The sequence below is a fragment of the Novosphingobium ovatum genome, assembly GCF_009909235.1.
Lineage (GTDB): Bacteria > Pseudomonadota > Alphaproteobacteria > Sphingomonadales > Sphingomonadaceae > Novosphingobium > Novosphingobium ovatum.
The window spans coordinates 402362-738611 of sequence record NZ_JAAAPO010000002.1; the positions used below are offsets into that span (position 1 = coordinate 402362).

General features: G+C 64.9%; 299 protein-coding genes, 11 tRNA genes and 2 pseudogenes (1 of these 312 only partly in view). 174 read left to right on the forward strand and 138 right to left on the reverse strand.

Features of this window, described 5'->3' with window-relative positions:
- The 3 genes in view from GTZ99_RS06020 to GTZ99_RS06030 are tightly spaced (at most 56 nt apart) and all read left to right on the forward strand, a layout consistent with a single transcriptional unit that may run on beyond the window.
- Positions 1-613: the 3' portion of a type III pantothenate kinase gene (locus GTZ99_RS06020; RefSeq protein ID WP_161717363.1), read on the forward strand. The gene continues 167 nt to the left of window position 1, outside the view; the window shows 613 of its 780 coding nt (coding positions 168-780); the start codon falls outside the window, past its left edge; it ends in the stop codon at positions 611-613.
- A gap of 56 nt (positions 614-669) precedes the next feature.
- Complete coding sequence (locus tag GTZ99_RS06025) at positions 670-2361, forward strand: ribonuclease J (RefSeq protein ID WP_227711134.1); 1692 nt, start codon at positions 670-672, stop codon at positions 2359-2361.
- A gap of 52 nt (positions 2362-2413) precedes the next feature.
- Positions 2414-2701, forward strand: a complete 288-nt coding sequence (locus GTZ99_RS06030) for a DUF1467 family protein (RefSeq protein ID WP_161717364.1) — start codon at positions 2414-2416, stop codon at positions 2699-2701.
- Between the two features lie 20 nt (positions 2702-2721).
- Here the strand turns inward: GTZ99_RS06030 and GTZ99_RS06035 are convergent, their stop codons facing one another.
- The gene (locus tag GTZ99_RS06035; RefSeq protein ID WP_161717365.1) at positions 2722-5199 is read right to left on the reverse strand and encodes a hypothetical protein; all 2478 of its coding nucleotides are present in this window, start codon (positions 5197-5199) and stop codon (positions 2722-2724) included.
- A gap of 80 nt (positions 5200-5279) precedes the next feature.
- Between GTZ99_RS06035 and GTZ99_RS06040 the strand changes: the two genes are divergently transcribed.
- From GTZ99_RS06040 to GTZ99_RS06055, 4 genes are all read left to right on the forward strand, one after another.
- Positions 5280-5582, forward strand: coding sequence for an Hpt domain-containing protein (locus tag GTZ99_RS06040; RefSeq protein ID WP_161717686.1), 303 nt, complete (start codon positions 5280-5282; stop codon positions 5580-5582).
- Positions 5583-5715: 133 nt separating this feature from the next.
- On the forward strand, positions 5716-6942 hold the full coding sequence (locus GTZ99_RS06045) for a hypothetical protein (protein ID WP_161717366.1): 1227 nt from the start codon (positions 5716-5718) through the stop codon (positions 6940-6942).
- 23 nt (positions 6943-6965) lie between these two features.
- Complete coding sequence (locus GTZ99_RS06050; RefSeq protein ID WP_161717367.1) at positions 6966-7952, forward strand: hypothetical protein; 987 nt, start codon at positions 6966-6968, stop codon at positions 7950-7952.
- Entirely contained in the window at positions 7939-9321 is a 1383-nt protein-coding gene (locus GTZ99_RS06055) for a sensor histidine kinase (RefSeq protein WP_161717368.1), read from the forward strand. Before GTZ99_RS06050 ends, GTZ99_RS06055 begins: the two co-directional genes overlap by 14 nt.
- Positions 9322-9570: 249 nt before the next feature.
- On the opposite strand, the gene GTZ99_RS06060 is transcribed toward GTZ99_RS06055, so the two are convergent.
- Positions 9571-10854 (reverse strand): citrate synthase, encoded by a 1284-nt coding sequence (locus GTZ99_RS06060; protein WP_161717369.1) that lies wholly within the window; start codon positions 10852-10854, stop codon positions 9571-9573.
- Between the two features lie 27 nt (positions 10855-10881).
- Complete coding sequence (gene gltX / locus GTZ99_RS06065) at positions 10882-12330, reverse strand: glutamate--tRNA ligase (protein ID WP_406818582.1); 1449 nt, start codon at positions 12328-12330, stop codon at positions 10882-10884.
- 120 nt (positions 12331-12450) lie between these two features.
- Between gltX and GTZ99_RS06070 the strand changes: the two genes are divergently transcribed.
- The gene (locus tag GTZ99_RS06070) at positions 12451-14616 is read left to right on the forward strand and encodes a ComEC/Rec2 family competence protein (RefSeq protein ID WP_320076645.1); all 2166 of its coding nucleotides are present in this window, start codon (positions 12451-12453) and stop codon (positions 14614-14616) included.
- A gap of 74 nt (positions 14617-14690) precedes the next feature.
- Here the strand turns inward: GTZ99_RS06070 and lexA are convergent, their stop codons facing one another.
- From lexA to moaC, 3 genes are all read right to left on the reverse strand, one after another.
- Positions 14691-15395 (reverse strand): transcriptional repressor LexA, encoded by a 705-nt coding sequence (gene lexA / locus GTZ99_RS06075; protein ID WP_161717371.1) that lies wholly within the window; start codon positions 15393-15395, stop codon positions 14691-14693.
- Positions 15396-15521: 126 nt separating this feature from the next.
- Positions 15522-16724, reverse strand: a complete 1203-nt coding sequence (locus tag GTZ99_RS06080; protein ID WP_161717372.1) for a molybdopterin molybdotransferase MoeA — start codon at positions 16722-16724, stop codon at positions 15522-15524.
- Positions 16724-17203, reverse strand: coding sequence for a cyclic pyranopterin monophosphate synthase MoaC (moaC, locus tag GTZ99_RS06085; RefSeq protein WP_161717373.1), 480 nt, complete (start codon positions 17201-17203; stop codon positions 16724-16726). The genes GTZ99_RS06080 and moaC overlap by 1 nt, the downstream gene beginning before the upstream one ends.
- 86 nt (positions 17204-17289) lie before the next feature.
- Here moaC and GTZ99_RS06090 point away from each other — a divergent pair, with 86 nt between their 5' ends.
- The gene (locus GTZ99_RS06090; protein WP_227711135.1) at positions 17290-17541 is read left to right on the forward strand and encodes a hypothetical protein; all 252 of its coding nucleotides are present in this window, start codon (positions 17290-17292) and stop codon (positions 17539-17541) included.
- Between the two features lie 72 nt (positions 17542-17613).
- On the opposite strand, the gene trpC is transcribed toward GTZ99_RS06090, so the two are convergent.
- From trpC to GTZ99_RS06115, 5 genes are read right to left on the reverse strand one after another with little or no spacing between them, the layout of a single operon-like run.
- Positions 17614-18402: an indole-3-glycerol phosphate synthase TrpC gene (gene trpC, locus GTZ99_RS06095; RefSeq protein ID WP_161717374.1), complete on the reverse strand. Its 789-nt coding sequence runs from the start codon at positions 18400-18402 to the stop codon at positions 17614-17616.
- 8 nt (positions 18403-18410) lie between these two features.
- Entirely contained in the window at positions 18411-19421 is a 1011-nt protein-coding gene (gene trpD, locus GTZ99_RS06100; protein ID WP_161717375.1) for an anthranilate phosphoribosyltransferase, read from the reverse strand.
- A 3-nt stretch (positions 19422-19424) separates the two neighbouring features.
- Entirely contained in the window at positions 19425-20063 is a 639-nt protein-coding gene (locus GTZ99_RS06105) for an anthranilate synthase component II (protein WP_161717376.1), read from the reverse strand.
- Positions 20064-20068: 5 nt separating this feature from the next.
- Positions 20069-21598 (reverse strand): anthranilate synthase component I family protein, encoded by a 1530-nt coding sequence (locus GTZ99_RS06110; protein WP_161717377.1) that lies wholly within the window; start codon positions 21596-21598, stop codon positions 20069-20071.
- A gap of 54 nt (positions 21599-21652) precedes the next feature.
- On the reverse strand, positions 21653-23596 hold the full coding sequence (locus GTZ99_RS06115) for a peptidylprolyl isomerase (RefSeq protein ID WP_161717378.1): 1944 nt from the start codon (positions 23594-23596) through the stop codon (positions 21653-21655).
- A 273-nt stretch (positions 23597-23869) separates the two neighbouring features.
- On the opposite strand from GTZ99_RS06115, the gene tpiA reads away from it, so the two are divergent.
- From tpiA to GTZ99_RS06130, 3 genes are all read left to right on the forward strand, one after another.
- Complete coding sequence (tpiA, locus tag GTZ99_RS06120) at positions 23870-24628, forward strand: triose-phosphate isomerase (RefSeq protein ID WP_161717379.1); 759 nt, start codon at positions 23870-23872, stop codon at positions 24626-24628.
- 171 nt (positions 24629-24799) lie between these two features.
- Positions 24800-25156, forward strand: coding sequence for a preprotein translocase subunit SecG (secG, locus tag GTZ99_RS06125; protein ID WP_161717380.1), 357 nt, complete (start codon positions 24800-24802; stop codon positions 25154-25156).
- A gap of 168 nt (positions 25157-25324) precedes the next feature.
- Positions 25325-26956, forward strand: coding sequence for a CTP synthase (locus GTZ99_RS06130; RefSeq protein ID WP_161717381.1), 1632 nt, complete (start codon positions 25325-25327; stop codon positions 26954-26956).
- 513 nt (positions 26957-27469) lie between these two features.
- Here GTZ99_RS06130 and GTZ99_RS06135 read toward each other — a convergent pair.
- Complete coding sequence (locus tag GTZ99_RS06135) at positions 27470-27940, reverse strand: Hsp20 family protein (RefSeq protein WP_161717382.1); 471 nt, start codon at positions 27938-27940, stop codon at positions 27470-27472.
- A gap of 195 nt (positions 27941-28135) precedes the next feature.
- Here GTZ99_RS06135 and grxC point away from each other — a divergent pair, with 195 nt between their 5' ends.
- From grxC to GTZ99_RS06150, 3 genes are read left to right on the forward strand one after another with little or no spacing between them, the layout of a single operon-like run.
- Entirely contained in the window at positions 28136-28399 is a 264-nt protein-coding gene (gene grxC / locus GTZ99_RS06140) for a glutaredoxin 3 (protein ID WP_161717383.1), read from the forward strand.
- A gap of 3 nt (positions 28400-28402) precedes the next feature.
- Positions 28403-29233 carry a carbon-nitrogen hydrolase family protein gene (locus GTZ99_RS06145; protein WP_161717384.1) on the forward strand — a complete coding sequence of 277 codons (831 nt, stop codon included), beginning with the start codon at positions 28403-28405 and terminating at the stop codon, positions 29231-29233.
- On the forward strand, positions 29230-29727 hold the full coding sequence (locus GTZ99_RS06150; RefSeq protein ID WP_161717385.1) for a DUF1178 family protein: 498 nt from the start codon (positions 29230-29232) through the stop codon (positions 29725-29727). Before GTZ99_RS06145 ends, GTZ99_RS06150 begins: the two co-directional genes overlap by 4 nt.
- Positions 29728-29746: 19 nt before the next feature.
- Here the strand turns inward: GTZ99_RS06150 and GTZ99_RS06155 are convergent, their stop codons facing one another.
- Positions 29747-30328 (reverse strand): TetR/AcrR family transcriptional regulator, encoded by a 582-nt coding sequence (locus tag GTZ99_RS06155; RefSeq protein ID WP_161717386.1) that lies wholly within the window; start codon positions 30326-30328, stop codon positions 29747-29749.
- Between the two features lie 167 nt (positions 30329-30495).
- On the opposite strand from GTZ99_RS06155, the gene GTZ99_RS06160 reads away from it, so the two are divergent.
- The 6 genes from GTZ99_RS06160 (at position 30496) to GTZ99_RS06185 (ending at position 36800) form a co-directional block, all read left to right on the forward strand.
- Positions 30496-32736: a TonB-dependent receptor gene (locus tag GTZ99_RS06160; RefSeq protein ID WP_161717387.1), complete on the forward strand. Its 2241-nt coding sequence runs from the start codon at positions 30496-30498 to the stop codon at positions 32734-32736.
- A gap of 161 nt (positions 32737-32897) precedes the next feature.
- Positions 32898-32974: transfer RNA gene (locus tag GTZ99_RS06165), tRNA-Arg, on the forward strand.
- Positions 32975-33025: 51 nt separating this feature from the next.
- A complete protein-coding gene (locus GTZ99_RS06170) occupies positions 33026-33658 on the forward strand; it encodes a TetR/AcrR family transcriptional regulator (RefSeq protein WP_161717388.1) in 633 nt (210 codons plus the stop codon).
- A 93-nt stretch (positions 33659-33751) separates the two neighbouring features.
- On the forward strand, positions 33752-34945 hold the full coding sequence (locus tag GTZ99_RS06175) for a cytochrome P450 (RefSeq protein ID WP_161717389.1): 1194 nt from the start codon (positions 33752-33754) through the stop codon (positions 34943-34945).
- Between the two features lie 248 nt (positions 34946-35193).
- On the forward strand, positions 35194-35742 hold the full coding sequence (locus GTZ99_RS06180) for a TonB-dependent receptor (RefSeq protein ID WP_161717390.1): 549 nt from the start codon (positions 35194-35196) through the stop codon (positions 35740-35742).
- 11 nt (positions 35743-35753) lie between these two features.
- Positions 35754-36800: an SMP-30/gluconolactonase/LRE family protein gene (locus GTZ99_RS06185; protein WP_161717391.1), complete on the forward strand. Its 1047-nt coding sequence runs from the start codon at positions 35754-35756 to the stop codon at positions 36798-36800.
- 23 nt (positions 36801-36823) lie between these two features.
- On the opposite strand, the gene GTZ99_RS06190 is transcribed toward GTZ99_RS06185, so the two are convergent.
- On the reverse strand, positions 36824-37825 hold the full coding sequence (locus GTZ99_RS06190; RefSeq protein ID WP_161717392.1) for an aromatic ring-hydroxylating dioxygenase subunit alpha: 1002 nt from the start codon (positions 37823-37825) through the stop codon (positions 36824-36826).
- Positions 37826-38073: 248 nt separating this feature from the next.
- Positions 38074-38679, reverse strand: coding sequence for a TetR/AcrR family transcriptional regulator (locus GTZ99_RS06195; RefSeq protein WP_161717393.1), 606 nt, complete (start codon positions 38677-38679; stop codon positions 38074-38076).
- A gap of 226 nt (positions 38680-38905) precedes the next feature.
- Between GTZ99_RS06195 and GTZ99_RS06200 the strand changes: the two genes are divergently transcribed.
- The 5 genes from GTZ99_RS06200 to GTZ99_RS06220 all read left to right on the forward strand — a co-directional run bounded on the left by GTZ99_RS06200 (position 38906) and on the right by GTZ99_RS06220 (position 43445).
- A complete protein-coding gene (locus GTZ99_RS06200; protein WP_161717394.1) occupies positions 38906-39826 on the forward strand; it encodes a sugar phosphate isomerase/epimerase family protein in 921 nt (306 codons plus the stop codon).
- Positions 39819-40220: a C-glycoside deglycosidase beta subunit domain-containing protein gene (locus GTZ99_RS06205; protein ID WP_161717395.1), complete on the forward strand. Its 402-nt coding sequence runs from the start codon at positions 39819-39821 to the stop codon at positions 40218-40220. The genes GTZ99_RS06200 and GTZ99_RS06205 overlap by 8 nt, the downstream gene beginning before the upstream one ends.
- 161 nt (positions 40221-40381) lie before the next feature.
- Positions 40382-41443 carry a UDP-glucose--hexose-1-phosphate uridylyltransferase gene (locus tag GTZ99_RS06210; protein ID WP_161717396.1) on the forward strand — a complete coding sequence of 354 codons (1062 nt, stop codon included), beginning with the start codon at positions 40382-40384 and terminating at the stop codon, positions 41441-41443.
- On the forward strand, positions 41440-42585 hold the full coding sequence (gene galK / locus GTZ99_RS06215) for a galactokinase (protein WP_161717397.1): 1146 nt from the start codon (positions 41440-41442) through the stop codon (positions 42583-42585). Before GTZ99_RS06210 ends, galK begins: the two co-directional genes overlap by 4 nt.
- Positions 42582-43445 carry an aldose 1-epimerase gene (locus tag GTZ99_RS06220; RefSeq protein ID WP_161717398.1) on the forward strand — a complete coding sequence of 288 codons (864 nt, stop codon included), beginning with the start codon at positions 42582-42584 and terminating at the stop codon, positions 43443-43445. The genes galK and GTZ99_RS06220 overlap by 4 nt, the downstream gene beginning before the upstream one ends.
- Before the next feature lie 51 nt (positions 43446-43496).
- Here the strand turns inward: GTZ99_RS06220 and GTZ99_RS06225 are convergent, their stop codons facing one another.
- Complete coding sequence (locus GTZ99_RS06225; protein WP_161717399.1) at positions 43497-45185, reverse strand: GMC oxidoreductase; 1689 nt, start codon at positions 45183-45185, stop codon at positions 43497-43499.
- 27 nt (positions 45186-45212) lie between these two features.
- Positions 45213-45761 carry a gluconate 2-dehydrogenase subunit 3 family protein gene (locus GTZ99_RS06230; RefSeq protein WP_161717400.1) on the reverse strand — a complete coding sequence of 183 codons (549 nt, stop codon included), beginning with the start codon at positions 45759-45761 and terminating at the stop codon, positions 45213-45215.
- Positions 45762-45888: 127 nt separating this feature from the next.
- On the opposite strand from GTZ99_RS06230, the gene GTZ99_RS06235 reads away from it, so the two are divergent.
- The 5 genes from GTZ99_RS06235 (at position 45889) to GTZ99_RS06255 (ending at position 51601) form a co-directional block, all read left to right on the forward strand.
- The gene (locus tag GTZ99_RS06235; RefSeq protein WP_227711136.1) at positions 45889-47097 is read left to right on the forward strand and encodes a nucleoside permease; all 1209 of its coding nucleotides are present in this window, start codon (positions 45889-45891) and stop codon (positions 47095-47097) included.
- Positions 47097-48062 (forward strand): sugar phosphate isomerase/epimerase family protein, encoded by a 966-nt coding sequence (locus GTZ99_RS06240; protein ID WP_227711137.1) that lies wholly within the window; start codon positions 47097-47099, stop codon positions 48060-48062. The genes GTZ99_RS06235 and GTZ99_RS06240 overlap by 1 nt, the downstream gene beginning before the upstream one ends.
- A 188-nt stretch (positions 48063-48250) precedes the next feature.
- Positions 48251-49888, forward strand: a complete 1638-nt coding sequence (locus GTZ99_RS06245; RefSeq protein WP_161717402.1) for a flavin-containing monooxygenase — start codon at positions 48251-48253, stop codon at positions 49886-49888.
- A gap of 3 nt (positions 49889-49891) precedes the next feature.
- Positions 49892-50674, forward strand: a complete 783-nt coding sequence (locus GTZ99_RS06250) for an SDR family oxidoreductase (RefSeq protein WP_161717403.1) — start codon at positions 49892-49894, stop codon at positions 50672-50674.
- A 24-nt stretch (positions 50675-50698) separates the two neighbouring features.
- Positions 50699-51601, forward strand: a complete 903-nt coding sequence (locus GTZ99_RS06255; RefSeq protein ID WP_161717404.1) for an alpha/beta hydrolase — start codon at positions 50699-50701, stop codon at positions 51599-51601.
- Positions 51602-51611: 10 nt separating this feature from the next.
- Here GTZ99_RS06255 and GTZ99_RS06260 read toward each other — a convergent pair whose 3' ends face one another.
- From GTZ99_RS06260 to GTZ99_RS06290, 7 genes are all read right to left on the reverse strand, one after another.
- Positions 51612-52541 carry a hypothetical protein gene (locus GTZ99_RS06260; protein WP_201742390.1) on the reverse strand — a complete coding sequence of 310 codons (930 nt, stop codon included), beginning with the start codon at positions 52539-52541 and terminating at the stop codon, positions 51612-51614.
- Positions 52538-53005, reverse strand: coding sequence for an EF-hand domain-containing protein (locus GTZ99_RS06265; protein WP_161717405.1), 468 nt, complete (start codon positions 53003-53005; stop codon positions 52538-52540). Before GTZ99_RS06265 ends, GTZ99_RS06260 begins: the two co-directional genes overlap by 4 nt.
- Before the next feature lie 86 nt (positions 53006-53091).
- Positions 53092-56172, reverse strand: coding sequence for an ATP-binding protein (locus GTZ99_RS06270; protein ID WP_161717406.1), 3081 nt, complete (start codon positions 56170-56172; stop codon positions 53092-53094).
- On the reverse strand, positions 56169-56549 hold the full coding sequence (locus tag GTZ99_RS06275) for a hypothetical protein (RefSeq protein WP_161717407.1): 381 nt from the start codon (positions 56547-56549) through the stop codon (positions 56169-56171). Before GTZ99_RS06275 ends, GTZ99_RS06270 begins: the two co-directional genes overlap by 4 nt.
- A 216-nt stretch (positions 56550-56765) precedes the next feature.
- Positions 56766-57464 (reverse strand): response regulator transcription factor, encoded by a 699-nt coding sequence (locus tag GTZ99_RS06280; protein WP_161717408.1) that lies wholly within the window; start codon positions 57462-57464, stop codon positions 56766-56768.
- A gap of 239 nt (positions 57465-57703) precedes the next feature.
- Positions 57704-59875: a putative bifunctional diguanylate cyclase/phosphodiesterase gene (locus tag GTZ99_RS06285; RefSeq protein WP_161717409.1), complete on the reverse strand. Its 2172-nt coding sequence runs from the start codon at positions 59873-59875 to the stop codon at positions 57704-57706.
- 142 nt (positions 59876-60017) lie between these two features.
- The gene (locus tag GTZ99_RS06290) at positions 60018-60707 is read right to left on the reverse strand and encodes a GntR family transcriptional regulator (protein WP_161717410.1); all 690 of its coding nucleotides are present in this window, start codon (positions 60705-60707) and stop codon (positions 60018-60020) included.
- 131 nt (positions 60708-60838) lie between these two features.
- On the opposite strand from GTZ99_RS06290, the gene GTZ99_RS06295 reads away from it, so the two are divergent.
- The 11 genes from GTZ99_RS06295 (at position 60839) to GTZ99_RS06345 (ending at position 75767) form a co-directional block, all read left to right on the forward strand.
- Entirely contained in the window at positions 60839-62662 is a 1824-nt protein-coding gene (locus tag GTZ99_RS06295; RefSeq protein ID WP_227711138.1) for a CocE/NonD family hydrolase, read from the forward strand.
- 82 nt (positions 62663-62744) lie between these two features.
- Positions 62745-65414 carry a TonB-dependent receptor plug domain-containing protein gene (locus tag GTZ99_RS06300; RefSeq protein WP_161717411.1) on the forward strand — a complete coding sequence of 890 codons (2670 nt, stop codon included), beginning with the start codon at positions 62745-62747 and terminating at the stop codon, positions 65412-65414.
- 23 nt (positions 65415-65437) lie between these two features.
- A complete protein-coding gene (locus GTZ99_RS06305; protein ID WP_161717412.1) occupies positions 65438-66553 on the forward strand; it encodes a CapA family protein in 1116 nt (371 codons plus the stop codon).
- A complete protein-coding gene (locus GTZ99_RS06310; protein WP_161717413.1) occupies positions 66550-66999 on the forward strand; it encodes a TRAP transporter small permease in 450 nt (149 codons plus the stop codon). The genes GTZ99_RS06305 and GTZ99_RS06310 overlap by 4 nt, the downstream gene beginning before the upstream one ends.
- Entirely contained in the window at positions 66999-68306 is a 1308-nt protein-coding gene (locus GTZ99_RS06315; protein ID WP_161717414.1) for a TRAP transporter large permease, read from the forward strand. Before GTZ99_RS06310 ends, GTZ99_RS06315 begins: the two co-directional genes overlap by 1 nt.
- Positions 68303-69193 (forward strand): hypothetical protein, encoded by an 891-nt coding sequence (locus tag GTZ99_RS06320; protein WP_161717415.1) that lies wholly within the window; start codon positions 68303-68305, stop codon positions 69191-69193. The genes GTZ99_RS06315 and GTZ99_RS06320 overlap by 4 nt, the downstream gene beginning before the upstream one ends.
- Positions 69190-71274 (forward strand): CaiB/BaiF CoA-transferase family protein, encoded by a 2085-nt coding sequence (locus tag GTZ99_RS06325; RefSeq protein WP_161717416.1) that lies wholly within the window; start codon positions 69190-69192, stop codon positions 71272-71274. The genes GTZ99_RS06320 and GTZ99_RS06325 overlap by 4 nt, the downstream gene beginning before the upstream one ends.
- A complete protein-coding gene (locus GTZ99_RS06330; protein WP_161717417.1) occupies positions 71271-72578 on the forward strand; it encodes a 2-hydroxyacyl-CoA dehydratase subunit D in 1308 nt (435 codons plus the stop codon). The genes GTZ99_RS06325 and GTZ99_RS06330 overlap by 4 nt, the downstream gene beginning before the upstream one ends.
- Positions 72575-73624 carry a TRAP transporter substrate-binding protein DctP gene (dctP, locus tag GTZ99_RS06335; protein WP_161717418.1) on the forward strand — a complete coding sequence of 350 codons (1050 nt, stop codon included), beginning with the start codon at positions 72575-72577 and terminating at the stop codon, positions 73622-73624. Before GTZ99_RS06330 ends, dctP begins: the two co-directional genes overlap by 4 nt.
- Positions 73621-74607, forward strand: coding sequence for an alpha/beta hydrolase (locus GTZ99_RS06340; protein WP_227711139.1), 987 nt, complete (start codon positions 73621-73623; stop codon positions 74605-74607). Before dctP ends, GTZ99_RS06340 begins: the two co-directional genes overlap by 4 nt.
- Entirely contained in the window at positions 74604-75767 is a 1164-nt protein-coding gene (locus GTZ99_RS06345) for a CaiB/BaiF CoA transferase family protein (protein WP_161717419.1), read from the forward strand. Before GTZ99_RS06340 ends, GTZ99_RS06345 begins: the two co-directional genes overlap by 4 nt.
- A gap of 129 nt (positions 75768-75896) precedes the next feature.
- Here GTZ99_RS06345 and GTZ99_RS06350 read toward each other — a convergent pair whose 3' ends face one another.
- The 6 genes from GTZ99_RS06350 to GTZ99_RS06375 form a co-directional block, all read right to left on the reverse strand.
- Positions 75897-76820 carry an alpha/beta hydrolase gene (locus GTZ99_RS06350; protein WP_227711140.1) on the reverse strand — a complete coding sequence of 308 codons (924 nt, stop codon included), beginning with the start codon at positions 76818-76820 and terminating at the stop codon, positions 75897-75899.
- 132 nt (positions 76821-76952) lie between these two features.
- Positions 76953-78848, reverse strand: coding sequence for a bifunctional sugar phosphate isomerase/epimerase/4-hydroxyphenylpyruvate dioxygenase family protein (locus tag GTZ99_RS06355; RefSeq protein ID WP_320076646.1), 1896 nt, complete (start codon positions 78846-78848; stop codon positions 76953-76955).
- 9 nt (positions 78849-78857) lie between these two features.
- Positions 78858-79784 carry a shikimate dehydrogenase gene (locus tag GTZ99_RS06360; RefSeq protein ID WP_227711141.1) on the reverse strand — a complete coding sequence of 309 codons (927 nt, stop codon included), beginning with the start codon at positions 79782-79784 and terminating at the stop codon, positions 78858-78860.
- A gap of 86 nt (positions 79785-79870) precedes the next feature.
- Positions 79871-82699, reverse strand: coding sequence for a TonB-dependent receptor domain-containing protein (locus GTZ99_RS06365; protein ID WP_161717422.1), 2829 nt, complete (start codon positions 82697-82699; stop codon positions 79871-79873).
- A 204-nt stretch (positions 82700-82903) separates the two neighbouring features.
- Positions 82904-84181 carry an MFS transporter gene (locus tag GTZ99_RS06370; RefSeq protein WP_201742391.1) on the reverse strand — a complete coding sequence of 426 codons (1278 nt, stop codon included), beginning with the start codon at positions 84179-84181 and terminating at the stop codon, positions 82904-82906.
- Positions 84178-84627, reverse strand: coding sequence for a type II 3-dehydroquinate dehydratase (locus GTZ99_RS06375; RefSeq protein WP_161717423.1), 450 nt, complete (start codon positions 84625-84627; stop codon positions 84178-84180). Before GTZ99_RS06375 ends, GTZ99_RS06370 begins: the two co-directional genes overlap by 4 nt.
- Positions 84628-84726: 99 nt before the next feature.
- Here GTZ99_RS06375 and GTZ99_RS06380 point away from each other — a divergent pair, with 99 nt between their 5' ends.
- Together GTZ99_RS06380 and GTZ99_RS06385 are read left to right on the forward strand one after the other, a co-directional pair.
- The gene (locus GTZ99_RS06380; protein WP_161717424.1) at positions 84727-86739 is read left to right on the forward strand and encodes a pyrroloquinoline quinone-dependent dehydrogenase; all 2013 of its coding nucleotides are present in this window, start codon (positions 84727-84729) and stop codon (positions 86737-86739) included.
- The gene (locus GTZ99_RS06385; RefSeq protein ID WP_161717425.1) at positions 86736-87671 is read left to right on the forward strand and encodes a ThuA domain-containing protein; all 936 of its coding nucleotides are present in this window, start codon (positions 86736-86738) and stop codon (positions 87669-87671) included. The genes GTZ99_RS06380 and GTZ99_RS06385 overlap by 4 nt, the downstream gene beginning before the upstream one ends.
- Before the next feature lie 47 nt (positions 87672-87718).
- On the opposite strand, the gene GTZ99_RS06390 is transcribed toward GTZ99_RS06385, so the two are convergent.
- The 3 genes from GTZ99_RS06390 to GTZ99_RS06400 form a co-directional block, all read right to left on the reverse strand.
- Complete coding sequence (locus tag GTZ99_RS06390) at positions 87719-88036, reverse strand: cytochrome c (RefSeq protein WP_161717426.1); 318 nt, start codon at positions 88034-88036, stop codon at positions 87719-87721.
- Positions 88033-89070 (reverse strand): alpha/beta hydrolase, encoded by a 1038-nt coding sequence (locus GTZ99_RS06395; protein WP_320076647.1) that lies wholly within the window; start codon positions 89068-89070, stop codon positions 88033-88035. The genes GTZ99_RS06390 and GTZ99_RS06395 overlap by 4 nt, the downstream gene beginning before the upstream one ends.
- Positions 89071-89171: 101 nt before the next feature.
- Positions 89172-89819 carry a TetR/AcrR family transcriptional regulator gene (locus tag GTZ99_RS06400; protein WP_320076648.1) on the reverse strand — a complete coding sequence of 216 codons (648 nt, stop codon included), beginning with the start codon at positions 89817-89819 and terminating at the stop codon, positions 89172-89174.
- Positions 89820-90050: 231 nt separating this feature from the next.
- On the opposite strand from GTZ99_RS06400, the gene GTZ99_RS06405 reads away from it, so the two are divergent.
- The 7 genes from GTZ99_RS06405 (at position 90051) to GTZ99_RS06435 (ending at position 98573) form a co-directional block, all read left to right on the forward strand.
- Positions 90051-91190 carry a hypothetical protein gene (locus GTZ99_RS06405; RefSeq protein ID WP_161717427.1) on the forward strand — a complete coding sequence of 380 codons (1140 nt, stop codon included), beginning with the start codon at positions 90051-90053 and terminating at the stop codon, positions 91188-91190.
- A complete protein-coding gene (locus GTZ99_RS06410; RefSeq protein WP_227711142.1) occupies positions 91190-92209 on the forward strand; it encodes a KpsF/GutQ family sugar-phosphate isomerase in 1020 nt (339 codons plus the stop codon). Before GTZ99_RS06405 ends, GTZ99_RS06410 begins: the two co-directional genes overlap by 1 nt.
- Position 92210: 1 nt before the next feature.
- The gene (locus GTZ99_RS06415) at positions 92211-93605 is read left to right on the forward strand and encodes an RraA family protein (RefSeq protein WP_161717428.1); all 1395 of its coding nucleotides are present in this window, start codon (positions 92211-92213) and stop codon (positions 93603-93605) included.
- 107 nt (positions 93606-93712) lie between these two features.
- Positions 93713-94636 carry an SDR family NAD(P)-dependent oxidoreductase gene (locus GTZ99_RS06420; RefSeq protein ID WP_227711143.1) on the forward strand — a complete coding sequence of 308 codons (924 nt, stop codon included), beginning with the start codon at positions 93713-93715 and terminating at the stop codon, positions 94634-94636.
- Positions 94637-94863: 227 nt separating this feature from the next.
- Complete coding sequence (locus tag GTZ99_RS06425) at positions 94864-95865, forward strand: formylglycine-generating enzyme family protein (RefSeq protein WP_161717429.1); 1002 nt, start codon at positions 94864-94866, stop codon at positions 95863-95865.
- Positions 95862-98102, forward strand: coding sequence for a xanthine dehydrogenase family protein molybdopterin-binding subunit (locus tag GTZ99_RS06430; protein WP_161717430.1), 2241 nt, complete (start codon positions 95862-95864; stop codon positions 98100-98102). Before GTZ99_RS06425 ends, GTZ99_RS06430 begins: the two co-directional genes overlap by 4 nt.
- Positions 98103-98105: 3 nt before the next feature.
- Complete coding sequence (locus tag GTZ99_RS06435) at positions 98106-98573, forward strand: (2Fe-2S)-binding protein (RefSeq protein ID WP_161717431.1); 468 nt, start codon at positions 98106-98108, stop codon at positions 98571-98573.
- Positions 98574-98580: 7 nt separating this feature from the next.
- Here the strand turns inward: GTZ99_RS06435 and GTZ99_RS06440 are convergent, their stop codons facing one another.
- A complete protein-coding gene (locus GTZ99_RS06440) occupies positions 98581-99141 on the reverse strand; it encodes a TetR family transcriptional regulator (protein WP_161717432.1) in 561 nt (186 codons plus the stop codon).
- A gap of 293 nt (positions 99142-99434) precedes the next feature.
- On the opposite strand from GTZ99_RS06440, the gene GTZ99_RS06445 reads away from it, so the two are divergent.
- Positions 99435-99863: a nuclear transport factor 2 family protein gene (locus tag GTZ99_RS06445; protein ID WP_161717433.1), complete on the forward strand. Its 429-nt coding sequence runs from the start codon at positions 99435-99437 to the stop codon at positions 99861-99863.
- A 55-nt stretch (positions 99864-99918) separates the two neighbouring features.
- On the opposite strand, the gene GTZ99_RS06450 is transcribed toward GTZ99_RS06445, so the two are convergent.
- The gene (locus GTZ99_RS06450) at positions 99919-100317 is read right to left on the reverse strand and encodes a nuclear transport factor 2 family protein (protein ID WP_161717434.1); all 399 of its coding nucleotides are present in this window, start codon (positions 100315-100317) and stop codon (positions 99919-99921) included.
- Positions 100318-100531: 214 nt separating this feature from the next.
- Here GTZ99_RS06450 and GTZ99_RS06455 point away from each other — a divergent pair, with 214 nt between their 5' ends.
- Positions 100532-102040: a phosphomannomutase gene (locus tag GTZ99_RS06455; RefSeq protein ID WP_161717435.1), complete on the forward strand. Its 1509-nt coding sequence runs from the start codon at positions 100532-100534 to the stop codon at positions 102038-102040.
- Positions 102041-102317: 277 nt separating this feature from the next.
- Here the strand turns inward: GTZ99_RS06455 and GTZ99_RS06460 are convergent, their stop codons facing one another.
- From GTZ99_RS06460 to cyoA, 7 genes are read right to left on the reverse strand one after another with little or no spacing between them, the layout of a single operon-like run.
- Positions 102318-102863, reverse strand: a complete 546-nt coding sequence (locus GTZ99_RS06460; RefSeq protein ID WP_161717436.1) for a response regulator transcription factor — start codon at positions 102861-102863, stop codon at positions 102318-102320.
- A complete protein-coding gene (locus GTZ99_RS06465) occupies positions 102860-104158 on the reverse strand; it encodes an ATP-binding protein (RefSeq protein WP_227711144.1) in 1299 nt (432 codons plus the stop codon). Before GTZ99_RS06465 ends, GTZ99_RS06460 begins: the two co-directional genes overlap by 4 nt.
- Positions 104155-104910 (reverse strand): SURF1 family protein, encoded by a 756-nt coding sequence (locus GTZ99_RS06470; protein ID WP_161717437.1) that lies wholly within the window; start codon positions 104908-104910, stop codon positions 104155-104157. The genes GTZ99_RS06465 and GTZ99_RS06470 overlap by 4 nt, the downstream gene beginning before the upstream one ends.
- The gene (gene cyoD, locus GTZ99_RS06475; protein ID WP_161717438.1) at positions 104910-105296 is read right to left on the reverse strand and encodes a cytochrome o ubiquinol oxidase subunit IV; all 387 of its coding nucleotides are present in this window, start codon (positions 105294-105296) and stop codon (positions 104910-104912) included. The genes GTZ99_RS06470 and cyoD overlap by 1 nt, the downstream gene beginning before the upstream one ends.
- Positions 105296-105910 carry a cytochrome o ubiquinol oxidase subunit III gene (gene cyoC, locus GTZ99_RS06480; protein WP_161717439.1) on the reverse strand — a complete coding sequence of 205 codons (615 nt, stop codon included), beginning with the start codon at positions 105908-105910 and terminating at the stop codon, positions 105296-105298. The genes cyoD and cyoC overlap by 1 nt, the downstream gene beginning before the upstream one ends.
- Positions 105907-107922, reverse strand: coding sequence for a cytochrome o ubiquinol oxidase subunit I (cyoB, locus tag GTZ99_RS06485; protein WP_161717440.1), 2016 nt, complete (start codon positions 107920-107922; stop codon positions 105907-105909). Before cyoB ends, cyoC begins: the two co-directional genes overlap by 4 nt.
- Positions 107923-107936: 14 nt before the next feature.
- The gene (cyoA, locus tag GTZ99_RS06490; RefSeq protein ID WP_161717441.1) at positions 107937-109088 is read right to left on the reverse strand and encodes a ubiquinol oxidase subunit II; all 1152 of its coding nucleotides are present in this window, start codon (positions 109086-109088) and stop codon (positions 107937-107939) included.
- A gap of 229 nt (positions 109089-109317) precedes the next feature.
- On the opposite strand from cyoA, the gene GTZ99_RS06495 reads away from it, so the two are divergent.
- The 4 genes from GTZ99_RS06495 (at position 109318) to GTZ99_RS06510 (ending at position 113579) form a co-directional block, all read left to right on the forward strand.
- Positions 109318-110661, forward strand: coding sequence for an MFS transporter (locus GTZ99_RS06495; RefSeq protein ID WP_161717442.1), 1344 nt, complete (start codon positions 109318-109320; stop codon positions 110659-110661).
- Between the two features lie 271 nt (positions 110662-110932).
- Positions 110933-112546, forward strand: coding sequence for a sensor histidine kinase (locus GTZ99_RS06500; protein ID WP_161717443.1), 1614 nt, complete (start codon positions 110933-110935; stop codon positions 112544-112546).
- Position 112547: 1 nt separating this feature from the next.
- A complete protein-coding gene (locus GTZ99_RS06505; protein WP_161717444.1) occupies positions 112548-113249 on the forward strand; it encodes a response regulator transcription factor in 702 nt (233 codons plus the stop codon).
- A gap of 144 nt (positions 113250-113393) precedes the next feature.
- A complete protein-coding gene (locus tag GTZ99_RS06510; RefSeq protein WP_161717445.1) occupies positions 113394-113579 on the forward strand; it encodes a Flp family type IVb pilin in 186 nt (61 codons plus the stop codon).
- 441 nt (positions 113580-114020) lie between these two features.
- Here GTZ99_RS06510 and GTZ99_RS06515 read toward each other — a convergent pair whose 3' ends face one another.
- Entirely contained in the window at positions 114021-114305 is a 285-nt protein-coding gene (locus tag GTZ99_RS06515) for a hypothetical protein (RefSeq protein WP_161717446.1), read from the reverse strand.
- Here GTZ99_RS06515 and GTZ99_RS06520 point away from each other — a divergent pair.
- Both GTZ99_RS06520 and GTZ99_RS06525 read left to right on the forward strand, forming a co-directional pair.
- Positions 114304-115473 (forward strand): hypothetical protein, encoded by a 1170-nt coding sequence (locus GTZ99_RS06520; RefSeq protein ID WP_161717447.1) that lies wholly within the window; start codon positions 114304-114306, stop codon positions 115471-115473. The genes GTZ99_RS06515 and GTZ99_RS06520 overlap by 2 nt on opposite strands.
- Positions 115470-116876 carry a cytochrome P450 gene (locus GTZ99_RS06525; RefSeq protein ID WP_161717448.1) on the forward strand — a complete coding sequence of 469 codons (1407 nt, stop codon included), beginning with the start codon at positions 115470-115472 and terminating at the stop codon, positions 116874-116876. The genes GTZ99_RS06520 and GTZ99_RS06525 overlap by 4 nt, the downstream gene beginning before the upstream one ends.
- 3 nt (positions 116877-116879) lie before the next feature.
- Here the strand turns inward: GTZ99_RS06525 and GTZ99_RS06530 are convergent, their stop codons facing one another.
- Complete coding sequence (locus GTZ99_RS06530) at positions 116880-117257, reverse strand: PilZ domain-containing protein (RefSeq protein WP_161717449.1); 378 nt, start codon at positions 117255-117257, stop codon at positions 116880-116882.
- A 223-nt stretch (positions 117258-117480) separates the two neighbouring features.
- Here GTZ99_RS06530 and GTZ99_RS06535 point away from each other — a divergent pair, with 223 nt between their 5' ends.
- The 5 genes from GTZ99_RS06535 (at position 117481) to GTZ99_RS06555 (ending at position 121774) form a co-directional block, all read left to right on the forward strand.
- Positions 117481-117792, forward strand: a complete 312-nt coding sequence (locus tag GTZ99_RS06535; protein ID WP_161717450.1) for an FtsB family cell division protein — start codon at positions 117481-117483, stop codon at positions 117790-117792.
- Positions 117793-117989: 197 nt separating this feature from the next.
- A complete protein-coding gene (gene pdhA, locus GTZ99_RS06540) occupies positions 117990-119054 on the forward strand; it encodes a pyruvate dehydrogenase (acetyl-transferring) E1 component subunit alpha (RefSeq protein WP_320076650.1) in 1065 nt (354 codons plus the stop codon).
- 1 nt (position 119055) lies between these two features.
- Positions 119056-120399: a pyruvate dehydrogenase complex E1 component subunit beta gene (locus GTZ99_RS06545; RefSeq protein WP_161717452.1), complete on the forward strand. Its 1344-nt coding sequence runs from the start codon at positions 119056-119058 to the stop codon at positions 120397-120399.
- 129 nt (positions 120400-120528) lie between these two features.
- Positions 120529-121176, forward strand: coding sequence for a hypothetical protein (locus GTZ99_RS06550; RefSeq protein WP_161717453.1), 648 nt, complete (start codon positions 120529-120531; stop codon positions 121174-121176).
- Positions 121177-121213: 37 nt separating this feature from the next.
- Positions 121214-121774 carry an EF-hand domain-containing protein gene (locus GTZ99_RS06555; RefSeq protein WP_227711145.1) on the forward strand — a complete coding sequence of 187 codons (561 nt, stop codon included), beginning with the start codon at positions 121214-121216 and terminating at the stop codon, positions 121772-121774.
- Here GTZ99_RS06555 and trmFO read toward each other — a convergent pair.
- From trmFO to gyrA, 4 genes are read right to left on the reverse strand one after another with little or no spacing between them, the layout of a single operon-like run.
- The gene (gene trmFO, locus GTZ99_RS06560; RefSeq protein ID WP_161717454.1) at positions 121771-123177 is read right to left on the reverse strand and encodes a methylenetetrahydrofolate--tRNA-(uracil(54)-C(5))-methyltransferase (FADH(2)-oxidizing) TrmFO; all 1407 of its coding nucleotides are present in this window, start codon (positions 123175-123177) and stop codon (positions 121771-121773) included. The genes GTZ99_RS06555 and trmFO overlap by 4 nt on opposite strands.
- A 46-nt stretch (positions 123178-123223) precedes the next feature.
- Positions 123224-124162, reverse strand: coding sequence for a class I SAM-dependent methyltransferase (locus GTZ99_RS06565; RefSeq protein WP_161717455.1), 939 nt, complete (start codon positions 124160-124162; stop codon positions 123224-123226).
- Between the two features lie 46 nt (positions 124163-124208).
- A complete protein-coding gene (locus GTZ99_RS06570) occupies positions 124209-124574 on the reverse strand; it encodes a DUF952 domain-containing protein (RefSeq protein ID WP_161717456.1) in 366 nt (121 codons plus the stop codon).
- Entirely contained in the window at positions 124571-127276 is a 2706-nt protein-coding gene (gyrA, locus tag GTZ99_RS06575) for a DNA gyrase subunit A (protein WP_161717700.1), read from the reverse strand. Before gyrA ends, GTZ99_RS06570 begins: the two co-directional genes overlap by 4 nt.
- A gap of 402 nt (positions 127277-127678) precedes the next feature.
- Here gyrA and GTZ99_RS06580 point away from each other — a divergent pair, with 402 nt between their 5' ends.
- Positions 127679-128950 carry a hypothetical protein gene (locus tag GTZ99_RS06580; RefSeq protein WP_161717457.1) on the forward strand — a complete coding sequence of 424 codons (1272 nt, stop codon included), beginning with the start codon at positions 127679-127681 and terminating at the stop codon, positions 128948-128950.
- Between the two features lie 108 nt (positions 128951-129058).
- Here the strand turns inward: GTZ99_RS06580 and GTZ99_RS06585 are convergent, their stop codons facing one another.
- Positions 129059-129730: a carbonic anhydrase gene (locus GTZ99_RS06585; RefSeq protein ID WP_161717458.1), complete on the reverse strand. Its 672-nt coding sequence runs from the start codon at positions 129728-129730 to the stop codon at positions 129059-129061.
- A gap of 140 nt (positions 129731-129870) precedes the next feature.
- On the opposite strand from GTZ99_RS06585, the gene lipA reads away from it, so the two are divergent.
- Together lipA and GTZ99_RS06595 are read left to right on the forward strand one after the other, a co-directional pair.
- On the forward strand, positions 129871-130836 hold the full coding sequence (lipA, locus tag GTZ99_RS06590; protein ID WP_161717459.1) for a lipoyl synthase: 966 nt from the start codon (positions 129871-129873) through the stop codon (positions 130834-130836).
- A gap of 2 nt (positions 130837-130838) precedes the next feature.
- Positions 130839-131276: a type II toxin-antitoxin system RatA family toxin gene (locus GTZ99_RS06595; protein ID WP_161717460.1), complete on the forward strand. Its 438-nt coding sequence runs from the start codon at positions 130839-130841 to the stop codon at positions 131274-131276.
- 86 nt (positions 131277-131362) lie between these two features.
- On the opposite strand, the gene GTZ99_RS06600 is transcribed toward GTZ99_RS06595, so the two are convergent.
- A complete protein-coding gene (locus tag GTZ99_RS06600) occupies positions 131363-131878 on the reverse strand; it encodes a CinA family protein (RefSeq protein WP_161717461.1) in 516 nt (171 codons plus the stop codon).
- A 32-nt stretch (positions 131879-131910) separates the two neighbouring features.
- The gene (locus GTZ99_RS06605) at positions 131911-133101 is read right to left on the reverse strand and encodes a bifunctional 2-C-methyl-D-erythritol 4-phosphate cytidylyltransferase/2-C-methyl-D-erythritol 2,4-cyclodiphosphate synthase (RefSeq protein WP_161717462.1); all 1191 of its coding nucleotides are present in this window, start codon (positions 133099-133101) and stop codon (positions 131911-131913) included.
- Positions 133102-133178: 77 nt separating this feature from the next.
- On the opposite strand from GTZ99_RS06605, the gene dusB reads away from it, so the two are divergent.
- The 7 genes from dusB (at position 133179) to hflX (ending at position 142665) form a co-directional block, all read left to right on the forward strand.
- Positions 133179-134195, forward strand: coding sequence for a tRNA dihydrouridine synthase DusB (gene dusB, locus GTZ99_RS06610; protein WP_161717463.1), 1017 nt, complete (start codon positions 133179-133181; stop codon positions 134193-134195).
- On the forward strand, positions 134192-135397 hold the full coding sequence (locus GTZ99_RS06615; protein WP_161717464.1) for a two-component system sensor histidine kinase NtrB: 1206 nt from the start codon (positions 134192-134194) through the stop codon (positions 135395-135397). Before dusB ends, GTZ99_RS06615 begins: the two co-directional genes overlap by 4 nt.
- Complete coding sequence (gene ntrC, locus GTZ99_RS06620) at positions 135394-136812, forward strand: nitrogen regulation protein NR(I) (protein WP_161717465.1); 1419 nt, start codon at positions 135394-135396, stop codon at positions 136810-136812. The genes GTZ99_RS06615 and ntrC overlap by 4 nt, the downstream gene beginning before the upstream one ends.
- Positions 136813-136909: 97 nt before the next feature.
- Entirely contained in the window at positions 136910-139180 is a 2271-nt protein-coding gene (locus GTZ99_RS06625; RefSeq protein WP_161717466.1) for a sensor histidine kinase, read from the forward strand.
- Between the two features lies 1 nt (position 139181).
- Positions 139182-140567, forward strand: coding sequence for a nitrogen assimilation response regulator NtrX (gene ntrX / locus GTZ99_RS06630; protein ID WP_161717467.1), 1386 nt, complete (start codon positions 139182-139184; stop codon positions 140565-140567).
- Positions 140568-140716: 149 nt separating this feature from the next.
- On the forward strand, positions 140717-141325 hold the full coding sequence (hfq, locus tag GTZ99_RS06635) for an RNA chaperone Hfq (protein ID WP_201742392.1): 609 nt from the start codon (positions 140717-140719) through the stop codon (positions 141323-141325).
- A gap of 2 nt (positions 141326-141327) precedes the next feature.
- Positions 141328-142665, forward strand: a complete 1338-nt coding sequence (hflX, locus tag GTZ99_RS06640) for a GTPase HflX (RefSeq protein WP_201742424.1) — start codon at positions 141328-141330, stop codon at positions 142663-142665.
- A 44-nt stretch (positions 142666-142709) separates the two neighbouring features.
- Here hflX and mazG read toward each other — a convergent pair whose 3' ends face one another.
- The 9 genes from mazG to GTZ99_RS06690 form a co-directional block, all read right to left on the reverse strand.
- On the reverse strand, positions 142710-143522 hold the full coding sequence (mazG, locus tag GTZ99_RS06645) for a nucleoside triphosphate pyrophosphohydrolase (RefSeq protein WP_161717468.1): 813 nt from the start codon (positions 143520-143522) through the stop codon (positions 142710-142712).
- 125 nt (positions 143523-143647) lie between these two features.
- The gene (locus tag GTZ99_RS06650) at positions 143648-144427 is read right to left on the reverse strand and encodes an MBL fold metallo-hydrolase (RefSeq protein WP_161717469.1); all 780 of its coding nucleotides are present in this window, start codon (positions 144425-144427) and stop codon (positions 143648-143650) included.
- The gene (locus GTZ99_RS06655) at positions 144424-145245 is read right to left on the reverse strand and encodes a TatD family hydrolase (RefSeq protein WP_161717703.1); all 822 of its coding nucleotides are present in this window, start codon (positions 145243-145245) and stop codon (positions 144424-144426) included. The genes GTZ99_RS06650 and GTZ99_RS06655 overlap by 4 nt, the downstream gene beginning before the upstream one ends.
- Positions 145245-146810, reverse strand: coding sequence for a methionine--tRNA ligase (metG, locus tag GTZ99_RS06660; protein WP_161717470.1), 1566 nt, complete (start codon positions 146808-146810; stop codon positions 145245-145247). The genes GTZ99_RS06655 and metG overlap by 1 nt, the downstream gene beginning before the upstream one ends.
- A 57-nt stretch (positions 146811-146867) precedes the next feature.
- Positions 146868-147836 carry an AAA family ATPase gene (locus tag GTZ99_RS06665; RefSeq protein WP_161717471.1) on the reverse strand — a complete coding sequence of 323 codons (969 nt, stop codon included), beginning with the start codon at positions 147834-147836 and terminating at the stop codon, positions 146868-146870.
- The gene (gene tmk, locus GTZ99_RS06670) at positions 147833-148474 is read right to left on the reverse strand and encodes a dTMP kinase (protein WP_161717472.1); all 642 of its coding nucleotides are present in this window, start codon (positions 148472-148474) and stop codon (positions 147833-147835) included. Before tmk ends, GTZ99_RS06665 begins: the two co-directional genes overlap by 4 nt.
- Positions 148474-149727, reverse strand: coding sequence for a D-alanyl-D-alanine carboxypeptidase family protein (locus GTZ99_RS06675; RefSeq protein ID WP_227711146.1), 1254 nt, complete (start codon positions 149725-149727; stop codon positions 148474-148476). Before GTZ99_RS06675 ends, tmk begins: the two co-directional genes overlap by 1 nt.
- Before the next feature lie 86 nt (positions 149728-149813).
- Positions 149814-151043 (reverse strand): SPOR domain-containing protein, encoded by a 1230-nt coding sequence (locus GTZ99_RS16960; protein WP_264960539.1) that lies wholly within the window; start codon positions 151041-151043, stop codon positions 149814-149816.
- Positions 151027-152040, reverse strand: a complete 1014-nt coding sequence (locus GTZ99_RS06690) for a lytic murein transglycosylase (RefSeq protein ID WP_161717706.1) — start codon at positions 152038-152040, stop codon at positions 151027-151029. The genes GTZ99_RS16960 and GTZ99_RS06690 overlap by 17 nt, the downstream gene beginning before the upstream one ends.
- A 284-nt stretch (positions 152041-152324) precedes the next feature.
- Between GTZ99_RS06690 and GTZ99_RS06695 the strand changes: the two genes are divergently transcribed.
- From GTZ99_RS06695 to GTZ99_RS06715, 5 genes are all read left to right on the forward strand, one after another.
- Positions 152325-152414, forward strand: a tRNA-Ser gene (locus GTZ99_RS06695).
- 152 nt (positions 152415-152566) lie between these two features.
- Complete coding sequence (locus GTZ99_RS06700) at positions 152567-153763, forward strand: tyrosine-type recombinase/integrase (RefSeq protein WP_161717473.1); 1197 nt, start codon at positions 152567-152569, stop codon at positions 153761-153763.
- Between the two features lie 116 nt (positions 153764-153879).
- The gene (locus GTZ99_RS06705; RefSeq protein WP_161717707.1) at positions 153880-154068 is read left to right on the forward strand and encodes a helix-turn-helix domain-containing protein; all 189 of its coding nucleotides are present in this window, start codon (positions 153880-153882) and stop codon (positions 154066-154068) included.
- Positions 154065-155093: a hypothetical protein gene (locus tag GTZ99_RS06710; protein WP_161717474.1), complete on the forward strand. Its 1029-nt coding sequence runs from the start codon at positions 154065-154067 to the stop codon at positions 155091-155093. Before GTZ99_RS06705 ends, GTZ99_RS06710 begins: the two co-directional genes overlap by 4 nt.
- A 54-nt stretch (positions 155094-155147) precedes the next feature.
- Positions 155148-156560, forward strand: a complete 1413-nt coding sequence (locus GTZ99_RS06715) for a hypothetical protein (RefSeq protein ID WP_161717475.1) — start codon at positions 155148-155150, stop codon at positions 156558-156560.
- A gap of 503 nt (positions 156561-157063) precedes the next feature.
- Here GTZ99_RS06715 and GTZ99_RS06720 read toward each other — a convergent pair.
- Genes GTZ99_RS06720 through GTZ99_RS06745 form a run of 6 tightly spaced genes read right to left on the reverse strand, consistent with a single transcriptional unit; the run spans position 157064 to position 165935 of the window.
- Complete coding sequence (locus tag GTZ99_RS06720; RefSeq protein WP_161717476.1) at positions 157064-160159, reverse strand: type I restriction endonuclease subunit R; 3096 nt, start codon at positions 160157-160159, stop codon at positions 157064-157066.
- A gap of 14 nt (positions 160160-160173) precedes the next feature.
- Positions 160174-161268, reverse strand: coding sequence for a DUF4268 domain-containing protein (locus GTZ99_RS06725; RefSeq protein ID WP_161717477.1), 1095 nt, complete (start codon positions 161266-161268; stop codon positions 160174-160176).
- Positions 161268-162194 carry a GIY-YIG nuclease family protein gene (locus tag GTZ99_RS06730; protein ID WP_161717478.1) on the reverse strand — a complete coding sequence of 309 codons (927 nt, stop codon included), beginning with the start codon at positions 162192-162194 and terminating at the stop codon, positions 161268-161270. The genes GTZ99_RS06725 and GTZ99_RS06730 overlap by 1 nt, the downstream gene beginning before the upstream one ends.
- Positions 162191-162739, reverse strand: a complete 549-nt coding sequence (locus tag GTZ99_RS06735) for a hypothetical protein (RefSeq protein WP_161717479.1) — start codon at positions 162737-162739, stop codon at positions 162191-162193. Before GTZ99_RS06735 ends, GTZ99_RS06730 begins: the two co-directional genes overlap by 4 nt.
- The gene (locus tag GTZ99_RS06740; protein WP_161717480.1) at positions 162736-164118 is read right to left on the reverse strand and encodes a restriction endonuclease subunit S; all 1383 of its coding nucleotides are present in this window, start codon (positions 164116-164118) and stop codon (positions 162736-162738) included. The genes GTZ99_RS06735 and GTZ99_RS06740 overlap by 4 nt, the downstream gene beginning before the upstream one ends.
- On the reverse strand, positions 164115-165935 hold the full coding sequence (locus GTZ99_RS06745; protein WP_161717481.1) for a type I restriction-modification system subunit M: 1821 nt from the start codon (positions 165933-165935) through the stop codon (positions 164115-164117). Before GTZ99_RS06745 ends, GTZ99_RS06740 begins: the two co-directional genes overlap by 4 nt.
- A 167-nt stretch (positions 165936-166102) precedes the next feature.
- On the opposite strand from GTZ99_RS06745, the gene GTZ99_RS06750 reads away from it, so the two are divergent.
- The 4 genes from GTZ99_RS06750 to GTZ99_RS06765 all read left to right on the forward strand — a co-directional run bounded on the left by GTZ99_RS06750 (position 166103) and on the right by GTZ99_RS06765 (position 170238).
- Positions 166103-166309: a hypothetical protein gene (locus tag GTZ99_RS06750; protein ID WP_161717482.1), complete on the forward strand. Its 207-nt coding sequence runs from the start codon at positions 166103-166105 to the stop codon at positions 166307-166309.
- A gap of 245 nt (positions 166310-166554) precedes the next feature.
- The gene (locus GTZ99_RS06755) at positions 166555-169134 is read left to right on the forward strand and encodes a HupA family protein (protein WP_161717483.1); all 2580 of its coding nucleotides are present in this window, start codon (positions 166555-166557) and stop codon (positions 169132-169134) included.
- Positions 169135-169272: 138 nt separating this feature from the next.
- On the forward strand, positions 169273-169812 hold the full coding sequence (locus tag GTZ99_RS06760; RefSeq protein WP_161717484.1) for an rRNA large subunit pseudouridine synthase E: 540 nt from the start codon (positions 169273-169275) through the stop codon (positions 169810-169812).
- 96 nt (positions 169813-169908) lie between these two features.
- On the forward strand, positions 169909-170238 hold the full coding sequence (locus GTZ99_RS06765; protein ID WP_161717485.1) for a PilZ domain-containing protein: 330 nt from the start codon (positions 169909-169911) through the stop codon (positions 170236-170238).
- A gap of 7 nt (positions 170239-170245) precedes the next feature.
- Here the strand turns inward: GTZ99_RS06765 and GTZ99_RS06770 are convergent, their stop codons facing one another.
- The 4 genes from GTZ99_RS06770 to GTZ99_RS06785 form a co-directional block, all read right to left on the reverse strand.
- A complete protein-coding gene (locus tag GTZ99_RS06770) occupies positions 170246-170659 on the reverse strand; it encodes a hypothetical protein (RefSeq protein ID WP_161717486.1) in 414 nt (137 codons plus the stop codon).
- 227 nt (positions 170660-170886) lie between these two features.
- Positions 170887-172302 (reverse strand): dihydrolipoyl dehydrogenase, encoded by a 1416-nt coding sequence (lpdA, locus tag GTZ99_RS06775; RefSeq protein ID WP_161717487.1) that lies wholly within the window; start codon positions 172300-172302, stop codon positions 170887-170889.
- Positions 172303-172307: 5 nt separating this feature from the next.
- Positions 172308-172697: an acyl-CoA thioesterase gene (locus GTZ99_RS06780; protein ID WP_161717488.1), complete on the reverse strand. Its 390-nt coding sequence runs from the start codon at positions 172695-172697 to the stop codon at positions 172308-172310.
- A complete protein-coding gene (locus tag GTZ99_RS06785; protein ID WP_161717489.1) occupies positions 172697-173968 on the reverse strand; it encodes a pyruvate dehydrogenase complex dihydrolipoamide acetyltransferase in 1272 nt (423 codons plus the stop codon). Before GTZ99_RS06785 ends, GTZ99_RS06780 begins: the two co-directional genes overlap by 1 nt.
- 153 nt (positions 173969-174121) lie before the next feature.
- On the opposite strand from GTZ99_RS06785, the gene GTZ99_RS06790 reads away from it, so the two are divergent.
- The gene (locus GTZ99_RS06790) at positions 174122-174577 is read left to right on the forward strand and encodes a universal stress protein (RefSeq protein ID WP_161717490.1); all 456 of its coding nucleotides are present in this window, start codon (positions 174122-174124) and stop codon (positions 174575-174577) included.
- Between the two features lie 38 nt (positions 174578-174615).
- Here the strand turns inward: GTZ99_RS06790 and GTZ99_RS06795 are convergent, their stop codons facing one another.
- From GTZ99_RS06795 to dnaK, 12 genes are all read right to left on the reverse strand, one after another.
- A complete protein-coding gene (locus GTZ99_RS06795) occupies positions 174616-176955 on the reverse strand; it encodes a ribonuclease R family protein (RefSeq protein ID WP_201742393.1) in 2340 nt (779 codons plus the stop codon).
- Positions 176956-177000: 45 nt separating this feature from the next.
- The gene (locus tag GTZ99_RS06800) at positions 177001-177444 is read right to left on the reverse strand and encodes a lysozyme inhibitor LprI family protein (protein ID WP_161717492.1); all 444 of its coding nucleotides are present in this window, start codon (positions 177442-177444) and stop codon (positions 177001-177003) included.
- The gene (gene proS / locus GTZ99_RS06805) at positions 177444-179009 is read right to left on the reverse strand and encodes a proline--tRNA ligase (protein ID WP_161717493.1); all 1566 of its coding nucleotides are present in this window, start codon (positions 179007-179009) and stop codon (positions 177444-177446) included. The genes GTZ99_RS06800 and proS overlap by 1 nt, the downstream gene beginning before the upstream one ends.
- 121 nt (positions 179010-179130) lie before the next feature.
- Complete coding sequence (gene phaR, locus GTZ99_RS06810; protein WP_161717494.1) at positions 179131-179709, reverse strand: polyhydroxyalkanoate synthesis repressor PhaR; 579 nt, start codon at positions 179707-179709, stop codon at positions 179131-179133.
- A gap of 94 nt (positions 179710-179803) precedes the next feature.
- Positions 179804-180883: an alanine racemase gene (locus GTZ99_RS06815; RefSeq protein ID WP_161717495.1), complete on the reverse strand. Its 1080-nt coding sequence runs from the start codon at positions 180881-180883 to the stop codon at positions 179804-179806.
- A complete protein-coding gene (locus GTZ99_RS06820; RefSeq protein ID WP_161717496.1) occupies positions 180873-182498 on the reverse strand; it encodes an MFS transporter in 1626 nt (541 codons plus the stop codon). The genes GTZ99_RS06815 and GTZ99_RS06820 overlap by 11 nt, the downstream gene beginning before the upstream one ends.
- 71 nt (positions 182499-182569) lie before the next feature.
- Positions 182570-183004, reverse strand: coding sequence for an iron-sulfur cluster assembly scaffold protein (locus GTZ99_RS06825; protein WP_161717497.1), 435 nt, complete (start codon positions 183002-183004; stop codon positions 182570-182572).
- Positions 183004-183585 carry a CvpA family protein gene (locus GTZ99_RS06830; RefSeq protein ID WP_161717498.1) on the reverse strand — a complete coding sequence of 194 codons (582 nt, stop codon included), beginning with the start codon at positions 183583-183585 and terminating at the stop codon, positions 183004-183006. Before GTZ99_RS06830 ends, GTZ99_RS06825 begins: the two co-directional genes overlap by 1 nt.
- Before the next feature lie 10 nt (positions 183586-183595).
- Positions 183596-185005 carry a DNA repair protein RadA gene (gene radA, locus GTZ99_RS06835; RefSeq protein ID WP_161717499.1) on the reverse strand — a complete coding sequence of 470 codons (1410 nt, stop codon included), beginning with the start codon at positions 185003-185005 and terminating at the stop codon, positions 183596-183598.
- A 41-nt stretch (positions 185006-185046) separates the two neighbouring features.
- On the reverse strand, positions 185047-185910 hold the full coding sequence (locus tag GTZ99_RS06840) for a DUF2071 domain-containing protein (protein ID WP_161717500.1): 864 nt from the start codon (positions 185908-185910) through the stop codon (positions 185047-185049).
- Between the two features lie 35 nt (positions 185911-185945).
- Positions 185946-187100: a molecular chaperone DnaJ gene (gene dnaJ, locus GTZ99_RS06845; protein ID WP_161717501.1), complete on the reverse strand. Its 1155-nt coding sequence runs from the start codon at positions 187098-187100 to the stop codon at positions 185946-185948.
- 69 nt (positions 187101-187169) lie between these two features.
- Positions 187170-189083: a molecular chaperone DnaK gene (dnaK, locus tag GTZ99_RS06850; RefSeq protein WP_161717502.1), complete on the reverse strand. Its 1914-nt coding sequence runs from the start codon at positions 189081-189083 to the stop codon at positions 187170-187172.
- 275 nt (positions 189084-189358) lie between these two features.
- Between dnaK and GTZ99_RS06855 the strand changes: the two genes are divergently transcribed.
- Together GTZ99_RS06855 and GTZ99_RS06860 are read left to right on the forward strand one after the other, a co-directional pair.
- Positions 189359-189919 (forward strand): copper chaperone PCu(A)C, encoded by a 561-nt coding sequence (locus GTZ99_RS06855; RefSeq protein WP_161717503.1) that lies wholly within the window; start codon positions 189359-189361, stop codon positions 189917-189919.
- Positions 189920-189922: 3 nt separating this feature from the next.
- A complete protein-coding gene (locus GTZ99_RS06860) occupies positions 189923-190411 on the forward strand; it encodes a vgr related protein (RefSeq protein WP_161717504.1) in 489 nt (162 codons plus the stop codon).
- A 76-nt stretch (positions 190412-190487) separates the two neighbouring features.
- Here the strand turns inward: GTZ99_RS06860 and grpE are convergent, their stop codons facing one another.
- Genes grpE through GTZ99_RS06875 form a run of 3 tightly spaced genes read right to left on the reverse strand, consistent with a single transcriptional unit; the run spans position 190488 to position 192622 of the window.
- Complete coding sequence (grpE, locus tag GTZ99_RS06865; protein WP_161717505.1) at positions 190488-191036, reverse strand: nucleotide exchange factor GrpE; 549 nt, start codon at positions 191034-191036, stop codon at positions 190488-190490.
- A gap of 16 nt (positions 191037-191052) precedes the next feature.
- A complete protein-coding gene (hrcA, locus tag GTZ99_RS06870; protein ID WP_161717506.1) occupies positions 191053-192132 on the reverse strand; it encodes a heat-inducible transcriptional repressor HrcA in 1080 nt (359 codons plus the stop codon).
- Between the two features lie 31 nt (positions 192133-192163).
- Positions 192164-192622, reverse strand: a complete 459-nt coding sequence (locus GTZ99_RS06875) for a hypothetical protein (protein ID WP_161717507.1) — start codon at positions 192620-192622, stop codon at positions 192164-192166.
- An 84-nt stretch (positions 192623-192706) separates the two neighbouring features.
- Between GTZ99_RS06875 and rph the strand changes: the two genes are divergently transcribed.
- Positions 192707-193423: a ribonuclease PH gene (rph, locus tag GTZ99_RS06880; protein WP_161717508.1), complete on the forward strand. Its 717-nt coding sequence runs from the start codon at positions 192707-192709 to the stop codon at positions 193421-193423.
- A gap of 78 nt (positions 193424-193501) precedes the next feature.
- Positions 193502-194131 carry an RdgB/HAM1 family non-canonical purine NTP pyrophosphatase gene (gene rdgB / locus GTZ99_RS06885; RefSeq protein ID WP_161717509.1) on the forward strand — a complete coding sequence of 210 codons (630 nt, stop codon included), beginning with the start codon at positions 193502-193504 and terminating at the stop codon, positions 194129-194131.
- On the opposite strand, the gene GTZ99_RS06890 is transcribed toward rdgB, so the two are convergent.
- Positions 194128-194892, reverse strand: a complete 765-nt coding sequence (locus GTZ99_RS06890) for a CAP domain-containing protein (protein ID WP_227711148.1) — start codon at positions 194890-194892, stop codon at positions 194128-194130. The two genes, rdgB and GTZ99_RS06890, sit on opposite strands and share 4 nt — an antisense overlap.
- 47 nt (positions 194893-194939) lie before the next feature.
- Here GTZ99_RS06890 and hemW point away from each other — a divergent pair, with 47 nt between their 5' ends.
- Both hemW and GTZ99_RS06900 read left to right on the forward strand, forming a co-directional pair.
- Positions 194940-196103 (forward strand): radical SAM family heme chaperone HemW, encoded by a 1164-nt coding sequence (gene hemW, locus GTZ99_RS06895; RefSeq protein ID WP_161717510.1) that lies wholly within the window; start codon positions 194940-194942, stop codon positions 196101-196103.
- Entirely contained in the window at positions 196100-197017 is a 918-nt protein-coding gene (locus tag GTZ99_RS06900; RefSeq protein WP_201742394.1) for a tyrosine recombinase XerC, read from the forward strand. Before hemW ends, GTZ99_RS06900 begins: the two co-directional genes overlap by 4 nt.
- Positions 197018-197029: 12 nt before the next feature.
- Here the strand turns inward: GTZ99_RS06900 and gshB are convergent, their stop codons facing one another.
- Genes gshB through rsmI form a run of 3 tightly spaced genes read right to left on the reverse strand, consistent with a single transcriptional unit; the run spans position 197030 to position 199260 of the window.
- Complete coding sequence (gene gshB / locus GTZ99_RS06905; protein ID WP_161717511.1) at positions 197030-198034, reverse strand: glutathione synthase; 1005 nt, start codon at positions 198032-198034, stop codon at positions 197030-197032.
- A 27-nt stretch (positions 198035-198061) separates the two neighbouring features.
- Complete coding sequence (locus tag GTZ99_RS06910; protein WP_161717512.1) at positions 198062-198436, reverse strand: YraN family protein; 375 nt, start codon at positions 198434-198436, stop codon at positions 198062-198064.
- A complete protein-coding gene (rsmI, locus tag GTZ99_RS06915) occupies positions 198433-199260 on the reverse strand; it encodes a 16S rRNA (cytidine(1402)-2'-O)-methyltransferase (RefSeq protein ID WP_161717513.1) in 828 nt (275 codons plus the stop codon). The genes GTZ99_RS06910 and rsmI overlap by 4 nt, the downstream gene beginning before the upstream one ends.
- 69 nt (positions 199261-199329) lie before the next feature.
- Here rsmI and GTZ99_RS06920 point away from each other — a divergent pair, with 69 nt between their 5' ends.
- The 4 genes from GTZ99_RS06920 to GTZ99_RS06935 all read left to right on the forward strand — a co-directional run bounded on the left by GTZ99_RS06920 (position 199330) and on the right by GTZ99_RS06935 (position 204277).
- Entirely contained in the window at positions 199330-200481 is a 1152-nt protein-coding gene (locus tag GTZ99_RS06920) for a penicillin-binding protein activator (RefSeq protein WP_201742395.1), read from the forward strand.
- 90 nt (positions 200482-200571) lie between these two features.
- Positions 200572-202569 carry a DNA topoisomerase IV subunit B gene (parE, locus tag GTZ99_RS06925; RefSeq protein WP_161717514.1) on the forward strand — a complete coding sequence of 666 codons (1998 nt, stop codon included), beginning with the start codon at positions 200572-200574 and terminating at the stop codon, positions 202567-202569.
- 108 nt (positions 202570-202677) lie between these two features.
- The gene (locus GTZ99_RS06930) at positions 202678-203481 is read left to right on the forward strand and encodes a hypothetical protein (protein ID WP_161717515.1); all 804 of its coding nucleotides are present in this window, start codon (positions 202678-202680) and stop codon (positions 203479-203481) included.
- A gap of 94 nt (positions 203482-203575) precedes the next feature.
- Positions 203576-204277, forward strand: coding sequence for an NlpC/P60 family protein (locus GTZ99_RS06935; protein ID WP_161717516.1), 702 nt, complete (start codon positions 203576-203578; stop codon positions 204275-204277).
- Positions 204278-204390: 113 nt separating this feature from the next.
- Here the strand turns inward: GTZ99_RS06935 and GTZ99_RS06940 are convergent, their stop codons facing one another.
- From GTZ99_RS06940 to GTZ99_RS06950, 3 genes are all read right to left on the reverse strand, one after another.
- Positions 204391-205131, reverse strand: coding sequence for a glutathione S-transferase family protein (locus tag GTZ99_RS06940; protein ID WP_161717517.1), 741 nt, complete (start codon positions 205129-205131; stop codon positions 204391-204393).
- A gap of 106 nt (positions 205132-205237) precedes the next feature.
- Entirely contained in the window at positions 205238-206464 is a 1227-nt protein-coding gene (locus tag GTZ99_RS06945; RefSeq protein ID WP_161717518.1) for an exo-beta-N-acetylmuramidase NamZ family protein, read from the reverse strand.
- Positions 206461-206994, reverse strand: a complete 534-nt coding sequence (locus GTZ99_RS06950; RefSeq protein ID WP_161717519.1) for a DOMON-like domain-containing protein — start codon at positions 206992-206994, stop codon at positions 206461-206463. The genes GTZ99_RS06945 and GTZ99_RS06950 overlap by 4 nt, the downstream gene beginning before the upstream one ends.
- Before the next feature lie 114 nt (positions 206995-207108).
- Between GTZ99_RS06950 and tyrS the strand changes: the two genes are divergently transcribed.
- The 5 genes from tyrS (at position 207109) to GTZ99_RS06975 (ending at position 211873) form a co-directional block, all read left to right on the forward strand.
- Positions 207109-208338 (forward strand): tyrosine--tRNA ligase, encoded by a 1230-nt coding sequence (gene tyrS / locus GTZ99_RS06955; protein ID WP_161717520.1) that lies wholly within the window; start codon positions 207109-207111, stop codon positions 208336-208338.
- A 124-nt stretch (positions 208339-208462) separates the two neighbouring features.
- Positions 208463-208801, forward strand: coding sequence for a PilZ domain-containing protein (locus GTZ99_RS06960; RefSeq protein WP_161717521.1), 339 nt, complete (start codon positions 208463-208465; stop codon positions 208799-208801).
- 120 nt (positions 208802-208921) lie between these two features.
- Complete coding sequence (locus tag GTZ99_RS06965) at positions 208922-210223, forward strand: MFS transporter (RefSeq protein ID WP_161717522.1); 1302 nt, start codon at positions 208922-208924, stop codon at positions 210221-210223.
- Positions 210224-210249: 26 nt separating this feature from the next.
- The gene (gene cysK, locus GTZ99_RS06970) at positions 210250-211167 is read left to right on the forward strand and encodes a cysteine synthase A (protein WP_161717523.1); all 918 of its coding nucleotides are present in this window, start codon (positions 210250-210252) and stop codon (positions 211165-211167) included.
- 4 nt (positions 211168-211171) lie between these two features.
- Positions 211172-211873 (forward strand): dienelactone hydrolase family protein, encoded by a 702-nt coding sequence (locus tag GTZ99_RS06975; RefSeq protein ID WP_227711149.1) that lies wholly within the window; start codon positions 211172-211174, stop codon positions 211871-211873.
- 75 nt (positions 211874-211948) lie between these two features.
- Here the strand turns inward: GTZ99_RS06975 and hisI are convergent, their stop codons facing one another.
- A complete protein-coding gene (hisI, locus tag GTZ99_RS06980) occupies positions 211949-212323 on the reverse strand; it encodes a phosphoribosyl-AMP cyclohydrolase (protein ID WP_161717525.1) in 375 nt (124 codons plus the stop codon).
- A 405-nt stretch (positions 212324-212728) separates the two neighbouring features.
- Entirely contained in the window at positions 212729-213571 is an 843-nt protein-coding gene (locus GTZ99_RS06985; protein WP_161717526.1) for a ComF family protein, read from the reverse strand.
- A gap of 72 nt (positions 213572-213643) precedes the next feature.
- On the opposite strand from GTZ99_RS06985, the gene GTZ99_RS06990 reads away from it, so the two are divergent.
- Positions 213644-214432 carry a methyltransferase domain-containing protein gene (locus tag GTZ99_RS06990; RefSeq protein ID WP_161717527.1) on the forward strand — a complete coding sequence of 263 codons (789 nt, stop codon included), beginning with the start codon at positions 213644-213646 and terminating at the stop codon, positions 214430-214432.
- An 18-nt stretch (positions 214433-214450) separates the two neighbouring features.
- On the opposite strand, the gene ppdK is transcribed toward GTZ99_RS06990, so the two are convergent.
- From ppdK to GTZ99_RS07005, 3 genes are read right to left on the reverse strand one after another with little or no spacing between them, the layout of a single operon-like run.
- A complete protein-coding gene (ppdK, locus tag GTZ99_RS06995) occupies positions 214451-217114 on the reverse strand; it encodes a pyruvate, phosphate dikinase (RefSeq protein WP_161717528.1) in 2664 nt (887 codons plus the stop codon).
- Between the two features lie 51 nt (positions 217115-217165).
- Positions 217166-219169 (reverse strand): glycine--tRNA ligase subunit beta, encoded by a 2004-nt coding sequence (glyS, locus tag GTZ99_RS07000; protein WP_161717529.1) that lies wholly within the window; start codon positions 219167-219169, stop codon positions 217166-217168.
- Complete coding sequence (locus tag GTZ99_RS07005) at positions 219166-220068, reverse strand: glycine--tRNA ligase subunit alpha (RefSeq protein ID WP_161717530.1); 903 nt, start codon at positions 220066-220068, stop codon at positions 219166-219168. Before GTZ99_RS07005 ends, glyS begins: the two co-directional genes overlap by 4 nt.
- A 140-nt stretch (positions 220069-220208) precedes the next feature.
- Here GTZ99_RS07005 and GTZ99_RS07010 point away from each other — a divergent pair, with 140 nt between their 5' ends.
- From GTZ99_RS07010 to GTZ99_RS07045, 8 genes and pseudogenes are all read left to right on the forward strand, one after another.
- On the forward strand, positions 220209-221141 hold the full coding sequence (locus tag GTZ99_RS07010; protein WP_161717531.1) for a TraB/GumN family protein: 933 nt from the start codon (positions 220209-220211) through the stop codon (positions 221139-221141).
- A complete protein-coding gene (locus GTZ99_RS07015; RefSeq protein WP_320076649.1) occupies positions 221138-222031 on the forward strand; it encodes a TraB/GumN family protein in 894 nt (297 codons plus the stop codon). The genes GTZ99_RS07010 and GTZ99_RS07015 overlap by 4 nt, the downstream gene beginning before the upstream one ends.
- A gap of 131 nt (positions 222032-222162) precedes the next feature.
- A pseudogene (gene rplY / locus GTZ99_RS07020) lies at positions 222163-222450 on the forward strand (50S ribosomal protein L25); the annotation flags it as partial.
- A gap of 124 nt (positions 222451-222574) precedes the next feature.
- On the forward strand, positions 222575-223144 hold the full coding sequence (pth, locus tag GTZ99_RS07025) for an aminoacyl-tRNA hydrolase (protein ID WP_161717533.1): 570 nt from the start codon (positions 222575-222577) through the stop codon (positions 223142-223144).
- A gap of 166 nt (positions 223145-223310) precedes the next feature.
- The gene (locus tag GTZ99_RS07030) at positions 223311-224420 is read left to right on the forward strand and encodes a PEP-CTERM sorting domain-containing protein (protein WP_201742428.1); all 1110 of its coding nucleotides are present in this window, start codon (positions 223311-223313) and stop codon (positions 224418-224420) included.
- 185 nt (positions 224421-224605) lie between these two features.
- On the forward strand, positions 224606-225706 hold the full coding sequence (gene ychF / locus GTZ99_RS07035) for a redox-regulated ATPase YchF (protein ID WP_161717535.1): 1101 nt from the start codon (positions 224606-224608) through the stop codon (positions 225704-225706).
- Positions 225707-225815: 109 nt separating this feature from the next.
- Complete coding sequence (locus GTZ99_RS07040; RefSeq protein WP_161717536.1) at positions 225816-227054, forward strand: alkaline phosphatase family protein; 1239 nt, start codon at positions 225816-225818, stop codon at positions 227052-227054.
- A 37-nt stretch (positions 227055-227091) separates the two neighbouring features.
- Entirely contained in the window at positions 227092-227742 is a 651-nt protein-coding gene (locus GTZ99_RS07045; protein WP_161717537.1) for a DUF2490 domain-containing protein, read from the forward strand.
- A gap of 2 nt (positions 227743-227744) precedes the next feature.
- Here GTZ99_RS07045 and mutL read toward each other — a convergent pair whose 3' ends face one another.
- A complete protein-coding gene (gene mutL / locus GTZ99_RS07050; RefSeq protein WP_227711150.1) occupies positions 227745-229631 on the reverse strand; it encodes a DNA mismatch repair endonuclease MutL in 1887 nt (628 codons plus the stop codon).
- A gap of 299 nt (positions 229632-229930) precedes the next feature.
- Here mutL and GTZ99_RS07055 point away from each other — a divergent pair, with 299 nt between their 5' ends.
- The 12 genes from GTZ99_RS07055 (at position 229931) to GTZ99_RS07110 (ending at position 240243) form a co-directional block, all read left to right on the forward strand.
- Positions 229931-230977, forward strand: coding sequence for a rod shape-determining protein (locus GTZ99_RS07055; protein ID WP_161717538.1), 1047 nt, complete (start codon positions 229931-229933; stop codon positions 230975-230977).
- A 135-nt stretch (positions 230978-231112) separates the two neighbouring features.
- Positions 231113-232015 (forward strand): rod shape-determining protein MreC, encoded by a 903-nt coding sequence (gene mreC, locus GTZ99_RS07060; RefSeq protein ID WP_161717539.1) that lies wholly within the window; start codon positions 231113-231115, stop codon positions 232013-232015.
- A 10-nt stretch (positions 232016-232025) separates the two neighbouring features.
- Positions 232026-232580, forward strand: a complete 555-nt coding sequence (mreD, locus tag GTZ99_RS07065) for a rod shape-determining protein MreD (RefSeq protein WP_161717540.1) — start codon at positions 232026-232028, stop codon at positions 232578-232580.
- Positions 232580-234658 carry a penicillin-binding protein 2 gene (gene mrdA, locus GTZ99_RS07070; RefSeq protein ID WP_161717541.1) on the forward strand — a complete coding sequence of 693 codons (2079 nt, stop codon included), beginning with the start codon at positions 232580-232582 and terminating at the stop codon, positions 234656-234658. The genes mreD and mrdA overlap by 1 nt, the downstream gene beginning before the upstream one ends.
- Positions 234655-235773, forward strand: a complete 1119-nt coding sequence (rodA, locus tag GTZ99_RS07075; RefSeq protein ID WP_161717542.1) for a rod shape-determining protein RodA — start codon at positions 234655-234657, stop codon at positions 235771-235773. Before mrdA ends, rodA begins: the two co-directional genes overlap by 4 nt.
- A gap of 167 nt (positions 235774-235940) precedes the next feature.
- Positions 235941-236016: transfer RNA gene (locus GTZ99_RS07080), tRNA-Lys, on the forward strand.
- Between the two features lie 46 nt (positions 236017-236062).
- Positions 236063-236138: transfer RNA gene (locus tag GTZ99_RS07085), tRNA-Lys, on the forward strand.
- 69 nt (positions 236139-236207) lie between these two features.
- Positions 236208-237263 carry an acyltransferase family protein gene (locus tag GTZ99_RS07090; RefSeq protein ID WP_161717543.1) on the forward strand — a complete coding sequence of 352 codons (1056 nt, stop codon included), beginning with the start codon at positions 236208-236210 and terminating at the stop codon, positions 237261-237263.
- Between the two features lie 44 nt (positions 237264-237307).
- Positions 237308-238594, forward strand: coding sequence for a 3,4-dihydroxy-2-butanone-4-phosphate synthase (gene ribB / locus GTZ99_RS07095; RefSeq protein ID WP_161717544.1), 1287 nt, complete (start codon positions 237308-237310; stop codon positions 238592-238594).
- Between the two features lie 44 nt (positions 238595-238638).
- Entirely contained in the window at positions 238639-239058 is a 420-nt protein-coding gene (ribH, locus tag GTZ99_RS07100) for a 6,7-dimethyl-8-ribityllumazine synthase (RefSeq protein ID WP_161717545.1), read from the forward strand.
- A gap of 385 nt (positions 239059-239443) precedes the next feature.
- Complete coding sequence (locus GTZ99_RS07105; protein ID WP_161717546.1) at positions 239444-239620, forward strand: hypothetical protein; 177 nt, start codon at positions 239444-239446, stop codon at positions 239618-239620.
- Between the two features lie 200 nt (positions 239621-239820).
- Positions 239821-240243, forward strand: coding sequence for a helix-turn-helix domain-containing protein (locus GTZ99_RS07110; protein WP_161717547.1), 423 nt, complete (start codon positions 239821-239823; stop codon positions 240241-240243).
- A 213-nt stretch (positions 240244-240456) separates the two neighbouring features.
- Here the strand turns inward: GTZ99_RS07110 and eno are convergent, their stop codons facing one another.
- The gene (gene eno, locus GTZ99_RS07115; protein WP_161717548.1) at positions 240457-241743 is read right to left on the reverse strand and encodes a phosphopyruvate hydratase; all 1287 of its coding nucleotides are present in this window, start codon (positions 241741-241743) and stop codon (positions 240457-240459) included.
- Between the two features lie 171 nt (positions 241744-241914).
- On the opposite strand from eno, the gene GTZ99_RS07120 reads away from it, so the two are divergent.
- The 4 genes from GTZ99_RS07120 to GTZ99_RS07135 all read left to right on the forward strand — a co-directional run bounded on the left by GTZ99_RS07120 (position 241915) and on the right by GTZ99_RS07135 (position 243836).
- A complete protein-coding gene (locus GTZ99_RS07120) occupies positions 241915-242469 on the forward strand; it encodes a hypothetical protein (protein WP_161717549.1) in 555 nt (184 codons plus the stop codon).
- A gap of 138 nt (positions 242470-242607) precedes the next feature.
- Entirely contained in the window at positions 242608-243090 is a 483-nt protein-coding gene (locus GTZ99_RS07125; protein ID WP_161717550.1) for a phage holin family protein, read from the forward strand.
- Positions 243091-243094: 4 nt separating this feature from the next.
- Positions 243095-243469 (forward strand): hypothetical protein, encoded by a 375-nt coding sequence (locus GTZ99_RS07130; RefSeq protein ID WP_161717551.1) that lies wholly within the window; start codon positions 243095-243097, stop codon positions 243467-243469.
- A gap of 142 nt (positions 243470-243611) precedes the next feature.
- On the forward strand, positions 243612-243836 hold the full coding sequence (locus GTZ99_RS07135; RefSeq protein WP_161717552.1) for a DUF4170 domain-containing protein: 225 nt from the start codon (positions 243612-243614) through the stop codon (positions 243834-243836).
- A 185-nt stretch (positions 243837-244021) separates the two neighbouring features.
- Here GTZ99_RS07135 and greA read toward each other — a convergent pair whose 3' ends face one another.
- The 3 genes from greA to carA form a co-directional block, all read right to left on the reverse strand.
- Positions 244022-244498, reverse strand: coding sequence for a transcription elongation factor GreA (gene greA, locus GTZ99_RS07140; RefSeq protein ID WP_161717553.1), 477 nt, complete (start codon positions 244496-244498; stop codon positions 244022-244024).
- Positions 244499-244604: 106 nt separating this feature from the next.
- Entirely contained in the window at positions 244605-247928 is a 3324-nt protein-coding gene (carB, locus tag GTZ99_RS07145) for a carbamoyl-phosphate synthase large subunit (protein WP_161717554.1), read from the reverse strand.
- Entirely contained in the window at positions 247928-249094 is a 1167-nt protein-coding gene (gene carA / locus GTZ99_RS07150; protein ID WP_161717555.1) for a glutamine-hydrolyzing carbamoyl-phosphate synthase small subunit, read from the reverse strand. Before carA ends, carB begins: the two co-directional genes overlap by 1 nt.
- A 181-nt stretch (positions 249095-249275) precedes the next feature.
- Between carA and GTZ99_RS07155 the strand changes: the two genes are divergently transcribed.
- The 8 genes from GTZ99_RS07155 to rpsD all read left to right on the forward strand — a co-directional run bounded on the left by GTZ99_RS07155 (position 249276) and on the right by rpsD (position 257944).
- Positions 249276-249728 carry a GatB/YqeY domain-containing protein gene (locus tag GTZ99_RS07155; protein ID WP_161717556.1) on the forward strand — a complete coding sequence of 151 codons (453 nt, stop codon included), beginning with the start codon at positions 249276-249278 and terminating at the stop codon, positions 249726-249728.
- The gene (gene dnaG / locus GTZ99_RS07160) at positions 249728-251650 is read left to right on the forward strand and encodes a DNA primase (RefSeq protein ID WP_161717557.1); all 1923 of its coding nucleotides are present in this window, start codon (positions 249728-249730) and stop codon (positions 251648-251650) included. The genes GTZ99_RS07155 and dnaG overlap by 1 nt, the downstream gene beginning before the upstream one ends.
- An 11-nt stretch (positions 251651-251661) precedes the next feature.
- Positions 251662-253692: an RNA polymerase sigma factor RpoD gene (gene rpoD / locus GTZ99_RS07165; protein WP_161717558.1), complete on the forward strand. Its 2031-nt coding sequence runs from the start codon at positions 251662-251664 to the stop codon at positions 253690-253692.
- A 280-nt stretch (positions 253693-253972) separates the two neighbouring features.
- Entirely contained in the window at positions 253973-254410 is a 438-nt protein-coding gene (rpiB, locus tag GTZ99_RS07170; protein WP_161717559.1) for a ribose 5-phosphate isomerase B, read from the forward strand.
- 23 nt (positions 254411-254433) lie between these two features.
- Positions 254434-255750, forward strand: a complete 1317-nt coding sequence (glyA, locus tag GTZ99_RS07175; protein WP_161717560.1) for a serine hydroxymethyltransferase — start codon at positions 254434-254436, stop codon at positions 255748-255750.
- 53 nt (positions 255751-255803) lie between these two features.
- Positions 255804-256319, forward strand: a complete 516-nt coding sequence (nrdR, locus tag GTZ99_RS07180; protein WP_161717561.1) for a transcriptional regulator NrdR — start codon at positions 255804-255806, stop codon at positions 256317-256319.
- Positions 256320-256330: 11 nt separating this feature from the next.
- On the forward strand, positions 256331-257137 hold the full coding sequence (locus GTZ99_RS07185; RefSeq protein ID WP_161717562.1) for an RNA methyltransferase: 807 nt from the start codon (positions 256331-256333) through the stop codon (positions 257135-257137).
- Positions 257138-257332: 195 nt separating this feature from the next.
- Positions 257333-257944, forward strand: a complete 612-nt coding sequence (gene rpsD, locus GTZ99_RS07190) for a 30S ribosomal protein S4 (protein ID WP_161717563.1) — start codon at positions 257333-257335, stop codon at positions 257942-257944.
- Between the two features lie 272 nt (positions 257945-258216).
- Here rpsD and tgt read toward each other — a convergent pair whose 3' ends face one another.
- Positions 258217-259359: a tRNA guanosine(34) transglycosylase Tgt gene (gene tgt / locus GTZ99_RS07195; protein ID WP_161717564.1), complete on the reverse strand. Its 1143-nt coding sequence runs from the start codon at positions 259357-259359 to the stop codon at positions 258217-258219.
- A gap of 77 nt (positions 259360-259436) precedes the next feature.
- Between tgt and GTZ99_RS07200 the strand changes: the two genes are divergently transcribed.
- From GTZ99_RS07200 to GTZ99_RS07230, 7 genes are all read left to right on the forward strand, one after another.
- A complete protein-coding gene (locus GTZ99_RS07200; protein WP_161717565.1) occupies positions 259437-260192 on the forward strand; it encodes a TSUP family transporter in 756 nt (251 codons plus the stop codon).
- 110 nt (positions 260193-260302) lie between these two features.
- On the forward strand, positions 260303-261340 hold the full coding sequence (locus GTZ99_RS07205) for an alpha/beta hydrolase (RefSeq protein WP_161717566.1): 1038 nt from the start codon (positions 260303-260305) through the stop codon (positions 261338-261340).
- Positions 261337-262272 carry an MBL fold metallo-hydrolase gene (locus GTZ99_RS07210; RefSeq protein WP_161717567.1) on the forward strand — a complete coding sequence of 312 codons (936 nt, stop codon included), beginning with the start codon at positions 261337-261339 and terminating at the stop codon, positions 262270-262272. The genes GTZ99_RS07205 and GTZ99_RS07210 overlap by 4 nt, the downstream gene beginning before the upstream one ends.
- A gap of 8 nt (positions 262273-262280) precedes the next feature.
- Positions 262281-263168: a DUF1838 family protein gene (locus GTZ99_RS07215; protein WP_161717568.1), complete on the forward strand. Its 888-nt coding sequence runs from the start codon at positions 262281-262283 to the stop codon at positions 263166-263168.
- A gap of 96 nt (positions 263169-263264) precedes the next feature.
- Positions 263265-264365: an FUSC family protein gene (locus GTZ99_RS17015; RefSeq protein ID WP_161717569.1), complete on the forward strand. Its 1101-nt coding sequence runs from the start codon at positions 263265-263267 to the stop codon at positions 264363-264365.
- 23 nt (positions 264366-264388) lie between these two features.
- Complete coding sequence (locus tag GTZ99_RS07225) at positions 264389-264610, forward strand: hypothetical protein (protein ID WP_161717570.1); 222 nt, start codon at positions 264389-264391, stop codon at positions 264608-264610.
- Between the two features lie 234 nt (positions 264611-264844).
- Entirely contained in the window at positions 264845-266278 is a 1434-nt protein-coding gene (locus GTZ99_RS07230; RefSeq protein WP_161717571.1) for a patatin-like phospholipase family protein, read from the forward strand.
- On the opposite strand, the gene queA is transcribed toward GTZ99_RS07230, so the two are convergent.
- The 6 genes from queA to GTZ99_RS07260 form a co-directional block, all read right to left on the reverse strand.
- A complete protein-coding gene (queA, locus tag GTZ99_RS07235; protein WP_161717572.1) occupies positions 266261-267310 on the reverse strand; it encodes a tRNA preQ1(34) S-adenosylmethionine ribosyltransferase-isomerase QueA in 1050 nt (349 codons plus the stop codon). The genes GTZ99_RS07230 and queA overlap by 18 nt on opposite strands.
- A gap of 27 nt (positions 267311-267337) precedes the next feature.
- The gene (locus GTZ99_RS07240; RefSeq protein ID WP_161717713.1) at positions 267338-268057 is read right to left on the reverse strand and encodes a peptidylprolyl isomerase; all 720 of its coding nucleotides are present in this window, start codon (positions 268055-268057) and stop codon (positions 267338-267340) included.
- A gap of 229 nt (positions 268058-268286) precedes the next feature.
- Positions 268287-268793 carry a pantetheine-phosphate adenylyltransferase gene (gene coaD / locus GTZ99_RS07245; RefSeq protein WP_161717573.1) on the reverse strand — a complete coding sequence of 169 codons (507 nt, stop codon included), beginning with the start codon at positions 268791-268793 and terminating at the stop codon, positions 268287-268289.
- A complete protein-coding gene (locus GTZ99_RS07250) occupies positions 268793-269695 on the reverse strand; it encodes a polyprenyl synthetase family protein (RefSeq protein ID WP_161717574.1) in 903 nt (300 codons plus the stop codon). The genes coaD and GTZ99_RS07250 overlap by 1 nt, the downstream gene beginning before the upstream one ends.
- A gap of 10 nt (positions 269696-269705) precedes the next feature.
- Positions 269706-269975: an exodeoxyribonuclease VII small subunit gene (locus GTZ99_RS07255; RefSeq protein WP_161717575.1), complete on the reverse strand. Its 270-nt coding sequence runs from the start codon at positions 269973-269975 to the stop codon at positions 269706-269708.
- 186 nt (positions 269976-270161) lie between these two features.
- Entirely contained in the window at positions 270162-270647 is a 486-nt protein-coding gene (locus tag GTZ99_RS07260) for a YbjN domain-containing protein (protein ID WP_161717576.1), read from the reverse strand.
- A gap of 217 nt (positions 270648-270864) precedes the next feature.
- Between GTZ99_RS07260 and purL the strand changes: the two genes are divergently transcribed.
- Positions 270865-273036 carry a phosphoribosylformylglycinamidine synthase subunit PurL gene (gene purL / locus GTZ99_RS07265; RefSeq protein WP_161717577.1) on the forward strand — a complete coding sequence of 724 codons (2172 nt, stop codon included), beginning with the start codon at positions 270865-270867 and terminating at the stop codon, positions 273034-273036.
- Positions 273037-273324: 288 nt separating this feature from the next.
- Here purL and serB read toward each other — a convergent pair whose 3' ends face one another.
- Positions 273325-274200, reverse strand: coding sequence for a phosphoserine phosphatase SerB (gene serB, locus GTZ99_RS07270; RefSeq protein WP_161717578.1), 876 nt, complete (start codon positions 274198-274200; stop codon positions 273325-273327).
- On the opposite strand from serB, the gene miaA reads away from it, so the two are divergent.
- The 6 genes from miaA (at position 274193) to leuA (ending at position 281912) form a co-directional block, all read left to right on the forward strand.
- Positions 274193-275164: a tRNA (adenosine(37)-N6)-dimethylallyltransferase MiaA gene (miaA, locus tag GTZ99_RS07275; protein WP_161717579.1), complete on the forward strand. Its 972-nt coding sequence runs from the start codon at positions 274193-274195 to the stop codon at positions 275162-275164. The genes serB and miaA overlap by 8 nt on opposite strands.
- Before the next feature lie 139 nt (positions 275165-275303).
- Entirely contained in the window at positions 275304-277046 is a 1743-nt protein-coding gene (ilvB, locus tag GTZ99_RS07280; protein WP_161717580.1) for a biosynthetic-type acetolactate synthase large subunit, read from the forward strand.
- A gap of 29 nt (positions 277047-277075) precedes the next feature.
- Entirely contained in the window at positions 277076-277591 is a 516-nt protein-coding gene (gene ilvN, locus GTZ99_RS07285) for an acetolactate synthase small subunit (protein WP_161717714.1), read from the forward strand.
- 204 nt (positions 277592-277795) lie between these two features.
- Positions 277796-278815, forward strand: a complete 1020-nt coding sequence (ilvC, locus tag GTZ99_RS07290) for a ketol-acid reductoisomerase (protein ID WP_161717581.1) — start codon at positions 277796-277798, stop codon at positions 278813-278815.
- 72 nt (positions 278816-278887) lie between these two features.
- Positions 278888-280018, forward strand: a complete 1131-nt coding sequence (locus GTZ99_RS07295; RefSeq protein ID WP_161717582.1) for a glycosyltransferase — start codon at positions 278888-278890, stop codon at positions 280016-280018.
- A 217-nt stretch (positions 280019-280235) separates the two neighbouring features.
- Positions 280236-281912 (forward strand): 2-isopropylmalate synthase, encoded by a 1677-nt coding sequence (gene leuA, locus GTZ99_RS07300; protein ID WP_161717583.1) that lies wholly within the window; start codon positions 280236-280238, stop codon positions 281910-281912.
- Positions 281913-282054: 142 nt separating this feature from the next.
- On the opposite strand, the gene GTZ99_RS07305 is transcribed toward leuA, so the two are convergent.
- Together GTZ99_RS07305 and GTZ99_RS07310 are read right to left on the reverse strand one after the other, a co-directional pair.
- A complete protein-coding gene (locus tag GTZ99_RS07305; protein WP_227711151.1) occupies positions 282055-282804 on the reverse strand; it encodes an AHH domain-containing protein in 750 nt (249 codons plus the stop codon).
- Positions 282786-283652: a hypothetical protein gene (locus GTZ99_RS07310; RefSeq protein ID WP_161717584.1), complete on the reverse strand. Its 867-nt coding sequence runs from the start codon at positions 283650-283652 to the stop codon at positions 282786-282788. The genes GTZ99_RS07305 and GTZ99_RS07310 overlap by 19 nt, the downstream gene beginning before the upstream one ends.
- Positions 283653-283876: 224 nt before the next feature.
- Between GTZ99_RS07310 and recJ the strand changes: the two genes are divergently transcribed.
- From recJ to phoB, 8 genes are all read left to right on the forward strand, one after another.
- Positions 283877-285661 (forward strand): single-stranded-DNA-specific exonuclease RecJ, encoded by a 1785-nt coding sequence (recJ, locus tag GTZ99_RS07315; protein ID WP_161717585.1) that lies wholly within the window; start codon positions 283877-283879, stop codon positions 285659-285661.
- A gap of 141 nt (positions 285662-285802) precedes the next feature.
- Positions 285803-285878: transfer RNA gene (locus GTZ99_RS07320), tRNA-Glu, on the forward strand.
- 107 nt (positions 285879-285985) lie between these two features.
- Positions 285986-286061: transfer RNA gene (locus tag GTZ99_RS07325), tRNA-Glu, on the forward strand.
- Positions 286062-286189: 128 nt separating this feature from the next.
- A tRNA-Glu gene (locus GTZ99_RS07330) sits at positions 286190-286265 on the forward strand.
- Between the two features lie 253 nt (positions 286266-286518).
- On the forward strand, positions 286519-287748 hold the full coding sequence (locus tag GTZ99_RS07335) for a glycosyltransferase (RefSeq protein WP_161717586.1): 1230 nt from the start codon (positions 286519-286521) through the stop codon (positions 287746-287748).
- A 167-nt stretch (positions 287749-287915) separates the two neighbouring features.
- Complete coding sequence (locus GTZ99_RS07340; protein WP_161717587.1) at positions 287916-289154, forward strand: sensor histidine kinase; 1239 nt, start codon at positions 287916-287918, stop codon at positions 289152-289154.
- A gap of 180 nt (positions 289155-289334) precedes the next feature.
- Positions 289335-290018: a phosphate signaling complex protein PhoU gene (gene phoU, locus GTZ99_RS07345; protein ID WP_161717588.1), complete on the forward strand. Its 684-nt coding sequence runs from the start codon at positions 289335-289337 to the stop codon at positions 290016-290018.
- A 28-nt stretch (positions 290019-290046) separates the two neighbouring features.
- Positions 290047-290736, forward strand: a complete 690-nt coding sequence (phoB, locus tag GTZ99_RS07350; protein ID WP_161717589.1) for a phosphate regulon transcriptional regulator PhoB — start codon at positions 290047-290049, stop codon at positions 290734-290736.
- An 81-nt stretch (positions 290737-290817) separates the two neighbouring features.
- Here phoB and GTZ99_RS07355 read toward each other — a convergent pair whose 3' ends face one another.
- Positions 290818-292377 carry an amino acid permease gene (locus GTZ99_RS07355; protein ID WP_161717590.1) on the reverse strand — a complete coding sequence of 520 codons (1560 nt, stop codon included), beginning with the start codon at positions 292375-292377 and terminating at the stop codon, positions 290818-290820.
- A gap of 191 nt (positions 292378-292568) precedes the next feature.
- On the opposite strand from GTZ99_RS07355, the gene panB reads away from it, so the two are divergent.
- The gene (panB, locus tag GTZ99_RS07360) at positions 292569-293438 is read left to right on the forward strand and encodes a 3-methyl-2-oxobutanoate hydroxymethyltransferase (protein WP_161717591.1); all 870 of its coding nucleotides are present in this window, start codon (positions 292569-292571) and stop codon (positions 293436-293438) included.
- Positions 293439-293482: 44 nt separating this feature from the next.
- A complete protein-coding gene (locus GTZ99_RS07365; protein WP_161717592.1) occupies positions 293483-294517 on the forward strand; it encodes a DUF475 domain-containing protein in 1035 nt (344 codons plus the stop codon).
- Positions 294518-294837: 320 nt separating this feature from the next.
- Here the strand turns inward: GTZ99_RS07365 and prsR are convergent, their stop codons facing one another.
- The 4 genes from prsR to GTZ99_RS07385 all read right to left on the reverse strand — a co-directional run bounded on the left by prsR (position 294838) and on the right by GTZ99_RS07385 (position 301343).
- Entirely contained in the window at positions 294838-296202 is a 1365-nt protein-coding gene (gene prsR, locus GTZ99_RS07370) for a PEP-CTERM-box response regulator transcription factor (protein WP_161717593.1), read from the reverse strand.
- Positions 296202-298316 (reverse strand): XrtA/PEP-CTERM system histidine kinase PrsK, encoded by a 2115-nt coding sequence (gene prsK, locus GTZ99_RS07375; protein ID WP_161717594.1) that lies wholly within the window; start codon positions 298314-298316, stop codon positions 296202-296204. The genes prsR and prsK overlap by 1 nt, the downstream gene beginning before the upstream one ends.
- 10 nt (positions 298317-298326) lie before the next feature.
- Entirely contained in the window at positions 298327-299712 is a 1386-nt protein-coding gene (locus tag GTZ99_RS07380) for a TIGR03013 family XrtA/PEP-CTERM system glycosyltransferase (protein WP_161717595.1), read from the reverse strand.
- Between the two features lie 200 nt (positions 299713-299912).
- Positions 299913-301343: a helix-turn-helix domain-containing protein gene (locus tag GTZ99_RS07385; protein ID WP_161717596.1), complete on the reverse strand. Its 1431-nt coding sequence runs from the start codon at positions 301341-301343 to the stop codon at positions 299913-299915.
- 165 nt (positions 301344-301508) lie between these two features.
- Between GTZ99_RS07385 and aceA the strand changes: the two genes are divergently transcribed.
- The 3 genes from aceA (at position 301509) to GTZ99_RS07400 (ending at position 304191) form a co-directional block, all read left to right on the forward strand.
- Positions 301509-302804 (forward strand): isocitrate lyase, encoded by a 1296-nt coding sequence (gene aceA / locus GTZ99_RS07390; protein WP_161717597.1) that lies wholly within the window; start codon positions 301509-301511, stop codon positions 302802-302804.
- Between the two features lie 13 nt (positions 302805-302817).
- Positions 302818-303003: a hypothetical protein gene (locus GTZ99_RS07395; protein ID WP_161717598.1), complete on the forward strand. Its 186-nt coding sequence runs from the start codon at positions 302818-302820 to the stop codon at positions 303001-303003.
- Between the two features lie 231 nt (positions 303004-303234).
- On the forward strand, positions 303235-304191 hold the full coding sequence (locus GTZ99_RS07400; protein WP_161717599.1) for a magnesium transporter CorA family protein: 957 nt from the start codon (positions 303235-303237) through the stop codon (positions 304189-304191).
- Between the two features lie 63 nt (positions 304192-304254).
- On the opposite strand, the gene GTZ99_RS07405 is transcribed toward GTZ99_RS07400, so the two are convergent.
- The 3 genes from GTZ99_RS07405 to efp all read right to left on the reverse strand — a co-directional run bounded on the left by GTZ99_RS07405 (position 304255) and on the right by efp (position 305836).
- Positions 304255-304338: transfer RNA gene (locus tag GTZ99_RS07405), tRNA-Leu, on the reverse strand.
- Between the two features lie 110 nt (positions 304339-304448).
- The gene (locus GTZ99_RS07410; protein ID WP_161717600.1) at positions 304449-305270 is read right to left on the reverse strand and encodes an inositol monophosphatase family protein; all 822 of its coding nucleotides are present in this window, start codon (positions 305268-305270) and stop codon (positions 304449-304451) included.
- A 2-nt stretch (positions 305271-305272) separates the two neighbouring features.
- On the reverse strand, positions 305273-305836 hold the full coding sequence (gene efp / locus GTZ99_RS07415) for an elongation factor P (RefSeq protein WP_161717601.1): 564 nt from the start codon (positions 305834-305836) through the stop codon (positions 305273-305275).
- 54 nt (positions 305837-305890) lie between these two features.
- On the opposite strand from efp, the gene GTZ99_RS07420 reads away from it, so the two are divergent.
- Entirely contained in the window at positions 305891-306340 is a 450-nt protein-coding gene (locus tag GTZ99_RS07420; RefSeq protein ID WP_161717602.1) for a hypothetical protein, read from the forward strand.
- A 54-nt stretch (positions 306341-306394) separates the two neighbouring features.
- Here GTZ99_RS07420 and GTZ99_RS07425 read toward each other — a convergent pair whose 3' ends face one another.
- The 6 genes from GTZ99_RS07425 to tkt all read right to left on the reverse strand — a co-directional run bounded on the left by GTZ99_RS07425 (position 306395) and on the right by tkt (position 314629).
- Positions 306395-308329, reverse strand: coding sequence for an OPT family oligopeptide transporter (locus GTZ99_RS07425; RefSeq protein ID WP_227711152.1), 1935 nt, complete (start codon positions 308327-308329; stop codon positions 306395-306397).
- 98 nt (positions 308330-308427) lie between these two features.
- Positions 308428-309114: a thiamine phosphate synthase gene (thiE, locus tag GTZ99_RS07430; protein ID WP_161717604.1), complete on the reverse strand. Its 687-nt coding sequence runs from the start codon at positions 309112-309114 to the stop codon at positions 308428-308430.
- Positions 309115-309216: 102 nt separating this feature from the next.
- On the reverse strand, positions 309217-310128 hold the full coding sequence (locus tag GTZ99_RS07435) for a class I fructose-bisphosphate aldolase (protein WP_161717605.1): 912 nt from the start codon (positions 310126-310128) through the stop codon (positions 309217-309219).
- A gap of 201 nt (positions 310129-310329) precedes the next feature.
- The gene (locus GTZ99_RS07440; RefSeq protein ID WP_161717606.1) at positions 310330-311526 is read right to left on the reverse strand and encodes a phosphoglycerate kinase; all 1197 of its coding nucleotides are present in this window, start codon (positions 311524-311526) and stop codon (positions 310330-310332) included.
- 76 nt (positions 311527-311602) lie between these two features.
- Entirely contained in the window at positions 311603-312610 is a 1008-nt protein-coding gene (gene gap, locus GTZ99_RS07445) for a type I glyceraldehyde-3-phosphate dehydrogenase (protein WP_161717607.1), read from the reverse strand.
- A 15-nt stretch (positions 312611-312625) separates the two neighbouring features.
- The gene (tkt, locus tag GTZ99_RS07450) at positions 312626-314629 is read right to left on the reverse strand and encodes a transketolase (protein WP_161717608.1); all 2004 of its coding nucleotides are present in this window, start codon (positions 314627-314629) and stop codon (positions 312626-312628) included.
- A 312-nt stretch (positions 314630-314941) separates the two neighbouring features.
- On the opposite strand from tkt, the gene GTZ99_RS07455 reads away from it, so the two are divergent.
- The 4 genes from GTZ99_RS07455 (at position 314942) to GTZ99_RS07470 (ending at position 316813) form a co-directional block, all read left to right on the forward strand.
- Entirely contained in the window at positions 314942-315205 is a 264-nt protein-coding gene (locus GTZ99_RS07455; protein WP_161717609.1) for a hypothetical protein, read from the forward strand.
- Positions 315202-315669, forward strand: a complete 468-nt coding sequence (gene zapA, locus GTZ99_RS07460; RefSeq protein WP_161717610.1) for a cell division protein ZapA — start codon at positions 315202-315204, stop codon at positions 315667-315669. Before GTZ99_RS07455 ends, zapA begins: the two co-directional genes overlap by 4 nt.
- A gap of 304 nt (positions 315670-315973) precedes the next feature.
- Positions 315974-316549: a 5-formyltetrahydrofolate cyclo-ligase gene (locus tag GTZ99_RS07465; RefSeq protein WP_161717611.1), complete on the forward strand. Its 576-nt coding sequence runs from the start codon at positions 315974-315976 to the stop codon at positions 316547-316549.
- 27 nt (positions 316550-316576) lie between these two features.
- Positions 316577-316813, forward strand: a complete 237-nt coding sequence (locus tag GTZ99_RS07470) for a DUF2842 domain-containing protein (RefSeq protein ID WP_161717612.1) — start codon at positions 316577-316579, stop codon at positions 316811-316813.
- 192 nt (positions 316814-317005) lie between these two features.
- On the opposite strand, the gene GTZ99_RS07475 is transcribed toward GTZ99_RS07470, so the two are convergent.
- Together GTZ99_RS07475 and GTZ99_RS07480 are read right to left on the reverse strand one after the other, a co-directional pair.
- Positions 317006-317082, reverse strand: a tRNA-Asp gene (locus GTZ99_RS07475).
- A gap of 47 nt (positions 317083-317129) precedes the next feature.
- Positions 317130-317206 (reverse strand) — tRNA-Asp (locus GTZ99_RS07480).
- Positions 317207-317492: 286 nt separating this feature from the next.
- Between GTZ99_RS07480 and GTZ99_RS07485 the strand changes: the two genes are divergently transcribed.
- Entirely contained in the window at positions 317493-318044 is a 552-nt protein-coding gene (locus GTZ99_RS07485) for a hypothetical protein (protein WP_161717613.1), read from the forward strand.
- On the opposite strand, the gene thyA is transcribed toward GTZ99_RS07485, so the two are convergent.
- A complete protein-coding gene (gene thyA / locus GTZ99_RS07490; protein ID WP_161717614.1) occupies positions 318041-319006 on the reverse strand; it encodes a thymidylate synthase in 966 nt (321 codons plus the stop codon). The two genes, GTZ99_RS07485 and thyA, sit on opposite strands and share 4 nt — an antisense overlap.
- Positions 319007-319160: 154 nt before the next feature.
- On the opposite strand from thyA, the gene GTZ99_RS07495 reads away from it, so the two are divergent.
- The 8 genes from GTZ99_RS07495 to GTZ99_RS07530 all read left to right on the forward strand — a co-directional run bounded on the left by GTZ99_RS07495 (position 319161) and on the right by GTZ99_RS07530 (position 326998).
- Positions 319161-319523: a hypothetical protein gene (locus GTZ99_RS07495; RefSeq protein WP_227711153.1), complete on the forward strand. Its 363-nt coding sequence runs from the start codon at positions 319161-319163 to the stop codon at positions 319521-319523.
- Between the two features lie 13 nt (positions 319524-319536).
- Positions 319537-321075 (forward strand): methyl-accepting chemotaxis protein, encoded by a 1539-nt coding sequence (locus GTZ99_RS07500; RefSeq protein ID WP_161717616.1) that lies wholly within the window; start codon positions 319537-319539, stop codon positions 321073-321075.
- A gap of 206 nt (positions 321076-321281) precedes the next feature.
- Positions 321282-321358: transfer RNA gene (locus tag GTZ99_RS07505), tRNA-Pro, on the forward strand.
- A gap of 205 nt (positions 321359-321563) precedes the next feature.
- The gene (locus tag GTZ99_RS07510) at positions 321564-323291 is read left to right on the forward strand and encodes a putative bifunctional diguanylate cyclase/phosphodiesterase (protein WP_161717617.1); all 1728 of its coding nucleotides are present in this window, start codon (positions 321564-321566) and stop codon (positions 323289-323291) included.
- 83 nt (positions 323292-323374) lie between these two features.
- Positions 323375-324199 carry a diaminopimelate epimerase gene (gene dapF / locus GTZ99_RS07515; protein WP_161717618.1) on the forward strand — a complete coding sequence of 275 codons (825 nt, stop codon included), beginning with the start codon at positions 323375-323377 and terminating at the stop codon, positions 324197-324199.
- Entirely contained in the window at positions 324196-325398 is a 1203-nt protein-coding gene (locus GTZ99_RS07520) for a MiaB/RimO family radical SAM methylthiotransferase (RefSeq protein ID WP_161717619.1), read from the forward strand. The genes dapF and GTZ99_RS07520 overlap by 4 nt, the downstream gene beginning before the upstream one ends.
- The gene (ftsY, locus tag GTZ99_RS07525) at positions 325395-326330 is read left to right on the forward strand and encodes a signal recognition particle-docking protein FtsY (RefSeq protein WP_161717620.1); all 936 of its coding nucleotides are present in this window, start codon (positions 325395-325397) and stop codon (positions 326328-326330) included. Before GTZ99_RS07520 ends, ftsY begins: the two co-directional genes overlap by 4 nt.
- A complete protein-coding gene (locus tag GTZ99_RS07530) occupies positions 326330-326998 on the forward strand; it encodes an inner membrane-spanning protein YciB (RefSeq protein ID WP_161717621.1) in 669 nt (222 codons plus the stop codon). The genes ftsY and GTZ99_RS07530 overlap by 1 nt, the downstream gene beginning before the upstream one ends.
- Before the next feature lie 89 nt (positions 326999-327087).
- Here the strand turns inward: GTZ99_RS07530 and GTZ99_RS07535 are convergent, their stop codons facing one another.
- From GTZ99_RS07535 to ccmC, 9 genes are all read right to left on the reverse strand, one after another.
- Positions 327088-327708 carry a superoxide dismutase gene (locus tag GTZ99_RS07535; protein ID WP_161717622.1) on the reverse strand — a complete coding sequence of 207 codons (621 nt, stop codon included), beginning with the start codon at positions 327706-327708 and terminating at the stop codon, positions 327088-327090.
- A gap of 138 nt (positions 327709-327846) precedes the next feature.
- The gene (locus GTZ99_RS07540) at positions 327847-329802 is read right to left on the reverse strand and encodes a potassium transporter Kup (RefSeq protein WP_161717623.1); all 1956 of its coding nucleotides are present in this window, start codon (positions 329800-329802) and stop codon (positions 327847-327849) included.
- 124 nt (positions 329803-329926) lie between these two features.
- Complete coding sequence (locus GTZ99_RS07545) at positions 329927-330619, reverse strand: tetratricopeptide repeat protein (RefSeq protein WP_161717624.1); 693 nt, start codon at positions 330617-330619, stop codon at positions 329927-329929.
- The gene (locus GTZ99_RS07550) at positions 330616-330978 is read right to left on the reverse strand and encodes a cytochrome c-type biogenesis protein (protein ID WP_161717716.1); all 363 of its coding nucleotides are present in this window, start codon (positions 330976-330978) and stop codon (positions 330616-330618) included. Before GTZ99_RS07550 ends, GTZ99_RS07545 begins: the two co-directional genes overlap by 4 nt.
- A 74-nt stretch (positions 330979-331052) precedes the next feature.
- A complete protein-coding gene (locus tag GTZ99_RS07555) occupies positions 331053-331607 on the reverse strand; it encodes a DsbE family thiol:disulfide interchange protein (protein WP_161717625.1) in 555 nt (184 codons plus the stop codon).
- Positions 331607-333577: a heme lyase CcmF/NrfE family subunit gene (locus GTZ99_RS07560; RefSeq protein ID WP_161717626.1), complete on the reverse strand. Its 1971-nt coding sequence runs from the start codon at positions 333575-333577 to the stop codon at positions 331607-331609. Before GTZ99_RS07560 ends, GTZ99_RS07555 begins: the two co-directional genes overlap by 1 nt.
- Positions 333578-333589: 12 nt before the next feature.
- Positions 333590-334039, reverse strand: coding sequence for a cytochrome c maturation protein CcmE (gene ccmE, locus GTZ99_RS07565; protein ID WP_161717627.1), 450 nt, complete (start codon positions 334037-334039; stop codon positions 333590-333592).
- On the reverse strand, positions 334039-334188 hold the full coding sequence (locus GTZ99_RS16730) for a hypothetical protein (RefSeq protein WP_201742399.1): 150 nt from the start codon (positions 334186-334188) through the stop codon (positions 334039-334041). The genes ccmE and GTZ99_RS16730 overlap by 1 nt, the downstream gene beginning before the upstream one ends.
- Positions 334188-334973: a heme ABC transporter permease CcmC gene (gene ccmC / locus GTZ99_RS07570; RefSeq protein WP_161717717.1), complete on the reverse strand. Its 786-nt coding sequence runs from the start codon at positions 334971-334973 to the stop codon at positions 334188-334190. The genes GTZ99_RS16730 and ccmC overlap by 1 nt, the downstream gene beginning before the upstream one ends.
- 583 nt (positions 334974-335556) lie before the next feature.
- Between ccmC and GTZ99_RS07575 the strand changes: the two are divergent.
- A pseudogene (locus tag GTZ99_RS07575) lies at positions 335557-336250 on the forward strand (methyl-accepting chemotaxis protein); the annotation flags it as partial.

Genomic DNA, 336250 nt, shown 5'->3' on the forward strand with positions numbered 1-336250 from the left:
TATCGGGCAGATCATCGTCAGCACTGTTGTGCCGCGCGCGCTGCATAATCTGGAAGTGCTGGCGACCAAATATTTCAACGTCACGCCGTTGGTGGCGGGGCAGGGGGCTGCGTCCTATGCGATCGATATCGATGTGGACGAGCCCAAGTCGCTGGGCGCCGACCGGGCCGTCAACGCGATTGCCGCGCATGCCAAATATCCGGGCGATTTGATCATCGTCGATTTTGGCACGGCCACAACGATTGATGCGGTGGATTTTCATGGCGCCTACAAGGGCGGGATCATCGCGCCAGGGCTGAACCTGTCGCTGGACGCGTTGGTAGGCAACACGGCCAAACTGCCGCGTATCGCCATCGCCAGGCCGGGCAGCCTCAGCGTCATTGGCACCAATACCGAGGATCAGATGCTGATCGGGATCTATTGGGGCTATGTCGCGATGATGGAAGGGCTGATCGGCCGGATGCGTGCCCAGATCGGCCGCCCGGCCAAGGTGGTGGCGACCGGCGGTCTGGCGGTGCTGTTCAACAATCAGGCAGGCCTGTTTGATGTGGTGGACAATGATTTGACGCTGGACGGGCTGGCGCTGTTGGCGCAACGGGCCGCAACGCGCTGATATGAGCGGCCGCCGCGATGCGGCCACAGGGCGGTCCCCGCCTGGCAGAATTTGAGATGGAGGATGACATAGCAGACCGCGATCTGACCCCGGGCAAGGAATTGCTGTTTTGTGCGCTCGGCGGTTCGGGCGAGATTGGCATGAACGTCAATCTCTATGGCTGTGAGGGCAAATGGCTGATGGTCGATTTGGGCCTGACCTTTGCCGGCACGGAATATCCGGGCTGTGAACTGGTGTTTGCCGACTGTGCCTTTATCGAGGAACGGCGCGAGGATCTGGTCGGCATTGTGCTGACGCATGCGCATGAAGACCACATCGGCGCCGTGCCCTATTTCGCGGCCGAACTGGATGTGCCGATCTATGCCACGCCCTTTACGGCGCGGTTGGTCGCGAACAAATTGGCCGAGGCGGGGCTGACACGTGATGTCGATCTGATTGTGGTTGACCATTTCGATCAGATTGATCTGGGGCCCTTTGGGGTACGCTATGTGCCATTGGCGCATTCCATCGCCGAGGGCCATGCGCTGGTGATCGAGACGCCCTATGGCCGCGTGTTCCATACCGGCGACTGGAAGCTGGACGATGAGCCGCTGATCGGCACACCTGCTACGCCCGAACAATTGACGCGGATCGGCGACGAGGGCGTGTTGGCGCTGGTATGCGACAGCACCAACGTGTTCAACCCCGCGCCTTCGGGCAGTGAGGGTGTGGTGGGGCGCGCCATGCTGGAAGAGGTGCGCCGCCATGCCGGCAAGCGCGTGGTCGTTACCACTTTTGCCAGCAATGTCGCGCGGTTGCAGACACTGGGCGATGTCGCCAAGGCGACCAACCGCCGCCTGTGCGTTTCGGGCCGGTCGCTGGATCGCATTATCGAGGCGGCGCAGTCCAGCGGCTACCTCAAGGCCTTGCCGGATTTGATCGATGTTGACACGGCGATGAACCTGCCGCGCGGCGAGGTGTTGATCGTCGCCACCGGCGGGCAGGGCGAGGCGCGCGCCACACTGGCCCGCGTGGCCGATGGAAACCACCCGATCAAGCTGGACAAGGGCGATGTGGTGCTGTTTTCCAGCCGTCAGATCCCCGGCAACGAACTGGCCATTGGCAAGGTGATGAACCAACTGGCCGAGCAGGGCGTGACCGTTGTCACGGACCGTCAGGCCGAGATCCACGTCTCGGGCCACCCCGGCCGGCCGGAATTGCAGGCGATGTACGGCTGGTTGCGGCCGCAGATCCTGATGCCGGTGCATGGCGAATTGCGCCACATGGCCGAACAGGTACGGTTGGGCAAGGAGAGCGGCATCCCGCAGCAGATCCTGCAAAAGAACGGCGATGTCATCCGTCTGGCGCCCGGGCGTCCGGGCAAGTTTGACGAGATCCGTACCGGCAGGCTGGTGCTGGATGGCGACATTATTGCCCCCGCCGATGGTGAGGCAATGGCGATGCGCCGCCGTCTGGCCTTTCAGGGCGTGGTGATGGTGGCGATTTCCGGCCATGTGCGCCATGCCGATTGGCAGGTGCAGGTGGCGGGGATGGGGCTGCCGCTGGTCGAGGATTACGATGCCTTTGTCGGTGAGGCGGAGGCTGATGTCTTGGCCGCGTTGACCAAGCTGAAGGGGGCCGATCGCCGTGACGCTGACGCCCTGACCGAGGCGGCCCGATTGGCCGCGCGCCGCTGTGCCGGCCGTTGGTGCGGGAAAAAGCCGCAGGTCAAGGTGATGCTGATGGCCGAAGGCTTGCAATCGGCCTGATCCAGACGGGGCCAGCCTGAACGCAGGCGGCCCCCACATACGGGAGAGTGATGTGAAACCGGTATCGGCGCTGGCGATCTATTTTCTGTTCTGGGTGATTACCGCCTTTGCGGTGATGCCATTCGGGTTGAAAACACCCGATGAAACGGGTGAGTCATTGGTACCCGGACAGGTGCATTCCGCGCCGAGCAATTTCCGCCCGCTAAAGGTGGCGATCCGCACAACCATCGTCAGCGCGATCTTGTTCGGCCTGTTTTATGCCAATATTACGTATGGTTGGGTGACGATCGAGGATATTGCGCCGTTCCGCGTCCCAGCCTCTTTGCGTGAGGCGCCCTGATCACAGGGCGCCTCACCGCATCAGCTGCGCAGCCGCTCGATCGCCTGTGCTAGCGCGACATACAGCTTGCCCACGTCCGATGAGAGTACGGTGATCGACAGTGCATTACCGTCGCGTGTTGCCAGCAATTGCCGCAGCATTGCCTCGAAATCGTGGATGTAGCGGTTGACGCCCTCGCTGAATGCCTCATCACTTTCGTACAGCGCCAGCACCGCGCGCGCTTCACCCGAATCCAGCAAACGAACGGAACGCCGGGCGAAAATGCCCCGGTCGCCCTTGAGGTAAGCGGCCCATGCGGTGTCGGCAACGTCCTTGCTCAGTGCTCGGGTGATGTCGATCGCGCTGGTGTGCATGGCCTCGGTCAGTTCGGTCAGGCGGCGGCCCAGATCGCTGTCGATCTCGTCCTCGGCGCGGGCGCGGGCGTCGGCCACACGGCGCTCCAGATGCTCCACCTGATTGTCGGCCGACGCGATATTGCGGCACAATTGCACCACGGCGTCATGGCTGATTTCAGCGGCCTGATGCGCGACGCGCTGAATGTCGTTGTGCAGGCGATGCAGCTGGCTCTCGATCTCGCGGGCGATGATGTCGCCGCTGTCGGCACCAACCTGCGTGCTCAGGGCGTGCAGGCGCGCGGCGCCCTCGGTCTCGATCTGCTGCACCGCATGGCTCAGCGCCCCGGTCAACGTGTCCAGCGCGGTCTGCAGTTCCCCCTTGGCGCGGGCCGACAAGCTGTCGGCGTCCAGCGCCAGCGCGTGCAGCGTGCTGCCCATCGCGGTCAACAGGCGGCCCTGATTGTGCATCCGGTCGTCGATGTCACCATGTAATTGATCGATCTGGCGGATTGACTGCGTCAGGTTGGTTTGCGCTTCGCCCAGATGGCCGGCCAAAGCTTCGCCCTTGCCGCGCGTCACCTCGATCTCGGCCGACAGGATGGCGACCTTCTCGCGGAAGCCCTCCAGCCGGGTTTCGCCCGCTTCCAGTGCCTTGGGCAATTGTTCGCGGCTGGTGTCGGCGCTGGACCGGATCAATTCCAGCAGGCGCACGCTGGCCTCGGTCAGCTTTTCGATATGTCGGTCGGTTTCGGACAGGCGGCGTTCCAGTGCGTCCAGACGGCCGTCCAGCGCGGTCGACAATGACTGGTCGGCGTTGACGATGCCTTCCAGCCGTGCCTCCATCTGGATCAGACGGCTGGTGCTGGCCTCGACCAGCGTGGTTAGTTGGCGCGCCTGTTCGATCCGGCTGTTTTGGCGGCTGCTCAGGTCGCTGTCGATGCTTTCCACCTCGGCCGTCAGACGCGACGTGGTTTGGCGCAGATCGGCCATGGCGCTGGCCTCGCCTTCGCGCAGGGCGCGGGCAATGGTGGCGGTTTCATCGCGCAGCGCGTTCAGCCGGGCCCGCAACGAGGTCAGGCTTTGCGCCTCCTCGCTGTCCAGCTTGTCGCGCGTGGCTGCGATTTCGGCGGTCAAGGCGGCGGCGCGGCGGCGGATCGCCTCGCGCGCATCGGTATCGTGCTTTTCCAGATCCATCGCAAAGCCACGGCTGCGCGCCTCCAGCGCTTCCATCGCGCCCTCGATCTGTTCGTCGATCTGGGTGGCGCGGGTGGTCAGCGCGCTCAGTGTCGTGTCCAGACGGTCGCGCAGCATCGTTACCTGCCGGTCGCAGGCCTGGCCAAAGTCATTCAGCCGGTTCAGCCCCTTGATCATGTCTTGCAGATGGCTCAGCGCCACTTGCCCCGCACCGGAAATCTGCGTGGTCACGTCACTGGCCGAGCGCGCCACATCGGGCAGCGTCTCGCGCAACAGTTGCAGTTGTTCGGTGGCGGTGGCCGAATGGGTGCTGACGCGGGCTGCCTTTTCCTCGGCGCTGGTGATCATGCCGACCAACGCCTGGCTGTGGTTGCCCAGATTGTCGCCAGCCTTGGTGGCCAAAACCTCCAGATCGGCGGCCTGTGCGGACAGCGCGGCGCGGGCACGGCCGATCAGGCCGTTCATCGCCACCAACCGGCTCTCCAGCTCGGCGCTTTCCTGCCGCAGCAGATGGCTCATGTCGACATAGCGCCGCGCTTCGGCCGGGGCCGAGCGCAACACCAGCATCCAGCCCAGCGCGATCACCACCAGCGGGCCTGACCATTGCGCCAGAGCTGCGATGATGGCGGCGGGCGTGGCGGCCATTGCGCCGCTCATCGCCGCCCAGACACAGGCCCCGGTCCAGCTCAGCGCCAGTACGCCCGCGATCCACGGCGCAACGCGGTCGATCGTCCGGCCGCGCGCTTCGGCCGGAAATACCTCGACAATGTCGGCGTACAGGTCAAACGCTGCGTTATCCGTTGCGCCATGCGCGGTCTCATGCACCAGCGCATCGCTGCCCGGATCGGGCCGATCCAGGCCGATCACCGCCTCGGTTGGGGGGGTGTGTGGATCTGGCGGCGGCGCGCCATGCGCCAGAACGGCGGGTGTCAAAAGGATGCTGTCGGCTGCGGGCTGTGTAGTCGGCATGGCTTATGAATATCACGGAAAGTGCTTTGCGAAAGCCCGCATTAACGGGTCGGCAATGGATGGCACCGTATTATGACGTCATGGCGTATGAAGCTGGTGCTCTCGACGCGACGATCGCTGCCGCTGCTGGTGACGATACGGCGCTGTATATGGAACTGCGCGAGGCCTTTCGCGAGAGCCTGGAGCGGCAGATCGATCTGCTGCGCCGTGCGCGCTGCGATGGGAATTGGCATGTGGCGGCGATGCGGCTCAAGGGGCTGGGCGCCAGTTTTCAGGCTTGGCCGCTGATCGCGCTGGCCGATGAGGCGGTGGATGCGGCCCCCGGCGACCCCGTGGTCATCCGCAAGCTGGCCGCCTTTGCCCAGGAATTCGCCGCAGGTTAAGCGTCCGGCGGGGACTGGTGGCTGGTTAAAATCCCTTTCATTCTTGCCGGATCGGCGCTTGGCAGTCCGGCCATGCTTCTCTAGAACCTGCCGGGATTTTCCGGAGAAGTCTTTGCGCGTCGCCCTTTTGACGATGACCGAGCCGTTGGCTGACGGCCCCCAGACGGCCCCGCTGTTGCCGCTGCGGGCCTTTTTGCGTGTGGGCGGGATCGCGCTGGCGCGCCACCAGTTGACACTGGCGCTGGCGCTGGGGTGTGAGCGGGTGATCTGCATCGGCCACCGGGCCGAGGGCGACTGGCTGGACCTGCAACACGTTGCCGAAGCGGCGGGCTTGCGTTTTCATCTGGTGGCCAACCTCCATGCCGTTTTGGCGCTGATCACCGCACAGGACGAGGTGGTGGCTTTGGCCGATGGCCTGCTGGCCCCGATCGAGCCGGCGCTGGGCTTGTTGAGCGGTGAGCCGGTGGTGCTGGTCCAGCCGGTCGAAGCAGGCGTTGCGCGTGGGTTTGAGCGGCTGGATCTGAACCACGCCTCGGCCGGGGCGATGCTGGTGCCGGGCCGTTTGTTGGCCCGCATGGAGCAGATGCCCAGCGATTGCGATGTTTTTGCCACGTTGCAGCGTGTCGCTTTGCAGGGCGGGGTGCGCCGCGCCGACATGCCCGAGGGGGTGATCCGCGATGCCTATTGGTCATTGATCCGCACCGAGGGTGAGGCACAGGCGCTGGAAAATGCGTGGCTGTCGCATCAGATGGGCGGCATGCAGGATGTCCCTCCCGCCGTGTGGGTGGCCGGACAGGTGGTTGGTGCGTTGGGGCCGGCGCTGTTGCATGCCGGGACCGGCGGATCGGTGGTGGCCACGGGCGCGGGATTGCTGGGTCTGGTGGCGCTGGCGATGGGTTGGTTTGGCATGGTGACGGTGCCCTTGGTGCTGGCGGGGCTGATGTGGGTGGCGTTTCAGGTGGCCGCGCTGTTCGGCCGGGTGGAGCGCACCGCGCTGCGCCTGCCGCGTCCGCGTATGGCGCCCATGCGCAGCTATGCCGCGATCACCGATGCTTTGTTGTTGGCGCTGTTGACATGGGGACAGGCCCCGGTCGGACAGGTGGGGGGGGCGGTCGATGCGGCGGGCTTTATCCACCGTCTGTTTGCGGCCGCGATGCTGTTGGGGCTCGCGCGGTTAACGCCTGTGTTGATCAGCGGCGGATGGGCGCGGTGGGGGGCGGACCGGCTGGTGCTGGCCTTGGTACTGGCGCTGGCGGCGCTGGCCGGGCTGTTGCAGCCGGTGTTGTTGCTGTTGGCGCTGGCGATGATGGCGACCTTGATCTTTATGGTTGGTCGCGCGTCAAGGCTAACCACGGCTTAACCCGTGCCCTGTATACCAGACGTATGACGATGGCGGTTGCCGACCCTTCTTCGGGCGATTCTGTGGAATCGGGCCTGGCGCTTGCGCTGGCGCGCGGCGATGCCGTGATTGGCTCGGCTGCGCCGGTTTTGCGCCATTTGCTGGTGCATGATGGCCGGGCGATGTTTGGCGATGATGTGCTGGCGCGGTTGCGGGCGATGATGGCCGATCTGGCGCACCAGGTGGTCGACGCGATGGTGATGGCCGCGCCCGGCGGAACGATGGTTGATCGCGCGCAGGATGATGACGGACTGATCGCGGTGCTGCCCGATGTGCCGGGGCTGTTGGGGCATCTGCACGGGCTGGCGCTGGAATGGCATGTCACGCAAAAGCTGCAGGAACGGCTGGGGCTGGACCCGGTGCTGGCGCCCTTGGTGCAGGCGCTGATCGCCTCGGGCGAGGCGGAGGCGGCAGGGCGGGCGATGCGCTTGCTGGCCGCGCAGGCGCGGTTTGCGCAGGGGCAGCGGCGGATGCAGTTGTCGATCACCGAGTTGCCGGCCGAATTGTTGCATGGTGTGCTGGTGGCGATGCATGTCTGGGCTGATGGTGACGTGGATCGGGGCATGGCACAGGCCGCCACCGGGGCCGAGCGGGCGTTGCGCGCCTGTTATGACGAAGGTTCGACCCGCATTGGCCTGACCGCAGCGTTAGTGTCGGGCATGGGGGCAGGGGCGCTGGCAGCGCTTAATCCTCTGCATGCGGGGGTGGCGATTTTTGCCTCGGCACTGGCACAGGCCAGCGGGCAGGGGCGTGATACGGCTTTGCTTTCCATGCAGGAGGGCCAGACGGCGCGGTTGGGCCTTGGCTTGCGGGCCGCCGGGCTGAACATCGGCGCGATCGAGGCGGCGATCAGCGCGTTGCACCCTCAGGCCTGGATCCCGCCCGAACTGGCCCGCTTGCCTGCCGAACGGGCCGCGCAAATCATCGCGGACAGCTCCTTGATGCGCAGGAGCAGCCGTGACGCAGGTTGAACGCATCGCCATCACCGCCCGCAGCGACGCGGCCGATCATCTGGTCAGCGCGGACGAACCGCTGGCTTCGTTGCAATTGCGCTGTGGCGGGGTGATCCCCGGCGCGATCGCCGTGCCTGAACTGCGCGAGGTCGTGGCCAAGGCGCGCGGGTTTGGCCTGAAGATGGCGCGCCCTATTCTGGCGCAGGACGGCACCGACACGATCCGCGCGTGGATCGAGGTGACGCCGCAGGCCGATGCGCAGGGTGGCTGTCTGATCGCTTTGCGCAATTGGCAGGCAACGCCATTGCCGCCCGAACCGGCCGATCTGGCCAGTAGGCGGCGGATGGAAATCGATCGTGCTCTGGCCGAGCTGACGGCGCGGTTGGACGCGGCGCAGGGGGTTTTGACGGTGGACGCTGATGCGCCCGATCTGGCCGAATGCGCCGCCGCGATGCGCGCCGGGATTGGGCGGCACTGGACGCAATTCGTCACGCTCAAGGACCTGAGCCACCGCGCGCCATTGCACTGGCGGTTGCTGGACGGGGTGGAATTGACCGTGCCGGGGTCGGTGCGGGTGTGGCGCGCGACTTTGGTGCCGCAATCGGGAGGTGATGGCGGCATTGCCGGGTTCGAACTGTGCCTGAACAGCGATAGCCCCATGGCGGTCGAGCTTGTGCCTGTGGTTCAGGTGGTGGCCCAGCCGGTGGCGGCGCCGCCGGTGATAGGGCGTGAATTGGCGCCCGTTCTGCGCCAACCCATCGCGCGCATCATCGCCAATGCCGAAACGATCCGCACCCGTTTGGCGGGTCCTTTGGCGGCGGAATATGCCGCCTATGCCGGCGATATCGCCACGGCGGGCCAGCATCTGATGGGGTTGGTAGAGGATCTGGCCGATATCGAGGTGATCGAGGGCGCGGGCTTTGCCCCGGCGGCCGATCGGATTGATCTGGCCGATGTGGCGCGCCGGGCGGCGGGCATCCTGTCGGTGCGGGCGCGGGAAAAGGGCATCACCATCGCCGCGCCGGGCGAGGAAACGCATTTGCCCGCTGTGGGGGAATTCCGCCGCGTGCTGCAGATCCTGTTGAACCTGATCGGAAATGCGATCCGCTATAGCCCGGAAAACTCGGTGATTTCGCTGATCCTGACGCGCACGCCCCATTTGGCGCGGATCGCGGTGGCAGATCAGGGGCCGGGCATTCCGCCGGGCGACGCGCTGCGGGTGTTTGACAAGTTCGAGCGTCTGGGCCGCAGCGGCGATGGCGGCAGCGGGCTGGGCCTGTATATCTCGCGCAGGTTGGCCCGCGCGATGGGCGGCGAATTGTCGGTCGATGCCGCCAGCAAGATTGGCGCGCGTTTCGTGCTGGATCTGCCTGCCGATCAGGGGTGAGCGGGCCGCCACCCAAGGCAGGCCAAACCCGCGGCGGCTGCATTGTGCTGGCAATCGTGCTTGTCCTGTTGGGCGGTATGTTTGTGCTCAATGCGGTGATCACGCCCTAAACCGCGCGGCATCAGGGTACATCCCGCCGCCTTGCCACAGCGATCACGCAAAGCAAAAGGCGCGGAAGGTTTCCCCTCCGCGCCCTTTGTTTGCCGTTTGGCGCCGCGCTTAACGCGCCGACAGCGGCACGCCTTGACCTTAACGCGCCGACAGCGGCACGTAGTCGCGCTCCGTCGGGCCGGTGTACAGCTGACGGGGACGACCGATCTTCTGGCCGGGATCGCCGATCATTTCGTTCCACTGTGCCACCCAGCCCACGGTGCGGGCCAGCGCGAACAGCACGGTGAACATCTCGGTCGGGAAGCCGATCGCCGACAGAATGATGCCCGAATAGAAGTCGACGTTGGGGAACAGCTTCTTTTCGATGAAATACGGGTCCGAACGGGCCAGTTCTTCCAGACGCAGCGCGGTCTCGAACAGCGGATCGTTGACCTTCAGCGCGTCGAACACTTCGCGCACGGTCTGCTGCATCACGGTCGCGCGCGGGTCATAGTTCTTGTACACGCGGTGACCAAAGCCCATCAGACGGAACGGATCGTTCTTGTCCTTGGCGCGCTCGATGAAGTGCGGGATCTTGTCCGGGGTGCCGATTTCACGGAGCATGTTGAGGCACGCTTCGTTCGCGCCGCCGTGTGCCGGGCCCCACAGGCAGGCGATGCCGGCCGCGATGCAGGCAAACGGGTTGGCACCCGAGGAACCCGCCAGACGCACGGTCGAGGTCGAGGCGTTCTGCTCGTGGTCGGCGTGCAGGATGAAGATGCGGTCCATCGCCTTTTCGACGGCGGGGATCACTTCATATTCTTCGGCCGGAACGCCAAAGGTCATCTTCAGGAAGTTGCCGGCATAGGACAGCTTGTTGTCGGGATAGACAAAGGGCTGACCAACCGAATACTTGTACGCCATGGCCGCGATCGTCGGCATCTTGGCGATCAGACGGTGGCTGGCGATGCGGCGCTGCACGGGGTCCGAAATGTCGGTGCTGTCGTGATAGAACGCCGAGAGCGCGCCCACCACGCCGCACATCACCGCCATCGGGTGCGCGTCACGGCGGAAGCCGCTGAAAAAGCTGCTGAGCTGCTCATGCACCATGGTGTGGCGCGTGATGGTGTGCTCGAACTTGCCCAGTTCGGCCTGGCTGGGCAGTTCGCCATTCAGCAGCAGGTAGCACACTTCGAGGAAGCTGGACTGTTCAGCCAGTTGCCCGATCGGATAGCCGCGATGCAGCAGAACGCCTTCGTCACCGTCGATATAGGTCAGCGCGCTTTCGCAGCTGCCCGTCGAGGTGAAGCCCGGATCATACGTGAAAGCGCCGGTCTGCGCGTAGAGCTTGCGGATGTCGATCACATCCGGCCCGACGCTGCCCTTCAGGACGGGAAGGTCGATTTCCTTGCCGCCGACACTCAGTTTAGCCTGATCACCCACCGCTTTACCTCCTCACCTAATTTCTGTTCAGCCGGCCTTGGCCTGCGCGGCGATCCGCGCCAAGGCTTCGTCCCGGCCAAGAAGTACCAAAACGTCGAAAATGCCGGGAGACGTGGTCTGCCCGGTCAGGGCCGCGCGCAGCGGCTGGGCCAGCTTGCCCAGGCCCAGGCCCAGCTCACTTGCCATTAGCTTCAAAGTGGCTTCCAGACCGTCGATTGTCCAGTCTGTTTCCGCCCCTAGACTTTGGTGGATACGACCCAGCAAAGCGCAAGCTTCATCCGTCAGCAGCGCGGCGGCCTTCTCCTCGATCGCCAGCGGACGCTGGGCAAACAGGAAAGCGGCGCCGGCCGCCAGATCGTTCAGATCCTTTGCCCGTACCTTGAGCACGGGCATGGCGCGGGTCAGCAGATCCATGTCCACCGCATCAGCCGTTATCCGCGGCGCGACCAGTGCCGCCAGACGCACATCTTCGCACTCGCGCAGATAATGCCCGTTCAGATTGGCCAGTTTGGCAAAGTCGAACCGTGCCGCGCCCTTGGACACGTCGGTGACGTCAAACCATTCGATCGCCTGCGCGACCGAGATGATCTCATCATCGCCATGGCCCCAGCTCAGCCGCATCAGATAGTTCAACACCGCCTCGGGCAGCAGGCCCATCTCGTCACGATAGGCATCCACGCCCAGCGCGCCGTGGCGCTTGGACAGCTTGGCTCCGTCCGCGCCGTGGATCAGCGGGATATGGGCATAGAACGGATCGTTCCAGCCGCCCTCGATCGCGTGCATCGCGCGGATAATCACCAACTGACGGAAAGCGTTGTTCAGATGGTCATCGCCACGGATCACGTGGGTCACGCCCATGTCGTGATCGTCCACCACCACAGCCAGCATATAGGTCGGCGTGCCATCGCTGCGCAGGATGACAAAATCGTCCAGTTCGACATTGGCGACCGTGACGCTGCCCTGCACCAGATCGTTGATGACCGTCTCGCCCTCACGCGGGGCCTTGATGCGCACGACATAGGGCGCGTCGGCGGGCCATTGGTCGGGCGTGGCGTCGCGCCATTCGGAAACGATGCGGAACGGGCGCTTTTCGGCCTGCGCCGCCTCGCGGCGGGCGGCCAGTTCTTCCTGCGTCAGATAGCAGCGATAGGCCTGCCCGGCGTCCAGCAGCGCGGCGGCGACCTGCGCGTGGCGATCGGACCGGGCAAACTGGAACACAGCCGGTTCATCACCGCCCAGACCCAGCCAGTTCAGACCGTCAAAGATCGCCTCGATCGCCGGCTCGGTCGAGCGGGCGCGGTCGGTATCCTCGATCCGCAGCAGATATTTGCCGCCCATGTGGCGGGCAAACAGCCAGTTGAACAGCGCGGTGCGCGCGCCACCAATGTGCAGATAGCCGGTGGGCGAGGGAGCAAAACGGGTGACGACCGGGCGGCCATCGACCAGCTTGCCATTTTCCACGCCAACACTTGCCATTCGCGACTCCATATTGTTCCATGTGCAACGAGCAGGCGCCCCCTTTGGGCGCCAGGGGGGAGCGGGCCGTTGTCCGTGAGGTTTGCCACAACCGCACAGTCGGGAATCGACCCTATCCCTGTGTCCGATACCGCTGCATCGCAGCAAGCCCATTGGCGCAGCCGCGCGTCCTTTGCAAGGGCTGGCAATGCAATAGAGCAATTTCTTGCCACGGCCGAATATGACGGGTTGGCATGGCTGGTGGCGGGCTTTGCCTTGGGAATTGCGGCGTGGTTCGTGCTGCCGGGGCGGTCGCAATGGATGGCGCTGATTGCGGGCGGCGTGGGGCTGGCATTGGGCGCATGTGCCGCGATGCAGCGAGATGGGCGCTGGCCATGGTGCCGTGCGGCACTGATCGGTATGCCGCTGGCACTGGCGGCAGGCTGCGCGCTGGTGTGGGCAAAATCGGCCTGGGTGGGCGCAGCTGCGATTCCCTATCCCTCCGTGGTGACGGTGAACGCGCGGATTTTGGCGCGTGACGCGATGCCAGCTGCGGGCAAAGTGCGGCTGCTGCTGGCGCTGCGTCCAGATGCCTTGGCCGGGCCGATCCGGGCACGGGTGTCGGTGCCGGACCGTTTTGACTTGTCCGCCGCGCAAGAAGGGGCGATCGTCCGGATCAAGGCGCGGCTGATGCCGCCATCTGCGCCGTTGTGGCCGGGGGCGTATGACGCAGCCCGCAGGGCGTGGTTTGATGGCGTGGCGGCAACAGGCGCGGCGTTGGGGCCATTGGTGCTGGTGCGGGAGGCGGCTGATGGCGGATCGATCGACCATGCGCGCCACGCCTTGGCAGAGCGGGTGCATGCGCGCTTGCCGGGGGCGGCGGGGGGTATTGCGGTGGCGCTGGCCAGTGGCGAGCGTGGGGCGCTGAGCGCGTCGGACGAGGCCGCGATGCGCGATGCAGGCCTGACACATTTGTTGTCGGTCAGTGGTTTGCACGTCAGTGCGGTGGTTGGCGGCGCCTATTGGATTGTACTGCGGTTGTTGGCGCTGTGGCCGTGGCTGGCGCTGCGGGTGCGGTTGCCGCTGATCGCGGGAGGCGCAGGGGCCTTGGCGGGCATCGCCTACACGCTGTTGACAGGGGCACAGGTACCCACGTTGCGGTCCTGCGTTGGGGCGCTGCTGGTGCTGGCCGCGGTGGCCTTCGGACGGCAACCGATGTCGCTGCGGCTGTTGGCGCTGGCGGGGTTTGTCGTCCTGTTGCTATGGCCCGAATCTGTCGTTGGCCCCTCGTTTCAGATGAGCTTTGGCGCGGTATTGGCGATTGTCGCCCTGCATCAGGCGCGCCCTGCCCGCGCCTTTTTGGCGGCGCGTGACGAAGGCTGGCTGTGGCGACACGGGCGGCAATGGGTGATGCTGTTGCTGACCGGGCTGGTGATTGAACTAGCGCTGATGCCAATCACCTTTTTCCATTTCCATCGCGGCGGGGTGTATGGCGCTTTGGCCAATCTGGTGGCGATCCCGTTGACGACCGTGGTGGTGATGCCGCTGCTTGCGGGCGCGCTCGCGCTGGATGCGGTGGTGGGAGGGCTATCCACGCCACTATGGCAGGCGACGGCGGCATCGCTGGACGGGCTGTTGGGGCTGGCGCGCGCGGTGGCCGCCCGTCCGGATGCGGTGACAGTGATCCCGACGATGGGGGAAGGCGTTTTTGGCCTGTTTCTGGCGGGCATGATATGGCTGGCGCTGTGGCGCGGCACGATGCGCGCTTGGGGGATCGTGCCCGCATTGGCCGGCGCCGTGGCACTGGCCATGGCCCGCCCAGCAGATGTCCTGATCTCGCCCGATGCGCACCACATTGGCATGCTGGTGGACGATGGTGCGCAATTGGTGGTGCTGGGGCAGGGGCGCAGCACGTTTTACACCGCCGCGATGCTGGAAGCCGAAGGGCAGAGCCTACCGTTCCGACCATTGCCCAGTTGGCAAGGCGCAAGATGCAACACCGATTTCTGTCGCGTGGTGCTTCGGCGCCCGGAGCGGGACTGGACGTTTTTGCTGGGGCGCAATGATCACAGTGCGGCGACCGAGGCGATGGTCGTGGCCTGCGCTGGGGTAGATGTGGTGATCGCCCGGACGCCCTTGCCGGCCGAATGCCACCCGCGTCACTTGAAAGTGGACAAGGACGTGTTGCATTATGCTGGCGGCATGGCGCTGTATCTGGCCGAAGGGCGCGTGCTGCGCGTGGCGGACAGTCAAGGCCAGCACCCCTGGTGGCGCGCACCCAGCGTCAGACCGCAAACGCCACAGTAAATGCGCAGGGATTTGCCGCGTTGAGCAGGGAAGGGGGGCAGTCATCCTCCCGCTTGGTCACGCCCGATACCCGCTCAGTGATACCGGCGCAGCAGCCCCGCCAGACGGCCCTGCACCTGCACCTCTCCGGGGCGGTAATATTGCGGATCATAGGCTGCGTTGGCCGGGTCCAGACGGATCATCCCGCCCTCACGACGCAGATATTTCAGCGTTGCTTCTTCGCCTCGAACCAGTGCCACGACGATCTCGCCATCGCGCGCCACCTCTGTCCGGCGGATCAGTGCCAGATCGCCATCCAGAATGCCTGCCTCAACCATGGAATCGCCTGAAACTTCCAGCGCGTAATGCTCACCCGATCCCAGCAGCGCGGCGGGTACAGGCAGCATCGACTGTCCTTCCAACGCCTCAATCGGGACACCGGCGGCGATGCGGCCATGCAGCGGGATCTCGACGATGTCATTGGCGGCCGCTGGTACCACCTTGCGTGTGGTGTCCACCACCGGCTTGGTCACAGGCTTGGCCGCTGTTTCCACCGTTGCAGCTGGACGTGCACCGCCCGTCACATCCTCGGGCTGACGCAGGATTTCCAGCGCGCGGGCGCGGTTGGGCAGGCGGCGGATAAAGCCACGCTCCTCCAGCGCCGAAATCAGCCGGTGCACGCCCGACTTTGACTTCAGGTCCAACGCTTCCTTCATCTCTTCGAAACTGGGGGAAACGCCGGTGTCTTCCAACCGGGCCTGGATAAAGCGGATCAGCTCGTGCTGCTTGCGGGTCAGCATGACGGCCTGCCTTTCTGCGCCGGCCACGATTGCCATGGCCGAAGGGTCAATGTTCCAATTCGCCCACATCAGCGTGAACGGATGTGGAACAATTAAGCAACAGATTGGCTTGCGTCAAGCATCCTTTCACACCAGCGTGGTGATATTGGTCAAAACCACGTTAACCTGCTGCCCCGCAGCAACCGCAGGTCCATCGGCCGGGCAATCGATCAGGCAATTGCTGGCGGCCATCGCGGCCAGAGCGCTGGAATCGCGCATGGGGTTGGGCCAAACCTGTGTTCCGTCCCAAAATCCCCGGCGGAATTCACGGCGCTGCCCGCCGGGCGCCAGATCCTGCGCCACCGGCAAACGCACTGTCACAGGCAAAGGCGCCGCAGCGCCCAGCATCGCGCGCAGCACCGGCAGGGCAAACAGATGGGCAGTCACCATGCTGGACACCGGATTGCCGGGCAGCCCGATCACCATCGTGTCGCCTTTGCGCGCCACCAGCAACGGTTTGCCGGGGCGGATTGCCACCTTCCAGAAATCGATCGTCGCGCCCCATGCCTCCAGCGCGGGGCGGATCAGGTCATGGTCCCCGACCGAAGCCCCCCCGCTGGTCAGGATCAGGTCCGCCCCCGCGCAGGCTTCCAGCGCGCCGACCAGCGCGTCCAGCCGGTCGGGCACCGGGCCGTGGCGCGCGATATGGCAAGCCGCTGCGGGCAGTAACGCAGCCAGCATCGCTCCGTTGCTGGCGGGGATCTGATGCGCGGCGCAAGGGGTGCCTATGGCGGAGAGTTCGTCGCCGCTGTCGATGATGGCCACGCGGGCGCGGCGGCGCACCGGTACATGGGCGTGCCCGGCGGCGATCGCCAGCGCCACTTGCGCCGGGCCGATCCCTGTCCCCGCGTTCAGCACTGCTGTTCCGGTTGAAAAGTCAAATCCGGCGCGGCGGATATGGCGATCTTGTGGCGTGGGGGGCGTGCCGGTCAGGCGCAACATGTCGCCCTCGCGCGTGCAATCCTCCTGCAACAGCACGACGCCTGCGCCATCGGGCAGCAGCGCTCCGGTCGATATCCGCACCGCCTGGCCGGCCGCGACCCGCCCGGCAAAGGGGTGTCCGGCGGCGCTTTCGCCCACCACCTGCCACGGTCCCGCCAGATCGTCGGCCGCCAAGGCATAGCCATCCATCGCCGAAAGATCTGCCGCTGGTTGTCGACGCAACGCAGTCAGGGGCGCGGCCAGATAGCGCCCCAGCGCGTCCTCTACCCCCGCATGTTCGTGCGGCAGGGCAGGGGCCAGCGCGATCAGGCGAGCCTGCGCCTCCTCCATCGGCAAGGGTGCGGCCATCACACCGCCCCTTCGGCGCGCCAATGGCCGGATTTGCCGCCGCGCTTCTCGATCAGGCGGATGGCGCTGATCACCATGCCCTTGTCGATCGCCTTGGCCATGTCGTAAATCGTCAGCAGCGCGATGGAAACGGCGGTCATGGCCTCCATTTCCACGCCGGTCTTGCCCGTCAGGCTGGCGGTCGCGGTGGCGGTGATGCCCGTGTCATCCAGCGTGAAATCCACCCCCACGCTATGCAGCGGCAAAGGGTGGCACAGCGGGATCAGCTCAGCCGTGCGTTTGGCGGCCATGATGCCGGCGATGCGCGCCGCGGCCAGCACGTCGCCTTTTGGCACAGCGCCATCGCGGATCGCGGCAAGGGCGTCATGTGACATGCGGATATGGCCGCTGGCGATGGCCACCCGCATGGTGTCCGCCTTGGCGCCGACATCGACCATGCGGGCATGGCCATTCGCGTCCAGATGGGTCAATTCACTCATTGCATCCTCTTGATCGCGCCCGCATGCCGACGCAACAGCATTTTTGCCGCGCGGCATGATCGACGGGCGAATCAAAGGGATGGTTTGTGGCTCAGATCTTTGCGCGGGATCTGGTCTATGACGGTTGGAACAAGTTCTATCGGTCGGAGGTGGGCTTTGCCGATGGCGGCGGGGGCGAGCCGCACCTGCTGTGCAATGGTTCGGCGGTGGGGGCGTTGCCCTATCACCCGGTGCGGTGGGTGGCAGAGGACGGGGGCGCCGAGGGGGAGCAGGTTTCATCACCGTCCACGAGATGCCGCTGGACGATTTGCGCGCGATGGTGCTGGACGGGCGGCTGATCGATGCCAAAACGCTGGTCCGCGCACAGGCATTGCTGATCCGCCACCCGGAAATGTGGGGTTAGCCCGCGCTCAGCCCTCCAGCAGTGCCCGCGTTGCGGCGGTGACATCGGCCTGACGCATCAGGCTTTCTCCCACCAGAAACGTGCGCGCGCCACAGGGTGACAGACGCAACAGGTCCGCATGGGTGTTGATCCCGCTTTCGGCCACCAGCAAAGTACCGGAAGGGGCAAGCGACGACAGGCGCTCGGTCGTGCCGATGTCGGTCTTGAAGGTCTTGAGATCGCGGTTATTCACCCCAATCAGGCGCGAGCGCAGATTGGCGGCACGCGCCATCTCGTCCTCGTCATGCACCTCGACCAGAACGTCCATGCCGCGTTCGATCGCAGCCTGCTCGATCTCGGCCATCTGGGCATCGGACAGGGCGGCAACGATGATCAGGATCGCATCCGCGCCAATGCTGCGGGCCTCGGCCACCTGCCATGGGTCAACCATGAAATCCTTGCGCAACACCGGCAGGTCGCAGGCGGCGCGCGCGGCGATCAAATAGTCCTCATGCCCCTGAAAATAGGGCGCATCGGTCAGTACCGACAGGCAGGCCGCGCCCCCCGCCTGATAGGCGCGGGCATGGGCGGGCGGATCAAAATCGGGGCGGATCAAACCCTTGGATGGGCTGGCCTTCTTGATCTCGGCGATCAGCGCATAGCCATTGGCGGCCTTGGCGCGCAGAGCGGCCTCAAACCCGCGCGGGGCGGTGTGCGTGGCGGCGCGCGCGTCCAGTTCGGCAATGCTTGCCAAAGGCTTGCGCTGGGCGACTTCCTCGCGCTTGGTGTTGCAGATTTCGGTCAGTTTATCAGTCATATGCTCACTCACGAACAGGCCTTGATCCAGCAGTCCAGCAGACCCTTGGCCAGCCCCTTGTCGATAGCCTCGGCGGCTTCTTCCACGCCCTCGCGCCAGTCGGCGGCGGCGCCGGCCACCATCAGCGCGCCGGCGGCATTGAACAGCACCGCGTCGCGATAGGCGCGGTCCTGCTCCGTCTCGGTCAGGCCCATCAGCAAACGGCGCAGCGCGGCGGCATTATAGGCCGCATCGCCCCCCCGGATCGCCGCCATGGGCCACGTGTCTAGCCCCGCGTCGGCCGCGCACACGCGTTTCATCGCCAGCGTGTCGCCCGCGATATCGGCCCATTCATTGCCGCCCGCCAGGCTCAATTCATCCAGCCCTTCATCGCCCGACACGACAAAAGACCGCCCCGTGCCCAGCCGCATCAGCGCCTGCGCATAAATCGGCACATAGGCCGGGCGAGCGATGCCCACCAATTGCCGCGTGACGCCCGCCGGATTGGCCAGCGGCCCCATCAGATTGAAAATCGTGCGCCGCCCCAATGCCTTGCGGATGGGGGCGATGTGTTTCAGGCAGGGGTGGTGCGATTGGGCGAACAGGAACGCGATGCCGATATCGGCCAAAGTTTGCGCCGCATATTCGCCCGCCTTGGCCAAATTCAGACCCAAAGCTTCCAGCGTGTCGGCAGCGCCCGCCTTGCTGCTGGCGGCGCGGTTGCCGTGTTTGGCCACCGGCACATCGCAGGCGGCCACCACAATCGCCACGGCGGTCGAGACGTTCAGGCTGTGCTGGCCATCGCCGCCCGTGCCGCATACGTCGATCGCGTTATCGGGCGCGGCCACCGGGATCACCCGCGCGCGCATGGCGCGGGCCGCCCCGGCGATTTCGCTGGCGGTTTCGCCCCGGTCGGACAAAGCCACCAGAAAAGCGCCAATCGCCGCGTCACCAACCTGCTGGTCCAGAATGGCGGCAAAGATCGCCTCGGCCTCGGCCTCATCAAAGGTCTGGGCGGTGACGGGGGGCAGCGCCTCCATGGATCAGGCCGCGGGCAATGCCGCGGCGGGCAGCGGCGTGGCGTGCGCCGGCAGCACCGGGTCCATCCCGCACAGCCGCAGGAAATTGGCGATCATCGCGTGGCCATATTCGGTGGCGATGCTTTCGGGGTGGAACTGCACCCCGTGGATCGGCAAATCCCGGTGGCGAAAGCCCATGGTATGGCCATCGTCGCTGCGCGCGTTGACCACCAGACAATCGGGCACATCCGTGACGATCAGCGAGTGATAGCGCGTTGCCGTGAACGGCGAGGGCAGGCCCGCAAACAGGCCGCTGTTGTCATGGGTGACCGGACTGGTCTTGCCATGCATCAGGCCACCGCGCACAACCTTGCCGCCGAAATATTGGCCGATGGACTGATGGCCCAGACACACGCCCAGCAGCGGCTTGCCCGCCTGGGCGCAGGCCCCAACCAGTTCGACGCTGATCCCCGCCTCGGTCGGGGTGCAGGGGCCGGGCGAGATCAGATAGCCCGCAGCATTGCTGGCAATCGCCTCGGCAGGGGTTAGGGCATCATTGCGCACCACTTCAACTTCTGCCCCCAACTCCATGATATAATGGACAAGATTGAAGGTGAAGCTGTCGTAGTTGTCGATCACCAGAATGCGATTGTTGTCGCTCATATGCTTTACTGCCCGAAATTGGCGGATTGCGCCACACGCACCGCTTCACGCGCGGCGGCGAACAAAGCGCCCGATTTATGCTCACATTCGCGCTGCTCGCTGGCGGGATCGCTGTCGGCAACGATGCCCGCGCCTGCCTGCACATGCATCACGCCATCCTTGACCAGCGCGGTGCGCAGGACGATGCAGCTGTCCAGATTGCCGTCCGGCCCGAAATAGCCCACGCCGCCAGCATAGGCGCCGCGCGTTTCGCCCTCCAGCTCGGCGATGATTTCGCAGGCACGGACCTTGGGCGCGCCTGACACCGTGCCTGCCGGAAAGCCAGCGAACATTGCGTCAATCGCGTCATGGCGCACCGCGTCCAACTGGCCCACTACGTTCGACACGATGTGCATCACATGGCTGTACCGCTCGATCGTATAGCTTTCGGTGACCTTGACCGAACCCTTGGACGCGACGCGGCCGACATCATTGCGGCCCAGATCCAGCAGCATCAGATGCTCAGCCCGTTCCTTGGGATCGGCCAACAGGCTGATCTCGTTGGCCTTGTCCTCATCGGGCGTGTTGCCACGCGGGCGGGTGCCGGCGATGGGACGGATCGTCACCTCACCATCGCGCACGCGCACCAGAATTTCCGGGCTGGACCCTGTCAGGGCAAAGCCGGGCAGGTCCAGATAGAACAGGAAAGGCGAGGGGTTCACCCGGCGCAGCGCGCGATAAAGCGCATAGGGCGGCAGCGTGAAAGGCGCGGTAAAACGCTGGGCCAGCACGATTTGGAAGATGTCGCCCGCCTCGATATAGTCCTTGGCGCGGGCAACCATCTCGGCATAGCGGCCGGCAGGCAGGACCGGCGTGGGCGTTGGCACCGGCAGATCGGCGGGCGCAGCGGCTGCCACAGGCGCAGGCTGGGCCAGACGGCGCAGCGCCTCGTCAATGCGGTCGCGCGCCGCCTCCAGCGTGGCCTCGGGCGCCTTATCCGAAGGCCAGACGGGGGCAACCGCAAACAGCTCGTCGCCCAGGCGGTCAAAGATCAGGATCAGCGTCGGGCGGACAAACAGCATGTCCGGCACCTGCAATTCGCTTTGTGCCGGGCGGGGCAGTTTTTCCACCAAGCCAAAGGTTTCATAGCCGAAATAGCCGACCAGACAGGCCAGCGCCCGCGGCAATTCGGCCGGTACGTCGATATGGCAAGACGCCACCAGCGCCCGCAATTGCGTCAGCGCGCCGCCCGCCAGCGGCGTAAAGGCATCGCGGTCATGTGCCCAGTCGCGGTTGATTTCGGCCGCATCGCCGGTGGCACGGAACACCAGATCGGGGGCCAGCCCCAACAGGCTGTAACGCCCACGCACCTCGCCGCCCTCGACCGATTCCAGCAGGAAATCGCCGCGCCCATTCTCGATCAGCTTCAGCCCGGCGCCCACCGGCGTTTCGGTATCCGCGATCAGGCGCCGCCAGACCAGCGCCGGCTTTCCAGCGGCCAAAGCGGCCATGGCAGCATCATGATTTTCGGCGTGATATCGGTCGATTACGGTCATGTCTTTACGCATTTTTCTAAGTTGAGAATGGGCGCCGTCACCAGCGCCCACAGATTATTGGGCCGCACCCGACAGGCGCGCGGCGACACCGGCCAAAGCCTTGTCCTTGCGCTGAACGCCCACTTCGGCGCGAATCGCGCGGTGCAGGGCCTGCGCATATTCACCGCCCACGCGGGCGCCCAGATCAGTGCCAACCTGCCCGACCAGCGGATCGGTTGCGGCCATCGCACCAGCAGTCACCTTGTCCAGACGGACGACCAGCCAGCCCCGGTTTTCAGGCAATGGCATCAGTTTGGTCGTGCCCTGCGCCATGCCAAAGAACAGTTGCAGCGCGGGGGGGATCTGGCCGTTCTGGGCCGAAAGCTGCTCGCGGCTCATGTTGACGGCCTGCAACGGGGGCAGCGGCACGCCCGCACCCGCCACCGAGGTGGCCAGCGGCGTGCCCTTCTTGGCCTGTGCCAGAATGGCCATCGCGGCGGCGCGAGCGGCCTTGGCGCCCTTGTCCAGCGCGATTTCGATGGCGATCTGCTGCTTCACCGCAGCCAGAGGTGCCGGGGTGGCGGGCACGATCTTGGCCGCATCCAGAATGGCAAACTGTTGGCCGGGAACGATTTCTATGATCTGCGCCGCGCCTTCGCTCTCGGTCGAGAAGCCCGACTGGACGATGCGCAACACGTCCTGCGGCACCGACTGGCCATTGCCGCCAAACAGCTTGCCATCGGCCAGAACCGGGGGCAGTTCAGTGATCGTCAAGCCCAGATCCTTGGCGCTGTCCGACAGGGCGCCGCCCTTGCCGAATTGCTCGTCGATATGGGCAGTCAGGCTGGCCAGAGCGGTGCGGCGTTTTTCGGCGGTCAGTGCTGCGACGATCTCGCCACGCACGCTTTCCAGCTTACGTTCCGCTTTCATTTCAATGGCATCAACGCGCACCACGGCATAGCCGAGCGAGGCCTTGGCCGGGCCTGCGACAGCGCCCTTGGCAGCGGCAAAGGCCACTTCAGCCACCGCCGTCGAGCTTTGCGTGGCCAGTTGCGCCTTGGTCACCGCGCCCAGATTGGCGACGGTCAGGCCATGCGCCTTGGCGGCGGCCTCCAGCGTCTGACCCTTGGCAACATCGCCCGCAATGGCCTTCGCAATGCTTTCATTGATAGCAATAACCTGCGCGATACGACGCAGTTCGGCGCCTGCATATTTCGCCTTTTCGGCGTTATAGCGGGCGGCGATTTCCGCATCGGTCGGGGCGGGCACCTGCTTGACCGCGCTGGCGTCAAACCGGGCGAAACGGATCACGCGATGTTCGGGCAACTGATAATTCGCCTTGTGCGTGTTGTACCACGCGGTGATCTCGGGCTCGGTGGCCGGGGTCTTGGGCGCAAAGGCGTTGGCCGGCAGCAGGGCAATCGCGCCGCTGCGCTGTTCCTTCAGCAATGTAGCATAACGCAGCGCCATGCCGGGGGCCATATAACCGCCAATTTCGGCCTGCTTGAAGATCAGGCGGCTGATCACGTCCTGCCCCAGATTTTCGCGCAAGCTCTTGTCGGTGTAGCCGCTGCGGGCCAACATCTGACGATAGGTATCTTCCGAGAACTTGCCGTCAATCCCCTGAAAAGCGGGAATTTTGGTCAGTTCGCTGTCGATCAGGCGCTTGCCCGCCACAATGCCATGCGCCTTGCCGAACTGCACCATCGCGCTGCGATCGACCAGATCGTTCAGCACCAGATTCAACCCGTCCTGCGCCAGAAACGCCTTCATGTCGGCGCGCGGGTCCTGCTTGCGGGCGGCCTCGACCATCTGCTGGGCCTGCTGGGTCAGCGCGGTGGCGCTGATCTTTTCCTTGCCCACGCTGGCGACCGCCTCGCTGCCGTCCCCGGTGCCCGAGAAACCCAGGCTGTTCGAGACATCACCGGCCGCAAAAGCCAGCGCCAACACGCCGATGAACCCCAAAGAGATGGCGATGCCGACCGTGGACTTGAAGAAATTCCGAAAGAACTGAAGCATTCTGGCAACCTGTAACAAGGCGTGGGACGCGCGCGCGCGCTGGTCATGACGCATGCGGCTTTAGGCGTCCCGTGGAAATCCCGCAATGGGGTGCTTTGCAACGGTGGGCGGTGGGTGCATGGTGGCCGCTGTGCGAAAATGCTCTGGATTGATCGGCTTTGTCCTTTTGACAAAGCCGTACCTGCTGGCTTAGCAGGCGCAGCAAGTGAGAGAAGAGCCAAGCGAATCTGTCGGCATGTCCGCGCGGATTGGCTTGAGAGTGAGGAAAACTTCATGGCCCTGCGCCCCTACATCGTTGGCAACTGGAAGATGAACGGCCTGCGCGCGACGCTGGCCGAAGCGCGCCAGATTGACCGTGCCGCCGCCCGCTATCCTGCTGTGGAGGTGGGCATTGCCCCGCCTTTCACGCTGGTGCACGCGATGGCCGAGGCCACGCAGGAACTGCGTGTGGGTGGTCAGGATTGCCACGCCAAGGTCAGTGGCGCGTTCACCGGCGATGTGTCGGCCGCGATGCTGAAGGATGCCGGCGCGATGTTTGTCATCGTTGGCCATTCCGAACGCCGCGCCATGTATGCCGAAAGTGATTCGGATGTGCAGGCCAAGGCTGATGCCGCGCTGATCGAGGGATTGTCGGTCATCCTGTGCGTGGGCGAAACCGAGGCGCAGCGTGACGCGGGTGAAGCTGAGGCGGTGGTTTCCGCCCAGCTTGTGGGCTCGTTGCCGCGCGGCGAGGGGGCTGCGGCGCGTCTGGCGGTGGCCTATGAGCCGGTCTGGGCGATCGGCACGGGGCGTGTGCCTTCGGTCGATGATGTGGGCGCGATGCACCGCGCGATCCGGGCGCAATTGCTGGCTATCTATGGCGAGGAAGGCGCGGGCGTGCGCATCCTGTATGGCGGCTCGGTCAATGCGGGCAATGCGGCCGAATTGCTGCGCGCCGACGAAGTGGGTGGCGCGCTGGTCGGCGGGGCCAGTCTGACGGCGGAAAGCTTTGCCGCGATTATCCACGCTTCTGCGATGCAGATCGAGGGGTGATCGGTTTTTTCTGGATAGTTTCCGGTCCTGCGTCCATAAACGGTCAAGTTGTCTGAGCATTCGCAGCATCTTGTAATTTCGCGGCGAGGCGCTTAGACAGCCGGCCTTGCAAATTGTTAACACGGGGCCGTGAAACCGGGTCGCCTCGTCGCCACGAGAGATATAACGACAATGTTCATCTTCCTGACAGTTCTCCAAGCCCTTGTGGGTGCGCTGCTGGTCGGCGTCATTCTGGTGCAAAAGTCGGAAGGCGGCGGTCTGGGCGTCGGGGGAAGCCCCTCGGGCTTCATGTCGGCACGCGGCGCGGCGAATTTCCTGACGCGCGCCACGGCTGGTCTGGCCACCGTGTTTGTCCTGCTCTCGATCGTGCTGGCGGCGCTGGCGGTCAACATGTCGGGCGGTTCGTCGGTCGATACCTCGCTGCAGCGCACGGCGGTGCCTGTGCCGGCGGCTTCGGCTCCGGCTGCTGTTGCGCCTTCGGCGGCGCCCGCTCCGGTTGATCCGCTGGCAGGCGCTGCCAAGCGGTAACAGATTTCAGCGGCCATGTACCGCCCTCGCCGCATGGCGGCGGGGGTGGTTCTTTTTGTGCTGTCGCCGTGCGTTTACGGGGCATGCGCGAAAGGTCTGTGGATTGCTTTCGTGATAGCGCCATTGGCGCTTGGTTTGAACACCGATAACAGGTAAGGCGCAACTCCCATGGCGCGGTACATTTTCATCACCGGCGGCGTGGTCTCCTCGCTGGGCAAGGGTTTGATGGCGGCTTCTTTGGCTGCCCTGTTGCAGGCGCGTGGTTTCCGCGTCCGCATTCGCAAGTTCGACCCCTATCTCAACGTCGACCCCGGCACCATGAGCCCCTATCAGCACGGCGAGGTGTTCGTCACCGACGACGGCGCCGAGACGGACCTTGATCTTGGGCATTACGAGCGCTTTACCGGCGTATCGGCGCGCAAGAGCGACAACATCACCTCTGGCCGCATCTATCAGACGATCATCGCCAAGGAACGGCGGGGCGACTATCTGGGCGCCACGGTGCAGGTGATCCCGCATGTGACCGACGCGATCAAGGCGTTCGCACAGCAGGAAACCGAGGATCTGGATTTCGTCCTGTGCGAAATCGGCGGCACGGTGGGCGACATCGAAGGTTTGCCCTTTATCGAGGCGATCCGTCAGCTGCGCAACGAGCTGGGCCGTGAGGCGACCTGTTTTGCCCATGTCACGCTGGTGCCCTATATCGCGGCGGCTGGTGAGCTGAAGACCAAGCCGACTCAGCATTCGGTGCGCGAACTGACGTCCTATGGCATCCAGCCCGACGTGTTGCTCTGCCGTTGCGAGCAGGAATTGCCCGAAAACGAGCGCAACAAGATCGCGTTGTTCTGCAACGTGCGCAAGGAGGCGGTGATCCCGGCTCTGGACGCGCCGAATATCTATGCCGTGCCGTTGCAGTACCACACCGAGGGGCTGGACGATGCGGTGTTGCATCACTTTGGCATGGCCGCCCCGCGCCCCGAATTGAAGCGTTGGGAGGAGCTGACCCGCACCTATGCCAACCCCGAGGGCGAGGTGACGATCGGCGTCGTGGGCAAGTATGTCGTCCTGCAGGACGCGTACAAGAGCCTGAATGAGGCGCTGGTCCACGGTGGCATGGCCAATAAGGTCAAGGTTCATGTGAAGTGGATCGACGCCGAAATCTTTGAAAAGGACGAGAGCGAGATCATCTCGACGCTGGAGCCGCTGCACGGCATTCTGGTGCCGGGCGGATTTGGCGAACGCGGGACCGAGGGCAAGATCGCCGCCGTCCGTTTCGCGCGTGAGCGCAAGGTGCCGTTCTTTGGCATTTGCCTTGGCATGCAGATGGCCTGCATCGAGGGCGCGCGCAACACGGCCGGCATCCCCAACGCCAGCTCGACCGAGTTTGGTGAGACGAGCGAGCCGGTGGTGGGCATCATCACTGAATGGATGAGCGAGGAAGGCTTGCAGACCCGCAGCGCCGACACCGATCTGGGCGGCACGATGCGTCTGGGCGCGTATGAGGCGCAATTGGCGGGCAACAGCCATGTCGCCGCGATCTATGGCACCGAGACCATCAGCGAGCGCCACCGTCACCGCTATGAGGTGAACGCCCATTACCGCGAGGCGCTGGAGCAGGGTGGTTTGGTGTTCTCGGGCATGTCGCCCGACGGCCTGTTGCCCGAGATTGTCGAGCGGCCCGACCATCCCTGGTTTGTGGGCGTGCAGTTCCACCCCGAACTCAAGAGCCGCCCGTTCGAGCCGCACCCGCTGTTCGCCGGTTTCATCGGCGCGGCGCTGCGTCAGGCCCGGTTGGTCTGATCACATCGGTATCGTGATCGCGATTCGCCGATGATGCGGCGGCGCGGTCTGGTCATCAGGGCGGAGCGGGCTTGGGCCTGCTCCGCCTTTGCCATTTGTGGCCCGGGCGGGGCGGAAAGTGGGCAGGGGTATTAAAATTTGTCAATGTGTCTGATTTCGCCAAGGCCTTGCGGGCATCTGCTTGATGCGCTTGGTGAAATTGGGCGGGGTCCGGTGCGGCATTTTATCGCATGTTAAATCATGCGCAGTTTCAATCGGTTGCGCTTTGGGCCCAAATCTTGGCGATACATTTTTTTACTTGAGCGCATGCCAGCGCGCGGGCAATTAGCCCACCAACAGCTTGGCCCGCCGGAGTGTCACATGCGACCCGGACCTTCATTGGCAGGCACAGGCGGCGTTTCGGGGGCAGGAGGCCGGTGCGAGGACAGTATCCGCGCTTTGCAAGATCGAAATGCCGATTGGGGGCGGGTCTTGCCGGACCCGCCCTCCTTTTCCATCGATGTCAGGTGTTGATCAGGCGGCGCGCGTGCTGTCGCTCTCAACCACGCTCAGCGTCTTTGGCGCACTGCCAATGGCGATCTTCTTGGGCTTCATCGCCTCGGGCACTTCACGCACCAGATCGATCACCAGCAGCCCGTCTTCCAGATTGGCAGCCTCGACGCGGACGAAATCGGCCAGTTCAAACCGGCGCTCGAACCCGCGCTGGGCGATGCCGACATGCAGGAATTCGCCGGCCGGCGCGCCTTCGTCGCCCTTGCGGCCCTGAATGACCAGCAGGTTCTGCTGCGCGGTGATGTCGATATCGGCGGGCTTGAACCCGGCCACGGCCAGCGTGATGCGATAGGCATCCTCGGCCCGGCGTTCGATGTTGAAGGGAGGGTAATTGTCGCCGCCCTGACCGCGCGTGGCGTTTTCCAGCAGATCGAACAGCCGGTCAAAACCCACCGTGTTGCGGCGATAGGGGGTGAAGTCAAAACGGTTCATGGCCAAAATCCTCAATCTCAGAGCAATTTTCGGTTGGCGGGTGCGGCCCCGTCCGGGCACCGCAACCGCCGGTGAAGTGCGTCATGCCCGTCTGGCGGCCCATGACACGCAACAGGAGATATGTTAGCGCAAAGGCATTTCAAGAGGGCGCCGCGCATTCATCCGGCGGCCTTAGGTACAGATACAGGAGTTTCCATGAGCACCCCCAAGGTCGAGATCTACACCCAATGGGGTTGCCCCTATTGCGTCCGTGCCAAGGCGCTGCTGGACGCCAAGGGCGTGGCCTATGACGAGATCGACGTGACGATGGACACGGCCAAGCGCGCCGAAATGCAGGCGCGCAAGCCGGGCGCCCGCACTGTGCCGCAGGTGTTTGTCAATGACGTGGCGCTGGGCGGGTGCGATGACATCCACGCGCTGGATGCCAAGGGTGAGTTGGACCCCATTCTGGGCCTGTAAGCGATGACGCGAATCGCCCTTTTGCAGATGACGTCGGGGATCGATCCGGTGGCCAACGCGGCCGCGATTGCCGATGCGGCGGCGCGGGCGGCACAGGGCGGGGCGGCGATGCTGTTCACGCCCGAAATGTGCGGCTTGATCGACCGTGACCGCAAACGCGCCGCGCCGCATATCGTGGCGCAGGACGCCAATCCGGTGTTGACCGCCGCGCGGGACGCGGCGCGCCAAATCGGCATCTGGGTTGTGTTGGGCAGTCTGGCGGTGGCGGGCGGGGCGGCCGATGGGCGCGCGGCCAACCGCACGTTTGTCATCGACGATACCGGCGACATTCGCGCCCATTACGACAAGATCCACATGTTCGACGTGGATCTGGCCACCGGGGAAAGCTGGCGCGAAAGCAACGCCTATGCGCCCGGCGATGCGGTGGTGACGGTCGCCACACCGGCCGGGCGGCTGGGTCTGGCGATCTGTTATGATCTGCGTTTTCCCGCCTTGTTTGAGGCTTTGGGCCGGGAAAAATGCGATCTGATCGCCATTCCGGCAGCCTTTACCGTGCCGACGGGGGCGGCGCATTGGCATCTGTTGCAACGCGCCCGCGCGGTGGAGGCATCGGCCTATGTCGTGGCCGCAGCCCAAGTTGGCACGCATCAGGACGGGCGCGCCACCTATGGCCACAGTCTGGTGGTGGACCCTTGGGGGGATGTGGTGCTGGATATGGGGGGCGATGCGCCGGCGCTGGCCTTTGCCGAGATCGACCCCGACCGCACAGCACAGATCCGAGCGCAACTGCCCAGCCTTGCGAACCGCCGTGAAATCCCTAGATCGGCGTCATGATTGTTTACGACCTGGAATGTCTGGAACATACGCATCGTTTCGAGGGCTGGTTCGGCTCGTCGGAGGATTTTGCGCGCCAGCAGGAGCGCGGGCTGGTGGCCTGTCCACATTGCGGCAGCACGCAGGTGATCAAGGCACCGATGGCCCCGCGCCTGACGCGCAAGGGCAACCAGATCGACGCGCCCGCGCCGCAGGCCAAGGTGCCTGCAGCCGAACCCGCGCCAGCGCCGGTGGCCGCCCCGCCGCCGCCCTTGCCGCCGCAGCTGCGTGCTGCGCTGGAAGTGGTGGTCAAGGCACAGGCCGAGGCGCTGAAAAGCTCGCGCTGGGTGGGGGAGAAATTTGTCGATGACGCCCGCGCCATGCATTATGGCGACAAGGCGCCCGAGGCCATCCATGGGCAGGCCACGCCCGATCAGGCGCAGGCGCTGGCCGACGAGGGGATTGATGTCGCCCCGATCCTGTTTCCGCTGGCCCCGCCCGATCAGGTAAACTGACCGCGTCGGGGCGGCTGGATCAGATGACGATTCTGGCAAACATTTTGCGGAAATGGGCGATCTGGCGTTCGGCGGGCCATTCGCTGGGCGATTGGGCGACCAGTGTCGCGATGCCGTTAACCACCGTCTGGGTCTCCAGCGCGACCTCAATTGGTGAGAGGGTCGGGTTGATACGGCCGCGCCGTTGATCGGCCTCGACCAATTGTATGAACAGGTTGGTCGCATCGCTGCTGGCGGCGATGCGTTCCTCGTTCATGGTTTCCTGATCGGGCCCCACCCCCCAGAACGCGAACCAGGTGTACCAGTCGCGCCAGCGCGGTTCGTCCACCGGCAGCAGGCGTTCAAATCCGTCGCTGGCGCTCAGCGCATTGTCGATCGCGCGCTGCAACCCTTTTTCCGCGCGGCCACGAACCTGGCGGTGGGTGAAAATCAGCATGTCCAGCTTGCTATTGAAATAATGGGATATAACCGAAGGGCTGCATCCCACGCGCTGGGCGATGTCACGGATGGTCAGGGCCTCGACCCCGGATTCGAAAACGATGTCTGCCACCACATCTGAAATGGACTGACGGCGTTCGTCGTGATCGACCTTCTTGGGCATTGGATTTCCGGCTTTCTTTGGCCTGTCGCGGGAGGTTTAGGCCTGCCCTGACAGTGTAGACGCGGGCGGTGGCTGACACAAGTTCGACGCGCGCCTAGCAAAATGCGCAGTATTTTTATGGTAAGATGTTCGACAAAAATAGCGCAGAACAACTGATGGGAGGGAATATGACAGCCACAGTCCTTAGCCGGGCGATGATCGCTCTTGTGTGCAGCACGTCGATGGCGGGCTTTGCCGCGCCGGCGCTGGCGCAAAGCGCGCCGCAGGCCACCGAGACCACCGACAGCAACGCCATCGTCGTGTCGGCTCGTCGCCGCGATGAAACCTTGCAGGAAACGCCGGTTGCGATCACCGCGATCAACGCCGCCATGCTCGAAGGCAAGGCTTCGGTGACGATTGGCGATTTGCAGGGCGATGCGCCCAACCTGCTGATCACGCAACAGAACTCGGGTGCGCAGGCCGCAAACATCGCGATCCGCGGTCTCAGTTTTGCCAATATTGAAAAGTCCTCGACGCCGACCGTGGGTGTGGTGGTTGATGGTGTGATGATGGGCACCAGCACCGGCCAGTTGCAGGACTTCTTTGACATCGACCAGATCGAAGTCATGCGCGGTCCTCAGGGCACGCTGTTTGGCGCCAACACCATCGGCGGCGTGATCAACATCCAGCGCTCCAAGCCCACCATGCGCACCGGCGCCAAGCTGGAGGCCAGCTATGGCCGCTGGAACAGCTGGAACACCAAGGCGGTGGTCAATGTCGGCAATGGCAGCACGCTGGGTCTGAAGCTGTGGTATTTCCACAATCAGTCGGATGGCTTCTACTACAACGCCAACACCAAGCGCAGCGCTGGCGGGTCGAAGAACGATGCCTATGGCGCCTCGCTGCTGTTCAAGCCCACCAGCGGGCAGTTTGATGCCCAGCTGACGGTCGAGAACGTCCATCAGAAGTTTGATCCCACGGTCAGCAACCTGACCAGCGCGGCCGAAGGCTTCAGCGCGTTCATGCCTGCGGTCGAAGTGGGTCGCAACACCACCAACGACCTGTACACGGTGTTCACCAGCCCGGCGCAGAGCTCGTATAACGCCCCGGCGGTCACGTTCCAGATGAACCTGGATACCGACATCGTAAAGCTGACGGCGATCACCGGGTGGCGTCATTCCAGCGAATTCCAGACGCAGGACTTCGACGGCTCGAGCACCAACATCTACTTCTCGCAGCGCGCCCAGACCTATACCCAGTGGAGCCAGGAATTGCGCGCCGCCGGCAAGATCGTCGAGGGGCTGGACTACGTGGTCGGCAGCTTCCTGTTCGACTCCGAGTTCACGCTGACGGCTGACACCTTTGTGTTTGGTGGCAACACCGGCACCAATGTGATCAACGGCAAGACCCGCTCGATCGCGTTCTTTGGTGACTTCAACTGGTCGGTGGCGGACACCGTGCGTGTTTCGTTCGGTGGCCGTTGGTCGGAAGACCGCCGCCAGCTGTCGAATGACTATCCCACCACGCTGGGCCGGATTGGCGATGGCTCGAAGACCTTCCGCAAGTTCACGCCCAAGATCGGCATCGACTGGCGTCCCAACCGCGACACGATGGTCTATGCCAGCTGGTCGCGCGGCTATCGCTCGGGCGGGTTCAGCCCGCGCGCGATGACGGCGGCCACCGCCAGCACGCCGTATTATCCTGAAACGGTCGACAGCTTTGAAATCGGCACCAAGCTGGATCTGTTTGATCGCAAGCTGACCTTCAACGTCGCTGGTTTCTATTCCAAGTACAAGGACATGCAGCAGGACGTGACCCTGCCGGGCGGTCCGCAGGGCAGCCAGACGATCACCGGCAACATCGGTTCGGCCGACATCAAGGGGCTTGAAATCGAGTCCACCTGGCGTCCGGTGCGCGGGCTGAAGTTCTCGGCGACGGTGGCGCTGCTGGACACCCAGTTCAAGGGGTTCATTGCCAACAACGCCTATGGTGCGGGTCTGGTGCCGTTCGATTATTCGAACAACCGGATGATCTATGCCCCCTCGTTCAGCGGTTCGCTGTCGGGTGAGTACACCGCCCAGACCAGCTTTGGCAGCGTGGTGACGGCCATCGGCCTGCGCCACATCAGCCCCTATGACGAGCAGATCTCGGCCGCCAGCATCACGCCGGTCATGGCGGGTACTGTCGTGCAAAAGGTCAACGTCAACGGCAATGATCCGCGCGTGCGCACCGTCACGCAGGACCTGCTGGACGCCAGCGTGACTGCCAACTTCAAGCTGCATGGCGCGGATGCCTATGTCCGTGTCTATGGCCGCAATCTGGCCGACATCCGCACCACCACGCACGCCTTTACCGTGGCGGGCCTGTGGTCGTTCGGTGCCGCGCTTGAGCCGCGCAGCTATGGCGCGACCTTGGGCGTCAAGTTCTGATCTGATTTAGTCTATCCTCCCTTGAGGGGTGCGGTCGAGCAAACCGCACCCCTTCTTTTTGCCCATCATCCGCGCAAAGTTGCCCTTGAGGTCTGCGGCCACGTCAAGTAGGGGCGGAAGGGCAAGGTATGGTCAAGCGGCCGTTCCAAGTGTCTCGTGATGCACCCGTAGCTCAGCCGGATAGAGCACCAGATTCCTAATCTGGGGGCCCCGCGTTCGAATCGCGGCGGGTGCACCATTTTTCGCGGCGCATGCAGGCCCGCGATGCGATCAGCCACAGGACAGCAGCGTGGAACCCAGCAGGCGGCAGGAAATCGGGGCGGCGCGGCGACAACGGACTCGTGACGCCATTCTGGGCGCGGCATTTGATCTGATGGGCGAACACGGCGGCCTGTTCGTCCGGGTGGAGGACATTTCCGCCCGCGCCGGAGTGTCGCGGCCCACGTTCTACAACCATTTCACCGGCATGGACGCCCTGCGCGAGGCTTTGACGCGCGAGTTGACGCAGCGCTTTCTGGAGGGCGTGACGCAGGCCATCGCCGGCCTGCCCGACCCGCGCGAGCAGGCCAGTGCCGCCTTGCGTCTGTATCTGGAAAAGGCGCGGGCGGACCGGCGTTGGGGCTGGTCGATTGTCAACCTGTCGGCGGGCGGCGTGCCGTTTGGCGCGGCCACCTATGCCCAGGCAGAGGTGACGGTGCGTGCCGGGATGCAGGCGGGCGTGTTCACCGTCGAGGACAGCGCGGCAGGGCGCGATCTGGTACTGGGCACGTCGCTGGCGGCGGTTGTGGCGATGTTGTCCGGCGAGGAGCGCGCGGCCTATCCCCAGATCATTGCCGCCGCGATCCTGATGGGTCTGGGGGTTGCTGGTGACGCGGCGCGGGCCATCGCCGCCCGTCCCTTGCCGCAGGTGGGTGTGGTGTAGCCGCCCGGCTTGACGGGCTTTGAATTTTACACCATGTCTAATATGGAATCGGCCACGCGCGGTGCTGCGCCATGACGGCCGGACAGGAGAGGCATGGCTGATACCGCAACCTGCGCGCCGCGTTCGGCGCTGGATCTGTATGCGCCTGACGCATTGTCCAACCCTTGGCCGCATTACCGCGCACTGCGCGATCAGGGCGCGGCCGTCTGGCTGGAGCGGGTGGGGGCCTTTTTCATCGGTCGGTACGAGGACGTGCATCGCGCGCTGAACGATTGGCAGACGTTTTCCTCTGCGCGGGGGATCGGGCTGAACCCGGTGATCAATGCCGCCTGGTCCGAGGCGCTGATCTGCACCGACCCGCCGCTGCATGCCGAGCGCCGGCGGTTGATCACCCAGGCGTTGGGCCCGGCGGCGATCAAGCCGGTGGCCGAAACGATCGACCGCCGCGCCGAGCAATTGGCCGATGCCTTGATCGCGCGGGGGCGGTTTGATGGCGTGGCTGACATGGCCTGCGATCTGCCGATCCATGTGGTGATGGAGCTGATTGGCTGGCCGCTGGACGTGCGGCCTTCGTTGCTGGCCATCGCCGAAAACGCTTGGAACGGGGCTGGGCCAGCGGGGCCGCTGACCACATCGGGGCTGGAAACCATGGCCGCGATGATGGATCTGATCGCCGAGATTTACGACAACAACCGGCTGGTCCCCGGCGGCTATGCCGAGCAATTGGCACAGGCGGCCCGGCGCGGCGATATCCCGCGCGAGGCCGCGATTGGTCTGTTGGCGGGTTATGTCGTGGCGGCATTTGAAACCACGATTGCCGCGATGGCGTCGGGGGCGTGGCTGTTTGCGTGCAACCCTGCCGAGTGGGACAAGCTTTGCGCCAATCCCGCGTTGGCGGCGCAGGCCGCCAACGAGATCGTCCGCATGGAGACGCCGCTGCAAAAATTCGCGCGCTATGTCACCGCTGATGCCACGATGTCGGATGGTACGATGATCCCGGCCGACAGTTGGGCGATCGTCTCCTATGGCAGCGCCAACCGGGACGAGCGCCAGTTTGCCGATCCTGACGCCTTTGTCATTGATCGGCGTGAGCGGCAAAATCTGGGCTTTGGCCATGGGCCGCACAATTGCGCGGGGCAGGGGCTGGCGCGGATGGAGTTGTCGGCGGTGTTCGGCGCGCTGGCGCGGCGCGGATGCCGTTTTGAACTGGATGGCGAGCCTGAGCGGATCGTCAACAACATCGCCTATGGCTTTGCCCGGTTGCCCTTGCGGGTGGTGCGGGGCTGACATTCGGGTGGTTTGCGGAAAGGGGCGGGGTGCGGTTGGTCGCGCTCCGCCTTTTGTGTACGCGAGTTTGATATCGGTATCATAATTGGCGCCAATATCATGCGTGGCATTTATGCTTCGTGGGTAGTGAAATATCACAAATATTTGAAAAGGCGAGATTAGTTTGCATTGACTGTACGTCGATTCGGATGATGCCGATCCCATCAATCGCCAGCCCGTGATGGCTGGTCTGTTGATGGAGGGGTTGGATGAACAGGATTTCCGCCCGCGCTTTGGCGTGGATGCCGTTGATGATTCCGGTGATGGTGGCGCTGGCGCAGGCGCCTGTGGCCGTGGCGCAAACGGCGGCGCCCGCCGGTGATGCGGCTCAGCCCGCCGTGCCGGAAATCGTCGTCACCGCACAGTTCCGCCAAGAGCGCCTGCAAAGCACGCCCATTGCCATCACCGCCATGTCGGGCGCGATGTTGCAGGCGCGCAGCCAGTCCTCGCTGGCCGACATCGCCAGTCAGGCCCCTTCGGTTACGCTCAAATCGCAAAGCGCCGTCTATGGCCCGGCGCTGGGCGCGAATATTCGCGGCATCGGCCAGTATGAACGCATCCCCGGCTATGCGCTGGCCAATGCGCGCATCAGCTGGAAAAACCCCAACCACGATCTGGAAATCGCGGCCGAAGTGACCAACCTGTTCGACCGCTATTACTACTCGACCGTGTTCGACAACACCGCCAGCGCGGGCTATGCCACGGCGCAGCCCGGTCGCCCGCGCGAGGTGGCGCTGACTGTGCGCAAGTCGTTCTGAAAGGCGTGGTGATGCGCTTGGCCATCCCTGTGTTCCGGCGTGCCGTTCTGGGGATGGCGGGGGGCATCGCCGCGACATGGGCCGCGCCAGCGATGGCACGGCCCGCCGACTGCGCCGTGGCCCAAGGCATGGGTTTTGTCTGCGGCACCGGCGCGGTCGAGGATCTGGCCGTTCTGCCCGGCGGCCGCTGGCTGATCGGTGGCAATCTGAACATCGGCAGCCCGGCGCGGCTGCGGCTGATTGATGGGCGGACGCGGGCCTTGCGGGATATGCCGGTGACGGTCGCTGGCGGTGGGAACAGCGGCTGTGCCCCGCCGGATGTGACGCGCTGGTCGATGTCGGGACTGGCGGTGGCGGCGATGGGGGTGGGGCGGTTCCGCCTGTTTGTCACCAACCATGGCGATCGCCATGCGGTCGAGGTGCTGGATGGCCGGATGGATCGCGCGGGCGTCACCTTGGCTTGGCGTGATTGCGTGGCCATGCCGGCGGGTGCGCTGGCCAATGCGGTGGCGGCGGTGTCGCCAGATGCCTTTTACGTCACCAGTTTTCACGATCCCGATGACGTGCAGGCATGGGCAGGGATGGCGCGTGGCGAGCCCACGGGGTCGGTCTGGCTCTGGCAGGCGGGCAAAGGGCTGCGCCAGGTGAAGGCGGGGCCGATATCGGGCGCGAATGGGGTGGAACTGTCCGCTGATCGGCGCTGGCTCTATGTCAGCGGCTGGGGGGAGCGCGCGATCTGGGCGCTGGACCTGCGGCACGGGATGCGGCGGCGGATCGCGGTGGATTTCCTGCCCGATAACATCCATCTGATCGGCAATGACCTGCTGGTCGCGGGGCAAGTGGCCGACCCTGCCGCGATTGGGGCCTGTGGCGCGCAATGCCCGCAGCCTTGGCGCGTGGTGCGGCTGAACCCGCGTACCGGGCGGCAACGCGTACTGGCGCGCGGGCAGGGGAGCGGTTTGGTCAATTACGCCTGTGGCGCGGTGGCGCAGGGGCGGCGGGTCTGGATCACGCTGCGCGGCGACGACCGCGTGGGGCATATCCCGCGCCGACGCTGACCCACGCCGGCGCGCAGACGTGCTTATGCCTCGCCCATTTCGGCGCGGCGCATCTGCATCAGGCGCCGCCGGGCGCGGATGGCGGCGGCATCCACATTCAGGATCACCGGCTTCAAAGCCCAGAAATCCTTGTCACCCACCTCCCGCTGGATCGCGGCCAGCATCGGCAGATCCTCCTGTTCAAACACCTGCCGGGTCATGGCCGCGGCTTCGTCGCCGGGCTGACGGGTGTAGAAATAATGCGTTGTGCCAGCGGTTTCCGGCGTCAGGATGTGCGGATTGACAAAGGCGGGCATGGGCGCCTGATCGCGCGGCGCGCCTGCCAGGGTAAAGCCCACCTCCAGCAACATGCTGGCCGGCGCGTGCCATCGCATGTCCAGCCATTCGTCCATCCGCGCGTCATCGGGGACGGCGCAGAGCCAGACCGGGCGCGGCGTGTTGCGGAACGTCCATTTCGACCAGATCGCCCCAGAGGCGTCTTCTTCGGCGGCATGTTCCCCAGCCAGAAACTTGCCACCCATCTGGAAACTGTCGGCATGGACATATTCGGTGTGGGACAGGTCCAGCAGATTGTCGGTGATCAACTCGTAATTGGCGGGAAACAGCATGTGGCCGTGGACCATCGGCTGATCGACCTCGATCGCGGAAAAATCCGGGATCAGCGCGGGATCAGCCGCCGCCGGATCGCCCGCCCAGAACCAGACCGCGCGGTGGCGCGCCACCACCGGCGGGGCGGCCACGTGGGCGTGCGGCGGGATCAGATCGGCAAAGGGATTGTGCGTGCAGGCACCCGCCGTGTTGAATTCCAGCCCATGATAGGGGCAGGCGATGGTATCCCCCTGTCGCCGCCCCTGTGACAGCGGCGCGAAACGGTGCGGGCACAGATTGCCCAGCATGGCGTAATCGCCATCCTGTTTGCGCAACACTATCCATGGTTTGTCCAGCAGTCGCCGCTCCAGCAGCGCCTCGCCGACGATTTCCTCTTCCCACGCGGCCATGTACCACGCATTGCGAATATAGCTCATCCAACGGTCCCTTATCCGGCCGTCATTAGGGGGCAGAGCGTGGGAGTGGGCCTGACGCGCCGCATCCCCCACGCCCATTCCGTCCTGACGGAACATCACGATGGGGCCTGCAGCATGACGCCGCCGGTCTGCCGGTCGGCGCCTTCCCAAGCCGGCTTTCGGACCCGGCTACCAGGCGTGTCCGCCGTTTCGCAGCGGACGGATATGGGGTAAGCGATGCTAGGCCGCGTGTCAATCGGTAGCCGTAATCACGGGGCCAGAGCGGCAATCACGGCCCGGTCCAGCACCGCGCGGTCGACCTGATCGGTGGGGACATCGGTGGGGTCATAGGGGCGCATCGACAATTTCGCCCGCAGCGTGGCATAGCCATAGATCAGCGACCACAGCGCCATCGCCCGCACAGACACCTCCAACGAGGAGATATGCGGCAAGGCCTGGGCGATGACCGCGATCTGCGCGGCATAGGCCTGTGTTTGCAACGCGCTAAGCGCTGGGTCGATCACGGGCGTGGTCAGCTCGCTTTCAAACATCAGCTCCATCAGGCGCGGCTGCGCTTCGGCAAAACGCAGGAAGTTCATGCCCAGAACCATCAGCTTTTCCGCCGGGGGCAGGGCGCTGGCGGTGACTGCCTGGCTTTGCGTCAGCAAGGTGGCATAGGCTTCTTCGGCAACGGCCAGCAACAGCGCTCGGCGGTCGGCAAAGTGGTGATAGGGGGCCGCCGTGGTGACGCCAGCCTGCGCCGCCAGCGCCCGCAGCGAGAGCGACAGGTGGCCATGGGCGGCGATATGGTCGCGCGCGGCATCGATCAGCACGCGGCGCAAATCGGCCTTGTGATAGGGTTTGGAGCGGCGCATCGCCAGCAGCGCTATGACCTGCCGCGCGGGATCGCAACTGATTTTTGCGCAGGCCTGCCCTCCGGCACCGTCGATGCGCGATGCATCAATGCCCTTGCCAAGCACTGCTTAGCTGATATCTAAGCGATGCTAGAATCGCTGTTACAGTTTGGCCGCATTTGCTCAAGGGAGGTCCACACAGGATGCCATCGCAATTCCACTTCACCCTCATCCCGGGAGGCACTTCGTGAGCGGCTTCCAGTATGGCGTCTCGCTTTACAGCTACACCGATGATTTCGGCACCGTCATGGATCTGGAAGAGGCGCTGGAACATGCCGCCGACACCGGCGCTACGGGGATCGAAATTCTGGGTGAAACCCATGTCGCCGCCTATCCCGAGCCGTCGAGTGCATGGGTTGACCATTGGCATGCGACGATCGATCGACTGGGCATGCGCCCGACCAATATGGCCAGTTGGGTCGACACCCGCGTCACGCTGACCCACACCATGACCGAGGAAGAAGGCGCGGCGCAGATCATGCAGGACCTGCGTCTGGCGCATCGTCTGGGCTTTGCGTTCATCCGGCCCAAATTCGGCGTTGTGGACGAGGAACTGACCCCGCACCCGATTTGGCGCGGCGCGGTGGCACGGGCGCTGGATCTGGCGGCCCAACTGGACATCGTGATCCTGCCCGAAATCCACGCGCCCACCCCGATCCGCCATCCCGTGACCGAGGGCTATGTCGATTTCATCCAAAAGACCGGGACCAAGCATTTCGGCCTGATGATCGACACCGGCATCTTTCAGGACCGCCCGTTGACCCATTGGGGCGGCGGCATCACCGACGAGATCCGCAAGGGCGCGCTGTCGTTCCTGAACGGCATCGCCGTGCCGGTCGAACATCTGATCGACGTTATCCAGTACGTCCCCTTCATTCAGGCCAAGTTCCATCATATCGACGAGACCCTGCACGACCACCACATCCCGTGGGATCGCCTTGTGCCGATGCTCAAGAAATTGAACTACAACGGCTTCCTGTCCAGCGAGTATGAGGGTGAGCGCGCCCCCTGGGTGGCGATCGAACAGGTCCGTCGCCAGCACTGCCTGATCCGCAAGCTGGAAGCCGAATATGATGCCGCCCACGCGCAGGAGAACGCTCATGGCTGAACGCACCACGATCCAAAGCAGCGGCTTTGCCAATGTCTCGCACGAGGGCACCATCACCGGCTTTCGCGTGCGGCTGCGTCAGCCCAATTATCGCGGCCTGCGCCTCTCGTTGATCGAGGGGATCGACGTCACGGTGGGCGACACCACCTATCCGGCCGAGAGCAATTGCCTGATGCTGGACGGTGCCGCCTATACCCACGCGCAGATGGCAGAGGAGATCGCCACCCGCTGGCCGGTGGGCGTTTGCGCCGATGTGCATGTGCCCGCCCCCGGCGGATTGCAGCCGGGTGTGCATGATGTGGCGGTGACGCTGCGCCTGCGCCATCCCTATTTCCCGCCACAGTTCCAGCCGGTCTTCGTTCGCGATCAGCGCCACATCACGATCATTCGCTGACACGATACCGGCCCGCCGTCCTTGCAGGTGGCGGGCCGGTATAAGCAGATTGCGGCGGCGCATAACGAATACGTATCGGCCTGAGGCTGTATTTCACATCAAAGCGCGCTATTTGCCAACCGATTGCAGCGCCACAAAGGGCGCCATTCGGGAGACAGACATTGCCCGCCACGGACCAGCCCGGTTTTGACCGCGAGGATCATCCGCATCGCCGCCGCAACCTGTTGACGGGACGCTGGGTGCTGGTTTCGCCCCACCGCGCCAAACGGCCGTGGCAGGGCGAGCAGGCCAAGGCGGCTCCGGCCTCGGGCGCGGCCTATGAGGCGGGGTGTTACCTGTGCCCCACCAACACACGCACCAATGGCGAGGCTAACCCGGATTATCCGGCGACCTTTGTGTTCGACAATGATTTTCCTGCGCTGTTGACCGATACGCCCGATCCGGCGTCCGGTTCGTCTGACGGCGACCCGGTGTTTGCTATCGCGCCGGCGCGCGGCACGGCGCGGGTGATCTGTTATTCGCCCGACCATTCACGCACGCTGCCACAGATGTCGGTGGCGGCGGTGCGGGCGCTGGTGGACACATGGGCGGCGCAGTCGGCCGAGCTGGGCGAACGCTTTGCCAATGTCCAGATCTTTGAAAACAAGGGCGAGATGATGGGCTGTTCCAGCCCGCATCCGCATGGCCAGATCTGGGCCAGCGACTTTGTGCCAATGGAAGTAGCCGACGAAGAGCGCGAGCAGGCCGCGTGGCTGTCCGCGCGTGGCCGCCCCCTGCTCGACGAAGTGGCCGAGCGCGAGATCGCCGCGGCCGAACGGGTGGTGGCGATGAATGACCACTGGCTGGCGGTGGTGCCGTTCTGGGCGGCCTGGCCGTTTGAGGTGTTGCTGATCGCCCGCACGGCTGCCGCCCGGTTGCAGGATCTGGACGATGCCGCGCGCGACGCGCTGGCGGTCATTCTGGGGCAGGTGACGCGCGCCTATGACGCGCTGTTTTCGACCAGCTTTCCCTATTCGATGGGGTGGCATCAGGCACCAGGCGGATCCGATGCGCTGGCGGCTTGGCGCTTGCACGCCCATTTCTATCCGCCGCTGTTGCGATCGGCCAGCGTGCGCAAATTCATGGTGGGGTTTGAAATGTTTGCCGAAACACAACGCGATTTGACGCCTGAAACCGCCGCCGCGCGCCTGCGCGCCGCCTTGGCTGAAACGGAGAACGCATGATGCTGGCTGATCGTCTGAACGCGGGCTTTGCCGCTGCCTATGCCGCCGCCCCTGCCATCACGGTGCGCGCGCCCGGTCGCGTCAATCTGATTGGTGAGCATACCGATTACAACGATGGCTTTGCCATGCCGATCGCCATCGGTCAGGAAACGCAGGTGGCGTTTACGCCGCAGGTGGGCGCGCCATTGCAGGTGGCGGCGCTGGATTTTGCCGATAGCGATGCGTTTGATCCTGCCGCACCCGACCGTGCGACTGCCGGCGATTGGCGCAATTATGTGCGCGGCGTGGTGGATGAACTGGTGCGGGCGGGCGTATCCGTCCCCGGCGGACAGATGGCCATCGCGGGCAGCATCGCGCGCGGGACGGGGCTCTCGTCCTCGGCCTCGCTGGAGGTCGCGGTTGCGCGCAGCCTGCTGCAGGCGGCGGGGCTGGATTGGCGGGCCATCGACATCGCTTTGCTGGGCCAACGGGCCGAATGTGATTTTGTCGGTGTGCGCTGTGGCAATCTGGACCAGATCGCTTCGGCCTGCACACAGGCGGGCCATGCGCTGTTGATCGATTGCCGCAGTCTGGATCTGCGCCAGATCGCCATGCCGGACGATGCGCGGGTGATGATTGTGCAATCGGGCGTGGTACGCGGGTTGCTGGATGGTGAATACAATACCCGCCGCCGCGAATGCGAAGCGGCCGCCGCGATCATGGGCGTGGCTGCGCTGCGCGATGCCGATGCGGCGATGTTGGCGGCGGCGCGGGGGCGGATGGATGATGTCACCCATGCGCGCGCGCGCCATGTCATCAGCGACAACCGTCTGACGCTGGAGGCGGCCGAGGCATTGGCTGCGGGCGATCTGGTGACGGCGGGCGTGTTGATGCGCGAAAGCCACCGGACGCAGGCACAGGATTTTGGCATCACCGTGCCTGCGACCGACCGTTTGGCGGACATCCTGAACGCGGCCATTGGACCGCAGGGCGGCGCGCGCCAGACCGGCGGCGGCTTTGGTGGCGCTGTGGTGGGGCTGATGCGGGCCGATCAAGTGGACACGGTGCGCGAAGCCGTGCTGGCCTCCTATCGCACGCCTGCGGGTGAGGCCCCGATGATCTCGATCGAGGCTCCGTGCCATGGCGCGCAGGTGCTGGCATGATCTTGTTGCGCCATGGGGATTGGAGCTGTGATCTGGCCCCGGAATTGGGGGGCGCGGTTGCCACGTTGCGCCATGCGGGCGTGGACGTGCTGCGCCCCTTGCCTGCCGGGGCCGCCGATGTGCTGGAGGCGGGCAGTTTCCCGCTTGTGCCGTTCTGTAACCGTATCGGGCAGGGGCGCTTGCCGTGGGCGGGGCAGGAATATCGCTTGTCCACGGATGTCGCCGCGCCGTTGCACGCGCTGCACGGGCATGGCTGGCGGCGAGCGTGGCAGGTGGTGCGCGCCGACCCGGTCAGCGCCACGCTGGCGCTGACGCATCAGGGCGATGCGGGCTGGCCCTGGGACTATCGCGTGGCGCAGGTCTTTGACCTGACCGACGAGGGGCTGAGCCTGACGATCAGTGTCACCAGTCTGGCGGACGAGCCAATGCCGATGGGGATTGGCATCCACCCCTATTTCTTGCGCACCCCCGGTAGCCGCGTCGAGGCCGCCTCTGGCACACGTTGGGAAAATGACGTGACGGGGCTGGCAACACACGCGGTGTCTGATGACCGTTTTGCCATGGGCCGGGCGGTGGCGGTGGACGCGCTGGAGGGGCTGGACCATTTCTTTGCCGCGCCCGATGGGGCGCTGCCCGACAGTCTGGATCTGGCGGTCGAACAACCCTTTGGCCGGGTGCGGATATGGGCCGATCAGGCGCGCGGATTCCACCTGTTTGCGCCGGCCGGCCTGCCGTATTTCTGTGTGGAGCCGGTCAGCCATGCCCCCGATGCCTTTGGCCGGGGCGAGGTGGGGGCTGCCGATATTCTGGCGCCGGGCGAAACGCGCGACTGGGCGTTTGCCATCGGGCTGGAGGACTGAAACAGGCGCGTCCGGCGGCGAGAGGGGCCCGCCGGACGCAGCCTACCGGGGTCAGATCGTCCCGGCTTTCAGGAATTCAGCCGCGTGGAACGCCGCGCGGGCCGACATCGCCATATAGGTCAGCGATGGGTTCTGGCACCCGCTGGACGTCATCGCCGCGCCATCGGTGATGAACAGGTTGGGCACGTCATGCGCCTGATTGTACTTGTTCAGCACGCTGGTCTTGGGGTCATGGCCCATGCGGGCGGTGCCCATTTCATGGATACCCAGACCCGGCGGGTGCAGCTTGCTGCTTTCATGCACGATGGTGGCGCCTGCCGCCTTCAGCATGGCGCGCGCGTCTTCCAGAATGCGCTCGCCGATCACCTTGTCATTGGCGCCGTGGGTGCAGTCGATGTTCAACTGCGGGATGCCCCATTCGTCCACCTTGGTGGCGTGCAGCGTCACGCGGTTGCTGGGATCGGGCAGCATTTCGCCAAACCCGCCCAGATAGATCGACCACGGGCCGGGCTTGTGGTTGCGTTCCTTGAACTCGGCGCCCACGCCCGGACCGGACGCCGCGTTCGCACCCCAGCCGCCGCGCATCACCGCGCCCTGATAGCCATAGCCGCGCAGGAAACCAGCGCCCTCGTCGCCTTCGAGGTTGCGATAGCGCGGGATGTACAGGCCGTTGGGGCGGCGACCCCGGTGATAGGTATCGGGCCCGGGCAGAACGCCCGCCACGCCCGGACCATAGACGTGATCCATCAGATTGCGCCCGACCTGATCGGAACTGTTGGCCAGACCGTTGGGATGCTGGGCGCTGCGTGAATTGAGCAGCACCTGCGCCGAGCCGATGGTCGAGGCGCACAGGAAGATCACCTTGGCTTCGTACACCTTGGCCTTTTTGGTGATGCGGTCGATAACGCGCACGCCGGTCGCCTTGCCGGTTTTGGGATCGGTGATGATCGAATGGGCGATGGCATCGGTAACGATCGTCAGATTGCCGGTCTTTTGCGCGGCAGGCAGCGACGAGGACAGGCTGGAGTGATACGCGCCATAGGAGCAGCCGCGTTCACACAGCGAGCGGTATTGGCACGGGCCACGGCCCAGATCGATGTGATGTTCCTGCGGCTGGGTGAGGTGGGCGCAGCGGCCCTGAATGACCTTGCGACCGGGAAAGGCCTTTTCGACCGCCGCCTTGAACAGCTTTTCGCCGTCCGTCATCGGCATCACCGGCAGGAACTTGCCATCGGGCAGTTGCGGCAGGCCTTCGTTCTGGCCGGACACGCCGATGAAGGTTTCCACCTTGTCATACCAGGGCGAGAGGTCGGCATAGCGGATCGGCCAGTCAACGCCGTGCCCATCGCGCGCGTTGGACGACAGGTCCATTTCGGACAGGCGATAGGTCTGGCGTCCCCACATGATCGAGCGCCCGCCCAGATGGTAGCCGCGAATCCAGCTGAAGGGCTTGCCCTCGGGGGTTTGATAGGGGTGCTGGCTGTCCTTGACCCAATATTGCTGGGTCGCGGTGCTGACGGCATAGCACTGGCGCTGGATCGGATAGTCGCGGGCCAGTTCCTCCTCGGGGATGCCGCCGCCATTGGGCAGTTCCCACGGGCGCAGGCTGTCGGTGTACGAGGTGACGTGTTCCAGCTTGCGGCCACGTTCCAGCACCAGCGTCTTCAAACCGCGCTCGCACAGTTCCTTGGCGGCCATGCCGCCGCTCATGCCAGAGCCGATGACAATTGCATCAAACATCAATGATCTCCCGGAATTCTTATGTTTTTATCGGCCGCTGGCGTCGGCCCAGACGCGGGTCTTCGGCGTGACCGGGATCGAGGCTTCCCATGCGCCCGGTGCATGCTCGTAGCGCAGCTCCTGCGTCGCGCCGATCTCGCTGAAATAATAGAGCTTTGTCAGCAGGTCCTTGAGCCGGCGATAGTCGGGATTGCTGGCCCAGTTGGCGGTGTCATACGCACCCAGAACCTCCAGCCGCGCCTTGGGCGAGAGCAGGGCAAAGGGCTTGCCCGCGCCCGACTTGGCCGCCGCGTCGATGGCGCCCAAGGCGCCCAGTAGCGCGGTGCGGGTGGCAGGCGCGGCCCATTTGCGCATCAGTCCGTCAAACACGCGCGGCACGCCCGCCTTGGCCGCGCCGGGGGTATCGGTGGTGGGGATCAGCGTGTCGGCCACCGCTGTCACCAGCGCCGTCTGGGCAGGGGACAGAAAAGGCGCGGCCTTGGCCGCCGCGGCCAGCGCGTCAATCGGCAGGCTGCCAGCGCCAATCAGCGCGGCCAACCCCATCAGCGATTGACGGCGGTTGATATCAAACGTCATCCGTGTCCCCTCCAAATTGTTCTCTTGCCGATGCCCATTGTTTCTGGCAGCGTTGTCAAAAATATGGGAGGAGGATCGGCCCTTGTCAATCACAGTATCAACAACACAGTCAGTCGCACCCAAGGGGTTGAAACTTCGCTTGTTCGTCATGATGGCGCTGCAACTGGCGATCTGGGGCGCTTGGGCGCCAAAGCTGTTTCCGTACATGGGTATGCTGGGCTTTTCCGCCGATCAGCAGGCTTTGGTCGGTAGCTGCTGGGGCATTGCCTCGGTCGTGGGGATCTTTTTCTCGAATCAGTTTGCCGACCGTTATTTTGCCGCCGAAAAATTCCTGGCCGTCAGCCACCTGATCGGCGGCGCGTGTCTGCTGGGCGCGGCCTATTCCACCGATTTCGGGCCGTTTTTCCTGTTCTATATGGCCTATAGCCTGGTTTATGTGCCCACCCTTTCGGTGACCAACACCGTCGCCTTTGCCAGCCTGGCCGAAGGTCGTGATTTTGGCACCGTGCGCGCGGGCGGCACTGTCGGTTGGGTGATGGCCAGCTGGCCTTTCGTGTTCATTCTGGGCGCCCATTCGGGGGTCGAGGATGTGCGCGCGATCTTCCTTGTTTCGGCGGGGATTTCCTTTGCGTTGGCGCTGTTCTCGCTGACGCTGCCCCACACCCCCCCGCGCAAGGGCGGCGAGGGCGTCGATTCGCTGGCATGGCGCCGCGCGCTGGGTCTGTTGAAAAAGCCTTTCGTGGCAGTTCTGTTCCTGGTCACCTTCATCGATTCGGTCGTCCACAACGGCTATTTCGTCATGGCTGATGCGTTCCTGACCGAACGGGTGGGGATTGCGGGCAATCTGTCGATGGTGGTGCTCTCGCTGGGCCAGATCGCCGAAGTAGTGACGATGCTGGTGCTGGGCACGGTACTGGCCAAACTGGGCTGGCGGGCGACGATGATCGTCGGCATTCTGGGCCATGCGGCGCGGTTTACTGCGTTTTCGTTCCTGGCCGACCATCCGGGCCTGATCATCGGTGTGCAGTTGCTGCATGGCGTTTGCTACGCCTTCTTCTTTGCGACCGTCTATATCTTCGTCGACGAAGCCTTCCCCAAGGACGTCCGCTCCAGCGCGCAGGGCCTGTTCAACCTGCTGATTTTGGGCGTGGGCAATATGGTGGCCAGCTACGTCTTCCCCAATCTGGTGGCGAAACTGACCGCCGCTGATGGCAAGGTCGATTACCAGACCCTGTTCATGGTGCCGACCGGCCTTGCCGCGTTGGGCGCGATCATTTTGGCGCTGGCTTTCCATCCGCCGCAGGCCGGCCCCCAGACCACTTCGGAGAACGCATGATGACCCTGATCAACCGCCGCGGCCTGTTGGCCGGCATGGGCGCCGCGGGCGTCGTGGCAGCCACGCCGGCTTGGGCCGGGCCCGCACGCAAAACGCCGTTTTTCAAGCGGATCGGTAAATCGATCGGCCTGCAACTCTATACGATGGGTGACGCCCCACAAAAGGATCTGCCCGGCACGCTGGCGCGTCTGGCCAAGATTGGGTACCGCGAGATCGAATTGCCCGGTTTCTATGGCCGCAGCGCCAAGGATCTGCGCGCCGTCGCGGACAAGGCTGGCGTGCGTTTCACCTGCACCCATCTGGGGCTGCCCGGCCCGTTCGCGCAGCCGGGGCTGAACCTGATGAGCCCGGTCAATGAACTGGCCGATGCGTTGCACACGCTGGGCATCCGTCAGGCGGTGTTGCCGATGCCGCTGCTGCCGGCCGATTTCAAGCCCACGCCGGGCGGCGATTTCCGCACCATCCTGACACAGGCGTTGCAGGCCGCTGGCCCCGACAACTGGAAGCGTCAGGCCGCCCTGTTGAACGAGCGCGCCGCTGCGCTCAAGCCGCTGGGCATCGATTTGGGCTATCACAACCACAATATGGAGTTCGCTCCCATCGGCAACACCACCGGCTGGGATGTGCTGTTGGCTGAGCTGGACCCCAAGCTGGTGTTTATCGAGCTGGATCTGGGCTGGGTGACGGCGGCCGGGCGTGACGCCGCGACCGAGCTGGGCAAGCTCAAGGGCCGTGTTCGCATGGTTCACATGAAGGACGTCAAGCCTTCGACCCAGACCAACTTTAGCCTGATGCAGGACCCGACCGAGGTGGGTTCGGGCAAGTTGGACTGGAAGCGTATCCTGCCAGCCACGGTCGCTGCTGGCGTGCGCAACTATTACGTCGAGCAGGAACCGCCCTTCGAGATGGACCGCTTTGACGCGGTGAAGAAATCGCATGACTTCCTCTCCCGCTTCGTGGCCTGATTTGCTGGCCTGAAGCATACTGGGGCGGCGGCGCGATGGCGCTGCCGCCCTTTTTGGTTGGCGCGCATATTTGCGCCTGCGTCCCATCGCCCTTGCGCCAGAGTGCAAGACGCGGCCCCGCCCACGCCCTAGCCTGCCCCCACACACAGCGGCCTCGGGCCGCGACATATCAGGCTGGGGAGAGGCCAATGGTACAAGGCAACACCGGGGACACCCCGGCGCATGTTGACGTATTGATCGTCGGCGCGGGCTTTTCGGGGCTGTATCAACTGCACCTGCTGCGTCAGCGCGGCTGGAAGGTGGCGGTGATCGATGCGGCGGGCGGCGTTGGCGGGACGTGGTACTGGAACCGCTATCCGGGCGCGCGCTGCGACATTCCCTCGATCGAATATTCCTATTCGTTTGACGCCGATTTGCAGGCGGAATGGCGTTGGACCGAACGCTATGCCACGCAGCCGGAAATTCTGTCCTACCTCAACCATGTGGCCGACCGGTTCGACCTGCGGCGCGACATCCGCCTGAACACGCGCATGGACAGCGCGACATGGGACGAGGCGGCCGGCCTGTGGCGCGTGGCGCTCAACCCCGGCGGGGCGATGAGCGCGCGCTATGTCATTCTGGCCACCGGCGCGCTGTCCGCGCCCAAACTGCCCGATTGGCCGGGGATCGAGGGGTTCTCGGGCGAGATCGTCCACACCGGCGCGTGGCGGGATGATATCGATCTGCGGGGTAAAAGGGTCGGGATCGTCGGCACGGGTTCCTCTGGCGTGCAGGCGATCCCGCGCATTGCCGAGGTGGCCGCGCATCTGACCGTCTATCTGCGCACCCCCAGCTTTGCCGTGCCGGCCAGCAACCGGCCGCTGGACGCGGGGGAGCAGGAGGCCTTGGCGCCGCAGATGGCGGCCCTGCGCGAGGGCGCGCGCCAATCGCCGCTGGGCTGGTTTGATGGGCCACGCCCCGGCATGGCGCTCTCCGCCTCCGAGACCGAACGCGCCCAGCGTTACGAGGAGCAGTGGAACGCGGGCACGACCGGCCTGTTGCTGGCCTATGAAGACCTGTTGATCGACGAGGACGCCAACACCACCGCCGCCCAATTCGCGCGCGGCAAGATCGCCCAACTGGTTCATGATCCCGACACCGCCCGGCGTCTGACGCCCACCGGCTATCCCATCGGTTCGCGGCGGCTGTGTTCGGAAATCGGCTATTACGAGGCGTTCAACCGCGACAATGTCAGCCTGGTGGACCTGCGCGAGACGCCGATTGAGCGCGTTGAGGGCAACCGTCTGATCACCTCGGCCGGGGCGCAGGAACTGGACGTGCTGGTGCTGGCCACGGGGTTCAACGCGATGACCGGGGCGATTGCCGCGATCGACATCACCGGCCGCGATGGTGCCAAACTGGCCCGCGAATGGGAGGATGGCCCGCGTTGCTATCTGGGGCTGGCCGTGGCCGGGTTCCCCAACATGTTCACCGTCACCGGGCCGGGCAGCCCTTCGGTGCTGTCCAACGTGGTCGTCTCGATCGAGCAGCATGTCGAATGGATCGCGGATTGTCTGGACCACCTGCGCGCGACCGGCACCGCCACCATCGCCGCCGATCCCGCGACCGAGGCCGCGTGGATGCAGCATTGTGACGAAGTGGCGCATATGACGCTCTTTCCCCGCTCGATCAGTTGGTATCAGGGCCGCACGCGCGACGGGCGGCTGGTGTTCATGCCCTATGTCGGCGGGGTGGGGGCCTATCGGGCCAAATGTGATGCGGTGGCGGCGGCCGGCTATGACGGCTTTGTCCTGACCACGAACACCCCCGAACAAGAGGAAGCCTGAGATATGAAGGATCTGGACAACAGGGTTGCGGTCATCACCGGCGGGGCCGGTGGGCTGGGCGGGGCAACGGCGCGTGAACTGGCCGGACGCGGCGCGCGGGTCATCATCACCGATCTGGCCGAGGCTGCCGGGACCGCGCTGGCCGCGGAAATCGGCGGACAGTTCATCCGGCACGATGTGACCGATCAGGCGCAATGGGCCGCCGTGCGGGCCGCCGCCGACGCGCTGGGCGGGGCCGACATTTTGGTCAATGCCGCTGGAATCGAAGGCGATTTTGACCAAGGCGGGCTGGACACCAGTCTGGAGGAATGGCGCCGGGTGATTGGCATCAATCTGGATGGCACCTTTCTGGGCTGCAAGACGCTGATGCCGGGGATGCTGGAGAAGGGGAAGGGGGCGATCGTCAACATCGCCTCGATCATCACCTGCATGGGCACGCCCTCGGGGCTGGCCTATGGCGCCAGCAAGTCGGGCGTGGAACAGCTGAGCCGTTCGCTGGCGCTGATCGGGGCGCGTGACGGCAAGCGCGTGCGGGTCAATTCCGTACACCCGGGAACCATCCGTAGCCGCATGCTAATGGCTATCATTGATAGCTTTTCGCAGGCCGCAAACGTGTCACAAGAAGAGGCCGAAGCGGTGGTCGCCTCGGCCGTGCCGATGCGCGAAATCGGTGAGCCCGAGGACATCGCTGGCATGATCGGCTATCTGGTGTCAGACACCGCCAAATATGTCACGGGCGCTGCGATGCGCGTCGATGGCGGGTGGAGCGTGACCAGTGCTGGCTAAGCGCGCGGGCTAATGGGAGAGAGCATGTCTGAGACTGTCGAGATCGAGCCGATCGATCAACTGGTGGCGATGCTGCGTTCGGGCGGGCTGGATTTTTCCGGCTCGCTGGAACAGGCCCGCGCCGATTTCGAGGCGATGCTGGCGACCTTTCCGGTGGCGCCGGAATGGGCCTTTGCCGAAGGGCAGGTGGGCGGGGTGCCTGCGGTGCTGATCGACTATCCGGGGGCCGATGCCGCGCGGGTGTTGCTGTATATGCACGGCGGGGCGTTCATTTCCGGCAGCGCACAGGGCTATCGCTCGCTGGCGGCGGGACTGGCCCAGGCGGTGGGCGCGCGCGGCGTGTCGGTGAACTATCGCCTGGCGCCCGAACACCCGTTTCCCGCCGCTGTCGAGGATGTGGTGGCCGCCTATCGCGCGCTGTTGGCCGATGGGGTGGCGGCGGACCATATCGTGCTGGCCGGGGATTCGGCCGGGGGTGGCTTGGTGGTCTCGGTGCTGGTGGCGCTGCGCGATGCGGAGGTGGCATTGCCGGCGGCGGCTTTTGCCATTTCGCCATGGGCCGATCTGCGCTGCACGGCGGACAGCTATGCGTCCAAGGCGGCCGAGGACCCCTCGTTGACGCGTGAGGCGCTGGTCCATTCGGCGGGGCTCTATCTGGGGGGGGGCGATGCGGGGCATCCGCTGGCCTCGCCGGTGCTGGCCGATCTGCGTGGGCTGCCGCCGCTGTTGATCCATGTCGGATCGGCAGAGGTATTGATGGATGACGCCGTCGCGCTGGCCCGTGCTGCTGGACAAGCCGGGGTGGATGTGCGGCTGGAGATCTGGCCGCGCATGGTCCACGTCTGGCATGTGTTTGGCTTCATGCTGGAACAAGGCCGCCGCGCGGTGGCCGATGCGGGCGCGTTCCTGCGTAGCCGGATGGGGTGAGGACGCGGGCCTAACCCACGCCGAAGGTCCAGCCTTCGGTCCGGGCGATCTGTGGGGTCATGCCTTTGGGCGCCCACAGATCCGCCCGCTGCGCCGCCCCGCGCAGCCATGCGGCGGTCAACAGCGCATCGGCGGCATGATCCGGGATCGGGCCGTTCAGGCCGGCCGGGCGGCTGTGGATGGCGGCCAGCGCCGCGTCCAACCCCGCGCCATCGCGGATTTTCGAAGCACCGGCGCGCCGCCCGGCGGCCAGCGCGGCGATGGTGGTGTAGATTTCCACCACGACCCGGCCAGACGCGGGCAACGGATCGATCGGCCAGACCGGAATATCGCGCGGCAGGCGGTGCAACAGGCGCATCCCCGACAGCGATCCCTTGCCCACCTGCGCCGCGCCGATCAGGTTGAAATTGCTGGTGGGGGCAGCGCCCGCGCGGGCCTGTGCGTGTTCGGTCACGCGGAAACGGCCGCGTCCGCCGGTGGCGGGCAGGCCATTGCCACCATCGGCGCACAGGCGGAACAGATCGCCTTCGCGCCCGCCGTGGCGGCGGAAATGACGCGACAGTTCGGGATGGTCGACAAAGCTGCCAACGCCCAGATGCGCCTCGTCCGCACAGATCGCTTCGACCAGCGCCCATAGCCTGCGCGCATCGGGCGGCGTGTTGGCCCAGCCCGGAAAGAACGCCCCCGCATCGGCAAAGGGCAGCGAAATCCCCAGATCAAAGCCGATGAGTGTGTCATCGGGTGTGTCCCGCACCAGCCAGTCCAGCACCTCTGCCCGGGACCAGCGGTGGCCGGGACGCACCAGCATGGGCGCGGCATCGCCGATGTTGCAGATGGCCACGGCGATACCGCGATGACGTTCCCCCGCCGCCCCTGACCAATCGACAGCGGCGAAATGGGTAAAGCGGGAAGGGGCGATGATGCCGTTTGGTGTCGTCAAGGGCGCCCGCCGGCCCCGGCTTTGGCTGCGGTGCGGATGCGGGCAGACGCGGCCTCCACCTCGGCGCGGGTGACGATGCCGTCGTGGTTGGCATCGGCCAGATCAAACCCCCGCGTTGGCCCGTTGATGAATTCGGCGCGCGAAATCTTGCCGTCATGGTTGGCGTCAAATTCGCGCAACAGCAACTGGAATGCCGGCTCGAACCGGCCCCGGAACAGCGCGGGGATCTCGTCCAGCGTGCTATGGCCGTCCTGATTGCGATCCAGCCGCTCAAACTGTTGCCCGCGCCTGGCGATCAGTTCGACCCGTGTGACCTGCCCATCACCATTGGTGTCAGCCTCCATCAGACGGTCCAGCACTTGTTGCGCGTCGCCGTTTCGCAGGGCCGGTTGGGCGTGGGCAATCGGCATCGCGCAGGACACGCCCAAGGCCAGCGTCAGGGCAGGAAGGAAGCGGTGGAGCATGGGTGATCCTATGCGTCAAAAAGGGTGGTAGACAGTCAGCATGCCGCGCCATCACCGCCTCGACAAGAGGGGATGCGCCCTATGCCCTATCCGGCAGGCGAGGTGATCTCGACCATGGTGCGCCGACATGCCTCGCGCATGACCTCGACCGATTGGGTGATGGCGCGGATGTCGTTGGCGGGCGCGTGGTCGCGCAGGCTCGCTTCCAGTTCACGGATGGCGGCATAGACCAGCCGCGCGCCCACATTGGCGGCCGCTCCCTTGATCGAATGGGCCAGATGAGCCGCCCCCTGCCAGTCGCGGGCCTGCACCAGTCCGGCGATCTGATCGGGGCCGTGGCGCAGATCCTGCGCAAAGATGCGCAACAATTCCTCGATCAGGCCGGGGCCAACCAGCCGCTCCATCTCGCGCAGGTTGGTGAAATCCAGCACAGTGCTCTCCATTGCCCCCCTGTCGGCAGGTGGCGTATCGTTGGTCGGGGCCTGTCCCCGCCGTTGCGCGACCGCCGGGCGGGGCACGGGATAGGCGCTGGCCTTGCTCCATGGCGATATCGGTGCATTGCCGCCCGACAGCGCGGCAATGCACGAGATCAAGGCATTGGTGTCGATCGGTTTGGTCAGCACCGCGCTGAACCCCAGGTCTGATGCGGATTGATAATGGGTGATGTCAGCGGTCAGGGCGATGATCGGCACCCGCGCACATGGCCCATCGCTCTGACGGATCGCCCGTGTGGCGGACGGGCCGTCCAATATCGGCATCTGTACGTCCATGCAGATCAGGTCATAGGGCGCAGCAGCGGCCGCAACGGCGGCCTGTCCATCAGTCACGGTGGTCACGTGATGCCCTTCGCGTGTCAACAGCGTGCACAGCAAACTGCGGTTGACGGCGTTATCTTCGGCCAAAAGGATGTGCAGTGGGCGGCAGTTCGGAGGCGGCGCGGGCGTGGGCGCGGGTGTGGCGGCCGTGGTGGCCGGTTCAGGCCGAGCGGTGGGCAGCGCCACCTCAAACCAGAAGGTCGCGCCCTGTCCGGGCAGGGACTCCACGCCGATCCGCCCTTCCATCCGTTCGACCAGGCGGCGACAAATGGCCAGACCCAGCCCCGTCCCGCCATATTCGCGCGTGGTGGATCGGTCGGCCTGGGTAAAGGCGTCGAAAATTGCCCCTTGCTTGTCGGCCGGGATGCCGATGCCGGTGTCGCGCACCTCGACGCGAAAACGGGTGGCGGATTCATCCCGGGTCAGACGGCGCAGGCGGATGATCACATGCCCTTGCGCGGTAAATTTGATCGCGTTGGCGATCAGGTTCGACAGCAATTGCTGCATCCGCAATGGATCGCCCACGACCGGCATCGGTTCCATCCGCGCGGGCTGGCGGATCAGTGTCAGCCCCTTGCTCAGCGCCGCCTGCCGATAGAGTTGCGTGGTGCGGGCCACCACCTCGGTCATGTCAAAAGGGATCGCCTCAAACGCCAGATCGGCCCGCCCGTCCAGCCGCGAAAAGTCCAGCACATCATCCAAGACCCGCCGCAGCAGGCGCGCCGAATGGTCCAGACAGTCCAGATGGCGTGCCCGCTCATCCGCGTCATCGGTGTGGCGCAACAGGTCAATCATGCCCAGCACGCCGGTCATGGGGGTGCGGATTTCGTGGCTCATCGCCGCCAGAAAGCCACTTTTGGCATGGGCGCTGGCACGGGCCTCGTCGCGCGCGGCACGCAACGCGGCCTGCATGTGCATCTCCTCGGTGATGTCCAGCATGACGCTGAACACCTCGATCACCTCGCCGTCCTCATCCACCAAAGGCTGTCCCGCACCCGCGACATGGCGTTCCTGTCCGTTGTGCGTCACCAGCCGTGCCCGGTATGTCCATGGCTGACCATCGGCAATGGCGGCATGTTTCAACGCGGCCACCCGGTCTCGATCGTCAGGGTGGATCTGTGCCAATATCAGCTCAAAGCTGGGCGATTCCGGCGGCGGCATGGCATAAATCCGGCACAGTCCAGAGGACCAATACATTTGCCCCGTCGCCAGATTTTGCCACCAATGGCCGATTTTGGCCAAGCTTTCGGCGCGTTCGAACATGGCGTTGCGCCGCTCGGTCTGGGCGGCGATCACCTGTTGCAAGTCGGCCGGCACGATATGACGATCAACATCGCGCCCGATCCCCGCCATGCCGCGTGTCGGGCCATCGCCCACCAGCTTGAACCGCCATTCCATCCAGCCAAAGCGGCCATCCTGCCGCCGCAACCGGCACACCACCTTGTCCGGGCGGGGGGCGATGGCGGCGTGATCCAGCCTGACCGTTGCATCGTCACAATAGATGGCGTTGGCGATCAGCGCGGCCTCATCCGGGTGGGCCAGATCGGCCATCCGCTGCCCCACCAGTTCGGCCGGACGCCAGCCCAGCAACACCTGCGTTGCCGGGCTGGCATAGGTAATGCGGCCAAACCGGTCGGTGCGCAGGAACATGTCCTCGCTCATCTCACCCAGCAGACGCTGCGCCACATCCTCTGGCAAAGGGGGGCGACTGCGGGCGATGGCGTGCCAGGCGGGCACGATCCACACCCACGGCGCCATGACGCACAGCGCCACCGCCTTGGCCATATACCACAGCATGGCCATGTCGGCGGCGCGGATCATGGCGGCCCGCGCATCGCTTTGCGACACCGGCCATGCCATCAGCCAAGGCTGCGTCAGCAGTACCCCGGCAGCGATTGCCGGCATCACCGGTGCCAGCGCACAGACCGAGGCCATCATGCCCGCCAGCACGCGCAATCCGGGATGGAACCCCTCCTGTCCGCGAAAACGTCGCATCAGCCACAGCGCCATCACCGCCGTTCCGCCATCGACCGCCATGGCCACCCATCCGGCCGGATCATCGGCGTGGCGCAGCGCCAAGGCCAGCACCGCGCCACCCATCCACCCGACCAGCAGCGCCAGACGGTCCCGCCGCGCGGCCATTACCAGCCCGGCCAGCAGCAGCGGCATGAACGACACCAGCGCCCGCCATGGCACGTCATCGGCCTGTGTCGCCCAGCCGCCGATGGCCAGCGCATAGTCCAGCGCCAGAGCCATCGCCCCCGACACGCCAAAGGCCACGGCCAACAGCGTCAGCCGTCCCCCTCGGCGCGGTGGGGTTTCGATGCTGGGGGCGGCGGAGGGCAGGGTCATGCCGCCATCGGCACCCGACGCAGGCGGGGGCGGGGCGTATCGCGCGTGGGTCGCGGGCGGCGCGGGGCGGGCGCATTGTCATCCACCGTGCGCACGGCCGCCGTCAGCGCCAGCGAAGGCATCGCCCCGCCTACAATCAGCACTGGCCCGCGCACTGGCTGATCAGGCTGTGCCATGGCCAGCGCGGGGACCTGTCCTGCGCCCTGCCATCCCGTGGTGAACAGCGCGTCCTGCAATGCCTCTGCCCGCAGGTCAGCATCCTGTTGCGCCTGCAGCAGACGCCACAGTCGCATGAAGTGCCGCGTCCAGAACGCCAGTTGCACCAGCAGGCCGGTCAGGCCGATCAGGCAGAGCGTGGTTGTTGCTGTATGCCACATATCATCCATCCAGTCTTGCCACAGGGGCGAAAGCCCGCGTCAGGCCTGTTGCCGCCGCCAACGTGGCGCCATCGTCCGGTCTTGGTGTGTTCAAGTCTGCGGATCGGTGGCGAGTTGGCCAGCGCAACTGCATCTGAAACGGGGTTTCCGGCCGTCATGCGAATGTGCGCCGCGATCCGTCCGGCGCAAATCATCCATTGGGGTCAGGCGCGCCCGTCAGTGCGAGCGCGCCGGAGGCGCCGCCTGTGCATGGACATCGGCGCGTAATCCGCCGTTCCATGGCCCTTGGACTATCGGTTCGGGCTGCCCCCCTGACGCCTGCATCACCAGTACAGCCTGCGTCCGATTCAGCACGCCCAATTTGCGCAAAATCGCCTTTACATGCTGTTTTACAGTGATTTCCGAAATGCCCAGGCGATAGGCGATCTGTTTGTTCAGGCTGCCGTCGCACATCGCCAGCAACACCCGCCGTTCGGCCGCCGACAACAGCCGCAACCGTCCGACGGCCGATTGGTCATCGACACTTGGGCCGGTGTCGGTAAAGAAATGGCCGCCTTCGCCGGTGACTTTGGCCACCGCTTCGGCCAATACGGTCACCGGCTCCGTCTTGGACACAATCCCGGATGCCCCGGCCGAGCGCACCGCCGATGCCAGCCCCTCGACCTCGTTGCCGGTGATCACCAGAATGGGCGTTTCAGGGTGGGCGTCCTGTAAGGCATAGATCACCGCAAGTCCCGCCGCATCGGGCAGCCGCAGGTCCAGCAACAGGATGTCATAATCGGGCGCATGGGCCAATGCCTCGGCCAGCGAGGCGGCCTCACTCACCTTTGCGTGGGGATCGACCGCCAGAACCGCGATACGCGCGGCCGTGCGGCACATGGGGTGGTCATCCACCACCAGCGCTTGCATAGGCATGGCTCGTCACCTGTGCTGACCCGCCGGCTGCGGGCTATTACGCAGTCCCGACAATACGGGTTACTTTTTTAGATTATGGTGAATGTCCCGGTTACAGAAATGCAACCGTCGCCGGATCTGATCTATTAAGCCATGCAATCGTTACGGGATTTGCCATTATTGTCGGATAAAGGCTCCATTGCAGATCGAAACGCGGCGGATTTGATCATATTGGGCCGATATGCCTGTGGGCGGGATGCCTATCCGGTAACCGGCGGGATCGATGGAAACACGTCCCGCATGTGCGGCAGGGCGTCCGCGGGCATCGGCATCCCAAACAGATAGCCCTGAAAACGGCGGCATCCTGCGGTCAGCAATTGGGCCATCTGGGTTTCGGTTTCCACCCCTTCGGCGATCACCTCCAGCCCCAGTGACTGGCCCAGCTGGATCACCGCATGGACCAGCCGCCGTGTCTCGGGATCGTCCGACTGGATATTGCGCACGAACAGGCGGTCGATCTTGATCTTGTCGATGGCAAAACGCTGTAGTGACGACAGACTGGAATAGCCGGTGCCGAAATCGTCCAGCGCAATCGTGAAGCCTTCCTGCTTCAGCACGGCAATATTGTCTCGCGTCACCGGATCATCGCCCAGCAGGACAGTCTCGGTGATCTCGATTTCGTAGTTGGCGGGGTCGGCCGCGTGCAGGGCCACCTGTCGCGTGATGCTGGCCATGAAATCGGTCTGTCGCAATTGCAGCGCCGATATGTTGATCGCCACCGGGCAGTGCCGCCATTGCGCCGTGTCGGCAAAGACGCGGCCAAGGATATATTCGCCCAATTCACCGATCAGGCCGCATTCCTCGGCCAGAGGGACAAAGATGACGGGCGGGATGTTGCCATGTGCCGGGTGGGTCCAGCGCACCAGCGCCTCCAGCCCGACGACATGGCGGCCCTCGTCCACCTGTGCCTGATACACCATGTGCAAGTCGCCCTGCGCCATGGCCCGCCGCAGATCGCCTTCCAATGCGCGGCGGCGGCGCAAGGCGGCGTCCATTTCGGCCTCGAAAAAGGCGGCGCGGCCGCGGCCGTTTTCCTTGGCGCCATACAGCGCCAGATCGGCCTGACGGATGGCTTCGGTGGCCGAGGTCTGGCTGTCGCTGACCAGAGTGATGCCGATCGAGCAGCCAATTTCCACCTGCCCATAGGTCAGGTCAAACGGTGCGCGCAGCGCCTCGACGATGCGTTCGGCCAGATGCGATGCGCCGTCGGCACTGGCATGGGGTTGCAGCACCACGAATTCATCACCGCCCAGCCGCGCCAATGTGTCGCCTTCACGGATCAGCGCGGTGATGCGGCGGCCAACGGCAATGATCAGCTCGTCGCCGGCGGGGTGGCCCAGCGTGTCGTTCACGTCCTTGAACCGGTCCAGATCCAGACAATGCACCGCCACGGCCATCGGCGTGCGCCGGGCCATCGCCAGCAATTGCGACAGGCGCGAAAACATCAGCGCCCGGTTGGGCAATTGCGTCAGCGGATCATGATGCGCCAGATGCCGTGCCCGCGCCTCGCTGGCCATCAGGGATCGCGCCACATTGCCCGCCTGCCGCATCAGGCTATAGGCCACCATGGCGAACACCCCCAGCATCGCCAGCAAAGGCACTTTCAGATTGGCCAGCAGGTCTTGGGCCGGGCGCATTTGCGACCAGTTGATATTGGCCACCGGGCGTCCGCCCAGATCATACAGCGCCACCATCGACCGATCAGGTGTGGTCGTCGCGCCGGTCGCGATCGTCATGTCCGAGACAATCTGGAACAGGCCGAAACGGCTGGCCATCCTATTGTCGGTGGCGACCGCCGATACTACCAAGGGGGCTTGCGCTGTGGGCGCGGCGCGTATCACGGTCAGCAAATAGACCCGCCCACCATGCGCCACCAGATTGCGCGCCTGGTTCAGGGGCGATTGGGGCTGGCCATAGGCCTGCATACGGCCGATCGCTTGCCGCGCGGCGAAGGCAAAGGGGGCGTAGCTGTCCAGCCTGCCGCGCTGTCCCTGCCATGCGGCATATTGCGGCCGACCGTTGGCATCCAGCACAAACAAATGGCTGTCGGGATAGGACCGGGCCATGTCGGCCGCGATCCGCCGGTCGACCCAGACCGGATCAATGCGCGGGGTCAGATGTGACGCGGCATCGTCAGATGTCAGACGCAAGGTCAGCATGGTGGCCACCTCGTCCTGACGGTTGATAAAGCCGCGCAGTGCCATCTGTTGCTGCATACGCAGCGCTGCCGTGTCAAACCGGGTGGACAACAACAGGACAGTCAGCGTCAACCCCGCCAGTGCCAGCACCGCCAGCCACAGGATGGGATAGACCATCCCGGCGTGAGGGTTGCTGTCCTGCGCATCGGTGCCGCGCTGTTGCGCTGTTGCCATGGTTTGCCTTCCTGTCTGGCCGCATCAGGTGCGGTCGGAAAATCCGGCCATACCCATATGGTTTTGCCAAAAAGGCGAGGCGCAGGCCCGTATTCACGGCTAGGCAGCGTTAAGATTTGCCGCCTGAACCATAGGGGAGCGCTTAGCGGTAGAACTCGCTTTCGATGGCCGAGAGGGTGTGAAAGCCGGCCTCGACATGGCGGCGCATGGCCGCTTCGGCGCCGTCAGCATCGCCCGCCATGATCAGATCAACCATCGCGCGGTGGTCGGCATTGGCGGTGCGCAGCCGCTGTTCGTCATAAAAGCTTTCGAACAACAGGCGGTGGATCGGCACGTTCAGCCGTTGCAGCAATTCGGCGATCTGGAGATTGCCTGAACCCTCGACGATCAGGCGGTGCCATTCGCCGTTCAGCCGCCCGAACTTGTCGGGCAGGCGCTGTTCGACGCACAGGTCCAGCTCGGCCTGCAGGTCTATCAGCCGCTGCCGGTCCTGCGCGCTGGCATAGCGCGCGAAATCCCCGGCCGATATCCCCTCCAGCGCCATGCGGGCGCGATAGATCTGGCGCACCTCCTCGATCGTCGCGCTGCGCACCGATGCGCCGCGAAACTCCTCGATCGCTACCAGCCCTTCGCCCTCCAGCCGCTTCAACGCCTCGCGCACCTTGGTGCGGCTGGCGCCGGTCTGGCGGATGATATCCACCTCGACCAGCCGCTGACCGGGCACAAAGCGCCCGGTACGGATGCGCTGGCGGATCCAGTTGGCCACTTCGGTGCCGTTGGGGGCGGTGCCGGGCAGGGGCAGGGCGGGCGGATCGATGGGGGTGGGGGACATGACGGGGCGGCTCCGGGGCAAGCGAATCAATGGAATAATATTGTCGACAATATCGTGGAGCATTTTCCGATTGCAAGCGCTTCCAGCTTGATCGAACAGATCGTCAACAATCAAACGGGAGGGGTTTGGAGATGGGGCCGATTCGGCACAGGGCGCGGGGCTGGCTGGCGTTGATGGGCGCGGCATTGCCTGCCGTGGCGGGCGCGTTGTATGCGGGTCTGCCCGTGGCGGCGCAGCCGGTAACCGTTCAGGCGCAGACCGCCCCTGCGGCAGACTATCCCGATTTCGTCCGCTCTTCGCTGTATGTGCCGGTGTCCGATGGCACGCGGCTGGCGGTGAACATCTATCGCCCGGCGCGCGGGACGGCGGCTGAAACGGCGCGCTTGCCGGTGATCTTTGCCTTTACCCCCTATCGCGCCCGCGTTCGCGATGCCGAGGGCAAGGTGACCGAGGTCGCTCTGGGCGACCGTCTGGCGCTGCGCAGCCTGATCCGCGCGGGCTATGTCGTGGCGGTGGCCGATATCCGGGGCAAGGGCGCCTCTTTTGGCACACGCATCGGTTTCCAAAGCCGGCGCGAGGCGATGGACGGTCATGACCTGATCGAATGGCTGGCGCGGCAGGATTTCGCCACGGGCAAGGTCGGGATGATCGGCTGTTCCTATCTGGGGGGAACGACCTTCCAGACCGCCACCACCGCGCCGCCGTCGCTCAAGGCGGTGTTTGTCGGCGCGTCCGATCTCGACAAATACAGCTTTGTCCGGCGCGGCGGGATTTCGGCCCAGTTCAACACCCGCCCCGATGAACCGTTGAGCGATGATCTGGCCAGCGTGCCGGTCGATGTTGACGCCGATGGCGCGCTGCTGCGGCAGGCTGTCGCTCAGCACGAGAAGAACACGCCGATGGCTGGGCTGTGGTATGGCATGCCCTATCGCGACAGCATCTCGGCCTATACCGGCAATGCCTTCTGGGAAGAGGTGGGGGTTTACAACCACCTGAACGCCATCCGCAAATCGGGCATGGCCACCTATTTCTGGAGCAACTGGCAGGACGAGCCCACCGCGCAATCGATCCTGTCGGCCGCCAATCTGGCCGGGTCAAAGTTTTTGGCGGGGCCGGGCGGACATTGCAATCCGCCCCCCGGTTTTGACTTTACCGGCGAGGTGCGGCGCTATTTCGACCATTACCTGAAGGGTGCCGACAACGGCATCAACCGCGAACCGCGCGCGACCTATTGGCGCGAACGCCTGCCGGGCGGGACGGTCAGCGCGCCGGGTGGTTTCACCGGCGGCTATGTCCGCAGCAACGTGCTGCCAGGTGCGGGCGCGCGGGCCACGCCGTGGTATCTGGGCGGCGGGCACAGCGGGACGGCGCGTTCTGTCAACGACGGGATGCTGTTGGCCGCGCCGGCCAAGGGCGCTGGGCGCGACACGTTCACGGTGCGCTATGATCTGCCCGCGTCCGACTACTTCGCCTTTTGGATCAAGCCGATGGACGACAAGGGGCTGAGCTATACCACCGCCCCGCTGACCCGGCCGATGACACTGGCGGGCTATCCGGTGGCGCGCCTGCGCGTCAGCGTGGACAAGCCGGACGCCAATGTCTTTGCCTATCTGGACGAAGTCGCTCCCGACGGCACGGCAGAGGTTGTCTCCTTCGGTCGACTGGCGCTTTCCCACCGCAAGCTGGCCGCCGCGCCCTATGCGACAATGGGCCTGCCGTTCCATTCGGGTCGCAAGGGCGACACGCTGGCGATGAAGCCGGGCGTGCCCGCCGACATCGCCTTTGACCTGACGCCGGTCAGCCGGGTGGTCCCTGTGGGCTATCGCCTGCGTTTGACGATCACCGGCGCCGACCCGCGCCAGCGCAATCTGAAAGAGATCGAGATCAAACCGGCCCCCGTCATCACCCTGTCGCGGGGCGCTGCCTCGCGCGTGGATCTGCCGGTCGTCCGCTAACCGTTTCAAGACCAAGCCAACAGAATACCAAACCAACTGACGGGCAAGCACAACGCGCCCAACCTTTCGAGGGGATGGATACATGAGGAACATCAATCACTTTATCACCGGGCGGGCGGCACGTGCTGCGCTGTTGATCGGGGTGTGCGCCCCGGCGCTGGCCGCGATGCCCGCCGCGGCCCAGACCAAGCCTGCCGCGCCGACCGAAGGCGAGATCATCGTCACCGGCAGCCGCGTGCGCGGCGAGGCGCCGATCGGCTCGGCCGTGACAGCACTGAGCACCGCCGATCTGGCCGCCACCGGCCGCGTCACCGTTGACCGCGCCATCCGCGAATTGCCGCAGGTGCTGGATCTGGGCGTGTCGGAAAACTCGCGCGGGCAGTCGGGCGGTTCGGGCAATATCGTCTATTCGAACTCGATCAACCTGCGCGGTATCGGCCCCAACGCGACGCTGATCATCATTGATGGCCACCGCGTGACCAACAACAGCCGCTCGACCGATCCCTCGGTCCTGCCGACGCTGGGCGTGGAACGGATCGAGGTCGTGGCGGACGGCGCTTCGGCCATTTACGGGTCGGATGCGGTGGCAGGTGTGGTCAACCTGATCCCGCGCCGCCATCTGAACGGTCTGGAAATGGCCAGCCGTTACGGCATTGCCGACGATGGCGCGTATCATGAAAGCATGATCGGCGCGGCCTATGGCCACAAGTTTGACCGGGGCCAGTTCATGGTCGCGTTCGAACATGTCGAAAAAAGCAATCTGAACGGCGATGACCGTGGCTTTTTCCGCTCGAACCAGACCGGCATGGGCGGTTCGGATTATTCGGTGACGCGCTGCAGCCCCGGCACGATCACGGCCGGTGGCACGACCTATGCCATCCCGGCGGCGGGCCTGACCAGCGCCAGCCAGTTGACCGCAGGTACCAGCAACAAGTGCGACGATCTGCAAGGGCAGGACCTGATCCCGCGCCAGAAGTATGACTCGATGAATGCCACGTTCAACTATCAGTTGACCGATTGGCTGGAGTTCTTTGCGGACGGTTTCTACTCGTACCGTTCGTTCGAACGTAACCCCGCCTATGCCAGCGCCACGTTGACCGTGCCGCAGACCAATGCGTGGTTTGTGCGGCCCACCGGCTTTACCGGCACCAGCTATACGATCGGCTATAATTTCGTGGGTGACGCTGCCCGCAACAAGAGCTGGGGCCATGCCGAAAGCTGGCAGATCACCCCCGGCATCAAGGTCAAGCTGCCGATGAGCTGGCAGTTCGAGGCGCTGATCGGCAAGGGGCGCACCTATGACATCTCGATGAGCTCTGGCGGCATCAACAACACCGCGCTGAACGCGGCGCTGGCCAGCAGCAGCACCGCGACGGCGTTTGATCCCTATGGCTTGCACCGCACCTCGGCCAGCGTGCTGGCGGGGATTTTCAACCAGATCTCGTATAACCCCACCATCGGCCACTTCACCGGCTATGAGGCGCGTCTGAATGGTCCGCTGATCCAGCTGCCGGGCGGCATGGCCAAGCTGGCCGTGGGCTATGAAGGGGTGGAGTTCAATGTGTCGCTGGGCCGGGCCACCGGCAGCCCCGGCGCGGCCTTTAGCTGGACCAACCCCAGCCGCCGTACCGACAGCGCTTATGCTGAACTGGTGATCCCGTTCTTTGGCGCGGACAATGCCATCCCCTTCTTCCAGAAACTGGAGCTGAACGCGGCGATCCGTTACGACAAGTATTCGGATGTGGGCAGCACCACCAACCCCAAGTTTGGCATCAATTGGAAGCCGGTGCAGAACCTGATGCTGCGCGGGTCTTACGGTACCTCGTTCCGCGCGCCGACGCTGACGCAGATCTATGGCAACACGCGCCAGCTGTTCGTCCAGAACTACCAGAACCCGGCCGGTGGCTCGCCGATCGTGGGTGTGGCGCTGTCGGGCGGCAACCTCAACCTCAAGCCGGAAACGGCCAGCACATGGTCGATTGGCGCGGATTTCACCCCCGCCCCGCGGACCAAGCTGTCGCTGACCTATTTCGACGTCGACTACAAGAACCAGGTGGTGGGGCTGCTCTCCGACCTCTCGGTGCTGACGCGGGCGTCGCAGTATGACGGTACTGGCCTGATCATTCAGGGCGCCGCCGCCGGCACCACGGTGCAAAGCTATATCAACGCCGGTCTGGCGGTGTCGGGCGCGCTGCCCGGCGGCAGCGCCAGCAATGTCACCGTGTTTGTCGATGGCCGCAGCCAGAACCTGGGCCGCTCGATCACGCGCGGTATCGACATGACCGCCAGCTATGGCTTTGTCACGGACAAGGCGGGGGCGTTCACCCTGTCGGCCTCGGGCACCTATCTGCTGACCTATCGTACCAAGCAGACCCCGACCGCCCCGTGGATCAGCCAGATCAACACGATCTTCAGCCCGATGAAGTTCCGCGCCCGCGCCAGCATCAACTGGGAACTGGGTCAGGTGGGGGCCAATGTGCGTTTGACGCATGTGGGCGGCTATACCAATACCTCGATTGCCACGCCGCAGTCGGTGCGTTCGTACACGCCGATCGACCTGACGCTGAACTATCGCATCGGTGAAGACCGCGCCAAGGCGTTGCTGATCTCGCTGGAATTCCGCAATCTGTTCGACGTGTCGCCGCCCTATGTGAACCTGGCGCCCAGCTCGAACGGCAGCGGCGGCTATGACGCGACCGCATCGGATCCGATCGGCCGTCAGGTGGCGATCAGCCTGCGCAAGTCGTTCTGATCAGCGCAAACAGGAGCAAGGTGATGGCAGGCGTGGTGTCGATTGTGGTGTCGGGCGATCTGGTTCTGGATGAACCTGACGGCGCGCACTGGTTGTCGGGCATCGCGCCTGCCATTCGCGCAGGCGATCTGGCGGTGGGGCATCTGGAGGTGCCCCATACCGCCAGCCTGCATGAATTGCATGGCGATGTGCCAGCCCCCGGCGCGCCGGTCGAAAACCTCCAGGCGCTGGCAGAGGCGGGGTTTGGCCTTGTCTCGCTGGCGGGCAACCACATGGCCGATTGCGGGCCGCAGGGCATCGCCGACACGATGGCGGGGCTGGACGGCGTGGGCATTGGCCATTGCGGCGCGGGGGCCAATCTGGCGCAGGCTCGCGCGGCGGTGTGGCGTGATGTCGGCGGGCGGCGCGTGGCGCTGCTGTCGTACAATTGCGTTGGGCCGGAAAATGGCTGGGCAGGGGTGGACAGCCCCGGCGTGGCCTGGCTGCGGGTGGAGACAGAAGATGGCGCGCCCATCGCGCCATCGGCCAACATGGTGCGGATGGACAATGACGTGCCCGGCGTGCTGGCCGCCGATATCGCGGCGGCGCGTGCGCAAGGGGCCGATCTGGTGCTGGTCGCGCTGCACAAGGGGATCGTCCATACGCCGGCCAGACTGGCGCCCTATGAACGCGCCATCGCCCATGCGGCGGTGGAGGCGGGAGCCGATGTGGTGATCGGCCACCACGCGCATATCCTGCGCGGGATCGAGTTTTACCGTGGTCGCCCCATCCTGCACGGCATGGGCAATGGCTGCGTTGTGACCAGAGCGCTCAGCCCCGCGCAGGACCATCCGGCCCGCGCTGCCTGGGCCGAGCGGCGCAAGAAGCTGTTCGGTTTCGAGCCTGACCCGGCCTATACGCTGGCCCCGTTTCACCCAGAGGCGGTGAACGCGATGCTGGCGCGGTTGGACTGGGCGGCCGATGGCGGGATCGCCTTGTCGATCATCCCTGTCCATGTCGAGGCGCCGGGCCGCCCCGTGCTGGCAACGGGAGAAGCGGGCGCGCGCGTGCGCCGCTATGTCGAAGATATCACTGTGGCGGCAGGTTTGCCGCCGATCACCGTGGCCGATGATGGCGCGGTTCGGGAGAAAGCCGCGTGAAGCGATTGTGGGATCTGATGGTGTGGACCGGGGGGATCGCGTTGATTGCCGCCTGTCTGCTCAACGTTGCGGCGGTGATTGGCCGCCATACCGGCCTGCCCCTGCGCGGCGCGATCGAGCTGGTGCAGGTGGCTGTGCTGGTGTCGGGCTCGCTGGCGCTGGTGGCCGCGACCGCACGGCGGGCGCATGCACAGGTGCATTTCATGCTGGACCGCATGCCCGCCCATATCCGCCCGCTGGCCGACCGGGCCTGTATCGCGCTGACCATGGTGTTCTTTGCCGCGCTGCTGGGCGGGGCGGCGTGGCTGTCGGCTGACCTGTGGCATGCGCAGGAGGTCAGCGAGCTGGTGGGCGTGCCTTGGGCCGCGCTGCGCCTGTTTGCCAATGGCGCGATGGTGGTGGTGCTGGCGATCCTTGCCCGCCAATTGGTGGAGCGGAAAGGCTGATGTACGCGACCCCTGAAACGGGCCTGATTGGCCTTTTGATCCTGTTCGCGCTGTTGCTGTCGGGCGTGCCGATTGGCGTGGCGCTGGGCCTTGTGGGCGTGGGCGGTCTGGTGGTGACGCTGGGCATGGAACCGGCGCTGATCAAGACCGGCGTGGTGCTGACAGAAACGCTCACCCGCTATGAGTTGGGGACGCTGCCGCTGTTCATGCTGATGGCGCATCTGTTCTTTTCCGCCAACGCCAGCCGCGACCTGTTTGACGCCGCGGCCAAGCTGCTGGGCCATCGGCGGGGCGGTTTGGCCTATGCCTCGATCGCGGGCTGCGCGGGGTTTGGCGCGATCAACGGATCATCGCTGGCCACCACGGCCACGGTCGGTCTGGTGGCGCTGCCCGAAATGCGCAGCCGTGGCTATTCGCCCTCGCTGGCGACGGGCACGCTGGCGGCGGGGGGCACGCTGGGCCAGATGGTGCCGCCTTCGGGCGCGCTGATCGTCTTTGGCATCATCGCCGAACAGTCGATCGGCAAACTGTTTACCGCTACGTTGATCCCGGCGGCCACGCAGATCGCGTTCTATATCGGCGTGATCTGGCTGTTGACGCGTTGGCGGCCCGATATCGCGCCTGCGACTGAACGGGCCCCTTGGGGCGAGCGGATCAAGGCGCTGGGCCGGATTGCCGACATGATCGCCTTGCTGTTTCTGGTGCTGGGCGGGATCGTGCTGGGCTGGTTCAGCCCATCCGAGGCCTCATCCATCGGCACGGCGGGCGCGTTGGCGATCACGGCGTGGCGCGGGCGGCTGACGCGCGATGTGCTCTACACCGCCTTTTCCGAGACGCTGCGTACATCGGGCCTGATCTTTTGCGTGATCATCGGGGCGATGGTGTTCAGCGTGTTCATCTCGGTCTCGGGCCTGACCGAGGCGGTGGGCAATGGGGTGACCGGGTTGGGGCTGGGCACGGTGCCGACGCTGTTGCTGGTGGCGCTGCTGCTGTTGCTGCTGGGCTCGGTGCTGGATGGGCTGGCGCTGATGCTGCTGACCACGCCTATCCTGCTGCCGGTGGTGCAAAGCGTGGGGATGAGCCCGATCTGGTTCGGCATCTTCCTGACCCGCGCGATGGAGATCGGCTTTGTCCATCCGCCGCTGGGGATGAACCTCTACGTCATTCAGGGCGTGGCCAAGGACATTCCGCTGTCCCGCATTTTCCGTGGGGTGCTGCCGTTTCTGGGTTCGGATCTGGTGCACCTGCTTTTGCTGATCCTGTTCCCGGCGATGGCCATGTGGCTGCCGGGTGTTTTGGGGCAATGACCATGTTTGCATATCTGGGGCCGGACATGCCTCATGACCTGTTCGCCGCGTCGGGCCGCTGTGGCGGGGCGGTGGGCTGGATCATCGACCGGGCCACGCCTGACGCCGACCGCTGGCTGGAAAGCAAGTTTCCCCTGTGGACGCGCAGCGTGTTGCAGGACTGGGCCGATGGCGCGCTGGATCATCTGGAGGCGGTGGTCTTTACCCGCGCCGACGACAGTGCGCAGCGCCTGTATTATTATGTCTGCGAATTGCGGGCCAATGGCACGATCCAGGGGCCAGAGCCACTGATGCTGGACATTGCCAAGGCGGGTCGGGCCAGCAGTCTGGCGCGCACGGTGGCGTCCTTGCGGGCGTTGCAGGGGCGGCTGGGCGTGGATGATGCCGCGCTGGAGGCCGGGATTGCCGCCACCAACGCGGTGCGCGCGGCACAGGCGGCGGCGATGGACGAAGCCGCGCCGCTGTGCCTGATCGCTGGCACGCCTGCGCCTGATGACCGGCTGCGCGCCATGGTGCGGGCGGCGGGCTGGGCGGCGGCAGGGCAGAGCTTGACCGAACTATGGGCCGATCTGGGCCAGCCGGTCGAGCAAGGCAGCAGTGATCCGGTGCTGGCGGTGGCCCGCAATCTGGTAGCCTCGGCACAGGGGCCGCGCGCCTTTGTTGATCGCGGGGCGGGGCTGGTGGCACAGGCGCAGGCGTTGAAGGCGCGCGCCGTGGTGCTGTGGCTGCCCGAGGAGGAGGAGGCGCTGGGCTGGCATCTGCCCGTGCAAATCGCCGCGCTGACGCTGGCGGGGCTGCCGCATCTGGTTTTGACGCGCCGGGATGGCGCCGGGCGTGACGGCGTGGACGCTGAAATCGCCGCATTTTTGCAAGGAGTTGCCGCATGAAGCCGCTGAAGGGCCATCGCGTTGCCGTGTTGGGCGGCATGGGCCAGCGGGCGCTGGCGCGCTATTTCGCCTCGATGGGGGCGGAACTGGGCGGCCCGGTCGAGGGCGCGTCTTTCGTCATCGATGACATCGGGCTGGACGGTTTGGGTGATCTGGTGGTGCCCGAAACGGCCATCCACGTCTCGGTCACGCCATTTGGTTCGGGCGGCCCCCGTGGCGGCTGGAAGGGCGGCGAACTGGTGGCTTCGGCCATGGGTGGGGCGCTGCGGGTAACGGGCGAACCGGGGCAGGTGCCGGTCAAGGAAGCGGGCGACGCCTGTACGTTCCACGCCGATATGGTGGCGGCCTGTGGGGCAATGGCGGCGCATTACGCGCGCGGCACCCATGGGCGGGGGCAACATGTCGACGTTTCCATTCAACAGGTGGCCTTCAGCCGCAATTTCAACGGCATCCTGTGCTGGCAATTTGACCAGCGCAAATTGTCACGGGTGGGCGGCGCGCTGGCCTATGGCAAGGCGACGGTGCGCGCGATCTGGCAATTGGCCGATGGCTGGTGCTTCCACTCGCTGATGACGGGGCGGTTGGGCGCGCCGGCCAATCAGGCCTTGTCCGACTGGATGGACGAGGTGGGGATGGACAACCCGCTGCGCGGCACCGACTGGCTGGCCTATAACCGCAGCACCTTGCCTGCGGAAACGCGCGCCATCTGGGAGGCGGCGATTGCGGCCTTCTTCCTGTCACGCACCAAGGCCGAGATCGCCAGCGAAGGTCTGCGCCGGGGCATCAATGCCTGTGTCGCGAACGAACCGGGCGATGTGCTGGCCGATCCGCATCTGGCGGCGCGCGGCTTCTTTGACGGGGATGATGGCTTGCCCACACGCTTTGCCAGCATCCGCGAGGGCGTGGTGGCACAGGCCCCCGCCGTCCACACCGGCGCGCGGCCGGGGCCGCTGTCGGGCATTCGCGTGCTGGACTTTGCCTGGGCGCTGGTGGGGTCAATCACCACCAAGACGCTGGGCGATCTGGGGGCAGAGGTGGTCAAGGTCGAAACCCGCACCCGCCCCGATCTGGCGCGTCTGGACGTGCAGGTGTCGGTTTCGCAACAGGGCAATTGGGATGACAAGCCGTGGTTTGCCCACCTGAATTCCTCCAAGCGCAGCCTGTCGCTGAACATGAAAAAGGCAGAGGCGCGCGAGATCCTGAACCCCTTGATTGAATGGGCCGATGTCGTGGTCGAGAACTTCTCGCCCGGCACCATGGCCAAGCTGGGGCTGGATTACGACACGCTGGCCCAAGTCAACCCGAACATCATCATGGTGTCGGGCAGCGTCTTTGGCCAGAGCGGCCCGATGGCGCAGGAATGGGGCGTCGATGGCACGGGCGGAGCATTGTCGGGGCGCACGTTCCTGACGGGCTATCCCCATGGCAATCCGGTCATTCCGGGCGCTGTGCCTTATGGCGATGTGATCGTGCCCTTTGTCATGGCGGCGGGCGTGTCCGCGGGCTTGCAACATCGGCGCGAAACGGGCCGGGGGTGCCATATCGACGCCAGCATGTACGAGATCTGTGTCCAGCAGATGCGCGACTTTCTGTCGGCGGCCAAGGCGGGTGAGCGCCCGACCCGCATGGGCAATGATGATCCGCGCATGGCGATGCAGGGCGTGTTCCCCTGCGCTGGCGACGATCGCTATGTTGCGATCAGCGCGGCGGATGCGGGTGAACTGGCGGCGCTGCACGCGATCACCGGGCCGGATGTGGCGGCATGGTGCGCGACGCGCGCTGATCACGCCGTCATGGCCCAATTGCAGGCGGCGGGCATCGCCTGTGGCGTGGTGCAGGACTGTCAGGACATGATCGACGCCGACCCGCAATTGGCGGGACGCGGCGCGCTGGTCACGCTGGACCACCCCATTCTTGGGCCGTTTGGCCATATCGCCACGCCTATTCGCTTGTCGCGCGATGGCTTTGTGCCGTTCCGCGCCCCCGGCATGGGTGAACACGCCCATGCCATCGCCCACGAACTGTGCGGCCTGTCCGATGAACGGATCGCCGCCATGGAAGCAGCAGGAGTGTTCCAATGAGCGCCGCCGAGAAAACCGCAGCCGCGCCTTCGGGGCAGCGCAGCCGCAAGCTGTTGGCCTGCACCGCCGAGGCCAATGCCTATCAGAAGGCGTTTGGCATCGAACTGCGCCGCCGCGTGGTCGAGGAGGGCGAGCCCTTTGCCATCGTGCAGGCCGACACCCCGCACGAGATCTTTCACGTCATGGACATTCCGATCATCACCAATCAGTGGTGGTCGGCCTATATCTCGGCCAAACAGCTGTCGAACCGCTATTTCGACGTGATGGTCGAAAAGGGCTATCCCAAGAACAGTTGCAAATATTGTTCACTGGGGCTGGCCTGCACGCTGGCCAATGATCCGTCGACGGCACCCTGGGGCGGCTTGCCAACGCCCACCGTGCTGGTGGCGCGCATGACGTGCGACTGTATCCAGCATGTGTTTGGCCAATGGGCACAGGCGATGGGCACCGAATTCTTTGCGATGGAGGCCCCCGCATGGGAGCACAAGGATCCGCAATGGTTCGCCAAATCGCGCGGCGATTGGGAAAACGTCTATGACGCCGACCGCATCGCGATGATGGTGGCCGAAATGCGCGACCTGATCACCTTGCTGGAAAATCGCACCGGCCGCAAATTTGACGAGGCGAAACTCCACCACCTGATGGAGCGCATCAACGAACAGGAGGGCTATATCTGGGAGGCGGCGCAGGCCATTGGCAATGCGCGGCCCTGCCCGGTGTCGATCGCCGAACAGATGCCCAACACGATGATCCCCCAATGGCATCGCGGATCGGACTGGGCGGTGGCCCATGCCAAAAAATTCCGCGATCAGGTGATGGAGCGCATCGCCAGCGGGGCTGGCGCGGCCGCCAATGAAAAGATCCGCCTGATGTGGATCGGCGCGGGCGTCTGGCACGACCCCGGCTTTTATCAGGCGCTGGAGGAAAAGCTGGGCGCGGTGTTCGTCTGGTCGATGTATATGCCCTTTGCCGGGCCGGCCTATTTGCGGGACGTGCAGGGCCGCCCGATGGACGCGCTGGCCAGCCGCGTGTGTTCCATGAACGAGGTGTTGCACCTGCCGCCATGGATGAACGGCTGGATGGTGTCCGAGGCCGAGCGTTGCGGCATCGACGCCTGTGTCGTGCTGTTGCCGCCCGACAACCGCCTGTCGCAATCGGGCACCAAGATCACCGCCGCCGCGCTGGAGGCCGCCGGGGTGCCGGTGTTGATGATCGATGCCGACATGGTCGACGCCAAGAATTGGGACCATGCCAAGATGGTCGGCATGGTCGACAGCTTTCTGCATCAGCGGGGGGTGGCATGACGCGTTGGAGCCGTGCCTTGCTGGTGGCTGCGGGCGCGCTGGTGCTGGGGGCCTGCGCCCGCGCGCCCGCGCCCAACGTGACGGTGTTGACCTATGCCACGCCTTATTCGCCCAGCCATCCCTTTTCCAAGGCGGATCAGGCGTGGATGAAATTTGTCGAGGCGCGTTCGGGCGGGCGGCTCAAGGTGCGGCCCAGTTGGTCTGGCGCGGTGCTCTCGTCCGACATGTCGATGGAGGAATTGCGCCATGGCGTGGCTGATATCGGCCTGATCACGCCGATCTATGTCAAGGGCGGGACGCATCTGATCCGCATCCAGTCGGGGTTCTATTCGGGCGCCGACAGCATGCCGGCGCAATTGGCGCTGTATCAGTGCATCGCGGCGGCCAACCCGCAAATGGCGCATGAGTTGCAGGGGTTGAAGGTGCTGGCGGTGCAGGGGGGCAGCCTGCCCGGCATCGTCACCACGCATAAACAGATCCGCACGCTGGACGACATTCGAGGCCTGCGCCTGCGCGCGCCCACAGAACTGTTGACCGTGCTGGCATCCTTGGGCGCGGACCCGGTGAACATGCCCATGGGCGAGGTCTATTCCGCCATGGCCAAGGGCGTGATCGACGGCGTGGTGGCGCCTGCCGACACGTTCAAGGCGCTGCATTTTGCCGAGGTGGCGCGCTATTTCAACACGATCAAGATCCCGCGCGGGGCCTATCCGGCGCGCGCGATGGGCATGGCGCGCTGGAACAGCCTGTCCAGCGCCGACCGCGCTGTGCTGGAGGAAGGGCAAAAAGTGTGGGAGGCCGCGCTGGAACGCGAAATCACCGCCGCCGCCCAGCGCGGCATGAAGGAGGCGCTGCGCAGCAAAGTGGTGGTCAGCCCCGCCTCGGCACAGGATCAGGCGCGGTTTGACGCGATGTACCTCCACGATGCCGAGGTGAACGCGCGCTCGCTGGCCGCGTTCGGGATTGATGGGATGAAGGCGTTCCATTCCGCCCGCGCGGCGGTCAAGGGGCGCGACCAGATCGCTTGTCAGGGAGAGAGCCAATGACACGTTCAATGCTGCGCAACATGCGCTGGGCCGCGATGGGCCTGATCCCGCTGGCGCCTGTGGCGACCGGGGCATGGGCGCAACCGCCCGCCACAAAGGCCCCGCCGCCGGTGATGGCGCCCGGCGTGATCGGCGCGCCCGCCGGCAGCGGCGCCTATCCCGCCGTGGCCGAGGCGCGCGCGGACGCACGCGGGTATACCATCTATCGTCCGGCCAATTGGCCAGCGGGCAAATTGCCGCTGGTGCTGTGGGGCAATGGTGGATGCCGCGACAATGGCCTCTCGGCCAGCTATTTCCTGCGCGAGGTCGCCAGCCATGGCTATGTCGTGATCGCCAATGGTGCCGCGCGTGAGGAACGCCCCGCGCTGGCCCAATTGCCGGCGGCGAACGGCCCGACCCCACTGCCGCCCGGTGGCCCGGTGGCGCCGCCCCGCGGCACGCCCGATGAAACCAGCGTGGACCAATTGCTGGCCGCGATTGATTGGGTGAAGGGGACCGATCTGGCCTCCCATGTAGACCCTGCCAATGTCGCAGTGATGGGGCATAGCTGTGGCGGGTTGCAGGCGATTGCCGCCGGCGCCGATCCCCGGATCAAGACCGTGGTCGCACTGAACAGCGGCGTCTATATCCGGGCCGACACCGGCCTGTCGGGCGTCCATCTGGTCAAGGATGACCTGAAAAAGCTGCACACCCCCATCGCCTATGTACTGGGCGGGCCGCAGGACATTGCCTATCCCAACGGGACGGATGACGTCTCGCGCATTGCCCATGTGCCGGTGTTTCTGGCCAGCATGCCGGTAGGCCATGGCGGCACCTTTGCGCTGGCCAATGGCGGCGCGTGGGGGCAGGTGGCGACCGCGTGGCTGGATTGGCAGCTAAAGGGCAACGCCTCCGCCGCCCGCCAGTTCGTCGGGCGCGACTGCGGCTTGTGCAAGGATCAACGCTGGACCGTGTCCGCCAAGAATTTCCCGGAGAAACCATGACCAAGCCTTTGGCCGGCATCCGTATCGCCGATTTCAGCCATGTGATGGCGGGGCCTTATGCCTCGTATCTGCTGGGGCTGATGGGTGCCGAAGTGATCAAGATCGAGCCCAAGGCGGGCGACAATTTCCGCAATTATGGCGCTGACCGGCGCTATGACGGGATGTCGCCCGCGTTTATCGCGGCCAACGCGGGCAAGAAATCCATCGCGCTGGACCTGAAAGCGGACGAGGATCTGGCCATTGCCCGCGCCATTATCGCGCGCAGCGATGTGGTGCTGGAAAACTTTCGCCCCGGCGTGATGGACCGGCTGGGGCTGGGGTACGAGGCGGCCAAGGCCTTGCGGGCGGACATCGTCTTCTGCTCGGTGTCAGGCTATGGCCAGACCAGCGCCCAGCGCGATTGGCCCGCGATCGACAATATCGTGCAGGCCACCAGCGGCATGATGATGCTGTCGGGCAGCGAGGGCGATGATCCAGTTCGGGTTGGCTTTCCCATTGTCGACACACTGACCGGACAGACGGCGGCGCTGGCGATCCTGTCGGCGCTGATGGGGCGCGAGCGCAACGGCGTTGGGGCCTATATCGATGTGTCGATGCTGGATGCCAGTCTGGCCTTCATGACCAGCGCGCTGACGCCGTTTCTGGTGACCGGCGCGCCGATGAAACGGATGGGCAATACCGGCTATTCCGGCCTGCCGACGGCCTCGATGTTCGTCTGCCGCGACGGGCGCGAGGTGTCGCTGGGCGTGGTGCAGCCCGCGCAATTTGCCGCCCTTGCCCGCCATATGGGGCGTGAGGATTGGCTCAGTGACGAACGCTTTGCCACGCCAGAGGGGCGGCGGGCCAATTTTGACGCGATGCAGGCGGAATTGTCGGCGCAGTTTGCCCGCGCCGATGCGGCCCAGTGGGAGGCTAGCATGAGCGCGGCCGGGATCCCTTGCGGCATGGTCCGCCGCGTGGACGAGGCCGCCGATCTGGCCGGCAGCGCGGCGCTGATGCCGATCACCATTGATGGCATTCCGGTGGATGGGGCGGTGCGGGTGCCGGGCGCCGGCTTTGCCATGCATCCCGGACAGCCGGGGACCGATCAGGCCCCGCCGCGCCTGAACGCCGATCGCGTGGAGATCGAGGCCTGGCTGCGCGCGGAAGGCGCGATCTAGGCCTGCGCGCGGAAAGCGCGATATGACGAGATCGGGACGGGGCGCGTCTGGCTGGTGCTCCCCTTAACCGAACAGGGCGGCGATGGGATGTCCCACCGCCGCCCTGTCTGTTTGTGGCCAAGGGCAGGGTTACAGCCCGCGCCCTTGCACATGCCAGCCCGGCGCTGCGCACAGCTTGCACTTTACGCCGGTAAAGGTGGCACGGGCGGCCGATTTGCGCTTCAACTGCCAGTCCAGCCAATCGACCACCACCGGCGTGAACAGCCCGCCATGCGGGTCGCGCCAATGGGCGGAATGGCCGGTGCCTTCGTGCCACGCCCACATCGCGGGCGCATGGGTAAAGGCTGCAAAATCGGCCATCGCGTTCTTGTGGGCCACGTCCGAGGGATCGCCGCTGATCCATGCCACCGGCACATGGATGCGGCGCAGGCTGGCCTTGTTGGCGTCGCCCGTGCCCGGCAACGGCTTGCTGCCTTCGGCAAAGGTACCACTGTTCAGCACCAGCGCGGTCTTCACCCGCTTGTCAGCGGCAGCCGAAACCGCCTGCACCCCGCCGCAGGATTGGCCCATCACCGCCACCTTGCTCGGGTCCAGTTTGCCGAAATAGGGACTGCCCTTGCGGCTGTTTTCAGCGATGGCCCAATCGATCGCGTCATTCAATTGCGCGGCAAAGCTTTCGGGCGGACGGTCCATCGGCACCGGCGCGCCGGGCGGAGTCAACGACACCTTCCACTCCACCGTGCGTTCGCGGGCGGGGCCGGTGGCCAATACCAGATAGCCGTGGCTGGCGACCTCGGTCAGGAAATAGCGGAAGCGGTTGCCGATATTGGCGCAGGCCCCATTGCCAAAGGCGACGATCGGCAAACGTCCCGCGCGCGTGGCGGCGGCCATGTTGCGCGGGCGGTAGATGGTGTGGGTGGGCAGGCGCGGGTCAGACACCATCTCGGCCTTGAACGCGCCTTGGCCGCCGGCATCGAGCGCGGCACGGGCCGCGGCGACCTGTGCGGCCATGTCTGCGGGCGGGGTTTCCTCTGCCGCCGGAGCCTGTGCCAAAGAGGCGGTCGAAACGGCCCCTAAAGTCCATGTAAGCGCTGTCATTTTTAGACCAAATGCGTGTCTCATCCTCACTCTCCCTTATGTCCCGAATGTGGTGGCGGATGGGCGGCCTGCGTCAGGCCCGACCGCTCAATCCTCGTCGCGCTCGCGGAATTTGGCCTGTGCGTTCAAACGGATCGCCGCATTCGCCGCGCCATAGCCTGCATAGCCGCGCCGCTCGACAACTTCAAAGAAAACCCGCTTGGCCACCGCGCGCGAATAGAATTGAAAATATTCGGCATCGCCGTCCCGGTCGTACAGAATATTCAGCCGCGCCATGCGGTCAACCAGATCGGCGGGCAAGTCAAACCGCGCCTCCAGATCTTCGTAATAGTTGGGCCCGATTTCCAGAAACGGCAGGCCGCGCGCCTGCGCCTGTTCGGCGGCGGCGAAAATGTCGTTGCAAGACAGCGCGATATGCTGAACACCGGCGCCAAAATAGGCCTGTATGAAGCGCGAGGTCAGGCTGCCCGCCGCCAGCGAACCGTTCAGCGTAAAACGCAGCGCGCCATCGGGTGTTTCGACCGCTTGACTATAGACCAGCCCCATCGGATCGGCGATTTCCAGCTGCGGGGTTTTGTTGACCTCCAGCAGGGCGTGATAATACAGTAACCAGCTGAGCATTTCTTCGTAATGCATCGTCTGGGCGATGTGATCGACGCGGGTCAGTAATGGTTGGGCCGGCGCGGATTGTAATGCCACGGGAAATTCATCGGCCCACATCGCGTCACGCGTTGCCTGATCCACCAGATACAGCAGGCTGCCACCGATCCCGCGCAACGAGGGGATCTCCCATTCGCCGGGCGCCACCGCCTGACGAAAGCGTGGAATATCCAGCGCTTCGGCGCGGGCCAGCGCGGCCGATTGGTCGGGCACCGCAATGCCCATCGCACAGACCGAGCCGCCGTGGACGATGTCGAAACTGTGGGCCAGACCTTCAGGTTCGGAATTGACCACCAGATTGATCCCGCCCTGCTGCCAGCGCACAACATCCTTGCTGCGGTGGCGGGCGACGGGAGAAAAACCCAATGCAGTGAACAGTTTGCCGAAATCTTCGGCTTCCTCGTGGGCGGCTGCGAATTCGATGAATTCCACCCCGCTGGGCTGGATGCGCGGCGGCATTGGGCTGTCGCGGCGCGCGGCGCGTGCGGCCTGATCCTCCATGAAGCGCAATGCCCGCAACCCATCGCGCGCGATCGTGTGCGCGCTGCCGGCGCGGAACCGGTCGTTGAAGATCTCCAGACTCCACCACCCGTCATAGCCGGTGCGCTGGATCGCGGCGGCCCATTGCGCCAGCGCGAAATCGCCCTGTCCCGGCATGCAGCGGAAATGGCGCGACCAGTTCAGGTGGTCCATCTCGATATAGGGGGCGTCGGCCACCTGCACGATGAACAGCTTGTCCGCGCGGATGTCGCCGATGCTGGCCGATGGCACGCGGCGCGAGAGCGAATGGAAACTGTCCAGCACCAAACCGATCGCGGGATGATCGACGTCACGCACCAGCGCCCAGGCGTCGCGGTGGTCGGCCACATGGCGGCCCCATGCCAGCGCCTCATAGCCCACACGTTTGCCATGGGCGGCGGCCATTTCGCCCAATTCGTGCAGGTCATCCAGCATCCGTTGCCGGTCATCCAGCGCATGCGGTGAACAGTTCGAGCACAGCAGCACCAAATCTGTGCCCAGATGCTCCATCACCTCGAACTTGCGCTTCATCCGCTCGAACGCGCGGGCGCGCATGGTGTCCGGCAGACCTTCCAGATCGCGGAAAGGCTGGAACATGGTGCAGGCCAGCCCCAGTTCGCGCATCAAGGCGCCGATTTCGCGGGCCGATTGCGGGGCTGACAACAGGTCGTTCTCAAAGATTTCCGCGCCGCCATAACCGGCATCGGCAATCGCCACCAGCTTGTCGCCCAGCGCGCCGCTGACCGATACCGTGGCGATAGAGGTTTTCATGCGGCTTGCGGACAGGGCGGCAGGAACCGGCATGGCGTGACCTCAATCGCTGGGAGTGGCGGTGGCAAAGGCGGCAAAGCTGTCGGCCATGCGGGCGCGATCAGGCGTCAGGCCGGTGAAAATGGCAAAGGCGTCGGCCGCCTGTCCCACTGCCATGCCGCGCCCATTCAAAACGCGGCAACCGCGCGCGCGGGCCTCGGCCAAAAGGGCGGTTTCCAGCGGGAAATAGACGATGTCGGACACCCAATGGCGCGCCTCGATGGCGGCGGCGGGCAGGGGGGTGCCGGGGAATTTGGCCATGCCGATGGGCGTGGCATTGATGATGCCATCCGCCTTGGCGGCGGCGGCGGTGGGGTTGTCGGTCACCGCCACGCGCTTGTCGCCATACAGCGCGGCCAGCTGCGCGCGCAACGCCTCGGCGCGGGCGGCCTCGGGATCGAACAGCAGGACATGGCGCGCGCCCAGTGTCGAGAGCAGCGCATGGGCCGTTGCCGACCCAGCTCCGCCACAGCCCAGTTGCAGCACGCGGTCACGCGGGGCATCGGGCAGGCCGGACTGGAACGCTTCGGCAAAGCCGGTGACATCGGTGTTATACCCGATCCGCCGTCCATCGCGCAGCGCAACGGTATTGACCGCGCCAATCGCGGCGGCCTGCGGCGACAGCTCGTCCAGCAGGGGAATGATCGATTGTTTGAACGGAAAGGTGACATTCAGGCCGGCAAAACCAACGCGTTGTGCCGCATCGATCGCCGCGCCCAGATCCTCGTCGGCCCAGCCCCGGTCGCTGAAATCGAACAGGCTGTAGACCATGCGCAACCCCTGCGCGTCGGCCTCACACTCGTGCATCCACGGCGTGCGGCTTTCCAGAATGCCGCGGCCGATAAGCCCGGCCAACACCCGGCCACGGCCAACCCCCACCATGGTGTCAGCACCCGTAGTAGAGAGGGACTTGCGGGGCTGTGCGGTCATGATGGGGGGCGGCTCCGTATAATAATGACGTAAAAAGGAAAAAAGCCCCGCCGGAAGCCGAAGCCCCGGCGGGGTTGGAGGGTGGATCAGAACTTGGTACGCAGGCCAACGTTGACGACGCGACCCAGCGGGTTGGCGTTCAGGCCGTCATAACCGACCGCACCGTTGGTGGTATAGGTGTTCACAAAGGGCGGAGCCTTGTCGAACACGTTGGTTGCGTCAACATAAACGTTGACTTCCCGCAGGTTGGCAAAGTTCTTCAGCGTATAGCCCAGATGCAGGTCCACCGTGGTGAAGGCCCCCACATGGTCGCCGCCGCCGGTCGGCACGCCATTGGTGCGGGTGATCGGGTTCATCACCGAAGAGCCCCAATAGGTGTAGCTGCCCAGATGGTTGACGAAAACGTCAGCATCAAACGCGCCATTGCTGTACGACACGTTCAGACGGCCTTCGGTCTTGACGCTGGGGAAGGTGGTGTTGAAGCCCGAGGTCCCCAGCACGCTGAACTTCACGCCATTGTCGCCAAAGAACTGGTCGAACTTCAGCTTGCGGGTGAAGCTGAGGCCGATGTTGAACTTGCCGATGGGGGTGGTGAAGCGATAGGCCGCCGACACGTCCAGACCCGCCACATCCAGATTCAGCACGTTGGCCTGCTGATAGTTGTAGATGAAGTAGGCCGAGCCGTTGATCACGCCCGTCTGCGGCAGGCCAGCACCAGCATTGCTGATGTCGGTGGCCGTGGCGCCCGAGGGATAGATCTGCATCAGGTACGACAGGTCCGCCGAACCCAGCGCCAGCGAGGGCTGGGGTGCGGTGATGCCGCCACGCAGCTTGTTGCTCCAATAGGTCACCGAGACGCGCAGGTCGGGCACCTGCGCCGGGGTCAGATCGACGCCCACGCTCCATGCCTCGCCCTTCTGGGGCTTGAGCTTGCCGCTGCCGCCGGTGATCAGCACGCCCTGCACGTTGCTGATGGTGCAGGCCGTGGCCGAGCAGACCGCGCCCGGAATGCTGGCGGCGGTGGGGAAGCTGGCCAGCGACAGGGTCGGGCCACCGCCCGGCAGCGCCGAACCCAGCACGCCCGAGAAGCCCGATTCACCCGTCAGACCATTGGCGTTCGACCCGATCGAGGTCAGCGCCGGAGCCACAAAGCTGCGCGCCCAGTTGGCACGGAACTTGACACCGCGCACCGGTTCAAAGTTCAGCGCGATCTTGGGGTTGGTCGTGTTGCCAAAGTCGCTGTAGTGATCATAGCGGCCCGAAATGTTCAGATCGAGCAGCTTGACGAAACCGTCGCGGATCAGCGGCACATACAGTTCAGCATAGGCCGAGCTGACATTGCGGCGATAGTCGATCGAGAGCGCCTGCGAATTCTGGCTGGCGATGCCCAGACCGTTGCCGCGCACGATGTCTTGATGCATCTTGTAGCTGACCAGCTCGCCACCCACAGCCAGCTTGGCCGCGCCGGCGGGCAGGTCGAACAGATCGCCCGACACCTTCAGGTACAGGTTGCGCATCGTCTGGCGCGCCTGCTGCAACTGGCGGTTGTCGATCAGCGACGCCTTGGTCGCGGCCGAGGTGCCATTGCCCCACAGATCCAGCGCGTTGGCCGTGGTCAGCGTCTGGCTGACAACCTGATTGACGCCATTGATCGCGGCACTGGTATAGCCGTTCAGCGCCAGGTTGAACGCGGCCGTGTTCAACTGGCCCACGTTGATCTGTTGCGACAGGTCCTGACCATAGACGCCGCCCAGATTGACCTGCCACTTTTGCGACAGGTCATAGATCGCGTCCATGTGGAAATACAGGTCTTCGGCGGTGCCGGTGATCGTCGCGCCGGGGCCGAACATCGCGTCAGCGTTCCAGCCCACGACATAGTTGTTGCCCAGACCCGCCAGCGCGAACGGATTGACCGAACGGCCGGTCGCGATGCCCGTGCTGTTGGCATAGATCGTGTTCGAAGCATTGCCGCGCGTCACGTTCTGTACGTTGCGGCGGTTCGAATAGATCATGTCGCCAAACAGGTGCAGCTTGTCTGACACGTCATAGGTCAGCTGCGCATAGACGTTGTGGCGCTTTTCCGAAGGCAGCAGATCCCACGCGGTGGTCTGGTCGCAGCCCGAAGGCGTATAGGTCAGATAGGCGGCGGTGCTGCCGCCGATGGTCGGCACGGCGCAGCGGGTGGGGGTGTTGTTGCGACCGCCATAGGGCACCAGGTTGGCGCTGTTGGTGTACGAACGCGACGAAGCCGCCAGGTTCGAACGGTCGGAATAGTTGTACGCGACCAGGAACGAGCCTTCGGCAAAGGTGCGGCCAAACAGCAGGCCCGCGTTATAGGTGTGATAGCCCGAGCCAAAGCCGGTCTGGGCATTGGCTTCAAAGCCGTTGACGTTCTTGCGCGTGATGAAGTTGATCACGCCCGCGACTGCGTCCGAACCATAGACCGACGAGGCACCATCTGCCAGCACCTCGACGCGTTCCAGCGCGATGGGGGCCAGGATGTTCGGGTCGGCCAGCACGTGGTTGATGCCGCTGGTGGGGATGCGGTGGCCGTTCATCAGGATCAGCGTCGAGTTCGAAGCCGATGCGCCCAGACCGTGGATGGTCGGCGCGTTGGTGCCCGAACCGTCGGCCGAACCGAACGCGCCCTGACCCGCCGCCTGCAGGCCGACAACCGCCGGCACGCTCTTGAGCACCTGCTGCACGGTCTGCGCGGCGGTGGTTTCCAGATCGGCGCGGGTCACGGTGGTCAGGTTCGACCCCACCGGGGCAACGCCCTTGATGCTGGACCCGGTGACGATGATTTCAGCCGTGGCCGGTTCGGCCGGCGCGGTTTGCGCATGGGCGCCCGCAGCCCAGCCCACCGACATCGCAGCCAGCGACGTGTGGACGACGAAACGCATCTTTCTGTTCATTATGGCCCTCCCAAAGGACATGTTCCGGCCCCTGTGCCGGCGTTTGTGAACTAACCGGTACATATCGTTATCGCCGCGGTCAATCCGTTTGTGCACGCAATGTTGCGCAATGTGGCCGCAAAAAAGGCGTGCGTGGCATTATCGCCACACACGCCTTTGGTCGCAGTGCGCGCCTGTGAGGGCAGGCGCGACCACGGAGGGAAATCAGTCGATCGTCACACGCTCAACCGGGCCCAGAACAAAGATATAGGTGAGGGTGCCGATCAGCCCCAACGCCCCGATATATGCCAGTGCTCCGTAGAATCCGCCTGTTGAACCAACCACATAACCCACCACCAGCGGGGTGATGATGCCCGCCAGATTGGTGACGAAATTGAACAGGCCGCCGGTCAGCCCCATCATCTCCTTGGGCGCAACATCGGACAGCAGCGTCCAGCCCAGCCCCGCCAATCCCTGACCGAAAAAGGCAAGGCTCATGATGGCGATGACCATCTCGTTGCTGTCGGCCCAATTGGCCGCAACCATTGATCCGCACAACAGCAGTCCGGCGATGATCGGCACCTTGCGCCCGATCGTGGCCGAACCTGTGCGGCGAATCAGCCAGTCCGACACCACCCCGCCCAGCATCACGCCCACCGACGCCGCCACATAGGGCAGCGACACCAGCCAGCCCGACTTGATGAAAGTCATCCCGCGCTCTTCGGCCAGATAGGAGGGGAACCACGTCAGGAAGAACACCAGAGTGGAGTTCGAGCAAAACTGGCCGATCGACGCGCCGGCGATCTGCCGCTTGCGCATCAATTGTCCAACGCGGTTCCAACTAAACCCCAGCGAGGCCGTCCCGCCCGAAAAGCCGCCGCCCGCCGCGATCAGGTCCAGCTCCGCCTGATTGGCGGTGCTTTCCCCCGGCTCGCGGTACATGCGATAGAACAGCGCGGCAAAGCCCATGCCCAGCACGCCAACCACCACGAACATCACGCGCCAGCCATAGGTCGCCAAAATCCAGCTGAGCACCGGGATCAGCAAGCCAAGCCCGATATATTCGCCCACGGTATAGACGCCGGTCGCTTTGGCGCGTTCCTGCTGCGGGAACCATGTCGACAGCACGCGGCTGTTGGCGGGAAAACATGGCGCTTCGGCCAGGCCCAGCAACAGGCGCGCAACAATCAGCGAGATAAAGCCAATCATCGCCCCATGCATTGCCGTCATAAGTGACCACAGACCCAGCGAGAGCGCGTAGGTTGTCCGCGTGCCCAGCCGGTCGATCACATAGCCGCCGGGGATCTGCGCCAGCGCGTATGTCCATGAAAAGGCGGAGAAGATCCAGCCCATGTCCTCTGGCCGCAGGTGCAGTTCGGCCGACAGCGCGGGCTTTGCCACGCCCATCACCGAGCGGTCCAGATAATTGATCAGTGTTGCGGTTGAAATCAGTGCCAGAATGACCATCCGCTGACGGGTGGGGCGGGCAGGGGCGCCGCTCACTTGCCCTTCTCCCGGCGAGTGATGATGTGGCGCACCGCCAAGGGATAGCCATCCACGCCAAGGCCAGAGATGATGCCCGTCACGACCTGCGTCATGATCGATTTGCTGCGCCACTCGGCCTCGCGGCGGTGGATGTTGCTGATATGCACCTCGATCACCGGGCAATCGACCATTTTCAGCGCGTCCAGCACCGGATAGGCCGCATATGTGAATGCCGCCGGGTTGAAGACGATACCAGCCAGACCCTTGCGGCCTTGCTGTACCCATTCGACCATTTCGTGCTCGGCGTTGGTCTGGCGAAAGTCGATGGTATAGCCCGCGCTTTCAGCCTCGGCCCGGCACATCGCCGCCACATCATCCAGCGTGTCGTGGCCATAGATTTCGGGCTCACGCTCGCCCAACAAATTCAGATTTGGCCCGTTCAGGACCAGGATCGTGCCGCTCATGGCTGGTCTCTCCCCTTGCTTTGGCTTGTCCATACTCAAAACCGCTTGCCTTGGGAACCATTATGTACGAACTAGTCCATAAAACTGAGGGAGAGCAAAATGCGCGTCATTTCCACCGCGCGAACGGGCCGGAACACCGCGGCTGCCTGTCTGGTGCCGGCTTGGCTGCTGGTGACAGGGGCAGGCGCGGCCACCACCACTGATGATTGGGCCACCTATGGCCATGACAAGGGTGGGCAGCGCCATTCGCCCTTGGCCCAGATCACGCCCGCCAATGTGCAGCATTTGCAGCCGGTGTGGACCTATCACATGCGTCCCGACAGCCCCGCGCCCGATGCTCCGCGCGATCCCAATGCCGAGGCCCAGCGCGCCGCCGAGGGCATGTCCGCCCCCGCAGCGCCGCCGCCGGGCGCGCCGCCCTCGGCCCGGCGGCGGAGCCGATTCGCAGGGTCACAGGTGACGCCGCTGGTTGTAGGCGGGCGGATGTTCGTCTCGACGCCCTATGGCCGCGTGGTCGCGCTGGACCCGGCCAGTGGGCGCGAATTGTGGGCCACGGCCATTCCCGGCCCCGGTCAGCCATCCTTGCGCGGGGTGGAATATTGGGCGGGCGATGCCGCCCATGCCCCGCGCATCGTGTTCGGCACGCGCGATGGGCGACTGATCGCGCTGGACGCGGCGACGGGGGCCTTTGCCTCTGGCTTTGGCGACAATGGCGTGGTGGACATGAAAACGCCCGACGTGCTGCAAGGTGCCGAGGCCCGCTTTTACGGCATGACCAGTCCGCCGATTGTCCATGGCAATCTGATCATCACCGGCAGCGCGGTGCAGGAATTTCCGCCGCGCGGAACAGCGGGCGATGTACGCGCTTGGGATGCGGTGACGGGCCGCTTGGTTTGGACTTTTCATTCAGTCCCTCGTGCAGGCGAACCGGGCCACGACACCTGGGGGCCAACCGGCGCGGAGCGGCGCAGCGGGGTGAATGTCTGGGGCTTTCTGACGGTCGATGCGGCGCGCGGGATCGTCTATATGCCGTTCGGCGCCCCCGCCTTTGACCGCTATGGCGGCGATCGGCCGGGCGACAATCTGTATGGCACGTCATTGGTGGCGGCGGACGCGCGCACCGGCAAATACTTGTGGCATTTCCAGGTGGTGCGCCACGATATCTGGGACAACGACCTGCAGGCGCCGCCATTGTTGTTCGACGCCACTGTGCGCGGCAAAAAGGTGCCCGCCGTGGCGATCGTCTCGAAGAACGGCCTGTTGTTCGTGCTGAACCGGGTGACGGGCAAGCCGATCCATCCGGTGGCGATGCGGCCTGTTCCGGCCAGCGATGTGCCGGGCGAAATCGCCGCGCCGACCCAGCCGATGCCGGTGGTGACGCCGCCGCTGGCCCGCACCGGATTTGATCCCGCGCGCGACATCACAGATCTGACGCCGCAATTGCATGACGCCTGCGCCGCATGGATCAAGCGGCACGATATGGTGTCGGGTGGGCTGTACCATCCGGTGCGGCTGAACCGCGTCACCATCAGTTTTCCCGGATTGCAGGGGGGATCGAACTGGGGCGGGGCGGCCTATGACCCGGCCAGCAGGCTGTTGATCGTCAACACCAGCGATCTGGGGCAGGTAACCGCGCTGGTGCCTTCAACCGGCGCGCTGCCCTATGAGCGCGGGCCGGTTTCCGGGCGCTTTCAATTGGAAGGCACGCGGATGTTGTGCCAAAAAGGGCCGTGGGGCCGCCTATCCGCTGTCGACATGGTGACGGGGCGGGTGCGTTGGCAGGTGCCTTTGGGCGTCACGGACGAAGCACCCGAGGGCAAGCAACTGACCGGCCGCCCGAACATTGGCGGAGCGATCACCACGGCGGGCGGGTTGACCTTTATCGGGGCCAGCGACGATGGCCGGTTCCGCGCGTTTGACACGCGCAACGGGCAGATGGTGTGGGAGGTGCGCCTGCCCGCCGCCGCCCATGCCACGCCCATCACCTATGCCGGGGCGGATGGTCGCCAGATCGTTGCCATCACCAGCACCGGCGGCAGCTTCCTCGACAGCCCGCTGACGTCGGACACCATCACCGCCTTTGCCCTGCCCACGAAAGGCCGCCGCCCATGAACCGTATCATCCGTCTGTTGGCACTGGGCGCGGTGGCCGTGGGGCTGGGCGCGCAAACGCCGCCACAGCCTGCGCCCGCTGCCGGCCCACCGCGCACCCCGCCGCCGGGCTATGAGGACGTCTATGCTGGCAAGAAGCGCCTGTTGATCATCGCCGACCTGTCAACCGGCAACCAGACCGCGCATATGGCCGTCAGCCATGCCGTCAGCGTGATCGAGCAGATCGGGCGGCAATCGGGCGCCTATGTCAGCTTTATCCGCACCGACACCGACTGGATCACCAAGGGCGAGACATGGGGCAAGGGGCTGTACGCCAAGGGCGGCCCCAAGCAAGCCCGTGGGCGAAACTTGGACTATTTCGACGCGGTGCTGTTTTACACCAATGGCGAATTGAACCTGAGCGAGACGCAAAAGCGCGACCTGCTGGATTTCGTGTCCAAGGACGGCAAGGGCTTTATCGGCGTCCACACCGCCACCGCCACCGCGCCCTCTTGGCCTGAATATGCCGAGATGCTGGGCGGCGCGTTTGACAACCACCCATGGATGATCGCCAACGCGCGCATCATCGTCGAACGCCCCGATTTTCCGGCGATGAAACCATTTCGCACCGGCATGACCCTGCGCGATGAGCATTACCAGATGCTGCCCACGCCTTATGCGCGGGACAAGGTGGACGTGCTGGCCCGGCTGGACACGCGCAGCGTCAATCTGGCCGCGCCGATGGTGCATCGCAAGGACGGCGATTTTCCCGTGGCGTGGATCAAGGGCTATGGCAGTGGGCGGGTGTTTTACACAGGGCTGGGCCATACCGATGCGGCATGGGACGATCCGCGCATCCGCACCATGATGGTCGAGGCGATCCGTTGGGCCATCAACGGCGGCCAGACCGCCCGCCCGCATCCGATCAGCCCCAATCCCAAACCGGCCCCCTGAAGCCGGTGGGGGGCAGGGCCGCAACGCCTTGCCCCCCCCTTGCGGCCTTATTGCGCGGGGCCGTAATTCTTGGCCAGATAGGCGACGATCGTGTCGTAATCGGCCTCGGGCACCTGCGCGCCCTTGTCGATCATCTGGTCCACCACTTCGCCCCATTTGTGCGCGTCATGGCGTTTGCCCGTGACGATCCCGGCCGCGTGGCAGGCGGTGCAGGCGGCCTGCACCTTGGCCTTGCCGGGGGCCTCGACAAAGTCGGCAGGGGCCAAATTGGCAGGGGTTGGGGCCTGCGCCCGCGCGGTCCATGCAAGGCACAACGTCGATCCCGCCATCACCACCGCCGCGCCGATAAATTTCGCCGCGCTCATGGCCGCGTCCCCTTGCGGTCCAGTCGCGCGTGCAGGAAATCGAACGTCGCGTTCATCGCCCGCAAGGTCGCGCTGCGCGTCACCGCCGGGGTGGCGCCGATAAAGGAATGGTCGACGGCGGGGATATAGATCGCCTCAACCGGGGTGCCATTGGCCCTCAGCCGCGCCTCGACCAGATGTGATTGGGCGACGGGCACGGTCTTGTCCTCCTCGCCATGGATCAACAGGAATGGGGGCGCCTTGGGCGTGATATAGGTTACGGGACTGGCCTTGGCATAGGCCTCCGTGCTGCAAGGGCCGGTGCAGTTCAACAGCTTAGCCCCCGCCGGATCGCTGCCGCCCGGACGGCTTGCCGAGAGCGCGCCAAAGTCGAACACGCCGTACCAGATCACCGCGGCCTGCACGCAGGTATCACCATCGGTCGTGGCGGCACCGTGGGCGTCCAGCGTCTTGTCACCGCAGCTCAGCGCCGTCAGCGCCGAGAGGTGTCCGCCAGCCGATCCGCCCCAGATGCCGGTCCGGGCCGGGTCGATGCCATATCGCGCGGCATTGCCCTTGAGGAAACGCAGCGCGGCGCGCGCGTCCTGCAATTGCGCCGGAAAGGGGGCTTCACCGGCCAGACGGTATTCCAGACTGGCCACGACAAAGCCTTCGGAGGCCAGCCGCGCCAGCGCCGCCGGGAAATTGGCCATCGCGCCCGCGTGGCGCGTGTGACCACCCACCCAGCCGCCGCCATGCACATACAGCACCAGCGGTTTGGGCGATTTGGGCGCGGTGGCGGGCATGTAGATGTCGATCACCATCGGGCGATAGCCGGGGATCGTCTGATAGGTGACATCGGCCAGACTGGTGACGTTCCCCGGCCAGTGCTGCACGCGGGCGGGATAGCGGTCCTCGAGCACGGGACGCGCATCGACCGGAAAGTCGCGCGGTTTGGCCGCCGATACAGCGGTGGCAAGGGTGGCTGTGGTCAGGGCGGCGGCGGCGACAATGGCACCCGCGCGGCGAACGGTGTGAACAGGGCGTGTAGTCACGCGAAAATCCCTCCCGGTGTTATTGCATGTACTGGATAGTACATGTCACCGGGGCGGTGCAAGAGTCCAGACGGGGCGGGCTTGGCTCAGCCCTTGCGCACTCAGACCTTGCGCACCCATGCCAGCACGCAGTCGATGATCTGTTCGCGCCGTCGCGCGCGCGTGGCGGCTTGCGCGAAATCGACGCCGAAATTGTGCCGGAAGGTGTAACGGTTTGACACGTTGTAGAATGAGAGCGCGCTGATCGTGGTGTGCAGGTCGACGGGATCGATGCCCTCGCGGAACAGCCCCTGGGCGATGCCTTTGTCCAGAATGGCAGCCAGCGCCGCGATGACCGAGCGGTTACGGTCGCGCACGCCCTCGATCTGGGTGATGTGGGCGCCCTTTTCGACGTTTTCGTTCATCACCAGACGGACGAATTCGGGGTGTTCAAAGTGGTAGTCAAAGTTGTGCCCGATGATCGCCCGCAACGCCTGATCGGGGGCCATGTCCTCAAACCGGGCGGCCTGTTCTTGCGTGCGGATGCGTTCATAGGCGCGTTCCAGCACGGCCTGATACAGCCCGTCCTTGCTGCCGAAATGGTAATAGATCATCCGCTTGGACGTCTGGGTCTTTTCGGCGATTTCGTCGATGCGCGCGCCGGCCAGCCCTTTTTCGGAAAATTCCTTGCTGGCCACATCCAGAATGTCGTCGCGGGTCTGGATCGCGTTGATCTGACGCCGGGACAGCGCGGCCTGATTGTCTTCCACCCTTGGGAACTCCGAAATGCGCCCGGAATGGACGTTATTTGCCGCCTAACCCGTGGCGCGCGCCGCATCAAGCGCTGTCAGCGCACAGGTGGCCTGAAAGTGTACGAAACAGGTGTAAACACGGATGCCGGCCCATCAGGCATATTAAGCAGCCCTGTTCATATCTGGGACAAAGGGGCGCAAGGCCGTGGGCGGTCAGGGCCAAGCGCCTGATTTCGCAAGAAGGCCCGCATGCGCATCCTGTTTTACCTACCGGCAATCACCCCTTGGTGGTTTGAACATATCATTACCCCCATGCTGCGCATGATGGCGCGCAGCGAACAGGTGGAAGCGATCCATCTGATGGTTGCTCCGCAATGGCGCAACACCGGGGTGACGGGCGCGCAACTGGAACCGCTGTTGCCGCTGCACAAGCTGAATTGGCATATTGTCGACCATGATCCGCCTGCGCTGTTCCGCCGCAATGCCGCTGCCATTCCGGGGCTGATGGACACAGTGGCGCAGATCGCCCCCGACCTGACGCTGGCGCGCAGCGCCGATTTCACCACACCCGCCGGTTTTCCGGGGCTGGTGCGGCATATCACCGAAGGCGCCCTGCCGCCCTTTGTCACGGACCCTGCGTGGATCGTGCTGGACGAACTGCCGTTCCGCCATGGCCATATGCCCGCCACCGCGCGCAAACAGGCCGATCTGGCGCGTGAAGGCTTTGCCACGCTGGCCCAGGCGGCTGAGCGCACCCGCCCCACGCGCAAGGCCGCGCGCGCCACGCTGAACCTGCCGACCGACCGGCCGGTGATTGCCGTGCCGCTGATGTACGAACACGCCGAGAATTTCTATCTGGCCCATGCCGCCCATCCCGACAGTGTGGCCCTGTTGAACGATCTGGCCGATCAGACGCCGCCCGACGCCTTGCTGGCGATCAGCGACCATCCGCTCAACATCCTGCACGTCAACCGCCACGCCCTGTTGCGCCATATCGAGGCCCACCCGGCCCGGATGCGTCTGATCCGCCACCCTGACGCGACGCGCCTGTTGGTTTGCGCGGCCGATGCGGTGGTGGCCGATCTGTCGAAAAGCTGGGCTTTGGCGGCATGGGCAGGTACGCCGATCCTGTCGGTCGCCGCGCCCGAACGCATGGCCCCATGGCTGAACGCCACGCCGCTGGCACCGGGCATGACGCTGGCGGGAATGCGGGGCTGTGATCCGGCGATGCTGCGCCGCTATCAGGCGTGGCATCTGGCCGCCCGCGTGCTGCGCCCGGCGGCCTGTGATCTGGGCCAGGTGCTGTGCATGGCGCGCGGCGCGCCATCGGCCGACGATATCGCCGCTAATCTGGCCGCTTTGGCCCATCAGGCACAGGAGGCCGCATGATGGCCCAGACCAACCGTCACCCCATACCTTCGCTGCGTCCCGCCCGCATGCTGACCCCGGTGGCTGCGCCCACCCATGAATGGGCGCTGGACGTGCTGCGCGGCGAAATGGAGGCCATCGCCAGCCTGATGGCCAATCCCCCGCCGCAATTGACCGATGCCATCCACCATCTGGCGGGGGTACGCCTTCCGGTGCTGTGCTGTGGCGTGGGCAAATCGGGGCTGGTCGCGGCAAAGGTGGCGGCCACCATGTCGTCGCTGGGCATTCCCGCGTTCACCCTGTCGGCGGGGGACGCCGCGCATGGCGATCTGGGCGCGGTGAACCACGGCAGCACGGTGCTGATGTTTTCAAACAGCGGCACCACGACCGAGCTGATCCGCCTGTTGCCCGGCCTGCGCGCGCGGGGATGCCAGTTGATCGGCATCGTCGGCCACATGGCCTCGCCGTTGGGGCAGGCGATGCATATCCTGCTGCACGCCCCCATCCTGCGCGAAGCCGACCATCTGAACATGGCTCCCACCGCCAGCACGACGCTGCACATGGCGCTGGGTGATGCGCTGGCCGTGGCGGTCAGCCGGTTGCGCGGGTTTGGCCGCGATGATTTCCTGCAAACCCATCCGGCGGGGCAATTGGGCCACAGCGCCCAACCCGTGCGCGCGATCATGCGCGGCGGAGAGGATTTGCCCCGCGTCCTGCCCCACATGGCCCTGTCCGAGGCGATCGCCATCATGTCGACCGGCCGCATGGGGGCGGCCTGCGTGGTCGATTGGGAGGACCGCCTGCTGGGCCTGATCGTCGATGGGGACATCCGCCGCGCCATTCAGGGGCGCGCCGACATTTACGCCATCACCGTGGGCGAAGTCATGCGGCGCGATCCGGTCTGCCTGTCGGCCGGGGCCAGCGTGGGCGACGCGGTCGCCACCAGCCGCGCGCATGGCGGGCTTTTGGTGCTGCCGGTGACCGATGACGCGGGTCACTTGCTGGGCATGGTGCATGGCGTCGATCTGGTGCAGAACTGACATGAACGCGATCACCCCCATCACCACCGCCGTGGCCGCCCGCCCGCGCATCGCCGCCTTTGTGCCCGCAAAGGGCAATAGCGAGCGGATCAATGCCAAGAACATGGCCATTCTGGACGGCGACCACCTGTTCCGGCGCAAACTGCGGCAATTGCTGGATTGTGATCTGATCGACACCGTCTGGCTGGACACCGAAAGCGACGAGATGGCAGCATTGGCCGCCGATCTGCCGGTGCGACGGATGCGCCGCCCGGTGGAATTGGCCAGCAATGCCTGTGATGGGCACGAGTTGTTCGCATGGGAATGCCGCGCCGCAATCGAGGGCGCCGCCCAGCGAAACGAGGCGCCGCCTGAATTCCTGATCCAGACGCTGTGCACCGCGCCCTTTGTCACGGCCGACACGATCGCCCGCGCCATCCGCCAGTTGATCGCCACGCCAGAGGCCGACAGCCTGATCGGCGTGGCCAGCACCAAGCAATATTGCTGGGGCGCGCAGGGGCGGGTGGTCAATCCACTGTATGGCCGGGGCCGCATTCCCAATTCGGTCGAACTGCCCGCCACCATTGTCGAGGCGATGAGCCTGTATATCGTCCGTTACCGCCCCGGTGACCCGCTGCCCACGCAGCGCTTCGGCCAGAACCCGGTGCTGTTCGAACTGGACCCGACCGAGCAGGTCGACATCAACAACCCCGCCGACCTGACCATGGCCGAAGCGCTGTGCGCGGGCCAGAGGGCGCAGGAGGTGACGCGGTTGCGGGCGCTCTCGTCCTACCTATCCTCGCCCGTGCTGGCCGATATCACCAAGGAGATGGGCCAGCGCTGTGTCCTGCCGCCCCAGATTGCTGCGACCAGTCCGGGCAAGATGCTGGGCCGCGCCCGCACGCTGCAACTGGTGGCCATCACGCCTGATGAACGCGGCGGCGAGCGCTGGCGTGGGATCTATGGCGCGCTGGATTCCTATCGCTTTGTCCGGCCCGGCTGTGTCATCATGGTCGCCAATGAAGCCCCCGGCTTTGCCTATTTCGGCGATTTGAACGCAACTTTGGCGATCCGGTCAGGCGCGGTGGGGGCGGTGATCGATGGCGTCACCCGCGACAGCCGCGATGTCGCGCTGCTGGGCCTGCCGGTCTATGCGCGGCGGTCCTATTGCGACGACATCAAATACGAAGGCACGCTGGGCGCGATGAACACGCCGATCCGCATGGGCGACGTGCCGATTGCCCATGACGACATGGTGTTTGGCGATGAAAACGGCGTGGTGGCGATCCCCCGCGCGCTGTGGCCGCAGGTGGAGGAGGCGGCCTGGGCGGTCCTGACCAACGAGGCCCGCATCCGCATCATGGCCGCCCGAGGCCGCGCGGTCGAAGAAATCCTGAGCGAGTGCGGGGCGTTTTGAGCGTGGCGTGATCCGCGTGATATTGCCGCAGCGAGGCCTCTTGCGATCCGCGCACCTTACATTGTATGTATGTCTGACAAAGTTTCGCGACGGCGACTCGCCGGACCATGACGAGAGAGGACAACATGCAGGATTTCAACGGGGCGGTGGCCTTTATCACGGGTGGCGCGTCGGGCGCGGGTCTGGGGCAGGCGCAGGTGTTTGGCCGCGCCGGTGCCAAGGTGGTGATCGCCGACATGCGCGGCGATGCCATTGAACAGGCGCTGACCACCCTGCGCGCCGAGGGCATTACCGCCCATGGCATCGTACTGGATATCACCGACCGCGAGGCCTATGCCCGCGCCGCCGACGAGGTGGAGCAGGTGTTTGGTCAGGCCCCGACGCTGTTGTTCAACACGGCCGGCGTCAACAGCTTTGGCCCGGTGGAAAAGACCACCTATGGCGATTTTGACTGGCTGATCGGGGTGAACCTGGGCGGGGTGATCAACGGCATGGTGACATTCGTCCCCCGCATGATCGCCAGCGGCAAGCCTGGCCATATCGTCACCACCTCGTCGCTGGGCGGGTTGTCGGGCTCGGCTCTGGCCGCGCCCTATTCGGCGGCCAAGGCGGCGGTGATCAACCTGATGGAAAGCTATCATCAGGGTCTGGCCAAGCACAACATCGGCGTGTCGGTGATCTGCCCCGCCAACATCAAGAGCAACATTGCCGAGGCAACCAAGCTGCGTCCGGCCAGTGCGGGTGTGTCGGGCTATCGCGCGGATGAGGCGACGATTGAATCGCTGCACTCGATCCACCGCCACGGGATGGAGCCCGTCGAACTGGCCGAATGGACCAAGAAGGGGATCGAGAACGGCGATCTCTACATCATCCCCTACCCCGAGGCGAAGGAGCAGATGCGCGCCCATTTCGACAAGATCGTCGATGCCATCCTGCCGCTGGACGCCGATCCCGAGGGCGCCAAGAAGCGCATCGACGCGCTGATGGAATGGGGTGCCAAGGGGGCCAAGGTGTTCACCACCACGGAATAAGGTGCTTTCAAACCAGTTGTGACGCGCGGCCTGAACCGCGCTGATCCGCGCCCCCTTTGCCCCCCACGGCAAAGGGGGCGTTGGCGTTTGAGGCAGGGCGCGATGCCCTATCCGCACATCGAACACTTCGGCCGCCACCATCGGGGGCAAAGGGGAACCGGTGCACCATCGGCGGCATTGGCGTGCGGGAATGCGCGCCCGCAGTGGTGTTGGGGAGAAGTCAGGTCATGGCAAAAGGGCAGGTTCTAGGGCTGATCGCGGCCGCCGGTGGGGTGGCGCTGGGCTGGGCCGCGCCGGTAATGGCCAAGGCTGCGCCGCATCCTGTGCCCAAGATCCTGCGCGATTGCGCCGATGGCTGTCCGGCGATGGCGGTGATCCCAGCCGGCGCGTTCCTGATGGGCGCGGACGCCGGCGAGGATGGCCGCCCCGAAGGCCCCGTGCGCAAGGTGACGATCCGCCCCTTTGCCATGGCCACGCTGGAGGTGACCAACGCCCAATACGCGCGCTTTATCGCCGAAACGGGGCATGTGACGGGCACCAACTGCCGCTCTTTCGTGCGCGCCACTGGCAAGGTTGAGGAAGTGCCCGGCGCTGATTTCCGCCACCCCGGCACGGGCGCGGGCGAGGGCGCGGCCAATATCCCGGTGGTCTGCGTGTCATGGCGCGATGCCACGGCCTATGTCGCGTGGTTGGCGAAAAAGACGGGCAAACCTTATCGCCTGCCTTCCGAGGCAGAGTGGGAATATGCCGCCCGCGCGGGCACGCAGGGCGATTTTCCCTGGGCTGGCGGCGGCGCGGCGGCCTGCACATATGCCAATGTGCTGGACGCTGATGGCATGGCCGATGGCGCGCTGGCGGTGTTTGGGGGGACCGGCGGACTGGCGGCGGCGGTGGCTTGCCACGATGGCTTTGCCGGGGCGGCGCCGGTGGGATCCTATCCGGCCAACGCCTTTGGCCTGCATGACATGGTGGGCAATGTCTGGGAATGGACGCAGGATTGCTATTACGCGCCCTATCGCCCCGAAACGCCCACTGATGGGCGCCCAATGCCCGCGCCCGCAGCCGGGTGTGACCGCCGGGCGGTGCGCGGCGGCAGCTGGATTTCGGCGCAGTTCCGCAACCGCGTCAGCTGGCGCGGGCGCGATCCCGAGGATCAGACCACATGGATTTTCGGCTTTCGCGTGGCGCGTGATGTGACGCCGGCCGAGGCCCGGAGCGCCCGCCGATGAGCGAGCAGCGTGACGTGATTGCCCTGTCGACCATCAACCGCCGCGCCTTTCTGCGCGGGGGCGGGATTGGTGCGGGGGCGCTGGTGATCGCGGCCAGCCTGCCGGGAATGCTGTTGCCCACCGATGCGCTGGCCGATGGCCCGCCGCCCGGCGCCGCCCCGCCACCGCCTCAACTGGGCTTTGGCGCGATGATCGCGATCGCGCGGGATGGCGTGGTCAGCTTTATCTGTCCCTCGTCCGAAATGGGGCAGGGGACGCAGGAAACACTGGCCCGATACGTGGGCGAGGAGCTGGACTGCGACTATGCCCGGCTGAAGGTGCTGTTGCCTTGGGCCGATCCCTTGTTCGTCAACCCGATGATGCGCCGCCAGATGACCGCCAACAGCGCGACAACGGTGGGCTATTTCACCGCATTGCGCAAGGCGGCGGCGGCCTCGCGTATGCTGTTGGTGCAGGTGGCGGCGCAACGTTTGGGCGTGGCAGAGGGCGAACTGACCACCGCCAATGGCGTGGTGCGCCATGCCGCATCGGGCCGCAGCATCGGCTATGGCGATCTGGCCGAGGCGGCGGCGAAGCTGCCCGTGCCTGCGCAGGTGCCTTTGCGTCCGGCATCGGCGTGGACAATCATCGGTGGGTCCACCCCGCGCAAGGATCTGGCGGCAAAGGTGCGCGGCAGCGCCGAATTCGGCATTGATGTCGTACGCCCCGGCATGTTGATCGGCGCGTTGGCGCTGGGCCCGCATCCACGGGCAAAGGTGCAGGCGACCAATCTGGACAAGGTGCGCACCATGCCCGGCGTCACCGCCATCGTCCCGGTAGAGGCAGGCTATGCCGTGCTTTCGCCGCGCTTCTGGCAGGCGAAAAAGGCGGCCGAGGCGCTGGAGTTGAAGGTGCTGTCCTCGCCCACCGCCGGGCTGGACGACAAGGGGATCGATGCCGCGATGGAGCGCGCCTTTGCCAGCGTGCCGCCGATGGAATTCCCCGATTTCGATTTCGCCACCATGCGGCCCAAGGAAAAGCGGGCCGACCGGGCCGCAATCACCGCCGCCTTGGCGGGCGCGGCCAAGCGGGTCGAGGCGACCTATGACGTGCCCTATGTCGCCCATGCGACGATGGAGCCGCTGACCTGCAGCGCCCATTTCGCCGATGGGCAATTGACCGTGCGCGGGCCCCTGCAATCGCCAGAGGCGGTGCGGACCGAGCTGTCGCAGGTGCTGAACATCCCCTTTGACAAGGTGCGGGTGGAGGTGACCTATCTGGGCGGCGGGTTTGGCCGCAAATGGGGCGTGGACTTTCCAGTGCCCGCCGCGCAAGCCGCCATCGCCACCCCCGGCCGATGGGTCAAGCTGATCTGGACGCGCGAGCAGGACATTGCGATGGACCAGTTCCGTCCCGCCTATCGCGTGCGTCAAACCGCCGGGATTGGCGCGGACGGCCGGTTGCAGGTGATGCACAGCCGCATCGCGGGCCAGTCGATCAACACCTATCACCACCGCAAAAGCCCGCCCGGCATTGCCGATCCCACGGCGGCGGGGATGCTGATCTATGGCTGCTATGGCATCCCGCAAAGCCTGATCGAATATCACGAGACCAAGGACCTGTCGGTGCCGGTCGGTTTCTGGCGGTCGGTGTCAGCCAGCCAGAACACCTTTTTTGCCGAGGCGTTTCTGGACGAGGTGGCGCGCGCCGCGGGCAAGGACCCGCTGGCCTATCGCCGCGCGATGTTGGCGGGCGAACCGCGCATCCTGCGCGTGCTGGACAAGGCCGCCGACATGATCGGTTGGAGCAAGCCCAAACCGCGTGGAACAGGGCACGGAATTGCTATCACTTACAACGAAGGTCACGTCTGCGCCGAGGCGGTGCGGGTGCGCGTGGTCAAGGGCAAGCTGACCATCGAGAAGATCGTCGCCGCGTTTGACTGTGGCCCGATGATCGACCCAAAGGGGGTGGAAAGCCAGATCAGCGGCGGCATCGTCTTTGGCCTGCAGGCGGCGATCTGGGGCGAGATCCCCTTTGCCGAGGGGCGCCCCAATGTCGCCAATTTCGGCGAGTTCCGCATGCCCTTGCTGGCCGATATCCCGCCGATCGAGGTAGCGCTGATGCCCAGTGGCGAGCGTCCCGGCAACGCCGGCGAGGCCGGAACCCCGCCGATTGCCGCCGCTTTGGTCAATGCCATTGCCGATGCGGGCGGGCCGCGCATCCGCCGCCTGCCCATCGCCCGAATGCTGGAGATCTGAACCATGGCCGAGATCAAGCTGACCGTGAACGGCGCGCAACGGGTGGTCGATAGTGACGCCGATACGCCTTTGCTGTGGGCATTGCGCGATGATTTGGGGCTGGTGGGCACCAAGTTTGGTTGTGGCGCGGGGCTGTGTGGGGCGTGTACGGTGCATGTCGAGGGACAGGCGGTGCGCTCGTGCCAGTTCCCCGTCAGCGATGCGGCGGGCAAAGCTGTCACCACCATCGAGGGGCTGGCCCCCAGCGCCGATCAGCCGCATGCGGTACAGGCCGCATGGGTGGCGCAACAGGTGCCGCAATGCGGCTATTGCCAGCCCGGCATGATCATGGCGGTGGCCGCCCTGTTGAAGGAAACACCCCATCCCACCGAGCAGGCTATCCGCGAAGGGATCACCAATATCTGCCGTTGTGGCACCTATCCGCGGGTGGTGGCGGCGGTGCAACAGGCGGCCAAGGCATTGGCCGGATAGGCGCGGATCAGGCCGGGCGGGACGCCAGACGCGCTTCCCACCCGGCGATCAGCGCGTCCAGCCCGGCGGCCATCGACGGTTCGATCGGGATGACCTGACCCAGCGGTTCGCCAAAGATCTGGTCAAACCCGGTCCAGCCGATCACCAGCGCCTGGATCGAGGATTGCAGCGCCATCGCTTCCTCGAAGGACAGGCCAAACTCGACCAGTGGCGCGGTCATGCCATGGGCGATGTTGCGGAAGTCCTCTTCGGAATAGCGCGCTGAAAAGATCAGCCGCGCCGCATCACGCACCTGATGCTGCACCCGCCACAGCCCCATGCCAAAGGCGCGCGCCCATGCCTGCCATGTCGTGCATTCGGGGATGGCGTGGACGGTTTCGCGAAACACTGTGCCCGCCATGCGGCGCAGCAATTCGTCCTTGCCGCTGATGTGCCAATAGATCGACATCGCCTGCACGCCCAATCGCGCGGCCAGACGGCGCAGCGATACCTGCTCGAAACCGGCCTCCTGCAACAGGGCAAGGGCTTCGGCAACAATCCGGTCAGGCGTCAAGGGTTGGGCGTTCATGCCAGCCATGGTTAGGCGTCAGTACACTTACAGGCAATCGGCTTTACACAAGTTGGTGCAGATTTATTGCACTGCACTGTAAATCTTGCCCCAATTTGGGTGTTGGTTGGGTTCTTGACCATCGGGAGTGGCTCCTTTACGCTGTAAGCCATGCCATTGACCCGGCCAAAAGCATAGACCGGGCGATGCGTGAAAACGGGCCTGAGGAGGGCGGACATGACCGCATCGCGCCGTGGCGCAAGGGCAGGGCCTGTTACGCGCCGGTCTGCGCGCAAATCATAAGGGAGAGAGCCATGTTCACCCAAGACGACTATATGCGCTATATCGAGGCCTTCAACGGGCGCGATTATGCCACGCTGGAGACCTTTTTTGCCGATGATTTCGCGCTGGAGAACGCCGGGTTCCGGGTGCAGGGCAAACCGGCCTTCCGCGAATTCTATCGCTTTTTCCATGCCTATTGCCGCGAAACGGTGCTGTTCAAAGGGTTCTATCCCGGAGCAGGCGTCGCGGCGGGCACTGGCTTTGTCGCCAATGTGGTGATCCGCTTCGAAGGCTTGCAGGACCTCTCGCCCGAATTGCTGGCGCAAATGGGCTATGCGGGCATGACCCCGGTGGCCCAAGGGATGCAGGTCGATATCGAGTTCCTGATCCTTTACAGCCTGAACGCCGATGGCCTGATCCAGCATATCAAGGGCGCGGTCTGGGTGCCGGCGGCCAATTGAGCCGTGGCGGGCAGGGCGCGTCATCGGCGCCCCGCCCGCCAAATCAGGCCGCCGTTCAAGCCGGGGCCATCGCGCATTCAACATTGGCGATGCGGCCATCGCGGATGGTGTAGAAAATGAACTGGCGCATCTCGATCACGTCGCCCGCGCGCATTGGGTGGAATTGCGTCAACCCTTGCTGCGCCAGCGCCTCTGGCGTCATGTCCCTGGTCGCCTCGACCCGGACGATCGCGTCCACCGCGGTCAAGCTTGAACTGCTGGCGAAATTCAGCACGCGCACCGTTTCCATCGCATGGGCATGCAGAAAGCCATAGAACGCCTTCATGTCGGCGCGTGAACGCAGCGCCACACCGAAAAAGTTCATATTGATCGGTTCGGCGTAAAAGTCGCAAACCGTGTCGTAATCGCGCGCGTTGAAGGCGGCGACATAGGCGTCATAGGCGGCGCGGTCCATCGAACTCTCCCGTATGTTGTGCGTTTGACGGACAGGGTAACAGGCTTTGCTGATCGTAACAATTGATAGAATGATGCACCCTCAACTTTGCTGCAACCGCGTAACGGCGTCTGGACAGCCTGACGCCGATGTGTAAGAGATTTCGCCTAGATCATGGCCCGAGCGGGTGTTTTGGCCGCTCGCAACGCCCAACAAGCAATCAAAAGGACCCCCGATGACCGAAACGGTATGCGCCTCGACTGATCTGACGGTGGACGTGCTGATGACGCAATCGGGTGTGGCCTTTGGCACCAGCGGCGCGCGGGGCGAGGTGGTCGCGATGACCGACCGGGTGTGCTATGGCTATACGCAGGGGTTCTTGTCCTATCTGCACGAGATCGGCGAATATGCCAACGGGCCGGTCGCGCTGGCGGGTGATCTGCGGCCCAGTTCCCCGCGCATTCTGGCCGCTTGTGCGCAGGCGATCCGGGACATGGGCGGCGAGGTGGTCTTCTGCGGCTATGTGCCCACGCCCGCCCTGGCGCTCTATGCTTTTGGCGCGGGGATCCCGTGCCTGATGGTCACCGGCAGCCACATTCCCGATGACCGCAACGGCATCAAGTTCTACCGCCCCGCTGGCGAAGTTCTGAAGTCGGACGAGGCGGGCATGAAGCGCCAATCCGTGACGCTGGCCCCGGAGGCGTTTGACGCCCATGGCATGTTGGCCTCGCCTGCGCCGCTGCCACCGGTGACGGATGTCGAAACCGCCTATGTTGCGCGCTATGTCGATGCGTTTGGCGCTGATGCGCTGTCGGGCATGACGGTGGGCGTCTATCAGCATTCGGCGGTGGGCCGCGACGTGGTGACGCGCATTGTCGCGGCGCTGGGCGCGCAGGCGGTGCCGCTGGGCCGTTCGGAAAAATTCATCCCCGTCGACACCGAAGCCGTCCGTCCCGAAGACATCACGCTGGCGCGCGAATGGGCCGCGCAGCACGGCTTTGACGCGATCGTCTCGACCGATGGCGACAGCGACCGTCCGTTGCTGGCCGATGCCAATGGCGAATGGCTGCGCGGTGACGTGCTGGGCGTGCTGTGCGCGCGGGCGATTGGCGCGGGCACAGTGGTCACGCCGGTCTCGTCAAACACGGTGCTGGAACTGTCGGGCGCCTTTGCCCATTGCGCCCGCACGCGCATTGGCTCGCCCTTTGTGATTGACGCGATGAACGCCGCGCTGGCTGCCGGGCAGACTGGCGTGTGCGGTTATGAGGCCAACGGCGGCTTCCTGCTGGCCAGCGATTTCGCGCTGAAGGCGGGCACGATCAGCGCCCTGCCGACGCGCGACGCGGTGCTGCCCGCGGTGGCCGTGATGGCAGCCGCGCGGGCCAAGGGGATGGGCGTTGGCGAACTGCTGAACGAGCTGCCGCCGCGCGTCACCTATTCCGACCGCATCCAGAACTTTGCCACCGCCCGCAGCGAGGCGATCTTTGCCGCCCTGCTGGAGGGCGACGCGGCGGCGCAATTGGCGCGGCTGGACGGCTATTTCGGCGGGATCGCGGGCGTGGTTGTGGGCGTGGACCTGACCGATGGCATCCGCATGACCACCGCCGAGGGCAAGGTGCTGCACCTGCGCCGATCAGGCAACGCGCCCGAACTGCGCTGTTACAGCGAGGCGGACGACGCGCAAACCGCCGCCGCGATCAATGCCGCCGCGCTGGCGGTGGTGCTGGACAAGCTGGCGGTTTAAAGGGACAGATGCCTCCGGCGGGCAAAGGGCGGGGGCCCTTTGCAATCCCCGTCATGGTGGCGTTGGGTTGGCCTTTCGGTCTTGGTGAAGGGCGATAGCTAGTGGATTGAAAGCCTGCGGCGCTGGTTAGCGCTGTCTGGCGCCGCAGGCCTTTAAACACCCCGTGACTTTGGGCGCCACGTAGAGGGCTGGCGCCCACATGGCCATTAATGGGATTGCAAAGGGCGTAACGCCCTTTGCCCGCCGGAGGCAAAACACCTCCAACCAACCCCCAACCTCACTTCACCTGCTGCTTCTCCAGCTTGCGCGCCAGGGTGCGGCGGTGCATCCCCAGCCGCCGCGCGGCCTCCGAGATGTTGAAATTGCATTCGGCCAGGGTGGTGTGGATATATTCCCATTCCACCGTTTTGATGCTGGTCTTGCGGCCTTCGACGGGGACGTGGGCGTTGCCCTCGCGCTTGCCAAAGGCCTCCTCGATATCGTCGGTGTTGGCGGGCTTGGCCAGATAATGCGCCGCGCCCAGCTTGATCGCCTCGACCGCGGTGGCGATGCTGGCAAAGCCGGTGAGGACCACGATGCAGATGTCCGGATCTGCCTCATGCAGCATTTGCACACAGGTCAGCCCGCTTTCCGTGCCCAGTTTCAGGTCAACGACAGCATATTGGAACTGCGTGGTTTTCAGCAATTCGGCCAGTTCGCCGGGACTGGTGCACAACAGCACCTCGTAGTCGCGGCGTTCGAACGATCGGCGCAGCGTGCGGCCAAAGGCGGGATCATCCTCGACGATGACCAGATGCGGCAGGCGTTCAGTAGGGGCGGTCATTGTGCTTTCTTGCCCTGAAAAACCAGTGCTGACAAAGGGATAGTCAGACGGACCAGCGCACCGCCTTCGGGCAGGTTGGCGACATCAACCCGTCCCCCCAGCTTGCGCAGGACATTGACTACCAGAAACAGGCCCAGCCCGCCACCATCGCGTCCCTTGGTCGACATGTACGGGCGGCCAAATCCGCCGATCATCTCGGGCGAAAAGCCGGGGCCGTGGTCGATCACGTCCAGCACCAAAGCATCGGCGCGGCGCTGGGCGGAAAACTCGATGCCGGTGGGGCTGACCTCCAGCGCGTTGTCCACCACATTGCCGATCACCTGTCGCAGCGCGGGGTCGGACACGATCTGCACATCTGGGCCAAATTCGTCGATCAGACAAATCGGGGCGCTGGTGCGCGCCTGCCAGTCGGCCACGATGTCGCGCAGGAAACCGCGCAAGGTGGTGACTTCGGGGTTTTCGCCCCGGATTTCGCCTGCCGACATCAGGATGCCGCTGACGATGCGCTTGCAGCGCTGCAACTCGGTCTGCATGACGGTGACGTCATCGGCCAGATCGGCATCGGCCTTGATCGCCTTGTGCCGTGCCCAATCGCCCAGAATGACCGACATGCTGGCCATCGGCGTGCCCAGTTCATGCGCCGCGCCGCTGGCCAACAGGCCCATGCGAATGATGTGGTGTTCTTCGGCCGCCTGTTGCCGCAATGCCGCCAACAGCGCGTCGCTGGCGCGGTGATTGGCGTCCATCCGCACGACAAAGATCACCAGCAGCGCCGCAATCAGCAGGAAACACGCCAGATGTCCCATCAGCAGCAATGACTCCGCCGAACCGGGCGGCAGGCCCAGCGGGCGGAAATTGAACGTCAGGAATGTCACATCCGCCGCCGCCGCCAAGGCGACGATCCAGCTCCAGCGGGGGTGCAACAGCACCGCCCCGATGACGATCTGGACCAGAAACAGAAAAATGAACGGATTGGTGATCCCGCCGGTAAAGAACAACTGCCATGACAGCGCCTCGACGTCGATCATCAGCGCGCCCAGCAGTTCCAGATAGGAATAGCCCTGACGGTTACGCCCCAGCACCAGCGTTGCCAGATTGACCAGCGCCAGCAGGAAGGGAACGATCAGCAATTGCGTCAGCGGCAGCCGCACCCCCGGAATGGACGAAACCACCGCGATCGCCAGCAATTGCCCCACCACCGCCAGCCAGCGCAATTGCACCAGCAGCGCCATGTTGTTGGCGCTGGCCGGTGCGATATCGGCGTCAAATGGAGCGATGGCGCGAGCGGCCTTCATGATGGATCAGTGTCCTGTAACAGCGCGGGGCGGCGCATCACCAGCCATATCGCGCCCAGACTGCCCAGGCACAACAGGAACCATGTGATCGCATATTGCAGATGGTTGTTTGCAAATTGCACCACGGTCAAGCCCGGAACGGGGGCTTTGGGGCTGACGGGTGTTTCGGTCTGGACATCGACGAACCACGCCGCCGAGCCCGTGATCCCACGCGCCGCGCTCATGCCCGTCAGGTCGCGATAGTACCAGCGGTCCTGCCCCGGGTCATTGGCGCGCAACCATGTGCGGCCCGGCTCGGCCCGGCGCAACAACCCGATAACGGAAACCGGCACGGCGGGCATCGCGGCGGCCACCGCGTCCCGGCGGGATCCATTGGGCACAAAGCCCCGGTTGACCCACACCATCCGACCATCACCCAGCCGCAAGGGCGTCATCACCCAATAGCCATTGCCCAGATCGGTCAGTGCCGCCACCAGCACGGTGCCTTCGGGCACATAGGCACCGTTCAGCGACACCCGGCGGTATTCCATCGCCCGCACCGCGTCATCGGTTGGGGCAAAGGGCAGGGTGGTGGCGGGCACCGGCTCGGCCTTCAGGCCCGCCTCCACCCGCGCGACAAGATCGCGTTTCCAGCCCAGCCGCTGGACCTGCCAACCGCCCAGCGCGCCAAACACCGCCGCACATAGCAGAAGAGCGGCCACCGGAATGATCCGGCGCCGCCCCTTCTGCTTCCCGAAGGAAGGCTGGCTCATCAGCCCATGCCATCCATCTTAGGCATGGCGGGCATCATGTTGTGGTTCAGGTGGAACATCACCCACAGCGTACCAGCCAGAATGATCGCCACCAGCAGGATGGTGAACAGCAGCGCCATCAGGTTCCAGCCGTCCTCGACCTTGCCGCTCATGTGCAGGAAGTAGACCATGTGCACCACCACCTGCACGGCGGCGAAAGCGGTGATGACCAGGCCGGTGGTCTGCTTGTCGGCGATAACGCCCGACATCACCAGCCAGAACGGGATCGCCGTCAGCACCACCGACAGGAGGAAGCCGATGACATATTCACGCAGCGAAACGTGAATGGCCGGGCCGTGGCCATGGTCATCGTGACCATGGCCGTGATCGTGAGACGAGTTGGCCATCAGCGCAGCACTCCCATCAGATAGACAAAGGTGAAGACGCCGATCCACACGACGTCAAGGAAGTGCCAGAACATCGACAGGCACATCACGCGACGCTGGTTGGCGGCGGTCAGGCCATGCTTGGCCAGTTGCACCATCAGCGTCACCAGCCAGATCGTGCCGAACGTCACGTGCAGACCGTGCGTGCCCACCAGCGTAAAGAACGCCGAGAGGAACGCGCTGCGCTGCGGGCCGGCGCCTTCGTGGATCAGGTGGTTGAACTCATAGAGTTCGATGCCCAGAAAGGTCGCGCCGAACAGGCCGGTCACCGCCAGCCACAGCAGCACGGCGTTCTTCTTGCCGTTCTGCATGGCGATCATGGCAAAGCCATAGGTGATCGAGCTGAACAGCAGCATCGCCGTGTTCACCGCCACCAGCGGCAGGTCGAACAGCGCCTTTGGCCCTGGCCCACCGGCGTAATTGCCGCCCAACACACCAAAGGTGGCGAACAGCATGCCAAAGATGAGGCAGTCGCTCATCAGGTAGAGCCAGAAGCCCAGCATGGTGCTGCCGCCTTCTGGGTGGTCGTGCTCGTGCAGGTCGTAATACTGACCCGTCAGTTCAGCCGTGCTCATGCGTCGGCTCCCTTGTTAAGCGCGGCCAGCTGGGCCGTGCGCGCGGCTTCCACCTCGGCGATATGCTCGGCCGGGATGTGGAAGGTGCGGTCATAGTTGAACGTATGGACGATCGCGGTGAGCACCAGACCCACCAGTGCGGCAACAGCCAGCCACCAGATCTGCCAGATCAGCGCAAAGCCGCAAACCGTGGCAATGCCCGCCAGCACGATACCGGCCCAGGTCGAACGCGGCATCAGGATCGGGCGGAAGCCATCAACCGGACGGGCAACGCCCTTCTTCTTGATGTCGGCCCATGCGTCCAGATCGTGGATCTTGGGGGTGAAGGCAAAGTTGTACTCGGGCGGGGGCGAGGAGGTGGCCCATTCCAGCGTGCGGCCGTTCCACAGGTCGCCGCTTTCGTCCTTGTACTCTTCGCGCTTCCAGATCGAGACCGCGAACTGCACCAGCATCGCGCCGATACCGGCGGCGATCAGCAGCGCGCCCAGGAAAGCGATGCCATACCAGATCTGCAGCGAGGGGTCATCGAACACGCGCATACGACGCGTCACGCCCATCAGGCCCAGGATGTACAGCGGGGTAAAGGCAACCCAGAAACCGACAACCCAGCACCAGAACGAAACCTTGCCCCAGAACTCGTTCAGCTTGTAACCGAACGCCTTGGGCCACCAGTAGTTGATCGCGGCGAACACGCCGAACACCACGCCGCCGATGATGACGTTGTGGAAGTGGGCGATCAGGAACACCGAGTTGTGCAGCACAAAGTCAGCCGGGGGAACGGCCATCATCACGCCGGTCATGCCGCCGATGACGAAGGTCAGCATGAAGGCGACAGTCCACATCATCGGCAGCTCATACCGGATGCGGCCGCGGTACATGGTGAACAGCCAGTTGAACATCTTGGCGCCGGTGGGGATCGAGATCACCATCGTCGTGATGCCAAAGAACGAGTTCACGGACGCGCCCGAACCCATGGTGAAGAAGTGGTGCAGCCAGACGATGTACGACAGGATGCCGATGACGACGGTGGCGTACACCATCGAGGAATAGCCAAACAGGCGCTTGGAACAGAAGGTCGAGACGACTTCCGAGAACACGCCGAAGATCGGCAGGACCAGAATATAGACCTCGGGGTGGCCCCAGATCCAGATCAGGTTGACGTACAGCATCGCGCTGCCGCCAAAGTCGTTGGTGAAGAAATTGGTGTGGAAGGTGCGGTCAAGGCCCAGCAGCGCCAGAACCACCGTCAGCACCGGGAACGAGATCACGATCAGCACGTTGGTGATCAGCGCGGTCCAGGTGAACACAGGCATGCGCATCAAGGTCATGCCCGGCGCGCGCAGCTTGATGATCGTGGCGATCAGGTTGACGCCCGAAAGCGTGGTGCCGACACCGGCCACCTGCAGTGACCAGATATAATAGTCCACACCGACATCAGGGCTGTATGCCAAGCCCGACAAGGGCGGATAGGCCAGCCAGCCGGTACGGGCGAACTCACCAATGAACAGCGAGGCCATCACCAGCACCGCGCCGCCCACCGTCATCCAGAACGAGAAGTTGTTCAGGAACGGGAAGGACACGTCGCGCGCGCCGATCTGCAACGGCACGATGTAGTTCATCAGGCCGGTGACAAAGGGCATCGCCACAAAGAAGATCATGATGACGCCGTGCGCGGTGAACACCTGATCAAAGTGGTGCGAGTTGAGATAGCCGTCCGAGCCGTTGAAGCCCAGCACCTGTTGCGAGCGGATCATGATCGCATCGGCAAAGCCGCGCAGGAACATGACCAGACCCAGCACCATATACATGATGCCGATCTTCTTGTGATCGACGCTGGTGAACCACTCCTTCCAGAGGTAGCCCCACAGCTTGAAATAGGTGAGCGCGGCCACCAGGGCGAGACCGCCCAGGCAGACCATGACGAATGTGCCGATAACGATCGGCTCATGCGGGATCGCGTCCAGGCCCAATCGGCCCAGCAGCGGTGTCCAGTTCTGATGTGTGGAAATCATGAGTGGTCAGCCAATCACGAAAGAGGGGTGGGGCGCACGGGCGCGGCCATGGTCAGCTTGCCCTTGGCCGGGGCGGGCGCCTGCAACAGGGTGGGCACCGCGCACAGTTCACGCACATAGGCGCGCGAACGGCCATCGCGGGGCAGGTCACGGCCGGCGATCAGCGGGTTGACGCTTTCACGGCCATACTTGTCATAGGTCAGCGCGGCGACGTTATAGGCGCCTTCCTTGCCCAGACCGCCCTTGGCATCGATCGCCATCATCTCGCTCAGGCACATTTTGCCGGGGCGGACGCACAGGTTGACGATCTTGTCGAACAGGTCGGCCGACACGGCGGCATAGCGACGCACGGGATCGGCTACGGTGGGCTGTTCCAGCTGCATGTAATTGGCAGTGTCCAGCGTACCGCCCTTGCTGCTGCGCACGCCATCGGCCCACTTGTCAAAGTCGGCGGCGTTCAGGCCCAGCGTCTTGAAACGCATCTGCGAGAAGCCCGAACCCGAATAGTTGGCCGAGAAGCCGGTGTATTCGCCTTCCTTGTTCAGGACGGCGTGCAGCTTGCTGGTCATGCCGGGCATGGCATAGATCTGGCCAGCCAGAGCGGGCACGTAGAACGAGTTCATCACCGTCGAGGAGGTGATGTGGAAAGTCACCGGGCGGTCAACCGGCAGCGCCAGTTCATTGACGGTGGCGATCTTCTGTTCGGGATAGATGAACAGCCACTTCCAGTCGAGCGCGACGACCTGAATGTCCAGCGGCTTGGTGCCGGCCGGGATCGGCTTGCCCTCGGCGATGCGGTCCAGCGGGCGGAAGGGGTCCAGCATGTGGGTGCCCACCCACGTGACCGAGCCCAGCGCGATGATGATCAGCAGCGGCGCCGACCAGATCACCAGCTCCAACTGGGTCGAGTGGTGCCATTCCGGGTCATAGGTGGCGTCCTGATTGCCGGCGCGGTAACGCCAGGCAAACAAAACAGTCAGCGCCATGACCGGGACAATGATCAACAACATCAGCACGGTGGCCACGACCACCAGATGCGCCTGCTGTTGGGCGATGTCGCCAGCCGGATGCAGAACGACCGGATTACAGGCGGTTAGCGCGAACAGGCTGGCAATGGCGCCATACCTGGCCACGCGGCGAAGGGGGGTTATGGGTGACGGTTGCATGACGCCCGCGCGTAGTGTGCACATGCAGCACGCGCGATAGGACATATTGTCCCATCAATTTGATTGTCATCATTGCGGTTTTGAGGCAGCTTGATTCCCGGAAAGCCGAAACACTGACCGCCCTTTCCCACGGGATTGAGAAGCGGGCAGGAACGGATTTTCTGGGAACATAACAAAAGCCGGGTCGTTCCTGCGGGAATACACCGGTAATACAATGGGATGCCGTTAAATGACCACCGTCTCGCAAGGGGTGGCTGGCGTGGTCGCAACCGATCATGCGGGTCAAACCCACAAAGTGTCCCCGGGGGAAATCGCCATTGGCGTGATCATCGGACGTACCTCGGAATTTTTTGACTTTTTCGTCTATGCCATCGCGTCGGTGCTGGTGTTCCCGAAATTCTTCTTCCCCTTTGTCGATCCGATGACAGGGACGCTCTATTCCTTCGCGATTTTCCCGCTGGCGTTCATCGCGCGCCCGCTGGGTTCGTTTGTCTTCATGTCGATCGACCGCCTGTACGGGCGCGCGGCCAAGCTGGCGATTGCGCTGTTCCTGCTGGGCGGGTCCACGGCGGCGATCGCTTTCCTGCCGGGCTATGAAACGCTGGGCGTGACGGCGATCTACCTGCTGGCGGTGTTCCGTCTGGGTCAGGGCTTTGCGCTGGGCGGTAGCTGGGATGGTCTGGCCTCGCTGCTGGCGCTCAACGCGCCGCGTGAACGCCGGGGCTGGTATGCGATGATCCCCCAATTGGGGGCGCCGCTGGGCCTGATCGTGGCCAGCGCGATGTTCGCCTTTTTCGTCGCCGCTCTGCCCGAAGGTGACTTCCTCAGCTGGGGCTGGCGCTTCCCGTTCCTTGTGGCCTTTGCCATCAACGTCGTGGCGTTGTTCTCGCGGCTGCGGCTGGTGGAATCGCCCGAATTCGTCCGCCTGTTCGAAAGCCGCGATTTGCAGCCCGAACCGCCAATGGTGACCATCCGTCAGGAAGGCCGGACCATCCTGATCGGCGCGCTGGCGCCGCTGGCTTCCTTCGCGCTGTTCCACATGGTGACGGTGTTCCCGCTTTCGTGGGTCTATTTGAACACGCCGGAGCGCCCGGCCTCGTTCCTGATCATCGAATGCGGCGCGGCAATGATCGGCACGGCGGCGATCTTTGTCTCGGGCCATCTGGCTGATCGCGTCGGGCGCCGCATGGTGCTGGGCGTGTCGGCGGCAGCGATCGCGGCTTTCAGCGGCTTTGCCCCGCAGATGCTGGCGATGGGCACGCTGGGCGAAATGGCGTTCATGATCATCGGCTTTGCCGTGCTGGGCGTGTCGTTTGGCCAGTCGTCGGGAGCGGTCGCCTCCAGCTTCTCCAGCCAGCACCGCTATACCGGATCGGCGCTGACCAGCGACATCGCGTGGCTGGTGGGGGCGGCTTTTGCCCCGCTGATCGCGCTGAAACTGTCGCATGAATACGGGCTGATCGCATCGGGCGCCTATCTGCTCTCGGGCGCGGCGGCTACGCTGCTGGCGCTGTATCTGAACCGCGAACTGGCGGGCAACCGCAACGCGATGTCACCGATGTCGATCGCCTGATCCGCATTTCCCGTTTTTTCCGCGCGGGCATCAGGGTGGAGCCCGCGCAGGTGGGGCCGAAAGGGGCGTAAAGGGTAACCTTTGCGTCCCTTTTTGGTGTGCGCGCGTGGCTGTTTATATGGACATTTGATGAAGGTCGGGATTGCGCGGGGGGGCGTGCTGGTGAATAGAAGTCAGGCATCGGGCAGTTCTGCACCGATCGGAGGTATTGGGCGGCTTCGGGCATGGTGACGACATATTGGCGACGGGGCCATAGGCGAGGAGGGCGCTGATGCCCTCGACGGTCATTCCCGAGCCCGAGATCCTGATCCCGCCCACGCCCCGCGCCAAGGGGTGGCGCGCGCCTTTGGCAGCGCTGGCCTCGATAGTGCATGCAGGTGAGGTGGTCCACCCGCTGGTGCCCACCGGCAAGGAGCGGCCTCTATCCTTCCTGCGGCGGTTGGTGCAGTCGCAATTGCTGCTGCTGCTGTTCTTCGAACTGAACATCATTTCGCGCATCTGGCTGACCGAAGGCTATTCGGCGCTGATCCTGGTGCTGGGCATCACCTTGATCGGGGCCCTGTATGGCATGGCGCTGGCGATTGGCTCGGCCATTCTGGGGGCGCTGGCGTTTGACTATTTCATTTCGGCGCCCACGTTCATCTTCACCATCTCGCAGGTCAAACATTTTGCCCCGCCGGTGATTTTCACGCTGGCCGCGTTGGTGTCGGGCTGGCTGTCGGGCCGCCTGCGTGACCAGACACAGCGCACCATGCGCAGCAATCGCCAATTGGAAAGCCTGTTTGCCGTCAGCCGCGATCTGCAGCGCGCCAGCGGGCCCGAGGACGTCTATCGCGTCATGCACGCCACGCTGTTGCGCCAGTTCCCTGAAACCGGCGGGCGGGCGATGGGGGTGTACCGCCCCGATCACGGCACCATGCAGCCGCTGGGCAATAGCCCGGCGTTGCCGATGTGGCTGGATCTGGCGCGTCAGGCATTGGCAGGTGGCCGTGAACTGGCGCGCGGTGGCGGTATTTCGGCCTGTTTGCTGGACACCGGCGGCGGCTGCAATGGCGTCATTTTGGTGTCCGACGATCCCGAACCGCTGGACCCGGCCTATCTGCTGGCGCTGGGGCGCATGGTGGCGCTGGCGCTGGAACGCATCGATCTGGCCGATGATCTGGCCGAGGTGCTGGCCAAGGCGCGCGCCGATGCGCTGCGCTCCTCGCTGCTGGCCTCGGTCAGCCACGATTTGCGCACGCCACTGACGGTGATCAACACGGCGGCCTCGACGTTGCTGTCGTTTGGCGGCACCTTCGATGCGGAAACCTCGCGCGGGTTGCTGACCGACATCGTCGAGGAGGCCGAGCGGCTGAACCATCTGACCACCAACCTGTTGCAGATGACCCGCCTGCAATCGCAGGACATCGGTCTGCGCATGGCCGATCTGTCGGTGTCCGAAGTGGTGCGCCGCGTCGTGGCACATGGCGGGCGTCTGGCACCGGGGCGCGACATCCGCTTTTCGCTGGAGGGCGCCGACATGACGGTGCGGGTGGACACGACGCTGTTTGATCTGGCGCTGACCAATGTGCTGCACAACGCGTTGCGCTATAGCCAGCCGCCCAGCTCGGTGGACATCGCCTGCCGCCGCGATGGTGACGATTGTGTCATCACCATCACCGATCAGGGCATCGGCATTCCCCCCGCCCAGATCGAACGGGTGTTCGACCGGTTCTATCGCGTCCAGCGCGAGGATGGTGGCACGCGCGGCTCGGGTTTGGGGCTGGCGATCGCCAAGGGTTTTGTGGAAGCATCGGGCGGGGCGATCTCGGCGCAGTCGCCGGTGGCCGACGGCCACGGCACGCGCATGACGATCCGCCTGCCGCTGACAGCAATCGAGGACTGACATGACGACTGGCCATATCCTGTTGGTGGACGATGAACCGGGCATCGCGCGCGCCCTGACGCCGGCTTTGCGCGCCATTGGGCACGAAGTCACGGTGGCGCAGGACGGCAACGCCGCCATCGCCCAGATGATGCTGAACAGCCATGACGTGGTGCTGCTGGATCTGGGCTTGCCGGATATGGACGGCAAAGAGGTGATCAGCAAAATTCGCCAACGCACCAACACGCCGATCATCGTCATTTCCGCCCGCCATCAGGAAGAGGAAAAGATCGCCGCGCTGGACGTGGGGGCGGATGATTATGTCGACAAGCCCTTTGTGCTGGGCGAATTGCTGGCCCGCGTGCGCGCCGCGCTGCGCCGCCGCCATGGACAGCGCAAAACCGTGACGCATTTTGACGGCGGCTGGTTGCAGATCGACTATGCCACGCGCGAGGTGCGGGTGGGCGGTGATCTGGTCAAGCTGAGCCCCAAGGAATACAACCTGTTGCGCATGTTGGCCGAAAACGCTGGGCAGGTGGTGACGCAACGGCGCTTGCTGGCGGCGGGCTGGGGCCGGTCAGAGGCTGATCCCCAATATCTGCGCGTCTATGTCGGCATGTTGCGGCAAAAGCTGGAGCGCGGTCAGGACGGGGTATCGGCGATCGCGACCGAACCGGGGGTGGGCTATCGTTTGGTGATCGACACGGTACAGGACGAAGCATAGGCGCTGCCGCCGCCGCGTGCGGCGGGCATTGATGCTAAACGGTAAATCGCAATTTCCTGTCTCTGGTTAGCGCTTCGTTAGGGAATAATGGGTAAGTAAAAGCCCTAGTCCTGTGTGGGGTGCAGACTGACTGGGGATTTTGTGATGACCAAAATTGTGTTGCGGAACCTGTGGCGCGATGAAACTGGCGCGACGGCGATTGAATATGGCTTGATTGCCGCGCTTTTGGGCGTGGCGCTGGTGACAGCGATGACCGGGCTGGGTAACCAGATGAAGACGACGTTCAACAACACGTCGAGCGCGATGAGCGGCGCCAACGCGGCTGCCTGACAAGGCGGCGAGCGGGCTGCTGCCTGATGGCGGGGCCCTGAGCCGCGCGTGACGGCGCATTGGCCTGATCTGGAGCACTACATGCAACGGGACGGGGATGAAGCCGGGTGGCGCTTGCGCTGCCCGGCTTTCGCGCGTAGCGCCAAGGCGTCAGGCCCGCCCCACGCGCGCCCCGCCTGTTGGGTGTCGGGCGGCAATCAATCATGCGGGGCAAATCATTGCCACATGTGTGATCCATCCAAGCAGGTCGAAAAACCAGGCCGCCTCATCAATCGCTTGGGGTAGTGATGGCGAAAGCGGCCCGACAGGTTGGTACGGACCGTTAACGGGTTCGTCTGTTCTGTTATTCGAGGCAACGCCGATTTACCGCCCATGCCGCAACGCAGCACCTAAAAATGTCGCAAAACCTGCTAAAAATACTGCATGCTTGGCACACGTGACCTAATATCGCGGGAACAGTTTACGCACCAGTTGGCCACGCCACAGCCCCGCGTGATAGTTGAAGAAGAACCAGCCAAACGTCCGTGTAAAGGCCAAAACCACGGGCGCCAGCGGATCTCCCTGCGCCCGCATGTGGCGATACAGCGCCAGATCCGCCGCGCGTCGCGCGCGACCATCGCCGCCGCCATTGATGCCATAGGCGTTGTCGTGACGCTTGCACCCTTGGTTGCGGTTGTACTTGCCGCTGTTCATGAACAGACAATACTGACGGTCGGAGTTGCTCATGTCACCGACCCTTTGCCAAATACCCCCTCTGTTCAAGCGCAAGATCTTCTATCTTGGCGGTTTTGACCCGCGTGGCGGGCGTTTTTACCATGGCTTGCACCAACAGGTGCTGGACGCGCAGGCGCCCGATTGGCCCGAGGGGCGGTTGATTTTGTCCCCGCGTCAGCGCCGGGGGGCCGATGTCAATTGGACCGTTACGGATCAAGCCGGCAGCCTGTTGGCCGACACCACCTGTCTGGGCTGGGACGATATCGTGCGCGATCATTGGCCGCGCGGGGCGCTGGCCGTGGGGTGGCGGATATTGCGCGCCCATGCCCACATGCTGCGGCAACTGGATTTTGCCCAGATGCGGCGCTGGCCGCGCGGATCGTGGATCGGGCTGTTCGGGCCGGTGGGGATGTTGCTGCTGGGGCCGGTGTTGCTGGGCCTTGGCGCGGCGGGGCTGGCGGGCGGGCTGTGGGGCCTTTGGGCCGGGCTGGGCGCGGGCGTGGGGCTGGGCGCGGGCGCGGCTTGGACGGCGGCGCGGCGAACCCATGCGCTGTGGCAAATGCGCTTTGTCCTGTTCAACGATGATCTGGCGCGCGCCGGCCCCGATGCGGCGCTGGACGCGCGGCTGACCCATGCGGCGGGGCTGATCGCCGAAGCGCTGGCGCAGGACTGGGACGAGGTGGTGCTGATCTCGCATTCCAACGGGACTGAGTTGGCCGTCCCGGTGCTGGCGCGGTTGGGCGCGCGGCTGGAGGGGGCGGTGCCGGACCGGTTTGGCATGGTGACCTATGGCAGCTGCGTGCAATTGCTGGCCTGTCGGCGCGATGCGGCATGGTTCGCGCGGGACCTGGATGCGGTGGCGCGGCTGGGGGTGCGCTGGGTGGATGTGGCCTCGCCGGCTGATGGGGCCTGTGTTGCGCTGGTGCCCCCGGCGCAGGGCCGCCCGGTGGAAGCGCCCGCCGGGCTGATCCAGCGCTCGCCCCGGTGGCATCTGTTTGCCGACGCGGCCACGCGGGCGGCGCGGCGGCGCGACCGTTTTGCGCAACATTTCGACTATTTGCGGCGGATGCAAAGGGCTTCACCGCTGGACTATGTGGCGATCACCTGTGCGCGGCGGACCTTGGCGCAGGCGGTGGCCGCGTTTGATGCCTGTGGTCCCACGATGGAGGCGGCGCAATGAGTGAATGTCCATGGCACGCGCCCCGCGATGCCGCGCAGCAAACCCCGCCGTTCGAACCGCCCTGGCCGCGCCCGCATGACCGCAAGCCGGGGCTGTGGGCGCGCTTCCGGCTGGGCTGGCACAGTTGGGTACATACGCTGTGCGCGCGGGCCTATGGCATGAAGATGGGCGAGACGCGGCTGCCGCGTCTGGCGATGTTCATGGTCAACGAATTGCCGCTGGTGCATCGTGTGCTGGACGATGCCGAGGGCGACTTTCCCAAACACTGGCTGCTGGACGATCTGTTGCGGCCGTTGATCGGGCAGGGGGTGTTTGTCGCCAATGGTGCCGAATGGCAGCGGCAAAGGGCGATGATCAACCCGGCCTTTGTCCATACCAACATGGCGCGCGCGTTCCCGGTGATGATGGCCGCGGCGCAGGATCTGGTGGCGCGGTTGAAGGCCATGGACCTGTCGCGGCCGGTGGATGTCGATCCGCTGATGACGCATGTGGCGGCCGATGTGATCTTTCGCACGCTGTTTTCCCGCGCGCTGACCGGGGCAGAGGCTATGGTCATCCACCGCGCCTTCACCGCCTATCAGGCCCATGCGCAAAGGGCGACGACATTGGGCCTGTATGGCCTGCCGCGCATGGGTTTTGGCGCGCTGGCCCGGCGGCAGGCGGCGCGCATCCGGGGCGTGTTCGCGCCGATCATCGCCGCACGGATGGCTGCGCGGGCACAGGGGGTGGCGCATGTGCCGCCCGATCTGCTGGACAGCCTGTTGGCCGCGCGTGACCCCAAAACCGGGCAGGGCTTTGACGAAAGCACGTTGATCGATCAGGTGGCGGTGCTGTTTCTGGCGGGGCATGAGACAACGGCGTCGGCGCTGGCGTGGTCGCTGTATCTGTTGGCCGAGGTGCCGGTGTGGCAGGACCGTCTGCGCGACGAAATGGCGCAGGTGACAGGTGGCGCGTCGCTGGCCCATGGGCATTTGCGGGGGATGGAGGCGATGCGCAACGTCTTTCGCGAGAGTTTGCGCCTGTACCCGCCGGTCAGTTTTCTGCCGCGTGTGGCGACCCACGCCATCGCCATCCGGGACAAGGCGATCGTGCCGGGCGACATGATCGTGGCCGCGCCGTGGCTGGTGCATCGCAACCCACAGCATTGGGCACTGCCCCATGCTTTTGACCCCGACCGTTTCACCACGCCGCAGGGCATCGAGAGCGCCCGTCAGGCGTGGATCCCCTTTGGCCGGGGACCGCGTGTGTGCGTGGGGGCGGGCTTTGCCACGCAGGAGGCGCAGGTGGTGCTGGCCGCGGTGCTGCGCACGTTCCGGCTGGAGGCGGCGCGGCCGCCCGATCTGGTCAGCCGGCTAACGCTGCGGCCGCGCGGCGGGGTGTGGCTGCGGTTCGCGCCGTTATAGCGGTCAGATCAGCCGCGCGCGGCGCGGGTCGATCTCTTGCGGGCGTTCCAGCACGCCCACCGGGCCACGCTGGTAATAGTCGCGCGTGTCGACGCCGGTCACGGGTTGGCGCGCCAGTTGCGGGTCGATCGTGGTGCCCAGCGCCAGGCCAAAGCGGTTGCCCTGTACCCATGCGACCACGCCCGTCACCACGCCGATGTTGCGCAGATCCACCGCCACCGCATCGCCGTGGAACACCCGCATGTCGCCTTCGGCCATCAGCCCTTCAGGGGACAGGTTGCGCACGCGGATGCGCGCCGATTGACCGCTGCCCAGATGTTGGCACTGTGCCATCAGGTACAGGCTGTCGCGGGTGTGGCGGCGGATGTCGGGTGTGGTCATCATGCGTCTGCTTGGGCTGGTGGGGTGGCCGCTCGGCCGGCTGAAAACAGGTGTACGGCAAAGAGCGGAAATCCGCCCTGAATCAGCACCCTCGGCGGAATACATAGAACAAATCGGGAAAGTGGACAGCGCGCCCGCGCCGAGTCGTTTTTTCGTCAGGAAAGTTGCAAGCGCATTTCGCTTTGCTCTTGAAATAAGTGGCCGATCGTGATTCCCTGCGGGCATGCGACACACCCGCGAACAACCGATCCTTGCCCGTGAAACCGTCATTCGTGGCCTTGCGCTGTGTTTCCTGCTGGTGACACTGGCGTGGGTGGTGGCCGGGCCCAGCGGCCTGCTGGCCTGGGGGGAGGCGCGTCAGTCGCTGGAGCAGCGTCAGGCCGAAATTATCCGCCTGACGAAAGCGCGGGACGAATGGCGCAATCGTGTTGCGCTGCTGGATCAGCGCGCGCCCGATCCTGACTTGTCGAGCGAGTTGTTGCGCAAGAATCTGAACGTCGCCCATCCCGACGAAGTCATCATGATCGTGCGCTGAAACGCAACGTGGTTGCCCTGTCCGCGCAGGCCGTGCCATAGGAAGCGCTGTCCGCCCTGCGAAACGATCATTCGAAACGTGGGATGGCCATTATAAAATCGTATGTGAAGGTTTTCGGCTGGTCAAACTGGCCTTATAGACCGTTTTTGCATTCGTGGTAATTCGGGGAACTCGTCTTGGCCAAAACTGGCAAACCTATCGCTGCGGACACGGCCGCAGCATCGACCGCCGCAAACGGCGGGAATGACCAGCTCCACGCGCTTCAGGCCGCCTATGAGGCCAACCGGCGCTATGCAGCCTCTGACGAGGAATTGCTGCATTTCTATGAGCAGATGGTCCTGATTCGCCGGTTCGAGGAAAAGGCGGGCCAGTTGTATGGTCTGGGCCTGATTGGTGGCTTCTGCCACCTGTATATCGGTCAGGAAGCGGTGGCGGTCGGCATCCAGTCGGCGTTGCAGGAAGGTCACGACAGCGTGATCACCGGCTATCGCGACCACGGCCACATGCTGGCATATGGTATTGATCCCAACGTGATCATGGCCGAACTGACCGGCCGCGAGGCGGGCATCAGCCGTGGCAAGGGCGGCTCGATGCACATGTTCAGCACCGAGAAGAAGTTCTATGGCGGCCACGGCATCGTCGGCGCGCAGGTGTCGCTGGGGGCCGGTCTGGCCTTTGCGCACAAGTACAACGAGGATGGCGGCCTGTGCGTTGCCTATTTCGGTGACGGCGCGGCCAACCAGGGTCAGGTCTATGAGAGCTTCAACATGGCTGCTCTTTGGAACCTGCCGATCATTTTCGTGGTTGAAAACAATCAGTACGCGATGGGCACGGCCGTGGGCCGCTCGTCTGCGGAAACCCATTTCCACCGTCGTGGCGCGGCCTTCACCATTCCGGGCATGAACGTCAACGGCATGGACGTGCTCGAAGTGCGCGCCGCCGCCAATGTCGCGGTGGAATATGTGCGCGCGGGCAATGGTCCGGTGCTGATGGAACTCAACACCTACCGCTATCGTGGCCACTCGATGTCGGACCCTGCCAAGTATCGCAGCCGCGAGGAAGTGCAGGACGTGCGTGAAAACCGCGACCCGATCGAGGGTGCCAAGGCCGAACTGCTGGCCCGTGGCGTGCCGGAGGACAAGCTGAAGGACATCGAAAAGCGTATCCGCGCGATCTGCACGCAAGCCGCTGATTTCGCGGAAAGCTCACCCGAACCGGATATGAGCGAATTGTATACCGACGTTCTGGTGGGGAGCTATTGAGATGGCAATCGAACTGAAGATGCCGGCCCTCTCGCCCACGATGGAAGAAGGCAAGCTGGCCAAGTGGCTGGTCAAGGTGGGTGACGAGGTCAAGTCGGGCGATATCCTGGCGGAAATCGAAACCGACAAGGCGACGATGGAATTCGAGGCGGTGGATGAAGGCACCGTCGGCGCGCTGCTGGTGGCCGAGGGCACCGAAGGCGTCAAGGTTGGCACCGTGATCGCGCTGATCGGTGGTGAGGGTGAGGCCGCCGTGCCTGCCGCTGCTCCGGTGGCAGCGCCCGTGACGGCTTCGGCTGCCCCTGTGGCGGCGCCGGTTGCGGCCGCGCGTCCGGCCGATCCGGTCGTGCCGCATGGCACCAACATGAAGACCAGCACCGTGCGCGAAGCACTGCGCGATGCCATGGCCGAGGAAATGCGCCGTGACCCGCGCGTCTTTGTGATGGGCGAAGAAGTCGCGCAATATCAAGGCGCTTACAAGGTGACGCAGGGCCTGCTGGACGAGTTCGGCCCCAAGCGCGTGATTGATACGCCGATCACCGAATATGGCTTTGCCGGTATCGGTGCGGGCGCGGCGATGGGCGGTCTGCGCCCCATTGTCGAGTTCATGACGTTCAACTTTGCCATGCAGGCGATTGACCACATCATCAACTCGGCGGCCAAGACGAACTATATGTCGGGTGGTCAGATGCGCTGCCCGGTGGTGTTCCGTGGTCCCAACGGTGCGGCGGCGCGCGTGGGTGCGCAGCACTCGCAGAACTATGCGCCTTGGTATGCCAACGTGCCGGGCCTGATCGTGATCGCGCCTTATGACGCAAGCGATGCCAAGGGCCTGTTGAAGGCGGCGATCCGTAGCGAGGATCCCGTTGTTTTCCTTGAGAATGAGCTGGTTTACGGCCGCACCTTCGAACTGCCCGAACTGGATGACCACGTCCTGCCGATTGGCAAGGCGCGGATCATGCGTGAGGGTAAGGACGTGACGATCGTGTCCTACTCGATCGGCGTGGGTCTGGCGCTGGAAGCGGCCGAGACGCTGGCCGCGCAGGGCATCGATGCCGAAGTTATCGACCTGCGCACGCTGCGCCCGCTGGACAAGGCTACGGTGCTGGAATCGCTGGCGAAAACCAACCGCCTGATCGTCGCCGAAGAGGGTTGGCCGACCTGCTCGATCGCTTCGGAAATCGCGACGATCTGCATGGAGGAAGGTTTCGACCATCTGGACGCGCCGGTGATCCGCGTGTGCAACGAGGACGTGCCGCAGCCCTATGCGCTGAACCTGGAAAAGGCGACCGTGATCGATGCCCCGCGCATCGTCGCCGCCGCCAAGAAGGTGTGCTATCGCTAAGCACGCCCAACGCCCGCCATTTTGTTGTCAATGATAGCATTATGGTGGCGTTATAATGGTCACAAGGGCGTCGTCGGGGAACCGGCGGCGCCCTTTGCCTTTTGGCGGGTTGCGGGGTAAGGGGCGGGCATGTTTGCTGACCTGATCGATACGCTGCCGCCGCCTTGGCGCCTTGCCCTGTCCTATGCCCCCGGCCCGGTGAAGGAGCGCTGGCTGACGCTGTTGGCTTTGGATGAGCGGTTGGGGGGTGTTGCCCGCCCGGTGCTGATCGGTGGGCGCGAACCGATCATGGCGCAAATCCGTTTGGCATGGTGGCGCGACCGCCTGCGTGAACCGGCGGCGCAATGGCCCAAGGGTGAGCCGCTGTTGGCGGCGCTGGCGTGCTGGGATGATGGGCATGGGGCGTTGGGCGCGCTGGTGGATGGGTGGGAGGCCTTGCTGGCCGACCGACCGTTGAACATGACCACCGTGGCGCAATTTGTCGCCGGGCGTCAGGCGGCCTGTGCCGCGCTGGCGGGTGGTTCGGACGATGCGCTGGCCACCATGGCGCGGGGCTGGGCGCTAGGCGATCTGATCCCGCTGTTGGCCGCGCCCGAAGAGCAGGCGATGCTGGCGCAGATGACCGCCGCGCAGCCCGCCCGCCTGCCGCGCCTGTCGCGCGCGATGCGGCCGCTGGTGGTGCTGGCCGGGCTGGCCCAGCGGGTGCAAAAGGGCGGAAAACTGGACAATTTCGGCGCGTTTGCCGCGTCGATCCGGCTTGGCCTTTTCGGCACTTAGTTTACCATCCGTAGTCCCACATATGGGGGGACTCGGCATGACAGACAACAATGCGGCCGGCAGGATGGTGATTGGCGCGGTGGCGGCGCTATGCTTGGCCGGGGCGGGCTTTTTCTGGTGGCAGGGGCGCGCGGCGCTGGAACGCGGTACACCGCCGCCCGATCTGGCGGCCAAACCGGGCGAGGGGCCCATCGTCCTGCCCAGCGGCGATCCCAATGCGCGCGGCGCGTCTTTGCCCAGCGCGGTGCGGCATAAACAATCGCCAGAGGAGCGGCGTTTCAACCGTTATGACCGCAACCGCGACGGCACGATCACCCGCACCGAGATGCTGTCCACGCGGGTAAAAGCGTTTCAAAAACTGGACGTTAACCGCGACAATTTGCTCAGTTTCGAGGAATGGGCGGTCAAGACCGCCGAGCGTTTCGTCCAGATCGACACCAATGGCGACGGCATTATCAGCCGCGCCGAAATGGACGTCTATTCCGCCGAGCAGGAGCGCCAAAAGGCTGCCCGCGCCGCCAAACGCGCCGCATCATGCAGTTGTTCGCCATTGCCGCCGGGGCGGGGTGGGCCGCCTGATGACGACCCGGACGGTTAAGCCGCACCAGCCCCCAGTGCCGCCAGCCAGCCCGCCATATCGGCCTTGGCGCGGGTGGTATAGGCCACCTTGCGGTCGGGCTTTTTCATCTTGCGGCCCTCGGGCGTTTTGCCGCTGATCGGCGGGAACAGGCCGAAATTGATGTTCATCGGCTGATAGGTCTCGGCCTCAGCATCGCCGGTGATATGCGCCAGCAACGCGCCCAGCGCCATGGTGCGGGGCGGTTCGGCCCATGTCCCGCCGGTGATTTCCAGCGCGGTCATGATGCCCGCCAACATCCCCACGCTGGCGCTTTCGACATAGCCCTCACACCCGGTGATCTGCCCGGCAAAGCGGATGTGCGGCGCCGATTTCAGCCGCAATTGCCGGTCCAGCAAGGTGGGCGAGTTCAGGAACGTGTTGCGGTGCAGCCCGCCAAACCGCGCGAATTCGGCACCTTCCAGCCCCGGAATAGTCCGGAAAATGCGCTGCTGTTCGGCATATTTCAGTTTCGTCTGGAAGCCCACGATGTTCCACAGCGTGCCCAGCACATTGTCCTGCCGCAACTGCACCACGGCATAGGGCCAGCGGCCATTGGGGTGTTCGGCCGTGGCCCAATGCGGATTGTCCAGCCCCACCGGCTTCATCGGGCCAAAGCGCAGCGTCTCCTCGCCGCGTTCGGCCATGACCTCGATCGGCATGCAGCCGTCGAAATAGGGGGTGTTGGCCTCCCATTGCTTGAACACCGTCTTTTCACCCGCCAGCAATTCCTCACGAAAAGCAAGGTACTGGTCCTTGGTCATCGGGCAGTTGATGTAATCCTTGCCATCGGAGCCCAGCGCGAAAGACGCCTCGGCCCCCTTGTCCCAACGGGCGGCGCGCCAGGCCACGTCCATGTTGATGCTGTCATGATAGACGATCGGCGCGATGGCGTCGAAAAAGGCCAGACTGTCCGCCCCGGTCGCCCGGCCGATGCTGTCGGCCAATCCGGCGGCGGTCAGCGGGCCGGTGGCGATGATCGTCAGGCCCTCGCTGGGCAGGCTGTCCACCCGTTCGCGTGCCAGCGTTAATGTGGGCTGCGCGGTCAAGGCGGCCTCGATCTCGGCGGAAAACACGTCGCGGTCGACCGCCAGCGCGCTACCGGCGGGCACGCGCGCCTTGTCCGCCGCGGCCATGATCAGTGACCCGCAGGCCCGCATCTCATGGTGCAGCAATCCCACCGCATTCGACACATCATCGTCGCTGCGCAGGCTGTTTGAACAGACCAACTCGGCCAAGCCATCGCCCTGATGCGCCGGGCTGCGGTCGCCATCGGCCCCGCCGCGCATTTCGGACAGGCGGACATGGACGCCGCGCCGCGCCAACTGCCAAGCGGCCTCTGTCCCGGCCAAGCCGCCGCCGATGATGTGTACCTGATGTGTCATGGCGCCCGCGAAACCGCAATTGCGCCGCCAAGTCAAGGCGCGCGCCCTAAGCCGCCGGTTTTTGCAACCAGACATAGGTGTTGCGCGGCGATACCCATTGCCAGACCGGGCGCACCATCTCCTTGGCCACGCGGGGCAGATCGGCCCAGTCCATCGCCCCGGCGTGGCGCAAAAAGGCATAGCGCGTGGCCAGCCCCGGCCGCACCAGCGCCAGCCCATGCATCGCCCCCAACCGGGCCAGCCCCTCCCGGCTAAAGGCGTTCACATGCTCCAGCGGGTGCAGCGGCATCAGTCCGGCCGCATTCACCCGGTCGCCTCCCGCCGCCAGTCGCGCCAGTTCGGCCCGCACCCCGTCCTGCGCCGGAACCGAGATTTTCAGCACCCCACCGGGGCGCAATTTGCCCGCCAGTTCGCCGACCAGCGCAACCGGATCCTCGATATGCTCCATCACCTGTTCGGTGTTGATGAAATGATATCGGCCATTGTCGGGCAGAATGCCATGCGCGGCGGCATGGGCCATGCGGCTGTCGGCCAGATCATAGCCATGCGAGACACAGCCCAGCGCGCGCGCCACCCGCGCCCATCCGGCCCAGCCCATGCCATAATCCAGCGTATGCATCGCCCCCAACGGCACGCCCAGATAGGCCGATGCCACCATGATCTCGTGCCCATCGCGTGACGCGGCGGGATTGGTCACGTCATAGCGGTATCCGGCATCCTCCTCTGGCCGCGAGGGGGGCATCCATTGGTCATACAGGTCGGACAACAGCGGGCCATTGCCCACATCGCGTTGATACAGCGTGGCGCATGTCGCGCATTCCAGCGCGCAATAGGCCCCCGCCACCGCGACATCGCGCGCGTAATAGGCCGACAGATAACCGCGCAGCAGTGGCCCATCCAGCGCCGCCGTGAACAGCGTGCGCGCCGCCGTCCCACCGCAAGCCGGACAGCCCGTCCGCGTGATCAAGCCATATGCCGTCATCATGTCCCCCATCCAAGTGGGTGGGGGATGCCATGCGCGCTGCCCCGGCTCAAGCCATGGGGGGCAGACAGATTGCTCCAGATTCAAGACGTTCCAGCGGCCCGTGGCCCCGCACCCAGTCCCACGCCAGCGGGGCGTAGACATGCGGGAACAGCGCCCCACCGCGCGACACTTCCCACCGCACGGCGCCGGGATGGGCGGCTTCGGCGGCGCGCAGGTCAATCGTCAGCAGGTAGAGGTCCTCCTGCCCGGCGAAATGCTTGTCCACCGTGCCGGCCAACTGGTCCTGCGCCGACAGGTGGATGAACCCATCGGCCAGATCCACCGGCGCGCCCGCAAACACCCCGCGCTCACGAAAGCTGGCGTATTGCGGCGCGGTCAGCACCTTGTACGCCACGCTGTCGGGCGGGCTCATTCGCCGGTTTCGGGCGTTTCAGGCGCTTCAGTCGCGTCGGTCACCACCTCGGCGGCGTCCTCGGCATCCTCCGCCTCTGCCAATCGCACGGCCGACACGACATGTTCCTGATCGGCCACGTTGAACAGGCGCACACCCGCAGACCCGCGCCCGATCACCCGCAGTGTGGACAGCGGCAGGCGGATCATCTTGGCCTGATCGGTCACCAGCATCAACTGGTCCGCCTGCGCCGCCGGGAAGCTGGCGACGACCGGACCATTTCGGCCGATATTGTCGATATTGGTGATGCCCTGACCACCACGGCCCGTGCGGCGATATTCAAACGCCGACGACAGCTTGCCATAGCCATTGGCGCAAACGGTCAGGATGAACTGCTCGCGCTCGGCCAGTTCGGCAAAGCGTTCGGGGCTCATCTGCGGCTCGCTGTCCTTCTCGGCCTTCCAGGGGGCGTGGCGCAGGTAATCCTCGCGCTCGTCCTGATCCTTGACGCCAACGCGGTGCAGGATCGACAGGCTGATCACCTCGTCGTCGCCCTTGAGCGCCATGCCGCGCACGCCGGTGCTGGTGCGGCTGGTGAATTCGCGCACCTCGTCGCCGCCGAAACGGATCGCCTTGCCCTGACGGCTTGCCAGCAACACGTCATCGGTCGGCTCCAGCAGGGCAACGCCGATCAACCGGTCATCGTCGCCCTCGTCAAAGCGCATGGCGAATTTGCCGTTGCTGGGGATATTGGCAAAGGCGTCCATGCTGTTGCGGCGGACATTGCCCTTGGCCGTGGCGAACACCACCGACAGCTTGCCCCAATCGGCCTCATCCTCGGGCAGAGGCAAGACGGTCTGGATCGTCTCATCCTTGTCCAGCGCGGGCAGCAGGTTGACGATCGGGCGGCCACGGGTGGCGGGGCCACCTTCGGGCAGCTTGTACACCTTGAGGCGGTAGACCTTGCCCGCCGTGCTGAAGAACAGCACCGGGTTGTGGGTGGTGGTGACGAACATGGTGGCCACCACATCCTCGTCCTTGGTCGCCATGCCGGCGCGGCCCTTGCCGCCGCGCGCCTGCGCCCGGAACGTGGAAAGCGGCGTGCGCTTGATATAGCCGTCCATCGTCACGGTCACGACCATGTCGTCGCGCTCGATCAGATCCTCGTCGTCGATGCCATCGGCGGGGGCGGTGATCTCGGACTTGCGCGGGGTGGCGTATTGGGCGCGCACCTCGATCAGCTCCTGACGCATGACGCCATACAGCTTCACCCGGTCGGCCAGGATCGAGAGATATTCGGCAATCGCCTTGGCCAGGCCTTCCAGCTCGTCACCGATTTCGTCGCGGCCCAGCGCGGTCAGGCGGTGCAGGCGCAGGTCCAAAATGGCCTTCACCTGAATTTCGCTGAGGCGATAGGTGGGCGCGTCCAGCTCGCTCGCGCCTTCCTCGATCGCTTCGACCAGACGGATATAGGATGCGATTTCGCCCATCGGCCATTCGCGCGCCAACAGCGCCGCGCGGGCCGAGGCGGGGTTGGGCGCGCCACGGATGATGCGCACCACCTCGTCCAGATTGGTGACGGCGATCACCAGACCCAGCAAGATATGCGCACGATCGCGGGCCTTGTTCAGCTCGTACTTGGTGCGGCGGGTGATCACCTCCTCGCGGAAGGAGATGAACGAGGTGATGATGTCCTTGAGGCCCAGCACTTCGGGGCGGCCGCCACGGATCGCCAGCATGTTGGCCGGGAAGCTGGACTGCGCCGGGGTGTTGCGCCAGATCTGGTTCAGCACCACCTCGGGGGTGGCATCGCGCTTGAGATCGACAACGACACGCACGCCCTCGCGGTTCGATTCGTCGCGGATGTCGCTGATGCCCTCGATCCGCTTGTCCTTGGCGGCCTCGGCGATCTTTTCGACCAGACCCGACTTGCCCACCTGATAGGGGATCGAGGTCAGCACGATCGAGCGGCGGTCATTGCGGCCCGTTTCGATCACATGGCGCGCGCGCATGATGATGCTGCCGCGTCCGGTGTTGTACGCATTGCGCGCGCCGCCCTGACCCAAAATCAGCGGGGCGGTGGGGAAATCGGGGCCGGGGACGATGCGCATCAACTCGTCCGTGGTGATGGCGGGGTTGTCCATCACGGCGAAACAGGCGTCGATCACCTCACCCAAGTTATGCGGCGGGATGTTGGTGGCCATGCCCACGGCAATGCCGCCAGCGCCATTGACCAGCAGGTTGGGGAAACGCGCGGGCAGGGCCTGCGGCTCGCTTTCCGACCCGTCATAGTTGTCGACAAAATCAACGGTATTCTTGTCGATGTCGGCCAGCAGGCTTTCGGTCACCTTGGCCAGACGCGCCTCGGTATAGCGCATGCTGGCTGGCGGATCGGGGTCCATGGAGCCAAAGTTGCCCTGACCATCGATCAGCGGCACGCGCATCGACCAGTCCTGCGTCATGCGGGCCAGCGCGTCATAGATCGCCGCGTCGCCATGGGGGTGATACTTACCCATGGCGTCACCGACGATACGCGCCGATTTGCGGTACGCCTTGGCGTGGGTAAAGCCGTTTTCGTGGCAGGTCCACAGGATGCGGCGATGCACCGGCTTTAGCCCGTCGCGCACATCGGGCAGCGCGCGCGCAACGATCACGCTCATCGCGTAATCAAGGTAGCTGGTCTTCATCTCGTCGACGATGTCGACGCGGGTGAAGTCGCCCATGGGGCCGGTGGGGTCGATGGTGCTGGTGTCGCTCACGCGGGGGATCTGCTTGTTCTATGGACAATATGGGATAGGTCGCTCTAGGCCAAGCGCGCCGCCATTGCCAGCGCAAGCCGGTCCACAGGCGGGCCAGCATGGCGTTTTTCCACACACAAATTGCATCACGGGCCGGCGAGGTGGGCGATTTGTCCGATATATGTCAGCGCGCAACGATTTGCCGCGTTTTTGCCGCAACTGATCCTGCACAATTGCCCAAAATCTGGTTCAATCACCGTTCAGCGGGCGCGGCGCATCCAATCCCCGTTGCCAAGCGGGCGAATCCTCGCCAAAGCCTGTGCAGCACTGTCATGCCGCGCTGGCCTTCGTGCGAAGGGTTCAGCGGGCCTAGAGGAGATGATGTAGATGATCCGGACCAGCTTGCAGCTGCGTGGCTCTTTCCTGGCCGCCGCTCTGGCGTTGGGTGTTGTTGGGGGTGTGGCTGGTGGCGCGGTTAGCGCGCAGGCTGCCTCTGGGCCCAAGTTCTCGCCCGCCTTTGCCGCTGCGGGCGGCCCCTTCCAGACCGAGCTGGACAAGGCCATCAAGGCCCCGACCGCCGAAGCCATCGCCGCGCTCAAGCCCAAGCTGGACGCTGTGATCGCCGCCGCCTCGACGCCCGACGACAAGTTCAACGCCGGCAATTTCGCGATCAAGCTGGGCTCGCTGGCCAAGGACGACACGATCACCCGCAAGGGCGTGACCCTGATGCTGGAAAGCGGCAAGGCCAGCCCTGAACTGGCCCCCAAGCTGCATTTCTATGCCGGTCAGTTCGCCGCGCAGGCCAAGGAATATGATCTGGCCCGCAAGGAGCTGCAACTGGCGATCGACACCGGCTTCCCGGCCGCTGACGCGCTGGTGACGCTGGCCGAAGCCGAATTCGCCGCCAAGCAGGCCCCCGCCGGCCTGATCGCCCTGACCAAGGCGATCGAGGCCAACAAGGCCGCCAACACCGCCGTCCCCGAGGGCTGGTATCGCCGTGGCATGGGCGCCACCTATGAGACCAACAATTACGAGCTGGCCGTGCGTCTGGCCACCATGCTGGTCAAGGACTATCCCACCAAGGAGAACTGGGCGCTGAGCATCGCGGTCATCCGCGATCTGGGCAAGCTGCCCTCGCAGGACACGTTTGACCTGTTGCGCCTGATGGCCGCCACCAACAGCTTTGCCGAAGAGCGCGATTACGTCGAGTTCGTCCAGACGGCCGATGCCCGCCGCAACCCGGCCGAGGTGAAGGCCATCATCGATCGCGGCGCGGCCGCCGGTGTGGTCAACGCCACCAAGCCGTTCTTTGCCGATGCGATGCGCATCGCCACGGCCCGTATTGCCCCGGACAAGGCGGCGCTGCCGGGCTGGGAGCGCGATGCCCGCGCGCCTGCCGCCACTGCGGCCACGGTGATCGCTGCGGCGGACTCGTTCCTGTCCTATGGCGACGCGGCCAAGGCTGCCGACCTGTACAAGATCGCCCTGACCAAGGCGGGCGCTGACAAGAATGTCGTGCTGACCCGTCTGGGCATCGCGCAGATCAACGGCGCTGACTATGCCGGGGCGCAGGCTTCGCTGACGCAGGTCGAAGGCGTGCGCAAGGCCATGGCTCAGCTGTGGATCGCCTTTGCCGCGCAAAAGGCCGCTGGCAAGTAAGCCAGCCCAGCCAAGGCGCTGACACGAAAAAGGGCGGCGGGAGAGATCCCGTCGCCCTTTTGTTTGTGGGTGCGGCGCCGGGCAGGGGGCAGCCCGGCGCGGATGGCCTTATGCGGCCGGGTGGAAATGCCCGCTGTCCTCGTCCAGCAGATGCAGCACCCCGTCCGAGATCGCGAAGAACGCGCCGCGCAGCGTCAGTTCGCCCTCGCGCTCCTTGCGGCGGACGCAGGGGAAGGTGCGCAGGTTTTGCAGGCTGACCCGCACGCCCGCCTGCTCCATCGCGCGTTCGGCCACGCGGCCCTCGGTGCCATGCTGCTGGGCCACTGGCACGCGCGCCTCGTCCAGCAGGCTGATCCAGTCGGCGACAAAGCCGCCTTCACCGCGCTCGCAGCCCTGCAATTCCTGTGTCAGCGCCGCCTTGCAGCCGCCGCACATGCCATGGCCCAGCACCAGGATCTCCTTGACCTTGAGCACCTGCACCGCAAATTCCAGCGCCGCAGACACGCCGTGATAACCCGCCGTTGTTTCAAACGGCGGTACCAGCGCGGCGACATTGCGCACGACAAAGATCTCGCCAGGGTCGACGTCAAAGATCTGCGCCGGGTCGACTCGGCTGTCCGAGCAGGCGATCACCATCACCTCGGGCTGCTGGCCTTCGCGCAATTGCGCCCAACGGTCGCGGTTTGGCGTCCAGCCGGTGGAACGAAACCGCCGATATCCGTCCAAAAGGTGGTCCAGTTGGGGGGAGGCGGGGGCTAACGGTTTGTCCTGATCCTGCATGGCCGCCCATGTGGCCCGCCGCGCCCGCGCATTCAATAGGCAATTGAGACATGTTGCCACGGCGTGAAATGCTACCTACCTGGGATCTTTCTCGTGAAAAGCCTCTGGATTGGCGGGCGGGATGCGCCTATCTGGCCCCCATGACCGATCTGTCCTCGCACGCCGCCGCCCCACAGGAGGGCGAAACCGCCGATACCGCCCCCGCCACCCAGCGCAAGCCGGACTGGATCCGGGTAAAGGCGCCCGTCAGCAAGGAATATGGCAACACCCGCCAGTTGATGCGCGACCTGAAACTGAACACGGTGTGCGAAGAGGCGGCCTGCCCCAACATTGGCGAGTGCTGGACCAAAAAGCACGCGACGGTGATGATCTTGGGCGATGTATGCACCCGCGCCTGTGCGTTCTGCAACGTCAAGACCGGCATGCCGCGCAAGGTGGACGCCGACGAGCCAGCCCATGTCGCCGAGGCGGCGGCCAAGCTGGGGCTGGAACATATCGTCATCACCAGCGTTGACCGCGATGACCTGCCCGATGGTGGCGCGGGGCATTTCGTCAAGGTGATCAAGGCCCTGCGCGCCGCCACGCCCGACACCACGATCGAAATCCTGACCCCCGATTTCCGGGGCAAGATGCGCGCCGCGGTCGAGGCGATCGTGGCCGCTGGCCCGGATGTCTATAACCACAATCTGGAAACCGTCCCCCGCCTGTACCCCACCATCCGTCCCGGCGCGCGCTATTACGCCTCGCTGCGGTTGCTGGAGGAGGTCAAGGCGCAGAACCCGTTGGTGTTCACCAAGAGCGGCATCATGCTGGGTCTGGGCGAGGAACGGCTGGAGGTGCATCAGGTGATGGACGACATGCGCAGCGCGGGAATCGACTTCCTGACCATGGGCCAGTACCTGCGCCCCACGCCCAAGCATGCCGAGGTCAAGGAATTCGTCACGCCCAAGGCGTTCTCGGCCTATGGCGCGATTGCGCGGGCCAAGGGGTTCCTGCAGGTGGCCGCCAGCCCGCTGACGCGTTCGTCCTATCACGCGGGTGAGGATTTCGTCGAAATGCGCGCCGCCCGTCAGGCTCAGATCGCCAGGCGCGAGGCCAAGCTGTAACCATGCCCAGCATCCACGAGGTCCGCACTCTGCCATACACCGCCGAACAGATGTTCGACATGGTGGCCGATGTCGGCAAATATGGCGAATTCCTGCCGTGGGTGGTGGCCACCCGCGTCAAAAGCAATGACGGACACGAGATGGTGGCCGACATGCTGGTGGGGTTCAAGATGCTGCGGGAAAAGTTCACCAGCCGCGTGCTGCTGAACCGCCCGGGAGAGCTGACCGTGCACTATCTGGATGGCCCGATGCGCGATCTGGACAACAAATGGCAGTTCCGCGACGTGGACGGCGGGTGCGAATTGGACTTCTCGGTCAGCTTTACCTTCCGCAATCCGCTGTTTGAAAGTCTGGCGGGCCAATATTTCGACAAGGCCTTCCGCAAGATGGTCGCCGCCTTTGAGGAACGCGCCGCCGTGCTGTACGGCACCGCCGCCTAAGCCTGCGCTGGCCACGCAAAAGGGGCGCCTCCCGCAGTGGGAAGCGCCCCTTTTTGCTGCGCGGAGGGCGCGGGGGTGGCGGGGCCTCAGCCCTCGTCGGTGGTGGGCAGCAACAGTTCCAGCGCGACACGGGCGGCGTCCGCGCGGATCGCGGCGCGGCTGACGGGTTCGAACTGGCGCTCTTCGGCGTCGATCTTGTCGCTGTTGCGTTCGGCGCGGGCGAACACAACCAGACCCACCGGCTTTTGCGCTGTGCCGCCATCAGGGCCGGCAATGCCGCTGATCGCCACCGCCACATCGGCGTCCGACTGCTTGAGCGCGCCCTTGGCCATCGCCCAGGCACAGGCCGCCGACACCGCGCCAAACGTCTCGATAATGTCGCCCGGCACGCCCAGCAGCTTTTGCTTGGCCGCGTTGGAATAGGTGACAAAGCCGCTTTCCAGCACTGCCGATGACCCGGCAATCTCGGTCAGGGCGGCGCTGACCAGCCCGCCGGTGCAGCTTTCGGCCAAGACCACCTTGCGCCCCAAAGCCGCGTTTTCGGCAATCACGCGCTGGGCCAGCGCCACGATGTCTGCCGGCAGAATGTTCAGTTCGGTCATGGGGATATGCCTTGTTGGGGGGATATGGCCGGTCAGGCGCGGATCACGGTAGCGGCGGCCTGGGCCGCGATGCCTTCGCCGCGCCCGGTAAAGCCCAGCTTTTCGGTGGTGGTGGCCTTGACACTGACAAGGCCGATGTCAACGCCCATGATATCGGCCAGACGCGCGCGCATCGCGGCGCGGTGCGGGCCGATCTTGGGCGCTTCGCAAATGATGGTCACATCAACATGGCCAATGGCATAGCCCGCCGCGCGCACCAGACCCACGGCGTGGTCCAGAAAACGGTCGGAGCTGGCGCCCTTCCACTTGGCGTCGCTGGGCGGGAAATGCTGGCCGATGTCGCCCGCGGCAATTGCCCCCAACAGCGCGTCCACCAGCGCGTGGATCGCCACATCGGCGTCCGAATGGCCCGACAGGCCCTGATGGTGGTCGATTTTGACCCCGCACAGCCACAGCTCCTCGCCATCCTCCAGCCGGTGGACGTCATAGCCGGTGCCCATGCGCACGGGCGGCAGCGCGCCGGTGTCGGCGCCGAAATCACTGGCATAGGTCAGCTTGTGCAAGGCTTCGTCTCCATCGACCAGCGCAACGGTATGGCCGGCGGCCTGCGCCACCTGCGCGTCATCGCCCGCATTGGCGGCGCCGTCCCACGCGCGGTGGGCGGCCAGAATGTCGGCATAGCGGAACGCCTGCGGGGTTTGCACGCGGCGCAGATCCTCGCGCCGGGCAGGGGCGCCCATGGCGGTGCCGGGCGCGCGGGCGTCAGGCGCGGCGTGGCACAGGCTGTCGACCACCGGCAGCACGGGGATCGCGCCGGGAAAGCGCACCAGCGCGTCAACCAGCCGGTCGATCACAGCGCGCGGCAAAATCGGGCGGGCGGCATCATGGATCAGCACATTTTTGGGAACGGGGCCGAGGGCCGCCTGTTCCAGAGCCTCCAGCCCGGCCAGAACCGAGCCCTGCCGCGTGTCGCGCCCCGTGACGAATGCCACGCCCGTGATGCCCGCAACGCATTGGGCGGCGATGTCCTGCGCGCCTTCGGGAATGACGATGACGATGGGGGCAACGCCCGCGCTGGCCAGCGCCTCGACACTGTGGCGCAGCACCGGCTTGCCCCGCCATGGCGCGAATTGCTTGGGCACGGGTTGTCCCGCGCGCAGACCTTGGCCGGCGGCCACCACCACGGCGGCGCTATCGGAAACGGGATTCGCGTCTTGGCTCATGGATCGCGCCGCTAATCCCTTGCCGAGGGCGAAGCAATCCTTTATGCGCTGCCTGTTTTTTAGGCAGTGTCCCATATATGACCCAGATCCCCGTTCCGCCCCTGTTGCCCCCCATCGATATCGGCCCCGTGCGCATTGATTGCCCGGTGGTGCTGGCGCCGATGACGGCGGTGACGGATCTGCCATTCCGGCGGATGGTGCGGCGCTATGGCAGCGGTCTGAACGTGACCGAGATGATCGCTTCGCCCGCCGCCATCCGCGAAACGCGCCAGTCGATCCAGAAGGCGGCGTGGGACCCTGCCGAAGAGCCTGTCTCGATGCAATTGGTGGGCTGCGATCCCGTGCAGATGGCCGAGGCGGCGCGTCTGGCGCAGGACCGGGGCGCGGCGATCATCGACATCAACATGGGCTGTCCGGTGAAAAAGGTGGTCAATGGCGATGCCGGATCGGCGCTGATGCGCGACCTGCCGCTGGCGACTAAATTGATCGAGGCGGTGGTGGGCGCGGTCAAGGTGCCGGTGACGGTCAAGATGCGCATGGGCTGGTGTCACGACAACCTGAACGCCCCCGAACTGGCCCGCATCGCGCAGGATCTGGGCGCGAAGATGGTGACCGTCCACGGCCGCACTCGCAATCAGCTGTACAAGGGCACCGCCGATTGGGGCTTTGTCCGGCAGGTGAAGGAAGCGGTGGACATCCCCGTGATCGTCAACGGCGACATCTGCACCATTGATGATGTGGCACAGGCAATTGCCCAGTCGGGCGCGGATGGGGTGATGATCGGGCGCGGGGCCTATGGGCGGCCGTGGCTGTTGGGTCAGGTGATGCATTGGCTGGCCACGGGCGATGCCAAGGACGCGCCGGCGCTGTCCGAACAATATGCCGTGATTTTAGAGCATTACGAGGACATGCTGCGCCATTACGATATCAAGACCGGCGTCAACATGTTCCGCAAGCATATTGGCTGGTACACCCATGGGCTGCACGGCGCGGCGCATTTCCGAAACCGCGTGAACTTTATGGACGATCCTGTTGATGTCAAAGCGGCTTTGGCGGAATTCTTTGGCCCGCTGATGGATCGTCAGGCGGCATGAATGATGGCGGCACCGGGGCGGGCTCCGCCCAAGAGGGCGCGGTGGAACTGCCCCGGCTGCGGGCGGCCAGCGCCACTGGTACGCCGGGTCCAACGCCCGATGTCCGCCGCCAGATGGCCAGCCTGCCGCATCCGGTGCTGATGCTGGCGCCCGGGCAGGTGGTGGCGGCGGCCAACCCGGCGGCCGAGCAATTCTTCAGCCAGAGCCAGCGCCGCCTGATCGGTCGCGCCTTTGCCGAGATGCTGCGGTTTTCCGACCCGCGCCTGCAAGGGCGTCTGGCCGAAAGCGATACCCCCGTCAGCGCCCGCCATGTCGACGCGCAGGTGGTGGGGCAGGGCCCGCGCCGGCTGGATGTGGCAACAGCGCCCGTGGTCGACGCCGCCGGGTGGCAGATGCTGACCCTGTCCGACAGCGCGGCGGTCGAGCCTTTGGGCGAGGCAACGCCGATGGGCAATGACAGCCTGTTGCGCGGTCCTGAAATCCTGGCGCACGAGATCAAGAACCCGCTGGCGGGCATTCGCGGCGCGGCGCAATTGCTGGGCCGCAAGGTCGAGGGCAGCGACCGCGCGCTGACCAATCTGATCGCCGACGAGGTCGACCGCATCGCCAAGCTGATCGACCAGATGCAGACCCTCTCGCGCCGCACGTCAGAGCCGGTCGAGCCGTGCAACCTGCACGAAACCATCCGCCGCGCCAGCCAGATCCTGTCGGCCGCCAGCGCGCCCAAGGGCGTGGCCCCGCGCATCGAGGAGGAGTTCGATCCGTCTCTGCCGCCGGTGCTGGGCAGCGCGCATGGGCTGGTACAGGTGTTGCTGAACCTGTTGGCCAATGCGCGCGAGGCGACGCAGGACACGCCCACCCCGCGCATCATCGTGCGCACGCGTTTTGTCAGCGGGATGCAATTGCACGCCACCGGGCGCGGCAATCCGGTGCGGTTGCCGATCGAGGTGCGGGTGTCCGACAATGGCCCCGGCATCGCGGCGGGCGTGCGCGATCATATTTTCGAACCCTTTGTCACCAGCAAAAAGACCGGGCAGGGGCTGGGTCTGGCGCTGGTGCGCAAGCTGATCCGCGACATGAACGGCCGCATCACCCATGACCGCGACGAGGCGGGCGGCTGGACCCATTTCCGCCTGCATCTGCCGGTGGCCGATGGTGAGCCGCGCCGTTTGCGCAGCCCACGCGGCGGAGAAAACGCATGAGCATCCTGTTGGTCGAGGACGACGAGTCCATCGCCATCGTCATCACGGCCGCGCTGGAGGCCGAGGGCTTTACCGTTGCCCATTGCGATTCCATCGCCGAGCGGGACCGCCTGTTGGCTGCGCGCGCGTTCTCGGCGCTGGTGACGGACGTGATGCTGGCCGATGGTGACGGGATCGAGACGCTGGGCCGGGTGCAGGCGCTGCATCCCGATCTGCCGGTGATCATCCTGTCGGCGCAGAACACGCTGGATACCGCGGTGCGCGCGTCCGACACCGGGGCGTTTGAATATTTCCCCAAGCCGTTCGACATCGACGAACTTGTACGCACGGTGCGGCAGGCGGCGTCATCCTCGGGCCTTGCGTCCGGCGAGGACGAGGGCGAGGTGGCCGGGCAGGGGCTGCCTTTGGTCGGGCGCAGCCCGGCGATGCAGGCGGTGTTCCGCATGATCACCCGCGTGTTGAAGAACGACCTGACGGTGCTGATCCTGGGCGAATCGGGCACGGGCAAGGAACTGGTGGCCGAGGCGATCCACCAGTTGGGCCATCGTCAGGCGGGGCCTTTTGTCGCGGTCAACACCGCCGCCATCCCCGCCGACCTGATCGAGAGTGAGCTGTTCGGCCACGAAAAGGGCGCTTTTACCGGCGCCGTGTCGCGCCACATCGGCAAGTTCGAGCAGGCAGAGGGCGGCACGCTGTTTCTGGACGAGATTGGCGACATGCCGATGCAGGCCCAGACCCGGCTGCTGCGCGCGCTGCAATCGGGCAGCATCCGCCGCGTGGGCGGGCGCGAGGAGGTGTCGATCAACACCCGCATCATCGCGGCCACCAACAAGGATTTGGAGCCGATGATCGCCGCCGGGCAGTTCCGCGAGGATCTGTATTACCGGCTGAATGTGGTGCCGATCCATCTGCCTGCGCTGCGCGAACGCGCCGGCGATATCGAGGCATTGGCCCGCCATTTTCTGGTGCAGGCGGCGGGCGAGGGGCTGCCTCGGCGGCAATTGGCACCAGATGCGGTCGAAGTGCTGCGCATTCAGCCGTGGCGCGGCAATGTGCGCGAATTGCGCAATTTCATCTATCGTCTGGCGCTGCTGGCGCGTGAGGATGTGATTGACGCCACAGCATTGGAGCCGATGCTGGCGCAATCGGTGCGGCACGAGGACGCCGCCCAAACCGGCCCCAGCGATCTGGAAAGCGCGGTGCGGCACTGGCTGACGGTGCATCAACCCGCGACCGGGGCGATCTACGACTCGGCGCTGGCGGCGTTTGAACGGCCCCTGTTTGCTGAGATCCTGCGCACCACCGGCGGCAACCAGTTGCGCGCGGCGCAGATGCTGGGGATCAACCGCAACACCTTGCGCAAGCGGCTGTCCGATCTGGCCATCGATCCAGACAGTTTCTTGCGCCGGCCATAGGGCGCGCGACAGGCTGTTCCGCGCGGTGGAGACTTTTGCCGCCGGGACGAATTACCCTCTTGCATTTTTGCAACAGTGGCGTTGTAACCATGCAACGATGTTAGGCAGGTTTCAGATCGATACGCGACGTTGGCCCCGCTGGTGGCGGCGGACGCTGATCTATGTCCGGCGCGCAAACATCGTCCCCTATATCGAAGGTGCCTCGGTGTTCGGCTTTCTGGCCGCGACGCTTTCGACATGGCTGGCGGTGCAGGACAATGCGGCCAGTCAGCAATTGCTGCCCGCCACGCTGACCGCCTCGTTGCTGGTGGGCACCTTGGTGCCGGCGATGGCGATCCTGGTGCTGATCGGGCGGCGCATGGCGCTGTGGCGCGCGGCGCAGGGCTTTGGCGGCAAGGGGCGGCTGCACGTCCAGTTGGTGTTCCTGTTCTCGATCATCGCGGCAGTGCCGACGCTACTGGTGGTGATCTTTGCCTCGGTGCTGTTCCAGTCGGGCGTCGAGTTCTGGTTTTCGGACAATTCCCGCGGGCTTTTGGAAAACGCCAACAAGCTGGCGCGCGGCTATTACGAGCAGACCCAGCGCGACGTGTCGAACGAGGCCGTCGCGATGGCCAGCGACATGCGCTATATCCTGTCGCAAACCAGCATCGTCAGCCCCGATTTCGGCGCGGGTTTTTCCTATCAGGTGTTGCAGCGCAAGCTGGACCAGGTGGCGATCATCCAGCGCGGCGCGGATGGACGGATGCGGACGCTGGCCTATGTCGATCCGGGAAAAAAGGGCAATTTTGACCGCGTGCCCGTGCCCAATTTCAAACGGCTGGACAGTGGCGAAGCGATTGTGCTCAATGCCAACGCGGACCGGATCGAGGCGGTCGCCCCGATCGACCGGCGCGCGGCGCTCTATCTGTATGTGGCGCGCACCTCCGACCTTTTGGCGATCAGCCAGGGCAAACGCGCGGACAATATCGTGCAGGCCTATCAGGTACTGACCCAGCGGGCGCGGCTGTTGCAGTTGCGCTTTAACATCGCGCTGTTTGTCGCGTCCTTGGCACTGGTGGGGCTGTCGGTGTGGTTCGCGCTGCGCTTTGCCGACCGGCAGGTGCAACCGCTGTATGATCTGGTGGATGCCGCCCGCCGCGTGGGTGAGGGCAATTACGCCATGCGCGTGGTGGGCCGCACCAGCGCTGACGAGATCGGCCTGCTCAACCGCGCGTTCAACCGCATGGCCGCCCAGATCGAGTTGCAGACTTCCGCTCTGGTTGGCGCCAACCAGCAGATCGATGACCGCCGCGCCTTTATGGAGGCGGTGATGGAAAGCGTGACGGCGGGGGTGATCTCGCTGGACGGGGCGGGCTGTGTCCGATTGATGAATTCCTCGGCGCAAAAGGTACTGTTGGGGCGGGGCGATGGCTCGCCCATCAGCCTGCCCCTGACCGAGGTCGCCGCGTCACTGGCCGGATTGGTGGACAAGGGCGCGCATGACGGCGTCGTCCAGCACCAGATCGCGGGCGAATTGCGCACGCTGGCGGTGCGCGTCACCCCCAGCCTGCATGATGGCGAGGTGAGCGGCCATGTCATCACCTTTGAGGATATCACGCGCCAGTTGCTGGACCAGCGGCAGGCGGCATGGTCGGATGTGGCGCGGCGCATCGCCCATGAGATCAAGAACCCGCTGACCCCGATCCAGCTGGCGACCGAGCGCCTGTCGCGCCGCTATCGCCGGCAGATCGAGGTCGATGGCGAATTGTTCGAGGAATTGACCGCGACGATCATCCGGCAGGTCGGTGACCTGCGCAAGATGGTGGACGAGTTCTCGTCTTTCGCCCGCCTGCCAAAGCCGGTGTTCCGGCCCGAGGATCCGGTGGATCTGGCGCGCCAGTCACTGTTCCTGCAAGAGGTCGCGCGGCCCGACATCGCCTTTGCCTTTGTGGCCGAAGGGGCGATGGACACGGTGGGCGGGCTGATCGCGTGCGACCGCCACCAGTTCGGGCAGGCGATGACCAATGTGCTGAAAAACGCCACAGAAGCGATCGAGGCCAAGGCCAAGGTCAGCGATCCCGACTATCACGGGCGCATCGGTTTGCGATTGGAGCAGCGGCCCAATGACGTTGTGGTGACCGTCACCGACAACGGCATAGGCCTGCCGCAGGACCGCGAGAATATTGTCGAACCCTATGTTACCACCCGCGAAAAGGGCACGGGACTGGGCTTGGCGATCGTCAAGAAAATCATTGAAGAGCATGGCGGCGAGATGACCTTTGCCACCACCGAGGATGGGGGGACGCGCGTAACCTTGCGCTTTGCCCGCGATCCGGGATCGGTGCGGCGGGGGCAGGAAACGTCCGAACAGCCAGCAGGGCAGAGGTAATATGGCACTGGATATCCTGATCGTTGACGATGAAAAGGACATTCGCGAACTGGTCGCGGGTGTGCTGTCGGACGAGGGCTATGACTGCCGCACGGCGGGCGACAGCACGTCGGCGCTGGCGGCGGTAGATCAGCGGCGGCCTTCGCTGGTGCTGCTGGACGTATGGTTGCACGGCAGCCCGATGGACGGGCTGGAGGTGCTGGACGCGATCAAGCAGCGCGAGCCCGAACTGCCGGTGCTGATCTTTTCCGGCCATGGCAATATCGATACGGCGGTCTCGGCGATCAGCCGGGGCGCGATGGACTTCATCGAAAAGCCGTTCGAGACCGAGCGCCTGCTGCATCTGGTGGGCCGCGCCACCGAGACTGAGCGCCTGCGCCGCGAAAATGCCCGGTTGAAGCTGAATGTTGCCGACAGCCCGGAATTTCACGGCAGTTCCTCGGCGATCAACCATGTGCGCGCGACGTTGAAACGGGTGGCCAACACCGGCAGCCGCTTGTTGATTTCCGGCCCATCGGGCGCGGGCAAGGAAGTGGCCGCCCGCATTCTGCACGCCTGGAGCCCGCGCGCCGAGAAGCCCTTTGTCAGCGTCAATTCCGCCCGCATCACCCCCGAACGGTTCGAGGAAGAGCTGTTTGGCGAGGAGAATGACGGCCAGCTGGTGCGCGCGGGGCTGCTGGAAATGGCCGACGGCGGTACGCTCTATCTGGACGAGGTGGGTGACATGCCGCTTTCGACGCAGGCGCGCATCCTGCGCGTGCTGACCGAGCAAAGCTTTGTCCGCGTGGGCGGCCACCGTCAGATCCGGGTTGATGTGCGCGTGGTGTCCTCGACCAGCCGCAATCTGGAAAAGGAAATCGCCGAAAAACGCTTCCGCGAGGATCTGTTCTATCGGTTGAACGTGGTGCCGGTGCATGTCCCTTCGCTGGCCGAGCGGCGCGAGGATATCCCTGCGCTGGTGGCCCATTTCTTTGCCCGTTACGCCAATGATCAAGGCGTAGCGCCGCCTGATGTCAGCATTGACGCGATGGCCGCTTTGCAGGCCTATGAATGGCCGGGCAATGTGCGCCAATTGCGCAATGTGGTCGAACGCACGGTGATTCTGGCCCCGCGCGACCGGTTGTGCCGGATTGAGGCGGACATGCTGCCAGGCGAGATCGTTTCGGGCCGTTTGGCGGGCGACAGCGGCGTTTCGGCGCTGATGGGCGTGCCCCTGCGCGAGGCGCGGGAGAATTTCGAGCGCGAGTATCTGCGTGTGCAAATACGGCGGTTTTCCGGGAATATTTCACGCACCGCCAGCTTTATCGGCATGGAACGCTCGGCGCTGCACCGCAAGCTGAAGCTGCTGGGCATGGCCGACAAGCGCGAGGATGAGGACGAGGAGTGATCTGATCCGCAGCGGGGCAATCGGGATGCAAATTGCCCATTTACGCTGCGGATGCGAAGCTTTAGGGTGACATGTGACATCGGCCGGAAGGAATCATCCGGCCAGACTGTGGCGGGGCGCGACCCGCCACCAAAAATAGGAGCATATAAATGACCACCGGACGTACGCTTTCCGCCCGCCCCCGTCTCAAACCCGCCGTGTCGGAAGATGTGGCTGACGAGATCTCGGCAGAAGCGCCCGCCGCTGCGGCCGCGCCTGTGCCCGTGCCTGCGGGTGGCAAGGGGCAGAATTTGCAGGACCAGTTCCTGAACCACCTGCGCAAGAACAAGACCCCCGTCACGATGTTCCTGGTCAAGGGCGTCAAGTTGCAGGGCATTGTCACCTGGTTCGACAATTTCTCGATCCTGCTGCGCCGTGATGGTCAGTCGCAATTGGTGTATAAGCATGCCGTTTCCACGATCATGCCCAGCACGCCGATCGACACGCGCCTGTTCGGTCAGGGTGGCGAGGGCAGCAAAAAGGCCCGCCTGTTGCAGGACGTGTTCCTGTCCAGCATCCGCGCCGCCGGGGTGCAGGTGACGATGTTCCTGGTCAATGGCGTGATGCTGCAAGGCCGCGTGGCCGCCTATGATCTGTTCTGCATGCTGCTGGAGCGTGAAGGTTACGTCCAGTTGGCCTATAAGCATGCCGTGTCCACCATCCAGCCTGTCACGCCGGTTGACCTTACGGGTGAGTGGGACGGCGAAGAGGACGCCTGACACTGTTTGAAAATGATGATCTGGCGGGCGAGGTCACGCGCGGTGCGCGTGTCCTTGTCGTCTGCCCCGAGTTTCGCGGCCGCCCCGCCGCCACCGACTCCGCCGCGCGCGTGGAGGAGGCGAGGGGGCTGGCGCTTGCCATTGGCCTTGTCATTGCCGACGCCTTTACCGTGCCTATTCGAGAGGCGCGCCCCGGCACGCTGTTTGGCGAAGGCCAGATCCAGAATATCGCCACGGCTTGCGTCTTGCATGAGGCTGACCTGATCATCGTCGATGGTGCGCTGTCGGCGGTGCAGCAGCGCAATCTGGAAGACAAGCTGAAGCGCAAGGTGATCGACCGCACCGGCTTGATCCTTGAAATCTTTGGCGAACGTGCCGCCACCGCCGAAGGGCGGTTGCAGGTGGAACTGGCGCATCTGGATTACCAGCAGGGCCGTCTGGTGCGTAGTTGGACCCATCTTGAGCGACAACGCGGTGGTTTCGGCTTCCTGGGTGGCCCGGGCGAAACGCAGATCGAGGCTGACCGCCGCATGATCCGCGACCGCATGGCCCGCATCCGGCGTGAGCTGGAGCAGGTGCGCCGCACGCGCGGCCTGCACCGCGACCGGCGGGAAAAGGCACCTTGGCCGGTCTGCGCGCTGGTCGGCTATACCAACGCCGGAAAATCCACGCTGTTCAACCGTTTGACCGGCGCCGAAGTGATGGCGCAGGACCTGTTGTTCGCAACGCTCGACCCCACCATGCGCGCCATTCGCCTGCCGGGCGTGGAAAAGGCGATCCTGTCCGACACGGTGGGCTTTATTTCGGACCTGCCGACGCAATTGGTCGCCGCCTTTCGCGCCACGCTGGAGGAAGTGACTGCCGCTGATGTCATCATCCATGTGCGCGACATCGCCAACCCCGATACCGTTGCGCAAAAGGCGCAGGTGCTCGACGTGCTTGAGGACCTTGGGCTGCTGGAGGAGGGGACCAAGACCCCGCTGATCCCGATGATCGAGGTGTGGAACAAATGGGACCTGCTGGAGCCGGAGCGCGCCGCCGACCTGTTGCGGCAGGCCCGCGAGGCCGCGCATGACGACGAGGTGGTCGTGCCGCTGTCGGCGATCACGGGCGAGGGGTGTGACGAATTGCTGTTGGCGGCCAATGGCTTGCTGACGGGGGACGCGCGGGACCACACCTTTGTCCTGCCAGTGGCCGATGGTCAGCGCATCGCGTGGCTATACGCCCACGGGCAGGTGTTGGCCGATGACGAGGCAGAGGACGGGGACGATGAGGCGCCGCGCCGCCGGTTGACCGTGCGCCTGACCGCGCGGGAGTTTGGGCGTTACGCGCGGGTGTAGCGCCCGCGTTAACAGCTTTGTTAACCATACCGCGCAGGTCGGCGTTAACCTTGGCGGTCAGGTGCTTCGTTGCGCTTGACCGCCTGCCACAAGGCCTCCTGCGCGTCCAGATCCAGCGCGGCAAAGTCCTGATCAGCGGCTTTGGCCAATGCTTCCATACCTTTGAAACGGCGCTCAAATTTGGTATTTGCGGCGCGCAGGGCATCCTCTGGCGGCACGCCATAGGCGCGCACCAGATTGACCGCGGCGAACAACAGATCCCCCGCCTCGTCCAAACGCTCTTGTGGCGTGGCGGCGCGGGCCAGCTCATCCATTTCCTCAACCACCTTGGCCGCAGAGCCTGACGGTTCGGGCCAGTCAAACCCCACACGCGCGGCGCGTTTTTGCAGCTTTTCAGCGCGCATCATCGCGGGCAGTGCCAGTGCCACACCGTCCAGCGCGCTGGTTGCGCCCTTTTCGGCACGTTCAGCGGCCTTGGCGGCCTCCCAGCGGACCTCGCGCGATTGGCCGGTGTCAGCCGCGTCGCCAAAGATATGCGGGTGGCGGGCCTCCATTTTGGCGCTGATGGCATGGGCCACATCGGCAAAGGCAAACTGTCCGGCCTCCTGCGCGATGCGGGCGTGGAACACCACCTGCAACAACAGATCGCCCAATTCCTCACGCAGGGCGGACGTATCGTCACGCGCGATCGCGTCGGCCACCTCATAGGCTTCCTCGATCGTATAGGGCGCGATGGTGGCAAATGTCTGCGCACAATCCCATTCGCAACCCGTTTCCGGATCACGCAACCGCGCCATGATCGCCAGCAGGCGGTGCAATGCGGCGGCCGGATCGGCGGAGGTGTTGGCGGCGTTCATGCGTGGCCTCAAGTGCGTTTTGGATAATGTGTATTATGTAAAATGAGTTCAGGGCCTAAACCGGCGTTTACCTGTGTTACGCCCCTGTTTACCCGCCTTAACGGCCTCTTCCGTCACGGCCCGCGTCACGCCACCATCGTCAGCCCGTCATAGCCAACGCTGACATGGTCAGGCACCAGCGCGGAAATCGCGGCATAATCCATGCTCTTGTCCAGATGGATCAGCACCCCCCTCTTGGCGCGGGTGACGCTGATCAGTTCCAGCGCCATGTCCAGATTGGCATGGGTAGGATGCGGATCGCGGCGCAGACAGTCTGTCACCATCACGTCCACGCCGTAAAACAGGTTCACCATCTCATCGGTAATCTGGCTGAAGTCTGTGGCGTAACCAATTGTTTTTCCGTCACAATCGAAACGGAAAGCGGTGCTTTGCGCTGGCCCGTGCGGCATCTGGCAAAAGCCGATACCTATGCCAGAGGCCATCCGCACACGTTCCAGCGTGTCCAGCGAGACCAGCGTGTGATAGCCATATTGCCCGGCGAAAACATAGCCGAAGCGTTGCCGCAATCGCCGCACTGTTTCATCCGCCGCATAGCCGGGGATCGGCCCGGCCCGGCCATAGCGCAATGGCCGCAGGTCATCGATGCCGTGGGCGTGATCGGCGTGATCATGCGTCCAGAACACCGCGTCGATGTTGTGGATATTGTTGGCGATAAACTGCTGGCGCAGGTCGGTCGAGGTGTCGACCAACAGCCGCGCGCCCTCCTCGCTCTCGATGATGATCGAGGCGCGGGTGCGGCGGTTTTTCGGCTCATTGGGGTCACAATCGCCCCAATCCAGCCCGTTTTCGCCGCCGATGCGCGGCACGCCGGTCGAGGTGCCGCTGCCCAGAATGATGACCTTCATGCCGCCCTCTCGGCCAGGCTTTGGGCCTGCGCATGGGGCGCGCTGCCCTGTGCCTTGGTGAACAGGCGGAAGAAATTGGCGGTGGTGACAGCCGCCAGTTCCTCGACGCTGACGCCGCGCAACCCTGCCACAAAACGCGCGGTGTCGGCGGTAAAGGCCGGTTCACACACCTTGCCCCGGTGCGGCACTGGGGCCAGAAACGGCGCGTCGGTTTCCACCAGCAGGCGGTCGGCGGGGATGTCGGCGGCGACAGCCTGCAGATCGTGGGCGTTCTTGAACGTGACAATCCCGGAAATCGAGATCGTCAGCCCCAGGTCCAGCATCGCCTGCCCAAACGCGGCCGACGCCGTAAAGCAATGGATCAATGCGGGAAAAGCGCCCGCCGCCATCTCCTCGGCGATGATCCGGGTGGTGTCCTCCTCGGCATCGCGGGTGTGGATGATCAGCGGCAGGCCGGTCTCACGCGCCACCGCGATATGGGTGCGGAACAAAGCCTGTTGCGCCGCCCGGTCGGAATGGTCGTAGTAATAATCCAGCCCGGTTTCGCCGATGGCAATCACCTTGGGATGGTGGGCTGCCGCCAACAGCGCGGCCGCGCCCAGATCTATGTGCTCGTCCGCCTCATGCGGGTGGATGCCCACGCTGGCCCACACGTCATCATGGGCATCGGCCGTGGCGATGATGTCGGCCCATTCGCGCTGCCGGGTGGAAATGTTCAGAAAGCCGCCAATCCCAGCCGCGCGGGCGCGGGTCAGAATGTCGCCCTGTTGCTCCACCAACCCTTTGTAATTCAAGTGGCAATGCGAATCGATCAGCATCATTCGCCCTCGGCCGTGGCGGGCATTTCCAGACGCGGGAACACGCCCACCGGCTGCGACAGGGTAAAGCCGCTGTCGGCCAATGCCGCCAACCAGCCGGCATCGTCCAGCGCGGCATAGTCACGCGCATCGGCTGCAACGCCCATCTGGTCCAGCAGTCGGTCGATGCTGGACGGCACCACGGGACGCAGCGCAATCGCCAGATCGCGCACCACACGCAGCAGCGTCATCAGCACCGCCTCCATCCGCGCCGGATCGGTCTTGCGCAGGGTCCAGGGCGCCTGTTCGTCGACGTACTGGTTGCAGGCGAAAACCGCGCGCATCCAGCCGTCCAGCCCGCCCGAAAAGTCATAGCGGGCAAAGCCTTCACGCAGGTCCGCGATGCCATCGGCCACCGCCTTGGCCAGCGCCGCGTCGGCCTCTGCCACCGGCAGATCGGCACGGATCACGCCACCCATGTTCTTGAAAATCATCGACAACGAGCGCTGCGCCAGATTGCCGAAACTGTTGGCCAGTTCCGCGTTGCAGCGCGTGACGATGGCTTCCGACGAATAGCTGCCGTCATTGCCAAAGCTGACTTCACGCAGCAGGAAATAGCGCAGCGCGTCAACGCCAAACTGGTCGGCCAGTTCCAGCGGATCGATGACATTGCCCAACGACTTCGACATCTTCTCACCGCGATGCAGCAGGAAGCCGTGGCCGAAAATCTTCTTGGGCAAAGGCAGCCCCGCCGATTGCAGGAACGCGGGCCAATAGACCGCGTGGAAACGCACGATATCCTTGCCGATCAGGTGCAGATCAGCGGGCCAGTACCGGTCGAAATGGGCGCGGTCCTCGGAAAAACCGATGCCGGTCAAATAGGTGCACAGCGCGTCCACCCAGACATACATGACGTGGCCAGGGCTGTCGGGCACGTCCACGCCCCAGTCAAAGCTGGTGCGGCTGACCGACAGGTCGCGCAATTCATTGCCCTTGAGAAAGCCGAGCACCTCGTTGCGGCGGCTTTCGGGTTCCAGAAAACCGGGCGTTTCGTTCAGTTCGATCAGGAAATCGCGGTATTTCGACAGGCGGAAGAACCAGCTCTCCTCGACCTGCCACTCCACCGCCGTCCCCTGCGGCGAGAGCTTGACGCCCCCCTCGCCCTCGATCAGCTCGCTCTCGTCATAGAACGCCTCGTCGCGGATCGAATACCAGCCCTCATAGCGGTCGAGATAAAGATCCCCCGACTCACGCATGGCGGTCCAGACGGCGCGGGCGGTGTCCTTGTGCGCCTCTTCGGTCGTGCGGCGGAAGGCGTCGATCGAGATGTTCAAACGCGCGCACATCTCACGGAAATGGTTGGACATTTCCGTAGCGAAATCCAGCGTGTCGCGCCCCGCGTTGCGGGCCGTCTGGGCCATCTTCAGCCCATGCTCGTCCGTACCCGTTACCAGCCGGACATCGCGCCCCTGCGCGCGCTGGAACCGGGCGATGGCATCGGCGGCAATCGCCTCATACGCATGGCCAATATGCGGCTTGCCATTGGGATAGGAGATGGCAGTGGTGATGTAGAAAGTTTCGGCCATGGGCCCAGGTTGCCTTTGATCGAGAATGCTGTGGTTTTCGCGCCCGGCAGGCGCGGCCTAACGGTATGACGCCTCTCTAGGCATAGCAGCCTGCGCCAGCAAGGCACCAATTTCCATCGCCAGCATTCCGGGGTCAAAGTTATAGATCGGCGCCTGCGCGGCCAGCGTGACGATGGCGGCATGTGCCTCGATAATGCGGGCCTGACGGTCGGGCGGGCTGTTGCGCAATGCGCCAGACAACACCGATCGCGCCAGATCCAGCGTCGCGACAATCCGGCGGCGGGGGGGGCGTTGGCCAAAAGCCGCCATCAGATCGGCGCGCAGCGTCAAATCCGGGTCGCCATGCTGGACAATCGCCTGCATTGCGGCATGCACCCGGCCCAGATCCTCCTCGACAAATTCCAGCGCCACGCCCGGCGATCCCCCGGCCGCGGCAATCGCGGCGGCGCGGGTGGCAGCGTCGGCCTGCGGCGCGGCATCGGCCAACACCGCATCCACATCGCGCGCATCCAAAGGCTGAAACCGCAGCACCCGGCAACGCGACCGGATGGTTGGCAACAACCGCCCGATGCGATGCGTCACCAACAGGAAAAACGTGCCAACCGGCGGTTCCTCCAGACTTTTCAGCAAAGCATTGACCGCGTTCTTTTCCAGATCATCGGCCGGATCAATGATCACCACGCGGCGGCTGCCCAGTGTCGGCCGGGTAGTCAGTCGGTGCTGTATCCGCCGGATCTCGTCGATCGGGATCGAGCGCTTGGTCTCGTAAGGATCGCCCGCGTCACGCTTTTTCTCCTCCTCCTTGTTGGCCGGAGGATGTTCGGGGATCAGTATGTCGGGATGTGACTGCGCCGGGGGTTGGGCAATGCCGGGTTCGGCCACCAGTTCGGCGGCGGCGGCGCGGGCAAATTGCGCCTTGCCGATGCCCATCGGGCCGGACAGGATCCAGCCATGGTGCATCCGGCTGCCGGCCATCGCCGCGCGCCATTCGCGCCACGCCGCGTCATGGCCGCGCAGATGGGTCATGCCCGGCCCGCCAGCAAAGGCGCCAGCGCCGCCATAATCGCGGCGTGCACCCTATCGGCATCGCCATGGCCGTCAATCGCGGCATAGCGCTGCGGCTCTTGCGCGGCGATGGCGGCAAAGCGCGCCGCCACCCGCGCGTGGAAATCGGCCCCGCGCCCACCGATCCGATCGGCGCCATCGGCATCGCGCAGCGCCAGCCGTTGCGCCGTGACGGCGGGCGGCACCGCCACCAGCAACGTCAGATCGGGCAGCAACCCCTGACTGCCAATGCGGTGCAGGTCCAGCAATTCGGCGTCATCAATCCCGCCACCGCCACCCTGATAGGCGCGGCTGGAATCCAGAAAACGGTCACACACCACCCATGCCCCACGGGCCAGCGCCGGGCGGATCAAGCGGTCGACATGGTCGGCGCGGGCGGCGGCAAACAGCAACGCCTCGGCGCGCATCCCCCACCCCTCGCCCTCGGTATTCAGCAAAAGGCCCCGGATCGCCTCGGCCCCGCTCGTGCCGCCCGGTTCGCGGGTCAGCACCACCTCGCGCCCGGTGGCGCGCAGGGCATCGGCCAACAGGCGCGCCTGCGTGGATTTGCCGACGCCCTCCCCGCCCTCCAGCACGATAAAGCGGCCCGGCCCCGTCATCAGCGCCACAACCGCGAAAAGCCCGCGCGCAGGCGGTCCAGCGCCCCGCCCACCGGCACATCAGCCGCCGCCAGCAACGGCACGCGCGACATCTGCCCGTCTCCGGTGCGCAATTCCAGTTCGGCCACCGGCGCGCCCTGTTTGATCGGCGCGACCAGCGGGCCCTGATAGACCACGCGCATCATCACGGCCGACTTTGCGCCTGTGGGCAGCGTGGCCATCACATTGCGCGGCGCGACCAGCCCGACATGGGCGGCCTTGCCGCCCTGCACCTGCGCGTCACCCACCAGCGCGCCCGCGTCATACAGCTTGTGCCCGGTCCATGCGGTAAAGCCCCATTCCAGCAGGCTTTCGGCCACCTTGCGGCGGTCGCCCGGCTTGTCGATGCCGGCCACCACCATCACCAGCCGCCGCCCGTCCCGCTCGGCCGAGGACAGGTAGTTATAGCGCGCCTCGCCGGTAAAGCCGGTCTTGATCCCGTCAACGCCGCGCACCTTGCCCAAAATCGGGTCGTGGTTGTCCTGCGTGATGTCGTTCCAGCGCATCCCCGGACGGCCCACATAGTGGTGGTAATATTCGGGATAGCGGTCGATCATCGCCTCGGCCAAGCGGACCAGATCATGCGCGGACACATGCGTCACGCCATTGTCCATCCACCCGTTGGGCGTGCCGAAATGGCTGTTTGTCATGCCCAGACGGCGCGCGGCATCGTTCATCATCGCGGTCCATGCCGGGACGCTGCCCGCCGCGCCCTCGGCCAAGACCACCGCAGCGTCATTGGCCGACACGTTCATGATGCCCAGCAACAGGTTCTCGACCGAGACGCTGCTGCCGCGTTCTAGGAACATGCGGCTGCCCTTGGTGTGCCATTCGGCCCAGGTTTCGTCGCGCACGGGGATCATCTGGTCGGCGCGCAATTTGCCCTGCGCCATCAGTTCGAACGCGACAAAAGCGGTCATCGTCTTGGTGACCGAGGCGGGCAGGAACGGCCTTTCGGCGTCGCGGGCATAGAGCACGCGGCCCGATGTCATGTCGACCAGCATGGCCACCGGCGCGCCCTCTGCCGCGGGCGGAGGGGCGGGTTCGCCGGGGCCGGGCGCTGGCATCGGCACATAGGCGGGATGCAGAAAATGGTCAGGGGTTGCGGTTGGAGGGGCAACCGGCATGGATTGCGGCACAGGTTGGGCCGCGCCGCCCTGTACCCATACCAAGCCCGACGCCAAACCCAAGGCCACCGGCAGCGCGATCGGCATTAGGGCAACAATAGTCCGACGTGTCTTCAAGGGGGCTCCCGTTCGTGCCAATGGCGCGCGGGAGACACCCCTTGAACAGGTGCCGGTCAATCCGCGCGCTGGATTCGTGCGTCGCTATAACCTGCCGCGCGCGCTTTCGCCAAGGCGGCATTGGCCTCTGCCTGTGAAGCAAATGGTCCCATCCGGACGCGGAACAGGTTGCTGGCGGGCTGCACGCGGCCACCGGCATGCTGTGCCACGCTGCTGGCGCGGGCGCGGTCGGCAAAAGCGCCCACCTGCACCACCAATCGGCCCGCGCCATAGGCGGGCTGGGGCGCGTCATCGGCCACGGCACGGGTGCGGGCCTCCAGCGCGATGGGGGTGGCGCGCGGCGCGGGCTTGACCAATGGCGCGGGATGCGGCGGCGCGACCGGCGCGATCACCGGCGCGCTGACCGCCACACGCGGCACAGGCTTGACCACAGGCTTGGCCGGCGGCGCAGGCGGATAGGCGGCGGCAAAGCTGGCTCCCGGCGCAACCGGCGCGGGCGCAACCGGCACAGGGGCCGGTTTGGCGCGGGCGATGGTCGTCACCGGACGCGGCGCGGGGCGCAAGGCGGCGCTGGGCGTCACCTTGGTCAGGGTGGAATCGGGCCGCGCGTCAGGCGGATCGCCCGCGTCATCGGCCACGCCCGAAGGCGCCGTCTGCCCTGCCCGCGCCAGCGACGCGCCCGAATGGCTGGCCGAAGGATCGGTCTGCAACCGGCGTTGCAACACCCCCAGCAAAGGCTTGGGCGTGGGGATACGTTCGGGCGCGACATTGCCCGAACGCAACAGCGCGCGGTCTGTTTCTGGCGGGTTGACGCGGCGCACGCGCACTGGCGATTGCGCGCTCGATACGCCCAATTGCGCCGCGGCGGCGGGTGACAGCTCAATCGTGGGTGCGGTATTCATCGGCCCGCGCCGCTCGACGCGCACCAGAATGGTCTTGCCACTCTCCAGCGATGTCACCTCGACATAGCTGGGCAGTGGCAGGGTGTGGTGCGATGCCGACACGCCCGTTGCCGGGCCAGCGCCCACCGCAGCATAGCCCACCGCGTCGTAATTCATCGTGTTGGCGGGGGTAAATATCTGGTCCCCCACGCGATAAGGCTCACCAATCACCACAGGGTAATCGGCCGCCGGGCCTGATTGGGCCAGCGTCAACGCCGGGTCCATTGGCGCGGGCGGCAATCCGGCCTGCGCCACCATCGGCATAGCCGCCGCCATGGCGGCCACGCCTGCGGCCAATACGGCCAGGGTCAGTTTGCGATCTTGACGATCAACGGGCAATCTCATCAGCCAGCAGTCCCACACTCAATGCGTAGTAGTTCGAGCAGTTATAATCGAGGATAACCCGATAATTCCCGGTTAAGAGGAACGCAGGGTTTCCAGGACCGTCCGGTTCGAACAGGCTGGCCAGTTCATTTTCACCAATTTGTCCCATTGGAACAACGCCTAAGGCGCGCCATTCGGCCACCGTTTTCCACACCGAATGGCGGGCGTGCACCCGCGGACAGCGCGGCGACTCGAGCCGGGAGACGATGCTGGCGCGGTCAAACCCTTCCGGAACGGCGGCGCGCACTGCCCATGGGCGGCCCGGCTTCCACCCCGCCTCGCGGAAATAGGCGCCGATCGAGGCCAGCGTGTCCACCCGGCTGCGCCAGATGTCTGCGATGCCATCGCCATCGGCGTCCTGCGCCACGCGCAGATAGACAGACGGCAGGAATTGCGGCCAGCCAAACGCCCCGGCCCAGCTGCCCACCAGCAGATCGCGCGGCACGCCCCGGTCAACCATTTGCAACAGGGCGACAAATTCGGTCGCGAACAGCTCTCGCCGCCGCCCCTCATACGCCAGCGTCGCCAGCGAGCGCGCCAGATCGAACCGCCCCAGCCCGCCGCCATAATCGGTTTCCTGCCCCCAGATCGCCATCAGGATCGGCGCGGGCACGCCATATTTCGCCTCGATCCGGGCGATATCGGCCGACAGGGCGGCATAGATCGCCCGACCCCGCGCAATGCGCGAGGCGTTGACATGGCTGGCGCGGTAAGGCTCGAACGGGGGGGATGGCGCGGTGGGGCTGCTGCCCGGTTGCGATCGGTCCAGCGCGATGACACGCGGGTCATAGGCCAACCCGGTTGTCATCCGCTGGATGGTTGCCTCGCTCACCCCGGCGGCGCGGGCGCGGGCGGCCAGCACCTGCACATAACCGGCAAACCCCGCCTCCTCGGCCGAGGGGGCCGTGACAGGGGTGAAAGCAGGCGCCGGCGCAGGCACCGTGGCTTCCTGCGCCATGGCCGAGGCCGCATACAGGGCGATGGCCACCCCGCCCCATCGGGCCAACGTGGTCCATTTTGGCGCGGACGGCCCCCGCGCGGAAAGCTGCGATTTCATACCCATAGTCTGGCTATGGCACAGCCCGCCCGCCAAGCAAACCTGCGATGCATCCGCCTATGCGCTTGCGCTGCCCTATTCGCGCCGATCCGGGGCCGCGCCGCGCCCAATGGTGGGCGTTGTGGCACGCCCTTGCCACTTGCGCTTGCAATCCGCGCCGGTTCGGGTCTATGCGCCCCTCCAACGGACAGGTGGCCGAGTGGTTTAAGGCAGCGGTCTTGAAAACCGCCGTGGGTGGAAGCTCACCGTGGGTTCGAATCCCACCCTGTCCGCCAGTTATTAGTCCGTGCGTGTCCAGGCGGACACGCTAATGACCTGGTAAAGCACTGATCTTCCAGGGCAAAATATCCACCACAGTCTGTTAATCTCCGTCACTGGTGCTGCACAATCGGCGCGTCAGTGGTGGGAAGAGTGGTGGGAAGCCAACATGCCTTTGACCAATCTCCAGATCAAAAACGCCCCCAAGGGAATGCACTCGGATGGAAATGGCCTCTACCTCGCCGTCACCGGCAAGGGGGCCAAGAGCTGGATCTTCCGCTATCAGCTCGGCGGCAAGCGCCGCGAAATGGGCTTGGGGCCGGTGATGGCCCTGCCTGGGCCTGAAGCCCGCGCCATGGTCGCGCAACTCAAGCTGAAGGTTGCCAATGGGATCGACCCCCTGGCCGAGCGCGAGGCCGAAAAGCTGGCTGCAGAGGCAGCGGCACGCGCGGCGCGGCTCGAGCAGGAGCGCAAGCAGCAGACCTTCCAGAAGGTGGCCGAGGCCTATATCGCGACCCATGAAGCTGGCTGGAGCAACGCCAAGCATATCCAGCAGTGGACCAACACGCTCAAGACCTACGTCTATCCCAAGATCGGCAGCAAGACGGTCGACGCCATCACCACCGCCGATGTCGTGGCGATCCTGAAGCCCATCTGGGCCAAGAAGCCTGAGACAGCCAGCCGCGTGCGCATGCGCATCGAGGCGGTGCTGAACAGCGCTAAGGCTCTCGGCTGGCGTGAGGGTGAAAACCCGGCGGTGTGGAAGGGTGGGCTTGATGCGGTCCTGCCGCGCCGTGGCAAGGTCAAAACGGTGCGCCATCACCCGGCGATGCCCCATGCCTCGGCGCCTGCCTTCATGGCCGCTCTGAAGGCGCGCGAGGGTATGGGCGCGCGGGCGCTCGAGTTCACTATCCTGACGGCGGCGCGCTCAGGTGAGGTGCGCGGCGCGCGTTGGGATGAAATCGACCTAGAGAAGGCCCTCTGGGTCATCCCCGCCACGCGCATGAAGGCCAAGCGCGAACACCGCGTGGCGCTCTCGAGCGCGGCTCTGGCCCTGCTCAGGGCGATGCCGCGTTTTGCCAATTCGTTGCTGATTTTCCCCGGCAGCAAGGGACAGGCCCTGTCCGATATGTCGCTGTCGGCGGTGCTGAAGCGGATGGATCTGGGGCACTTCACCGTCCACGGCTTCCGCTCCACCTTCCGCGACTGGGCGGCAGAGCAAGGCTTTGCTTTCGACGCCATCGAAGCGGCACTGGCCCACAAGATCGGCAACAAGGTGGTGATGGCATATCTGCGCACTGATCACCTCGAGGTGCGGCGTGACATCATGGAGAAGTGGGCTGTATATCTGGCAAGCGTAAACTAGGGTTACACTTTGAAAATTTCCCGCAAATTTTTCGATGGTGCGCAAATGTTAAAGTAGATTCGAACGCAATGACCAATCATTTGGTGAGTCCGCTGACGCTTATGTGGACCCACCAAATGAACAAAATCGCTGTTTCCGTTTCAGAAGCCGCTGCGATGCTCTCGCTCGGTCGCTCGTCAATCTACGAACTCATGGATGCCTGCGAACTGGAGAAGATCAAGTTCGGCCGCCGCACGTTGATCACCGTTGAAAGCATCAACAACGCTGTCGCCAAGCGCCTTGTCAACGGGAGGGCAGCAGCATGATCACTGCCCAGAAGGTCGCACATGCGCTCGATGCCAACTACAAGAAGTCCGGCGACGGCTTCGTATGCAAGTGCCCCGCCCACGACGACAATACTGCCTCACTGAAGGTGACGGACGGCAAGGATGGCAAGATCCTTGTCCACTGCCACGCCGGGTGCGACAGCGGCGACGTCATCGGTGAGCTGAAGAACCGGGGGCTGTGGCTCTATCCCGACGAGAAGCGCCGCCCTTCATCGATGGGTGGCACTGCCGTGGAAGCCAACGATAACCGCAGGGCCAAGCCCAAGCCCAAGCTGGTCGCGAAGTATGACTACTTGGACCACGTCACTGGCGACCTGATGATGCAGGTCGTGCGCCTCGAACCCAAGGGGTTCTTCCAGCGCCGCCCCGACCTCACCCGCCCCGGTGAGTGGCTGAACAAGGTCGATGCCGAACATCGCACCCTTTACAACGCCGCCAGCGTGGCTGGTGCCGAGGGCGCGGTCCTGATCGTCGAGGGTGAGAAGGACGTGGACAATCTCGCCGAAATCGGCGTTGTAGCGACCTGCAACCCCGGTGGCGCAGGCAAGTGGCAGGACAACTACAACGAAATCCTGCTCGACAAGGACGTCGTGCTGGTGCCCGACAACGCCGCGCCGGGCGCGAAACACGCTGACATGGTGGGTGCCGCGCTGCAGGGCATTGCCAAGCGCGTCCGCATCCTGCACCTGCCCGGCCTGCCCGAAAAGGGCGACATCAGCGACTGGCTCGCGGTCGAGGGCAACGACAAGGCCGCCTTACGCGAGCTGATCAATGAGGCGCCCTTGTGGCCCCCGCCGGTCGCCCCGGCCAAGTCCGTTGACGTCGAGGCCATCATCAACCGTCAGGAAGTCGCCACCGAGAGCGATTTCCCCTTCCTCTGCCTCGGCTACAACAAGGGCAGCTACTTCTACCTGCCCAAGGGCACCCAGCAGATTGTAGAGCTGACCGGGCATGGCCACACCAAGGGCAACCTGCTGACGCTGGCCCCGCTCTACTTTTGGTAGGCCAATTTCAACAACCGCAACGACAAGATCGACGTCGATGCAGCCGCCGACGCCATGATGCGCGCCTGCGAACGCAAGGGCATCTTCTCGATGGATATGCTGCGTGGCCGTGGCGCGTGGTGGGATGATGGCCGCATCGTCGTCCACTGCGGCGACATGTTCTATGTGGACAAGGTGCCGCATGCCCCCAGCGCGATCCGCTCGCGCTACGTCTACGAGATGGGCCAGCCCATGCGCGCCGCCATCGACAAGCCGCTCACGGTGAACGAGGCCAAGCTCTACCTCGACCACATTCAGCGCATGCCCTTCTCCCACGATCTGGACGCGGTGATGATGGCTGGCTGGACCGTCTGCGCCCACATCGGCGGCGTCCTCAACTGGCGCCCGCATGTCTGGCTGGTCGGCGCCAAGGGCACCGGCAAGTCCTATGTCATGGACCGCGTCGTGAAGCCCCTGTTCGGGCCTGACCGCTGCCTCGCCGTCGCATCCTCGACCACCGAGGCTGGCCTGCGCCAGTCGCTCGGCTCTGACGCCGTGCCCGTTCTCTTCGACGAGGCCGAGGGGCAGGACCAGACCGCCGTCGCGCGCATCCAGCGCATCCTCGAGACGGTGCGCCAGTCCTCGAGCGAAACCGGCGCCAAGATCGCTAAGGGCACCACCACCGGGGCGGCCCTGTCGTTCCAGATCCGCTCCTGCTTTATGTTCGCCTCGATCAATGCCAGCATCGTGCAGCAGTCCTACCGCTCGCGCATCACGGTGGTCGAATTGAAGGCCGACCGGCAGCGCTACAACCTCGAGCAGCTCAACCGCTTCGGCCAGTTCCTCACTGGCGACGAGTACGCCCAGCGCTATCAGGCACGGGCCATCGCCCTCGCCCCGGTGATCCGCCACAACGCCGAGATCTTCTCGATGGTGGCCGCTGCCAAGCTGGGCGAGCAGCGCGCGGGCGACCAGTACGGTGCCCTGCTGGCTGGCGCCTACAGCCTCTCCAGCGACAGCAAGGTCACGGTCGAGCAGGCCGAGGCATGGCTGGCCCAGTTCGATCTCGCCGAGGACAAGGCCGAGGTCGAGAGCATGTCGGACGAGCAGGCCTGCCTCCAGCATATCCTGCAGCAGGTGGTGAAGGGTGTGGACATGTCCTTGGGCAAGCGCGACCTGACAGTGGGCGAGCTGATCGACTATGCCTATGAGCAACTGCATGGCGAAGGCGAGATGTCGAACGCCTATTGCGCAAAGCGTGCACTCGGGCGCGTCGGCCTCAAGCTGGACAGCACCGGGGAAGGCCTGTTCATCGCCAACAGCTCGGACGGCCTCAAGCGCTTGATGGCCAACACGCCATGGTCCACCAACTGGAACAAGGTGTTGAAACGCCTGCCAGGGGCGAAGGCTGCGGACGTGACCTACTTTGGCTTCTCCGGTAGCGAGAGCCGTGCGACGTGGGTCGGATTGCCCAAGCGTGGCCGGTGACAGGGCGTTAGAAAGTGAGAGATCGGGCCTCAGAGCGTAAGTTCTGGGGCCTTTTCCTGCAAAGTGTAAGGGGCAAGCAATTGATTGTCATGCCTTCTTACATTTCTTACGCTTACGGCCGGCTTTTTTACAGCCCCTATATAACATACAGGAATAAACCATAAGAGACGCTCCCTGTATGCATGTATTGTATTTCCGTAAGTGTAAGTGAAAGTGTAAGAAATGCCCGATTTTTGCGAATTTTAGGCACTTACGGTTCACTTACGGCCTGCAAAACCGTAAGTGTAAACCTAGTTGCCGCATCTGAATTTGCCATTTTTAGACTCATAGAGCGCTGCTGCGCGTCTCAGGCTGCCCCGGTGACCCAAGTCCCCAATGCGAGTCTTAAACGGGCTCAGAATCGAATTTCCGGCATTCCAAAGGGTGGGTCCTTTCCATGGGGTACCCCATCACGGGTAACGCGCTACCGCGACGTCGCTCTAGCGGCAGAATGTGAACTTGGTTTACGCTAGGGGCTCACTCCTCAGGGTTTCGTACAATTGCCCAGGTCCCAGCAAGATGTCCTTCAGCCCTTCCCGCACTGCCGGACTGTTCAGCGCCTGCGTGCTCATTGTCTCATGGGCTGTCAGCGCGTCCATGATGGCGTTCATGATCTCGTTGGCCAGGGCAGGCGATGCAGCGAACTGCGACTTCGAATTGTTCTGGGCTTGCACCCGTAGCAGCTCTGACTCCAGGAGTTTGCCTTTGATGACGTTGTTTACATAGATCAGTTGGTCGTCGTCGGTCAGGTCGCCCTCGAAAAGGTCGTTCACCTTGGCGATGATCTCGGCCAGTAGGGCTTTCTGTTTGTCTTGCACCGCACCAGAGCCTGCCCCGCTGATGGGCGCCAGTGGCGTTTTCTCACCGCCTGCCACGCTGATGCTGCGCTTGCCCAGGTCTTTCAGCGTATGGTGCGTCAGGCGCACGCCAGAAAGGTCCACGCCGTCGCGCTCACGGCCAAACTCCAGCAACGGGATCAGACGCTTGTAGAACAGGAAGCGCTTCTCGATATCGGTGCTGGCATAGTCGAAGATCTGGGACAGGAACGTGTAGAGGCTTACGAACGTCTGCATATCGGCCCGGAACAGGACAAGGGCATTCACCTCGTCCTTGGCATCGTCTGCGGCTTTCTGGTCCTTTTTCCCTTGTGCGTCCTTCCTGCGGTTACAGGCTTCCTTGTATTGCACCAGCAAACGCTGTGCCACAGGCTCCAGCGCGGCGATAAGTTGTCCCTGCGTGGCGTTTTGGTCGAGTTCCACGCGCACCAGCCGTTCAACCTCGTGGTTGTCGTAATGGCCGGCTGAATCCAACTTCGCGCGCAGGTCGAAGATGAGGTTTGGATCGGTGGCAGCCGCGATTTCTGCCGAATCGTAGTAGGTGCGGAACGCCTCCAGCACCTCTTCCGAACTGTTCACGAAATCGAGGACATAGGTCGTGTCCTTGCCGGGGTATGCGCGATTGAGCCTGGACAGGGTTTGCACCGCCTGAATACCCGCCAGCCGCCGGTCCACATACATGCCGCACAGCAGGGGCTGGTCGAAGCCGGTCTGGAACTTGTTGGCTACCAGCAGGATCTTGGCGTCCTCGTCGGTGAAGGCTTCGCGGATATCACGCCCCTTCAGCGTGGGATTCAACCTGGCGCTGGTTTCGGTCAGGGGCTCGCCATCGCCTTCTGGGTCATTCACCTCGCCCGAGAAGGCCACCATCGTCGCCATGCGATAGCCCTGCGACTTGATGTAGCGGTCAATCGCCTGTTGCCAGCGCACCGCCTCAATGCGGCTGGCGAGCACCACCATCGCCTTGGCCCTGCCATCCAGCAGCGGGCCGACGTTTTCGCGGAAATGCTCGACGACGATCTGGACCTTTTGCGCGATGTTGTAGGGATGCAGGCGCACCCAGCGCATGATCCCCTTCATGGCCGCGCTCTTCTCAACCTCGCGCTCGTCCCACTCCTCGCCATTGTTGGCCAGTTTGAAGGCTAACTTGTATGGCGTGTAATTCTTCAGCACGTCGAGGATGAAGCCCTCCTCGATGGCCTGCCGCATGGAATAGACATGGAATGGCGCGGGCTTGTTCGTCTCGCTCGCTGCCATGTCGGGATTGGGGCGCCGCCCGAACAGTTCCATCGTCTTGGTCTTGGGCGTGGCGGTGAAGGCCACATAGGTCACGCCATCCTTGGCCGCACGCGCTGCCATCTGGGCTGCCAACAGGTCCTCGCTGCTGATCTCGCCGCCGTCGGTGATCTCTTCGATTTCCTCGGGCGTCAGCACTGCCTTCAGCTTGGCTGCGGTTTCGCCCGCCTGGCTGCTATGGGCCTCGTCGGCGATCACGGCGAACTTCTTGCCCTCGGTCGCGGCGCGTTCGCGCACTGCCTCGAGCGCAAAAGGAAAGGTCTGCATGGTGCAGACGATGATTTTCTTGCCGCTGTCCAGCGCATCTGCCAGCGCGGCGCTCTTGCTGCCGCTGTCGTTGGTGACCGTGGCGACCACGCCCTTGGTGCGCTCGAACTCGAACAGGGCCTCCTGCAACTGCGCGTCGATCACGTTGCGATCCGACACCACGATAACACTCGAGAAGATCTTGGCATCGACCGCGTCATGCAGATCGGCCAGGAAATGGGCGGCCCAGGCGATGGAGTTGGTCTTCCCCGATCCAGCGCTGTGCTGGATCAGGAAGCGGCCTCCGGCGCCTTCTTCCCGGATTTTGGTACGCAGCTTTCGCGTCCCGTCCAGCTGGTGATAGCGGGGGAAGATGATGCCGCTGATCTGCTTTTTCTTGTCGCGCTTGGCGATCATGTAGCGGCCGAGGATCTCGAGCCAGCTGTCGCGCTGCCAGATTTCCTGCCACAGATAGGCTGTGGGATGTCCGGGGCCATCGGTGGGGTTGCCTGCACCACCCTTGTTGCCACGGTTGAAAGGCAAGAACCGCGTGGCGCCGCCATCCAGCTTGGTGGTCATCATCACATCGCGGTTGCTCACTGCAAAATGGACCAGCGCGCCGGTGGCAAAGCTCAGCAGCGGCTCGCCTTTGGGGGCGCGGTCGAACTTGTATTGGTCCATGGCGTCGCCAACCGACTGGGTGAAATCGGTTTTCAACTCCACCGTGGCAACCGGCAGGCCGTTCAGAAACAGCACAAGGTCGATGCAGTTCTCATTCGACCTGGAATAGCGCACCTGCCGCACCACACGCAGGCGGTTGGCCTGATAGCGCGCCACGATGGCCGGGTTCATGCCCGATGCAGGCGCGAACTGGGCAAGGCTGACCAGCCCCTTCACCCCGATCAGTTCGACGCCATAGCGCAGCACATCCAGCGTGCCACGATCCTGCAGTGATTTGCGGATGCGATCGCACAAGACATCAAGAGCTGCCAAGCCGTGGGCCTTGGCCAGCGCCTCCCACACCTGCGGCTGGCTTGCCTCGAGCCAGCTCTGCAAGTCCTCGGGAAAAATGGCCCTGGTCCGATCATAGCGCGCGGCGGCACCAGCCTCATACAACCAGCCAGCCGCTGCCAGATCGGCGCAGATCTCATCCTCGAAACTGATTTCCTTGTGCAGGCTCATGGAAGGATTACCAATCAATTCTGGGCTTCAAGGAATGGGATGACGGCATCATGCAGGCGATGTGCCATGTTGAGGAGGTCTTGCTGTAGAACGTCCCATTCGTTCTCAGGCGTTGAAGCCCCTCCGGGGCGAATTGCGGCTACTCGACAAGATCGCGCCTTCTCCAGCCTCATCCATTCTAGCGCCCCACCAAATCGGGCCTCGATTTCAGCCTTATGGGTCAGAAGATGATCAAAGATGGCCAAATTCTGGCCATCTGCGCCGCGCCCTTTATCAATATTGATTTCGGCCTGGCAGTCAGACTTGCGAAGCGAGAGATTGATCGTAATCCCTTCGACCCGCGTCTTACCTCCGAGCCAGCCCCCGACTGGCACTGACTTGCCATGATAGAAAGTGGCGTTGGGTAAGGCCATCAATTGCCCCCAGAAACGCACGAAGCGTTGATGTTGCTCACTAAGATCCTTGCGTTCCGCCTGCCGCTTCAGCCCGATCTGGGTCTGGAATGTCGCGGCCTCGGGCAGAGGGATGATTTGCTGCACATCGAGCAGCAACCGCCCATCCGACAGCTTGCATGGGCTTAGGCGAATGCAGGTAATGTCGATGCCTTGATCGCGCAGCCACAAGACGGCAGTGGTCAGTTCCTTGCCGAAATCGGCAGAGGCCAGCACGATCCGCACCGATTGGGCAAAGCCTTCCTCTGCCGCCTCATCCCATCGCAGAAAAGCGAGGATGGCAGCCTCGGCCCCTTCTGCGTCCAGACCATTGCGGCGGCGGAACTCGGCATGGGCGTCGATAGCCTCGGCAAAGGTCATACGCGCCACCATGGCGGCATAGCGCAAGGCCTGGAGTTCCATATGGCCCGCATCGTCACGCTTCAGTTCGACCACCACCAGATTGGCGTCGCTATCGAGGCACAGGAGGTCAATGCGGCGGTTGCTGTCCACCCAGCCGCCGTATTCTTCGGCGAGCACGAAGAGGTCGTCGCCCAGCACCGCGATCTGCTCGCGCAGCATGCGCTGGATGTCCTGGCGCTCCTTCAGCCCCTCGGTCTGGAACAAGGTCTGGTTCGCAGCGGCCAGCCGTCCATCGACGAGTTCGTACACCGGCATCAGGCAGGCTCCATCACTTGGGTTGCCTCAATGCGGCTGGCTTCCCATTCCTTGTAAGTCTGTCGGGTGGCCACATTCAGCCATTCCGTGGTCCCGTTCGCTGGTCTGCCATCGACAACGGCGGCGGCGGCACTTGGGCTTTGAAAGGCGTAGCTTTGAGCGAAGATGCAACGCTCGCCGTCCTGTTGCAGCACGCCCGATGTCTTCAATTCCGCATGCAGAAGGCCATACCCATGCACGCGCGCCGCCTTGCTCTCCCAATTGAGCCGGGCATGAGAACCTGCCTCTACAATGAACTCGCCGCCGTCCAGAACGGCGTATGCGGTGAGGTTGTGCTTTTTGTTTTCCAGCACAAACCGCGCCTCCTGCTCTGACCAAGCCGCCACAGGCGCTGTCACTGCAGCCTTGGGCGCCGACCGCGCCCTCTGGATAAACATGTCTACCCGCACGGCAGGCAGCACCACCAGCAGGTTTTCCAGGAAGGCTTCCATCTTGCCCTGATCGGCCTCGCTCAGACCTGGCAGGCTGGGGGCCACGCTGTTTTCCAGCGGCATGCGCCCGATGCTCTTTGCCTCGGCGATCAGGCGCGCTTCCAGATAGCGCACATGGGCCTTGTTCAGCTTGTTGGCTGCCGCCGTGATCAGGATGGCGCTGGTCCACCAGTCCTTCTTCACATCATGGCTGCGGATGCGGGCCGAGATGTCCTCGCCTTCGCCGATATAGGCCAGCGGTTCGCCCTCCTGCTCGCCCAGCAAGAGGTAGATGCCCGCATAGCTTGCCTCTGGGCGCGCCAGCGCGATGGCGATCTGGGTGCGCGGGGTCATCAGCACATGCCCCGTCCAGTTGAACATCTCGGCGGTCAGCATCCCATCGGGGCGGCCATCGATGTAATACAGCTCAAGGCTGCGGCCGGTTGCGCGGGTCATAGCGATTTCACCCGAAAGCCCAGCAGCTTGAAGGCCTCAATCGCCTCTGGCTTCAGTCGATAGCGCAGCACGCCTTCTTCATCGCGGGTTTTGATGGTCAGCATGTCAATGTTGGGGGCAAGGTCATTGCGCACTGCTGGTTCCAGCGGCCACAGGAAATCTTGGCGCTTGGCGCACATGTATCCGAACTGCATGTCCCATGCGCCGTCCCGCCAGCCGTGCAGCGCGGTCAGATCGGCATTGGTGCTACCGGGATGGTCGAGCAAGGTCTGGATCAGCTTGTCCTCGCCGGGGGTGGTCGGCTCTAGCTCGAAGGCCAGTTTCACACGGGCGGTGGGCGAGGCTTGGTCTAGTTCGACCACCTTTTCGGCGCGGGCTTGCTGGGTCAGGCGGTTTTCCTCGGCGTCTTGCGCGTCCAGCGCGGCGAGGACCTTGGCGGCGTTGGCATCGCCGGTGGCGGCTTTCGCCTCGGCATTGGCGCGCATCGTCTTGCGCTCGTCGGGCGACATGGTGGGGATCTTGGCGATGAGTTTGTCGATGCTCATGCGGTTTCCAGTTCGGCGGTCGAGTCTAAGGCGGCGGCGCGGACGTCGATTTTGCCGGTGACGGCAGCCGAGATCAGCGCGGCGCGGCGTTCTTGCAGCAGGGTGATGGCGGATTGGGCTTCGGTCATCAATTTCTCATAGCCCGACATGACTTCAACAACCCGAACTGCAATCTGCGCCTGCTCATCGGTTGGCGGAAACGGACACAGGAAGCTCTTGAACTCGTCGAGCGACAGGTTCTGCATACTGGAACTGGTTCCAGCGCAAGCAACCTGCACTTGCGAGCGGTAGAACGGGCTTTGCGTCCAAAGGTGCGTGAAAGCAGGCTCCAGCTCGGAAAAATGCACCTGCCACAGGCGATCAGGCAAAAAGAGGTTCGGTGCGTCCTCGATGACCAAGCCCGTCGCCCCAACAAGATCAGGCGTGTTCATGCGACTGACGATCAAGCAGCCCGCCTTGACCGGGCAACTCGCTCGATCTCGTTCTTCAGCGATGACGGCTTTGTTTTCCTCTGGGCGAAATTGGCCCGTGTAAACCGCGCTTGTTTTCAGGACGCCTATCTCGTCGTCGGAGGCTGGCACGTCGATTGCATTTACGCTGACGCCTGACTCGATGAAGCTGATGCCATACTTCAAAGGCTTCACCTCCCAGTGCTCTGGGATTTGGCCGAGCCATTCGATGCCGCTGTCTTTCAGGGGGGCGGATGCGTTGAGGCCTTTGGTGACGGCGTGGGAGATGACCGTTTGGCGCTTTTCCTTCAGCAGCGCGATCAAGCGCTCCTGCTCTGCCACCAAGCCATCAATCTTGCCCACCTCCCGATCCAGAAAGCCCGCAATCGCCTCCTGCTCGGCAAGCGGGGGCAAGGCAATCGGTGCATTATCCAACGCGTATTGGCCGAGGCCAACGCGCGTCAGGCCGTTGGCGCTAACGTGGAAGTATGCTCGGGCCGAAGGAGTGTCGAAATACCGCTTTATGAAGGCGCCGCATGCGACCTCACGCGGCCTAACCATAGAAAGGTGGTAGCCGCAGATTACACCTTCCAGCGTTTCAGGAACGTAGGCGGAGCGGGCGATGTCGTCAGGCGTTTCGGAATCCTTCGTGATGATTGTGTCGCCAGCCTTTAGTGTAAAGCGAGCTATCTGATCGTCCGTCGCCGTTGCCTCCATGAACGGGAAATCGTCCGTGATACGTTCGTGATAATAGACATTGGTGTAATTGCACAAACGCACGGCGGCTTCGCCCTCAACCGACTTTTTGTCGACGTTGCTTGGAAATACCTCGCAGGCAAGCTTGAGACGCGTCACCTCCCAATGCCCCGGCACCGCGCCCAGCCACGCCACGCCGCTGTCCTTATACTCGGCATAAGGGGGGAAGCTCACGCGGCCAACTCCGCCAGCATCGCCTGAATGCGCGCGGTCACGCCCGCCAGCTCGGCGTCGATCTCGGCCAGCGGACGGGGCGGCTCAAAGACATAGAAATGGCGGTTGAAGGGGATCTCATAGCCGACCTTGGTCTTGGTCTCGTCGATCCAGCTATCTGGGGCATGGGGCTTCACCTCGCGCGCGAAATAGGCCTCGACATCCTCGGACAAAGGCACGTTCTCAGTATCGCGCAGGGCGCTGTCGGGCTGCATCTTGCCCTTGGCCTTGCCCTTCTGGCCCAGCACCACCTTGCCCGCCTCGTCGCGCAAGGGGCGCTCAACAGTGATGGTGCGATAGCCAAAGGCTTGCGTAGGGAAGATGCGCGAGAGGGGCGCGAGTTTGAGTTTGCCACCCTCTGGTGCCTCGGGCGCGGCCTCGCCCGCGATGATGATCCGGCGCGAGACTTCCTTGCCGCCGGCGTCGATCAGTGTGGCCAATTGCGCCTCGACAAAGCCGCCGAACAGGCGCGTCACGTCGTCAATATGCGCTTCGCCCATCTCCTTGCGCTTGGAGCCGAGCGATTTGCGCATCTTTTGCCAAAAACTGCTGGCGTCGATCAGTTGCACCTTGCCGGTGCGGGCCTGCGGCTTCTTGTTCGACAGGATCCAGACATAGGTGGCGATGCCGGTGTTGTAGAACATGTCGGTGGGCAGCGCGATGATCGCCTCGACCAGATCGTTTTCCAGCACATAGCGGCGGATCTCGCTCTCGCCGCTGCCCGCGCCGCCGGTGAAGAGGGGCGAGCCGTTGAGGACGATGCCAAAGCGGCAGCCACCCTCGGCGTGGGGGCGCATTTTGGAGAGCAGGTGCATAAGGAACAGCAGAGAGCCATCCGACACGCGCGGCAGGCCGGGGCCAAAGCGGCCAGCGTGGCCTTGGCGCTGGTGCTCGTCCTGCACCTCTTTCTGAACCTTCTTCCATTCCACGCCAAAGGGCGGGTTGGAGAGCATGTAGTCAAAGCGGGCGGCGGGGTGGCCATCGTCGGACAGGGTGTTGCCCTGCACGATCTTGGTGATGTCCTGCCCCTTGATAAGCATGTCGGCCTTGCAGATGGCATAGGACTCGGGGTTGAGTTCCTGGCCCCACATGGTGAGCTGGGCGGTGGGGTTGTGTTCGCGCAGGTATTCCTCGGCGATGGAGAGCATGCCGCCGGTGCCCGCCGTGGGGTCGTAAATGGAGCGCACGACGCTGGGCTTGGTCAGCACTTCATCGTCCTCGACGAAGAGCAGGTTGACCATGAGGCGGATCACCTCGCGCGGGGTGAAGTGTTCACCGGCCGTCTCGTTGCTGATTTCGGCAAACTTGCGGATCAGTTCCTCGAAGGCGAGGCCCATCTGGGCGTTGTCGACGCGGGCGGGGTGGAGGTCGATGCCCGCAAAGCGCTCGGTGACCTGGTAGAGCAGGCCGTTCTTGGCCAGCCGGTCGATCTGGGCGGCGAATTCGAACTGCTCGAAGATGTCGCGCACCTCGGGCGAGAAGCCCTGGATGTAGGACAGGAGGTTTGTGCCGATATTGTCCTGATCGCCGATCAGCTTGGCAAGGTCGAGCGGGCTGCGGTTGAAGAACTGCATGCCAGCCGCGCGGATCAGGAAGGGATCAGGGCGGCCAGCCTCGGCCTCCTTCAGCACGGCATCCTTGGTGGGTGCCAGGACGCAGTCGAGGCGGCGCAGCACGGTGAAGGGCAGGATGACGCGGCCGTATTCGGACTGCTTATAATCGCCGCGCAGGAGGTCCGCCACGGACCAGATGAAATTGGAAAGCGATTGGTGGTTCAAGGGTATAGCCTCCGTTGGGGGAGGTAGTGCCCGATGACGCGGCGAAGTTCAACGCTGTTCGCCAGTAGCCATACATGACCAGCCAGTGGATCGACCAGACATCCTGACCTCAGATACTCGATGTAGTTCTTGCCTTGCACGTGGTGGGGCGATTCGTTATGCCGCGCATGTGGTGGGAAGCTTGGTGGGTAGATGCTCTTCCAAGCTCAAAAGCCCAGGAAATCTGCGCTTTTCAGGCGGACACCCTGTCCGCCAATTGCCCAACATCTTTGGCGGCTTGGGTATCCCGGATGGTTTTGGCTGGGGTATTTAGTGCTGGAGCCGCTATGTCGCGCGAATTGCTGAAATATTTCTGCGACGAATATGGACAATAAACCATCGCGTTCCTAAACCCTCCCTTACGGGGCGAAGGTTTGACATGGGCGGGAGCGGTTTTGCGGCGTTATTGTCGCGACTGTTCAAATTACGCCCATGCTGAGGGCATTTTTCATCGCAACGTCTACACACTCGTCCCTTTGTTGGGACGGGACGGCTATCGCCTCAAGGCGTTGGCGGGTCCGCGTCTGGGGCGGCCCGCGCAACGGCTTTTGCGCGGGTGAATGGGATTTGGGGACGCGACATGATCGGCAAATATTCAGGCGCCAGCCTGGGAGCATTGGGTTTGATCCTGGCCTTGTCGGGCTGTGGTGGGGGCGACAGTGGCGGCACAGGTTCGACGCCAGCGCCCACCCCCTCGCCCACCCCCACCCCCACCGCCGGGGCCAACGCCAGCCTGATCGGCACGCTGGCGACCGAGGCGTTCCGCAACACCGCCACCGCCGCCACCTTCAGCGTGCCCCGCAACGGCAATTATGCCACCACCGGCGCGGGCGCGGCAACGCTCAGCATCATCTACAACGCGACCAGCGGCACCTATACGCTCAACGATGGCACCCGCAGCGTGGCCTTTGGCACGGCCAACATCGACCGCACGCAAACAACCGCCTCATCCACGACCTATGCGGTGACCAGCGGCAGCACCACGGACACGGTCATTCTGGTCAACAACGGCACCACCTCGCCGCTGACGCGCTATGTCGGCGCGGGGATCTGGCTGCACGAGGTTGATGGCGCGACGACGCTTGACGCGCGTTCGACCGGGTTTGCCTATGGCGTGCAGACCCCCAACAGCGCGGTGCCGCGCGCGGGGACGGCGATGTATGACGTGCGCCTGCTGGGTGTGGTCTTTGCCTCGCAGGACATCAACGTGCTGGGCGGATCGGGCAAGCTGGACATCGATTTCGCGCATGGCACGCTGGTCACTACGGGCAGTTACGACCAGCAAAGCACGCTGACAGGGATTGTCGTCAGCAATCAGCCGTGGAACGCGGTGGCGCGGCTGTCGGCATCGTCCAACAGTTTTACCGGGCAGATCGCGCTGACCAACCTGTTCAACGCGACGTGGCAGGGCAATCTGTATGGCCCTTCGGCCGAAGAGATCGGCGCCACCTGGTCCTCCTATTCCAGCACCTATGGCACAGCGGCCAGCGGGGTGTTCTGGGGGTCGCGCAACAGCACGCCGATCAATACCTCTATCGCGTTCGGGTCGCTGACCAGCGATACCTTCTTTGCCCCCATGAATGCCTCATTCACTGCCACCCCCTCACCCACGCCGTCCGATCAGCCGGCGCGCGGCACGCTCTCGAACATCACCGCCGGGCCAGAGATTTATGCCATCTTTGTCGGAACGGGCGGATTGCCGCCGCAATATCTGCGGTCTGATGGCAGCTTTACCTATGGCCCCGACAACAGCCTCTACAGCAATTACGCGCTGGGCTATGACTACGTCCGGCCTGAACAGTTGAGCTATACCCGCGCGGGCACGATCTGGGACCGGATGAATACGCCCACCAGTGTCAATGCTTATGCCTATGGGTTTGAAACCGCCGCCAGCGCCGTGCCGCGCACCGGCAACGCGCTGTTCAACATCGGCCTGCTGGGCGCGGTGGCACAGCCGGGTGGGACGCTGCACACGATCAATGGCACCGGCCAATTGGCGGTGGATCTGGCGGCGGGCACGCTGAGCACCTCGGGCAATTACACGCTCAGCCTGCCGACCACCAATGCCGGATTGTGCTGCTCTGTGCCCGACAACAACGGCGGCTGGACCGGCAGCGGCACCCTGTCGTCTTCGGCCAATGCGCTGACGGGCACGGTTCAGTTTGACGGCGCGCTGACCTATTCGGCCGGGCTGACGGGCAAGTTCTTCGGCCCCGCCGCGCAGGAAGTGGGCGGCGTGATCAACGCGACGCCTTCGGACGGGGCGCGGCTGGTGGCGGCCTTTGCCGGGACGCCGACAACCACCGTGACGCCGCGCGCGCCGGCGCTGACCCCATTGGCCAGCCTGACCGGATTGAACATGCTGACCGGCGCGACCGCTTTTGCAGTCACCAGCCCCAGCGCGTTCCTGAACACCGATGCCAACATCAATGTGATCTACAACGCCGACACCGGCAGCTATCACATGGTATCGGTGACCACCGGGATCAATCTGGGGGCCTTGCCGCTGGATATCAGCTTTTCCAGCGCCGACCGCTTGGCCGGGCAAAGCGACAGCACCTACAGCCTCTATCACACCGCCAGCGGCGACGTGCGGGTGCTGAACAGCGGGGCGGCCAATCCGCTGGTCGCGCTGACCTACAGCAGCTTTGCCGCGGTGAACGGTACGGGCACCTACCTTGGCATGTCGCAGGACATCAATTGGTACGTTCCCTTTGGCGAGGCAACGCCCCTGTCACAGATCCCCAGGAGCGGTACGGCCAACTATACCGGCGTGGTGGTGGGACAGGGTACGACATCATACGGCGCCGCCACGGCCGATCTGTCGGGCACCAGCACGCTGGGGATCGACTTTGGCACCAACACCGCCAATCTGGCGCTGAACCTGTCGGCGGTTGATCGCGCCACCGGCGTGACGCGGACGATCGGCAATATCAGCATGAGCGGAACGATGAACAGCAGTTGCGGCCAGACCTGCACCACGCTGCCCGGTTTTTCGGCCATTGGGGCAGGCGCCAATTATACGGCCAATGCGCAAGGCATGTTGTTCGGCCCCAACGCGGCCGAGTTCGGGGCAGCCTTTACGGTGCACACGGTCAACCCTTCGCCAAGCGAAGTGAACTATTTCGCCGGCGTGACCATGGGCAAGAAAACGCCCTGATCGCGTTTGGGGCTTGGCGGCTTTGCTTTTTGCGCGGGGATCGGGCATGGCCGCCCGGTTCCCGCCCGCAACCGGCGGCGCGCCCCGCGCGCAACCAAAGGCGGGAGGCATGGGTATGTTTCGCCGGGGTCTGGGCCGATGACGTTGATCTTGTTTAACAAACCCTATGGCGTCTTGTGCCAGTTCACCGACGAGCGGCAGGGCGAACCACGCCCGACGCTGGCCGATTATATCGATACGCCGGGGGTCTATGCCGCCGGGCGGCTGGATCTGGACAGCGAGGGGCTGTTGCTGCTGACCGACGATGGCCGGTTACAGGCGCGCATCGCCCATCCCAAGTTCAAGGCGCCCAAGACCTATCTGGTGCAGGTGGAGGGTGAGCCGGATGCGGCCGCGCTGGAGGCTTTGCGGCGCGGGGTGCGGCTGAAGGACGGCCTGACCCTGCCCGCCCGCGCCGAACGGATCGATCCCCCCGCCCTGTGGCCGCGCGACCCACCGGTACGTTTCCGCAAAAGCGTGCCTGATTGCTGGATCAGCCTGACCATCACCGAAGGCCGCAATCGTCAGGTGCGGCGCATGACCGCCGCCGTGGGGCATCCCACGCTGCGGCTGGTGCGCTGGCGGATTGGGGACTGGACGCTGGATGGTGTGGCGCCGGGGCAAAGCCGTCAAGTGTGAACGCCAAATATCGGCGATCACTGCATTTTTCTGCCCGTTTCCTAACAGAGTGTTAACCGCGATCGTTTAACCGGGCATTGGGGCAGGAGCCACCTGATGACCGACATTCCTGATTTTTCGCGCTTTCAGACCGAACGGCCCGCACTGGCGCATCTGCCCGGTGCGGCGGCGCTGTCCTTGCCGGTCGAGGTACGACAAAGCAGCCATGCGTGGCGGCGGGTGCAATTGCGCCAACTGGCGCCCGGCGGGTTTTGCATTGACGGCCCGGTGCCGCTGGATGTGACGCAATTGCTGCGCATCCGCCTACCCGGATTACAGGTTCTCTCAGCCCGGATTGTCGATGCCAGTCTGGCCAGCGTGCTGTGCCATTTTGTCGATCCGCTGCATCCTGCGGTGTTTGACCATCTGGTGCAAACGCTGCGCTGACGCGGCCTCAGACCGCCGCCAAACCCTTGCGGCCAAAACCTGCGGGCGTCACCGGCGTGGGTTGCAACCGGCGCTTGCGGTGGTGTTCGGCGTTGCGGGCGGCAATGTGGCGGGCAATGATCGCGTCCGGATCAAAGGCCTCATGTGCCAGCGGGTCTTCGGCGCCATACAGGCGGCGCGTCGCCTTGCGCACGCTCTGCGTGGCCATGCCGCGCACCAGTGAGACCAGCGCCACAAAACCGGCCAGCACCACAAGCGCGACGATCACCACCGCGGCCACCCTGCCGCCAGTGCCGAACATCGCCAGAAACGCGGCCCATTGCCCCTGAAACAGCGTGGAGGTCCAGCCCCACAGCGCGGCGACGGCCACGACCAGCGTGTTGCGCAGCACCGATCCGATCAGGTCAAAGATATCGAGCATCGCGCCTTACTCCCGCGCATCACCATGTGTGTGTCTACGCGTAATACCCTATGCCAGGTGTGGTTAAGGGCGGGTAAAGTGGTTAATGCGGGTAAGCCTGATCGTCCGACCATCCGCCAGAAATGACAAACGCCCCGCCCGCCCATGCAAATCGGGCTGGCGGGGCGCTGGTTGTCATGCCGGGTGGGGGCAAGCCCCCTGCCCGGCCTCTATGCGCGTATCAACGATCAGATATGGATCGCGCGGCCATAGGCCGACAGCACGCTTTCATGCATCGATTCGCTGATCGTGGGGTGCGGGAACACCGTCTGCATCAACTCGGCCTCGGTGGTTTCCAGCTGCTTGCCCACGACAAAGCCCTGGATCATCTCGGTCACTTCGGCGCCGATCATGTGCGCGCCCAGCAATTCGCCGGTCTTGGCGTCGAACACCGTCTTGATAAAGCCTTCCGGCTCACCCAGCGCGATCGCCTTGCCATTGCCGATGAAGGGGAACTGGCCGACCTTGACGTCATGGCCGGCTTCCTTGGCCTTGGCCTCGGTCAGCCCCACGCTGGCGATCTGCGGGTGGCAATAGGTGCAGCCCGGGATGTTGTTGCGGTCCAGACCATGCGGGTGCACGTCCTTGTTGCCCAACTCCTGCGCGATAGCTTCGGCGGCGGTCACGCCTTCATGGCTGGCCTTGTGCGCCAGCCACGGGCCGGGCGTCACGTCACCAATGGCCCACACGCCCTTGACGTTGGTGCGGCCATAGGGGTCGATGGCGATGATGCCACGCTCGGCCTTGATGCCCAGCTCTTCCAGACCGATATTCTCGGTGTTGGGGGCCACGCCCACCGCGACGATCACATGGCTGAAATCTTCCTCGGTGACCTTGCCGTCCTTGGCCTTGATCTTGGCCTTGATGCCGGTGGCGCTGGTGGTGATGCCATCAACGCCCGTGCCGGTCAGGATCTTCATCCCCTGCTTGACCAGCGCCTTTTCCAGAAACGCCGAGACGTCCTTGTCCTCGACCGGAACGATGCGGTCCATCATCTCGACGACGGTGACGCTGGCGCCCATGTCGTTGTAGAAGCTGGCGAATTCGATGCCGATCGCGCCCGAACCGATGACCAGCAGCTTGCTCGGCATCTCCTTGGGCGTCATCGCGTGGCGATAGGTCCACACGCGCTCACCGTCCGCCTTGGCAAAGGGCAGGTCGCGGGCGCGGGCGCCCGTGGCGATGATGATGTTCTTGGCCGACAGGGTTTCCACCTTGCCGTCGGCGGCGGTCACCTGCAACTGGCCGGGCTTGAGCAGCTTGCCCACGCCCATGTGCACGGTGATCTTGTTCTTCTTCATCAGGTGGGTGACGCCCTGATTGAGCTGCTTGGCCACCCCGCGCGAACGCGCCACCACGGCCGACAGATCGGCGCGGATGTTGTCGGCCGCCAGACCATAAGCCTTGGCGTGCTGCATCTGGTGGAACACCTCGGCGCTGCGCAGCAGGGCCTTGGTCGGGATACAGCCCCAATTGAGGCAGATGCCGCCCAGATTTTCACGCTCGACGATCGCGGTCTTCAGACCCAGCTGGGCCGAGCGGATCGCCGCCACATAGCCACCCGGGCCCGACCCCAGAACGATCACATCATACTGTTCAGCCACAAGACTTACTCCTGCACAACCGGTCGCGACCGGCCGTTGTCATCCACCGCGACAAAGGTGAAAACCGCTTCGGTCACCTTCATCGCTTCCTGTTCGAAACGCGGGCGTCGCCATGCCTCGATGGCGATGGTCATCGAGGAACGCCCGACCTTGCGCAACTCTCCATAAACAGAGACTTCATCCCCCACCTTGACCGGCTTGAGGAACTGTACCCCGTCCATGGCGATGGTCACCGCGCGGCCGCGCGAATGGCGCGCGGCAATCAGCCCCGCGCCATTGTCCATCAGACACAACAGCCACCCGCCGAAAATGTCGCCATAGACATTGGCGTCAGCAGGCATCGCCGTAACGCGAATGATCGGCTCCACCGCCGGGCTCAGCTTGAGCGGCTCCATCAGGCCAGCAGGCCGAGCGGGTTTTCCACCAGCGTGCGGAAGGCGGCCATCAGTTGCGCGCCATCGGCGCCGTCGATCGCGCGGTGGTCAAAGCTGCCGGTGGCCGACATGACCGTGGCCACGCCGATCGAGCCATCTTCCATGACCCAGGGACGCTTTTCGCCCGCGCCGATCGCCATGATCATCGCCTGAGGCGGGTTGATCACGGCCTCGAACTGCTTGATGCCCATCATGCCCATGTTCGACAGGCTGGCGGTGCCGCCCACATATTCGCTGGGGGCCAGCTTGCCGTCCTTGGCGCGCTTGGCCAGATCGCCCATCTCGGTGCTGATCTTCGACAGGCTCTTGCCCGCGGCATCGGTGATGATCGGGGTGATCAGGCCGCCCGGGATCGACACCGCGACCGACACATCGGCGCGGGTGTATTGGCGCAGATTGTCACCGGCAAAGGCGACATTGCACTGCGGCACCGTCTCCAGCGCCACGCCCAGCGCCTTGATCAGCATGTCGTTGACCGACAGCTTGACATTGCGGGCGGCGAGCGAAGCGTTCAGCTCGCCACGCAGCTTGAGCAGCGCGTCGAGGCGCACGTCGACGGTCAGATAGATGTGCGGCACCTGCTGCTTGGATTCGGTCAGGCGGCGCGCGATGGTCTTGCGCATGCCCGAGAGCGGCAGATCCGAATGCGGGATGCCAAAATCGGGCAGAACCGAGGGCGCGGCAGGCACCGGGGCTGCGGCGACGGACGCAGCAGCAACAGCGGCCACAGGCGCGGCGGCACCGGGCTTGGCGCTTTCCACGTCAGCCTTGACGATGCGGCCATTCGGGCCCGACCCGGCAACCCCTGCCAGATCAACACCCTTTTGCGCGGCGATACGCTTGGCCAGCGGGCTGGCGATGACGCGGTCACCGGCGGCAGCCTTGGCCACAGGCGCGGGCGCGGCGGCAGGCGCAGCGGCGGCAACCGGCGCAGCAGCCTTGGGCGCGGCGGGGGCAGCGGCGGCGACGGGCGCGGCACTGGCGTCCTCGTCTTCACCGGCCAGTTGGGCGATGATGGTGCCGACGGCCACATTGTCCGTACCCTCGGCGACGTCGATCGAGACGATCACGCCTTCATCGACGGCTTCAAACTCCATGGTGGCCTTGTCGGTTTCGATCTCGGCCATGATATCGCCCGACGAGACGGTATCACCAACCTTGACCAGCCACTTGGCCAGCTTCCCCTGCTCCATGGTGGGCGACAGCGCGGGCATCTTGATCGCGATCGGCATGGGCGGTTTCGTGTCCTCTTACGACTATGGTGGAATCATCCGGCTTCTGGCCAAAATGCGCGCTCACGGCAAGACTATTGCGCGAAATACGTTTGTAGGTGATAGCGGACGCACACAATTTATAACGGCCGCGATGGCGGGTGGGGTCTGGGTATGCGCGTATATCTGGTGATCATGGACGAGACCGAGGAGGCGCGTGTAGCGCTGCGCTTTGCTGCGCGGCGCGCGGCAAAAACCAGCGGCGCGGTACATATCATCGCGCTGGTCCCGCGTCAGCCTTTTGTCGCGTTCGGCGGCATTCAGGCCACCATCGAGGAGGAAGCCCGCGACCGGGCCGAGGTGCTGGCCACAGCGGCTGCGGGCAATGTCCTGTCGGAAAGCGGCCATATGCCGGTTATTTCCGTGCGCGAAGGCGACGGGGTAAAGATCATTCGTGACTATCTGGCCGAACATCCAGAGGTCGCGGCGCTGGTGCTGGGCGCTGGCCAAGGAGGCACGCCGGGGCCATTGGTCAGCCACTTTGCCGGCGCCGGTCTGGGCGCATTGCCCTGCCCCCTGTTCATCATTCCGGGCAGCATGAGCGAGGCCGAGATCGACCGGCTGAGCTGATGTGGCAAGGGCGGGAGAATCCCCCCGCCCTGCCCGTATCAGCGCTTGCGCCCCTGATGGCGAATATTCGCAGGGCGACCACGTTTACCCACCAGATGAGCACCCCGGCGCTTCATCCCCGGCCCACCAGACGGCGGCGGCGCGCCCCGAGTCTCGATCCGGCCATCGCTGTCCTCAGGCTCAAACTTCAACGCGCCGGTCAGGGCATTTGCCTCGGCCAGACGCAGGCGGATGATGTCACCGATACAGAAACGCGTGCCGGTGCGCTCGCCCTCCAGCGCCTGCGCCTTCTCGTCATGGAAAAAGCGTTCATCACCCAGCACCGACACCGGCACCAAACCATCGCCGCCAAGGCCAATGATCGTGGCAAACAGACCAAAGCGCTGAACGCCGGTGATGCGGCAATCGAACACCTCACCCACGCGGGTCGACAGCCACGCCGCGACATAGCGGTCGATCGTCTCGCGCTCGGCCTCCATCGCGCGGCGTTCGGTGCCGCTGATCGCGTCGCAAATGCGGGCCAGATCGGCCCGGTCACGCGGGGCAAGGCCGGATGTCTCGGGCATGTCGCCCTGCGGCGCGGGCTGCTCCAGACCATAGCCATCGACCAGCGCGCGATGCACCAACAGGTCGGAATAGCGGCGGATCGGGCTGGTGAAATGGGCGTATGACCCCAGCGCCAGACCGAAATGCCCGGCATTCTTGGGCCCGTAATAGGCCTGCGTCTGGCTGCGCAGCACCGATTCCATGATCAGCGCCTTTTCCGTCTCATCCGCAACATCCTTCAACATGCGGTTGAACAGGCCCGGCGTGATCACCTGACCCAGCGCCAGCTTGCGTTCAAACGTGGCCAGATAATCGCGCAGCGCCAACAGCTTTTCCCGGCTGGGTGGCTCGTGGATGCGATAGACCACCGGCTGCACCTTGGCCTCCAGAGCCTTTGCCGCCGCGACATTGGCCGCGATCATGAAGTCCTCGACCACGCGGTGGGCGTCCAGCCGCTCGCGCATGGCGATGCTGGCGATGCGGCCCTTGTCGTCCAGCATGACGCGGCGTTCGGGGATGTCCAGTTCCAGCGGGTCGCGGCGCAGACGGGCCGCGGCCAATGCCTTCCACGCGTCCCACAGATGCAGCAGATGCGGCTCGGCGCGCTCTTCATCGACGCGGGCCTGCGCCTCCTCATAGGGGATGACTTCGGCGATGCGGACGATGGCGCGGGTAAAGCGCCAATCGGTGATCCGCCCATCGGCGGCGATGTTCATGTGGCAGGCTATCGCCGCACGCGGCGCCCCAGCCTTGAGCGAACAGACATCGGCCGAGAGCACCTCTGGCAACATCGGCACCACGCGGTCGGGGAAATAGACGGAATTGCCACGCTTGCGCGCCTCGCGGTCCAGCGGGCTGCCGGGGCGGACATAGAACGAGACGTCCGCAATCGCCACCAGCGCCCGCCAGCCGCCCTGCCCGTCAGGTTCGGCCCAGATCGCGTCATCATGGTCGCGCGCATCGGCCGGGTCGATGGCGACGATCGGCAAATGGGTCAGATCCTCGCGGCGGTCATGGCTCAACGGTTCGCGCGCGGCGTCCTGCGCATCGTCCAGAACCTCGCCGGTAAAGACATGGGGGATGCCGTGCTTGGCAATGGCGATCAGGCTGAAACTGCGCGGCGCCAGCGGATCGCCCAACACCGCCGTCACCCGCACGCCCGACTTGGGGCTGCGGCCGGCGGGTTCTGCCATGACCAATTGGCCTTCCTCGGCCCCGCCCAGATCGCTGATCGGCTGCGCATGTCGTTCACGCTTGTCGACCGGGGCCAGCCAGCCCTTGCCGGTGCCGTCCAGTTCGACAATGCCCATCACCTGTTCGGCGGCATTGGGCATCTTTTTCATCGGATGGGCCAGCCAGCCCTTGCCCGTGCCCTCGCCGCCGACTTCCTCGGTGCGGGCCAGAATGCGGTCGCCCGGCTTTAGCGCGCCCACGCCCTTCATCGCCGGGCCCTTCTTTGGCCCGCGCGGCTCAATCACCCGCAGGCGGGGAGGGGCGATGGGTTCATCCGGTTCCCACTTGTCGGGGATGGCGATGGGCTGGCCGTCCTCGATCTCGATCACGCGCAGCACGGTCACCTTGGGCACGCCACCCATGCGGTGATAGGCGGTGCGCTTGCCATCGATCAGCCCTTCGTTGGCCATGTCCTTCAACACGGCCTTGAGCTGGATCTTCTCATGCCCCTTCAGGCCGAACGCCTTGGCGATCTCGCGCTTGCCCACCTCGCCCTCGGCATTGGCGATCAGGTCCAGGATCTGTTGCGGTGTGGGCAGGCCCGGCTCATGGCGCGGCGCGCGCGTGGGGGTCTTGCTGCGGGGTTTGCGATCATTCATGCGCCCCGCCATAGAGCGCATCGCCCCATAGCGCCAGTGCGGGTTTTAGCGCAAACCTTCCAGCCACAGTGTGCGGCGGATCGTTTCGTCCACCATGCAGCCGCCATATTCGATGGCCTCCAGCGAGCCGCCCTCGGCCTCCTTGGACTGGGCCAGACAATGTTTGTCACGCGCGGCGATCCATGCGCGCTGGGCGCGGCGCAGCGCCGGTTGGCGGGCGGAGCCGACGCGCTGGAATACCACCCGCCACGCGGCGTTCAACCGCGCGTCCTGCACCTTCATCTCGGCCGAGAGGCATTCGTTATGGGTGATCGTGCTCAGATCCGCCCGCCCGATGCAGCGGACAAAGGCGGGGGTATAGCGCGCCTCGATCGCGCGGTTGGGCGGCGGCGCGGGATCGGCCAGCGACAGGATCGGGCCAAAGCCATAGGGCGGCAGGGCGGGCGCTGCCGCCGCCCCGCCCGCCAGCAGAACCAGCGCCGCCCACATCAGTAGGACCGCGCCACGTAGATCCGTTCAACCGCCGGTTCGCCGGTAAAGGGACAGGTCCCCTCGGCAGGCGCCGCGTCCATCGCGGTGTTGCGGATGGTCAGCTTCAACGCCTTCAACTGCTCAACCACTTTCTCAAGTGCCGCGCCGGTCGGGCGGGCCCAATTCAGCTCGACCCAGCCGGGATAGCGGTTCTTGTCGTCAAAGAATTCAGCCACTTGCGCCAAAGTCGTTAGCCCACGCGTGATGTTGGCGTCGCGCCGCTCGGTCGCCTGCGCGTGCAGGCTGCGCTGGATGTCCTCCAGCGTGGCGGCGGCGGCGGCGATGAAATCTTCCCGCGACTGGGCGACAAAGTTGGTCTTGGCATCCTCACGCCAGATCTGGTCGCGGCGCAGCACGCTGACCATGCCGCCGGCCGCATCGCGCCCGCCGATTTCCAGAATGATCGGCGCGCCCTTCTTCACCCAGGCCCAGCGCTTTTGCGTCGCCTTGCCGGGGCGCTTGTCCAGCAGCACGCGGACCGGTTCGCCCAGCGCCTGTTGCCCGATCAGCGCGCGGCGGATCTCCTCGCAATAGGCCAACAGCGCCTCGTCGCCCTCATCCTCGCGCAGCATGGGCAGGATGATGATCTGATGCGGCGCGATGGCCGGCGGCACGCGCAACCCATCGTCATCGCCATGCGTCATGATCACGCCACCGATCATGCGGGTCGACACACCCCACGAAGTGGTGTGGGCCAGCGCCTGCTGACCTTCCTTGTCCTGATAGCGGATGCCCGCCGCCTCGGCAAAGCCGGTGCCAAGGTAATGCGAGGTGCCCGCCTGCAACGCCTTGCCATCCTGCATCATCGCCTCGATGCTATAGGTGGCCACAGCACCGGGAAAGCGCTCGTTCTCGGGCTTTTCACCGGCGATCACCGGCATGGCCAGCACGTTTTCGGCAAAGTCGCGGTACATTTCCAGCGCGCGCAGCGTTTCGGTCATCGCGTCATCGCGGTCGGCATGGGCGGTATGGCCCTCCTGCCACAGGAATTCGCTGGTGCGCAGGAACATGCGGGTGCGCATTTCCCAGCGCACAACGTTGGCCCACTGGTTCACCATCAACGGCAGGTCGCGCCACGACTGCACCCAGCGCGCCATGGCCGCGCCGATCACCGTCTCGCTGGTGGGGCGCACGATCAACGGCTCCTCCAGCTTGGCCTCGGGATCGGGGATCAGCCCGCCCTTGCCATCGGCGATCAGGCGGTGGTGGGTGACAACCGCCATTTCCTTGGCAAAACCGTCCACATGGTCGGCTTCCTTGCTGAAATAGGACAGCGGGATGAACAGCGGGAAATAGCAATTGTCGACGCCCGCGTCCTTGATCCGGGCGTCCATGATCTTTTGAATGCGTTCCCAGATGCCATAGCCCCACGGCTTGATCACCATGCAGCCGCGCACGCCGCTTTCCTCGGCCATCTCGCCTTCGGAGATGACCTGCTGATACCATTGCGCGAAATCCTCCTCGCGCTTGATGGTCAGGGCGTGGCGGATCTTGGGGGTCGAGCCTTGAGTCTTCTGGTTCATGGGGCGCAGCGTTAGCGCCGCGCGCGCGGCTTTTCAAACCCCACCGCGCCAAAAAACCGCAAAAGAAAAGGCGGGCGTGTCCAGTCCACGACACACCCGCCCGTTCAATGGGGTTCAGCGGTTACTTGACCAGCTGATCCAGCTTTTTCTGCATTTCGGCCATCTGCGCGCGCAAGGCGTTCAGATCGTCCTTGGGCGCCTCGGCGGTGGGGGCGGCATCGGCCGGGTTGTCCATACCCTTGGCCACGCCCTCTGCGCCGGGCATAAAGGCGGCCGCCGCCGCCTGGAACATGGCGATGTTCTGCTGGGCCAGACGGGCCAGCGGATTGGTCTCCATGCTGTCCTCGAACGCTTTGCGCAGCTTCATCTGGTTGGCGCGGAACTGGTCCATGCTCGCCTCCAGATAATGCGGGACCAGCGACTGCATCTGATTGCCATACATGCCGATCAACTGGCGCAGGAAATTGACCGGCAGCATCTGCTCGCCGCTGGCTTCCTCTTCCATGATGATCTGGGTCAGGATCTGATGGGTGATGTCATTGCCCGATTTGGCATCCAGCACCCGGAAATCGATCCCCTCGCGCGTCATCTTGGCCAGATGGTCCAGCGTGATATAGCTGGACGACTGGGTGTTATAAAGCCGCCTGTTGGCGTACTTTTTGATGATGACGGTATTGTCCTTGGCACCCGCTTCGGTCATAGGCCCTCTCCTCCTTGCGACACAAAGCGCAGCGTAACACTGTATAGTGGTGCAGCGCAACACAATGCTGCGCAGCGATATCGCACTGAAGCCCCTACAAAAGTCGCAAAAACCGCCGACCAAGCAAGGTCAGCAGCTCATATTGCGACAGGCCCGATTGCGCCGCCGCCAAGGGCAGATGGTAATCCAGCGTCAGCCAGTCGCCTTCGCGCAAGGCGGACGCAGCATCCAGCGCGACAATCGTCAGGTCCATGCTGACCCGGCCCAGCACCGGCAGCGCGGCCCCGGCCGCATCGCGCAGCACGCCCCGCCCCGACCAACAGCGCAAAAACCCATCGGCATAGCCCAGCGCCACCACCCCCACGCGCATCGCATGCGGCGCGACAAAGGTAGCGTTATAACCCAGAGCGTCGCCTGCCGCGACATCGCGCACCTGCAACAGCGCCGCCTGCGGGCGCAGCACCTGCGCGATATGGGGGGCCAGTTCGGGCCGGGCGATCCCGCCATACAACCCCAGACCGGGCCGCGTCAGATCGCCCAGATAATCACCGCCCAGCGCGATCCCCGCGCTATTGGCCAGACTGGCGCGGCGGTGGGCGATCACGCCGCGCGCCGCCTGCCAGCGCGCCAGTTGCGCCCCGTTCTGCGCCACATCCTCATCGGCTGATGCCAGATGCGAGAGCAGCAGGTCCACCTCCAGCGCGGCGATCGCCGGGTCGGCCCAATCGCCGCGCGGCACGCCCAGCCGGGTCATCCCGCTGTCCACCATCAGATGGCATCGCCCGCCGCCCGCATCGCGCCACACCCGCGCCTGCGCCACCGAGTTGATCACCGGCACCACGCCTGTGGCCATGGCCCACGCCGCCTCTGCCGGGTTCAGCACGCCATGCAGCACGGCAATCCCGCCGGCCGGGACATGCGGCAACAGTTCGGCCGCCTCGGCCCAGTGGGCAACGAAAAAGTCGCGGCACCCGGCGCCATGCAGCGCCCGCGCCACCCCCACCGCGCCCAGGCCATAGGCATTCGCCTTGACCGCCGCGCCCGCCGCCGCCCGATCCGCGCTCCCGCCCGACAAGGCGTTGAGCGCGCGCCAATTGCCCACCAGCGCATCGCGGTTGATGTCCAGCCGCAGCGTGGCGGGCGGCAGATCGGGCAGTTTGGCTTCAGGCATCATCAAATTCGCGCGGTTTGCCCCATTGCAGTCCCCACAAAGCCACCGCCAGCGCCAGCGCCACCACACCCCATGTGTACCACAATCCGGCAAACGGATCACCATGGCGCGCAACGATATAGCTGGCGATCAGCGGCAGAAATCCGCCGAAATAGCCGGTGCCGATGTGATAGGGGATGCTCATCGAGGAATAGCGGATCCGCGCCGGGAACATTTCCGACAACAGCGCCGCCAACGGCCCATAGGCCATGCCCGCCAGCCCGACCAGCACCATCACCAGCAGCACGATGACCGCTGCCTGCCCCAGCGTGGGATGCACCTTGGCAAAGTCATATCCGGCCTGCTCGGTCAGCAGCTTTTGCAGCATCTTGACCCGCGCCGCCTTGTCCCCGAACGGATAGGCGTCCAGATGCACCACATCGCCGCCAACGGTCATGCCCAATGCGGGCGCGTCATGGCGGGTATAGCTGACGCCCAACGCCGTCAGGTCCGACAACAGCTTGCCGCAATCAGCCTTCTGCTCGGTCTCAAAGGGGTTATAGCTGCACCCCGGCCCGGCGACCACCACCGGCGAACGGCGCGCCGCCTCGGCCAGCCCCGGATTGGCCACCGCCGCAATGCCCCAGAACACCGGGAACAGGATCGCCAGCGTCAGGATATAGCCCAGCACGATCGGCAGCTTGCGCCCGACCCGGTCCGACCACCAGCCCATCAGCACATAAAAGCCCACGCCCAACAGCGCCGCCGCGCCAATGATCAATTCGGCCGCGGTATCGTCCATCCGCATCGGCCCTTTGAGGAACGAGAGCGCCGAGAACATCGAGGTGTACCAGATCACCGTCATCCCCGCCGCCACGCCAAACAGCGCGACCACGATCCGCTTTTTGTTGCCGGGATAGGTAAAGCTTTCGACAAAGGGATTGCCGGCCAGTTCGCCCTCTTCCTGCATGGCGCGGAACACCGGGCTTTCCGACAGCTTCATCCGCATCCACAGCGACACCCCCAGCAGCACCAGCGAGAGCACAAACGGCACGCGCCACGCCCAGGCCGCCCAGACATCGGCGGCAAACAGCGTCTTGCAGCCCAGCACCACCAGCAGCGAAAGGATGAACCCGCCCACAACGCTGGCCTGAATGAAGCTGGTGAAGAAGCCGCGCCGGTCCGGGGCGGAATGTTCCGAGACATAGATCGCCGCGCCGCCATATTCGCCGCCCAGCGCCAAACCCTGCAACACCCGCAGGCCCAGCACCAGCAGCGGCGCGGCAATGCCGATATCCTTGGCCGAGGGGATCAGCCCGACCCCGGCCGTCGCGATGCCCATCAGCACCACAGTCACCAGAAACGTATATTTGCGTCCCAACCGGTCGCCCAGAAAGCCGAACAATACCGCACCCAACGGGCGAAAGCCAAAGCCCACCGCAAAACCGGCCCACACCAGCAACAGTTCCAGCGTCTCGTTCCCGGACGGGAAAAAGGTTTTGCCGATGATCCCGGCCAACGTCCCATAGATGAAAAAGTCGTACCATTCGAAAATGGTGCCTGCCGAACTGGCGCCAATCACCAGCTTGATATCGGTAGCGGACGGTTGAACGTCCGGATGACGTGCCGGTTCGGTCATGTTGCGCGTATCTCCCCCTCGCCCAAGGCACCTATTCCGCGTCAGCGCGATGCGGCATGATTTGCCCCGCCTTAGCGGCCCGCAGCATAAGAGGAAAGGGCCGCGATAACAGCTCTCCATCCCAACAGGATCGCGCCGTGGCGGCCCGGAAAATCACGCGCCGGTGCAATCGCGGCCAGCCCCGGCCAGTCGGGCATATCGCCCCCATCAGCCAGCCATGCGACCAAGGCGCGCTCGGCTGCGGCAAAGTCATTGGCGTCCCGGCCCACGGCCGCGCCCGCCATGATCGCGGCGGCGGCCTGCCCCACGGCGCAGGCCTGCGCGGCCATGCCGATCCGCGCGATCCGGCCATCGGCGTCCAGCGCCAGCCCCACGCCCAGCGTGCTGCCGCAACTGGCCGAGCGGGCATCCCCCCGGATCGTCAGCCCATCCTCCAGCGGCCACGCGGTCAACCCCGTGGCCAGCATCAAAACCTCTGGCGTGTACAGCGCCGCAACCGAAGCCATCAGTCCGCCTTGTGCCGCTTGCGCGGCGGCGGCACATCCGATGTGGTATCCGCGCTGGACGCGCCATCTTCCTGCGCGGCCTCGCGCGCGGCGCGGCGACGCTCGGAGATCAGGCGGACCAGTTCCTCGCTGCTGGCATTGATGAACGGATAGGTGCGCGAGGCGGTTATCCATTTCGGCCGCCCGCCCGCGCCCCAGATCGTGTCATAGGCCAGCACCAGCACCGAAAAGCCCATCACCACCAGCACCGTGCCCTTGACCGCGCCAAAGCCAAAGCCCAGCACCCGGTCGACCGGCCCCAGCATCGATGTGCGCGAGGCATTGCCCATATAGCGCGCGATGAACCGCACCGCCGCATAGGGCACAATCGCCAGCAACAGAAACGCCAGCACCGATGCGCCCGAAGCCGTGCCGACATGGCCCGCCAGCACATCGGCCAACGTCCCATGCAGCGTGCGGATCGCCACCATCGAAACGACCCACGCCAACAGCGAGATCGATTCCTGCACAAAGCCGCGCATGAAGCCAAAGGACGCCAGTGCGCCCACCACGACAAATACGGTTACGTCAAAGCCCGTCATGCCTGCCGGGTTATTCCGAGCCTATGATCCGGTCAATCAGATTTGGCAGCATGGTAAGTCGGTTATGGCGCAATCCGGGGACAGTTTCGCCCTTTGCGGCGCCCTTTTTGCCTTTGCCCTCGTCCTCGGCCTGCATATCGCCGGGGCCAAAGGCGGCGTCAAACCCCAGCTTGGCCGATTCGCGCAGCCGCAGCCCGCCATGCGCCACCGGGCGGATTTCGCCGGCCAGCGACACCTCGCCAAACCAGACCGAGCCGGAGGGCAAGGCCCGGTCCGACAGCGCCGAGACGAGCGCCGCCGCCACCGCCAGATCGGCCGCCGGATCGGCCAGCCGGTATCCGCCCGACACGTTCAAATAGACTTCGCAGGTCGAGAAATTCAGCCCGCACCGCGCCTCGAGCACCGCCAGCAGCATCGCCAACCGCCCATTGTCCCAGCCCACCACCGCGCGCCGGGGTGTGGCCCCTGATTGCAACCGCACGATCAACGCCTGGATTTCCACCAGCACGGGCCGCGTCCCCTCGATCGCGGGGAACACCGCGCTGCCCGCCAGCGGATTGTCCCGCCCCGACAGGAACAGCACCGAAGGGTTCCCCACCTCGGCCAGACCCGCCTGCCCCATGGCAAACACGCCAATCTCGTCCACCGGGCCAAAGCGGTTCTTCAGATTGCGCAGGATGCGGTACTGATGGCTGCGCTCGCCCTCAAAACTCATCACCACATCGACCATATGTTCCAGCACGCGGGGGCCCGCGATATTGCCATCCTTGGTCACATGGCCCACCAGCACCAGCGCGACACCGTTCTCCTTGGCATAGCGGATCAGTTCAAACGCACAGCCGCGCACTTGGCTTACCGTGCCCGGCGCACCCTCGATCGTGTCGGAATGCATGCACTGGATCGAATCGATCACCAGCAACGCGGGCGGCTCCATCGCGCCCAGCGTGGTCAGGATGTCGCGCACCGATGTCGCCGCCGCCAGCCGGATGGGCGCGGCCGCCACGCCCAGACGGTCGGCGCGCAGGCGGATCTGGCCGGTCGCCTCCTCCCCACTGATATAGACCGAGAGCGCCCCCGCATTGGCCACCGCCGCGCTGGCCTGCAACAACAGGGTGGATTTGCCGATGCCCGGATCGCCGCCCATCAGGATCGCGCTGCCCGGCACCAAACCGCCGCCCAGCGCGCGGTCAAATTCGGCAATGCCGGTGCTGCGCCGTTGCAACGCTTCCCCCGGCGCGTCCAACGGCTCAAACCGGATCGCCCGACCTCCGGCCGACAGGTCGTGCTTCATCGAGAACACCGTCTGGGGCGCCTCTTCCTCCAGCGTGTTCCATTCGCCGCAATCGACGCATTGCCCCTGCCAGCGGGTGGTCACGCCGCCACAGGCGGTACAGACATAACGGCGTTTCGGTTTGGCCATAACGCTTGCCTAAACGGAACGAATGTGGAACGCAAGTCCCCTTACCACCGCGCGACGATCGCGTCGGACAGCGCGGTAAAGGTCACGCGCGGCACGGCAAAACACAATGGCATGCCCACCGCCCCCATGGCTCGCAACCAGTCCGGCACGTCGGCAACCACGCCGCGCATCGGCCGCACATCCGCCAAATTCACCGGCAGGCTGATGTCCGACCGCGCCAGCGCGGGCAGATCGGCCACCTGCGCCACGGCCGCGTCCTGACAGGTCAGATAGGCCACCGTCGCCGCCCAATCGCCCATCACCGCAAACGCATCGGGCAGTGCCGCCGGGCCATAGTCGGCGCGCAGATACAGGTCGGGCGCGCTGCCGCCGCCGCTGTCGATCCGCACCGCGATCCCTTGCGCATCCGCCACCACCGCCAACCGCCCCGCCCGGTGCGAGGGCAGCGCATCGGAAAACACCCGCGTCCCCAGCGCATAAAGCCAGCTGTCAAACACATTGCGGGTGAACAGCACCGTGCGTTCGGGCAGTTGCGGCGTGCTGCGCGCCGCGTCCACATACAATCGCCAATTGCTTTGCATCGGTGACAGGCACAATCGCCGCAACGGCCCCAGCCAGCGCGGGCCGAAATGGCCATGGGCATAGGTCAGCACCGTCACCACCGTCATCCCGCCCCATTGGCGCAGCACCACGCCGGGCGGCACCAGCCCGGCCACCGCGTCCACCGGCACCATCCAACTGGCATAAAGCACATCGCGCACATCGCTGACCAAGGGCGGGAACGGCAGGCGCGCAAACACCGCCCGGCGCATGTTGCGCAAAAAAGCGGCGTTGGCGAGCCAGCTTTCCAGCCGGTTCAGTCCAACGCCGCCCCATGTCGTGTTGCGCGGTGCGCGGTAATCCATGGCCACCCCCTGCCCTTTACGGGCAAAGGCCTAACCTATTCCGTCAGATCGTTCCACGCTTCCTTGATCCGATCGAAAAAGCCCTTGGTTTCGGGGGATTCTTCGCCGGTTTCGGTGGCGCGGAATTCTTCCAGCAATTCCTTTTGCCGCGCGGTCAGCCTGGTGGGCGTTTCGACGGCGATTTCCACCACCATGTCGCCCACGCCGCGCCCGTTCAGCACCGGCATACCGGCGCCGCGCTTGCGCAATTGCTTGCCCGTCTGAATGCCGGCAGGGATCTCGATCACATGCTTTTGGCCGTCCAGACCGGGGATCTCGATCTGACCGCCCAGCGCGGCGGTGGTGATGCTGATCGGCGCGCGCGTCACCAGCGTGGTGCCATCGCGGTCAAACACATTGTGCCGCCGCAGATGCAGGAAGATGTACAAATCCCCCGCCGCCGCGCCATGCGGCCCAGCCTCACCCTTGCCGCTCAGGCGGATGCGCGTGCCGGTGTCGACGCCCTTGGGGATGGTGACTTCCAGCTTTTGCCGCTGGTCCACCCGACCCTCGCCATGGCACGAGCCACAGGGCTTCTCCACCACCTCGCCCCGGCCGTGACAGGTCGGGCAGGTGCGCTCAACCATGAAAAAGCCCTGCTGCGCCCGCACCTTGCCATGGCCACCGCACAGGTTGCAGCGCCGCTTGCCAGTGCCGGGCGTCGCGCCAGACCCCTTGCACGGCTCACACGCCGTGGCGACTTCGATCTCGATCTCTACCGTCTTGCCGTGGAACGCGTCCTCCAGCCCGATTTCCAGATCATAGCGCAAATCCGCGCCGCGCCGGGCCTGTTGGCGGCCACCGCCACCCCCGCCGCCAAAAGCATTGCCAAAAATGCTTTCGAAAATATCGCCGATGTCGCCAAATTCGGCGCCACCGCCCTGAAAACCGCCGCCAAAGCCACCAGCCCCGGGCCCGCCGTTCTGAAACGCGGCATGGCCAAAACGGTCATAGGCCGCGCGCTTTTGCGGGTCCTTCAACACGTCATAGGCTTCGTTGATTTGCTTGAACTTGGCCTCGGCCGCGGCGTCACCGGGGTTTTTGTCCGGGTGCCAGCGCATCGCCAGCTTGCGATAGGCCGATTTCAGCGTGCCGTCATTGGCATCGCGGGTGACTTCCAGCAGTTCGTAATAGTCAATTTCGCTCGACATGGCCCGATCCCCCGAAAAGCGCGCCCGCCGCCGCCATAGCGACAGCGGGCACCACTTTTGCCTTCAACCTCAGGCCTTCTTGTCGTCCACTTCCGAGAACTCGGCGTCGACAACATCGTCGGCCTGCGCCTGACCACCAGCGCCGCCGGGGGCAGCCGCGCCAGCCTGTTCCTTTTCATAGATGGCCTGCCCCATCTTCATCGCCTTTTCGGTCAGGGCCTGCGTCTTGGCGGTCATTTCCGCCGGGTCATTGCCCTCGATCGCGGTCTTGGCTTCGGCGATGGCGGCCTCAACCTCGGCCTTGAGCGCGGGGTCGATCTTGTCGCCATGCTCGACGATCTGCTGCTCGGTGGCGTGGACCAGACTGTCGGCGTTGTTCTTGGCCTCGGCGGCCTCGCGACGCTTCTTGTCTTCCTCGGCAAACTTCTCGGCATCGCGGACCATCTGGTCGATGTCGGCATCCGACAGGCCACCGCTGGCCTGAATGCGGATCTGCTGCTCCTTGCCGGTGCCCTTGTCCTTGGCCGAGACGTTGACCAGACCGTTGGCGTCGATGTCGAAGGTCACCTCGATCTGGGGCACACCACGACGGGCCGGCGGGATGCCGATCAGGTCGAACTGGCCCAACAGCTTGTTGTCGGCGGCCATCTCACGCTCGCCCTGGAAGACGCGGATGGTCACGGCCTGCTGATTGTCATCAGCGGTCGAGAAAACCTGCGACTTCTTGGTCGGGATCGTCGTGTTGCGGTCGATCATGCGGGTGAACACACCGCCCAGCGTTTCAATGCCGAGGCTGAGCGGGGTCACGTCCAGCAGCAGCACGTCCTTGACATCGCCCTGCAGCACGCCCGCCTGAATGGCCGCGCCCATGGCGACGACTTCGTCCGGGTTCACGCCGGTGTGCGGTTCCTTGCCAAAGAACTCCTTCACCGCTTCGCGCACCTTGGGCATGCGGGTCATGCCGCCCACCAGCACGACGTCGTCGATCTGCGCAGCCGAGATGCCAGCGTCAGCCAGCGCCTTGCGGCAGGGTTCCATCGTGCGGGCGATCAGGTCGGCCACCAGCTTTTCCAGATCGGCGCGGGTGATCGTTTCCACCAGATGCAGCGGCGTGGTCGCGCCAGCTTCCATGCGGGCGGTGATGAAGGGCAGGTTGATTTCGGTGGTCTGCGCGCTCGACAGCTCGATCTTGGCCTTTTCGGCGGCTTCCTTCAGGCGCTGCAGGGCCAGACGGTCGGTCTTCAGGTCCATGCCTTCCTTGGCCTTGAACTTGTCGGCCAGATATTCGACCAGCTTGGTGTCGAAGTCCTCACCACCCAGGAACGTGTCGCCGTTGGTCGACTTCACCTCGAACACGCCGTCGCCGATTTCCAGAATGGACACGTCGAACGTGCCGCCGCCAAGGTCATAGACGGCGATGGTCTTGCCATCATTCTTGTCCAGACCATAGGCCAGCGCGGCCGCGGTCGGCTCGTTGATGATGCGCAGCACCTCAAGGCCCGCGATCTGGCCGGCGTCCTTGGTCGCCTGACGCTGAGCATCGTTGAAATAGGCAGGGACCGTGATGACCGCCTGCGTGACGGTCTCGCCCAGATAGCTCTCGGCGGTTTCCTTCATCTTTTGCAGGGTAAAGGCCGACACCTGCGAAGGCGAGTAATCCGTGCCGCCAGCCGACACCCACGCATCGCCATTCTTGCCCTTGGTGATGCCATAGGGCACCAGGCTCATGTCCTTCTGGGTCATGGGATCGTCGAACCGGCGACCGATCAACCGCTTGACCGCAAAGATGGTGTTGTCGGGGTTGGTCACCGCCTGGCGCTTGGCCGGCTGCCCGATCAGGCGCTCCCCATCCTTGGTGAAAGCGACGATCGAGGGCGTGGTGCGCGCACCTTCCGAATTTTCGATCACCTTGGGCTTGCCACCGTCCATAACCGAAACGCAGCTGTTGGTGGTGCCAAGGTCGATACCGATGACTTTACCCATAATACAGTTCCCTAAGCCTTGTGTGACACCACCCCGGGGGATCCCCGGAAGACCGGCAGATGCAGGGGGCGGCTCCTTTGGATGACCGGCATATAGGAGCGCTTTTGGCGGTAACAAGGGCTATAGATGCGATGTTTTACCTGTTTTGTCCTTTGCCGGGACGGTGATGGTCTGGCATAGATGCCACGCCCTGCAAATGGGGGGCTGCCTCCATTGCGGAGCATGCTCGCCCGCCCCGGCGCAGGCCTGACACTTGGCGGAAGGACGTGTTGACAATGGGACGTATGATCAAGGCTTTGGCGATGATGGCAGGCGGTTTGGCGCTGGCCGGGTCGGCGCTGTCTGGTTCGGCATTCGCCCAACCGCGCCCTGACGCGCCCCGCCCCGCCCCGATGCGCGCCACCGTGCAGGTCAACGATGGACGGCTGGTGCTGGCCGCGGTGCCCGGACGCCCGATGGCGGCCTATTTCACGGCGGTGAACATGGGGCCGCGCCCCGTGCGGATCGTCGGTCTGGATCTGGGCCGGGGCGTGCGCGCGCAATTCCACGAAACGCGCGGCAATGCCATGCTGCCGCTGCGCGACATCATGCTGATGCCCCGACAAAAAGCTGAACTGCGACCCGGCGGGATGCATGTGATGGTGTTCGGCCTGCGCGCGGCGCCACGCCCCGGCGCATCGATCCCGGCCAGCATCGTACTGGAAGGCGGGGTGCGTCTGCCGCTGACGCTGCGCGTGACGCCGCCCGGTGGCGCGATGATGGACCATTCCGGCATGGACCATTCCGGGATGGATCACGGCGATATGGGCGGCATGGACCACCACCACGGCATGTAACCAATGCTGGCGGCGTCCACCCCGGCGGGCGGTCAGCGCCCCTTGTCGCCGGGCGAGCGCGTGCTGACCCACGCGGTATTTGGCACAGCGGTGGCGGTAGAACAGGTGCGCCTGCGCCGCCGCCGCTTTCTGCCGTTTCAGCCCGCCGCCACGGTGATGGCCCCCAATGGCCACCTCTATTTTCCGCCCGCCTGCCCCCTGTGGCACGAGGATTTCGCCGCCGCGCCCCTGCCGCTACAGGGGCTGTTCGTGCATGAGATGGTGCATGTCTGGCAAACACAGACCCATGGCCGCTGGTATCTGCCGCTGCGGCGGATGCCATGGTGCCGCTATGATTACCGCCTGACGCCGGGCCAGCCGTTTGCCGCCTATAACGTGGAACAACAGGCCGAAATCATCCGCCACCTGTTTCTGGCGCGGCACGGAGCTGGCCCGATGACCACCGCCGATCAGGCGCTGGCACAGGCGATTGTGCCGTTTCGCGGCGCCTGAAGCAAAAGGCCCGCCAGCGCATCCGCCAGCGGGCCTGTATCACCTGTCGGTGTATTGCCACCTGTCGCGGGGCGCGTCAGTCCGGCTTTTTGGCGACCACCACCATGGCGGGGCGCAACAGGCGGTCCTTGATGACATAGCCGTGCTGCAACACCTGCAACACGGTTCCGGCCTCAACATCGTTGGTGGGCATTTCCATCATCGCCTGATGCTGGTTGGGGTCCAGCGGCATGCCCTGGGCCGCCACCTTGGTGATGCCGTGCAGGCCAAACACCTTTTCCAGCTCGCGGCCGGTGGCGTCCAGACCAACGATCAGGTTCTTGAACTTCTCGTCCTCGCGCAGGTCGGCCGGGATTGCCTCCAGCGCGCGGCCCAGATTGTCGGCCACGCTCAACATGTCGCGGGCAAAGCCGGTGGCCGAATAGGCGCGGGCGTCGGCAATGTCCTTTTCCAGCCGGCGGCGGACGTTCTGCGTGTCGGCCTTGGCATAGAGCAGGTCGTTGTTGGCCGCGGCCAGATCGTTCTCCAGCGCGGCGATGCGCGCTTCGGCCTGCGCCAGCGCGTCGCCAGCGGTCTCATTGGCCTGAACGCCCTCTGGGGCGGCCTGTTGGGTGTCTTCGCTCATTTCAATCGCAGTCCAATTATCCGATCAACTTGCCCAGACTTTGGGCTGTGAAATCCACCATGGGGACGACACGGGCATAATTCAACCGTGTCGGGCCAATTACCCCCACAACGCCGACCACCCGCCCGTCCCGATCGCGATACGGCGAAGCGATCACCGAAGAGCCCGACAGCGCGAACAGCCGGTTCTCGGACCCGATGAAAATGCGGGTGGCATCGGCCTGTCGCGCCACGTCCAGCAGGTCGGCGACCGACTGCTTGTTCTCCAGATCGTCCAGCAGCGAGCGCACGCGTTCCAGATCATTCAACGCCGCCTCGTCCAGCAGATTGGCCGCGCCCCGCACGATCAGCACCGGGCGGCGGCCGTTTTCGCTAAAGCCATCCTCGCTCCATGTGGCAAGGCCGCGCGCCACCAGATCGGCGGCGGCCGCATCCAGCGCGCTGCGGCCAGAGGCGATCTCGGCCTGCATCTGGCCCAGCGCCTGCGCCAGCGTCCGCCCCGCCAGCCGCGCGGTGATGTAATTGGACGCCTCAATCAGCGCCGATGGCGGCACGCCCATCGGCAGGTCCATGATGCGGTTCTCGATCCCGCCATCCTCGCCCACCAGCACCGCCAGCGCGCGGCCGGGGGACAGCGGCACAAGGCTGACCTGCGCCAGTTGCGGTTCGCGCTGGGGCACCATCACCACGCCCGCACAGGCCGACAGGTCGGACAAAGCCGCGCTGGTGGCGGCCAGTGCGGCCTCGATCGGGCCGGGTTCGGACAATCCGCGCTCGATGGCGGCGCGTTCCTGCTGTGTGGGCTGGGCCACCTGCATGATGCCATCCACAAACAGGCGCAGCCCCACCTCGGTCGGCATGCGGCCCGCGCTGGTGTGCGGATGGCTCAGCAGTCCCACGCCCTCCAGTTCGGCCAGCACGCTGCGGATCGAGGCGGGCGACAGGTTCACCCCCGCCGCCGCGCCCAATTGCGCCAGCGTTTTGGATCCTACCGGCTGCCCATTGTCCAGATAGCCTTCGACCACCAGCCGGAATATCTCCCGCGCACGGGAGGTCAGCTCGGGGAACGAGAGCGAGGGCGGCAAGGCGGCGATCATGCCCCTGTTGTGGGAAAGCCCGCGCGCCCGGTCAAGGCGCCAATGGGGCAGTCTTGTGGACGATGCCGAACAGAGCGCTGATATCGCTGTTCAACGCCTTGGCCGCGTCCGATGTGCAGCCAAAGCCAAACGACAGACGCGGCGCATCCGCCCCCTCGCCCCAGCGCAAGGAACCGGCGGGCACGTCGTGGATGGGCGGGCCACAGTCAACCGGCGTGCCGGCCCGCGCGCGCAGGATATAGGAGCGCATCGCCACCTCAGCCACCCCGGACGCGTTCAGCCACCCGGTGGCGGTGACGGGGGCGCTGGGTTTTCCGGGCGCGGCGCGGTCCTGCCAAACCTGCACCTTGCCATCAGGGGCGATGTCCCACACCTCGATCTTTTGCCCCCAGCTGAACAGTTCGGCATGGATGGGCAAAGCAGGCGCATCCTGTGCATGGGCCGGCACCGCCATCATCACCATACCCGCCAAACACAGCATTTTGCGCATGTCATCCCCCATATCCGCGCCATGCCGATTGCCAGCGCGCCAAAGCCACGATACGGCACCGCCATTCTTCAGGAAAGGTTCTCCATGCGTCCTTCAGGCCGCGCGCCCGACGAAATGCGCGCCATCGACATCATCACCAACTTTACCAAGCATGCCGAAGGCAGCGTACTGGTGTGCTTTGGCGACACCAAGGTGCTGGTCACCGCCAGCGTCGAGGAGCGTATCCCCCCCTTCCTCAAGGGCAAGGGCGAGGGCTGGGTGACAGCGGAATATTCGATGCTGCCGCGCGCCACCCACACCCGTGGCAGCCGCGAAGCCGCCAAGGGCAAGCAGACCGGCCGCACGCAGGAAATCCAGCGCCTGATCGGGCGCAGCTTGCGCGCTGTGACCGACATGAAAAAGCTGGGCGAGCGGCAGATCACGCTGGACTGTGACGTCATTCAGGCGGACGGCGGCACCCGCACGGCCGCGATCAGCGGCGCCTGGGTGGCGCTGCGTCTGGCGATCAACACGCTGATGGCACAGGGCAAGGTGACCGAAGACCCCCTGACCCGCAAGGTCGCCGCCGTGTCCTGTGGCATCGCCAATGGCGTGCCGGTGCTGGATCTGGACTATATCGAGGACAGCAGCGCGGACGCTGACGCCAATTTCGTGCTGATCGAGGGCGGCCACATCGCCGAGGTGCAGGCCACCGCCGAGGGCGCGACCTATGACGAGGAAGGCCTGTTGCGCCTGCTGCGTCTGGCCCGCATCGGCTGTGATCGCATCTTTGCCGCGCAGGCCAAGGCTGTGGCCGGCTGATCCAATTCGGGACGGCGGGGCTATAACATCCCGCCGTCCCGCCGTTCTATGATCTAAACCGGTCCGGGAGTGCCGCCTATGAGCCGCCTGCATGGCAAGATCGTCATCGCCACCCACAACCAGGGTAAATTGCGCGAAATTGACGCGCTGCTCAAACCCTATGGGGTGGAATGCGTGTCGGCGGGCGATCTGGGCTTGGATGAACCTCAGGAAATCCACCACACCTTTATCGAAAACGCCGTGCTAAAGGCGCGCTATGCCGCGGAAAAGACCGGCCTGCCGGCGCTGGCGGACGATTCGGGCCTGTGTGTCGAGGCATTGGGCGGCCGCCCCGGCGTGTTCACCGCCGATTGGGCCGAACGCCAATGGTACGAAGGCCCCGAAGGCCGCGACTGGTATCTGGCGATGGGCAAGGTCGAAGGCTTGCTGTGCGAGATGGGACCCGATGTGGGCCGCTTCGCGCATTTCGCCTGTGTGTTGGCGCTGGTCTGGCCCGATGGCGTGTCGGCCGTGTACGAAGGGCGCTGTGACGGCAAATTGACCTGGCCGCCACGAGGCAAGCTGGGCTTTGGCTTTGACCCGGTGTTTGTGCCGCAGGGCTATAGCCAGACCTTTGCCGAACTGGCGCCGATCGAAAAGCACGCCATCAGCCACCGCGCCGATGCCTTTCGCAAACTGGTGGCCGATCAGTTCGCGCCGAACGTCTAACCCACCCTTTGACCAAAAACATTGCCGGCGGGCCAGTAACGGCACACCAGATAGTCGTTACCCCGCCGGTCCGGCCCCACCCCGCGCACCGTGGCACAGCCAACGGCGCGGGTGCGGCGCCAGATGATCTGGGTGTAATGGCCCACCCCGTGCCAATCGCCGGTACGCGCCACTTGCGGGAAAGTGCCGGGGGTGAAATCGGCGCGCTCTGAAATAAAGTCGGCGATCATCGCCTCGGGGCTGAACGCGCCGCCGGTGCCCATATACAGGTTTTCGCCGGTGTCATCGCCATCCATCCGCCGCAGGTGCGATGGCGAATGTTCAAAGCGTCCCGTCGCGGCCAGTTCGCTGGCCCAGATCCGCGCCGCATCGGCCAGCCGCGCGTCCCACATCAGCGGCGCCAGACCCAGTCGTGTCCTTTCGCGGTTATGCGCGGTCAATACGCGAGTCGTATAGCTATCACTGACAACAAAATCGCGGGGCGGCGCGGGGGCGGTGCTGATCCGGGGCAAAGCGCGCGCCATTCCCGGCGGCGGGCCAAAGGCATCGGTGCCGGTGACGGGCGCATATTCCAGTTTTGGCAAAGGTTTAGGGGAAGTGCGCGCCTCATAGGCCTGTGGTTCGGGGGTGGAGAGCCCGCGCACCCCCTGTATCACCCCACCCAGCGCCAGCAACACCGCGCCGCCTGCCACCAACCGCCGGGCAAAGCGCGGCAAAGGCCGGTTTTCCGCCGTTTTCCGTAGGGGATGGTGCGAATTCATCGCCCTTGCTCTTGACAGAGCGGCCTTAAAACCGCGTGAAGAACCCCATGGCCCGCGCCCTTTACATCCACTGGCCCTTTTGCCTGAAAAAGTGCCCCTATTGCGACTTCAACAGCCATGTCCGCGATGGGGTGGATGTAGAATTGTGGCGCAAATCCATGCTGTTAGACATGGCGCGCGAGGCGGAGCTGGCAGGCGGCGAACCACTGACCAGCATCTTTTTCGGTGGCGGCACCCCCAGCCTGATGCCCCCTGCGCTGGTGGCCGATTTGCTGGCGGCGGCCCAGCGTCACTGGGGCTTTGCACCGGGGATAGAGATCACCCTGGAGGCCAATCCATCCAGCGTAGAATCCGCCAATTTCAAGGCTTTGGCAGCAGCAGGCGTCAATCGCGTGTCGCTGGGTGTGCAGGCGCTGGACGATGCGGCGCTGCGCTTTTTGGGGCGGCTGCACGGCGCGGACGAGGCCTTGGCGGCGCTGGAGGTGGCGCAAACCCATTTCGCCCGCGTCAGTTTCGACCTGATCTATGCCCGCCCCGGCCAGACCATGGCCGATTGGGAGGCCGAACTGACCCGCGCACTGTCATTAGGTACGGACCATATGTCCTTGTATCAATTGACGATTGAGGAAGGGACTCGGTTCGCCACACTGGTCCGCGAAGGGGCGTTTACCCCGTTGGAAGATGACCCGGCGGCCGATCTCTTTGCCCTGACGCGGGCACTGACGGCGGCGGCGGGCATGCCTGCATACGAAGTCTCAAATCATGCCCGTAAAGGTCAGGAAAGTCGACATAATCTGACCTATTGGCGCTATGGCGACTATGCCGGGATCGGTCCTGGCGCACATGGACGGCGACCGGGCGCGGATGGCATTCCTTGCGCCACCACCCGCCACAAAAAGCCTGAAAACTGGTTGAATGCCGTGGCAAATCAGGGCGATGGCGTGGCTGATGCGCGCGCCCTTTCCTCCCGAGAACAGGCAGCCGAGGCAATGCTGATGGGCCTGCGTCTGGCCGAAGGGGTGAACCCGGCGGCACTGGCCGCGCGTTTTGGCCTGATGCCTGCCGAATTGGTCGATGCGGACCGACTGGCGCTTTATGCCCGTCAGGGATTGTGCTGGCAAAACAATGGCCTGATCGGCGTGACCGAGGCCGGAATGCTGGTGCTGAACGCGTTGATCGCCGAACTGGTACCGGCAGGTTTGGTGGCATGACCGATGCGCCCGATCTGGCGGCACAGGCCGATCTGATCGCGGCGTGGACCGACCATCTGACCCATCACCGCCGCCGCAGCCCCCATACCGTGCGCGCCTATGTCGCCACCGCCAGCCGTCTGATCCGGGCGGTCGACGCGCGCGACTGGGGGGCGCTGGCGGCGCTAGATCTGGCGGATTTGCGCCGGTTTCTGGCGGACCGACGGGCGGGCGGGCTGGTCAATACCTCTGCCGCGCGTGAGGCCTCGGCACTGCGCGCCTTCCTCGGCTTTGCGCGTGACCGGGCGGGCCTGCCGCTGGCCGCGCCGCCGCGCCTGCGCAGCCCCAAGGTCAAGCCCGGCATTCCCCGCCCCGTCACCCCCGACGAGGCCGTTGCCCTGGCCGAGACGGTGGAGGAAAACGCCGCGCATCAATGGGTTGGCCTGCGCGATCGGGCGGTGTTGATCCTGCTCTATGGCGCGGGCCTGCGCATTGCCGAGGCGCTGTCGCTGACCGGCGCCGACTGGCCAATGGGCGCCACCCTGCGCGTCACGGGCAAAGGTCGCAAGCAGCGCGATGTGCCGATCCTGCCCGCCGTGCGCGACGCCATTGCTGCCTATATCGCCGCCTGCCCGTGGCCCATCATCCGCGACAAACCCTTGTTTCGTGGGGTAAAAGGCGGCCCATTATCGCCCACCATTGTCCAACGCGCCGTGCAAACCGCGCGCGAACAACTGGGCCTGCCTGACACCGCCAGCCCGCATGCGCTGCGCCATGCCTTTGCCACGCATTTGTTGGGCGCGGGGGCGGATTTGCGGTCTTTGCAGGAACTGCTGGGCCATGCCAGCCTGTCCTCGACACAGGTCTATACGCGGGTCGATGCGGCGGTCATGCTGGATGCCTACCGCCGCGCCCATCCGCGCGAAAATTCCTGATCGCGCCGTGGCTTAGCCCGCAACCATCGCGGTGTGGCGGCGCGCGATCGCGTCCCAGATCAGCCCGCCGCAATCCACCCCGTCAAAGCGGTCGATGGCGACAATCCCGGTCGGGCTGGTGACGTTGATCTCGGTCAGCCAGTGGCCGCCGATGACGTCAATGCCGACAAACACCAGCCCCCGCTTGCGCAGTTCCGGCGCCAGAACGGCGCAGATTTCCGCCTCTCGCGGCGTCAGTTCGGTCTTTTCCGCGCTGCCGCCCACGGCCAGATTGCTGCGGAATTCGCCAGCGCCGGGGCGGCGGTTGATGGCGCCCGCCACCTCGCCATCGATCAACACGATGCGCTTGTCGCCCTTGGCCACGTCGGGCAGGAAGGGCTGCACCATATAGGGCTCCTTCCACATCTGGCCAAACACCTCGACCAGCGCGCCCAGATTGGCACCGTCCGCCGTGATGCGGAACACCGCTTTGCCGCCATTGCCATGCAGCGGCTTCATCACCAGATCACCGGGCAGGCCCTGCGCCACCATTTTGGCCTGAAAATCGCGCACGTCCTCGATCCGGCGGGCGACCAGCGTTGGCGGCATAAATTGTGGGAAATCCAGCACAAATACCTTTTCGGGGCAGTTGCGCACCTGTTCGGGGTCGTTGATCACCAGCGTGCGACCCTTCAGCTTTTCCAGCAGATGCGCGCCCGTGATATAGCCCAGATCGAACGGCGGGTCCTGACGCATCAGCACCACGTCGATGTCGTCCACCAGATCGATCGTGGCAAATTCGCCCAGCGTATAGTGGCTTTCGCCAGCCGACGCCGGACGGCGCACGGTGACAGGCGCGGCCCAAGCCGTCAGTGTCCCCGGCCCCTCGCCCGTGCTGGTCCAAGCCAATGATCCGACATCATAATACCACAGGCTGTAGCCACGCGCCTGCGCCGAAAGCATCAGGTGAAAGGTGCTGTCACCGGCCACATTGATTGAATGCAGCGGGTCCATCTGGACGGCAACGCGCAGGCTCATCAGGCTTCCTCTTTCATCAGCGCCCCGTCACAGGGGCATCCAGGCATTGTGGATGTGGCGCGGCGCCACGCCCGGCGCAAGTAGGACGACATCCACCCGGATGTCATCATTTGTTTGGCCGTGCTTAGCAAAAATGATCTCGGCGGCGCGGGCAACGCGGGTCAGGCGGCGCTGATCGATGGCATCGGCCAGGGCCGCCGGATCCGCCCGCCATTTCACCTCGACACAGACGATGCAGGCGCCATCGCGCGCGACGATGTCCACCTCGCCGCGCGGGGTTTTGACCCGCTGGGCGATGATCTGCCAGCCCAACTCCGTCAGATAGGCCGCCGCCTCGCCCTCCCCGCGCCGCCCGTGGGCGTCCGCGGCGATGCGGTCGGCCTGACGGCGCCAGTCGCTCATTTCAACGACAAAGCCAGCGCATACAGCGCCTTGCGGTCCAACCCGGTGGCCTTTGCAACGGCAGCGGCCGCTTGGCTGGCCTTGGCGTGGGTCAGTTCGGCGCGCAGCATGGCCTCGGCATCGTCCATCGTCGCCACCTGCGCCACCGGCGGGCCAACCATCAGCACGATCTCACCCTTTGGCGGGTGGGCCGCGTAATGGGCGATCAGTTCGGCGGGCGGGCCGCTGCGGCATTCCTCATACAGCTTGGTCAGTTCGCGCGCCACGGCCACCTCACGCCCCGGCAAGACCTCGGCCACTGCCGCCAGCGTATCCAGCAGGCGCGGCCCCGTTTCGTAAAAGATCAACGTGGCAGGCACCGCCGCCAGCTCGGCCAGCGTGTCGGCCCGCGCCTTTGCCTTGGGCGGGAGGAAGCCGGCGAACAGGAAACGGTCGGTCGGCAGGCCCGCCAGCGTCATCCCCATCACCGCCGCGCAAGGGCCCGGCAGGCTGGTGACGGCAATCCCGCGTTCGCGTGCCGCCCGCACCAGCCGATAGCCGGGGTCTGAAATCAGCGGCGTCCCCGCGTCCGAGACCAGCGCCACCGGCTGCTCTGCCATCAGCGCCAGCAGGCCTTCGCGCGCATGATCGTCGGCGTGATCGTCATGGCGGATCAGCCTTTGACGAATATCCAGATGCTGCAACAATTTGCCCGTGACGCGCGTGTCTTCGCAGGCTACGGCGGCGACGCCCCGCAGGGTTTCAACCGCCCGCAGCGTGATGTCGCCCAGATTGCCAATCGGCGTGGCCACGATATACAGGCCGGGTGATAAGGTATGTGCCATGCGCCGTTCATGGACCATCCATGCAACCGGGCACAAGAGGGCGGTTGCCACAGGATTGAGGGTGTGACGATGAAACGCAGGGATTTGGGCAGGCTGGTGCTGGTGGGCGCGACCTCGTCGCTGTTGGCGGCCTGTGCGGTAGTGCCCAAAGGCCCGCCAGAAACGCCGCCCCCCGCGCCCCAGCCCGCGCCTGCGCCTCTGCCTGCTGATGTCGCGCGGCACCGCATCGCGCTGTTGGTGCCCACCATGGGGCCCAATGCGGCCGCCGGGCAGTCGGTGGCCAATGCCGCGACACTGGCGCTGATGGATTTCAACGCGGCCAATCTCCGCATCACCACCTATGACACCTCGATCAGCGCCGAACAGGCGGCCAAGCGCGCGCTGGCCGATGGCAATGCGCTGATTCTGGGGCCTTTGCTGGGCGATGACGCGCCCGCAGTGGCCCGCATCGCGCGCAGCATGCGGGTGCCGGTGATCTCGTTTTCCAATGATTACGCGGTGGCGGGTGGCAATGTCTTTGTCATCGGCACGCCGCCGGCCCAAACCATCGATCGCGTGGTGCGCCACGCCCGCGCGCAGGGCGTGACGCAATTTGCCGCGCTGATGCCGCTGGGCTCCTATGGTGAGCGGGCCTCGGCCGCGGTGATCGCGTCGGTGCGGCAGGCAGGCGGCACGCTGGTGGCGATGGAGAATTACGACCGATCGGCCGCTTCGGTCAGCGCGGCGGCGAAAAAGCTGAAGGCGCGCGGCGGGTATGAGGCGGTGCTGATCGGCGATACCGCGCAGATGGCGGTGCTGGCAGCGCCCATCCTGCGCGCGGGCAATCCCAAGGTCCGCATTCTGGGCAATGAATTGTGGAGCGGCGAAAGCGCCGTGGCCCGCACGCCCGCACTGTCGGGCGCATGGTTTGCCGCGCTGACCGATGCGCGCTTCGCCGGACGCTTTGCCGACAGCTACAAGGCGCGGTTTGGCGCGGCGCCCTATCGCATCGCCACGCTGGGCTATGACAGCGTGCTGTTGACGCTGCGCATCGCCCGCGACTGGCAGCCCGGATCGCCCTTTCCTGCCGCCCGCCTGTACGACCACGAAGGCTTCGTCGGGCTGGATGGCGCGTTCCGGTTTGGCGCGAACAATGTGATCGAGCGCGCGCTGGAAGTGCGCGAGGCAGGCGGCGGGCGGGTGCGCGTCATCAGCCCGGCTCCGCCGCGTTTCGATAACTGACGGGCTGGCCACGCTTTTGCACCGTTTCAGGTGATAAACGAGGGGCGCGGCGCTTGCGCGCGGGGGCAGGTGCGGTCTAATGTTCCTGTCATGTCCGACGATCTGTTTGAAACACCACAGGGCCCCACCGGCGAGGCCTATGACGGCAGCGCGATCGAGGTGCTGGAGGGGCTGGAGCCGGTGCGCCGCCGCCCAGGCATGTATATCGGCGGCACGGACGAACGCGCCCTGCACCATCTGGTGGCCGAGGTGCTGGACAACGCCATGGACGAGGCGGTGGCCGGCCATGCCAACCGCATCGAGGTAACGCTGGAGGAAGCCCCCGGCAGCGCGGGGCGCATCACCATCACCGACAACGGGCGCGGCATCCCTGTCGACGAACACCCCAAGTTTCCGGGCAAATCGGCGCTGGAGGTGATCCTCTCCACCCTGCATTCGGGGGGCAAGTTTTCGGGCAAGGCATACGCCACCAGCGGCGGTCTGCATGGCGTGGGCATCAGCGTGGTCAACGCGCTCTCCACCCTGACCCGGGTTGAGGTGGCGCGGAACAAGGAATTGTTCGCGCAGGAGTTTTCCAAGGGCGTGACGCTGGGCCCGATCCAGAAGATCGGCGCGGCCCCCAACCGGCGCGGCACCAGCGTGATGTTCACGCCTGATCCCGAGATTTTTGGCACCGAGGCGCGGTTCAAGCCCGCCCGCCTGTTCAAACTGGTGCGGTCAAAGGCCTATCTGTTCGCGGGCGTCGAAATCCGCTGGAAATGCGCGCCCGCTCTGGCGTCGGAGGATGTGCCGGCAGAGGCGACCTTCCAGTTCCCCGGCGGCTTGGCCGACCATCTGGCCGAACAGGTGCAGGGCCGCGAATGCGTCACCACCGCCCCTTTTTCCGGCACACAGGATTTCCCCGGAGAACTGAACGGCCGCGTCGAATGGGCCATCGCCTGGCCTTTGTGGTCCGAGGGGGCCTATAGCTATTACTGCAACACCATCCCCACGCCCGATGGCGGCACCCATGAACAGGGCATGCGCGCCGCGCTGACCAAGGGGATCCGCGCCTTTGCCGATCTGGTGGGCAACAAGAAGGCCAAGGACATCGCGCCCGAGGACGTGGTGGTGGGCTGTGAGGCGATGCTGAGCGTCTTCATCCGCGATCCCCAGTTCCAGTCCCAGACCAAGGACCGCCTGACCAGCCCCGAGGCGGCGCGGCTGGTGGAAAACGCCATCCGCGACCATTTCGACCATTTCCTGACTGACAATATGGAGCGCGGCAAGGCGCTGTTGTCGCATGTGATGGAACGCATGGACGAGCGTCTGCGCCGCAAGGCCGAGCGCGAGGTCAAGCGCAAGACCGCCACCAACGCGCGCAAGCTGCGCCTGCCCGGAAAGCTGACCGATTGCAGCGGCGAGGGGGACGGCGAAACCGAACTGTTCATCGTCGAGGGCGATTCGGCAGGCGGCAGCGCCAAACAGGCCCGCGACCGCAAGACGCAGGCGATCCTGCCCATTCGCGGTAAAATCCTGAACGTCGCCAGCGCCACGGCTGACAAGATCCGCGCCAACAGCGAAATCGCCGATCTGGCGCTGGCCATGGGATGTGGCCTGCGCAAGGACTGCAACGCGGACAATCTGCGTTATGACCGCATCATCATCATGACCGACGCCGATGTTGACGGGGCGCATATCGCCACGCTGTTGATGACGTTCTTTTTCCAGGAAATGCCCGATGTGGTGCGGCGCGGCCACATATATCTGGCACAGCCGCCGCTCTATCGTTTGACGGCGGGCAAGGAGAGCGCCTATGCCCGCGATGACGCCCACCGCGCCGAGTTGGAAGCGACCAAGTTCAAGGGCAAAAAGGTGGAAGTGGGCCGGTTCAAGGGTCTGGGCGAAATGAACCCGCAGCAATTGCGCGAAACAACCATGGACCCGGCCAAACGCAGCCTGTTGCGCATTACTTTGCCGCCAGAATATGAAGGCCGCGCGGCGGTCAAGGATCTGGTCGACCGCCTGATGGGCCGCAATCCGGAACACCGCTTTCACTTTATCCAGAACCGCGCCAGCGACATCGACCGCGATCTTATTGACGCGTGATTGGCGCTGACTTGGCGATTTCAGGCATTGCCATCAAATATTTGGATTGTAGTCTGCACCCCTGATGTGACAGGGGGGCTTATGCGACATGGGGTAAAGGGCGGCGTGATGGCCGCCTGTTTGGTGTGGGCGGGGCATGGCGGCATCGCCATCGCACAGGGCGCGCCGCCAGTAGTGGTCGCCACGGCGCCACCCGCACCGCTGCGGGTGCCACCGGCGCCAACGGTCGCGCCGGTCTATGTGCAGTTGGCCGAGGTTGTCGTGCCAGATTCGGTGGCTCGCTTCTCCTCGTTGCAAGTATGGCGTATGTCGATGGAGGAAAGTCCTGAATTCGTTGAAGGTGAGAAGCGGGCGCCCGGGTTAAAAGCCTATGTCCTATCGCGTATCACACCCCTGATAGAGAATTTAGAGGCGCAAATTGCGGCGGGGAGGCGCGCTGAAATGGCGGCTCTGTTTGCCCGTCATCTGACACCTGAGGACGCGAGCGCCTATATGGCTTGGAGGCAAACACCCTATATGCTGCGAATGTCGGGCAGCAGGCAGCCAGGTCTCATCACCCATGCAAACAGTGCGAACGGCCAGACGGGCACTGACGCGATCAATGGGCAGCAATTGTCGGACATGCAGGCTCGGCGCCACACCAGTGCTGCAAGTCGATTGACCACGGCTGAAAAGATGGACGTCTTGCAATTCATGGCCGGGCCGGTAGGGCGCAAGATCACGGTGATGGCCGACGAACAGCGGGCATTGGAACGACAGATGGTAAGCCGTCCTCCCTTGCCCGAATACAGAGATGCCGTGGTGCGCGAAATCCAGTTGGCCATTGCTGAATTCGTGGAGCGCACCGATCCCGAAGCGGCCAAGGTCATACGCCAATCGATTCCGCCCGCCCCGGCACCCGCCACGCCATAGGCGGACTTTTACGCCTTTTTCGCTGTCCTACATCGCGCCGCCTCCGGCATGTTCCGCAAATGTTCCAATTTGTGGTGTCGTGCAGGAGGACGTGATGGCTTCGACTTTGGCAATTCAACAGGCTTTGGCGCAGGCGGGCTATCGGCCCGGACCGATCGACGGCATCTGGGGGCGGCAGACCATCGCCGCCTTGCGCCTGTTCCAAAGCGCGCATGGCATCGCCCCCGATGGGCTGCCGGGCGGTCGGGTGATGGCGGCACTGTTCCCGCGCGCGGCGCCTGTGGCCTCACCGCTGTTCCCGCCCGTGGCCGTGTGGGTGCAGGAAGCGCGCCGCCTGTATGGCATCCGCGAGACCGCCGGCCCCGCCAGCAATCCGACCATTCTGGATTGGGCCGGGCAAATGGGCATCCCCTATCGCGGCGATGATGTGGCGTGGTGCGGGCTGTTTGTCGGCCATTGCATCAGCGCCACCCTGCCCGAAGAGCACCTGCCGGCCAATGTGCTGGGCGCGCGGGCGTGGGGCCAGTTTGGCATCGCCACCCCGCCCTGCCCCGGCGCGGTGATGGTGTTCTGGCGCAAGAGCATGGCCAGCGGGTTGGGCCATGTCGGCTTTTACGCCGGTGAGGACGAGAAGGCCTATCGCATTCTGGGCGGCAATCAGTCGGACAGCGTCAGCCTGGCATGGATCGCCAAGGACCGGTTGGTCGGCGCGCGCTGGCCTGCCAGCGTCCCCGCCCCCATCCCCGCCGCCGTCACCGTGGCGCGCGACGCAGGGCTGTCGACCAACGAAGCGTAACACAGAAGAACCCGCCACCGGGGCCTACACCGATGGCGGGTTCAGCCGGAGGACCACTTCCGGCCGGATCCTGAGGGGCCGCGCGTGCTGCGCGGCCCTTTTGCGTGGTGCGATCAGTCCTGCGGACGCAGGTTTTCCATCGGCACTTCGGCAAACATCTGCTTGACCGCCGGGCGCTCGTTGATCTGGGCAATCCAGCGCAACAGATGCGGCGCATCCGCCTCGTTCACCAGTTCGGGGAAGCTGAAGTTCATACCGTTGGCGATCGCGAAATTGCAGATATCGGCCAGCGTGAACATCCCGCCCGCCAGCCATTCATTGTCGGCCAGATGGTCGTTCAGACGCTTGACCGAATATTCGATCTTGCGCATTTCCTCGTCCAGCAGGTCCTGCGGGAAGCCTTCGCGGGCGCGGCGCCATTTCACCTGCTGCTCGAACACGGGGATGGCCTTGACCTTCTCCTCAAAGGCCTCGTCGCTCATGCCCTTGACCATGTTGCCGACATAGCGGTGCCAACCGATGGTCGAAACGCACCAGCAGAAATATTCGTCCACCCACTTGGTCCAGATGCGCATGTTGGCGCGGCCATACGAATCGGCCGGGCGCAGCTTTACCTCGCCGGGGTGTTCGTCTTCCAGATATTCGCAGATGACGGTCGATTCGGTGATCACCTTGTCGCCATCGACCAGCGCGGGCACCTGACCGCGCGGATTGATCGCCTTGAACCACTCCTGATGGTGCTCGAAAATGGCGGGGTTCAGGCGGTGGCCTTCGAACGGGGTGCCCTTTTCATACAGGGTCAGCAAGGGCTTCATCGAGTTGGCGGCGGGGCCGAAACTGTACAGCTTGAGCATGGCAGGCATCCTTTGTCTTGGTTGCCGCCTTCATAGAGTTTGTTAGTGATACATACAAGTGCCTTACGGCGTCAGTGTACAAATCACCCGCCCCCGCGCGCCCCGATCAATACAGCAACAGGTCGCGCGTGGCGGCCACCCACGCAGCCTCATCCGCAGCGGCGGCGGCGTCCAGATCCGCCGGCGTGGCGCCCGGATTGTCCACCCATTCGCGCAATCCCGGCCCGCCGTTGATCACATCAATCGCCAAACGGGTGAATTCATACTCATAGGGAAAATCACGCCAGATGGGATAATCCGGGTACAGGTTGCGAACCGCCTTGAACGCCAGCGCCTGCAAGCGCCACGGGCGGAACGCGGCGTGGTCGTAAAACGGGCCTTCGGCGTGGATCATCAGCGCGCTGCACAATTGCCCGGCGTGTTTGTGGAACGTGGGCGTGAACCAACATTCGCGCACCGCGCAACCGGCCAGCCATTCGGGCGCGACCTCACGCATTTCGGCCAGAACGGCGGCCGCATCGACGTCCGGCGCGCCAAACAGCACCTCCAGCGGGCGGGTGGTGCCGCGCCCTTCGGACAGGGTCGCGCCTTCCAGCATCACCGTCCCGGCATAGGCGCGCGCCATGTTCAGATTGGCCGCATTGGGCGAAGGGTTGATCCAGATGCGGCTGTCGGGCCAGCCATGGCCGGGCGCGGCATCGGGCTGCCAGCCCTGCATTGCCACCACCTGATAATCGACGTTCAGGCCAAAGTGGCGGATGAACCAATGGCCCATCTCGCCCAAGGTCAGCCCGTGGCGCATCGGCATTGGACCTGCCCCGACAAAGCTTTCCTGACCCGGCAGCAGCGTCAAGCCCTCGACCGGGCGACCGGCGGGATTAGGGCGGTCCAGCACCCACACGCTCTTGGGCGTGCCGGCCTTGCTCGCCTCGTCCGCCGCCTGCAACAGGTACAACAGCGTGGTGACAAAGGTATAGATGCGGCAGCCCAGATCCTGAAGGTCGAACAGGAACACATCGGCCGTATCCATCATCGTGCGCGTGGGCTTGCGCACCTGCCCATACAGGCTGAAGACCGGGATGTTCAGGACAGGATCAATCTCGTCCTCGGTCTCGACCATATTGTCCTGCTTGTCGCCCTTCAGCCCGTGCTGCGGGCCAAAGGCGGCGGTCAGGCAGATGTCATCGCATGCCGCCAGCGCGTCCAGACTGTGCCGCAAATCCGCCGTCACCGATGCCGGATGCGCCACCAGCGCCACCCGCCGCCCTTTCAACGGCGCGCGCAGGGTGGGGTCTGCCAACAGGCGGTCGATGCCAAAAAGAACCTCGGTCATGGGCGCAGCGCTGCCTCAATCGCGGCCGTGAAGCAAGAGCGCTGATGAAAGTCAGGCTTTCCAGCGGCATGGGCCAGCGCCCAATAGGAGGTGTGGCCGCCCTCTTCGGCGATCACGGCGGTCAGGCCCAAAGACACCGCCCCAACCCAATCCGCCGCCGCCAATACCGCGCGGCAGGCGAATGCATCGTCCTGCCGCAAGGCGGTGATCTGCGGCACGCTGGTCAGCGGGCGCGGCGCCATGCCATCGCGGTAATCGGCAAAGCCATAGGCCGCCCATGCGCCCGATGGGGCCAGATTGCACTCGGCATAAGCGGTGCCGGGCAGCGCGAGGAATGCCTCGAAACAGGTGGTCTGCCACAGGCCGTCGGTATGCACCGGGGCGGCGGGCGGCGGCACGATCAGCGCGCCTGCGCCCTCCACCCGCCAGTCCAGCACGATCCGATCGCCCACCCGCGCCACGCCACAGGCCACGCCGCGCACCTGCAACGGCGGCCTATCAGGATGAGCGATCAGGGAAAACCGGGCCACGCATGCGCCTCCTTGCGCCAGAAAATGCATCCCGCCACGCGCGGCGGCAGGCCCCTTTCCCTTGCCACGGGGCGCGAAAACGCGCTAGGCGGCGCGCACACAAAAGAGGCTACCATGACCGAATACACGTCCGACCTGCTGCGCCTGCTGTCCGAGCGGGGCTATATCCACCAAGTGACCGATGGCGCCGCGCTGGACGCGCTGGCCAATACACAGGTGGTGCCGGGCTATGTCGGCTTTGACGCAACGGCGGCCTCGTTGCATGTGGGCAATCTGGTGTCGATCATGCTGCTGCGCCGGCTGCAACAGGCCGGGCACAAGCCGGTTGTGGTGATGGGCGGCGGCACCACCCGCATCGGCGATCCCACCGGCAAGGACGAAGTACGCAAGATGCTGACCGATGAGGCCATCGAGGCCAATATCGCCAGCATCCGCACCGTCTTTGAACGCTTCCTGACCTTTGGCGACGGGCCGACGGACGCCATTCTGGTCAACAACCACGATTGGCTGGGCCAGTTGGGTTACATCGAGATGCTGCAAAAAGTGGGGACGCATTTCACCGTCAACCGCATGCTCTCGTTCGATTCGGTCAAGATGCGGCTGGAACGCGAACAGCCGATGACCTTCCTTGAATTCAACTACATGATCCTGCAGGGCTATGACTTCCGCCACCTGTGCCAGACCAATGGCGTGCGGTTGCAGATGGGCGGTTCGGACCAGTGGGGCAACATCGTCAACGGCGTGGAACTGAGCCGCCGCATGGATGGCGTCGAGGTGTTCGGCCTGACCACCCCGCTGATCACCAAGGCTGACGGCACCAAGATGGGCAAGTCGGTCTCGGGCGCGGTGTGGCTGAACCCGGCGCAATTGCCCGATTACGATTACTGGCAGTTCTGGCGCAACACCGATGACCGTGATGTGGGCCGGTTCCTGCGCCTGTTCACCGACATGCCGCTGGACGAAATCGCCCGGCTCGAGGCGCTGGAGGGCAGCGAGATCAACGCCGCCAAGGTGGCGCTGGCCAATGCCGCGACCGCCTTGTGCCGGGGTGAGGACGCCGCCAAGGCCGCCGAGGCGACCGCTTCGGCCACCTTTGCCGGGGGCGGTTTGGGGGCGGATCTGCCGGTCTGGGCGATTCCCGCAGGCGGCTGCACGATGATTGATGCGTTGGTTGGCATCGGATTTGCGACCAGCCGAGGCGAGGCCAAGCGTCTGGTCGCAGGCGGCGGAGCGCGGCTGGACGGCGTGGCGATCAGTGATGAAAACCACCCGATTTCGGGCACTTCTGGCGAAATCCGCATTTCCTCGGGCAAGAAAAAGCACGGCATCCTCAAGGGCGCCTGACCCATGTTATCCACCGGCAATCGCTTGCCCTGAGGGCGGCAGGCTATTGCCGGTTTTACCCTTTGTTCGCCAATTCTACGGCATAAGCCTTGCGTCGCAATTCTAATGCAGGGAATCCAAGGAAATGGTACAGGGTGCGCAACTTTCGGTCACCGAATTGCGGCGTTCGGCGCGCCATCCGGTCCAGTTCCTGGTCAACGCCGAACATCGCCGGTTGGGCGAATTTGATCTGATGATCGCCAATATTTCCGCGCATGGTTTCATGTCGGGGTCGCCGGTGGATTTGGGCCGGGGGGAGCGCATCACCATCCGCCTGCCCAATGTCGGCCGGATCGAGGCGCATCTGATCTGGAACACCGAGGACCGCGCCGGTTTCCAGTTTGAACGGATCATCCGGCTGGATGACTTCAACGCAATGATCCAGTCGATGCAGCCCAATCCGCGCCTGCGCCGCGAACGCTGAGCCCCTGTGTGATGGCGTGTGGTCGCCCATCGACCACCGCCCACACGCAAAGCCATAATTTCAGGCGGTTTAGAACAAGCAGCCTTGGCAAGGCGGCACCATCCTGCCACACCGGCCAGCGTGACTGAACCAACCACCCCGCTGCACATCCCCGATTATCGCCGCTTTTGGGCCGCCCGCTTTACCTCGGTGCTGGCCACCAATGGCATGGTGGTGATCATCGGCTACCAACTGTATGACGTGGCGCGCCAGACCTATGGCATGACCATCCCGCAGGCATCGTTCCTGCTGGGCATGTTGGGGCTGGCGCAATTCGTGCCGATGTTTCTGCTGACGCCCATCGCAGGTGTCGTGGCCGACCGGTTCGACCGCCGCCACGTGGGCGCCTGCGCCATGGGGATCGATCTGATCGTCGCGCTGATGCTGGCGCTGGCCACGGGCGGCGGCTGGCTCAATTTGCCGCTGCTGTTCTCGCTGGGCGTGGCGCATGGGACGGCGCGCGTGTTTGTCGGCCCGGCCGTCGGATCGATCGCCCCGGTCATCGTGCCCGCCGCGATCCTGCCACGCGCGGTGGCGCTCAATTCTCTGGCAATGCAAACCGGCATGATCGGCGGCCCGGCCTTGGCGGGCATCCTGTTCGGCATCCATGCCCCCCTGCCCTATGCGGTGTCGACCGCGCTGCTGGTGGTGGGGATCATGGCGCTGCTCTCGATCCGCCCACTGCCCCCCGTTGCCGCGAACAAGGATGTGCATCCCCTGCGGCAGGTGGCCGACGGCTTTTCCTATGTACGCGGCCATCCATTCCTGCTGGGCTGCATCACGCTGGACCTGTTCGCGGTGCTGCTGGCGGGGGCAACGGCGCTGTTGCCGATCTATGCCCGCGATTTCCTGACGTGGAATGGCATGTCGGTGGGCGCCAGTGGCCTTGGCCAGATGCGCGCAGCGCCTGCTCTGGGCGCGGCGGTGTTCGGGCTGATCCTGGCGTTCTATCCGCTGCAACGGCGGGTGGGCTATGTCATGTTGGGCGCGGTGGCCGCCTTTGGCGCGGCGACGATTGGCTTTGGCCTGTCGGCGTGGGTGCCGGGTAATGGCGGCTATCTGCTGGCGCTGGCCTCGCTGGTGGCGCTGGGCGCGTTTGACATGATCTCGGTGTTTGTGCGCGGCAGTTTGATCCAGTTGCACACTCCGGACGAGATGCGCGGGCGCGTGTCGGCGATCTCTGGCCTTGCCATTTCCGCCTCGAATGAGTTGGGCGAGATGGAGTCCGGTTTTGCCGCCAGCCTGCTGGGCCCGATCTGGGCGGTAGTGCTGGGCGGGATTGGCGCGATTGTCATCACCTGTTTGTGGGGATGGCTATTCCCTGACATCCGCCGCGCCTATAGTTTCGCACGCGAAGAGACCCCACATAAGGGCGACACCTGATTTCGCAGGCACGAAGGAGCTGATCCATGAAAGCCCAAAGCATTCTGTCCACCATCGGCAACACGCCGCATATCCGCCTCTCGCGGCTGTTCCCCGATCATGAGGTCTGGGTGAAGTCCGAGCGGTCGAACCCGGGCGGTTCGATCAAGGACCGCATCGCGCTGGCCATGATCGAGGCCGCCGAGGCCGACGGCAGCCTGACGCCCGGCGGCACGATCATCGAGCCGACCAGCGGCAACACCGGGATCGGTCTGGCGATGGTGGCCGCGGTCAAGGGTTACAAGCTGGTGCTGGTGATGCCCGAATCGATGTCGATCGAGCGCCGCCGGTTGATGCTGGCCTATGGCGCGACATTTGACCTGACCCCGCGGGAAAAGGGGATGAAGGGCGCGATCGAGCGCGCCACCGAACTGGTCGCCGCGACGCCAGGCGCGTGGATGCCGCAACAGTTTGACAATCCGGCCAATGTGGCCGTCCATGTCAAAACCACCGCGCAGGAAATCATCGCCGATTTTGCCGACACGCCGATCGATTACCTGATCACGGGCGTTGGCACCGGCGGCCACCTGACCGGCACGGCGCAGACGCTGAAATATGTCTGGCCGGAACTGCAGGCCTTTGCCGTGGAACCCACCCTGTCGCCCGTCATCAGCGGTGGCAAGCCGGCCCCGCACCCCATTCAGGGCATCGGCGCGGGGTTCATTCCGGGCAATCTGCACACCGAAATCCTTGACGGCGTGATCCAGGTCGACCCTGCCGACGCCAAAGAATGGGCGCGTAAAGCCGCCCGCACCGAGGGCCTGTTGGTGGGCATTTCGTCCGGCGCGACGCTGGCCGCCATCGCGCAGAAACTGGCCGAGATCCCGGCGGGCAGCCGCGTGCTGGGCTTCAACTATGACACCGGCGAGCGATACCTGTCGGTCCCCGATTTCCTGCCGGAGTAAGACCTTGGCCGAAGCCTTTTCCTATACCGACCGTGGCACCGCGCTGTCGGGGCTGTTGTTCCGCCCGGCTGGCGCGGTGCGGGGCGCGATTGTCGTGTTCCCCACCATCGCCAATGTCACCCCCCATGTCGAGGTGAAGGCGCAGGCGCTGGCCGATGCCGGTTTCATCGCGCTGATCGCCGATTTCTATGGCGAACCGGTGGCCAGTTTCGAAGCCTCGCGCCCCTTGGCCGAAAAGCTGCGCGGCGATGTGGCGCATTACCGCGCCCGTTGCCACGCGGCGGTGGCGGCTTTGCGCGATGTGGCAGGGGCCGGTGTACCGATGGCGGCCATCGGCTTTTGCATGGGCGGTCAGGCAGTGCTGGAACTGGCGCGCGATGGCGCGGATCTGGCGCTGGTGGCCAGCTTCCACGGGCTGCTGACCACCGGGAAAGCCGCCGAACCCGGTGCGGTCAAGGCGCGCATTCTGGTGTGCCATGGCGATGCCGATCCACTGGCGCCGCGTGACCACGTGCGCGCGTTCTGGGAAGAAATGGACGCGGCAGGCGCCAATTGGCACTTCCACAGCTATGCCGGGGTCAAGCACGGTTTCACCGAACCCGGCGCGGACAAGCGCGGCATGGCAGCGCTGGGCTATGATGCCAGTGCCGACCGGCAAAGCTGGGCGGCGCTCTACAGCCTGCTGGACGAGCTGATCCCGGCCTGATCGGCGGGGCACTGACACAACAAAGGGCGGGGTCGCACACCCCGCCCTTTTTGTTTGCGCGCCGTCTGCCCAGCGTCAGGCGATCGGGACCAGCCCCTCGCCCTCAACCCGGCGATAGAAACAGCTGGTCGCGCCCGTGTGGCAGGCGGGCCCGGCGGGCGTGACAATCATCACCAGCGCATCCTGATCGCAATCGACGCGGATTTCCTGCACCTTCAGGATGTGGCCCGAGGTTTCGCCCTTCATCCACTGCTTGCCCCGACTGCGCGAATAGAAATGGGCGATGCCGGTCTCGCGCGTTGCCTCCAGCGCCTGCGCGTTCATGAAAGCGACCATCAGGATCTCTTTTGTGACCGAATCAACGGCAATCGCCGTCAACAGCCCATTGGCATCAAAGCGCGGCATGAAGCGCGTCCCGGTTTCCCGTTCGACGGTTTCAGGCGATGACATAGTGAATTGTCCTTAGGTTATGGTGCCCGCAACGCGGCGATCACACCGCATTGGCAAAATTTGTAACAAAGGCGACGAGGACATCGCCACAGTTGTTGCAGGATAACCACAGATAGGGGGCAAAATCCACACACATTGGCGAGGCCGCTTTATCTTTCCGTCATTTCAGTGAAACAGTCGCCTCACGGTCTTGAGGGAGGCCGTAACGCCGAACGGCGGCGCAAAAGCGCCATGGTTCAGGGAACGAGGAGGCGCCACCCACGTGGAAGCGCGCCCCGAAGAGAATGAGGGTTCGGGTGTGGACGACCGTACAGGGGCGGTCGTCCTATCGCCAAAATGGCGCGCCCAGCAAGTTTCGTCACGGCAACGCCCGGAGGTTCGCCTCCGGGCGTTCTCGTTTGTGGATCAGGGTGGATCGATCAAGTCCGTCCAGCCCCCATCGGTGACGCGGGCGAAACAGGCCACCACCACACGCGCCGCCCCCGCCGCCCGCAACGCCGCGATACAGGCATTGGTCGTCGCGCCACTGGTCAGCACATCATCCACCAGCAGCACCTTCGCGCCCCGCAACATGGCGGCACGGCGCGGGTGGACGGTGATCGCATCGCGCAGCACACGGGCGCGCTCGGCCTTGCCCAATCCGCCCAGAGAAGGCGTCGGCCGCCGCCGCACCAGCGCATCCACCATCAGGCGCGCACCATGGTGGCGGGCGACCTCTGCCCCCAACAGCGCAGATTGGTTGAACCCCCGGTGCCACAGCCGCCAGCGGTGCAGCGGCACCGGCACCACCAGCCAGCGCCCCTGTGCCAGATCGCCCTGCGCCAGATCGCCCTGCGCCAGATCGCCCTGCCCCAGATCACCATGCAGCCGCGCCGCCATCAACCGCCCCAGCATAGGCGCCAGCGCCACCCGCCGCCCATGTTTCAGCCCGATGATCAGCCGCCGCGCGGTGTGGTTATAGATCGTCGCGGCACGGATGCCGTCATGGCTGGGGGGCGTATCACGACAATCCAGACACAGGTCGGCCTCATGGGGGTGCAGCGGATCGATCGATTGCGTCCGCCCGGCCTCGGCCCCGGCATGGGCAAAGGGCATGGCACAAGCGGCACAGGCCGGCTGGCCCGGAACCTCCAGCCCTGCCCAACATGTTGCGCATAAACCATTGTGATCGCTGACCATCGCCCCGCACAACGCACAACGCGGCGGGAACAAAAGGTCGATCACCGGCGTCCAGATTCGTGTGCGCATCAGCCCTCTCTGCCACCATCCTATGCCCGATCCGCCCTTGCGCCAAGCCGCCTTCCCCGGCACAGACGCGCCATGACACAGCCCGCCGCCCCCAACATCTTTGCCCCGCACCGCCGTCAGAACGCCCGCCGCCGCCTGTGGGCGATGCAACAGACACCCCAACGCTTCGCCGCCGGCCCGCCGCGCTATCTGATCGATGACATGGTCGAGGACGTGCTGGAGCGTATTGCTTTCCTGCGCCACGCGCCCGCGCGCGCATTGGTGGTGGGCGACTGGACCGGCGATTTGGCCCGCGCGCTGACGGTACAGGGGGCAGCGGTCACCTGCGCCGATCCGGCGGGCATCGGCGGCACGCTGGCGCTGGGCGAGGAAGTGCCCTACCCCATTGGCGGCTTTGACCTGATCGCCTCGCTGGGGACGCTGGACACGGTAAACGATCTGCCCGGCGCGCTGGTGCATATCCGGCAAGCGCTGGCCCCCGGCGGATTGGCGATTGTCGCGATGATGGGGGCTGGATCGTTGCCAGCCCTGCGCGACATCATGATGGCGGCAGACGGGGATCGCCCGGCAGCGCGCATGCACCCGATGGTGGACGTGCGTGCGGGCGCGCAATTGCTGCAACGGGTGGGCTGGGCCGATCCCGTGGCCGACAGCCGCACGCAAAAGGTGCGTTTCGGCAGCCTGTCCAGCCTGATCGCCGATGTGCGCGCGCAAGGCTGCGGCGGTTTGCTGACCCAGCGGGGTCCGGTGCTGGGCAAGGCGGGATGGGCCCGCGCGCAAGAGGCATTCGCCGCCGCCGCGCAGGATGGCCGCGTCACCGAAAGCTTTGAAATCCTGACGTTGAGTGGGTGGCGGCGCTAACCGCCACCCTCAACGCTTTCAGCCCAGCGCGGCCTGTGCCGCCGCCAGACGGGCAATCGGCACACGATACGGGCTGGCCGAAACGTAATCCAGCCCCACCTTTTCGCAGAAGGCGATCGAGGCTGGATCGCCGCCATGCTCGCCACAAATGCCCAGCTTGATATCGGCGCGAGTGGCGCGGCCACGTTCGGCCGCCAGACTGACCAACTGGCCCACACCCTCGATATCCAGACTGACGAACGGGTCGCGGGCATAGATGCCCTGATCAACATAGGCCCCCAGGAACCGCGCCGCGTCATCACGCGACACGCCCAACGTCGTCTGCGTCAGGTCATTGGTGCCAAACGAGAAGAACTTGGCCTCGGTCGCGATCTCGCCCGCCATCAGCGCGGCGCGCGGCAGTTCGATCATCGTGCCGACCATATAGTCCAGCACCCGCCCCTTTTCGGCAAAGACGGCAGCGGCGGTGCGATCGACCACGCCCTTCAGGATCTCCAGCTCGCGCTTGGTGGCGACCAGCGGGATCATCACTTCGGGCACCACCGCCTCACCGCTGGCGGCGGCCACGTCACAGGCGGCCTCGAAAATGGCGCGGGCCTGCATCTCGTAGATTTCCGGAAAAGTGATCCCCAGACGGCAGCCGCGATGGCCCAGCATCGGGTTGAATTCATGCAACTCGCCCGCGCGGCGCTTGAGGTGGTCAACGCCCACGCCGATCGTCTCGGACAGGTCGGCGAATTCCTCGTCACCCTGCGGCAGGAATTCATGCAGCGGCGGGTCCAGCAGGCGGATCGTCACCGGCAGACCGGCCATGATCTCGAAAATGGCGTGGAAATCGGCGCGCTGTTCGGGCAACAGCTTGGCCAAGGCGGCGCGGCGGCCAGCCTCGTCATCAGCCAAAATCATCTGACGCACGGCCGAAATGCGGCTGGCGTCAAAGAACATATGCTCGGTCCGGCACAACCCGATGCCCTCGGCGCCGAACTGGCGCGCCATACGGCAATCCAGCGGCGTTTCGGCATTGGTGCGCACGCGCATCCGCCGATGCTTGTCCGCCCACACCATCAGCGTGCCGAAATCGCCTACCAGTTCAGGCTCGATCGTGGGGACAGAGCCCGCCATGATGTCCCCGGTCGCGCCGTCCAGCGTGATGATGTCGCCTTCCTTCAGATCGCGGTTACCGATCTTCAGCGTGCGGCTGGCCATGTCGATGCTGACCGCGCTGGCGCCCGAAACACAAGGGCGCCCCATGCCGCGCGCAACCACCGCCGCGTGGCTGGTCATGCCGCCGCGCGCCGTCAGGATGCCCTTGGCCGCGTGCATGCCGTGGATGTCCTCGGGGCTGGTTTCGACGCGCACCAGAATGACGGCATCGCCGCGCTCGGCCCGCTTTTCGGCGGTTTCGGCGTCCAGCACGATGGCGCCGCTGGCGGCGCCTGGGCTGGCGGGCAGGCCCTTGGCCAGATGGTCGCGCGGTGCCTTGGGGTCCAGCGTCGGGTGCAGCAACTGGTCCAGCGCCATGGGGTCAACCCGGCGGATGGCGGTTGCCTCGTCGATCAGCCCTTCAGCCACCATGTCGACGGCCATCTTCAGCGCGGCCTTGGCGGTGCGCTTGCCGCTGCGCGTTTGCAGCATGAACAATTGGCCGCGTTCGACGGTGAATTCGATGTCCTGCATGTCCTTGTAATGCTTTTCCAGCAGTTCAAAAACAGCGGCCAATTCGGCATAGGCCGCGGGCATCGCTTCTTCCATGCTCAGCGGCTTGGCCCCGGCGCGTTCACGTGCGAATTTGGTCAGGTACTGCGGGGTACGGATGCCCGCCACCACGTCCTCGCCCTGCGCATTGACCAGCCATTCGCCGTAATAGGCCTTTTCGCCGGTGGCGGGATCGCGGGTAAAGGCAACGCCGGTGGCGCTGGTGTCGCCCATGTTGCCAAATACCATCGCCTGTACGTTGACGGCGGTGCCCCAGTCGCCGGGGATGTCGTTCAACCGGCGATAGACCTTGGCGCGCTCGCTTTCCCAGCTGTCGAACACGGCGCCGATGGCGCCCCACAGCTGTTCATGCACATCCTGCGGGAACGGGCGGCCCAGCGCTTCTGCGACAATCGCCTTATATTCGCTGACGAGGGCCTGCCAATGCTCGGCCTCCATCTCAACATCGTTGTAAAAGCCGTTGTCTTCCTTGGCGATTTCCAAGGCATCCTCGAACAGGTGATGGTCAATGCCCAGCACCACGTCGGCATACATCTGGATGAAACGGCGATAGGAATCCCACGCGAAACGCGGATTGCCCGAACCATCGGCCAGCCCCAGAACGGTGGCGTCATTCAGGCCCAGGTTCAGCACCGTGTCCATCATGCCCGGCATCGACACCCGCGCGCCCGAGCGCACCGACACCAGCAGCGGGTTGGCGGTGTCGCCAAAGCGGCGGCCGGTGGCGGCTTCGACATGGGCGATCCCGGCGGCAACGCCCGCGCGCAGGCCATCGTCAAACGTCTTGCCACCGGCGTTATAGCTGGCGCACACTTCGGTGCTGATCGTGAAACCGGCGGGCACCGGCAGGCCAATGCCTGCCATTTCCGCCAGATTTGCGCCCTTGCCGCCGACGATCGTTTTATCGCGGGCGCGAGGGTTGTCCGAAGAAGCACCACCACCGAAATGGAATACGTATGCACTCATGACAATTAGCCGTTCCTGTCACGCGAATCACGTTGACTCGCGGGGTTTTGCCTAGCCCTCGATGCGCGAGAAGTCAGCCACTTTGTGCACCGCAGCACGGAATTGTGCGAGAAGTGACAAACGTGCCGCACGCACCTCTTCCTCGGGCGCGTTGACGATCACGTCCTCGAAAAACGCGTCGACGCTGCTGCGCAAGGTGGCCAGCGCGGCCATCGCGCCGGTGAAGTCCTCGGCCGCCACGGCGGCTTCGGCACGCGGCGCGGCATCGGCCAGCGCGGCGATCAGCGCGGCTTCGGCAGGGACCGGCGCGGGGTTGGTGGAGCCTTGCGCCCAGCCCTTCTTCTCCTCGGCGCGCAGGATGTTGGCGGCGCGCTTGTAGCCCGCCAGCAGGTTCTTGCCGTCCTCGGTCGTGATGAACGCCTGCAACGCATGGACGCGGGCCAGCAGGCGGACGAGATCATCCTCACCGCCCAGCGCGAACACCGCGTCGATCAGATCGTGGCGAACGCCCGCTTCCTTCTGCTGGACCTTGAGGCGGTCGGCGAAGAAGGTCAGCAGATCGCCCTCACCCACGCTGAAGCGCAGGCCGTTTTCGGTGATCAGACTGATGATGCCCAGCGCCGCACGACGCAGCGCGAACGGATCTTTCGACCCGGTAGGTTTTTCATCGATGGCAAAGAAGCTGCGGAGCGTATCCAGCTTATCCGCCAGCGCCACACACACCGTTACCGGCGCGGTGGGGACGTCATCGCCCTGCCCGACCGGCTTGTAATGGTCGCGGATGGCGTCGGCCACGGCGTCCGGCAGCCCTTCGGCGCGGGCGTAGTAGCCGCCCATCAGGCCTTGCAGCTCGGGGAATTCGCCCACCATTTCGGTGACGAGATCGGCCTTGCACAATTCGGCCGCCTGACGCGCCAGCGCGGGATCGGCGTCCGGCACGATGCCCTCTGCCGCCAGCCATTCGGCCAGTTTCGCCACGCGCGCGACCTTGTCAGCCACCGTGCCCAGCTTTTCATGGAAGGTGATGCGCGAAAGCTTTTCTGCCTGCTGCGCCAGCGGGGTTTTCAGATCCTGCTGCCAAAAGAAGCGCGCGTCCGACAGGCGCGCGGCCAGCACCTTGCGGTTGCCCGCCACGATGCCCTCGCCCCCATCGGTGGCGGCGATGTTGGCGGTGCAGACGAAGGCATTGGCCAGTTTCCCGGCGGCGTCCTCGCACACGAAATATTTCTGGTTGATGCGCGCGGTCAACTGGATCACCTCGGGCGGGACATCCAGATAGGCCTCGTCAAAACGGCCCAGCAGCGGCTGCGGCCATTCGGTCAGACCGGCGTTCTCGATCACCAAGCCTTCGTCCGCCACCAGCGACAGGCCAGCAGCAGCCGCGGCCTCAGCAGCGGCGGCGCGGATCGTGTCCTGACGCGCGGCATGGTCCACGATCACATGCGCCGCGCGCAGCGCATCGGCATAGCTATCGGCATCGGCGATCGTCACCGCGCCGGTCGAATGGAAACGGTGGCCAACGGTGTCGCGCCCGCTGGTGATGCCGCCCACGTCACAATCCACCACCGCGCCGTCCAGCAGCGCGACGATGCCCTGCAACGGGCGCACCCAGCGCAGGCTTTCGGTCGAGAGCGAGGCCGCCCCCCAGCGCTGCGACTTGGGCCAGCTAAAGCCACGGATGATGGCCGGGATCGCCTCGGCCAGCACATCGGCGGTGGCGCGGCCCGGCTTTTCGGTGACGGCAAACAGCACGCCGTCACGCTCCACCAGATCCTCGCGCGTCAGGCCGGTCTTGCGCAAAAAGCCCGCCAGCGCCTGCTCGGGGGCGCTCGCCTTTGGCCCCTTCACTTCCTCGCGAACGGCCTGCGTCGCCACCGGCAAATCGCGCGCGATCAGCGCCAGACGGCGCGGGGTCGACCACAGCGTCAGTTCGCCCAGCGCAACGCCAGCCCCCTGCATCGCGGCGCGGAACAGCTTTTCCAGCTCGGCGCGGGCATTGGCCTGCATGCGCGCCGGGATTTCCTCGCTGCGCAGTTCAAGAAGGAAAGTGCTCACTTGCTCCACCCCGGAAACTTTTCGGCCCACTCGGCCTCGTTCTTCTCGATCCACGCCTCACAGGCGCCCTTGGCCAGATCGCGCACGCGGCCGATATAGCTGGCGCGCTCCTGCACGCTGATCACGCCGCGCGCCTGCAACAGGTTGAACAGGTGCGAAGCCTCGATCGCCTGATCATAGGCCGCCAGCGGGATCTGCGCCTCGATGCAGCGCTTGGCCTCGGCCTCGGCATGTTCAAAGCCCTTGAACAGCTGGGCGGTGTCGGCGATCTCGAAATTGTATTTCGACATCTCCTGTTCGTTCTTCAGGAAGACATCGCCATAGGTGACGCCTTCGTTGTTGAAGCGCAGGTCATACACGCGGTCGACGCCCTGGATGTACATCGCCAGACGCTCCAGACCATAGGTCAGCTCACCGGCCACCGGCTTGCAGTCAAACCCGCCGACCTGCTGGAAATAGGTGAACTGCGTCACCTCCATCCCGTCGCACCAGACTTCCCAGCCCAGCCCCCACGCGCCCAGCGTCGGGCTTTCCCAGTCGTCCTCGACAAAGCGGATGTCGTGCGCAAGCGCGTCCACGCCAATCTCGGCCAAAGATTGCAGGTACAGCTCCTGCAGGTTCTCCGGCGAAGGCTTGAGGATCACCTGATACTGATAATAATGCTGCAACCGGTTGGGGTTTTCGCCGTAACGCCCGTCGGTCGGGCGGCGGCTGGGCTGCACATAGGCGGCCTTCCACGGCTGTGGGCCCAACGCGCGCAGGGTGGTGGCGGGGTGGAATGTCCCCGCGCCCATGCGCATGTCATAGGGTTGCAGAATCAGACAGCCCTGCTTGCTCCAGAATGCGTGGAGCGTGAGGATCATGTCCTGAAAGCTGAGAGGTGTGGCTTTTGCGCTCATGATTGCGGGCCTTTGGCCGATGGGCCAGATATGGTCAATGGGTGTTTGGGCAGGGCGTGTCATGAAACAGCCCCGGTTCACATCGGGTAAACCATCTGTAGCAATCGACTCCTCGTATGTCTGCGGATAGAAACGCGCCCATGAAGCTGTTGTCCCTGCGCCTTGCCGCCCCCGTTTTGTCCCTGCTGGCCATGCTGTGGGCGCCTTCGCCCGCGCTGGCCGATCAGCGCCACCCCACGCCCGTTCCGACCGGCACGATTGCGGCACCTGTCGCCGCCACCCCCGCCCTGTGGAAGCTGCAAAAGGGCGCCAGCACGATCTATCTGTTCGGCACGCTGCACGTCATGCCCGATGGGATCGACTGGTATCGCGGCCCGGTGGCACAGGCGTTCGAGGCCTCTGACACGCTGGTGACCGAGATCATCGACCTGCCCGCCGACCAGATGCGCGCGGTGATGCAGGACAAGGCGATGCTGCCCGCAGGCAAGACCTTGCGCGCCAGCCTGCCCCCGGCTGTCCGTGCGGACTATTTGCGGGCGCTGCAACGCAATGCCATTCCGGCCGATAGTTTTGACCGGTTCCGCCCGTGGTTTGCCGCCGTCAACCTGTCGCTGGTCCCCCTGCTAAAGGAAGGCTACAACCCGGCCAATGGCGTTGACGGCCAATTGACCCGCCGCGCCAAGGACCGCGCGATGAAGCAGGAAGCGCTGGAAACCGCAGCCCAGCAGTTCAGCGTCTTTGCCGCCCTGCCGCCCCGTGTCGAAAACGGCTATCTGCGCGAGGTGGCCAAGTCCTCGATCACCCTGTCGCGCGATGTCAAACGCATGATCGCGGCATGGCAACGCGGTGACGCAGCCTATCTGGCCCGCCTGTTGAACGAGGGCGAAGATGATCCCGTCCTGCGCAAGGCCCTGATGACCGACCGCAACCGCGCATGGACCGGCTGGATCGCCAACCGCCTGAACCAGCCGGGCACAGTGTTCATCGCGGTGGGCGCGGGCCATCTGGCGGGCACGGGCAGCGTGCAGGCGATGCTGCGCGCCCGCGGGATCACCGCTACCCGCGTGCAGTGACGCGCGCGATCGCCTTTGCCCGCCGCCCTTGGTGGTGGTGGCTGTGGCTGGCCGCGGCGCTGGCCTGCTTTGCGGCGGGGGCGATGCTGGCATGGAACGCGTGGCGCACCGATCCCGCCCGCCCGGCGCTGTGGCGCGTGAGTGGGCCCAATGGGCAAACGGCCACCCTGTTCGGCACGATCCACGCCCTGCCCCGCCCGGCGGCTTGGCAGGGGGGCGCGGTCGATCAGGCGATGGCGGCCAGCAATGTGCTGGTGGTCGAGATCGCCGCGCTGAACGATGGCGCGCAAACCGCCCGCGTGTTTCATCGCCTGAGCCAGACCCCCGGCCTGCCGCCGCTGGACCAGCGGGTAACGCCCGCCCTGCGCCCCGCCCTGCTGGCTGCCCTGCACGCCTTGGGCAAGAGCCCAGCCGACTTCTCCACCACCGAGACATGGGCCGCCGCCCTGACGCTGGCGCAGGGGGAAAAGCCCGGCCAGTCGGCCAATGGCATCGATCAGGCCTTGTTGCGGGCGCCGCAACTGCCGGTCTATGAGCTGGAGGGCGCGGAGGCACAGTTGGCGATCTTTGACCGCCTGCCCGAGCCGACCCAGCGCCGCCTGCTGGAGCTGACCATAACCCCTGCCCGCGGCGCAGACCTGTCGGCGGCATGGCGCGCGGGCGACATGGCCGCGATCGAGGCGCAGACGCATCAGGGCATCATGGCCGACCCCGCGATCCGTCAGGCACTGTATGCCGCGCGCAACCACGATTGGGCGGGCCGCATCGCGGTGATGATGCGCGCCGGTCGGCGGCCTTTTGTCGCGGTGGGCGCGGCGCATATGGCCGGCGCACAGGGGCTGCCCGCGCTGCTCACCACCATGGGGTATCGCGTGACGCGGGTGCAATAGCCTGCGCGCGCGCACCGCGTACTTGCCTTTTCGCGCCGATCCGCCTATGGGCCCGCCCTTGCCCGCGCATGGTCATCCCTGGAGGCGTGGCGGGTGTATTTTGGTTCCAGAAGTTTTGAAAGGCTTGTGTTATGAGCAATACCCTGACCCTGCCGGCCGAGACGCGCACGAAGACTGGCAAGGGAGCCAGCCGTGCCCTGCGTCGTGAAGGCCGCGTGCCCGCCGTGATCTATGGTGGCAATGCCGAACCGATCTCGATCCATGTCGAGGAAAAGGAACTGGTCCGTCAGTTGAACACGGGCAAGTTCTTTGACGGCACGATCGAGCTGACCGTTGACGGCCAGACCATCGTCACCACGCCCAAGGATGTTGCGTTCCACCCCGTGAACGACCGTCCCGAGCACGTGGACTTCCTGCGCGCATAACGCGTTGGACGGTGGCCCCACGGGCCGCCACGAAATCGGCGGGAAAGATGGCCGTACCGGCGCGTCTTTCCCGCCTTTTCTATGACTTGCACACCGCCATCACGGGATACACAAGGCCATGCAATTGTGGGTTGGGCTGGGCAATCCCGGCGATCAGCACAAGATGAACCGCCACAATGTCGGCTTTATGGCGTGTGACGTGATCGCCGACATGCACCGATTTGGCCCGGTCCAGAAAAAGTTCCAGGGATGGGTGCAGGACGGCCGCATCGGCACGCAGCGCGTGATCCTGCTCAAACCCGCGACCTTCATGAACGAAAGCGGCCGCTCCGTGGCCGAGGCGCTGCGCTTTTACAAGCTGGACCTGTCGGCGCTGAGCGTGTTTCACGACGAGCTGGACCTGCCCGCGATGAAGGTCAAGGTCAAGCAGGGCGGCGGCACGGCTGGCCACAATGGCCTGCGCTCGATCGACAAGCATCTGGGCGCCGATTTCCGCCGGGTGCGCATCGGCATCGGCCACCCCGGCCACAAGGACCGCGTGACGGGCCATGTTCTGGGCAATTACGCCAAGTCGGAAATGGACGATCTGGCCGATATGCTGGGCGCCATCGCCGCCGAGGCCGAATGGCTGGCCAAGGGCGATGACGCCCGGTTCATGAGCGATCTGGCCCTGCGGCTCAAGCCCTGAGACGCCACACAAGGGCAACAACCGCGCGGCCCATTAACGTTAACGTGAATTCAACGCCTTCTGGTGCATGACACGCCCTGAACTGGGGGTGTCTGTTTGTGTCGCACCCCTGTTGCCGGGCAGGCCGCGCGCCGCCCCGCATCGGTAACAAGGGGCGCTATCCGTGATGAATTCCGCACAGCCGCAACAGAAACAGACCTTTCAGAAATATGTTCTGGGCGGTGTGGTTGTCGGCAGCCTGATCTTGGCCCTGCTGGGCTGGACCCGCAAGGTTGATTGCACCTGTCCCAAGGACTTGAGCGCCACCGTCACCGGACTGGGCAAGCCGACCGGGTTGGCGGGCACGGCCGGTTTCGGGCCAAAGGTGCTGGGCAGCGGCGTGCCGCTGGGCACAGGCACGGGCACGGGCGATCCCAAACTGGCGCTGCGCGGGGCTCCCTCGCCTGCCGGGCGCGGTGTGACGGGCGCTCCGGCGCAATTGGCGATTGGCAATGCGCGCGGACCTTTGGGTGGCGGCGTTGGGACCACCGGCGGCAGCGTCGGCGTGTCGGGCCGTCCGGGCGGCGAAACCTTGGATGGCCGCGGCGAGGGCCTGATCGCCACCTCGACCGGAGGCGGCAATGGCCGGGGCGTGGGCCGTGGCGCGCCCACTATCACGGGCGGCGGCAGCGGGGGCGGCGGCGGGGGCGGTTCGACCACAACCACCAGCACCTCGTCCAGCGGCGGTCAGGGTACCGGCTCGACCTCGGGCGGGACCACGCCGATCGGCGGGTCCAGCACCAGCGGCGGCACGTCAACGTCAACCTCCTCAACGTCGACCTCGACCTCCACTTCGACCAGCACCGGCGGGTTTGGCCCGCGTGATCCGGGCGCGTCGGGCGGTTCGAACGGCGGCTCCAGCTTTGGCCCGCGTGATCCGGGGGCAACCAGCGGCGGCAGCAATGGTGGCCGTGGTCCCGGCGGGTCCAATGGTGGTACCTCGGGCGCGTCGACCAGCACCACCAGCTCTTCCTCCTCGGGCGGCGGCGATGGCGGCTCATCGGGTGGCAGCAGCGGCTGGTTTGGCGGCTCGTCCTCGGGCGGTGGTAGCAGCAGCTCGTCTTCGGGCGGTTCCTCGGGCGCGGTGGACGTGCCGGAACCGGGCACCTTTGGCCTGCTGGGCGTGGGCCTGGGCGGGTTGGCCTATGCCCGCTGGCGCCGCCGCCGCCGCGATGACACCAACGCGTCGGACGAGGCGGCCACCGCCACCACCGACGACGATCAGCCCAAGGATTGATACCATAACGCTTCGGGGCGTCGTCGACCTGCCCTCCACATGACGATACCCCGGCCAAGCCCCGCCCGCAGACCCTGCGGCGGGGCTTTTGCCGTTATGCCCTTCCTTCGCCGCGCCCGATGTTCTAAGGGCCGCGCAATTTCCGGCGCGCGTCACGCGCCCTCAGCCATTTTCGGAGCACACACATGGGTTTTCGTTGCGGGATCGTCGGCCTTCCCAATGTCGGCAAGTCGACGCTGTTCAACGCGCTGACCGAAACGCAGGCGGCGCAGGCGGCGAACTATCCGTTCTGCACGATCGAGCCGAATGTGGGCAATGTGGGCGTGCCCGATCCGCGTCTGGACCAATTGGCCGCCATCGCCGGCAGCCAGAAGATCATCCCCACCCAGCTGGGCTTTGTCGATATCGCGGGTCTGGTGCGCGGCGCGTCCAAGGGCGAAGGGCTGGGCAACCAGTTCCTGGGCAACATCCGCGAGGTGGACGCCATCGTCCACGTGTTGCGCTGTTTTGAAAATGACGACATCCAGCATGTCGACAACCGCGTTGACCCGATCTCGGACGCCGAAACGGTCGAGACCGAGCTGATGCTGGCCGATCTGGACAGTCTGGAAAAGCGCGTGGCGGCAGCGCAGAAAAAGGCGAACAGCGGCGACAAGGACTCCAAGGTGCTGGTTTCCGTGCTGGGTCAGGCGCTGGAACTGCTGCGCGATGGCAAGCCTGCCCGCCTGACGGTCCCCAAGGACGAGGACGAGGCGCGCGTGTTCAAGCAGGCGCAATTGCTGACCGCAAAGCCCGTGCTGTATGTCTGCAACGTGGAGGAAGAGAGCGCGGCCACCGGCAACAGCTTTTCGGCCAAGGTGTTTGAAAAGGCCAAGGCCGAAGGCGCCACCGCCGTCATCGTGTCCGCCGCGATCGAGGCCGATCTGGTGGGCATGCCCGCCGAGGAACGCGTCGAATTCCTGAGCGAACTGGGCCTGAAGGAAACGGGTCTGGCCCGCATCATCCGCGCTGGCTACGAACTGCTGGGCCTGCTGACGTTCTTTACCGTCGGCCCCAAGGAAGCGCGCGCATGGACCGTGTCCGCCGGGTCAAAGGCCCCGCAGGCGGCGGGCGAAATCCACACCGATTTCGAACGCGGTTTCATCCGCGCTGAAACCATCGCATTTGACGACTATATCAGCCTGAACGGGGAAAGCGGCGCGCGCGATGCGGGCAAGCTGCGTCAGGAAGGCAAGGAATATGTCGTCAAGGACGGCGACGTCCTGCATTTCAAGTTCAACGTCTAAGCCACAGGCGGGGCGCGGGCACCACCTGCGCCCCTCTTGCCCCCCCTGCCCGCGCGCCATGCGACCAATTGCCATATTGCTGACACGCGGCAACCTTAGGCACGGTGGCATGATGCAGCTTTTCCTGTTCCGCACTGCCGCCCGTGTCTGGCTGGCCAGCCTTGCCGCTGTGGCGCTGCTGTCCGCCCCCGTGATGGCCGCGCCCCGCCGCGCGCCCTTGCCCACCATCCTGATCTCGATCGACGGGTTCCGGCCGGATTACCTCTCGCCCGCGCTGACGCCCAACCTGTGGGCGCTGGCGCACAGCGGCACGCAGGGGACGATGCGGCCCGCCTTCCCCAGCATCACCTTTCCCAACCACTGGACGCTGGTGACCGGGCTGCGGCCTGATCGGCACGGCGTGATCAATGGCGCGATGGCTGATCCCGCCCATCCCGGCGCCATCTTTGGCAAAGGCAGCGAGGAGCCGTTCTGGTGGGAAGGCGCCGAGCCGATCTGGGCCGCCGCCGAGCGCGCGGGCATTCGCACCGGCACGATGTTCTGGCCCGGCAGCAGCGTGGCCATCCATGGCCAGCGCCCCGCCAACTGGCAGGCCTATCACGCTGACATGCCCAATATGGCGCGGGCCGAAACGGTGCTGGACTGGATGCGCCGCCCGGCCAGCATCCGGCCCCGTCTGGTGACGCTGTATTTTGGCGATGTGGATGTGGCCGGCCACCGCCACGGCCCGCAATCAGCCCAAGTGCGCGATGCCATCACCAGTGTGGACGCCGCCATCGGCCATTTGCGCGCCGGTTTGCGCGCCATGGGCCGCAGCGCCAATCTGGTGGTGGTGTCCGATCACGGCATGGCGCCGGTCGATCCCGCGCGGGTGGTCTGGGCCAAGGATTACCTCAACCCCGCCGATTACCGTCTGGTCAGCTATGGCGGCATTTATTTCTTCAACAACGTGCCGGGGCATGAAGCCGCACTGGCGCAACAGGTCGCGCGCTTTCCGGCGTTCATCCATTGCTGGCCCAAGGGCGATCTGCCCAAACGGTTTCATTATGGCCGCAACCCGCGCGTGCCGGACTGGCTGTGCCTGCCTGAACCGGGCGCGCGGATCATGGACGGCACCCCTGCCCACCCCAATGACGGCGGCGACCATGGCTATGATCCCGACAGCCCCGACATGCGCGCGCTGTTCATCGCCACAGGGCCAGCGTTCCGGCGTGGCGGGCATTTGCCGGTGTTCGACAATGTTGATGTCGAGCCCTTGCTGCGCCGCCTGATCGGCCTGCCCCAACGCACCCCCGATCAGCGTGATGGCAGTGACGCGGTGTTTGCCTCGGTGCTGATGCGGCGCTAGGGGCAACGCAGCGTTTCTGCCCGCCGGAGCCTGCCCCTTGCCACCCTTTGCCCGCCCTGTTGCCGCCGTCAGCCTGCTATTGGTCCCCGCTGCCGTATCCGCCGCCACACAGGACACGCAGGCCTGGTTCAGCCAAAGCCTGACCGCGCCGATCGGCAACAGCAACACGCTGGTGGTCGAACTGGCCGAGCGGGCGCGCAGCGCGGCATCGGACGGTGACCTCTACCAATATCGCATTGGCGCTGATCACACCTTGGCCAAAGGCGTCTCGGCCGGGGTCAGCGTGGTCTATATCCACAGCAATACCAAAACCGAAACCCGCCTGATGCAGCAATTGGACCTGACGCGGGGGGCGTGGTCCTCACGCACAAGGCTGGAACAGCGCATGACTGACGACAGCGCCATCACCGGATGGCGCCTGCGGCAAAGGGTGGAATGGCGCCTGCTGCTGGACCATGCCAAACACTGGACCCTGCGCGCCAATGCCGAGGGCTTCTTCACCCTCAACCGCATGACGCCCAGCGATCTGTTGGGGCTGTCGGCGCTGCGCACCCAGATCGGGGTGCAACGCCGGGTGGATGACCATCTGCGGCTGCAATTGTCATGGCTGCGGCACCAGAACTTCCGCCCTGCCCGCGCCGACAGCATCGCCAACGCGCCATGGCTGACGCTTAACTACAGCATGTAACGCTATTTCCGGCCAAACAGCTTTTCAATGTCGCCATGGGCCAGCTTGATCCAGGTCGGGCGACCATGGTTGCATTGGCCCGAATGGGGCGTCACCTCCATCTCGCGCAGCAGGGCGTTCATTTCGGCCACCGACAGCGCCCGGCCCGAACGCACGCTGCCGTGACAGGCCATGGTGGCCAGCACATGGTCGATCCGTTCGGCCAGTAACAACGCGGCACCATTGGCCGCCAGATCATCGGCCACATCGCGCACCAGCGCCTGAATATCACCCTTGCCCAGCACCGCCGGGACGGCGCGCACCAGCATCGCACAGGGGCCAAACCGCTCCAGCCCCAGCCCGAACTGGCCCAGCACCTGCGCCGCCTCCTCCAGCCGGTCGCAAGCCGGTTCGTCCAGTTCGACAACTTCGGGCAGCAACAGCGCCTGCGCGCGCGCCACCGTGTCGCCCATGCCCCCCGCGCGCAGCCGTTCCAGCACGATGCGTTCATGCGCGGCGTGCGCGTCGACGATCACCAGCCCATCCTGCGCCTCGGCAATGATATAGGTGGCAGCCACCTGCCCCCGCGCCACGCCCATAGGGTGGGCGATTGGGTCTGGGATCTCACCCTCGGCCGCCTCGGCACGGGCCATGGGTGCGGGTTCGCCGCCGGCCTGGGGGGAAAGCTGGGCCGCCTCATAACCACGCCACGCGGCCCCCGCCTCGTTCAGCCGGGGCGCGGTGTAAGCAGGAGTCGGCGCATATTGCCGCGCGAACAGGCTGGACAATGCGGGCGCGGGCGCAGGCGCTTGCGCGACCGGCTCGACCTGCCAATTGGCCATGGCATCGGCGGCGGGCGATTGGGCGGACTTGCGCCCCCCGCTGTCCAGCGCATGGCGCAAGCCCGAGACGATAAAGCCCCGGATCAACGCCGGATCGCGAAAGCGCACCTCGGTTTTGGCGGGGTGGACATTCACGTCCACCTCGGACGGCGGCAGGTCCAGAAACAGCGCCAGCACCGCGTGCCGGTCCCGCGCCAGCATCTCGGCATAGGCGCCGCGCACCGCGCCGACCAACAGCTTGTCCTTGACCGGGCGGCCATTGACGAACAGGTACTGATGATCGGCCACGCCCCGGTTGAATGTCGGCAGCCCGGCCACACCTGTCAGGCGCAAAGGCCCCTCGGGCAAGGGGCGCTCCAGATCGATCACCACGCCATCATCGGCCAATTCGCGCGCGACGATGCGGGCCACGCGCTGCGGCGCGCTTTCCCCCGGCTGCACCGCCAGCACGCGGCGGCCATCCTGTTCCAGCACAAACCCGACATCGGGCCGCGCCATCGCCAGACGCCGCACCACATCCAGACAGGCGGCATATTCGCTGCGGGCCGAGCGCAGGAATTTGCGCCGGGCGGGCACGCGGCCAAACAGGTTCTCGACGCGAATGCGGGTGCCGGGCGGCAGTGCGGCGGGGCCTTCCTCCACCACCTCGCCATGATCGACCACGCGGCGCCATCCGCTGTCCGCGCCCCGCACCCGGCTTTCGATCGTCAGGCGGGCGACACTGGCGATCGAGGGCAAGGCCTCACCGCGAAAGCCCAGCGTCATCACCTGCTCGATATTCTCATCCGGCAATTTTGACGTGGCATGCCGCTCCAGCGCCAGCGCCATCTGTTGTGGCGACATGGCACAACCATCGTCCACCACCTCAATCGCGTGCAGCCCGCCATCGGACAGGCGCACGGTGATCTGGGTCGAACGCGCGTCGATGGCGTTTTCGACCAGCTCCTTCAAGGCGCTGGCGGGCCGTTCGACCACTTCGCCCGCCGCGATGCGGTTGATCAATGCATCGGGCAGCCGCCGGATCACCGGGGGCGGCGGCGCGGACATCAAGAGGTCGGATTGGCTCATCCCCCCAGCTATAGCCGCAGCCGCGCCACAGCATCACCCCGCAGCGCCAAAAGTTTCCACCATTTTCGATACCGCCGCGCGTTTTGGCCGCTGTTGCCCTTGCGGGCCAAGGCCAACTTGCGGCAGTGCGATAAACCGATGGTGATTCGCGCCCGGCTGGTTGGCCGATTGTAAATTTCCGTCACAAAATTTTGGCTTTCGCGCGCCGCTTGGTCTAAGGGAACCGCGATCCAAATTCACGCCTCGGCGTATCGGGCCATGTCGGTGGTTCGCGGCGCCTCGATCTGACGGGTTTCTCGATGTCATCCTTTTTTCAGCGATTCTTCAAATTCGGTTCCCAGAACATGGCCATTGACTTGGGCACGGCCAACACGCTGGTGTATGTGCAGGATCGCGGGATCGTTCTGAACGAACCCAGCGTGGTGGCGATCGAGACGATCGGCGGCAACAAAAGCGTCAAGGCCGTGGGCGACGATGCCAAGATGATGATGGGCAAGACGCCCGACAGCATCGAGGCGATCCGCCCGCTGCGCGATGGCGTCATTGCCGACATCGAAATCGCCGAAGAGATGATCAAGCATTTCATCCGCAAGGTGCACGGCAAGCGCAGCCTGTTCCGTTACCCGGAAATCGTGATCTGCGTGCCTTCGGGCAGCACCAGCGTCGAACGCCGCGCCATCCGTGACGCGGCCAGCAACGCGGGCGCCAGCCAGGTGTACCTGATCCTGGAGCCGATGGCCGCCGCAATCGGCGCCGACATGCCCGTGACCGAGCCGGTGGGCTCCATGGTCGTCGACATCGGCGGCGGCACGACCGAGGTGGCGGTGCTGTCCTTGCGCGGTCTGGCCTATACCACCAGCGTGCGCGTGGGCGGCGACAAGATGGACGAAGCCATCGTCTCCTATGTCCGCCGTCACCACAACCTGCTGATCGGCGAAGCCACGGCAGAGCGTATCAAGAAGGACTTTGGCGTGGCCACCGTGCCGGCCGATGGCGTGGGTGAGACGATCCACCTCAAGGGTCGCGATCTGGTCAACGGCGTGCCCAAGGAAATCACCATCAGCCAGGCCAACGTGGCAGAGGCTTTGTCCGAACCGATCAGCGCCATCGTCGAAGGCGTGCGCATCGCGCTGGAAAACACCGCACCCGAACTGGCCGCCGACATTGTCGATCAGGGCATCGTGCTGACCGGTGGCGGCGCGCTGATCCGCGGTCTGGACGAATTCCTGCGCGAGGAAACCGGCCTGCCGGTCTCGATCGCCGAAGACCCGCTGACCTGCGTCGCGCTGGGCACTGGCCGCGCGATGGAAGATCCGGTCTATCGCGGCGTGCTGATGACGGCCTGACGGGCCGGGCGTGGCGCGGCCCTGTGACGGGGCCGCCCGCGCCATGACTGAACGTGAATGACGTGACCAATGCCCCGGTGGGGGGCGACAGGCAGGTGGCCTGACGCCGGGGCAAGAACAAGGAAGACCGGCAGCATGGCTCCGCCAGGCAACCGGCGCACCGGATATTCGCGCCGGGCGCAGTACAACACGTTCTTTGCCTATGTCGCCGGGGTGGTGGGCATCCTGGCGGGGGGCTTTTTTCTGATCGGTTCGATCGCCAGTCCGGCCAGCTATGAGGGCCTGCGCAGTCTGGCCAGCGACGCCACCGCGCCGGTGATGCGGCTGGTGACGGGCGGGCGCTCGGCGGCCAGCGGGGCGTGGAACGATGTATCGGGCTATGCCGCATCGGGCGCCGAAGTGGCGCGTTTGCGCCGAGAGGTGCAACTGGCCCGTGTCGCGGCCATTCAGGCACAGGCTCAGGCCGACGAAAACCGCCGATTGAAGGCGCTGCTGCAATTGCACGACGAGGCGCCCCGCCCGGTTACCAATGCGTGGCTGATCGCGGGCAGCAACAGTTCGACCCGCCGTTTCGCCACGATTTCGGCCGGGCGCGCACAGGGTGTGCAGCCGGGGATGCCGGTGCGCTCACCCATCGGGCTGGTCGGCCGCGTGCTGGAAGTGGGCCACCACAGCGCCCGCATCCTGTTGATCACCGACACCGAAAGCGTGGTGCCCGTGCGCCGCGCCAGCGATGGCCTGCCCGGTTTTGCCACCGGCCGCGCCGATGGCACGGTGCAGTTGCGGCTGATCACGCTGGGCGTCAATCCGCTGCGGCCGGGCGATACGTTTGTCACATCGGGGTCTGGCGGGATCTATTGGCCCGGCACGCCGATCGCGGTGGTCAGCACGCTGACCCGCGATGGCGCGATCGCCCACGTGCTGTCGGCGCCCGCCGCCAGTGAAATGGTGGTGGTGCAGCCCGCATGGCAGCCCACCGCCGACGACAGCCTGCCGCCGCCTGCCAACACCACCCCTGCGGACAAGCGCAAACCGTGAGCCGACAGCCATGAGCCAGCGCCTCTCCCGCCGTCTGGCCCAACCCATCGCCCGCACCATCAGCCGCGCGCCTTCGCCCGTGGTGGCCTATGTCGCGCCCTGGCTGGCGGTGATGCTGGGCTCGGTTCTGCCCAGCCTGCCCTATGTGGGCGTCACACCGATGTTTCCGCCGCTGGGCTTTCTGGTGCTGTTGTCGTGGCGGCAATTGCGCCCCGGACTGATGCCGGTTTGGGCCGGATTTCCGCTGGGCCTGTTTGACGACCTGTTTTCGGGCCAGCCATTTGGCAGCGCGATCCTGTTGTGGTCGGCCACGATGCTGGCGCTCGACATTATCGAGGCGCGCTTTCCATGGCGCAACTTTCTGGTCGACTGGATGGTGGCCAGTTGCATGATCGTCGCCTGCATCCTGTTGCAGGTGCTGATTGCCAACCATGCCGGCGGGGCGACCCCGGTGGTGCTGGTGGTGCCGCAAATCCTGCTGTCGGTAGCGGTCTATCCGATGGTGGGGCGCGCCGTGGGCCGGCTGGATAGCTGGCGTTTGATCCGATACCGGGTGATCGGCTGATGGCCAAGACGACGACACCGGGCACACTGCGCAACAGTTTTGACCGGCGCAGCATTCTGGTGGGCAGCATTCAGGGCGGGATCGGCGTGCTGTTGGCGGCGCGCATGACCTATATCGCCGTGGCCGAAAACCAGCATTACGTGACCATGGCGGAAAGCAACCGGGTGAACCTGTCGCTGATCCCGCCGCGCCGGGGCTGGATTTTGGACCGCAACGGGCAGCCTTTGGCCTCGAACCGCGCCGATTTCCGCGTCGACATCATCCCGGACAAACTGACCGACAAGGACACCGCCGTCGCCACGCTGGCCGATGTGCTGGGCCTGTCCGACATTGACCGGCAGGATCTGAACGACCGGCTGGAAAAGGCCAGCGGTTTTCAGCCGGTCGAGGTGGCCGCCCATCTGGAATGGGAAAAGTTTGCCGCGCTCTCGGTGCGCATGCCCGATATGCCCGGCGTGGTGCCCCAGCGCAGCTTTTCGCGCTTTTACCCGACGGGGCCGTGCGTGGGCCATCTGATCGGCTATGTCGGCGCGGCCAACGCCAAGGATTACGAAAACGAGAAGAACCCCCTGCTGGTGACGCCGGGGTTCAAGATCGGCAAGGACGGGCTGGAAAAGAAGTTCGACCTGCAATTGCGCGGCGTGCCGGGCGCGCGCCGGGCCGAAGTGACGGCCAGTGGCAAATTCGTGCGCGATCTGGACACGCGTGAGGATGTGCCCGGCGCGCCGATCAAGCTGACGATTGATGCCGCGTTGCAGGAATATGTCGCCCGCCGCATCGGCACGGAAAGCGGCGCCTGCGTGGTGATGGACGTGCAGTCGGGAGACATTCTCGCCTTTGCCTCGATGCCCAGTTTCGACCCCAACAGTTTCACCGACGGGGTGGGCCGCGTCGAATGGAAAATGCTGGCCGAGGACGATCACCTGCCCTTGCGCAACAAGATCATCCACGGGTTGTACCCCCCCGGATCGACGGTCAAACCGGCCGTGGCGCTGGCTTTTCTGGAAGCCGGGCTGGACCCGCATGCCAGCGTCTATTGCGGCGGCGGTTTGCAGGTGGGCAACCGCGTGTTCCACTGCTGGGAACGGCGCGGCCACGGACAGACCGACATGGCCAAGGGCATCTATCAGTCCTGTGACGTCTATTTCTATCATTTCGCCCAGAAAATCGGCACCGAGAAGATCGCCCAGTTGATGAAGCGCATGGGCTGGGGTCAGAAATTCGACCTGCCCTTTGCCAGCCAGTCCTATGGCACGGTGCCAGACCCGGCGTGGAAACAGCGCAAATACAAGAAGGATTGGGCCGTGTATGACACGGTCAACGCCACCATTGGTCAGGGCTATATGCTGGTCAATCCGCTGCAACAGGCGGTGGTGGCCAGTCGCATCGCCAGCGGCAACAATGTGCAACCGCGCCTGATCCTGGACGGACACAAGCCGCAGGCGCAAACGCTGGGCATTTCCAAGGAACATCTGGACATTGTCCGCAGCGCCATGAACGAGGTGGTGAACGGGCGCGGCACCGCCGGGCGGGCCAAGCTGCCGCTCGATGGCATCCAGATGGCGGGCAAGACCGGCACCGCACAGGTGGTGGGCCTGAACATCGGCAATGGCAAGGGCGGCATGTGGAAGCACCGCGACCACGGCCATTTCATCGCCTTTGCCCCATTTGACAACCCGCGCTATGCCTGCGCCGTGCTGATCGAGCATGGCGGCGGGTCAAGTGCGGCCTATCCGATCGCGCGCGATGTGATGACATTCCTGTTCGACCCGCAAAAGGCGTGGGACGCGCTGTTGCCGATGGAAAACGGCTGGGGCGGCACGCCGCAACAGCGGATGGCGGCCAAATACCGCAGCTATGCCGAAAAATACGGCGTCTCCGCACCCAAGGCAGAGGATGCCGAGGCGGCGCTGGGCCGACAGGAAGAGGAACAGGGCAACCCGCAGCCGATCCAGTCGGGCGCGGCCAGCCCCGCCCCCGAACCCGTCGCCGAAGCGCCCGCCCCTGCCGCCGCCGCCCCGCCGCCTGCGCCGTCTGCGCCGTCTGCCCCCCCCGCCCCGCATGGAGCGCCGGAATGAGCCTGAACGGACCCTCGATCATTCCCGCCCCGCTGCGCAGCCTGCCATGGGGCATGCTGGCGCCGCTGACGCTGCTGGTGTTCTTTGGCGCGACGGTGCTCTATTCGGCAGCCGGTGGGCGGCTGGGGCCATATGCGGTTCGCCATGTGCTGAATTTCGTGGTGTTTCTGGGCCTTGCGATCTTTCTCTCGCGTCAGCCACAGCACCGCTTCCGTCAGGCGGCCTATCCACTCTACGGCATTCTGGTGTTCCTGCTGGTGCTGGTCGAGGCGGTGGGCAAGGTTGGTGGCGGCAGCCAGCGCTGGCTCAATCTGGGCTTCATGCAGTTGCAGCCTTCCGAACTGATGAAGCCGGGGATCGTGCTGGTGATGGCAACGTTCTTTGCCGGGCTGCCGCCGACGATGACGCGCGGTTGGCGCGCGCTGGTTGCGCCCGCACTGTTGCTGGGCCTGCCGGCGGGGCTGGTGATCATCCAGCCCGATCTGGGCACGGGTCTGGCGATCTGCTTTGGCGCGACGGTGGTGATCTTCATGGCGGGCGTGCCGCTGTGGTGGTTCATCAGTGGCGGGATCGCCGCCGCCATTGCCGCGCCGCTGGCGTTCTTTTTCGCGCTGCATGACTATCAGCGCAACCGCGTGCTGGTGTTCCTTGACCCGGAAGCCGACATGCTGGGCACCGGCTATCACATCACCCAATCGAAAATCGCCATTGGTTCGGGCGGCTTCTTTGGCAAGGGGCTGGGCAATGGCAGCCAGAGCCATCTGAACTACCTGCCCGAATCGCACACCGACTTTGCCTTTGCCACCATGGCCGAAGAATGGGGCATGATGGGCGGATTGTTCATTCTGGCGGTGTTCTTTGGCGTGCTGTTCCGCTGGGGCATGGGGGTGGCGCGCCGCGCGCCCGATCGCTTCAGCCAGTTGCTGGCGGCGGGGATGACCTGCACCGTGTTTTTCTATGTCGCGATCAACATGTCGATGGTGATGGGCCTGGCCCCGGTGGTGGGCATTCCCCTGCCCTTTATCAGCCACGGCGGGTCATCGATGATGACCAACATGATCTGCATCGGCGCGATCATGGCGGTGGACCGCTGGACGCGCTTTAGCCCCCATTGAGGCGGGGAGCGCGGGCGGCCCACAGCACCCCCGCGTGTGACGTTGAAAGACAATGCGAAATTTTTTGAAAAAACCACGACGAATCACTTGCGCCCCTTCGAACAATCGTTAAAGGGGGCGCTCCCGGCAGGCGGCGCTGACCAAGGCGCCGCACCAGATGGTGGGATGGACGCATAGCTCAGTTGGTAGAGCAGCTGACTCTTAATCAGCGGGTCCTAGGTTCGAGCCCTAGTGCGTCCACCAAACCACACTGCCTTGGCAGGTTCGCCCTGCCCCATGCAAGATGCGTGGACGCATAGCTCAGTTGGTAGAGCAGCTGACTCTTAATCAGCGGGTCCTAGGTTCGAGCCCTAGTGCGTCCACCAATCTTCCTCCCCACAGCTTGATCGCCACCCGCGCTTTTCAATGCGGCCTCGCGGCTGTATCGCACTGGCATGAGCGACACCCCATCCCCCGCCCCGCGCCCGCAACGCCTGCCCGGGCTTGAAGTGCTGCGGTTGATCGCGGCCTCCTGTGTGCTGTTCCTGCACGCGCTGGCCAATTTTGGCGCGACATCGGGGATCACGCTGACCGCCGCCAACGGCACGCCGTTTGACGCGGCGCGATTGTTCGGGCGGGGCTATCTGGGGGTGGATTTCTTCCTGATGCTATCGGGCTTTCTGATGGCGACCGTGCAGGAACCCCGGCTGAGCACCGGCCTGTCGCCGTGGCGGTTCATGGGTAAGCGCTATTGGCGGTTGTGGCCGATGATGGCGCTGGGCGGGCTGATCGGCCTGCCGCGCCTGTTCATCCGCGCGCCTGACTGGTGGGACGCGACATGGGTGGCGGCGGCCAACCTGTTGCTGATCCCGGTGCCGTGGCACAGTTTCGTCTTTCCGCTGAACGTCCCGGCCTGGACCATCGCCTGCGAGCTGATCTGCAACGCGCTGCACGTCACCTTGCTGTGGCGCATCCGGGGCGGGTGGCTGTGGCTGGCGCTGGCCGCGCTGCTGCCGGTTCAGCTGTGGATCGGGGCACATTGGCAATATTACAATGTGGGCGCGCAACCGGCCAATTTCCTTCCCGGCGTGGCACGCTGCCTGTTTGCCTATATGCTGGGCATGGGGCTGGCGCGGTGGTGGCGCGCGGGCACGCCCATCCCGATGCCGTGGTGGCTTGCGCTGCCGCTGATGCCGCTGGTGCTGGCGCTGGCGCATTGGGGGCAATGGCGCGGCTGGGGGTATGAGCTGGGCTTTACGCTGGTGATCTGCCCGCTGATGATTGCCGGCGCGATGCGGCTGAACCGGTTTCACGGCGCCGCGGCATGGGCCGGGCGGCTGTCCTTTCCGCTGTTCGCGCTGCAAATGCCCATTCTGGAAGGGATGCGGATGCTGCACAGCAGCTATTGGGTGGCGATTGGGCTGGCCTATGGCGTCAGTGTGGCGGCGATGGCGGGGTCCTATGCCCTATCCAAATGGCTGGATAACCGCAGAATGGTCACATCAATGTGATTACCCGCGTTGACATCACATAGTGATGTGATAGCCTGCACTCCATGACAAACCCCATCATCGATCGCGTCCGCTCGCTCGTCACCGAAGGTGGCATGACCCGCTCTGGCCTGGCGCGCGCCGCCGGCCTGCACGCCAACACCCTGCGTGACTGCACCGAGCCTGACTGGAACCCCACCGCCGACACGCTGGCCAAGCTGGAACGCTGCCTGAGCGAGAACGATGACACCCCGGTGCTGGCCAGCGTCGAGGAGATCATCGAGGAAGCGCGCAACGGCCGCATGTACATCCTGGTCGATGACGAGGACCGCGAGAACGAGGGCGACCTGATCATCCCGGCGCAGATGGCCACGCCCGCTGCCGTCAATTTCATGGCCACCCATGGGCGCGGGCTGGTCTGCCTCGCCCTCTCTGCCGAACGCGTGGACCAGCTGGGTCTGGAGCCGATGAGCCGCCGCAATGGCACGCCGCTGGGCACCGCCTTTACCGTTTCGATCGAGGCCAAGGAAGGCATCAGCACCGGCATTTCGGCCGCTGACCGCGCCCGCACCGTCTCGGTCGCGATCGACGCCAGCAAGGGCCCGACCGACATCGTCAGCCCCGGCCACGTCTTTCCGCTGCGCGCGCGCCCCGGTGGCGTGCTGGTCCGCACCGGCCACACCGAGGCCGCCGTCGACATCTCGCGTCTGGCCGGGCTGAACCCCTCGGCGGTGATCTGTGAGGTGATGAATGACGATGGCACCATGGCCCGTCTGGACGACCTGATCGCCTTTTGCCGCAAGCACAACATGAAGATCGGCACGATCCGCGACCTGATCGCCTATCGCCGCCAGCACGACCGCATGGTCGAAAAGAAGAACGAGACCACCTTTACCAGCAAGCACGGCGGCGACTGGATCGCCCGTTCCTATTACAACAAGGCGACGGGTGACGAAAATCTGGTGCTGCTCAAGGGCCACGTTGACCCGGCAAAGCCCACGCTGGTGCGCATGCACGCCTATTCGATGTTCGCCGACATGCTGGCCGAGGACAACGACCGCCAGAACCTGTTGCAGCGTTCGATGGAAATCATCGCCGAAGAAGGCGCGGGCGTCATCGTCGTCGTCTCGCGCCCCGGCAAGGGCATGGTGTCGCAGGCGATCACCCTGCGCGAACAGTTGCGTTCGGGTCAGGCCCCTGCCATCGAGGAACTGCGCGACTATGGCGTGGGCGCGCAGATTCTGGCGGAACTGGGCGTGCATGACATGATCCTGCTGACCAACACCCATCACACGCTGGTCGCACTGGAAGGCTATGGCCTCTCGATCGTGGGCGAGCGCCGTCTGGACTGAAGCGCCCGGCGCCCCCTTCCCTCTCTTTGCGAAAGACCCGTTCCATGGCCCGTTTCCTGATTGTCGAAGCCCGTTTCTATGACCACTTGAACGACATGCTGGTCGAAGGCGCGCGCGCCGCGTTGAAAAAGGCCGGTCATTCGGTCGATGTCATCACCGTTCCGGGCGCGCTGGAAATCCCCGGCGCGATCGCCTTGGCCGACCAGAGCGGCGATTACGAAGGCTATGTCGCGATTGGCGTCGTGATTCGCGGCGAAACCTATCATTTCGAAATCGTCGCGGGGGAAAGCGCTCGCGGCATTATGGCGCTGACGATGGATGGCGTGGCGATCGGCAATGGCATCCTGACCGTCGAAAACGAGGAACAGGCCATCGTTCGCGCCGACCCCAAGCAAAAGGACAAGGGCGGCGAAGCAGCCAAGGCGGCCTTGGCACTTTTGGCACTTCGGGAAAAATTTGCCTGAATTCAGCGATTAACGACTTGTTAATGGCCCCGCTCGGTTAACCATACCGCAGCGGGGTTTTCGCATATGCAATTCCTATATCCGCCGCAGCGCAGTGTCGCGCGGGTGCCTGCATCGCGCGAATATGACAGGAAAAATTCACCGGGTGTAATGTGATTTCGCACAGCCTAGCCTATGGATCTGCACTAGGAGCTATGATAAGTGTAGTTACGTAACAGTCATTCCGCTGCATCGCGATACAAAAGCAAGCGTCGCAGGAGGGTGACAGTGCCGCATAAGCAGACCCGGACTGGGCACCCGGTACATCCGCTTATGTAGGTACAAGGGCAATCTGGATTCTGGTGGATGTACGATGGGTACGTCGCTTCATACTCGTGAGTGCAACATGTTCGCCACACCGCATGCTTCGGGTTTCAATAAAGCGTTGATGCCCCAGCTGCAAAGCTGTCTGGAGGAGCTGGACAGGCTGGGTGAGCATGTGGCTGCCGCACATCTGTCAGCCTGCATCGAGACGCTGACCGACCAATCCGATATGGATACAGAAGAATCCATATCGGATTAATATCGCAGAGTCTTTACTGTTTGATTTCGTCAAAATTGGACGCATAATGCTCCATTATGACGAGAGCCTTTTGGTGCCTGTAAAGGGGGAAATGGTCCGCCCCCAATAGGTGCCGAATGGTGGCAGATGAAGGCCAATTCATGCCGCAGGATGTGCACAGGACCCGAAACGCAGGCGACGCGCAATCTCGCCTTAGTGAATTGACCAGCGAACTGGCCCGCATGGCGGCAGAGCTGAATGAATTGGCGGAACTGCGCGACGCCGAAAAAGTCCCCGATGGCGGCTCCGACCCGGCCGAACAGGCGCAGGCGATCTATCGCAACCGGCGGCGGCGCTCGCACATTTTCGGCAGCGAGGATCTGTTTGGGGAGCCCGCTTGGGACATGCTGCTGGACCTCTATGTCGCCGAAAAAAAGCAGAAGCGTATCGCAGTGACCAGCGCCTGCATCGGTGCGGCCGTACCGCCCACCACCGCCTTGCGCTGGATCCGCATTCTGGAGGACAAGAAGCTGGTCATCCGCGAGGTCGACAAGGAGGACGCGCGGCGTACCTTTGTCCGCCTGTCCCCGCTGGGGTGCGAACGGATGGACGCCTATTTTGCCGGGCGCGGAGCGCCTTTATAACGCCACCATAATGCTATCACTGACAACAAAAGGGGCACCCTCACCCATTGGTGACGGCGCCCCTTTTGTGTGCGGTGAACGGGGCGGGCCAGCAGCCCACCCCGCACCCCGTCCTAGAGCGTTTTCCGTTCACGCTGGCGCGAACGGAAAAGCGATGCTCAAGCGCCGCGCGGGCTATTGCCAATTTCCGACCCCAAAAGATCGGAAACCATTTTAGCCCAGCAGACGGCCAAACGCGGCCTTGCCGGCATAGCGCGAGGCGGTGCCCAGCTGTTCCTCGATACGGATCAGTTGGTTATACTTAGCCAACCGGTCCGAACGGGCCAGCGAACCGGTCTTGATCTGACCGCAGTTGGTGGCCACCGCCAGATCGGCGATGGTCGCGTCCTCGGTCTCGCCCGAACGGTGCGACATCACGGCGGTGTAACCGGCGCGCTGGGCAATGCTGACAGCTTCCAACGTCTCGGTCAGGCTGCCGATCTGATTTACCTTGACCAACAACGAGTTAGCCAGACCCTTTTCGATGCCCATCGTCAGGCGCTTGGGGTTGGTGACGAACAGGTCGTCGCCCACCAGTTGCACCTTGTCGCCCACCAGATCGGTCAGCGCCTTCCAGCCCTCGAAATCGTCCTCGCTCATGCCGTCCTCGATCGAGATGATCGGATAGTCGGCGGTCAGCTTGGCCAGATATTCGGCGAATTCCACGGGGCTGAGCGACAGGCCTTCGCCCGAAATCTCATACTTGCCGTTCTTGAAGAACTCGGTCGAGGCGCAGTCCAGCGCCAGCAGGATGTCGCTGCCCAGCTTGAACCCGGCCTTTTCGATCGAGGCCGAGACAAAGTCCAGCGCGGCGCGGGTGCTGGCGATATTGGGGGCAAAGCCGCCCTCGTCGCCCACGGCCGTGGCCAGACCCTTCTCGTGCAGGCCCTTCTTCAGCGTGTGGAAGATTTCCGCGCCCCAACGCACCGCCTCGGCGATCGAGTCGGCGCCCACGGGCATGATCATGAATTCCTGGAAATCGATCGGGTTATCAGCATGTTCGCCGCCATTGATGATGTTCATCATCGGCACCGGCAGAACATGCGCCGACACGCCGCCAACATAGGTGTAGAGCGGCATACCGCGCGCGTCAGCGGCCGCCTTGGCCACGGCCAGCGAGGTGCCCAGAATGGCGTTGGCGCCCAGACGGCCCTTGTTCTCGGTGCCGTCCAGCTCGATCATGGCCAGATCGATGTCGCGCTGGTCTTCGGCGTCCAGGCCCGTCAGCGCGTCGGCGATCTCGGTGTTGACGGCATCAACCGCCTTGGTCACGCCCTTGCCCAGATAGCGGCTCTTGTCGCCATCGCGCAATTCGACGGCTTCGTGCGCGCCGGTGCTGGCGCCCGAAGGCACAGCGGCGCGGCCAAAGCTGCCATCTTCCAGCAGCACGTCCACTTCGACGGTGGGGTTGCCGCGGCTGTCCAGAATTTCGCGGGCGTGGATGTCGATAATCGCGGTCATGGCGGGTTCATCTCCTCTCGGCCAGGGTCAGCATTCGCTGTCGCGCGCACCCTTAGCAGGCGGACCTCGCCAAGCAAGCTGCATTGCGGCATATTAGGAAGGCTTTTCGGTAGTAACCGTCGTATAAGCGAAATCGACTCTGTCGAAGCCTGCATGAAAGGAGCACTTGCCATGGCCGAAACTGAACAGCTGGACACCGCGACCACCGCCGTGGACGCCACTGACGCCGCCGCGACCGGCGCCAAGGCCCGCTTTTCCAAGGCACTGGACGAGGCCAAGAGCAGCGCTGTCGCCCTGACCAAGGACCTGCAGGAAAAGGCCGCCCCCCATATCGAACAGCTCTCGGCGCAGGCCAAGGACAAGGCTGCCGAACTGGGCGGCGAGGTCAAGGAAAAGGCGCTGGAACTGGCCAATGACGGCAAGACCAAGGCGAGCGATGCGCTGGCAGCGATTGGCAAGCTGATCGCCGACAACGCCGAGGTGCTGGACGACAAGGTGGGCAACAAATACGGCGACTATGCCCGCACCGCCGCGCGCCAGTTGCAGGAAACCGCCGCTGGCCTTGAGTCCAAGGATCTGGCCGAACTGGGCGCCGAGGCCAAGGATTACATCAAGAAGCACCCCGGCGTGGCCATTGGCGCGGCGGCGGTGATCGGCTTCTTCCTTGCCCGCGCGCTGAAGGGTTCGCCCGAAGCCGGGGACGACACCGACACCGACGAGGCCTGACACCACCGTTCCGGGCGCGCGCATGGCGTGACGCCCGGAACGGCCGGGCATGACGCGACGCGGACTGACGCCGCGTCGCATGGCGGCGAACAGGGGGCTGCGCGCCGCACTTACCGCAACACGGGGACAATCACACGCATGCCGAAACGGCGGGACACGCGTCCACATGACGCGGCACAGGCGGACCAGGCCGCAGATGGCCAGGCCGCGGCCGACACATCACACGCGGCGCGGCGCGGATGGCGGCGCTTTTTCCGCCCCGCAACGGGGGCCGATGGCGCACATGCCCACCGCTGGCTGTCTGATGACGTCAGCAGCTTCTACCACTCCGCGCGCGATGCCTGGGACAGCGAGATCGCCTTTCAAAAGGCCCGCGCGCGCCTTGCCGCCCGCCTGACGGCGCGGATTGCGGCGCTGGGCTGTCTGGCGCTGACGGGGCTGTTCTTTGTCGCCATGGCGCTGGTGGTGGGCGCGGTGCTGGGGCTGGCGCAATGCGTTGGGCCGTGGTGGGCGACGGCCATTGTCGCGGGCGCGTTGGCGCTGATCACGCTGATGGCGGTCGGGGCCGCGCGGTCGCAATGGCGCCGCCTGCGCCACGCGCTGTTTGGCACGGAAGGCTGATCCCATGAACCGCGAGGATATGGAGCTGGAAGCTCTGCGCGCCGCGCGTGACAGCGCGCGCGGGCGTTTGGCGGCACAGGTGGATGGCTTGCGCGATCTGGCGCGGCCCGGCGCGCTGACCCAGCGTATCCGCGACGAGGTCGAGGACCGTTCACGCGACGCGCTGTATCAGGCGATGGAGATCGCCAGCGATCAGCGCGGCATTCTGGCCGGCACGCTGACCGCGCTGGCGCTGTGGGCGGTGCGCAAACGGCTGTTGGCCAAGGCGGGTGACGCGCTAGCCAAGGGCAAGCGGCCCAAAGCGGTCAACGCCGCGCTGGACCAGGCCCGCGCCCTGCTGGAAAAAGCGCTGGCCAAGCTGGACAAAACCCCGGATTGACCCCTGCGCCACACCGCATGGGGCCATAAGATTTTTGCACCAGTTTGCAGTTTATGCATCTTCATGTCCGGCATTCGCTTGCCGCGCCCCATTCGCCGATGCTATGTCCGTGCTGTTTCCTTCCCCAATATACGGAACATTTATGCAGAAGCTTCACCTGGTGATGGGCGGTCGCGTCAGCGATCCGCAGGGTCTTGAATTTGTTGATCTCAACGCGCTGGATATCGTCGGTGTGTTCCCCGACTATGCCACGGCGGTCGACGCATGGCGCAGCGCGGCGCAGCGCAGCGTGGACGATGCCGAAATGAAATATGTGGTGGTGCATCTGCATCGCCTGCTGGATCAGCCGGACCAGGTTTCGGCCTAAGCCAGCAGCACCGTTGCTTCCCGCATTGGTGAACGGCACCGATGCGGGCAGTCGCGGGCGGTCATGCCAAACCGCCCGAACAACACTGCGCAATCCCCTGCCCCCAAACGAAAAAAGGCGACGAAGATCGCCGCCTCTTTCCACCTGATCGCAGCGCGCCATGCGCTGACGCTGTGCGCGAAGGTTCAGATGAATTCGATCTTCTGCACCAGATAGAAGCGCTCACCAGCCGGCACGCTCACCTCGATCTCGTCCTCGACCTTCTTGCTGATCAGCGCCTTGCCCAAAGGCGAGTTATAGCTGATCCGGCCCAGTTTCGCGTCCGCCTCATACGGGCCGACGATCTGGTAACGCACCGGCTTGTCATCATCATCCAGCAGCGTGACGGTCGCGCCAAACACGATGCGGTCGCCCGACAGCGTGGTGGGATCGATGATGTGAGCGCGGCTGATCTTGTCTTCCAGATCGGCGATCTGCGCCTCAACCTGCCCCTGCCGCTCCTTGGCCGAGTGGTATTCGGCATTTTCGGACAGGTCGCCATGGGCGCGCGCTTCCTCGATCGCGTCGACGATCTTGGGCCGCTCCTCACGCAGCGCTTTCAGCTCGGCCGCTAGCTTTTCATAGCCATACGCCAGCATCGGCAGCTTTTCGACACTTGCCATCCGTCAATCTTCCTTTTTCCCTCCCCCGGAATGACAAGCCCCTCTCCCGTTGCCGGATTACCAGCAACGGGCGGGGCCGTCCGAACTATGGGGAGGACGTGGTCGGTCAGCTATAATAGGACTGCAACGGGCATACTTCAAGGTTTGCCCGACCCAGCGCCGCAATCGCCTCCGAAGCGGCGACACTGGCGGCGGCCGTGGTGAAATACGGCACCTTGTTGTTCAGCGCTGCCTGACGGATGCTTTGCGAATCCTTCAGGCTCTGCCAGCCCTCGGTGGTGTTGATGATCATTGCGATGTCGCCATCGATGATGCGGTCAACAATATGCGGACGCCCTTCCGCCACCTTGTTCACGCGCTCCACGGCAACGCCCATCTCGGCCAGATATTTGGCCGTGCCGCCGGTGGCGATCAGGCGGAAACCCAGTTCCGTCAGGCGCTGCGCGGCGGGCAGGATGACACCCTTGTCGCTGTCCTTGACCGAGACGAACACCACGCCCGAACGCGGCAGAACCGTGCCCGCGCCCAGCTGCGCCTTGGCAAAGGCGGTGGCGAAATCGCGGTCCAGCCCCATCACCTCGCCGGTCGACTTCATCTCGGGGCTCAGCACCGGATCGACGCCGGGGAAACGGGCAAACGGGAACACCGCTTCCTTGACCGCCATATAGTCCAGCTCGCGGCGGAACGGCGGGAAGGTGTCCAGCTTTTCGCCCGCCATCACGCGCGCGGCGATCTTGGCCACCGGCTGACCGATCGCCTTGGCGACGAAGGGCACGGTACGGCTGGCGCGGGGGTTGACCTCGATCAGGTACACCTCGCCATCCTTGACCGCGAACTGCACGTTCATCAGCCCGCGCACGCCCAGCGCCATGGCCAAAGCCTCGGCCTGACGCTCCATTTCGGCGACGATTTCGGCCGACAGCGAATAGGGCGGGATCGTGCAGGCGCTGTCGCCCGAATGGATGCCCGCTTCCTCGATGTGCTGCATCACGCCGGCGACCACCACGCGGTCCCCGTCGCACAGCGCGTCAACGTCGCATTCGATGGCATCGCGCAGATACTGATCGATCAGCACGGGGCTGTCGCCTGACACCTGCACGGCGGTGGCGATGTAGTCGTCCAGCTGGCTCTGGCTGTCGACGATTTCCATCGCGCGGCCACCCAGCACATAGCTGGGACGCATCAGCACCGGGTAGCCAATGCGGCTGGCAACGGCCACGGCCTCGTCGCGGCTGCGGGCGATGCCGTTCAGCGGCTGCTTCAGGCCCAGGTTCTCGACCAAGGCGGCAAAACGCTCGCGGTCTTCGGCCAGATCGATGGCGTCCGGGCTGGTGCCCAGGATCGGAATGCCCGCATCCTCCAGCGCCTGCGCCAGCTTGAGCGGGGTCTGCCCGCCAAACTGCACGATCACGCCCACCAGCGTGCCATTCATCTGTTCCACGCGCAGGATTTCCAGCACGTCCTCGGCCGTCAACGGCTCGAAATACAGGCGGTCGGACGTGTCATAGTCGGTCGACACCGTTTCCGGGTTGCAGTTGACCATGATCGTTTCATAGCCAACATCGGCCAGCGAGAAGCAGGCATGGACGCAGCAATAGTCGAACTCGATCCCCTGACCGATACGGTTCGGGCCACCGCCAAGGATGACGATCTTCTTGCGGTCGGACGGGGCGGCCTCGTTCTCGGGCTCGCCAAACATCGGCGCTTCATAGGTCGAGTACATGTAAGGCGTCACCGCCTCAAACTCGGCCGCGCAGCTGTCGATGCGCTTGAACACGGGATGGACGTTCAGGCGGTGACGCAGGGCGCGCACCTCGTCCTCGGTCGTGGCGCCCGCCATGGCCGACACGACATCATGCAACAGCCCGCTGCGCACGGCTGTGGTTTCACCCAGACCGCCCGCGACATGCACCGAACGCACCGCCAGCGTGGCCAGACGGCGGTCGGAAAAGCCCATCGCCTTCAATGCGCGCAGACCAGCCGCGTCATTGGGCAGGCCCTCGTCCATGATCTTTGCCTCTTGCGCAATGATTTCATGGATATGGCGCAGGAACCACGGATCGTAATGGGTGATCGCGTGGACGTCCTCGACGCTGAACCCTTCGCGGAAGGCCTGCGCCACCACCAGCAGGCGGTCGGGCGTGGCGCGCGACAGGGCGGCGGTGATCTCGTCACGAGTCGCGCCTTCCAGCTCGACCACGCGGTTGAACCCGTCCAGCCCGGTTTCCAGCCCGCGCAGGGCCTTTTGCATCGATTCCTTGATGTTGCGGCCGATCGCCATCACCTCGCCCACCGACTTCATCGCGGTCGACAGCAGCGGCTCGCTCCCCTTGAACTTTTCAAAGGCAAAGCGCGGGATCTTGGTCACGACATAGTCGATCGACGGCTCGAACGAGGCCGGCGTGGCACCAGTGATCTCGTTGGTCAGCTCGTCCAGCGTATAGCCCACGGCCAGCTTGGCCGCGACGCGGGCGATCGGGAAGCCGGTCGCCTTGGACGCCAGCGCCGAGGACCGCGACACGCGCGGGTTCATCTCGATGACGATCAGGCGGCCGTCCTTGGGGTTGACGGCGAACTGCACGTTCGAGCCACCCGTTTCCACGCCAATCTCGCGCAGGACGTTCAGCGACGCCGTGCGCATGATCTGATATTCCTTGTCGGTCAGCGTCAGCGCGGGCGCGACAGTGATCGAATCGCCCGTGTGGACGCCCATCGGGTCGATGTTCTCGATCGAGCAGATGATGATCGAGTTGTCGTTCTTGTCCCGAACGACCTCCATCTCATACTCTTTCCAGCCCAGCAGCGATTCCTCGATCAGCACCTCGGTGGTGGGGCTGGCGTCCAGACCGCTTTTCACGATCTTCTCGAACTCGGCCTTGTTATAGGCCACGCCGCCGCCGGTGCCGCCCAGCGTGAAGCTGGGACGGATGATCGAGGGCAGCCCGGTGCGTTCCAGCACGGCAAAGGCTTCCTCAACCGTGTGGGCCACGCCCGAACGGGCCGATTCCAGCCCGATCTTGTCCATCGCCTCGCGGAAACGCTGACGGTCCTCGGCCTTGTCGATGGCGTCGGCGTCCGCGCCTATCATCTGCACGCCGTATTTTTCCAGCGTGCCGTCATTGAACAGCGCCAGCGCCGTGTTCAGCGCGGTCTGGCCACCCATCGTCGGCAGCACCGCACAGGGGCGCTCCTTCTCGATGATCTTGGCGACGATTTCAGGCGTGATCGGCTCGATATAGGTCGCATCGGCCATGTCCGGATCGGTCATGATCGTGGCGGGGTTCGAGTTCACCAGGATCACCCGGTAGCCCTCTTCCTTCAACGCCTTGATCGCCTGCGTGCCCGAATAGTCGAACTCGCAAGCCTGACCGATGATGATGGGACCCGCGCCAATGACGAGGATCGACGAGATGTCAGTGCGCTTGGGCATCAGGCGAGGCTCTCAATGAATTTCGTGAACAGATAGAAGCTGTCTTGCGGGCCGGGCGAGGCTTCGGGGTGGTACTGGACCGAGAAAGCCTTTTTGCCGGTGATTTCGATGCCGCAATTGCTGCCGTCGAACAGGCTGACGTGGGTTTCGACCACGCCGTCCGGCAGGGTCGCCGCGTCGACCGCGAAACCGTGGTTCATGCTTGTGATTTCCACCACGCCCTCGGCGGTGCGCTTGACCGGGTGGTTGGCGCCTCTGTGGCCCTGATGCATCTTGATCGTCTGCGCGCCAGCGGCCAGCGCCAGCATCTGATGGCCCAGACAAATGCCAAACAGCGGCATCCCCTGATCCAGCAGCGCGCGGATCACCGGCACGGCATATTTGCCGGTGGCGGCCGGGTCACCGGGGCCGTTCGACAGGAACACGCCGTCGGGCTGGAGCGAGAGGATCGTTTCCAGCGAGGTTTCGGCGGGAACCACCGTCACCCGCGCCCCGGCCTGCACCAGATTGCGGAAAATGTTGTCCTTGGCGCCAAAATCCATGGCGACGACATGCGGGCGGGTGTCGTGGGGCGAACGGCCATAACCCTTGCCCAGCGTCCAGATGCCGCCTTCCCAGCCTTCTTGGGCGCTGCGCGTCACCTGCTTGGCCAGATCCATGCCGACCAGACCCGGCCACGCCTTGGCCTTGGCCAACAGGGCGTCGAGGTCAAAGTTGCCATCGGGATCATGCGCGATCACCGCGTTGGGCGCGCCCGACAGGCGGATGCGGCGGGTCAGCGCGCGGGTGTCGAGACCTGCGATGCCGATCTTGCCCTTGGCCTTCATCCAGGCGTCAAAGGTGCCCTCGCTGCGGAAGTTGGACGGGGCCGTCACATCCTCGCGCACGATGCAGCCAACGGCGCCATCGACGGCGGCCTCGTTGTCCTCGGCATTCACGCCGACATTGCCGACATGCGGAAAGGTGAAGGTCACAACCTGACCGGCATAGGAGGGATCAGTCATGATCTCCTGATAGCCGGTGATCGAGGTGTTGAAGCACACTTCGCCCACGGCATTGCCGGTGGCGCCAAATCCGCGCCCCCACGCCACATGCCCATCGCTCAACACCAGAACTGCGGTGGCGCCAGAAGGTTTAGGCGCAAGCGAAAAGGCGGGGTCTGCCATAGGGGGCGCTCCGTTGTAAGGGTTTTGGTAATGTGTGCTAAGGCCCGCCCGCTAGACCTATGTGACCGATACGTCAACCTAGGAAAAGGTGAAAATCCCCGCTAAGGTCTTTCGCCCCTCTGTCGCGCGGCGCGTCGCGCCCGCAATGAGCAACCCCATTCCACAGGGAAAGACCGCAATAATGATCCGCGATTCGATCAAGGCCGCGCAGGTGGCCGCCATGAAGTCGGGCGACAAGGCCCGCCTTGCCGCTGTCCGCCTGATCCTGGCCAAGCTGAAGGACAAGGATATCGAGCTGCGCACCGCCGCCAATATCCCCGATGACGACACCATCGTCACCGACGTGCTGCAAAAGATGGTCAAGCAGCGCCGCGAATCCATCGCCATGTATGAACAGGGTGGCCGCCCCGAACTGGCCGCGGTTGAGGCTGCCGAGGTGGCCGTGATCGAGGACTTCCTGCCCGCGCAGATGGGAGAGGACGAGGTCAAGGCCGCGATCGAGGCGATCAAGGCCGAGGTGGGCGCTGCCGGACCCAAGGACATGGGCAAGGTCATCGCCGCGCTGAAGGCCAAGCATGGCACGCAGATCGACATGAGCAAGGCCAGCGCGCTGGTAAAGGCGGCGCTGGCGTAATGAGCCTCACGCCCCAATGGCTGGACGAGTTGCGCACCCGCATCACGCTGTCGGGCGTGGTCGGGCGCACAACCCGCATCCAGAAGGCGGGGCGCGAGTTTCGCGGCTGTTGCCCGTTCCACAACGAGAAAACGCCCAGCTTTTACGTCAATGACGAGAAGGGCTTTTACCACTGCTTTGGCTGTGGGGCGCATGGCGATGTGATCCGCTGGATGACGGATCAGCGCGGGCTGTCCTTCATGGATGCGGTCAAGCAATTGGCCGAGGAGGCGGGGATGGAGATGCCCGCCCCCGACCCCCGCGCCGCCCAGCGCGCCGAAAAGGCCAAGACGCTGCATGATGTGACGCAGGCGGCGCAGGACTGGTTCGTCGCGCAACTGGCCAGCGACGAGGGCGCTCAGGCTCGCACCTATTTGGCCTCGCGCGGGTTTTCGCCCGCCGTCGCCCGCGAATTCGGCTTTGGCTATGCGCCAGAGGGGCGGCAGGCGTTGAAGGGCGCGCTTGCCCAGTTCCCCGAAGCCATGCTGATCGAGGCGGGCCTGCGGATCGTGGTGGACGATAAGGAGCCCTATGACCGGTTCCGGGGGCGGTTGATGCTGCCCATTCAGGACGCGCGCGGGCGGGTGATCGGCTTTGGCGGGCGCATCCTGCAATCGGGCAAGAGCGACGCGCCCAAATATCTCAACTCCCCCGACACGCCGCTATTTGACAAGGGGCGCACGCTCTACAACCTGCACCGCGCCAGCCCGGCCTCACGCAAAAGCGGGCGGGTGGTCGTGGTCGAAGGCTATATGGACGTGATCGCGCTGGCCGCCGCCGGGTTTCACGATGCCGTGGCGCCGATGGGCACGGCGCTGACCGAAATGCAGATCGAGCTGTTGTGGCGGCAGGTCGAGGTGCCGATCCTGTGCTTTGACGGGGACGCGGCGGGGCAAAGGGCGGCGATGCGGGCGATCACCCGCGCCCTGCCGCTGCTGCGCCCCGGCCATACGCTCCGCATCCTGCGCATGGCCAATGGGCTGGACCCGGACGAGCTGATCAAGGCGCAAGGGCCCAAGGCCATGGCGCAGGCGCTGGAGCAGACCGACAGCCTGATCGACATATTGTGGGCGCATGAACGCGATGCCTCGCCCACCGACAGCCCCGAAGCCAAGGCCGGCCTGAAGGCCCGCCTGATGGCCCATGTCGACACCATCGCCGATCAAGACATCAAGGCGATGTACCGGCGCGAACTGCTGGACCGCTTTTCCGATTTCGCCTTTCCCCGGCGCGAAGCCCCCGCCTTCCAGCCCCGCGCGCCCTTTGCCGGCGGACAGCGCGGTGGTGGACAGAGGGGCCGTTTTGGCCGCGACATCCCCCCGCCCCGCCCCTTGCCCGAAACGGCGGCGCTGGCCGCCCTGCCGCCGGGCGCGGGATTTCGACGCGCCGCGCTCGACGCGCTGGTCGCCGGACTGGTGCGCATGCCACGCCAGATCGCCTTCCACGCCGAGCGTCTGACCCGCCTTGCGCCCGAAGATCCGCGTATTGATCTGTTGCTGGATCATTCCCATGACGCAGAGGGGCTTGATTCGCAGGCGATTGCCACCATATTCGCGCATGAAGGTTTAAGCTTGCCATCAACGGAGGCGCCACGCGGCATGCACTTCTCGTTTCTGTCAGACGATGGCGACACTGCGCAGGCCGATCTGGCCGATGTGGTCACCGTGCTGGCCGAAATCCCGGCCGTTACCGCCGCCAAGGCCCGCGCCATGGCCCGATACGAGGCCGAGTTGACCGAGCAAGCGGAGGCGGAACATAACCGTCTGCGGCAAAGACTGGACGATTTGAAAAAAACAGAACTGGATTTGAAGGCGCGACTCGGCCAAATGGCCGCAACCACCGACAGCAGCGACACCGCATCCGCGGATGGCGCGCCCAACTAGATGGCGGAATAATGGACGAAGAGATTTCTGGCGCTGATGGGGCTTCCGAACGTGAGGGTGGCGATGCGCCGCTGATCGATCTGAACGAGGCTTCGATCAAGAAGCTGATCGCCCGCGCCAAGCGCCGCGGCATCATCACCTATGACGAGCTGAACGAGGCCTTGCCGCAGGACCAGATGACCTCGGAGCAGATCGAGGACATCATGGCCGCGATCAGCGAAATGGGCGTCAACATCGTGGAAAGCGATGAAGACGCGCAGGAAGCCGACGACTCCAGCGCCGACGATGTCGATGATTCCGATTCGATGCTGGCCGATCGGCCCGCCGTCGAAAAGAAGAAGGAAACCATCGAGCGTACCGATGACCCGGTGCGCATGTATCTGCGCGAGATGGGCGCGGTTGAGCTGTTGAGCCGCGAGGGCGAAATCGCCATCGCCAAGCGCATCGAGGCTGGCCGCGACACGATGATCCTGGGCTTGTGCGAAAGCCCGATCACCTTCCACGCCATCATCCAGTGGTCCGAGGCGCTGAACGCGGGCGAAATGCAGCTGCGCGAGATCCTGGATCTGGACGCCATGCTGTCCAAGGAGCCGCAGCCCGAAAACCTGTCCGAGGACGGTGAGGACGAGGACGGCGAGATCAGCGAGGCCACCGCCGGCCCCAGCTTCAAGGAAGAGGACGACATCGAGGAGGAGGAATCCGCCGACGGTGACGAGGATGAGGACGGCATCGAGCGCCGCGCCCGCCGCCCGGTGGAGGAAGAGGAGGAGGACAACACCCTTTCCCTCGCCCAGATGGAGGCCCAGCTCAAGCCCGAGGCGCTGGAGAAGTTCGCCTATATCACCAACCTGTTCCGCGAGTTCGAAAAGGCGCAGGCCGAACGGCTCGATTTCATGTCGCTGGGCAATGACTATCCGGCGGCCAAGGAAACAGCCTATCAAAAGCTGCGCGAGGATCTGACCGCGCAGGTCGAAAGCGTGCAGTTCCACGCGACCAAGATCGAATATCTGGTCGACAACCTGTATGCCTTCAACCGCCGCCTGACGGCGCTGGGCGGCCAGATGCTGCGTCTGGCCGAACGCCACAAGGTGTCGCGCAAGGACTTCCTGGACTGCTATGTCGGGCGTGAGCTGGACGATGCGTGGCTGGCCTCGGTCGCCAAGCGCGACAAGAAATGGGCCAATTTCGCCGCCAACGAGGCCGAAGCCGTCGAACGCATCCGCACCGAGGTGTCGGATATCGCCAGCCAGACCGGCATGTCGCTTCCCGAATTCCGCCGCATCGTCAACATGGTGCAAAAGGGTGAGCGCGAGGCGCGCATCGCCAAGAAGGAAATGGTGGAAGCCAACCTGCGCCTGGTGATCTCGATCGCCAAGAAATACACCAACCGTGGCCTGCAATTCCTTGATCTTATTCAGGAAGGCAACATCGGCCTGATGAAGGCGGTGGACAAGTTCGAGTATCGTCGCGGCTACAAGTTCAGCACCTATGCGACGTGGTGGATCCGTCAGGCCATCACCCGTTCGATCGCTGATCAGGCGCGCACGATCCGTATCCCTGTCCACATGATCGAGACGATCAACAAGCTGGTGCGCACCAGCCGCCAGTTCCTGCACGAGCAGGGCCGCGAGCCAACGCCCGAGGAAATGGCCGAGCGGCTGAGCATGCCGCTCGAAAAGGTGCGCAAGGTGATGAAGATCGCCAAGGAGCCGATCTCCCTTGAAACGCCGATTGGCGACGAGGAAGACAGCCATCTGGGCGACTTCATCGAGGACAAGAACGCCATCATCCCGGTGGATGCGGCGATCCAGTCCAACCTGAAGGAAACGGTCACCCGCGTGCTGGCCAGCCTGACCCCGCGTGAGGAGCGCGTGCTGCGCATGCGTTTTGGCATCGGCATGAACACCGATCACACGCTGGAGGAAGTGGGCCAGCAGTTCAGCGTGACGCGCGAACGTATCCGCCAGATCGAGGCGAAGGCACTGCGCAAGTTGAAGCACCCCAGCCGCAGCCGCAAGATGCGCTCGTTCCTGGACCAGTAAGCGAGCCACAGCGCAAAAGAACCAAAGGGGGCGGCCACCACCGCCCCCTTTTTCTTGGGCCCATCCGGCCTGACGCCCCGCCCCGCGGGATAAAACGCAAACGGGTGCAATTTATACCCGCTTGGGCACTGGCAAGGCGGGCAGACACAGCCTATGGGGGCGTCCTTGCGATTCTGTCTCTATCCGTAGTACAGGCCCGCCCCCTAGACCTGATTCGCCCGCTGCCCCCTGCGCCTGCCCCGATTTGCGCCGCCGGGCCGCCGCCAGAAAGGTGCGTGAAATGAAGATTGCCATTGCCTCGGACCATGCCGCTGTCGCGCTCAAGGCGGAACTCGCCGAATATCTGCGCGCCGCTGGCCATGAGGTGGACGATCTGGGCCCGATGAGCGAAGACCGCGTGGACTACCCCGACTATGGCTACAAGCTGGCCCATGCCGTGGCGTCCGGCGCGGCGGAGCGCGGCGTGGCCCTGTGCGGCAGTGGTATCGGCATTTCCGTGGCGGTCAACCGCAACCCGGCCTGCCGCTGCGCGCTGGTGGGTGAGCCGCTGTCGGCCGCCCTGTCGCGTGAGCACAATGACGCCAATGTCATCGCCATGGGCGCGCGCCTGACCGGCCCCGACATGGCCAAGGCCTGCCTTGACGCCTTTCTTTCGACCGATTTCGGCGGTGGCCGCCATGCTGGCCGCGTCGAAAAGCTGTCCAACCCCGCAATCTGAACCAGCCCCAAAGGAGATACCCCATGACCGACACCGCGACCCCGACGGCCGTTCGTCCGCAAGGCTTCTTTACGGCTGGTCTGGCCGAGCGTGATCCCGCCATCGCTGGCTGGATCAACAAGGAACTGGGCCGTCAGCGCGACAAGATCGAATTGATCGCCTCCGAGAACATCTGTTCGAAGGCGGTGCTGGAAGCGGCCGGTTCGATCCTGACCAACAAATATGCCGAGGGCTATCCCGGCCGCCGCTATTACGGCGGTTGCGAATTTGTGGACGAGATCGAGCAGATCGCCATCGACCGCGCCAAGGCGCTGTTTGGCGCCCAATTCGCCAATGTTCAGCCCAATTCGGGCAGCCAGATGAACCAGGCGGTGTTCCTGGCGCTGCTGCAGCCGGGCGACAGCTTCATGGGTCTGGACCTGTCGGCCGGTGGCCACCTGACGCATGGCAGCCCGGTGAACATGAGCGGCAAGTGGTTCCAGCCGATCCCCTATGGCGTGCGCGAGGACACCCAGCGCATCGACATGGATCAGGTCGCCGACATCGCCCGCGCGAACAAGCCCAAGCTGATCATCTGCGGCGGCACGGCCTATTCGCGTGAGTGGGACTTCAAGCGTTTCCGCGAGATCGCCGATGAAGTGGGCGCGTTCCTGCTGGCCGACATGAGCCACTTTTCGGGTCTGGTCGCGGGCGGCGTGCATCCCTCGCCGGTGCCGCACGCCCATGTCACCACCACCACCACGCACAAGTCGCTGCGCGGCCCCCGTTCGGGCATCATCCTGTCGAACGATGAAGCCATCGCCAAGAAGCTGAACAGCGCGATCTTCCCCGGCCTGCAGGGCGGCCCGCTGATGCACATCATCGCCGCCAAGGCTGTTGCCTTTGCCGAGGCGATGACGCCCGAGTTCAAGGCCTATGCCCGTCAGGTCAAGGCCAACGCCCACGCGCTGGCCGAAAGCCTGAAGGCCGAAGGGCTGGACATCGTTTCGGGCGGCACCGACAACCACCTGATGCTGGTCGACCTGCGCCCCTATGGCGCCAAGGGCAAGCATGCCGAGCATGCGCTGGACCGCGCGGCGATGACCTGCAACAAGAACAACATTCCCTTTGACAGCGAGAAGCCCGCGCTGACCAGCGGCATCCGTCTGGGGGCTCCTGCCGCCACGACCCGCGGTTTTGGCGAGGCCGAGTTCACGCAGATTGGCAAGTGGATCGCCCAAGTGGTTGATGGTCTGCGCAAAAACGGCGAAGCCGGTGACGCGCAGATCGAAGCCCGCGTTGAGGCCGAAGTCGCCGAACTGTGCACCCGCTTCCCGATCTATCAGGGTCTGTCGTACTGATCGCGCAGATGGGGAAGGCGTCCCCTTCCCCATTGCCATAAGGCCCATTTTCCATGCGCTGCCCGTTTTGCGCCCATGATACCAGTCAGGTCAAAGACAGCCGCCCGACCGAGGACAACACCTCGATCCGGCGGCGGCGTCAGTGTGAAAGCTGTGGCGCGCGTTTCACCACCTTTGAGCGCGTGCAATTGCGCGAGATCACCGTGGTCAAGGCCAGCGGCGCGGGCCACGAACCCCGCCGCGAACCGTTTGACCGGGTAAAGATCGAGCAGTCGGTCGCTCTGGCCTGTCGCAAGCGGGCCGTGCCGCAAGAACGCATCGACCAATTGGTCAGCGGCATCCAGCGCCAACTGGAAACCATGGGTGAGGCCGAAGTGCCCAGCCAGACCATCGGAGAAATGGTGATGGACGGCCTGCGCCAATTGGACAGCGTCGCCTATATCCGTTTCGCCAGCGTCTATCGCGACTTTGCCGAGGCGAAGGATTTTGAGGATTTCGCCGCGACCATTCAGGAAGCGGGCAATGCCAGTGGGCAAAGCCATGCCAGTGGGCAAAAGGGCCAGTCGTGACCGGAGATGCCATGACCGATAAGCCCGTCATCGTTCTGGTCCGCCCGCAATTGGGCGAGAACATCGGCAAGGCCGCCCGCGCCATGCTGAACTTTGGCTTGGTCGAGATGCGGCTGGTGACGCCGCGCGATGGCTGGCCCAACCCCAGTGCCGGTCCGGCCGCCGCTGGCGCCGACATCGTGCTGGAACAGGCGCGGGTGTATGACAGCCTCGCCGATGCGGTGGCTGATTGCACCCATGTCTATGCCACCACCGTGCGCAAGCGCGGCGTGACCAAGCCGGTCGTCACCCCCGAACAAGCCGCCCGCGAGATCCACGCGCATACCGCCGCCAACCTTGGCCGCAGCGCGCTGGTTTTTGGCCCCGAACGTTCGGGTCTGGAGACCGAGGACGTGGCGCTGGCCCGCGCGATTGTCACCGTGCCGATCAACCCGGAGTTTGGCTCGCTGAATTTGGCGCAGGCGGTGATCCTGTGCGCCTATGAATGGTCCAAGGGCACGACCGCCGCCGCCACGCTGGAACAGCCCCCGGTCGAGGAGCTGTTGCCCCCTGCCCCGCAGGCCGAACTGGAAGGGCTGATCGCCCATTTCGAGGCATTGCTGGAGCCGCGCGACTATTTCTTTCCGCCCGCCCGCGCGGCGGCCACGCGCCTGACCTTGCGCAACATGCTGACCAAACCGGCGTGGAACCATCTGGAGGTGCGCACCATGCGCGGCGTGCTCTCGGCGCTGACCCGCACCCCCGGTGAAGCCCCGCCCAAGCGCCCCAAACCTGCCCCCACGGCGAACCCAGATACGGACGCGCCCGAAGGGGCTTGACAATCCCGCACCGGGCAGCCAAAGGCGCGCCTTCACAAGGACGGCGTGGGGTTCCCGCGCCGCATGTCCATTGGCCCCGCATGTCCGGTGAAGCGGAGGCCGCCCCTGAAGGAACACCATCAGGGGGTGCGCGCCGGAACCAACGAAGGCATGGGGCAATCCAGCCCCGCCAATAGCAAATGAAAGGAACGACGCGTGTCGAAGCGCCAGTCGTCGAAGTATAAAATTGACCGCCGTATGGGCGAAAACATCTGGGGCCGTCCCAAGAGCTCGGTGAACCGCCGCTCGTATGGCCCCGGTCAGCACGGTCAGCGCCGCAAGGGCAAGCTGTCAGACTATGGCATTCAGCTGCGCGCCAAGCAGAAGCTGAAGGGCTATTACGGCGACATCACCGAAAAGCAGTTCAAGGCCACCTATCAGGAAGCCTCGCGCATGAAGGGCGACACCGGTCAGAACCTGATCGGTCTGCTGGAGCAGCGTCTGGACGCCGTGGTGTATCGCTCGAAGTTCGCCCCGACGATCTTCTCGGCCCGCCAGATCGTGTCGCACGGCCACATCTATGTGAACGGTGTGAAGTGCAACATCGCTTCGCGTCGCGTGCGCCCCGGTGACGTCGTGTCGCTGGGCACCAAGGCCAAGGAAATGGCGCTGATCGCCGAAGCCCAGGCCCTGCCCGAGCGTGAAGTCCCCGATTACGTTGCCGCCGATGGCGACAAGGTCACCTATGTCCGCGTCCCCACGCTGGACGAAGTGCCCTATCCGGTGAAGATGGAACCGAACCTGGTCGTCGAATTCTATTCGCGCTAAGTTTTGGGCCTATTCCAAGGTTTCAGGAAAGGCGGTGGCTTCGGCTGCCGCCTTTTTTGTTTTTGGGATTGAAGGAAAGGTGCCTCCGGCGGGCAAAGGGCGGCGGCCCTTTGCAATCCCGATACTGGGCACGCGCTCGATCGCCACGCCGCAGGCTTTTGCAGCCTCCGGCGGTGCCACGTCATGCCAACGCAGCCGGCCCGCACAACCGCCGCCAGTTAATGGGAGCGCGAGGGACTAGTCCCTCGCATCATCTTGCCCTCCCCTGCCTCTCAAACCCCCGCGTAATACCGCGCGCGGAAATCCCCTGCGAACGCGGCAAACCGGCCCTCGGCGATGGCGGCACGCATCCCGGCCATCAACTGCTGATAGAACGCCAGATTGTGTTCGGTCATCAGCATCATGCCCAGGATCTCGCCCGCCTTGTTCAGGTGGTGCAGATAGGCGCGGGAATAGGTGGCACACACGCTGCACGAGCAACGCTCGTCCAGCGGGCCGGTGTCCTCGGCAAAGCGGGCGTTGCGGATGTTGAGCGGGCCGTTCCACGTAAACGCCTGCCCGTTGCGGCCTGACCGGCTGGGCAGCACACAGTCGAACATGTCGACGCCCCGCTCCACAGCGCCCACCAGATCGTCAGGCTTGCCCACGCCCATCAGGTAGCGCGGGCGGTCATCGGGCAGCATCTCGGGCGCGAAGTCCAGCGTGGCGAACATCGCCTCCTGCCCTTCGCCCACCGCCAGACCGCCGATGGCATAGCCGTCAAAGCCGATCTCCATCAGCTTTTCGGCGGAAATGCGGCGCAGATCCTCGTGCAGGGCGCCCTGCTGAATGCCAAACAGCGCCGAGCGTTCGGCATGTTCACCCCCCGCGTCAAAGCCGTCACGCGAACGCTTGGCCCAGCGCATCGACATCAGCATGGACCGCTCGATCACCTCCTTGCCCTGATCGGCGCGGGGGCATTCGTCAAAGGCCATGACGATGTCGCTGCCCAGCAGGCGCTGGATTTCCATGCTGCGCTCGGGCGTCAGCATGTGGCGCGATCCGTCGATGTGGCTGGCGAATTTGACGCCTTCCTCGGTGATCTTGCGCAGGTCCGACAGGCTCATCACCTGATAGCCACCACTGTCGGTCAGGATCGGGCGGTCCCAGTTCATGAACTTGTGCAAGCCCCCCAACCGCGCCACCCGCTCTGCGCCGGGGCGCAGCATCAGGTGATAGGTGTTGCCCAGAATGATGTCCGCGCCCGTTGCCCGCACGGTTTCCGGCTTCATCGCCTTGACCGTGGCGGCGGTGCCCACCGGCATGAAGGCGGGGGTGCGGATCTCGCCCCGGTGCATGCGGATGGCGCCGGTGCGCGCGCGCCCATCGCGGGCGGCAATCGAAAAGGCGAAACGGGTGTCGGGGAAACGGGTCACGATGAAAAGCCTGTCAGAAAGCCCACAAACGGGCAAAAGCGGTTGCAGCCCATAGGCGCATTCGGCATGGCGCGCAAATGGTCGAGACTTGGGTATATCCGGCGCTCACCGCGATGGCGGTGCTGACAGGCTTCATTGACTCGGTGGCGGGGGGCGGCGGGCTGTTGATGATGCCGACGCTGATCTATGCCGGGGTGCCGCCACAGATGCTGCTGGGCACGAACAAGGTGCAGTCGGGCTGTGGCACGGCGATGGCGGCCTATAAATATTGGCGCGCGGGCCTGTTCGAATTGCGGCCCAACCTGTGGGTGGTGGCCTTTGTCTTTGCCGGGGCGGCGGCGGGCGCGCTGGTGATCCAGCGCTTTTCGCCCGGCACGCTGATGCTGATCGTGCCGGTGCTGTTGATGGCGGTGTCGGTCTATACGCTGGTGTCCCCGCGGATGAGCGACCATGACGCCCATGCCATCCTGTCCGAAAAGACCTACCGCCCGGTCGGTGGCTTGCTGGGCTTTTACGATGGGTTCTTTGGGCCGGGCGCGGGACAGTTCTATGCCACCTCGCTGGTGTCATTGCGCGGGCTGGGGCTGACGCGGGCCACCGGGCTGACCAAATTGCTGAACGTCACCAGCAATATCGCCAGCATTCTGGTGTTCGGGCTGGGCGGCAAGGTGCTGTGGACGCTGGGCCTGTGCATGGGGGCGGGCGCGATGCTGGGCAACTGGATCGGCGCGCATACCGCCACGCGGTTCGGGGCAAAGGTGATCCGCCCGCTGCTGGTGACCTGCTCGCTGGGGATGACGGCGCGGCTGCTGTGGGGCTGGTTCCACGGCTAAGGCTTGGGGCATCGCCCCTCCCCGCCAGTCGGACAGGCGTCAGCGCGTGTTTGTCGGCGCGGCGTAACACGCCATCCTGCGGGCTGATATTCCCCGCAGGAGAGGCCCCTATGTCCCGCAAGCTATCCCGCGCCATTGGCGTCGCCCTTGCCGCCGCCATGATGGCCGGCGCCCCCGCCATGCAGGCGCAGCCGGTCATCGGCGGACAGGCGGGGGTGCGGCCGATGTCGCCGATCGTGCGCGTCCTGCCCCCGGTGCCGGTGTGGAACGGCACGCCCGATGGGCCAAAGGACTGGCCCGCCGCCATTCCCGCCGGCACGCCCGAATTGTGGGAGCATGACGGGGCGTGGCTGTTCAATGTCTCGGTCCCCACCTACACCCCCTATCTGCCCGATCCGACCAAGGCGACCGGCGCGGCGGTGATCGTGGCGCCGGGCGGCGGCTTCCGCTTCCTCTCGATGACATCCGAAGGGACGCAGGTGGCCCAATGGCTGGCCGAACATGGCATTGCCGCCTTTGTGCTGAAATACCGCACCACCTATCGCCGCCCCGGCGAGGCGATCGAGGCCCACCGGCAGCGCAATCAGGCCAGCTTCCCCAACGGTCTGGGCGGAGCGGCGGGCGCGGCCGACGGGATCGAGGCCCTGCGCCAGATCCGCGCCCGCGCCGCCGAATATGGCATCGACCCGCAACGCGTGGGGGCGGTGGGCTTTTCGGCCGGGGGGCATGTGTCGGGGATGATGGCGATCGATCCCGATCCGGCCAAGCGCGCCAATTTCTCCGGGCTGATCTATGGCATGCCGTTCCTCTGGCCGCTGCCGCCGCTGCCCGCGGCCAACCTGCCCTATCCCCCCGGCACCCCGGCCGAGCCGTGGTTGCGCCCTGCCCCCACCCCGGCGCCGGGCGCGCTGCCGCCGATCTTCATGGCGGGCGCGCAGGATGATGCCATCGCGGGCGTGGGCTTTACCCGGTTCCAGACCGCGCTGGCGGGCGCGGGCTATCTGCCCGAAGTCCACCTGTATCAGCGTGGCGGCCATGGCTTTGGCATGCGGCAACAGAACCTGACGACCGACCACTGGATCGAGGAGTTCTATTGGTGGATCGCGGCCAACGGCTTTCTAAGCGCCAAACCAGCCCCCACCAAATGACCCGCCCCCTATTGGCCCGCCTGTCCGCCGCCGCGCTGATCTGGCTGGCGGCGGTGGGCGCAGGGCCGGTGGACGATCCGCTGACCCGCCCCATCGATACCGCCAACAACGCCCGCTGGATGGCGCCGCAGGCGCCGGTGCGGGTGCATGGGGGGACGTGGCTGTACGGTTCGGCACATTTGTCGGTGGGGGTGGTGGACACGCCGCAGGGGCTGGTGCTGATCGATGCGGGCCTGCCGCAATCGGTGCCGGTGCTGGCGCAAGCCTTGGCCGCGCGGGGCCGCCGCCTGTCCGACATCCGTGCCATCCTGTTGACCGAGGGCCATTATGACCACGCGGGCGGGGTTGCGGCAATTGTGCGGGCCAGCGGCGCGCGGGTCTATGGCAGCGCATGGACCGCCGCCACGCTGGCGCGCGGGATCAGCGATGAGGACGATCCGCAACGCGCCACCATCGTGCCCTTTCCGCCGTTTCGCGGGGTGCGGGTGCTGGGCGATGGCGCGGTGCTGCGCATCGGCGGGGTGGCGTTCACGGTGATGGCCACGCCGGGCCACACGCCGGGCAGCCTGTCCTATCGCTGGCGCAGTTGTGATGGCGCAGGTTCAGCTGGGCGTGATTGCGCCACCATCGTCTTTGCCAGCAGCCTGAACCCGCTGGCCACCGGGGCCTATCGCTATGATGCGCCGGGCCGCGCGGGGGTGGTGGCGGCATTCCGGCGCGGGCTGGACCGGCTGCGCGCGCAACCCTGCGACATCGTCCTGACCACCCATCCCGAACATGCCGAAGCCGACGCGCGTCTGGCCGCCAGCATTGACCACCCCGCCAGCCCGGCGTGGCGCGACACCAACGGCTGCATCGCGCTGGCCGACCGTTTCGCCGCGCGGCTGACCAAAATTCTACAGGCCGGACGCCAAGATCCGGCGCGACAATAGGAGAAAGCATGACCAATTCAATCGACCGCCGCGCCCTGATGGGCGGCGCGCTGGGCATGGGCGCAGGCGGGCTGGCGCTGGCCAGCGGCATTGCCCCGGCCAATGCCGCCGCCGCTGCCCCCGCCCTCAACGCCCTGCCCACCACCGATGCCGAACGCAGCGCGATGATCCGCCGCATGCGGTTCCGCACCGATGCGGGCTATATCTGGTGGTGGATGCGCGGCGAAACCTATGCCCAGCAGGGCGCCAAACTGACGCCTTTGTTCGGCCTGTTGTTCGGTTCGGCGATGAAGGTGACGCCAAATGCCGATGGCAGCGTCGATGTGCTCCAGACCGAGGTCGGCTTCCGCTTTGACCTGAACACCGGCAAGCGGCTGCGCACCTTCCGCAACCCGATCACCAACGAGGACATCTCCATCCCCTATACGCCCGTCGGCCCGACCAAGGCGCATTATGATCCGAACAACACGCTGGACCTGCCAGCGCAAGTGGGCGGCGCGATGATGCAGTTGCACCACGCCACCGACCGCCTGTACCGCGTGGGTGAGATGGTGGCATTCCGCACCCACACCGCCGCCCATGTCCAGACCGAAGGCCAGGCGGACCGCGATGTCAACGACCTGTCGATCCTGTTCTCACCCGCGGCAGAGGCGCTCAACCCCAAGGTGACCAACGCCACCTGCTGGGTGCAGGGGTCGGACGTGGCCAATTACGCCCGCTGGCTGAAAATGCCGCAAGGTTCGGGCAACCAGACGATCCGCACTGTCGGGCAAAAGGTCACCAGCCTGTCCGACATGCCGCAGGACTGGCTGGCCATGGTCGAGGAAGAAGAGCCGCGTCTGGCGCGTGAGCCCGAATATGCCTTTACCCGCGCGCAAAGCCCCTATCGCAACTGAGCAAACGCGCGGGGGCGGCCATAAAATCCGCCCCCGCGCCATTAAGGCAAAGCCCGCCCCCTTGCCACGGCGGGAGGCGCGCGGCACTGTGGCCGGGTGACTGATACCATGCCCGACAGTTCGCCCGAGATGCCCATTGTCGCCCGTCTGCGCGCAGAATGGGCCGAAATCACCCAGATCCAATCCAGCCAGCGCCCTTGGCAAATGCCGGTGGTGGCCGGGATCACCTCTGGCCTGCCGGTGGCGCTTGGCCATGGGCTGGGTCATATGGATGTGGGCGTGATGGCCGCGCTGGGCACGATGAGCTTTGTCTATCTGGGCGACACCGATCTGCGGCGCAAGCTGTTGACGCTGATGGCGGTGGCCTTTGGCTTGACGCTGGCCTTTGCGGTGGGCGCGGGGGTGGCGGCGCTGGGCGGCCATTCGGTCGGGCTGGGCGTGCCGGTGGTGATGGTGGTGGCTTTTGCCGCCTCGGTCGGGTGCCGATATCTGAACCAAGGCCCCCCGGCCGCGATGTTCTTTACCATGGCCGCCGCCATCGGCCTGTTTACCGGCGGCGATCCGGCGCAATTGCCCGCCCATGTCGGCACGCTGTTTCTGGGCGCGGCGCTGGCGGTGGTGACGGGGGCGCTCTATTCCATCTATATCGTGCGGCGGCGCAACCCGCGCGCGGTACAGGCGCAAACCCCGCCCCCGCTGGTGCTGTGGTTTGAACCGGCGATGATCGCGCTGGCGGCGGGCGTGTCGTTGGCCGCCGCGCTGGCGCTGGGCATTGACAAGCCGTTCTGGGCCCCGGTCAGCTGCATCGCGGTCATTCAGGCGGTGTCCCTGCGCAAGGTGTGGACGCGCCACGCGCACCGCGTGATCGGCACCGTGCTGGGCCTGGGCTTGGCGGCGGGCATTCTGGCGCTGCCACTGAACGGATGGAGCATCGCGCTGTTGATCGGCGGGCTGACTTTTCTGGTCGAGATCGTCATCACCCGCCATTACGGGCTGGCCACGGTGTTCATCACCCCGCTGGCCATCCTGATCGCCGAAGCCCCCCGTCTGGGCGAGGTCGCCTCGGGCGCGTTGATCGCGGCGCGCTTGTACGACACGCTGGTCGGGTGCAGCATCGCGGTGGCGTTTGGCATGGTGATGCATGGCCCCCGCGTGCGCGCGTGGGCTGCCCGGCGTCTGACGCCAACCGCGCATTAACATCTGAACGGCAGAGTGGCCCCATGGACGACAACGACAACAAGATCACCAATCTGGAAGAGTTCATGCGCCGCCGCAAGGCCGCCGAAAAGGCCAAGCGCCCGGCGATCTGGCGCGCGCGCCCGGACACGTCGGGGCAGTCTGACGCTCGGCCGGCCAAGCCCGCGCGCAATTGGGGGCAATTGGGCTATGCGTTGCTGGTACTGGTGGGATGCGCGCTGTTGGCGGCACGTTGCTCGCACTGAGCGAGCGCATTTTACCAACAAAAATGCAAATAATTCCAATAAAGCGGATGATTGTTTAAAATCAGCGGAAACAAACTAAAGGTGTTTACTTAGATTGCGCGGAATATATCTTCGCGCACTATGAGCACGACATCCCGCAACGCACTCTTGATTCGCGCAATTCTGACGACGGGGTCAATCCTTGGATTGACAACAGGATGCATCCCGCATGTGCGCCCCCCGCTTCAGGGTAGCATGCCCTTGCGCGGAACACGGCTGGCCGCCAACCTGCACCAGCAACCCACGCGCGAAAGCAAGATCGCGCAATCCGATTTCGTCAAGGCGCTGACCGCGGCACGCAACCGCTATGCCGATGTCCATGGGGCCACCTGTGCCAAACTGACCACCACGCCGGACGCGAATGCTGACCCGTCCCGCGATGCACGCCCCCTGAACCATCGGGCTGTGGTGCTGTCCGGCGGCAGCATGCGCGGGGCATTTGGCGCGGGCTTTTTGCTGGGCCTGCAGGACATTGGCCAATTGCCCGACTCCCCCGAAGTCATCACCGGCATCAGCACCGGCGCCTTGCAGGCGACATTCCTGTTTTTGGCGAAACAGCCGGTTGCGGCGGACCGCACCTATGAGTGGTTGAACCCGCAGGTAGCCACCATGCGCAGCCTGCCGGGCAGCGGCCGCGGCCAGCCATTGACCAAGCGGTCCAGCCAATTGGGCGATCTGGCGCTGGCCTATTCGATCACGGCGGAAAAGCAGATCCTGAACCGCACCCATTGGTCAGGGCTTATGGGTCAGTTCTGGTACGGCAGCGCCGGGCGACTGGATCCGCTGCGCAAACGCCTGATGGCGCTGATCTCGCGCGAGACCTTGCGGCAGGTCGCGGTCGAGGCCTGTCACGGTCGGGTGCTGCTGGTCGGCGTCACGGATTTCGATGACGGCTATGGCTATGCGATCGACATGACGGAATTGGCGCTGGATGCCTATGATGGCGATGCCAGCCCCAAGCGGATCGATGCGGCCCGCGCCACCTATGTCTCCACCTTGCTGGCGTCCTCGTCGGTGCCGGGTGGAGCGATGCCCGTCACGCTGCGCTATCGGGCGATTGACGTCAACGGCATGAACGAGGGCGAAGCCACCCGCGAGCACATGTTTATCGACGGCGGCGCCCGTTATGGCGTGTTCCTGCCCAATCTGTCGGATGGCTATGATGTGACGCTGTTGGTGAACAACGGCTTGGCGATCGAGCCGGCAACGCCCGGCAACCCCGACCTGCCGACCAACAAATGGAGTTTGTACAGGATGTTGGAGCGCACGGCCGAGGACATTCTGGAGACGCAAGTCTATCAGTTGTCGGTTGGCCAGGTGGAATATGGCGCCAAGACGCTGCGCATGGCCTATTTGTCGGGCAAGCAGGACATGGGCGGCAGCCCGGACATGGACGCCCCCGATGACCACATCTATGACGCGAAGTCCTGCCGTGACTGGTTCGCGCAGGACAAAAAGACAGCAAAACCTTTGCAGTTCTATCCCAACTACATGGCCTGCGTCATCGACTATGGCCGCAAGCGGGGCAATCTGATGCAATGGAACCTGAAAAGTCAGGCCGCGCCCGATGCGATCAAAAGCGCGCCGCTGCAGACCAACAGCCGCATCCCCCTACCCTTGGGGCAGTAACAGGCTGGAATCGCCATAGGAGTAAAAGCGGTAACCCGTGGCGATCGCATGGGCATAGACCGCCTGCATCCGCTCGCGGCCCATCAGTGCGCTAACCAGCATGAACAGCGTCGATTTGGGCAAGTGGAAATTGGTCATCAGCCCGTCAATCGCGCGGAAGCGATAGCCCGGCGTGATAAAGATCGAGGTGTCACCACTGAACGGGCGGATGATCCCGTCCTCACCTGTCGCGCTTTCCAGCAGGCGCAGCGAGGTCGTGCCCACCGCGATCACCCGGCCTCCGTTCGCGCGAATGGCGTTCAACCGGTCGGCGGTGGCGGCATCGATCGTGCCCCATTCGGCGTGCATCTGGTGCTCGTTGGTGTCGTCCACCTTGACCGGCAGGAACGTCCCTGCCCCCACATGCAGCGTCAGGAACGCCCGCTCCACCCCGGCCGCGTCCAGCGCTGCGGTCAGTTCCGGGGTGAAATGCAGCGCCGCGGTAGGGGCGGCCACCGCGCCATCCTTTTGCGCGAACATCGTCTGGTAATCGCGCCGATCGGCCTCGTCCTGGGCGCGCTTGGCGGCGATATAGGGCGGCAGCGGCATGGTCCCTGCCCGCTCCAGCAAGACCTCCACCGGCTCGTCCCCGGCAAAGGCCAGCGTCCAGCTGCCATCCTCGTGGCGATCTTCGGCCACCGCCTGAACATCGGCAGGGAAGTGAATGATATCGCCCGGTTTTACCCGCTTGCCATTTTTGACAAAGGCCTGCCAGCGGCGCAGATCGATCCGCTTGTGCAACGTCGCGCCAATCCGCGCCTCGCCACTGGCCGAGACGCGCCGCCCCTCCAACTGCGCCGGGATGACGCGGGTGTCGTTGAACACCAGCACATCGCCCGCCCGCAACAGGGACGGCAGATCGCGCACGCTCAGATCGCGCAGATCCCCATCCGCGCCCGGCACCAGCAACAGCCGCGCCGCATCACGAGGGGTTGCCGGCCGCAACGCGATGTTGTCGGCCGGCAGATCGAAATCAAACGCATCAACCCGCATGGCAGTTCCGGCGCATCGCTGCCCGGCTCAGCGCGCCTTGGGGGCGGGCTTGGCCTTGGCGGGGGCAGCCTTGGCCGGCGCGGGCTTGGCGGGCGCAGGCTTGGGCGCGGCCGGTTCTACGATCGAGGGCGCGGCGGCGGGCGGCGGCGGGGGCGGCGGCAACATGCGCGCCTTGCCCTCGCTGGCCAGCGAGGCCTGCAGGATCTTGGTCGGGTTCGCGGGCGGCTCACCGCGCATGATCGCGTCCACCGTTTCCATGCCCGCAATCACGCGGCCAAAATTGGTGTAATGCCGATCCAGCGAGAAATGCGGGTAAAAGGTGATGAAGAACTGGCTGTTGGCCGAATTCTCATTATCGGTACGCGCCATCGACACGCTACCGCGCACATGCGGCATCGAATTGAATTCCGCCTTGAGGTCGGGCAGCGGCGAACCACCGCCACCCGTGCCCGTCGGGTCACCCGTCTGCGCCATGAAGCCATCGACCACGCGGTGGAAGATCACCCCGTTGTAAAAGCCCTGCTTGGCCAGCGTCTTGATCCGCTCGACATGGGTGGGCGCCCAGGCCGGGACCAGACGGATCGCCACCCGGCCACCGTTCGACAGGTCCAGCAACAGCACGTTGTCAGGATCATGCGCGATGTCCTGATCCACCTTGGCCGACAGGGTCGAGGCGGGCGCGGTGGGGTTCACCTTGCCCAAAGGCGCGGGGCGCCCCTTGTGCGCGCAGGCGCTGGTGGCCAGCATCGCCCCCGACAAACCCACGATCAGGGCCAGACGACGGGCGGCGGTAACAGTCAAAGCTCGGGTCATGCAGCTCTCTTGGCAAATAGGCGATACTGGCGACAACCGCCACAGACGGTACATGCGACAACCGCCACAGGCGGAACATGAGATAGCCGCCCCGGTCCCTCGTGGCAATCGGCGTATGACGCTGCGATGAACAAGCCGCGCCAAACGCCAGTATCCGCGCGATTTAATAATCCCCCAACCGCCCGGTCTGGGCAATCCGGGCCAGCACATCGGCGCGCACCGCAGGGCTGACGAAACGGTCAATCTCGCCGCCGAACAGGGCGATTTCCTTGACCAGCTTGCTGGCGATGGGCTGCAATGACACGTCCGCCATCAGAAACACGGTTTCGATCCCCGCGTTCAACTGCTGGTTCATGCCCGCCATCTGATATTCATATTCGAAATCAGCCACCGCCCGCAGGCCGCGCACGATCACGCTGGCCCCCTGCTTTTCGGCAAAGCGCATCAGCAGGGCGTTGAACCCCACCACCCGCACATTGGCGATGCCCAGATCGGCCACCTCGCGCTCGACCATGGCGATGCGTTCGGCGGGCGTGAACATCGGGTTTTTCGATGGGTTGGTGGTAACGCCCACGATCAACTCGTCCACCAGCTTGGCCCCGCGGCGGATGATGTCCGCATGGCCCAGCGTGATGGGGTCGAACGTGCCGGGATAGACGCCGATGCGCATCAGAAATTCCGCTCCACGATAAAGCGGGCCAGCGCGCGCAGCATGTCGGCCTCTGCCCCGTGGCCCGCCAGACTGCCGATGGCCTGATCGATCAACAGGCGGGCCTGTTCGCGGGCGCGGTCGGCGCCCAACAGCGAGACAAAGGTTTCCTTGCCCTTCTCGGCATCCTTGCGCAGCGCCTTGCCAGCGGCTTCCTCGTCGCCTTCGTGGTCCAGCAGGTCATCGACGATCTGGAACGCCAGGCCGATGTCGCGGGCATAGGCGCGCAGATGCTTGCGCCCCTCAACCGGCACCTTGCCCAGAATGGCGCCCATTTCCACCGCCGCGCCCAACAGCGCCCCGGTCTTCAACTGCTGCAAGCGGGTGACGGTGGGCAGGTCAAAGCTGCTGTTTTCAGCCGCCATGTCCATCATCTGGCCGCCCGCCATGCCGTTATGGCCACTGGCCACGGCCAGCGTGGTCACCAGTTCGATCCGGGTAAAGGGATCGCCGCTGGTCGCCACATCACCCAACACCTCGAACGCGAAGCATTGCAGCGCGTCGCCCGCCAGCACCGCCGTCGCCTCGTCAAAGGCGATGTGCAGCGTGGGCTTGCCGTGGCGCATGGCGTCATTGTCCATGCAGGGCAGATCGTCATGGATCAGCGAATAGACATGCACGCTTTCGATCGCCACGCCCGCGCGGATCGCGGCCTGACGGTCCACGCCGTACAGCTCGGCCACCGAAGCCACCAGCAAAGGCCGCACCCGCTTGCCCCCGCCGATCGTGGCGTAACGCATCGCCTCGATCAGGCGGCTGCGCGGGTCGGCGGGCAAGGGCAGCATCGAATCGAACGCGGCGTCGATCTCGCGCTGGATGCGCTTCAAACCGTCTGCCAGCAGCGTGTCAGTCACAACAGCCATGGGATTACCTTCAGCTTGCGGGGGCATCCAGCGGGCGCGTGCCAGCGGGCGAGCCATCGGGGGCGGAAACAATGCGTTCGATGCGGGCCTGCGCCGCATCCAGCCGGGCCTGACAGGCCGCGCGCAGCTTTTCGCCACGCTCGTACAGGTCGATTGATTCGTCCAATGCCACATCGCCGCTTTCCAGTCGGCGCACGACATCTTCCAGCGCACGCAGCGCCTCTTCGAAACTCAATCCGGCGATACGGTCGTCACCGGCAGCAGGGGTGTTCTCGTTCATAATGCACAGCTTTGGCCGGTGGCATCGCCCCGGTCAAGGCCGCTGGCGCGCCCTACCCTTTGGGTCAGCGCGCAAGGCTGGGGATGAGCGCAAGTTGTGGGCATTATAACGCGTCCATAATGCTATCACTGACAACAAAAAGGGCGCCCCGCAGGACGCCCTTTCGTACAAGGAAGGCGGTATGGATCAGTTGTTCACATAGGTGTCGAACTTGGCCATCAGGCTGGTCCACAGGTCCAGATTGTCGGTGAACAAAGCATCCGAAATGCCGCCATTGGTCAGCTGGATGTCCATTTCGACACGGGCCGCGCCATTGTCCGCGCGATAGGCCCGGCCAAAGCGGCGCTTGGCATTCCAGGTGTTCAACGCCTCAAAGCTGGCATTGCGGGCGCCTGGAAAACCGGCATAGAACTGGATGCTCTTGCAGGCGTTGCCGCTGTCGCAACCATAGAAAAAGATGATGAACGTCTTGCCCGAAGACGCACTGGTGATCATCGGATCGCCGCCACTATCGCGCGAGAAATCAGCACGATAGCCAGCCCGCTGCAAGGCCGCCACCACCGAATCGGGATTGGACGCGCGGATCTGTCCCGAGCTTTGCTGGGCAGAGGCGGCGGGCGAAAAAGCAACACTGGCCAGCACCGCAGCGGCACCGATAAACGAACGCAGCATAGAATATGTCCCCCAAGGTCTGCGATGGATGCAAACCGAATTAATGCAAAGCAAGTGGCGTGTCTTGCACGAATTACCTGCCACGGACCACCTGAACGCAAAATGATCGGAAACGACAGCATCGCGCCAGAGAAGCCTCCGTTCCGCACGACGCACAGCGCAAAAACGTGCCGCTTGGGTCTGGCAAAGGGCGCGCAAGGCAGCTAAAGGCGCGCGCATGAGCGCTCAAACTTCACAGATCACCCCGGATGTCGTCGCTGCCCATGGGCTGAGCCCGGAGGAGTACGACACCGTTCTGAAAGCCCTTGGCCGTGAGCCCAACCTTGTGGAATTGGGCATTTTTTCGGTCATGTGGTCCGAACACTGCTCGTACAAGTCGAGCCGTCTGCACCTCAAGAAGCTGCCCACGCAGGCGCCTTGGGTGATCTGCGGCCCCGGCGAGAACGCGGGCGTGATCGACATTGGCGATGGTCAGGCCGCCATCTTCAAGATGGAATCGCACAACCACCCCAGCTATATCGAGCCCTATCAGGGCGCCGCGACCGGCGTTGGCGGCATTCTGCGTGACGTGTTCACCATGGGCGCGCGGCCCGTGGCCAATATGAACGCGCTGCGTTTCGGCCGCCCCGACCACCCCAAGATGAAGCATCTGGTGCAGGGCGTTGTTGCCGGCATTGGCGGCTATGGCAATTGCGTGGGCGTGCCCACCGTTGGCGGCGAAACCAATTTCCACAAGGCCTATGACGGCAACATTCTGGTCAACGCGATGACCGTGGGTGTGGCCGAAACGGACAAGATTTTCTATTGCGCGGCCACGGGTCTGGGCAATCCGATCGTCTATGTCGGGTCCAAGACCGGGCGCGATGGCATCCATGGCGCGACCATGGCCAGCGCCGATTTCGATGAAAAGTCTGAGGAAAAGCGCCCGACCGTGCAGGTTGGCGACCCCTTCACCGAAAAGCTGTTGATCGAGGCCTGCCTGGAACTGATGGCCACCGATGCCATCGTCGCCATTCAGGACATGGGCGCGGCCGGTCTGACGTCGTCCTCGGTCGAAATGGCCAGCAAGGGCGGCGCGGGCATCCGGCTGAACATGAACAATGTGCCCTGCCGCGAAGAGGGCATGACGCCCTATGAAATGATGCTGAGCGAGAGCCAGGAGCGCATGCTGATGGTGCTTCAGCCGGGCAAGGAAGCCATGGCCGAAGCGATCTTCCGCAAGTGGGAGCTGGACTTTGCCATCATCGGTGAAGTGACCGACACCGGCCACATGGTGCTGGAATTCAACGGCGAAGTGGTTTGTGACATCCCGCTGGGTCCGCTGGCCGATGACGCGCCGCAGTATGACCGCCCCTATCTGGCGGCGGCAGACTATAAGGTGTGGGCCAATGTCCCCGCCCTGCCCGCCGTCCCCGAAAGCAGCGACATCGCGGGTGATCTGCTGACGCTGATCGCCTGCCCGGATCTGGCCTCGCGCAAGTGGATCTGGGAGCAGTACGATTCGCAGGTCGGCGGCGACACGCTGCAAAAGTCGGGTGGCGATGCGGCCGTTGTGCGCATCCACGGCACGGACAAGGCGCTGGCCATCAGCACCGACTGTTCGCCCCGCTATTGCTATGCCGACCCGTATGAGGGCGGCAAGCAGGCCGTGGCCGAAACCTGGCGCAACATTTGCGCGGTGGGTGCCACGCCGTTGGCGATCACCAACTGCCTGAACTTTGCCAACCCGCAGCGCCCTGAAATCATGGCGCAAATCGTGGGCTGTTTGAACGGCATGGGCGATGCCTGCCGCGCGCTGGACTATCCCATCGTGTCGGGCAACGTGTCGCTGTATAACGAGTCCAAGGCCACGGGCGGCGGCAGCGCCATCCTGCCCACCCCCGCCATCGGCGGCGTGGGCCTGATGCTGGACCACCGCAAGAACGCCACCATCCGCTTCAAGGCGGAAGGCGAGGTGATCTGGCTGATCGGCGCCGAAGGTTCGCATCTGGGCCAGTCGGTGTACCTGCGCGAAATCCACGGGATCGAGGCGGGCGACGCCCCCACCGTCAATCTGGACGTTGAACTGCGCAATGGCGAAAGCGTGCGTCAGCTGATCAGCGATGGCGTGGCCACCGCCGTGCATGACATTTCGGACGGCGGTTTGGCTGTCGCGCTGGCCGAAATGGCGATGGCCTCGGGCCTTGGCGCCAAGCTGGACGTGACGCTGAACACCGCCCAGGCCTTTGGCGAGGACCAGTCGCGCTATGTCGTGACCACCGCCGCCGATGTCACGCTGGAAGGCGCGACCCGGCTTGGCACCGTGGGCGGGGCCGAGCTGCTGGGCGTGCCGGTGGCACAGCTGAAGGCTGCCAACGAGGCCTTCTTCAAGGAGTGGATGGAGGCGTAAGCGCCCTTCATTCGGATGCATAAAAAGGCCGGGGGTGCGGGATGTCCGCGCCTCCGGTTTTTTCGTTTGGGGGGTGTTGTGCCTCTGGCGGGCGTCCTCATGCCTCCGGCGGGCAAAGGGTGTTACACCCTTTGCAATCCCCGTAATGGGATCAGCCTCGCGCCAGATCGCCGCGCCGCAGGCTTTATAAGGCGGCTGCGCCGCGTGGCACCACGGTGGCCACATCTGCCCCACCGCCACCAATTATGGGGAGCGCGAGGGACGAGTCCCTCGCAACCATCCCTTTTCTTACCCCTGATACCAATCCCCCTGCGGCACGCCCAACAGGCGCAGCACAGCGGTCAGGTCGCCCCGGTCCACCCAGCCATTGGCGGCTGCGCGGGCCTTGGGCTTGGCCATGAAGGCGATGCCATAGGACGAGACCTCGATCATCGGGATGTCGTTCGCGCCATCGCCCGTCGCCAGCGAAGTCGCCCCCTCACCCAGCGCGGCCAGTTCCTCCAGCAGCGTGGCTTTCTTGGTGTTGCTGTCGCAGATCGGCCCGGCCAAACCGCCCGTCAGCGCGCCATTTTCCACCGCCAGACGGTTGCCCACCACGCGCTGGAAGCCAAGACCCCGCGCCACCGGATCGGCAAACTGGTGAAAGCCGCCAGTGACCAGCACGGTACGGCTGCCCTTGGCCTTGAGCGTTTCGACCAGCACCTTGGCGCCGGGCATGGGGCGGATGCGTTCGTCCAGACACTGATCGATGGCGTCCGCCGACAGGCCCTTGAGCAGGCCCACACGCTCAACCAGCGCCTGCGCGAAATCCAGTTCGCCCTGCATGGCGCGTTCGGTGATCTCGGCGATCTGCGGCTTGATCCCGGCAAAGTCGGCCAGTTCGTCGATGCATTCCTGACCGATCATCGTCGAATCCATGTCCGACACGAACACGCCGGGCACGCCCGGCTCATGGTCAGTGATCAGCGCGTCGGTCTGCCCCATCACCGCGTCGATCGCGCCCCGCATGGCGGCCACATCGGCATGGTCGGTGCGAAATTCGGCCAGATCGCTCTCGATCAACGCGCCAGTCGCGGCTATGCCGGTCTTGGCCAGTTCGGCCACCACGGCTTCCACCTTTTCCGCCAGACCGGCGGCATCTGCAATCACGCGGGCAATGAGCACCACAAAATCCCCTGAACTATGCCATGCGCCACACGACGCGCGGCCATCGCTGGGCCTCATTGCAGGGCCGACCGCCAGCGGCAAGAGCGATTGTGCTGTCCGGTTGGCGCAAGCTGTGGAGGCGGCCGGGCGGCGGGCGGTGGTGATCAACGCCGACAGCGCGCAGGTCTATGCCGATCTGGGGGTGCTATCGGCCCGGCCCGATGCGGCGGAAATGGGCGGGATCGAGCATCGCCTGTATGGCGCGTGGGATGGCGCGCAAACCTGTAGCGCCGCCGATTGGGCCGCCCGCGCCCGCGCTGAAATCGCCGATGTGCACGCCAGTGGCGGCATTCCCATTCTGGTGGGCGGCACGGGGCTGTATATCCGCACGCTGCTGGACGGGATCGCTCCGGTGCCAGAGATTGCCCCCACAATCCGCGCCGCCGTGCGCGCCCTGCGGGTGGCCGATGCCTATGCCGCATTGGCGCGCGAGGACGCCGAGGCCGCCGCGCGATTGAACCCCAATGACACCACCCGCGTCGCCCGCGCGCTGGAGGTGGTGCGCTCGACCGGCGCGCCGATGGCGCATTGGCAGGCGCGGATGGAGGGCGGGATTGGCGATGCCGTCCGCGTGACCGCCCATATCCTGTTGCCTGACCGGGCGTGGCTGTATGAGCGCTGCGACCGGCGCTTTGCCCTGATGCTGGAACGCGGCGCGCTGAACGAGGTAGCGGCGCTGATTGCCCGCGACCTGCCGCCCGACATGCCGGTGATGCGCGCCATTGGCGTGCCCGAACTGGCCGCCTATTTGCGGGGCGAATGCGGCTTGGACGAGGCCACCACGCGCGGCGCGCAGGCCACCCGCAACTATGCCAAGCGGCAATATACATGGATGCGCAATCAACCCCCGGCTGACTGGCCCCGGATCGCTCCAGAAGATTTCAATCTGAACGTCAGCGTTGAACGTTTATTACGCGGTTAGCGGTTGACAGGTTATTTCCTGTCGCCTAGGGCACGCCCATCCTAACGTCGGAGATGGGATTCGCAGGCGTGGGCGGCATATCGCGCCCCGCGCCCGGCCCCAATGCCCCGGCGGCCCATAATTTGCAAAGGAATACCCCGTGAGCCAAGAGCGCAGCGGTGCCAATATTCTGGTTGAAAGTCTGGCGCGTCAGGGCGTCGAATTCGTGTTCGGCTATCCGGGCGGCGCGGTGCTGCCGATCTATGACGCGCTGTTTGGCGATGAACGCATCCGCCACATTTTGGTCCGCCACGAGGCGGGCGCGGCCCATGCCGCCGAAGGCTATGCCCGCTCCACCGGCAAGCCCGGCGTGGTGCTGGTGACGTCCGGCCCGGGCGCGACCAACGCGGTCACCGGCATTGCCGACGCGTTTCTGGACTCGATTCCCCTGGTGGTGATCACCGGGCAGGTCGGCACGCCGCTGATCGGCACTGACGCCTTTCAGGAAGCCGACACGGTGGGCATCACCCGCCACTGCACCAAGCACAACTATCTGGTGAAGGACCCCTCGCAACTGGCGGCCATCATCGATGAGGCGTTTCAGGTGGCCACCACCGGCCGCCCCGGCCCGGTCGTGATCGACATCCCCAAGGACGTGCAGATCGCCACCGCGCCCTTTGGCGATGGCCCGGTGCAGCGCCGCAACCGTTACAGCCCGCGCATGGCCGGCACGGACAAGGAAATCGCCGCGGCGGTGGACCTGTTGGCCAATGCCAAGGCGCCGGTGTTCTATACCGGCGGCGGCGTGATCAATTCCGGCCCGCGCGCGTCGGAACTGCTGCGCCAGTTGCAGGCGATGACCGGCGCGCCTGTCACCAGCACGCTGATGGGTCTGGGCGCGTTCCCGGCCGACCATGCTGACTGGCTGGGCATGCTGGGCATGCATGGCACCTATGAAGCCAACTGGACGATGAATCAGGCCGACCTGATCGTTTGCGTTGGCGCGCGTTTTGACGACCGCGTGACTGGCCGTCTGGACGCCTTTGCCCCCAATTCGACCAAGATCCACATCGACATCGACCGCGCCAGCATCAACAAGACGGTGGCCGTAGACCTGCCGATCGTGGGCGATTGCGCCACCGTGCTGGAGCAGATGATCACCGCGTGGGGCGACCGCAAGGCGCAGGATCTCTCGCCGTGGAAGGCGCGCATTGCCGAATGGCGCGAGAAGAAGAGCCTTGCCTATCCGCGTCAGGCGACCAGCATCGCGCCGCAATACGCGATCGAGCGTCTGTTTGAACTGACCCGCGCGGCTGATCCGATCATCGCGACCGAGGTGGGCCAGCACCAGATGTGGGCGGCGCAGTACTTCCACTTCTTTGGCCCGAACAAGTGGCTGACGAGCGGTGGTCTGGGCACCATGGGCTATGGCCTGCCCGCCGCCATCGGCGCGCAACTGGGCAATCCGGGCAAGCTGGTGGTGGACATCGCCGGTGAGGCCTCGATCCAGATGAACATTCAGGAGCTGGGCACCGCCAGCCAATACCGCCTGCCGGTCAAGGTGTTCATCCTGAACAACGAATGGATGGGCATGGTCCGCCAGTGGCAGGAACTGACCTATGAAAGCCGTTATTCGAACAGCTATTCCGACAGCCTGCCCGACTTTGTGCGCCTTGCCGAAGCCTATGGCTGGAAGGGCATCTGCATCGAGAGCGAGGCCGATCTGGACGCCGGCATTCAGGCGATGATCGACCATGACGGCCCGGTGATCGTCGACTGCCGCGTGACCAAGGAGGCCAACTGCTTCCCGATGATCCCGTCGGGGGCCGCCCACACCGACATGATCCTGAACGGCGACCGCTTTGCCGGTATCGTCGACGATGAAGCCCGGGCGCTGGTCTGATCGGCGCGGCGCAAAGGAATATGCACATGATGAAGATCAAGCACGCCGCCGAGGAGCGGCACGTCCTGACGCTGATCGTCGACAACGAGGCGGGCATTCTGGCCAAGATCGCCGGGCTGTTCACCGCGCGCGGCTATAACATCGACAGCCTGACCGTGTCGGACGTGTCGGACAACCACGACACCAGCCGCATCACCATCGTCACCCACGGCCCGCCCGCGATCATCGACCAGATCCGCGCGCAGCTGGACCGTCTGGTCCCGGTGCACAAGGTGATCGACCTGACCGAGGAAGGCCCCCATGTCGAGCGCGAACTGGCGCTGGTCAAGGTGGTGGGCAAGGGCGAGCACCGCGTCGAGGCGCTGCGTCTGGCCGATGTCTTCCGCGCCAAACCCGTGGACACCACCACCGGCAGCTTCATCTTTGAACTGACCGGCGCGCCGGACAAGATCGACACCTTTGTCGGCCTGATGCGCGAGCTGGGTCTGGTCGAGGTGGCGCGCACCGGCATCGTGGGCATGACGCGCGGCACCGCCGCCGTCTGATCCACCGCCCTATGGGCAAGACCCCACCCGCGCAGGCCGCAAAAGCGCACAAAATGGCCCGCGCGGGTGAATATCCCAGTTGATTGGCGTCCCCATCTGTTGCAGGGGGCGCCTCAAACCCCATCGCCGCGCCCCGCCCTGTTGCTGGCCGGCACACCTCATAGCGGCTCCCTTCTCGCATGGGAGCGATGAAAGGGACGACCTGTGAAAGTCTATTACGACGCCGACGCCGATCTGAACCTGATCACGACCAAGAAGATCGCCATTCTGGGCTATGGCTCGCAGGGCCACGCCCATGCGCAGAACCTGCGCGACAGCGGCGTCAAGGAAGTCGCCATTGCGCTGCGCCCCGGTTCGGCCTCGGCCAAGAAGGCTGAAGCCGCTGGCTTCAAGGTGCTGTCGAACGCCGAAGCGGCCGCCTGGGCCGACATCCTGATGATCCTGGCTCCTGACGAGCATCAGGCCGCGATCTATGCCGCCGACCTGCACGCCAATCTCAAGCCCGGCGCGGCGCTGGCCTTTGCCCATGGCCTGAACATCCACTTTGGCCTGATCGAGGCGCGCGCCGACATCGACGTCATCATGATCGCCCCCAAGGGCCCCGGCCACACCGTGCGCGGCGAATATGTCCGTGGCGGCGGCGTGCCCTGCCTGGTAGCCATCCACCAGAACGTGACCGGCAACGCGCATGACATCGCGCTGGCCTATGCCTCGGGCGTTGGCGGTGGCCGTTCGGGCATCATCGAAACCAACTTCCGCGAGGAATGCGAAACCGACCTGTTCGGCGAGCAGGCCGTGCTGTGCGGCGGCGCCACCGCGCTGGTGCAGGCTGGCTTTGAAACGCTGGTCGAAGCTGGCTACGCCCCCGAAATGGCCTATTTCGAGTGCCTGCACGAGCTGAAGCTGATCGTCGACCTGATGTATGAAGGCGGCATCGCCAACATGCGCTACTCGATCTCGAACACCGCCGAATATGGCGACATCAAGACCGGCCCGCGCATCATCACCGACGAAACCAAGGCGGAAATGAAGCGCGTTCTGGCCGACATCCAGTCGGGCCGCTTCGTCAAGGACTTCGTGCTGGACAACCGCGCTGGTCAGCCCGAGCTGAAGGCGTCGCGCATCGCCGCCAAGCGTCACCCGATCGAGGAAACCGGCGCCAAGCTGCGCGCCATGATGCCCTGGATCGGCGCCAACAAGCTGGTGGACCAGACCAAGAACTAAGCCATCCGGCAAGGTTTGCAAAAAGGCGCGTCATGGGGTTCCCATGGCGCGCTTTTTTTGGTGTGAGGGCCCATGGCCAAGGCACAACACATCCTGATCTGTTTCCACGATTTCAACCGGGGCGGCACCGAACGCATCGCCATCGCCATGGCGCGCCACTGGGTGGAGCGCGGGCGGCAGGTGACGATCCTGTGCGGCAGCGAGGGATCGAGCGAGGGCGAGAGCCTGCGCGCCACCGTCGATCCGCGCGTGGCAGTGGTGGAACTGACCCCGCCTTGCCCGCGCAGCCTGACATCGCGCCTGCGGCTGGGCCGGGCGATGGCAGGGGACGTGGCGCGGCTGGCGCCCGATATCGTGTTTCTGCCGGGCAATTTCCATCTGCCGCTGGCCCCTGCCCTGTCGCGCATTCCGGGCGGCCCGCCGGTGGTCAGCAAGATTTCCAATCCCGCCGTGCCCGATGGCATCGCGGGCGTTGCGGTGCGGGCGGTGTTTCGCCTTTTCCGCGCCTCTTTGGCCGGGATTGCGACGATGAACACCGGGTTGGAGCGCGATTTGCGCGCGATCCTGCCCGATGCGGCGATCCAGACCTTGTACGATCCGGTCTATGTCGCGCCCGATGCCCCGGCGCGGGTGGCCAATCCCGATGGGCTGCTGCGCGTGTTGTGGGCCGGGCGGTTTGAACCGCAAAAGGATGTGGGGCTGGCGCTGCGCACGATGGCCGCGCTGCATGCGCAAACGGGCGGGCGGGCGCGGCTGGTGATGCTGGGCGATGGGGTGGAACTGGACGCCGCGCGCCGTCAGATCGCCGCCATGGGGTTGGGCGATGTCATCGCCACCCCCGGCTATGTCCCGGCGCTTGACCCATGGGTGGCGGCCAGCGACGTGTTCTTCGTCTCCTCCCGCTATGAAGGGGGCCCTGCGGTCGCGGTCGAGGCGATGGCGCGCGGGGTGCCGGTGGTCAGCACCGATTGTTCGCATTTCCTGCATGACATCATGACCACGCCCGAGGCCGGCCGCATTGTGCCGGGGCGCGATCCGGCCGCGCTGGCCGAGGCGTTGGTACAGGTGGCGGGTGCTGGCCTGCCCGCGCTCGACGCCTTTGCCCCGCTGATCGCGCATCTGGAACCACACCATTGCGCCGATGCCTATCTGGCGTGGTTTGACGCGGTGGTGGCCGGCGCGCCGGGCCAAATCGCCGGATGAACGCGCGCCCTCGGGATTTATGCTTGACCCGCCCCGGCCCTGCGCCCATAGGCTATGCCCCATGAGCCTTCAGCTGGACCTGACCCTGCGACTAATCCGCCCTTGGGCGTGAAAGAGCGTGCCTGACGTGGGCGCGCACCGCGCCCAAGGGGTATCCTCGCATTTTGTCGCCATTGATCGGCCCTGTACCAGCGCCTGACTTTCCAGAGATAGCCAAATGACCATGCTCAAGGACCCTTCGGTCAAGTATCGCCCGTTTCCCCAGATCAACATCCCCGACCGTACCTGGCCGGGCAAGATCATCGACAAGGCCCCGCGCTGGCTCTCGACCGACCTGCGCGATGGCAACCAGTCGTTGATCGACCCGATGGGCGCGGAAAAGAAGAGCCGCTTCTTTGACCTGCTGCTCAAGGTCGGGTTGAAGGAGATCGAGGTCGGTTTCCCCAGCGCTGGCGCGACCGAATATGACTTCATCCGCGGGCTGGTCGATGGTGGCCGGGTGCCTGACGATGTGCTCATTCAGGTGCTGACGCAGGCGCGCGAGGATCTGATCAAGACCTCGTTCGAGTCGCTGGCGGGCGTCCATTCGGCGATCATCCACGTGTATAACGCGGTCTCGCCGCTGTGGCGCAATGTGGTGTTTGGCATGGAAAAGCCGCAGGTGCGCGGCATCGCCGAACACGCGGCCAAGCTGTTGCGCGACAATGCGGCGCGCTTCCCGCAGACCAAGTGGCAGTTTGAATACAGCCCGGAAACCTTCAGCACGGCCGAATTGGACTTTTCGATCGAGTGCTGTGAGGCGGTGATGAACATTCTCCAGCCCACGCCGGAGAACCCGATCATCCTGAACCTGCCCGCGACGGTCGAATGCGCGACGCCCAACGTCTATGCCGACCAGATCGAGTATTTCTGCCGCAACCTGCCCAACCGCGAAAGCGCGGTGATCAGCCTGCACACGCATAACGACCGGGGCACCGGTGTGGCAGCGGCCGAACTGGGCATGATGGCGGGCGCCGATCGTGTCGAGGGCTGCCTGTTCGGCAATGGCGAGCGCACCGGCAACTGCTGTCTGGTGACGGTGGCGATGAACCTCTACACGCAGGGCGTGGCACCGGGGCTGGACTTTTCGGACATCGACGAGGTGATCCAGACGGTTGAATATTGCAACCAACTGCCCGTCCACCCGCGCCACCCCTATGGCGGCGAACTGGTGTTCACGGCTTTTTCGGGAAGCCATCAGGACGCCATCAAAAAGGGCTTTGCCGCGCAGGAAACGCGCAATGACCCGCTCTGGGCGGTGCCCTATCTGCCGATCGATCCGGCCGATCTGGGCCGTTCGTATGAGGCGGTGATCCGCGTCAACTCGCAGTCGGGCAAGGGTGGCTTTGCCTGGGTGATCGAGCAGGATCAGGGCCTGAAGCTGCCCAAGAAGATGCAGGCGCATTTCAGCCGCCACGTGCAGGAACTGGCCGACGAGCTGGGCCGCGAATTGCAGGCTGGTGACATCTGGGACGTGTTCCAGCGCACCTATCGCATCAACGACCCGCAGCACCTGCAACTGGTCGATTACGAAGAAGCCAAGGCGGCCGATGGCACCCGCGTGTTTGCGGGCAAGATCGGCGTGGGCGGCAAGGAACAGTCGGTGTCGGGACGCGGCAACGGCCTGATTTCCTCGGTCGTCGCCACGCTCAAGGACAGCTTTGGCGTCGATCTGTCGGTCAAGGACTATGCCGAACACGCGCTGTCGGCCGGGTCTGACGCGCGGGCGGCGGCCTATGTCGAATGCGCGACGCCCGATGGGCAGACCGTGTGGGGCGTGGGCCTGGACGAGGACGTCGCCACCGCCAGCGTGCGCGCGGTGTTGAGCGCGGCGAACAACCTGCTCTCAAAGTGAGGTATGGGGCGACCGCCCCCCTCCACCGACAAGACAAAACGAAACCCCCGCCCGGCGCATGCCATGGCGGGGGTTTTGTCATTGCCAGCCTATTGGCGGCACAGCGCATAACCAGCGCAAGCGGTGACCTGCAAAGGTATGATCAGAAACGAAAGGCGGGCAGATCGGCGGCGCCATTCACAGCCTCGGACCACAGCCCGTCACTGACCACCGGACGGATCAGCGATGCCTCGTCCGGATTGGCGGCGAAACGGTCCGACCCGGCGCCCGGCGCCTCGGCAGCCGCCTCTTCCGTGGCGGGCCACAGGCTGTCGATCATCGCATCCACTTCGGAAAAATCGGCGTCACGGCCCAAAACATCGGCGCGGTTCAGCTGGAACGGCCGATTGCGCGGCCACAACAGCCGCCGCCGCAGCGCCCTTTGTAACAGCCCCAACCGCTCCAGCGCTTCCTGCAGAGCGATTTCCGGTGCCTTCAATCTCAGAATAGACCAGCGCTGCTCCACTTGCCCCACCCTTTCGATTACCATTTTATTATACCGTCTATGCGGACCTCTATGAAGTGGCAGACCGACGCGAACGGCGGAAGACTCCCTTGAGGGCAGCAGCAATCCATTTGTACGGAAGTCATCAAAGCCCACCCGCTCGCGTCCGATCAGATCGAACAACGGGCCAAAGCAGCGTTGCGACAGCAGTTGGCGTGGCAATAGGTGGTGGCGCTGCAACCCCGGGTCATAATCGGGGGCATCGCTGCGATTGACATCCCTGAACGACAGGGCTGCACGATGTTTACGGCGAACACTGGCCAAAGCGGCACCCAACACCATGCCGCCACTCCCCTGTCCGCGCCCCTCTGCCTGGTGCAGAGGGCGTTCTATGATCTGTTCTGCCATACCCGCACAAAGCGCCCTTCGGCAGATGGTTCTACTGTCAGGCGCTCCCCCTGTGGCCCTGTGAAATCCCGCATATTTTTAACCGGCCCCTCACCCACAAGGCTGTGGATAAGTCGAACGGCGATCTTGCCTGCGTGGGCAGGATCACCCGGAAAAAGTGGCCCGATTCGCAATTCCTGTCCAGTGAAAAAACTCATACCATTGGTTAAAATTATGCCACCCGGCTTTTGCTGCAACGCAGTCAAACCCAGCGCTGGAAAGGCCCCGCCTTCCAACCATTTGCCGCAAATGCGCGCAAAATAGGCGGGCTCCATCGCGGTCCCTGCGGGGCGCCAGATGGTGGCAATCACCCCCGGAAGACTTGCCAGCCCAACCCCCACCCGCAGCAGTGCGCGCACCACCGGCAACAGCGACTCGCCCCCCGACAGATGCGCGCCGGGCACCAGACTGATGGCCTCGCCCTCGGGCAGAGGCGCGCGCGGCGGCAGGGCAAAGGACTGGATGATCTCGGGCAACGGCGTGGCAGCAGCTGGCGCCAGCCCAACCAGATCAAAACTCAACCCGTGGCTCAACACCTCGCACCAGCCCTCGGCCAGCGGCGGGGTATGGACGAGCGAAAGCGACCGCGCGGCATCTTCGGATGTGGCCAGCCACGCCTGCACATCGGCCATCGAGGGCCGACACCCCGGCGCGAACAGGAGCGAAAGCACAGCCCGGTCGCGCGCATCGGCGTCCTTGTCGCGCTGCACGGCGGGCTGATCGGGCGGCGATGCCTCACCCTGCCCGGAAATGGCATCCGACACCGGGCTGGCCGGTGATGGTGGTGTTGAAACTGGATCCTTCGTCATGACAGCTGCCGCAACCCTGTAAAACCCTGCGCCCAGCCTCCCCAACGCCCGCTATGCCACCGTCGGGCGCGTGGCGTCGAGTCAAGCTTGGACAACTGTGCCGTTCTGGTACAATTTATGCGGAACATCCCCTATTCCACCGGACCACCATGCCGGTTGCCCGCCCGGCAAAAAGCGCCCCTTCGCCCTTTTCGTCGCGGGCGGCATCGGCTACGCCCCGCCTCATGTCTACCCCCGTCTCTCCATTACTGGGCCCGGCCCTGTCGATCTCGGACAAAAGCTGGCGCTGGCGCGGCGGCAATATGGACCACAGCGCGGGTGGGCTGGACGGTGGCCTGGACGATCTGGTGACGCAATTGCTGCTCTCACGCGGGGTGGCGCGCGAGGATCTGGAGCGGCAGCGCAACCCCACGCTGCGCGCGTTCCTGCCCGACCCTTCGGTGTTTCGCGACATGGACGCGGCCGCCGCGCGGCTGGCCGATGCCATCACCACGCGTGAGGCGATCACGGTTTATGGCGACTATGACGTTGATGGCGCGACCAGCGCGGCGCTGTTGATCCGGCTGATCCGCGATCTGGGCCATGACGCGGCTTATTACATCCCCGACCGCCTGCTGGAGGGCTATGGCCCCAGCGGCGAGGCGCTGGTGCGGCTGGGCCAGCAGGGGGCGCAACTGATTGTCACGGTCGATTGCGGCGCGATGGCGCACGAGGCCTTGGCGATGGCGGCCGAAGCGGGCGTGCAGGTGGTGGTGGTCGATCACCACAAATGCAGCGCCGATCTGCCGCGCGCGCTGGCGCTGGTCAATCCCAACCGTCTGGACGAAAGCGACGAGGGCGCGGCCCACGGCCATCTGGCGGCGGTGGGGATGGCGTTCCTGCTGGCGATCGCTGTGGTGCGGACGCTGCGTGGGCGCGGCTATTTCGCGGCGCGGCGGGAACCGGACCTGTTGGCGCTGCTGGATCTGGTGGCGCTGGGGACGGTGGCCGATGTCGCGGCGTTGCACGGACTGAACCGGGCGATGGTGGCGCAGGGGCTGAAGGTCATGGCCCGGCGCGAGAATATCGGCATGGCGGCGCTGATCGACGCCAGTCGGCTGGGCCGGGCACCCACCTGCACCGATCTGGGCTTTGCGCTGGGGCCGCGCGTCAACGCCGGAGGCCGCGTGGGCGAGGCGACGCTGGGCGTGCGCCTGCTGACCAGCACCGATCCCGATGAAGCGCGCCAGATCGCCGCCCAGCTTTCGCGCCTGAACGAGGAGCGCCGCGCGATCGAGATGGGCGTGCAGGATGCCGCCAACGCCCAGATCGAGGCACAGCACAACCGGGCCGTAGCCGTAGTGCATGGCACCGGCTGGCACCCCGGCGTGATCGGCATTGTCGCCGGGCGGCTGAAGGAAAAGACCGGCAAACCAACGCTGGTGATCGCCGTGGACGAGGACGGCGTGGGCAAGGGGTCTGGCCGCTCGATCGCGGGCGTCGATCTGGGCGCGGCGATCATTGCCGCGCGCGAGATGGGCCTGTTGGTGGCGGGCGGCGGGCATGCGATGGCGGCGGGGCTGACTATCGCGGCCGACCGCATCGCTGATTTTCACGCTTTTCTGGACGATCGGCTGGGCGGCGATGTCGCCCGCGCGCAGGCGGGGCAGTCGCTGGCGATGGATATGGCCATCGCGCCGCGCGGGTTGACCCCCGATCTGGTCACCACGCTGGACAGCGCGGGGCCATACGGCATGGGCTGGCCCGGCCCGCGCGTGGCGGTCGGCCCGGTGCGTGTGGTCAAGGCCGACATCGTGGGCAATGACCACCTGCGGCTGATCGTGCGGGGCGATGATGGCGCGCAATTCAAGGCGATGGCGTTCCGCGCGGGGGAAAGCGTGCTGGGCCAGACATTGCTGCACGGGTCGCAGGGGCGGCGGCTGTGGCTGGTCGGGCGCGCCCGAATCGATGACTGGGGCGCACGCCCCGCGGCAGAGCTGCATCTGGACGACGCGGGCTGGGCCGATTGACGCCCCCTGCCCGGCGCAAGTCGCGGAAATCGGCGGGTTATGATGAAAAATCAACATGTGCGGCAAAGAATGTGAAATCTGGGGTTGACCGGGGGGCGATCTGCTCATAGATGCGCGGCTCCCGGCGGCACACACCGCCACGGCCCCTTCGTCTAGCGGTCTAGGACGCGGCCCTTTCACGGCTGAAACACGGGTTCGATTCCCGTAGGGGTCACCATCGAGTGCCCGGTTCCCGACGGAACCGGGCCTCGCCCATACCGAAGGGTTTTCGGTCCTGTTGCCCGACCGGCCGCAGGGACATACCACCCTTATCCGGTGGAACCCGGCCCCTTCGTCTAGCGGCCTAGGACGCGGCCCTCTCACGGCTGAAACACGGGTTCGATTCCCGTAGGGGTCACCATTTCGGTCCGTTGGTCGGGGCCGCCCCGCTGGAGGTTCCAGCCCCACGGTTTGGGTTATAACCCCCTGTTCGGGTTACAAACGCGCCATTTTCCGATGGCTGACATATTGATGGCTTTGGCTCATCATGGCCCCTTCGTCTAGCGGTCTAGGACGCGGCCCTTTCACGGCTGAAACACGGGTTCGATTCCCGTAGGGGTCACCATCGGAACAGGCGCCCAGCGGCACAGCCCTCCACGCAACACCCTCCCGCGCGCCGTCATCGCATGGCATGGGCCGCCCGCCGGCTGCCCCGTATGCTGCATAAAAGAACCGTAAATTCGGGAATTTACTGCGCAATGAACCTAACTGACCCTGCCGCAAGGCTGGGAAGATTGGTATCAAGCCATATGGGATATAACCAAGCACCGCCAACCACACAGGTCCAATGGGCGCGGGTTGCGGAACGGGTACGCAATTTGAACAGGATCAACGGCCCCTTCCACCGCAAACTGCACGAGGAGTCCGCCCGTGACGAAGGCGGTGAACGGGTTCAAGGCGGCCGCCACGACACCACGGGCCACAGCGCGGACCTTGGCGCATGGGCGCAAGGCAGCCCGGCGCGCGTGGCCTTTGTCCTGCCCAGCCTGGCGCGGGGCGGCGCCGAAATCGCCACGCTGCATGTCGCGCGCGGCTTTGCCCGGCGGGGGGTGGCGGTTGATCTGGTGATCGTGGCCAATCTGGCCGAGGAAATCGCCCCGCCCGAAGGGGTGCGCCTGATCCGGCTGAACGCCCCCCGTTTGCTCAGCGCGATCGCGCCGCTGCGCCGCTATATCCGCAACGCCCGGCCGCAGGCGCTGTTTGCCGCCATTTGGCCACTGACGGTGGTGGCGGCGCTGGCTGTGGGGCTGGTGTCGCGGGCACGGCGCCCCCGCCTGATGCTGACCCATCACTCGGCGCTGCTGCCCACCTATGGGCGGAACTGGCGCTCGCGGATAAAGCTTTTTCTGACGACCCGACTGACCTATCGCTGGGCCGATTGGCTGGTGGGCGTGTCCTGCGGGGTGACGCGGGAAATCATCGCCATCTCCGGGCTTGCCCCGCAACGCGCGGTGACGGTGTTCAATCCGGTGCCCAAACCCGAAATGGCACCGGACACGCCTTGCGTCTGGCCGCCGCGCGCGGGGCCGCGCATCCTGACGGTGGGCAATCTGCGGGCGCCCAAAAACCAACGCTTGCTGATCGATGCCTTTGCGCTGCTGTCGGCCGATGCGGGGGCGACACTGGCGATTGTCGGTGAAGGGCCCGAACGCCCCGCGCTGGAGGCGCAGATCGCCACGGCGGGCCTGACCGGCCGGGTGCTGTTGCCTGGCAGCGCGGCAGAACCGGGGGCGTGGTTTCGCGATGCCGACCTGTTCGTTCTTTCCTCCGATATGGAGGGATTTGGCAATGTGCTGGTCGAGGCGATGCATTTTGGCCTGCCGGTGGTGGCCACCGATTGCCCCTATGGCCCGCATGAGGTGTTGCAGGAGGGGGCGCTGGGCCACTTGACGCCGGTGGGCGACGCGGCCGCGCTGGCCCGCGCCATGACCAGCGCGTTGGAGCACCCGGTCGACCGTGCCGCCCTGCGACAAAGAGCAGGGCAATTCGCCACCCCTGCGGCGGTGGCGGCCTATTGGGCGCTGGCCTGCGCCGATGTGACCGCCTGAACCGGCCGATATTGCGCTTGGGCCGGTGGTGATTGCGCTTGCGCCGTTGGTGATTGCGCTTGCTCTGCGGGCCATGGCGTGTGACATCTGTGTCATGACACAAATCTGTCATGCGCGTGGGCCATCCACACGACATGACCGAATACGACGCGCAAGGTAGCTCCGGCATGAGTGCCCGCACCCCTATTCCATGGCCGGGCATGGCGCTGGCGGCGATGACATTGACCATGCTGAACCAGACGGCGCTGCCAAAGCTGGTGCTGGTGCTGGTCGGGCTGTTCTGGCTGTTGTCGTTGTGGGTGGAATGGCTGCGCCCCCGCCCGGCGCCGCAAATGGTGGAACGCCCCACTCCCAACGCCCCCGAACAGGTGACCATCGGCGGCATCCGCGCCTCGATCGAGGCCATGGGCTTTCCGCTGGTGGTGATCGACCACAGTCGGGTGCTGGCGGCCAATCAGGCGGCGCGCGACACGTTTGGCCGGCACATCATCGGACAGGACGCGCGAATCGCGCTGCGCCATCCAGATGCTGTGCGCTTGCTGGACATGGCCGATGGGGAAAGCGTGACGATTCGCGGACTTACGGGCGCGGGCAGCCTGTGGCAGGTGACGCGGCGGCGGATCGACGCGGGCCATTGGGCCATCGAATTGCGCGACCGCACCGCCGAGGCCGACATCAGCCGCGCCCACACCGATTTCGTCGCCAACGCCAGCCACGAATTGCGCACCCCGCTGGCCTCGATCATCGGCTATATCGAAACGCTGGTCGACACGCCCGAAGGCATGGATCCGGCGATGCGACTGCGGTTCCTGAACATCGTGCTGTCGCAGGCACAGCGGATGCAGGCGCTGGTGGCGGACCTGATGTCGCTGTCACAATTGGAGGCGGAAAAGCATGACGCCCCGACCGAGCCGGTGGACATGAACGCCTTGGCGCAAATGGTAACGGCCAGTTTCGCCCCCCTGCCCGGCCAGCGCGAAAGCCGCGTATGCCTGACCTTGCCCGGCGATGGCGTGGCCCTGACGGTACAGGGCGACCCGCGTCAATTGGAGCAACTGTTGCGCAATCTGGTGGATAACGCATTGAAATACGGCCACCACGACACGCCCGTCCGCGTCATTCTGGACCACACCGGCGCCGATGGCCGCCGCCCGATGGCCGTGTTGCAAGTGATCGATCAGGGCGCAGGCATCGCGCCTGACCACCTGCCCCACCTGACGCGCCGCTTTTACCGCACCGATCCGGGCCGCAGCCAGTCGGCGGGCGGCACCGGGCTGGGCCTGGCCATCGTCAAACACATCGTCGAACGCCACCGCGGCCAATTGGACATCGCCAGCGAAGTGGGTGTTGGCACCTGCTTTACCATCCGCCTGCCCCTGACGGGCGCGCGGCTGAATGCGGTCTGATGACACCACCTGATCAGCATTGTCATATTGCTGTCATGGAAGCACGTCACAGCCCGAAACAGCATCAGGGCCGGTGCATGCGCCGCCCTTTGGGTCTATACCCGGCCCAACACTGACACGAACGACCGGCCCGATTGGCGGCACCCGCGCCTTTTGGGACAGCTATAAGGAATGCGGCATATGGTAGCGGAACATCTGGCCAAGGCTTTTGACCAAGACATCTCGCAGCTGCGCGGGCTGATCGCCGAAATGGGCGGTCTGGCCGAACTGGCAATCACCGAAGCGATGGAAGCACTGGTCAAGGGCGCGCAGCCGCTGGCCGATGGCGTGATCGCCCGTGACAAGAAGATCGACGCGCTGGAGGCCGAGGTCGACCAGCTGGTCGTGCGCATCATCGCCCTGCGCGCGCCGATGGCCGACGACCTGCGCGAGATCATCGCCAGCCTGAAAATCGCCGGCATTCTGGAACGCATCGGCGACTATGCCAAGAACATCGCCAAGCGCGCCGCCCGCATCGAGGGCCGCACCCAGTTCGAACCGCTGACGCTGTTGCCCGCCATGGCCGACATCGCCGCCAGCATGGTGCATGACGTGCTGAACGCCTATGGCGCGCGCGATGCCGATCTGGCCCGCGAAGTCATGGAACGCGACGCCAAGGTTGACGCCTTCTACGACAGCATCTTCCGCAACATGGTCTCGTTCATGGTGGAAAACCCCTCGACGATCACCTCAGCGGCCCATCTGCTGTTCGTCGCGCGCAATCTGGAGCGCATCGGCGACCATTCGACCAACATCGCCGAACAGGTCTATTTCGCGGCCACCGGCGGCCAGTTGGCCGACCGCACCGACCGCCCGGCCAACTGAGCCACCGGCCAAGCGCAGGAGCAAGCCGATGAACCCGCCACGCCTGCTGTTGGTGGAAGACGATCCGGCGCTGGCCGAATTGCTGGAGTTCCGTTTCCGCGCCGAGGGCTATGCCGTCAGCGTGACGGGCGATGGCGATGAGGCGCTGCTGCTGGCCGTCGAGGAGACGCCCGATCTGGTCGTGCTGGACTGGATGATCGAGGGCACCAGCGGCATCGAAGTGTGCCGCCGCCTGCGCCGGGACAAGGCGACGGCGCATGTGCCGATCGTCATGCTGACCGCGCGCGGCGCCGAGGATGACAAGATCCGCGGGCTGGAAACGGGCGCCGACGATTACCTGACCAAGCCGTTTTCCCCGCGTGAGCTGATCGCGCGGGTGGCGGCGATCATGCGCCGCATCCGCCCGGCGCTGGCGGGCGAAACGCTCAGCGTGGGCGACCTGTCGCTGGACGTCACGGCCCACCGCGCCACGCGGCGCGGGGCGACCCTGCATCTGGGGCCGACCGAATTCCGCCTGCTCAAATTCTTCATGGAGCATCCGGGCCGTGTGTTCAGCCGTGGCCAGTTGCTGGACGCGGTATGGGGTACGGACAGCGACATCGAATTGCGCACGGTGGACGTCCATATCCGCCGCCTGCGCAAGGGGATCGAGATCGACGGCGCGCCGGATCCGGTGCGCACCGTCCGCTCGGCCGGATACGCGCTCGAAGCGGTGTAAGATCCGCGCACCCACACGAAAAAGGGCGGCTCCCACATCGGGGGCCGCCCTTTTCCTTTGCGCATCAGCCGCGCGGCTGGATCAATCCAGCTCGATCCCGCCCGGCAGCGGCGCCACCGGCTGGGGCGGCGTATCGGCGTCATCCTCATGCACATCGACAATGCCGCGCCCGACGTAGGAATGGCTGCGGCTATAGGCGAAATAGATCACCAGCCCCAGCACCGCCCAGCCAACGAACAGCAGCAGCGTGTACACCGACAGGCTGAAGAACAGGTACAAACAGCCCAAAATCGAGAGCGGCGCGACGATCTGCACGGCGGGCGTGCGGAACGGGCGGTGGCGGGCAGGATCGCTCTTGCGCAGCGCCAGCACGGCGACCGACACACAGGCAAAGGCGAACAGCGTGCCCGAATTCGACACATCCGCCAGCATCCCCACCGGGAAGAACGCGGCAAACAGCGCCACGAACACGCCGGTGATCACCGTCACCACATGGGGCGTGTGATATTTGGGGTGCACCTTGCTCAAGGCTTCGGGCAGCAGGCCATCGCGGCTCATCACAAAGGCGATGCGCGTCTGGCCATACATCATCATCAGCACCACGCTGGGCAGCGCCATGATCGCGGCCAGGCCCACCAGATTGCCGATCTGCGCCCAGCCGATCTGACGCAACGTCCATGCCAGCGCTTCCTTGGAACAGACGACTGCCTGACCGTTGATGGCGGCGCAGGCATCGGTCAATGCCTTTGACCCCGGAGCCAGACCGTTGCCGGCGGCATCCATCACCGGCTGCGCCCCGACGCTGCCGATGACGCCCGCCGCCACCAACAGATAGAACACCGTGCAGATCGCCAGACTGCCGATCAGGCCGATCGGCATGTTGCGCTGCGGGTTCTTGGTCTCCTCGGCCGCGGTCGACACCGCGTCAAACCCGACATAGGCAAAGAAGATCGAGGCCGCCGCCGCCGAAATCCCGCCAAAGCCCAGCGGCGAGAACGGCACGAACTTTTCGCCATTCATCACCGGCACGGCCAGCAGGATGAACGCGGTCAGCGCGGTGATCTTGATCGCCACCAGCACGGCATTGACCGTCGCGCTTTCCTTGGTGCCCAGCACCAGCAGGCCCGTCACCGCCAGCGCGATCAGGCACGCGGGCAGATTGATGATGCCACCCGCCGTGGGCCCGTTGGCCAGCGCGGCCGGAATGACGATATTGGGCAGGAATGACGCATAATCATGCAGATGCGCCAACATGCCCACGAAATAGCCGGACCACCCGACCGACACCGCGCCTGCCGCGATGGCATATTCCAGCACCAAGGCCCAACCGACCATCCAGGCCAGAAGCTCGCCCATCACCGCATAGGAATAGGTGTAGGCCGAGCCTGACACCGGCACCATGCTGGCCATTTCGGCATAGCACAAAGCCGCCACCGCACAGACCACACCGGCAATGATGAAGCTGATCATCATCCCCGGCCCGGCCTTTTGCGCGGCCTCGGCGGTCAGAACGAAAATACCGGTGCCAATCACCGCCCCCACGCCCAGCAGCGTGAGTTGCATGGCCCCCAGCGAGCGGTGCAAGGATTTCTTTTCCGCGGTTGCCAGAATGGCATCCAACGGTTTGACCCGACCGAACATGCAGTTCCCCCGAACGCAACAAAATAACAAGCCGCCCACGCTAGCGCCGCCGCCGCCTTTCGCAAGCGCCTATTTGTCCCAGCGCCCCGCCGATACGTGATTTTGCGGCTGCCCCTGCCCGCCCCGGCCCGGCCCCCGCCCTATCCAAAGCGCGCTTTCGCAAACGCCGCAGGGTCGCTAGAACGGGCGCCATGTCCACGACCTTTCAGCTCGACACGGCGACATCGCGCGCCAACCCCACCCCGGCCCCGCTCAAGCGGCTGACGATCCCGGCCATCCAGCGGCGCAAGGCTGATGGCCACACCGCACAGCCGATCGTCATGCTGACGGCCTATACCGCGCGGCAGGCGCAATTGCTGGATGAACATTGCGACATTCTGCTGGTGGGCGATTCGCTGGGTCAGGTGATCTATGGCCTGCCCAGTTCGGTGCCCGTCACGCTGGAGATGATGGCCGCCCATGGCGCGGCGGTGGTGCGCGGATCCTATCATGCGGTGGTGGTGGTCGACATGCCATTCGGCACCTATGAGGCCAGCCCGCAGCAGGCGTTCGAAAGCGCCGCCCGCCTGTTGAAGGAAACGGGCTGTGCCGGGGTCAAGCTGGAAGGCGGCGCGGCAATGGCCGAAACGGTGGCTTTTCTGGTGGCGCGCGGCATTCCGGTGATGGGCCATGTGGGTCTGACGCCACAGGCGGTCAACGTTCTGGGCGGCTATGGCGCGCGCGGCCGTTCCGACGCCGAGGCGCAAAAGATCATCGCTGACGCCAAGGCGCTGGAGGCGGCGGGCGCCTTTGCCATCGTGGTCGAAGGCGTGATCGAACCAATCGCCATTGCGGTGACGCAGGCGGTCACCTGCCCGGTGATCGGCATCGGCGGCAGCGCCCAATGCGATGGTCAGGTGCTGGTGACCGAAGACATGCTGGGCATGTTCGAGCGTGTCCCCCGCTTTGTGAAGCGCTATGAGGATCTGGGCGGTGTCATCTCTGGCGCTGTGGCGCGTTATGCGGCAGAGGTGCGCGAACGCAGCTTTCCGGGGCCGGAACAGACCTATCAGCCCAAGTAAGCGCCCCCACACTTTCCGGAGAACTTCCCTTGCCCGGTACTTTGATGCGATATTTTCGCGGATCTTTCATCTTTACCGCCATCTGTTTTGTCCTGGGCGCCATGTACGCCTGGAACGAAGCGCATTCATGGGCCGCGATGGGCGGCATCTTGTGGATCATCACCGTGCTGGCGGTGCTGGAAATCTCGCTGTCTTTCGACAACGCTGTGGTCAATGCCAAGGTGTTGCAGGACATGGACGATGTCTGGCGCAAGCGGTTCCTGACATGGGGCATGGTGTTTGCGGTGTTTGGCACGCGAGTGCTGTTCCCGCTGTTGATCGTGGGCTTTACTGCGGGACTTGGGCCCATCGAGGCGGTGCAGTTGTCGCTGTCCAATCCCAAGGAATATGAGCGCATCGTCAGCGCCGCCCATATTGCCATCGCCGGTTTTGGCGGGGCGTTTCTGGCGATGGTCGGCTTTGGCTTTTTCATCGACGAGGACAAGGACGTCCACTGGCTGGGCTGGATCGAGCGCCCGATGAAGCTGATCGGCATGATCAAGGCGGGCGAAATTGCCATCCTGTTGCTGATCCTGATCGGCATCGGCCATTACCTGCCGGACGCCGAAGCCAAGGAACTGCTGATTTCCGGCATTTTCGGCATCATCACCTTTGTCGTGGTGGAAAGCATCGGTTCGATCATGGAGGCGCGCGAGGAAGCCCGCGCTGCCGCCGGGGTGGTGGTGAAATCGGGGCTGGCCGGGTTCCTCTACCTCAACGTGCTGGATGCCTCGTTCAGTCTGGACGGGGTGATCGGGGCCTTTGCCCTGTCGAACAACATGGTGGTGATCGCGCTGGGCCTGTCGGTGGGCGCGATCTATGTGCGGTCGATGACCATCCTGCTGGTCGAAAAGGGTACGCTCAGCCAGTTCCTGTATATGGAGCACGGAGCGTTCTGGGCGATTCTGGCGCTGGCCGGGATCATGCTGGCGTCTGCTCTGGTGCATATCCCCGAAACGGTCACCGGGTTGATCGGCGCGGGGCTGATTGCGGCGGCGATCTGGTGGTCGGTGCGCCATGGCGAAGAACTGACCGACTGACAGATTGGCAAAGCAAACCACGGACACGGCGCAAGAATTTGAACGCGCCGTGTCTTTGCCCTGTCGCAATGTACCACTTGGTTCGTCAGAGTGTGGATTTTACGCCACGCTGGTCAACTTCTTTTCGGCTTTCCGACAGACGGATTGCCAGCCTTACAGCTTTGTGACAGAAGCGGCCCCGGAAGAACTAGGGAGGGGAGAGGGCAGTTTTCGGACCGCCCTTTTTTCGGGGATTTGCCCGCATAGTGGCATACCCAAAGCAAAAGGGGCGCACCGCCAGCTCGGCAGTGCGCCCCTTTTTCTATGCCGCGCGCAACGGGTCAGTTTTGCAGATCGTATTGCTTCAACAGATCATACAGCGTCGGGCGGCTGATCCCCAGCAGCTTGGCAGTACTGGAGATATTGCCCTCGCTGCGGGCCAGCGCGTGGCGGATGACGCGGCGGTCGGCCAGTTCGCGCGCGGCCTTGAGGTTCAATGGGATGTTGGCCTCCTCCCGCGCCGGGCCAAGGTCGAGGTCGGCAGCCGAGACCAGTTTGCCATCGGCCATGATGACGGCGCGTTTGACGCGGTTTTCCAGCTCGCGCACGTTGCCGGGCCAGTTCCACCCGTCAATCGCCGCCAGCGCATCCCCGGCAAAGCCCTTGACCTGCGGGTTCATCTCCTTGGCAAAACGGGCCAGAAACGCCTTGGCCAACAGCGTCGCGTCACCGGGGCGTTCCGACAGCGCCGGGATCTTGACCACGATTTCGGCCAGCCGATACCACAGATCCTCGCGGAAACGGCCATCGGCGATCATCGCCTCCAGGTTCTGATGCGTGGCGCACACGATGCGGGTGTCGACCGCGATGGGCTTGCGCCCGCCGATCCGCTCGATCACGCGCTCTTGCAGGAAACGCAGCAATTTGACCTGAAGTGGCAAGGGAATGTCGCCCACTTCGTCCAGAAACAGCGTGCCGCCATTGGCCTGCTCGATCTTGCCCTCGGTGGTCTTGACCGCGCCGGTGAACGCGCCCTTTTCATGGCCGAACAGCTCGCTTTCCAGCAGGTTTTCAGGGATCGCAGCGCAATTGATCGCCACGAACGCCCCGTCACGCCGATCGCTGGCCTCGTGCAATCCGCGCGCCAGCAATTCCTTGCCGGTGCCGCTGGCCCCCAACAGCATGACCGAAACATTGGTGTTGGCCACGCGCTCGATCGTGCGGGCCACGCGAAGCATTTCGGGCGCGCCGGTGATGATCCGGCCCAGCACACGCTGATCCGCCCCAACGCGGGCCGACAGGTTGCGGTTCTCCGCCTCGATCTGGTGCAGGCGCCAGGCGCGGCGCACGATCAGCGCCATCTCGTCAATATCCACCGGCTTTTGGTAGAAATCATAGGCGCCCCGGTCGATTGCCGTCAGCGCGCTTTCACGCGCACCATGGCCGGAGGCGACGATCACCTTGGTGTCAGGCTTGATCGCCATGATCTCCTCCAGCACGGCAAAGCCCTCGGTCACGCCATCAGGATCGGGCGGCAGGCCCAGATCCAGCGTCACCACAGCGGGCTCTTCGGCGCGCAGGGCGGCAATCGCGCTGGCGCGGTCGCCCACCACGATCACGTCGAAATCATCATAGGCCCATTTCAGCTGAGCCTGCAGACCGGGATCGTCCTCGACGACCAGCAATTTGGGTCTGTCACCAGCCATCATGCCACCTTTTGACCATTATCCAGAGTTGTCAGAACATTGCGTGCCGATTGCAACGGCAGGCGGATGATAAAGCGGGTGCCCAGCCCCTCGCGGCTTTCCACATCCAGCCGCCCATGCATGGCGCGCACCAGTTCGCGCGCCTCATAGGCGCCGATGCCAAACCCGCCCGCCTTGGTCGAGACAAAGGGTTTGAACAGGCGGGTGCGGATGAAGTCGGGCGACATGCCGTGCCCCGAATCGACAATCTCGATCCGGCACCACGGATCATCATTCGCGATATGCACGAACACCGGGGCGTCAGGGGTGCTGGCATCAATGCTGTTCTGCACCAGATGCTGGATCACCTGCTCGATCGCGTGGCGCTGCCCCGCCACGGTGCAAGGGTCGCGCTCGATCACCTGCACATTGTGGCGCGCCTGAAACGCGGCGGTCAGTTCGCGGGCGATCGCGCCCAGCTCTACCGGCTCCACCCTGTCCACGCCCCCGCCATAGCGCGACAGACGCGCGACCAGATGGTTCAGCTTGTCCGCCGAATTGCGCAACGTCACCAGCATGTCGGCGCGGAACGCCGGGTTTTCGGCGTGGCGCTCGGCATTGCGGGCCAACAGGGCGAACTGGCTGGCCAAATTCTTGATGTCATGCATGACAAAGGCGATGCGGCGATGGAAATCGTCAAACCGGCTGGCCTCGACCAGCGCCACCTGGCTGGCGTTTTCAGCCAGATAGGTCGCCACCTGTTGCCCCGCCACGCGCAACAGGTCAAAGTCTTCCCAGTCCAGCTTGCGCGAATGTTCCGGCCGGGCCAGCACCACCGCGCCCTGCACGCGCTCGTTGTGGATCAGCGGGATCACCACCCATGCCCGCGCTTCCTCGCGCAACCATTGCGGCAGGCCGATGCCCGCCGTGCCCGGCGCCGCGTGGCCCGCGCGCAGCTCGTCCAGTTCAACGATGAAATCACCCCGGCTGATCGACACCATCTGCCCGGCGGCAATGGCACAGGCGGGCACCTCGATCGTCAGCCATTGCCAGCGCGCGGCCAGCACAAAATCGCCATGCTCGTCGGGCATCAGCAACAGGCCGGCAGGCGAATCGGTGATATCGGCCAACGCCCGCACCGCGCGTTCATGCAGCGGGGCGGCTTCCTTGCTGCGGCCACCAATCGTTTCGGTAAAGCGCAGCCATTCGGCGCGATAGTCATAGCGGTGCTGGAACAGGTGTTTGGTCACCGTCACCCGCAGCCAGCCGCGCATCCGCCGCGAGGGCAGCGTCAGCGCCGCCACCACCGTTGCGCCAATGACAAACGACAATTGCAACCAACGGGCATAATCGCCCCCGGCATAGGACAGCCAATTGGCCACCGCCACCATCCCCGCCAGATAGCCGCCGATCATCAGCAGGCTGAACGACTGGAATGTGACCGAACGCGAAGGCGACAGGCGCAGCGTCTCGCGGCCCTTGACGCTGCCCAGCGCCAGAATGATGGCAAAGGCGACATCGACCACGCCATGCACCGCAGCCAATTGGCGCGGCCATTCGTGCGACAGATAGGCCACCGTATAGAGGTTCAGTTCGAACACCCACACCAGCCCCAGCGCCATCGCCGGCCAGCGCAGCATCGCGCGCCCTTCGCGGCTGGCGCTGGCATACAGGTTGTGGACCAGCACCAGTGAGCCAATCACCCCCAGCAGCGCCAGCATCAGGTTCATGCGATAGAGCGCCTCGGCGTTCAGCATGGCGGGCGCGATGCGGCTGACCACCAATTGCACGGCTGGCACCAGAATATCGACCAGCGCCAACGCGGCCACCACCGGTCCCACCTGCGCCACGCGGGTATGGCGCCCGTCGCTGGCGAACATGCGGTACACCGCCCACAGATAGGTCAGGTTGCGCAGGCCCATCGCGCCCTGCCCGGCCAGGCTCAACTGGCCCTTGACCGTCACCACCAGGCACCACACGGCCGTCATGGCCAACGAGGCGACAATCGCCAGACCCGCGCCGCTATAGCGCCCGCGCTGGCTCCAGATCGAGGCCGCCACGGCCGTTGCCGCACAAGCCCCGGCGACATGGCTGGCATTGCCAACCCACGCCCACCAGGCGTCCGCCAAGGTCATGCCCGCCCCCTCACCGCGCGCCTTCGTGCCACAGCACGACGCGCAGCGTTTGCAGGATGATCAGGATGTCCAGGAAGGGCGTGTAATTCTTGACGTAATACAGGTCATATTCCAGCTTGTGGCGGGAATCTTCCAGATTGGCGCCATAGGGATAGTTCACCTGCGCCCAGCCGGTGATCCCCGGCTTCACCATGTGGCGCTCGGCGTAATAGGGCAGCTTTTCCTCCAGATCGTCGACGAATTCGGGACGTTCCGGACGCGGCCCGACAAAGCTCATCTCGCCCTTCAGCACGCTCCACGTCTGGGGCAATTCGTCGATGCGGACCTTGCGGATGAAATTGCCGATGCGGGTGACGCGGGGGTCGTTCTTGGCGGCAAATTGCGCGCCATTGACCTCGGCATCGGTGCGCATCGAGCGCAGCTTGATCACGTCAAAGGGCTGACCATACAGGCCCACGCGGCGCTGGCGGTAGAAAGCGGGCCCCTTGCTGTCCAGCTTGACCAGAATGGCGAACAACAGGATCACCGGCGCCGTCACCGACAACAGCAGCAGGCTGACCACGACATCGAACAATCGCTTGGCCGCCGAGCTGAACACCCGCCCCGAGGAAAACCCATCCGAAAAGATGAACCAGCTGGGGTTCACCGTGCCCAGATCAACGCGGCCCGTCTCGCGCTCCAAGAAGCTGGAGAAGTCGTTGACGTGAACGCCCGCCGTCTTGATCCGCAACAGGTCCTTGAGCGGCAAGGCATTGCGGCGCTCTTCCAGCGCCAGCACCACCTCGGACACGCCCAGATTTTCAACGTGGCGTTTCAGGTTGTGGATCGCCGAGCGCGGAATCGCGTCCTCGACCACCGGGGCGGCCTCGCTCATCCCGACAAAGCCGACAACGACAAAGCCGCTGCCCGCCCGTTCGGCCAGTTCGCGCAGCCGCGCCGCGCGGTTGCCACCGCCCAGCACCAGCACGCGCCGCCGGAACGCCGCCGTGCCCAGCACGCCGCCCACCAGCAGACGGTTCATCACCAGCAGCCCGATCGCCGCCAGCATCGCGTAAAACAGCGTCGAGTGCCAGAATTCATGCCCGCCCGTGACCGAGATCACCACCCCCAGCGCGATGATCGCCAGCGACACCGCCACCAGCAACCGCGCGCTGGCAAAGCGTACCGAGCGCAGCGCTTCGGCGCCATAGGCCCCCACCGCGATCATCGCGGTCAGGATCATCGCGGTGAACGCCGCCAGCGGCTGCAACCGCTGTGACAGGTCGCCTGCCTGCATCGCCAGTTGGTCGGCCCGCAGCCGCCAGGCAAAGTCGGCCGCTGTCATCAACAGGATGACATCGATCAACCCCAGCAACAGCACCGAATGGGGAATGTAATGTTTAAACACGCGGATCATGGCAAAATCGCTTGGTTTGCGTCCGGCCCCACGACGGACCTTGCCAGCGACCTTAGGGGGAAGGCGTAAAATGTCGGTAAATCTGACAGCACCGATCCGCCCCGCAGAGCGAAGTTTCAGGGAAAAACGCCGGGCACGGCCCATAGCTGTCGGCAGATATTACAATGGAATGACAAATCACCCGACAGCTGCGCCGCGTTTCAACGCTGAAATTCAAACGGCGTCAGGCCGCGCGCACGCTCGTCAAACACCAGCGTTTTGCCACGCGGCGGCAAAGAACGTTGGCGGCAGTCGGCCTGCGGACAACGGGCACAGCCCATGCCGATTGCCACCGCCCCGCTGGCTGACAGGTCCACCCCGCGCGCGGCGGCCAGCGCCGCCCCCTGCCCTGCCTCTACCCCCAGCACCACGACAAAGCGCGCCGCATCAGCGGCCCCGCCACCATTGCCGCCACTGCCCTCGACCGTGCGGGCGATGGTGAACCAGCGCTGCGGACTGCCCGGCGTTTCCTCCAGCGATACCACCTGTGTGCAAATCCGCCCCGCGTGGTCAAAGGCGGCATGGGCCACCCATAGCGGACAGGTCGCCTCGGTCTCCAGCATCAGCGTGCCAGACGCCCCGGCATAGCGTTTGGAAAACTGCCCCGCCCGGTCGATCCGCGCCATGAAGAAAGGCAGACCACGCTGCCCCACTCGTTGCAGGGTCGTCAGGCGGTGGGCCAATTGTTCAAACCCCACGTTGAACCGGCGCTGCAGGATGGTGAAATCATACCCCGTCGCCTCACACGCACGCATGAAGCGGCCATAGGGCATCAGCACGGCAGCGGCGAAATAGCCCGCCAGATGCCGCCGGAACAACCGCCAAGCGGCGCGTTGGGCACCCTGTCCGCCCTGCTGCCCGGCGCTGAATTGCGCGCCATTGGCGATGCCCGCAATCGCGTCGCGCTGCTCCAATAGCGCCAGTTGCACCGCGATGTTGAACGCCCGGCTAGCCGGGTCCAGCATCTCGGACAATTGCAATTGGCGCGCATGCAGATCCAGCCGCCGCAGCGCGTCCGGCATCACATCCACCGGCAGGATGCGCACGCTGATCTGGTGCTTTTGCCGCAGACGGTCGGTCAGGGCCGCCGTGATGTCGGGGTTGGACAGGCGCAATTCCTCGGCCAGTTCCTCGGCCGCGATGTCCAGATCGGCAAAATGGTTGCGCCAGCGCTCGATCTCGCGGCGGGCCAGATCCATCGGGTCGATCGCGGCGGGAGTGGCGGCCTGCCCTTGCCCCGCCGCGTCATACAGGCGGGCAAAGGCCAGCGCGGCCTGTGGCGCGGCGGCCAGCCATTCGGCGATCTCGTCGCGGTCGATCCCCAGATCGGCAAAGCGTTCATCCGACAACCGGCGGCGCAAGCCTTCCACCCCGCCCACCGCCTCGTCCTGACGCAGGCTGCGCGGATCGAAATCAAACTGTTCGGCCAGACTGACCACCAGTCGCGCGGTCAAAGGCCGCTGATTTCGCTCGATCAAATTGAGGTAGCTGGGCGAAACGCCGATGCGCGCGGCCATGGCGGCCTGGGTCAAACCTTCACGGCGGCGCAGGCGGCGCAGGGCGGGACCGGCCAGAAATTGGGTGTCCGACATGGGGCGCAATTTGTCACATAATTTACAACATGACAAATGATATCCCGCAATCCGCTGCATCCATACAGTTTATTTTGTAACTTTTCATTCAAGCCGTGCCGCCCCCCGCGTATCAGGCTCTCAGGACGCAGGCACAACCGCCCGCCACTTCGCAGGAGAGAGCCCATGACCGCTACCACTTTCGACACGCTGGTTCCCACCACTCCGGGCCGTTTCGACGGCATCCGCCGCACCTATACCCCCGCCGATGTCGAGCGCCTGCGCGGGTCGGTCCCGGTCGAATACACGCTGGCCCGCCGTGGCGCGGAAAAGCTGTGGAAACTGCTGCACACCGAGCCCTTCATCAACGCACTGGGCGCGATGTCGGGCAATCAGGCGATGCAACAGGTGCGCGCCGGGCTCAAGGCGATCTATCTGTCGGGCTGGCAGGTGGCGGCTGACGCCAACACCGCCGGTTCGATGTACCCGGACCAGTCGCTGTATCCGGCCAATGCCGGCCCCGATCTGGCCCGCCGCATCAACAACGCCCTGCAACGCGCCGACCAGATCGAGCACAGCGAAGGCGGCGTCAAGCGCGACTGGTTCGCCCCTATCGTTGCCGATGCCGAAGCCGGCTTTGGCGGCCCGCTCAACTGCTTTGAAATCATGAAGGCCTATATCGCAGCAGGCGCGGCAGGCGTGCACTTTGAAGACCAGTTGGCGGCTGAAAAGAAGTGCGGCCATCTGGGCGGCAAGGTGCTGATCCCGACGCAGGCGCATATCCGCAACCTGAACGCGGCGCGCATGGCGGCCGACATCTGCGGCGTGCCGACCGTGCTGGTGGCCCGCACGGACGCCGAAAGCGCCCGCCTGATCACCAGCGACATCGACGAGCGCGACCACGAGTTCCTGACCGGCGAACGCACCCCCGAAGGCTTCTTCCGCCTGAAGGAGGGCACCGGCGTTGACCACTGCATCAAGCGCGGCATCGCCTTTGCCGAGCACGCCGACCTGTTGTGGTGGGAAACCTCCTACCCCAATCTGGAGGACGCCAAGCGCTTTGCCGAAGCCGTGCAAAAGGCCCATCCGGGCAAGCTGATGGCCTACAACTGCTCGCCCAGCTTCAACTGGGAGGCAAAGCTGGACAAGGACACCATCGCCAAGTTCCAGCGCGAGCTGGGCGCCATGGGCTACAAGTTCCAATTCGTCACGCTGGCTGGCTTCCACAGCCTGAACCACGGCATGTTCGAGCTGGCGCGCGGCTACAAGGATCGCGGCATGGCGGCCTATTCGGAACTGCAACAGGCCGAATTCGCCAGCGAAACCAACGGCTACACCGCCACGCGCCACCAGCGTGAGGTTGGCACCGGCTATTTCGATGCCGTTGCCACCGCCATCGGCGGCGGTCAGTCCAGCACCACGGCGCTTGCCGAAAGCACCGAGGCCGACCAGTTCAACGCCGCCATGGAAGCGGCCGAGTGAGAGGAGCGCGATGATGACGACGCATATCGACACCACACCACCTGCGCCGCGTGAACCTGCAAGGGCCCGCGCGCTGCTCTCGACCACCGATTTCCACCTGTTGCGCGCGGCGCTGGCCAGCCACGCCCGCGCGGTGGAAGACCCGGGCGAACTGGCGCGGATCAACGCCCTGTTCCACCGGTTGGGCAATTACAACTGACGCATATGGACGGGCGGCGTTCTGATGGTCCGACGCCGCCCGCCCCGCCCCAACCGGCACCAGACCCGGAAAAGGCGCAAGCTGAACTGAACACTCCTGGGGAGGAGACGCGCGGTGGCAGGGTGTAGGCCCCCTGCCACCGCCTTTTTGCGTGCCGCGCCGCCGCCACTGGCTTTTGCCCGGGATTTGCGGCAGATGACCGGCCGTGATGGGGCGGACAAGGGCCATATAATGACGCGTGATCAATTGGTGGCAGGCGCGGATCCGGTCAGCGCGGCATGGATCGACCTGTGCGATCCCAGCCCCGCCGAATGCGCCCAGATCGAGGCGGATTACGGCATCACCCTGCCCAGCGCCGACGCCCTGCGCGAGATCGAGACATCCAGCCGCCTTCGCGCGGTGGGCGACACGCTGGTGATGACCGCCCCCTTGCTGACGCGCGACCCGGCCTTTCCCGCGACCGAGGAGCGCTGGATGATCGTGCCCACCGGCTTCATCCTGACGCCGCGCGTGCTGGTGACGATCCATTATGCCCCGCTCGCGCCGCTGACCAGCGTGGCGCAGGCGATCGGCCCCACCCACAGTGATTCGCCCGCCGGACTGTTGCTGCATGTGCTGGAAGAAGTGATCGACCGCGCCGCCGACCAGCTGGAAATGGTGTCCGAACAGATCTCGGCCATTTCGCGCCGGATTTTCTATGGCGAGATCGAGCGCCAGGGGCTGCAACGCGAAACCGCGCTGTTGCGGCGGGCGATCATGCGGCTGGGGCGGGCCTATGACCGTTCGGCGCGGGTGCGCTTCATGTTCCTGTCGATCGGGCGGATGGCCGGTTTCCTGGCCCAGCGCGGCAAGGACCGGCTGGACGCCGGGCTGGAGGCGCGGCTGCATACGATCATCAACGACATCACCTCGCTCGACGAATTCGAGGCCAGCCTGTCCGCGCGCATCCAGTTCCTGCAGGACGCGGCCACCAGTCTGGTCAATATCGAGCAGAATGATGTGGTCAAAGTGCTGACGGTTGCCTCGGTCGCGGGGATTCCGCCGGTGCTGGTGGTGGGCATTTACGGCATGAATTTTCAACACATGCCCGAATTGTCGTGGCAGATGGGCTATCCGATGGCGCTGGCGCTGTGCCTTATCACCACGCTGGTGCCGTTTGTGTGGTTCAAATGGCGCAAATGGCTGTAACCGGGCCCACAAAGACAAAAGGCCCACCCCGCAAGGGATGAGCCTGTCTGGCGATTGTGAAAATGGTGCCCCTGGCCCGACTCGAACGGGCACATCTCTCGATATCCGATTTTGAGTCGGACGCGTCTACCATTCCACCACAGGGGCGTTTCATTTTCACCGGCATGCCCTGCCGGTGCCGATCCGGTTAGCGCCGCATGGCCCCCGGATCAACCCCCCACCGACGGATAAATCACCATCGGCGGGGGAAATTTTTATCAGGCGTCCTTCAACGCGCCGACGATCAGCTTGTGCAGGCGCGAATGCAGCACGTCATTGCCCGCCAGCACCTGCTCGTCACAGATCGGCAGCGACTGGCCGCGATAGTTCGAGACGAAACCGCCCGCCTCGCGGATCAGCAAACAGCCGGCCGCGCTGTCCCACGGCTTCAGGCTGCTTTCCCAGAACCCGTCATAGCGGCCCGCGGCCACCCATGCCAGATCCAGCGAAGCCGCGCCAAAACGGCGGATACCGGCCACTTGCGGGGCCAGCACGTCATAAATGCGGCGCCATTCCAGCGTATCGCCATGCCCGGCAAAGGGAATGCCGGTGGCGATCAGGCTTTCGTCCAGATGGCGGCGGCCCGACACGCGCAGGCGGCGGTCATGCAGCCACGCGCCACGGGTCTTTTCGGCCCAGAAGCTTTCGTCGGTGATCGGCTGATAGATCAGCCCGGCAATCACCTCGCCCCAGCCCGAACCGTCCAGCTTGGGCTCCTGCACCGCGATCGAGATCGCGAAATGCGGGATGCCGTGCAGAAAGTTGGTGGTGCCATCCAGCGGATCAATGATGAAACGCGGACGGGTGGGATCGCCGGCGATCTCCCCGCCTTCCTCCATCAAAAAGCCCCAGTCGGGGCGGGCGGCACGCAGTTCTTCCCACAGCGTGCGCTCGCTCTGCTGGTCGGCGCGGCTGACGAAATCCGCCGTGCCCTTGCGGCTCACCTGCAGGTGCTCCACCTCGCCAAAGTCACGGCGCAAACGCTGCCCGGCCTTGCGGGCGGCGCGCTCCATGACGCGGATCAGGCCGGAAATCGCCATGCTCAGTCCGCCTTGCCGACGTAGGTACGCTCGTACACGTTGACGATGATGCGCGTGCCCGAAGCGATATGAGGCGGCACCAGAATGCGCACGCCATTGTCCAGAATGGCCGGCTTGTAGCTCGACGAGGCGGTCTGCCCCTTCACCACGGCATCAGCCTCGACGATGGTGGCCTCGACCTGCTCGGGCAGCTGGACGCTGATCGGGCGATCGTCGTACATTTCCAGCACGGCAGTCATGCCATCCTGCAGGAACGCGGCGGCGTCCCCGATGATGTCCTTGGACAGGTTGATCTGCTCATAGGTTTCCACGTCCATGAACACCAGATCCTCGCCCTCGGCGTACAGGAACTGGAAGTCCTTGGTGTCAAGGCGGACCTTCTCCACCGTGTCGGCGCTGCGGAAACGCACATTGTTCTTGCGTCCATCGATCAGGTTCTTCATCTCGACCTGCATGAAGGCGCCGCCCTTGCCGGGCTGGGTATGCTGGGTTTTGGCAACCTTCCAGATACCCTTTTCGTATTCGATGATGTTGCCGGGGCGGATTTCGACGCCGCTGATCTTCATGGGGAAAAACCTTTGATGGAAAAGAGCGAGAACAGGTTGCGCAAAAACGCGCGGATGGGCGCCCTTAGCGCGGTGCGGGGCCATTGGCAATCGCTGGCGGCATGGCCGCGTGATGCCGGTGGTGTGCTGTTTTGCGCCACTGTGGGGGCGATGCTGGTCATGGGGTCGGCGCCGGTGGCCGCCGGCACGCGACAGGCCGATGTCGAAGGCCCGCTGATCGCGCTCAAGCGTGGCGATTTCAGCTGTGAATTGCCCGGCGACGCAATGGGCGCGGCGGGCGTCCGCCTCCCCAGCGAGGATTTCACCGTCATGCAAGGCTCGATGTACCGGACCAAACTGGGGCGCGGGACCTATCTGGCGACGGGCGACATGGTGCGGATCACCACCGGCCCCAAACAGGGCGAGCGCTATCACCGCCTGTCCGACAATTTCCTGCGCAAACTGAACCCGGATGGCACCGATGGCGCGATCCGCTGTGTGCGCAAGGTGCTGAACAACCAATAGCGGGCCCAAGGTGGCGGCAAGATCACGCCGCCACAGCCCCCGCTCCCCGCGGCGTTATGCCGCCACAGCCCGGCGCGTGGCGTGATACAGCCAGCCCACACAGGCGGCAAACACACCCAGCCCCAGCGGCGCGCTCCACCACCCCTCGTGCATCAGCATCAGCGGCGTCGGACTGCCGCTGCCCCAGGCGATCCCGGCAAACACCACGCCAAACAGGCTTTCGCCCGCGATCAGGCCGGTGGCCGCCAACATCCCCATCCGCTCGGCAAAGGCGGGGTCGGCCGCGCCGCGCGCCCAGCGGTCATAGGCATGGCCGATAAACGCCCCCACCGGGATCAACAGCGTCAACCCCATCGGCAGATAGATCCCCATGCCCAGCGCCAGCGGCGGCAAAGCGCCCCTGCCCCGTGCCCGCAACACTTCGTCGATGATGATCGCCACCACGCCGATGCCAGCGCCAATCGCGATCAGGTTCCAGTCCAGCGAACCGCCCAACACGCCCTGCGCGATGGCCGTGATCAGCGCGGCCTGCGGCGCGGCCAGCGCATGTTCGCCCGCCCCCGGCGCGCCTTGAAAGCCCAGCGTGTGGTTCAGCATCGTCAGCACCGGCGGGATCACCAGCGCGCCAAACACCACGCCCAGCACCAAAGCCACCTGTTGCCGCCAAGGGGTCGCGCCGACCAGCTCGCCGGTTTTCAGATCCTGCAGATTGTCATTGGAAATCGTCGCCACGCCAAACACGATGGCCGTGACAAACAGCGCGAAGGCCACCAGCGCCCGCGTGGCATCGGGATCAATGTCCCGGCCAAAGAACACCGCCAGCAACAGCGAAATCCCCAGCGCCGAGAGGATGCCCGTGCCCGACACCGGCGAATTGGATGCCCCGATCAGCCCGGCCATATAGCCACACACGCTGGCGATCACCACGCCGATCACCAGCACAAACGCCACAGTGGCGATCAACACCGGCCAGAAATGCGTCTCGATCGGGCCGCCACGGGCAAAGCCGGCCAGCAGCACGCCGATCGGCACCATCGCGGCCACGATCACCGCGCCCACGATGGTGATGGGCATGTCACGCTCGGCCAGCGGCAGGTCATCCCCCTGCCCGGTCCCGCGCGCGCGCTGCGCCGCGATCGCGCCGGTCACACCGCGCATAATCGGCCCGATCACCCGCAACAGCGTATAGACCGCCGCCACACCAATCGTGCCCGCGCCGATAAACCGCACCTTGTGGCGGAAAGCGGTGCTGACCACATCGCCCAGATCGCCCGGCATCCCACCGCTATACATCGGCACCAGCGCGCCCCAGCTGACCACCATGCCGATCAGCATCGCCACGCCCACGCTCAGCCCCACCAGATGCCCAACGCCAATCAGCGAGAGGGTAAAGCTGCTGGACACCGCCGTGGCGCCCCCGGCAAAACGGAAAGGTCGGCTGAATTCCTCGGCCACCAGGCCGATTTTGGCCAGCAAGGTATAGCCTGCCGACACGCCCGTGCCCGCAACGATGGCGCGCAATCCCTTGCGGTTCTCGGCTTCGCCGCCCACGCCCGCGCCCACCTTCAGCACTTCGGCGGCGGCCACGCCTTCGGGGTATGGCAGGTCGGTGCCCGTCACCAGCGCCCGGCGCAAAGGCACCGAATACATCACCCCCAATATGCCGCCCAGCGCGATCACCGCCACCGATTGCCAATAGGGAAAGTCCACCCACCAGCCGATCATGATCAGCCCCGGCAGGACAAAGATGATCGCCGAAAGCGTGCCTGCCGCACTGGCGATGGTCTGGACGATGTTGTTTTCGTGGATGGTGGCGCCGGAAAACTGGCGCAGCACCGCCATGGATATCACCGCCGCCGGGATCGACGTGGCAAAGGTCAGCCCGACCTTTAGCCCCAGATAGACATTGGCGGCGGTAAAGATCACCGTCAGCGCCGCGCCCAGCAACACGCCGCGCAGCGTCAGTTCACGAGTGGGAGTGTGTGTCATGGCGCGCAGCATGGCATGCCGCGCGCCCTAGGGAAAGCCCCGTGCTGACAGCGGTGTTACCCGCCCTTCCCGCCATCGCGGAAAGGCGTGCGCCGCACTCAGGCGGCGTTGACGAAACTGCCGCGAATGGCGGCGATCAGCGCGGTGGTGTTGGCCACCTCGTCGCCGTTCCAGATGCCGCCCGACACCGCCAGAAAATCCGCACCCGCCTGTACCAAAGGCGCCGCATTGTCCGCCGTGATGCCGCCGATGGCGACACAGGGGATCTCGAACAAGCCCTGCCACCAGGTCAACAGATCGGGGCTGGCGTGGTGCTTGACCTCTTTAGTGGTGGTGGGGTGGAACGCGCCAAAGGCCACATAATCGGCCCCCGCCTCACCCGCGTCCATCGCCAGATGGCGGCTGTCGTGACAGGTCACGCCGATCTGCGCGTCCCGGCCCAGACGCTCGCGCGCCTCCTTGGGATCGCCATCGTCCTGCCCCAGATGCACGCCGTCGGCGCCCAGCCGCTTGGCCAGCGAGACGCTGTCGTTGACGATGAAATTGACATCGGCATCGGCGCAGATCTTCTGCAACGGCTCGGCCAGACGCGCCGCGGCGTGTTCGTCCAGCCCCTTGACGCGGAACTGGAACGCCACCACGCCGTGATCCTTGTCGTGCCCTGCGGCCAGCACGCGGGCCAGACGGTCGGGAAAATCACCCCCGACCTCAGTGGGCGAGATCAGGTAGATCTTGGTGGGTGTGCGGTAATGCTCGAAAACGGGCGCGTCATTGGTATCAGTCATGCCGCGCGCCATAGGACAAAACAAACGCGGAGGCCAGAGGCGGCCCCCGCGTCATGCGACCTGTCGATCAGGGGCGAGGCCCGCAGGCCCCGCCGCTCGGGCTTATTCCTTGCCCTTGTAGATCTTGACCAGCTTGTCCAGCATGGCCAACGCCTCGTCGCGCGGGCGCTGGAAGGTGTTGCGGCCGATGATCGAGCCATTGCCGCCACCATCGCGGATGTCGCGCGCGTCCTGATAGACGGCGTCGGCGCCCTTGGCCGCCCCGCCCGAGAACACCACGATGCGGCGACCGGCAAAGCACGACTGCACGACATGCGCCACGCGGTCCGCCTGCGCCGACCAGTCGGTGCCCTCATAGCACTTCTTGGCGTCAGCCTGTTCGATGTGGTTGCTGGGCAGTTTGACCTTGATGATGTGCGCGCCCAGCAGGGCGGCCATGTGCGCGGCATAGGCGCCCACATCCAGCGCCAGCTCGCCGCTCTTGGGCAGGTTCGAACCGCGCGGGTAGGACCAGATGACGGTGGCGATGCCAACGCTGGCGGCCTCGGCGCGCATTTCGCGGATCTCTTCCATCATTTCAAAGCAGTCGTCGCTGCCCGGATAGATGGTGAAGCCAATCGCCGAGCAGCCCAGACGCAGCGCGTCGTCAACGCTGGCGGTCACGGCCTGATTGGCGCCACCGGCCCACGAATTCGACGAGTTCACCTTGAGGATGGTCGGGATCTGGCCGGCAAACTTGTCAGCGCCCGCCTCCAGCATGCCCAGCGGCGCGGCATAGGCCGACAGGCCAGCATCGATCGCCATCTGATAGTGATAGTGCGGGTCATAGGCCGGGGCGTTCACCGAAAAGCTGCGCGCGGGGCCATGTTCAAAGCCTTGATCGACCGGCAGGATGATCAGCTTGCCGGTGCCGCCCAGACGGCCTTGCATCAAGATGCGATGCAGATTGGCCTTCACGCCGGGGTTATCGGACTCATAGTTGGCGAGGATCTTCTGGACAGCCTTGGTGGTCATACGTTTTTCCCTGTCACAATGGGCCTTTGCCTGCCCTTGCGGCGCCACCGCGAAACGGTGCATAGGTATGCCGCATAGGTATGCAAACTTGGGCCGGATAAACCGCCCTGCGCATTCCTGCAACGGGGCGGTGAAAATAAAGCGATCAGTTTTGCGTCCGGGCGATCAGATCACGCTGATCCAACCGCCCGGATAATAGTCTTATGCTTCCAGCGCCTTGACGCCGGGCAATTCGCGTCCTTCCATCCATTCCAGGAAGGCGCCACCGGCCGTCGAGATATAGCTGAAGTCTTCGGCCACCCCGGCATGGTGCAGCGCGGCAACGGTGTCGCCGCCACCCGCGACCGAGACAAGGCTGCCTTCCTTGGTCAGCGCCGCCGCGATGCGGGCCAGCGCGACGGTGGCCGCGTCGAAGGGTTGCGTTTCAAACGCGCCCATCGGCCCGTTCCACACCAGCGTCTTGCAGGTCTTGAGCGCATCGGCCAGCGCCTCAACCGCCGAGGGCCCCACGTCGAGGATCATCTCGTCAGCGGCCACCTCATGCACGTTGCAGGTGCGCAAGGACGGCGGGTTGGCGGCAAATTCCTTGGACACCACCACCTCATAGGGCAGGTGAACGGTGCAACCGGCCGCGTCCGCCGCGTCCATGATCTCCTCGGCCGTGCCGGTCAGGTCATGCTCGCACAGCGACTTGCCCACATCCACACCGCGCGCGGCCAGGAAGGTGTTGGCCATGCCGCCGCCGATGATCAGGTGGTCCACCTTGGTCACCAGATGCTTGAGCACGTCCAGCTTGGACGAGACCTTGGCCCCGCCGACCACGGCGGCCACCGGCTTTTCCGGGGCGTCCAGCGCGCGGCTCAGCGCTTCCAGCTCGGCCTGCATGCTGCGCCCGGCATAGGCGGGCAGGACATGGGCCAAACCTTCGGTGCTGGCATGGGCGCGGTGCGCCGCCGAGAAAGCATCATTGACATAGAAATCGCCATTGGCGGCAATCGCCTTGACCAGCTCGGGGTCGTTCTTTTCCTCGCCCGGCCAGAAACGGGTGTTTTCCAGGCAGGCAATGTCGCCCGCCTGCAAAATGCCCACCGCCTGCGCGACGATGTCACCGGCGATTTCGGGCACGAACATCACTTCGCGGCCCAGCACCTTTTCCACCGCGCCAATCACCATGCTCAGCGACTGGTCAGGCACGCGGTTGCCCTTGGGACGGCCGAAATGCGCCAGCAACAGCACCTTGGCGCCCTTGTCCGCCAGTTCCAGAATGGTCGGCGCGACGGCGCGCACGCGCGTGTCCTCGGTCACGGCGCCATCCTGCATCGGCAGGTTGAAATCCACCCGCACCAGCGCAACCTTGCCGGTCACATCACCCAGATCGTCCAGCTTGCGAAAAGCCATTTCTAACCCCTACATTCATCCAACCACAGCCGAAAAGGGCGGGAAGGTTGCCCTCCCCGCCCCTGTTTGTTCCGGCTTAGAGGAACTTTGCCATCGCGCCGGCGGTGTCCAGCATGCGGTTGGAAAAGCCCCATTCATTGTCATACCACGACAGCACGCGCACCAGCTTGCCATCGATGACGGCGGTTTCCAGCGCGTCGATGGTCGAGCTGTGCGGATCGTGGTTGAAGTCGATCGAGACCAGCGGCTCTTCGGTGTAGCCCAGAACGCCCTTGAGCGGACCTTCGGCAGCAGCCTTGAGCAGAGCGTTCACTTCCTCGATCGAGGTATCGCGCGAGGGCGTGAAGGTCAGGTCGACGACCGAGACGTTCGGGGTGGGCACGCGGATCGAGGACCCGTCCAGCTTGCCCTTCAGGGTCGGCAGAACCTCGCCCACAGCAACGGCGGCGCCGGTGCTGGTGGGGATCATGTTCATCGCGGCGGCGCGGGCGCGGCGCGGATCCTTGTGGATCTGGTCCAGAATCTTCTGATCGTTGGTATAGCTGTGGATCGTGGTCATCAGGCCACGCTCGATACCGATGGCTTCATGCAGCACCTTGGCAAACGGGGCCAGGCAGTTGGTGGTGCAAGACGCGTTCGACACGATCAGGTCGGCGGCGGTCAGCGTTTCGTGGTTGACGCCGAACACGACTGTCTTGTCCACGCCCTTGGCAGGCGCCGAGATCAGCACGCGCTTGGCGCCCGCGTCCAGATGCTTCTGACCACCAGCGCGGTCGACGAAGAAGCCCGTGCATTCCAGCGCAATGTCGATGCCATTGGCGGCATGCGGCAGGTTGGCGGGATCCTTCTCGGCGGTCACCTGAATGCGCTTGCCGTTGATGATCAGGTCATTGCCGTCCACCTCGACGGTGCCGTTGAACGGACCGTGGACGCTGTCGTTGCGGAACAGGCGGGCGTTGGCCTTGGCATCGGCCAGATCGTTGATCGAGACCAGCTCCAGACCGCAGTCCGGACGCTCCAGAATGGCGCGGGCCACATTGCGCCCGATACGACCGAAACCGTTGATGGCAACCTTCACAGCCATGGAATTCCTCCTATTTCAGTTCTGGACATCCGCGGCGGGCCGCGGAGCGTTCTGGAGAGCCGCAACAACCTGCGGCGTGATCTTTGCAGCCGTAAGACCGAAATAGTCATACAGCTTGTCAGCGGGGGCCGAGGCACCAAAGGTGTCGATGCCAAAGTTCAGGCCATCAAGGCCCGTGATCGCCTGCCAGCCCAGCGTGGTGCCAGCCTCGATCGAGACCTTGAGCACGCCAGCGGGCAGCACGTCAGCCTTATACGCGGCGTCCTGCGCCAAGAAGCGCGACATCGAGGGCATCGAGACCACATCGGCGCCAATGCCCTGTTCTTCCAGCGCGGCGCGCACGGCCATGGCGATTTCCACTTCCGAACCCGTGGCGACCAGCACCACCTTGCGCGGGGCAGCGGCGGCCTCAAGGCGATAGGCGCCCTTGGCGGTCAGGTTCGGACCCGACTTGCGCAGCTGCGGCAGGTTCTGACGGGTCAGCGCCAGCACGCTGGGCGTGCCGGTGTTGCTGATGGCCAGGCTCCACGCCTCGGCGGTTTCGATCACGTCGGCGGGGCGGAAGACCTCCAGATTGGGGATCATGCGCATCGACATGACATGTTCGATCGGCTGATGGGTGGGGCCATCCTCGCCCAGACCGATCGAGTCATGGGTCAGGACATAGACCACCTTGGCCTTTTGCAGGGCCGACATGCGGATCGCGTTGCGGCAATAGTCCGAGAACACCAGGAAGGTGCCGCCATAGGGCAGCACGCCGCCATGCAGCGCCATGCCGTTCATCGCCGCGGCCATGCCAAATTCGCGGATGCCATACGAGACATAACGGCCGGCGTAATTGTCGGCGTTGAGATGCGGCGTCGCCTTGGTGATGGTCAGGTTCGAGCCCGTAAGGTCCGCCGAACCGCCCACCATTTCGGGCACCACCGGGGTCAGCACTTCCAGCGCCAGCTCGCTCGCCTTGCGGGTGGCGACCTTCTGGCTGCCCTCCAGCCACGCGGCAAAGGTGGTCTCGGCCTGCGCCATGTCGGGCAGGTCACCGGCCATGCGGCGCGCCAGTTCGGCGGCATTGGGATTGGCGGCGGCGCGCGCATCCCATGCGGCGCTGGCGGCAGCGCCACGCGCACCAGCCGCGCGCCAGTCGGCCACAACATCGGCGGGCAGTTCAAACGCGGGCAGCGTCCAGTTCAGTTCGGCGCGCGAAGCCTCGATCTCGGCGGCGCCCAGCGGCGCGCCATGGACCGAATGGCCACCCTGCTTGTTGGGCGCGCCCTTGCCGATGATCGTGCGGCAGGCCACCAGCGAGGGACGCGGATCAGCGGCCGCCTCGGCAATGGCGCGTTCGATATCGGCAAAGTCATGGCCATCGCAGGACACAACATGCCAACCGGTCGCGGTGTAGCGCGCGGCGATGTCCTCGCTGGTCGACAGGTCGGTGTCGCCATCGATGGTGATGCGGTTGTCGTCCCACAGCACGATCATCCGGCCCAGCTTGAGGTGGCCGGCCAGACCGATCGCCTCGTGGTTGATGCCTTCCATCAGACAGCCATCGCCCGCGATGACGTAGGTGCGGTGATCAACCAGATCATCGCCAAACACGCCGTTCAGGTGACGCTCGGCCAGCGCAAAGCCCACCGCCATCGCCAGACCCTGACCCAGCGGGCCAGTGGTGCATTCGACACCCGCCAGCTCGGTATTTTCGGGGTGGCCGGCGCAGACGCTGTGCAACTGGCGGAAATTCTTGATGTCGTCCATCGTCGGACGGGCATAGCCCGTCAGGTGCAGCAGGCTGTAGATCAGCATCGAGCCATGGCCCGCCGACAGGATGAAGCGGTCACGGTCCGACCAGTCGGGGCGGGCCGGATCGAACTTCAGAAACTTGCTGAACAGCACGGTGGCCACATCGGCCATGCCCATCGGCATGCCGGGGTGGCCGCTGTTGGCGGCCTGCACAGCATCCATCGACAGGACACGGATGGCATTGGCCATCGACTGCATGCTTTGGGCGGTTTGGGTCATGGCGGGGACGCAGGCTCCGAATAGGTATGCAATGGCTCGCACTGGCGCGATTCGTGGCGCACCCTTTGCGTCCCACCCCCGCCCGCGTCAACCTGTCAGAGGCGCTTTTTGCTGCATTGCATTGCTTTGCGGCGCGAACGAATCGGCGAATCGGCGCGCAAGTGCCAAAACGCGCCAATCACCACCTTGGCGGTAAAGCCCCCCACCTGTCGGCCAGCCCGCCCCCGATCTCCTGCGTAATCTGACGTATCAGGACGAAAGCGGAGCAAGCTGGTGTTTGCGCGAAAGGGGATTGCAGGTACAAGCGCGCCCATGACGGGGGCCCTACCACTTGCCCTGCCGGATGAGGCGGGCGTCGATGAAGCGCTGTCGCGGGTTGAGGCGGCCTTGGCGCGGCTGGACTGCGCCCTGCGCCGCAGCAGGGAACAGCAATTGGCCGTGGCGCGCGAAACGGTCGAGCTGGAGGTGCGGCACGAGCGCCTGCGCGAGGTGGTGGGTGACGCGCTGGGCCTGCTGGACGGCCTGATTGCGACCGAGGTGGCCAAGCCCGCGGCTCCGGTGGACGGCACAGCGTGAGCAATATCTCGCTCTTTGTCGGGGGCCGCGATTATGTCGTGGCCTGCGCGCCGGGAGAGGAAGCGCATGTCACCGCGCTGGGCGTGCTGATCGATGAAAAGCTGGACGAACTGCCCGAATCCGTCGCGCAGAGCGAAGTGAGGTCGCTGTTGTTCGCCGCGCTGTTGCTGGCCGATGAGGTGGTCGAACTGCGTCAGGTGGCCGAGGATGCGGCCCGCGCCCAAAGCGCCGTGGCCGAGATGGGGCTGGCGCAAGCCCCCCATGCCGCCATGCCCGAACCGCCCATCCCGGCCGAAACGCCCTATCGCGCGCCCGCCTATGACGGCCACGACGATAGCGGGGTGGTCGTCCCCCTGCCGGTGGCCGCCGCGATGCAGGACGCCAGCGAACGCCGCCGCAACCGCCTGATCGCCATGGCCGAACGGCTGGAGGCCATTGCCGGCGAAATTGAGCGCGGGCTGTAACGCGCGCGCCGATCCGCGCCCGGATCAACGCTTTGCAGATGCCTCTTGAGATTACCGCGCCCCGCGCCTACATCATGGGTGACGGGAACTGCCCGGCACGAGCCGCATGAAACATCCCTGAGGCTATAAGCAATCCAAGGGGGCTGTCCCTGCCGAGAATCCTGGTTCACGGTATATGGTCCCCACCTGACGTCGAGGCGTCAGAGGATTTTCCGAGCAAACGACCCATGGTGGTCCCGTCACCCCTTTTTGCGAGACGCCCCGCCCCGTGCGGCGGGGCCATGTGGCGGATGACAGCCTGCGAATGACCGACAAATCCGCCCTGCGCCGTGCCTTGCGCCAGTCGCGCCGTGACCATGTGGCCAGCCTGCCGCCGGTGATGCGCAATCTGGTGTTTTTGCGCCCGCCCGGCGCGGTGGTGACGGCGCTGCCGGTGGGGGGATGTGTTGCGCTCTATCATGCGGTGGGCGATGAAGCCCCCACGCGCGCCTATGGCAAATGGCTGATCGAAAACGGCTTTACCGTGGCGCTGCCGTGGTTTGCGGGGCGCGATGCGCCGATGGATTTTCGCGTCTGGACCGATCCGTGGGACGATGCCGATCTGGTGCCGGGGCCATGGGGCGGCGCGCTGCAACCGGCCGATGACGCGGCGCAGTTGACGCCCGATGTCGCCTTTGTCCCGCTGGTCGGCTTTACGGCGGAGGGCGCGCGATTGGGTCAGGGTGGCGGGCATTACGACCGCTGGCTGGCGGCCCATCCGCAGGTGGTGGCGATGGGGCTGGCGTGGGATTGCCAATTGGCCGATGACCTGCCGACAGAGCCGCACGACATCCCGTTGCGCGCGGTGATCACCCCCACCCGCCTGTTCGGCACACTGTAAACCGATTCGCCGTCATAAGGAAATCCGATGACCAACCCCAAGCCCACCCCTCGCACCGCGCCGACATGGCGCATCCCGGCGGGCATGCTGGCGCTGCTGGCGGCGCTGGGGGTCTATGCCGGGCTGGTCGCGCGCTGGGTCGCGCCGCTGATCCAGAACTGGCCCGCGCTGGGCCAGACGCCGGTCTATGTCGTGCTGGGCGTGGTGTGGCTGCTGCCCTTGCGGCGGTTCCTGATCTGGATGGAAACGGGACGCTGGGGCTGAAGGCAGCTTAGGCGCGTATAAACGCATCCTTATTGTAGTCATTGACAACAAAATCGCGCCCGCCCGCGCGCCTTGGGCGCGTCACGAAATGCGCCCGGCGCGGGCAACAAAAAAGCCGACCCGAAGGCCGGCTTGTTGCTGCTGGACCCCTCCAGCATGTTCCCGCCGGCATGGCCGGACAGGTTCCCAAGGTGGCGCGAGTGACGGGGCTCGAACCCGCGACCTCCGCCGTGACAGGGCGGCACTCTAACCAACTGAGCTACACCCGCGCATCCCTGAGACCAGAAACGCATGGGCCCGCAAACGAAATCACAAGTGGCGCGAGTGACGGGGCTCGAACCCGCGACCTCCGCCGTGACAGGGCGGCACTCTAACCAACTGAGCTACACCCGCTCACCTGTGTTTCCGTTGGGGCAGCGCCCCTTGGGTGACGCGGCCTCTAAGGAAGGTGGCGCGGCCTGTCAACGCCCTTTGCCACACAATTGCAAATTATTGACGAAAGTGGCGAATTTCTGCGGATTAGCGGATGGCACGGGTCAGACCCCCAACCGCGAATCGCACCCGCATGGTTCGCTCTGCCCACCAAAAACGCGGGAATCGGTACGCCTGCCGGGGCATTAACGCTTTATTTCCGGGCTATTCCCTAAATGGCATTAACCAAATGCAAGGGACCGGGCCGATGTTCAGGGTCGCGACGAATCAATGGAAAAAGGCGCTGGTGCGCGCGCTGGCGGCGGGGTGGATGCTGGCCATTGCCGCTATGCCCGCCAACGCCGCGCCCGCGCGGATCGCGGTGATGATGCCCCTGCCCTCGCGCCAGGCCGTCAGCGCCGCGCCGGCCATCACCCTGACCAGCGCCATCCATGTCGAGCGCACCACCCCCGCAGGCCGCCGTCTGGACAGTCTGACAAAGGGCAATACCGCGCTGAACCATGGCGACCGGATCGTCACCTTTTTGCGGTGGCGGCACGAGGCGGCGGCGCCGGTCGGCGGCACCGGCGGCTTTGTCATTGTCACCCCCCTGCCCCGCGCGCTGATCTGGCAAGGCAGCGCCGATGGCCGCGAGGAAGTCTCGGTCGACGGGGGCTATAGCTGGGGCCGGCTGGCGCGGCTGACGCTGTTCGGTCGCCCGGCCCGGCCCGAAGACGTGACGCATATGCGCTGGCACATCACCCCCGCACAGGCGCGCGGCGGTCAGGGGCGGATCACCTATGCCGCGCTGCTGCGTTAAACCGCCACGGGCGCGGCCAGATGGGCCTGCGGCGCGTAATCGCTGACGACAAAATCCCCGATCTGGTGGTCAAACATGCTGTCGGGACGGCGGACAATGTCCAGATGCGCGCTGCCTGACGGGCTGCGCGCCAATTGCGCCTCCACCAGATCGGCGTGGTTGCTGTAGAGGTGGACATCGCCGCCCATCCACACCAGCTCGCCCGGTTCCAGATCGCAGTGCAGCGCCAACAGGCGGATGAACAGCGCCGCCCCCCACAGGTTGAACGGCACACCCAGCACCAGATCGGCGCTGCGCTGATACAGCGCGCCTGACAGCCGCCCATCGGCCACGTGGAACTGATAGGTCTTGTGACAGGGCGGCAGGGCCATGCCGTCCAGTTCGGCCACGTTCCAACCCTCGACGATGTGGCGGCGGCTGCCCGGATTGTGGCGCAGCGATTCGATCACCTGCGCCACCTGATTGATCCCGGCCGGGCGGCGGCGGAACAGACCGTCACCGGCCGGATCATACACCGGCCAATCCACCCACTGCTTGCCATAGACCGGGCCCAGATCGCCCCAGCGCGCGGCAAAATCGGCGTCCGCGACGATTCGCGCCGAAAAATCGGCCAGCGAGAGCGCCTCGCCCGTTTCGCGGTTGTACCGGGCCAATGGCCAATCGGTCCAGATCTCCACCCCCTGCGCGCACAGGTTGCGGATATTGGTGTCGCCCGTCAGGAACCACAGGAATTCGCGCGTCGCAGTCTTCCAATAGACCCGCTTGGTCGAGAGCAAAGGCATCTGCCCGCCCGACAGATCGCAACGGATCGTCGCGCCAAACACCGCCTTGGTGCCAACGCCGGTGCGGTCGACACGCTCGCTGCCGTGATCGCGGATCTGGCGCATCAGGTCCAGATATTGCCATTCCCAATGGCGCGAAGCTGACAGGGCGGGCGAAGCGGGGGCGTCGGTCTGAGACATGGACGCCTGCCTAACGCGGTCAAACGCGGGCCACAACCCATTCGTAAACGCCCCGTCACCGCCCAACCCCGCCCCATAGATATTGCCACGTATGGGCAGGCAAACCAGAAGCACAGCCCCCGCGCGCTATGGCATAGGCCAAAGGTCGCTCACCATGCTCATGCCATCCACCTCGCTGCCCCCTACGTCCCGCCGGCCGGTGTCCACCGGGCTGATGCGGCTGCAATTGGGATTGCTCAGCGTGGCCCTCAGCCTGTGCACGCTGGTCCCGCTGATGAGCAGCGCGGCGATCCTTATACCATTGCGGGGTGTCGACACGCCCGCCGCCTGGGCCAGCCGCCAAGGCCTGCCATTGCTGGGTCATGGCCGCGTGCCGGGCAGCGTGCTGGTCTATGGCCCATCGGCCGAACTGGGCTGGCGGGCGCTGCGCGCGGGCGTGCTGATGGTGCCAGTGCCAGAGATGATGTGTTCGGGAAAACGAACGGGCACCGCCCCGTTGCGCCATAATACTATGTGATAAAGGTCAGAACATGGATGAAATCGACAACCTTCGGCATCTGGGGATGCGCGCTCTGGTCGGCATGTGCTGGCTTGGAGTGCTGCTCATCGCCGGTGGCACCGCTTTTGCCACCACCGGCTATGTGCCGCTGTTGCTGGCGCTGGGGCTGACCGCGGTGCCGACCATGATGGTCAGCGGCGGGCGCACCGATGCCGCCGCACGCCTGACCATGGGCGCCACACTGCCGCTGTATCCCGCGCTGTTGCTGTACCAATGGAGCGGCAGCACGTGGATGATCGACCTGCACATGTCCTTTTTTGCCGTGATCGCGATGCTGGCCATTCTGGCCGATTGGCGCCCGATCATCGCCGGAGCGGGCGTGACAGCGGTGCATCATCTGGTGCTCAACTTTGCCGCGCCCAGCATGGTGTTTGGCGCAACGGGCGATCTGGGCCGGGTGGTGCTGCATGCGGTGGTGGTGATTGCCGAAACGGCGGTGCTGGTGGCGCTGGCCAACCGGATGGAGCGAGGCATGATCGAACAGGCCGAGGCCGAGGCCGAAAAGGCATTGTTGCGCGCGCAGGCCGAAGCCGACCGCGACGCCCGCGAGGCCGAGCAACAGGCGGTGGTCAACCAGATCGGCGAGGCGCTGCGGGAATTGTCGCAAGGCAATCTGTCGCACCGCATCCACACTTGCTTCCCCGCCAATTTCGAAGGGCTGCGCAGCGATTTCAACCGCACGGTCGAGGATCTGGAGGCAATGGTCGGCAATGTGGCCGAAGCCTCGCAGCATATCCAGTCGGGCGCTTCGGAAATCCGCGTGGCATCGGATGATCTGGCCCGGCGCACCGAGCAGCAGGCCGCCAGCGTCGAACAGGCCAACAGCACGATGCACCGTCTGGTCGCCATCGCCACCGAAACCGCCCAGAATGCCGCCAGCGTCAATGACGCCCTGGCCAGCGCCCAGCGCTCGGCCACCGAGGGCGAGGAGGTCGTGGGGCGCGCCATGGCGACGATGGAACTGGTCGAACGCTCCGCCAACGAGATCCGCCAGATCATCAGCCTGATCGACGGCATCGCCTTCCAGACCAACCTGCTGGCGCTGAACGCGGGTGTCGAGGCGGCACGCGCGGGCGAATCGGGCAAGGGCTTTGCCGTGGTGGCCACCGAAGTGCGCGCGCTGGCCCAGCGCAGCGCGGACGCGGCCAACAGCATCAAGGCCTTGATCGACACATCGACCACTCAGGTGGCCGAAGGCGTGACGCAGGTGATGCAGACCGGCGAGGCGCTGCGTGGCATAATGGAACAGGTGGTGCAGATCGGCATGGCGGTCGATGGCATCGCCCAGGCCGCCACCGGCAACGCGGCCGACCTGCGCCGGGTGAACGAGACCTTTGGCACGCTGGACCAGTCGACCCAGCAAAACGCCGCCATGGTCGAGGAATCGACCGCCGCGCTGGGCGCCTTGGCCAACGAGACGAACACGCTGATGCAGGTCGTCAGCCGGTTCCGCCGCAGCATGCGCCAGATCGAATCCGGGAAAATGGGCGGCATCTCCCGCGCCGCCTAAGGAACAACCCGTCGGGGTGGGCCCAGCGCCAAGGCCCCGACGCTTTTTTTAAATCGCTGGAATCCCTTGTTTCTGCGGCTTTGGGGTGAAATTCGGGCGGGGTGGGTAAAAATCTTGCGAAAGGCGCTTGCCACTTTTGCAAACCCCCCTTATAGGCGCGCTCCTGCCCTGCGGCGATGGACGGAAACGCCCCTCACCGCTCCGGTCGGGGAATAGCTCAGCCTGGTAGAGCACTGTCTTCGGGAGGCAGGGGCCGGAGGTTCGAATCCTCTTTCCCCGACCATTTTTCCCTTGGGAGACCAAGTGGAAAGCAGCAAAGCCGGCCTTCGGGTCGGCTTTTTTGTTGCCCGCCGGACACCACCCCCCGCCCCATTACGCAACCGGGCGGCAACAATCCGGCAATCCCTTGCCGATGTTTGGCCAAACTTAACCAGAACTTCAGAACAACCGCATACATCCTTGGCCAACTGCCATGGGGGAATTGCGACTTGCCCGGAACAGACGACAACAGCAGCGCGGACCCGGCGCCTGCCCAGACCCAACCGACCAACCGCTTTGGTAAGGCCGAGCGTGACCTGCTGGCACTGGGCATCGCGATCACCGCGACGGTGCTGTTTGTCGGCACCAGCTCGTCCGCGCTGACGCAGGTGATCCATCAGATCAAGGGGATCGGGCTGGGCCCCGATCTGCTGCTGACCAACGCGCTGCTGCTGAATGTGGCCTTGGTGATCTTTGGCTGGCGGCGCTATGACGAGTTGTGCATCGAGGTGCGCCAGCGCCGCAGCGCCGAAGCCCGCGCCCGTCAATTGGCCGAAACCGACCCCATGACCGGCGCGCTGAACCGGCGCAGCATCGGCCCGGCCACCGACGCGCTGATCACGGCCTGTGCGGCGCGCGGCGAAGTGGCCGCCTTTGTCATGATCGACATCGACCATTTCAAACAGATCAACGATTTCAACGGCCATGCCGTGGGCGATCGCATTCTGGTGGAATGCGCCCGCCGCATCCGCGCCGCTCTTCCCGAAGAAGCGCTGATGGCGCGGCTGGGCGGGGACGAGTTCGCCTGCGTCATCCCCTTTGCCACCCATGCGCCCGAACGGATCGACCATGTCGCGGGTCAGATCATCGATCTGATCGCCGCGCCGATCACCGTCGATGACTTTAACGGCGAGGTGACGGCATCAGTCGGCATCACCCGGTCGGACCGGCAGAACCGTCTGGGCACCGGCCCGGCCGACGCGGCGGGCCTGCTGCACATGGCCGACATCGCCATGTATAATGCCAAGAAACAGGGCCGGAATCGCTATTTCTGGTTTGAAAACGCCATGGAATCGGAACTGCGTTACCGCAGCGAGATGGAAGTGGGCGTGCGCCAAGGCATCGCGCGCGGCGAATTCGTGCCCTATTATCAGCCGCAGGTCGACATGGGCACGGGCCGCGTGCTGGGCTTTGAGATGCTGGCGCGGTGGCATTCGCCGGTGTTCGGCGTGGTGGAACCCGATGCCTTCATCCCCATCGCCGAGGAAATCGGCGTCATTGCCGAACTGTCCGAAGGGCTGATCGCCCGCGCGCTGGAGGATGCCCGTGGATGGGATCCCTCGCTAACGCTGTCGGTCAACATTTCGCCGGTGCAATTGCGCGACCCATGGTTTGCGCAGAAATTGCTGAAATTGCTGACCGCCTCGACCTTCCCGGCCAACCGCTTGGAGATCGAGATCACCGAGACCTGCCTGCACCAGAATGTCGCGATGGTGTCCACGCTGATCACCAGCCTGAAGAACCAGGGCATCAGCGTCAGTCTGGATGACTTCGGCACGGGCTATTCCTCGCTCTCGCAATTGCGCAAGCTGCCGTTTGACCGGATCAAGATCGACCGCAGTTTCGTCACCGCCCTGCCCCGCGATGATGACAGCCAGACGATCGTCAGCACCATTGCCGCGCTGGGCGCTGGCCTTGGCATGCCGATCACCGCCGAGGGCGTCGAGGACGAGGCTGTGCTGGCACAGCTGGCCCAGATCGGTTCGTTCCGCGCTCAGGGCTATCACTTTGGCCGGCCGGTCGATGCGGCCAAAACGCGCGACCTGTTGGCGGCGCAAGGCTTGCTGGTGGCCGCCCATGGCGACACCCATCTGGCCGCGCAAGGTGAGGCGCCTGACGCCCCTGCCCCCGCGATTGCGCCCGAACCCGCTGCAACACCGCAGCGCCGCAGCGCCTGAGCCGGTTTTTTTCACCCCCGCGCCGCATTTGCACCGGTGCGGGGCTGGACGGCGGGGCATGTCGGGCATAGATCGCCGCTGTTATGCGTATTCCTTTCGTCAAGATGCATGGGCTGGGCAATGATTTCGTCGTGCTGGATGGGCGCGTCGATGCGGTGCCTGATGTCGATGCCGCCCTCGCCGCGGCGCTGGCCGATCGTCACACCGGCATCGGCTGCGATCAATTGATCCGCCTGTCGCCCTGCGAAGGCGCGGATTTCCGTATGCAGATCTTCAACGCTGACGGCAGCGAGGTCGAGGCCTGTGGCAATGCCACCCGCGCCGTGGGCCTGCTGCATGGCGCGCCGGCAACGATCCTGACGCTGGGCGGGCTGTTGCAATCCACCCCCACCGCCGATGGTATCGCGGTGGACATGGGCGTGCCGCGCTTTGACTGGGAGGTGATCCCGCTGGCCTATGCGATGGACACGCTGACCATGCCGGTGGGCTGGGAGCATCTGGACGCGCCCACCGCCGTCAATGTCGGCAATCCGCATGTGATCTTTTTCGTGCGCGACACCGATGCCGAGGATCTGGCCCGTCTTGGCCCCATCATCGAGACCGACCCGCTGTTCCCCGCCCGCATCAATGTGAATGTGGCCACCATCCTCGACCGCCAGAACATCCGCCTGCGCGTGTGGGAGCGTGGCGCGGGGCTGACGCGGGCCTGTGGCACGGGGGCCTGTGCCACCGCCATTGGCGCGATGCGGCGCGGGCTGGTGGATCGGCGCGTCACCGTGCACCTGCCGGGCGGCCCCTTGGTCATCGACTGGAGCGCGGACGCGCCCGGCGCGCCGGGCCGCATCACCATGACCGGCCCCGCGACCGAGGCCTTTCGCGGCACGTTCGAGCTGTCCGACTATCAATGACGTCTGAGCCTCGCTCTGGAGTCGAGGTGATCTCGCTGGGCTGCCGGCTGAACCTGTCGGAGAGCGAGGCGATGCGCGCCATGCTGGCCGCGGGCGATGGCGGCGATGTCGTGGTGATCAACTCCTGTGCAGTGACGGCCGAAGCTTTGCGCCAAACGCGTCAGGCCATACGCCGTGCCCGCCGGGCCCGGCCCGACGCGCGCCTGTTGGTGACAGGTTGCGCCGCCGAGATCGAGCGCGAGGCATTGGGCGCGATGGCCGAGGTTGACGGGTTGATCCCCAACGCGGCCAAGCTGGACCCGCGCGCGTGGAACCTGCCCGCCGCCACAGTGGCCCCTGCCCCGCCGCTGGGCCATACGCGGGCCTTTGTCGCGGTGCAGAACGGGTGTGACCACGCCTGTACCTTTTGCGTCATCCCACAGGGGCGCGGCCCCAGCCGGTCGCGCGCCATCCCCGATGTCTTGGCCGAAATTCGCGCCCTGCGCGATGGCGGCGTGGCCGAAGTGGTGCTGACGGGCGTCGACCTGACCAGTTGGGGGCATGACCTGACGCCCGCGCTGCGGCTGGGCGATCTGGTGGCGGCGATTTTGCGTGGCGTGCCCGATCTGCCGCGTTTGCGCCTGTCCTCGGTCGACGGGATCGAGATTGACCCGCTGTTGTTCGACCTGATCTCGGACGAGGCGCGGGTGATGCCGCATCTGCACCTGTCATTGCAGCATGGCGATGACCTGATGTTGAAGCGCATGAAGCGCCGCCATGCCCGCGCAGATGCGCTGGATCTGGTGGCCCGGCTGCGCGCCCGCCGGCCCGGCATCGCCATTGGCGCGGACCTGATCGCGGGCTTCCCGACCGAGGACGAGGCCGCCCACGCCGCCAACCTGTCGATCATTGCCGAACTCGACATTGTCCACGGCCACATCTTTCCCTATTCCCCGCGCCCCGGCACGCCCGCCGCGCGTATGCCACAGGTGCCACGCGCCACGGCACTGGCCCGCGCCGCCGATTGCCGCGCCGCGGTTGCCACACAGCGCGCGGTCTGGCTGGAACGCTTGATCGGCACGCCGCACATGGTACTGGCCGAAAGGGATGGCACCGGCCATGCACCCAATTTTGCCCGTTTTGCCCTGCCTGACGGCGTGGCGGCGGGGCGATTGATCGAACTGACACCCACCCGGATTTGCGAAGGCCTGCTGGCATGACTGATACCACTCCCACCTCCAGCTGGAGCGAGCGCGTTCTGGGCGGGTTGGCCCGCACCACCGAGAAGCTGTCAGGCAATCTGACGGGCATCGTGGGCGGCGCGCGCCTGTCGCCCGAACAGCTGGACGTGATCGAGGATGCGCTGATCCTGTCCGACCTTGGCCCGCGCGCCGCCGCGCGCATCCGCGACCGTCTGGCCGAGGTGCGGTTTGACGCGGGCATCAACGATGTCTCGATCAAGGCCGCCGTGGCCGAGGAAATCGCCGCGATCCTGCGCCCCGTGGCCAAGCCGCTGGAAGTCACCGCTTTCCCGCGCCCGCATGTGGTGCTGGTGATCGGCGTCAACGGATCGGGCAAAACCACCACCATCGCCAAACTGGCCCACCTGTTTCAGGAGGAGGACTATGCGGTGATGCTGGCGGCGGGCGACACGTTCCGCGCGGCGGCCATCGGCCAGTTGGGCGTGTGGGCCGACCGTCTGGGCGTGCCCATCGTCAAGGGCCCCGAAGGCGGCGACCCGGCCAGCGTGGTGTTTGACGCGGTCAAGGCGGCGACCGATCGCGGCACAGACGCGCTGATCGTCGACACGGCGGGCCGGTTGCAGAACAAGCGCGAGCTGATGGACGAGCTGGCCAAGATCCGCCGTGTGCTGGGCCGGTTGAACCCGGAAGCACCGCATGATGTCGTGCTGGTGCTGGACGCGACCAATGGGCAGAACGCCCTGTCGCAGATCGAGGTGTTCAAGGAAGTGGCGGGCGTCACCGGCCTGGTGATGACCAAGCTGGACGGCACGGCGCGCGGCGGCGTTCTGGTGGCGGCGGCCGAACAATATGGCCTGCCGATCCATGCCATTGGCGTGGGCGAAACCATTGATGACCTGCGCCCGTTCGATCCCGATCTGGTGGCGCGCGTGATCGCGGGGGTGGCGTGATGAGCGACACTGCCCCCGCCGCCCCGCAAAAGCCCAAGTCCACCGGCTGGGTGAAGATCGCGGTTGATTATGGCCCGATGCTGGCCTTTTTCCTCAGCTATCGCCTGTTGCGCCCGGCCAAAGATGCCGCCGACGCGCTGGGGGTGGGCGAAATGCTGGCCGTCACCAAAAGTACCGGCGTGTTCATCGCGGCCACACTGATCGCGCTGGTGGTGTCCAAGTGGAAGCTGGGCAAGATCGCGCCGATGCTGTGGCTGTCGACGCTGCTGGTGGTGTTCTTTGGCGGGCTGACGATCCTGCTGCATGACGCGGTGTGGGTGCAGATCAAGCCGACGGCGATCTATCTGTTGCTGGGCGGCACGCTGCTGGTTGGTTGGTGGCGCGGCACGGCCTTGCTGAAAATCCTGATGGAGGACGCCTTTGTCGGCCTGTCCGACCGGGGCTGGATGGTGCTGTCGCGCAATTGGGGCTGGTATTTCCTGTTCATGGCCGCCCTGAACGAAGTGCTGCGCGCGCTGTACAATCAGGCCAACGGCCATCTGGACGTATGGATCGCGGCCAAGCTGTGGGTGTTCATGCCGATGTCGTTCCTCTTCACCTTTGCCCATATGCCCTATTTGATGAAGCAGGGTCTGGGCGCGGAGGCCTCTGACGAGAGCGCCCAATAAACTCACCCACCTCGGCACACAAAAAACCCCGGCCCAATGGGACCGGGGTTTTTTTATGTGTCCTGCCGATGCGTGACCGGCGGGCGGGATCAGCCCTGCTGATCGGCGCGAGCGGCGCCCTCGCCGTCCAGGTTCGCTTCGACGAAGGCCCAGTTCACGTGGTCCAGCAGCGCGTCGAGGTAGTTGGGGCGCAGGTTGCGATAGTCGACGTAATAGGCGTGCTCCCAGACGTCCAGCGTGAACAGCGGCTTCACGCCTTCATAGGCCACGGGGGTGTCGGCGTCGTGGTACGAGGTCACCTTCAGCTTGCCGTCTTCCAGCACCAGCCAGCCCCAACCGCTCGCAAAGTGGCCAGCGCTCTCGGCCTTGATAGCGGCCTTGAACGCGTCCAACCCGCCCAGATCGGCGTCAATCTTGGCCAGCAGCGCGGCCGAAGGCGCGGTCTTTTCCGGCGACAGGCCCAACCAGTAGAAGGTGTGGTTCCAGATCTGGGCCGAAGCGTTGAACAGCTTCTTGTTGCCGCTCGCCTTGGCGGCGGCGATGACGTCCAGCAGGCTCTTACCTTCCAGCTCGGTGCCCTTCACCTGGTCGTTGGCCTGGGTGACATAGGCGTTGTGATGCTTGCCATGGTGATAATCAAACGTCTCGGCAGTCAGGACCGAGCCAAAGGCGTCCTTGGCATAAGGCAGAGCGGGAAGAACAAAGGCCATGGTATTTCTCCACTTTTATCGTGATCCCCCATGCGGGGATGAACGGCAGCTATATGGGCATTCCAGCACAGATCGGCCAGAGCGGCAGGGCAGAAAAATTGCGGGGCCGCATAGCAAAGCCATCCGCCCCCGCCTGGATCAAATCTCGACCTGGCTGCCCAGTTCCACCACCCGGTTGACGGGCAGACGGAAGAATTCCATCGCGCTGGCCGCGTTGCGCATCATCCACGCGAACAGCTTTTCCCGCCAGATGGCCATGCCCGGCTTGGACGAGGCGATCAGCGTCTGGCGCGAGAGGAAGAAGCTGGTCTTCATCATGTCGAACGACTGATCGCCCACCATCACGCATTTCAGCGTGGCGGGGACATCCGTTTCCTCCAGGAAGCCAAAGCGCAGCACCACCTGATAGAACCCGCCGCCATAATCACGCACCGTGGCGCGCTCGGCCTCGTCCACATGCGGCACGTCCTGAATGGCCACCGTCAGCACGATGACACGTTCATGCAGCACCTTGTTGTGCTTGATGTTGTGCAGCAGCGCCGAAGGCACGCCCTCAAACGTCGAGGCCATGAAGATCGCCGTGCCCGGCACGCGGGTGGCGCTGGAATGGGCGCTTTTGGCGAACAGTTCAAACGGGATCGAGCCTTCGGCCATGTTCTGCCGCATCAGCGCGCGGCCCTTTGACCAGGTCGTCAGCAGCGTAAAGATCGACAGGCCCATCACCAGCGGCACCCAGCCACCATCGGGGATCTTGGTCAGATTGGCCGACAGATAGCCCAGATCCAGCGCGGTAAAGGCCACCAGCAATGGCACCGACAGCCACTTGTTCCAGCGCCAGACGATGAACAGCATCACCGCCAGCAGGAAGTTGTCGATCATCATCGCCCCCGTGACCGCGATGCCATAGGCCGCCGTCAGGTTGGACGAACGCTGGAACACCAGCACCAGCAGGATCACCGCGATCATCAGCGCCCAGTTGATCACCGGGATATAGATCTGCCCGGCGTTCAGGCTGGTGTATTTGATCGACATGCGCGGGATAAAGCCCAGCTGGATCGCCTGTTGCGTGACAGAGAACGCGCCGGTGATCACCGCCTGGCTGGCGATGACGGCGGCAGCCGCCGCGATGACCAGCATCGGCCACTGAAACCATTCGGGCGCCAGAAGATAGAACGGGCTTTCCAGTGCCGCCGGATTGCGCAGCAGCAACGAGGCCTGCCCCAGATAGTTCAACACCAGCGCAGGCAGCACCACCGCCAGCCATGACAGGCGGATCGGCGGACGGCCGAAATGACCCATGTCGGCATACAATGCCTCGGCACCGGTGACGGCCAGCACGGCCGCGCCCATCGCCAGAAATCCACGGAACGGATCGGCCAGGAACATCGACACCGCGTGATGGGGGCTAAGTGCGCCGATCACCTGCGGATATTGGGCGATGCTGATCCCGCCCAGCACGGCAATCACGCCGAAATACAACAGCATGATCGGGCCAAAGAACGCCGCGACCTTGGCCGTCCCGCGCTTTTGGATAAAGAACAGGCCGACCAGAATGGCCACCACCATCGGCACGACCGCGCGTTCCAGTTGTGGCTCGAACACGGCCAGACCCTCGATCGCGCCCAGCACCGAAACGGCCGGAGTGATCATGCTGTCGCCATAGAACAGCGATGTGGCAAACACCCCCAGCAGGACGATCCCCGCCGACCAGCGCTTGCCCGAAATGTGCTGGTTGACCAGCGCCAACAGCGCCAGCGACCCGCCCTCGCCCCGGTTGTCGGCGCGCATGATGATGGTGACATATTTGACCGTCACGATCAGCATCATCGACCAGAACATCAGGCTGATAATGCCAAAGATGTGCAATTCATCCAGCGGCAGCGGATGATGCCCGGCAAATGTGTCGCGCATCGCGTATAGCGGACTGGTGCCGATGTCGCCGAAAACGACGCCAATCGCCCCCACCGCCAGCGCGGTCAGGCTACCGTGATGGGCGTGCCCGCCACTGTGGCCGCTGTCATGGACGGCATGGTCGCCGGCCCCCTTCGAAGCTTCCACGCAGGCCGCCCCATTGCCTTCAACCGCTTCGCTCATGCTGACCGCATCCCCGTTGGCCCCTGAGTCGCCGTCTGATCGACGGCAAGCGCGCTTAGCAGGGCCCCTGTCGCGCTGCAACAAGCCATGGTGCGAGCCTTGTCACGCCATGGCTCCATCGAATTCATGGCCGGACCGCTGGCATCGCCGGGACAGCGGAACCGGACGGCGCCCCCTGCCCCTGCTGCGCCGCCCTGATCCGCGAAAGCAGCAGGTCCAGTTGGGCCACGCGCTGCTCCATGTCCTTGCGCCAAGGGGCATCGGCGGGCGCCTTGGCCAGCACATCGCCCCACATCGCGCGCGCCTCGTCAAACTTGCCCTGCTGCGCCAATGCCATGCCCAGAAAGAACGGCGCGCCGGGGGCCTCCGGATCAATCTGCATCGCCTGACGATAGGCATACAGCGCGGGCGGCGTCAGCGTCCCGTCGGCGTGCTGCGTCAGGGCATTGGCCAGCGACAGCCACGCCTCGCCGTTGCGGGGATCAGCCTCGACCGCGCCGCGCAACATGCCCGCCGCGCCGGCATAGTCACCACCGCGCATCAAGGCATCGGCCACCACCTGCCACTTGTTGCGGGTGGGATCGACGCCCGACATCTTTTGCCGCACGTCCACCATCACCGAACCAATGCGATGATCGGGCGTGGCGGCCGCCTTGGGCGCGGCGGGGACACTGGGCGAACCCTGCACCGCATAGCCGGCCAGCGCGATCAGGATCGCCCCGATCACCGCCTCGCGCCCATCGCGCGGCATGCGCAACGGCCATTTCAGCGCCGCCAGCACCACCACCGCCAAAGCCAGAATGACCAGCCAGGTCATGCGTTTTCTCCCTGCCCGGCGCTGCCGCCGGTAAACCGCCGCCGCAGCAACACCACCGCCAACAGCATCAGCGCGGCCGGCGCGGCAAACAGCGGCCATGTGCTGGCCGACAGCGTCGGCTCATAGCTGACATAGTCGCCATAGCGCTGGATCAGCCATTGGCGGATCGCCTCGGGGTCTTCGCCCGCGGCGATGCGTTCGCGTACCTGAGAGCGCATGTCCCCCGCGATCTGCGCGTCGGAATCCAGGATCGACTGGCTTTGACACACCAGACAGCGCAGCGTTGCCATCAGGTCGCGCGCCTTGGCCTCCTTGGCCGGGTCTTCCAATTGGCGCCAGGCATAGGGCGCGGGCGGCATCGAATCATCCGCCCACAGCGGTGTGCCAACCGCCAGCAGACCGGCACTCGCCAGCACCAGAACCGTCTTGCGGATCACTGTTCCGCCTCCTTCAGCTTTTGCAGGATCAGCGGGATCTGGTCGGGGCGGATGTCGCCGATGTGCTGGTAACGGATCACCCCCTTGCCATCGATGACAAAGGTTTCAGGCACGCCCGCGCTGCCAATCGCCAACTGGACCGACGACACGTCATCCGCGCCGATACGCTGATAGGGATTGCCCAGATCCTTGAGGAACGTGGCCAGGTCCTCGCGGCGGTCGCGGATGGCGATGCCGTTGATCACAACGCCCTTGGCCGCCAGTTCGCCCAGCACTGGCGCTTCGGCGCGGCAGGGGATGCACCAACTGGCAAAGATGTTCAGCAATTGCGGCTTGCCCGTGGCCAGATCGGTGGTGGCAACGCCGGGCCGGCCATCAGCCGCCGCGCGCAGGGCAAACACGGGCAAGGGCTTGCCGATCATATGGCTTTCGATGGTCGTGTCCTTGGGCCGGACAAGGCCCACAACCACCAGCACCACAAACAGCCCAAACAGCGCCAGCGGCAACCACAGCGTCCAGCGCGGCGCGCGTGGTTTTTCATCCCCTGCCATCATGCCTGCTCCAATTGGGCCACGCGGGCGCGGCGTTCATCGCCCTTGGTGCGGGCGGTGCGGCGTTTCAGGTCCTGCATCACGCGGCTGAGCAAAGCCAGCGCGCCACCCAGCGCCACCAGCAACCCGCCCAGCCAGATCATCGGCACAAACGGCTTCCACCACAGGCGCAACTGCCAGCGGCCAGTGCCCACCTTGCCGTCGGTTTCCTCGCCCAGCACGGTGTAGAGTTGCCCGTTCCACCGCGTCAGCAAAGCGGACACCGCCATCGTCTGCGGCGGCACCCAGAAACTGCGCGAATGGGGCGTGATCGTCTGCGCGGCCCCATTGGCATACCGCACCTTGAGCACGCCCTCCATCGCCGTCCAATTGGGTCCGGCAACCGGCGACACGCTGTCCAGACGCACGCTCCACGGGCCAACCTGCGATTGTTCGCCCACGCGCAGCGCGACCAGACGCTCGGCGGTAAAGGCGCTGTCGCAGCCCATGCCGAACAAAGCCACGCCCAGCCCCAGATGCGCCACCACCATGCCCCACAGCGACAAGGGCGCACGCAAAAGGTTGCGTCCCCGCAGCGGCAGCACACTGGCCACCACCACACCGGGCGCAATGGCCAGCGCCAACAGCGGCAGCACATGGCGCACACCCATGGCATAGCCCACCACCACCCCGGCCAGCGTCAGCCCCAGCGGCAATGCCACCACCCAGCCCACGCGCGCCATCCGGTCGCGCCGCCAGCGCAACAGTGGCCCCACCATCAGCACGACAAACATCGGCATGGCGAACAGCGCACTGGTGGGGTTGAAATAGGGCGGTCCGACCGACACCTTCAGGCCCATCGCCTCGGTCACCAGCGGGTAGAGCGTGCCCAGCAGAGTGATGCCCAGAATGGACGAGAGCATGACATTGTTGAACACCAGCGCGCCCTCGCGGCTGGTGATGGCAAAGCGTTCGCCTTCGGTCACAGTGGCCGCCCGCAGCGCGAACAGCGTCAGCGCCCCGCCGATATAGATCGCCAGCAGGATCAGGATGAAGCTGCCCCGTTTGGGATCGACGGCAAAGGCATGGACGCTGGTCAGGATGCCCGAGCGCACAAGGAATGTGCCAACCATCGACATGCTGAACGCGACCACGCCCAGCATCACCGTCCACGCCCGCAGCGCATTGCGCGCCGCCAGCACGCCGCAACTGTGCAGCAGGGCGGTCGCGGCCAGCCACGGCATCAGGCTGGCATTCTCGACCGGGTCCCAAAACCACCAGCCGCCCCAGCCCAGCACATAATAGGCCCAATAGGAGCCCGCCGTGATCCCCATCGTCAGGAACACCCACGCGCCCAGCACCCATGGGCGCATCGCGCGGGCGAAATCGGGCCCCACCTGCCGCGTCACCAGCGCGCCAATGGCAAAGCTGAAGGCAATCGACAGGCCGACATAGCCGACATAGAGCGTGGGCGGATGGAACGCGAGGCCCGGATCCTGCAACAGCGGGTTCAGGCCAGCGCCTTCGTCCGGCACCGGCGACATCCGCACAAACGGGTTTGAGGCGAACAGCAGAAACGCATAAAACCCAAGGCTGACAAAGGCCTGCCCGGCCAGCGTCGCCAGCATGGTGTTTTCGGGCAAGCGGCGCTCAACCAAGGCGACAAATGCGCCAGCCAGCCCCATCACCGTCACCCACAACAGCATCGAGCCTTCGTGGTTGCCCCAGGCGCCCGCGATCTTGTAGATCAGCGGCTTGGCCGAATGGCTGTTTTCCGCGACCAGTTTGACCGACAGATCGGTGGTGACGAAAACCATGATCAGCGCGGCAAACGCCAGCGCGACCAACACGCCCTGCATGATCGCCACAGGGCGCACGATGCCGGCCAGCCCCTCGCCCCCCTTGGTCAGGCCAAAACTGCCCGCCAGCAATTGCAAACCCGCCAGCGACGCCGCCAGCCACAAGGCCCCAAGGCCGATTTCCGCCAGCACGCGCGCTGCTCCTTATTGGGTTTCTGCGACCGTTTGACGGGCCTGTTCGGCGGTCATGTGCTGCATCTCGCGCGGCACATATTTCTCGTCATGCTTGGCCAACAGATTGTCAGCCACAAAGGTGCCGTTCTGGAAACGCCCTTCGGCCACCACGCCCGACCCTTCGACAAACAGCGCCGGACGGATCCCGGCAAAACGCACCGGCACGCTGGCCTTGCCATCGGTGACGACAAAGTTGACCGTCACCCCATCCTCGGCCGTTTTCATGCTGCCGCGCGCCACCATGCCGCCCAGACGGACGCCGCGATCGGCCTCTGGCGGCTTGGCCAGAATGTCGGTCGGCACATAGAAATAGGACGCCTGATTGCGCAGCCCCCAGATCGCCAGCAGCGCCGCGCCGATCAGCGCCACCACCGCCACGCCGACCAGTACCAGCCGCTGATGCTTTGCCTTGATTGCCATTAGTCCTGCGCCCCGTCCCGACTGGAGTCCCGGCGCCGCTCAGCCCGCTGCATTCCCAGCCAACTGAACACCACCATCGCCAGTGTCGCGCCGCCCCCTATCGCATAGGCGGCCCAGACGAATTGCCATTGATCAAAGCTTTCGGTCATTACCACAGCTCCTCATCGTCCGGATTGGGCGCGGCGGCGGCGCGGGCGCGGGCCTGGGCCGCCATCGCCTTGCGGCGCAAGCGCGCCTCGGCCTGGGCGTCGGCCAGAATGGCGCGCATCCGCGCCAGCACCACCCCGCCAAAAATCAACGAAAAGCCCACCACGCCAATCAGCAGCGGGATCAGGAATTCAGACGCCATCGCCGATTTGCCAGCGGTGATGCTGGGCGGCTGGTGCAGGCTGTTCCACCACAGCACCGAATAATGGATGATCGGAATGTTCACCGCACCCACCAGGCCAAAGATCGAGGCCATGCGCGACTGCCCCTGCCCGGCCTCTGCCTGACCGCGGGCCGCCGACTCCAGCGCCATATAGCCAAAATACAGGAACAGCAGGACCAACATGCTGGTCAACCGCCCATCCCACACCCACCATGCGCCCCACGCCGGACGCCCCCAGATCGAACCGGTGATCAGGCACACCGCCGTGAACACCGCGCCCGGCAGCGCCGCCGCGCGCGCCGCAATGCCGGCCAACGGGTGCCGCCAGACGATCTCGCAGAAACTGGCGATGGCGATGGTCGACCACCCGCCCATGCCCAACCACGCGGTCGGCACATGCAGATAGACGATACGGACCGTGTCCCCCTGCAACGCATCGGCGGGCGCAAAAAACACCCCCCATGCACAGGCGACCACGGCCATAGCCAGACCGCCGAACAGACAGAGCGGCGTCAGCCAGCGGGCCAGACGCAGGAAACGAGCGGGATTGGCAAAACCGTGCATGGCGAACCGCGACTTTTCGACCTTGTTTTCAGGCATCCACAGGCGCCGCGCGCACCGCGCCGCCCACATGCCACACGCTTTGACAGGGGTTGCCACGCCTAGCAAGGGGGCATCAGGAAAAGCGCGGGGCAAAGCCCGCCACCGCATGGGGCAAATCGTCCCACCGCCGGGCCAGAGCAACCCGCGATCTGGCGGACGCGGTACAAGCTTTGCCCTTTCAGCGATCCGGTTCAACGCGCAGCCGCCGGATCGGGACTTCGCAAAGCCGCAACCACACATTTCACCGCTGGATCAGCCCCCCCATGCCTTTCAGGAGCGGCACCAACTTTATTGCACCAAAGGGCAAATTTACGGACATTCCCGTATAAAACGCTCATCCGAAAACAATACATGATCCTGTAATGCTTTGCGCCACCGCCACCCATGAGCACGAAAGCGCAGCAACGTAAACGTATCATGGCCGTTCGGCGACAATCTGTATTCTTACGAGATCCCCTTTCCAAAATTCGGATTGCGATGGATTGGCCAACAGACCAACATCGCAACGACCAAAGTCAAAATGCATTACAACCGGAGACTTGCCATGGCCTTCACTCTCTTCTCCAGAGTTTCGCCCGATGTGGTTATTGCGGAAATCGAACGACTGGAGAACGCCGTAACGCACGGCAACCTGGGCGCGCGCGCCGAGGCGATCGGGGCCAATGCGCAAACGGCGGCCATTTTGGCGGCGGTCAACCGGTTGCTGGACAGCGCCACCCGGCCGGTCAACACCATGGCCGAACAGGTGCGGATCATGTCGGACCAGCATGACAAGGGCGATATCGACGTGGTGATGCCGCCGCACTTGTTCCAAGGCGCTTATGCGGTCATGGCGCAGGATATCAATGACATGGTCGCCGGCCATATCGCGGTGAAGAAAAAGGCCATGGCCTGCGTCAAGGCGTTTGGCGAAGGCGATTTCGACGCCCCGCTGGAACAGTTCCCCGGCAAAAAGGCCTTCATCAACGACACCATCGAAACACTGCGCGCCAATCTGCGCGGGTTGATCAGCGAATTGAACTATATGTCGGCCGAGCACGACAAGGGCGACATTGACGTTGCCGTCCGCGCCGACAAGTTCAAGGGCGATTTTGCCACCGTGGCGCAGGGCATCAATGACATGGTCGCCGGCCATATCGCGGTGAAGAAAAAGGCCATGGCCTGCGTCAAGGCGTTTGGCGAAGGCGATTTCGACGCCCCGCTGGAACAGTTCCCCGGCAAAAAGGCCTTCATCAACG

Bases quoted from the DNA above. Each gene is read 5' to 3' on its own strand.
- GTZ99_RS07120 (WP_161717549.1), top strand. From the start codon at position 241,915: ATGGCCGAAACTGAACAGCTGGACACCGCGACCACCGCCGTGGACGCC.
- GTZ99_RS06750 (WP_161717482.1), top strand. From the start codon at position 166,103: ATGTGGTGGGAAGCTTGGTGGGTAGATGCTCTTCCAAGCTCAAAAGCC.
- proS (WP_161717493.1), bottom strand. From the start codon at position 179,009: ATGAACCAGAAGACTCAAGGCTCGACCCCCAAGATCCGCCACGCCCTG.
- rdgB (WP_161717509.1), top strand. From the start codon at position 193,502: ATGAGCCGCCTGCATGGCAAGATCGTCATCGCCACCCACAACCAGGGT.
- eno (WP_161717548.1), bottom strand. From the start codon at position 241,743: ATGACCGCGATTATCGACATCCACGCCCGCGAAATTCTGGACAGCCGC.
- GTZ99_RS06515 (WP_161717446.1), bottom strand. From the start codon at position 114,305: ATGAGCAACTCCGACCGTCAGTATTGTCTGTTCATGAACAGCGGCAAG.
- GTZ99_RS06385 (WP_161717425.1), top strand. From the start codon at position 86,736: ATGAACCGTATCATCCGTCTGTTGGCACTGGGCGCGGTGGCCGTGGGG.
- coaD (WP_161717573.1), bottom strand. From the start codon at position 268,793: ATGCGCATCGGCGTCTATCCCGGCACGTTCGACCCCATCACGCTGGGC.
- GTZ99_RS06270 (WP_161717406.1), bottom strand. From the start codon at position 56,172: ATGACCCTGCCCTCCGCCGCCCCCAGCATCGAAACCCCACCGCGCCGA.
- GTZ99_RS06570 (WP_161717456.1), bottom strand. From the start codon at position 124,574: ATGAGCCCGCCCGACAGCGTGGCGTACAAGGTGCTGACCGCGCCGCAA.
- GTZ99_RS06415 (WP_161717428.1), top strand. From the start codon at position 92,211: ATGAACGCGATCACCCCCATCACCACCGCCGTGGCCGCCCGCCCGCGC.
- GTZ99_RS06725 (WP_161717477.1), bottom strand. From the start codon at position 161,268: ATGCCGGTGTACGAACTCGTCGATGGACGGCTGGCCGCTGCGAACCAG.
- GTZ99_RS06265 (WP_161717405.1), bottom strand. From the start codon at position 53,005: ATGCTCCACCGCTTCCTTCCTGCCCTGACGCTGGCCTTGGGCGTGTCC.
- dapF (WP_161717618.1), top strand. From the start codon at position 323,375: ATGCGTATTCCTTTCGTCAAGATGCATGGGCTGGGCAATGATTTCGTC.
- GTZ99_RS06525 (WP_161717448.1), top strand. From the start codon at position 115,470: ATGAGTGAATGTCCATGGCACGCGCCCCGCGATGCCGCGCAGCAAACC.
- GTZ99_RS06365 (WP_161717422.1), bottom strand. From the start codon at position 82,699: ATGAACAGAAAGATGCGTTTCGTCGTCCACACGTCGCTGGCTGCGATG.
- GTZ99_RS07545 (WP_161717624.1), bottom strand. From the start codon at position 330,619: ATGACCTGGCTGGTCATTCTGGCTTTGGCGGTGGTGGTGCTGGCGGCG.
- GTZ99_RS07030 (WP_201742428.1), top strand. From the start codon at position 223,311: ATGAATTCCGCACAGCCGCAACAGAAACAGACCTTTCAGAAATATGTT.
- dctP (WP_161717418.1), top strand. From the start codon at position 72,575: ATGACGCGTTGGAGCCGTGCCTTGCTGGTGGCTGCGGGCGCGCTGGTG.
- trmFO (WP_161717454.1), bottom strand. From the start codon at position 123,177: ATGACACATCAGGTACACATCATCGGCGGCGGCTTGGCCGGGACAGAG.
- GTZ99_RS06420 (WP_227711143.1), top strand. From the start codon at position 93,713: ATGACGAGAGAGGACAACATGCAGGATTTCAACGGGGCGGTGGCCTTT.
- GTZ99_RS06445 (WP_161717433.1), top strand. From the start codon at position 99,435: ATGTTCACCCAAGACGACTATATGCGCTATATCGAGGCCTTCAACGGG.
- ntrX (WP_161717467.1), top strand. From the start codon at position 139,182: ATGGCACTGGATATCCTGATCGTTGACGATGAAAAGGACATTCGCGAA.
- GTZ99_RS16960 (WP_264960539.1), bottom strand. From the start codon at position 151,043: ATGAGATTGCCCGTTGATCGTCAAGATCGCAAACTGACCCTGGCCGTA.
- GTZ99_RS06180 (WP_161717390.1), top strand. From the start codon at position 35,194: ATGAACAGGATTTCCGCCCGCGCTTTGGCGTGGATGCCGTTGATGATT.
- GTZ99_RS06820 (WP_161717496.1), bottom strand. From the start codon at position 182,498: ATGACCGAACCGGCACGTCATCCGGACGTTCAACCGTCCGCTACCGAT.
- GTZ99_RS07340 (WP_161717587.1), top strand. From the start codon at position 287,916: ATGAGTGCCCGCACCCCTATTCCATGGCCGGGCATGGCGCTGGCGGCG.
- GTZ99_RS06250 (WP_161717403.1), top strand. From the start codon at position 49,892: ATGAAGGATCTGGACAACAGGGTTGCGGTCATCACCGGCGGGGCCGGT.
- GTZ99_RS06565 (WP_161717455.1), bottom strand. From the start codon at position 124,162: ATGATGACGGCATATGGCTTGATCACGCGGACGGGCTGTCCGGCTTGC.
- GTZ99_RS07230 (WP_161717571.1), top strand. From the start codon at position 264,845: ATGCCCTTGCGCGGAACACGGCTGGCCGCCAACCTGCACCAGCAACCC.
- GTZ99_RS06380 (WP_161717424.1), top strand. From the start codon at position 84,727: ATGCGCGTCATTTCCACCGCGCGAACGGGCCGGAACACCGCGGCTGCC.
- GTZ99_RS07425 (WP_227711152.1), bottom strand. From the start codon at position 308,329: ATGACACACACTCCCACTCGTGAACTGACGCTGCGCGGCGTGTTGCTG.
- GTZ99_RS06730 (WP_161717478.1), bottom strand. From the start codon at position 162,194: ATGACCCGCGCAACCGGCCGCAGCCTTGAGCTGTATTACATCGATGGC.
- GTZ99_RS06290 (WP_161717410.1), bottom strand. From the start codon at position 60,707: ATGTCCCCCACCCCCATCGATCCGCCCGCCCTGCCCCTGCCCGGCACC.
- GTZ99_RS06855 (WP_161717503.1), top strand. From the start codon at position 189,359: ATGGGACGTATGATCAAGGCTTTGGCGATGATGGCAGGCGGTTTGGCG.
- GTZ99_RS06735 (WP_161717479.1), bottom strand. From the start codon at position 162,739: ATGAGCATCGACAAACTCATCGCCAAGATCCCCACCATGTCGCCCGAC.
- GTZ99_RS07365 (WP_161717592.1), top strand. From the start codon at position 293,483: ATGCGATATTTTCGCGGATCTTTCATCTTTACCGCCATCTGTTTTGTC.
- GTZ99_RS06450 (WP_161717434.1), bottom strand. From the start codon at position 100,317: ATGGACCGCGCCGCCTATGACGCCTATGTCGCCGCCTTCAACGCGCGC.
- GTZ99_RS07355 (WP_161717590.1), bottom strand. From the start codon at position 292,377: ATGTTCGGTCGGGTCAAACCGTTGGATGCCATTCTGGCAACCGCGGAA.
- GTZ99_RS06305 (WP_161717412.1), top strand. From the start codon at position 65,438: ATGGCAGGCGTGGTGTCGATTGTGGTGTCGGGCGATCTGGTTCTGGAT.
- GTZ99_RS07540 (WP_161717623.1), bottom strand. From the start codon at position 329,802: ATGAGCGAAGCGGTTGAAGGCAATGGGGCGGCCTGCGTGGAAGCTTCG.
- GTZ99_RS06935 (WP_161717516.1), top strand. From the start codon at position 203,576: ATGGCTTCGACTTTGGCAATTCAACAGGCTTTGGCGCAGGCGGGCTAT.
- mazG (WP_161717468.1), bottom strand. From the start codon at position 143,522: ATGAACGCCGCCAACACCTCCGCCGATCCGGCCGCCGCATTGCACCGC.
- lexA (WP_161717371.1), bottom strand. From the start codon at position 15,395: ATGCTGACCCGCAAGCAGCACGAGCTGATCCGCTTTATCCAGGCCCGG.
- GTZ99_RS06800 (WP_161717492.1), bottom strand. From the start codon at position 177,444: ATGTGGGCGGCGCTGGTTCTGCTGGCGGGCGGGGCGGCGGCAGCGCCC.
- GTZ99_RS06330 (WP_161717417.1), top strand. From the start codon at position 71,271: ATGAGCGCCGCCGAGAAAACCGCAGCCGCGCCTTCGGGGCAGCGCAGC.
- hrcA (WP_161717506.1), bottom strand. From the start codon at position 192,132: ATGATCGCCGCCTTGCCGCCCTCGCTCTCGTTCCCCGAGCTGACCTCC.
- ribH (WP_161717545.1), top strand. From the start codon at position 238,639: ATGGCCCGTTTCCTGATTGTCGAAGCCCGTTTCTATGACCACTTGAAC.
- GTZ99_RS07440 (WP_161717606.1), bottom strand. From the start codon at position 311,526: ATGGCTTTTCGCAAGCTGGACGATCTGGGTGATGTGACCGGCAAGGTT.
- efp (WP_161717601.1), bottom strand. From the start codon at position 305,836: ATGAAGATCAGCGGCGTCGAAATCCGCCCCGGCAACATCATCGAATAC.
- GTZ99_RS07410 (WP_161717600.1), bottom strand. From the start codon at position 305,270: ATGGCGATTTCCGGCCTGATCCGCGTCATGGAGCGCGCCGCCCGCAAG.
- GTZ99_RS07400 (WP_161717599.1), top strand. From the start codon at position 303,235: ATGACGCGTGATCAATTGGTGGCAGGCGCGGATCCGGTCAGCGCGGCA.
- tkt (WP_161717608.1), bottom strand. From the start codon at position 314,629: ATGACCCAAACCGCCCAAAGCATGCAGTCGATGGCCAATGCCATCCGT.
- cyoA (WP_161717441.1), bottom strand. From the start codon at position 109,088: ATGCAACCGTCACCCATAACCCCCCTTCGCCGCGTGGCCAGGTATGGC.
- GTZ99_RS06025 (WP_227711134.1), top strand. From the start codon at position 670: ATGGAGGATGACATAGCAGACCGCGATCTGACCCCGGGCAAGGAATTG.
- GTZ99_RS06145 (WP_161717384.1), top strand. From the start codon at position 28,403: ATGACGCGAATCGCCCTTTTGCAGATGACGTCGGGGATCGATCCGGTG.
- GTZ99_RS07260 (WP_161717576.1), bottom strand. From the start codon at position 270,647: ATGCTGCGTTCGTTTATCGGTGCCGCTGCGGTGCTGGCCAGTGTTGCT.
- GTZ99_RS16730 (WP_201742399.1), bottom strand. From the start codon at position 334,188: ATGACCGAAAGCTTTGATCAATGGCAATTCGTCTGGGCCGCCTATGCG.
- GTZ99_RS06300 (WP_161717411.1), top strand. From the start codon at position 62,745: ATGAGGAACATCAATCACTTTATCACCGGGCGGGCGGCACGTGCTGCG.
- GTZ99_RS07125 (WP_161717550.1), top strand. From the start codon at position 242,608: ATGCCGAAACGGCGGGACACGCGTCCACATGACGCGGCACAGGCGGAC.
- rodA (WP_161717542.1), top strand. From the start codon at position 234,655: ATGAGCCTGAACGGACCCTCGATCATTCCCGCCCCGCTGCGCAGCCTG.
- nrdR (WP_161717561.1), top strand. From the start codon at position 255,804: ATGCGCTGCCCGTTTTGCGCCCATGATACCAGTCAGGTCAAAGACAGC.
- GTZ99_RS06110 (WP_161717377.1), bottom strand. From the start codon at position 21,598: ATGACCGTAATCGACCGATATCACGCCGAAAATCATGATGCTGCCATG.
- GTZ99_RS06460 (WP_161717436.1), bottom strand. From the start codon at position 102,863: ATGACCGCCCCTACTGAACGCCTGCCGCATCTGGTCATCGTCGAGGAT.
- tpiA (WP_161717379.1), top strand. From the start codon at position 23,870: ATGGCCCTGCGCCCCTACATCGTTGGCAACTGGAAGATGAACGGCCTG.
- cyoC (WP_161717439.1), bottom strand. From the start codon at position 105,910: ATGAGCACGGCTGAACTGACGGGTCAGTATTACGACCTGCACGAGCAC.
- GTZ99_RS07485 (WP_161717613.1), top strand. From the start codon at position 317,493: ATGTTCAGGGTCGCGACGAATCAATGGAAAAAGGCGCTGGTGCGCGCG.
- GTZ99_RS06185 (WP_161717391.1), top strand. From the start codon at position 35,754: ATGCGCTTGGCCATCCCTGTGTTCCGGCGTGCCGTTCTGGGGATGGCG.
- GTZ99_RS06795 (WP_201742393.1), bottom strand. From the start codon at position 176,955: ATGAATGATCGCAAACCCCGCAGCAAGACCCCCACGCGCGCGCCGCGC.
- GTZ99_RS07210 (WP_161717567.1), top strand. From the start codon at position 261,337: ATGACCCGCCCCCTATTGGCCCGCCTGTCCGCCGCCGCGCTGATCTGG.
- carB (WP_161717554.1), bottom strand. From the start codon at position 247,928: ATGCCCAAGCGCACTGACATCTCGTCGATCCTCGTCATTGGCGCGGGT.
- GTZ99_RS06205 (WP_161717395.1), top strand. From the start codon at position 39,819: ATGGCTGAACGCACCACGATCCAAAGCAGCGGCTTTGCCAATGTCTCG.
- GTZ99_RS06470 (WP_161717437.1), bottom strand. From the start codon at position 104,910: ATGAGCCAGCCTTCCTTCGGGAAGCAGAAGGGGCGGCGCCGGATCATT.
- mreD (WP_161717540.1), top strand. From the start codon at position 232,026: ATGAGCCAGCGCCTCTCCCGCCGTCTGGCCCAACCCATCGCCCGCACC.
- GTZ99_RS06550 (WP_161717453.1), top strand. From the start codon at position 120,529: ATGTTTGCTGACCTGATCGATACGCTGCCGCCGCCTTGGCGCCTTGCC.
- GTZ99_RS06245 (WP_161717402.1), top strand. From the start codon at position 48,251: ATGGTACAAGGCAACACCGGGGACACCCCGGCGCATGTTGACGTATTG.
- GTZ99_RS06410 (WP_227711142.1), top strand. From the start codon at position 91,190: ATGGCCCAGACCAACCGTCACCCCATACCTTCGCTGCGTCCCGCCCGC.
- cyoD (WP_161717438.1), bottom strand. From the start codon at position 105,296: ATGGCCAACTCGTCTCACGATCACGGCCATGGTCACGATGACCATGGC.
- leuA (WP_161717583.1), top strand. From the start codon at position 280,236: ATGACCATGCTCAAGGACCCTTCGGTCAAGTATCGCCCGTTTCCCCAG.
- hfq (WP_201742392.1), top strand. From the start codon at position 140,717: ATGACCACCGGACGTACGCTTTCCGCCCGCCCCCGTCTCAAACCCGCC.
- rpiB (WP_161717559.1), top strand. From the start codon at position 253,973: ATGAAGATTGCCATTGCCTCGGACCATGCCGCTGTCGCGCTCAAGGCG.
- GTZ99_RS06255 (WP_161717404.1), top strand. From the start codon at position 50,699: ATGTCTGAGACTGTCGAGATCGAGCCGATCGATCAACTGGTGGCGATG.
- GTZ99_RS06285 (WP_161717409.1), bottom strand. From the start codon at position 59,875: ATGGCAACAGCGCAACAGCGCGGCACCGATGCGCAGGACAGCAACCCT.
- parE (WP_161717514.1), top strand. From the start codon at position 200,572: ATGTCCGACGATCTGTTTGAAACACCACAGGGCCCCACCGGCGAGGCC.
- GTZ99_RS07155 (WP_161717556.1), top strand. From the start codon at position 249,276: ATGATCCGCGATTCGATCAAGGCCGCGCAGGTGGCCGCCATGAAGTCG.
- GTZ99_RS06345 (WP_161717419.1), top strand. From the start codon at position 74,604: ATGACCAAGCCTTTGGCCGGCATCCGTATCGCCGATTTCAGCCATGTG.
- ilvN (WP_161717714.1), top strand. From the start codon at position 277,076: ATGAAGATCAAGCACGCCGCCGAGGAGCGGCACGTCCTGACGCTGATC.
- GTZ99_RS06715 (WP_161717475.1), top strand. From the start codon at position 155,148: ATGATGCGCGCCTGCGAACGCAAGGGCATCTTCTCGATGGATATGCTG.
- GTZ99_RS06040 (WP_161717686.1), top strand. From the start codon at position 5,280: ATGGCGTATGAAGCTGGTGCTCTCGACGCGACGATCGCTGCCGCTGCT.
- ribB (WP_161717544.1), top strand. From the start codon at position 237,308: ATGACAAACCCCATCATCGATCGCGTCCGCTCGCTCGTCACCGAAGGT.
- GTZ99_RS07295 (WP_161717582.1), top strand. From the start codon at position 278,888: ATGGCCAAGGCACAACACATCCTGATCTGTTTCCACGATTTCAACCGG.
- GTZ99_RS07240 (WP_161717713.1), bottom strand. From the start codon at position 268,057: ATGCTGGCCACCAGCGCCTGCGCGCACAAGGGGCGCCCCGCGCCTTTG.
- GTZ99_RS06455 (WP_161717435.1), top strand. From the start codon at position 100,532: ATGACCGAAACGGTATGCGCCTCGACTGATCTGACGGTGGACGTGCTG.
- GTZ99_RS06595 (WP_161717460.1), top strand. From the start codon at position 130,839: ATGCCCAGCATCCACGAGGTCCGCACTCTGCCATACACCGCCGAACAG.
- GTZ99_RS06930 (WP_161717515.1), top strand. From the start codon at position 202,678: ATGGCCGCCTGTTTGGTGTGGGCGGGGCATGGCGGCATCGCCATCGCA.
- ccmC (WP_161717717.1), bottom strand. From the start codon at position 334,973: ATGCACGGTTTTGCCAATCCCGCTCGTTTCCTGCGTCTGGCCCGCTGG.
- GTZ99_RS06175 (WP_161717389.1), top strand. From the start codon at position 33,752: ATGGCTGATACCGCAACCTGCGCGCCGCGTTCGGCGCTGGATCTGTAT.
- GTZ99_RS06535 (WP_161717450.1), top strand. From the start codon at position 117,481: ATGCGACACACCCGCGAACAACCGATCCTTGCCCGTGAAACCGTCATT.
- GTZ99_RS06825 (WP_161717497.1), bottom strand. From the start codon at position 183,004: ATGGCTTCGGTTGCGGCGCTGTACACGCCAGAGGTTTTGATGCTGGCC.
- GTZ99_RS07185 (WP_161717562.1), top strand. From the start codon at position 256,331: ATGACCGATAAGCCCGTCATCGTTCTGGTCCGCCCGCAATTGGGCGAG.
- GTZ99_RS07500 (WP_161717616.1), top strand. From the start codon at position 319,537: ATGGATGAAATCGACAACCTTCGGCATCTGGGGATGCGCGCTCTGGTC.
- GTZ99_RS07385 (WP_161717596.1), bottom strand. From the start codon at position 301,343: ATGTCGGACACCCAATTTCTGGCCGGTCCCGCCCTGCGCCGCCTGCGC.
- metG (WP_161717470.1), bottom strand. From the start codon at position 146,810: ATGGCCGAAACTTTCTACATCACCACTGCCATCTCCTATCCCAATGGC.
- GTZ99_RS06990 (WP_161717527.1), top strand. From the start codon at position 213,644: ATGACACAGCCCGCCGCCCCCAACATCTTTGCCCCGCACCGCCGTCAG.
- ccmE (WP_161717627.1), bottom strand. From the start codon at position 334,039: ATGGCAATCAAGGCAAAGCATCAGCGGCTGGTACTGGTCGGCGTGGCG.
- ppdK (WP_161717528.1), bottom strand. From the start codon at position 217,114: ATGAGTGCATACGTATTCCATTTCGGTGGTGGTGCTTCTTCGGACAAC.
- thyA (WP_161717614.1), bottom strand. From the start codon at position 319,006: ATGTCTCAGACCGACGCCCCCGCTTCGCCCGCCCTGTCAGCTTCGCGC.
- GTZ99_RS07455 (WP_161717609.1), top strand. From the start codon at position 314,942: ATGACGGGGGCCCTACCACTTGCCCTGCCGGATGAGGCGGGCGTCGAT.
- GTZ99_RS06150 (WP_161717385.1), top strand. From the start codon at position 29,230: ATGATTGTTTACGACCTGGAATGTCTGGAACATACGCATCGTTTCGAG.
- GTZ99_RS06135 (WP_161717382.1), bottom strand. From the start codon at position 27,940: ATGAACCGTTTTGACTTCACCCCCTATCGCCGCAACACGGTGGGTTTT.
- GTZ99_RS06875 (WP_161717507.1), bottom strand. From the start codon at position 192,622: ATGCGCAAAATGCTGTGTTTGGCGGGTATGGTGATGATGGCGGTGCCG.
- GTZ99_RS06355 (WP_320076646.1), bottom strand. From the start codon at position 78,848: ATGCCGGTTCCTGCCGCCCTGTCCGCAAGCCGCATGAAAACCTCTATC.
- GTZ99_RS06790 (WP_161717490.1), top strand. From the start codon at position 174,122: ATGCGCGTATATCTGGTGATCATGGACGAGACCGAGGAGGCGCGTGTA.
- carA (WP_161717555.1), bottom strand. From the start codon at position 249,094: ATGGCAGACCCCGCCTTTTCGCTTGCGCCTAAACCTTCTGGCGCCACC.
- GTZ99_RS06440 (WP_161717432.1), bottom strand. From the start codon at position 99,141: ATGAACGCCCAACCCTTGACGCCTGACCGGATTGTTGCCGAAGCCCTT.
- GTZ99_RS06045 (WP_161717366.1), top strand. From the start codon at position 5,716: ATGACCGAGCCGTTGGCTGACGGCCCCCAGACGGCCCCGCTGTTGCCG.
- GTZ99_RS06220 (WP_161717398.1), top strand. From the start codon at position 42,582: ATGATCTTGTTGCGCCATGGGGATTGGAGCTGTGATCTGGCCCCGGAA.
- phaR (WP_161717494.1), bottom strand. From the start codon at position 179,709: ATGACCGAAGCGGGTGCCAAGGACAATACCGTCATCATCAAAAAGTAC.
- GTZ99_RS06035 (WP_161717365.1), bottom strand. From the start codon at position 5,199: ATGCCGACTACACAGCCCGCAGCCGACAGCATCCTTTTGACACCCGCC.
- rsmI (WP_161717513.1), bottom strand. From the start codon at position 199,260: ATGGCACATACCTTATCACCCGGCCTGTATATCGTGGCCACGCCGATT.
- GTZ99_RS06500 (WP_161717443.1), top strand. From the start codon at position 110,933: ATGCCCTCGACGGTCATTCCCGAGCCCGAGATCCTGATCCCGCCCACG.
- cysK (WP_161717523.1), top strand. From the start codon at position 210,250: ATGAAAGCCCAAAGCATTCTGTCCACCATCGGCAACACGCCGCATATC.
- moaC (WP_161717373.1), bottom strand. From the start codon at position 17,203: ATGAGTGAATTGACCCATCTGGACGCGAATGGCCATGCCCGCATGGTC.
- mutL (WP_227711150.1), bottom strand. From the start codon at position 229,631: ATGAGCCAATCCGACCTCTTGATGTCCGCGCCGCCGCCCCCGGTGATC.
- GTZ99_RS06830 (WP_161717498.1), bottom strand. From the start codon at position 183,585: ATGACGGGCTTTGACGTAACCGTATTTGTCGTGGTGGGCGCACTGGCG.
- GTZ99_RS06890 (WP_227711148.1), bottom strand. From the start codon at position 194,892: ATGAATTCGCACCATCCCCTACGGAAAACGGCGGAAAACCGGCCTTTG.
- phoB (WP_161717589.1), top strand. From the start codon at position 290,047: ATGAACCCGCCACGCCTGCTGTTGGTGGAAGACGATCCGGCGCTGGCC.
- GTZ99_RS06920 (WP_201742395.1), top strand. From the start codon at position 199,330: ATGAAACGCAGGGATTTGGGCAGGCTGGTGCTGGTGGGCGCGACCTCG.
- GTZ99_RS07470 (WP_161717612.1), top strand. From the start codon at position 316,577: ATGACCAACCCCAAGCCCACCCCTCGCACCGCGCCGACATGGCGCATC.
- ntrC (WP_161717465.1), top strand. From the start codon at position 135,394: ATGAGCATCCTGTTGGTCGAGGACGACGAGTCCATCGCCATCGTCATC.
- GTZ99_RS06050 (WP_161717367.1), top strand. From the start codon at position 6,966: ATGACGATGGCGGTTGCCGACCCTTCTTCGGGCGATTCTGTGGAATCG.
- GTZ99_RS07305 (WP_227711151.1), bottom strand. From the start codon at position 282,804: ATGGCAGAACAGATCATAGAACGCCCTCTGCACCAGGCAGAGGGGCGC.
- GTZ99_RS07555 (WP_161717625.1), bottom strand. From the start codon at position 331,607: ATGGCAGGGGATGAAAAACCACGCGCGCCGCGCTGGACGCTGTGGTTG.
- pth (WP_161717533.1), top strand. From the start codon at position 222,575: ATGCAATTGTGGGTTGGGCTGGGCAATCCCGGCGATCAGCACAAGATG.
- dnaG (WP_161717557.1), top strand. From the start codon at position 249,728: ATGAGCCTCACGCCCCAATGGCTGGACGAGTTGCGCACCCGCATCACG.
- GTZ99_RS06435 (WP_161717431.1), top strand. From the start codon at position 98,106: ATGGCCGAGATCAAGCTGACCGTGAACGGCGCGCAACGGGTGGTCGAT.
- GTZ99_RS06195 (WP_161717393.1), bottom strand. From the start codon at position 38,679: ATGCGCCGCTCCAAACCCTATCACAAGGCCGATTTGCGCCGCGTGCTG.
- GTZ99_RS07395 (WP_161717598.1), top strand. From the start codon at position 302,818: ATGACGACGCATATCGACACCACACCACCTGCGCCGCGTGAACCTGCA.
- rph (WP_161717508.1), top strand. From the start codon at position 192,707: ATGCGTCCTTCAGGCCGCGCGCCCGACGAAATGCGCGCCATCGACATC.
- GTZ99_RS07010 (WP_161717531.1), top strand. From the start codon at position 220,209: ATGAAGCTGTTGTCCCTGCGCCTTGCCGCCCCCGTTTTGTCCCTGCTG.
- GTZ99_RS06155 (WP_161717386.1), bottom strand. From the start codon at position 30,328: ATGCCCAAGAAGGTCGATCACGACGAACGCCGTCAGTCCATTTCAGAT.
- purL (WP_161717577.1), top strand. From the start codon at position 270,865: ATGAGCGCTCAAACTTCACAGATCACCCCGGATGTCGTCGCTGCCCAT.
- GTZ99_RS06360 (WP_227711141.1), bottom strand. From the start codon at position 79,784: ATGACCGCACAGCCCCGCAAGTCCCTCTCTACTACGGGTGCTGACACC.
- GTZ99_RS07055 (WP_161717538.1), top strand. From the start codon at position 229,931: ATGTCATCCTTTTTTCAGCGATTCTTCAAATTCGGTTCCCAGAACATG.
- GTZ99_RS07205 (WP_161717566.1), top strand. From the start codon at position 260,303: ATGTCCCGCAAGCTATCCCGCGCCATTGGCGTCGCCCTTGCCGCCGCC.
- GTZ99_RS06720 (WP_161717476.1), bottom strand. From the start codon at position 160,159: ATGAGCCTGCACAAGGAAATCAGTTTCGAGGATGAGATCTGCGCCGAT.
- GTZ99_RS06940 (WP_161717517.1), bottom strand. From the start codon at position 205,131: ATGCTCAAGCTGTACAGTTTCGGCCCCGCCGCCAACTCGATGAAGCCC.
- GTZ99_RS06910 (WP_161717512.1), bottom strand. From the start codon at position 198,436: ATGAGCGACTGGCGCCGTCAGGCCGACCGCATCGCCGCGGACGCCCAC.
- GTZ99_RS06615 (WP_161717464.1), top strand. From the start codon at position 134,192: ATGAATGATGGCGGCACCGGGGCGGGCTCCGCCCAAGAGGGCGCGGTG.
- GTZ99_RS06430 (WP_161717430.1), top strand. From the start codon at position 95,862: ATGAGCGAGCAGCGTGACGTGATTGCCCTGTCGACCATCAACCGCCGC.
- GTZ99_RS06605 (WP_161717462.1), bottom strand. From the start codon at position 133,101: ATGAGCCAAGACGCGAATCCCGTTTCCGATAGCGCCGCCGTGGTGGTG.
- grxC (WP_161717383.1), top strand. From the start codon at position 28,136: ATGAGCACCCCCAAGGTCGAGATCTACACCCAATGGGGTTGCCCCTAT.
- cyoB (WP_161717440.1), bottom strand. From the start codon at position 107,922: ATGATTTCCACACATCAGAACTGGACACCGCTGCTGGGCCGATTGGGC.
- GTZ99_RS06760 (WP_161717484.1), top strand. From the start codon at position 169,273: ATGACGTTGATCTTGTTTAACAAACCCTATGGCGTCTTGTGCCAGTTC.
- GTZ99_RS06860 (WP_161717504.1), top strand. From the start codon at position 189,923: ATGCTGGCGGCGTCCACCCCGGCGGGCGGTCAGCGCCCCTTGTCGCCG.
- gap (WP_161717607.1), bottom strand. From the start codon at position 312,610: ATGGCTGTGAAGGTTGCCATCAACGGTTTCGGTCGTATCGGGCGCAAT.
- hemW (WP_161717510.1), top strand. From the start codon at position 194,940: ATGGCCCGCGCCCTTTACATCCACTGGCCCTTTTGCCTGAAAAAGTGC.
- GTZ99_RS06945 (WP_161717518.1), bottom strand. From the start codon at position 206,464: ATGACCGAGGTTCTTTTTGGCATCGACCGCCTGTTGGCAGACCCCACC.
- GTZ99_RS06390 (WP_161717426.1), bottom strand. From the start codon at position 88,036: ATGAGCGCGGCGAAATTTATCGGCGCGGCGGTGGTGATGGCGGGATCG.
- GTZ99_RS07105 (WP_161717546.1), top strand. From the start codon at position 239,444: ATGTTCGCCACACCGCATGCTTCGGGTTTCAATAAAGCGTTGATGCCC.
- GTZ99_RS06225 (WP_161717399.1), bottom strand. From the start codon at position 45,185: ATGTTTGATGCAATTGTCATCGGCTCTGGCATGAGCGGCGGCATGGCC.
- GTZ99_RS06900 (WP_201742394.1), top strand. From the start codon at position 196,100: ATGACCGATGCGCCCGATCTGGCGGCACAGGCCGATCTGATCGCGGCG.
- GTZ99_RS06815 (WP_161717495.1), bottom strand. From the start codon at position 180,883: ATGATGCCTGAAGCCAAACTGCCCGATCTGCCGCCCGCCACGCTGCGG.
- secG (WP_161717380.1), top strand. From the start codon at position 24,800: ATGTTCATCTTCCTGACAGTTCTCCAAGCCCTTGTGGGTGCGCTGCTG.
- GTZ99_RS06705 (WP_161717707.1), top strand. From the start codon at position 153,880: ATGAACAAAATCGCTGTTTCCGTTTCAGAAGCCGCTGCGATGCTCTCG.
- GTZ99_RS06280 (WP_161717408.1), bottom strand. From the start codon at position 57,464: ATGCCTATGCAAGCGCTGGTGGTGGATGACCACCCCATGTGCCGCACG.
- GTZ99_RS07250 (WP_161717574.1), bottom strand. From the start codon at position 269,695: ATGGCTGTTGTGACTGACACGCTGCTGGCAGACGGTTTGAAGCGCATC.
- prsR (WP_161717593.1), bottom strand. From the start codon at position 296,202: ATGGCTGGTGACAGACCCAAATTGCTGGTCGTCGAGGACGATCCCGGT.
- GTZ99_RS06375 (WP_161717423.1), bottom strand. From the start codon at position 84,627: ATGAGCGGCACGATCCTGGTCCTGAACGGGCCAAATCTGAATTTGTTG.
- GTZ99_RS06495 (WP_161717442.1), top strand. From the start codon at position 109,318: ATGACCACCGTCTCGCAAGGGGTGGCTGGCGTGGTCGCAACCGATCAT.
- gshB (WP_161717511.1), bottom strand. From the start codon at position 198,034: ATGAGCCTGCGCGTTGCCGTCCAGATGGACCCGCTGCATTCAATCAAT.
- GTZ99_RS06580 (WP_161717457.1), top strand. From the start codon at position 127,679: ATGATCCGGACCAGCTTGCAGCTGCGTGGCTCTTTCCTGGCCGCCGCT.
- GTZ99_RS06230 (WP_161717400.1), bottom strand. From the start codon at position 45,761: ATGACGTTTGATATCAACCGCCGTCAATCGCTGATGGGGTTGGCCGCG.
- GTZ99_RS06650 (WP_161717469.1), bottom strand. From the start codon at position 144,427: ATGAAGGTCATCATTCTGGGCAGCGGCACCTCGACCGGCGTGCCGCGC.
- tmk (WP_161717472.1), bottom strand. From the start codon at position 148,474: ATGACGGGGCCGGGCCGCTTTATCGTGCTGGAGGGCGGGGAGGGCGTC.
- GTZ99_RS07255 (WP_161717575.1), bottom strand. From the start codon at position 269,975: ATGAACGAGAACACCCCTGCTGCCGGTGACGACCGTATCGCCGGATTG.
- GTZ99_RS07130 (WP_161717551.1), top strand. From the start codon at position 243,095: ATGAACCGCGAGGATATGGAGCTGGAAGCTCTGCGCGCCGCGCGTGAC.
- GTZ99_RS06275 (WP_161717407.1), bottom strand. From the start codon at position 56,549: ATGTGGCATACAGCAACAACCACGCTCTGCCTGATCGGCCTGACCGGC.
- glyA (WP_161717560.1), top strand. From the start codon at position 254,434: ATGACCGACACCGCGACCCCGACGGCCGTTCGTCCGCAAGGCTTCTTT.
- GTZ99_RS06600 (WP_161717461.1), bottom strand. From the start codon at position 131,878: ATGACCGAACTGAACATTCTGCCGGCAGACATCGTGGCGCTGGCCCAG.
- GTZ99_RS07310 (WP_161717584.1), bottom strand. From the start codon at position 283,652: ATGACGAAGGATCCAGTTTCAACACCACCATCACCGGCCAGCCCGGTG.
- GTZ99_RS06465 (WP_227711144.1), bottom strand. From the start codon at position 104,158: ATGAAGGCCGCTCGCGCCATCGCTCCATTTGACGCCGATATCGCACCG.
- galK (WP_161717397.1), top strand. From the start codon at position 41,440: ATGATGCTGGCTGATCGTCTGAACGCGGGCTTTGCCGCTGCCTATGCC.
- GTZ99_RS06675 (WP_227711146.1), bottom strand. From the start codon at position 149,727: ATGCCGATCGCGCTGCCGGTGGCCTTGGGTTTGGCGTCGGGCTTGGTA.
- GTZ99_RS06425 (WP_161717429.1), top strand. From the start codon at position 94,864: ATGGCAAAAGGGCAGGTTCTAGGGCTGATCGCGGCCGCCGGTGGGGTG.
- GTZ99_RS07380 (WP_161717595.1), bottom strand. From the start codon at position 299,712: ATGATCCGCGTGTTTAAACATTACATTCCCCATTCGGTGCTGTTGCTG.
- panB (WP_161717591.1), top strand. From the start codon at position 292,569: ATGTCCACGACCTTTCAGCTCGACACGGCGACATCGCGCGCCAACCCC.
- GTZ99_RS06340 (WP_227711139.1), top strand. From the start codon at position 73,621: ATGACACGTTCAATGCTGCGCAACATGCGCTGGGCCGCGATGGGCCTG.
- GTZ99_RS06625 (WP_161717466.1), top strand. From the start codon at position 136,910: ATGTTAGGCAGGTTTCAGATCGATACGCGACGTTGGCCCCGCTGGTGG.
- mreC (WP_161717539.1), top strand. From the start codon at position 231,113: ATGGCTCCGCCAGGCAACCGGCGCACCGGATATTCGCGCCGGGCGCAG.
- GTZ99_RS07215 (WP_161717568.1), top strand. From the start codon at position 262,281: ATGACCAATTCAATCGACCGCCGCGCCCTGATGGGCGGCGCGCTGGGC.
- grpE (WP_161717505.1), bottom strand. From the start codon at position 191,036: ATGAGCGAAGACACCCAACAGGCCGCCCCAGAGGGCGTTCAGGCCAAT.
- GTZ99_RS06510 (WP_161717445.1), top strand. From the start codon at position 113,394: ATGACCAAAATTGTGTTGCGGAACCTGTGGCGCGATGAAACTGGCGCG.
- GTZ99_RS06105 (WP_161717376.1), bottom strand. From the start codon at position 20,063: ATGAGCGACAACAATCGCATTCTGGTGATCGACAACTACGACAGCTTC.
- GTZ99_RS06325 (WP_161717416.1), top strand. From the start codon at position 69,190: ATGAAGCCGCTGAAGGGCCATCGCGTTGCCGTGTTGGGCGGCATGGGC.
- GTZ99_RS06505 (WP_161717444.1), top strand. From the start codon at position 112,548: ATGACGACTGGCCATATCCTGTTGGTGGACGATGAACCGGGCATCGCG.
- GTZ99_RS07005 (WP_161717530.1), bottom strand. From the start codon at position 220,068: ATGAGCGCAAAAGCCACACCTCTCAGCTTTCAGGACATGATCCTCACG.
- trpC (WP_161717374.1), bottom strand. From the start codon at position 18,402: ATGACTGATAAACTGACCGAAATCTGCAACACCAAGCGCGAGGAAGTC.
- prsK (WP_161717594.1), bottom strand. From the start codon at position 298,316: ATGACCTTGGCGGACGCCTGGTGGGCGTGGGTTGGCAATGCCAGCCAT.
- GTZ99_RS06985 (WP_161717526.1), bottom strand. From the start codon at position 213,571: ATGCGCACACGAATCTGGACGCCGGTGATCGACCTTTTGTTCCCGCCG.
- hisI (WP_161717525.1), bottom strand. From the start codon at position 212,323: ATGTCATCGCCTGAAACCGTCGAACGGGAAACCGGGACGCGCTTCATG.
- GTZ99_RS06700 (WP_161717473.1), top strand. From the start codon at position 152,567: ATGCCTTTGACCAATCTCCAGATCAAAAACGCCCCCAAGGGAATGCAC.
- GTZ99_RS06780 (WP_161717488.1), bottom strand. From the start codon at position 172,697: ATGGAGCCGCTCAAGCTGAGCCCGGCGGTGGAGCCGATCATTCGCGTT.
- phoU (WP_161717588.1), top strand. From the start codon at position 289,335: ATGGTAGCGGAACATCTGGCCAAGGCTTTTGACCAAGACATCTCGCAG.
- rpoD (WP_161717558.1), top strand. From the start codon at position 251,662: ATGGACGAAGAGATTTCTGGCGCTGATGGGGCTTCCGAACGTGAGGGT.
- GTZ99_RS07225 (WP_161717570.1), top strand. From the start codon at position 264,389: ATGGACGACAACGACAACAAGATCACCAATCTGGAAGAGTTCATGCGC.
- GTZ99_RS06960 (WP_161717521.1), top strand. From the start codon at position 208,463: ATGGTACAGGGTGCGCAACTTTCGGTCACCGAATTGCGGCGTTCGGCG.
- thiE (WP_161717604.1), bottom strand. From the start codon at position 309,114: ATGACTGATACCAATGACGCGCCCGTTTTCGAGCATTACCGCACACCC.
- dusB (WP_161717463.1), top strand. From the start codon at position 133,179: ATGACCCAGATCCCCGTTCCGCCCCTGTTGCCCCCCATCGATATCGGC.
- GTZ99_RS07495 (WP_227711153.1), top strand. From the start codon at position 319,161: ATGCTCATGCCATCCACCTCGCTGCCCCCTACGTCCCGCCGGCCGGTG.
- gyrA (WP_161717700.1), bottom strand. From the start codon at position 127,276: ATGGGCGACTTCACCCGCGTCGACATCGTCGACGAGATGAAGACCAGC.
- GTZ99_RS07520 (WP_161717619.1), top strand. From the start codon at position 324,196: ATGACGTCTGAGCCTCGCTCTGGAGTCGAGGTGATCTCGCTGGGCTGC.
- radA (WP_161717499.1), bottom strand. From the start codon at position 185,005: ATGGCCAAACCGAAACGCCGTTATGTCTGTACCGCCTGTGGCGGCGTG.
- tyrS (WP_161717520.1), top strand. From the start codon at position 207,109: ATGACCGAATACACGTCCGACCTGCTGCGCCTGCTGTCCGAGCGGGGC.
- GTZ99_RS07435 (WP_161717605.1), bottom strand. From the start codon at position 310,128: ATGACCACCAAGGCTGTCCAGAAGATCCTCGCCAACTATGAGTCCGAT.
- GTZ99_RS07090 (WP_161717543.1), top strand. From the start codon at position 236,208: ATGAGCGACACCCCATCCCCCGCCCCGCGCCCGCAACGCCTGCCCGGG.
- queA (WP_161717572.1), bottom strand. From the start codon at position 267,310: ATGCGGGTTGATGCGTTTGATTTCGATCTGCCGGCCGACAACATCGCG.
- GTZ99_RS07135 (WP_161717552.1), top strand. From the start codon at position 243,612: ATGCAGAAGCTTCACCTGGTGATGGGCGGTCGCGTCAGCGATCCGCAG.
- GTZ99_RS06405 (WP_161717427.1), top strand. From the start codon at position 90,051: ATGCGCATCCTGTTTTACCTACCGGCAATCACCCCTTGGTGGTTTGAA.
- GTZ99_RS07550 (WP_161717716.1), bottom strand. From the start codon at position 330,978: ATGCCGCCCGCGCCCTATGCCTGGCGCCAATTGGAAGACCCGGCCAAG.
- GTZ99_RS06545 (WP_161717452.1), top strand. From the start codon at position 119,056: ATGGCAATCGAACTGAAGATGCCGGCCCTCTCGCCCACGATGGAAGAA.
- lipA (WP_161717459.1), top strand. From the start codon at position 129,871: ATGACCGATCTGTCCTCGCACGCCGCCGCCCCACAGGAGGGCGAAACC.
- GTZ99_RS07535 (WP_161717622.1), bottom strand. From the start codon at position 327,708: ATGGCCTTTGTTCTTCCCGCTCTGCCTTATGCCAAGGACGCCTTTGGC.
- GTZ99_RS06785 (WP_161717489.1), bottom strand. From the start codon at position 173,968: ATGCCGATCGCGATCAAGATGCCCGCGCTGTCGCCCACCATGGAGCAG.
- GTZ99_RS06190 (WP_161717392.1), bottom strand. From the start codon at position 37,825: ATGAGCTATATTCGCAATGCGTGGTACATGGCCGCGTGGGAAGAGGAA.
- GTZ99_RS07420 (WP_161717602.1), top strand. From the start codon at position 305,891: ATGGGCGCCCTTAGCGCGGTGCGGGGCCATTGGCAATCGCTGGCGGCA.
- miaA (WP_161717579.1), top strand. From the start codon at position 274,193: ATGAGCACCACAAAATCCCCTGAACTATGCCATGCGCCACACGACGCG.
- GTZ99_RS06555 (WP_227711145.1), top strand. From the start codon at position 121,214: ATGACAGACAACAATGCGGCCGGCAGGATGGTGATTGGCGCGGTGGCG.
- GTZ99_RS06665 (WP_161717471.1), bottom strand. From the start codon at position 147,836: ATGACCCATCTGCGCGGCCATGACGCGGCGTGGCGCGAATGGCGCGCG.
- GTZ99_RS06840 (WP_161717500.1), bottom strand. From the start codon at position 185,910: ATGGATTACCGCGCACCGCGCAACACGACATGGGGCGGCGTTGGACTG.
- trpD (WP_161717375.1), bottom strand. From the start codon at position 19,421: ATGGAGGCGCTGCCCCCCGTCACCGCCCAGACCTTTGATGAGGCCGAG.
- GTZ99_RS06115 (WP_161717378.1), bottom strand. From the start codon at position 23,596: ATGCTTCAGTTCTTTCGGAATTTCTTCAAGTCCACGGTCGGCATCGCC.
- dnaJ (WP_161717501.1), bottom strand. From the start codon at position 187,100: ATGTCGAGCGAAATTGACTATTACGAACTGCTGGAAGTCACCCGCGAT.
- ychF (WP_161717535.1), top strand. From the start codon at position 224,606: ATGGGTTTTCGTTGCGGGATCGTCGGCCTTCCCAATGTCGGCAAGTCG.
- GTZ99_RS06320 (WP_161717415.1), top strand. From the start codon at position 68,303: ATGACCATGTTTGCATATCTGGGGCCGGACATGCCTCATGACCTGTTC.
- ftsY (WP_161717620.1), top strand. From the start codon at position 325,395: ATGACTGATACCACTCCCACCTCCAGCTGGAGCGAGCGCGTTCTGGGC.
- GTZ99_RS06080 (WP_161717372.1), bottom strand. From the start codon at position 16,724: ATGGCCGCACCCTTGCCGATGGAGGAGGCGCAGGCTCGCCTGATCGCG.
- greA (WP_161717553.1), bottom strand. From the start codon at position 244,498: ATGGCAAGTGTCGAAAAGCTGCCGATGCTGGCGTATGGCTATGAAAAG.
- GTZ99_RS06655 (WP_161717703.1), bottom strand. From the start codon at position 145,245: ATGCTGATCGATTCGCATTGCCACTTGAATTACAAAGGGTTGGTGGAG.
- aceA (WP_161717597.1), top strand. From the start codon at position 301,509: ATGACCGCTACCACTTTCGACACGCTGGTTCCCACCACTCCGGGCCGT.
- gltX (WP_406818582.1), bottom strand. From the start codon at position 12,330: ATGGCAAGTGTTGGCGTGGAAAATGGCAAGCTGGTCGATGGCCGCCCG.
- GTZ99_RS06315 (WP_161717414.1), top strand. From the start codon at position 66,999: ATGTACGCGACCCCTGAAACGGGCCTGATTGGCCTTTTGATCCTGTTC.
- GTZ99_RS07040 (WP_161717536.1), top strand. From the start codon at position 225,816: ATGATGCAGCTTTTCCTGTTCCGCACTGCCGCCCGTGTCTGGCTGGCC.
- GTZ99_RS07200 (WP_161717565.1), top strand. From the start codon at position 259,437: ATGGTCGAGACTTGGGTATATCCGGCGCTCACCGCGATGGCGGTGCTG.
- GTZ99_RS06160 (WP_161717387.1), top strand. From the start codon at position 30,496: ATGACAGCCACAGTCCTTAGCCGGGCGATGATCGCTCTTGTGTGCAGC.
- GTZ99_RS06765 (WP_161717485.1), top strand. From the start codon at position 169,909: ATGACCGACATTCCTGATTTTTCGCGCTTTCAGACCGAACGGCCCGCA.
- GTZ99_RS07465 (WP_161717611.1), top strand. From the start codon at position 315,974: ATGACCGACAAATCCGCCCTGCGCCGTGCCTTGCGCCAGTCGCGCCGT.
- GTZ99_RS06130 (WP_161717381.1), top strand. From the start codon at position 25,325: ATGGCGCGGTACATTTTCATCACCGGCGGCGTGGTCTCCTCGCTGGGC.
- GTZ99_RS06530 (WP_161717449.1), bottom strand. From the start codon at position 117,257: ATGACCACACCCGACATCCGCCGCCACACCCGCGACAGCCTGTACCTG.
- dnaK (WP_161717502.1), bottom strand. From the start codon at position 189,083: ATGGGTAAAGTCATCGGTATCGACCTTGGCACCACCAACAGCTGCGTT.
- GTZ99_RS06240 (WP_227711137.1), top strand. From the start codon at position 47,097: ATGACCCTGATCAACCGCCGCGGCCTGTTGGCCGGCATGGGCGCCGCG.
- GTZ99_RS06520 (WP_161717447.1), top strand. From the start codon at position 114,304: ATGTCACCGACCCTTTGCCAAATACCCCCTCTGTTCAAGCGCAAGATC.
- GTZ99_RS07530 (WP_161717621.1), top strand. From the start codon at position 326,330: ATGAGCGACACTGCCCCCGCCGCCCCGCAAAAGCCCAAGTCCACCGGC.
- GTZ99_RS06770 (WP_161717486.1), bottom strand. From the start codon at position 170,659: ATGCTCGATATCTTTGACCTGATCGGATCGGTGCTGCGCAACACGCTG.
- GTZ99_RS06710 (WP_161717474.1), top strand. From the start codon at position 154,065: ATGATCACTGCCCAGAAGGTCGCACATGCGCTCGATGCCAACTACAAG.
- recJ (WP_161717585.1), top strand. From the start codon at position 283,877: ATGTCTACCCCCGTCTCTCCATTACTGGGCCCGGCCCTGTCGATCTCG.
- GTZ99_RS06690 (WP_161717706.1), bottom strand. From the start codon at position 152,040: ATGGCGCAGGAAGCCACGGTGCCTGCGCCGGCGCCTGCTTTCACCCCT.
- GTZ99_RS06295 (WP_227711138.1), top strand. From the start codon at position 60,839: ATGGGGCCGATTCGGCACAGGGCGCGGGGCTGGCTGGCGTTGATGGGC.
- mrdA (WP_161717541.1), top strand. From the start codon at position 232,580: ATGGCCAAGACGACGACACCGGGCACACTGCGCAACAGTTTTGACCGG.
- GTZ99_RS06585 (WP_161717458.1), bottom strand. From the start codon at position 129,730: ATGCAGGATCAGGACAAACCGTTAGCCCCCGCCTCCCCCCAACTGGAC.
- GTZ99_RS06755 (WP_161717483.1), top strand. From the start codon at position 166,555: ATGATCGGCAAATATTCAGGCGCCAGCCTGGGAGCATTGGGTTTGATC.